The organism is Cupriavidus pauculus, assembly GCF_003854935.1.
In the GTDB taxonomy this organism is placed as follows: domain Bacteria; phylum Pseudomonadota; class Gammaproteobacteria; order Burkholderiales; family Burkholderiaceae; genus Cupriavidus; species Cupriavidus pauculus_C.
The window spans coordinates 340,642-792,646 of record NZ_CP033969.1 but is presented as its reverse complement, the minus strand read 5'-3'; the positions used below and the strand labels follow the sequence as shown (position 1 = coordinate 792,646).

At 68.0% G+C, this 452,005-nt stretch carries 423 protein-coding genes, 2 tRNA genes, 1 other RNA gene and 2 riboswitches (2 of these 428 running past the window's edge); of the genes, 262 read left to right on the top strand and 164 right to left on the bottom strand.

All coding sequences use genetic code 11. From position 1 onward, the window contains the following. The 4 genes from yidC to rpmH all read right to left on the bottom strand — a co-directional run. Positions 1-956: the 5' portion of a membrane protein insertase YidC gene (gene yidC, locus EHF44_RS05360; RefSeq protein ID WP_124682795.1), read on the bottom strand. It extends 721 nt beyond the left edge of the window; 956 of the gene's 1,677 nt are visible here — the first part of the coding sequence; it begins with the start codon at positions 954-956; its stop codon lies beyond the left edge, outside the window. Positions 957-977: 21 nt separating this feature from the next. Next, positions 978-1,262 (bottom strand): membrane protein insertion efficiency factor YidD, encoded by a 285-nt coding sequence (gene yidD, locus EHF44_RS05355; protein WP_124682794.1) that lies wholly within the window; start codon positions 1,260-1,262, stop codon positions 978-980. A gap of 8 nt (positions 1,263-1,270) precedes the next feature. Further along, positions 1,271-1,690 carry a ribonuclease P protein component gene (gene rnpA, locus EHF44_RS05350; protein ID WP_124685004.1) on the bottom strand — a complete coding sequence of 140 codons (420 nt, stop codon included), beginning with the start codon at positions 1,688-1,690 and terminating at the stop codon, positions 1,271-1,273. Positions 1,691-1,829: 139 nt separating this feature from the next. Then, positions 1,830-1,964, bottom strand: coding sequence for a 50S ribosomal protein L34 (gene rpmH / locus EHF44_RS05345; protein WP_008650850.1), 135 nt, complete (start codon positions 1,962-1,964; stop codon positions 1,830-1,832). A gap of 871 nt (positions 1,965-2,835) precedes the next feature. Between rpmH and dnaA the strand changes: the two genes are divergently transcribed. The 11 genes from dnaA (at position 2,836) to EHF44_RS05290 (ending at position 16,641) form a co-directional block, all read left to right on the top strand. Next, positions 2,836-4,584 carry a chromosomal replication initiator protein DnaA gene (dnaA, locus tag EHF44_RS05340; protein WP_124682793.1) on the top strand — a complete coding sequence of 583 codons (1,749 nt, stop codon included), beginning with the start codon at positions 2,836-2,838 and terminating at the stop codon, positions 4,582-4,584. Between the two features lie 329 nt (positions 4,585-4,913). Continuing rightward, positions 4,914-6,029 carry a DNA polymerase III subunit beta gene (gene dnaN, locus EHF44_RS05335; RefSeq protein WP_124682792.1) on the top strand — a complete coding sequence of 372 codons (1,116 nt, stop codon included), beginning with the start codon at positions 4,914-4,916 and terminating at the stop codon, positions 6,027-6,029. Positions 6,030-6,213: 184 nt separating this feature from the next. Then, positions 6,214-8,739 (top strand): DNA topoisomerase (ATP-hydrolyzing) subunit B, encoded by a 2,526-nt coding sequence (gyrB, locus tag EHF44_RS05330; RefSeq protein WP_124682791.1) that lies wholly within the window; start codon positions 6,214-6,216, stop codon positions 8,737-8,739. Positions 8,740-8,873: 134 nt separating this feature from the next. Continuing rightward, a complete protein-coding gene (locus EHF44_RS05325; protein ID WP_124682790.1) occupies positions 8,874-9,206 on the top strand; it encodes a nucleotide pyrophosphohydrolase in 333 nt (110 codons plus the stop codon). A gap of 114 nt (positions 9,207-9,320) precedes the next feature. After that, positions 9,321-10,292, top strand: a complete 972-nt coding sequence (locus EHF44_RS05320) for a DUF72 domain-containing protein (RefSeq protein ID WP_124682789.1) — start codon at positions 9,321-9,323, stop codon at positions 10,290-10,292. Positions 10,293-10,320: 28 nt separating this feature from the next. Next, positions 10,321-11,010, top strand: coding sequence for a DEAD/DEAH box helicase (locus EHF44_RS05315; RefSeq protein ID WP_124682788.1), 690 nt, complete (start codon positions 10,321-10,323; stop codon positions 11,008-11,010). A gap of 211 nt (positions 11,011-11,221) precedes the next feature. Then, entirely contained in the window at positions 11,222-11,662 is a 441-nt protein-coding gene (locus EHF44_RS05310; RefSeq protein ID WP_124682787.1) for a CBS domain-containing protein, read from the top strand. A gap of 332 nt (positions 11,663-11,994) precedes the next feature. Beyond that, a complete protein-coding gene (locus EHF44_RS05305; protein WP_124685003.1) occupies positions 11,995-13,485 on the top strand; it encodes an MDR family MFS transporter in 1,491 nt (496 codons plus the stop codon). A gap of 134 nt (positions 13,486-13,619) precedes the next feature. Beyond that, the gene (locus EHF44_RS05300) at positions 13,620-14,231 is read left to right on the top strand and encodes a glutathione peroxidase (protein ID WP_253700048.1); all 612 of its coding nucleotides are present in this window, start codon (positions 13,620-13,622) and stop codon (positions 14,229-14,231) included. A 103-nt stretch (positions 14,232-14,334) separates the two neighbouring features. Next, complete coding sequence (locus EHF44_RS05295; protein ID WP_124682786.1) at positions 14,335-15,183, top strand: fumarylacetoacetate hydrolase family protein; 849 nt, start codon at positions 14,335-14,337, stop codon at positions 15,181-15,183. A 210-nt stretch (positions 15,184-15,393) separates the two neighbouring features. Continuing rightward, positions 15,394-16,641: a M20 aminoacylase family protein gene (locus tag EHF44_RS05290; RefSeq protein WP_124682785.1), complete on the top strand. Its 1,248-nt coding sequence runs from the start codon at positions 15,394-15,396 to the stop codon at positions 16,639-16,641. Positions 16,642-16,667: 26 nt separating this feature from the next. On the opposite strand, the gene EHF44_RS05285 is transcribed toward EHF44_RS05290, so the two are convergent. Continuing rightward, positions 16,668-17,486 (bottom strand): AraC family transcriptional regulator, encoded by an 819-nt coding sequence (locus EHF44_RS05285; protein ID WP_124685001.1) that lies wholly within the window; start codon positions 17,484-17,486, stop codon positions 16,668-16,670. A gap of 230 nt (positions 17,487-17,716) precedes the next feature. Here EHF44_RS05285 and EHF44_RS05280 point away from each other — a divergent pair, with 230 nt between their 5' ends. The 3 genes from EHF44_RS05280 to EHF44_RS05270 all read left to right on the top strand — a co-directional run bounded on the left by EHF44_RS05280 (position 17,717) and on the right by EHF44_RS05270 (position 20,419). Then, positions 17,717-18,931, top strand: coding sequence for an MFS transporter (locus EHF44_RS05280; protein ID WP_124682784.1), 1,215 nt, complete (start codon positions 17,717-17,719; stop codon positions 18,929-18,931). 138 nt (positions 18,932-19,069) lie between these two features. Then, complete coding sequence (locus tag EHF44_RS05275) at positions 19,070-19,351, top strand: hypothetical protein (protein ID WP_172966013.1); 282 nt, start codon at positions 19,070-19,072, stop codon at positions 19,349-19,351. Positions 19,352-19,435: 84 nt separating this feature from the next. Next, entirely contained in the window at positions 19,436-20,419 is a 984-nt protein-coding gene (locus EHF44_RS05270) for a Bug family tripartite tricarboxylate transporter substrate binding protein (protein WP_124682782.1), read from the top strand. A 58-nt stretch (positions 20,420-20,477) separates the two neighbouring features. Here EHF44_RS05270 and EHF44_RS05265 read toward each other — a convergent pair whose 3' ends face one another. Continuing rightward, positions 20,478-21,203: a response regulator transcription factor gene (locus tag EHF44_RS05265; RefSeq protein ID WP_124682781.1), complete on the bottom strand. Its 726-nt coding sequence runs from the start codon at positions 21,201-21,203 to the stop codon at positions 20,478-20,480. 186 nt (positions 21,204-21,389) lie between these two features. Here EHF44_RS05265 and EHF44_RS05260 point away from each other — a divergent pair, with 186 nt between their 5' ends. Beyond that, entirely contained in the window at positions 21,390-22,187 is a 798-nt protein-coding gene (locus tag EHF44_RS05260) for a response regulator transcription factor (RefSeq protein ID WP_124682780.1), read from the top strand. 8 nt (positions 22,188-22,195) lie between these two features. Here EHF44_RS05260 and EHF44_RS05255 read toward each other — a convergent pair whose 3' ends face one another. From EHF44_RS05255 to minC, 4 genes are all read right to left on the bottom strand, one after another. Further along, on the bottom strand, positions 22,196-23,284 hold the full coding sequence (locus EHF44_RS05255) for a porin (RefSeq protein ID WP_124682779.1): 1,089 nt from the start codon (positions 23,282-23,284) through the stop codon (positions 22,196-22,198). A 415-nt stretch (positions 23,285-23,699) separates the two neighbouring features. Continuing rightward, the gene (gene minE, locus EHF44_RS05250) at positions 23,700-23,954 is read right to left on the bottom strand and encodes a cell division topological specificity factor MinE (RefSeq protein ID WP_124682778.1); all 255 of its coding nucleotides are present in this window, start codon (positions 23,952-23,954) and stop codon (positions 23,700-23,702) included. A 16-nt stretch (positions 23,955-23,970) separates the two neighbouring features. Continuing rightward, positions 23,971-24,783 carry a septum site-determining protein MinD gene (gene minD / locus EHF44_RS05245; RefSeq protein WP_124682777.1) on the bottom strand — a complete coding sequence of 271 codons (813 nt, stop codon included), beginning with the start codon at positions 24,781-24,783 and terminating at the stop codon, positions 23,971-23,973. A gap of 52 nt (positions 24,784-24,835) precedes the next feature. Continuing rightward, complete coding sequence (gene minC, locus EHF44_RS05240; RefSeq protein WP_124682776.1) at positions 24,836-25,654, bottom strand: septum site-determining protein MinC; 819 nt, start codon at positions 25,652-25,654, stop codon at positions 24,836-24,838. Between the two features lie 239 nt (positions 25,655-25,893). Here minC and EHF44_RS05235 point away from each other — a divergent pair, with 239 nt between their 5' ends. The 11 genes from EHF44_RS05235 to EHF44_RS05190 all read left to right on the top strand — a co-directional run bounded on the left by EHF44_RS05235 (position 25,894) and on the right by EHF44_RS05190 (position 39,473). After that, a complete protein-coding gene (locus EHF44_RS05235; RefSeq protein ID WP_124682775.1) occupies positions 25,894-26,865 on the top strand; it encodes a magnesium and cobalt transport protein CorA in 972 nt (323 codons plus the stop codon). A gap of 416 nt (positions 26,866-27,281) precedes the next feature. Then, positions 27,282-27,437: a hypothetical protein gene (locus EHF44_RS28290; protein WP_172966012.1), complete on the top strand. Its 156-nt coding sequence runs from the start codon at positions 27,282-27,284 to the stop codon at positions 27,435-27,437. Continuing rightward, positions 27,437-27,526: a K(+)-transporting ATPase subunit F gene (kdpF, locus tag EHF44_RS05230; RefSeq protein ID WP_124682774.1), complete on the top strand. Its 90-nt coding sequence runs from the start codon at positions 27,437-27,439 to the stop codon at positions 27,524-27,526. Before EHF44_RS28290 ends, kdpF begins: the two co-directional genes overlap by 1 nt. Next, entirely contained in the window at positions 27,526-29,358 is a 1,833-nt protein-coding gene (gene kdpA / locus EHF44_RS05225; RefSeq protein WP_124682773.1) for a potassium-transporting ATPase subunit KdpA, read from the top strand. Before kdpF ends, kdpA begins: the two co-directional genes overlap by 1 nt. Before the next feature lie 16 nt (positions 29,359-29,374). Further along, the gene (gene kdpB, locus EHF44_RS05220) at positions 29,375-31,588 is read left to right on the top strand and encodes a potassium-transporting ATPase subunit KdpB (protein WP_124682772.1); all 2,214 of its coding nucleotides are present in this window, start codon (positions 29,375-29,377) and stop codon (positions 31,586-31,588) included. Positions 31,589-31,603: 15 nt separating this feature from the next. Next, on the top strand, positions 31,604-32,224 hold the full coding sequence (gene kdpC, locus EHF44_RS05215; RefSeq protein WP_124682771.1) for a potassium-transporting ATPase subunit KdpC: 621 nt from the start codon (positions 31,604-31,606) through the stop codon (positions 32,222-32,224). Between the two features lie 363 nt (positions 32,225-32,587). After that, positions 32,588-35,503, top strand: a complete 2,916-nt coding sequence (locus EHF44_RS05210) for a sensor histidine kinase (RefSeq protein WP_253699987.1) — start codon at positions 32,588-32,590, stop codon at positions 35,501-35,503. Position 35,504: 1 nt separating this feature from the next. Beyond that, positions 35,505-36,200: a two-component system response regulator KdpE gene (kdpE, locus tag EHF44_RS05205; protein WP_124682769.1), complete on the top strand. Its 696-nt coding sequence runs from the start codon at positions 35,505-35,507 to the stop codon at positions 36,198-36,200. A gap of 173 nt (positions 36,201-36,373) precedes the next feature. Continuing rightward, positions 36,374-37,357, top strand: a complete 984-nt coding sequence (locus EHF44_RS05200; RefSeq protein WP_172966011.1) for a YadA family autotransporter adhesin — start codon at positions 36,374-36,376, stop codon at positions 37,355-37,357. A 131-nt stretch (positions 37,358-37,488) separates the two neighbouring features. Then, a complete protein-coding gene (locus tag EHF44_RS05195; protein ID WP_124682767.1) occupies positions 37,489-38,190 on the top strand; it encodes a tetratricopeptide repeat protein in 702 nt (233 codons plus the stop codon). Between the two features lie 200 nt (positions 38,191-38,390). Beyond that, positions 38,391-39,473, top strand: coding sequence for a hypothetical protein (locus EHF44_RS05190; protein WP_124682766.1), 1,083 nt, complete (start codon positions 38,391-38,393; stop codon positions 39,471-39,473). Positions 39,474-39,556: 83 nt separating this feature from the next. Here EHF44_RS05190 and gatB read toward each other — a convergent pair whose 3' ends face one another. From gatB to gatC, 5 genes are all read right to left on the bottom strand, one after another. Next, positions 39,557-41,011, bottom strand: coding sequence for an Asp-tRNA(Asn)/Glu-tRNA(Gln) amidotransferase subunit GatB (gene gatB, locus EHF44_RS05185; RefSeq protein ID WP_124682765.1), 1,455 nt, complete (start codon positions 41,009-41,011; stop codon positions 39,557-39,559). A gap of 76 nt (positions 41,012-41,087) precedes the next feature. Further along, complete coding sequence (locus EHF44_RS05180) at positions 41,088-42,164, bottom strand: dienelactone hydrolase family protein (RefSeq protein WP_124682764.1); 1,077 nt, start codon at positions 42,162-42,164, stop codon at positions 41,088-41,090. A 25-nt stretch (positions 42,165-42,189) separates the two neighbouring features. After that, positions 42,190-42,669 carry a hypothetical protein gene (locus EHF44_RS05175; RefSeq protein ID WP_124682763.1) on the bottom strand — a complete coding sequence of 160 codons (480 nt, stop codon included), beginning with the start codon at positions 42,667-42,669 and terminating at the stop codon, positions 42,190-42,192. A 16-nt stretch (positions 42,670-42,685) separates the two neighbouring features. Further along, the gene (gene gatA / locus EHF44_RS05170) at positions 42,686-44,185 is read right to left on the bottom strand and encodes an Asp-tRNA(Asn)/Glu-tRNA(Gln) amidotransferase subunit GatA (protein WP_124682762.1); all 1,500 of its coding nucleotides are present in this window, start codon (positions 44,183-44,185) and stop codon (positions 42,686-42,688) included. A 49-nt stretch (positions 44,186-44,234) separates the two neighbouring features. Continuing rightward, complete coding sequence (gene gatC, locus EHF44_RS05165; RefSeq protein ID WP_124682761.1) at positions 44,235-44,534, bottom strand: Asp-tRNA(Asn)/Glu-tRNA(Gln) amidotransferase subunit GatC; 300 nt, start codon at positions 44,532-44,534, stop codon at positions 44,235-44,237. A gap of 846 nt (positions 44,535-45,380) precedes the next feature. On the opposite strand from gatC, the gene EHF44_RS05160 reads away from it, so the two are divergent. The 7 genes from EHF44_RS05160 to EHF44_RS05130 all read left to right on the top strand — a co-directional run bounded on the left by EHF44_RS05160 (position 45,381) and on the right by EHF44_RS05130 (position 53,473). Then, positions 45,381-46,424 (top strand): rod shape-determining protein, encoded by a 1,044-nt coding sequence (locus EHF44_RS05160; protein ID WP_019450345.1) that lies wholly within the window; start codon positions 45,381-45,383, stop codon positions 46,422-46,424. Between the two features lie 138 nt (positions 46,425-46,562). After that, the gene (mreC, locus tag EHF44_RS05155; RefSeq protein WP_124682760.1) at positions 46,563-47,549 is read left to right on the top strand and encodes a rod shape-determining protein MreC; all 987 of its coding nucleotides are present in this window, start codon (positions 46,563-46,565) and stop codon (positions 47,547-47,549) included. Next, positions 47,546-48,058: a rod shape-determining protein MreD gene (gene mreD / locus EHF44_RS05150; protein ID WP_124682759.1), complete on the top strand. Its 513-nt coding sequence runs from the start codon at positions 47,546-47,548 to the stop codon at positions 48,056-48,058. Before mreC ends, mreD begins: the two co-directional genes overlap by 4 nt. Before the next feature lie 34 nt (positions 48,059-48,092). Continuing rightward, a complete protein-coding gene (mrdA, locus tag EHF44_RS05145; RefSeq protein WP_124682758.1) occupies positions 48,093-50,486 on the top strand; it encodes a penicillin-binding protein 2 in 2,394 nt (797 codons plus the stop codon). Between the two features lie 12 nt (positions 50,487-50,498). Beyond that, positions 50,499-51,641, top strand: a complete 1,143-nt coding sequence (rodA, locus tag EHF44_RS05140) for a rod shape-determining protein RodA (RefSeq protein ID WP_124682757.1) — start codon at positions 50,499-50,501, stop codon at positions 51,639-51,641. A gap of 68 nt (positions 51,642-51,709) precedes the next feature. Then, positions 51,710-52,381, top strand: coding sequence for a DUF484 family protein (locus EHF44_RS05135; protein ID WP_124682756.1), 672 nt, complete (start codon positions 51,710-51,712; stop codon positions 52,379-52,381). 30 nt (positions 52,382-52,411) lie between these two features. Further along, the gene (locus tag EHF44_RS05130; RefSeq protein ID WP_124682755.1) at positions 52,412-53,473 is read left to right on the top strand and encodes a tyrosine recombinase XerC; all 1,062 of its coding nucleotides are present in this window, start codon (positions 52,412-52,414) and stop codon (positions 53,471-53,473) included. A gap of 9 nt (positions 53,474-53,482) precedes the next feature. Here EHF44_RS05130 and EHF44_RS05125 read toward each other — a convergent pair whose 3' ends face one another. Beyond that, positions 53,483-54,439: a transcriptional regulator GcvA gene (locus tag EHF44_RS05125; protein ID WP_124682754.1), complete on the bottom strand. Its 957-nt coding sequence runs from the start codon at positions 54,437-54,439 to the stop codon at positions 53,483-53,485. 192 nt (positions 54,440-54,631) lie between these two features. Between EHF44_RS05125 and EHF44_RS05120 the strand changes: the two genes are divergently transcribed. The 12 genes from EHF44_RS05120 to EHF44_RS05065 all read left to right on the top strand — a co-directional run bounded on the left by EHF44_RS05120 (position 54,632) and on the right by EHF44_RS05065 (position 66,071). Next, positions 54,632-55,000: a DUF2917 domain-containing protein gene (locus EHF44_RS05120; RefSeq protein WP_124682753.1), complete on the top strand. Its 369-nt coding sequence runs from the start codon at positions 54,632-54,634 to the stop codon at positions 54,998-55,000. A 163-nt stretch (positions 55,001-55,163) separates the two neighbouring features. Next, complete coding sequence (gene lipB / locus EHF44_RS05115; protein ID WP_124682752.1) at positions 55,164-55,886, top strand: lipoyl(octanoyl) transferase LipB; 723 nt, start codon at positions 55,164-55,166, stop codon at positions 55,884-55,886. A gap of 64 nt (positions 55,887-55,950) precedes the next feature. Continuing rightward, positions 55,951-56,958: a lipoyl synthase gene (lipA, locus tag EHF44_RS05110; protein ID WP_124682751.1), complete on the top strand. Its 1,008-nt coding sequence runs from the start codon at positions 55,951-55,953 to the stop codon at positions 56,956-56,958. Positions 56,959-57,311: 353 nt separating this feature from the next. After that, on the top strand, positions 57,312-57,962 hold the full coding sequence (gene pxpB, locus EHF44_RS05105) for a 5-oxoprolinase subunit PxpB (RefSeq protein WP_124682750.1): 651 nt from the start codon (positions 57,312-57,314) through the stop codon (positions 57,960-57,962). After that, positions 57,959-58,978 carry a biotin-dependent carboxyltransferase family protein gene (locus tag EHF44_RS05100; protein WP_124682749.1) on the top strand — a complete coding sequence of 340 codons (1,020 nt, stop codon included), beginning with the start codon at positions 57,959-57,961 and terminating at the stop codon, positions 58,976-58,978. The genes pxpB and EHF44_RS05100 overlap by 4 nt, the downstream gene beginning before the upstream one ends. Positions 58,979-59,013: 35 nt before the next feature. Then, the gene (gene pxpA, locus EHF44_RS05095; RefSeq protein ID WP_124682748.1) at positions 59,014-59,751 is read left to right on the top strand and encodes a 5-oxoprolinase subunit PxpA; all 738 of its coding nucleotides are present in this window, start codon (positions 59,014-59,016) and stop codon (positions 59,749-59,751) included. Between the two features lie 54 nt (positions 59,752-59,805). Beyond that, positions 59,806-60,540 carry a DUF969 domain-containing protein gene (locus EHF44_RS05090; RefSeq protein WP_124682747.1) on the top strand — a complete coding sequence of 245 codons (735 nt, stop codon included), beginning with the start codon at positions 59,806-59,808 and terminating at the stop codon, positions 60,538-60,540. A 3-nt stretch (positions 60,541-60,543) separates the two neighbouring features. Next, positions 60,544-61,494: a DUF979 domain-containing protein gene (locus tag EHF44_RS05085; protein WP_124682746.1), complete on the top strand. Its 951-nt coding sequence runs from the start codon at positions 60,544-60,546 to the stop codon at positions 61,492-61,494. Between the two features lie 10 nt (positions 61,495-61,504). Continuing rightward, positions 61,505-62,158 (top strand): pyroglutamyl-peptidase I, encoded by a 654-nt coding sequence (gene pcp, locus EHF44_RS05080; protein ID WP_124682745.1) that lies wholly within the window; start codon positions 61,505-61,507, stop codon positions 62,156-62,158. Between the two features lie 198 nt (positions 62,159-62,356). Continuing rightward, a complete protein-coding gene (locus EHF44_RS05075; RefSeq protein ID WP_253699986.1) occupies positions 62,357-64,264 on the top strand; it encodes an esterase/lipase family protein in 1,908 nt (635 codons plus the stop codon). After that, positions 64,261-65,172 (top strand): T6SS immunity protein Tli4 family protein, encoded by a 912-nt coding sequence (locus EHF44_RS05070; RefSeq protein ID WP_124682744.1) that lies wholly within the window; start codon positions 64,261-64,263, stop codon positions 65,170-65,172. Before EHF44_RS05075 ends, EHF44_RS05070 begins: the two co-directional genes overlap by 4 nt. Then, complete coding sequence (locus tag EHF44_RS05065; protein WP_124682743.1) at positions 65,172-66,071, top strand: T6SS immunity protein Tli4 family protein; 900 nt, start codon at positions 65,172-65,174, stop codon at positions 66,069-66,071. Before EHF44_RS05070 ends, EHF44_RS05065 begins: the two co-directional genes overlap by 1 nt. Positions 66,072-66,083: 12 nt before the next feature. Here the strand turns inward: EHF44_RS05065 and EHF44_RS05060 are convergent, their stop codons facing one another. The 5 genes from EHF44_RS05060 to EHF44_RS05040 are packed head-to-tail and all read right to left on the bottom strand — an operon-like array spanning position 66,084 to position 71,091. After that, the gene (locus EHF44_RS05060; RefSeq protein WP_124682742.1) at positions 66,084-67,370 is read right to left on the bottom strand and encodes a VanZ family protein; all 1,287 of its coding nucleotides are present in this window, start codon (positions 67,368-67,370) and stop codon (positions 66,084-66,086) included. Positions 67,371-67,419: 49 nt separating this feature from the next. After that, positions 67,420-68,118, bottom strand: a complete 699-nt coding sequence (locus EHF44_RS05055; RefSeq protein WP_124682741.1) for an ABC-type transport auxiliary lipoprotein family protein — start codon at positions 68,116-68,118, stop codon at positions 67,420-67,422. A 56-nt stretch (positions 68,119-68,174) separates the two neighbouring features. Further along, positions 68,175-69,116, bottom strand: a complete 942-nt coding sequence (locus EHF44_RS05050; protein WP_172966010.1) for an MlaD family protein — start codon at positions 69,114-69,116, stop codon at positions 68,175-68,177. After that, positions 69,116-69,964 (bottom strand): ABC transporter ATP-binding protein, encoded by an 849-nt coding sequence (locus EHF44_RS05045; protein ID WP_253699985.1) that lies wholly within the window; start codon positions 69,962-69,964, stop codon positions 69,116-69,118. Before EHF44_RS05045 ends, EHF44_RS05050 begins: the two co-directional genes overlap by 1 nt. Beyond that, on the bottom strand, positions 69,961-71,091 hold the full coding sequence (locus EHF44_RS05040; protein ID WP_124682740.1) for an MlaE family ABC transporter permease: 1,131 nt from the start codon (positions 71,089-71,091) through the stop codon (positions 69,961-69,963). The genes EHF44_RS05045 and EHF44_RS05040 overlap by 4 nt, the downstream gene beginning before the upstream one ends. Before the next feature lie 141 nt (positions 71,092-71,232). Between EHF44_RS05040 and EHF44_RS05035 the strand changes: the two genes are divergently transcribed. The 3 genes from EHF44_RS05035 to EHF44_RS05025 all read left to right on the top strand — a co-directional run bounded on the left by EHF44_RS05035 (position 71,233) and on the right by EHF44_RS05025 (position 73,808). Next, entirely contained in the window at positions 71,233-72,135 is a 903-nt protein-coding gene (locus EHF44_RS05035; RefSeq protein WP_124682739.1) for a biotin--[acetyl-CoA-carboxylase] ligase, read from the top strand. Further along, positions 72,132-72,962, top strand: coding sequence for a type III pantothenate kinase (locus EHF44_RS05030; RefSeq protein ID WP_124682738.1), 831 nt, complete (start codon positions 72,132-72,134; stop codon positions 72,960-72,962). The genes EHF44_RS05035 and EHF44_RS05030 overlap by 4 nt, the downstream gene beginning before the upstream one ends. Positions 72,963-73,049: 87 nt before the next feature. Further along, a complete protein-coding gene (locus EHF44_RS05025) occupies positions 73,050-73,808 on the top strand; it encodes an SPOR domain-containing protein (protein WP_124682737.1) in 759 nt (252 codons plus the stop codon). A gap of 183 nt (positions 73,809-73,991) precedes the next feature. On the opposite strand, the gene rfaE2 is transcribed toward EHF44_RS05025, so the two are convergent. The 5 genes from rfaE2 to EHF44_RS05000 form a co-directional block, all read right to left on the bottom strand. Further along, on the bottom strand, positions 73,992-74,486 hold the full coding sequence (gene rfaE2, locus EHF44_RS05020) for a D-glycero-beta-D-manno-heptose 1-phosphate adenylyltransferase (protein WP_124682736.1): 495 nt from the start codon (positions 74,484-74,486) through the stop codon (positions 73,992-73,994). 118 nt (positions 74,487-74,604) lie between these two features. Further along, entirely contained in the window at positions 74,605-75,450 is an 846-nt protein-coding gene (locus EHF44_RS05015) for a ferritin-like domain-containing protein (RefSeq protein WP_124682735.1), read from the bottom strand. 180 nt (positions 75,451-75,630) lie between these two features. Beyond that, positions 75,631-76,518, bottom strand: a complete 888-nt coding sequence (locus EHF44_RS05010; protein ID WP_124682734.1) for a PhaM family polyhydroxyalkanoate granule multifunctional regulatory protein — start codon at positions 76,516-76,518, stop codon at positions 75,631-75,633. Positions 76,519-76,568: 50 nt separating this feature from the next. Then, positions 76,569-77,393 (bottom strand): enoyl-CoA hydratase/isomerase family protein, encoded by an 825-nt coding sequence (locus EHF44_RS05005; protein WP_124682733.1) that lies wholly within the window; start codon positions 77,391-77,393, stop codon positions 76,569-76,571. Positions 77,394-77,549: 156 nt separating this feature from the next. Beyond that, positions 77,550-78,530 carry a fumarylacetoacetate hydrolase family protein gene (locus EHF44_RS05000; protein WP_124682732.1) on the bottom strand — a complete coding sequence of 327 codons (981 nt, stop codon included), beginning with the start codon at positions 78,528-78,530 and terminating at the stop codon, positions 77,550-77,552. A gap of 133 nt (positions 78,531-78,663) precedes the next feature. Between EHF44_RS05000 and EHF44_RS04995 the strand changes: the two genes are divergently transcribed. The 4 genes from EHF44_RS04995 (at position 78,664) to EHF44_RS04980 (ending at position 81,891) form a co-directional block, all read left to right on the top strand. Further along, a complete protein-coding gene (locus EHF44_RS04995) occupies positions 78,664-79,524 on the top strand; it encodes an IclR family transcriptional regulator (protein WP_124682731.1) in 861 nt (286 codons plus the stop codon). A 13-nt stretch (positions 79,525-79,537) separates the two neighbouring features. Beyond that, a complete protein-coding gene (locus EHF44_RS04990; protein WP_367613703.1) occupies positions 79,538-80,542 on the top strand; it encodes a DUF3108 domain-containing protein in 1,005 nt (334 codons plus the stop codon). 47 nt (positions 80,543-80,589) lie between these two features. Further along, positions 80,590-81,420 (top strand): alpha/beta fold hydrolase, encoded by an 831-nt coding sequence (locus EHF44_RS04985; RefSeq protein ID WP_124682730.1) that lies wholly within the window; start codon positions 80,590-80,592, stop codon positions 81,418-81,420. 213 nt (positions 81,421-81,633) lie between these two features. Continuing rightward, a complete protein-coding gene (locus tag EHF44_RS04980; RefSeq protein WP_061956410.1) occupies positions 81,634-81,891 on the top strand; it encodes a BTH_I0359 family protein in 258 nt (85 codons plus the stop codon). Positions 81,892-81,998: 107 nt separating this feature from the next. Here EHF44_RS04980 and EHF44_RS04975 read toward each other — a convergent pair whose 3' ends face one another. Next, positions 81,999-82,391: a rhodanese-like domain-containing protein gene (locus tag EHF44_RS04975; protein ID WP_124682729.1), complete on the bottom strand. Its 393-nt coding sequence runs from the start codon at positions 82,389-82,391 to the stop codon at positions 81,999-82,001. Positions 82,392-82,598: 207 nt separating this feature from the next. Between EHF44_RS04975 and EHF44_RS04970 the strand changes: the two genes are divergently transcribed. From EHF44_RS04970 to EHF44_RS04950, 5 genes are all read left to right on the top strand, one after another. Then, positions 82,599-83,660, top strand: coding sequence for a homocysteine S-methyltransferase family protein (locus EHF44_RS04970; RefSeq protein ID WP_124682728.1), 1,062 nt, complete (start codon positions 82,599-82,601; stop codon positions 83,658-83,660). 34 nt (positions 83,661-83,694) lie between these two features. Continuing rightward, positions 83,695-86,442 carry a methionine synthase gene (gene metH / locus EHF44_RS04965; RefSeq protein ID WP_124682727.1) on the top strand — a complete coding sequence of 916 codons (2,748 nt, stop codon included), beginning with the start codon at positions 83,695-83,697 and terminating at the stop codon, positions 86,440-86,442. 308 nt (positions 86,443-86,750) lie between these two features. Continuing rightward, positions 86,751-87,140 (top strand): hypothetical protein, encoded by a 390-nt coding sequence (locus tag EHF44_RS04960; RefSeq protein ID WP_124682726.1) that lies wholly within the window; start codon positions 86,751-86,753, stop codon positions 87,138-87,140. Between the two features lie 326 nt (positions 87,141-87,466). Further along, positions 87,467-88,099, top strand: a complete 633-nt coding sequence (locus EHF44_RS04955; RefSeq protein WP_061956399.1) for a response regulator — start codon at positions 87,467-87,469, stop codon at positions 88,097-88,099. 69 nt (positions 88,100-88,168) lie between these two features. Then, a complete protein-coding gene (locus EHF44_RS04950; protein WP_124682725.1) occupies positions 88,169-88,573 on the top strand; it encodes a response regulator in 405 nt (134 codons plus the stop codon). A gap of 87 nt (positions 88,574-88,660) precedes the next feature. Here EHF44_RS04950 and EHF44_RS04945 read toward each other — a convergent pair whose 3' ends face one another. After that, entirely contained in the window at positions 88,661-90,052 is a 1,392-nt protein-coding gene (locus EHF44_RS04945) for a CHASE3 domain-containing protein (RefSeq protein ID WP_124682724.1), read from the bottom strand. A gap of 270 nt (positions 90,053-90,322) precedes the next feature. Here EHF44_RS04945 and EHF44_RS04940 point away from each other — a divergent pair, with 270 nt between their 5' ends. Next, entirely contained in the window at positions 90,323-90,487 is a 165-nt protein-coding gene (locus EHF44_RS04940) for a DUF1328 domain-containing protein (RefSeq protein WP_124682723.1), read from the top strand. 72 nt (positions 90,488-90,559) lie between these two features. Next, complete coding sequence (locus EHF44_RS04935) at positions 90,560-90,982, top strand: DUF883 family protein (protein ID WP_124682722.1); 423 nt, start codon at positions 90,560-90,562, stop codon at positions 90,980-90,982. A 266-nt stretch (positions 90,983-91,248) separates the two neighbouring features. Here EHF44_RS04935 and EHF44_RS04930 read toward each other — a convergent pair whose 3' ends face one another. Then, positions 91,249-91,569: a DUF1840 domain-containing protein gene (locus EHF44_RS04930; RefSeq protein ID WP_124682721.1), complete on the bottom strand. Its 321-nt coding sequence runs from the start codon at positions 91,567-91,569 to the stop codon at positions 91,249-91,251. A gap of 184 nt (positions 91,570-91,753) precedes the next feature. Between EHF44_RS04930 and argS the strand changes: the two genes are divergently transcribed. The 4 genes from argS (at position 91,754) to EHF44_RS04910 (ending at position 96,107) form a co-directional block, all read left to right on the top strand. Further along, positions 91,754-93,574, top strand: a complete 1,821-nt coding sequence (gene argS, locus EHF44_RS04925) for an arginine--tRNA ligase (protein WP_124682720.1) — start codon at positions 91,754-91,756, stop codon at positions 93,572-93,574. Between the two features lie 54 nt (positions 93,575-93,628). Continuing rightward, the gene (locus tag EHF44_RS04920; protein ID WP_124682719.1) at positions 93,629-94,357 is read left to right on the top strand and encodes an SPOR domain-containing protein; all 729 of its coding nucleotides are present in this window, start codon (positions 93,629-93,631) and stop codon (positions 94,355-94,357) included. Positions 94,358-94,470: 113 nt separating this feature from the next. Then, on the top strand, positions 94,471-95,109 hold the full coding sequence (locus EHF44_RS04915) for a thiol:disulfide interchange protein DsbA/DsbL (protein WP_124682718.1): 639 nt from the start codon (positions 94,471-94,473) through the stop codon (positions 95,107-95,109). A 167-nt stretch (positions 95,110-95,276) separates the two neighbouring features. Continuing rightward, entirely contained in the window at positions 95,277-96,107 is an 831-nt protein-coding gene (locus tag EHF44_RS04910; protein ID WP_124682717.1) for a helical backbone metal receptor, read from the top strand. Positions 96,108-96,113: 6 nt separating this feature from the next. Here EHF44_RS04910 and EHF44_RS04905 read toward each other — a convergent pair whose 3' ends face one another. Next, positions 96,114-97,190 carry an MBL fold metallo-hydrolase gene (locus EHF44_RS04905; RefSeq protein WP_124682716.1) on the bottom strand — a complete coding sequence of 359 codons (1,077 nt, stop codon included), beginning with the start codon at positions 97,188-97,190 and terminating at the stop codon, positions 96,114-96,116. 175 nt (positions 97,191-97,365) lie between these two features. Here EHF44_RS04905 and EHF44_RS04900 point away from each other — a divergent pair, with 175 nt between their 5' ends. The 24 genes from EHF44_RS04900 (at position 97,366) to EHF44_RS04785 (ending at position 121,384) form a co-directional block, all read left to right on the top strand. Beyond that, complete coding sequence (locus tag EHF44_RS04900) at positions 97,366-97,791, top strand: MerR family transcriptional regulator (RefSeq protein ID WP_124682715.1); 426 nt, start codon at positions 97,366-97,368, stop codon at positions 97,789-97,791. A gap of 90 nt (positions 97,792-97,881) precedes the next feature. After that, complete coding sequence (locus tag EHF44_RS04895; RefSeq protein WP_124682714.1) at positions 97,882-99,063, top strand: isovaleryl-CoA dehydrogenase; 1,182 nt, start codon at positions 97,882-97,884, stop codon at positions 99,061-99,063. A 109-nt stretch (positions 99,064-99,172) separates the two neighbouring features. Beyond that, positions 99,173-100,984 carry a bifunctional isocitrate dehydrogenase kinase/phosphatase gene (gene aceK, locus EHF44_RS04890; RefSeq protein WP_124682713.1) on the top strand — a complete coding sequence of 604 codons (1,812 nt, stop codon included), beginning with the start codon at positions 99,173-99,175 and terminating at the stop codon, positions 100,982-100,984. Continuing rightward, the gene (gene can / locus EHF44_RS04885; protein ID WP_124682712.1) at positions 100,981-101,652 is read left to right on the top strand and encodes a carbonate dehydratase; all 672 of its coding nucleotides are present in this window, start codon (positions 100,981-100,983) and stop codon (positions 101,650-101,652) included. Before aceK ends, can begins: the two co-directional genes overlap by 4 nt. 44 nt (positions 101,653-101,696) lie before the next feature. Next, positions 101,697-102,905 (top strand): acetyl-CoA C-acetyltransferase, encoded by a 1,209-nt coding sequence (locus EHF44_RS04880; RefSeq protein ID WP_124682711.1) that lies wholly within the window; start codon positions 101,697-101,699, stop codon positions 102,903-102,905. A 34-nt stretch (positions 102,906-102,939) separates the two neighbouring features. After that, positions 102,940-103,620, top strand: a complete 681-nt coding sequence (locus EHF44_RS04875; protein WP_124682710.1) for an SDR family oxidoreductase — start codon at positions 102,940-102,942, stop codon at positions 103,618-103,620. 12 nt (positions 103,621-103,632) lie between these two features. After that, on the top strand, positions 103,633-104,763 hold the full coding sequence (locus tag EHF44_RS04870; RefSeq protein WP_124682709.1) for an acyl-CoA dehydrogenase family protein: 1,131 nt from the start codon (positions 103,633-103,635) through the stop codon (positions 104,761-104,763). Positions 104,764-104,829: 66 nt separating this feature from the next. Beyond that, on the top strand, positions 104,830-105,489 hold the full coding sequence (locus EHF44_RS04865) for a 2-hydroxychromene-2-carboxylate isomerase (protein WP_124682708.1): 660 nt from the start codon (positions 104,830-104,832) through the stop codon (positions 105,487-105,489). Then, the gene (locus EHF44_RS04860; RefSeq protein ID WP_124682707.1) at positions 105,486-106,166 is read left to right on the top strand and encodes an HAD family hydrolase; all 681 of its coding nucleotides are present in this window, start codon (positions 105,486-105,488) and stop codon (positions 106,164-106,166) included. The genes EHF44_RS04865 and EHF44_RS04860 overlap by 4 nt, the downstream gene beginning before the upstream one ends. Further along, positions 106,163-106,588: a YchJ family metal-binding protein gene (locus EHF44_RS04855; RefSeq protein ID WP_124682706.1), complete on the top strand. Its 426-nt coding sequence runs from the start codon at positions 106,163-106,165 to the stop codon at positions 106,586-106,588. Before EHF44_RS04860 ends, EHF44_RS04855 begins: the two co-directional genes overlap by 4 nt. 63 nt (positions 106,589-106,651) lie before the next feature. Beyond that, positions 106,652-108,259 (top strand): carboxyl transferase domain-containing protein, encoded by a 1,608-nt coding sequence (locus EHF44_RS04850; RefSeq protein WP_124682705.1) that lies wholly within the window; start codon positions 106,652-106,654, stop codon positions 108,257-108,259. A 58-nt stretch (positions 108,260-108,317) separates the two neighbouring features. Then, the gene (locus EHF44_RS04845; protein ID WP_124682704.1) at positions 108,318-109,253 is read left to right on the top strand and encodes a dienelactone hydrolase family protein; all 936 of its coding nucleotides are present in this window, start codon (positions 108,318-108,320) and stop codon (positions 109,251-109,253) included. Positions 109,254-109,281: 28 nt separating this feature from the next. Then, positions 109,282-110,067: an enoyl-CoA hydratase/isomerase family protein gene (locus EHF44_RS04840; RefSeq protein WP_124682703.1), complete on the top strand. Its 786-nt coding sequence runs from the start codon at positions 109,282-109,284 to the stop codon at positions 110,065-110,067. Positions 110,068-110,393: 326 nt separating this feature from the next. Continuing rightward, complete coding sequence (gene bioA, locus EHF44_RS04835; RefSeq protein WP_124682702.1) at positions 110,394-111,800, top strand: adenosylmethionine--8-amino-7-oxononanoate transaminase; 1,407 nt, start codon at positions 110,394-110,396, stop codon at positions 111,798-111,800. Continuing rightward, positions 111,790-113,010, top strand: coding sequence for an 8-amino-7-oxononanoate synthase (gene bioF / locus EHF44_RS04830; RefSeq protein WP_124682701.1), 1,221 nt, complete (start codon positions 111,790-111,792; stop codon positions 113,008-113,010). The genes bioA and bioF overlap by 11 nt, the downstream gene beginning before the upstream one ends. Beyond that, complete coding sequence (gene bioD / locus EHF44_RS04825) at positions 113,007-113,765, top strand: dethiobiotin synthase (RefSeq protein ID WP_124682700.1); 759 nt, start codon at positions 113,007-113,009, stop codon at positions 113,763-113,765. The genes bioF and bioD overlap by 4 nt, the downstream gene beginning before the upstream one ends. 33 nt (positions 113,766-113,798) lie before the next feature. Further along, on the top strand, positions 113,799-114,875 hold the full coding sequence (gene bioB, locus EHF44_RS04820; RefSeq protein ID WP_172966009.1) for a biotin synthase BioB: 1,077 nt from the start codon (positions 113,799-113,801) through the stop codon (positions 114,873-114,875). A gap of 73 nt (positions 114,876-114,948) precedes the next feature. Beyond that, positions 114,949-116,988 (top strand): acetyl/propionyl/methylcrotonyl-CoA carboxylase subunit alpha, encoded by a 2,040-nt coding sequence (locus EHF44_RS04815; RefSeq protein ID WP_124682699.1) that lies wholly within the window; start codon positions 114,949-114,951, stop codon positions 116,986-116,988. 244 nt (positions 116,989-117,232) lie between these two features. Further along, positions 117,233-118,174, top strand: a complete 942-nt coding sequence (locus EHF44_RS04810; RefSeq protein ID WP_124682698.1) for a 2-hydroxyacid dehydrogenase — start codon at positions 117,233-117,235, stop codon at positions 118,172-118,174. Positions 118,175-118,206: 32 nt separating this feature from the next. Beyond that, on the top strand, positions 118,207-119,136 hold the full coding sequence (locus EHF44_RS04805; protein ID WP_124682697.1) for a hydroxymethylglutaryl-CoA lyase: 930 nt from the start codon (positions 118,207-118,209) through the stop codon (positions 119,134-119,136). Positions 119,137-119,155: 19 nt separating this feature from the next. Further along, positions 119,156-119,653 (top strand): YbaK/EbsC family protein, encoded by a 498-nt coding sequence (locus EHF44_RS04800; protein WP_124682696.1) that lies wholly within the window; start codon positions 119,156-119,158, stop codon positions 119,651-119,653. Then, positions 119,650-119,901: a DUF1289 domain-containing protein gene (locus EHF44_RS04795; protein ID WP_124682695.1), complete on the top strand. Its 252-nt coding sequence runs from the start codon at positions 119,650-119,652 to the stop codon at positions 119,899-119,901. Before EHF44_RS04800 ends, EHF44_RS04795 begins: the two co-directional genes overlap by 4 nt. Further along, the gene (locus EHF44_RS04790) at positions 119,898-120,824 is read left to right on the top strand and encodes an MBL fold metallo-hydrolase (protein ID WP_124682694.1); all 927 of its coding nucleotides are present in this window, start codon (positions 119,898-119,900) and stop codon (positions 120,822-120,824) included. The genes EHF44_RS04795 and EHF44_RS04790 overlap by 4 nt, the downstream gene beginning before the upstream one ends. Positions 120,825-120,826: 2 nt before the next feature. Further along, a complete protein-coding gene (locus EHF44_RS04785; protein ID WP_124682693.1) occupies positions 120,827-121,384 on the top strand; it encodes a GNAT family N-acetyltransferase in 558 nt (185 codons plus the stop codon). Positions 121,385-121,581: 197 nt separating this feature from the next. Here the strand turns inward: EHF44_RS04785 and EHF44_RS04780 are convergent, their stop codons facing one another. The 6 genes from EHF44_RS04780 to EHF44_RS04755 all read right to left on the bottom strand — a co-directional run bounded on the left by EHF44_RS04780 (position 121,582) and on the right by EHF44_RS04755 (position 128,349). Next, the gene (locus tag EHF44_RS04780; protein WP_124682692.1) at positions 121,582-123,735 is read right to left on the bottom strand and encodes a TonB-dependent receptor; all 2,154 of its coding nucleotides are present in this window, start codon (positions 123,733-123,735) and stop codon (positions 121,582-121,584) included. 108 nt (positions 123,736-123,843) lie between these two features. Then, positions 123,844-124,257: a hypothetical protein gene (locus EHF44_RS04775; protein ID WP_124682691.1), complete on the bottom strand. Its 414-nt coding sequence runs from the start codon at positions 124,255-124,257 to the stop codon at positions 123,844-123,846. Further along, positions 124,247-125,434, bottom strand: a complete 1,188-nt coding sequence (locus EHF44_RS04770) for a GTP-binding protein (protein ID WP_124682690.1) — start codon at positions 125,432-125,434, stop codon at positions 124,247-124,249. Before EHF44_RS04770 ends, EHF44_RS04775 begins: the two co-directional genes overlap by 11 nt. 193 nt (positions 125,435-125,627) lie before the next feature. Next, positions 125,628-126,314, bottom strand: coding sequence for an RNA polymerase-binding protein DksA (gene dksA / locus EHF44_RS28640; protein WP_253699984.1), 687 nt, complete (start codon positions 126,312-126,314; stop codon positions 125,628-125,630). A 342-nt stretch (positions 126,315-126,656) separates the two neighbouring features. Further along, positions 126,657-127,748 (bottom strand): CobW family GTP-binding protein, encoded by a 1,092-nt coding sequence (locus tag EHF44_RS04760; protein WP_124682689.1) that lies wholly within the window; start codon positions 127,746-127,748, stop codon positions 126,657-126,659. 70 nt (positions 127,749-127,818) lie between these two features. Next, positions 127,819-128,349 carry a Fur family transcriptional regulator gene (locus tag EHF44_RS04755; RefSeq protein WP_124682688.1) on the bottom strand — a complete coding sequence of 177 codons (531 nt, stop codon included), beginning with the start codon at positions 128,347-128,349 and terminating at the stop codon, positions 127,819-127,821. A gap of 421 nt (positions 128,350-128,770) precedes the next feature. On the opposite strand from EHF44_RS04755, the gene EHF44_RS04750 reads away from it, so the two are divergent. The 3 genes from EHF44_RS04750 (at position 128,771) to hslU (ending at position 131,893) form a co-directional block, all read left to right on the top strand. Then, entirely contained in the window at positions 128,771-129,757 is a 987-nt protein-coding gene (locus EHF44_RS04750) for a tripartite tricarboxylate transporter substrate-binding protein (RefSeq protein WP_124682687.1), read from the top strand. Between the two features lie 250 nt (positions 129,758-130,007). Beyond that, positions 130,008-130,544, top strand: coding sequence for an ATP-dependent protease subunit HslV (hslV, locus tag EHF44_RS04745; protein ID WP_124682686.1), 537 nt, complete (start codon positions 130,008-130,010; stop codon positions 130,542-130,544). Positions 130,545-130,561: 17 nt separating this feature from the next. Next, complete coding sequence (hslU, locus tag EHF44_RS04740; protein WP_124682685.1) at positions 130,562-131,893, top strand: ATP-dependent protease ATPase subunit HslU; 1,332 nt, start codon at positions 130,562-130,564, stop codon at positions 131,891-131,893. Between the two features lie 81 nt (positions 131,894-131,974). On the opposite strand, the gene EHF44_RS04735 is transcribed toward hslU, so the two are convergent. Beyond that, positions 131,975-132,502 (bottom strand): YcnI family copper-binding membrane protein, encoded by a 528-nt coding sequence (locus tag EHF44_RS04735; RefSeq protein ID WP_124682684.1) that lies wholly within the window; start codon positions 132,500-132,502, stop codon positions 131,975-131,977. 322 nt (positions 132,503-132,824) lie between these two features. Between EHF44_RS04735 and EHF44_RS04730 the strand changes: the two genes are divergently transcribed. Continuing rightward, positions 132,825-133,127, top strand: a complete 303-nt coding sequence (locus tag EHF44_RS04730) for a hypothetical protein (protein ID WP_172966090.1) — start codon at positions 132,825-132,827, stop codon at positions 133,125-133,127. A gap of 49 nt (positions 133,128-133,176) precedes the next feature. On the opposite strand, the gene EHF44_RS04725 is transcribed toward EHF44_RS04730, so the two are convergent. Together EHF44_RS04725 and EHF44_RS04720 are read right to left on the bottom strand one after the other, a co-directional pair. Next, complete coding sequence (locus EHF44_RS04725; RefSeq protein ID WP_124682682.1) at positions 133,177-133,782, bottom strand: response regulator transcription factor; 606 nt, start codon at positions 133,780-133,782, stop codon at positions 133,177-133,179. Continuing rightward, entirely contained in the window at positions 133,782-135,152 is a 1,371-nt protein-coding gene (locus EHF44_RS04720; protein ID WP_124682681.1) for an ATP-binding protein, read from the bottom strand. Before EHF44_RS04720 ends, EHF44_RS04725 begins: the two co-directional genes overlap by 1 nt. A gap of 183 nt (positions 135,153-135,335) precedes the next feature. Between EHF44_RS04720 and EHF44_RS04715 the strand changes: the two genes are divergently transcribed. Beyond that, positions 135,336-135,827, top strand: a complete 492-nt coding sequence (locus tag EHF44_RS04715) for a copper chaperone PCu(A)C (RefSeq protein WP_124682680.1) — start codon at positions 135,336-135,338, stop codon at positions 135,825-135,827. A gap of 31 nt (positions 135,828-135,858) precedes the next feature. On the opposite strand, the gene EHF44_RS04710 is transcribed toward EHF44_RS04715, so the two are convergent. Together EHF44_RS04710 and EHF44_RS04705 are read right to left on the bottom strand one after the other, a co-directional pair. Then, positions 135,859-136,797, bottom strand: coding sequence for a LysR family transcriptional regulator (locus EHF44_RS04710; protein WP_124682679.1), 939 nt, complete (start codon positions 136,795-136,797; stop codon positions 135,859-135,861). A 64-nt stretch (positions 136,798-136,861) separates the two neighbouring features. Then, positions 136,862-137,083 (bottom strand): cysteine-rich CWC family protein, encoded by a 222-nt coding sequence (locus EHF44_RS04705; protein ID WP_124682678.1) that lies wholly within the window; start codon positions 137,081-137,083, stop codon positions 136,862-136,864. 157 nt (positions 137,084-137,240) lie between these two features. On the opposite strand from EHF44_RS04705, the gene argB reads away from it, so the two are divergent. From argB to EHF44_RS04675, 6 genes are all read left to right on the top strand, one after another. Beyond that, positions 137,241-138,158, top strand: coding sequence for an acetylglutamate kinase (argB, locus tag EHF44_RS04700; RefSeq protein WP_124682677.1), 918 nt, complete (start codon positions 137,241-137,243; stop codon positions 138,156-138,158). Between the two features lie 69 nt (positions 138,159-138,227). Further along, positions 138,228-139,250 (top strand): HAD-IA family hydrolase, encoded by a 1,023-nt coding sequence (locus EHF44_RS04695; protein ID WP_124682676.1) that lies wholly within the window; start codon positions 138,228-138,230, stop codon positions 139,248-139,250. Beyond that, positions 139,247-139,912 (top strand): nucleoid occlusion factor SlmA, encoded by a 666-nt coding sequence (gene slmA, locus EHF44_RS04690; RefSeq protein WP_124682675.1) that lies wholly within the window; start codon positions 139,247-139,249, stop codon positions 139,910-139,912. Before EHF44_RS04695 ends, slmA begins: the two co-directional genes overlap by 4 nt. Before the next feature lie 297 nt (positions 139,913-140,209). Then, positions 140,210-141,382, top strand: a complete 1,173-nt coding sequence (gene metX / locus EHF44_RS04685) for a homoserine O-succinyltransferase MetX (protein ID WP_124682674.1) — start codon at positions 140,210-140,212, stop codon at positions 141,380-141,382. Further along, a complete protein-coding gene (gene metW, locus EHF44_RS04680) occupies positions 141,379-141,990 on the top strand; it encodes a methionine biosynthesis protein MetW (RefSeq protein ID WP_124682673.1) in 612 nt (203 codons plus the stop codon). Before metX ends, metW begins: the two co-directional genes overlap by 4 nt. A 108-nt stretch (positions 141,991-142,098) precedes the next feature. Then, positions 142,099-142,917 carry an acyl-CoA thioesterase gene (locus EHF44_RS04675; RefSeq protein ID WP_124682672.1) on the top strand — a complete coding sequence of 273 codons (819 nt, stop codon included), beginning with the start codon at positions 142,099-142,101 and terminating at the stop codon, positions 142,915-142,917. A 3-nt stretch (positions 142,918-142,920) separates the two neighbouring features. Here EHF44_RS04675 and EHF44_RS04670 read toward each other — a convergent pair whose 3' ends face one another. Then, positions 142,921-144,201 (bottom strand): muropeptide transporter, encoded by a 1,281-nt coding sequence (locus tag EHF44_RS04670; RefSeq protein WP_124682671.1) that lies wholly within the window; start codon positions 144,199-144,201, stop codon positions 142,921-142,923. A gap of 137 nt (positions 144,202-144,338) precedes the next feature. On the opposite strand from EHF44_RS04670, the gene EHF44_RS04665 reads away from it, so the two are divergent. After that, a complete protein-coding gene (locus EHF44_RS04665; RefSeq protein WP_124684995.1) occupies positions 144,339-145,274 on the top strand; it encodes a M48 family metallopeptidase in 936 nt (311 codons plus the stop codon). Positions 145,275-145,347: 73 nt separating this feature from the next. Here the strand turns inward: EHF44_RS04665 and argC are convergent, their stop codons facing one another. Together argC and EHF44_RS04655 are read right to left on the bottom strand one after the other, a co-directional pair. Continuing rightward, on the bottom strand, positions 145,348-146,295 hold the full coding sequence (gene argC, locus EHF44_RS04660) for an N-acetyl-gamma-glutamyl-phosphate reductase (protein WP_253699980.1): 948 nt from the start codon (positions 146,293-146,295) through the stop codon (positions 145,348-145,350). Positions 146,296-146,544: 249 nt separating this feature from the next. Continuing rightward, positions 146,545-147,321: an exodeoxyribonuclease III gene (locus EHF44_RS04655; protein WP_124682669.1), complete on the bottom strand. Its 777-nt coding sequence runs from the start codon at positions 147,319-147,321 to the stop codon at positions 146,545-146,547. A 30-nt stretch (positions 147,322-147,351) separates the two neighbouring features. Between EHF44_RS04655 and pyrE the strand changes: the two genes are divergently transcribed. Then, the gene (pyrE, locus tag EHF44_RS04650; RefSeq protein ID WP_124682668.1) at positions 147,352-148,029 is read left to right on the top strand and encodes an orotate phosphoribosyltransferase; all 678 of its coding nucleotides are present in this window, start codon (positions 147,352-147,354) and stop codon (positions 148,027-148,029) included. A 138-nt stretch (positions 148,030-148,167) separates the two neighbouring features. After that, a complete protein-coding gene (locus tag EHF44_RS04645) occupies positions 148,168-149,499 on the top strand; it encodes a patatin-like phospholipase family protein (RefSeq protein ID WP_313838919.1) in 1,332 nt (443 codons plus the stop codon). Positions 149,500-149,508: 9 nt separating this feature from the next. On the opposite strand, the gene EHF44_RS04640 is transcribed toward EHF44_RS04645, so the two are convergent. The 4 genes from EHF44_RS04640 to EHF44_RS04625 are packed head-to-tail and all read right to left on the bottom strand — an operon-like array spanning position 149,509 to position 153,041. Beyond that, positions 149,509-150,318 (bottom strand): polyphosphate kinase 2 family protein, encoded by an 810-nt coding sequence (locus EHF44_RS04640; protein ID WP_124682667.1) that lies wholly within the window; start codon positions 150,316-150,318, stop codon positions 149,509-149,511. 58 nt (positions 150,319-150,376) lie between these two features. After that, the gene (dapF, locus tag EHF44_RS04635; protein WP_124682666.1) at positions 150,377-151,243 is read right to left on the bottom strand and encodes a diaminopimelate epimerase; all 867 of its coding nucleotides are present in this window, start codon (positions 151,241-151,243) and stop codon (positions 150,377-150,379) included. A gap of 14 nt (positions 151,244-151,257) precedes the next feature. Then, a complete protein-coding gene (locus EHF44_RS04630; RefSeq protein ID WP_124682665.1) occupies positions 151,258-152,151 on the bottom strand; it encodes a lipid A biosynthesis lauroyl acyltransferase in 894 nt (297 codons plus the stop codon). Beyond that, positions 152,148-153,041 carry a lysophospholipid acyltransferase family protein gene (locus EHF44_RS04625; protein WP_124682664.1) on the bottom strand — a complete coding sequence of 298 codons (894 nt, stop codon included), beginning with the start codon at positions 153,039-153,041 and terminating at the stop codon, positions 152,148-152,150. The genes EHF44_RS04630 and EHF44_RS04625 overlap by 4 nt, the downstream gene beginning before the upstream one ends. 275 nt (positions 153,042-153,316) lie before the next feature. Between EHF44_RS04625 and metK the strand changes: the two genes are divergently transcribed. Both metK and EHF44_RS04615 read left to right on the top strand, forming a co-directional pair. Then, entirely contained in the window at positions 153,317-154,480 is a 1,164-nt protein-coding gene (gene metK / locus EHF44_RS04620) for a methionine adenosyltransferase (RefSeq protein WP_124682663.1), read from the top strand. Positions 154,481-154,654: 174 nt separating this feature from the next. Continuing rightward, on the top strand, positions 154,655-155,542 hold the full coding sequence (locus tag EHF44_RS04615; RefSeq protein ID WP_124682662.1) for a Kdo hydroxylase family protein: 888 nt from the start codon (positions 154,655-154,657) through the stop codon (positions 155,540-155,542). Positions 155,543-155,561: 19 nt separating this feature from the next. Here the strand turns inward: EHF44_RS04615 and EHF44_RS04610 are convergent, their stop codons facing one another. After that, positions 155,562-156,965 (bottom strand): coniferyl aldehyde dehydrogenase, encoded by a 1,404-nt coding sequence (locus EHF44_RS04610; protein WP_124682661.1) that lies wholly within the window; start codon positions 156,963-156,965, stop codon positions 155,562-155,564. Between the two features lie 238 nt (positions 156,966-157,203). Between EHF44_RS04610 and EHF44_RS04605 the strand changes: the two genes are divergently transcribed. Then, positions 157,204-158,886, top strand: a complete 1,683-nt coding sequence (locus EHF44_RS04605) for a GMC family oxidoreductase (RefSeq protein WP_124682660.1) — start codon at positions 157,204-157,206, stop codon at positions 158,884-158,886. Positions 158,887-159,306: 420 nt separating this feature from the next. Here the strand turns inward: EHF44_RS04605 and EHF44_RS28835 are convergent, their stop codons facing one another. Both EHF44_RS28835 and EHF44_RS04595 read right to left on the bottom strand, forming a co-directional pair. After that, positions 159,307-160,848, bottom strand: a complete 1,542-nt coding sequence (locus EHF44_RS28835; protein WP_124682659.1) for a methyl-accepting chemotaxis protein — start codon at positions 160,846-160,848, stop codon at positions 159,307-159,309. A gap of 181 nt (positions 160,849-161,029) precedes the next feature. After that, a complete protein-coding gene (locus tag EHF44_RS04595; RefSeq protein WP_124682658.1) occupies positions 161,030-162,715 on the bottom strand; it encodes an acyl-CoA dehydrogenase family protein in 1,686 nt (561 codons plus the stop codon). A 253-nt stretch (positions 162,716-162,968) separates the two neighbouring features. Beyond that, positions 162,969-163,071, top strand: a riboswitch (TPP riboswitch). A gap of 126 nt (positions 163,072-163,197) precedes the next feature. Here EHF44_RS04595 and thiC point away from each other — a divergent pair. The 6 genes from thiC to EHF44_RS04565 all read left to right on the top strand — a co-directional run bounded on the left by thiC (position 163,198) and on the right by EHF44_RS04565 (position 169,366). Continuing rightward, positions 163,198-165,075: a phosphomethylpyrimidine synthase ThiC gene (gene thiC, locus EHF44_RS04590; RefSeq protein WP_124682657.1), complete on the top strand. Its 1,878-nt coding sequence runs from the start codon at positions 163,198-163,200 to the stop codon at positions 165,073-165,075. A 172-nt stretch (positions 165,076-165,247) separates the two neighbouring features. Beyond that, positions 165,248-166,459, top strand: a complete 1,212-nt coding sequence (locus EHF44_RS04585) for an FAD-dependent oxidoreductase (protein ID WP_124682656.1) — start codon at positions 165,248-165,250, stop codon at positions 166,457-166,459. Positions 166,460-166,475: 16 nt separating this feature from the next. Then, a complete protein-coding gene (gene thiS / locus EHF44_RS04580) occupies positions 166,476-166,673 on the top strand; it encodes a sulfur carrier protein ThiS (RefSeq protein WP_124682655.1) in 198 nt (65 codons plus the stop codon). 7 nt (positions 166,674-166,680) lie between these two features. Further along, positions 166,681-167,529 (top strand): thiazole synthase, encoded by an 849-nt coding sequence (locus EHF44_RS04575; protein ID WP_124682654.1) that lies wholly within the window; start codon positions 166,681-166,683, stop codon positions 167,527-167,529. Then, positions 167,526-168,656, top strand: coding sequence for a thiamine phosphate synthase (locus tag EHF44_RS04570; RefSeq protein ID WP_124682653.1), 1,131 nt, complete (start codon positions 167,526-167,528; stop codon positions 168,654-168,656). The genes EHF44_RS04575 and EHF44_RS04570 overlap by 4 nt, the downstream gene beginning before the upstream one ends. A gap of 275 nt (positions 168,657-168,931) precedes the next feature. Beyond that, a complete protein-coding gene (locus EHF44_RS04565; protein WP_124682652.1) occupies positions 168,932-169,366 on the top strand; it encodes a PaaI family thioesterase in 435 nt (144 codons plus the stop codon). On the opposite strand, the gene EHF44_RS04560 is transcribed toward EHF44_RS04565, so the two are convergent. Further along, on the bottom strand, positions 169,363-169,812 hold the full coding sequence (locus tag EHF44_RS04560) for a PGDYG domain-containing protein (RefSeq protein WP_124682651.1): 450 nt from the start codon (positions 169,810-169,812) through the stop codon (positions 169,363-169,365). The genes EHF44_RS04565 and EHF44_RS04560 overlap by 4 nt on opposite strands. 6 nt (positions 169,813-169,818) lie before the next feature. Next, on the bottom strand, positions 169,819-170,649 hold the full coding sequence (thiD, locus tag EHF44_RS04555; RefSeq protein WP_124682650.1) for a bifunctional hydroxymethylpyrimidine kinase/phosphomethylpyrimidine kinase: 831 nt from the start codon (positions 170,647-170,649) through the stop codon (positions 169,819-169,821). A gap of 89 nt (positions 170,650-170,738) precedes the next feature. Continuing rightward, positions 170,739-170,811, top strand: a riboswitch (S-adenosyl-L-homocysteine riboswitch). 133 nt (positions 170,812-170,944) lie between these two features. Between thiD and ahcY the strand changes: the two genes are divergently transcribed. The 3 genes from ahcY to metF all read left to right on the top strand — a co-directional run bounded on the left by ahcY (position 170,945) and on the right by metF (position 173,706). After that, positions 170,945-172,363: an adenosylhomocysteinase gene (gene ahcY / locus EHF44_RS04550; protein ID WP_124682649.1), complete on the top strand. Its 1,419-nt coding sequence runs from the start codon at positions 170,945-170,947 to the stop codon at positions 172,361-172,363. Between the two features lie 117 nt (positions 172,364-172,480). Continuing rightward, positions 172,481-172,828 carry a phage holin family protein gene (locus EHF44_RS04545; RefSeq protein WP_124682648.1) on the top strand — a complete coding sequence of 116 codons (348 nt, stop codon included), beginning with the start codon at positions 172,481-172,483 and terminating at the stop codon, positions 172,826-172,828. Between the two features lie 47 nt (positions 172,829-172,875). Next, positions 172,876-173,706 (top strand): methylenetetrahydrofolate reductase [NAD(P)H], encoded by an 831-nt coding sequence (metF, locus tag EHF44_RS04540; protein ID WP_124682647.1) that lies wholly within the window; start codon positions 172,876-172,878, stop codon positions 173,704-173,706. Positions 173,707-173,889: 183 nt separating this feature from the next. On the opposite strand, the gene EHF44_RS04535 is transcribed toward metF, so the two are convergent. Then, complete coding sequence (locus EHF44_RS04535; protein WP_124682646.1) at positions 173,890-174,498, bottom strand: 5-formyltetrahydrofolate cyclo-ligase; 609 nt, start codon at positions 174,496-174,498, stop codon at positions 173,890-173,892. A gap of 101 nt (positions 174,499-174,599) precedes the next feature. Here EHF44_RS04535 and EHF44_RS04530 point away from each other — a divergent pair, with 101 nt between their 5' ends. The 4 genes from EHF44_RS04530 to EHF44_RS04515 all read left to right on the top strand — a co-directional run bounded on the left by EHF44_RS04530 (position 174,600) and on the right by EHF44_RS04515 (position 179,775). Next, a complete protein-coding gene (locus tag EHF44_RS04530) occupies positions 174,600-176,567 on the top strand; it encodes a lytic transglycosylase domain-containing protein (protein WP_124682645.1) in 1,968 nt (655 codons plus the stop codon). Between the two features lie 94 nt (positions 176,568-176,661). Continuing rightward, positions 176,662-177,684, top strand: a complete 1,023-nt coding sequence (locus tag EHF44_RS04525; protein WP_124682644.1) for a complex I NDUFA9 subunit family protein — start codon at positions 176,662-176,664, stop codon at positions 177,682-177,684. Positions 177,685-177,841: 157 nt separating this feature from the next. Next, positions 177,842-178,531: a glutathione S-transferase family protein gene (locus tag EHF44_RS04520; protein WP_124682643.1), complete on the top strand. Its 690-nt coding sequence runs from the start codon at positions 177,842-177,844 to the stop codon at positions 178,529-178,531. 2 nt (positions 178,532-178,533) lie between these two features. Beyond that, complete coding sequence (locus tag EHF44_RS04515; RefSeq protein WP_124682642.1) at positions 178,534-179,775, top strand: multifunctional CCA addition/repair protein; 1,242 nt, start codon at positions 178,534-178,536, stop codon at positions 179,773-179,775. A gap of 234 nt (positions 179,776-180,009) precedes the next feature. On the opposite strand, the gene EHF44_RS04510 is transcribed toward EHF44_RS04515, so the two are convergent. Beyond that, complete coding sequence (locus tag EHF44_RS04510; protein ID WP_124682641.1) at positions 180,010-180,204, bottom strand: DUF2905 domain-containing protein; 195 nt, start codon at positions 180,202-180,204, stop codon at positions 180,010-180,012. 14 nt (positions 180,205-180,218) lie between these two features. After that, complete coding sequence (locus EHF44_RS04505; protein WP_124682640.1) at positions 180,219-181,397, bottom strand: class I SAM-dependent methyltransferase; 1,179 nt, start codon at positions 181,395-181,397, stop codon at positions 180,219-180,221. A gap of 16 nt (positions 181,398-181,413) precedes the next feature. Here EHF44_RS04505 and EHF44_RS04500 point away from each other — a divergent pair, with 16 nt between their 5' ends. The 3 genes from EHF44_RS04500 (at position 181,414) to ttcA (ending at position 183,722) form a co-directional block, all read left to right on the top strand. Further along, positions 181,414-182,223, top strand: coding sequence for an SDR family oxidoreductase (locus EHF44_RS04500; RefSeq protein ID WP_172966008.1), 810 nt, complete (start codon positions 181,414-181,416; stop codon positions 182,221-182,223). Between the two features lie 23 nt (positions 182,224-182,246). Next, the gene (locus tag EHF44_RS04495) at positions 182,247-182,645 is read left to right on the top strand and encodes a dihydroneopterin aldolase (RefSeq protein ID WP_124682639.1); all 399 of its coding nucleotides are present in this window, start codon (positions 182,247-182,249) and stop codon (positions 182,643-182,645) included. Between the two features lie 141 nt (positions 182,646-182,786). Then, on the top strand, positions 182,787-183,722 hold the full coding sequence (gene ttcA, locus EHF44_RS04490; RefSeq protein WP_124682638.1) for a tRNA 2-thiocytidine(32) synthetase TtcA: 936 nt from the start codon (positions 182,787-182,789) through the stop codon (positions 183,720-183,722). A 78-nt stretch (positions 183,723-183,800) separates the two neighbouring features. On the opposite strand, the gene EHF44_RS04485 is transcribed toward ttcA, so the two are convergent. Continuing rightward, the gene (locus tag EHF44_RS04485; protein ID WP_253699977.1) at positions 183,801-184,637 is read right to left on the bottom strand and encodes a DUF6279 family lipoprotein; all 837 of its coding nucleotides are present in this window, start codon (positions 184,635-184,637) and stop codon (positions 183,801-183,803) included. A 236-nt stretch (positions 184,638-184,873) separates the two neighbouring features. Here EHF44_RS04485 and glmU point away from each other — a divergent pair, with 236 nt between their 5' ends. The 10 genes from glmU (at position 184,874) to EHF44_RS04435 (ending at position 194,410) form a co-directional block, all read left to right on the top strand. Next, positions 184,874-186,238 (top strand): bifunctional UDP-N-acetylglucosamine diphosphorylase/glucosamine-1-phosphate N-acetyltransferase GlmU, encoded by a 1,365-nt coding sequence (gene glmU / locus EHF44_RS04480; RefSeq protein ID WP_124682637.1) that lies wholly within the window; start codon positions 184,874-184,876, stop codon positions 186,236-186,238. Positions 186,239-186,250: 12 nt separating this feature from the next. Further along, on the top strand, positions 186,251-188,089 hold the full coding sequence (gene glmS, locus EHF44_RS04475) for a glutamine--fructose-6-phosphate transaminase (isomerizing) (protein WP_124682636.1): 1,839 nt from the start codon (positions 186,251-186,253) through the stop codon (positions 188,087-188,089). Positions 188,090-188,342: 253 nt separating this feature from the next. Next, a complete protein-coding gene (ribA, locus tag EHF44_RS04470; protein WP_124682635.1) occupies positions 188,343-188,939 on the top strand; it encodes a GTP cyclohydrolase II in 597 nt (198 codons plus the stop codon). Between the two features lie 180 nt (positions 188,940-189,119). Then, positions 189,120-189,575 carry a PA2169 family four-helix-bundle protein gene (locus EHF44_RS04465; RefSeq protein ID WP_124682634.1) on the top strand — a complete coding sequence of 152 codons (456 nt, stop codon included), beginning with the start codon at positions 189,120-189,122 and terminating at the stop codon, positions 189,573-189,575. Positions 189,576-189,788: 213 nt separating this feature from the next. Next, positions 189,789-190,268, top strand: a complete 480-nt coding sequence (bfr, locus tag EHF44_RS04460) for a bacterioferritin (RefSeq protein ID WP_124682633.1) — start codon at positions 189,789-189,791, stop codon at positions 190,266-190,268. A gap of 99 nt (positions 190,269-190,367) precedes the next feature. Further along, positions 190,368-190,442 (top strand) — tRNA-Cys (locus tag EHF44_RS04455). A gap of 340 nt (positions 190,443-190,782) precedes the next feature. Continuing rightward, the gene (locus EHF44_RS04450) at positions 190,783-191,226 is read left to right on the top strand and encodes a GNAT family N-acetyltransferase (protein WP_124682632.1); all 444 of its coding nucleotides are present in this window, start codon (positions 190,783-190,785) and stop codon (positions 191,224-191,226) included. 71 nt (positions 191,227-191,297) lie between these two features. Beyond that, positions 191,298-192,281, top strand: a complete 984-nt coding sequence (locus EHF44_RS04445; RefSeq protein ID WP_124682631.1) for a quinone oxidoreductase family protein — start codon at positions 191,298-191,300, stop codon at positions 192,279-192,281. Between the two features lie 137 nt (positions 192,282-192,418). Continuing rightward, on the top strand, positions 192,419-193,297 hold the full coding sequence (locus EHF44_RS04440; protein ID WP_124682630.1) for an alpha/beta fold hydrolase: 879 nt from the start codon (positions 192,419-192,421) through the stop codon (positions 193,295-193,297). A 525-nt stretch (positions 193,298-193,822) separates the two neighbouring features. Continuing rightward, complete coding sequence (locus EHF44_RS04435; RefSeq protein WP_253699975.1) at positions 193,823-194,410, top strand: acyloxyacyl hydrolase; 588 nt, start codon at positions 193,823-193,825, stop codon at positions 194,408-194,410. A gap of 14 nt (positions 194,411-194,424) precedes the next feature. On the opposite strand, the gene EHF44_RS04430 is transcribed toward EHF44_RS04435, so the two are convergent. Beyond that, a complete protein-coding gene (locus EHF44_RS04430; protein ID WP_124682628.1) occupies positions 194,425-195,873 on the bottom strand; it encodes a PLP-dependent aminotransferase family protein in 1,449 nt (482 codons plus the stop codon). 303 nt (positions 195,874-196,176) lie between these two features. On the opposite strand from EHF44_RS04430, the gene EHF44_RS04425 reads away from it, so the two are divergent. From EHF44_RS04425 to EHF44_RS04415, 3 genes are all read left to right on the top strand, one after another. After that, complete coding sequence (locus EHF44_RS04425; protein WP_124682627.1) at positions 196,177-197,508, top strand: aspartate aminotransferase family protein; 1,332 nt, start codon at positions 196,177-196,179, stop codon at positions 197,506-197,508. 31 nt (positions 197,509-197,539) lie between these two features. Next, a complete protein-coding gene (locus EHF44_RS04420; RefSeq protein ID WP_124682626.1) occupies positions 197,540-199,057 on the top strand; it encodes a CoA-acylating methylmalonate-semialdehyde dehydrogenase in 1,518 nt (505 codons plus the stop codon). A gap of 195 nt (positions 199,058-199,252) precedes the next feature. Next, positions 199,253-200,662: an amino acid permease gene (locus tag EHF44_RS04415; RefSeq protein WP_124682625.1), complete on the top strand. Its 1,410-nt coding sequence runs from the start codon at positions 199,253-199,255 to the stop codon at positions 200,660-200,662. Here EHF44_RS04415 and EHF44_RS04410 read toward each other — a convergent pair whose 3' ends face one another. Beyond that, positions 200,663-202,063, bottom strand: a complete 1,401-nt coding sequence (locus EHF44_RS04410) for a PLP-dependent aminotransferase family protein (protein ID WP_124682624.1) — start codon at positions 202,061-202,063, stop codon at positions 200,663-200,665. A 179-nt stretch (positions 202,064-202,242) separates the two neighbouring features. Here EHF44_RS04410 and EHF44_RS04405 point away from each other — a divergent pair, with 179 nt between their 5' ends. The 4 genes from EHF44_RS04405 to EHF44_RS04390 all read left to right on the top strand — a co-directional run bounded on the left by EHF44_RS04405 (position 202,243) and on the right by EHF44_RS04390 (position 207,586). Beyond that, on the top strand, positions 202,243-202,581 hold the full coding sequence (locus EHF44_RS04405; protein WP_124682623.1) for a DUF2917 domain-containing protein: 339 nt from the start codon (positions 202,243-202,245) through the stop codon (positions 202,579-202,581). Positions 202,582-202,865: 284 nt separating this feature from the next. Further along, positions 202,866-206,153, top strand: coding sequence for a fused isobutyryl-CoA mutase/GTPase IcmF (icmF, locus tag EHF44_RS04400; protein WP_124682622.1), 3,288 nt, complete (start codon positions 202,866-202,868; stop codon positions 206,151-206,153). Between the two features lie 99 nt (positions 206,154-206,252). After that, positions 206,253-206,684, top strand: coding sequence for an HIT family protein (locus EHF44_RS04395; RefSeq protein ID WP_124682621.1), 432 nt, complete (start codon positions 206,253-206,255; stop codon positions 206,682-206,684). A 47-nt stretch (positions 206,685-206,731) separates the two neighbouring features. Then, on the top strand, positions 206,732-207,586 hold the full coding sequence (locus EHF44_RS04390) for a 3-hydroxybutyryl-CoA dehydrogenase (RefSeq protein WP_124682620.1): 855 nt from the start codon (positions 206,732-206,734) through the stop codon (positions 207,584-207,586). A 166-nt stretch (positions 207,587-207,752) separates the two neighbouring features. Here the strand turns inward: EHF44_RS04390 and EHF44_RS04385 are convergent, their stop codons facing one another. Then, entirely contained in the window at positions 207,753-208,433 is a 681-nt protein-coding gene (locus EHF44_RS04385; RefSeq protein WP_124682619.1) for a Crp/Fnr family transcriptional regulator, read from the bottom strand. Between the two features lie 232 nt (positions 208,434-208,665). Between EHF44_RS04385 and EHF44_RS04380 the strand changes: the two genes are divergently transcribed. From EHF44_RS04380 to EHF44_RS04350, 7 genes are all read left to right on the top strand, one after another. Beyond that, the gene (locus EHF44_RS04380; protein ID WP_124682618.1) at positions 208,666-210,630 is read left to right on the top strand and encodes an AMP-binding protein; all 1,965 of its coding nucleotides are present in this window, start codon (positions 208,666-208,668) and stop codon (positions 210,628-210,630) included. Positions 210,631-210,654: 24 nt separating this feature from the next. Next, positions 210,655-211,596 (top strand): ABC transporter ATP-binding protein, encoded by a 942-nt coding sequence (locus EHF44_RS04375; protein ID WP_124682617.1) that lies wholly within the window; start codon positions 210,655-210,657, stop codon positions 211,594-211,596. Positions 211,597-211,609: 13 nt separating this feature from the next. Further along, a complete protein-coding gene (locus tag EHF44_RS04370; RefSeq protein ID WP_124682616.1) occupies positions 211,610-212,524 on the top strand; it encodes a branched-chain amino acid ABC transporter permease in 915 nt (304 codons plus the stop codon). Between the two features lie 12 nt (positions 212,525-212,536). After that, positions 212,537-213,613 carry a branched-chain amino acid ABC transporter permease gene (locus EHF44_RS04365; protein WP_124682615.1) on the top strand — a complete coding sequence of 359 codons (1,077 nt, stop codon included), beginning with the start codon at positions 212,537-212,539 and terminating at the stop codon, positions 213,611-213,613. A 48-nt stretch (positions 213,614-213,661) separates the two neighbouring features. Continuing rightward, positions 213,662-214,999 carry an ABC transporter substrate-binding protein gene (locus tag EHF44_RS04360; RefSeq protein ID WP_124682614.1) on the top strand — a complete coding sequence of 446 codons (1,338 nt, stop codon included), beginning with the start codon at positions 213,662-213,664 and terminating at the stop codon, positions 214,997-214,999. 80 nt (positions 215,000-215,079) lie between these two features. Then, complete coding sequence (locus EHF44_RS04355) at positions 215,080-215,895, top strand: ABC transporter ATP-binding protein (RefSeq protein WP_124682613.1); 816 nt, start codon at positions 215,080-215,082, stop codon at positions 215,893-215,895. Between the two features lie 18 nt (positions 215,896-215,913). Then, positions 215,914-217,164, top strand: a complete 1,251-nt coding sequence (locus EHF44_RS04350; protein WP_124682612.1) for a phenylacetate--CoA ligase family protein — start codon at positions 215,914-215,916, stop codon at positions 217,162-217,164. A 1-nt stretch (position 217,165) separates the two neighbouring features. Here EHF44_RS04350 and EHF44_RS04345 read toward each other — a convergent pair whose 3' ends face one another. The 7 genes from EHF44_RS04345 to EHF44_RS04315 form a co-directional block, all read right to left on the bottom strand. Then, on the bottom strand, positions 217,166-217,636 hold the full coding sequence (locus EHF44_RS04345) for a YbaN family protein (protein WP_253699973.1): 471 nt from the start codon (positions 217,634-217,636) through the stop codon (positions 217,166-217,168). A gap of 27 nt (positions 217,637-217,663) precedes the next feature. After that, the gene (locus EHF44_RS04340; RefSeq protein ID WP_124682611.1) at positions 217,664-218,641 is read right to left on the bottom strand and encodes an NAD(P)H-dependent flavin oxidoreductase; all 978 of its coding nucleotides are present in this window, start codon (positions 218,639-218,641) and stop codon (positions 217,664-217,666) included. A 436-nt stretch (positions 218,642-219,077) separates the two neighbouring features. After that, positions 219,078-220,271 carry a class I SAM-dependent rRNA methyltransferase gene (locus EHF44_RS04335; RefSeq protein ID WP_124682610.1) on the bottom strand — a complete coding sequence of 398 codons (1,194 nt, stop codon included), beginning with the start codon at positions 220,269-220,271 and terminating at the stop codon, positions 219,078-219,080. Between the two features lie 4 nt (positions 220,272-220,275). Continuing rightward, the gene (locus tag EHF44_RS04330) at positions 220,276-220,584 is read right to left on the bottom strand and encodes a DUF493 family protein (RefSeq protein WP_124682609.1); all 309 of its coding nucleotides are present in this window, start codon (positions 220,582-220,584) and stop codon (positions 220,276-220,278) included. A gap of 16 nt (positions 220,585-220,600) precedes the next feature. Next, entirely contained in the window at positions 220,601-221,806 is a 1,206-nt protein-coding gene (locus tag EHF44_RS04325) for a D-alanyl-D-alanine carboxypeptidase family protein (protein WP_124682608.1), read from the bottom strand. A 44-nt stretch (positions 221,807-221,850) separates the two neighbouring features. Continuing rightward, complete coding sequence (locus EHF44_RS04320) at positions 221,851-222,495, bottom strand: alpha/beta hydrolase (RefSeq protein WP_124682607.1); 645 nt, start codon at positions 222,493-222,495, stop codon at positions 221,851-221,853. Positions 222,496-222,572: 77 nt separating this feature from the next. Then, positions 222,573-222,893, bottom strand: a complete 321-nt coding sequence (locus EHF44_RS04315; RefSeq protein WP_124682606.1) for a (2Fe-2S) ferredoxin domain-containing protein — start codon at positions 222,891-222,893, stop codon at positions 222,573-222,575. A gap of 472 nt (positions 222,894-223,365) precedes the next feature. Here EHF44_RS04315 and EHF44_RS04310 point away from each other — a divergent pair, with 472 nt between their 5' ends. The 3 genes from EHF44_RS04310 to EHF44_RS04300 all read left to right on the top strand — a co-directional run bounded on the left by EHF44_RS04310 (position 223,366) and on the right by EHF44_RS04300 (position 228,181). Beyond that, complete coding sequence (locus EHF44_RS04310; RefSeq protein ID WP_124682605.1) at positions 223,366-224,655, top strand: dicarboxylate/amino acid:cation symporter; 1,290 nt, start codon at positions 223,366-223,368, stop codon at positions 224,653-224,655. Positions 224,656-224,797: 142 nt separating this feature from the next. Then, positions 224,798-226,825, top strand: coding sequence for a sensor histidine kinase (locus tag EHF44_RS04305; RefSeq protein WP_124682604.1), 2,028 nt, complete (start codon positions 224,798-224,800; stop codon positions 226,823-226,825). Positions 226,826-226,858: 33 nt separating this feature from the next. Continuing rightward, the gene (locus tag EHF44_RS04300; RefSeq protein ID WP_124684990.1) at positions 226,859-228,181 is read left to right on the top strand and encodes a sigma-54-dependent transcriptional regulator; all 1,323 of its coding nucleotides are present in this window, start codon (positions 226,859-226,861) and stop codon (positions 228,179-228,181) included. Positions 228,182-228,493: 312 nt separating this feature from the next. Here the strand turns inward: EHF44_RS04300 and EHF44_RS04295 are convergent. The 4 genes from EHF44_RS04295 to EHF44_RS04275 form a co-directional block, all read right to left on the bottom strand. Further along, positions 228,494-229,671, bottom strand: a protein-coding gene (locus EHF44_RS04295) for an IS3 family transposase (protein ID WP_216643971.1) whose coding sequence is annotated in 2 segments (ribosomal slippage) — positions 228,494-229,404 and positions 229,404-229,671 — 1,179 coding nt in all. Because the reading frame shifts where the segments join, the coding sequence is not laid out codon by codon here. A gap of 607 nt (positions 229,672-230,278) precedes the next feature. Further along, positions 230,279-232,480, bottom strand: a complete 2,202-nt coding sequence (locus EHF44_RS04285; RefSeq protein WP_437340311.1) for an ATP-dependent helicase — start codon at positions 232,478-232,480, stop codon at positions 230,279-230,281. A 95-nt stretch (positions 232,481-232,575) separates the two neighbouring features. Continuing rightward, the gene (locus EHF44_RS04280) at positions 232,576-233,112 is read right to left on the bottom strand and encodes a TlpA disulfide reductase family protein (RefSeq protein ID WP_124682602.1); all 537 of its coding nucleotides are present in this window, start codon (positions 233,110-233,112) and stop codon (positions 232,576-232,578) included. A 132-nt stretch (positions 233,113-233,244) separates the two neighbouring features. Then, positions 233,245-233,739, bottom strand: coding sequence for a thioredoxin (locus EHF44_RS04275; RefSeq protein WP_124682601.1), 495 nt, complete (start codon positions 233,737-233,739; stop codon positions 233,245-233,247). Positions 233,740-233,856: 117 nt separating this feature from the next. On the opposite strand from EHF44_RS04275, the gene EHF44_RS04270 reads away from it, so the two are divergent. Both EHF44_RS04270 and EHF44_RS04265 read left to right on the top strand, forming a co-directional pair. Continuing rightward, positions 233,857-234,456: a hypothetical protein gene (locus EHF44_RS04270; protein WP_124682600.1), complete on the top strand. Its 600-nt coding sequence runs from the start codon at positions 233,857-233,859 to the stop codon at positions 234,454-234,456. Positions 234,457-234,484: 28 nt separating this feature from the next. Further along, complete coding sequence (locus EHF44_RS04265; RefSeq protein ID WP_124682599.1) at positions 234,485-235,138, top strand: LysE family transporter; 654 nt, start codon at positions 234,485-234,487, stop codon at positions 235,136-235,138. Between the two features lie 242 nt (positions 235,139-235,380). Here the strand turns inward: EHF44_RS04265 and EHF44_RS04260 are convergent, their stop codons facing one another. Both EHF44_RS04260 and EHF44_RS04255 read right to left on the bottom strand, forming a co-directional pair. Then, positions 235,381-236,919, bottom strand: a complete 1,539-nt coding sequence (locus EHF44_RS04260; RefSeq protein ID WP_124682598.1) for a YifB family Mg chelatase-like AAA ATPase — start codon at positions 236,917-236,919, stop codon at positions 235,381-235,383. A gap of 82 nt (positions 236,920-237,001) precedes the next feature. After that, complete coding sequence (locus EHF44_RS04255; RefSeq protein ID WP_124682597.1) at positions 237,002-237,265, bottom strand: accessory factor UbiK family protein; 264 nt, start codon at positions 237,263-237,265, stop codon at positions 237,002-237,004. Positions 237,266-237,792: 527 nt separating this feature from the next. On the opposite strand from EHF44_RS04255, the gene EHF44_RS04250 reads away from it, so the two are divergent. The 3 genes from EHF44_RS04250 (at position 237,793) to EHF44_RS04240 (ending at position 240,569) form a co-directional block, all read left to right on the top strand. Continuing rightward, the gene (locus EHF44_RS04250) at positions 237,793-238,596 is read left to right on the top strand and encodes a TorF family putative porin (RefSeq protein WP_124682596.1); all 804 of its coding nucleotides are present in this window, start codon (positions 237,793-237,795) and stop codon (positions 238,594-238,596) included. Between the two features lie 66 nt (positions 238,597-238,662). Then, positions 238,663-239,001 carry a P-II family nitrogen regulator gene (locus EHF44_RS04245; RefSeq protein WP_124682595.1) on the top strand — a complete coding sequence of 113 codons (339 nt, stop codon included), beginning with the start codon at positions 238,663-238,665 and terminating at the stop codon, positions 238,999-239,001. 32 nt (positions 239,002-239,033) lie between these two features. Beyond that, complete coding sequence (locus tag EHF44_RS04240) at positions 239,034-240,569, top strand: ammonium transporter (protein ID WP_124682594.1); 1,536 nt, start codon at positions 239,034-239,036, stop codon at positions 240,567-240,569. A gap of 215 nt (positions 240,570-240,784) precedes the next feature. On the opposite strand, the gene EHF44_RS04235 is transcribed toward EHF44_RS04240, so the two are convergent. The 12 genes from EHF44_RS04235 to EHF44_RS04180 all read right to left on the bottom strand — a co-directional run bounded on the left by EHF44_RS04235 (position 240,785) and on the right by EHF44_RS04180 (position 258,160). Continuing rightward, complete coding sequence (locus EHF44_RS04235; protein ID WP_124682593.1) at positions 240,785-241,180, bottom strand: hypothetical protein; 396 nt, start codon at positions 241,178-241,180, stop codon at positions 240,785-240,787. Between the two features lie 269 nt (positions 241,181-241,449). Beyond that, positions 241,450-241,905 (bottom strand): hypothetical protein, encoded by a 456-nt coding sequence (locus EHF44_RS04230; protein WP_124682592.1) that lies wholly within the window; start codon positions 241,903-241,905, stop codon positions 241,450-241,452. Positions 241,906-242,268: 363 nt separating this feature from the next. Then, the gene (locus tag EHF44_RS04225) at positions 242,269-242,667 is read right to left on the bottom strand and encodes a hypothetical protein (protein ID WP_124682591.1); all 399 of its coding nucleotides are present in this window, start codon (positions 242,665-242,667) and stop codon (positions 242,269-242,271) included. Next, positions 242,664-242,942, bottom strand: a complete 279-nt coding sequence (locus tag EHF44_RS04220; protein WP_216643970.1) for a hypothetical protein — start codon at positions 242,940-242,942, stop codon at positions 242,664-242,666. Before EHF44_RS04220 ends, EHF44_RS04225 begins: the two co-directional genes overlap by 4 nt. Then, complete coding sequence (locus tag EHF44_RS04215) at positions 242,939-243,424, bottom strand: hypothetical protein (RefSeq protein ID WP_124682590.1); 486 nt, start codon at positions 243,422-243,424, stop codon at positions 242,939-242,941. The genes EHF44_RS04220 and EHF44_RS04215 overlap by 4 nt, the downstream gene beginning before the upstream one ends. Positions 243,425-243,651: 227 nt before the next feature. Then, complete coding sequence (locus EHF44_RS04210) at positions 243,652-244,110, bottom strand: DUF6853 family protein (protein ID WP_124682589.1); 459 nt, start codon at positions 244,108-244,110, stop codon at positions 243,652-243,654. Between the two features lie 293 nt (positions 244,111-244,403). Beyond that, on the bottom strand, positions 244,404-244,679 hold the full coding sequence (locus EHF44_RS28955; protein WP_172966007.1) for a colicin immunity domain-containing protein: 276 nt from the start codon (positions 244,677-244,679) through the stop codon (positions 244,404-244,406). A gap of 63 nt (positions 244,680-244,742) precedes the next feature. Beyond that, positions 244,743-245,609, bottom strand: a complete 867-nt coding sequence (locus tag EHF44_RS04200) for a VENN motif pre-toxin domain-containing protein (protein ID WP_124682587.1) — start codon at positions 245,607-245,609, stop codon at positions 244,743-244,745. A gap of 585 nt (positions 245,610-246,194) precedes the next feature. Beyond that, on the bottom strand, positions 246,195-246,731 hold the full coding sequence (locus EHF44_RS04195; RefSeq protein ID WP_124682586.1) for a toxin C-terminal domain-containing protein: 537 nt from the start codon (positions 246,729-246,731) through the stop codon (positions 246,195-246,197). Between the two features lie 328 nt (positions 246,732-247,059). Further along, entirely contained in the window at positions 247,060-247,425 is a 366-nt protein-coding gene (locus EHF44_RS04190; RefSeq protein ID WP_124682585.1) for a hypothetical protein, read from the bottom strand. Then, a complete protein-coding gene (locus EHF44_RS04185) occupies positions 247,422-256,346 on the bottom strand; it encodes a hemagglutinin repeat-containing protein (RefSeq protein ID WP_124682584.1) in 8,925 nt (2,974 codons plus the stop codon). The genes EHF44_RS04190 and EHF44_RS04185 overlap by 4 nt, the downstream gene beginning before the upstream one ends. Positions 256,347-256,378: 32 nt before the next feature. After that, complete coding sequence (locus EHF44_RS04180; RefSeq protein ID WP_253699971.1) at positions 256,379-258,160, bottom strand: ShlB/FhaC/HecB family hemolysin secretion/activation protein; 1,782 nt, start codon at positions 258,158-258,160, stop codon at positions 256,379-256,381. Positions 258,161-258,541: 381 nt separating this feature from the next. Here EHF44_RS04180 and EHF44_RS04175 point away from each other — a divergent pair, with 381 nt between their 5' ends. The 8 genes from EHF44_RS04175 (at position 258,542) to bfr (EHF44_RS04140) (ending at position 265,464) form a co-directional block, all read left to right on the top strand. Then, a complete protein-coding gene (locus EHF44_RS04175; RefSeq protein ID WP_124682582.1) occupies positions 258,542-258,904 on the top strand; it encodes a NirD/YgiW/YdeI family stress tolerance protein in 363 nt (120 codons plus the stop codon). Between the two features lie 418 nt (positions 258,905-259,322). Continuing rightward, the gene (gene gshA, locus EHF44_RS04170) at positions 259,323-260,618 is read left to right on the top strand and encodes a glutamate--cysteine ligase (RefSeq protein ID WP_124682581.1); all 1,296 of its coding nucleotides are present in this window, start codon (positions 259,323-259,325) and stop codon (positions 260,616-260,618) included. A 92-nt stretch (positions 260,619-260,710) separates the two neighbouring features. Next, entirely contained in the window at positions 260,711-261,664 is a 954-nt protein-coding gene (gene gshB, locus EHF44_RS04165) for a glutathione synthase (protein WP_124682580.1), read from the top strand. A 121-nt stretch (positions 261,665-261,785) separates the two neighbouring features. Beyond that, positions 261,786-262,241, top strand: a complete 456-nt coding sequence (locus EHF44_RS04160) for a PTS sugar transporter subunit IIA (RefSeq protein WP_124684986.1) — start codon at positions 261,786-261,788, stop codon at positions 262,239-262,241. Beyond that, a complete protein-coding gene (locus EHF44_RS04155; RefSeq protein WP_124682579.1) occupies positions 262,210-262,479 on the top strand; it encodes an HPr family phosphocarrier protein in 270 nt (89 codons plus the stop codon). Before EHF44_RS04160 ends, EHF44_RS04155 begins: the two co-directional genes overlap by 32 nt. Positions 262,480-262,528: 49 nt before the next feature. Beyond that, complete coding sequence (ptsP, locus tag EHF44_RS04150; protein WP_124682578.1) at positions 262,529-264,286, top strand: phosphoenolpyruvate--protein phosphotransferase; 1,758 nt, start codon at positions 262,529-262,531, stop codon at positions 264,284-264,286. A gap of 239 nt (positions 264,287-264,525) precedes the next feature. Beyond that, complete coding sequence (locus tag EHF44_RS04145; RefSeq protein ID WP_124682577.1) at positions 264,526-264,831, top strand: (2Fe-2S)-binding protein; 306 nt, start codon at positions 264,526-264,528, stop codon at positions 264,829-264,831. A 153-nt stretch (positions 264,832-264,984) separates the two neighbouring features. After that, positions 264,985-265,464, top strand: coding sequence for a bacterioferritin (gene bfr, locus EHF44_RS04140; RefSeq protein WP_011296489.1), 480 nt, complete (start codon positions 264,985-264,987; stop codon positions 265,462-265,464). 228 nt (positions 265,465-265,692) lie between these two features. Here the strand turns inward: bfr (EHF44_RS04140) and EHF44_RS04135 are convergent, their stop codons facing one another. The 3 genes from EHF44_RS04135 to gpmA all read right to left on the bottom strand — a co-directional run bounded on the left by EHF44_RS04135 (position 265,693) and on the right by gpmA (position 269,098). Continuing rightward, the gene (locus EHF44_RS04135) at positions 265,693-266,445 is read right to left on the bottom strand and encodes a HesA/MoeB/ThiF family protein (RefSeq protein ID WP_124682576.1); all 753 of its coding nucleotides are present in this window, start codon (positions 266,443-266,445) and stop codon (positions 265,693-265,695) included. A 93-nt stretch (positions 266,446-266,538) separates the two neighbouring features. Continuing rightward, complete coding sequence (locus EHF44_RS04130) at positions 266,539-268,149, bottom strand: S41 family peptidase (protein WP_124682575.1); 1,611 nt, start codon at positions 268,147-268,149, stop codon at positions 266,539-266,541. A 202-nt stretch (positions 268,150-268,351) separates the two neighbouring features. Then, positions 268,352-269,098 (bottom strand): 2,3-diphosphoglycerate-dependent phosphoglycerate mutase, encoded by a 747-nt coding sequence (gene gpmA / locus EHF44_RS04125; RefSeq protein WP_124682574.1) that lies wholly within the window; start codon positions 269,096-269,098, stop codon positions 268,352-268,354. A gap of 145 nt (positions 269,099-269,243) precedes the next feature. Between gpmA and EHF44_RS04120 the strand changes: the two genes are divergently transcribed. The 5 genes from EHF44_RS04120 to EHF44_RS04100 all read left to right on the top strand — a co-directional run bounded on the left by EHF44_RS04120 (position 269,244) and on the right by EHF44_RS04100 (position 272,965). Then, on the top strand, positions 269,244-269,657 hold the full coding sequence (locus tag EHF44_RS04120; protein WP_124682573.1) for a rhodanese-like domain-containing protein: 414 nt from the start codon (positions 269,244-269,246) through the stop codon (positions 269,655-269,657). An 85-nt stretch (positions 269,658-269,742) separates the two neighbouring features. After that, positions 269,743-270,000, top strand: a complete 258-nt coding sequence (gene grxC / locus EHF44_RS04115) for a glutaredoxin 3 (RefSeq protein ID WP_124682572.1) — start codon at positions 269,743-269,745, stop codon at positions 269,998-270,000. A 191-nt stretch (positions 270,001-270,191) separates the two neighbouring features. Beyond that, positions 270,192-270,710, top strand: coding sequence for a protein-export chaperone SecB (gene secB, locus EHF44_RS04110; protein WP_124682571.1), 519 nt, complete (start codon positions 270,192-270,194; stop codon positions 270,708-270,710). Positions 270,711-270,882: 172 nt separating this feature from the next. After that, on the top strand, positions 270,883-271,908 hold the full coding sequence (locus EHF44_RS04105; RefSeq protein WP_124682570.1) for an NAD(P)H-dependent glycerol-3-phosphate dehydrogenase: 1,026 nt from the start codon (positions 270,883-270,885) through the stop codon (positions 271,906-271,908). A 76-nt stretch (positions 271,909-271,984) separates the two neighbouring features. Then, positions 271,985-272,965, top strand: coding sequence for a Bug family tripartite tricarboxylate transporter substrate binding protein (locus tag EHF44_RS04100; protein ID WP_124682569.1), 981 nt, complete (start codon positions 271,985-271,987; stop codon positions 272,963-272,965). A gap of 21 nt (positions 272,966-272,986) precedes the next feature. Here EHF44_RS04100 and trmL read toward each other — a convergent pair whose 3' ends face one another. Together trmL and EHF44_RS04090 are read right to left on the bottom strand one after the other, a co-directional pair. Next, a complete protein-coding gene (trmL, locus tag EHF44_RS04095) occupies positions 272,987-273,457 on the bottom strand; it encodes a tRNA (uridine(34)/cytosine(34)/5-carboxymethylaminomethyluridine(34)-2'-O)-methyltransferase TrmL (RefSeq protein ID WP_124682568.1) in 471 nt (156 codons plus the stop codon). 52 nt (positions 273,458-273,509) lie between these two features. Continuing rightward, positions 273,510-274,322: a ComF family protein gene (locus EHF44_RS04090; RefSeq protein WP_253699968.1), complete on the bottom strand. Its 813-nt coding sequence runs from the start codon at positions 274,320-274,322 to the stop codon at positions 273,510-273,512. On the opposite strand from EHF44_RS04090, the gene EHF44_RS04085 reads away from it, so the two are divergent. The 8 genes from EHF44_RS04085 to EHF44_RS04055 all read left to right on the top strand — a co-directional run bounded on the left by EHF44_RS04085 (position 274,311) and on the right by EHF44_RS04055 (position 281,039). Beyond that, positions 274,311-275,249 (top strand): methyltransferase domain-containing protein, encoded by a 939-nt coding sequence (locus EHF44_RS04085; protein WP_253699966.1) that lies wholly within the window; start codon positions 274,311-274,313, stop codon positions 275,247-275,249. The genes EHF44_RS04090 and EHF44_RS04085 overlap by 12 nt on opposite strands. Before the next feature lie 262 nt (positions 275,250-275,511). Beyond that, positions 275,512-276,093, top strand: coding sequence for a DUF2244 domain-containing protein (locus EHF44_RS04080; RefSeq protein WP_124684984.1), 582 nt, complete (start codon positions 275,512-275,514; stop codon positions 276,091-276,093). Continuing rightward, the gene (gene coxB / locus EHF44_RS04075) at positions 276,090-277,358 is read left to right on the top strand and encodes a cytochrome c oxidase subunit II (RefSeq protein ID WP_124682566.1); all 1,269 of its coding nucleotides are present in this window, start codon (positions 276,090-276,092) and stop codon (positions 277,356-277,358) included. The genes EHF44_RS04080 and coxB overlap by 4 nt, the downstream gene beginning before the upstream one ends. Positions 277,359-277,400: 42 nt before the next feature. Continuing rightward, the gene (gene ctaD, locus EHF44_RS04070; protein ID WP_124682565.1) at positions 277,401-279,011 is read left to right on the top strand and encodes a cytochrome c oxidase subunit I; all 1,611 of its coding nucleotides are present in this window, start codon (positions 277,401-277,403) and stop codon (positions 279,009-279,011) included. A gap of 58 nt (positions 279,012-279,069) precedes the next feature. Next, complete coding sequence (locus tag EHF44_RS28285; protein ID WP_172966006.1) at positions 279,070-279,216, top strand: cytochrome oxidase small assembly protein; 147 nt, start codon at positions 279,070-279,072, stop codon at positions 279,214-279,216. A gap of 37 nt (positions 279,217-279,253) precedes the next feature. Then, positions 279,254-279,853 carry a cytochrome c oxidase assembly protein gene (locus tag EHF44_RS04065; protein ID WP_124682564.1) on the top strand — a complete coding sequence of 200 codons (600 nt, stop codon included), beginning with the start codon at positions 279,254-279,256 and terminating at the stop codon, positions 279,851-279,853. Positions 279,854-279,866: 13 nt separating this feature from the next. Next, positions 279,867-280,082, top strand: a complete 216-nt coding sequence (locus EHF44_RS04060; protein ID WP_124682563.1) for a DUF2970 domain-containing protein — start codon at positions 279,867-279,869, stop codon at positions 280,080-280,082. A gap of 96 nt (positions 280,083-280,178) precedes the next feature. Then, the gene (locus EHF44_RS04055; RefSeq protein ID WP_124682562.1) at positions 280,179-281,039 is read left to right on the top strand and encodes a cytochrome c oxidase subunit 3; all 861 of its coding nucleotides are present in this window, start codon (positions 280,179-280,181) and stop codon (positions 281,037-281,039) included. Between the two features lie 91 nt (positions 281,040-281,130). Here EHF44_RS04055 and EHF44_RS04050 read toward each other — a convergent pair whose 3' ends face one another. Beyond that, positions 281,131-281,340 (bottom strand): twin transmembrane helix small protein, encoded by a 210-nt coding sequence (locus EHF44_RS04050; RefSeq protein WP_124682561.1) that lies wholly within the window; start codon positions 281,338-281,340, stop codon positions 281,131-281,133. A 99-nt stretch (positions 281,341-281,439) separates the two neighbouring features. Between EHF44_RS04050 and EHF44_RS04045 the strand changes: the two genes are divergently transcribed. The 5 genes from EHF44_RS04045 (at position 281,440) to EHF44_RS04025 (ending at position 285,650) form a co-directional block, all read left to right on the top strand. Beyond that, positions 281,440-282,204 (top strand): SURF1 family protein, encoded by a 765-nt coding sequence (locus tag EHF44_RS04045; protein ID WP_124684983.1) that lies wholly within the window; start codon positions 281,440-281,442, stop codon positions 282,202-282,204. Continuing rightward, positions 282,201-282,857 carry an SCO family protein gene (locus tag EHF44_RS04040; protein ID WP_124682560.1) on the top strand — a complete coding sequence of 219 codons (657 nt, stop codon included), beginning with the start codon at positions 282,201-282,203 and terminating at the stop codon, positions 282,855-282,857. The genes EHF44_RS04045 and EHF44_RS04040 overlap by 4 nt, the downstream gene beginning before the upstream one ends. A 44-nt stretch (positions 282,858-282,901) precedes the next feature. Further along, positions 282,902-284,005 (top strand): COX15/CtaA family protein, encoded by a 1,104-nt coding sequence (locus EHF44_RS04035; protein ID WP_124682559.1) that lies wholly within the window; start codon positions 282,902-282,904, stop codon positions 284,003-284,005. An 8-nt stretch (positions 284,006-284,013) separates the two neighbouring features. Next, positions 284,014-284,940 (top strand): heme o synthase, encoded by a 927-nt coding sequence (cyoE, locus tag EHF44_RS04030; RefSeq protein WP_172966087.1) that lies wholly within the window; start codon positions 284,014-284,016, stop codon positions 284,938-284,940. 95 nt (positions 284,941-285,035) lie between these two features. Beyond that, positions 285,036-285,650 carry an SCO family protein gene (locus EHF44_RS04025; protein WP_124682557.1) on the top strand — a complete coding sequence of 205 codons (615 nt, stop codon included), beginning with the start codon at positions 285,036-285,038 and terminating at the stop codon, positions 285,648-285,650. 92 nt (positions 285,651-285,742) lie between these two features. Here the strand turns inward: EHF44_RS04025 and rpoH are convergent, their stop codons facing one another. Then, a complete protein-coding gene (gene rpoH / locus EHF44_RS04020; protein ID WP_124682556.1) occupies positions 285,743-286,678 on the bottom strand; it encodes an RNA polymerase sigma factor RpoH in 936 nt (311 codons plus the stop codon). Positions 286,679-287,047: 369 nt separating this feature from the next. Between rpoH and EHF44_RS04015 the strand changes: the two genes are divergently transcribed. Then, on the top strand, positions 287,048-287,920 hold the full coding sequence (locus EHF44_RS04015) for a pirin family protein (RefSeq protein WP_124682555.1): 873 nt from the start codon (positions 287,048-287,050) through the stop codon (positions 287,918-287,920). 42 nt (positions 287,921-287,962) lie between these two features. Here the strand turns inward: EHF44_RS04015 and ybiB are convergent, their stop codons facing one another. From ybiB to EHF44_RS03990, 5 genes are all read right to left on the bottom strand, one after another. Then, positions 287,963-288,964, bottom strand: a complete 1,002-nt coding sequence (gene ybiB / locus EHF44_RS04010) for a DNA-binding protein YbiB (protein WP_124682554.1) — start codon at positions 288,962-288,964, stop codon at positions 287,963-287,965. An 88-nt stretch (positions 288,965-289,052) separates the two neighbouring features. Next, on the bottom strand, positions 289,053-289,856 hold the full coding sequence (locus tag EHF44_RS04005; protein WP_124682553.1) for an ABC transporter ATP-binding protein: 804 nt from the start codon (positions 289,854-289,856) through the stop codon (positions 289,053-289,055). Positions 289,857-289,871: 15 nt separating this feature from the next. After that, positions 289,872-290,780 carry a nitrate ABC transporter permease gene (ntrB, locus tag EHF44_RS04000; protein WP_253699962.1) on the bottom strand — a complete coding sequence of 303 codons (909 nt, stop codon included), beginning with the start codon at positions 290,778-290,780 and terminating at the stop codon, positions 289,872-289,874. A gap of 37 nt (positions 290,781-290,817) precedes the next feature. Then, positions 290,818-292,128: a CmpA/NrtA family ABC transporter substrate-binding protein gene (locus tag EHF44_RS03995; protein WP_124682552.1), complete on the bottom strand. Its 1,311-nt coding sequence runs from the start codon at positions 292,126-292,128 to the stop codon at positions 290,818-290,820. 414 nt (positions 292,129-292,542) lie between these two features. Further along, entirely contained in the window at positions 292,543-293,178 is a 636-nt protein-coding gene (locus EHF44_RS03990; RefSeq protein ID WP_124682551.1) for an ANTAR domain-containing response regulator, read from the bottom strand. Between the two features lie 177 nt (positions 293,179-293,355). Here EHF44_RS03990 and EHF44_RS03985 point away from each other — a divergent pair, with 177 nt between their 5' ends. The 3 genes from EHF44_RS03985 (at position 293,356) to EHF44_RS03975 (ending at position 295,242) form a co-directional block, all read left to right on the top strand. Next, positions 293,356-294,057 (top strand): fumarylacetoacetate hydrolase family protein, encoded by a 702-nt coding sequence (locus EHF44_RS03985; protein ID WP_124682550.1) that lies wholly within the window; start codon positions 293,356-293,358, stop codon positions 294,055-294,057. Positions 294,058-294,064: 7 nt separating this feature from the next. Beyond that, positions 294,065-294,709, top strand: a complete 645-nt coding sequence (gene maiA / locus EHF44_RS03980) for a maleylacetoacetate isomerase (protein ID WP_216643974.1) — start codon at positions 294,065-294,067, stop codon at positions 294,707-294,709. A 122-nt stretch (positions 294,710-294,831) separates the two neighbouring features. Then, complete coding sequence (locus tag EHF44_RS03975; RefSeq protein ID WP_124682548.1) at positions 294,832-295,242, top strand: hypothetical protein; 411 nt, start codon at positions 294,832-294,834, stop codon at positions 295,240-295,242. 116 nt (positions 295,243-295,358) lie between these two features. Here EHF44_RS03975 and ftsY read toward each other — a convergent pair whose 3' ends face one another. Next, positions 295,359-296,630: a signal recognition particle-docking protein FtsY gene (gene ftsY, locus EHF44_RS03970; protein ID WP_124682547.1), complete on the bottom strand. Its 1,272-nt coding sequence runs from the start codon at positions 296,628-296,630 to the stop codon at positions 295,359-295,361. A 60-nt stretch (positions 296,631-296,690) separates the two neighbouring features. Here ftsY and EHF44_RS03965 point away from each other — a divergent pair, with 60 nt between their 5' ends. The 5 genes from EHF44_RS03965 to EHF44_RS03945 all read left to right on the top strand — a co-directional run bounded on the left by EHF44_RS03965 (position 296,691) and on the right by EHF44_RS03945 (position 301,371). Beyond that, entirely contained in the window at positions 296,691-298,226 is a 1,536-nt protein-coding gene (locus EHF44_RS03965) for a M16 family metallopeptidase (RefSeq protein ID WP_124682546.1), read from the top strand. A gap of 14 nt (positions 298,227-298,240) precedes the next feature. Beyond that, entirely contained in the window at positions 298,241-299,605 is a 1,365-nt protein-coding gene (locus tag EHF44_RS03960) for a M16 family metallopeptidase (RefSeq protein ID WP_124682545.1), read from the top strand. A gap of 73 nt (positions 299,606-299,678) precedes the next feature. Beyond that, a complete protein-coding gene (rsmD, locus tag EHF44_RS03955) occupies positions 299,679-300,320 on the top strand; it encodes a 16S rRNA (guanine(966)-N(2))-methyltransferase RsmD (protein WP_172966005.1) in 642 nt (213 codons plus the stop codon). 237 nt (positions 300,321-300,557) lie between these two features. Continuing rightward, positions 300,558-301,043, top strand: a complete 486-nt coding sequence (coaD, locus tag EHF44_RS03950) for a pantetheine-phosphate adenylyltransferase (RefSeq protein ID WP_124682544.1) — start codon at positions 300,558-300,560, stop codon at positions 301,041-301,043. A gap of 67 nt (positions 301,044-301,110) precedes the next feature. Then, positions 301,111-301,371: a YfhL family 4Fe-4S dicluster ferredoxin gene (locus tag EHF44_RS03945; RefSeq protein WP_124682543.1), complete on the top strand. Its 261-nt coding sequence runs from the start codon at positions 301,111-301,113 to the stop codon at positions 301,369-301,371. A 134-nt stretch (positions 301,372-301,505) separates the two neighbouring features. On the opposite strand, the gene pth is transcribed toward EHF44_RS03945, so the two are convergent. The 7 genes from pth to EHF44_RS03910 all read right to left on the bottom strand — a co-directional run bounded on the left by pth (position 301,506) and on the right by EHF44_RS03910 (position 307,603). After that, positions 301,506-302,102: an aminoacyl-tRNA hydrolase gene (gene pth / locus EHF44_RS03940; RefSeq protein ID WP_124682542.1), complete on the bottom strand. Its 597-nt coding sequence runs from the start codon at positions 302,100-302,102 to the stop codon at positions 301,506-301,508. Positions 302,103-302,203: 101 nt separating this feature from the next. Beyond that, positions 302,204-302,815 carry a 50S ribosomal protein L25/general stress protein Ctc gene (locus tag EHF44_RS03935; RefSeq protein WP_124682541.1) on the bottom strand — a complete coding sequence of 204 codons (612 nt, stop codon included), beginning with the start codon at positions 302,813-302,815 and terminating at the stop codon, positions 302,204-302,206. 167 nt (positions 302,816-302,982) lie between these two features. Continuing rightward, positions 302,983-303,936, bottom strand: a complete 954-nt coding sequence (locus EHF44_RS03930; protein ID WP_124682540.1) for a ribose-phosphate pyrophosphokinase — start codon at positions 303,934-303,936, stop codon at positions 302,983-302,985. Between the two features lie 94 nt (positions 303,937-304,030). Then, positions 304,031-304,107 (bottom strand) — tRNA-Gln (locus EHF44_RS03925). A gap of 60 nt (positions 304,108-304,167) precedes the next feature. Beyond that, a complete protein-coding gene (gene ispE / locus EHF44_RS03920; protein WP_172966004.1) occupies positions 304,168-305,055 on the bottom strand; it encodes a 4-(cytidine 5'-diphospho)-2-C-methyl-D-erythritol kinase in 888 nt (295 codons plus the stop codon). After that, positions 305,055-305,669: a lipoprotein insertase outer membrane protein LolB gene (gene lolB, locus EHF44_RS03915; protein WP_124682538.1), complete on the bottom strand. Its 615-nt coding sequence runs from the start codon at positions 305,667-305,669 to the stop codon at positions 305,055-305,057. Before lolB ends, ispE begins: the two co-directional genes overlap by 1 nt. A gap of 113 nt (positions 305,670-305,782) precedes the next feature. Beyond that, positions 305,783-307,603 (bottom strand): tetratricopeptide repeat protein, encoded by a 1,821-nt coding sequence (locus EHF44_RS03910; RefSeq protein ID WP_437340308.1) that lies wholly within the window; start codon positions 307,601-307,603, stop codon positions 305,783-305,785. Positions 307,604-307,872: 269 nt separating this feature from the next. Here EHF44_RS03910 and mutM point away from each other — a divergent pair, with 269 nt between their 5' ends. From mutM to mutY, 3 genes are all read left to right on the top strand, one after another. Then, positions 307,873-308,772 (top strand): bifunctional DNA-formamidopyrimidine glycosylase/DNA-(apurinic or apyrimidinic site) lyase, encoded by a 900-nt coding sequence (gene mutM / locus EHF44_RS03905; protein ID WP_124682536.1) that lies wholly within the window; start codon positions 307,873-307,875, stop codon positions 308,770-308,772. A gap of 360 nt (positions 308,773-309,132) precedes the next feature. Then, positions 309,133-311,076: a dynamin family protein gene (locus tag EHF44_RS03900; protein WP_124682535.1), complete on the top strand. Its 1,944-nt coding sequence runs from the start codon at positions 309,133-309,135 to the stop codon at positions 311,074-311,076. A 137-nt stretch (positions 311,077-311,213) separates the two neighbouring features. Beyond that, complete coding sequence (gene mutY / locus EHF44_RS03895) at positions 311,214-312,365, top strand: A/G-specific adenine glycosylase (RefSeq protein WP_124682534.1); 1,152 nt, start codon at positions 311,214-311,216, stop codon at positions 312,363-312,365. Between the two features lie 24 nt (positions 312,366-312,389). Here mutY and EHF44_RS03890 read toward each other — a convergent pair whose 3' ends face one another. The 11 genes from EHF44_RS03890 to EHF44_RS03840 all read right to left on the bottom strand — a co-directional run bounded on the left by EHF44_RS03890 (position 312,390) and on the right by EHF44_RS03840 (position 321,791). Further along, complete coding sequence (locus EHF44_RS03890; protein WP_124682533.1) at positions 312,390-313,043, bottom strand: LON peptidase substrate-binding domain-containing protein; 654 nt, start codon at positions 313,041-313,043, stop codon at positions 312,390-312,392. A gap of 56 nt (positions 313,044-313,099) precedes the next feature. After that, positions 313,100-313,990 carry an RNase adapter RapZ gene (rapZ, locus tag EHF44_RS03885; protein ID WP_124682532.1) on the bottom strand — a complete coding sequence of 297 codons (891 nt, stop codon included), beginning with the start codon at positions 313,988-313,990 and terminating at the stop codon, positions 313,100-313,102. A gap of 126 nt (positions 313,991-314,116) precedes the next feature. Further along, the gene (locus EHF44_RS03880) at positions 314,117-314,452 is read right to left on the bottom strand and encodes a PsiF family protein (protein WP_124682531.1); all 336 of its coding nucleotides are present in this window, start codon (positions 314,450-314,452) and stop codon (positions 314,117-314,119) included. Positions 314,453-314,640: 188 nt separating this feature from the next. Continuing rightward, complete coding sequence (gene hprK, locus EHF44_RS03875; RefSeq protein ID WP_124682530.1) at positions 314,641-315,612, bottom strand: HPr(Ser) kinase/phosphatase; 972 nt, start codon at positions 315,610-315,612, stop codon at positions 314,641-314,643. A 67-nt stretch (positions 315,613-315,679) separates the two neighbouring features. Then, positions 315,680-316,135 (bottom strand): PTS IIA-like nitrogen regulatory protein PtsN, encoded by a 456-nt coding sequence (gene ptsN, locus EHF44_RS03870; protein ID WP_066739687.1) that lies wholly within the window; start codon positions 316,133-316,135, stop codon positions 315,680-315,682. A 475-nt stretch (positions 316,136-316,610) separates the two neighbouring features. Continuing rightward, positions 316,611-316,964, bottom strand: a complete 354-nt coding sequence (gene hpf / locus EHF44_RS03865) for a ribosome hibernation-promoting factor, HPF/YfiA family (protein ID WP_019449655.1) — start codon at positions 316,962-316,964, stop codon at positions 316,611-316,613. Between the two features lie 50 nt (positions 316,965-317,014). Then, positions 317,015-318,496 (bottom strand): RNA polymerase factor sigma-54, encoded by a 1,482-nt coding sequence (locus EHF44_RS03860; protein WP_124682529.1) that lies wholly within the window; start codon positions 318,494-318,496, stop codon positions 317,015-317,017. A 144-nt stretch (positions 318,497-318,640) separates the two neighbouring features. Beyond that, the gene (lptB, locus tag EHF44_RS03855; protein ID WP_124682528.1) at positions 318,641-319,441 is read right to left on the bottom strand and encodes an LPS export ABC transporter ATP-binding protein; all 801 of its coding nucleotides are present in this window, start codon (positions 319,439-319,441) and stop codon (positions 318,641-318,643) included. Positions 319,442-319,462: 21 nt separating this feature from the next. Further along, positions 319,463-320,110 carry a lipopolysaccharide transport periplasmic protein LptA gene (gene lptA / locus EHF44_RS03850; RefSeq protein WP_124682527.1) on the bottom strand — a complete coding sequence of 216 codons (648 nt, stop codon included), beginning with the start codon at positions 320,108-320,110 and terminating at the stop codon, positions 319,463-319,465. Between the two features lie 64 nt (positions 320,111-320,174). Continuing rightward, positions 320,175-320,804, bottom strand: a complete 630-nt coding sequence (lptC, locus tag EHF44_RS03845) for an LPS export ABC transporter periplasmic protein LptC (RefSeq protein ID WP_124682526.1) — start codon at positions 320,802-320,804, stop codon at positions 320,175-320,177. Between the two features lie 3 nt (positions 320,805-320,807). Further along, positions 320,808-321,791 (bottom strand): KpsF/GutQ family sugar-phosphate isomerase, encoded by a 984-nt coding sequence (locus EHF44_RS03840; protein ID WP_124682525.1) that lies wholly within the window; start codon positions 321,789-321,791, stop codon positions 320,808-320,810. Between the two features lie 149 nt (positions 321,792-321,940). Between EHF44_RS03840 and EHF44_RS03835 the strand changes: the two genes are divergently transcribed. Beyond that, the gene (locus tag EHF44_RS03835; RefSeq protein ID WP_124682524.1) at positions 321,941-323,920 is read left to right on the top strand and encodes a monovalent cation:proton antiporter family protein; all 1,980 of its coding nucleotides are present in this window, start codon (positions 321,941-321,943) and stop codon (positions 323,918-323,920) included. Positions 323,921-323,932: 12 nt separating this feature from the next. On the opposite strand, the gene EHF44_RS03830 is transcribed toward EHF44_RS03835, so the two are convergent. Both EHF44_RS03830 and EHF44_RS03825 read right to left on the bottom strand, forming a co-directional pair. Further along, complete coding sequence (locus EHF44_RS03830; RefSeq protein WP_253699959.1) at positions 323,933-324,355, bottom strand: ribbon-helix-helix domain-containing protein; 423 nt, start codon at positions 324,353-324,355, stop codon at positions 323,933-323,935. 48 nt (positions 324,356-324,403) lie between these two features. Beyond that, positions 324,404-324,982, bottom strand: coding sequence for a DJ-1/PfpI family protein (locus tag EHF44_RS03825; protein WP_124682523.1), 579 nt, complete (start codon positions 324,980-324,982; stop codon positions 324,404-324,406). A gap of 118 nt (positions 324,983-325,100) precedes the next feature. Between EHF44_RS03825 and EHF44_RS03820 the strand changes: the two genes are divergently transcribed. Both EHF44_RS03820 and EHF44_RS03815 read left to right on the top strand, forming a co-directional pair. Then, on the top strand, positions 325,101-325,673 hold the full coding sequence (locus EHF44_RS03820) for an adenine phosphoribosyltransferase (protein ID WP_124682522.1): 573 nt from the start codon (positions 325,101-325,103) through the stop codon (positions 325,671-325,673). 160 nt (positions 325,674-325,833) lie between these two features. Beyond that, the gene (locus EHF44_RS03815; RefSeq protein ID WP_124682521.1) at positions 325,834-327,510 is read left to right on the top strand and encodes a Na/Pi cotransporter family protein; all 1,677 of its coding nucleotides are present in this window, start codon (positions 325,834-325,836) and stop codon (positions 327,508-327,510) included. 174 nt (positions 327,511-327,684) lie between these two features. Here the strand turns inward: EHF44_RS03815 and uvrA are convergent, their stop codons facing one another. After that, complete coding sequence (uvrA, locus tag EHF44_RS03810; RefSeq protein WP_124682520.1) at positions 327,685-330,549, bottom strand: excinuclease ABC subunit UvrA; 2,865 nt, start codon at positions 330,547-330,549, stop codon at positions 327,685-327,687. A gap of 37 nt (positions 330,550-330,586) precedes the next feature. Between uvrA and EHF44_RS03805 the strand changes: the two genes are divergently transcribed. From EHF44_RS03805 to EHF44_RS03795, 3 genes are all read left to right on the top strand, one after another. Beyond that, positions 330,587-330,976: a hypothetical protein gene (locus EHF44_RS03805; protein WP_124682519.1), complete on the top strand. Its 390-nt coding sequence runs from the start codon at positions 330,587-330,589 to the stop codon at positions 330,974-330,976. Continuing rightward, on the top strand, positions 330,948-332,198 hold the full coding sequence (locus tag EHF44_RS03800) for an MFS transporter (protein ID WP_124682518.1): 1,251 nt from the start codon (positions 330,948-330,950) through the stop codon (positions 332,196-332,198). Before EHF44_RS03805 ends, EHF44_RS03800 begins: the two co-directional genes overlap by 29 nt. 220 nt (positions 332,199-332,418) lie before the next feature. Continuing rightward, positions 332,419-332,979 (top strand): single-stranded DNA-binding protein, encoded by a 561-nt coding sequence (locus EHF44_RS03795; RefSeq protein WP_124682517.1) that lies wholly within the window; start codon positions 332,419-332,421, stop codon positions 332,977-332,979. Positions 332,980-333,316: 337 nt separating this feature from the next. On the opposite strand, the gene EHF44_RS28280 is transcribed toward EHF44_RS03795, so the two are convergent. Then, on the bottom strand, positions 333,317-333,460 hold the full coding sequence (locus EHF44_RS28280; RefSeq protein ID WP_172965990.1) for a hypothetical protein: 144 nt from the start codon (positions 333,458-333,460) through the stop codon (positions 333,317-333,319). A gap of 182 nt (positions 333,461-333,642) precedes the next feature. On the opposite strand from EHF44_RS28280, the gene EHF44_RS03790 reads away from it, so the two are divergent. The 5 genes from EHF44_RS03790 to EHF44_RS03770 all read left to right on the top strand — a co-directional run bounded on the left by EHF44_RS03790 (position 333,643) and on the right by EHF44_RS03770 (position 339,467). Further along, complete coding sequence (locus EHF44_RS03790; RefSeq protein ID WP_253699957.1) at positions 333,643-334,110, top strand: toll/interleukin-1 receptor domain-containing protein; 468 nt, start codon at positions 333,643-333,645, stop codon at positions 334,108-334,110. A 136-nt stretch (positions 334,111-334,246) separates the two neighbouring features. Continuing rightward, complete coding sequence (locus EHF44_RS03785; protein ID WP_124682515.1) at positions 334,247-335,443, top strand: site-specific integrase; 1,197 nt, start codon at positions 334,247-334,249, stop codon at positions 335,441-335,443. Further along, the gene (locus EHF44_RS03780) at positions 335,440-337,074 is read left to right on the top strand and encodes a tyrosine-type recombinase/integrase (protein ID WP_124682514.1); all 1,635 of its coding nucleotides are present in this window, start codon (positions 335,440-335,442) and stop codon (positions 337,072-337,074) included. Before EHF44_RS03785 ends, EHF44_RS03780 begins: the two co-directional genes overlap by 4 nt. Continuing rightward, positions 337,052-339,082 (top strand): integrase, encoded by a 2,031-nt coding sequence (locus EHF44_RS03775; protein ID WP_253699955.1) that lies wholly within the window; start codon positions 337,052-337,054, stop codon positions 339,080-339,082. The genes EHF44_RS03780 and EHF44_RS03775 overlap by 23 nt, the downstream gene beginning before the upstream one ends. Next, positions 339,045-339,467: a hypothetical protein gene (locus EHF44_RS03770; RefSeq protein WP_253699953.1), complete on the top strand. Its 423-nt coding sequence runs from the start codon at positions 339,045-339,047 to the stop codon at positions 339,465-339,467. The genes EHF44_RS03775 and EHF44_RS03770 overlap by 38 nt, the downstream gene beginning before the upstream one ends. A 95-nt stretch (positions 339,468-339,562) precedes the next feature. Here the strand turns inward: EHF44_RS03770 and EHF44_RS03765 are convergent, their stop codons facing one another. The 7 genes from EHF44_RS03765 to EHF44_RS03735 form a co-directional block, all read right to left on the bottom strand. After that, positions 339,563-340,234, bottom strand: a complete 672-nt coding sequence (locus tag EHF44_RS03765) for a hypothetical protein (RefSeq protein WP_124682513.1) — start codon at positions 340,232-340,234, stop codon at positions 339,563-339,565. Between the two features lie 348 nt (positions 340,235-340,582). Then, positions 340,583-341,098, bottom strand: a complete 516-nt coding sequence (locus EHF44_RS03760) for an arsenate reductase ArsC (protein WP_124682512.1) — start codon at positions 341,096-341,098, stop codon at positions 340,583-340,585. Between the two features lie 38 nt (positions 341,099-341,136). Further along, complete coding sequence (locus EHF44_RS03755; RefSeq protein ID WP_124682511.1) at positions 341,137-341,634, bottom strand: ArsI/CadI family heavy metal resistance metalloenzyme; 498 nt, start codon at positions 341,632-341,634, stop codon at positions 341,137-341,139. 3 nt (positions 341,635-341,637) lie between these two features. Next, positions 341,638-341,967, bottom strand: coding sequence for an ArsR/SmtB family transcription factor (locus tag EHF44_RS03750; RefSeq protein WP_124682510.1), 330 nt, complete (start codon positions 341,965-341,967; stop codon positions 341,638-341,640). Between the two features lie 75 nt (positions 341,968-342,042). Further along, positions 342,043-343,107, bottom strand: coding sequence for a calcium/proton exchanger (gene cax / locus EHF44_RS03745; RefSeq protein ID WP_124682509.1), 1,065 nt, complete (start codon positions 343,105-343,107; stop codon positions 342,043-342,045). A gap of 9 nt (positions 343,108-343,116) precedes the next feature. Continuing rightward, positions 343,117-344,808, bottom strand: a complete 1,692-nt coding sequence (aspT, locus tag EHF44_RS03740) for an aspartate-alanine antiporter (RefSeq protein WP_124682508.1) — start codon at positions 344,806-344,808, stop codon at positions 343,117-343,119. Between the two features lie 73 nt (positions 344,809-344,881). Then, entirely contained in the window at positions 344,882-346,534 is a 1,653-nt protein-coding gene (locus tag EHF44_RS03735) for a bifunctional aspartate transaminase/aspartate 4-decarboxylase (RefSeq protein WP_124682507.1), read from the bottom strand. 256 nt (positions 346,535-346,790) lie between these two features. On the opposite strand from EHF44_RS03735, the gene EHF44_RS03730 reads away from it, so the two are divergent. The 6 genes from EHF44_RS03730 to EHF44_RS03705 all read left to right on the top strand — a co-directional run bounded on the left by EHF44_RS03730 (position 346,791) and on the right by EHF44_RS03705 (position 353,779). Next, positions 346,791-349,556 (top strand): decarboxylase, encoded by a 2,766-nt coding sequence (locus EHF44_RS03730; protein WP_124682506.1) that lies wholly within the window; start codon positions 346,791-346,793, stop codon positions 349,554-349,556. A 116-nt stretch (positions 349,557-349,672) separates the two neighbouring features. Continuing rightward, positions 349,673-350,266, top strand: a complete 594-nt coding sequence (locus EHF44_RS03725) for a hypothetical protein (RefSeq protein WP_172966003.1) — start codon at positions 349,673-349,675, stop codon at positions 350,264-350,266. A 365-nt stretch (positions 350,267-350,631) separates the two neighbouring features. Then, the gene (locus EHF44_RS03720) at positions 350,632-351,420 is read left to right on the top strand and encodes an amino acid ABC transporter substrate-binding protein (protein WP_124682505.1); all 789 of its coding nucleotides are present in this window, start codon (positions 350,632-350,634) and stop codon (positions 351,418-351,420) included. Between the two features lie 52 nt (positions 351,421-351,472). After that, positions 351,473-352,126 carry an amino acid ABC transporter permease gene (locus EHF44_RS03715; protein WP_124682504.1) on the top strand — a complete coding sequence of 218 codons (654 nt, stop codon included), beginning with the start codon at positions 351,473-351,475 and terminating at the stop codon, positions 352,124-352,126. A 28-nt stretch (positions 352,127-352,154) separates the two neighbouring features. Then, the gene (locus EHF44_RS03710; protein ID WP_124684977.1) at positions 352,155-352,904 is read left to right on the top strand and encodes an amino acid ABC transporter ATP-binding protein; all 750 of its coding nucleotides are present in this window, start codon (positions 352,155-352,157) and stop codon (positions 352,902-352,904) included. A gap of 101 nt (positions 352,905-353,005) precedes the next feature. Further along, on the top strand, positions 353,006-353,779 hold the full coding sequence (locus EHF44_RS03705) for a DeoR/GlpR family DNA-binding transcription regulator (protein WP_124682503.1): 774 nt from the start codon (positions 353,006-353,008) through the stop codon (positions 353,777-353,779). 10 nt (positions 353,780-353,789) lie between these two features. On the opposite strand, the gene EHF44_RS03700 is transcribed toward EHF44_RS03705, so the two are convergent. Next, a complete protein-coding gene (locus EHF44_RS03700; RefSeq protein ID WP_124682502.1) occupies positions 353,790-354,341 on the bottom strand; it encodes a cytochrome P460 family protein in 552 nt (183 codons plus the stop codon). A gap of 292 nt (positions 354,342-354,633) precedes the next feature. Here EHF44_RS03700 and EHF44_RS03695 point away from each other — a divergent pair, with 292 nt between their 5' ends. Continuing rightward, positions 354,634-356,298, top strand: a complete 1,665-nt coding sequence (locus EHF44_RS03695) for a SulP family inorganic anion transporter (protein ID WP_253700038.1) — start codon at positions 354,634-354,636, stop codon at positions 356,296-356,298. Between the two features lie 13 nt (positions 356,299-356,311). Here EHF44_RS03695 and EHF44_RS03690 read toward each other — a convergent pair whose 3' ends face one another. Together EHF44_RS03690 and EHF44_RS03685 are read right to left on the bottom strand one after the other, a co-directional pair. Then, on the bottom strand, positions 356,312-357,103 hold the full coding sequence (locus EHF44_RS03690) for an IclR family transcriptional regulator (RefSeq protein ID WP_124682500.1): 792 nt from the start codon (positions 357,101-357,103) through the stop codon (positions 356,312-356,314). After that, a complete protein-coding gene (locus tag EHF44_RS03685) occupies positions 357,100-357,879 on the bottom strand; it encodes an IclR family transcriptional regulator (protein WP_124682499.1) in 780 nt (259 codons plus the stop codon). Before EHF44_RS03685 ends, EHF44_RS03690 begins: the two co-directional genes overlap by 4 nt. Before the next feature lie 253 nt (positions 357,880-358,132). Here EHF44_RS03685 and EHF44_RS03680 point away from each other — a divergent pair, with 253 nt between their 5' ends. The 4 genes from EHF44_RS03680 (at position 358,133) to EHF44_RS03665 (ending at position 362,454) form a co-directional block, all read left to right on the top strand. Further along, on the top strand, positions 358,133-359,092 hold the full coding sequence (locus EHF44_RS03680) for an MBL fold metallo-hydrolase (protein ID WP_124682498.1): 960 nt from the start codon (positions 358,133-358,135) through the stop codon (positions 359,090-359,092). Between the two features lie 88 nt (positions 359,093-359,180). Then, positions 359,181-360,941 carry an FAD-dependent oxidoreductase gene (locus EHF44_RS03675; protein ID WP_124682497.1) on the top strand — a complete coding sequence of 587 codons (1,761 nt, stop codon included), beginning with the start codon at positions 359,181-359,183 and terminating at the stop codon, positions 360,939-360,941. A 25-nt stretch (positions 360,942-360,966) separates the two neighbouring features. Continuing rightward, on the top strand, positions 360,967-361,179 hold the full coding sequence (locus EHF44_RS03670) for a DUF2783 domain-containing protein (protein ID WP_124682496.1): 213 nt from the start codon (positions 360,967-360,969) through the stop codon (positions 361,177-361,179). A 75-nt stretch (positions 361,180-361,254) separates the two neighbouring features. After that, complete coding sequence (locus tag EHF44_RS03665) at positions 361,255-362,454, top strand: pyridoxal phosphate-dependent aminotransferase (protein WP_124682495.1); 1,200 nt, start codon at positions 361,255-361,257, stop codon at positions 362,452-362,454. Between the two features lie 253 nt (positions 362,455-362,707). Here EHF44_RS03665 and EHF44_RS03655 read toward each other — a convergent pair whose 3' ends face one another. From EHF44_RS03655 to EHF44_RS03635, 5 genes are read right to left on the bottom strand one after another with little or no spacing between them, the layout of a single operon-like run. Then, positions 362,708-364,171, bottom strand: coding sequence for an efflux transporter outer membrane subunit (locus tag EHF44_RS03655; protein WP_124682494.1), 1,464 nt, complete (start codon positions 364,169-364,171; stop codon positions 362,708-362,710). A gap of 15 nt (positions 364,172-364,186) precedes the next feature. After that, positions 364,187-365,350, bottom strand: a complete 1,164-nt coding sequence (locus EHF44_RS03650; protein ID WP_124682493.1) for an ABC transporter permease — start codon at positions 365,348-365,350, stop codon at positions 364,187-364,189. Further along, positions 365,347-366,336, bottom strand: a complete 990-nt coding sequence (locus EHF44_RS03645) for an ABC transporter ATP-binding protein (protein WP_124682492.1) — start codon at positions 366,334-366,336, stop codon at positions 365,347-365,349. Before EHF44_RS03645 ends, EHF44_RS03650 begins: the two co-directional genes overlap by 4 nt. Then, on the bottom strand, positions 366,333-367,289 hold the full coding sequence (locus EHF44_RS03640; protein WP_124682491.1) for an HlyD family secretion protein: 957 nt from the start codon (positions 367,287-367,289) through the stop codon (positions 366,333-366,335). Before EHF44_RS03640 ends, EHF44_RS03645 begins: the two co-directional genes overlap by 4 nt. 27 nt (positions 367,290-367,316) lie before the next feature. Then, complete coding sequence (locus EHF44_RS03635) at positions 367,317-367,988, bottom strand: TetR/AcrR family transcriptional regulator (protein ID WP_124682490.1); 672 nt, start codon at positions 367,986-367,988, stop codon at positions 367,317-367,319. 195 nt (positions 367,989-368,183) lie between these two features. Here EHF44_RS03635 and EHF44_RS03630 point away from each other — a divergent pair, with 195 nt between their 5' ends. After that, positions 368,184-369,554 carry a carbohydrate porin gene (locus EHF44_RS03630; RefSeq protein WP_124682489.1) on the top strand — a complete coding sequence of 457 codons (1,371 nt, stop codon included), beginning with the start codon at positions 368,184-368,186 and terminating at the stop codon, positions 369,552-369,554. Positions 369,555-369,767: 213 nt separating this feature from the next. Here the strand turns inward: EHF44_RS03630 and queF are convergent, their stop codons facing one another. Continuing rightward, positions 369,768-370,601 (bottom strand): NADPH-dependent 7-cyano-7-deazaguanine reductase QueF, encoded by an 834-nt coding sequence (gene queF / locus EHF44_RS03625; protein WP_124682488.1) that lies wholly within the window; start codon positions 370,599-370,601, stop codon positions 369,768-369,770. 8 nt (positions 370,602-370,609) lie between these two features. Then, positions 370,610-372,145: a threonine ammonia-lyase, biosynthetic gene (gene ilvA / locus EHF44_RS03620; protein ID WP_124682487.1), complete on the bottom strand. Its 1,536-nt coding sequence runs from the start codon at positions 372,143-372,145 to the stop codon at positions 370,610-370,612. A 201-nt stretch (positions 372,146-372,346) separates the two neighbouring features. Here ilvA and otsB point away from each other — a divergent pair, with 201 nt between their 5' ends. The 3 genes from otsB to EHF44_RS03605 all read left to right on the top strand — a co-directional run bounded on the left by otsB (position 372,347) and on the right by EHF44_RS03605 (position 376,435). Then, a complete protein-coding gene (otsB, locus tag EHF44_RS03615; protein ID WP_124682486.1) occupies positions 372,347-373,147 on the top strand; it encodes a trehalose-phosphatase in 801 nt (266 codons plus the stop codon). A 104-nt stretch (positions 373,148-373,251) separates the two neighbouring features. Continuing rightward, complete coding sequence (locus EHF44_RS03610) at positions 373,252-375,009, top strand: glycoside hydrolase family 15 protein (RefSeq protein ID WP_172966086.1); 1,758 nt, start codon at positions 373,252-373,254, stop codon at positions 375,007-375,009. Positions 375,010-375,040: 31 nt separating this feature from the next. Beyond that, the gene (locus tag EHF44_RS03605) at positions 375,041-376,435 is read left to right on the top strand and encodes an alpha,alpha-trehalose-phosphate synthase (UDP-forming) (RefSeq protein ID WP_124682484.1); all 1,395 of its coding nucleotides are present in this window, start codon (positions 375,041-375,043) and stop codon (positions 376,433-376,435) included. 775 nt (positions 376,436-377,210) lie between these two features. On the opposite strand, the gene EHF44_RS03600 is transcribed toward EHF44_RS03605, so the two are convergent. From EHF44_RS03600 to EHF44_RS03565, 8 genes are all read right to left on the bottom strand, one after another. Continuing rightward, entirely contained in the window at positions 377,211-377,816 is a 606-nt protein-coding gene (locus EHF44_RS03600) for a nucleotidyltransferase family protein (RefSeq protein WP_124682483.1), read from the bottom strand. Beyond that, positions 377,813-378,868: an XdhC family protein gene (locus EHF44_RS03595; RefSeq protein ID WP_124682482.1), complete on the bottom strand. Its 1,056-nt coding sequence runs from the start codon at positions 378,866-378,868 to the stop codon at positions 377,813-377,815. Before EHF44_RS03595 ends, EHF44_RS03600 begins: the two co-directional genes overlap by 4 nt. Further along, entirely contained in the window at positions 378,841-379,446 is a 606-nt protein-coding gene (locus tag EHF44_RS03590; protein ID WP_124682481.1) for a CoxG family protein, read from the bottom strand. Before EHF44_RS03590 ends, EHF44_RS03595 begins: the two co-directional genes overlap by 28 nt. Then, entirely contained in the window at positions 379,437-380,675 is a 1,239-nt protein-coding gene (locus tag EHF44_RS03585; protein ID WP_124682480.1) for a vWA domain-containing protein, read from the bottom strand. Before EHF44_RS03585 ends, EHF44_RS03590 begins: the two co-directional genes overlap by 10 nt. Position 380,676: 1 nt before the next feature. Then, positions 380,677-381,573, bottom strand: a complete 897-nt coding sequence (locus EHF44_RS03580) for an AAA family ATPase (RefSeq protein WP_124682479.1) — start codon at positions 381,571-381,573, stop codon at positions 380,677-380,679. A 125-nt stretch (positions 381,574-381,698) separates the two neighbouring features. After that, entirely contained in the window at positions 381,699-382,499 is an 801-nt protein-coding gene (locus EHF44_RS03575; RefSeq protein ID WP_124682478.1) for an FAD binding domain-containing protein, read from the bottom strand. Between the two features lie 14 nt (positions 382,500-382,513). Beyond that, a complete protein-coding gene (locus tag EHF44_RS03570; protein ID WP_124682477.1) occupies positions 382,514-384,898 on the bottom strand; it encodes a xanthine dehydrogenase family protein molybdopterin-binding subunit in 2,385 nt (794 codons plus the stop codon). 11 nt (positions 384,899-384,909) lie between these two features. Then, the gene (locus EHF44_RS03565) at positions 384,910-385,425 is read right to left on the bottom strand and encodes a (2Fe-2S)-binding protein (RefSeq protein ID WP_124682476.1); all 516 of its coding nucleotides are present in this window, start codon (positions 385,423-385,425) and stop codon (positions 384,910-384,912) included. A 267-nt stretch (positions 385,426-385,692) separates the two neighbouring features. On the opposite strand from EHF44_RS03565, the gene EHF44_RS03560 reads away from it, so the two are divergent. The 16 genes from EHF44_RS03560 to EHF44_RS03485 all read left to right on the top strand — a co-directional run bounded on the left by EHF44_RS03560 (position 385,693) and on the right by EHF44_RS03485 (position 404,992). Then, positions 385,693-386,271 carry a YqaA family protein gene (locus tag EHF44_RS03560; protein WP_124682475.1) on the top strand — a complete coding sequence of 193 codons (579 nt, stop codon included), beginning with the start codon at positions 385,693-385,695 and terminating at the stop codon, positions 386,269-386,271. Positions 386,272-386,445: 174 nt separating this feature from the next. Next, positions 386,446-390,420: a DUF3683 domain-containing protein gene (locus tag EHF44_RS03555; RefSeq protein WP_124682474.1), complete on the top strand. Its 3,975-nt coding sequence runs from the start codon at positions 386,446-386,448 to the stop codon at positions 390,418-390,420. A gap of 89 nt (positions 390,421-390,509) precedes the next feature. Then, positions 390,510-390,944 (top strand): HIT family protein, encoded by a 435-nt coding sequence (locus tag EHF44_RS03550; RefSeq protein WP_124682473.1) that lies wholly within the window; start codon positions 390,510-390,512, stop codon positions 390,942-390,944. A 123-nt stretch (positions 390,945-391,067) separates the two neighbouring features. Further along, positions 391,068-393,005, top strand: a complete 1,938-nt coding sequence (locus EHF44_RS03545) for an ABC transporter ATP-binding protein/permease (protein WP_124682472.1) — start codon at positions 391,068-391,070, stop codon at positions 393,003-393,005. Positions 393,006-393,056: 51 nt separating this feature from the next. Further along, the gene (locus tag EHF44_RS03540; RefSeq protein WP_124682471.1) at positions 393,057-393,473 is read left to right on the top strand and encodes a gamma-butyrobetaine hydroxylase-like domain-containing protein; all 417 of its coding nucleotides are present in this window, start codon (positions 393,057-393,059) and stop codon (positions 393,471-393,473) included. A 22-nt stretch (positions 393,474-393,495) separates the two neighbouring features. Next, positions 393,496-394,227 (top strand): bifunctional demethylmenaquinone methyltransferase/2-methoxy-6-polyprenyl-1,4-benzoquinol methylase UbiE, encoded by a 732-nt coding sequence (ubiE, locus tag EHF44_RS03535; RefSeq protein ID WP_124682470.1) that lies wholly within the window; start codon positions 393,496-393,498, stop codon positions 394,225-394,227. A gap of 49 nt (positions 394,228-394,276) precedes the next feature. Then, complete coding sequence (locus EHF44_RS03530) at positions 394,277-395,278, top strand: Tim44 domain-containing protein (RefSeq protein WP_124682469.1); 1,002 nt, start codon at positions 394,277-394,279, stop codon at positions 395,276-395,278. Between the two features lie 119 nt (positions 395,279-395,397). Beyond that, positions 395,398-396,075: a ubiquinone biosynthesis accessory factor UbiJ gene (locus EHF44_RS03525; RefSeq protein ID WP_124682468.1), complete on the top strand. Its 678-nt coding sequence runs from the start codon at positions 395,398-395,400 to the stop codon at positions 396,073-396,075. A gap of 56 nt (positions 396,076-396,131) precedes the next feature. Further along, on the top strand, positions 396,132-397,709 hold the full coding sequence (gene ubiB / locus EHF44_RS03520) for a ubiquinone biosynthesis regulatory protein kinase UbiB (protein ID WP_124682467.1): 1,578 nt from the start codon (positions 396,132-396,134) through the stop codon (positions 397,707-397,709). Positions 397,710-397,973: 264 nt separating this feature from the next. Beyond that, positions 397,974-399,410 carry a sodium:solute symporter family protein gene (locus tag EHF44_RS03515; RefSeq protein ID WP_124682466.1) on the top strand — a complete coding sequence of 479 codons (1,437 nt, stop codon included), beginning with the start codon at positions 397,974-397,976 and terminating at the stop codon, positions 399,408-399,410. A gap of 196 nt (positions 399,411-399,606) precedes the next feature. Then, positions 399,607-399,945 (top strand): FmdB family zinc ribbon protein, encoded by a 339-nt coding sequence (locus EHF44_RS03510; RefSeq protein ID WP_124682465.1) that lies wholly within the window; start codon positions 399,607-399,609, stop codon positions 399,943-399,945. Positions 399,946-399,959: 14 nt separating this feature from the next. Beyond that, a complete protein-coding gene (locus EHF44_RS03505; protein WP_124682464.1) occupies positions 399,960-400,652 on the top strand; it encodes a DUF502 domain-containing protein in 693 nt (230 codons plus the stop codon). A 49-nt stretch (positions 400,653-400,701) separates the two neighbouring features. Then, entirely contained in the window at positions 400,702-402,510 is a 1,809-nt protein-coding gene (aspS, locus tag EHF44_RS03500; RefSeq protein ID WP_124682463.1) for an aspartate--tRNA ligase, read from the top strand. Between the two features lie 199 nt (positions 402,511-402,709). Next, positions 402,710-403,681 carry a hypothetical protein gene (locus EHF44_RS03495; RefSeq protein ID WP_409559020.1) on the top strand — a complete coding sequence of 324 codons (972 nt, stop codon included), beginning with the start codon at positions 402,710-402,712 and terminating at the stop codon, positions 403,679-403,681. 85 nt (positions 403,682-403,766) lie between these two features. After that, positions 403,767-404,240, top strand: a complete 474-nt coding sequence (gene nudB / locus EHF44_RS03490) for a dihydroneopterin triphosphate diphosphatase (protein ID WP_124682462.1) — start codon at positions 403,767-403,769, stop codon at positions 404,238-404,240. Next, positions 404,237-404,992: an endonuclease/exonuclease/phosphatase family protein gene (locus tag EHF44_RS03485; protein WP_124682461.1), complete on the top strand. Its 756-nt coding sequence runs from the start codon at positions 404,237-404,239 to the stop codon at positions 404,990-404,992. Before nudB ends, EHF44_RS03485 begins: the two co-directional genes overlap by 4 nt. Positions 404,993-405,005: 13 nt before the next feature. Here EHF44_RS03485 and mobB read toward each other — a convergent pair whose 3' ends face one another. Continuing rightward, entirely contained in the window at positions 405,006-405,518 is a 513-nt protein-coding gene (gene mobB / locus EHF44_RS03480) for a molybdopterin-guanine dinucleotide biosynthesis protein B (protein WP_124682460.1), read from the bottom strand. A gap of 162 nt (positions 405,519-405,680) precedes the next feature. Between mobB and clsB the strand changes: the two genes are divergently transcribed. From clsB to EHF44_RS03445, 7 genes are all read left to right on the top strand, one after another. Then, positions 405,681-406,952, top strand: a complete 1,272-nt coding sequence (gene clsB / locus EHF44_RS03475) for a cardiolipin synthase ClsB (RefSeq protein WP_253700033.1) — start codon at positions 405,681-405,683, stop codon at positions 406,950-406,952. 353 nt (positions 406,953-407,305) lie between these two features. Next, a complete protein-coding gene (locus tag EHF44_RS03470) occupies positions 407,306-407,896 on the top strand; it encodes a TetR/AcrR family transcriptional regulator (RefSeq protein ID WP_026035162.1) in 591 nt (196 codons plus the stop codon). A gap of 88 nt (positions 407,897-407,984) precedes the next feature. Beyond that, positions 407,985-409,772, top strand: coding sequence for an acyl-CoA dehydrogenase C-terminal domain-containing protein (locus EHF44_RS03465; protein ID WP_124682458.1), 1,788 nt, complete (start codon positions 407,985-407,987; stop codon positions 409,770-409,772). A 205-nt stretch (positions 409,773-409,977) separates the two neighbouring features. Then, a complete protein-coding gene (locus tag EHF44_RS03460; protein WP_124682457.1) occupies positions 409,978-412,404 on the top strand; it encodes a 3-hydroxyacyl-CoA dehydrogenase/enoyl-CoA hydratase family protein in 2,427 nt (808 codons plus the stop codon). Positions 412,405-412,424: 20 nt separating this feature from the next. Continuing rightward, a complete protein-coding gene (locus tag EHF44_RS03455; protein ID WP_124684976.1) occupies positions 412,425-413,624 on the top strand; it encodes an acetyl-CoA C-acyltransferase in 1,200 nt (399 codons plus the stop codon). A 127-nt stretch (positions 413,625-413,751) separates the two neighbouring features. Beyond that, on the top strand, positions 413,752-414,708 hold the full coding sequence (locus tag EHF44_RS03450; protein ID WP_124682456.1) for a DegV family protein: 957 nt from the start codon (positions 413,752-413,754) through the stop codon (positions 414,706-414,708). Positions 414,709-414,740: 32 nt separating this feature from the next. After that, the gene (locus EHF44_RS03445) at positions 414,741-415,517 is read left to right on the top strand and encodes an enoyl-CoA hydratase (RefSeq protein ID WP_124682455.1); all 777 of its coding nucleotides are present in this window, start codon (positions 414,741-414,743) and stop codon (positions 415,515-415,517) included. A 113-nt stretch (positions 415,518-415,630) separates the two neighbouring features. Here the strand turns inward: EHF44_RS03445 and EHF44_RS03440 are convergent, their stop codons facing one another. Next, positions 415,631-416,035 (bottom strand): acyl-CoA thioesterase, encoded by a 405-nt coding sequence (locus tag EHF44_RS03440; RefSeq protein ID WP_124682454.1) that lies wholly within the window; start codon positions 416,033-416,035, stop codon positions 415,631-415,633. Between the two features lie 112 nt (positions 416,036-416,147). Here EHF44_RS03440 and EHF44_RS03435 point away from each other — a divergent pair, with 112 nt between their 5' ends. The 4 genes from EHF44_RS03435 to EHF44_RS03420 all read left to right on the top strand — a co-directional run bounded on the left by EHF44_RS03435 (position 416,148) and on the right by EHF44_RS03420 (position 420,898). Beyond that, entirely contained in the window at positions 416,148-418,043 is a 1,896-nt protein-coding gene (locus EHF44_RS03435; RefSeq protein ID WP_124682453.1) for an ABCB family ABC transporter ATP-binding protein/permease, read from the top strand. A 172-nt stretch (positions 418,044-418,215) separates the two neighbouring features. Beyond that, positions 418,216-419,274: an ABC transporter substrate-binding protein gene (locus EHF44_RS03430; RefSeq protein WP_124682452.1), complete on the top strand. Its 1,059-nt coding sequence runs from the start codon at positions 418,216-418,218 to the stop codon at positions 419,272-419,274. After that, a complete protein-coding gene (locus EHF44_RS03425) occupies positions 419,271-420,122 on the top strand; it encodes an ABC transporter ATP-binding protein (RefSeq protein WP_124682451.1) in 852 nt (283 codons plus the stop codon). The genes EHF44_RS03430 and EHF44_RS03425 overlap by 4 nt, the downstream gene beginning before the upstream one ends. After that, positions 420,119-420,898, top strand: coding sequence for an ABC transporter permease (locus EHF44_RS03420; RefSeq protein ID WP_124682450.1), 780 nt, complete (start codon positions 420,119-420,121; stop codon positions 420,896-420,898). The genes EHF44_RS03425 and EHF44_RS03420 overlap by 4 nt, the downstream gene beginning before the upstream one ends. Positions 420,899-420,914: 16 nt before the next feature. On the opposite strand, the gene EHF44_RS03415 is transcribed toward EHF44_RS03420, so the two are convergent. After that, positions 420,915-421,373: an Lrp/AsnC family transcriptional regulator gene (locus tag EHF44_RS03415; RefSeq protein WP_124682449.1), complete on the bottom strand. Its 459-nt coding sequence runs from the start codon at positions 421,371-421,373 to the stop codon at positions 420,915-420,917. Positions 421,374-421,427: 54 nt separating this feature from the next. After that, positions 421,428-421,997, bottom strand: coding sequence for a cysteine dioxygenase family protein (locus EHF44_RS03410; RefSeq protein ID WP_124682448.1), 570 nt, complete (start codon positions 421,995-421,997; stop codon positions 421,428-421,430). A 180-nt stretch (positions 421,998-422,177) separates the two neighbouring features. Here EHF44_RS03410 and EHF44_RS03405 point away from each other — a divergent pair, with 180 nt between their 5' ends. From EHF44_RS03405 to EHF44_RS03380, 6 genes are all read left to right on the top strand, one after another. Beyond that, complete coding sequence (locus EHF44_RS03405) at positions 422,178-423,146, top strand: LysR family transcriptional regulator (protein WP_124682447.1); 969 nt, start codon at positions 422,178-422,180, stop codon at positions 423,144-423,146. A gap of 132 nt (positions 423,147-423,278) precedes the next feature. Beyond that, complete coding sequence (locus EHF44_RS03400) at positions 423,279-424,586, top strand: Glu/Leu/Phe/Val family dehydrogenase (RefSeq protein WP_124682446.1); 1,308 nt, start codon at positions 423,279-423,281, stop codon at positions 424,584-424,586. Positions 424,587-424,896: 310 nt separating this feature from the next. Then, on the top strand, positions 424,897-425,796 hold the full coding sequence (locus EHF44_RS03395) for a glutamate/aspartate ABC transporter substrate-binding protein (protein ID WP_124682445.1): 900 nt from the start codon (positions 424,897-424,899) through the stop codon (positions 425,794-425,796). A gap of 65 nt (positions 425,797-425,861) precedes the next feature. Then, the gene (locus tag EHF44_RS03390) at positions 425,862-426,590 is read left to right on the top strand and encodes an amino acid ABC transporter permease (protein WP_124682444.1); all 729 of its coding nucleotides are present in this window, start codon (positions 425,862-425,864) and stop codon (positions 426,588-426,590) included. Between the two features lie 11 nt (positions 426,591-426,601). Continuing rightward, positions 426,602-427,285 carry a glutamate/aspartate ABC transporter permease GltK gene (gene gltK, locus EHF44_RS03385; protein WP_124682443.1) on the top strand — a complete coding sequence of 228 codons (684 nt, stop codon included), beginning with the start codon at positions 426,602-426,604 and terminating at the stop codon, positions 427,283-427,285. Further along, positions 427,282-428,016 carry an amino acid ABC transporter ATP-binding protein gene (locus EHF44_RS03380; protein WP_124682442.1) on the top strand — a complete coding sequence of 245 codons (735 nt, stop codon included), beginning with the start codon at positions 427,282-427,284 and terminating at the stop codon, positions 428,014-428,016. The genes gltK and EHF44_RS03380 overlap by 4 nt, the downstream gene beginning before the upstream one ends. 54 nt (positions 428,017-428,070) lie before the next feature. On the opposite strand, the gene EHF44_RS03375 is transcribed toward EHF44_RS03380, so the two are convergent. Continuing rightward, positions 428,071-428,901: a class II glutamine amidotransferase gene (locus EHF44_RS03375; RefSeq protein WP_124682441.1), complete on the bottom strand. Its 831-nt coding sequence runs from the start codon at positions 428,899-428,901 to the stop codon at positions 428,071-428,073. 119 nt (positions 428,902-429,020) lie between these two features. Here EHF44_RS03375 and EHF44_RS03370 point away from each other — a divergent pair, with 119 nt between their 5' ends. The 5 genes from EHF44_RS03370 (at position 429,021) to rnpB (ending at position 433,598) form a co-directional block, all read left to right on the top strand. Further along, on the top strand, positions 429,021-430,094 hold the full coding sequence (locus EHF44_RS03370; RefSeq protein WP_124682440.1) for a tartrate dehydrogenase: 1,074 nt from the start codon (positions 429,021-429,023) through the stop codon (positions 430,092-430,094). Next, positions 430,091-431,389: a glycerate kinase type-2 family protein gene (locus tag EHF44_RS03365; protein WP_124682439.1), complete on the top strand. Its 1,299-nt coding sequence runs from the start codon at positions 430,091-430,093 to the stop codon at positions 431,387-431,389. The genes EHF44_RS03370 and EHF44_RS03365 overlap by 4 nt, the downstream gene beginning before the upstream one ends. A 15-nt stretch (positions 431,390-431,404) precedes the next feature. Further along, on the top strand, positions 431,405-432,439 hold the full coding sequence (pyrC, locus tag EHF44_RS03360) for a dihydroorotase (RefSeq protein WP_124682438.1): 1,035 nt from the start codon (positions 431,405-431,407) through the stop codon (positions 432,437-432,439). A 4-nt stretch (positions 432,440-432,443) separates the two neighbouring features. Beyond that, positions 432,444-433,220 carry a DUF3025 domain-containing protein gene (locus EHF44_RS03355; RefSeq protein WP_124682437.1) on the top strand — a complete coding sequence of 259 codons (777 nt, stop codon included), beginning with the start codon at positions 432,444-432,446 and terminating at the stop codon, positions 433,218-433,220. Between the two features lie 34 nt (positions 433,221-433,254). Then, positions 433,255-433,598: RNase P RNA component class A (gene rnpB, locus EHF44_RS03350), an RNA gene on the top strand. A 63-nt stretch (positions 433,599-433,661) separates the two neighbouring features. On the opposite strand, the gene EHF44_RS03345 is transcribed toward rnpB, so the two are convergent. Further along, positions 433,662-434,084, bottom strand: coding sequence for an OsmC family protein (locus EHF44_RS03345; RefSeq protein WP_124682436.1), 423 nt, complete (start codon positions 434,082-434,084; stop codon positions 433,662-433,664). A 745-nt stretch (positions 434,085-434,829) separates the two neighbouring features. Here EHF44_RS03345 and rplM point away from each other — a divergent pair. From rplM to erpA, 4 genes are all read left to right on the top strand, one after another. Next, the gene (gene rplM, locus EHF44_RS03340; RefSeq protein ID WP_124682435.1) at positions 434,830-435,258 is read left to right on the top strand and encodes a 50S ribosomal protein L13; all 429 of its coding nucleotides are present in this window, start codon (positions 434,830-434,832) and stop codon (positions 435,256-435,258) included. 12 nt (positions 435,259-435,270) lie between these two features. Beyond that, entirely contained in the window at positions 435,271-435,663 is a 393-nt protein-coding gene (gene rpsI / locus EHF44_RS03335) for a 30S ribosomal protein S9 (protein WP_124682434.1), read from the top strand. Positions 435,664-435,944: 281 nt separating this feature from the next. After that, the gene (locus EHF44_RS03330) at positions 435,945-436,421 is read left to right on the top strand and encodes a bactofilin family protein (protein WP_124682433.1); all 477 of its coding nucleotides are present in this window, start codon (positions 435,945-435,947) and stop codon (positions 436,419-436,421) included. A gap of 97 nt (positions 436,422-436,518) precedes the next feature. Then, positions 436,519-436,887 carry an iron-sulfur cluster insertion protein ErpA gene (erpA, locus tag EHF44_RS03325; RefSeq protein WP_092135946.1) on the top strand — a complete coding sequence of 123 codons (369 nt, stop codon included), beginning with the start codon at positions 436,519-436,521 and terminating at the stop codon, positions 436,885-436,887. Between the two features lie 75 nt (positions 436,888-436,962). Here erpA and EHF44_RS03320 read toward each other — a convergent pair whose 3' ends face one another. Then, complete coding sequence (locus EHF44_RS03320; RefSeq protein WP_124682432.1) at positions 436,963-438,096, bottom strand: anhydro-N-acetylmuramic acid kinase; 1,134 nt, start codon at positions 438,094-438,096, stop codon at positions 436,963-436,965. Between the two features lie 3 nt (positions 438,097-438,099). Continuing rightward, complete coding sequence (locus tag EHF44_RS03315) at positions 438,100-439,494, bottom strand: M23 family metallopeptidase (RefSeq protein ID WP_124682431.1); 1,395 nt, start codon at positions 439,492-439,494, stop codon at positions 438,100-438,102. A gap of 216 nt (positions 439,495-439,710) precedes the next feature. Between EHF44_RS03315 and tyrS the strand changes: the two genes are divergently transcribed. From tyrS to EHF44_RS03295, 4 genes are read left to right on the top strand one after another with little or no spacing between them, the layout of a single operon-like run. Further along, positions 439,711-440,952: a tyrosine--tRNA ligase gene (gene tyrS / locus EHF44_RS03310; protein WP_124682430.1), complete on the top strand. Its 1,242-nt coding sequence runs from the start codon at positions 439,711-439,713 to the stop codon at positions 440,950-440,952. Between the two features lie 7 nt (positions 440,953-440,959). After that, positions 440,960-441,430: a D-aminoacyl-tRNA deacylase gene (gene dtd / locus EHF44_RS03305; protein WP_124682429.1), complete on the top strand. Its 471-nt coding sequence runs from the start codon at positions 440,960-440,962 to the stop codon at positions 441,428-441,430. A 33-nt stretch (positions 441,431-441,463) separates the two neighbouring features. Next, complete coding sequence (locus tag EHF44_RS03300) at positions 441,464-442,123, top strand: YbhB/YbcL family Raf kinase inhibitor-like protein (RefSeq protein ID WP_124682428.1); 660 nt, start codon at positions 441,464-441,466, stop codon at positions 442,121-442,123. 45 nt (positions 442,124-442,168) lie between these two features. Next, positions 442,169-442,843 carry a histidine phosphatase family protein gene (locus EHF44_RS03295; protein WP_124682427.1) on the top strand — a complete coding sequence of 225 codons (675 nt, stop codon included), beginning with the start codon at positions 442,169-442,171 and terminating at the stop codon, positions 442,841-442,843. 15 nt (positions 442,844-442,858) lie between these two features. Here the strand turns inward: EHF44_RS03295 and EHF44_RS03290 are convergent, their stop codons facing one another. The 11 genes from EHF44_RS03290 to EHF44_RS03240 form a co-directional block, all read right to left on the bottom strand. Then, the gene (locus EHF44_RS03290) at positions 442,859-443,593 is read right to left on the bottom strand and encodes a queuosine precursor transporter (protein ID WP_124682426.1); all 735 of its coding nucleotides are present in this window, start codon (positions 443,591-443,593) and stop codon (positions 442,859-442,861) included. 141 nt (positions 443,594-443,734) lie between these two features. Next, on the bottom strand, positions 443,735-444,322 hold the full coding sequence (locus tag EHF44_RS03285) for a BPSL1445 family SYLF domain-containing lipoprotein (RefSeq protein WP_124682425.1): 588 nt from the start codon (positions 444,320-444,322) through the stop codon (positions 443,735-443,737). Positions 444,323-444,372: 50 nt separating this feature from the next. Further along, positions 444,373-444,963, bottom strand: coding sequence for a hypothetical protein (locus tag EHF44_RS03280; protein ID WP_124682424.1), 591 nt, complete (start codon positions 444,961-444,963; stop codon positions 444,373-444,375). 138 nt (positions 444,964-445,101) lie between these two features. After that, on the bottom strand, positions 445,102-446,169 hold the full coding sequence (ruvB, locus tag EHF44_RS03275) for a Holliday junction branch migration DNA helicase RuvB (protein WP_124682423.1): 1,068 nt from the start codon (positions 446,167-446,169) through the stop codon (positions 445,102-445,104). A 49-nt stretch (positions 446,170-446,218) separates the two neighbouring features. Continuing rightward, a complete protein-coding gene (gene ruvA, locus EHF44_RS03270; protein ID WP_124682422.1) occupies positions 446,219-446,797 on the bottom strand; it encodes a Holliday junction branch migration protein RuvA in 579 nt (192 codons plus the stop codon). 73 nt (positions 446,798-446,870) lie between these two features. Beyond that, positions 446,871-448,037 (bottom strand): glycerophosphodiester phosphodiesterase, encoded by a 1,167-nt coding sequence (locus tag EHF44_RS03265; protein WP_124682421.1) that lies wholly within the window; start codon positions 448,035-448,037, stop codon positions 446,871-446,873. Positions 448,038-448,145: 108 nt separating this feature from the next. Continuing rightward, positions 448,146-448,691, bottom strand: coding sequence for a crossover junction endodeoxyribonuclease RuvC (gene ruvC, locus EHF44_RS03260; RefSeq protein WP_124682420.1), 546 nt, complete (start codon positions 448,689-448,691; stop codon positions 448,146-448,148). An 18-nt stretch (positions 448,692-448,709) separates the two neighbouring features. Next, positions 448,710-450,284, bottom strand: coding sequence for a bifunctional phosphoribosylaminoimidazolecarboxamide formyltransferase/IMP cyclohydrolase (purH, locus tag EHF44_RS03255; protein ID WP_124682419.1), 1,575 nt, complete (start codon positions 450,282-450,284; stop codon positions 448,710-448,712). A 16-nt stretch (positions 450,285-450,300) separates the two neighbouring features. Continuing rightward, positions 450,301-450,534, bottom strand: coding sequence for a Fis family transcriptional regulator (locus EHF44_RS03250; protein WP_061954782.1), 234 nt, complete (start codon positions 450,532-450,534; stop codon positions 450,301-450,303). Further along, positions 450,531-451,598 carry a tRNA dihydrouridine synthase DusB gene (dusB, locus tag EHF44_RS03245; protein WP_124682418.1) on the bottom strand — a complete coding sequence of 356 codons (1,068 nt, stop codon included), beginning with the start codon at positions 451,596-451,598 and terminating at the stop codon, positions 450,531-450,533. Before dusB ends, EHF44_RS03250 begins: the two co-directional genes overlap by 4 nt. Before the next feature lie 186 nt (positions 451,599-451,784). Then, positions 451,785-452,005, bottom strand: partial view of a UbiH/UbiF/VisC/COQ6 family ubiquinone biosynthesis hydroxylase gene (locus EHF44_RS03240; RefSeq protein ID WP_124682417.1) — the 3' end only. The gene runs 1,069 nt beyond the window's last position; only the last 221 of its 1,290 coding nucleotides appear in the window; its start codon lies off the right edge, out of view; it ends in the stop codon at positions 451,785-451,787.

Sequence of the window (452,005 nt, the reverse complement as noted above, 5' to 3'; positions counted from 1 at the left end):
CGCGCGTCGGTGCTGACCGTGGCGCCCGGCGCGATCTGGCCCAGCGGCTGCTGGACACCCACGCGGTACAGGTTCGGGTCGATCTGCTCGGCGTAGAAGCTGTGCTGCTTGCCGTTCTGCGGAATCCAGGCCGACGCGAAGTAGTGCTGCACCATCGCCACCCAGCCGTTGTCGGTGGCGGCCGGCACGGTGGCCTTGCCCTTCGAGATGTCCTCGAAGCTGAGCTTGTGGTACTTGTCGGCGTTCGTGTAGATGGCCGGGCCCGTGAACGTGCTGTAGAACTGCGACTGCTCGACCTTGCTGCCGTCGCGCGCCAGTTCCAGGTACAGCGTGGGCGAGACCGGAGCGGTGCCCGCGTTGGTCACGTCGAAGCGGGCGTCCACCACGTAGCTGCCCTTGCGGAACGTGTAGGTCTTTACCAGCTTCACGCCGTTCTTCTCGGCGGTCAGCACCACGTCGATCTTGTCCTGGCCGGCGGCCAGCGCGCGCGGGCCCGGAGCAGCCGTGAAGACCGTAGTGTGGTTGGGCAGGTCGCCGCCGATCAGGCCCGAGCGGGCCAGGTAGGTGCGCTGCGCATCGCGCTCGAACAGCACCACGGGCTTGCCGTCCTTCTCGTGCTCGTTGAGCAGTTCCAGGCGCGACAGGATGCCGCCGGCGGTGTCGATCTCGGCACGCACTTCGTCAGTGGTGACCACGACCTTCTCGCCCGCGGGCTGGGCCGCCGTGGCCGGGGCCGCCGGCACGGCGCCAGGCGCCGGGGCGCTCGTCCCGCTGGCCTTGGGCACGTCACCCTGGGCGGCCGCGCCGCTGGCACCACCGGCCGGAGCGGCCTGCTGTTGCGTGTTGGCGCTCGGGAAGAACATCGACGCGTGGCCGTTGGCGCGCTGCCAGTTGTCGTAGAGCAGCACGAGGGACATCGAGAAGATGACCCACAGGATGGTGCGTTTGATATCCATGTCTCGCTATGGTCTGGGGAATCAGGGTCTGGGAAGCCGGACCGTGACGGACGGGCGGCCGGGCACGGGTGCGGCGGCCGTTCCGCTTGCTGCGGGCTCGGGCACGGGATCATACCCGCCCTTTGCGAAAGGATGGCAACGGCAGAGTCTGCATGCGGCCATCCACGTGCCGCGCGCCGGGCCATGACTGACGATGGCGTCGCGGGCGTAGTCGGAACAGGTCGGCAGGAAGCGGCACTGCGAGCCCAGGTAGGGACTCAGGGCGATCTTGTAGATACGCAGCAGGGCTAGCAGGATTCGCTTCATGGTGATGGTCAGGCTGGCGCGGCCGGGCTGCCGGGGGGCGGCACGGCCGGGGCGGGCGGCAGGGGCCTGGCGGCAACGTCGAGCAGGCCGACGAGTTCGGCCTGGCAGGCACGCCGGATGGCCGCCCGGCTGGCGAATTCCGCACGCGGAAACTTCGCCTGCAGCCGCAGCAGGATGTCCCGGCCCGCGAATTGGGCCTGCCGGCTCCGGAACAGTTCCCGCACCATGCGCTTCACGAGGTTGCGCTCGGCGGCGCGCGGTGCGAACTTCTTGCCGACCACGATGCCCAGCCGGGCCTGCGGCTGGCCGTTGGCCCGCACGTACAGCACGAAATGCGTGCTGCGGCGGCGGGGCCGCAAAGCAAAAACGGATGAAAACTCATCCGTCTTTGTGAGCCTCGCGGCTTTGGGGAAGGCATGGTCCGACACGCTGGTCAAAGCTGGCGGGAAAGCCGGGCTTCGGCTGCAACGCTGCTGGCCATCCTGGGTGCGAGGCGCTGGGCCGGACGGCGGCAGGCGAGACGGCGGGCCGTCACGCTGCGCTCCATCCGGGCCGGCCGCCCGGCACTCAGATCGCCAGGCGCTTGCGGCCCTTGGCGCGACGTGCGTTGATCACGGCACGGCCGCCGCGGGTCTTCATGCGCACGCGGAAACCATGGGTACGCTTGCGGCGGGTAACGGAAGGTTGGTAGGTACGTTTCATGTTGCACTCTCTGGTTGATCCGGGCTTTCCGGGCGCCGGCCGATGCCGGGGTGCCTTGGCCGCCGCGTATGGTTCGCATGGGGCTGCCGCAATGCAGACGCTTGGTATTCAGGCGAGGTTGCTGCGGCCATGCCGACGATTCTGGTTCTGTCTTGCTGCCGGCCGCCGCTGGCCCTGTCCGTCGGGGACGAAGGCACTGGCGGGGATCAGGCCGCTTGCCCGATGCCGCAGACGCCTTGTGCGCGTATACGGTCCTGGCCAGACCCGGCGATGCGCATACGTGATCCCCTGCCGCATCGCAGAACCCGGCATTTAACCTAGTTTCCGCGCCGCTGTCAAGGCGCCGGACGGGCGATATCGGCGTCGCGCTGCAAAGTGCGCCGCGCGCCGCTGTAAACAGTGGTGCGCCATTGTCCACAAAGGGCGGTGGGTAACTTTGTGGGTATTCCCGGTCACCTATAGAGGGTACCCGGGCGGGGCAAGTGCTTGTTTCCGATGGATTATCGGTCGGAAATGCCCCTCCCGCCGCCCGTGGCCCGCACCGGTTGTGCACACAAATCCACTGTTTTTTCACAACTTGTCCACAGGGTTATCCTTTGTGGATAACTTGGGGCGGGGGGTACAATCCCGGTCCAAACACTACACGGGCCGCGTGGCGCACACACAACCCGGGACTGCCTGCCCTGGTATACCGAGATGTATACCGCGATGAACTCGCATCGACCGCCGTTCGTAGCCCGGCTTCGGGACGGCGTTTTGCCTTTTGCTTCCGCTTGGGGCGGATGGCAAGGCAGCAGCAGACCCGTGGCGCGCGCGTTGCGTCACCCGTGACGGGCCATCGAAGCGATGGTCCGGTCACTTAGAAGAACACATGCAAGATTTCTGGCAGGCAGCAGCCGCGCAACTCGAGCGCGAACTGACGCCCCAACAATTCAAAACCTGGATCAAGCCGTTGGCGCCCGTCGCCTTCGACGAGGAAGCGCATGCGCTGCGGATTGCCGCGCCCAACCGCTTCAAGCTCGACTGGGTCAAGAGCCAGTTCTCGGGCCGCATCACCGCGCTCGCTTGCGAATACTGGGAAACGCAGGTTAGCGTTCACTTCGTCCTGGATCCCGCCGCGTCGGGCCGTGCGGCCACCTATACGCAGCAGGCGATGCAGCAGGGGCAGGACAACGGCATGGCCCACGCTGCAATGGGTGCGGGCGCGACGGGCTATCCGGGCGCCCCGGGCGCGGCATCGGCCGGCATGCCAGGCCAGGGCTTCGGACCGGGCGCGTCGCAGCCGGCGCCGTCCCAGGCGGGCGGCTATCCCGGCTATGACAGCCATGCCAGTGGCGGCCAGTCTGGCTACGGCGTGCCCGGCGGGCAGGCGCCCTACCCCTCGCATCCATCGCACCACGGCGCACCGGGCGGCATGCCGCATCGCGGCGCCGCGCCCACCGGCCACCCGCTCCAGGGCGGCGCCGGCGCGCCGATGCAGGACATGGGCGACATCGACGTGGCCCAGATGGACGCCGCCGAGGCCAGCGCGCGCTCGTACCGCGTGCCGCAGCAGCAGCCCGCCGCGGCCGGCGCCCAGCCGAACGACACGGTGCACGAGCGCTCGCGCCTGAACCCGATCCTGACGTTCGACAACTTCGTGACCGGCAAGGCCAACCAGCTTGCCCGCGCCGCGGCCATCCAGGTGGCCAACAATCCCGGCAAGTCCTACAACCCGCTCTACCTCTACGGCGGCGTGGGCCTGGGCAAGACCCACCTGATCCACGCCATCGGCAATTTCATGCTGATGGAGAACCCGCGCGCGCGCATCCGCTACATCCACGCGGAGCAGTACGTGTCCGACGTGGTCAAGGCGTACCAGCGCAAGGCGTTCGACGAATTCAAGCGCTACTACCACTCGCTGGACCTGCTGCTGATCGACGACATCCAGTTCTTCTCCGGCAAGAACCGCACGCAGGAGGAGTTCTTCTACGCGTTCGAGGCGCTGATCGCCAACCGGGCGCAGGTGATCATCACCAGCGATACGTACCCGAAGGAAATCACCGGCATCGACGACCGGCTGATCTCGCGCTTCGATTCGGGCCTGACCGTGGCGATCGAGCCGCCCGAGCTGGAAATGCGCGTGGCTATCCTGATGAAGAAGGCCGCGGCCGAGAACGTGAGCGTGCCCGAGGAAGTTGCCTTCTTCGTGGCCAAGCACCTGCGCTCGAACGTCCGCGAGCTGGAAGGGGCGCTGCGCAAGATCCTGGCGTTCTCGAACTTCCACGGCAAGGACATCACGATCGAGGTCACGCGCGAGGCGCTGAAGGACCTGCTGACCGTGCAGAACCGACAGATCTCCGTGGAAAACATCCAGAAGACCTGCGCCGATTTCTACAACATCAAGGTGGCGGACATGTACTCGAAGAAGCGGCCCGCCAATATCGCGCGGCCGCGCCAGATCGCGATGTACCTGGCCAAGGAACTGACGCAGAAGAGCCTGCCCGAGATCGGCGAGCTGTTTGGCGGCCGGGACCACACCACGGTGCTGCACGCGGTGCGCAAGATTGCCGACGAACGCGGCAAGGACGCGCAGTTGAACCACGAACTGCACGTGCTGGAACAGACGCTCAAGGGCTGACCGGCTTTTTTGGCGGCCGGCCTTGCCGGGCTGGCATACTACTGGGTGCGCGCCCGGCGGCAAACGGGCGTCTGAACAACTGTTGTATCGCGGGATTCCGGCCTCAGATAAGGCTTTGCGGTGAGTCGGGACGAGTTGGCGCCGATTGTCGGCCGGGCGTGGCATTTTGTGCACAACCCGGCGCAGCGCCGGATTCGCCCCGCTTCACCGCAGCGGCTTATCCTTGGTACAATCCGGCATTAACTCGTTGATTCCAAAGTGATTTTGGATATCGCGCGTTTTCACCCGATTCCGCGGTCGCCGACGACAAACGACGAAGGATAAATTCAATGCAATTGGTCAAAACCTCGCGAGACAATCTGCTGCGTCCGCTGCAAATCGTGAGCGGCATCGTGGAGCGCCGCCACACCCTCCCGATCCTGGCCAACCTGCTGATTCGCAAGTCCGGCTCGAACGTGTCCTTCCTCTCGACCGACATCGAGATCCAGATCACCACCCATGCTGAATGCGGCGTCGGCAGCGACGACGTGGCCACCACCGTGGCCGCGCGCAAGCTGCTGGACATCCTGCGCGCGATGCCCGACGGCGACGTGGCGCTGTCGCTGAACGACAAGCGCATGACCGTGCAATCGGGCAAGAGCCGCTTCGCACTGCAGACGCTGGCCGCCGAGGAATTCCCGACCGTTGCCGAGGCCGCCGAGTTCAACGCGAGCGTGAGCCTGCCGCAGAAGACGTTCAAGCACCTGCTGGCGATGGTCCACTTTGCGATGGCGCAGCAGGACATCCGCTACTATCTGAACGGCATGCTGCTGGTGGTGGACGGCAAGAAGGTCATGGCCGTGGCAACCGACGGCCACCGCCTGGCCTACTGCGGCGTGGAACTGGAAAACGAGGCGGCCGGCGTCGGCTCGCGCCAGGAAGTGATCATCCCGCGCAAGACCATCCTGGAACTGCAGCGCCTGCTGGAGGACAACGATGATCCCGTGCAGGTGCAGCTTGCCGCGAACCAGATCAAGTTCACGTTCGCCAACGTGGAACTGATCAGCAAGCTCGTGGAAGGCAAGTTCCCGGACTTCCAGCGCGTGATCCCCAAGGGCTACAAGAATGCGTTCGCGATCGACCGCGTGCAGTTGCAGCAGGCGCTACAGCGGACGGCGATCCTGACCACGGACAAGTTCAAGGGGGTGCGCTGCATCCTCGACACCCATGTGCTGAAGATCAGCTCGACCAACGCCGACCAGGAAGAGGCGCAGGAAGAGCTGGAACTCGATTATTCGGGCGATGCGCTCGATATCGGCTTTAACGTGACCTACCTGCTCGACGTGCTTGCCAACCTGAAGAGCGAGCAGGTGCAGGTCAGCCTCGGCGACTCCAATTCGAGTGCGCTGATTACCGTGCCGGAAGACGACAACTTCAAGTACGTCGTGATGCCGATGCGCATTTGATGGCCCGCACCGAGTCGCCATCCATACACAATCGGGCACACTCCGCAGCAGGGGCCGGATCCACGGGATCCGCCCCTTTTGCCGTTTTTAAGTAACCCGCAAGACGCGGACCGGCCGCACCCGCCGCCCCTGGCGCAGGTCCGGCCATGGCCGCTTTTGCAGTGAGTATCGTGAGTAGGAAAACATGACCGATCAGCAGAAACCGCAGCAGGAAAACACTTACGGCGCCTCTTCGATCCAGATCCTGGAAGGCCTGGAAGCGGTGCGCAAGCGTCCCGGCATGTACATCGGCGATACGTCGGACGGCACCGGCCTGCACCACCTGGTGTTCGAGGTGCTGGACAACTCGATCGACGAGGCGCTGGCCGGCTATTGCACCGAGATCCTGGTCACGATCCATAGCGACAACTCGATCTCGATCGTGGACAACGGCCGCGGCATCCCGCCGGCCGTGAAGTTCGACGACAAGCACGAGCCCAAGCGCAGCGCGGCGGAAATCGCCATGACCGAGCTGCACGCCGGCGGCAAGTTCAACCAGAACAGCTACAAGGTGTCCGGCGGCCTGCACGGCGTGGGCGTGTCGTGCGTGAACGCGCTGTCCAAATGGCTGCGCCTGACCGTGCGCCGCGACGGCCAGGTCAACCTGATCGAATTCGCCAAGGGCGAGGTCCAGAACCGCATCGTCGAGACCGTGACCGGCCCGGACGGCCAGCCCGTGGAAGTGTCGCCGATGAAGATCGTCGGCGCCACCGACAAGCGCGGCACCGAGGTCCACTTCCTGGCCGACGAGGAAATCTTCACGAACGTGGAGTTCCACTACGAGGTGCTGTCCAAGCGCATCCGCGAGCTGTCGTTCCTGAACAATGGCGTGCACATCAAGCTGGTGGACCAGCGCACGGGCAAGGAAGAGGATTTCGCGTTCTCGGGCGGCGTGAAGGGCTTTGTCGAATACATCAACCGCGCCAAGACCGTGCTGCACCCGACCATCTTCTACGCGAACGCCGAGAAGGACGGCATCGCCGTGGAAGTGGCCATGCAGTGGAACGACGGCTACAACGAGCAGGTGCTCTGCTTCACGAACAACATCCCGCAGCGCGACGGCGGCACCCACCTGACCGGCCTGCGCGCGGCGATGACGCGCGTGATCAACAAGTACATCGAAGAAAACGAGATCGCCAAGAAGGCCAAGGTGGAAACCAGCGGCGACGACATGCGCGAGGGCCTGGCCTGCGTGCTGTCGGTCAAGGTGCCCGAGCCGAAGTTCAGCTCCCAGACCAAGGACAAGCTGGTGTCGTCCGAGGTGCGGCTGCCCGTGGAGGAACTGGTCAGCAAGGCGCTGACGGACTTCCTGCTGGAAACGCCGAACGACGCCAAGATCATCTGCGGCAAGATCGTCGACGCCGCGCGCGCCCGCGAGGCCGCCCGCAAGGCCCGCGAGATGACGCGCCGCAAGGGCGTGATGGACGGCATGGGCCTGCCCGGCAAGCTGGCCGACTGCCAGGAAAAGGATCCGGCGCAGTCCGAGCTGTTCCTGGTGGAGGGCGACTCCGCAGGCGGCTCGGCCAAGCAGGGCCGCGACCGCAAGTTCCAGGCAATCCTGCCGCTCAAGGGCAAGATCCTGAACGTGGAGCGCGCCCGCTTCGACAAGATGCTGTCGAGCCAGGAAGTGCTGACGCTGATCACGGCGCTGGGCACCGGCATCGGCAAGGAAGACTACAACCTCGACAAGCTGCGCTACCACCGTATCATCATCATGACCGATGCGGACGTGGACGGCTCGCACATCCGCACGCTGCTGCTGACGTTCTTCTACCGCCAGATGCCCGACATCATCGAGCGCGGCTACGTCTACATCGCGCAGCCGCCGCTGTACAAGATCAAGCACGGCAAGGAAGAGCGCTACATCAAGGACGACAACGAACTGAACGCCTACATGCTGAAGCTGGCGATGGAAAAGGCCGGCCTGGTGCGCCCGGACGGCAGCGAGATCGCCGGTGACGCGCTGGGCGAGCTGGCCCGCCAGTACCAGCTGACCGAAGGCGTGATCGGCCGGCTGTCGCGCATCGTCGACGTCGAGGCGCTGCGCGCCATCGCCGACGGCGTGGTGCTGGACCTGGACAGCGCGGCCGCCGCCGAGGCATCGGCCGTGGCGCTCAAGGCCAAGCTGGCCGAGATGCACGCCAAGACGCTGATCGGCGCCGCCGTGAACGACGACGGCACGGCCGACGTCTACGCGCAGTTCGACGAGAAAACCGACAAGCACCGCCTGATGATCGCGCGCCGCCATCACGGCAACGTGCGGCTGTCGCACCTGGACGCCGATTTCGTCCACGGCGCCGACTACGCCGCGCTGGCCCGCGCCGCCACCACGTTCCAGGGCCTGATCCCGGACGGCACCAAGGTACGCCGCGGCGAAGGCGAAAAGATGCGCGAACAGACCGTGGCGGATTTCCACCAAGCCATGCAGTGGCTGCTGACCGAGGCCGAACGCGGCGTCTCGCGCCAGCGCTACAAGGGCCTGGGCGAAATGAACCCCGAGCAGCTCTTCGAAACCACGCTGGACGTGACGCAGCGCCGCCTGCTGCGGGTCCAGATCGAAGACGCCATCGCCGCCGACCAGATCTTCACGACGCTGATGGGCGACGAAGTGGAACCGCGCCGCAACTTCATCGAGTCAAACGCGCTGGTGGCGCGGAATATTGATGTTTGAGGTTGTCCCTCCCGCCTGACCCCCAAATCCCGGCCCCGGCCGGGATTTTTCTTTCCAGCGCCGATTGCATCACTCTGCGGCGCCTGTGATCCATGCAAAAATCCCCACTTTCCCGCCCACCCGCCGCTGTCCCCATGCCCCTCATCGACCTGAAAAATCTCCAGCAAGCCGCGTTCGACTTTGGCGAGGCGCGTGGCTGGGGCAAGTATCACAGTCCGAAAAACCTGGCGATGGCGCTCAGTGTCGAGGTGGCGGAGCTGGTGGAGATCTTCCAGTGGCAGACTGAGGAGGAATCGCGGGGTGTCATGTCGACCGACGAGCGCGCGCATGTGGAACAGGAGCTGGCCGATATCACGATCTACCTGACGCAGCTTGTCACGGCGCTCGGGGTCGACCTCGATGCCGCCGTCCGGGCCAAGATGGCGATGAATGCGCGCAAGTACCCGGCGCCGGGCGCGGAAGGCTGACGGCGGGCTGCGCCGGCGTCACGCCCCCTCGGTTGGCCGTCCTGCTGACAGCTTCGTGCCCCAAATACAGCTAGACTTTCCCCATTGTCTGTTCCCACACGGGGAGATCCGGCCATGGCAGCGCGCAAGCCAGCGAAGGTAGCGACAAATATCCACATCGGTATTGGTGGCTGGAATTTTGCGCCGTGGCGCGACAACTTCTATCCGGCCGGCCTGCCGCAGGCGCGCGAGCTGGAATATGCGAGCCGGCACCTGACGGCCATAGAGATCAACAGCACCTATCACGGCACGCAGAAGCGGACGTCGTTCGCGAACTGGCGCGATGCCACGCCCGACGACTTTGTGTTCTCGGTGAAGGCGTCGCGTTTTGCCACGAACCGGCGCGTGCTGGCCGAGGGTGCCGATTCGATTCACCGGTTTATCGACAGCGGCATCGCCGAGTTGCGGCACAAGCTGGGCCCCGTGGTCTGGCAGTTCGCGCCGACCAAGCAGTTCGTGCCCGAAGACTTCGAGGCATTCCTGACCCTGCTGCCAGATTCGGTCGAAGGCGTGACGTTGCGCCATGTGCTGGAAGTGCGTCACGACAGTTTCATGTGTGATGAATTTCTGAAGCTTGCGCGCAAGTACAAGGCCGCAACGGTCTTCACCGATTCGCCGAAGTTTCCGTCGTTTGCCGACCTGACGACCGATTTTGTCTACGCGCGGCTGCTGAACGCCGAGGCGTCCGTCGCCACCGGGTACAAGGATGCCGATCTCGACCAGTGGGCCCAGCGCGTCGGGCAGTGGGCGAAGGGTTCGGCCCCGACCGATCTTCCGCGCGTGGAAGACGCGCCCGGCGCCAGGCTCAAGCCGAAGGCGGTGTACCTCTTCTTCATCAACGGCGCCAAGGAACGGGCGCCGGCCGCCGCCGGTGCGCTGTTGGCCAGGCTGGGCTGGACGCCGACGGAAACCGTGCCCGTAAAGGTGCCGGTGTCGAAGACCGCCAAGGCGGCGGCGAAGACGGCGCCGGCCAAGCAGGCGGCCACCAAGAAGCCCGCCACCAAGAAAGCCCCGGCCAAAAAGCCCGCCTCCCGGGCCGCCGCCTGACGCGCCCGCTCCTGCCGACCCGCCAGCCATGAGCGTCCGCGAGCCCCCTGCCCTCCGTGCCCGGCCCGGGCGCGAACGGTTCTCGGCGCTGCCGCTGGAGCCGATGTGGCTCGACGCGCTCGCGCAGCTTGGCCACATTGCGATGTCGCCGCTGCAGGCGGTGGCCCTGCCCCTGGCGCTGACCGGCCACGACCTCGTCGTCCAGGTCCGGCCAGGCGCGGGCAGCGTGACGATGCTGGCGGTCGCCCTGCTCCACCGGCTCGATCCGCAGCGCTTCGACGTCCAGACCGTGGTGCTCTGCCCCACGCGCGACCGTGCCGAGGCCGTCGCGCAGCGGATCCGCGACCTCGTGCGCGTGGCCGGACAGGTCAAGGTGGCCGTGTTGTCGGCCGGCACGTCGATGCGGCCACAGATCGACAGCCTGATCCATGGCGCGCATATCGTTGTCGGCACACCGGGCCGGATGCTCGACCACCTCGATGCCGCCAGCCTGGACCTGCGGGCCGTCCACACGCTGATCTTCGACGCGGCCGACACGATGCTCGACATGGGACTGGCCGACGATATCGCGTTCGTCGCCACCCGCTGTCCCAAGGGCCGTCAGACGCTGCTGTTCCACGCCAGCGCCGATGCCGACCTGCCGCCGGACCTCGCGCGGCTGGCGCGCCAGTGGCTCCGGCGGCCCCGGCTGGTGGCGCTGCCGGGCGCGCGCGCCTGAGTTGCAGGGCAGCGCGTGGTGGCGCCACGGGCGGGCGCCAGCGAACGCCGGGCGCCAAGATTCGTGAAAGTCACCCTGTGAGCCGCGCCGATCCTTTGCTAATCTGGTTAGACGCTGGCCGGCCCCGGGGGGCGCGCGGCGCGCGCAGCACCGCTGATCGAACCACGCCAGCCAGCAACTGTTTCCAAAACGGCAACAAGGAGTCGGTGACATGAAGACCGCACGGCAGGTTCTGGAAAACAAGGCAAGCCACGCCATCTACAGCATCCCGCCCTCGGCGACGGTGTACGCGGCGCTGCAGTTGATGGCCGAAAAGGGCATCGGGGCGCTGCTGGTGATGGAGCACGACAAGATCGTCGGTATCCTGAGCGAGCGCGATTACGCGCGAAAAGTGATTCTGATGCAACGTACGTCGCGCGAAACGCTGGTCAAGGAGATCATGACCACGGCCGTGATCTACGTGCGCGCCGACCAGACGACCGACGACTGCATGGCGCTGATGACCCGCCACCGCCTGCGCCACCTGCCGGTGATGGACAGCGATTCGCTGCTCGGCATGCTGTCCATCGGTGACCTCGTGAACGACATCATCAGCGAGCAGCGCTTCACCATCGAGCAACTCGAACACTACATCACCGGCGGCGCGCGCTGACGGCGCCCGCCTGTTTCCCGTCGTCGTCCCACCCCAGTCCTACCCAAGATCGGAAGCCGTGCCCGCCGCGCATCGTGCGTGACGGGCACGGCACCCGTGCGCGGTGTGCCGCCCCAGGCGGCAGATACATCCTCAGCGCCAAATGCTGAGCATGCATATAATTATGCGGTTGCTGAATAAGGCTGCGTCGATGTCACGCGGCCGGATCGTCCGAGCCGGCGCCAGCCGGCGGGTCCGCCAGCCCCCTCCCTCGCCACCGCATGTCTCCGCCCTCTTCTTCCCAGTCAGCCGCCCTGGACGCCGCCGCGCCCGTCCACGACCACGCCGCGATCATGCGCGTGATCGGCGGCATCGTGCTCTGCATCCTGCTGGCCGCGCTCGACCAGACCGTCGTGATCCCGGCCGTGCCGGCCATCGCCAACGACCTGAACGGCTTCAGCCACCTGTCGTGGATCGTCACGGCCTACCTGATCGTGTCGACGGTGACCACGCCGCTGTACGGCAAGCTGTCCGACAGTTTCGGGCGCCGCCGCCTGCTGATGCTGGCGATCACGCTGTTCATCGCCGCGTCCGTGGCCTGCGCGCTGGCGCAGAGCCTCACGCAACTGATTCTGTTCCGCGCGCTGCAGGGCGTGGGCGGCGGCGGGCTGATGTCGCTGGCGCAGGCGGCCATCGCCGATGTGGTGGCACCCCGCCAGCGCGGCCGCTACCAGGGCTACCTGGCCACGGTATGGGCCGTTTCGTCGATTGCCGGGCCGCTGGTCGGCGGCTGGGTGTCAGACCACATGTCGTGGCGCTGGCTGTTCTGGATCAACGTGCCGCTGGGCCTGCTGGCGATGGCGATGTGCTACCGCGGGCTGGCCAATCTGCGCCCGCGCGGCGGCCGGCCGCAGGTGGACTGGCTGGGCGCCAGCCTGCTGGCGGTGGCCATCGTCGCCTTCCTGCTGGCGATGAGCTGGGCCGGCGAAGCCTTCGACTGGATCTCGCTGGAAATGGCCGGCCTGCTGCTGGTGACCGTGGTGGCCGTGGCGCTGCTGGCCTGGCAGGAACGTCGCGCGCCCGATCCGATGCTGCCGCCGCGCCTGTTTGCCAACCGGGCGTACGTGATGGGCGTGGGCGCGTCGGCGCTGGCCGCGCTGAACATCTTCCTGTGCATCTTCGCCCTGCCCCTGCATTTCCAGCTCGTGCGCGATGCCGATGCGTCGATGTCGGGCCTGCTCGTGGTGCCGTTCCTGCTGTCCACGGTGGCCGGCAACTTCGTGGTCGCCTGGCTGGCCCCGCGCCTGGGCCGCATGCGCGAGATCCTGACGGGTGGCTACGTGGCGGCGTCGGTCGGGCTGGTGTCGCTGGCGACGGTGACCGCCGCGGTGCCCACCGCGCTGGTGCTGCTGGCGATGACGATTGCCGGCATCGGGCTGGGCATGGCGATGGTCGGCACGCTGATCACGGTCCAGAATGCGCTGGAGCGCCGCGACATGGGTGCCGGCACAGGCGCCCTGCTGGTGATCCGGTCGCTGGGCAGCGCGCTTGGCGGCGCGCTGGCCGGTACGCTGCTGGCCATGGAATTCCGCGATGCGCTGGCGCGCTCGGGCGTGTCCCAGCCGCTCGACCTTGGCTCGCTGCGCCATGGCAGCGAGGCGATGGCCCACCTGTCGCCGGCCGTGCACCAGGTGCTGGCCGGCGGCGTCGAGTCCGGCTTCCACCTGATCTTTGCGGTCGGCGCCGTGGCCGCCATCGTGGCGCTCGTGATCGTCCGCCGCATGCCGGACCTGGAACTGCGCAGCAGCGTGACCGAGCACGCGGCCAAGATCCATATGGATTGAAGCACCGCGCTGCGGCCCCGCGTCATGACGCGGCAGGGCCGGAGGCGTAGACTTGCCTGCCACCCAACGGAAAATCGGAGCCTGAATCCATGTCTCGCCAATCCACCCCGGCCGCCGCAGTGAACAGGGATCGGATGCAGCCCGCGCGCCAGCGTGCCGCGCTGCTGGGCGCCCTGGGGCTGGCCGCCGTGGCCGCGCTGCTGCCGCCGCCGGCCCGTGCCGCCGACAAGTCCGCGTCGCCGGTGGCGACGCAGGCGGCCGGTAGCTGCCCCGCCGCGTTGAACTTCCGCTTTCCGCGCCTGCAGGACGAGGCGCCGCAGAACCTGTGCCAGTACGCCGGCAAGGTCGTGCTGGTCGTCAACACGGCCAGCTACTGCGGTTTCACGCCGCAGTACGAGGGGCTGGAGCAGCTTTACGCCAAGTACCGCGACCGCGGGCTGGTGGTGCTGGGCTTCCCGTCGAACGATTTCTCGCAGGAGCCCGGCTCGGCCAAGGAAATCTCCGACTTCTGCTACAACACCTACGGCGTCAAGTTCCCGATGCTGGGCAAGTCCCACGTGCGCGGCGACGAGGCCAATCCGATGTACATCATGCTGGCCAAGGAAACCGGTACCGCGCCGAAATGGAACTTCTACAAGTACCTGATCGACCGCAAGGGCCAGGTCGTCGGCAGCTACAACAGCATGGTCAAGCCCGACGACAAGCAGCTCGTGGCGAAGATCGAGGCGCTGCTGGGTACGCGCTGAACCGCCCCCTGATTACCCGCTGGGCCCGCGCCGAAACCGCGCCGGGCAACGCCGCGCGCTGGCAGACAAGCTCGCGGCGCTGACGTTTATCCGAGGAGACACCATGAAACTTGTCCGCGTAGGAAAGCCCGGCGCCGAGCGCCCGGGCCTGGTAGACCGTGACGGCCGCGTGCGCGACCTGTCCGGCGTGATCGGCAATATCGGCCCCGGCGAACTGGCGCCAGCGGCGCTGGCCAGGCTGGCCGCCATCGACCCGGCCACGCTGCCGGTGTTGGACGGCGAGCGCCACGGCGTGCCCTGGACCGGCATCGGCAAGATCATCGCCATCGGCCTGAACTACGCCGACCATGCGGCCGAGGCGGGCATGCCGCTGCCGGCCGAGCCCATCGTGTTCCTGAAGGCCAATACGTCGCTGAACGGGCCCAACGACGCGGTGATGCTGCCGTTCGAATCGCAGAAGTCGGACTGGGAGGTGGAACTGGGCGTGGTGATCGGCACGACGGCGCGCAATGTGTCGAAGGCCCAGGCGCTGGAACACGTGGCCGGCTACTGCGTGGTCAACGACGTGTCGGAGCGCGAATTCCAGCTTGAGCGCGGCGGCACGTGGGACAAGGGCAAGGGCTGCGACACGTTCTGCCCGGTCGGCCCGTGGCTGGTGACGCGCGACGAGGTGCCCGACGCGCAGAAGCTGGGCATGTGGCTCGACGTCAATGGCGAGCGCATGCAGAAGGGCAGCACGGCCACGATGGTGTTCGACGTGGCCACCATCGTCAGCTACGTCAGCCGCTTCATGACGCTGGAACCCGGCGACCTGATCGCCACCGGCACGCCGCCCGGCGTGGGCATGGGCTTCAAGCCGCCGCGCTACCTGAAGGCCGGCGATGTCATGCGCCTGGGCATCGAGGGCCTGGGCGAGCAGTCGCAGGCCGTGGTGGCCTACGGCGAACGCTAGATTCTGCGATGTGAAAAATGCGGGGCCCCACGGGGTTCCCCGCTGAAACATCGTCTTGCAAAGCGTCGCGTTTGCAAACAAAGCGTACGATTAGGGCAACGGTTTTGGGCCCATATGGGGCGCTTTCGCACGAAATACGCATTCGGGGTTTTCCCTCTGGACCCTGCGTGAAATACTGTTCATACATGTCTGCCAGATAAGAGCAATGCCATGTCTGAACACGCCCCCGAAATCGAATCGATACTGAAGACCGTATCGGTCAGCCTCGCCAAGGACGCCCCCACGCGCTCCTACTGCACCGTTCACGACACGCTCGACTCGCGTGACGAACTGCAGGACATCCGCCGCAGCATCCACCAGCATCCCGAACTTGCGTTCAACGAAGTCCGTACCGCCGAGCTTGTCGCCAGCAAGCTGGAAGGGTGGGGCTTCACGGTGACGCGCGGGGTGGGCGGCACCGGCGTGGTGGCGACCCTGCGGTCCGGCAGCGGCAAACGCAGTGTCGGCATCCGCGCCGACATGGACGCGCTGCCGATCCACGAACGCTCCGGCCTGCCGTACGCCAGCGTCAACGAAGGCAAGATGCACGCCTGCGGCCACGACGGCCACACCGCGGTGCTGCTGGGCGCGGCGCGCCAGCTGGCCCGCACGCGGCATTTCAACGGCACCGTCCACCTGATCTTCCAGCCCGCCGAGGAAATCGGCGCCGGCGGCGGCGCCGAGCGGATGCTGGCCGACGGCCTGTTCGAACGCTTTCCGTGCGACGCCATCTTCGGCCTGCATAACCATCCGGGTGTCGAAGCCGGTACCTTCATGTTCCGCAGCGGCCCGTTCATGGCCGCCTGCGACACCGTCGCCATCACGATCAAGGGCAAGGGCGGCCATGCCGCGCGGCCGCACCAGTCGATCGACCCGATCCTCGTGGCCGGCAGCCTGGTGATGGCGCTGCAGTCCATCGTGGCGCGCAACGTGGACCCCAACGAGACGGCCGTGGTCACCATCGGCACGCTGCACGCGGGCCATGCCCCGAACGTGATTCCGGACAGCGCGCGCATGGAAGTGAGCGTGCGGTCGTTCAGCGCCGAGGTGCGGGCGTCGATGGAGGCGCGCATCCGCCAACTGGTGACGTCGCACGCCGAAGGGTACGGCGCCACGGCCGAGATCGACTACGTGCGCGGCTATCCGGTGCTGGTCAACAGCGAGGCCGAGACCGAGTTCGCCCGGCAGGTGGCCGAGGAACTGGTGGGCCCCGAGCGCGCCATCGGCAATTTCCACCGCATCGCCGGCAGCGAGGACTTTGCGTACTTCCTGCAGCAGCGGCCCGGCTGCTTCGTGCGGATGGGCAACGGCGCCAACCAGCCGTTGCTGCACAACGCGGGCTACGACTTCAACGACGACAACCTGACCGTCGGCGCCGCGTACTGGACGCGCCTGGTCGAGCGGTACCTGGCCGACTGAGCGCCGACCGAGCCGACCCGGCCGGCCTAGCGGAAGAACGCGCTCGGCGGCACGCCAAACTGCCGCCGGAACATCGTCGCAAACGCGCTGGGGCTGTCGTAGCCCATCTCCAGCGCCACATCCAGCACCTTGTCGCCGGCCGCCAGCCGTTCCAGCGCGGCCAGCAGCCGCGCCTGCTGGCGCCACTGGCCGAAGGTCATCCCCGTTTCCCTGGCAAAGCGCCGCTGGATCGTCTTCGGGTCCACGCCCAGCCGCGCGCCCCAGTCGGCCAGCGTCAGCGCGCTGTCCGGGGTGTCGACGATCTGGTCGCAGATGCTGCGCAGGGCGGCGTCGGCCGGGCGGGGCAGGTGCAGCGGCAGCGTGGGCACCAGCTTCACCTCATCCAGCAGCAGCCGCATCAGCCGGCCGTCGCGCGAGTCGGCGTCGTAGTGCGGCGGGATGTCGATGGCGGCCAGGATCAGCTCGCGCAGCAACGGCGAGATGCCAAGCACGGTGCAGCCGGTGGGCAGGTCCGGCGCCGCATCGGGCCGGATATAGGCCGTGCGCATCTGCACGCGGCCGACCATGCGGATCCAGTGCACGGTGCCGCCGGGCATCCACATGCCGCGCGTGGGCGGCACGGTCCACTGGCCTTCGGCCGTGGAAACGACCATCACGCCATGCATCGCATGGATCAGCTGGGCGTGGGGATGCTGGTGCGGCTTGGTGACGTGGCCGGGCACGTAGTCGGCCGCCATGGCCGTGACCGGCATCGGGCTGCGGTCGTAGCGCAGGTAGGCGGGATGGTCGGCATAGGTGTCGGCGCGGCCCGCCATGGCCGGGTCGGTCGGGGCGTCGGCGGGCAGGGGTTTGCTGCCGGGCGTGTCGTGATCCACCCACGGTACCGTCGGGCGGCCGGCCGCGCGGCCGGGAGGAGGGCGCTGGGCACCGGGCATGTCCTTTTCTCCAAGGTTGCGGCCTCATTCTCGCAGGACAGGCGCCGATTTGCCAATTAGCATCACCGAACGTCCAGAAGGCCGTACGAGCCCGCCGGGACGGAATTCCGAAGAGCCCTCGGCCAATGCGCCCCCCGACCATGAGCACAACCGTCCAATCCGCCACCCCGGCGCAACGCGAGGAAGGCACGCGCTTCCGCGTGCTGTACGCGATCAGCTTCGCGCACTTCCTCAATGACATGATCCAGTCGCTGATCCTGGCCATCTATCCGATGCTCAAGGGCGGCTTCAACCTCAGCTTCACCCAGATCGGCCTGCTGACGCTGACGTACCAGATCACCGCCTCGCTGCTGCAGCCCATCGTCGGCCTGTACACGGACAAGCATCCGAAACCCCATTCGCTGGCCATCGGCATGGGCTTCACGTTGGCCGGGCTGCTGCTGCTGTCGGTGGCGCCCACCTATGGCGTGCTGCTGGTGGCCGCCGCGCTGGTCGGGACGGGATCGTCCATCTTTCATCCGGAATCGTCGCGCGTGGCGCGGCTGGCGTCCGGCGGCCAGCACGGGCTGGCGCAGTCGATCTTCCAGGTGGGCGGCAACGGCGGCAGCGCCATGGGGCCGCTGCTGGCAGCGTGGATCGTCCATACGCAGGGCAGCGTGGCGTGGTTCTCGCTGGCCGCGCTGCTGGCCATCGCCGTGCTGTGGCAGATTGGCGGCTGGTACGGCCGGCACCTGGCCGAGCGCGCCGCCAGGAAGAAGACGGCCGGCGTGGCGGCGAGCCGCCTGCCCACGTCCACGGTGGTGCGCGCCATCACGGTGCTGCTGCTGCTGATCTTCTCCAAGTACTTCTACATGGCCAGCCTGAACACGTACTACACGTTCTACCTGATGGAGAAATTCGGGCTCCAGCGTCAGACCTCGCAGGTCTACCTGTTCCTGTTCCTGTTCGCGGTGGCGGCCGGCACCATCCTGGGCGGCCCGATTGGCGACCGCATCGGCCGCAAGCGCGTGATCTGGGCGTCGATCCTGGGCGTGGCGCCGTTCACGCTGATGCTGCCGCACGCCAACCTGTTCTGGACGGCCGTGCTGACCGTGATCATCGGCTTCATCCTGGCGTCGGCGTTCTCGGCCATCCTGGTCTTCGCGCAGGAGCTGATCCCGGGCAAGGTGGGCATGGTCTCCGGCCTATTCTTCGGCTTTGCGTTCGGCATGGGCGGCATCGGTGCCGCGGTGCTGGGCAAGCTGGCCGACGTGCACGGTATCGAGGCCGTCTACCAGTTCTGCGCCTTCCTGCCGCTGCTTGGCCTGCTGGCGGTATTCCTGCCAGACCTGCGGGAGCGGGCCAAGGCGGCCTGACGGGGCAGGGCCGATGGCTGGCTTCCCTCCGTCCGCATCGCGGGGGGAGGGGAGAAACCAGCGCGGAAACCAGCGCGGAAACCACAGCGGCGGCCACGGCGCGTACCCTGGCATCGGTTTTGCGGCATCATCTCGGTCATGAAGTCCGCCGTGCCCCCGCCCTCCGCCGCCACACCCGCCGTGCCCGCCCGTCGCGCCTGCGCCCACTGCCTGACCCTGGCCGACGATCCGCGCCGGCGCGAGCCGCATGCGTGCCTGGCGCTGCGCAACACCGCGCCGCTGGTCAGCCAGAGCGCGGCCGGCGTGCCGTTCAGCATGATGGCGTTCACCTGCCGCGAGTGCGGCACCGCGTGGCGGCTCTACGACCGCGCCAACGAGCTGTTCGTCTCCTGGGTGCCCGAGCATCCGCTGGTGCGATAGCCGCGCGCGGCGGCCGGCCGCAGAGGCCGATCGGCTAAGATAGCGCGCGTCTCTCCCCCGTTCATCCCCATCCGAAGCCCGACCATGGCCGATTTCCGCCTCCTGCCGCTGCGCGCCGCCTGCGTGGCCGTCGCACTGATTTCCACCGCCCCCGCGTTCGCCGCCGACAACTACCCGAGCCGGCCGATCCGCATGATCGTGGCCTATCCCACGGGCGGCATCAGCGATGCCGTGGCGCGTGCGCTGGGCGAGAAGCTGTCGGCCCAGATGGGCACCTCGGTCGTGGTGGAGAACAAGGCCGGCGCCGGCGGCAGCATCGGCATCGACGCCGTGGCCAAGGCCGCGCCGGACGGCTACACGCTCGGCTTCGCGTCGACCAGCCCGCTCACGCTCAACCCCCACGTCGGCCACGTCAACTACGACCCCCAGCGCGATGTGGCGCCCGTGATGAGCGTCATGTATTCGCCGGTGCTGGTGGTGGCCACGCCCAGCTTCACGGGCAAGACGTTCCAGGACCTGATCGCCCAGTCGAAGGCCAAGCCGGGCTCGGTGCGCTGGGCCACGTCGGGCCTGGGCACGGTCGGCCACGTGATGCTGGAGCAGATTCGCGCCAAGTCGCAGGCCGACATCACGCTGATTCCGTACAAGGGCGCCGGCCAGCAGCTCAACGACGCGCTGGGCGGCCAGTTCGAGGCCATGAGCACCAACGCCAGCCCGATGCTGACCCAGCACATGCAGGCCGGCCGGCTGCGCGCCATCGCCGTGGGCGCGCCCAAGCGGCTGGACAGCCTGCCCAACGTGCCGACGTTCGACGAACTCGGCTACCCGAAGGCCAACCTGACGTCGACGTTCGGCGTCTTCGCGCCCGGCAAGACGCCGGCCGCCATCGTCGACCGGCTCAACGCCGAGCTGAACAAGGCGCTGGCCGAGCCCGAGGTGCGCGACCGCCTGATGCGCGGCGGCGAAGTGCCCACCGGCGGCTCGGCCAGGCAGTTCGCCGCGGCCATCCGCGCCGAATCGCAGGAAAACGCCCGTATCGTCAAGGAAGCCGGCATCAAGGCCGACTGACCCCCTGACCGACTGACCGCCCGCCCGCACGGCCGCCCGCCCGCACGGCCGGCGTGGCTCAGGCCACGTCCAGCCGGCTGCCAAGCCGGTAGACCGTGCGCAGCATCACCCCGTTGAACGGCCAGAGCGACAGCTTGGTGCGCACGCGCGACAGGTGGCTGTCGATGGTGCGCGCCTGCTCGCGCATCGGCGCGCCGTGCCAGACCTTGTCGATCATCGTGCGGCGCGAGATCAGCGTGCCGATGTTGCGGAATAGTAAAAGCGCCAATGCATACTCCTTGGGCGACAGCGTCACCGGCGCGCCCTTGACCCACACCTGCCGCTCGGGCACCGAGAAGCGGTATTCGCCGCAGATGATCTGGTCCGGCACGTTGTCCAGCGCGGCGGCGGCCGGCGCCGGCACGGGCCGCATCGGCGCGGCGGCCGCGCGACGGGCCAGCGCCTCGATGCGGGCCAGCAGCTCGCCGTCGCGCACCGGCTGCGGCACGTAGGCGTCGGCGCCGGCCATCAGGCAGCGCGCGATGTCGGCCTCGGCGTCGCTGGCGCCCAGCATCATCACCGGCAGGCCATGTCCGAGCGTGCGTCGGACCCAGTCCAGCAACGCCTCGGCATCGACGTCGGCCACGTCGCGGTCCAGCAGCAGCATGTCGAACGGTTGGCGGCGGATGGCGGACACCAGCGGCGGCGCGCCGCGAAAGCGCGTCAGGTAGTGCCCGCCCCGCTCCAGGGCGCGCTGCAGCACCAGGATGCGGGCCGGATTGTCTTCAAGCGCGGCGATCTTCACGGTCGTTCCTTCCGTTCCTTGCTCAGTCTTCGGGTGCGGCCCATGGTAGGCCGCGCCCCGTTGCGGACGAAGTAAACATTTGTGGCGGATCTAATTTTGAGCATCGTCTTATAGGGTTTGTGCGCGTCTCGGCATCTAATGAGCGCTGGACACATTACCTGCGCGCCCGGCACGGCGCGACGATGCATGACAAGAACAGGACTCAGGGTCGCCTCGCTGGAGAGCGACGCCGCGCAGGCGGCCATGATCCGCGCCGTTGTCACCGGCGCCGGGCACGAATGCGTGACCTTTGCCGATGGCCGGCGGATGCTGCTGACCTTGCGCAAGGTGGCCTTCGACCTGCTGCTGCTGGAATGGGACGCGCCGCACGTGAGCGGGCTGGAGGTCCACAACTGGGCGCGCGCCCACCTTGACCCGCGCCTGCCCGTGATGTTCGTGGCCCGGCGCAACGGCGAGGCCGAGATCGCGGCGGCGCTGGCGGCCGGCGCGGACGACTACATGGCCAAGCCGATCCGCGCCGTGGAGCTGTCCGCGCGCATCCACGCGCTGCTGCGGCGGGTCTACCCGGACACGCGCCAGCGCGACGACGACCGGCTGGGCTGGGGCCGCTACACGTTCGACCTCGTCACGCGCCAGACCGCCCGCAACGGCGTGACGGTGCCGCTGACGCCCAAGGAATTCGACCTCGCGCTGCTGATGTTCCGCAACGCCAACCGGGTGGTGCCGCGCGAGCACATGGTGACGGCGGTCTGGGGCCGCGAGTTCTCGCCGATGTCGCGCACCATCGACACCCACATCTCGCGCGTGCGCAACAAGCTTGGCCTGTGGGACGAGAACGGCGTGCGCGTGGTGCCGGTCTACACCCACGGCTACCGGCTGGAACTGCTGGAGGACCAGCGGCCCGCCGCCGGCATTCCGGCCGCGCCGGCGCCCGCGCCAAGAAAAAAAGGCACCCGAAGGTGCCTTTCCCCAAACAGCCGATGAAGCGGCGATCAGAAGATGTGGCGGATACCTGCGGCCACGCCCATCTGGGTGCCGTTGCCCGGCAGTTCGGTCGCCACGCCCTTGGTCAGCTTGTTGTAGTCGACCGTGCCGTAGACCTGGGTGCGCTTGGACAGCGAGTACTCGGCCAGCAGCACGCCGGTGTAGCGGTTGCCGTCGTTGCCGCTGACGCCGTTCTTGTTCTCGACGCGATCGGCATAGAACACGCCGGTCACGGCCAGGGCCGGGGTGACGTTGTACGTCACGCCCACGTAGCCCAGCGTGTCCTTGCGCGGGTTGCTGGCAGCGCCGGCGGCGATGGCCGTGCGGGCAGCCGGGGTCGACACGATGGCAGCCTGGTTCAGGAAGCTGTTGTCGATCACGCCGGTGCTGTCGCGGCCACCAACATAGCCCAGGAACAGCTTGGCCGGGCCGATGCCGTACTTGCCGGCCACGCCCCACATCTGCTGCTTGTTGCTGTTGATGTCCTTGATTTCCTGGTACACGGCGCCGATGCCGAACGGTCCGATGTCGTACGCGGCACGGGTGCCCCAGTACTGGTTCTTCGTCTGGCTGCCCGGCTGCTCGCCGAAGCCGTAGCTGGCGCCGACGTTCAGGCCCGCGAACGAACCCGAGTAGCTGACGACGTTGTTCTGACGGAACTGCGTCAGGAAGAACGGCCAGGCGTTGGCGGTGTAGTTGCCGATGGTCAGCGGGTCGAAGTCGCCGAACAGGTTGAAGCCCTCGGTGTACTGGCGGCCCAGCTTGATGGCGCCGAAGTCACCGGCCAGGCCGACGTATGCCTGACGGTTGAAGATCTGGCCCGACGAATTCATCGTGCCGTTGTCCAGGCTGTAGCCGCCTTCCAGCTGGAAGATGGCCTTCAGGTTGTTGCCCAGGGCCTCCGAACCCTTCAGGCCCCAACGGCTTTGCGTCACGGCGCCGTCCGTCATCTGAACCTGGCTGTTGCCGGCGGCGTTGGCGTGGTTGGTCCAGCGGACGCTGACGTCGGCAATCCCGTACAGCGTGACCGACGTCTGGGCGAAGGCGCTGCCGCAGCACAGCGAGCCAATGGCGAGGGTCAGTAGCGATTTCTTCATGGTGCTCCTTTTCTGTCTTGTGGTTGGATCGCCCCGGATCACGGCGCGTCCAGCTTTGTGGATAACGTTTGCACTAAACGCCGCGAAAATTTAACAAAACGCGGATAGTTCCGACATAAATCCGAAGCCGAGGCAGGCTTCGAGAAGACATTTGGTGCAAATTCGTTGGTTTGCCGCTACACAATGCCTGAGGGCTGACGAAATGGTGCAAGGCAGCACGCGCCACGGCGGTGCATCGGCGGGAACAGGCCAGAAAAGGGCGGGGATGGCGGCGTACGCCGGCACGCGTGGCAACCGCCACGCGGGGCGGTTGCTGCGGTGCAAAAACCCCAACGAACGTGGGGCAGGGTTATCCCTCGAACGGGATCAGGGGGCGGTCATCGGCGCGCGATGACCGGGGCACGGCAGCGCAGGCTCAGGCCTGGGGAATCTCGATCTTTACCTCGAGCACTTCCAGGTTGTCCTGGCGCTCCAGGTTCACGCGCAGATCCTGGTCGCTGATCTTCACGTATTTCGAAATGACGGCCACCAGCTCGCGCTGCAGGGCCGGCAGGTAGTCGGCCGGCGCCGAATGGCCGGACCGCTCGTGGGCGAGAATGATCTGCAGCCGCTCCTTGGCGACCGACGCGGACTTCTTCTTCTCCCCCAGCAGGAAGGACAGGATCGACATGTGGATGAGCCCTCCGTTACTTGTTGCCGAAGATGCGCGAGAACAGTCCCGGCTTCTGGTAGTCCGTGAAGCGCAGCGGCTTGTCCTTGCCCAGGAAGCGGTCCACCACGTCGCCGTAGGCGTCGGCCACGTCGGTGCCGTCGAGGTGGATGGCCGGCGTGCCCTGGTTCGACGCATGCAGCACGGCTTCCGATTCCGGCACCACGCCAATCAGCTTGATGCGCAGGATTTCCTGGATGTCGGTCAGCGACAGCATCTCGCCGCCGTGCACCCGCTTGGGGTTATAGCGCGTGATGAGCAGATGTTCCTTGATCGGATCGCCCTCGCTGGCGCGCTTGGTCTTCGACGCCAGGATGCCCAGGATGCGGTCGGAGTCGCGCACCGACGACACTTCGGGGTTGGTCACGATCAGCGCCTCGTCGGCAAAGTACATGGCCATCAGCGCGCCGGTCTCGATGCCGGCCGGCGAATCGCAGACGATGTACTCGAAATCCATGGCCTTCAGGTCGTTGATGACCTTTTCCACGCCGTCGCGGGTCAGCGCTTCCTTGTCGCGCGTCTGCGAGGCCGGCAGGATGAACAGGTTCTCGCACTTCTTGTCCTTGATCAGCGCCTGGTTCAGGTTGGCTTCGCCCTGCACCACGTTGATCAGGTCGTACACCACGCGGCGCTCGCAGCCCATGATCAGGTCGAGGTTGCGCAGGCCGACGTCGAAGTCGATCACGGCCGTCTTGTGGCCGCGCAGGGCCAGGCCGGCCGCGAAGCTCGCGCTGGTGGTGGTCTTGCCAACGCCCCCCTTGCCGGAGGTCACTACGATGATTTTTGCCATGGCTCTTGGGTCCGGTATGTGTGGATCTGGTTCGTTCTGACAGGCGCGGCGGTCATTTCATCCGCAGCGGTTCGAGAATCAGCTTCTCGTCGGCCAGGCGCACCTGGGCCGACTTGCCGAGCACGTCGGGCGGGAGCGTCTGCTCCGCGGTCCGGTAGATGCCGGCGATGGAAATCAGCTCGGGCTCCAGGCACGTGCAGAAGATGCGCGCGTCCGGGTTGCCCTTGACCCCGGCCAGCGCGCGGCCGCGCAGCGGGGCATAGATATGGATGTTGCCCTCGGCGATGACCTCGGCGCCGTAGCTCACCAGGTCCAGGATCACCACGTCGCCCTGCGCGTAGACCTGCTGGCCCGAGCGCAGCGGCTTGTCGATCAGCAGGGTGGGAATGGCGCGCGGCGTGGCGGCCGCGGCGTTGGCGGCGGCCATGATCTCGGCGATCTCGGACGCCGCGCCATTGACCGGCGTGCTGCCGCTGGCCGGGGCGCCATCGGCCGGGGCCTCGCTGGCAGCGGCGGCGTCTGGCTGGGCCGCTGGTTCCTCGCGGCCGCCGCGCCGGCTCTGGCTGTCCAGCAGCGGCAGGCCGAAGCCGCCGGCCCAGGCGCGCTGGTCGGCGCGGGCCACCACGCCGATGGCGCGGGCGTTCAGCGTGGCCAGCGTGTCGATCACGCGGTCCAGCGCCAGCGCGCCGTCGCCGTCCAGCCGGCGCAGGTCCAGCGCCACCACATCGTCGGAGAAGAAGTCGGGGGTCGATTCGAAGCGGGAGAGAAGATCGTCCCGCAGCGCGTCCATGTCCGCGGTCTGCAGTGCGAGAAGGAGGGCGTCGACATTGCCACTGCGCAGCTCGAAACGTGGCGATTTCTTCAGGGACATAGCCGGGTGACCGTGGAAATGGGACATTCTAACGTCGGATTTCGGGGGAACTGTAACAAATGTTGGTTCGCCGGCCGGGGGTGGACGATGCGGACCATATGCCCGCGCCAGGTGCGCCGCGCGGGCCGCGCACCGGTCCGCCGGCGGCCGCGCCGGGCGCATCGGGCTGTCAGCGCAACGCCTATCGCGCACCCGGCGCGCGCTTGCTAGCATGGCGCATCTTTTGAAGCGGAGCACCCATGGGCGCCATCGTCAACTGCGCGGCCTATCGCCAGGGCAAGAAGCTGGGCAAGGTCGATTTCGCGGACATCGGCCCGGTGCTGGCCGAGCCCGGCACCTTTGTCTGGCTGGGCCTGCACGAGCCGGACCTGGCGCTGCTGCGCCGCGTGCAGCAGTCGTTCGGGCTGCACGACCTGGCCGTCGAGGACGCGCTGGACGCCCACCAGCGGCCCAAGCTCGAAACCTACGGCGATTCGGTCTTCGTGGTGCTGAACACCGCCCAGCTCGTGGGCGAGGAAGTGGTGGTCGGCGAGACCCACCTGTTCGTCGGCCCGAACTACGTGGTGTCGGTGCGGCACGGGGCCAGCTCCACCTACGCGCCGGTGCGCGAGCGCTGCGAGCAGGACCCGCAGGGCCTGGCCAACGGCCCCGGCTACGTGCTCTACGCGCTGATGGACTTCGTGGTGGACCACTACCTGCCCATCGTCACCCGGCTGGAAGACGCCTTCGAGCAGCTGGAGCAGGGCATCTTCCGCGACGAATTCGACCGCGAGGCCATCCAGCGGCTCTACCACGTCAAGCACCAGGTCCTGCGCCTGCGCAACGCCGTCTATCCGGTGGAGGACATGTGCGGCCAGCTGATCCGCCTGCACGAGGACCTTGTACCCAAGGAACTGCGCGCCTACTTCCGCGACATCGAGGACCACTGCAGCCGCATCGTCCGCTCGCTGGACGTGGTGCGCGAGATGCTGACCACGGCCGTGCAGGTCAACCTGGCGCTGGTGACCGTGGGGCAGAACGAGGTGGTCAAGCGCCTGGCCGGCTGGGGCGCCATCCTGGCCATTCCCACCGTCGTGTTTTCGTTGTACGGGATGAACTTCGACTTCATGCCCGAGCTAAAGTGGCACTACGCCTACCCGGTGGTCATCGGCGTCACCGCCACGGCCTGCGGGCTGCTGTGGAGCAAGCTGAGGCGGGCGGGGTGGTTGTAGGGCGGGCTTGATTCGGTGCTGACGGTTTGCTCCCCTCTCCCGCGCGCGGGAGAGGGGCCGGGGGTGAGGGCCAGCGGTCCAAACTGCCACTGTCGCATCTTGAGCCGCCGGCCCTCACCCCCAACCCCTCTCCCGCAGGCGGGAGAGGGGAGCAAACCGGCGGCAGGCGGATGCTCACCAGCCCCCAACCACCAGCCCCCAGCTACCAGCTACCAGCTACCAGCTACCAGCCCCCAGCCCCCCAGCCCCCCAGCCCACCAGCCCACCAGCCCACCAGCCCACCAGCCCACCAGCCCACCCCGCATTTTTATATCTCCTTTATACCCCCTCCCTCCCTCTCTACCCCGTTTTTACCCCCCGGTCCCTAACCTCCAATCCGTGAATCACTCTGCAGGCGCCCGGCCTGCAAACACATCATGGACGGGATCTATTTCCTCGTATTGCTGGCCTTTGGCGCGCTGACGGGTGCGCTGCTGGCCCTGTGCGCCGCGCTGGGCGCCAACCTGCCGGCGGGGCGCGGTGGCGCCGACGGTGCGTCTTCCAAGCAGTCGGCCGCCGACAGGGGGCTCTGATGGACTGGACCGACCTGCTCAGCGGCGGCCTGGCCGTCGCGCTTTTTGTCTACCTGCTCGTAGCCCTGTTCCGGCCGGAGAAATTCTGATGTCGACGCCTGCCATTCCCTGGGCCCAGTTTCTGGGTCTGCTGGCCCTGTTCCTGGCGATCCTGTTCGTCGCCGGCCCCTTCCTGGGGCGCTACATGCGCCGCGCGATCGAGGAGGGCACCTACCGGCTCACGGCCTGGGGCCGTCCGCTGGAGCGCGGGCTGTACCGCCTGGCCGGCGTGCGCGCCGACGCCGAAATGGGCTGGAAGCAGTACGCCATCGCCGTGATCGTCTTCAACGTGCTCGGCGTGGTGGCCGTGTACGCGCTGCAGCGGCTGCAGGGCGTGCTGCCGCTGAACCCGCAGGGGTTTGGCGCGGTCTCGCCGGACTCGTCGTTCAACACGGCCGTCAGCTTCGTCGCCAACACCAACTGGCAGGGTTATGCCGGTGAGTCGACGATGAGCTACCTGACGCAGATGCTGGCGCTGACCGTGCAGAACTTCGTCTCGGCCGCCACCGGCATCGCCGTGGTGTTCGCGCTGATCCGCGGCTTCGCGCGGCACAGTGCGCAGACCATCGGCAACTTCTGGGTCGACCTGACGCGTACCACGCTCTACGTGCTGCTGCCGCTGTCGGTGGTCGTGGCCGTGGCGCTGGTCGGCCAGGGCGTGATCCAGAACTTCGATGCCTACCGCGACGTGCAGCTCGTCACGCCGGTCGAATACACGCAGCCCAAGGTTGACGCGGCCGGCCAGCCGGTGCTGGACGCAGCCGGCCAGCCCGTGACCGAGGCCGCGAGCAGCGCCACGCAGACGCTGGCGATGGGCCCGGTGGCGTCGCAGGAGGCCATCAAGATGCTCGGCACCAACGGGGGCGGCTTCTTCAACGCCAACTCGGCGCATCCGTTCGAGAACCCCACGCCGCTGGCGAACCTGATCGAGATGCTGGCGATCTTCCTGATCCCCGCCGCGCTGTGCTTCACGTTCGGCGAGATGGTCAAGGACCGCCGGCAGGGCGTGGCAGTGATTGCGTCGATGACCGTGATCTTCGTGGTGATGGCGCTGGCGGCCATGGCGTCCGAATCGCAGGTCAACGCCGCGCTGGCCGGGCTGCCGATCGACCACGCGGCGTCGGCGCTGCAGGCCGGCGGCAACATGGAAGGCAAGGAACTGCGCTTCGGCATCTCGGCCAGCGCGCTGTTCGCCACCATCACCACGGCCGCGTCGTGCGGCGCCGTCAACGCCATGCACGACTCGTTCACGGCCATCGGCGGGCTGGTGCCGATGCTGCTGATGCAGCTCGGCGAGGTGGTGTTCGGCGGCGTGGGATCGGGGCTCTACGGCATGCTGGTCTACGCCGTGCTGGCCGTGTTCATCGCCGGCCTGATGATCGGCCGCACGCCGGAGTACCTGGGCAAGAAGATCGAGGCGTACGAGATGAAGATGACCGCCGTGGCCATCCTCGTCACGCCGCTGCTGGTGCTGGTGGGCACGGCCATCGCGGTGATGGCCGGGGCCGGGCGCGCGGGCGTGTTCAACCCGGGCACCCACGGCTTCTCTGAAATCCTGTACGCGCTGTCGTCGGCCGCAAACAACAACGGCAGCGCCTTTGCCGGGCTGTCCGCCAACACGCCGTTCTACAACGTGCTGCTGGCCGCGGCCATGTGGTTCGGCCGCTTCTGGATCATCGTGCCCGTGCTGGCGATGGCCGGATCGCTGGCCGCCAAGCGCCGCACGCCGGCCACGTCCGGCACGATGCCCACCCACGGCCCGCTGTTCGTGGTGCTGCTCACGGGGTCCGTGCTGCTGGTTGGCGCGCTGACCTACGTGCCCGCGCTGGCCCTGGGGCCGGTGGCAGAGCAACTGCAGTCCGCCTCGGCGGCTGCCCGGTAATCCGCGGAGAATTCGCATGTCACAACACACTCCGGCCAGCCGCACCCCCGCCGCCGCGCCGTCCCGCCAACCCGCCACCACCGTTGCCGGCGTGCCGCACCATCCGCGCCCGGCGCGCGGCATGTTCGCGCCAGAGCTGGTCAAGCCGGCCATGCTCGACGCGCTGCGCAAGCTCACCCCGCGCGCGCAGTTGCGCAACCCGGTGATGTTCGTGGTCTACGCGGGCAGCATCCTGACCACGATCCTGTTCCTGCGCGCCTGGCTGCAGCCGTCGCCGGGCGGCGAATCGGCCGGCTTCATCCTGGCCGTGACGGTCTGGCTCTGGTTCACGGTGCTGTTCGCCAACTTTGCCGAGGCACTGGCCGAGGGCCGCAGCAAGCAGCAGGCCGCCGCGCTGCGCGGGCTGAAGACCACGACGATGGCCCGCGTGGTGCGCCAGGGCCGCGCCGACGCCCGCGCCACCGGCGCCACCGAGCCGCGCCCGGCCACCGACCTGCGGCGCGGCGACGTGGTGCTGGTCGAGGCCGGCGAGATGATTCCCGGCGACGGCGAGGTCATCGAAGGCGTCGCCTCGGTCGACGAAAGCGCCATCACCGGCGAATCGGCGCCCGTGATCCGCGAATCGGGCGGCGATTTCTCGTCGGTCACGGGCGGCACCCGCGTGCTGTCCGACTGGATCGTCGTGCGCATCACCACCAACCCCGGCGAAAGCTTCATCGACCGCATGATCGGCATGGTCGAGGGCGCGCGCCGCCAGAAGACGCCCAACGAGCTGGCGCTGACGATCCTGCTGGTGGGCCTGACGCTGGTGCTGCTGCTGGCCACCGCCACGCTGCAGCCGTACTCGCTCTACGCGGTGCTGGTGACCAAGGCGGGCGTGCCGGTGTCGGTGACGGTGCTGGTGGCGCTGCTGGTGTGCCTGATCCCGACCACGATCGGCGGGCTGCTGTCGGCCATCGGCGTGGCCGGCATGAGCCGGATGATGGCGGCCAACGTGATCGCCACGTCGGGCCGCGCCGTGGAAGCGGCCGGCGACGTCGACGTGCTGCTGCTCGACAAGACCGGCACGATCACGCACGGCAACCGCCAGGCGTCGCGCTTCATCGCCGCGCCGGGCGTGACCGAGCGCCAGCTGGCCGAGGCCGCGTGGCTGGCGTCGCTGGCCGACGAGACGCCCGAGGGCCGCAGCATCGTCGCGCTGGCCCGCCAGCGTCCCGGCACCGCGTCGCCCGAGATGGGCGGCCGGGGCGTGGCCGCGCCCGTGTTCGTGCCGTTCACGGCGCAGACGCGCATGAGCGGCGTGGACGTGGCGCAGGGCCACGTGGTGCGCAGCGTGCGCAAGGGATCGGCCGATGCACTGCGCCGCTACGTGACCGAGCGCGCCGGCAAGTTCCCGGACGCCGTGATGCAGGCTGTTGACGACGTGGCCCGCGCCGGCAGCACGCCGCTGGTGGTGGCCGAGTCGGTGGCCGAGGGCACCGAGGACACGGTGCGCGTGCTGGGCGTGGTGGAGCTCAAGGACATCGTCAAGACCGGCATCCGCGAGCGCTTTGGCGAACTGCGCAAGATGGGCATCCGCACCGTGATGATCACGGGCGACAACCGGCTGACGGCGGCGTCCATCGCGGCGGAAGCCGGCGTGGACGACTTCCTGGCCGAAGCCACCCCCGAGGCCAAGCTGGCGTTGATCCGTGAATACCAGGGCCAGGGCCGGCTGGTGGCCATGACCGGCGACGGCACCAACGACGCCCCGGCGCTGGCCCAGGCCGACGTGGCCGTGGCGATGAACAGCGGCACCCAGGCCGCGCGCGAGGCCGGCAACATGGTCGACCTGGACAGCAACCCCACCAAGCTGATCGAGATCGTCGAGATCGGCAAGCAGATGCTGATGACGCGCGGGTCGCTGACCACGTTCAGCGTGGCCAACGACGTGGCCAAGTATTTCGCGATCATCCCGGCCGCGTTCGCCACCACGTATCCGCAGTTGAACCTGCTGAACGTGATGCACCTGTCCACGCCGGCGTCGGCCATCATGTCCGCGGTGATCTTCAATGCGCTGATCATCGTGGTGCTGATTCCGCTGGCGCTGCGCGGCGTGGTGTACCGCCCGCTGGGCGCCGCCGTGCTGCTGCGCCGCAACCTGCTGGTCTACGGGCTGGGGGGCATCATGGTGCCGTTCGTCGGCATCAAGCTGATCGACCTGCTGCTGACGATGTTCGGCTGGATCTGATTAAGGAGAATTGCTATGTCTACGCAAGCCCATCCCATGACCGAACCGGCGCGCCAGGCCGGCATGCTGCGCCCGGCGCTGACGATTTTCGTGGGGCTGTCGGTGCTCACCGGATTGCTCTATCCGGGCGTGGTGACCGGCATCGCCCGCACGGTGTTTCCCCAGCAGGCCGCCGGCTCGCTGATCGTGCAGGACGGCAAGACCGTCGGCTCGGCGCTGATCGGCCAGCCGTTCTCGGACCCGAAATACTTCTGGGGCCGACTCTCGGCCACGGCGCCGATGCCGTACAACGCGGCGGCCTCGGTCGGCTCGAACCTGGGCCCGACCAACCCCGCCCTGACCGACGCCGCCCGCGCCCGCCTGGACGCCCTGCGCGCCGCCGATCCCGGCAACACGGCGCCGGTGCCGGTGGACCTGGTCACCGCCTCGGCGAGCGGCCTGGACCCCCACATCAGCCCGGCCGCCGCCCGCTACCAGGCCAGCCGCGTGGCCCGCCTGCGCGGGCTGCCCCTGGCAAAGGTGCAAGCGCTGATCGCCGCCAACACCGAAACCCCGACGCTGGGCATCCTCGGCGAGCCAGGGGTCAACGTGCTGAAGCTGAACCTGGCGCTCGATGGCGCGAAGGTTGGGGGGTAGGCAGCCAACACGCGGGAACGCATGGCACATCGCTCGGTTTTCGCTCCGCTCTCCCGCAAGGCGGGAGAGGGGAGCAAACAAGCGGGAGCGCATGACACATCGCCCGGTTTTCGCTCCCCTCTCCCGCGACGCGGGAGAGGGGCTGGGGGTGAGGGCGTCGAGGTTCTGCTTGCCGACCACGCCGCACGTTGAGCCGCTGGCCCTCTCCCCCGACCCCTCTCCCGCAAGGCGGGAGAGGGGAGCAAACAAGCGGGAGCGCATGACGGATCGCACGGTTTTCGCTCCGCTCTCCCGCAACGCGGGAGAGCGGAGCCAAACCATACCCGCGATGTCGTCCCGCGCCCCATGGCAAAATCCGCAACCATGACTGACCCCCATCGTCCGGACCCCGACGCCCTCCTGCAACGCATGCAGGCGGAAGACGTGCGTGCGGCGCGGGGGCGGTTGCGGGTCTACTTTGGTGCATCGGCGGGCGTCGGCAAGACGTATGCGATGCTGACCGCGGCGCGGGCGCAGCGCGAGCAGGGCGTGGACGTGGTGGTCGGGGTGGTCGAGACGCATGGCCGAGCCGAGACCCAGGCGCTGCTCGACGGCCTGGCGCAACTGCCGCTGCGCGACGTGCCGTACCGTGACCGCGTGCTGCGCGAGTTCGATCTCGATGGTGCGCTGGGCCGGCGGCCGGCGCTGATCCTGGTCGACGAACTGGCGCATTCCAACGCGGCGGGCAGCCGCCATCCCAAGCGCTGGCAGGACGTGCACGAGCTGCTGGCCGCCGGCATCGACGTCTGGACCACCGTCAACGTGCAGCACCTGGACAGCCTGAACCAGGCCGTGGGCGGCATCACCGGCGTGCGCGTCTGGGAAACCGTGCCCGACACCGTGTTCGATGGCGCCGACGAAGTGGTGCTGGTGGACCTGCCGGCCGACGAACTGCTGCGGCGCCTGCGCGAAGGCAAGGTCTACCTGCCCGAGCAGGCCCGCCACGCCGCGCGCAACTTTTTCCGCAAGGGCAACCTGATCGCGCTGCGCGAGCTGGCGCTGCGCCGCACGGCCGACCGCGTGGACGACGATGTGCGCGCGTACCGCGACGCCGAGCGCATCACGCCGGTCTGGCGCACGCGCGAGGCCGTGCTGGCCTGCATCGGCCCCGGCGACGATGCCGCGCAGGTCGTGCGCAGCGCGCACCGGCTGGCCGGGCAGCTCGACTGCGACTGGCATGTGGTGACCGTGGCGGCGTCGCACCTGCTGCCGCCGGCCGAGCCGCCGCGCGTGCGGCTGCACGCCGCGCTGGAACTGGCCGAATCGCTCGGCGCCCGCACCGAGACGCTGGCCGGGCACGACATGGTGGCGGCCGTGGCCGGCTATATCCGCCGACACAACCTCACCAAGGTGCTGGTGGGCCGCGCGCCCACGGAATGGCGTGCCGACGGCGGTCCGGTCGAACGCGCGCGCATGTGGCTGGCGCGGACCATGGCACCGCTGCTGGGCGCGGGCGGGCGGCTGATCGGCCGGCCGTCGTTTGCCGATGCGCTGGCCGCGAACTGTCCCGAGATCGACGTGATCCGCGTGGCCGCCGATACCACGCGCGCCGACGCCACCCGGCCCGATGCGCCCGGTATCACCCCCGGCATGGCGCCCGGCATCGCGCCGCCGCCTGGCGTGGCGCTGTCCGATGCCGACGCCGCCCCCCGCCCCGGCCTGCGGCGCCGTGACTACGCCTGGGCCGTGGTGTGGTGCGCCGGTGCCACGGGGGTTTCCACGCTGGCGCGGCCGTGGTTCGACATCGTCAATATCGCGATGCTGTTCCTGGTGGCCGTGGTCGGCGTGGCGCTGCGCCACGGGCGCGGGCCGGCGGCGCTGGCGTCGGTGCTGGCCGTGGCGTCGTTCGATTTCTTCTTCGTGCCGCCGCGGCTGTCGTTCGCGGTCAGCGACGTGCAGTACCTGCTGACCTTCCTGGTACTGCTGGCCGTGGGGCTGGTCATCGGCCAGCTCACGGCCGGGCTGCGCGAGCAGGCGCGCGTGGCGGTGCAGCGCGAGACCGACGCGCGCACGCTGTACGAACTGGCGCGCGAGCTGTCGGCGGCGCTGACGCCGGACCAGATCGTCGAGATCGGCAGCCGGTTCCTGCGCGCCGCGCTGGACGCGCACGCCACGTTCTTCCTGCCCGATGCGGGCGGTCGGCTGGCGCCGGTGGCGGGGCCGTCGTCGCCCGATGCCGGCTCGCGCACGGCCCGGCGCGAGGCCGTGGACACGGTGCTGGCGCAGTGGGTCTACGACCACGGCGAGCCGGCCGGCACCGGCACGCACACGCTGCCCGGCAGCACCGTGCTGTACCTGCCGCTGAAGGCGCCGATGCAGACGCGCGGCGTGCTGGCCGTGGAGCCAAGCGCGTGGCACGCGCTGGCGCGGCCCGAACTGCGCCGGCAGGCCGACGTGTTCGCGACGCTGGTGGCCATCGCCATCGAGCGGCTGCACTACGTCGACGTGGCGCAGCGCGCGCTGCTGTCGATCGAATCGGAACGGCTGCGCAGCTCGCTGCTGGCCGCGGTGTCGCACGACCTGCGCACGCCGCTGACCGGCCTGCTGGGCATGGCCGAGACGCTGCAGCGCGCCAGCCCGCCGCTGCCGCCGGCGGCAGCGGAGACGGTGGCGGCGCTGCACGCGCAGGCGCGGCGCATGCGCACGATGGTGGTCAACCTGCTCGACATGGCGCGGCTGCAGCAGCACGACGTGGCGCTGCAGCGCGGCTGGCAGTCGCTGGAGGAACTGGTGGGCGCGGCGCTGGCGTCGATGCGCGACACGCTGCGCGGCCATCGCGTGCAGGTGGACGACCTGTCGGCGCTGCCGCTGGTGGAGTGCGACGCCGTGCTGGTCGAGCGCGTGCTGTGCAACCTGTTCGAGAACGCCGCCAAGTACACGCCACCGGGCAGCACGATCCGCGTGTCGGGCGAGGCCACCGGCGCGCCCGGCGACGGCGAGGTGCGGCTGGTGGTGGCCGATGACGGCCCCGGCGTGCCGGCCGGCCAGGAGCGCCGGATCTTCGAGAAATTCACGCGCGGCGAGCGCGAGTCGGCCACGGCTGGCGTCGGGCTGGGGCTGGCCGTCTGCGAGGCCATCGTGCAGGCCCACGGCGGCCGCATCTGGGTCGAGCCCGGCCGCCCCGGCGCGCGCTTCGTCATGGCGCTGCCGCGCGGCAATCCGCCCGACATCGCGCCCGAATTGCCAGAATCGTCCGACCAGCCCGGGCTGGTCGCGCCGCCCCAACCCACGCCGCACTGAGATGCCTTTCGACTATTCGCCGACCGTCCTGCTGGTGGAGGACGAACCCCATATCCGCCGCTTCGTGCGCGAGTCGCTGCAGGCCGAGGGCTGCGCCGTGCACGATGCCGACACGCTGCGGCGCGGCTTGATCGATGCCGGCACGCGCCAGCCGGACATCGTCATCCTGGACCTGGGCCTGCCCGACGGCGACGGCATGACGCTGATCCGCGAGATGCGCACGTGGACCGAGGTGCCCGTGCTGGTGCTGTCCGCCCGCACCGACGAGGCCGACAAGATCGCCGCGCTGGACGCCGGCGCCGACGACTACCTGACCAAGCCGTTCGGCGTGGGCGAACTGGTGGCGCGCGTGCGCGTGCTGCTGCGCCGCCACGCCAGGGCCAACCCCCAGGGCACGCCGCAGATCGCGTTTGGCGACGTGCGCGTGGACCTTGCCAACCGGCTGGTCACACGCGGCGAGGCGGCCGTGCACCTGACGCCGATCGAATACCGGCTGCTGGCCGTGCTGATCGCCCATCGCGGCAAGGTCATGACCCACCGCGAACTGCTGCGCGAGGTCTGGGGGCCGTCGCATTCGGAAAGCAGCCACTACCTGCGCGTGTACATGGGCCACCTGCGCCACAAGCTCGAAGCCGACCCGGCGCAGCCGGTGCATCTGCTGACCGAGGTGGGGGTGGGGTACCGGTTTGCGGGGTAGGGCGGGGAACGCGGGAATCCATCGCCGGAGAATTCGCGCCACGTTTGCGGCGTGGCGATGGAAGCGGTCTGTTCCATCCCTTTCCATGGCAACTGCCAACGCCCTTTGGAACGATGGGGGTCCGTCATCGGCAGGGCCGATGGCTTCCAGATATCGAACCTTTGGAGCAGACAATGGCAGACCAATTCCAATCAACGGCTACTTCGGCCGCGCTCGCGAGCGGCATTCCCTACTTCCGCGCCAACGCGACCGGGCCGGACGCCACGGCGACGGGCAGCACGGCGATCGCGATCGGGCAGTCGGCCAATGCCCCCGGCGCCGACGGCATTGCCATCGGGACCGAATCGGTGGCCGAGGGAAGCAACAATGCCGTGGCAGTCGGCACGATAGCGCGCGCCTCCGGCATCTACAGCGTAGCGGTGGGACGCGCCGCGCAGGCCACGGTGGGGCGCGCATCGGCCTTGGGCGCCGAGGCCAACGCATCGGGCGACCGCAGCACGGCCGTGGGGTCTACGACGTCGGCCACGGCGCTGTTCGCCACGGCCGTGGGCACGTTGGCGGTGGCCGCTGCCGAGGGTGCCTCGGCTTTCGGGCGACAAGCCAATGCATCGGCACCGTACAGCGTGGCTTCCGGCGCAGGCGCGGTGGCCAGCAGCAACGACGCCGTCGCTGTCGGCAGCAAGGCCAGCGCATCGGGCGCCAATGCCATTGCGCTCGGCGTCGCCGTTGCCTCGGCGGTGCGGGCCGTGGCAATCGGCGACCAATCGTCGGTGACGGCATCGCAGAGTGTGGCGCTGGGCGCGAATTCGGGCGCCAGCCAGATGTTCGCGTGCGCGATCGGCGCCAACACCCAGGCGAGCCAGGTTGGCACTGTGGCGCTGGGCGCCAGTTCGGCGGCTCCCGCGCTCTATGGATCGGCGCTCGGCAGCCAGTCGCGGGTCAATGTGGACTACGGTGTGGCGATTGGCTACGGTTCGGTATGCGATCGCGCGGGCGCGGTCTCGGTCGGCGCCGAAGGCGCGCGTACGCGCCAGATCGTCAATGTGGCACCCGGTGAGCAGGGGACGGACGCCGTGAACGTCGATCAGCTTCAGGCACTGCAGGCGCAGTTGACCGCGTTGAGCGACCGCGTTGCCAGCCTGACCGGGGCGAGTTGAGGTCGATATTCGCGCGAAGAATATAAAAAGGATAGCGAGATCTAAGTAATTTGTCCGTGGCATAAGAGGGCGCCCAGAAGCCGCCTACACTAAATCAGGACCTCGATTCGACAGAGGTTCCGGAGCCTTCCATGCCACGGACCCCCGCCTACGCCCGTCTCTGCCTGATCGCCATCCTTTATGCCGCCTTGTTGACCGGCAGCGTGAATGCGGCGGGTGAGCCACCCGCTGTCGCCCAGTCCCAGACCCGCGATGCCGTGGCCGCCTACGAGGCTGGCCATTTCGATGCCGCGCTGCAGGGCTTTGCCGCCGCCGCGCAGAAGGGCAATCGGCTCGCCCAGTTCAATTACGCGATGATGCTGCTGCGCGGCGAAGGCACGACCGCCAAGCCGCAGGAGGCGCTGGTCTGGCTGCGCAAGGCCGCCGACAACCAGATGACCCACGCCCAGTACACGCTAGGCGACCTGCACGAGCGGGGCGAGCTGGTGCCGAAATCGCTGGAGGATGCCAACCGCTGGTACGCCCGTGCCGCGCAGGGCGGCCACACGCAGGCCCAGATGGCGCTGGCGACCAACTACTTCACCGGGCGCGGCGTGCCACGCGACTACGGGCAGGCGTTCACGTGGTACAGCAAGGCCGCCACGGCCGGCGACGGGGGCGCGCAGTACATCGTCGGCAGCTATTACGAGCGCGGCTATCCTGGCATCGTCGACAAGGACATCGAGCAGGCCAAGATCTGGTACGCCCGCGCCGCCGCGCATGGCGACCCGGGCGCGCTGGCCAAGCTGCGGTCGCTGCTGGAAGAGGGCTTGCGCGCCAAGAGCCCGATGTAACCGGCCGCGACGGCCGTCCCATCGCCCTGGTTGCCGCCTCCGCGCTGCCATGCCGGCGGCAGGCGGCATGGGTCAGTGTTGCTCCATCCGCTTCCATGTCGTCCGAAAAGGTTGTCTGACACGATGGCCTTGCTACGTCGCCGGCCATCGCAGGCCGATGGCGGGCATCCCTACAAATACGGACGATCAGGAGCAACGCGATGGCGCAGGAAGGCATCAAATACTTTCGAGTGAACCCGGGCTGGAGCGAGGATGCCAATGCATCTGGCGCCGATTCGGTGGCCGTGGGGCCGGTGGCGGTGGCCAGCGGCGTCGAGAACATGGCATTCGGCGTCATGGCCCGGGCCACCGGCGAACACAATTCGATTGCGATCGGCGGCGTGGTGCAGGCCAGCGGCACGCGGGCGCTGGCCATCGGCGGGCATTCGGTGGCGGCCGCCCACGCGGCCCAGGCGTTCGGCGTCGATGCGTCGGCCAACGCCGAAAGCGCGCTGGCGCTGGGCTATCACGCCTCGGCGGCCGGCGCGCGCAGCGTGGCGCTGGGCGCCCACAGCACGGCCGACGCCGACGACGTGGTATCGGTGGGCAACGCCAATACGCGCCGGATAATCGTCAACGTGGCGCCGGGCGCGGTCTCGGAAACCAGTACCGATGCCGTGAACGGCAGCCAGCTCGATGCCACCGCCAAGCGGGTGACCGCGCTGGAGGATGGCACGCGGGGTCCCAAGTACCTGCACGTCAACAGCGCCGGGCGCGATTCGGTGGCCGCGGGCACCGAATCGATCGCTTTCGGCCCCGGTGCCGGCGCGGGCGGCCCCAACAGCATCGCCATCGGCCGGGGCGCGCTGGCGCCGGGCGGGGAAAGCGCGATGGCGATCGGGTCCGGCGCCGCTGCCACCGCCGACAGCGCGCAGGCCATCGGCGGCCGCGCGCACGCGTCCAGTACCGGCGACGTTGCGGTGGGCGTCAGTGCCCGCGCCAGCGGCGAGGGCAACGCGGCGCTCGCCGTGGGCTCCAACGCCAGCGCTACCAGCGGCAACACCGTGGCACTCGGCAGCGCGGCATCGGCGACCGCAACCGGCAGCGTGGCACTTGGCGCTGGCTCCACGTGCGACCGCGCGCAGGCCGTCTCCGTCGGCGCGCCGGACCTGCCGCGGCAGATCGTCAACGTGGCGGCGGGCACCGAGGCCAACGACGCCGTGAACCTGGGGCAGCTCAACGCCCTGCTGGAACAACTGGCCGGCTTGCAGACACGGCTGGCCGCGCTGGAAGGGCGGGGCTGACCGGCAGCCATCCGCACCCATGAAAAAAGCCGGCCACCCCCTCTCGGGCGTGGCCGGCTTTCATTCCAGGATGCCGATCCCGCTCAGCCCAGCTTCTTCTTCAGCAGTTCGTTGACCTGGGCCGGGTTGGCCTTGCCCTTGGTGGCCTTCATGGCCTGGCCGACCAGTGCGTTGAACGCCTTTTCCTTGCCGGCGCGGAATTCCTCGACCGACTTGGCGTTGGCGGCCAGTACGTCGTCGATGATCTTTTCCAGCTCGCCCGTGTCGGACATCTGCTTCAGGCCCTTGGCGGCGATGATCGCGTCGGCGTCGCCGTCGCTCTCGCCGGCCCACATCGCCGGGAAGACGTCTTTCTTGGCGGTGTTGTTCGACACCGTGCCGTCGGCAATGCGCGATAGCAGTTTCGCCAGTTGGGCCGGCTGGACCGGCGCCTCGTCGATGGTGATGCCGTCGCGGTTGAGCTGCGACGCCACGTCGCCCATCAGCCAGTTGGCGGCCGGCTTGGCGCTGGCGGCACCCACGGCCTGCACCACGGCCTCGTAGTAGGCGGCCATCGACTTGGTGGCCGTGATGGTGCTGGCGTCGTAGGCCGACAGGCCGTACTGCGACACGAAGCGCGCCTGCATGGCCGCCGGCAGCTCGGGCAGGTCGCGCTGCACGCGCTCGATCCAGGCCGCGTCGATCTCCAGCGGCATCAGGTCCGGGTCGGGGAAGTAGCGGTAGTCGTGCGCGTCTTCCTTGGTGCGCATCGCGCGCGTCTCGCCGGTGTCCGGATCGAACAGCACGGTGGCCTGGACGATCTCGCGGCCGTCCTCGATCTCGGCGATTTGCCATTGCACTTCATAGTCGATGGCCTGCTGCAGGAACCGGAACGAGTTCAGGTTCTTGATCTCGCGCCGGGTGCCGAACTTCTCCTGGCCCACCGGGCGCACCGACACGTTGGCGTCGCAGCGGAAGCTGCCTTCCTGCATGTTGCCGTCGCAGATGCCGAGCCACACCACCAGCGAATGCAGCGCGCGGGCGTAGGCCACGGCCTCGGCCGAGCTGCGCATGTCGGGCTCGGTCACGATTTCCAGCAGCGGCGTGCCGGCGCGGTTCAGGTCGATGCCGGTCATGCCCGCGAAGTCCTCGTGCAGCGACTTGCCGGCGTCTTCCTCCAGGTGCGCGCGCGTCAGGTTGACGGTCTTCTCGTAGACGCCCTGCTTGCCTTCCACCTGGATCGTGATCTGGCCGCCCTGTACCACCGGGATCTCGTACTGGCTGATCTGGTAGCCCTTCGGCAGGTCGGGGTAGAAGTAGTTCTTGCGTGCGAAGATGCTGCGCGGCGCGATCCTGGCGCCAATCGCCAGCCCGAACTGGATGGCGCGCTCCACGGCGCCCTTGTTCAGCACCGGCAGCACGCCCGGCAGCGCCAGGTCAACCGGCGACGCCTGCGTGTTCGGGGCGGCCCCGAACGCGGTGGAGCTGCCGGAGAAAATCTTGGAGGCCGTGGAGAGCTGCGTATGCGTCTCCAGGCCGATCACCACTTCCCATTGCATGGCGGTATTCCTGTATGAAGTCTTGCTGTATCGGTGTGCGTTTGGTGTCGAATCCGGGTCCCGCGTCTGGGTGTCGTCAGGGGTCCGGGCTCGCCAGCCATGAATCGAGTTGCGCCAGCGCGGCCACGCGCGCCACGGCGTCGCCGCCGACCGTGACACCGGACCCCTGGCGCGCGGCAACGTCGCGCCGCACGTGGAGTTCGCTGGTGCCGTCGAAGCCGTGGTACGCGCCGGGATAGATCTCCAGGCGGAAACGGGCCTTGGGCTGCCGGCTCTGCACTGCATTCTGCAGCATCGCGCAGCGCGTGGCGGGCGTCCAGTCGTCGGCGCCGCCAATCATCAGCAGCAGCGGCGTGCGCAGCCGGAAGTCGTGCTGCTGCACGGCGCGCTTGCAGCCGGGGTAGAACGCCACGGCGCGGTCCACGGTGGGCGTGCCTTCGGGCCACGGGCGGCTGGCGTCGATCGTCGCCAGCACGGCCTGCGCGCCGTTGGACCAGCCCAGCAGCACGATGCGCCGCGTGTCGATGCCGGGCTGCCTGGCCACCCAGCGCAGCGCGGCCAGCGTGTCGGCGCGGCGGGTCTTCTCGTCGATGGCGCGGTTGTCCAGCGCCTCGGTGCAGATGCCCTGCGCCTTGCCGCGCGGGCTGAAGCTGTCGGGCATCAGCACCGCGTAGCCGCGCTCGGTCAGCCAGTGCGCATAGTCGCGGTAGCGGGTCTGCAGCCCCCCGGCCGGGTCGATGACTTCCTCGATGGTGCCGGCGCGCCGGGCCGCCACCTTCATGTCGACCAGCCCGCCGCAGCCGTGCAGCGCCACCACCACGGGCAGCGGCTGGCTGCGGGCGACCGAGCCCTCGCGCGGCATGAACCAGTACGCGGTCAGCGCCGGCATGCCGGGCTCGGCGGGCAGGCGCACGCGCGCGGTGGCGGGTTCGGTGGCCGTGGCAGGCATCGCGAGCGGCGTGCTGGCCGGTGCCGACAGGGCCGGCAGCGGCGCGGCGGGCGCCATCGGCGCCAGCGCCACGGTTGGCTGGGCCGGCGCCGATGGCATCAGCGCGATGGCGATGGCGCCGGCCGCCAGCGTGCCGCGCAGCCAGCGGCCCACCACGGTGGGAACCGTCGGTGGCCGGGCAGAGGCGGGCTGGGGCAGCGCCATGGTCTGGGTCTGGTTGGGCGGGCCGCTAGCGCGTGCTGGCGCAGGCGCCGGTGCCCGGCTCGAACATCACGGGCCAGGCTTCCTCGTAGATGCCCGGCGTGCAGCGCGCCTGGCAGCCCGCGTGCGCCAGCGTGACGCGGCGCGGGTCCTGCCAGACCATCAGCTTGCAGGCGCTGCCGTCGTTGGCGCGCAGCTCGATGTGTGGCGTCTTGCGCACCTGGCGGAACTCGGCCAGGTTGAAGCTGCACGAGCCGCGCTTGCCGACCCACAGCTTCCAGTTCAGCTGCTGCACGGTGTTGTCGGCCACGCGCAACTGCGCGTCCTCGCGGAAGCCGTCTTCCTCGGTACGCTGGCAGTTGCCGACCAGGTCGATGTCACGCGCCGCGATGGGCGTGGAGCGGCCGACGAACGGGATCTGGCAGCCGGCCAGCAGCGTGGCCATCACGGCCAGCGTCAGGGCGGCGGCCAGCCGCAGCGGCAGGCGGGGCAGGGCGTGCAGGCGCATGGTCCGGGCGCCCCGTTCAGGCCGGACGGCGCAGGTGCCAGTCGGTGGCCTGCTGGAAGGCATGGGCCACCTGCAGCAGGCGCGCTTCGTCAAAGTAGTTGCCGATGATCTGCAGGCCGACGGGCATGTTGCCGTCGCCAAAGCCGGCCGGCACGCTCATGCCGGGCAGGCCGGCCAGGCTGGTGGACAGCGTGAAGATGTCGGCCAGGTACATCTGCACCGGGTCGGCGGTCTTCTCGCCCAGCTTCCAGGCCACGCTGGGCGCCACCGGGCCCATGATCACGTCGCACTCGGCAAACGCGCGCTGGAAGTCGTCGGCGATGATGCGGCGGATCTTCTGCGCCTGCAGGTAGTAGGCGTCGTAGTAGCCGTGCGACAGCACGTAGGTGCCCACCATGATGCGGCGCTTGACCTCGGGGCCGAAGCCCTCGGCGCGGCTCTTCTTGTACATGTCCAGCAGGTCGCGGTACTCGGCGGCGCGGTGGCCGTAGCGCACCCCGTCGAAGCGCGACAGGTTCGACGACGCCTCGGCCGGCGCGATGATGTAGTACACCGGGATCGACAGCTCGGTCTTGGGCAGCGAGACGTCGACCAGCGTGGCACCCAGCTTCTCGTACTGGGCCAGCGCGGCGCGCACGGCCTGTTCGACGTCGGCCGACAGCCCCTTGCCGAAGTACTCGCGCGGCAGGCCGATGCGCAGGCCGGCCAGCGGCTGCGACGCGCTGGCGCCGGCGCGCGGCTGGCCCAGCAGGCGGGTGAAGTCCTCGTCCACGCCGCCCTGCTCGGGCGACAGGCTCGTGGAATCCTTCGGGTCGAAACCGGCCATCGCGTTGAGCAGCAGCGCGCAGTCCTCGGCCGTGTGGGCCATCGGGCCGCCCTGGTCCAGCGACGACGCGAACGCGATCATGCCGTAGCGCGACACGCGGCCGTACGTCGGCTTGATGCCGGTGATGCCCGAGAACGACGCCGGCTGGCGGATCGAGCCGCCAGTGTCGGTGCCCGTGGCGGCCGGGGCCAGGCCCGCGGCCACGGCGGCGGCGGACCCGCCCGACGACCCGCCCGGCACGCGGCTGGTGTCCCACGGGTTGCGCACCGGCCCCTGCCAGGCGTTCTCGTTGGACGACCCCATCGCGAATTCGTCCATGTTGGTCTTGCCCAGCGTGACCATGCCGGCGGCGGCCAGGCGCTCGACCACGGTGGCGTCGAACGGGCTCTCGTAGCCGGCCAGCATCTTCGAGCCGGCGGTGGACTTCCAGCCGCGCGTCACGAAGACGTCCTTGTGGGCGATCGGCACGCCGGTCAGCGGGCCGGCCTGGCCGTTGGCGCGCCGCTCGTCGGCGGCACGGGCCTGGGCCAGCGTGCGCCCGGCGTCGACGTCGACAAAGGCGTTCAGGTCACGGGCCGCGTCGATGCGGGCCAGGTAGTCGCGCGCGAGTTCCTCGGCGGAAATGGTGCGGGCGGCCAGCGCGTCGGCGATCTGGCGCAGGGAGGTCTGTTGGTCGGCGGAAAAGGTCATGTCGGATCGGCAGGCGGCTGGAGGGTGGGCGACGGCTGGGCGGGCGTCGTCACTCGATGACCTTCGGCACCAGGTACAGGCCGCCTTCGGTGGCGGGCGCGGGGCGCTGGTAGTCGTCGCGGCGGTCGGACTCGGTCACGGCGTCGTCGCGCAGGCGCTGGGCGATGTCGCGCACGGCCGACAGCGGGTGGGCCAGCGGTTCGATGCCGGTGGTGTCCACCGCCTGCATCTGTTCCACCAGGGAGAAGAAGTTGTTGAGCTGGGCAAGCGTCTGCTCGGCCTCGGCATCGCTGGTTTCGATGCGGGCCAGATGCGCGATGCGCTTGACGTCGGAGAGTTCGAGAGCCATGGCGTGGTACGGCGCGCGCGCCGGGTTCGGTCCTGCGGACCGGGGGGTGTTGCGGCCGTGACGCGCGGGTGGGCGCCGGTTCGCGGACCGGCGTCCACCCAACCGTCGTCGGGTGGCCGTCGGGGGGCCCGCAAGGACGCCGCGCGTCCGGCAACTGGCGCCATGGCCAGGGGGTGCCGGACGGGTGCGCCCGGGGGGCACCCCAGGATCGTCGAAGTTACAAGTTTTTCAGGGCCCGAACGCCCCGAAACAGCCGGAATTATAAGGTATCATTACGCGCTGCTGTCTTGCCGCAGCGCGCGCTCCACTTGGGTTTCGGCGCGGCGGCCGGGCGGTGATGCGGTCGGCACAGTTCGCGCATCGGCAGACCGCGGCGGGCAGCGTCGCCAGCGGTGCCGATGGCCCCAGACGGACGGCATGCACCGCCGGGCGTCGCGAGCATGCAACAGTAATGCGCCATGATCGTGGCCTGGCCGTCAATTAGCGGCCCGTTTTCATCGTTTTTTCGGTCGTAAGAAACTGGTTCCTCCGATTAGGCTACTGCAATCGTCAGGCGTACTTCACGTATTCGTCCTGTCCGGCGCATCTGGCGGCGAACTTTCACGCAGAGTCTAATCAAAGGTTCCCGTAGGTCCGGCGTGCAACACCGCGCCGGCCCGAGCGGATCGCCGCTGGCGCACCGGGGGTTTTGCCGTGCCAGGGGTACCGGGCGCGCCGGCCAGGCCGGCGCGGCCGCGCACGCCGGGGAACCGTGAACCATCACCCTTGCAAACGTATTCGTGGCCGGGCCGCCGCAGGCACCGGCCGCTTCGCATACCCGCGAACCAACAGAAGACAGGATTCCTGATGTTCGGATTTCTCCGCAGCTATTTCTCCAACGACCTGGCCATCGACCTGGGCACCGCCAACACCCTGATCTACATGCGCGACAAGGGCATCGTCCTGGACGAGCCGTCGGTCGTGGCCATCCGTCAGGAAGGCGGCCCCAACGCCAAGAAGACCATCACCGCCGTCGGCAAGGAAGCCAAGCAGATGCTGGGCAAGGTGCCGGGCAACATCGAGGCCATCCGGCCGATGAAGGACGGCGTGATCGCCGACTTCACGGTGACCGAGCAGATGCTCAAGCAGTTCATCAAGATGGTGCACGACACCAAGCTGCTGCGCCCGAGCCCGCGCATCATCATCTGCGTGCCGTGCGGGTCGACCCAGGTGGAGCGCCGTGCCATCCGCGAATCGGCGCTGGGCGCCGGCGCCAGCCAGGTGTACCTGATCGAGGAGCCGATGTCGGCCGCGATCGGCGCCGGGCTGCCGGTCTCGGAGCCGTCGGGCTCGATGGTGGTGGACATCGGCGGCGGCACCACCGAGGTGGGCATCATCTCGCTTGGCGGCATGGTCTACAAGGGTTCGGTGCGCGTGGGCGGCGACAAGTTCGACGAGGCCATCGTCAACTACATCCGCCGCAACTACGGCATGCTGATCGGCGAGCAGACCGCCGAGGCGATCAAGAAGGAAATCGGCTCCGCGTTCCCGGGTTCGGAAGTGCGCGAAATGGAAGTGAAGGGCCGCAACCTGTCCGAAGGCATTCCGCGCGCCTTCACCGTGTCGTCCAACGAAATCCTTGAGGCGCTGACCGATCCGCTGAACCAGATCGTGTCGGCCGTGAAGATCGCGCTGGAACAGACCCCGCCCGAACTGGGCGCCGACATTGCCGAGCGCGGCATGATGCTGACCGGCGGCGGCGCGCTGCTGCGCGACCTGGACCGCCTGCTGGCCGAGGAAACCGGCCTGCCGGTGCTGGTGGCCGAAGACCCGCTGACCTGCGTGGTGCGCGGCTCGGGCATGGCCCTGGAGCGCATGGACAAGCTCGGCAGCATCTTCTCCTACGAGTAATACGTGGCTGGGACCGTGGTGACCCGCGTCGCCCCGTCCCCGCGCCCTTCGATGTCTACGCCCGCCAGCCCGTTCCGCCCCGCCCCGCCCGGGGGCCGCGGGCGCGCTGGCGGATGGGTTTCGCCTGCCCACCGGTAAATGGATTACTCTCCACCGCCGCTCTTCAAGCAAGGCACGTCCGCTGTCGCCCGGCTGGTCGTCTTCGTGGCGATCGCGCTGGCGCTGCTGATCGTCGACGCGCGCTTCGACGCCATGCGCATCGCCCGCCAGGTGGCCGCTACCGTGCTGATGCCGGTGGAGCGGCTGGTACTGGTGCCGCGCGACGCCCTGCGCGGCGTCTTCGACTACGCCCAGTCATCGGTCACGCTGGCCAATGAAAACCGCGAACTGCGCCGCCACGCGGTGGAGCAGGCCAACGCCTACGTGCGCCAGTCCCAGCTGGAGGCCGAGAACGGCCAGCTTCGCAAGCTGCTGAACCTGCAGCAGCAGTCGGCCACGCCGGTCACGGCGGCCGAGATCCTCTACGACGCCCGCGACCCGTACAGCCAGCGCATCGTGATCGACCGCGGCAGCGCCCAGGGCCTGCGCACCGGCTATCCCGTGATCGACGAGCGCGGCGTGATCGGCCAGGTCACGCGGGTGTCGCCGTTCCAGTCCGAAGTGACGCTGCTGACCGACAAGGACCAGGCCATCCCCGTCCAGGTGGTGCGCAACGGGCTGCGCAGCGTGGCGTTTGGCGGGTCGCGCGCCGGGCTGCTGGACCTGCGCTTCATGGCGGCATCGGCCGACCTGCAGCAGGGCGACCTGCTGGTGACGTCGGGCCTGGACGGCACCTATCCGCCGGGCCTGCCGGTGGCGAAGGTCGTGCAGATCGAGCGCAAGGCCGATACCGCGTTCTCGCGCGTCTATTGCGAGCCGGTGGCGGGCGTGCGCTCGCACCGGCAACTGCTGGTGGTGCGCTACGAGTCGGGCCTGGGCCCGCGCCCGCAGGAGGAAACCGCCCCGGCCAAGGCCGAGAAGGGCGCCCGTTCCGCCGCCGCCCGCGCCGGCGCAGAGCAGAAGGCGGCCGACAAGCCCGGCGACAAGTCCACCGATCGCCAGAAATCCCTGGAGCGAGCCCAGTGACGACGTCCCAATACCTGTTGCGGCCGGTCAACCCGGTCTTCATCGCGCTGACGTTCGTGCTGGCCTTCCTGTGGAACCTGATGCCGTGGGGCACCACGCTCTGGATCCCGGACATGGTGGCGCTGGTGCTGGTGTTCTGGAACATCCACCAGCCGCGCAAGGTGGGCATGGGCGTGGCGTTCCTGCTGGGCCTGCTGATGGACGTGCATGACGCCCGGCTGCTGGGCGAGCACGCGCTGGCGTACACGCTGCTGGCCTACTTTGCGATCACCATCCACCGCCGCGTGCTGTGGTTCTCGGTCTATACCCAGGCGCTGCACGTGATGCCGCTGCTGTTCATCACCCATGCCGTGCCGGTGGTGATCCGGCTGGCGATGGGTGCGCCGCTGCCGGGCTGGCCGCTGCTGGTGGCCCCGGTGATCGAGGCGGTGCTCTGGCCGATGGCCACCGCGCTGCTGCTGGCGCCCCAGCGCCGTTCGGCCGACGTCGACGAGACGCGGCCGATCTAGTCCAACCCTACCGCCCAGCCGCCGCAGTACCGCCATGACCGAAATCCGCAACGTCGAACTGGAAATCGGCCGCTTCCGCATCCGCGTGGCGGCGGCCGCCCTGTTCACGGTCATCTGCTTTGGCCTGCTGTTCACCCGCTTCCTGTGGCTGCAGTGGTACAAGCACGACCAGTACTCGGCCAAGGCCGAGGACAACCGCATCTCCGTGGCGCCGATCGAGCCCAACCGCGGCATCATCATGGACCGCAACGGGGTGATCCTGGCGCGCAACTATTCGGCGTACACGCTGGAAATCACGCCGTCCAAGCTGACCGACACGCTGGACAACACCATCGAGGAACTGGCGCGGCTCGTCGACATCCAGCCGCGCGACCGCCGCCGCTTCAAGCGGCTGCTGGAGGAATCGCGCAGCTTCGAGAGCCTGCCGATCCGCAGCCAGCTCACCGACGAGGAAGTGGCGAAGTTTTCGGCCCAGCGCTTCCGCTTTCCGGGCGTGGACGTGCGCGCGCGGCTGTTCCGCCAGTATCCGCTGGGCGAGTCGGCCAGCCACGTGGTGGGCTACCTGGGCCGCATCTCGCAGCGCGACCAGGAGCGGATCGACGCGATGGACGAGGCCAACGACGCCGATCCCGCCAGGTACGACCCGCGCAAGGACGCCGACAACTACAAGGGCACCAACTACATCGGCAAGATCGGCCTGGAGCAGAGCTACGAGACCGAACTGCACGGGCTGACCGGCTTCGAGGAAGTGGAAGTGAGCGCGGGCGGGCGGCCCATCCGCACGCTGTCCACGTCGCCGGCCACGCCGGGCAACAACCTGATCCTGTCGCTCGATATCCGGCTGCAGCAACTGGCCGAACAGCTATTTGGCGACCGCCGCGGCGCGCTGGTGGCCATCGAACCGGATACCGGCGACATCCTGGCGTTCGTCTCCAAGCCGACCTACGACCCGAACCTGTTCGTCGAGGGGATCGACTCGAAGACCTGGGACGAACTGAACAATTCGCCCGACAAGCCGCTGCTGAACCGCCCGCTGCGCGGCACCTACCCGCCGGGGTCCACCTACAAGCCGTTCATGGCGCTGGCCGCGCTGACCACGGGCAAGCGCACGGCCGCGTGGGGCATGCACGACCCGGGCTTCTTCACGCTGGGCAACCATACGTTCCGCGACGACAAGCCGGGCGGCCACGGCTGGGTGGACATGCAGACGTCCATCGTGCAGTCGTGCGACACCTATTACTACGCGCTGGCGCGCGACATGGGCGTCAACGGCATCCACGATTTCATGAAGCCGCTGGGCTTTGGCCAGCTGACGGGCATCGACATCGAGGGCGAAAGCCGCGGCATCCTGCCGTCCACGGAATGGAAGCGCAAGGCGTACCGCAAGCCCGAGCAGCAGAAGTGGTACGAAGGCGAGACGATCTCGCTGGGCATTGGCCAGGGCTATAACAGTTTCACGATCCTGCAGCTGGCCAACGCGGTGTCGATCATCGTCAACAACGGGGTGGCGATGAAGCCACACCTGGTGAAGGCGGTGGAGAACTCGGTCACGCGCCAGCGGGCGCTGACGGTGCCCAAGGAAAGCTACCGGCTGCCGTTCAAGCAGGCCGACATCGACGTGATCAAGAAGGCGATGGTGGCGGTGACCCATTCGGGCACGGCGGCGCGCGTGTTCGCGGGCGCGGCGTACGAATCGGCCGGCAAGACCGGCACGGCGCAGACCTACACGCTGGCCAAGGGCGAGAAGTACAACCACCACGCGCTGGACGAACGCAAGCGCGACCACTCGCTCTACACGGCCTTCGCGCCGGCTGACAAGCCGAAGATCGCGCTGGCGCTGATCGTCGAGAACGCCGGCTTTGGCGCGGCCGTGGCGGCGCCGATCGCGCGCAAGGTGATGGACTACTACCTGCTGCGCAAGTGGCCCGAGGAACTGCAGGCCACCGCGCCGCCGCCCGAGGAGGCGCTGCGGGCCGGCAACCGCCCGCCGGTGGACACGCCCAGCGTGTTCACGACCGGCGACACGGCCAACGCGGCCACGGCCACGGTCATGCAGACCGCGCCGGGCACCGTTGCCGCGGCGTCGGCCGCCGGGGCCAGCGCGCCCGCCGTGGCCGGTGCGGCCGGTGCGGCCAGCGCCGTGGCCGCCGCGTCCGGCGCGGTGCCGGCGGCGCGCACGGCGTCGGAGTCGATCGCCGCGCAGCTCGATCCCGCCGCGATCGCCCCGGCATCGGCCGTGGTGACGCTCGACGCCCGCATGCTGCAGGCGCTGGGCCACAGCAAGCCGCCCGCGTCGGCACCGCAGGCCCCGGCCCCCAAGGCCACGCCCGCGTCGGCGCCGGCACCCAAGCCCCGCACCCAGCCGGCCCGGCCCGCCAAGGTGGCGCAGACCGCCCCGGCCGGCGCCGGCCAATCCGCTTCAGAGTAAAGGAGACGCGCCATGGACAAACGCCGCGTCGCATCGATGATCAAGACGGCCCTGACCGGCTTCGACAAGCCGCTGGCCCTGATCGTCTTCCTGCTGTTCGCCACGGGCATCGTGGCGCTGTATTCGGCCGCCATCGACATGCCCGGCCGCGTGGAGGACCAGCTTCGCAACATCCTGCTGTCGTACGTGGTGATGATCGTCATCGCGTATATGCCCACCCAGTTGCTGATGCGGGTTGCCGTGCCGCTCTACACGGTGGGGGTGGCGCTGCTGGTGGCCGTGGCGATGTTCGGCCTGATCCGCAAGGGCGCGCGGCGCTGGCTGAACGTGGGCATGGTGATCCAGCCGTCCGAGATCATGAAGATCTCGATGCCGCTGATGCTGGCGTGGTACTTCCAGAAGCGCGAGGGCGTGATCAAGTGGTTCGACTTCATCGTGGCGCTGGCCATCCTGGGCATCCCGGTGGGCCTGATCGCCAAGCAGCCAGACCTGGGCACCGGCCTGCTGGTGCTGGCCGCCGGCCTGTACGTGATCTACTTCGCCGGGCTGTCGTGGAAGATCATCCTGCCGCTGCTGGCGGTGGGCGTGGTGGCCATCACGCTGCTGGTGGCCTACGAGAGCCAGATCTGCGCGCCGGGCGTGAACTGGCCCGTGCTGCACGACTACCAGCAGCACCGCGTCTGCACGCTGCTGGACCCGACCACCGACCCGCTGGGCAAGGGCTTCCACACGATCCAGTCGATCATCGCCATCGGCTCGGGCGGGGTGACGGGCAAGGGCTGGCTCAAGGGCACCCAGACCCACCTCGAATTCATCCCGGAAAAGCACACCGACTTCATCTTCGCGGTGTTTTCCGAGGAGTTCGGGCTGATTGGCAACGCGGTGCTGCTGGTGCTGTACCTGCTGCTGATCTTCCGCGGGCTGTATATCGCGGCCAACGCGCCCACGCTGTTCTCGCGGCTGCTGGCCGGGGCCATCACGCTGATCTTCTTCACCTATGCGTTCGTGAACATGGGCATGGTGAGCGGGATCCTGCCCGTGGTGGGCGTGCCGCTGCCGCTGCTGAGCTATGGCGGGACGGCGCTGGTGACGCTGGGCATGGGCATCGGCATCCTGATGAGTATTTCGCGGCAGAAGCGGCTGATCCAGACCTGAAGCCGCCCGCTAAGGCACTTTGCTACACTGCCAGCCGAAAAAACCTGAATTCGTACCGGTAGAAGCTTATGAACGCGCAAGACGTTGCCGCTTTCCTGCAGAACAACCCCCAGTTCTTCGAGGACCACGCCGAGCTGCTGGCCACCGTGCAGCTCACCAGCCCGCACAGCCACCGCGCGGTGTCGCTGCAGGAGCGCCAGATGGAAATCCTGCGCGAGAAGAACAAGGGCCTGGAGCTGAAGCTGGCCGACCTGGTACGCCACGGCCACGAGAACGACCGCACGCAGCAGCGCATGCACGCGTGGCAACTGCGCTTGCTGGCCGAGGCCGATTCCCACGCGCTGCCGTACGCGGTGCAGGACGGCCTGCAGCAGGTGTTCGACGTGCCGGCCGTGGCCCTGCGCCTGTGGAACGTGGCCGAGCCGTTCGCGCACATGGAAGTGGCCCAGGGCGCCAGCGACGACCTGCGCCTGTTTGCCGAAGGGCTGCGCGCGCCGTACTGCGGCGCCAACAGCGGCTTCGAGGCGGCCGGGCTGCTGGAGCGCGACGACATCGCGTCGCTGGCCATGGTGACGCTGCGCGCGCCGGCCCGCTCGGCCGAGGAGGACGCCGGCCCGGCGTTCGGCCTGCTGGTGCTGGGATCGCCCGAGCCGCGCCGCTTCCACGAAGGCATGGGCACGGCCTACCTGTCGCAGATTGGCGAGGTGGCCGGCGCGGCCCTGAACCGCCTGCGCGACTGAGCGGCCTGCCGGCCCGCCACCTCGCCCGCCATGACCCGCCGTCCGGCCAAGCCAGATCCCGCCGCGGCCGATACGGCCCCGAAGCCGCCGCCCGATCCGCTCGTGGCGCGCTACCTGGACTGGCTGGCAACCAACCGCAAACTTTCGGAATACACGCTCGTCGGCTACGGCCACGACCTGGCCGTGCTGCAGGAATCGGCCATGCGGCTGGCGCCCGGCGTGCCGCTGCTGGCGCTGGAAACCCGCCATATCCGGTCGTTCGCCGCCCGGCTGCACGGCGGCGGGCTGTCGGCCCGGACCATCGCGCGGGCGCTGTCGGCGTGGCGCGGCTTCTATCTGTGGGCGGCGCGGCATGGGCATGGCGTGGCCGCCAATCCCGTCGATGGAGTGCGCGCGCCCAAGCGCGGGCAGCCGTTGCCCAAGGCGCTGTCGGTGGAGCACGCGGTGGCGCTGGTGGCGCACCGGCGCGGCGACACGGCCGACGCCGCGCGCGACCAGGCCGTCTTCGAACTGTTCTATTCCAGCGGGCTGCGGCTGTCCGAACTGACCCAGCTAGACGTGCGCTACACCGAGGACGGCGACTACCGCTCGGCCGGCTGGCTGGACCTGGCCGGCGCCGAGGTGACGGTGATCGGCAAGGGGTCGCGGCGCCGCACCGTGCCGGTGGGCAGCAAGGCGATCGAGGCGCTGCGGGCATGGCTGGCGGTGCGCGATACGCTGCTGCGCCCCGGCGCGCTGCCCGAGGACGCCCACGCGCTGTTCCTGGGCGCGCGCGGCCGGCGGCTGTCGGGCAGCACGATCCAGACGCGGATCAAGCAACAGGCGCTGGCGGCCGGCGTGCCGACCAACGTCCATCCCCACATGCTGCGGCACTCGTTTGCCACGCACCTGCTGCAATCGTCGGGCGACCTGCGCGCGGTGCAAGAAATGCTCGGCCACGCCAGCATCGCCACGACGCAGGTCTACACCTCGCTCGATTTCCAGCACCTGGCCAAGGTCTACGACCAGGCCCATCCGCGCGCCGGGCGGTCCGCCAAGGGCGCCGCCAGCGCGCCGCCGCCGGCACCCGAGGCGCCGGATGCCGACGAGTAGGTCAGTCGGCTAGGTCCACTGCGACAGGATGTTCCGAAAGCGCTCCATCTCGGGCAGCAGCCACTGGCGGAACGCCTGCACCTTCGGGGTTTCCAGGCTGGCGTGCGTGCAGACAAAGTGCAGCAGCCACGGGCACGGGATGCTCACGTCGAACAGCCGCACCACGCGCCCGGACAGCAGGTCGTTATAGGCCAGCGACGAGCGGATCAGCGCGATGCCCTGGCCCTCGGCGGCGGCCTGCAGCAGCAGCGACGAATCCTGCATCATCAGGCCCTTGGTCGGCTCGGCCCAGGTCAGCCCGGCGGCCTCGAACCACGGTTTCCACGGATCGCCCTCGCCGCGCAGCAGCGGCATGCCGGCCATGTGCGCGGGCTGCTCGGGCAGGCGGCCGCCGTTGAAGTTCGGGCTGCAGACCGGAAAGAACACGTCGTCGAGCAGCCGCTCCACATACAGGCCCGGATACTGGCCGCTCCCCATCCGCAGCGCCACGTCCACCTCCTCCGAGGCAAAGTCGACCAGAGAGTTCGACGACAGCAACTCCACGTCGAACTCGGGGTGCTGCTCGATGAAGCTGCCGATGCGCGGCGTGAGCCAGCGCGCGGCAAACGACGGCATGGTGCTGATGGTCAGGCGCTTCTCGCGGTTGCCGGCCTGCAGCGCGCGCGTGGCGTCGGCAATCTGCAGCAGGGCGTCGCGCACGCGCTCGGCGTAGAGCCGGCCGTTGGCGGTCAGCATCACGCGCTTGCCCCGGCGCTCGAACAGCGGCTGGCCCAGTTCCTCCTCCAGCGCGCGGATCTGGTGGCTGACCGCGCCATGGGTGACGAACAGCTCGGCCGCCGCGCGCGAGAAGCTTTCGTGGCGTGCGGCGGCCTCGAACGTGCGCAGCGCGGCCAGCGCGGGCAGGCGCGGAAATTCGCGTTTCCAGCTACGGGGTTCGTCGGGATGCCAGGCGCCGCTCCAGACCATGATGACCTCGGCTATGTGAGATGAGCTAACAAGACCCAAGAATATATATCGTTTTGATAGTGGCGTGGACCTCCCTAGAATCCAATGCACCGGACCCCGCCACACGCGCCCCCAACTGTGCTGGTCCAATGACCAAGCCAGTTCCGGACCTGCCGGCCGCGCGCCGGGCCCCGGACTCACGGAGAACCGATCATGAAAGCCCTACTCACAACGACCGTCTTCACGCTGAACCCCGGCGAAGTGGCACCGCTGTCGGTGCACGCCGCCCAGCGCCTGTTCGTGGAAGATGCCAAAGGCGTGGACGTATGGGTGACCCGCGAGAACGATTCCGAGGACTACTGGCTGCGCTGCGGCGGCAGCCTGCTGCTGCGGCGCGGGGATGAGATCGTGCTGAGCGTCGACCCGCGCGCCAGCGGACCGGTGCGGCTGGCCCTGATCGCCGAAGCCCGCCGCCCGGTGCTGACGCTGGCCGACGTGCCGCACATGGTGTACCGCGCCGTGAAGCGTCTGGTTCGAGGCACCGAATGGACGCCGGGGAAAGACAAGGTACACGCCTCCTGAGCGCGCTGCCGACAGCCGGCCGCACCTGAAGCTGGTGTGGCCGCCGCGCGATGACGGGCAGCCGCGCAGGTGATTTTCGCGGCACCTTGGCGCCACCCTAGCACCACCCGCCACAGGGCCGGACTGCCAGCGCAGCCCGGCCCTTTTCGTTACACTCTCGGGCATGCATCCGATCCAAGTCATCGACCAGGGCCGCCAGCCGTACGCGCCCTGTTTCGACGCCATGCGGGCCTTCACCGCGGCCCGCACGCCCGAGACGCCCGACCAGATCTGGCTGGTCGAGCATCCTCCCGTCTACACGCTCGGGCAGGCCGGCGACCCGGCCCACCTGCTGGCCCCGGACGACGCCATTCCGGTCGTGCAGATCGACCGTGGCGGACAGATCACCTATCACGGCCCCGGCCAGGTCGTGGCCTACCTGCTGCTGGACCTGCGCCGCCGCCACCTGATGGTGCGCGAGCTGGTGCACGATATCGAGCAGGCCGTGCTGGACACGCTCGCGGCGTATAATCTCGCAGCCGAACGCAAGGCCGGCGCGCCCGGGATCTATCTGACCGACGGACCCCACCGGGGCGCCAAGATTGCCGCGCTCGGGCTCAAGATCCGCAACGGCTGCAGCTACCACGGCGTCAGCCTGAACGTGCAGATGGACCTGGGCCCGTTCCTGCGCATCAACCCGTGCGGCTATGCCGGGCTGGAAACAGTCGACATGGCCACGGCGGGCGCCACCTTCGCGGCGGCGGACGATGCCGGCCCGCTGCCCGTTACCGCGGCACAACAACCCGCAATCGCACGACGCCTGGCGGCGGCCCTGTGCGAGGTCCTGTCGGCGCGCGAGTCGCGCGCGCGGCAGGCCCACGGAAATGCCGCCGCCGAGGCTGCCTGACCGTGGCACGCCCCGCCCCGATTCAACGCCCAACATGCACGCGGCTGCGCGTGCGGAGAACAGTATGAGCGACGCCCTGATCGCCACGTCCAGCGAAGCCCCGCAAAGCCCTGCCGCGCAAAGCTCTGCCGAATACGACGCCACGAAGAAGCAGAAGTCCGCCGAGAAGACCGCGCGCATCCCCATCAAGATCGTGCCGGCCGAAAAGCTCAAGAAGCCGGACTGGATCCGCGTCAAGGCCGCCACCGGCAATTCGCGGTTCTACGAGATCAAGGACATCCTGCGCGCCAACAACCTCGTCACCGTCTGCGAGGAAGCCAGCTGCCCGAACATCGGCGAATGCTTTGGCAAGGGCACGGCCACGTTCATGATCATGGGCGACAAGTGCACGCGCCGCTGCCCGTTCTGCGACGTCGGCCATGGCCGGCCGGACCCGCTGGACGTGAACGAGCCCGGCAACCTGGCCCGCACCATCGCCCAGCTCAAGCTCAACTACGTGGTGATCACCAGCGTGGACCGCGACGACCTGCGCGACGGCGGCGCCCAGCATTACGTCGACTGCATCTCGCAGACGCGCGAGCTGTCGCCGAACACGCGCATCGAGGTGCTGGTGCCGGACTTCCGCGGCCGCCTGGACAAGGCGCTGGACATCCTGCAGGTGTCGCCGCCCGACGTGATGAACCACAACATGGAAACGGTGCCGCGCCTGTACAAGCAGGCCCGCCCGGGCGCCGACTACGCGCACTCGCTGAAACTGCTACAGGAGTTCAAGCGCCGCAACCCGGACGTGCCGACCAAGTCCGGCCTGATGGTGGGCCTGGGCGAGACCGACGAGGAAATCCTGGAAGTCATGCGCGACATGCGCGCCCACGACATCGACATGCTGACGATCGGCCAGTACCTGGCGCCGTCGAACCACCACCTGCCGGTGATGCGCTACGTCCATCCGGACACCTTCAAGATGTTCGAGGAAGAGGCGTACAAGATGGGCTTCACCCATGCGGCCGTGGGTGCCATGGTCCGCAGTTCGTACCACGCCGACCAGCAGGCCCATCAGGCCGGGTTTGCCTGACCGGCCCCTCCGGCCCGTCCTGCCCCGCACAGAAGCCGCGTCCCTCCGGGGGCGCGGCTTTTTGCTTGATGGGGGCTGGATGTCTGCATCGCGCCTTTCAGCCACCTTTCAGCGGGGGCGCCCGCCGCGCCGCTTTCTCCCCGTTTCGGCGCCGTTTGCCGCATTTCCGTGCAAAACGACCTAGGGTTCCCCCGAGGTGCCGGGCATGACCATGTTTCGATACCATGAATTTATCGATAAATCGTCGATGAAATTTTCTTGAGTCACGCGGGGATTCCCGACGACGCCGTAACGCGGTGCCTGTGACGCCTACACTGCATGCACCGAACCCGATCCAACCTGTGAGCCCGTCCATGCCCCACTGCACCGTTCACCGTCTGGCCGAACAGGCGCTGCTGTACAGCGTGGCGCCGCCCGCGTCGCTGGACGTCCAGCGACGCATCTGGGCGATGGCCGAGCGCGCCGCCGACTGGCGCGGCGTGGTGGACGTGGTGCCGGGCATGAACAACCTGACACTGACCTTCGACGCCAGCGCCGACGTCGACGCGCTGGAGCGCAACCTGAAGCTGGCCTGGGCGTCCGGCGAGACGCGCAACGCCACGGGCAAGCTGGTGGAGATCCCCGTGCGCTACGGCGGCGAGTTCGGCCCCGACATTGCCGACGTTGCCGCGCACACGGGCCTGTCGCCGCAGGAAGTGGTGCGCCGCCATGCGGCGGGCGAGTACGTGGTCTATTTCCTGGGCTTCCAGCCCGGCTTTGCCTACATGGGCGGGCTGACGCCCGAGCTGGCCACGCCGCGCCGCCGCGAGCCGCGCCTGGCCGTGCCGGCCGGGGCCGTGGGCATCGGCGGCGAGCAGACCGGCATCTATCCGGCCGTGCTGCCCGGTGGCTGGCAGCTGATCGGCCGCACCGACGCCCAGTTGTTCGTCGCCGACCGCGACCCGCCGTCGCTGTTCGCGCCGGGCGATACCGTCCGCTTCGTTGCCGAGGAGGTGCTGCTGTGATCGAGATCATCCGACCCGGCGCGCAGGCGTCGGTGCAGGACCTGGGCCGCGTGGGCTTCCGGCGCTTTGGCGTGGGCCGCTCCGGCGCCGCCGACGACCTGGCGCTGCGCGTGGGCAACCGGCTGCTGGGCAACGACCCCAACGCGGCGGCCATCGAATTCACGCTCGGCCGCGCGGCGTTGCGGTTCGACGCCGACATGCGCGTGGCGCTGACCGGCGCCGAATGCAGCGCCAATCTGGACGGCGTGCCGGTCTGGTCCTGGCATGCGTTCGACGTGCGCCGTGGCGAGACCCTGACGCTGCCCGCACCGCGCGGCGGCACCCGCACCTACCTCTGCGTGGCCGGCGGCATCGACGTGCCGCTGGTCATGCAATCGCGCAGCACCGACCTGAAGTCCGGCTACGGCGGCTTTGAAGGCCGCGTGCTCAAGGAGGGCGACCGCCTGCCCGCCGGCCGGCCGGGGCTGGCCGCGCCGCAAGACTGGGTCGGCGTGGCCGCGCCGGGCTGGGCGCTGCCGGCCAACCGCCAGGGCAACGCGCTGACCATCCGGCTGCTGCCCGGCCCCGAGTATCCCGATTTCGAGCCCGCGTCGCAGCAGGCGCTGTGGTCGGCTGACTGGACCATCACGCCGCAGAGCAACCGCATGGGCCTGCGGCTGGAAGGCCCCGCGCTGGCGCGCCGCGCCGAGCGGTCTGCGGACCTGCTGTCGCACGGCGTGGTGCCGGGCGTGATGCAGGTGCCGCCGAACGGCCAGCCCATCGCGCTGATGAGCGACGCGCAGACCACGGGCGGCTACCCGAAGATCGGCACCGTGATTGGCGCCGACCTGTGGCGCCTGGCGCAGGTGCCGCTGGGCGCCACCGTGCGGTTCGCGCAGGTGACGCTGGACCAGGCCGCCGCGGCGCAGGCCGAGGTGGACCGCTACCTGCGCCAGATCGACCAGGCGCTGCGCTGGCAGGACGGCGGCATGCAGATTGCCGCGCGCCGCCGCACCACCACGCGGTTCGTCGCATGAATTCCCCCGCCCCCATCCATCCGGAGAACGTTCCCATGCAAATCGACCTGAACGCCGACCTTGGCGAAGGCTGCGGCAACGACGAAGCCCTGCTCAAGCTGATCAGTTCCGCCAACGTCGCGTGCGGCTGGCACGCCGGCGACGCGGCCACGATGCTGCAGACCGTGAAATGGGCGCTGGACAACAACGTGGCCATCGGCGCGCACCCGAGCTTTCCGGACCGCGACAACTTCGGCCGCACCGAGATGCAACGCGACCCCGAGGCCGTCTACGCCGACGTGCTGTACCAGATCGGCGCGCTCGACGCCATGGTGCGCGCGCAGGGCGGCCGGCTGGCCCACGTGAAGCCGCACGGGGCGCTCTACAACATGGCCGTGCGCGATGCCCGGCTGTGCGACGCCATCATCCGCGCCGTGCGCGACTACGACGCCAGCCTGGTCTTCTTCGGCCTGGCCAACAGCCAGATGATCACGATGGCCCGCGACGCAGGGCTGCGCGTGAAGGAAGAGGTCTTTGCCGACCGCGGCTACAACCCCGACGGCACGCTGGTCAGGCGTGGCACGCCCGGCGCGCTGCACGACGACGAGGACGTCGCCCTGAACCAGACGCTGTCGATGATCCGCGACCGGCAGGTGCGCGCCATCGACGGCACCTGGGTACCGATTCGCGCCGAAACCGTGTGTCTGCACGGCGACGGCGCCCACGCGCTTGCCTTTGCACGCCGCATCCGGGAACGGCTCGGCGCGGAAGGCATCGCCATCCGGGCCAACTGACGGGCCAACCCCGCCAGCGCTGGCTTTGCTCCACTCCGCACTCAGGTAAGTCCTATGCAACCGGCTGTCAACCTTTGGCCCCTGCTGGGGGTCGGTGTCATCATCCTTGGCTTTGTCCTGCGGTTCAATCCCATGATGGTGGTGGCGGCAGCCGCCATCGTCACGGGACTGGCCGCGTCGATGCCGCTCGAACAGATCTTCACGGCGATCGGCACCGCGTTCGTCAAGGCGCGCAACCTGCCGCTGATCATCCTGCTGCCGCTGGCCGTGATCGGCCTGCTGGAGCGCCACGGGCTGCGCGAGCACGCGCAGGCGTGGATCTCGCGCATCGCGTCGGCCACGGTGGGCCGGCTGCTGATCGTCTACCTGGCCGTGCGCGAGCTGACCGCCGCGGTGGGCCTGACCAGCCTGGGCGGCCATCCGCAGATGGTGCGGCCGCTACTGGCCCCGATGGCCGAAGGCGCGGCCGAGAACCGCTTCGGCCATCTGCCCGAGCCGGTGCGCCAGCGCGTGCTGGCGTTCTGCGCCGCCACCGACAACGTGGGCCTGTTCTTCGGCGAGGACATCTTCGTGGCGTTCGGCGCCATCGCGCTGATGCACACCTTCCTGCTGTCGTCGAACATCGACGTGGAACCGCTGCACATTGCCGTGTGGGGCATCCCCACCGCGATCTGCGCGTTCCTGATCCACGCGGTGCGCCTGAAGCGGCTGGACGGCTGGCTGGAGCGCGAACTCGGTGGCCCGCAGGCCGCCGGCACTCCGGCCACCGCCGGCGCGAAGGGGGAGTGAGCGATGATCGTCTCGATCGAATACCTGTACTGGCTGGCCGGCCTTGTCCTGCTGATCACGGCGCTGATGACGTTCACGGACAAGGCGCATCCGCGCCGGCTGTCCACGGGCCTGTTCTGGCTGCTCTACGCGGTCATCTTTCTCGTCGGCGACAAGATCCCGCCGGCCATCGTGGGCGTGGCCGCGGTGGTGATGGCGCTGATCGCCGGGTTTGGCGGCGTGGGCATCGGCAAGCACGGCACGCTGCCCGAAGCCGAGCGGCGTGCCAGCGCGCGGCGCCTGGGCAACCGGCTGTTCATCCCGGCGCTGCTGATTCCGCTGATCACGGTGCTTGGCACGGTGCTGTTCAAGGACGTGAAGATCGCCGGGCTGCCGCTGCTCGATCCCAAGAACGTGACGTTCGTGTCGCTGGGCATCGGCTGCCTGGTGTCGCTGTTCGTGGTTTGCTGGCTGACGCGCGACACCGTCACGCAGGGCATGCGCGAGTCGCGCCGGCTGATCGAGTCGCTGGGCTGGGCGCTGGTGTTGCCGCAGATGCTGGCCATGCTGGGCCTGGTGTTTGCCGACGCGGGCGTGGGCAAGGCCGTGGCGCACCTGACCACGTCGTACATCAACATGGACTTCAAGCTCGTGGCCGTGGCGGTGTACTGCGTGGGCATGGCACTGTTCACGATCATCATGGGCAACGGCTTCGCGGCCTTCCCGGTCATGACCGGCGGCGTGGGCGTGCCGATCCTGGTGGGCGTGTTCGGCGCCAACCCGGCGGTGATGGCGGCCATCGGCATGTTCTCGGGCTACTGCGGCACGCTGATGACGCCGATGGCGGCCAACTTCAACATCGTGCCCGCCGCGCTGCTGGAACTGGACGACAAAAACGCCGTGATCCGCGCGCAGGTGCCGTCGGCGGTGGCCATCCTCGTGGCCAACATTTTCCTGCTCTACTTCCTGATGTAAGGAAACCACCATGCCCCGTACCGTTCTACTGACCGGCTTCGAGCCGTTCGAGCAGGAGCCGATCAATCCGTCATGGGAAGCGGTGCGGGCGCTGGACGGCGCGCGCATCGGCGACGCCGTGGCGGTGGCGCGGCAGTTGCCGTGCGTGTTCGGCAAGGCCATCGACGCGATGGCCGGGCTGGTGGCGTCGCTGCAACCGGACGTGGTGATCGCCGTGGGCCAGGCGGGGGGGCGCACGGAACTGTCGATCGAGCGGGTCGGCATCAACGTGGACGACGCGCGCATCGCCGACAACGCGGGCGCGCAACCCGTGGACCTCGCCATCGCCCCCGACGGCCCCGCCGCCTACTTCTCCACGCTGCCCATCAAGGCCATCGTCCGCGACCTGCGCGCGGCCGGCGTGCCGGCCATGGTGTCGCAGACGGCCGGCACGTTCGTCTGCAACCACGTGTTCTACGGCCTGATGCACACGCTGGCCCAGCGCGGCCTGAGCGGCGTGCGCGGCGGCTTCATCCATATCCCCTACCTGCCTGAGCAGGCCGCCCGCCATCCCGGCGCACCGAGCCTGGCCCTGGACACGCTGATCGCCGGCCTGCGCGTGGCGGTGGCGACGACGCTGTCGACCGAGACCGATATCCGCGAGCAGGGCGGGCAGCTGCATTAGGCGCTGACTCTCCCTAGGCCTTTTCCGAAGCCCTTCCGCCTGCACGGCCGAAGGGCTGTTCGCCTTGTGGTTACGCGGCCCGCGCGAGGGCTCCGCGTCGGCAAGTCGTCCTTGACCTAAGCCAAAGCTGGCCCGTATCGGCTCACGTAGTGTGAGGCGCCATGTGCATGCGTCGGGCATGCCACGTCGAATGGAGCCGTGCAACATGTGGAAAGTCGGGAGACGCCGCAGGTCAATGCGCTTTCAGTCAGCCAGCCGCCATGCTGGTCGTCCGGTGCGGGGCGCGATATGAGCCCGCCGAGGATCGTCATCCCGCCCACGCTCATCGACGACGACGGCCAGCCGTACACCGTCTCGACGATGAGCCCCGTCGAGGAGAACATCGAGAAGATCGTCCTCCTCAAGCCATGCATCATCCCCTTGCTGTTCCTGCCCGGCATCATGGGCACCAACCTGCGCAACAAGACCGACGGCAGCAAGGCCTGGCGCCCGCCCAACACCGACCTCGTGGGACTGCCGAACGCCTTCCTGCAGTTGATCGTCTACGCCTTCACGTCAGCCGAGGAACGGGCTGACACCCTGGCCATGGACCGGGTGGAGGTGGACCCCAGCGGCCCCATCGACGCCGGCAGGAGCGGCCTGCCAAAGAACGTACTCAAGGCGCGCGGCTGGGGCGCGCTGATGCGGTCCAGCTACCACCCGTTCATGGCCAAACTGGAGTTCTACCTGAACAACCTGGCCTTGTATGACTTCGAGCGCAACGAGGTGGACTTCAAGGAATGGGCCCACGAGACCGGCGCGGAATCGCCCACCGACTGGGGCAGCGAGACCGGCGAGCCGCTGACGCGCGAGGAAATCCTGCACGCGGCGCGGTACAAGTTCGACGTCTGGGCCGGTGGCTACAACTGGATCCAGAGCAATCGCGATTCGGGCCAGCAGATCAAGGACTTCATCGAAAACCAGATGCTCCCGTTCTACAACCAGGGCCGCACGATCCGGGTCACCGGCACCCCCGACGGCAAGGGCAAGGACGAAGCGACGATGGTCCGCAGGCGGCCATCACGCGTGGTGGCGGAGAAGGTGATCATCGTCACGCACTCGATGGGCGGCCTGGTGAGCCGCGCCCTGACCGAAATCCACGGCTGCGACAAGGTACTGGGCGTCTCGCACGGCGTACAGCCGGCAACCGGCGCACCGGCCGCGTACAAGCGAATGCGGGCCGGCTTCGAAGGCAAGGAACAGATCATCCTGGGCAGCAACGCGGCAGAGGTGACGGCCGTATCCGCGCAATCACCCGGCGCGCTGGAACTGCTGCCGACAGCCGACTACAACGACGGAAAGCCATGGCTCTTCGTGCGAGAGCGAAAGGTAGGGCAGGGAGCCCAACATCCGCCGGTGCTGGCGCTGCCCCAGCACGGTGACCCGTACTCGGAGATCTATCAGACGTCGGCCTGGTATGGGCTGGTGCCCGAGCATAACGAGGGGATGTTGTTGTTGGGAAGGCGGGCGAGATCTGAGCCGGGTCATGTCCCAAAGAAGGTCGAAGACGAATGGGGAGAGGAAAGAAGAAATCTTCACCAACGGCTTAACGAAGTGCAAGCATTCCACACCGATGTGAAGGATCGTTACAAAGACCCGACGTATGTCCACTTTGGTGCGCAGGGCAAGCGAAACGAGGAACTCGATCAGGGAGGCTTGTTTGGGACGGGCCTGATGGCCGCCACTGACAGGTGTGCATGGGGCCATGTCTGCTGGGAAGCCCGTGACGTAGGCGCAATAAACCCAGACACTGTACGCATTGTCGCCGACGACGGAAACGGACGAGTTCGGACCAGCAACGGTTTGTGGATGCAAATTGCGGCGCCACAGTCGCCAGGCGATGGAACGGTACCGGTGGAATCCGGCGCGGCGCCCGCCGGGAAGCCAGGGGTCGTCATGTCGTTCGCGCACGGTCACGAGAATCCCGGTCACCACAACGCTAAGTTTTGCTATGACCATCAGGATAGCTACAACGACGAGCGCGCTCTTTTCGCCACGCTGTACGCCATCATCAAGATCGCCCAACGGGCAGACTGGTATCCGTCAGACAAGGAGCAATCTGCATGACTCAAAGTTGGAAGACCATCGCGATCGGTCGTCATCTGGTCGACGTGCCCGACACCGCTACTGTTATCCCACAGTGGAAGTACAACGCAGTACCCATCACTCTTGTCGATGACGTCCGGACCGACGTGAAGTACGACGACATGGTGAACGAGCGCGAACGCGTATTGCGGGCCGCCAAGCACAACAAGTTCGGCACGTTGTTCGTGGAACGCGTTCAGCATGAGAACCGGGCGGTGACGCTAATTTCATGGCCCAAGCCGTCCTATACCTATGTGTATCTCTTTGAAACCTACTTTCGCGTCGGCGAACAGACCGTCTTTTACTCCGGTGAAGTCACCGACACTCGCCGCGATTCGGCATTGCGTACGAATAATGCGCTAAGCCAATGTTGGCAGCCCTCTGTCGACACTGCAATACCGGAGGGCATCGGATTCGTCGCACGCAATGTGGTGCTAGTGCGAGATTTCTATAACCGGGAAAGCTGGACCCTAGCCATCCGCCTTGCCGGCAAGCCCGACGTTGCTCTGCGCATCGCCACCTACGCGCGAAGCGTGGACCGCCCCGGGTTGCGAGAGCGGGCAGGCGGGATATTGCCAAGCTTGCTGCGATCCTTCGCCGGCATGCATCAGTTGCGCAACCAAGCGCGTGATGTAGGGCCGATTGTGGGTCACGAAATCCTGGTGGCGGGGACCGAAGCTGGCAAGCGACATTACGCCTTCAAGTGGGAGTCGCCGGGTAAGGCGTACGAGCTGGGCGACCCCCATATCAACGTCTCCATGAACGTGACGGAGAGCGACTACACCACCAACGAAGCCTCCTTTGCCGACGACGCGGAAGCGTTGGAGATCTGGGATCGGCTTGTCGACTCGATTCGGCTGCGGCCGGGTGCCGTGGGGCCGGGGGAGTGATGATGCAGGTCTGGAAGACCATCGCAATCGGTCGCCATCTGGTCGACGTGCCTGACACTGCAACCGTCATCCCGCAGTGGAGGTACAACGATGCGCCCATCAAGCTGGCAGATGAAATCAGGACTGATGCGGAATACGCCATGATGATCGACGAACGCGAACGGGTGTTGCGAACGTCCAGGCACGACACGCACCACACGCTGTTTGTCCAGCGTGTGCAGCATGCAAACGGCGGGGTAACACTGGTTTCTTGGCGCAAGCCAACCAGCATGTACGTTTTTCTTTTTGAGACGTTTTATCGGGTTGGAACTCAGACGGTCATTTACTCCGGCGAGGTGACCGACGACCTGCGCGAGGCTGTGCTACGTGCTGAGGAAGAGCGAGGCCGTTTCTGGCAACTGATCGAAGACGAAGCAATTCCTGACGAGGCGGGATACATTGCGCGAAACGTGATGTTGGCGAGGACGCTTTACAACCCCGAAAGCTGGACCCTAGCCATCCGCCTTGCCGGAAAGCCCGACGTCGCCCTCCGCATCGCCACCTACGCGCGAAGCGTGGATCGCCCCGGACTGCGAGAGCGAGCTGGCGGGATATTGCCAAGCTTGCTGCGATCCGTCGCCGGCATGCACCAGCTGCGCAATCAGGCGCACGATGTGGGACCGATTGCGGCCCACGAAATCCTGGTGGCGGGGACCGAAGCTGGCAAACGACATTACGCCTTCAAGTGGGAGTCGCCGGGTAAGGCGTACGAGTTGGGCGCCCCCCACATCAACGTCTCCATGAACGTCACGGAGAGCGACTACACCACCAACGAAACTTCCTTTGCCGACGACGCGGAAGCGCTGGAGCTTTGGGACCGGCTCGTCGATTCGATTCGGCTGCGGCCGGGTGCGGTGTGACCGTGCGACTGCTCAGGATTGCGGTCGATTGCTCTCGCGCCGTCCCTCGGTCGCCGCCGCCACGGCTCTTGCCGTTGCGCGGCGCTGGGCGCGTTTCTGCAGGCGGCGGCGCAGCGTGATTTGCTCGAAGCGCCAGACCACGTAGAAGAACGCCAGGAACGGCCATAGCCAGCCCAGCCATTGGGCGAGGCTGTTGAAGTGCACGAAGCGGCCCATGCGCCAGCCCTGTTCGGAGATCCACGCGTACGGGTTGGGCGGCAGGATGTTGGTCAGCACGACCAGGCCGACCAGCGCCACCACGGCCAGTACGGCGCGCAGCCAGCGGGGCAGGCGCAGCAGCAGGACCAGCACCAGCGAGCTGGTCAGCAGCGCAAAGCGTCCGCCTTCGGAGAGCCAGTTGAATGCGTTGTCGTCGGGGAACTGGAGCTCGGCCACGCATGCCTTGATGATCAGCGCGGCGGCCAGCAGGCCGGCCAGGATGCGCAGCATCGGCGCGGAGCGGCGCATTGCCACGGACGCGAACAGGCCCGTGCCGATCCAGCTCGACGCCGTCACCAGCGTTTCCAGCAGCAACTGGTTCTGCAGGTCGTCGGGCCGCAGGTTGATGCTGTCCTGCCACGCCACCAGCGCCGGAAAGTACGCCTGCACCCAGGCCATCGGCCAGGAATCGGGATCGGTCAGCCATTCGCGCACGATGCCGCCCATGCCGAACAGGTGCTCCTGCGGAAAGATCTGCGCGAACGGCCACAGCACGATCAGCACGATGGCAAAGCTGGCGTGGGGCTCGAACCACGCCAGCCGCAGCCGCGTCAGCGTGCCCCGGTCGATCAGTGCGCCGGTGAACGGTGCCACCACGGCGGCGCCCAGCATGGCGCCCAGCGCGTTGGTGATCAGGTCGATGTTCGACGGGATGCGCGTGGGCAGCCACGTCTGCAGCGCCTCCATGACCGACGACAGCAGCGCGCCGGCGATCAGCGCGATCAGCGTCGCGCGCGCGCCGGATACGCGCGGATGCAGCGACAGCACCACCAGCGCACCGAACGGGCAATAGCCGATGACGTTGGTCAGCAGGTCGAAATCGGTGATGTAGCGCGGCTTGGGCGCGGTCAGGAACGCGAACGGCGAGATGCCGTTGTTGACCCATCCGGAGAACGGATAGAGGCTGGCGTACGCCACCAGCAGCGTGAAGCAGACCAGCCCCACGCGCGCCAGCGGCGAATGGCGGGGCAGCCAGCCGTCCAGTTCGGGCTGTACCGGGGTCTGCGGCGGGGCAGGCGGGGGTGGATTGACCGTGGTCATGACTACGGGAAACCTTGTGACCTCAGTCGCACTATAGGCGCTCCGCGCCTCACTGGCGCGGCGGGTTGGGCTTGGGCGTGGCGTCCGGCGACAGCGGTACCGTGTCCCGGCCGGGCGGATTCTCGCGCGGAAGCTGGGCCGGGCCGCTCGCGGCGGCGGCCTCCAGCGGCAGCGTGGCGGCCCAGTCCAGGATTGCCGCGATCACCGCGTCGCTGCCGGCCGACAGCGCCTTGACGCCGCCCGCGCCGTCCGCGCTGGGCGCCGGCTGCTCGGCCACGAACGTCTTCTGGCCGATCAGCCCCCGATGGAACACGGTGGCCCGGGCGCGCACCACGCCGCGGCTGCTGGTGGCGGAATCGAAGACCTGTTCGAAGCCAAGCAGGTCCACCTTGATCGCCGGCACGCTGGTGTCGCCGTACCAGGTCAGTTCGCCGCGCGACGACACCGCGTCGCGCAGGCGGTCGTCGAACAGCCGCGTCGGCGCGTCGACCCAGCGCTGCGTCGAATACGACTGCAGCCGCTGCGCCTGCGTGTACTGGAGCCGGTAGTAGATGCCGCGCCCGTCCATCCACGTCGGGCCGTCGGTCTGCGCCACGCGCAGCTTGGGCAGCCGTGCGGGCGGCTGGGACGGCGCAGCGGCCAGCGGGCCAAGATCGAAAGTGGTGCTCGGCTTGGACGGCGACAGCACGCTGCAGCCGGACAGGACAAGAAGCAGGGCCAGCGTGGCAAGGGCGGAAGCGGTTCTCATGGAGGATTCCCGTCGAGGGTTCTGGCGCATGGAGAGAGGGGGCAGGGCGGCGTGGATCATGGCGACTGGAAGCCGGGCTCGCCCGGTCCCGGCGTCGGCGACGGCCCGCCGAACAGCACGCTGGTGGGCTGGTCGTTGAACGTGCCGGCCGCGCGGTCGATGCTGCGCGCGGTCTGGCGGGCGTCGCGGGCCAGGCCGTTGATCTGTGGCAGGGTCTCCTGCGTGAAGATGCCGGCCGCCTGCTGCACCGAATCGGCGGCGGCCTGCATGTTCACGCCCACGCGGTTCACGGTGCTCATGACCGTGCCGTTCGGATTGGCCAGGTCGTCGGCCAGCCGCCGCGTGGAAGCCAGCGTGGCGTTAAGGTTCTCCACGGCCTGCGGCAGGCGGGCGGCGGCCGGCTGCAGCGTCTTGGCCAGTTGCGAATAGTCCTCGGCGGTCTGGTGCACCGACTTGATCGCCGCCATCAGCTCGTCGCGGTTGGTGGTCTGGAACATCTCGTTGAGCGATGCCATCAGCGTCTCGGTCTGCGTCAGCAGCGAATCGCCACGTTTTTCCAGTTCCTCGAAGAAGCCCGGCCGCATGACGATGCGCGCCGGCTCGCGCGCCGACGTCCGCAGCGGCGGAGAACTGGTGTTGGCGCCTTCCTCGCGCGCGGTGTCGTCCAGTTGCACGTAGGCGATGCCGGTCACGCCCTGGAAGCCCAGCGTGGCGTAGGTGGTGCGGGTGATCGGGGTGTCCTGGTTCACGTTGATGCGGACGATGATCTGGCCCGGCACCTGCGGGTCGAACTTGATCGACACCACCTTGCCGACGTCCAGGCCCCGGTATTTCACATCGGCCTGCGGCCCCAGCCCGTTCACCGTGGAGCGCGTGATCAGGTCGTACGGCACGCGCACGGCATGGTCACTGCTGAACCAGAACAGCGAGAACAGCACCAGGACCGCCAGTCCGATGGTGAACACGCCGGCCAGGAAGGCGTTTGACTTGTTTTCCATCAGGCTTCTCCGGTTTGCGCGCCGCCGTCCGGGCCGCGAAGGGCCGGCAGCGCCTGCAGCGCGCGCTGGGCGCGTTCGCCCAGGAAGTATTCGCGAATGAATGGGTGGTCCACCTGCACCACCTCGGCAATCGGCGCGGCGGCCAGTACCTTGCGGTCGGCCAGCACGGCCACGCGGTCTGACAGCGCCACGAGCGTGTCCAGGTCGTGCGTGATCATGACCACGGTCAGGCCCAGCTCGCGGCGCAGTTCTTGGATCAGCGCGACGTAGTCGTCCGACGCCATCGGGTCCAGCCCCGCCGTGGGTTCGTCCAGGAAGACCAGCTCCGGTTCCAGCGCCAGCGCGCGCGCCAGCGCCACGCGCTTGATCATGCCGCCGGACAGGTCGGCGGGCATCTTGTCGGCGTCCTTCGCGGACAGCCCCACCAGCTGCAGCTTCAGCAGCGACGCCTGGCAAATCAGGTTGTCCGGCAGCGCCCGCAGCTCGCGCAGCGGCAGCGCGATGTTGTCGATCACCGACAGCGCCGAAAACAGCGCGCCGCGCTGGAACTGCAGCCCCCAGCGGTTGCGCAGCGTCTGCAACTGCGCGGCGCTGAGGCTCGCCGGGTTCTCGCCGAAGACCTTGATCGTGCCCGACGTCGGCCGCTCCAGCCCCACGATCTGGCGCAGCAGCACGGTCTTGCCCGTGCCGGAGCCGCCGACGATGGACAGCACCTCGCCCCGGTACACGTCCAGGTCCAGCCCGTCGTGCACCACGTTGTCGCCGTAGCGCTTCACCAGGTTGCGTACCTCGATGATGGCCTCGCGCGGCGTGTCGCGTCCGACGGCCGGATGGTCGATCATGGTCATAGGCCGACGTTCTTGAAGAGGATGGCGAAGATGGCATCGGCCAGGATCACCACGGTGATCGACGTCACCACCGACGCCGTGGTGCCCTGGCCCAGGCTCTGGGTATTGGGCTTGATGCGCAGCCCGAAGTGGCAGGCCGTCAGCGCGATCAGCATGCCGAACGCCACGCCCTTGCCCAGCCCGAGCCAGAGGTTGGCCACCGGCACCGCGTCCGGCAACTGGCGCAGGAAGAACGCGTAGCTGATGTCGAGCTGGTAGCGCGCGGCCACCATGCCGCCGGCCAGCGCCATCACGTCGGTCCAAGCCACCAGCAGCGGCATCGAGATCGCCAGCGCGATCACGCGCGGCATGATCAGCCGGTAGCCGTGCGAGATGCCCATCACGCTCATCGCGTCCAGTTCCTCGGTCACGCGCATCACGCCAATCTGCGCCGTGATGGCGGAGCCCGAGCGCCCGGCGATCAGGATCGCGGCCAGCACGGGCCCCAGCTCGCGGATCACGGCCATGCCGAGGATGTTGACGATGAAGGTGCTGGCGCCGAACGTGCGGAGCTGGTTGGCCGACAGGTACGACAGCACGATGCCGATCAGGAACCCGACCAGCGCCGTGATGCCAAGCGCCTTGTAGCCGACGTTGTAGATGTTCGCGGAGATCTCGCGCCACGGCCCGCGCTGCGGCGCGCGCAGGAAGCGCAGCAGGTCGAAGGCAAGCTGGCCCAGCATCGTGATGCCGTTGGCAAGCTGGGCGAAGAACGACAGCAGGCTCGCGCCCAGGATGACCACCGGATTGAAACGGTCGACCATCGTCTTGCGCCAGCCCTCGGCGCGCAGCCCGGCGATGCGGTCGAACACGCGGCGCTGGCCGTCGTTGATTTCCACGTGCTCGGGCATCTTGCCGTTCCAGGCCTGCCAGATCAGTTGCGCGCCGATGTGGTCCAGCCGCGTGACGCCGGCCAGCGACCAGCGCGCGCCTTCGGGCGCCTCGGCCAGCTTGTGAAGCTGGGCGCGCAGGCCGCGGGCCTCGCGGCAGCCGGCGAGCGCGAGGGCAGTCCAGTCGCCTTGCAGCTCGACGCTGCAGGCGCCGTCCTGGCGCGAGATATCGATGGCGGGCGTCGGCAGGCGGTCCAAATGGCGGGCGATGTGATGGCTGAGTCTCGATTCTATGCTACCCGCCGCGCGGGCGCGATCAGACGTCCGCCGACACGGCGGCGGCTACAATTCCGGCAGACCCGGCGCCGTCGGCCGGCCCCATCCCCTTCCTGCTGCCCCATGTCCGATTTTTCCCATCCCGCTTCCGACGCGCGCGCCATCGACGCCGGCGCCCTGCCAGCCTGGCGCATCCACGCCGGCCCGCTGCGCCAGGCGCTGGACGGCGGCCCGGCCCGGGCGTGGCAGGTCGAGGTGGTGGAGGAAACCGGCTCGACCAATGCCGACCTGACGCGCGCCTGCCGCGCCGCCCCATGGCACGACGACGCCGTGCAGGTGCGCGTGGCCTACCGCCAGACGGCGGGACGCGGCCGCCAGGGCCGGCCCTGGCAGGGGCAGGCGGGGCTGACGTTCTCGGTGGCCATGCCGCTGGCGCTGCCGCCGGCGCGCCTGAGCGGGCTGAGCCTGGGCGTCGGACTGGCCGTGGCCCAGGCGCTGGAAGACTGCGACGCCGCGTGCGGCGCCCGGGTGGGCCTGAAATGGCCCAACGACCTGCAGATCGACGGGCGCAAGCTGGCCGGCATCCTGATCGAATCGGTGCCGGCGGGCCCGCAGCGCATCTGGGCGGTCATCGGCATCGGCCTCAACCTGGTGCGCGACACGCATATGGAAACGGTGCTCGGCCGCGAGCTGGCCGGCGTGGCAGAGGCCATGACGGCGTTCGACGCCCAGCGCGACCCCACGCGCATCCTGGCCGCCGTGCTGGCGCGGCTGGCGGCGCTGCGCACCACGTTCCTGGCCCAGGGCTTCGCGCCGCTGGCCGCCGCATGGTCGGCGCGCGATGCGTTCCGCGACGAACCGGTACGGCTGCTGCACGACGGGCAGGTGCTGGCCGAAGGGCTGGCGCGCGGCGTGGACGGCGACGGCCACCTGCTGCTGGAAACGCCGGAGGGTTTGGAGCGCATTGCCAGCGGCGAGCTGTCGCTGCGCGGGGCGTTGCCGGCGGCCGACGGGGAGCGCGCATGAGCCTCCTGCTGATCGACATCGGCAACACGCGGCTCAAGTGGGCATGGTGCGACGGGGCGCCGGCTCCCGCCCAGCCCGCGGCCCCCGGCGCCCTGCCAACGCCGTGGCAGCACGCCGGCGCGGCGTCGCACGGGGTGCCCGCCGAGCGCGCCGCCTTGCGCGCGACGTGGCAGGGGCTGGCCAGCCGGGGCGCGCCCGCGGTGTGGATCGCCAATGTCGCCGGGCCAACGCTGGCCGGACAGGTCGATGCGCTGCTGGCCGACACGTTCGGCAGCCACGTCGCGCCGCAATGGGTGCGCACCGCCGCGCGGCATGGCGACCTGGTGAACGGCTATCGGGAGCCGACGCAGCTTGGCGTCGACCGCTGGGTCGGCAGCATCGGCGCGCATCGCTGGCTGCCCGGCCAGACGCTGCTGGTCGTCACCGCCGGTACTGCCACGACGCTCGACATCGTGACCGCCACGGCGGACGGCGGCCGGTTCGAGGGCGGGCTGATCCTGCCCGGCCTGCAACTGATGCTCGGCACGCTGGCGCGCAACACGGCGCAACTGCCCGAACTGGACGTGCTGGAAACCGGCAGCGGCGCCGCCCGCGCGGTGCGGGCGTTGGGCGCGGACAACACCCACGACGCCATCGCGGCGGGCTGCCTGGCCGCCCAGGCCGGCGCCATCGAGCGAACCTGGCGTACGCTGGCCGAGCGCGGGCCGGTGCGCTGCCTGCTGTCGGGCGGGGCGCGCCACGCCGTGGCCGGCGCACTCGCGATGCCGTGCGAGATGCACGATAATCTCGTGCTGCTTGGGTTGCACGCGATGGCGGCACCGGGCTGAGCGCACGCCGCGCCGGCCCGCCATCGCGCGAGATTGCAAAGATTCCGCGACCGAAGCGCCGATCATCCACCAGACACTTCCGACTCCATGTCCCGGCGCGGCCCGACCCTCCTGTTGCTGATCCTGCTGCTCGCCAATGTGCTGCTGCTGGCCGCGTTGCTGGGCGTCTTCGGCCCGCAGCCGCTGGGCGGCCTGCTGGAAAGCCCGCGCGAACCGCAGCGCGTGGAGCAGCAGGTGCGCGGCGAGCGCATGCAGCTACTGCCGCCGGGCGATGCCTCGGCACCGGGCGCCCCGCGCAGCGCGGCGCCGGGCAACCTCACGCTGGCCGCCGCACCGGCCGATAGCTGCATGGAAATGGGCGGCTTCACGGCGCAGAACGTGGAACGCGCCAGGCAGGACCTTGCCGCCATCGCCGCCGGGACGCCGCTGCCGCTGGACCAGTTCGAACGCAGCGAGCAGGTGCGCTGGTGGGTCCATCTGCCCGCGCAGCCGACGCGCGAAAACGCCGAGCGCAAGCTGGCCGAACTGCGCCGCCGCAAGGTGACCGACGTCTCGGTGGTCAGCGCCACGGAGCCGGAGTCGTACACGGTATCGCTGGGCCTGTTCCGCGAGCGCGAACGCGCCGACCGCTTCCTGGACACCCTGCGCGCCCAGGGCGTGCGCACCGCCCAGGTCAGCGACGCCCCGCGCGCCATCTCGCGCCAATGGCTGCGCGTGACCCATGCCGACGACGCTGTACGCGCCCGCATGGACGAAGTCCGCCAGCGCTACGGCGCCGAGGTACTGCAGTCGTGCAAGGGATTGACGCAGGCGAGCGAAGGACGGGGGACGGGGGTGGCGGGGTAGGACGAGGGACTGGCGCTTCAACCTGCGCTGGTTTTGCTCCCCTCTCCCTTTGGGAGAGGGGCTGGGGGAGAGGGCGTTGAGATTCAAATCGCGACCCTTCGGCAATGGACCCGCTGGCCCTCTCCCCCAACCCCTCTCCCGCAAGCGGGAGAGGGGAGCCTGTGCTGGTCAGCCAACCTCCCCTCACCCCTGCCCGCGTACCTTCGTCAGCAGCTTGGTCGTCGAGCGGTCGTGCAGGAACGGGATGGCGTATGCCTGGCCGCCCCAGCTGCGCACCAGCCGCGTTTCGTCCAGCGTGTCGATATCGTAGTCGCCGCCCTTCACGTAGATGTCCGGCCGCACCAGGCGGATCAGTTCCACCGGGGTTTGCTCGCGGAACATCGCCACGAGGTCTACCGACGCCAGCGCGGCCAGCAGGGCCATGCGGTCGGCCTCCTGGTTCAGCGGGCGGTCGTCGCCCTTGCCCAGCATCCGCACCGACGCGTCGCTGTTGACGCCCACCACCAGCGCGGCGCCCATATCCCGGGCCTGGGCCAGGTAGGTGGCGTGGCCTCGATGGAGGATGTCGAACACGCCGTTGGTAAAGACCAGCGGGCGCGGCAGGGCGGCCACGGCGGCGTGCAGCGCGGCGGTGTCGTCGGCGGGAACCAGCTTGGATTCGTAGGCGGGTGCATTCATGGATCGGTCCGGGCGGAGGGTACGCGGGGCGGCCGGCACGGCGCGCCCCAATGAAAAACCCCATCGTAGCGATCCGATGGGGTCTTGTCCTTGCGGCGGCGCGCGCCGCGGGGCCGGGTCAGGCCTGGGCGGCCTGCAGGTTGGCGTTCAGTTCCTTGCGGTAACGGTTCAGGTCCTGCACCGATTCGAACGTGCGCTCGAACAGCAGCGACATATTGTGCAGGATCCGCTCGATCACCTTCTTCTCCCACACCTCGTCGAAGCGGATCTGCTCGTCGAGCCAGTGCTCCAGCCAATCCGGGTCCGGCAGGCGCGACTGCACCGTGTCGTTGGGGAACAGGGCCTTGTTCACGTGCAGGTTGGTCGGGTGCAGCGGCTTTTCCGTGCGGCGGGCCGACGCCATCAGCACGCCAATCTTGGCAAATGCCGAGCGCGCGCTGTCGCCGAACTGGGCCAGGTACTTCTTCATGTAGCGCAGGTAGGCGCCACCGTGGCGGGCCTCGTCCTGCGACAACGTGCGGTAGATGTGCTTGATGACCGGTTCCGAATGCCATTCGGCGGCGCGGCGGTACCAGTGGTTCAGGCGGATCTCGCCGCAGAAGTGCAGCATCAGCGTTTCCAGCGGCGGGGCCGGGTCGAACTCGAAGCGCACGGCATGCAGTTCTTCCTCGGTCGGCACCAGGTCCGGGCGGAAGCGGCGCAGGTACTCCATCAGCACCAGCGAATGCTTCTGTTCCTCGAAGAACCAGATGCTCATGAACGCCGAAAAGTCGGAATCGTGGCGGTTGTCGCGCAGGAACATCTCCGTGGCGGGCAGGGCCGACCATTCGGTGATCGCATTCATGCGGATGGTCTTCGCCTGGTCGTCGGTAAGCAGGCTGGCGTCGAACGTATCCCAGGGGATGTCCTTGTCCATGTGCCAGCGGACCGCTTCCAGTGATTTGAACAGTTCGGGGTAGAGCATGCTAAGCCTTTGAAATTACGGGCGGATTCTACCAGACAGGAATCATTCTCGAATGTTTTCTCTACTCCGTTTTAGCCCTTAGACGATGGATGCGGGGCCGCCGGTGCGCCCGGCGGTGCCAAAAGTGGCGGAACTACGACACTCCGGAAACGGCCTGTGCCGTGGGCTTGGTTTCCGGCGTCACTCGAAGTTGTCGTCGGGCGAACCGGGCACGGGCGGGGCGTCCGGGGTGGCCGCCCTGGCGCGGCGAGTCCCCGTCGATGCGCGCTTGGCGCCGGCCTTGGGGCCCTTGGCGGTGCGCTTGGGGGCCGTTCCCTTGGTGGCCTTGGCCTTCGCGGCCGGTGCGGACTTGGGCGCGGCCTTGCCGTCGGCGGGCTTGCGCCGGGCTGGCGGATCGCCCTTGACGCCGGGCTCCACGCCTTCCGCGCCCGCGGCGCCGGGGACGCCGAAGCCAGCCATGCCGCCGAACGGCGCGGTGCTGGCCGCTGCCGCACTGGCCGCCGCCGCGCTGCTGGCGATCTGCGTGAACTGGCGCTGGAGCAGGTCCCACCAGAGCGACGCATTGGGCGGCATCGGCGCGGCGCCGCCGGCCTGGGCCGTGTCTCCGGCCATGTCGGCCGGTGCGGGGCCGTCGTCGGCCGGTTCGTCGTCCTCGGGCTCATCGTTCTCGGCGTCGGCCTGCTCCTGGGAGACGGTCTGGCCGGTGCCGAACGGGTGCGGATGCTGGGGCGGATGCGCGCTCGGCGCGTTGGCGGCGCGGGCGACGTTCTCCATCGCGCTCTGCATGGCCTCGGGCGACAGCGCGTTGCCAAACGTCTGCAGCGCCACCAGCGTGGCGCGCTGCACCTCCAGGCCCTGGATCGTCGTGCGCAGCAGGTTGGTGTTGAGCTGCAGCCAGCTTTCCACGGCCTTGAGGTCGTGGATGCGCTTGTCTACCTCGTCGAGGTCCATCGGCGGCGTCATGGCGCTGAGCCCCGGCATCAGGCCGCTGGGCATGCCGCTGCCCGTGGCCCAGAGCTTGCGCAGGAATTCGAAGCCGTTGCCGAAATCGGGAATCTGTCCAAACATGGTGCGGCACTCCCTGTCGTGGGGGCCGCCCATGCGGTGCGGGCGGCCGGTTACTGGAATTCGGGCGGCCGCTTCTGGCGCAGGCTCGCCATGCCTTCGTGCACGTCGGGGCCCGAAAAGCCCATGAATTCAAGCGCCAGCGAGGTATCGAACGCGGGGCCGGCCATGCGCAGCCAGTTGTTCAGCGCGTACTTGGTCCAGCGGATGGCGGTCTGAGACCCCGCCGCGAGCCGGTTGGCCACCTCGAATGCCTTGGCCACCAGTTCGTCCTCTTCCACCGCCAGCGATACCAGGCCGATCCGCTCGGCTTCCTCGCCGCTGACCGACTCGCACAGCATCAGATAGTACTTGGCCTTGGCCATTCCGCACAGCAGCGGCCACACGATGGCGGCATGGTCGCCGGCCGCCACGCCCAGCCGCGTATGGCCGTCGACGATGCGCGCGGTGCGGGCCGCGATCGAGATGTCGGCCAGCAGCCCCGCCACCAGCCCGGCGCCCACGGCCGGGCCGTGCATGGCCGACACGATCGGCTTGTCGCAGTTGATGACGTTGTAGACGAGGTCGCGCGCCTCGTGCCAGACGCGGGTGCGGGTCTCGAAGTCGTTGGCCATGTCCTCGACCAGCGCCAGGTCGCCGCCGGCCGAGAAACCCTTGCCCTCGCCGCGGATCAGCGCCACGCGGATGTCGGGATCGGCGGACACGTCGCGCCAGATCTCGGCCAGCTCGCGGTGCATATTGGCGTCGGCCGTGGCCAGCTTCCGGTTGGCCGACTGCGCCGCGCCCATGATCACTTCGAGCACCGGGCCGTGGCGGCGCAGCGTGAGGGCCTGGTAGCGGGCCAGGCGGGGGGACAGCGTGTTGGCATCGGTCGTCATGGGCGGCTTCCATTGGGGGGCGAAGAGGCGCGGACGGCGGGCAAAAAAAATTCCCCGACCGCGTGGTCGGGGAATTATAGGCCCAAGGCCATGGCGCGCCGCAAGCCGGGTTTCGCCCAGTGTGTCCGGCGCCGGTGAGGGGCCGGGACGGGGCGGTCAGCGCGGCGCCACCACCTGGTCGATCGCGCCGAAGATCGACTTGCCGTCGGCGTCGAACATCTCGATGCGCACCGCGTCGCCAAACTTCATGAACTCGGTCTCGGGCTTGCCGCCGTCGATGGTCTCCAGCATGCGCTTCTCGGCGATGCAGCAGTACCCCTTGCTGCGGTCGACGTTCGAGATCGTGCCCGATCCCACCACGCTGCCCGCGCGCACGTTGCGCGTCTTGCAGATGTGGGCGATCAGCTGGCCGAAGTCGAACACCATGTCGGTGCCGCAGTCGGGCTGGCCCACCTTGCGGCTGTTCCAGTGCACGACCATCGGCCGGTGCACCTTGCGCTCGCGCCAGGCGTCGCCCAGTTCGTCGGGCGTGACCGCCACCGGCGAGAACGCCGTGGCCGGCTTGCTCTGGAAGAAGCCAAAGCCCTTGCCCAGCTCGGCCGGAATCAGGTTGCGCAGCGACACGTCGTTGGCCAGCAGCACGAGCCGGATGGCCTCGCCGGCCTGCTCGGGCGTGGCGCCCATGCGCACGTCGCCCGTTATCACGGCCACCTCGGCCTCGAAGTCGATGCCGAACGCCTCGCTGGGGCAGACGATGTCGTCCTGCGGGCCGATGAAGTCGTCCGAGCCGCCCTGGTACATCAGCGGATCGGTCCAGAACTCGGGCGGCATTTCGGCGCCGCGCGCGCGGCGCACCAGTTCCACGTGGTTCACGTAGGCCGAGCCATCGGCCCACTGGTACGCGCGCGGCAGGGGCGCCATGCAGTCCCTGGGCTGGAACGGGAACGGATGCCGCGCGCGCCCGGCGTTGAGCGCGTCGGACAAGTCCTGGAGCTGCGGCGAATAGAAATGCCAGTCATCCAGCACCGTCTGGAGCTTGCCGGCGATGTCGGTGGCAAAGTGCGCGGTCTTCAGGTCGCGCGAGACGACGACGAGCTGGCCGTCGCGCGAACCGTCCTTCAGGGTGGCGAGTTTCATGCGAAATCGAACGTAGGCAGGATGGAATGGGCGGTAGTCTACCGGAGCCGCCCTGGCCGGCCCACGGGCGCGCCGGGGCCGCAGCGGCCTTGTATAGAATGGCCGCATCACATTCCAGATACCCGACTCACGCATGACCGCTGTGGACGACGACGATTCCCGCGACGACGATGCGCGCGACGACAGCAAGCGCGCCGGCATCCAGTCCATCGAGGTGGGATTCCGGCTGCTGCAGGCGCTGGCCGCCTCGCCGCGCGCCATGATGCTGCGCGACCTGGCCGCCGCCGCCGACATGAGCCCGGCCAAGGCCCATCGCTACCTGGTCAGCTTCCAGCGGCTTGGCGCGGTGGCGCAGGACGCCGTGAGCCAGCGCTACGACCTCGGGCCGTTCGCGCTGCAACTGGGGCTGGCCGGGCTGAACCGGCTGGATCCGGTGCGCAAGGCGCGGCCCATCCTGTCCCGGCTGCGCGACGAGATCGACCAGACCGCCGGCATCGCGGTGTGGGGCAACCACGGGCCGACCATCGTTCATTGGGAAGAATCGAGCCATCCGGTCAGCGTCAGCCTGCGGCTGGGCGACGTGATGCCGATGCTCAATTCGGCCACGGGGCGGCTCTATGGTGCGTATCTGTCGCGGCGTCAGACGCTGCCGCTGATCGAGCGCGAACTGGCCACGCGCGGCGACGCGGCGCTGCCGGACATGCCCGCGTCGCTGGCCGACTACGACGCGATCTGCGCCAGCGTGCGCCAGCAGGGCGCGGCCCGCACGCGCGGCGGCGTGCTGCCGGGCATCAACGCCATCTCGACCCCGGTGTTCGACGCCAACGGCCATCTGGCGATGGGCCTGATCGTGCTCGGCGCGCAGAGCGTATTCGATGCAGAATGGGGCGGCGCGGTGGACCGCCGCGTGCGCGAGATCGCGCGGCAGATTTCCTCGGAACTTGGTTATCTTGGCGACGGCCAGCCGTCCGGAAGGGACGAAACCCCCTCGTAAGCGCCAGCGGCGCGTGCGCCGCTGGATGGCCGTGATCGCGCTGGTGGCGGTCGCGCACGGGCTGTTGCTGCTTGGGCTGCTGCGTGTTCCGATCCCGTCGCTGCCTGACCCGGACACCGCGCCGACGATGGACGCGATCCTGCTGCCCCCGCCCCGGCCGCCTGCCCCGCCCCCGCCGGCCACACCCCCGCGCCGGCCCGCCCAGTCCCAGGCCCCCGCGCCCGTACCCGAACCTGCGCCAGACCCGGCGGCGCCTGCGCTGGCGACCGCGGAAAGCGGCGACACCACTGCCACGGCTGGTTCGGGCGGCATGGGCAGCGCCGCCTCGGGTTCGGCCGCGCCGGCGGCCCCGCCGGCCCCCGCCGAGGCACCCGGGCCGCGCTACGCGGCGCCGCCTTCGGTCACGCTGCGCTATGCCAGCTTCGTCAACGGCGTGCAGAACCCCGACGGCATCATCCGCTGGGAACAGGACGGCCAGCACTACCGCCTGGCCGTGGAAACGCGCGTGCTGTGGTTCCGCTTCGCGTTCCAGAGCACCGGCGACATGACCGAGCGCGGCCTGTCGCCCACGCGCTACGAAGAAGCCCGCCGCAGCAAGGTGGAGGTGGCGCGCTTCGACCATCCGTCAAGCATGGTCGTGTTTGAAACGCGTGGCGGACAGGCGCCGATGCCCACGGCCTTCCAGGACCGCTTCAGCATCTTCCTGCAACTGGTGGGCTGGGCGCGCGGCGACCCGCAGCGCTATGTCACGCCGGGCGCCACCGAGTCGTTCAACGTGGCCGACACCCGCGAAATCGAGGGCATGCAGATCCAGTACGTGGGCGACGAGGATATCGACGTCGGCACCGAGATGGTGCGTACCAAGCACTTTGTGCGGCTGCCGCGCCACGCCAACGACAAGCGGCGCGTGGAAATCTGGCTCGCGCCGTCGCTGAACTGGATGCCAGCGCGCCTTCGTCAGACGGAGCCCGATGGCACTCAGATCGATCTCGTCTATCGTAGTAGGGAAGGGCGGTGATGCCGACGCAGGTCGCGAAACGCAGTGACGACGCGGGAGACTGAAACATGCCTGACACAATGGCGCAGCGAATCCGGGCCGGCGATGCCGAGCTCCGGGTCCGCATCGATGGCAGCGAAGGGCCGTGGGTGATCCTGATCCACGCGCTTGGTGCGAATCTGACGCTGTGGGACGATACCGCGCGCCATCTGTCCGACCGCTACCGCGTGCTGCGCTTCGACCTGCGCGGCCACGGCGGCAGCGATGCGCCCGTGGGCGCGTACACCATGACGCGGCTGGCCGACGACGTGGTGGCGCTGATGGACGCGCTGGACATCGGCCAGGCCCATGTCTGCGGCGTGTCGGTGGGTGGCATGGTGGCCCAGACCATGGGCGTGCGCCATGCGGACCGGCTGCTGTCGCTGGCGCTGGTGGACACCATCGACCACACGCCCATGACGGCGCATCCGATGTGGGCCAACCGGATCGGCCAGGCCGAGGCCCATGGCATGGCCGGCATGGTGTCGTCGACGATGGAGCGCTGGCTCACGCAGCCGTTCCGCGACGCCCATCCCGAGACGGTGGAAGCGATTGGCCGGATGCTGGCGGCCACGCCGGTGCAGGGCTACGTGGGGGTGGCGCAGGCCATCCTGGCGTTCGACTTGGCCGATGCGATCGGCCGCATCCACTGTCCGACCCTGGTGGTGACAGGGTCAAAGGACGAGAGCGCGACGGTGGAGATGGCCCAATCCATTGCGCGAAAAATTCATGGTGCGAAGCTGGAAGTGCTGCCGGACGCCGCGCATCTGTCGTTTATCGAACAACGGGAACGCTTTCTTGCGATCTTCGAAGCGTTCCTGGGGCATGCAGCGTGTGGCGGGCAGTGTGATATTCCGTAACGCCATTGGGAAGATCGCAACACACTGGTGCACGGCGCTCAAGAAACTTGCCCGTCGCGCCGATGCCCAAGAGTACGAGGGCAGCAAAGGCACGCAAGGCCCGTCCGGGCCACACAACTTGAATTACGGACGGGGACCCTCAGCTTGGAGAGGAAATCGCGCCCCCGGCAAGGCAGTAGGAAGGGCGCCAACCATACGCCAGGAGGAAGTGCGATGCAAATGATCTACAACAGCGACAACTACTGCATTGTCGAGTTTGGCGCAGATGTCGAGCATGCGACCCTTGCCTCGGGCGGCTACGAAATCGTGGACAAGAACCTGAAACGCGAAATTTTCCTCGGCGGCCATATGGCCGAGACCTTCCGCGCCGACGTGACCCGTCTGATCGAGAGCGAGCCATCCGTGGAGGAAGTGGACGAGTTCCTCGGCAAGTTCGATACCGTCATGAACAACCCGCTGGTGATGCACTGAAGCTGCCCGCAAATGCCGCCGCCGGGTGATCGTACCGGTGGCTCCCCACGCCAGGCGCCCGCTCCGAGCGGGCGTTTTTCATGGGCGCCGTGCGGTGGGCGGCCCCGTCAGTACTGTTCCCAGGGCAGCCCGTCGTGCCGCCAGCCGTTGACGGTGTTGCGATGGCGCTGGGCGTCGAGGTCGCCCTCGAAGCCGTGCAGCACGTTGTAGACGGTGGTAAAGCCGGCGCCTTCCAGCGCACGCGCGGCGGCCGACGAGCGGTTGCCGCTGCGGCAGATCAGCAGCACCGGCCGGGCCGATACCTGACCCGCCAGCTTCTTCACCGCCTGCACGAAGTGCGGATTGACCTCCCAGTCGGGGCCGTCGTTCCAGGGCACGTTGTGCGCGCCCTGCGGATGGCCGACGAACAGGTATTCCATCTCGCTGCGGCAGTCGATGAACAGCGCGTCGGGTTCGGCGTCCAGCAGGGCGCGGGCGTCGTGAGGGCTCAGGTGTTGCATGGATGGTACGGACGTCGGTGGCGAATACGTCTCCCAGTGTAGGCGCGGCATCCCCGGCTGACAACCGCGCCCGGCCGCCGCCGGGCGACGCCGGCGGCCCGCCCGCAATCCCTTGATCTACCTGATAAAATCGCGGTCTTGCCGAATCCTGGCCGTACCCCGCGCATGCCCGCCCCCGCCGCGCGCGCGACACCTGACTGTCCCACCATGAGCGCCGACCAACCGATCTCCCGCCCCTACACCCGGGCCGCCAGCCTGCCCCGGCTGCTCCGCGAACGCATCCTGATCCTCGACGGGGCGATGGGGACGATGATCCAGCGCTACAAGCTGGGCGAGGCCGAGTACCGCGGCACGCGCTTCGCGGACCATCCGGTCGACGTCAAGGGCAACAACGAACTGCTGCTGCTGACGCGCCCGCAGGTCATCAGCGAGATCCACGAGCAGTACCTGGCCGCCGGCGCGGACCTGATCGAGACCAACACGTTCGGGGCCACGCGCGTGGCGCAGGAAGACTACAAGATGGCCGACCTGGCCTACGAGATGAACGTCGAGGCGGCCCGCCTGGCGCGCGCGGCCTGCGACAAGTACAGCACGCCGGACAAGCCGCGCTTCGTAGCCGGCGCATTCGGCCCCACGCCCAAGACCGCCAGCATCAGCCCCGACGTGAACGACCCCGGCGCGCGCAACGTCAGCTTCGAGGAACTGCGCCAGTCGTACTACGAACAGGGCAAGGCGCTGCTCGAAGGCGGCGCCGACGTGTTCCTGGTGGAAACGATCTTCGACACGCTCAACGCCAAGGCGGCGCTGTTCGCCATCGACCAGTTGTTCGAGGACACCGGCGAGCGCGTGCCCGTGATGATCTCGGGCACCGTGACCGACGCCTCGGGCCGCATCCTGTCCGGCCAGACCGTCGAGGCGTTCTGGAACAGCCTGCGCCATGCCCGCCCGGTGACCTTCGGCCTGAACTGCGCGCTGGGCGCGACGCTGATGCGGCCGTACATCGCCGAGCTGGCCAAGATCTGCGACGCGGCCGTGTCGTGCTACCCGAACGCCGGCCTGCCCAATCCGATGAGCGACACCGGCTTCGACGAGACGCCGGAGGTCACGTCGTCGCTGGTGGACGAATTCGCGGCCTCGGGCCTGGTCAACCTGGTGGGCGGCTGCTGCGGCACCACGCCCGACCACATCGCCGCCATCGCCCAGCGCGTGGCCGGCCGCGCGCCGCGCGCGTGGGCCAACTACACCGAGACCGCCGCGCAGCCCGCCTGACGCATCGCACGCACGAAGCATAGAGACCCCACACATGAGCCAGCAAAACCTGCCCCCGCGTCCGATGCGCCTGTCCGGCCTGGAGCCATTCACGATCGACGACGACACGCTGTTCGTCAACGTCGGCGAGCGCACCAACGTCACGGGCTCCAAGGCGTTCGCGCGGATGATCCTGAACGGCCAGTTCGACGAGGCGCTGGCCGTGGCCCGCCAGCAGGTGGAAAACGGCGCGCAGATCATCGACATCAACATGGACGAGGCGATGCTCGATTCGCGCGCGGCCATGGTGCGGTTCCTGAACCTGATTGCGTCAGAGCCGGACATCGCGCGCGTGCCGATCATGATCGACTCGTCCAAGTGGGACGTGATCGAGGCCGGCCTGCAGTGCGTGCAGGGCAAGCCCGTGGTGAACTCCATCTCGCTCAAGGAGGGCGAGGAACAGTTTCGCCACCACGCCACGCTGATCCGCCGCTACGGGGCGGCGACGGTGGTGATGGCGTTCGACGAGCAGGGCCAGGCCGACACGTTCGCGCGCAAGACCGAAATCTGCAAGCGCAGCTACGACGTGCTGGTCAACGAGGTGGGCTTCCCGCCCGAGGACATCATCTTCGACCCGAACATCTTCGCGGTGGCCACCGGCATCGAGGAGCACAACAACTACGCCGTGGACTTCATCGAGGCCACGCGCTGGATCAAGCAGAACCTGCCGTACGCCAAGGTCAGCGGCGGCGTGTCGAACGTGTCGTTCTCGTTCCGCGGCAACGACGTGGTGCGCGAGGCCATCCACACCGTGTTCCTGTACCACGCCATCGCGGCGGGCATGGACATGGGCATCGTCAACGCCGGGCAGCTTGGCGTGTACGACCAGCTTGACCCGGAACTGCGCGAGCGCGTGGAGGACGTGGTGCTGAACCGCCGCGACGACGCCACCGACCGCCTGCTGGAGATTGCCGACCGCTTCAAGGGCGGCGGCCAGAAGAAGGAAGAGAACCTGGCCTGGCGCGGCACGCCCGAGGCGCCCGTGTCCGTGGGCGACCGCCTGGCGCACGCGCTGGTGCACGGCATCACGACGTACATCGTCGAGGACACCGAGGAAGCGCGCCAGCAGATTGCGGCGCGCGGCGGCCGGCCCATCGAGGTGATCGAGGGCCCGCTGATGGACGGCATGAACATCGTCGGCGACCTGTTCGGCGCCGGCAAGATGTTCCTGCCGCAGGTGGTCAAGAGCGCCCGCGTGATGAAGCAGGCCGTGGCCCACCTGCTGCCGTTCATCGAGGAAGAAAAGCGGCTGCTGGCCGAGGCCGGCGGCGACGTGCGCGCGCGCGGCAAGATCGTGATCGCCACGGTCAAGGGCGACGTGCACGACATCGGCAAGAACATCGTGTCGGTGGTGCTCCAGTGCAACAACTTCGAGGTCGTGAACATGGGCGTGATGGTGCCGTGCAACGAGATCCTGGCGCGTGCCAAGGTCGAGGGCGCGGACATCGTCGGGCTGTCGGGCCTGATCACGCCGTCGCTGGAGGAAATGGCCTACGTTGCCGCCGAGATGCAGCGCGACGACTACTTCCGCGTGAAGAAGATTCCGCTGCTGATTGGCGGCGCCACCACGTCGCGCGTGCACACGGCCGTGAAGATCGCGCCGAACTACGAGGGCCCGGTGGTCTACGTGCCGGACGCGTCGCGGTCGGTCAGCGTGGCGTCGAGCCTGCTGTCGGACGAGGGCGCCGCGCGCTACCTGGACGAGCTGAAGACCGACTACGACCGCATCCGCCACCAGCACGCCAACAAGAAGGCCACGCCGATGGTGTCGCTGGCCGACGCGCGCGCCAACAAGACGCCGGTGGACTGGAGCACCTACGTGCCGCCGAAGCCCAAGTTCATCGGCCGGCGCGTGTTCCGCAACTACGACCTGTCCGAGCTGGCCAACTACATCGACTGGGGCCCGTTCTTCCAGACCTGGGACCTGGCCGGCAAATTCCCGGACATCCTGAACGACGAGATCGTCGGCGAGTCCGCGCGGCGCGTCTATTCGGACGGCAAGAGCATGCTGTCGCGGCTGATCCAGGGCCGCTGGCTGACGGCCAACGGCGTGATGGCGCTGCTGCCGGCCAACACGGTCAACGACGACGACATCGAGATCTATACCGACGAGTCGCGCAGCAAGGTGGCGCTGACCTGGCACAACCTGCGCCAGCAGAGCGAGCGCCCGGTGGTGGACGGCGTCAAGCGGCCGAACCGCTGCCTGGCCGATTTCGTCGCGCCCAAGTCCAGCGGCGTGGCCGACTACATCGGCCTGTTCGCGGTCACGGCCGGCATCGGCGTGGACAAGAAGGAAGCCCAGTTCGAGGCCGACCACGACGACTACAGCGCGATCATGCTCAAGGCGCTGGCCGACCGGCTGGCCGAGGCGTTTGCCGAATGCCTGCACGCCCGCGTGCGGACCGACCTGTGGGGCTACGACGCCGCCGAGACGCTGACCAACGACCAGTTGATCGCCGAAGCGTACCGGGGCATCCGCCCGGCGCCGGGGTATCCGGCCTGCCCGGAGCACACGGTCAAGGCGCCGATGTTCGAGCTGCTGGACGCGGCCGAGATCGGCATGGGCATCACCGAGGCACTGGCGATGACGCCGGCGGCGTCGGTCAGCGGCTTCTACCTGGCGCATCCCGAATCCACCTACTTCAGCGTGGGCAAGATCGGCCAGGACCAGCTTGACGACATGGTGGCGCGCCGCGGCGAGGATCGCCTGACGCTGGAGCGCGCGCTGGCGCCCAACCTGTAATCGCTTCGGCGTAGCTGTAAGCAGTTGCAATGACCGGGAGGCCGCGTATCGCGGGGCCTCCCGGTTTTTTCATGGGCGCGGCAGCCGTTGATGCACAAGGGCAGGCGGCGATTGGCGCCGCCCGGGCGCGGGCAAACGGGGCGCGGCGCCCATGTTCGCAATGTCTTCACGACTGCTTACACACACTGACAAGTGCTCACAGACCGGCACGGCGGGCGTCCCTAGACTGGGAACCAGTTCACGTGACACCGCGTGGATGCCGCGGGCGAATGGTTCGCCGTGGCGCATTCAGTAAAGGAGTCTCTCCCATGAAGAAGCTGCTGATCTCCCTGTCCGCCCTGTCGATTGCCGCTGCCTCGTCGATGGCGATGGCGCAAGGCACCGGTGCCACCGCTGGCACCCAAGCGGGCGTCGGCGCCTCCGTGAACGCACCTTCCACGAATGCAGGTGCCAACGCCGGCCTCAACGCCGGTGGCGCGGCGGGCGGCGCGGTGACCCCGGCCAGCCCGAGCTCGGCGGATCCGGGCAGCAAGGCCAGCCTGGGCGCCAAGGCGCAGAACGACACCACCACGTCGACCACGACCGACAAGACGAACCAGGGCAAGCATTCCGGCCACGCCAAGTCGAAGTCGAAGAAGGGCGATACGCTGGGCGCCACGGGCGGCGCGGACGCCGGTGCCGGCACGATGACGAAGTAAGCGGCCTGTCCGCGAAAGGCCCGGGGCGGGCCCCTCCAGACCGCCCCGGTCGCCGCGGCCGCGAATGGATGAACGGGCGCCAGCCATGGCGCCCGTTTTTTTTCGTCCCTGCCAGCCGCACCCGGCCGCCCGCTGCCGCGGCGCAGCAATCGCGTCAATTTCCAACCGCCCGGATGGGCGTCAACACGCCGCCGGGCGCCCGTCGCCGTGGCGCGTCATGTCAGCCGGACGCCGACAGCTTCCGCGTCGCGTCGGCACTACAATGCAGGAAACCGGCCCGGGCCGCCTTTCGGCCGCGGGTCGCCCCCCTCACCGTGGAGACACCGATGATTCGCGTCTTGATCGCCGACGATCATGAGATCGTGCGCGCCGGTCTGCGCCAGTTCATTTCAGAGGAACCCGACATCAAGGTGACGGGCGAAGCCGCCAGCGGCGACGAAGTGATGGCGCAGTTGCGCGACAGCGAGTTCGACGTACTCGTACTCGACATCTCGATGCCGGACCGCAACGGCATCGATGTCCTGAAGCTGATTCGTCAGCGCCTGCCCAACCTGCCGGTGCTGATCCTGTCGACCTACCCGGAAGACCAGTACGCGATCAACCTGATCCGTGCCGGCGCCTCGGGCTACCTGACCAAGGAATCGGCGCCGGACGACCTCGTCAAGGCAATCCGTACGGTGGCCCAGGGCCGCCGCTACGTGAGCCCCACCGTGGCGGACCTGCTGATCGGCGGGCTCGACAAGCCGACCGAGCAACCCGTGCACCAGACGCTGTCCGAGCGCGAGTTCCAGATCTTCTGCAAGCTGTCGCGCGGCCAGTCGGTGTCCGTGATCGCCGACGAGTTGTTCCTCAGCGTCAAGACAGTGAGTACCTACCGCTCCCGCATCCTGGAGAAAATGGGCATGAAGACCAATGCCGACCTGACCTACTACGCCATCAAGAACGGGCTCGTGGAATAGGCCGACATCACGTTGCACATGCCAGCGCCCTCGCTCGTCCACCCTTTCGCCTGACAGTTGCCTAGCGCCATGCCGGAGCACGCCTCGGCCTCTCCCAACCGCTCGCTGCGAGTCCTCCTGATCGAGGACTCCGAAGTCTTGCGGGGCATGCTGCTGGAATACCTGACCGCCTTCCCGTTCGTGGAGTCGGTGGACTGGGCCGATACCGAGAGCGGCGCGGTCAAGCTGGCCACCCAGGGCCACTACGACGTGTCCATCGTCGACCTGCAACTGCGCCAGGGCAACGGCATCAACGTCCTGCGCGAAATGCAGAAGGCCCAGCTATCGGGCATCCGCATCGTCTACACCAACCACGCGCAGGTATCGATGTACCGCCGCCAGTGCACCGAGGCGGGCGCGGACTACTTCTTCGACAAGTCCCTGGAGCTGGAGCAGGTGTTCCGGGTGATCGAGGACTACGCAACGTCGGCGTAAGCCGGCCCTGACTCAAATCTCCCGATGGGTTTGCTGCCCTCTCCCGCGCGGCGGGAGAGGCGAGCGGGACATCGCGGACGACACCCTTCAAACTTCCGTGGTTTCCTCCGGCGGTGCCAGCACGCTGGTGGTCAGCGGCACCTCGATGCGGATGGCCACGCCCTGGCCGGGCGACGAGTCGACGTGGATCGTCCCGCCCAGCGCCAGTACCCGCTGTTCCATGCCAAGCAGGCCGTGATGGCCGGCGATGCTGCCGGCGTCGAAGTCGGGCGGCAGGCCGCGGCCGTCGTCGCGCACGGTCAGCGTCAGTTGCTGGCTGGTGCAGGCCAGCGCCACCGAGATGTGCTTGGCCTCGGCGTACTTGCTGGCGTTCGTCAGCGACTCCTGCACGATCCGGTACAGCGCGATGGCCGCGTTGTCGCGCAACTGCGGCAGCGACTCGGGCAGGTCCACCTCGGTTTCCCACTGGTTGCGCGCGCCCACGTCTTCCACGTGCTGGATGATGGCCTCGCGCAGCCCCAGGTTCAGCAGCACCGTGGGACGCAGGTCCTCGATCAGGCGGCGCTTGATCTGGATGGCCTGGTCGGCATGCTGCATGACGCGCGTGATCTTGTCCCGCGCGTCGGGGTGCGACGCCTGCACGCGCATCTTCACCCAGTGCAGGTCCAGCTTGATCGCGGTCAGGATGGCGCCCAGCTCGTCGTGCAGCTCGCGCGCCAGACGGGTCTTCTCGTCCTCGGTCACGCGCTGCAGGTGGGCCGCCAGGGCCGACAGCTGCCGCGTGCGCGCCCGCACCTTGCGGTCCAGCCGGGCGCTTTCCTCTTCGAGCTGGGCGCGGGCGGCCTCGGCCATCTTCATGCGGCGCTGGTGGCCCAGGCCCACGGCCACGAGCAGCAGGATGTTGATCGCCGTCAGCAGGCCGATGCCGTAGCGCGACAACTGCAGGTCATGCTCGGCGGCCTCCAGGTTGTGCGTGACCGTGCCCGATTCGCGCACCTGCAGCTGCTCCAGGCCGCGCCGCGCGCTTTCCATCGTCTGCTTGCCGAAGTCGGTGCGGATCAGGTCCAGCGCCACGTCGACGTCGCGCTTGCCGTAGACCAGCGTCAGGGCCATCTCGTTGAGCTTGCGCGTGACGAACTGCGACGCCTCGCCGAACTGGCGCAGCCCCTCGGGGTCGTTCGCGTAGTGCTGGCGCACGCGGGCCATCAGCTCGTTGATCTGCGGCAGCGCCTTGTAGTAAGGGTCGAGGTAGCTTTCCTTGCCGGTCAGCAGGAAGCCGCGCTGGCCGGCCTCGGCGTTGACCAGTTCGGCGATCAGCGCGCCCAGGTCGCTCTGCAGCTGCTGGGAGCGGATGGCCTCGGTGTAGCCCTGGCGCAGGCGCAGGTTGCCCGTTTCCGATGCGATCAGCACGGCCAGCGTCAGCACGATGCCTCCCGCCAGCAGCAGGGTATTTCTCAGGAGTAGGGAATGCTTGGCCATCGGAACTCAGCGGGTTGGGCACGCGCCCGCGCGGGCGTGCGGACATGGAATCACATCATTTTGGCAGGGTCAATCGTACCGGGGCCGCCACGGCCGCGCATCCAGCGCCCGACGGGGTGAGGTGTAGGACTCGGCTGACATCTGAATCGGTCTGTTTTCGGTGTGCGGTCCACATGCCGAACCCTAGAGTGAGGCTATGAGCTTGCGCACCGTGGCGCAAGCAGAACGCAAAGCCAGGACGGCGCGTTCGCTAACCTCGGGAGACTGGTCATGCTGTACTACGCACTCGTCTTTTTCATCGTCGCCATCGTGGCGGCAATCTTCGGCTTCGGCGGCATTGCAGCCGGCGCCGTGGAAATCGCGAAGATCCTGTTCTTCATCTTCCTGGTCGTGGCCCTCGTGGCCGCCGTGATGGGCCTGGTGCGCCGACGTTAAGCGCCAGGTTCGCGGGGCCCGCGGTGGCATACCGCGGGACTCCACGCCAGGACTGGACTTAAAGGAGTATCCATGCTCACGCAGAATCCAAAGATCCGGAAGGAAATCAACCATCTGCACGACAGCGCAGATGCCGCCGTGCGCCAGATCCGGCATTCGGCCCGCGACACCCGCGACGCCGTCGGCCCGGTATCCGACGAAGTGAAGGCGCTGATCACCCAGCTCCAGCAGACCATCGACGTGCTGGCGCATGAAGGTTCCGCCGAAGGCATGGCCGCCGGCCGCCGCCTGCGGGCCCGCGCCCACGAACTGACCGACCGCATGCGCGAACGCAGCCGCGAAGGCATGGACTGGGCGCGCGGGCAGGTGGACGTCGCGGTCGACCACGGACGCCAGCGCGTCGTGGAATCCCCGCTCAAGGCGGTGGGCGTGGCAGCCCTGGTGGGTGCCTTTGTCGGCCTGCTGCTGGCGTCGTCGCGCCGCCACGGCGAATAGCCGGGCGCGCCCGGACAGCCGGGGCCCGCAAGAATACCGAGGGTCTCTCCCCCTCTGCCCTGCAGCAACCCCCTTTCCGGATATATCCCTGATCCGGGACACCCGGACACCCAGCGGTGTCCGGGTTCTTTTTTTTGGTGCCGAAGAAGGGGAGCGGCGTCGCGCCCGGGGCGGGGGGCAGGCGCCGCCGGGGTGGCGGCGCCCTTCAGGGTGGGGTGGAACCGGGCCGGGGGGGCCGAAGGCGGCCCGGAATCAGCGGAGGCGCCTCAGACGCCCCACATCACGTCCGTGCCTTCCTTCTGCGACGCGCGCAGCATGTCCAGGAACGGGTAGGCGCGCTGGCCCAGGTGCAGCGGTTCTTCCTCGCGCTCGTCATCCACGTCGGGGTGGACCGTGGTGTCGGCGGGGTGGACCTTCTTCGCGTCCAGGACGGCGGCTTCCAGCTTGCGGATGGCGCCCGGCAGCTCCTCGGACGTGATCACCCCGCGTTCGCCCAGGTGCTTGCCGATGATGCCAAGCAGGGTCATGGCAAGATCCTTCATCATGATCAGGTCCTGCGCCGCGTGGGATTTGAAGGTGATCAGCATGATGTTTCCTTTCACGTAACGCGACAGTGGAGGCGCGGGGCGCACAGGTCGTCGCATGATGTCAGCATAGCACCTGATAAAATTCCGCGTTTCCCGATTTCGACTGCCGGCGCGCGCGGCGGGGCCTCCACTTCGAGCCTGCCCCCAGCCGGAAGCATTCCAGCCTTTCAGGGCCAAGATATCCATGCTGCCTGTTCAGACCTCCCAACTCGCCGCCGCGTTCACTGACGCCGTGCGCGCGCTCGCCCCGGCCGACGCCACCCTGCCCGCGGTCACGTTCGAGCGCCCCAAGGCCGCCGCCCACGGCGACCTGGCCTGCAACATCGCCATGCAGGTGGCCAAGGCGCTGAAGACCAACCCGCGCGAACTGGCGCAGAAGGTGGTGGCCGCCGTGCAGGCCGACCCGCGCGCCTCCGCGCTGGTGGCGGCGCTGGAAATTGCCGGTCCCGGCTTCATCAACCTGCGCCTGAGCCCGGCCGCCCGCGCCGAGGTGCTGCGCGCCGTGCTGGCCGATGGCGACCAGTTCGGCGCCCGCCCGGCCGGCGAGCACGGCCAGGTGCTGGTCGAATTCGTTTCGGCCAATCCCACCGGGCCGCTGCACGTGGGCCACGGCCGCCAGGCGGCGCTGGGCGACGCGCTGGCCAACCTGCTGGCCTGGCAGGGCTGGAAGGTCCACCGCGAGTTCTACTACAACGACGCCGGCGTGCAGATCCACACGCTGGCCATCTCGGTCCAGGCGCGCGCCCGGGGCCTGAAGCCGGGCGACGCCGGCTGGCCGGAGTCGGCCTACAACGGCGACTACATCGCCGATATCGCCGCCGACTTCAAGGCCGGCAAGACCGTGGCGGCCTCTGACGGCGAGCCGGTCACGGCGTCGGGCGACATCGAGGACCTGGAATCGATCCGCCGCTTCGCGGTCACGTACCTGCGCAACGAGCAGGACATCGACCTGCAGGCGTTTGGCGTGAAGTTCGACCGCTACTACCTGGAATCGTCGCTGTACAGCGACGGCCGCGTGGATGCCGCCGTGCAATCGCTGGTCGGCAAGGGCAAGACCTACGAGAACGAAGGCGCGCTGTGGCTGCGCACCACCGACGACGGCGACGACAAGGACCGCGTCATGAAGAAGTCGGACGGCACGTACACGTACTTCGTGCCGGACGTGGCGTACCACACCACCAAGTGGGAACGCGGCTTCGCCAAGGTCATCAACGTGCAGGGCAGCGACCACCACGGCACCATCGCCCGCGTGCGTGCCGGCCTGCAGGGGCTGGACATCGGCATTCCCAAGGGCTACCCCGACTACGTGCTGCACAAGATGGTCACGGTCATGAAGAACGGCGAGGAGGTCAAGATCTCCAAGCGCGCTGGCTCGTACGTGACCGTGCGCGACCTGATCGAGTGGAGCAACGGCGGCGACGAGACGATCCGCGGCTGCCTGGACGGCGGCGTGGCCGACTGGCCCGCCCACTTCACGCGCGGCCGCGACGCGGTGCGCTTCTTCCTGCTGTCGCGCAAGGCCGATACCGAGTTCGTGTTCGACGTGGACCTGGCGCTGAAGCAGAACGACGAGAACCCGGTGTACTACGTGCAGTACGCCCACGCCCGCATCTGCTCGATCTTCGAGGCCTGGGGCGGCGCGGACTGGCAGGCCCGCCTGCCGGCGCTGGCCAGCGTGGACCTGGCCGCCGTGACGGCCGCGGACGTGAGCCCGCAGGCCATCGCGCTGGGCCGCCGGCTGGCCGAATTCCCGGACATGCTGGCTGCCGCCGCCGGCGAACTGGCCCCCCACGCGGTGGCGTTCTACCTGCGCGACCTGGCGGGCGACTTCCACGCGTTCTACAACGCCGACCGCGTGCTGGTGGACGACGACACCGTCAAGCAGGCCCGCCTGGCGCTGCTGGCGGCCACGCGCCAGGTGCTGCGCAACGGCCTGGCCGTGATCGGCGTGTCGGCGCCGCAACGGATGGATCGCGCCCCGGAAGCCGATTCCCCGGCGGCCTGAACTTCGCGTCACGGCAGTGGCTCTATAATCCCCGGCATCACCGAAGAGGACTACATGCAACACAATGCCAAGCGCGCCCTGCGCGCCGTCCGCCATCGCCAGACGCAGCGTGGCGGCACGTTCCTGGGCCTGGTGCTCGGGCTGATCGTCGGCCTGGCCATTGCCGTGGTCATCGCGCTGTACATCACCAAGTCCCCGGCGCCGTTCAAGGGCGGCAACGCGCCCGCGCCGCGGCCGACCGAGCCGGGCAATGTGTCCAGCACGCTGCCCAACCCGGCCCAGCAGGCCCAGCCCGGCGGCGAACCCAGCGATCCGAACAAGCCGCTCTGGAGCAAGACGCCGGCCAAGCCGGTGGCCCCGGCCGAGCAGCCGGCGGCCCCGCAGCCGCCCGTGGCCACCAGCCGCCCGGCCGAGGTGCCCGGCGCCAGCAACGGCGCGGTGGCCAGCAAGCCGGCCGAAAAGCCCGCCGAGAAGCCGCCCGCCCGCCCGGCCGAGAAGCCGGTGGCGGACCCGATCGCCGAGATCGCCCAGGCCGATGCCAACAAGGTGGGCTACCTGCTGCAGGTGGGCGCCTTCCGCTCGCAGGACGACGCGGACCGCCAGAAGGCCAACCTGGCCATGCAGGGGTTCGAGGCCAAGGTGACCGACCGCGATGTCAACGGCGTCAAGATGTACCGCGTTCGACTGGGACCGTTCAACCGGATCGAGGACATGAACCGTGCGCGCGACCGCCTGCAGTCGGCCGGCTTCGACGCCTCGGTGATCCGGTTCACCAAGCAGTAATCCGTTGAAATAAATCTGACCGGGCCGGCCATGCGAACCAAGTGCCGCCGGCCCGGTCTTAGACGCAATCCATCCGCTCGCCGAGCGCGTACAACCCGTAAGGCCCTTCTGACATGAAGAAAATCGCCGCACTGATCGCCACCGCTGCCGCCGTGAGCGGCCTGCTGATGTCCGCGCCAGCCGCCATGGCCGCGCCGACCGAAGGCAAGGACTACACGGTTCTGAAAGCCCCGCAGCCGGTGCCCGCTGGCAAGATCGAAGTGACCGAGTTCTTCTGGTACGGCTGCCCGCACTGCTACGACTTCGAGCCGGAACTGGAAGCGTGGGTGAAGAAGCAGGGCAAGGACGTGGTGTTCAAGCGCGTGCCGGTGGCCTTCCGCGACGACCTGCTGCCGCACACCAAGATCTTCTACGCCCTGGAAGCGCTGGGCAAGGTCGACGCGATGCACACCAAGGTGTTCGACGCGATCCACAAGCAGCGCAAGCGCATGGTGGACACGAACGAGATTGCCGACTTCATGGCCGCCAACGGCATCGACCGCAAGCAGTGGCTGGACACGTACAACTCGTTCTCGGTGACGACGAACGCCCAGCGCGCCAACAAGGTGGCCGACGCCTACAAGATCGACGGCGTGCCGACCGTGGTGGTGCAGGGCAAGTACGAGACGTCGCCGTCGATCGCCGGCACCAAGGGCGCCGCGATCCAGGCGATGGACTTCCTGGTCACGGGCGTGCGCGACAAGAAGCTCTGATCGTCTCCCCCGCCGCCTTTCGAAACAGCCCGGTGCAGCGCCTGCCCGGGCTGTTTTGTTTCCGGCCGCCGCCGCGCCCGCGCTGGCCGGAAGCGCTATATTGACGCCCATGACCTCCCAGACCCCTTTCCCGCCTGGCGCCTCGGGCGGCCTTGGCCAGCCGCACGATGTGGACTGACGCACTCGGGCAGCCGCACGCGCCGGCCAGCGGGCCGGTGCGCATCGCGTCGCTGGTGCCGTCGATCACCGAGCTGCTGTTCGACCTGGGGCTCGGCGGGCAGGTCGTGGCGCGCACGGGGTTCTGCATCCATCCGGCGCCGGCGGTGCGTGCCGTGGAAAAGGTGGGCGGGACCAAGGACGTGCGGCTCGACAAGCTGCGGGCGCTGGCGCCGACCCACGTCATCGTCAACATCGACGAGAACCGCCGCGAGACCGTGGACGAGATTCGCGGCTTCGTGCCGCATGTGGTGGTCACCCATCCGTGCCGGCCGGCCGACAACTTCGCGCTCTATGACCTGATCGGCGGCATCTTCGGCCGCCAGGCGCAGGCCGCCCGGCTGGGCGACGACCTGCGCGCCGCGCTGAACGCCTTGCAGGACCGCACCTGGCCGGCGCGCCGCGTGCTCTACGCGATCTGGCAGGACCCGTGGATGACCGTGTCGCGCGACACCTATATCAGCCAGATGCTGGCGCTGGTGAACTGGGCCACGTGGCCCGACGCCACGCCGCTGGCCTGCGTCGACGGCGATTGCAGCCGGCCGAACGCGGGCGGCGAGCGCTATCCGACGTTCCGCTGGAGCGACGCGCTGGTGCGTGACCTGGACGCCGTGCTGCTGTCGACCGAGCCGTACCGCTTCACCGAGGACCACGCCGACACGCTGGAGCGCCAGATCGGCAAGCCGGTGCTGCTGGTGGATGGCGAGATGCTGTCCTGGTACGGCAGCCGGGCGGTGGCCGGCGTGCGGTACCTGCGCGATCTGGCGGCGGCGGGGGTTTGACCCCGCTCAAGCCTTGCGGAAACGCACCACGCCGTCGTCGTCCACCTGCCGCACCAGTTCGCCGCGATGCCAGAGCGCGTGCAGGTGCGCCAGCGCCTCGCCCATCGCAAAGGTCAACTGGTGGATGTCGAACTGGCGGCGGAAGATCACGCCGACGATGTCGTGCGCGTTGCACGGCTTCTCGGCGCACGCCTGCAGCGTCTCGGCCAGGCGGTCGGCATGGTGTTCGTGCAGTTGCCGCAGCCGCGTGTGCAGGTTGCGGAACGGCCGGCCGTGGGACGGCAGGATCAGCACGTCGGCCGGCAGGTCCTCGTACTTGCCCAGCGAGTCCAGGTAGAGCTGCAGCGGGTTGGCTTCCGGCTCCATGTCGAAGACGCTGACGTTGGTGGAGATGCGCGGCAGCACCATGTCGCCGGAGATCAGCACGTTGGTGGCGGCGTTGTAGAGCGCCACGTGCTCCGGGGCGTGGCCGTAGCCGGTGATGACGCGCCACGCGGCCGTGGCCGGATCGGCGCCGATGCGGACGGTATCGCCGTCCATCAGCCGGCGGTACTGCGTGGGCAGGTCCGGCACCAGCGACGGGTAGTAGCTCTTGCGCGCGCGCAGTTTTTCCAGGTTTTCCGGGTCGGTCAGGCCGTGGCGGGCGAAATGGCTGGCCGCGAAGTCGCCGCCGGCGTTGGAGCCCACGCCGGAGCCGCCGGCCATCACGCGGGCGGACATGTAGTCGCCCAGGCTCATCCACAGTCGCACGTCCCAGCGCTTGCAGATCCAGTGCGCCAGGCCCACGTGGTCCGGGTGGCAGTGCGTGACCAGCACGCGCAGCACGGGCAAGCCTTCCAGCTCGTTGGCGAAGATCGTTTCCCAGTGGGCCTGGATCGTGTCGTTGGTGATGCCGCAATCGATGATGGTCCAGCCGTCACGGCCGTCGATGCGGTCGCGCAGCAGCCACAGGTTGATATGGTCCAGCGCGAACGGCAGCGGCATGCGCAGCCAGTACACGCCCGGCGCCACTTCCTGGCGCGTGCCGGGGTCGGGCATGGCATCGCCAAACGGGTATTGAAGCTGATGTTCGAGTGCGTTCATGGGGCTTGTCTCGTGGAAAAGGCGGCGGGCTGCGGGGCTCGCTCTTCTGGATTGTCAGGCGCGGCGGTTGACGCTAACGTTAACGTCAATTCGCCGGCCCTGCACGTCATCTTAGTTCAAAAAGTTGATCGTGCAACGATTCCGCGAACGACCGTTCATTTTTGCAGGACGCCATATGTCGGCTCAGCCATCCACCGCCACGTACTCGATCACCGATCTGGCACGTGAATTCGAGATCACGCCGCGCGCGATACGGTTCTACGAGGACCAGGGCCTGCTGTCGCCCGACCGCGAAGGCCCCAGCGGACGCAAGCGCGTGTACAACGGGCGGGAACGCACCCGCCTCAAGCTCACGCTGCGCGGCAAAAGGTTAGGGCTTACTCTCAACGAGATCCGCGAAATCCTGGATCTCTACGAATCGCCGCGCGACACCGCGCCGCAGCTCGAACGCTTTCTGCACCTGCTGGCCCAGCACCGCGGCGCGCTGGAGCGCCAGCTGGAGGACCTGCAGGCCCAGCTGGCCGAGATCGACCAGCATGAACGCCAGTGCAAGACGCTGCTGGCGAGCCACCATGGCGCCCCCAAGACGCAGTCGGCCTGATCGCGCCGCCGCACGCTGCCCCGCGTGTCGGCCCCAATTGACGTTTACGTAAACGTCAATAAAATATCCGGACAAATAGGAGACCCAACCATGACCGAACTCCCCGGCCTGAAATTCCACCTCGGCGAGGACATCGAGATGCTGCGCGAATCGGTGCGCAACTGGGCGCAGGCCGAGCTGGCGCCGCGCGCGGGCGAGATCGACCGCACCGACCAGTTCCCGATGGACGCCTGGAAGAAAATGGGCGACCTCGGCGTGCTGGGCATCACCGTGGCCGAGGAATACGGCGGCGCCAACATGGGCTACCTGGCGCACATGATCGCGATGGAGGAGATCAGCCGCGCGTCGGCGTCGGTCGGGCTGTCGTACGGCGCGCACTCCAACCTCTGCGTGAACCAGATCCACCGCAACGGCACGGCCGCGCAGAAGGCCAAGTACCTGCCGAAGCTGGTGTCGGGCGACTGGATCGGCGCGCTGGCGATGAGCGAGCCGAACGCCGGGTCCGACGTGGTCAGCATGAAGCTGCGCGCCGATCTCAAGGGCGACCGCTACGTGCTGAACGGCACCAAGATGTGGATCACCAACGGCCCGGACTGCGACGTGCTGGTGGTCTACGCCAAGACCGAGCCAGACCTGGGCGCGCGCGGCATGACCGCTTTCATCGTCGAAAAGGGCATGAAGGGGTTCTCGGTGGCGCAGAAGCTGGACAAGCTCGGCATGCGCGGCTCGCACACGGGCGAACTGGTGTTCCAGGACGTCGAGGTGCCGGTCGAGAACATCCTGGGGGCCGAAAACGGCGGCGCCAAGGTGCTGATGAGCGGGCTGGACTACGAGCGCGCCGTGCTGTCGGGCGGCCCGGTCGGCATCATGCAGGCGTGCATGGACGTGGTGACGCCGTACATCCACGACCGCAAGCAGTTCGGCCAGAGCATCGGCGAATTCCAGCTCATCCAGGGCAAGGTGGCCGATATGTACACCACGCTGCAGGCGGCCCGCAGCTACCTGTACACCGTGGGCAAGAACCTCGACGCGCTGGGCACCGACCACGTGCGCCAGGTGCGCAAGGACTGCGCCGCGGTGATCCTCTACACGGCCGAGAAGGCGACGTGGATGGCCGGCGAATCGGTGCAGATCCTGGGCGGCAACGGCTACATCAACGAGTACCCGGTGGGCCGGCTCTGGCGCGATGCCAAGCTGTACGAGATTGGCGCCGGTACGTCCGAAATCCGCCGCATGCTGATTGGCCGCGAGTTGTTCGCGGAAACAATGTAAGGACAGAAGTTACGCAAACGGCGCTTGGGGCGACCCGAAGGGAAGTCCCGAACGCCATTACAATTTCGTCTGCAGACCCTCCCGCCGCGCCCCGGAACCTTCGAGAGCCATGTCCCACTTTCCCAAGCTGCTGTCGTCGCAGATTGCCTACGATGTGGCGCGGACCATGCTGGACGGCTTCGACAAGCACTACAGGCTGTTCCGCGACGCCGGCATCGAGGCCAAGGCGCGCTTCGAGGCCGCGGACTGGCACGGCCTGCGCAAGCTGCAGCGGGACCGCATCGCGTTCTACAACGACCGCGTGCAGGAAGCCGTGGCGATCCTGCAGGCGCAATACGACGCCGGGCACATCGCCGACGATATCTGGCAGCAGATCAAGCTCCACTACATCGGCCTGCTGACCAACCACCACCAGCCCGAGCTGGCCGAGACGTTCTTCAATTCGGTCTGCACGCGGATCCTGCACCGGTCGTACTTCAACAACGACTTCATCTTCGTGCGGCCGGCGCTGTCCACCGAGTACATCGAGAACGAGGAATCGCCCACGCGGCCCACCTACCGCGCCTACTACCCGGGCAGCCGGGCCGGCATGGCGGCCTGCTTCGAGCGGATCGTCCACAACTTCCAGCTCGACGTGCCGTTCGAGGACCTGAAGCGCGACATTGGCTACGTGCTGCGCGCCATCGACGAGCACGCCGGCGACTTCGCCGTTGCGCCAAATTTCCAGGTCCATACGCTGTCGTCGCTGTTCTACCGCAACAAGTCGGCGTTCATCATCGGCCGGGTGCTGAACGGCGACCAGACCTATCCGATGGCGATCCCGGTCGTCCATGGCGCGTCGGGCAAGCTGGTGCTGGACACGGTACTGCTGCAGCACGAGCAGTTGCTGGTGCTGTTCTCGTTCACGCACGCCTACTTTCTGGTCGACATGGAGATTCCGTCGGCCTACGTCACGTTCCTGCGCGACCTGCTGCCGCGCAAGTCGCGCGCCGAGATCTACACCAGCCTGGGGCTGCAGAAGCAGGGCAAGAACTTGTTCTACCGCGACTTCCTGCACCATCTGCAGCATTCGTCGGACAAGTTCATCATGGCGCCCGGCATCCGGGGGCTGGTGATGCTGGTGTTCACGCTGCCGTCGTTTCCGTACGTGTTCAAGGTGATTCGCGACGCCTTCGCGCCGCCCAAGGAGACCACGCGCGCCCAGGTGGAAGCCAAGTACCAGCTGGTCAAGCGGCACGACCGCGTGGGCCGCATGGCCGATACGCTGGAGTATTCGGACGTGGCCTTCCCGCTGTCCCGCTTCGACGAGGCGCTGGTGCGCGAGCTGGAGCAGCACGTGCCGTCGATGCTGGAGCGCCAGCGCGCGCCCGACGGCAGCGAGGAAATCGTCGTGCGGCACCTGTACATCGAGCGCCGCATGACGCCGCTGAACATCTGGCTGCAGGAAGGCACCGACGCCCAGGTGGACCACGGCGTGCGCGAGTACGGCGACGCCATCAAGGAGCTGATGGCCGCCAACATCTTCCCTGGCGACATGCTCTACAAGAACTTCGGCGTCACGCGGCACGGCCGCGTGGTGTTCTACGACTACGACGAGATCGAGTACCTGACCGACTGCAACATCCGCCGCGTGCCCGAGCCGCGCAACGAGGAAGAGGAAATGTCCGGCGAGGTGTGGTACACCGTACGTCCGCACGACATCTTCCCGGAGACCTTCCGCACGTTCCTGCTCGGGGATGACCGCGTGCGCGCCGCGTTCCTGCGGCACCATCCCGATTTCTTTGACGCCGCCATGTGGCAGCAACACAAGGACCGGCTGCTGGCCGGCCATTTTCACGATGTCTTTGCCTATCCACAACACATCCGCTTCATCCACCGCTACGGTGCCGCAACAACCGACCACGCAAGGAGGGCAGCATGAGTGACGCCATCGCCCAGCTGTTCCGCAACAACCGCGAATGGGTGGACCGCGTCAACGCGGAAGACCCGGCCTTCTTCACCCGCCTGGCCAACCAGCAGGCGCCCGAGTACCTGTGGATCGGCTGCTCCGATTCGCGCGTGCCGGCCAACCAGATCCTGGGCCTGGCCCCGGGCGAGGTGTTCGTCCATCGCAATATCGCCAATGTGATCTCGCACAGCGACCTGAACGCGCTGTCGGTGATCCAGTTCGCGGTCGAGGTGCTCAAGGTGCGCCACATCACCGTGGTGGGCCACTACGGCTGCGGCGGCGTCAAGGTGGCGCTCAAGCGCGAGCGCGTGGGCCTGTGCGACAACTGGCTGCGCCACGTGCGCGACGTGGCCGACAAGCACGCGGCCTACCTGGGCACCGTGCTGCGCGAGGACGACGCCCACACGCGCCTGTGCGAGCTGAACGTGATCGAGCAGGTCAACAACGTCTGCCAGAGTACCGTGCTGCAGGACGCCTGGGCACGTGGCCAGCAGGTGACCGTGCACGGCTGGATCTACGGCGTGTCCGACGGCCTGCTGCGCGACCTGGGCATGGCCGCCAGCAACAACGACGAACTGCAGGCCCAGACCGCCGCGGCGCTGCAGCAGTACGGCGAGCCCCCCCAGGCATCGATCCGCTGATCCACCAGTCGAGGCCCGGACCGGGCCTCCGAGGAGACACCGACATGCAACATCCTTCCAGCGATCCCATCGTCATCGTTTCCGCGGCGCGCACCCCGATGGGCGCGTTCCAGAGCGAGCTGGCCAGCCTGACGGCGCCCCAGCTTGGCGCGGCGGCAATCCGCGCGGCCGTGGAGCGGGCCGGTATCCGGCCGGAGCAGGTGCAGGAGGTGGTCTTCGGATGCGTGCTGCCCGCCGGGCAGGGCCAGGCACCGGCGCGGCAGGCCGCGCTGGGCGCCGGGCTGCCGCTCGACGTGGCATGCACGACGGTCAACAAGATGTGCGGGTCGGGCATGCGCGCGGCCATGTCGGTCTACGACGGCCTGCTGGCCGGATCGTTCGATGTCGCCGTGGCCGGCGGCATGGAAAGCATGACCAACGCGCCGTACCTGATCCCCAAGGGCCGGGGCGGCTACCGCATCGGCCACGGCATGATCTACGACCACATGATGCTGGACGGGCTGGAAGACGCCTACATTCGTGACGAGAAAGGCGGGGGCCGCGCCATGGGCACGTTCGGCGAGGACTGCGCCGCCAAGTACCAGTTCACGCGCGAACAGCAGGACGCCTTTGCGATGGAATCGGTGCGCCGCGCGCAGCGGGCCACCGAGTCCGGCGACTTCCGCTGGGAAATCGCCCCGGTGACGGTCTCGGGCAAGGGCGGCGACACGGTGATCGACACCGACGAGGGCCCGCGCCGCATCAAGGTGGACAAGATCCCGTCGCTGAAGCCGGCCTTTGCCAAGGACGGCACCATCACGGCCGCGTCTTCGTCGTCGATCAACGACGGCGCCGCCGCGCTGGTGATGATGCGCGAATCCACCGCAAAGCAACTGGGCCTGCAGCCGCTGGCCCGCATGCTGGGCCACACCTCGCACGCCCAGGCGCCGGGCTGGTTCACCACGGCGCCGGTGGAGGCCATTGCCAGGCTCTACCGCAAGCTGGACTGGACCACCGACAGCGTGGACCTGTTCGAGATCAACGAAGCGTTCGCCGTCGTACCGATGGCGGCGATGCACGACCTCAAGATTCCGCACGACAAGGTGAACATCCACGGCGGCGCGTGCGCGCTGGGGCACCCCATCGGGGCGTCCGGGGCGCGCATCATGACCACGCTGATCGGCGCGCTGCGCAAGACCGGCGGCAAGCGCGGCGTGGCCAGCCTGTGCATCGGCGGCGGCGAAGCCACGGCCGTCGGCATCGAAATCGTCTGACCGCATCTTTCCCGCAACCTGCTGGAGTCTCGCCATGCCTACCGCGCTCGTCCTTGGGGCTTCCCGGGGTCTCGGTCTCGAATTCGTCCGGCAGTACCGCGCCGACGGCTGGCGCGTGGTGGCCGCCGCGCGCAGCGCCGAAGGCGTCGCCGCGCTGGCGGCGCTGGGCGCCGAGGCCCACCAGGTGGACCTGACCGACGCCGGCCAGGTGGCCGGCCTGGGCTGGAAGCTCGACGGCGAGAGCTTTGACGTGGCGATCTACAACGCCGGCGTGATCGGCCCGCGCACGGAAGGCGCGCAGCCCGTGCCGCGGCAGGACTTCGACGCCGTGATGCACACCAACGTGCTGGGCCCGATGATGGCGCTGCCGCTGGTGCTGCCGTTCGTCGAGACCGGCAATCACGGCCGGGGCGGGGTGCTGGCCGTGCTGTCGTCGAAGATGGGCAGCATCGGCGGCATGGAAAGCAACGCCGCCTGGATGTACCGCGTCAGCAAGGCCGCCGCCAACGCGGTGGTCAAGGCCGTGTCGCTGGACGCGCGGCACGCCATCTGCGTGGCGCTGCATCCGGGCTGGGTCCAGACCGACATGGGCGGCCCCAACGCCGACCTGAAGCCACAGCAGAGCGTGGCCGGCATGCGCCGCACGCTGGCCGGCCTGACGCATCACGACAATGGCAGCTTTCACAACTACGATGGCTCGCCCATCCCCTGGTAAGGCCCGACGCCCATGCTGCTGACCCCCGAACAGGAAATGATCCGCGACGCCGTGCGCCAGTTCGCGCAGGACGTCATCGCCCCGCAGGCCGCCCAGTGGGACCGCGACAAGACCTTTCCCAAGGACGTGCACCGCGAACTGGCGCGCCTGGGCGCCTACGGCGTGGCCGTGCCCGAGGAACTGGGCGGCGCCGGGCTCGACTACCTGTCGCTGGCGCTGATCCTGGAGGAAATCGCGGCCGGCGACGGCGGCACGTCCACCGTCATCAGCGTCAACAACTGCCCGGTGTGCAGCATGCTGATGGCCTTCGCCAGCGACGCGCAGAAGCAGCAGTGGCTGGTGCCGCTGGCCCGGGGCGAGATGCTCGGCGCGTTCTGCCTGACCGAGCCGCACGTGGGCTCCGACGCCGCCGCGCTGCGCACCACGGCCACGCGCGACGGCGACCACTACGTGCTGAACGGCGTGAAGCAGTTCATCACCAGCGGCAAGCATGCCGACGTGGCGATCGTGATGGCCGTCACCGACAAGGCGGCCGGCAAGCGCGGCATCAGCGCGTTCCTGGTGCCCACGTCCACGCCCGGCTACATCGTCGCGCGGCTGGAGGACAAGCTGGGCCAGCACTCGTCGGACACCGCGCAGATCGTGTTCGAGGACTGCCGCATCCCGGCCGGCTGCCTGCTGGGCGAGGAGGGCGCCGGCTACAAGATGGCGCTGTCCGGGCTCGAAGGCGGGCGCATCGGCATCGCGTCGCAAAGCATCGGCATGGCGCGCGCGGCGTTCGAGGCGGCGCTGGCCTATGCCAGGGAGCGCGAAAGCTTCGGCCAGCCGCTGTTCCAGCACCAGGCCGTGCAGTTCCGGCTGGCCGACATGGCCACGCAGATCGAGGTGGCCCGCCAGATGGTCTGGCACGCCGCGTCGCTCAAGGACGCCGGCCGCCCCTGCCTCAAGGAGGCCGCCATGGCCAAGCTGTTCGCCAGCGAGATGGCCGAGCGCGTGTGCTCGGACGCCATCCAGGTGTTCGGCGGCTACGGTTATGTGAACGATTTCCCGGTCGAGCGGATCTACCGGGATGTGCGCGTGTGCCAGATCTACGAGGGCACCAGCGACATCCAGAAGATCCTGATCGCCCGCGCGCTAGGATGATGTACCCGCCGTCCCGTTGAAACCGTCCCCGTCCACGCCGTCGTACCCGAACCGGAGCCCCCTGCGATGACCGCCCCCATCGACTTCTACTTCGATTTCTCCTCGCCCTACGGCTACTTTGCCAGCACCCGCATCGACGAACTCGCGCAGAAGTACGGGCGCGGCGTGCTGTGGCACCCGGTGCTGCTGGGCGTGGTGTTCAAGACCACGGGCTCGTCGCCGCTGCCGTCCATCCCGCTCAAGGGCGAGTACTGCTGGCGCGATTTCGAGCGCACCGCGCAGTTCCACGGCATCGAGTACAAGCGCCCCACGCACTTTCCGCTGCCCACGCAGCACGCCGCCCGCGCCATGCTCTGGCTGCAGAACCACCACGGCGCCGACCTGGCCGCCAGCTTTGCCAAGGCCGTGTACCGCGCGCTGTTCGTCGACGACCTGAACATCGCCGAGCCGGCCGAGCTGGGCAGGCTGGCCGAGGCGCTGGGCATCGACCCGGTGGCGATGAACGAAGGCGCCACGAGCTACCAGATCAAGGACCAGCTCAAGGCCGAGATCGACGTGGCGATGGCCAAGGGCGTGTTCGGGTCGCCGTTCGTGATCATCGACGGCGAGCCGTTCTGGGGCTTCGACCGCTTCGAGCAGGTCGAGGCCCACCTGAAGAGCCGGCGGCAGACCGAACTGCGCGCCGTCGGCGGCAACGAACTTTCCAAGGAAAAGAAACCCGCATGACCGCAGCAAACCAGGCCGCCCGTTTCGATTGCGTGATCTTCGACTGCGACGGCGTGCTCGTCGACAGCGAGCCGATCGTCCATCGCGTGCTGAACCGCGTGCTCAACGAACTCGGCATCGAGATCACGCTGGAGGAATCGATGCAATGGTTCCTCGGGCGCGCCGTGCGCGACGAACTCGGCAACATCGAGGCCCGCCTCGGCAAGCCGCTGCCGCGCAACTTCCTGTCCGAATGGTTCGTGCGCCGCGACGCCGCGCTGATCGAGGAGCTGGAGGCCGTGCCGCACATCCGCCAGACGATCGAGGCGATCAAGGCGCGCGGCCTGCCCGTGTGCGTGGCGTCCGGCGCGGACCGCATCAAGGTCAAGCTCCAGCTTACGCACACGGCGCTGCTGGACCTGTTCACCGACGACACGCGCGAGCACATCTTCACGGCCAGCGAGGTGGAGCACAGCAAGCCGGCGCCCGACGTCTACCTGCTGGCCGCCCGCACCATGAATGTGGACCCGGCGCGCTGCGCGGTGATCGAGGACAGCCCCACCGGCGCCACGGCCGGCGTGGCGGCCGGCATGACCGTGTTCGGCTACGCCGCCCGTACGGATGCCGACGCGCTGCGCGCCACCGGCGTGCGGACCGTGTTCACCGACATGCGCGACCTGCCGGAGCTGCTCGGATGACCAGGAAGCGCGCGGCCGGCGCCGCCAGCGAGCCGTGCCCGTGCGGCAACGGCGCCTACGCCACGTGCTGCGGCCGCTTTCATCGCGGCGAGGCCATGCCGCAGACGGCCGAGGCGCTGATGCGCTCGCGCTACAGCGCCTACGTGCTGGGCGACGCAGGCTGGCTGCGCCAGACCTGGCATGTGTCCACCTGCCCCGACGACCTGTCGCCCGATCCGGGCACGCGCTGGCTGGGGCTGACGGTGCGCTCGCACGCGCAGCAGGACGACACCCACGCCACGGTGGCCTTCGTGGCGCGCTACAAGGTGGGCGGGCGCGCCCATCGGCTGGAGGAACTGAGCCGCTTCGTCTTCGAGCCGCGCGAGCCGGGCACGCCGGCGCGCTGGCTCTACGTCGACGGCACGGTCCGGGAGCCGGACTGACCGCACCGCCCGCCCCGGACCCGGCAGGAACAGGCTAGACAACAAGCATCCACAGGAAGAGACATGCCCACGCTGGAAACCAAACTGAACGCGCGCTCGGAATCGTTCAAGGCCAACGCCGAGACCATGCAGGCGCTGGTGGCGGACCTGCGTCAGAAAATCGCCAGGCTGGCCGAAGGGGGCGGCGAGGATGCCCGCAACAAGCACCTGGGCCGTGGCAAGCTGCTGCCACGCGACCGCGTGCAGCAACTGCTGGACCCCGGCACGCCGTTCCTGGAACTGTCGCAACTTGCCGCCTACGGCATGTACGACGACGCCGCGCCGGGCGCCGGCATCATCACCGGCATCGGCCGCGTGGCGGGCCAGGAATGCGTGATCGTCTGCAACGACGCGACGGTCAAGGGCGGCACGTACTACCCGATGACGGTCAAGAAGCACATCCGCGCGCAGGAGATTGCCGAGCAGAACCACCTGCCGTGCATCTACCTGGTCGATTCGGGCGGCGCCAACCTGCCCAACCAGGACGACGTGTTCCCGGACCGCGACCACTTCGGCCGCATCTTCTACAACCAGGCCAACCTGTCGGCGCAAGGCATTCCGCAGATTGCCGTGGTGATGGGGTCGTGCACGGCCGGCGGCGCCTACGTGCCGGCCATGAGCGACGAGTCGATCATCGTCAAGAACCAGGGCACGATCTTCCTGGGCGGCCCGCCGCTGGTGAAAGCGGCCACCGGCGAGGAAGTGAGCGCTGAGGACCTGGGCGGCGCCGACGTGCACACGCGGCTGTCCGGCGTGGCCGACTACTTTGCCCAGAACGACCACCACGCGCTCTCGCTGGCGCGCAACATCGTCCAGCACCTGAACCGCCGCAAGCCGGACCAGATCCGCCTGCACGAACCGGTGGAGCCGCTGTACCCGGTGGAGGAACTGTACGGCGTGATCCCCACCGACACGCGCAAGCCGTACGACGTGCGCGAGGTCATCGCCCGCATCGTCGACGGCTCCGAGTTCGACGAGTTCAAGGCCCGCTACGGCACCACGCTGGTCTGCGGCTTCGCGCGGATCTGGGGCTACCCGGTGGGCATCGTGGCCAACAACGGCATCCTGTTCTCGGAATCGGCGTTGAAGGGCGCGCACTTCATCGAACTGTGCTGCCAGCGCAAGATTCCGCTGGTGTTCCTGCAGAACATCACGGGCTTCATGGTGGGCCGCAAGTACGAGAACGAAGGCATCGCGCGCAACGGCGCCAAGATGGTGACCGCGGTGGCCACGGCGCAGGTGCCCAAGTTCACGGTGATCATCGGCGGCTCGTTCGGGGCCGGCAACTACGGCATGTGCGGGCGGGCCTATTCGCCGCGCTTCCTGTGGATGTGGCCGAACGCGCGGATCTCGGTGATGGGTGGCGAGCAGGCCGCGAGCGTGCTGGCGACGGTGCGCCGCGACGGCATCGAGGCCAAGGGCGGCCAGTGGAGCCCCGGCGACGAAGAGGCGTTCAAGGCGCCGATCCGCGACCAGTACGAGCGCCAGGGCCATCCGTACTACGCCAGCGCGCGGCTCTGGGACGATGGCGTGATCGACCCGGCCCAGACCCGCACGGTGCTGGGGCTGGGCCTGTCGGCCAGCCTGAACGCGCCGATCGGCGAGATGAAGTTCGGCGTCTTCCGCATGTGATGCCGGGCGTGGCCCTTAACGTTTGTTATCGAGTTTGACTGGAAGGTTGGTCGTCGTCATGTCCCGAGCTGTTCCCTCCCTGCACCGCGCGCTGGCCGTGCTTGCCGCGCTTGCCGCGCTGGCCGGCCTTGCCGGGTGCGGCCCCGCCGCCGCCCAGGCCGCGCTGCCGCCGCAGGCCGTGGAACAGGTGGTGATGGTGCCGAAGGTGAACGCGCAGGCCACCATGGACCTGGAGACGACGATCATCCGCCCGGCCGGCGACGGCCCGTTCCCGCTCGTGGTGATCAACCACGGCAAGTCGCCGGGCAAGCCCGCGTTCCAGGGCCGGGCGCGCTTTGCGGCGCAATCGGCCGAGTTCGTGCGGCGCGGCTACGTGGTGGCGCTCCCCATGCGCCAGGGCTTCTCGAAATCGGGCGGCCAGTACGTGGGCGGCAGCTGCGACGTGCGCGGCAACGGCATGATGCAGGCCGAGGACGTGGTGGCGGCGCTGGACTACCTGGCGCAGCAGCCCTACGTCGATCCGGCGCGCATCGTGGTGCTGGGCCAGTCGCACGGCGGGCTGTCGACCATGGCGCTGTCGGCCATTGGCTACCCCGGCGTGCTGGGCGTGGTCAATTTCGCGGGCGGCCTGCGCAACGACAACTGCGTGGGCTGGGAGAACAACCTGATCGACGCGTTCGGCGACTACGGGCGCGGCGCGCGCTACCCGTCGCTGTGGATCTACGGCGCCAACGACAGCTACTGGCCGTGGCCGCTGCCGGAGCGCATGTTCAACAGCTACAAGGCCAACGCGCGCGGCCCGGCCGCCGATGCGCGCTTTGTCGACGTGGGCGAGTTCGAGGGCGACTCGCACCGGCTGTTCAGCAACCGCGCCGGCGTGGCGCTGTGGCTGCCCGAGGTAGAAGCGTTCTTCCGCCACCTGGGGCTGCCGTTCGACGAACTGCCCGAGCGGGCGCTGCCGGTCCGGGGCCGGCCCGCCGGCCAGGCATCCTGATCACGACCGATCTACCGGAGACAGAACCATGCAATTCACCACCCTGACCGTGACGGCCGAGCGCCACGTTGCCACGGTCACGCTGAACCGGCCCGACGTGCGCAACGCGTTCAACGAGACCGTGATTGCCGAACTGACCGGCGCCTTCCGCGCGCTGGGCGACACGCCCGAGGTGCGCGCCATCGTGCTGGCCGGCAACGGCCCGGCGTTCTGCGCCGGCGCGGACCTGAACTGGATGAAGAAGATGGCCGGCTACTCGGACGACGAGAATCGCGCCGACGCCCTGACGCTGGCCCAGATGCTGCACACGGTCTGGATCTGCCCCAAGCCCGTGATCGCGCGCGTGCAGGGCGATACCTACGCCGGCGGCATGGGCCTGGTGGCCGCGTGCGACATCGCCGTGGCGTCGGCAACGGCCAACTTCTGCCTGTCCGAGGCCCGGCTGGGCCTGCTGCCGGCCACCATCAGCCCGTACGTGATCCGCGCGATGGGCGAGCAGGCCGCGCGCCGCTACTTCATCACGGCCGAACGGTTCGACGCCGCCGAGGCGCTGCGCCTGGGCTTTGTCCACGCCGTGGTGCCGCCGCAGGACCTGGACGAGAAAGTGGCCGAGATCGCCGCCACGCTGGCCGCCAACAGCCCCAACGCCGTGCGCGAGAGCAAGCGCCTGGTGCAGGAAGTGTCTGGCCGCCCCATCGACAGCGACCTGCTGGCCGACACCGCCAACCGCATCGCCGCCATCCGCGCCTCGGATGAAGGCCGCGACGGCGTGCGGTCGTTCCTGGAAAAGCGCGCACCGGCGTGGAAGGTGTAGGCCGGTGATGGCGATGCCAGCCCGCTCCCAGGTCAGCCCGCGGCGGCAGTCATGCCGATGTGGCTGGGGGAGAGGGCCAGCGCCCCGGTCATCACGAAATCTTGGCCGACGTTACACGCAAAAGCCGTCCACCCAGGTGCCACACTCGCCACCAGCGCCCCGAACATCGCCCAACCTCGCCTAACGCGACGCCAAACGGCCAGCGCCACGCGATTTGCCAACCGTCCAAGGACCTTCCTACCATGAGCCTCCCCCGATCCCGCACCGCCCCGGCAGCCGCTGCCGTGCCCGGCGTGGCGGGTCATGGCTTATCCAAGGAGGGTCCCATGACACATCCTGTCCCCCAATCCGCGACGGGCGATGCCACGCTCGCGGCGCGCAGCCAGCGCGCCGTCTGGCATCCCTGCACGCGGCTGCGTCCCGACGCATCGGCCAACGAGCCGCCGCTGGCCATTGCCAGCGGTGACGGCCCGTGGCTGGTCGATACCGACGGCCGCCGCTATTTCGACGCCATCAGCTCGTGGTGGGTCAACCTGTTCGGCCACGCCAACCCGGCCATCAACGCGGCGCTGACCCGGCAGTTGCAGACGCTGGAACACGTGATGCTGGCCGGCTGCACGCACGCGCCGGCCGTGGAACTGGCCGAGCGCCTGTCGGCGCTGACCGGCGGCGCGCTGGGCCATGCGTTCTACGCGTCCGACGGCGCCTCGGCCGTCGAGATCGCGCTGAAGATGAGCTTTCACTACTGGCGCAACACGGGCCTGTCGGCCAAGCGCGAGTTCGTCTGCCTGCGCCACGGCTACCACGGCGAGACGGTGGGCGCGCTGGCCGTGACCGACGTGGAGATCTTCCGCGACGCCTACGACCCGCTCACGCGCCGCGCCCACGTGGTGATGTCGCCCGATGCGCGCCAGGCCGTGGGTGCCGAGACGCCGGCCGACGTGGCCGCCCGCGCGCTGGCCGCGCTCGAAGCGCTGCTGCGCGAGCGCGCCGGCCAGATCGCCGCGCTGATCGTCGAGCCGCTGGTGCAGGGCGCGGCCGGCATGGCGATGTACGACCCGTCGTACCTGGACGGCGCCCGCGCGCTGTGCGACCGCTACCGCGTGCACCTGATCGCCGACGAGATCGCGGTGGGCTGCGGCCGCACCGGCACGTTCTTCGCCTGGGAACAGGCGCGCGGCGGCGACCCGGTGCCGGCGCATGGCTGGCCCGATTTCCTGTGCCTGTCCAAGGGCATCACGGGCGGCTACCTGCCGCTGTCGCTGGTGCTGTCGCGGCCCGAGGTGCAGCGCGCGTTCGTGGCCGACGATATCGCGCGCAGCTTCCTCCATTCGCACTCGTACACCGGCAACCCGCTGGCGTGCCGCGCGGCGCTGGCCACGCTGGACCTGTTCGCGCAGGACGACGTGCTGGCCCGCAACCGCGAGCGCGCGCAGTGGCTGGCCGCCGCCATGGCCGGCATCGCCGCCGACCCGCGCGTGACGAACGTGCGCCAGCGCGGCCTGATCTGGGCGGCCGACATCGACCCGGCCGCCGCCGGCCCCGACTTTGCCGCGCGCTTCCACCTGGCCGCGCGCGCGCACGGCGTGCTGGTCCGGCCGATTGGCCACACGCTGTACGTGATGCCGCCGTACGTGTTCGATGCCGCGCTGGCGGCGTGGCTGGGCGACCAGTTGCGTGCCACGCTGCACGCGGTGATCGGCGCCGCGCAGGAGGTTCGCCATGCTGCTTGACCACCTGAAGCGCGCCGCCGCCGAGCGCGAGGCGCAGTCGCTGACGCGCCGCCGCCGCATCGCCCACACGGCTTGCGCGCCGCACCAGTCGGTGGGCGCCGTCGACGCCACGCCCACGCCGCTGCTGACGTTCTGCAGCAACGACTACCTGGGGCTGGCCGACCATGCGTCGATCGCCCACGCGCTGGCCGAGGGCGCGCACCGCTACGGCGCCGGCAGCGGCGCGTCGCACCTGGTCAGCGGCCATTCGCTGGCGCACGCGCAGCTGGAACAAGAACTGGCGCGCTGGCTGGCGCCGCACATCCCGCAGGCGCAGGCGCTGTACTTCTGCACCGGCTACATGGCCAACCTGGCGGTGCTGACCGCGCTGGGCACGGCCGGGGCGACGCTGTTCTGCGAGGCGCTGAACCATGCGTCGCTGATCGACGGCGCGCGGCTGGCCCGGGCCGACGTGCAACGCTATCCGCACGGCGACGTGCAGGCGCTGGACGCGCTGCTGCAGGCCAGCCAGGGCACGCTGAAGCTGATTGTCACCGACAGCGTGTTCAGCATGGACGGCGACATCGCGCCGCTGGCCGCGCTGCTGGCGCTGGCCGAGCGCCACGACGCGTGGATCGTGGTCGACGACGCGCACGGCTTTGGCGCGCTCGGCGCGCACGGCCGGGGCGTGCTGGAACACCTGGGGCTGCGCGCCGAGCGGCTGATCTACATCGGCACGCTGGGCAAGGCGGCCGGCGTGGCCGGCGCGTTCGTGGCCGCGCACGAGAGCATCGTCGAGCACCTGGTCAACACGGCGCGCCCGTATATCTACACGACTGCCGCGCCGCCGGCCGTGGCGCACGCGCTGCTGACGAGCCTGGAGATCATCGGCGGCGAGGAAGGCCGCAGCCGCCGCGCCCATCTGGCCGACCTGATCGCGCAGTTGCGCACCGGGCTGGCGGGGCTGGCCGCGCAGGCAGGGTGGACGCTGGGCGCGAGCGACACGGCGATCCAGCCGCTGATCGTGGGCGACAACGCCGCGTCGCTGGCGCTGTCCGCCGCGCTGGAGGCCGAAGGCATCCGCGTGGGCGCGATCCGGCCGCCCACGGTGCCGGCCGGCACGGCGCGGCTGCGCATCACGCTGTCGGCGTCGCATACGGCGGCCGACGTGGCGCGCCTGCTCGACGCCATCGCCCGCGCCACGCCGCAGGTGCTACGGGAGGCCGCATGACCGCCATCCGAACCCACCGTCCCGCGCGCTTTGCCTGCTTTGTCACGGGCACCGACACCGGCGTGGGCAAGACGCACGCCACGGCCACGCTGCTGCACGCGCTGCACGGCGCCGGCTACAGCACCGTGGGCATGAAGCCCGTGGCGGCCGGCGGCGAATGGCTGGACGACCGCTGGCAGAACGACGATGTCGACCAGTTGCGCGCGGCGGGCTCCGTGATCGTGCCGCAGGAAGAGATGTGCCCGTTCTTCTTCCGCACGCCGGCGTCGCCGCACCTGGCCGCCGCGCTGGAGGGCGAACGCATCACGCGCGGCCCGATCCGCGACGCCTTAGAGGTGCTGCGCCGCAAGGCCGACGCCGTGGTGGTGGAGGGCGTGGGCGGCTTTGTGGTGCCGCTGGACGTGGGCGCCGTGCGGTGGACCACCGCCGACCTGGCCGTGATGCTGGACCTGCCCGTGATCATGGTGGTGGGCGTGCGGCTGGGCTGCCTGAGCCACGCGATGCTGACCGCCGAGGCGGTACGCGCGCGCGGGCTGAAGCTGGCCGGCTGGATTGCCAACCGCATTGACCCGGACATGCTGCTGCCCACCGAGAACATCGTCACGCTGCAGGACGCGCTGGACGCGCCGCTGCTGGGCGAGCTGCCCTGGCAGGTGGCCCCGGCCGCCGCCGCCCAGCACCTGGACCTCGCGCCGCTGTTTGCCAGCCCGCTGCCCGGTCCCTCCGCCGAAACCGGCGCGCCGCGTCACGCCTGACCCGCGCCCGACAAACCGAATTCGCCAGACAAAATGACCCAGACCGCACAGAACATCCAGAACACCCAGAACACCCGGACCAACGACAGCCAGGCCGTTGCCACCATCTCCGCCGACGCCCTGCGCCAGTCGGCCCGCAACCTCGCCGCCGCCGCCCCGAAGGCGGACGACGCCTGGCGCGTGGACGACGTGGCCGCGCTGTTTGCCCTGCCGTTCAACGACTTGCTGTTCCGCGCGCAGCAGGTGCACCGCGAGCACTTCGACCCGAACACGGTGCAGCTTTCCACGCTGCTGTCGATCAAGACCGGCGGCTGCGAGGAAGACTGCGGCTACTGCCCGCAGAGCGCGCACCACGAGGCCGGCGTGAAGGCCGAGAAGCTGATGGAGCTGGACGCCGTGCTCGACGCAGCCCGCGCCGCCAAGGCCAACGGCGCCACGCGCTTCTGCATGGGCGCCGCCTGGCGCAGCCCGAAGGACCGCCACCTGGAGCCCGTGATCGACATGGTGCGCGAGGTGAAGGCGATGGGGTTGGAGACCTGCGTCACGCTGGGCATGCTCAAGGCCGAACAGGCGCAGCGGCTCAAGGACGCCGGGCTGGACTACTACAACCACAACCTCGATACGTCGCCCGAGTTCTACGGCAAGATCATCACCACGCGCACGTACCAGGACCGGCTGGACACCATCGGCCACGTGCGCGAGGCGGGCATCAACGTGTGCTGCGGCGGCATCGTCGGCATGGGCGAGTCGCGCGCGGCGCGCGCCGGGCTGATTGCCCAGCTTGCCAACATGGACCCGTACCCGGAGTCGGTGCCCATCAACAACCTGGTGCAGGTGGAAGGCACGCCGCTGGCCGGCACCGAGGCGCTGGACCCGTTCGAATTCGTCCGCACCATTGCCGTGGCACGCATCACGATGCCGCGCGCGATGGTGCGCCTGTCCGCCGGCCGCGAGGCCATGGACGAAGCGTTGCAGGCGCTGTGCTTCATGGCCGGCGCCAATACCATTTTCTATGGCGAGAAGCTGCTGACGACCGGCAATCCCCAGGCAGAGCGCGACCGCGTACTGCTGGCCCGTCTGGATATCCGCGCGGAAGGCTACGCGGGGTAACCGACGCCAGGGGGACGCAGTACCGCTGGTCCGACGGAGCAGGGCTCGCCTTACCGGAGACAAGGGAGGAGCCATGTTCAACAAGATCCTGATCGCCAACCGTGGCGAGATTGCCTGCCGCGTGGCGGCTACGTGCCGCCGGCTGGGCATCCGCACCGTGGCGGTGTACTCGGACGCCGATGCCGACGCCCGGCACGTGGCGTTCTGCGACGAGGCCGTGCATATCGGCGGCCCGGCCGCGCGCGACAGCTACCTGCGCGCGGACCACATCATCGAGATGGCGAAGGAGACCGGCGCCCAGGCCATCCATCCGGGCTACGGCTTCCTGTCCGAGAACGAGGACTTCGCGCGCGCCTGCGCCGAGGCCGGGCTCGTGTTCATCGGCCCGCCGGCCGACGCCATCCACGCGATGGGCAGCAAGAGCGCCGCCAAGCAGCTGATGGAAAAGGCGGCCGTGCCGCTGGTGCCCGGCTACCACGGCGAGGACCAGGACGCCGCGCTGCTGCGGCGCGAAGCCGACCGCATCGGCTACCCGGTGCTGCTCAAGGCCAGCGCCGGTGGCGGCGGCAAGGGCATGCGCGTGGTGGAGGCTGGCGACGGGTTCGAGGCCGCGCTGGCGTCGGTCAAGCGCGAGGCATCGGCCAGCTTCGGCGACGACAAGGTGCTGGTGGAAAAGTACCTGACGCGGCCGCGCCACATCGAGATCCAGGTGTTTGCCGACACCCACGGCAACTGCGTCTACCTGTTCGAGCGCGACTGCTCGGTGCAGCGGCGCCACCAGAAGGTGCTGGAAGAAGCACCGGCCCCGGGCATGACCGAGGACCGCCGCCGCGCCATGGGCGAGGCCGCCGTGGCCGCCGCGCGCGCGGTGGGCTACGTGGGCGCCGGCACCGTCGAGTTCATCGCCAACCAGGACGGCTCGTTCTACTTCATGGAGATGAACACGCGGCTGCAGGTCGAGCATCCGGTGACCGAGATGATCACCGGGCAGGACCTCGTCGAATGGCAGTTGCGCGTGGCGGCCGGCGAGCTGTTGCCGCTGACGCAGGACCAGTTGCGTATCGACGGCCACGCGCTGGAGGCGCGCATCTATGCCGAAAACCCCGACAAGGGCTTTCTGCCGTCCACCGGCACGCTGCGCTTCCTGCGCACGCCGCCGGCGGTGCAGTTCATGCGTGGCGGCGACGCCCATGGCCCGGCCGGCGTGCGGATCGACGCCGGCGTGCGCGAGGGCGACGCAATCAGCCCGTTCTACGACCCGATGATCGCCAAGCTGATCGTCTGGGGCCGCGACCGCGACGAGGCGCTGTCGCGCATGGCGCAGGCGTTGGCCGGCTACCACGTGGTGGGGCTGTCGACCAACGTCGCCTTCCTGCAGCGGCTGGTGAAGTCCGAGGCGTTCCGCACGGCCGACCTGGACACGGGGCTGATCGAGCGCAACCAAGCCACGTTGTTTCCGCCGCAGAAGTCGGTCGGCATCGAGGCCATCGCACTGGCCGTGGCGGCGCTGCTGGAGCGCGAGGCGCGCGAGCGCCGCGTGGACGAAGCTGATCGCCACTCGCCGTGGACGCAGGCCGGCGGCTGGCGCCTGAACGGGCGCGACACACGCACGCTGCATTTCGAAGGCGCGGGGCACAAGCTCGAAGTCGTGCTCAAGGGCGACGCCCGCGACACGCGCAAGAGCACGCTGATCTACGCCGACCAGGCGGCACCGTTCGCCTACACGTTCAATGCCGACGACATCCGCGTCGACCTGGGCACGCGCCGCACGCACGGGCAGGTACACCGCGAGGGCGACACCTTCCACGTGTTCCACGCCGGCCGCCACACCGTGGTGGCCTGGCTGGACCCGCTGGCCCACGCCGGCGAATCGGAAGGCGAGGGCGGCAAGCTGACCGCGCCGATGCCGGGCAAGGTCATCGCCGTGATGGTGGAGCCGGGCAGCAAGGTCACGCGCGGCACGCCGCTGCTGGTCATGGAGGCCATGAAGATGGAACACACCATCCACGCCCCCACCGACGGGCTGGTCAGCGAGGTGCTCTACGGCGTCGGCGAACAGGTGGCCGAAGGCGCGCAGTTGCTGGCCTTCGCCGCGGCGGAAGCGGTGGCCTGAGCGGGGCCGGGGCCTCACCAAGGCAGGCGCAATCGCACTAGCCCGGAGGCTTCTTGCTCCCCTCTCCCGCAAGGCGGGAGAGGGGCCGGGGGAGAGGCCCAGGCGGTTCCAGCCGCGGCAGCGCCCGCAAGCGCGTGCGACGGCCGCGGCATCGCACCATCCCGCCCTGCAGTACCCCCCGCCGCGGCCCGCAAATGCGCGCATAATTCCCGCTCATAGCCCCGCAAGACACAATGGAGTCGAGATGAAGTTGCAGTTGTATGTGCCCGATGGCCGCTACGCGCCGTGGATCGAGGGATTTGCCGAGGCGTTGCCCGAGGCGCAGTGCCTGACCTGGGAAGACAGTCAGGGCCAGGCGGCCGACTACGCCGTGGTGTGGCGGCCGCCGCTGGAGATGCTGCGCGGACGCACGGACCTGAAGGCGGTCTTCAATCTCGGCGCCGGCGTGGACGGCATCCTGCGGCTGCGCGACACGGCCCCAGACGCGCTGCCGGCCGGCGTGCCAATCGTGCGGCTCGATGACGCCGGTATGGCGGCCCAGATGGGGGAGTACGTCACGGCGGCCGTGCTGCGCTACTTCCGCAAGCTCGATGCCTACGACGCGCAGGAGCGGGCCGGCACGTGGAAATTCCTGAAGCCCCACCGCCGCGCCGATTTCACGGTCGGCGTGATGGGCATCGGCGCGCTGGGCGCCCATATCGCGCGCACGCTGGCCGGTTTCGGCTTTCCGGTGCGCGGCTGGAGCCGGTCGCCGAAGGCGGTGGACGGCGTGCAGTCGTTCCACGGCACCGACGGCCAAGGCGCGTTCCTGGACGGGATCAAGGTGCTGGTGAACGTGCTGCCGCTGACGCCCGAGACCGAGGACATCATCGATACCGCGCTGCTCTACCGCCTGGCCAAGGGCGCCTACGTGGTCAACGTGGCGCGCGGCCAGCACCTGGTGGAAGCAGACCTGCTGGCGGCCGTGCAGGACGGGCAGATCGCCGGCGCCACGCTGGACGTGTTCCGCACCGAGCCGCTGCCCGCCGAGCATCCGTTCTGGCAGGAGCCGCGCATCACCATCACCCCGCATATCTCGGCGCTGACGCTGCGCGAGGACAGCATCGCCCAGATCGCCGGCAAGATCCGCCTGCTCGCCGCGGGCAAGCCCATCGCTGGCGTGGTGGACCTGGGGCGCGGCTACTGAGCGGCGCCGAACCGGCAAACGAGGAGACAACCATGACTATCCCCCAGTACGTGAAGATCGTCGAAGTGGGCCCGCGCGACGGCCTGCAGAACGAAAAGGCGATGGTGCCGGCCGACGTGAAGGTCGCGCTGATCAACCAGTTGACCGACGCCGGCTTTGTCAACATCGAGGCGGCGTCGTTCGTGTCGCCGAAATGGGTGCCGCAGATGGCCGACGGCGCCGAGGTCATGGCCCGCATCGCCCGCCGGCCGGGCACGCTGTACTCGGTGCTGACGCCGAACATGAAGGGCTTCGAGGGCGCCGTGGCTGCCGGCGCCGACGAGGTGGTGATCTTCGGCGCGGCCAGCGAGGCGTTCTCGCAGAAGAACATCAACTGCTCGATTGCCGAATCGATCGCGCGCTTCGAGCCGGTGGCGGCCGCCGCCAAGGAAGCCGGCATCCGCCTGCGCGGCAGCATCTCGTGCTCGCTGGGCTGCCCGTACCAGGGCGAGGTGCCCGTGAGCGCCGTGGTGGACGTGGTGCGCCGGATGCGCGAGCTGGGCTGCGACGAGATCGACATTGCCGATACCATCGGCGTCGGCACGCCGGTCAGGGTGCAGGAGGTGATGCGCGCCGCATCGGCCGAATTCGCGATGGACCGGCTGTCGGGCCATTTCCACGATACCTATGGCCAGGCGCTGTCGAACATCCTGGCCAGCCTGGAAGTGGGCATCGGCATCTTCCACGCATCGGTGGCCGGGCTGGGCGGCTGCCCGTATGCCAAGGGCGCCACCGGCAACGTGGCCACCGAGGACGTGCTGTACATGCTGCACGGCATGGGCCTGCACACGGGCATCGACCTGGAGGCGGTGGTCCGGGCCGGCGATTTCATCTCGCAGGCCATCGGCCGCGCCAACAGTTCGCGCGTGGGCAAGGCACTGCTGACCAAGTGGGCGGCGGCGGACGCCACCGTCTGCGTCTGAACCAGGGAGGACTGCAAGCATGGGCGACAACTCGCTCCCCGAATCCGCGCAGCGCGTGGCGGACCTGCTGGCCGGCATCGGCCATGACCGGCCGGTGGTGATGCTGCCGGCCACCGGCAGGACGTCCGCCGAGGCCGCGGCCGGGCTGGGCTGCACCGTGGCCGAGATCGCCAAGTCGATCATCTTCCGGCGCGTGGAGGACGACGCGCCGGTGCTGGTCATCGCCAGCGGCAGCAACCGCGTGGACGAGGCCAAGGTGGCCGCGCGCGTGGGCGCGCTGGGCAAGGCCGACGCCCGGTTCGTGCGCGAGAAGACCGGCTACGCGATTGGCGGCGTCTGCCCGATCGGCCACGCGGTCAAGCCGGTGATGCTGCTGGACGCCGACCTGTTCCGCTACGAAAGCGTCTGGGCCGCCGCCGGGCATCCGCACGCCGTCTTCAACCTGACACCCCAGCAGTTGCAGGCCATGACCGGCGCCGACGTGGCCGACGTGGCGCAGCAGCAGGCCCCGGCATGACGCCCGCCCGCCGCCGGCTGCTGGCTGACATGGTGCGCGGCGCGGCGGCGGCGCAGATCGTCTCGCCGGTGCCGTCGCCGTGCCGCAGCGTCTGCAAGATGGACCGCGACAGCGGCTTCTGCGAAGGCTGCCTGCGCACCATCGACGAGATCGCCGGCTGGTCCGGCGCCGACGACGCGCAGCGGCGGCGCATCTGGGCGCTGCTGCCTGCCCGCGTGGCGCGGCTGTGCCAGGACAGCGCGGCATGACCGCCCCGGCGCTGCCCGCCACGATGCGCGTGTTCGAACGTGGCTGGCTGTCGGCCAACAACGTGCTGTTCATCGACGATGCCAGCGGCGACACGTCGCTGGTCGATACCGGCTACGTCACGCACGCCGCGCAGACCGTGGCGCTGGTGGAAGCGGCGCTGCATGGCCGGCCGCTGCGGCGCGTGGTCAATACCCATCTCCATTCCGATCATTGCGGCGGCAACGCGGCGCTGCAGCGGCGCTGGCAGCCGCGCACGGCCATCCCGGCCGCCGAGGCCGCCGCGGTAGCCGCCTGGGACGCCGACGCGCTGACCTTCGACGCCACCGGCCAGCAGTGCGACCGCTTCACGTTCGATGCGGTGCTGCACGACGGCGACACGCTGATGCTGGGCGGCATCGACTGGCAGGTGATCGCCGCGCCGGGCCACGACCCGCACGCGGTCATGCTGTTCGCGCCGGCGCACGGCATCCTGATCTCGGGCGATGCGCTCTGGGAGAACGGCTTCGGCGTGATCTTTCCGGAACTGGACGGCGACAGCGGCTTTGTCGAGCAGGCCGCCATCCTTGCGCGCATCGACACGCTCGGCGCCCGCATCGTGATCCCCGGCCACGGTGCCGTCTTTGGCGACGTGACCGGCGCGGTGGCGCGGGCGCGCAGCCGGCTCGACTACCTGCGCGGCGACCCGCTGCGCAATGCCACCCACGCGATGCGCGTGCTCGTGAAGTTCCGGCTGCTGGAGGCGCAGGCGCTGTCCCGCGACGCGCTGTACGCGTGGTTCCGGGCCACGCCGCTGATGCACCGCATCCACGCCCGCTTTCTGGCCGGAGAGCCGCTCGACGCGCTGTTCGACCAGACGCTGCAGGCGCTGGAGCGCGCCGGCGCGCTGCGGCGCGAGGGCGAGCGGGTCGTCGACGCGGGCTGACCATGCAGCCGCTGCGCAGCCAGGACTTTCTGCTCCGCCCGTTCCGCGCCAGCGACGAGGCGCAGTTCGTGATGGCCGTGCGGGAATCGATGCCGACGGTGGGCCTCTGGATGCCCTGGGCGCGCCCGGACTACGGCATCTACGACGCCCGTGAGTGGTTCGACCGCTGCGCGGCGATGATGGACGAGGGCGCCGCGTACGACATCGGCGTGTTCTCGCCGGACGGGCGCGAGCTGTACGGCGGCGTGGCCATCAACCAGATCCGCCGCGAGGACAACCTGGGCAACCTGGGCTACTGGATCCGGCAAAGCCGCCAGCATCGCGGCCTGGCGTCGGGCGCCGCCGCGATGATGGCCTGCCACGGCTTCCACGCGCTGGCGCTCACGCGCCTGGAGATCGTGGCCGTCGAGACCAACCTCGCAAGCCGCGCCGTCGCCGAAAAGATCGGTGCGCGGTTCGAATGCATCGCCCGCAACCGCCTGATCCTGCGCGGCCGGCCCGTGGCGGCCGCCGTGTATTCGCTGGTGCCTGAGTCATTTGAGGGGGGCGGTAGGGGGTGATGGTGGGGGGGTAGGGCATTGGCGGATTGCCGCCTCGCAGCATCGTCACCTCTGGTTTGCTCCCCTCTCCCACACCGTGGGAGAGGGGTCGGGGGTGAGGGCATGGCTGTGCAAGTTGCCATGTCGCGTCTTGAACCGCTGGCCCTCACCCCCAGCCCCTCTCCCGCAGGCGGGAGAGGGGAGTCAAATCCCCCCAATCAAAACTGCGTCCGCATCCCGATTCGCACGCTGCGGCCTGGCAGCGGGGCGATGTCGCGCAGGATCGACGTGGCGCTGCGGGCTTCGGTGTTGGTCAGGTTGTCGCCGCGCACGTAGAACAGCGTCTGGGTGCCGGACAGCTTGACCTTGTAGGTCAGCGCCACGCCGAGCATGGTGTACGCGTCGGTGGCCGTGTCGCCGGACGGCACGCGGCTCTGGCGGGCGTTCCAGTCGACGTTGACGCGGGCGCCCCAGGCGCCGGCGGCGTAGACCAGCGATCCGCCCAGGCGCAGCGGCGACAGGCGCGGCAGCGGTTCGCCGTTGCTGCGGTTTTCGCCGTGGACGTAGTCGGCGCGGGCTTCGAAGTCGAGCGTGTCGCTGGTGGTCAGCAGCTTGTTCAGCAGGCGGGTCTTGCCCTCGGCCTCGAAGCCGTACAGCGTGGCCGGCACGCCCAGGTAGGTCAGCTCGGGCAGCGCGCCGTCGCTGCCGGCGGCCACCACGTTGCCTTCGCTGTCGCGGTAGGCGCCCGTGTTCAGCAGCGCCAGGTAATTCTGGAACCGGCTGTAGTAGCCGGACACGCTGCCGCTGTGGTCGCCCTGCTTGAACCGCACGCCCAGGTCGATCGACGTCGCGCGTTCCTTGGCTGCATTCGGGTCGCCCACTTCGAACGATCCGGTGGCCAGGTGGGGGCCGTTGGCGTAGAGCTCGTAGAACGTGGGCGCCCGCTCGGTGTACGACAGGTTCGACGTCACCGTCCAGACCGGGTTGAGCTTGTAGAGCAGGCCGGCCGACGCGCTGCCGGCGTTGAAGCTGCGCTCGGCGTCGCTGAAGCGGTCGTTGCCGTTGGCGGTGGCCTTGACGCGGCTGTGGTCCAGCCGGCCGCCGAAGTTCAGCTTCAGGTCGCCGGACGGGATCAGCGGCAGTTCCTCGAACACGAAGAACGCGGCGTTGTCGGTGGCGGTGGACGGCACGAAGGCTTCCTCGCCCAGCGCCGAGAAGTTGGTGTGGCCGAACTGGGTGCCGATCACGCCGGTCATGTTGCCGATCTTGCCGTGCGTGGCTTCGATGCGGGCGTCCCAGCCGTGGTTCTTGAACGTGGTGCCGGTCTCGCCGTCCTCGATCTCGCGGTGCTCGTAGTCGGTGTAGCTGAACTTGCCCTTGACCGACTGGAAGATGCCGTTGGTGCTGCCGGCCAGGTTGCGCGATTCGCCTTCCACGGCAAAGCGGTCCTGCCGCATCTTGATGCGCGCGGCTTCCTCGGCCGGGGTGCCGTAGTCGTTGCGGTAGGTCGACCAGTTGGCGCCGACGAACCCGTCCGCCCACGTGTAGGCGCCGCCCATCGAGCCGCCTTCCTGGTGCGCGTTGGTGTTCGGGATCTTGCCGTACGGCTCGGTCTCGCCCTCGGGCAGGGGCTGGGTGGCGCGCAGGTTGCCGCTGCGGGCGTAGCCGGGGATGCGCAGGTCGCTGGTCTGGCGCACGAAGGCGTCGGCGTGCACGGCGAACCTGCCGTTGCCGGCTTCGAGCAGGCCGCTGGCGTTGCGGCCCTTGTCGCCGCCGATGGTGCCGCTCACGTCGGCCGCGCCGGTCACGCCGGTGATGGGGTCGCGCGGGATGCGGTTGTCGATCACGTTGACCACGCCACCCACGGCGTTGCCGCCGTACATCAGCGCCGCCGGGCCGCGCACCACCTCGATCTTCTCGGCGACGAGCGGGTCGATGGGCACCGCATGGTCATAGGACAGCGTGGACGCGTCCAGCGTGGCGCCGCCGTTCTGCAGCACCTTGATGCGGTCGCCGTCCAGGCCGCGGATGATGGGGCGGCTGGCGTTGGGGCCGAAGTAGCTCGACGTCACGCCAGGCAGGCTGTTCAGCGTCTCGCCCAGCGTGCTGGCCTGGCGCACGGTCAGCGCGTCGCCGCCCAGCGTGGAAACGGGCGCGACCATGTCGTTCAGGTCGCTGCCGAGCGGGTTGGCGGTGACCACCACTTCCTTGAGGGTCTGCGGGGAGGCGGGCTGGGCCACGGGCGCCACCGGGGCGGCCGGGGTGGCATCCTGCGCCACGGCGTGCGAGGAGAGGCCAGCGGCGATCAGGGCGGCGAGCGCCGCCAGCGGGGTGCGGCGCACCGCCGGAAAAAGGTTCTTGTTCGAGGACATGGCTCGCGATGCTTCGGATTCGGTGGGCGGGCGCGGCGCCACGCATGGCGTGGGCGCGCCCGTTCAGGCATGCGCGGACGCGCGGCATGGCGCCGCGTGCCCGGCTGTTCAGGCGAATGCGAAGGCGGCCGGTGGGGCGCGGGAGTGGAACGGGCGGGCGGCCGGCAGGTCCGGCCAGCGGTAGGCCAGGCTGGCCGGCTTGACCGGCTTGCCGAAGACCAGCGGCGGCGGGGTGAAGCCGCCGGCATGGGCGTCGGCCATCGTCGCGCCGTCAAAGAGCACGCACGAGTGGAGGCCGAGCTTCAGGGAAAACGGTTCGCCGTGGGTGTCGCCCGCGGCATGCTGGGCGACGGGCACGATGGCGGCCGCCGGCGCGGCGGCATTGGGCAGCCCGCCGTGGACCACGCGGTGCACCAGCCCGGCGTGCTGCGCCAGCAGCAGGCAGGCCACGAGCCACAGCGCCGGCCAGAATCCGACGCCGCGCGCGCGCCAGCGTGAGAGGAGCGGGAGATCAGTGCGCATGCCCGCAGTCGCACGATCCGTCGCCATGGTCGTGCCGATGGCCGTCGTGGCCGTGATCATGGTCGTGATCGTCGTCGAACGCATCGCCCCAGTCCGGAAACGGGTCCGGATAGGCCGCCCAGGCATCGGGGCCGGCCGCCATTTCCTCGTCGGTCAGCAGGCAGGCGTCGAGCCGGGCTTCCAGCGCGGGCACGTCCAGGTCGGCGCCGATCAGCACCAGTTCCTGGCGGCGGTCGCCGTGTTCGGCGGGCAGGCCGTCCTCCAGCAGGTCGGCGTCGATGGCGGCGCGGGCCAGGCCCTCGGCCGGCCATTCGTCGGGATCGATCGCGGCCCACCACGCGCCGGCCGCGCCGGGACGGCAGACGCCGCCGGCCTGGCTCCAGTCGCCGGCGATATCCATGCGGCTGGCCAGCCAGAACAGGCCCTTGGACCGCAGCACGTCGCCATGCTCGCGCATCCATTCGGTGTGGATCAGGTCGGCAAACCGCTGCGGGTGGAACGGCCGGCGCCGGCGATAGACCAGCGTGGCGATGCCGGCGGCGTCGGGCACCGCGTCGCCCTGCAGCGCGGCCTGCCATCCGGCCGCGTTGGGCGTGGCTTCCATGTCGAAGCGGCCGGTGCCCAGCAGTTGCGCGGCCGGCACGTTGCCCTGGCTCGCGTCGACGATGGCGGCGCGCGGGTTCAGCGCGCGCAGCACCACGTGCAGGCGGCCAAGCTGGCCGGCATCGACGAGGTCGATCTTGTTGATGACGATGACGTCGCAGACCTCGACCTGCTCGATCAGCACGTCCACCACGGTGCGGTCGTCGTCATCGTGGGCGGCCAGGCCGCGCGCGGACAGGAAATCGGCGTCGTGGAAGTCGGTCAGGAAGCGGCTGGCATCGACCACGGTCACCAGCGTGTCCAGGTGGGCCACGCCGGGCGCCTGTTCGCCGTGGGCGTCCTCGAACGCAAAGCCTTCGGCGATGCCCAGCGGCTCGTCGGTCGGATCGGCCTCGATGACCGCGAAGTCGTACTGGCCGGTCTGGGCCAGCCGATCCACTTCCGCCAGCAGGTCGGCACGGCTGTCCACCACGGCCACGCGCACGCCAGGTTGCGACATCAGCCGATGCAGCACGGTGGTCTTGCCGGCGCCGGTGAATCCGGACAGCACGGTGACGGGCAGGCGAGCGGGCATGGGTGGGAAAGCCGGTTGTTGCAACAAAGTTGCGACTGTAACAGAAAGGCCGGAGCGGGCATAGCAACGGCCTTTCGCAATGGTAGTGCCGTCGCCGTGACGCCACAAAGGCAAAACGCGCCGCCAGAAAGGCAAAGCGGCCCGGATGACCGGGCCGCGCGGGCGATGACGGCGCGTCGGGCCGCCAGGGCGATCAGTCGCCGAACAGCTTCTGGCGCAGTTCGCGGCGCTGCTGGGCTTCCAGCGACAGCGTGGCCGTGGGGCGGGCCAGCAGGCGCGGCACGCCGATCGGCTCGCCGGTTTCCTCGCACCAGCCGTAGTCGCCGGACTCGATGCGCTGCAGCGACTGTTCCACCTTCTTCAGCAGCTTGCGCTCGCGGTCGCGCGTGCGCAGTTCCAGGGCGTGTTCTTCCTCGATGGTGGCGCGGTCCGCCGGATCCGGCACGATGACCGTTTCGCGCAGGTGCTCCGTGGTCTGGTCCGCATTCTTGAGGATTTCATCGCGAAGCTGCTCAAGGCGATTCTTGAAGAAGGCAAGCTGCGCCTCGTTCATGTAATCCTTGTCGCTCATCTTCAGGATTTCAGCTTCAGTCAGAAGTTTGTTGCTGCTCATGGTTCCTGCTGATTCTCTTGTTGATGCGACCGGCGGCGTCTTCGTCCGCTCGGGTGCAGTGGCCGCCCGCTTGCGCGGGGCGGCTGTTTCACTCTGGCTGGCTGCAGTCTTGCTGCTTCGCGTGCCTCCCTTGGCCTCGCCCGCATCGGCGTGCGCCGTACTGCCGCGGGGAGCTGGCGTCGCCTTTTCGGGCGAAGCCTTGAGCGTCTCCGCCGCAGCGGTACCTGTCTTGCTGCGGCTTTCCTTGGTCTTTGTTGCGGCTGTCATGGGGACACCTCTCTCAACGCGTCGAAGAGTGACGGCGCTCCGATCGTGGGGCCCCAGGCGGAGGGCGGTCTCCGCACGAAGCCAACGACCGCGCCTGCCGGCGGCCCCGCCTCATGCTGACGACGACCGCCGCCCTGCAAATACCGCTGGCACCCGGAGGTGCGCCGTCGGTATCAAATCCGGCCTATTGTACTTGAACAAATTTTTCGGAGATATGGGAGAAAGACCGACAAGAGACAGGAGTTTTCCCGGTATTCCCCACCCGACGGGAGGGTGGCGGGCGGCGGCGGGGCGGCAGTGCGTCCGGCCGCCGGGCGGCGGCGGACGCACCCGGGCGGGAAATCAGGCCAGGCAGGCGGCCAGGCCCTTCAGGATGGCGTCGCGGGGCAGATCCACGCCGATGAAGACCATCTTGGTGCCGGGCGTCTCGTCTTCCCACTTGGCGCCGATGTCGCTGCCCATCAGCTGGTGCACGCCCTGGAACACCACCTTGCGGTCCACGCCTTCCATATAGAGCACGCCCTTGTAGCGCAGCAGCTTCTCGCCGTAGACCGACAGGATGCCCGACAGGAATTCCTCCAGCTTGCCGTAGTGGAACGGCTTGTCGCTGCGGAAGACGAACGACGCGATGCGGTCCGTGTGGTGGTGATGGTGGTGGTGGTCGTGCGCATGGCCGTGGCCATGGTCGTGTCCGTGGCCATGGTCGTGCGCGTGGTCGTGGCCGCAGTCGGTGGCGCAGTGCTCGCCGTGCTCGTGCGAATGGTCGTGCTCGTCGGCGCGCAGGAAGTCGGGGTCGATCTCCAGCTTCTCGTTCAGGTTGAAGCCGCGCAGGTCGAAGATCGTGTCGATCGGCGTTTCGCCAAAATTCACCGCGCGGATCGGCGCGCGGGCGTTCATGTGCTGCAGGCGGTGGCGCAGGTCGTCCACCTCGGCCGGGGTCACCAGGTCAGACTTGGTGATGAAGATGGCGTCGGCAAAGCCTACCTGGCGCTGGGCTTCTTCCTGCTTGTCGAGCTGGACGTTGCCGTGCTTGGCGTCGACCAGCGTGATGACGGCGTCCAGCAGGTAGCGCGACGCGATTTCCTCGTCCATGAAGAACGTCTGCGCCACCGGGCCGGGGTTGGCCACGCCGGTGGTCTCGATCACCACGCGGTCGAAGTCGAGCTTGCCTTCGTCGCGCTGGGTGATCAGGTCTGACAGCGCGTGGACCAGGTCGCCGCGGATGGTGCAGCAGATGCAGCCGTTGCTCATCTGCACGATCTGCTCGCGGCCGTCCTGCACCAGGATCTCGTTGTCGATGTTTTCCTCGCCGAACTCGTTCTCGATGACGGCGATCTTCATGCCGTGCTGCTCGTTGAGGATGCGCTTGAGCAGCGTGGTCTTGCCGCTGCCGAGGAAGCCGGTAAGGATCGTGACCGGGACGAGTTTGGACATGTTGTTGTGCTCCGAGGAGGAAGCCGGTAAGCCGGTAAGACAGGGCGGCAACCGCGCCGCCCCGGTTCAATCAGTGATCGCTGCCGCCACCATGGCCGCCTGGCGCCTTGCCGCAGGCCGCGCAGACGCCGTTGACGGTCAGTTCGACGTGTTCCACCGCAAAGCCGCTCGGCACCTTGGGCGCCACGGACTTGCCGGCCGCCTCCAGGCAGTACGTGCGGTCGCAGCGCGTGCAATGGAAGTGGCTGTGCTGGCGATGGACTTCGGCGCGCGCGGCCTCGTGTTCCACCAGCGTGAAGCGGAACACGCGGTCGTTGCCGGCGCGCTTCTGCGCCAGCCCCTGGTCCACCAGCCAGTCCAGCACGCGGTAGACGGTCACGCGGTCCACGTCGCCATCGGCGGGCAGGCGGTCGATCACGGCCTGGTGCGTGAGCGGCGCCTCGGCGTCGATCAGGCACGCCAGGATGGCCACGCGCGGCTGCGTCACGCGCGCGCCCAACTGGCGCAGGCGCGACTGCGCCGCATCGACGCTGCCAGCGCTGTCGGCGGGGGCGGCACCGTGCCCGGTGTCGGCGTCCGGATGGGGGGTGGGGCGGTTCATGCGGGCGATTTAACCATAGGCCCTCACGAGTTGCAATTCAGTTGCACAAGCAGGGTCTTTTTTCGGATGGCGGCGACGTGCCTATATATATAGAGCGACGCACGCAAGGCGACTTGCGGATGCCCTTCGCACGCCGCCGACACGCTGCGGGAAGAAAATCCCAGTTTCATTACATTCGCGTTAGAAACGCCACATTCTCGCGGGTTAGCCCCTATACCTGCCGCTTGTTCCGCGTTGCTAACATCCACCTCCGGCTCCGCCTGTCGGCGGGGTTTGACGCTGCATGCCACCCATACATCCTGCCGATGGTCAGCGCGTTTTTCCGATATGGATCGACGCGTTCCGGCGCTGCGCATCGCGCGGTGCCGGCGGCAGGCGCGGCGTTGGAACGGGGAATCCCAGAAGGAACAGGAGAGACGTAATGAAACGAGTTGCAATGCATATCGCAGCCGCGCTGGCCGTTGCCGGCGTGGGTGCCTTCACGGGGGCCCAGGCTCAGGAATATCCGGGAAGCAAGCCGGTGCAGGCAGTGGTGCCGTTCGCCGCGGGCGGCCCGACCGACAAGGTGGCGCGCGAACTGACCGCCATCATGTCCAAGCACCTGGGCACGACGATCGTGATCGAGAACCTGGGCGGTGCCGGCGGCACCATCGGCGCCAAGAAAGTGGCGCAGGCCAAGGGCGACGGCTACACGATCCTGATCCACCATATCGGCATGTCCACCGCCCCGGCGCTGTACCGGAACCTGGGCTTCGACCCGCTGAAGGACTTCGAGATGGTCGGCGAACTGGCCGACGTGCCGATGGTGCTGGTGGGCAACAAGCAACTGCCGCCGGCCACGTTCAAGGAACTGCTGCCGTACATCAAGGCCAACGCCAGCAAGCTGTCGCTGGCCAACGCCGGCATCGGCTCGGCGTCGCACTTGTGCGGCCTGCTGTTCCAGAGCGCCATCCAGACCGAGCTGACCACGGTGCCGTACAAGGGCACGGCCCCGGCGCTGACCGACATCCTGGGCGGCCAGGTCAACCTGATGTGCGACCAGACCACCAACATCGCCGGCCAGCTCAAGGCCGGGTCGCTGAAGCCGTACGCCGCGATGCAGTCGCGCCGCGTGGAAGCGTTCAAGGACATCCCGACGGCCGCCGAGCAGGGCCTGCCGGGCGTGGAAGTGAAGATCTGGCACGCGATGTACGCGCCGAAGGGCACGCCGAAGCCGGTGATCGACAAGCTGTCGGCCGCGCTGCAGAAGTCGGTGCAGGACCCGACCTTCCGCGCCAAGATGGCCGAACTGGGCGCCGAGGCCGTGCCGGCCCAGCGCGCCACGCCGGAATCGCTGCGCACGTTCCTGGCGTCCGAGATCAACAAGTGGACGCCGGTCATCAAGAAGGCAGGGGTGTACGCCGACTGAGTTGCCGCGGATGCGCCGGCCGCCCGGCCGGTGCCCCCGAAGCCACGCCAGGGCCACGCGAACGACGCGTGGCCTTTTTCATTGGGCCGCCGCATCCGCCGGTGCGCCAGCGCGCCCGTGCGGAACCGCCGGGCGCCGCGCCGTGTCCGACCGTTTCCTATATTGGAAGACCGTGCCCGCCACCGGCCGCTCTTGAAAGCCCGTCATGTGGCGCCACCTACCCGGCTGACACCTCTCACGCAAAGGCACCATGGAACAGTATCACGGCACCACCATCGTCAGCGTCCGGCGCGGCAACCAGGTTGCGCTCGGCGGTGACGGACAGGTCACGCTCGGCAATATCGTGATGAAGGGGACGGCCCGCAAGGTCCGGCGCATCTACAACGGCAAGGTGCTGGTCGGCTTTGCCGGCAGCACGGCCGACGCATTCTCGCTGCTCGACCGCTTCGAGGCGAAGCTGGAAAAGTACCAGGGCAACCTGACCCGCGCGGCGGTGGACCTGGCCAAGGACTGGCGCTCGGACCGCGCGCTGCGCCGCCTGGAGGCCATGCTGATCACGGCTGACAAGGACACCACGCTGGTCATCACCGGCAACGGCGACGTGCTGGACCCCGAGGGCGGCATCGCGGCCATCGGCTCGGGCGGCGCGTACGCGCAGTCGGCTGCCAAGGCGCTGGTCGAGAACACCGAGCTGGCCCCGCGCGACGTGGTCGAGAAAGCGCTGACCATCGCCGGCGAACTCTGCATCTACACGAACACCAACTTCGTCATCGAGAGCCTCGACTGACGCGCCAACGGATTCCCATGTCGCAAACCATGACCCCGTCGGAAATCGTTTCCGAACTCGACAAGCACATCATCGGCCAGAACAAGGCCAAGAAGGCCGTGGCCGTGGCGCTGCGCAACCGCTGGCGCCGCCAGCAGGTGGAAGAGCCGCTGCGCCAGGAAATCACGCCGAAGAACATCCTCATGATCGGACCCACGGGCGTGGGCAAGACCGAGATCGCGCGCCGGCTGGCCAAGCTGGCCGACGCCCCGTTCATCAAGATCGAGGCCACCAAGTTCACCGAGGTGGGCTACGTGGGCCGCGATGTGGACACCATCGTGCGCGACCTGGCCGAGATGGCCGTCAAGCAGACGCGCGAGTCCGAGATGAAGAAGGTGCGCACCAAAGCCGAGGACGCGGCCGAGGACCGCCTGCTGGACGTGCTGCTGCCGCCGCCGCGCGACATCGGCTTCCAGCAGCAGGAGGACAAGGATTCGAACACGCGCCAGGTGTTCCGCAAGAAGCTGCGCGAAGGCCAGCTGGACGACAAGGACATCGAGCTGGAAGTGGCCGCCGCGCTGCCGAGCATGGACATCATGGGCCCGCCGGGCATGGAGGACATGACCGAGCAGATCCGCACGATGTTCGCGGGCCTGGGCCAGGGCAAGAAGGCGCGCCGCAAGATGAAGGTGAAGGAAGCGTTCAAGCTGCTGATCGACGAGGAAGCCGCCAAGCTGCTCAACGAGGAAGAGCTCAAGCACAAGGCCATCGCCAACGTGGAGCAGAACGGCATCGTGTTCCTGGACGAGATCGACAAGATCGCCAGCCGCAGCGACGTGGGCGGCGGCGAGGTGTCGCGCCAGGGCGTGCAGCGCGACCTGCTGCCGCTGGTGGAAGGCACCACGGTCAACACGAAGTACGGGATGATCAAGACCGACCACATCCTGTTCATCGCGTCGGGCGCGTTCCACCTGTCCAAGCCGAGCGACCTGATCCCGGAACTGCAGGGCCGCTTCCCGATCCGCGTGGAGCTGGAATCGCTGTCCGTCCAGGACTTCGAGGCCATCCTGACGCAGACCGACGCCAGCCTGACCAAGCAGTACCAGGCGCTGCTGAAGACCGAGGAAGTTGACCTGCAGTTCGCGCCGGACGGCATCCGCCGGCTGGCCGAGATTGCGTTCTCGGTCAACGAGAAGGTCGAGAACATCGGCGCGCGCCGGCTGTACACGGTGATGGAGCGCCTGCTCGAAGACCTGTCGTTCCACGCGACGAAGTCGTCGGGCGCCACGGTGACCATCGACGCCGCCTACGTGGACGAGCGCCTGGGCGACCTGGCGGGCAACGAGGACCTGTCGCGCTACGTGCTGTAACGCGGCGTCATCGCCAAAGCAAAAGAGCCGGACGAGGGTCCGGCTCTTTTTTTGCCTGGGCCAATCTGCCGCGCGCGTCGGTCAGTGGTTGTGCCCCGCGTGGCCGGCCGGGGCGACGAGTTCCAGCGCCGGGGCGGGCGACTTCAGCTCGCGCGGGTTCTGGCCCTCGGCCGGGATCTGGGTCCACTCGGACCTGCCGTTCTCGCATTCCTGCACCACGGGGAAGTAGAGCTTGCCGGCCTGCTCGGGCAGCTTCATCAGCAGCTGAAATTCGTCGAAATGCTGGTCGGACAGCGTGTTGCCGGACCAGCGGATGGTGCGCACGTCGTCCTCGATGGTCCGGCCGTGCGAGGTGTAGGGCTTGGCCAGTCTGGCGCGCTGCACGTCGAGCTGCCAGCCGGGCTTGGGCTGCGGACGCGCGCCCTGCACGCCGTCCGGGACGGTGACAGTGATGGCCTTGGTCGCGCTGCCCTGGCAGCCATGGCCCACCAGCAGCACGCCCTTGAAGTAGCTGCCCGCGCTGGCCTGCTTCTGTTCGAAGACGATGTGGGCCGAGGCCAGCGACGCGGCGGCGGCCAGCAGCAGGGCGATGAACGTGCGGAAGATCATGGCGGAACGGAGATGGACGGAAAGTGCGTCAGTCTAGCGGCGGGCCGCGATGGCCACCCTGCGGCGTGGTGCCGCAGTGGCGCGGCACCGGCAAACAAGTCGGCCGTGTTTCAGCGCCGTGCCGCGCGATCTCGGCCCCGTAACCCGCGTAAGCATTGGTAAGCATGCTGGCGTCCGGCCCCGCGCCGATGAGACCCTTGCGCACCTTGTTGGTCGATGGACCGATGCGGGAGCCACCGCATTCTGCACAAATACCTACCGGGAGTCTGCCTTGCGCACCACCTTCTTCAAGAGCAACCGCGTGCGAAAACGCCGCGTTGCCATGGCCACCGCCGCCGTGGTCGGCGCCATCACGGCCGCCACCGTCTTTCTCTGCATCCGTCCCGCCATGCTGCCGACGGCCACCGCCGCGGCCATGCCGGCGGAGTCCGTCACGCCTGCCAAGTCGGCCAAGTCGGCCAGGTCCGTGGATTCGACCGGCCGCGGCGCAGCCGTGGCGGCCGAAGCGATGGCGTCCGGCGCGCTCGTCACGCTGGCCGACCGCCACGCCCGCGACGCGGCGCGCATGGCCGAGGCGTCGAACGATGACGACCTGGGCTGGGACTACGTCCAGCTTCGCCTCTGAACCGTTTGTCGATGCCCCGCCGGCGCGCGCCCGGCGGCCGGTAGCACGATCAGCGCGATACCGGCCGTTTGCCGAGCTTGCGCTGCAACGTGCGCCGATGCATGTTCAGCGCCCGCGCCGTGGCCGAGATATTGCCGCCGTGCTCGGTGAGCACGCGCTGGATGTGTTCCCATTCCAGCCGCGCCACGGACAGCGGCACCGGCTCTTCCAGCGCGGCCTCGGCCGCATCCTCCGAAATCCCCGCCATCAGCGCCGTCAGGATCGAGTCGACATTGGCCGGCTTGGCCAGGTATTCGTCGGCGCCCTGCTTCACGGCCGCCACGGCCGTGGCGATGCTCGCGTAGCCGGTCAGCACCAAGATCCGCGCGTCGGGCAGCGCCTGCCGCAGCGGCGCCACGAAATGCAGCCCCGACTCGGCGGCCGTGCCGCTGGCCTCGGGCGGCGGCCCCAGGTGCAGGTCCAGCGTGACGTAGGCAAAGGCCGTGCGCGCCGCCATGGCCAGCGCGCTGCTGCCGGTGTGCGCCACCTGCACCGCATAGCCGCGCCGCGTCAGCGCCCGGGCCAGCGTGCCCGAGAACACCTCGTCGTCATCGATCACAAGGAAGGGCGTGCCCGCGGGGGCGTCGGTGGGCACGTTGGCGGGAGCGTCGGTCATCACGATTCGTAGGCGGAGGTAGGGAGGGGCGCCTGCCCGGCCGTGGCCAGGGGCAGGAGCAGTTCGGTCACGGTGCCGCCGGCGGGGTTGTCGCGCCACGCCAGCCGGCCGCCGAGCTGGCGCGCGGCGCTCTGCGCCAGGTACAAACCGATGCCCTGGCCGCCGTGGCGGCTGGTCACCGGCGCCTCGCCCAGCTTGGCGCGCAGGTCCGGCGCGATGCCGCTGCCGTGGTCGGTCACGCGCCAGACCAGCGCCCCGGCCGTGCGCGTCACGTCCAGCGCCAGCGGCGGGGCCTGGCCCGGCGCGCCGCCGGCGGCCTGCTGGCTGCGCGCGGCATTGTCCAGCACGATGGTCAGGATCTGGCTCACGCGCGCGGTGTCCACGGCCTGCGCGCCGGCGTCGGGCGAGACATCGGCCTGCAGGCTGGCCTGCGGATGCCGGAGCTGCCAGCGTTCGACGAACGCGGCAATCCAGCCGTCGATGCGCTGCGGCGCCAGCGTCTCGTTGTCCTCGCGCAGCCGGGCCAGGATCGTGCGGCACAGGTCTAGCTGCTGCTCCATGGTGCGCAGGTCGGGCAGGTAGGCGGCCACCGGGGTTTCGCCGCGCGCGGTGTCCGCGGCATCGGCACGCAGTTCGCCGGCGATCACGGCCAGCGTGGCCAGCGGCGTGCCGATCTCGTGGGCCACGGCGGCGGCCTGGTCGTTGAGCGCTTCCACGCGTGCCTCGCGCAGCAGCAGCTCGCGGGCCTGGTTGAGCTGGGCGTCGCGCTGGCGCAGCACGTTTGACAGGCGCGCCACGAAGAACGCGATCATCACCGCGCTGGCGACGAAGTTGAGCCACATCCCGGCCAGGTGGTAGTTCACCGCGTTGTCGGGGTTGTGCAGGTGCAGCGGCAGGTATTCCAGCAGCAGCAGCGAATAGCAGGACAGCGCGTACAGCGCCAGCACCACCACCAGCCGCCACGGCAGGATGGCCGCCGCGATGGCCAGCCCGGGCAGGTAGAACGACACGAACGGGTTGGTGGCGCCGCCGGTGTAGAACAGGATGGCCGACAGCGCGCTGAGATCGACCAGCATCTGCACCATCAGCTCGCCGTCGCCGGGCATGGTGCCCCGCGTGGCATGCCAGCGCAGCCGCGCCACCGTGTACAGGTTGAAGGCGGCCTGCACCGCGAACAGGAACAGCAGCGGCTGGTACGGCAGGATGATGCCGGCGGCCGATTCGCACGACACCAGCAGCATCGCCTGCCCGGCCAGCAGCGCCCAGCGCAGCCAGCACAGGCGGCGCAGGCTGACAAGGCTGTGACGTTGCGCCGGCACGCCGAAGATGGCGGGCGGCGGGGCGGGGGACAGGTCGATCTGGGCAGGCATGGCGCGAGTGTAGCAATGCTGCGCGCGGCTGCCCGCGATGCGACACCGTGCCGCATTCAGGCGCGGCGGCGGTGCTGCCAGACTACGCGGTTGCGTGGCGCGGCAGGACGACGTCCGGCGCGCCGTGGTCTAATGATCGCCCCTGAAATGCCCCCTTCGAGCCCCATCGTGGAAAGGTTACCCATGCAAGCCAAAGTCCGCGCGGCGCGTGCCGCCGCTATCGTCACCCTTGGCCTGGCCGGCCTGCTGGCCAGCGCCCAGGCCATGGCCCAGGTCGACGTCACCGACGCCTGGGTGCGCGGCACGGTGCCGGCGCAGACCGCGTCCGGCGCGTTCATGACGATCCATGCGCACGATGCGGCCAAGCTGGTCGGCGTGTCGTCGCCGGTGGCATCGGCCGAGCTGCACGAGATGAAGATGGACAACAACGTGATGCGGATGCGGCAAGTGCCGTCGCTGGACCTGCCGAAGATGCAGGACGTGCAGCTCAAGCCGGGCGGCTACCACGTGATGCTGATGGGCCTGAAGCAGCAGCTCAAGGCCGGCGACACGGTGCCCATCACGCTGAAGTTCGAGCAGAACGGCAAGCTGACCGAGCAGACCGTCAAGGCCGAGGTGCGCGACGTGACCGCGCCGGCCGCCCAGCCGGCCGGCCACATGCAGCACAAGCACTGAGCACCGGGATTGCCCGGCGGCGGCGCGCCGCTCAGCCGCGCAGGCTGATGGCCGCCGCGTCCTCGTCCTCGGGCGCGGCCACGGCCTGGCGCACGCGCTCGCGCAGCCAGGTGTGGCCCGGATCGGCGTCGGCCTTCTCGGGCCAGATCATGCTGTAGGTGAAGCCGGGGATCGTGAACGGCGCCTCGAAGATCGCCAGGCGGCTGTCGGCCAGCGCTTCCAGGCTGCGCCGCGCCGTGGTCAGGACCATGTTGGTGCCGACGATCAGCGCCGGCGCCACGCTCCAGTGCGGCACCGAGCAGGCGATCTTGCGCCGCCCGCCCAGCCGCGTCACCGCCGCGTCGATGGCCTCGCCGCGCTCGGTGGCGGCGGTCACCAGCACGTGGGAGCGCGCCAGGTAGGCCACGTGGTCGAGCCGGCCCGTGTCGCGCACCGTGGCGGCATCGACCGCGCAGGCGAAGTCATCGTCGAACAGCACCGCCGTGCGCACGCCCTCGGGCTCGAACGCAAAGGCGCCCAGCGCGATGTCCAGCTCGCCGTCCGCAATCTGGGCCGTCATCGTCTCGCGGCTGGCCTGCGTGACCACCAGGTCGATATTGGGGGCCGCCCGGCGCAGCGCGCGCAGCAGGCGCGGCAGCACCACCAGTTCGCCATAGTCGGACATCGCCATGCGGAACGAGCGCCGCGCCGTGGCCGGCTGAAACCCGCCCGGCCCCAGCAGGATGCGCACCTGCGCCAGCGCCTCGGCCAGCGGGGCGGTCAGTTCGTGGGCCCGGGGCGTGAGCACCAGCCCGCCCTGGCCGCGCACCAGTAGCGGATCGTCCAGCAACTGCCGCAGCCGCGCCAGCGAATGGCTGACGGCCGGCTGGCTGAGCTGAAGCCGCAGCGCCGCGCGCGAGATATGGCGTTCGGCCAGCAGTGCTTCCAGCACCACCAGCAGGTTGAGGTCGATTCCACGAAGGCTATTCATGACGCGAATGTTAAACCGGAGTGGGCCCGTTTTGTCATTCGCGTAACCGCAGGCGCGAAAAAATTCACGACGGATTGGGAGGTGTCTCAGACTGGCGACGTTTCAGGCAGTCCGGACAGAGGCAATGCTGGCCCGGCACGATCTGGCGCGCCGGCAGCAGCGGCAGGCTGGCGCACCAGCATTCGGGCAGCCCCGCCGCGTACCCGCAGACGAAGGCCGCACCGCAGGCGCTGCAACGCTCCACGGGCCGCAGGCGCCCGGCCTGGATCGTCGACGGGTCGGTCATGGCGTGTATCCTTGTTGCATTGCCGCAGTTGCAATGCCGCCGCCGGTTTCTTGTAGAATCGGCGCCTGCCCGCATTGCCGGGTCGCCCCGTATCGCCGTCCTGCGGCGGACGGTTCGTCATGATACCTGCTCCAGATCACACGGAATGTCCGAAGCCATGAACGCTGACAATCCTGGGCCTGCCACCACGTCGGTAGCGGCCATCGCCCCCGCCCTCAAGGCCGAAATCCTTGCCGAGGCCCTGCCCTACATCCGCAAGTTCCACGGCAAGACCATTGTGGTCAAGTACGGCGGCAACGCGATGACCGAGGAAAAGCTCAAGCACGGCTTTGCGCGCGACGTGATCCTGCTGAAGCTGGTGGGCATGAACCCGGTGGTGGTGCACGGCGGCGGCCCGCAGATCGACGAGGCGCTGAAGAAGGTGGGCAAGGTCGGCACGTTCATCCAGGGCATGCGGGTGACCGACGAGGAAACGATGGAAGTCGTGGAATGGGTGCTTGGCGGCGAGGTCCAGCAGGACATCGTCATGCTGATCAACCAGTACGGCGGCCAGGCGGTGGGCCTGACGGGCAAGGACGGCGGGCTGATCCGCGCCAAGCGCCTGCAGATGCCCGACCGCGAGAACCCGGGCACGTTCATCGACATCGGCTACGTGGGCGACATCGAGGCGATCAACCCGGCCGTGGTCAAGGCGCTGCAGGACGACGCGTTCATCCCGGTGATCTCGCCGATCGGCTTCTCCGACGATGGCCAGGCGTACAACATCAACGCCGACGTGGTGGCCGGCAAGATGGCCGAGATCCTGAAGGCCGAGAAGCTCGTCATGATGACGAACATCCCCGGCGTGATGGACAAGAAGGGCAACCTGCTGACCGACCTGTCGGCGCGCGAGATCGAGGAACTGTTCGCCGACGGCACCATTTCGGGCGGCATGCTGCCGAAGATCTCGTCGGCGCTCGATGCCGCCAAGAGCGGCGTGCATTCGGTCCACATCATCGACGGCCGCATCGAGCACTCGCTGCTGCTGGAAATCCTGACCGAACAGGCGTTCGGCACGATGATCCGCTCGCACTGAGCGCATTTCCCCCGGGGGCCCGCGCTGCGCGGGTTCCCGTCCCTTCCCATTCAGGTTCACAATCCCGGCGTGTTCATCCGACAGCCCACCCAGCGTCGCGGCAGGGACCGCGCTCGCCGCCAATCGTCCGCCGAGGGCCCGCGCCATCGCCCGCGCCGGCACCTGCTGCGCGGAGCGGCCGGCGACAACGGCGGCCGCACGGTCTGGCTGTTCGACCTCGACAACACGCTGCACGACGCCTCGCACGCCATTTTCCCGGCCATCAACCGGCTGATGACGGCCTACGTGGCGCGCGTGCTGGGCAGCGACGAGGCCACGGCCAGCCGCGTGCGGGTGGAATACTGGCAGCGCTACGGCGCCACGCTGCTCGGCATGATCCGCCACCATCAGGTGGACCCGGCCGACTTCCTGCGCGCGGCGCACCATTTCCCCGAACTGGCCGACATGGTGCGCGTGCGTCGTGGCCTGGCGGCGGCGCTGGGGCGGCTGCCGGGGCGCAAGATCCTGGTCACCAACGCGCCGCGCGACTACGCGCTGGCCGTGATGGCGGTGGCCGGCATCGACCGGTATTTCGAGCGGGTGGTGGCCATCGAGGACATGTGGGTGCACGGCCATTTGCGTCCGAAGCCTGACCGGCGCATGCTGCGCCGGTTGCTGGCCCAGACCGGCGTGGCGCCGCGCCGCGTGGTGCTGGTGGAAGACACGGTCTCGCACCTGAAGGCGTACGCCGGGCTGGGCATCCGGACGGCCTGGGTGACCGGCTTCCTGCGCACGCTGGCGCCGTCGCGGCCCCACGTGGTGCCGGCGCAGGCCGGCGCGGCGCGCGATGCGGCCACGAAGTCAGCGCTGGCTGCCGAGGATCGGCAGCATGTGGGCCATGCCGCCCAGGAGCGCTCGGTGACGCTGGTGGCGGCCGAGAGCCAGGACCCGTCGGCCGGGCAGCCGGGCCCGACTGCGGCAACGGCACCACAGATGGCGGCCGATGCCACCCCCAGGGTGCGCGCGCGCGTGGTGAATCGCCCGGGATATGTGGACATAAAAGTACAATTGATGCATCAACTCCTACGACAAAAGCGGAGAATCGGGTCATGACGCAAACCATCGCTCGCGAGGCAGGGGCAGCCATGCCAGTTGCCCAACCGGCCCAGGCGGCCATCGATCCGGAGGCGCCGGCCCGCAAGCGCCCGCGCCCGGGCGAACGCCGCATCCAGATCCTGCAGACGCTGGCCGGCATGCTCGAACATCCGCGCGGGGAAAAGATCACGACGGCCGCGCTGGCCGCCCGGCTGTCGGTGTCCGAGGCCGCGCTGTACCGGCACTTCGCCAGCAAGGCGCAGATGTTCGAAGGGCTGATCGGCTTCATCGAGCAGACGGTGTTCGGCCTGATCAACCAGATCACCACGCAGGAGGAACACGGCCTGCGGCAGGTGCAGGCCATCGTGCGGATGCTGCTGAACTTTGCCGAGAAGAACCCGGGCATGACGCGCGTGCTGACCGGCGAGGCGCTGGTGGGCGAGCACGAGCGGCTGCAGGAACGGATCAACCAGATGATCGACCGCATCGAGGCGTCGCTGCGGCAGTGCCTGAAGGTGGCGGTCACGCAGGCCGCGTTCCCGGCCGACGCCGACATCCCCGTGCGCGTGGCGCTGATCACGGCCACGGTGCAGGGCCACTGGCACCGCTACGCGCGCAGCGGCTTTCGCAAGCTGCCGGGCGACAACATCGACGCCCAGCTGCGCGTGCTGCTGGGCTGAACGCGGGCCGCGCCGCGGCGGCTGGCAGGCCGGCATGAGCACGGCGCGCGCTTTGCACTATAATGTGCGGGTCGCGCCGATTTGATGACTGGCTTGCGGGCGCGCGGCAGCGGGAGGACGTCTCTCCGGTTGCCAATATAAATGCGGCTAAAGAGGTTGGGTTGGTGCCTCGCGGATGCTGTTTCCGCCCGAAGCGCTGACACGCGGAACCCCGCGAGAAGCCCGACTTGGCTGCGAATCCCACGCATTGGCCGGTCGGGTTTTTTTATGCCCGCTGATTTCACGCGGGCCTGTTCCATGACCGATGTCGCTCCTCCCGCTGGCGTGCTAGACGTGCCGACCGATTCCGTCGGCGTCGTCACGCCCCAGCGCCTGCATTTCGCCGAACCCTTGAAGTTGCGCAACGGCACCCAGCTTGCCGGCTACGACCTGATGGTCGAGACCTACGGCACGCTCAACGCCGCGCGCAGCAACGCCGTGCTGGTGTGCCACGCGCTGAACGCGTCGCACCACGTGGCCGGCATCGCCGCCGACAATCCGCGCGATATCGGCTGGTGGGACAACATGGTGGGGCCGGGCAAGCCGCTCGATACCGACCGCTTCTTCGTCATCGGCGTGAACAACCTGGGGTCGTGCTTCGGGTCCACGGGGCCGATGAGCACCAACCCGGCCACGGGCGCCCCGTATGGCGCGCTGTTCCCGGTGGTGACGGTGGAGGACTGGGTCAACGCGCAGGCGCGCGTGGCCGACCACTTCGGCATCGAGCAGTTCGCGGCCGTGATGGGCGGCAGCCTGGGCGGCATGCAGGCGCTGGCCTGGAGCCTGATGTACCCGGACCGGCTGCGGCACTGCATCGTGGTGGCGTCCACGCCGAAGCTGTCGGCGCAGAACATCGCGTTCAACGAGGTGGCGCGCAGCGCCATCCTGTCCGACCCTGACTTCCACGGCGGCAACTACTACGCGCACAACGTCAAGCCCAAGCGCGGCCTGCGCGTGGCGCGGATGATCGGCCATATCACGTACCTGTCCGACGAGGACATGGCCGAGAAATTCGGCCGGACGCTGAAGGCCGAGGACATCCGCTTCTCGTTCGACGTCGAGTTCCAGGTGGAAAGCTACCTGCGCTACCAGGGCGACAAGTTCGCCGAATACTTCGACGCCAACACCTACCTGCTGATCACGCGCGCGCTGGACTACTTCGACCCGGCGCTGGCCTTCCAGGGCGACCTGACCAGGACCATGGCGCAGACGCACGCGAAGTTCCTGGTGGTCAGCTTCAGCACCGACTGGCGCTTTGCGCCGAACCGCAGCCGCGAGATCGTCAAGGCGCTGCTCGACAACAAGCGGCAGGTGTCGTACGCCGAGATCGACGCGCCGCACGGCCACGACGCCTTCCTGCTGGAAGACCCGCGCTACCACAACCTGATGCGCGCCTACTACGCGCGCATTGCCGAGGAGATCGGTGCATGAACGCCGCCGCCAATCCCAACATCCTCGCGCTGCGTCCGGACTTTCGCGCGATTGCCCGCTGGGTGGAGCCGAACTCGACCGTGCTGGACGCCGGCTGCGGCGACGGCAGCCTGCTGCGCGTGCTGCAGGACGAGCTGGACGTGAAGGCGTACGGCATCGAGATCCGCGACGAGGAAGTGCTGGCCTGCGCGCAGAAGGGCGTCAACGTGATCCAGCAGAACCTGGAGGGCGGGCTGGCGCTGTTCGAGGACAAGAGCTTCGACACGGTGATCCTGTCCCAGACGCTGCAGACCATCCACAACACGGCCCAGGTGCTGCGCGACACGCTGCGGGTGGGCCGCGAGTGCATCGTCTCGTTTCCGAACTTCGGCTACTGGCCGCACCGGCTGTCGGTGTTCCAGGGCCGCATGCCGGTGTCCGAATCGCTGCCGTACCAGTGGTACAACACGCCCAACGTACGGGTGCTGACGATCCGCGACTTCGAGGAACTGGCGCCCAAGGTGGGCTTGCGCGTGCTGGACCGCGTGGTGATGCACGAGGGCGTGACCGTGAACTGGGGCGTCAACTGGCGCGGCAGCCTGGCGGTGTACCGGGTGGCGGCGGCCTGACCCAGGCGGCGGCCCCGGCACGTCCCTAGCTTGACGCAAGCCTCTGGCGGGCATACCGTACGCAAGTTAGCGAACGATCGTACGTTTTTCCTGCCCGAGGTTGCCCCCATGACATCAGCGCCCCTGCATCCGCTCGACCAAGCCCTGCAACTGGAACCGGCCGGCGAACATCGCTCTCGCGGCCATACCAGCCAGGCCTACTGGAACATGATCGGGCCGTTTGGCGGCGCCACGGCGGCGGTCATGCTGAGCGCCGCGCTGCGCCACCCCGAGCGGCTGGGCGACCCCAGCGCGCTGACCGTCAACTTTGCCGGGCCGATTGCCGAGGGCGCGTTCGAGGTGGTGGCGCGGCCGTCCCGGACCAACCGGTCCACCCAGCACTGGCACCTGGAACTGCTGCAGAACGGCGAGATCACGACCACCGGCAGCGCCGTGTTTGCCGTGCGCCGCGATACCTGGCGCTGTGGCGAGGCGACGATGCCGGCTGTGCCGGCGGCCGATGCGCTGCCCCAGATGGGCGGCTTTGCCCCGGTGAAATGGCTGGGCAGCTACGACATGCGCGCCGTGCGCGGCGCCAAGCCGACGACCGAGCCCGGCACCGAGCATCCGGACAGCCTGACGCAGTTCTGGCTCCGCGACCAGCCGCCGCGCACGCCGGACTACGCCGCCATGGCGGCCTGGTGCGACGCGTTCTACCCGCGCATCTTCCTCAAGCGCGCGGGCTTCGTGCCGGCCGGCACCGTGTCGCTGACCACCTATTTCCACGCCGATGCGGCCACGCTGGCCGCGCTGGGCCACCGCCACGTGCTGGGCAGCGCGCAGGCGCGCGTGTTCCGGCAGGGCTTCTTCGACCAGACCGCCGAGATCTGGAGCCCCGACGGCGACCTGCTGGCCAGCTCGCACCAGATCGTCTACTACAAGGAATGACCCTCAGGCCGGGCGCGCCACGGCGGCTTCGGCCGGCTCGCGCGCCTGGGCCTCGTAGCGGTGCACGGTCCCGCGCATCGCCCAGAGCAGCGCCACGCCGGGCAGCGCCGCGACGACCGTGCCCAGGTAGAACGGCGCCCAGCCCCAGGCTTCGACCATGTAGCCCGACGTCGGGCCCACGTAGACGCGCCCGATCGACGCCAGCGCCGACAGCAGCGCGTACTGCGTGGCCGAGAACGCCCGGTTGCAGAGCGTCATCAGCAGCGCCACGAACGCGGCCGTGCCCATGCCGCCGCAGATGTTTTCCACCGCGATGGTGGCGGCCATCGTCCACAGGTGCGGCGGCGTCACGGCCAGCATCCAGTAGCCCAGGTTCGACCCGGCCTGGAGCAGCCCGAACAGCATTAGCGACCGGTACAGCCCCAGCCGCACCATCAGCGATCCGCCAAACAGCGCGCCCAGGATGGTGGCCGCCAGGCCCAGCGTCTTGTTGACGATGCCGACCTGGCCGGGATCGAAGCCCAGGCCGCGGATCAGGAACGTGGTGGACAGGCTGCCCGCGAAGGCGTCACCAAGCTTGTAGAGCACGATCAGCAGCAGCAGCCACCACGCGCCCTGCCGGCCGAAGAAGTCGCGCAGCGGGCCCAGCACGGCCTCTTCGAGCGAACGCGGCGCGCGCGCCGGCGCATCGGGTTCGGGCGCCCAGAACAGCGTGAGCAGCCCAACCCCCATCAGCCCGGCCATCAGCAGGTACATGTTCGACCAGCCGAGCACGCGGTCCGCCAGATACAGCGCCAGCCCGCCCGACACCAGCATCGCCAGCCGGTAGCCCAGCACCTTGACCGCCGCCCCGGCGCCGCGCTCGGCGGGGCGCAGCACGTCGGTGCTGTAGGCATCGAACACGATGTCCTGCGACGCCGACAGGAAGGCCACCAGCGTGGCCAGCGCGGCCAGCGTCCAGAGGGCCTGCTGCGGCGGGCAGAACGCCATGGCCGCGATGCTGGCCACCAGCCCGAGCTGCGTCACCAGCAGCCAGCCGCGCCGGCGCCCCAGCAGTGGCGGCGTGTAGCGGTCCATCAGCGGGGCCCACAGGAACTTGAAGATATACGCCTGCCCCACCAGCGAGAAGAAGCCGATGGTCTTGATGTCGAGCCCTTCCACGGTCATCCAGGCCTGCAGGGTGCCCGATGTCAGCGCCAGCGGCAGGCCCGAGGCAAAGCCGAGCGTGAGCATGGCGCCGATGCGGCGGTTGCGGAAGATGTCGAGGTAGGTATGGAAATTCATGATGGGGTGGCGCCGGGGCTGGCGTGTATTATTGCATCACCGTCCGCGCCGCCCCGCGGACTTTTCACGTACGCTTGGTGCCGTATCCGCGCCTGCCCGCGCGCCGGCCGCCCGTTCATCCCATCCTGCCCCAGATCATGCGCCAGTCCTGCCTGCGTCCCATGCTCGCCGCCGTGGCCTGTGCCATGGCGCTGCCCGCCCTGGCCCAGGAGGTGGCGCTGGTGGCCGCGCCCGACGACGGCGTGCGCGTGGAGCGCCGCTATTCGAAAGTACGCGAGATCGTGCCGATGGAGGTCATCGACCAGCAGGCCGCCCGCGAGTACGAGCAGGTCAAGCAGGAAGCCATCGCGCGCCGCACGCTGCTGGACGACGACCACCCGCAGGTGCGGCGGCTGCGCGAGATCGGCATCCGGCTGCTGCCGCAGACCGTGCTCTGGAATCCGCGCGCCGGCCGCTGGCCGTGGGAAATCAACGTGATCCGCGCCAAGCAGGTCAATGCGTTCTGCATGCCGGGCGGCAAGATGGCCGTCTACACCGGGCTGCTGGACGACCTGAAGCTGACCGACGACGAAGTGGCCGTGGTGATGGGGCACGAGATTGCCCATGCGCTGGAAGAGCATGCGCGCCAGCGCGCGGCGCAGGCCGAGATCTCGAACCTGGGCGCCAACGTGGTGTCGCAGCTCACCGGGTTTGGCAACCTGGGCAACATGGATATTGGCTCGAACGCCAGGATGCTGTCGCTGCGGTTCTCGCGCGCCGAGGAGACGGAAGCGGACCTGATCGGCATGGATATCGCCGCCCGCGCCGGCTACGACCCCCGCGCGGCCATCACGCTCTGGCAGAAGATGGGCAAGTTCCTGCAGGCCGGCGACGAGTTCACGTCGACCCATCCGTCCGGCCGCACCCGCATCGCCGTGCTGGAGGCGCACATGAAGGAAGTGCTGCCGCTGTACGCCAGCAGCATGAACATGCCGATGGAAAAACTCGCGCCCTACCAGCCGAACATGGCCAACCTGGGCGGCGCGCCGGTCGACGCCGGCGACGAGGACCGCATGCGGCCGCTCAAGCCATGAAAAAACCGGCTCCAAGGAGCCGGTTTTGTTTTGCGGGCCGGGAAGGGGGCGCCTTCCCGCGTCGCCGCCGCGCTCAGGCCGCCAGGCCCGTGGCCTCGTCGGCGCCGATGCGCACGTTCATGCACTGCACGGCCGCGCCGGCGGCACCCTTGCCCAGGTTGTCCAGGCGCGCCACCAGGTTGAGCTGGTCGGCGTTGCCGAACACGAACAGGTCCACGCGGTTGGTGTCGTTGCTGCCCTGGACGTCGAAGAAGCCCTTGTCCAGGTTCTCGTCGCTGTTGTACGGGTGCACGCGCACGAACTGCTCGCCTTCGTAGTGCTTGCGGTAGATGTCCAGGATGGCCTCGGCATCGGCCTTGCGCGACAGCAGCGACGGGTACACCGGCACCGTCACCGACAGGCCCTTCAGGAAGTTGCCGACGATCGGGTTGAAGATCGGCGCCCGCGCCAGCTCGCCCTGCACGCGCATTTCCGGCAGGTGCTTGTGCGCCAGGCCCAGCGCGTACGGACGCGGGCTCATCAGCTTCGGGTTACCGCCGGCCTCGAACTCGGCAATCATCGACTTGCCGCCGCCGCTGTAGCCGGTCAGCGAGAACGCCGAGACCGGGTAGTCGGCCGGCATCAGCCCGGCTTCCACCAGCGGACGCACGGCCAGCACGAAGGCGCTGGCGTGGCAGCCCGGCACCGCGATGCGGTTGCTGGCGCGGATCTTGTCGCGCTGGCCGCGCGTCAGCTCGGGCAGGCCATACGCCCAGTCGTCGGCGGTGCGGAACGCCGTGCTGGCGTCGATCACGCAGGTATCGGGATTCGTGACCAGCGAGACGGCCTCGCGCGAGGCAACGTCCGGCAGGCACAGGAAAGAGACATCCGAGGCGTTCAGGAAGCGTGCGCGCTCCTGCGGGTCCTTGCGCTTGTCATCGGCAATGCGCAGCAGCTCAACATCGGAGCGACCCGAGAGATAGTCAAGCAGCCGGAGACCCGTGGTGCCTTCCTGACCATCGACGAACACTTTGAAAACCATGGCGGACTCACTGTGAAAAATGCGAAGAGTCTCCTGTCCTGGGGGGCGGAGAACCTGCATTGTAGCGAGGTTGGGGGCCGGACGTGGGGTTTACGCCAAAACCGCCGTTGCGATCTGGCGCAGTTCCGTCGTGGCGAAAAATCGCCAAGTCGGTTCCGCACCCGGACCTGCTGGAGGAACTGCGCTCCATCCGACGCATGACGCAGTTACGGCCACCCGCCGGCCGCCGCGCCAGGGGTCACGCCGGCATCACAACGGAAAATCGTAGTCGATCGACAGCGGCGCGTGGTCGCTGAACTTCTCGTCCTTGTAGATGGCGCAGGCCTTGGCCGTGGCGGCGATCCTGGCGGTTGCCAGGTGGTAATCGATACGCCACCCGACGTTCTTGGCGTAGGCCTGGCCGCGGTTGCTCCACCACGTGTACTGCTCGGGGCGCGGGTCGAGCTGGCGGAAGACGTCGACGTACCCGTGGCTGTCGAACAGCGCGCCGATCCACGCACGCTCCTCGGGCAGGAAGCCGGAGTTCTTCAGGTTGCCCTTCCAGTTCTTGATGTCGATTTCCTTGTGCGCGATGTTGACGTCACCGCACAGCACGATCTCGCGGCCAGTGGCCTTGAGCTGGAGCAGGTGGGGCAGGAACGCTTCCATGAATCGGAATTTCGCCAGTTGGCGTTCCTCGCCGCTGGACCCGGACGGCACATAGACCGAGATCACCGCAAGGTGCGGATACTGCACCTCGACGTAGCGGCCTTCGGCGTCGAACTCGGCGCAGCCGAACCCGGTCACCACGCGCTCCGGTTGGTGGCGCGTGTACAGGCCCACGCCGCTGTAGCCCTTCTTCTCGGCGTAGTGGAAGTAGCCGTGATAGCCATGTGGCGCCAGGAAGGCGTCGGTCATGTCGGCCTGCTGGGCCTTCAGTTCCTGCACGCAGACCATGTCCGCGTCCTGCTTGCCCATCCAGTCGAAGAAGCCCTTCTTGTGGGCCGAGCGGATGCCGTTGAGGTTGGCGCTGATAATCCGTAACATCTCGGGAAATTTTGAATTCAGAGAGAAAAGATGACGCAGCAGACGACGCCGGATGCCCTGAGCCAGACCTTCATCCGCTTTGCGCTGGACGCGGGCGTGCTGTCCTTTGGCGAATTCGTGACCAAGGCCGGCCGCAAGTCGCCGTATTTCTTCAACGCCGGGCTGTTCAACCAGGGCGCGATGCTGGGCCAGGTGGCGCAATTCTACGCGAAGACCCTGATCAACTCGGGCGTGCAGTTCGACGTGCTGTTCGGGCCGGCCTACAAGGGCATCACGCTGGCATCGGCCACGGCGGTGGCGCTGGCCGGCATGGGCCGCGACGTCGGGTTTGCCTACAACCGCAAGGAAGCCAAGGACCATGGCGAAGGCGGCACGCTGGTTGGCGCGAAGCTGCAGGGCAAGGTGGTGATCGTCGACGACGTGATCTCGGCCGGCACCTCGGTGCGCGAGTCGATGCAGATGATCCGCGCGGCCGGCGCGGAGCCGGCGGCGGTGCTGATCGCGCTGGACCGCATGGAAAAGAGCGGCACCGCCGACGACATCGGCACCCATTCGGCCGTCCAGGACGTGCAGCGCGAGTACGGCGTGCCGGTCATCGCCATCGCCACGCTCAAGGACCTGCTGGCGTACCTGGATGCCTCGCAGGACCCCGCGTTGGGGAACTCTCGTGACGCTGTCGCGGCCTATCGTCAGAAGTACGGCGTCTGACCTGGAACCAGGCCCCGCACGGGGCCTTTTTCTTTGGTGGACGAAACATTCCCGGCGGTCATTCAGCGGAGCAACGGCGTGGCGACAAAACGCGTGGCGCGGCAAGGCGCGGCGAAGGCAAGGACGGAAACAACGGACGTGAGCGGGCAGGCGCGGCCCCCCAGGCAGGCGATCCAGCGCGAAGTGGGCGCCCAGGTGCCGCCACCGCAGGATTCCGCGCCCGCCGCGGCCACGCCGGCCGAGGCGAAACGCCCCGCGCGCCGCAAGGCCGCGCTACCGCTGGAACACTGCGCGCCGGACGCGCCGCCGCACGAGGGTCCCGCCCACGAGGCCTATGCCATCCGCGCGCTCGTGCTGCAGGGCGGCGGGGCGCTGGGGTCGTACCAGGCCGGCGTCTACCAGGGGCTGGCCGAGGGCGGCATCCATCCGAACTGGGTGGCGGGCATCTCGATCGGCGCGCTGAACGCGGCGGTGATCGCCGGCAATCCGCCCGAGACGCGCGTGGCGCAGCTTCGCGCGTTCTGGGAATACATCTGCGCCCAGCCGTGGCTCCCGGGGCTGCCGCTGGACCTGCTGACGGAAGCCGCGCCGCTGTGGCCGGAGCCGATGCGCGTCTGGTTCGACAGCCTCAACGCCACGCGCGCGCTGCTGGAAGGCCAGCGCGGCTTCTTCTCGCCGCGCGCCATCACGGACCTCTGGGCGCGCTTCGACGATCCGGGCAGCGCCAGCTACTACGACACCGCGCCGCTCAAGGCCACGCTCGAACGGTTTGTCGATTTCGACCGGGTCAACCGGCCCAGGGAGATGCGGGTGTCGGTGGGCGCGGTGAACGTGCGCACCGGCAACTTCGCGTACTTCGACAACACGCGCATGACGCTGCGGGCCGAGCATTTCATGGCGTCGGGCGCGCTGCCGCCCGGTTTTCCGGCCGTGGAGATCGATGGCGAGTACTACTGGGACGGCGGGCTGGTCTCGAACACGCCGCTGCAGGAGGTGCTGGCCGCCCAGCCGCGGCGCGACGCACTGATCTTCCAGGTCGATCTCTGGAGCGCGCGCGGCAAGCTGCCGCACAACCTGCTGGACGTGGCCGAGCGCCAGAAGGACATCCAGTATTCCAGCCGCACCCGCGCAATCACCGACTACATGCGCGAGCAGCAGAACTACCGCCGGATGCTCAGCGAGCTGATGGCGCTGGTGCCGCCCTCAAAGCGCGACGACCCGTGGTTCCGCCGCGCCGCCGACCACGCCTGCGACGCGCGCCGCAACGTGATCCAGCTCATCTACCGCGACAAGACCTTCGAAGGCAGCGCCAAGGACTACCAGTTTGGCGTGTTGACGATGCACGAGCACTGGTCCAGCGGGCTCGACGATATCCGCGACACGTTGAAGCACCCCCACTGGCTGGCGATGCCCAGCGCCGAGCGCCCGTTCGTCACCCACGACGTGCATCGCGGCAACGGCGACACCTGACGCGCGCCGCTACTCGACGACCACCTTGGCCAGTTCCGGCTTGGGTGGCGGGTAGTCGGGCCGCAGTTGGTCAAAGGTGGTCTTGAGGATGTCCGCGACCACCAGGTTGCGGTGGCTCTTCGAATCGGCCGGGACGATGTACCACGGGCTCTGCGGCGTGGCCGTGGCCGCGATGGCGTCCTCGTAGGCGCGCTGGTACTCCTTCCAGAACTTGCGCTCGGCCAGGTCCTGCATGTCGAACTTCCAGTGCTTTTGCGGATCGGCAATGCGCTGCTCCAGCCGCTGCTTCTGCTCGTCCTTCGAAATGTGCAGGAAGCACTTGACGATCGTGGTGCCCGTTTCCACCAGCATTTGCTCGAACTCGCGGATCTGCCGGTAGCGGCGCTTGCATTCTTCGTCGTCGATCCAGCCATGCACGCGCGTGATCAGCACGTCTTCGTAGTGGCTGCGGTTGAAGATCACGATCTCGCCCTTGCGCGGCACCTGCGCGTGCACGCGCCACAGGTAGTCGCGCGCCAGTTCCTCGGGTGTCGGCGACTTGAAGCTGGCGATGCGGATGCCCAGCGGATCGAAGCTGCGGAACACCGATCGCACGGTGCCGTCCTTGCCGCTGGTATCCATCCCCTGCAGCACGATCAGCAGCTTGTGCCGGTGCTCGGCGTAGAAGACGTCCTGCACGGCATCGAGCTGCTGGGCCAGCTCTCCCAGCCGCGCCTCGTCGGAAGCCTTGCTGCCCGTGGACAGCGGCTTGCCGCCCGCGTCGAAGTTCGCCAGCTTGAACCCCTTGCCGGCGGTGATACGAAAATCGTCCAGCGTCATGCGCGCTCCCGGTGACCGTGCGTTCGATCCGCCATGGTCGGGCAAGCCGCTGGTGGCGTCAATCGCCGAGCGCGTCGAGGTCGATGGTGCCGTCGAACACCGTGGTGGCGGGGCCGGTCATCTGCACGGGCTGGCCGGGGCCTTGCCAGGCGATGGTCAGGTCGCCGCCGTGGGTGTGGACCTTGACCGGCGAATCGAGCAGGCCGCGCTGGATGCCGGCCACCACGGCCGCGCAGGCGCCCGTGCCGCAGGCCAGCGTCTCGCCGGCGCCGCGCTCGAAGACGCGCAGGTTGATCGTGTGGCGGTCGGCGATGGCCATGAAGCCCGCGTTGACGCGGTTCGGGAACGCCTTGTGGTGCTCGATGACCGGGCCGTCCTGCAGCACGGGAAACTGCTCGACGTCGTCCACCACCTGCACCGCGTGCGGGTTGCCCATCGACACGGCCGAGATCCATTCGGTACGGCCGTTGATCTCCAGGCCGTAGAGCGTGTCGGCGCCTTCGGTGCGCGTGGGCAGGCCGTCGGGCAGGAACGGTACGCGCGCCGGCGTCAGTTCCGGCGCGCCCATGTCCACGGTGACCTGCCCGTCGTCCTGCAGCGTCAGCGTGATCACGCCGTTCATCACCTCCACGCGCACCGAGCGCTTGTCGGTCATGCCCTTGTCGGTGACAAAGCGTACGAAGCAGCGGGCGCCGTTGCCGCAGTGCTCCACCTCGCCGCCATCGGCATTGAAGATCCGGTAGCGGAAGTCGACGTCGTCGCGTGACGATTGCTCCACAATCAGGATCTGGTCGGCACCGATGCCGAAGTGGCGGCTGGCCAGCGCGCGCCATTGGGCTTCGGTCAGGTCGAGCTTCTGGTGGATGCCGTCCAGCACGATGAAATCGTTGCCGGCGCCGTGCATCTTGGTGAACTGGAGTTTCATGGTGCCGATTGTAGTCAGTAGATGTCCGGTTCGCCGGGCGGCCGGTGCTTGAAGCGCTTGTGCACCCAGTAGTAGTCGGCCACGCGCGGGCGGATGGCTTCCTCGAAGAAGGCGTTCATGCGGCGCGTGTCGTCGGTCACGCTCTCGCCGGGGTAGTTGTCCCACGGCGGCAGCAGGTGCAGCACGTAGCCCTGGTAGTCGGGCAGCTGCTCGGTATAGATCGGCACCACCTTGGCGCCGGCCAGCCGCGCCAGCCGCGACACCGCAGTCAGCGTCAGCGCCTGCACGCCGAAGAACGGCACGAACTCGGAGTCGCGCTCGCCAAAATCCATGTCCGAGATCAACTGCAGGGCCTCGCCCTTCTTGAGCACGCGCAGGATGTTCCGCACGCTGTCATTGCGCGAGATCATGTTGGCGCCAAAGCGGCCGCGCGCCACTTTCAGGAAGTCGTCGAACAGCTTGTTCTTCTGCACGGTGTACAGCGACGCGCCCGAGCGGCCCACGTGGTCGCGCAGGTGCATGGTCAGCCGGATGGCGCCCGCTTCCAGCCCGGACAGGTGCAGCGTCACGAGGATGTGGGGCTGGCCGTCCAGCGCCAGCAGGTTGCCGTGATCCTTGATCTGGACCAACTCGCGCATCTTGGCCTCGCCGCAGGTCCAGAAGATGCCGCCTTCGGCAAAGCTGCGGAACACCTTGCGGTAGCTCTCGCGCGCCAGCGCGTCGATCTCGGCGTCGCTGTGGTCCGGGAAGCACAGGCGCAGGTTGGCGCGGACCACCTCGCGGCGCGGGTTCGGCACCAGGTAGAGGACGCTGCCGAGCGCCTCGCCAAAGCGGGCCACAAAGGCGTAGGGAAGTTTGCCCAGCACCGTCAACAGGCCGATGCCGAGCCAGGTAAGAAAGCGGCTCATTGATTCTCGTCGTTGGTGACCGCCGCGCCGGCGTCGGCCATGGCGGGCGGCAGTCCGGCGCCGGCCGGATGCTTGTAGCGGTTATAGCCCCACAGGTACTGGGTCGGATCGATCGCGATCAACTGCTCGATCGCGGCGTTGATCGCGGCCGATGCCTGCGCGGGGTCGTCGGGCAGCATGCCGCCGTCGCACAGCACCCGCAGGTGGCCCCGGTAGCCCACGCCGCGCGGCAGGCGCTCGGCAAAGACGGCGACGATCGGCGCGCGTGTCAGTTGCTGCAGCCGGTGCACCAGCGTCATCGAATAGGCCGGCTTGCCATAGAACGGCGCCCAGGTGCCCTCGCCGGCACTTGGCACCTGATCGGGCAGGATGCCGACCGCTTCGCCGCGCTTGAGCGCCTTGACCAGCATCCGCACGCCGCGCGGCGTGGCGGGCGCCATGGCGATGTCCTGCCGCGTGCGCATCCGCTCGATGAACTCGCGCAGCCACGGCTGGTGGGGCGGCTTGAACAGGCACGTGACGCGGCGCGTCAGCGCGTGGTGCTGGGGCAGCACCTCGAAGCAGCCCAAGTGCGGGGTCAGGATGATCACGCCGTTGCCGGCCGCGCCGAGCCGGCCGGTCTCGGCCCACATCGCGTCGAAGCCGTCGGTGCGCACCGTCAGCTTGCGGCGGCTCCAGAAGTACGGCATCTCCATGATGAGCCGGCCGGTGTGGCGCGCGGACTCGGCGATCATCGCGTCGGTCGCCTGCGGGTAGGCGTGCCGGAAATTCTCCACGAGCCGGCGCCCGTAGCGGCCGGGCAGGCGGGCCACCAGCAGTCCCAGGGCGCCGCCAATTGCGTGCAGCAGCCGCAGGGGCAGGCGGGAAATGAGCCAGAACAGGAAGGTCATGTCGATCGCAAAATCGGCCGATAAAGCAGAGGCATCAGAAAAACCTGAATCGCCGCAAGGGCATTCGAAAACCGCCAGCCGGTGCGGCCGTTAATCCGTTCAGCACGGCAGGCTGCAACAGATGCGGCAGGCCGGTATAATACCCGCCATCGCCGAGTTAACTGACAACTTGCGGGGCGATGCCGCTCTACCCGGGTGGCCTGAAAATACCGCTAAAGCGTCGCCGCACCGTTTCAAAGGGTGGCACGCAATAGCCAACCTGGAGAAACCAGATCGTGTCGAACGATTTCCTCTTTACTTCGGAATCTGTCTCCGAAGGCCATCCCGACAAAGTCGCTGACCAGATTTCGGACGCTGTCCTGGACGCCATCCTGTCCCAGGACAAGTACGCCCGTGTGGCGGCCGAGACCCTTTGCAATACCGGCCTCGTGGTGCTGGCAGGCGAAATCACCACGACCGCGAATGTCGACTACATCCAGGTCGCCCGCGACACCATCAAGCGCATCGGCTACGACAACACCGACTACGGCATCGACTACAAGGGCTGTGCCGTGCTGGTGGCGTACGACAAGCAGTCGCCCGACATCGCCCAGGGCGTGGACCGCGCCTCGGACGACTACCTGAACCAGGGCGCTGGCGACCAGGGCCTGATGTTCGGCTACGCCTGCGACGAGACGCCGGAACTGATGCCGTTCCCGATCTACTACTCGCACCGCCTGGTGGAGCGCCAGTCGCAGTTGCGCCGCGACGGCCGCCTGCCCTGGCTGCGCCCGGATGCCAAGTCGCAGGTGACCGTGCGCTACGTGGACGGCCGCCCGCACAGCGTGGACACCGTGGTGCTGTCGACCCAGCACTCGCCGGACATCTCGCAGGCGCAGATCCGCGAAGCCGTGATCGAGGAAATCATCAAGCCGGTGCTGCCGGCCGACATGCTCAAGGACACCAAGTACCTGGTGAACCCGACCGGCCGGTTCGTGATTGGCGGCCCGCAGGGCGACTGCGGCCTGACCGGCCGCAAGATCATCGTCGACACGTACGGCGGTGCCTCGCCGCACGGCGGCGGCGCGTTCTCGGGCAAGGACCCGTCGAAGGTGGACCGCTCGGCCGCCTACGCCGCCCGCTACGTGGCCAAGAACGTGGTGGCCGCCGGCCTGGCGCGCCAGTGCCAGGTGCAGGTCAGCTACGCGATCGGCGTGGCCCGGCCGATCAACGTCACCGTGTACACGGAAGGCACCGGCAAGATCTCCGACGAGAAGATTGCCGAACTGGTGCTGGAGCACTTCGACCTGCGTCCGAAGGGCATCGTGCAGATGCTGGACCTGCTGCGCCCGATCTACGAGAAGACCGCCGCCTACGGCCACTTTGGCCGCGAGGAGCCGGAGTTCTCGTGGGAAGCCACCGACAAGGCCGCCGCGCTGCGCGCCGCCGCCGGCCTGTAAGCGCCTGGGCGCCTGAGCGCCAGGCCACCCGCCGGTCCGCCGGCTGCGGTGGCCGACGACCCCGCCGGTCCCCTGGGACCCGCGGGGTTTTTTGTTGCCCCGGCGCCACGCGGGCGGCGACGCCCGTGCGGAGTAGAATCCGGTCAACCTGAATTCGAGATTCAAGACACTGCCATGGCCCTGGACCTGATCCGCACCCAGCCCTATACCGACTGGTCACCCGAGGTAGCGCCCGAGACGCGTGCCGCGCTGCGCCGGGATCTGGAGCAGGGTGCCGTGCTGTACTTCCCGCACCTGCGGTTCCAGTTCCAGCCGGGCGAGGAACGCTTTCTCGACCCGCGCTACTCGGACGGCAAGTCGAAGAACATCAACCTGCGCGCCGACGAGCGGGCCGTGCGCGGCGCGGCCGGCACCGAGCAGGACCTGGCCGACCTGTACAGCCTGATCCACCGCTACGCCACGTCGAGCGAGTCGCTGATCCATGCGCTGTTTCCCGAGTACGCGGGGCATATGACGCGCGCGGGCACGTCGCTGCGGCCCAGCGAGATTGCCGGCCGCCCGGTGAGCTGGCGCAAGGACGACACGCGGCTGCACGTGGACGCCTTCCCGTCCAATCCGATGCTCGGCAAGCGGCTGTTGCGCGTGTTCCACAACATCGATCCCGAGGCGCCGCGCGTGTGGCGCGTGGGCGAGCCGTTCGGAGATTTCGCGCAGAAGTTCGTGCCCAGGACCCACGGCATGTGGCCCGGGCAGGCATGGCTGATGAAGACGCTGCACATCACCAAGCGCGCGCGCAGCGAGTACGACCACCGGATGCTGCAGCTTCACGACCTTGCCAAGGCCGACCTGGACTACCAGAAGACCGTGCCGCAGCAGGAATTCCACTTCCCGCCGGGCGCCACCTGGATCGTGTTCAGCGACCAGTTGCTGCACGCGGCCATGCGCGGCAAGGCGATGATGGAGCAGACGATCTACCTGGACCCGGCCGCCATCGGCGACCGGACCCATTCGCCGGAAGCGGTGCTGTCCCGCATGCTGGGCCGGCCGATGCTGGCGGCCTGAGCGCCGGCCCCGCGCGGGGCTAGCGCATCAGCAGCTTGAGCATCGACGCGAACCTTGCGCCATAGGGCGGCTTGAGCAGCCCGGCGCCGTTGAGCCCGGACTGGTAGAACACGGGCTTGAGCTTCGAGAACGTCTCGAAGCCGGCCTGGCCGTGATAGCAGCCCATCCCGCTCGGCCCCACGCCGCCAAACGGCAGGCCGTCCTGCGCGATGTGGAACAGCGTGTCGTTGACGGTCACGCCGCCGGCCACGGTCTGCCGCATCACGCGGTCCACCACGTCGCCCCCCTTGTCGAACACATACAGCGCCAGCGGGCGCGGCCGCGCGTTGACGTACGCGAGGGCGTCGTCCAGGCTGGCGTATCCCACCACCGGCAGCACCGGCCCGAAGATTTCCTCCTGCATCACGCGCAGGTCGTCCGGCACATCGGCCAGCAGCACGGGCGGCAGGCGCCGCGCGGCGGCGTCGGGCGCGGCATCGGTCAGCGGCACCACGCGGGCGCCGGCGGCCTGCGCGGCGTCCACCAGCGACACCAGGCGGTCGAAATGCCGCGGGCTGATGATGCTCGTGTAGTCGGGGTTGCGGGCGATGTCGGGGTAGAGCCGCGTCACCACGCGGCGCGCGGCGTCGATCAGGCGGTCGCGCTGGGCGTCGGGCACCAGCACGTAATCGGGCGCGATGCAGGTCTGGCCGGCGTTGAGCAGCTTGCCCACCAGGATGCGCTCCACGGCGCGCTCGAAATCGGCACCCGGGCCGATGATCGCGGGCGACTTGCCGCCCAGTTCCAGCGTCACCGGCGTCAGGTTGGCGGCGGCGGCCTTCATCACGTGATGGCCGACACTCGTCGAGCCCGTGAACAGCAGGTGGTCGAACGGCAGCGCGGTGAACGCGGCGGCCATGTCGGCATCGCCATTGACCACGGCCACCTCGTCGGGCGCGAACGACGCCTGCACCAGCCGCGCGAACAGCTCGGAAAACGCCGGCGTGTACTCGGACAGCTTGATCATGGCCCGGTTGCCCGCCGCCAGCGCGCCGGTCAGCGGCCCGATGGTCAGGTAGAGCGGGTAGTTCCATGGCACGACGATGCCGACCACGCCCAGCGGCTGGGGCATCAGGCGCGACTTGCCGGGCTGGAACCAGAGACCGGTCTTCGCCCGGCGCACGCGCATCCAGCGCTTGCCGTGCCGCAGTGCGTCATCGATGCCGGACAGGCTCGGAAACACTTCCAGCAGCGCCGTTTCCTGGCGCGGCCGATTGGTGAAATCGGCATGGATGGCCGCGGCGATGGCGTCGTGGTGATCGCGCACCAGCGCCTTGAGCCGGCGCAGCCGGTCGGCGCGCAGCGTCCAGGCCGGCGCCTGGTCGTGGCGCGATGCCGCGTGCATGGCGTTGAACACCGTGGACATGGCGGGCACTTCTCTCATCGGCGGTCTCCTCGTTGGCGCGACCCGTATTCCATGGGCCATCGCGCACCATATGCCAGCCCGCCCGTTATATCAATGGAGGATGGCTCCCAAACGCCGGCGTGCGGCAGCGCGCGCGGGCGGCGCGGGTGTCGGGGTTGCCCCGCTTCACCCGGCTGGCGGCAGCGCCTAAACTGGATTTTTCCCGGCATGGTCCGCCGGGGCAGGGCACCGGCACCGGGCACACGCGGGGAGACAGATGGAAACGACTTTCGACTATCTCGTGGTGGGGGCCGGATCGGCCGGCTGCGCGCTGGCGGGCCGGCTGGCCGACAGCGGCGCCGACAGCATCGCGCTGCTGGAAGCCGGCGCGCACGACCACCATGTGCTGGTACGCACACCTGCCGGTTGCGCGGCCATGCTGCCGCGCGCCGGCGCACGCAACTACGGCTTCCAGACGGTGCCGCAGGCCGGCCTGGCGGGGCGGCGGGGCTTCCAGCCGCGCGGACGCGGGCTGGGCGGGTCGTCGGCCATCAACGCGATGATCTACATGCGCGGGCGCCCGGCCGACTACGACGACTGGGCAGCCGCCGGCTGCGACGGCTGGTCGTGGGACGACGTGCTGCCGTACTTCCGCCGCGCCGAATGCAACGAGCGCGTGGCCGGCCATGACGACGATCCGCTGCACGGCGGCACCGGCCCGCTGCACGTGAGCGACCTGCGCTCGCCGAATCCGTTCGGTCAGCATTTCATCGATGCCGCGCAGATGGCGGGCATCGTGCGCAACGACGACTTCAACGGCGAGGAACAGGAGGGCGCGGGCTGGTTCCAGGTGACCCAGCACAACGGCGAACGCTGGAACGCTGCCCGGGCCTACCTGCACGGCGGCAACGCGCGCGACCGGCACTGCAACGGCGGGCGCAGCCATCTGCATGTGATGACGGGCATGCAGGTGCTGCGCATCCTGTTCGAGCACCGGCGCGCGGTGGGCGTGCTGGCCTGGCGCGACGGCCAGGAGGTGGTGCTGCGCGCGCGCCGCGAGGTCATCGTGTCGGCCGGCGCGTTCGGATCGCCGCAACTGCTGATGGCGTCGGGCGTGGGGCCGGCCGCGCACCTGCGCGAGCACGGCGTGGCGGTGGTGCACGACCTGCCCGGCGTGGGCGGCAATCTGCAGGACCACCTGGACGTGATCGTCCACAAGCGCGTGGCGGCGCCGGAACTGTTCGGCGTGTCGCTGGGCGGCGCGCGGCGGCTGATCGGCGAATGGCTGCGCTACCGGCGCGACCGCAGCGGCATGATGACGTCGAACTTCGCCGAGGCCGGCGCGTTCGTACGCAGCCGGCCGGGGCTGCCCGAGCCGGACCTGCAGCTGCACTTCGTGATCGGCATGGCCGACGACCATATGCGGCGCGTCAACCTGGGCCATGGCTATTCGTGCCACGTCTGCGTGCTGCGCCCGCGCAGCCGGGGCGAGGTGCGGCTGGCATCCGCCGACATGCGCGACGCGCCGCGCATCGATCCGCGCTACCTGTCCGATCCGCAGGACATGGATGACCTGCTGGAGGGGCTGCGCATCGTGCGCCGCATCGTCACGCAGCCACCGCTGGCCCGCTTCGGCGGCCGGGAGCTGTATTCCGACGCATTGCGGCTGGATGGCACCGACGACGACACCGCGCGCGCCTGGATCCGCGAGCACGCCGACACGATCTACCACCCGGTGGGCACCTGCCGCATGGGCATGGACGCGCTGGCGGTGGTGGACCCTCAGTTGCGCGTACGCGGCGTCGAGGCGCTGCGCGTGGTCGACGCTTCGATCATGCCGACACTGATCGGCGGCAACACCAACGCCCCCGCCATCATGATCGGCGAACGCGCCCACGATCTGATCCGCTACGCACCACACGTGACGCTACGGATCAGGGAGGCGGCGGTGGCGGATTGAGGGTTGGGGGTTTTTTCCCGCACGCGGGGGAAGGGGCTAGCGGTGCAAACCGCGACTAGTCGGCAAGCAGACGCTCAACGCCCTCACCCCCAGCCCCTCTCCCGCTGGCGCGGGAGAGGGGAGCAAACCAGCGGTCGACGCCCAGTCTGAAGCCCCATTTTTTCTCCCCTCTCCCGCACGCGGGAGAGGGGCCGGGGGAGAGGGCTAGCGGTGCAAACCGCGACCAGTCGGCAAGCAGAGGCTCAACGCCCTCACCCCCAGCCCCTCTCCCGCTGGCGGGAGAGGGGAGCAAACCAGCGGTCGATGCCCAGTCTGAAGTCGGACGCCCAGTCTGAAGCCTGTGTGTTGTCTCCCCTCTCCCGCACGCGGGAGAGGGGCCGGGGGAGAGGGCCAGCGGTGCAAATCGCGACCCGTCACCCGTCACCCCCGCATCTGGAACTGTCCCACCATGTCGCGCAGGCGGCCGGCCTGTTCGTCCAGCGATTGCGCGGCGGCGGCGGCTTCTTCGACCAGGGCGGCGTTTTGCTGCGTGACCTGGTCCATCTGGCCGACGGCGTGGCCGACCTGGTCGATGCCGGCGCTCTGTTCCTGCGAGGCGGCCGAGATCTCGGCGATGATGTCGGACACGCGCTTTACGGCCTGGCGGATGTCGGTCATGGTCTTGCCGACTTCCTCGGCCTGCGTGGAGCCGGTGCGTACCGTGTCCACCGACGCCTCGATCAGTTCCTTGATCTCCTTGGCCGCGCTGGACGACCGCTGCGCCAGGCTGCGCACCTCGCCGGCCACCACCGCGAAGCCGCGGCCCTGTTCGCCGGCGCGTGCTGCTTCCACGGCGGCGTTGAGCGCCAGGATGTTGGTCTGGAAGGCGATGCCCTCGATCAGGTTCGTGATCTCGGCGATGCGCTCCGAGCTGGTGCTGATGGCGCCCATCGTGCCCACCATCTGCTGCACCGAATGGTTGCCTTCGTCGGCCACCAGCGCGGCGTTCGATGCCAGCGACGACGCCTGGCGCGCGTTCTCGGCGTTCTGCCGCACGGTGGCGGTCAGTTGCTCCATGCTCGACGCGGTTTCTTCCAGCGACGCGGCCTGCTGCTCGGTGCGCGACGACAGGTCGACGTTGCCCGCCGCGATCTGCGCCGCCGCCACGCTGACCGAATCGGTCGAGCGCCGCACTTCGCGCAGCGTGCCGGCCACGCGGTCGATCAGCGCGTTGAAGGACTGCGCGGTCAGGCCGATCTCGTCGAGCCGGTCCACCGGCGCGCGGTGGTCCAGGTCCAGCGTCTGGCTGACGTGGGCCAGCGTGCCCTGGATTTCCGCCAGGCTGCCGCGGATGCGACGGTACAGGCCCAGCGCCAGGAACGCGGTCAACGCCACGGCGATGACGATCACGGCCGAGAACACGCGCACCGACGTCTGGTGCCGTGCCTTGTTGTGGGCCACGGCCTCGTCGCCGAGCCTGGTGTTGTATTCCAGGTGTTCGTCGAGCGCCTTGCGGACGGCCGACGACGCTACGTGCACCGGGCCGCTGGTAATCATCTGCTGGGTCGCCTCGAAATCGTTGTTGCGCGATTTCTCCAGGAACGGGCCGAACTGGTCGCGGTACGCCTTCATGGCCGCGCGGTCGGCTTCCAGCAGCTTGCGGTCGGTGTCGTCGGAGATGTCGTCGCGCTCGTACTTGGCCAGCAGCGCGTCAAAGCGCTGGTTGGCCTTGTCGAGCATGGCCTCGGCGTCGGCCTTGGCCTTGATGTCGGCCGTCATCGCATGGCGGTAGAGCGATACGCGGACGCTGGCCAGCGCGCCGCTGAGGTTGTTCAGGTCGCGCACGCTGGCGAGCGTGTTGTCGTTGAAGTATTCGAAGCGTTCTTCGGACTCGTTCATCTGCCAGATACCGCCAAGGCCGACGAACAACAGGGCGAGTAATGCCAGGGACAACGTGAGAAGCAGGCGTTTGCTGATATTCATGAGGGGGTGGCGGCCCGCGTTGCTTGGCGGGGCCGTCCGTTGTGGGCGACTTGGTTTTCGCAGGCGGGCGGGGAGCCCGTCGCCACAACGTTTACGGCAGGGGCCGTCACTGCTGAAGCGGCCCATGGTGCCTTGCAGCAACCGCTGTGCGATTTCCGCACAGCGGTGCCGCCGGCGCCCTTCAGGCCGGCCAGGCGCGCGTTGCGATGCGCTGTAGGGTGGCGTTATCGGCATCCAGCGTGCCGAACACGCGGCCGTGCTGGCGGCCCAGGCGGCTGGCGACGAACTGCGCCGCCGACTCCGGATGCGCGTGCGCGATCATCAGCGCGGCCTGCGCGGTCAGCACCAGCCCCTGCGCCAGGCGGCGGGCGCTGCCTTCGAGCGATTCCGCCGGGCCGTGCAGCATGGCCTGCAGCGACGCCAGTTCGGCCCGCACCGCCGCGTCGCCGTTGGACAGCCGCGCAAGGTCCTGCAAGACCCGCGCGCCGTCGTCGGGATTGCGCTGTAGCGCGCGCAGCACATCCAGGCACATGATGTTGCCCGAGCCTTCCCAGATCGAATTGACCGGCGCCTCGCGGTACAGCCGCGCCATCGGGCCTTCCTCCACGTAGCCGTTGCCGCCCCAGACCTCCATGGCCTCGCCGGTGGCTTCCAGCGCGCGCTTGCAGATCCAGAACTTGGCGGCCGGCGTCATCACGCGCTTCCAGGCGGCGGCCAGCGGGTCGGCGTCGGTGTGCTCGAACGCGTGGGCCAGCGCCATCATCATCTGCGTGGCGGCCTCGGATTCCAGCGCCAGGTCCGCCAGCACGTTGCGCATCAGCGGCTGGTCGGCCAGCAGGCGGCCGAATGCCATGCGATGGCGCGCGTGGTGCAGCGCCTGCACCAGCCCGGCCCGCAGCAGCGCGGCGCTGCCGATCACGCAGTCGAGCCGGGTGTTGGTGGCCATCTCGATGATGGTCGGGATGCCGCGGCCCTCCTCGCCGATCAGGATGCCCGTGGCGCCGCGGAATTCCACCTCGCTGCTGGAATTGGAGCGGTTGCCGAGCTTGTCCTTGAGCCGCTGGATCAGGATGAGGTTCTTGCTGCCGTCGTCGCGGAAGCGCGGCACGAAGAAGCACGACAGCGGGCCGTCGGCCGCGCCCATCCGCGCGACGACCAGGTGCGCGTCGCACATCGGCGCCGAGAAGAACCATTTGTGGCCGGTCAGCGCATATTCGGCCCCGCGCCCGTCGCCGCGTACCGGCAGCGCCACCGTGGTGTTGGCGCGCACGTCGGAGCCGCCCTGTTTCTCGGTCATGCCCATGCCGATCATCACGGCCGTCTTGTCGCGCCAGGGCAGGTCGCGGGCGTCGTGCCCGGTATCGAACAGCCGCGGCGCCAGGTCGCCAAACAGCGCCGGCTCCTTGGACAGCACCGGGATGCTCGCAAACGTCATCGTCGTGGGGCACAGCGAGCCCGATTCCACCTGGGCCTGCAGGAAGTAGCCGGCGGTGCGCGCTGCCCAGGCGCCGGGGCGCGGCTGCGCGAACGGCAGCGCCTGCAACTGCTGGCTGCGCAGCAGCGCCAGCAACTGGTGCCAGGCGGGATGAAACTGCACGGTGTCGATGCGCTCGCCGGTGCGGCTGTGGGTGTGCAGCTCGGGCGCGTAGCGGTTGGCGTCGGCGGCCCAGGCCTGCACCTCGGGCTCGCCCAGCCGCGCGCCGTAGCCGTCCAGCGCGTCGGCGTGCCAGCCGCCGCCCAGCCGGTCCAGCGCCGCGCGCAGCCCGGGGTCCGACGCGAACAGGTTGTAGTCGGCCAGGTCGGGCACCTGGTTGAACACGCTGTGGGTCTGCGCGCTGCCGGCGTCGGCAACGGATGTGGCGGTCATGGCATCTCCTGGGTCGGCAATGCGTCTCGGCACGGGGGCGGGCTGCGGCCATGGTACGGCAACTCGGCGGTTCGCAATACCGAGGCAACCCTCGGGCACGCGGGCGCCAATCGGTTGCGAATAGGCCCCCCGCGCGCCCCCGATCCGCGCCGGTCTTGCTGCATGGCAGCATGATTCCGATACCACCGCGCACGGCTGACGCAACAGATTTCGGCTGGCGCCCCGGTGGGGCTTGTGCTTAAATTCACCCCGTTGGATGAAACAGGGGTGCCGTCCGGATGGGCCGGGCGCGCTGAGAGAGTCCCTTCGAACCCGATCCGGCTAGTACCGGCGTGGGAAGTTTCACAAAACCGAATTGCTCCTGTCCCGCGGGAATTCCGCGAATTGCCGCACCGGGACGCCGCCGCCGGCTGCCAGCCGCGCGGGCCGGTCTCACAGGGCTCCTGGTTTCGTCCATCCCCGCAAGAGAGAGGACGACACCCATGGCCCGTACTGCCCCCGCCGCATCGTTCGAATCGCTGGAAAGCGATCTGGACCAGAAATTCGCCTACCCGGCTTCCAGCAAGACCTACCTCGTGGGCAGCCGCCCCGACATCCGCGTGCCGCTGCGCACGATCCTGCAGACGGCCACCCGCACCGAGAAGGGCGAGATGGCCAACCCGCCGATTCCCGTCTACGACACCTCGGGCCCGTACAGCGACCCGGACGTCCATATCGACCTGAAGGCCGGCCTGCCGCCGGTGCGCGCCCAGTGGATTGCCGAGCGCGGCGACACCGAGGTGCTGCAGGGCCTGTCGTCGGAATACGGCCAGGCGCGCGCCAATGACCCGGCCACCGCCCACCTGCGCTTCTCGCAGCTGACGAACCCGCGCCGCGCCAAGGCCGGCGCCAACGTGTCGCAGATGCACTACGCGCGCCGCGGCATCATCACGCCCGAGATGGAATACGTGGCGCTGCGCGAATCGCTGAATCTCCAGGCGCTGTACGACAAGCCCGAGTACAAGGCCCTGCTGCGCCAGCACCCGGGCAACGCGCTGGGTGCGGCGCTGCCGCTGCGTCCGGAGGACATGACGCCGGAATTCGTGCGCCGCGAAGTGGCCGCCGGCCGCGCCATCATCCCCGCCAACATCAACCACACCGAGCTGGAGCCGATGGCGATCGGCCGCAACTTCCGCGTCAAGATCAACGGCAACCTCGGCAACTCGGCCGTGACGTCGTCGCTGGCCGAGGAAGTGGAAAAGATGGTGTGGTCGATCCGCTGGGGCGCCGACACGATCATGGACCTGTCCACCGGCAAGCACATCCACGAGACCCGCGAGTGGATCCTGCGCAACTCGCCGGTGCCCATCGGCACGGTGCCGATCTACCAGGCGCTGGACAAGACCGGCGGCATCGCCGAGGACCTGACCTGGGAAATGTTCCGCGACACGCTGATCGAGCAGGCCGAGCAGGGCGTGGACTACTTCACCATCCACGCCGGCGTGCTGCTGCGCTACGTGCCGATGACGGCCGACCGCGTGACGGGCATCGTGTCGCGCGGCGGCTCGATCATGGCCAAGTGGTGCCTGGCGCACCACAAGGAAAACTTCCTGTACACGCACTTCGACGAGATCTGCGAAATCATGAAGGCGTACGACGTGTCGTTCAGCCTCGGCGACGGCCTGCGCCCCGGTTGCATCGCCGATTCGAACGATGACGCCCAGTTCGGCGAACTGCGCACGCTGGGCGAGCTGACCGCCAAGGCGTGGGAACACGACGTGCAGGTGATGATCGAGGGCCCGGGCCATGTGCCGCTGCAGCGCATCCAGGCCAACATGGACGAGGAACTGAAGCACTGCTACGAAGCCCCGTTCTACACGCTGGGGCCGCTGGTCACGGACATCGCGCCGGGCTACGACCACATCACCAGCGGCATCGGCGCCGCCAACATCGGCTGGATGGGCACCGCCATGCTGTGCTACGTCACGCCGAAGGAACACCTGGGCCTGCCGGACAAGGAAGACGTGCGCGAGGGCATCATCACGTACAAGATCGCCGCCCATGCCGCCGACCTGGCCAAGGGCTGGCCCGGCGCGCAGTTGCGCGACAATGCGCTGTCCAAGGCACGTTTCGAGTTCCGCTGGGAAGACCAGTTCAACCTGGGCCTGGACCCGGAGCGCGCGCGGTCGTTCCATGACGCGACGCTGCCGGCCGAAGGCGCCAAGATCGCCCACTTCTGCTCGATGTGCGGGCCGAAGTTCTGCTCGATGAAGATCACGCAGGAAGTGCGCGACTACGCGGCGTCGCTGCCGGACGCCCAGCGCGGCATGGAGGAAAAGTCGATCGAGTTCGTCAAGTCGGGCGCCAAGATCTACTCGTAAGCGCCATCCACGCCGTACCTTGCAGGACGGGCGGGCGCCCACGCGGCGTCCCGCCCCGCAGTACCGCAGTACAGAGTCCCGCGCGCGGCGCCCCCACGCGGCGCGGCGGTATTCACCCAACAGGAGGCCGGCGGCGCCACGCAGGATGCCAACGCCGCCGGCAAGCAAGCTTATGACAGCAGTACAGTCCTTCGATGTCGCCATCCTCGGCGCCGGCCTGGCCGGACGTTTGTCCGCCTGGCAACTGGTGCGCGCCGGTGCCCGCGTGGCGCTGGTGGAGCGGGGCGGCCCCGACGGCAGCGGATCGGCCGCGCACGTGGCCGCGGCCATGCTGGCGCCGCTGGCGGAATCAGCCATCGCCGAACGGCGCATCGTCGACCTGGGCATCGCCAGCGTCGACCTGTGGCGCACCTGGCTGCAGGAATTGCCCGAGCCGGTGTTCTTCCAGGAAGACGGCACGCTAGTGGTCTGGCACGCGCGTGACCGCAGCGAGGTGTCCCTGTTCACGGGCCGCATGCGCGCCGTGGCGCCGCCGGAACTGGTGCAGGCGCGGCTGCGCGCGCTGGACGGCAATGGCGTCGGCCAGGTGGAACCCGCGCTGGCGGGCCGCTTTCCGCAGGGCCTGCTGCTGCAGGGCGAAGGCCAGCTCGACAACCGTGGCGCCATGCGCGCGCTGCTGGCGTGCGCGATCGAGGAAGGGCTGCACTGCGTGTGGGAAGCGGGCGAGATCGACGCCGATGCGCTGCCCGCGCTGGGCATCCACGCCGGCGTGGTGCTGGACTGCCGGGGCCTGGGCGCCCGCGCGGCATGGGCCGAAGCCGGCGCGGCCGGCGGCCAGGCGCTGCCGGGGCTGCGCGGGCTGCGTGGCGAGGTTGTCCGCGTCCACGCGCCGGACGTGAAGCTGCACCGCCCGGTGCGCCTGCTGCATCCGCGCTACCCGATCTACATCGCGCCGAAGCCGAACGACCTGTATGTGATTGGCGCCACCGAGCTGGAAAGCGAGGACGAATCGCCGATGAGCGTGCGCTCGGCGCTGGAGCTGCTGTCGGCGGCCCATTCGCTGCATCCCGCCTTTGGCGAGGCGCGCGTGCTGGAACTCAACGTCCAGCGCCGCCCGACCCGGCCCGACCACCTGCCCGCGATCCGCGTGGACCAGCGGGCCCGCGTGGTGCGCGTCAACGGCCTGTACCGCCACGGCTGGCTGATCGCGCCGGCCGTGACCGAGGCCGCCTGCCACGTGGTGCGCGCGATGCTGGACGCCGATCCGGCCGCCCACGCCGTGCCGGCCGCGCTGCGCTGGCCCGGCATGATCGAGGCCGTGTCCGACCCGGCATCATCCGGCCGGCGCGCGCGGTCCGACGCGTCCGGCGGCACGCTGCATTAACCCGAACCCCCCGACCATGAAAATCCTGCTCAATGGCCAACCGCTGGACCTGCCAGACGCCGCCACGCTGGCGGACGCCGTGACGGCCGCGGCCATCGCGCCGCCGTTCGCGGCCGCCGTGAACGGCCAGTTCGTGCCGCGCGCCGCCCATGCGGCCACCGCGCTCAACGCGGGCGACCAGATCGACCTCGTGCAACCCGTGACGGGAGGCTGACCACACCATGACATTCGAACCGACTGAAACCTTGCGCGATCCGTTCGTGCTGTACGGGGAATCGTTCAACTCCCGGCTGCTGCTGGGCACCGCGCGCTACCCGTCGCCGGCCACGCTGCAGGCGGCCGTGGAGGCGTCGCGCCCGGCCATGATCACCGTGGCGCTGCGCCGCCAGACGGCGGTGGGCAGCGGCGACGGCCAGACGCTGGGCGGCGACACGTTCTGGCAGATGCTGCGCACGCTGGGCGTGCCGGTGCTGCCCAACACCGCCGGCTGCTTCACCGCGCAGGAGGTCATCACCACGGCCATGATGGCGCGCGAGGTGTTCGAGACCGACTGGATCAAGCTGGAGCTGATTGGCGACGACTACACGCTGCAGCCCGACACGCTGAACATGCCGGCCGTGGCCGAGACGCTGGTCAAGGAAGGTTTCAAGGTGCTGCCGTACTGCACCGAGGACCTGGTGCTGTGCCGGCGCCTGCTGGACGTGGGCTGCCAGGCGCTGATGCCGTGGGCCGCGCCGATCGGCACGGGCCGGGGCGCGGTGAATCCGCACGCCATGCGCACGCTGCGCGACCGCCTGCCCGATACGCCGCTGATCGTCGATGCCGGGCTGGGCCTGCCGTCGCACGCGGCGCAGGTGCTGGAATGGGGCTACGACGGCGTGCTGCTGAACACGGCCGTGGCGCAGGCCGCGTATCCGGTGAACATGGCGCGCGCGTTTGCGCTGGCCGTGGAGGCCGGGCGCACCGCCTACCTGGCCGGGCCGATGCCCGAGCGCGAGGTGGCGCAGGCCAGCACGCCGGTGGTGGGCATGCCGTTCTGGCACGCCGAGGGCGCGGAGGACCGCGCATGACGCGCCAGGGCGTAGCCGCGGCCATCGACGCCGCATTGTTCGAGGATCTGGCGCGGCGCTACGCGCCGGTGTTCGGGCACGACGCCACGCCGTGGCAGGCGTGGACGCTGGCCGACGCGCCCGCCACGCTGGGCCGCCACGACGTGCTGCTGGCCGAGGGCGAGGCGCCGGCAGCGGCGGTCGATCGCGTGGCCGGCGCCAATGCGGTGCTGATCGCCACCGTGCGCGAGGGCGGCCGCTGGATCGACACCGTGCGGTCGTGGATGGGCACCTGGGTGCTGGCATCGGACGCCGATGACGGCGCGCCGCACTCGCCGGCGTTCGTGGCCGTGCTGACCGCGGCGCTGTCGCTGCATTTCCCGGCCCACGACGCGCTGTGCATCGCACGCGCCTGGCAGCCGGGCAGCACCGCGTGGCCCGCCGATTTCGGCCGCTTCCCGCGTGTGCGGCAGCCCGCGCTGGCGTCGCCGGACCAGCCGCCCGCCGCCTTCGCCCAGTGCCCGCCGGACCTGGGCCTCTACGCCGTGATGCCCACCGCCGCGTGGATCGAGCGGCTGGTACCGCTGCAGGTGCCGACCGTGCAGTTGCGCTTCAAGTCTGACGATGCCGCCGCCGTGCGCGCCGAAGTGGTCCGGGCCGCCAACGCGGCCAAGGGCTCGGCGTCACGCCTGTTCATCAACGACCACTGGCGCGTGGCGATCGACCACCACGCGGCCTGCGGCGGCGACAGCGGCATCTACGGCATCCACCTGGGCCAGGAAGACCTGGACGACGCCGACCTCGACGCCATCCGCGCTTCGGGCCTGCGCCTGGGCGTGTCGACGCACGGCTACGCCGAAATGCTGCGCGTGGCGGCCATCCAGCCCAGCTACCTCGCCCTTGGCGCGATCTTCCCGACCACCACCAAGGTCATGCCCACCCAGCCGCAGGGCATGGGCCGCTTCCGGGCCTACGTGAAAGTGATGCAGCCGGTGATTCCGTCGCTGGTCGGCATCGGCGGCGTCAACGCCGACAACCTGCGCGAAGTGCTGGCCGTGGGCGTCGGCAGCGCAGCCGTGGTGCGCGCGATCACCGAGGCCGACGATGTGCCGGCGGCGGTGGCCGGGTTGATCGGGGTGTTTGGCTGAGGGTTTGTTGGGTTTTGCTTGTGGGGGTGGTGGCAGTTTGTACCGCTGGCCCTCACCCCCGGCCCCTCTCCCGCCTGCGTGAGAGGGGAGCGAACGCGTCCGTCTCCCCCAATTCCTGTCCTGCAAGGCCGATCCGGCCCGGTCACCGCCCCCATCCTTTGTCCGCTAACCGGCCAGCCTGGCTTCCGGCTGCCGGCGAATCCGCATATGCTCTCCGTCCAGTCACCAAAGGATCGAGGTTCCGCCATACGGAACCCGCACGAGAGGAAACAGCAGTGAACGAGATCATCCCCGCGGCACCGGGTACGCCGGACAAGCCTTATTTCGGTATCGAGATTCCGCTGATGCGGCTGCTGGGCCTGCAGCCGGTGCACATGGAAGACGGGCTGTGCCGCACGCGGCTGCCGGCCAATCCGCATGTGGTGAACAGCCGGGGCGACGTGCACGGCGGCACGCTGATGGCGGTGCTCGATTTCACGCTGAGCGGCGCGGCGCGGTCGCATGCGCCGCTGGACGTGGGGGTCATCACGATCGACATGTCGACCCATTTCCTGGCCGCCGCGCGCGGGGAACTGACGTTCGAGGCGCGCACGATGCGCCGGGGCAACAAGATCGCGTTCTGCGAGGGCGAGGCTCGCGACGCGTCGGGCACGGTCTGCTGCGTGGCCCGGGCGTCGTTCAAGCTCGTGCAGCTGGCCGGCGGGAACTAGGCCGCCGGATCGCCGCCCGGGGCCGGGCGGTACACCGCTTCGAACCGTGCGCGCTCGGTGATCCCATGGTCGCCGGGCGCGTACTGCATCAGCCAGTCGCCGGGCTTGCCGGTCAGCACGTCGCCGCCGGCCGAGCGGGCGATGGCGAACGGCTGCGGCATGGCCTTGGCCAGCACCGGCACGGGCTGGCTGCGATACGGGCCGGGCTCGCCGTGCGCTTGCGGCCCCGCCGCGACGTAGCGGGCGTCGAAGCGGTCGCGCGACACCACCCAGCGGTCGCCCGTGGCGCCGGTCACGATGGCGTCGGCCACCCGGTAGCGGTTGGGGCCCTCGCGGCTGGCCAGCTCGCCCGGTTCGGCGGCGAACGTCACCTGCACCGTTTCATCCTTGACGTACCAGCGCGCGGCGGGATCGTGGCGCAGGTCGATGTCCTGTAGCGTCTGCATCGCGGTTCAGCCCAGCACGCGCGGCGCGAAGCCGTGGTTCAGCGGGCCGTTGCCGGCGCCCAGGCGCAGATGCGCGCCCGCCGCGATGGCCTGGGCCACGAAGTCGAGCGCGGTGCCCACGGCGTCGGGCAGGGCGTCGCCGCGCGCGAGCTGCGACGCAATGGCCGCCGCCAGCGTGCAGCCGGTGCCATGCAGGTTCGGGGTGTCGATGCGCGGATGCGTGAATACACGGACGGTGCCGTCGGCCAGCATCAGCAGGTCGTCAAGACCGGCGGCGGCCGGGCCGTCGTCCTCCAGATGGCCGCCCTTGAGCAGCACGGCCCGGCAGCCCATCGCCAGCAGTTCGGCCGCGGCGGCTTCCATGTCGGCGCGGCGGGCGATGCGGCGCCCGAGCAGGTACGACGCCTCGGGCAGGTTCGGCGTGACCAGCATCGCGCGCGGGAACAGCAGGCGCACCATGGCCTGGCTGGTGGCATCGTCGGACAGCGTCGCGCCCGACGTCGAGATCATCACCGGGTCCACCACGAGCCGGGCGACGCCATGCCGGTCCACCGCGCCGGCCACGGCCTCGACGATGGACGCCGTGCCGAGCATGCCGGTCTTGGCGGCGTCCACCCCGATGTCGTCGGCCACGGCGTCGATCTGGGCCGCCACCATTTCGGCCGGAATGGCGTGCACGCCCGTCACGCCCAGCGTGTTCTGGGCCGTGATGGCCGTGATCGCGCTCATGCCAAAGCAGCCGAGCGCGGCAAACGTCTTCAGGTCCGCCTGGATGCCGGCGCCGCCGCCGGAGTCGGAACCGGCGATGGTCAGGGTGCGGGGTGGCGTGGGGAGCATGTGCAGGGCGGGAGCAGTCGGAAACAAAAAAGCGGAAAAAATCTGGCGATTCGGCCAGCTTGCCGCGAACAGGCACGCTACAATACCGCCACTCCGAGGAGCGTTGCAACGGATGCCTTGTCGTCCGCCAGGCTCGGAATGTCTCAACGGCGCTCGCTGTTCCGTGGTTTCGCACGGGGCGCGAGTCGACCTGTCTGCCCGTCATGCCCGATCCGGCTGTGTTTGCCAGCCGCCGCATGGCGCGTCCGCCATCCTCCCGTTCCGTTCGCGTGCCACTCTTACACCGGAGTGACTCATGAACGCTGTGACTGACCTGAAGCAAGACTATCTGATCGCCGACATCGGCCTGGCCGCCTGGGGCCGCAAGGAAATCGCCATCGCCGAGACCGAGATGCCCGGCCTGATGGCGATCCGCGACGAGTTTGCCGCCGCCCAGCCGCTCAAGGGCGCCCGCATCGCCGGTTCGCTGCACATGACCATCCAGACCGCCGTGCTGATCGAGACGCTCCAGGCGCTGGGCGCCGACGTGCGCTGGGCGTCGTGCAACATCTTCTCGACCCAGGACCACGCCGCCGCCGCCATTGCCGCGTCGGGCACGCCGGTGTTCGCGTTCAAGGGCGAGTCGCTCAAGGAATACTGGGACTTCACGCACCGCATCTTCGACTGGGCCGACGGCGGCACGCCGAACATGATCCTGGACGACGGCGGCGACGCCACGCTGCTGCTGCACCTGGGCGCCCGCGCCGAGAAGGACGCCTCGGTCATCGCCAAGCCGACCAGCGAGGAAGAAACCTACCTGTTCGCCGCGATCAAGGAAAAGCTGGCCAAGGACGGCGCGTGGTACAGCCGCAACCTGGCCGCCATCCGCGGCGTGACCGAGGAAACCACCACGGGCGTGCACCGCCTGTACCAGATGGCCCAGCGCGGCGAACTGAAGTTCCCGGCCATCAACGTCAACGACTCGGTGACCAAGAGCAAGTTCGACAACCTGTACGGCTGCCGCGAATCGCTGGTGGACGGCATCAAGCGCGCCACCGACGTGATGATCGCCGGCAAGATCGCCGTCGTGGCCGGCTACGGCGACGTGGGCAAGGGCAGCGCCCAGGCCCTGCGCGCGCTGTCGGCCCAGGTCTGGGTGACCGAGATCGACCCGATCTGCGCGCTGCAGGCCGCCATGGAAGGCTACCGCGTGGTGACGATGGACTACGCCGCCGAGCACGGCGACATCTTCGTGACCTGCACCGGCAACTACCACGTGATCACGCACGACCACATGGCCAGGATGAAGGACCAGGCCATCGTCTGCAACATCGGCCACTTCGACAACGAGATCGACATCGCCTCCATCGAGAAGTACGAGTGGGACGAGATCAAGCCGCAGGTGGACCACGTGAAGTTCCCGGACGGCAAGAAGATCATCATCCTGGCCAAGGGCCGCCTGGTGAACCTGGGCTGCGCCACGGGCCACCCGTCGTACGTGATGAGCAGCTCGTTCGCCAACCAGACCATCGCCCAGATCGAACTGTGGGCCGAGCGCGACAGCAACAAGTACCCGGTGGGCGTCTACACGCTGCCCAAGCACCTGGACGAGAAGGTGGCGCGCCTGCAGCTGAAGAAGCTGAACGCGCAACTGACCGAGCTGACCGAGCAGCAGGCCGCCTACATCGGCGTGAAGAAGGAAGGCCCGTACAAGGCCGACCACTACCGCTACTGATCGCCGGGGCTGGCCCCGCGGTTTGCACCCGTCTCCCGCGCGTCGGGAGCGGGGGCGGGGAGGGGCGCCTGGCCGCTCCCCGCCGGTGTCCTCCATCCCAAGAACAAAGGAGTCGCAATGAGACTGTTGGCTGTCTGGATCATCAACGCCGCCTCGCTGTTCCTCGTGAGCTACCTGCTCAGCGGCATCGAACTCGGCGGCTTTGGCTCGGCGATGGTTGCCGCGCTGGTGCTGGGCCTCGTCAACACGCTGATCCGGCCGATCCTGGTCATCCTGACGCTGCCGGTCACGCTGCTGACGCTGGGGCTGTTCATCTTCATCATCAACGCGCTGCTGTTCCTGTTCGTCGGCAACCTGCTGCAGGGGTTTGTCGTCCAGGGGTTCGGCTCCGCGCTGCTGGGCTCGATTCTCTATAGCGTGATTTCCACCATCCTCGCGAGCGTGCTGCTCGGGGACCGGGACTGAAGCGCGACCGTATCCAAAAGGGGCGCCGCCCGCGCGGCGTGCCAACCATGACTGACCGCTACTACAGCTTCGAATTCTTCCCGCCCAAGACGGCGGAGGGCGCGGAGAAACTGCGCAATACGCGCGCCCAGCTGGCGCCGCTGCAGCCCAAGTACATCTCGGTGACGTTCGGCGCCGGCGGCACCACGCAGCAGGGCACGCTGGACGCCGTGCTGGAGATCCAGCGCGAGGGCATCGAGGCCGCGCCGCACCTGTCGTGCGTGGGCTCCACGCGCGAGAACATCCGCGCCATCCTGGACGCCTACCGCCAGGGCGGCATCCGCCACATCGTGGCGCTGCGCGGCGACATGCCGTCGGGCATGGGCGAGATCGGCGAGTTCCGCTACGCCAACGAGCTGGTGGAATTCATCCGCGCCGAGACCGGCGACTGGTTCCATATCGAGGTGGCGGCGTACCCCGAATACCACCCGCAGGCCCGCTCGCCGCGCCACGACCTGGACAACTTCGCCCGCAAGGTCAAGGCCGGCGCCAACTCGGCGATCACGCAGTACTTCTTCAACGCCGACGCCTACTTCCGGTTTGTCGACGACGCCCGCGCCGTGGGCGTGGACGTGCCGATCGTGCCCGGCATCATGCCGATCACGAACTATTCGCAACTGATGCGGTTCTCGGAAATGTGCGGCGCCGAAGTGCCCCGCTGGGTGGCCAAGAAGCTCGAATCGTTCGGCGACGATAAGGAATCGATCCGCGCCTTCGGCCTGGACGTGGTCACCGCGCTGTGCGAACGCCTGCTGGCCGCCGGCGTGCCGGGGCTGCACTTCTACACGCTGAACACGGCCGCCGCCACCAAGGCAATCTGGCAGCGGCTGAAGTTGTAAGGGCTGGGCCCAGGCCCCCGGTTTTCTCCCCTCTCCCGCGCGCGCGAGAGGGGTCGGGGGTGAGGGCATGGCGCTTCAAACTGCCACCTGTCGGCAGGCAGATCCTCGACGCCCTCACCCCCAGCCCCTATCCCACGTCGCGGGAGAGGGGCGCCAGCCAGCGGCGTCAGTCGGCTGGCCCCCCTACCAAACCCCCCGTTCCGTCACCACCCAGTCCATCGGCAGGTCGTGCGCCTGCGCAGCCAGCGGGATGCGGCACGCTTCGTAGCCGATGCCGATGGCCACCGGCGTGGCGCCCTGGGCGGCCAGCGCGGCCAGCGTGCGGTCGTAGAAGCCGCCGCCGTAGCCCAGGCGGAACTTGTCGGCGCTGAAACCGACACAGGGAATGAGCAGCGCGTCGGGCGTCACGGCGTCGGTGCCGTCGGGTACCGGAATGCCGTAGTGGCCGGCGCGCATCGGCGTGTCCGGCGTCCAGGCGTGGAAGTCGAGCGGGGTGCCGGGGGCCGAGACCACGGGCAGTGCGGCAGTGCGGCCGGGCAGGCCGGCGAGCCAGCGGGTCACCGTGGCGCGGGCGTCGAATTCCTGCTGGATCGGCCAGTAGAACCCGATCCGGCGCACGCCCAGACGTTCCAGCAGGGGGCCAAGGGCCTGGTCGATGCCGGCGTCGCAGGCGGCGCGGTCGGGCAGCGCGGCGCGCAGCGCCAGCAGGTCGCGCCGCAGGGTGCGGCGGTCGGTGTCGGCGGGGAATTGGCGGGCGTCCGGGCCGTTGTCCGGGGCTTGGGTCGGGGGCATGGCGTGCAATAATGGCCGGCGATCAGACATCTGAGACAAACGAACGCGGCGTGCCCGGCTTGAGGATGGGCACGCGCGACCACATGAGGGATAAGCAAAGCATGCCGAAGGGAGTATATCTGCGCCGCGCGGGCCGCATTGCCTGGCTCGCGTTCGCGGGCGCGTTGCTGGCGACGCCGGCGTTTGCCCAGAAGAAGCCGGCGCCGGTGCGTCCGGCTCCGCAGCAGCCTGCTGCCTCGACCGTGATTCCGTCGAATCCCGACGACGCCTTCGTGGCGCTGCGCGAGGCCGCCCGCAAGAACGATCCCGACCGCGCCGCCGCCATCTCGGCCACGCTGGTCGACTACCCGATTCCGTCGTACGTCGAATACTTCCGCATCAAGCCGCAGATGTTCGACACGGGCGGCCAGGCGCGTATCGACGCCCCGGACGCCGAGGTGGCCGCGTTCCTGCAGCGCTACCAGGGCGAGGCCATTGCCGACCGCATGCGCAATGACTGGCTGCTGGTGCTGGGCAAGAAGCGCGACTGGGCCAACTTCGACATCCAGTATCCGCAGTTCGTGCTCAAGGACGACACGCAGGTGGAGTGCTACGCGCTGCTGTCCAAGGCGCTCAAGGGCCAGAACGTGGCCGCCGAGGCGCGCGCGGTGCTGGTCGATCCGCGCTACTACGGCGACGGCTGCGTGGACCTGGTGACCTACCTGCTGCAGAGCCAGCAGATCCAGCGCAGCGATGTGGCGTTCCAGGCACGCCAGGCGCTGGAGCAGAACTACACGACGCTGGCCGCCAAGATCGCCGCCGCCGTGCCCGACGCGCGCGTGGACAGCGACCCGCTGGCAACCGTCGTCAAGATGGCGCGCAACGATCCGGCGCAGGCGTCGGCCTACCTGGGCACCATCGTCGGCACGCTGTCGCGCGACGAGCAGGGCGCGGCGTGGGGCGTGGTGGGCCAGTTCGCCGCCAAGAAGCTGATGCCGGAAGCGGCGCAGTACTACCGCCGCCAAATGGACCTGGGCGGCAACCAGTGGTTGTCCGACGAAACGCAGGAGTGGCGCGTGCGCGCGGCGCTGCGCCAGGGCGACTGGAAGCAGGTGCGGCAGTCGGTGGAGCTGATGCGCCCCGAGCTGCGCGCCAAGGACGCGGCGTGGACGTACTGGTACGCCCGCGCGCTGAAGGCCGAGGGCCGCACGCAGGACGCGCAGACGCAGTTCCAGTCGATCGCCGGCCAGTTCAACTTCTACGGCCAGCTTGCCAGCGAGGAACTGGGCAACCGGATCTCGCTGCCGGCCCGCACCACGGTCAGCGACGCCGAGGCCATGGCCATGCGCACCCGGCCGGGCTTCCAGCGCGCGCAGAAGTTCTACGACATGAACCTGCGCTTCGAGGGCAACCGCGAGTGGAACTGGGAGTTGCGCGGCATGACCGACCGCGAGCTGCTGGCCGCGGCCGAGTACGCGCGCAAGATCGAGCTGCTGGACCGTACCGTCAACACGTCGGACCGCACCAAGGTGGAGCACGACTTCGCCCAGCGCTTTCCCATGCCGTACCGGGACATCATGCAGCGCGCCACCGACGACGTGGGGCTGGACATGGCCTGGGCGTACGGGCTGATCCGCCAGGAATCGCGCTTCATCATGAACGCGCGGTCGTCGGCCGGGGCGCACGGGCTGATGCAGGTCATGCCCGCCACGGCCAAGTACGTGGCCCGGAAGATCGGCATGACGGACTTCTCGCCGTCGATGATGAGCGACCCGACCGTCAACATCATGCTTGGTACAAATTACATGAGCATGGTGCTGACGGACCTAGACAGTTCATGGACGCTGGCATCCGCCGGGTACAACGCCGGCCCGGGACGCCCGAAGGCGTGGCGTTCGAGCCTGATGCGGCCCGTGGAAGGCGCGATCTTTGCAGAGACGATCCCGTTCACGGAAACGCGCAACTATGTCAAGAATGTGCTTTCCAACGCCACGTACTATGCTGCATTGATGAGTGGCCGGCCCCAGTCGCTGAAGGATCGCCTGGGGGTGGTCGCGCCGTCCACGGTCACCACGACCAGCCTGCCCTGACCGGCGCCGCCGGCAGGCGGCGGGCTCCGCGGTCCGGGACGCGCGCAACGGATGCAGCGTCCCGTGACCGACACGCGATTATCGGAGCCCATGTATGAAGACCAGCAACGTTCTAGTCATCGGGGGCGCCGGCTTCATCGGCAGCCACCTCGTATCCCGCCTGGCCGGCGCGGCGTCCGCGTCCGGCGCGCCGCTTGATCCGGCGGCCAATCCCGACAGTCCCATCGCGCCCGACCGCATCGTCGTCGGGTCGCGCAGCGTGGAGCACGCCCAGCACCTGCTGCTGCTGCCTCGCGTGGAGGTGGCCGAGCTGGGGCTGGCGGATGCGGCGTCGCTGGACGATGCGATCGGGCCGCTCGGGGTCGATGGAATCGTGGTCAACCTCGTCGGCATCCTGCACGGCGACCGTGGCGACCCCTACGGCCCGCAGTTCGCGGCCGCGCACGTCGACCTGCCGCGCCAGATCGTCGAATCGTGCAACCGCACCGGCGTCCGGCGGCTGATCCATATGAGCGCACTGGGCGCGGCCCCCGAAGGCCCGTCGATGTACCTGCGCAGCAAGGGCGAGGGCGAGCGCATCGTGCGCGAGAGCGGGCTGGACTGGACGATCTTCCGCCCGTCCGTCGTGTTCGGCCCCGACGACCATTTCCTGAACCTGTTCGCCCAGTTGCAGCACGTGGCGCCGGTGGTGCCGCTGGCCTGCGCCCACGCGCGCTTCCAGCCCGTGTTCGTGATGGACGTGGTGCAGGCGTTCGTCAACGCCATGGCCAACGGCGCGACGATCGGGCAGACCTACGAGCTGGGCGGCCCGCAGGTGTACACGCTGGAGGAACTGGTCAAGTTTGCCGGCCGCGCGTCGGGCCATCCGCGCCCGATCATCGCGCTGCCCGACGCGCTGGCGCGCATGCAGGCGGCGGTGCTGGAACACATGCCCGGCGGCACGGTGCTGTCGCGCGACAACCTGGACTCGATGCGGCTGGACAACGTGCTCGGCCAGCCGATGGCGGCGGAACTTGGCGTGCAGCCGGTGAGCCTGGAAGCGGTGATGACCGACGTGCTGGCGGGCCGCAACCGCGACACGTTCCTGCAGTCGATGCGCGGCAGCGTCCACCGCTGACGGCCGGCCGGACCGCCGCCGATGTGACTGCGGCTCACAGGCTTGCGAGCCTAATTCGTTTGGAGACCGTCCGGCGCGTCGATAGAATGTCTGGTCCAGGGTGCCAGGCCGCGCGCCGGTGCCCGCCCCCTCCCCGTCCGCCCCCAAGGAATCCGCGATGAAGCTCGTCATCGGCAACAAGAACTACTCGTCCTGGTCGCTCCGTCCCTGGCTGCTGCTGCGCCAGGCCGGCATCGACTTCGAGGAAATCCCGCTGCGCCTGTTCACGAAGGCGTTCAACGAGGAAATCGCGCGCTACTCGCCGGCCGGCAAAGTGCCGGCGCTGGTCGACGGCGACCTGACCGTCTGGGATTCGCTGTCGATCTCGGAATACGTGGCCGAGCGCTTTCCGCAGCTTCAGCTCTGGCCGGCCGACGCGGCCGACCGCGCCGTGGCCCGCTCGATCTGCGCCGAGATGCATTCGGGCTTCTTCAACCTGCGCAACCAGATGCCGATGAACGTGACCGCCGTGCTGCCGGGCCTGGGCTGGAACGTGGCCGTCCAGCAGGACATCGACCGCATCGCCACCATCTGGACCGACCTGCGCGCGCGCCACGGCGCCAAGGGGCCGTTCCTGTTCGGCACCTTCACGGTGGCCGACGCGTTCTACGCGCCCGTGGTGAGCCGCTTTGCCACGTACGGCGTGCACCTGCCCGAAGCGGCCAAGGCATACGCCGATTTCATCCTGGCGCTGCCCGCGCTGCAGGAATGGGTGGCCGCCGCGCGCGAGGAACGCGATTTCGTGCCGGCCGACGAACCGTACCGCCTGCGCCCCGAGCGGCCCGACGCGATCATCGTCACGGGATGACCATGCAGGTGTATGCCGTCGGCGGGGCCATCCGCGACCAGCTGCTGGGCAAGCCCAGCCAGGACCGCGACTACGTGGTGGTCGGCGCCACGCCGGCCGAGATGGAGGCGGCCGGCTACAAGCCGGTGGGCAAGGACTTCCCGGTGTTCCTGCATCCGCAGACGCGCGCCGAATACGCGCTGGCGCGGACCGAGCGCAAGACGGCGGTCGGCTACAAGGGGTTTGCGTTCCATACCGGCCCCGACGTGACGCTGGAGGACGATCTGGCGCGCCGCGACCTGACCATCAACGCGATGGCGCAGGCCGTGGACGCGCATGACAACCTAGTCGGCGAGATCATCGACCCGTTCAACGGCCGGCAGGACCTGCAGGCGCGGGTGTTCCGCCATGTGTCGGACGCCTTTGCCGAAGACCCGGTGCGCATTCTGCGCGCGGCGCGGTTTGCGGCGCGCTTCCACGACTTCACGGTGGCCCCGGAGACCGTCGCGCTGATGCGCCGGATGGTGGAACTGGGCGAGGTCGACGCGCTGGTGCCCGAGCGCGTCTGGCAGGAACTGGCGCGCGGGCTGATGGAGGATCGGCCGTCGCGCATGTTCGACGTGTTGCGCGACTGCGGCGCGCTGGCGCGGCTGATGCCCGAGCTGGACCGGCTGTGGGGCGTGCCGCAGCGGGCCGACTACCATCCCGAGGTCGATACCGGCGTGCACGTGATGATGGTGCTGGACTACGCCGCCCGGCGCGGCTTCTCGCTGCCGGTGCGGTTCGCCGCGCTGACCCATGACCTGGGCAAGGGCACCACGCCCCAGGATGTGCTGCCGCGCCATATCGGCCACGAGCAGCGCAGCGTCGCACTGCTGGAGGACGTCTGCCGGCGGCTGCGCGTACCGAACGACTGCCGGGAACTGGGGGTGCTGGTGGCGCGCGAGCACGGCAACATCCACCGCTCGGGCGAGTTCGGCGCCGCTGCGCTGACGCGGCTGGTGGAGCGCTGCGACGCGCTGCGCAAGCCAGACCGCTTCGCCGAGGCCCTGCGCGCCTGCGAGGCCGACGCCCGCGGCCGGCTGGGCTTCGAGGACCGCGACTATCCGCAGGCGGACCGCCTGATGACCGCCCGCGACGCCGCCGCATCGGTCGACGCCGGCGCCATCGCCAAGGCATGCGCCGACCGCGTGGACCAGATCAAGGAACAAGTCCACAAGGCCCGCATCGCGGCAGTGGCGGAAAGGCTGGGGGTGGCGGGGTAGGAATTGTTTTGTGTTTTCTCCCCTCTCCCGCCTGCGGGAGAGGGGCCGGGGGTGAGGGCCAGCGGTCCAACATGCGATGTGGTCGGCAAGCAGACCCTCAACGCCCTCTCCCCCAACCCCTCTCCCGCGATGCGGGAGAGGGGAGCAAAGCGGGGCGTGCGGCGATTTCACGGCCGGCCCTCACCCCCAACCCCTGTCCCGCGAGGCGGCAGAGCGAAGCGAAAACACCCCCCGCTACAGCAGCTTCCCAATCACCAGGGCCACCAGCGACAGCAGGATCGTCGACGCGAATGGCAGTACGTATTCCCGGCCGAATACGCGGAAGCGGACGTCGCCGGGCAGGCGGCCCAGGCCGAGTTTCTGGAGCCAGGGCAGCGCGGCCGACAGGATGATCACGCAGAGGAAGATGGTCAGGGTCCAGCGCATCATGATGGGGACCCCGGTCAGAGTGCGTAGCTGCGGTCGCCGCGCGAGAAGCCGGCCAGTGGCAGCGCGTCGTCGATGCCGCGCGTCAGCGCGATGACCTTGAACAGCTCGCCCATCTCGGCCTCGCTGAGCAGCTTCTGCACGGCGTTGGCCTGCGGCAGGAAGCTGGCGGCGTCCGATGGGTCGAGCGACATCATCAGGTCGGTGATGCCGGCGTTCATCAGGAATCGGGCCTGCGAGGCAAAGCCGGCGACGGTCAGGCCGGCGTCCGATGCCGCCTCGGCGATGCCGGTGAAATTCACGTGGGCCGTGATGTCCTGCAGCCCGGGGTACAGGAACGGGTCCGGGTGGGCGTGATGGCGGTAGTGGCACATCAGCGTGCCGCCCACGCGCTGCGGGTGGTAGTACTCCGACGCCGGAAAGCCATAGTCGATGAAGAACGCCGCGCCACGCGTTAGCAGGGCGCCGACCGCGCGCGCGAAGCCTTCGGCCTCGTCGTGGGTCTCGGTGACCACGTCGTGGTCGCCTTCGATGGCGGCCAGCCGGGCCGGTATCGCGGCGTCGGCCAGCAGGCGGTCCTGGAACGCGAAGGTGTCGCCCTGGCGCACCACGCCGCGTTCGTGCCAGCGGCCGCCGATGCGGGCGAACAGCCGCACCGGCATGGCGTCGAGCACCTCGTTGCCGACGATGACGCCCTCGAAGGCGTCCGGCAGCGCGTCGAGCCACTGCACGCGGGCGGCCAGGTGCGGCGCCCGGCGAGCCAGCGTGTCCTGCTGGCGCGCGCGCAGTTCGCCGGACAGCTCGACGATGCGGTAGGTATCGGGCAGCGCGCCTTCGGCTTCCAGCGCCAGCAGCAGGTCCGCCGCCAGCCGGCCCGTGCCGGCGCCAAATTCCATCACATGCGGCAGCGCCTGGCCGATCAGCGGCGCAAACTGCCGAGCCAGCGTGCGGGCGAAGAACGGCGTGAGTTCGGGGGCGGTGATGAAGTCGCTGCCGTCGTCGGCGCCCCGGCCGAACTTCGCGGCGCCGCCGCTGTAGTAGCCCAGGCGCGGAGCGTAGAGCGCCAGCGACATGTAGCGTTCGAAGCCGATCCAGCCGCCGGCCGCCGCGATGGCGTCGCCGATGACGGTGGAGAGGGCCTGCGAGGCACCGAGCGCGTCGGCGGAGGGAAGGGGTAGACTAGCGACTTTCTGCATACCGCGAATTGTAGCAATGCCAGATTCGAATACTCAGGGCGCCGCCGGCGTCCCCTCGCGCGGCGTGGCGCTGGTGACCGGCGCCGCGCGCCGGCTGGGCCGGGCCATCGCGCTGGAGCTCGCCATGCAGGGCTGGGACGTCGCCGTCCACTGCAACCGATCGCGCGACGAGGCCGAGGCGCTTGCCACGCAGATCCGCGGGCTGGGCCGACGGGCCGCCGTGCTGCAGGCCGACCTGGCCGACGAGACCGCCACGGCCCGGCTGATCGCGGCGTGCGCCGCAGAGATTGGCGTGCCGACGTGCCTGGTCAACAACGCGTCGCTGTTCCAGTACGACGTGGCGACCAGCTTCTCGTATGGCTCGCTCGACACCCACATGCGCACCAACGTGGCGGCGCCGCTGCTGCTGGCCCGCGAGATGCACAAGGCGCTCGGCGCCGACGGCAACCAGACCGAGCAGCGCGGCGTGGTGATCAACCTGCTGGACCAGAAGCTGAACAACCTGAATCCGGACTTCCTGTCGTACACGCTGTCGAAGTCCGCGCTGCAGACCGCCACGGTGCAGCTGGCCCAGGCGCTGGCGCCCCGGCTGCGCGTGGTGGGCGTGGCGCCGGGCATCACGCTGGTGTCGGGCGACCAGTCCGATCCGGGCTTCGTGCGCGCCCACGCGATGACGCCGCTGGGCAAGTCCAGCACGCCGGACGACATCGCCCACGCCGTGGCCTACCTGGCCGGCGCGCGCGCCGTGACCGGCACCACGCTGTACGTCGACGGTGGCCAGCACCTGATGCCGCTGGCCCGCGACGTGATGTTCCTGACCGAATGAGCCGTACCTCGATCGACCCTGCCATGACCTTTGCCGCCCTTTCCCACCCCAGCCTGCAAGACTGCCGCCGCATGTTCCTGCGCAACTTCGAAGTGCAGATCAACATCGGCGTGCATGAATTCGAGAAGAAGGGCGAGCAGCGCGTGCTGGTGAACATCGACCTGTTCGTGTCGCTGGCCGAGACCACTCCCCAGGCCGACCGGCTGGAGGAAGTGGTCGACTACGACTTCATGCGCAATACCGTGGCCGCCCGCATGGCGCAGGGCCACATTCACCTGCAGGAAACGCTGTGCGACGACGTGGCGCGCGCCATGCTGCAGCATCCGAAGGTGCGCGCGGTGCGCGTGTCGACGGAAAAGCCCGACGTCTACCCGGACTGCGAGTCGGTCGGCGTAGAGGTGTTCCACATCAAGCAGGGCTGAGGACGGCCAGCCGGGACCGGCGCCTGCGGACGCACAACCCGGCGGACGGGCCGGTTTAGTAGAATATCGCCCCGTCCATCCCGGCATTTCTTTCGGGCGCCCGGCCATTGTTCAGCGCCGGCCCCGTCACAGGTACGTCTTATGAGTCACTCGGCTAACTTCTACCGGCTTGAAACCCGTCTGCAGTCGCAGACCGGCAAGGCCATCGGCGACTTCGGCATGATCGAGGACGGCGACACCGTCATGGTCTGCATGAGCGGCGGCAAGGACTCGTACACGATGCTGTCGGTGCTGACGGCGCTGCAGAAGCGGGCGCCGATCCAGTTCAAGCTGATCGCGATGAACCTGGACCAGAAGCAGCCCGGGTTTCCCGAGCACATCCTGCCCGAATACCTGAAGTCGCTGGGCGTGGAATATGTGATCGTCGAGGCGGACACGTATTCGATCGTCAAGGAGAAGGTGCCCGAGGGCAAGACGACCTGCTCGCTCTGCTCGCGGCTGCGCCGGGGCGTGATCTACCGCACGGCCAAGGAACTGGGCGCCAACAAGATCGCGCTGGGCCACCACCGCGACGACATCGTCAACACGTTCTTCCTGAACATGTTCTTCGGCGGCAAGATGAAGGCCATGCCGCCCAAGCTGGCCACCGACGACGGCCAGCACATCGTGATCCGGCCGCTGGCGTACTGCTCGGAGAAGGACATCGCGTCGTACGCGCGCGCCATGGCGTTCCCGATCATCCCGTGCAACCTGTGCGGCTCGCAGGAAAACCTGCAGCGCAAGAAGGTCAACGAGATGATCCAGCAGTGGGAGCGCGAGCACCCGGGCCGCATCGACAATATCTTCTCGGCGCTGCGCAACGTGGTGCCGTCGCACCTGGCCGACACCGACCTGTTCCCGTTCACGGGGCTGGCCACCGGGCTGGCCAAGGTCGACGAGGCGTCGCTGTTCGGCGAGACCACCTACAGCCAGCAGGCGCTGCAGTTCACCGGCAACGTCGAACCGAACCGGATGGAGTTCGTCCGCTTCGACCGGATCGGGAAGGACAAGGCGGAGGAGCGGCCGACGGCCGCTTGATCTCTGCTGGGATGTTTCTGCCCTCTCATGCATGCGGGAGAGGGGAGCCAAACACCGCCAGCCGGCTCCCTGACCCGCCTACTTCGCCGCCTGCGACGATTCCCCGCCGCCACGCATCAGCGATCGCGTGTCCGCGATCCAGCCGTCGAAGCGTTTCACGGCGTGGGCCTTCTGCTCGGGCGTGGTCATGTTGGCGATCTTGACGGTCAGGTCCACGCCGGCTGACGTGCTGCGCTGCTCGCCGGCAGACGGCCGCTGCCAGTGGTCGGCGTACTTCCGCAGCATGTCTTCCACCTGGGCCTTGGGCGGATGGTTGGTGGACACCTCGCGGGCAATCTCCACCCATTCCTGCTGCCGCTTCACGCGCTCGGCGTAGCGGGCCTCGGCGCCCTGCATGTACGGCCCCATCGCCGCGCGGATTTCCTGCTCCTGCTCGGTCGAGAAGTTGCCGTAGACCAGCTTGGAATAGTCCATGATCTTGTCAAACCGCGCCTCGGTGCGCGCCGCAGGGTCCGGCTTCAGGAATTCCTTGCGGTACTTGGCGTTGCTCTCCGCGAACTTGGCCTCCATGCGCTTGATCTGGTCCGGCGTCAGCGTCAGCAGCAGGTCCGCCAGGTCCGGCACGGCGTTCTCGAACGCCTGGCGGCCCAGGCGGTTGGTGTCCTGCTGGACTTGCCGGATCATGCCGGCGTCCACCGGGCCGGACACCTCGCCGCGCACCCGGGTCAGCACCTTTTCGATCTCGGGCAACTGGGCGCGGCGGTGCCAGCCAAAGAAGCGGGCGATGGCCTCCTTGGTCGGCGGCTCCTGGGCGTCGGAGACGTCGACATAACGGTCCACCCACCAGTAGGCCAGGCGGTCGCCCTGCTGGTAGCCGAGCTTCATCGCGTTGCAGCCGGCCAACGCCGCGACCATGGTAAATGCTGCAAACCATGCAAAAACGCGGCGTGACCAAATGTGAACAACCGTAACGCCAGGTGATCGTCCTAATGCGGCGCAGGCACGCATGCTAGAATCGGCGCGCATCTTCCCAGGGCTCGCGAATCGCCCGCCAGCCCAATGCTGGCAACGGTTCAGCGCCATCTGCCATAGCGCTCCCAGGCTCGGATTCTTCAGATTTTTCTCGGACACACTCACTTAGGAACCTCCTTGTGAATATCGTCATTCTTGCCGCGGGCATGGGCAAGCGCATGAACTCCGCGCTGCCCAAGGTACTGCACCCGGTCGCCGGCCAGCCGATGCTGGCACATGTGCTCGATACTGCCCGTACGCTCGCGCCGTCCCGGCTCGTCGTCGTGGTCGGCCATGGCGCCGAGCACGTACGCCAGGCCGTGGCTGCCGACGATGTCGCCTTCGCCGAGCAGGCGCAGCAACTGGGCACCGGCCATGCCGTGATGCAGGCACTGCCCCTGCTCGATGACGCCCAGCCTACCCTCGTCCTGTACGGCGACGTGCCGCTGACGTCGGCCGCCACGCTGCAACACCTCGTGCAGGCCGCCGGCAGCGAGCGCATGGGCGTGCTGACCGTCGAGATGGCCGATCCCACCGGCTACGGCCGCATCGTGCGCGACGCCGCCGGCAACATCGTCCGGATCGTCGAGCAGAAGGACGCCAGCGACGAAGAACGCGCGATCCGCGAGATCAACACCGGCATCATCGTCTGCCCGACTGGCCACCTGCGCAACTGGCTTGCCACGCTGGGCAACGACAACGCGCAAGGTGAGTACTACCTGACCGATACCATCGCACGCGCCGCCGCGGACGGCGTGGAGATCGTGTCGTCCCAGCCCGCCGCGCTGTGGGAGACGCTGGGCGTCAACAGCAAGGTCCAGCTGGCCGAGATCGAGCGCATCCACCAGCGCAACATCGCCCAACGTCTGCTTGAAGCGGGCGTCACGCTGCTGGACCCCGCGCGCATCGACGTGCGCGGCCAGCTTACCTGCGGGCGCGACGTGACCATCGACGTGGGCTGCGTGTTCGAAGGCCGCGTGCACCTGGACGATGGCGTGCACATCGGTGCGCACTGCGTGATCCGCAACACCACCATCGGCGCCGGCGCGCGCGTGCAACCGTTCTGCCATTTCGAGGAAGCAAAGATCGGGCCGGACGGCCGCATCGGTCCGTACGCGCGGTTGCGCCCGGGTGCCGAGCTGGGCCAGGACGTGCACATCGGCAACTTCGTCGAGGTGAAGAACAGCCAGATTGCCGACCACAGCAAGGCCAACCACCTGGCCTACGTGGGCGACAGCACGGTGGGCCAGCGCGTGAACATTGGCGCGGGTACCATCACCTGCAACTACGACGGGGTGAACAAGCACCGCACGATCATCGAGGACGATGTCTTCATCGGCTCCGATACGCAGCTGGTGGCGCCCGTGGTGGTGCGCCGCGGCGCCACGATCGGCGCGGGCACCACGCTGACGAAGGAGGCGCCGGCCGACAAGCTCACGCTGTCGCGCGCCAAGCAGATGACGATCGACGCCTGGCAGCGTCCGGTCAAGCAACCGAAAAAATAAAGGGGTTCAGCTATGTGTGGCATCGTCGGCGCGGTTTCGCACCGCAATATCGTTCCCGTCCTGATCGAAGGGCTGCGTCGCCTGGAATATCGCGGCTATGACTCGTGCGGCGTGGCCGTTGTGCGCGACGCGATCCTGGAGCGCGCCCGCACCGTGTCGCGCGTGGCGGACCTGGACACGCAGACGCAGGCGTCCGGCCTGGGCGGCCACCTGGGCATCGCGCACACGCGCTGGGCCACGCACGGCAAGCCCGATACGGTCAACGCCCACCCCCATTTCTCGGACGAGACCATCGCGCTGGTGCACAACGGCATCATCGAGAACTACGAGCCGCTGCGCGACGAGCTGCGCGCCGTGGGCTACGGGTTCGAGTCGCAGACCGACACCGAAGTGGTGGCGCACCTGATCCACCAGGCGTACACGTACCCGAGCAGCGCCACGCGCGGCGACCTGTTCGGCTCGGTCCGCGTGGTGACCAAGCGCCTGCACGGCGCCTACGCGATCGCCGTGGTGGCCAAGGACAATCCCGACGTGGTGGTCGGCGCCCGCGCCGGGTCGCCGATGGTGGTGGCGCTGGGCAACGACGAGTCGTTCCTGGCATCCGACGCGCTGGCCGTGGCCGGCACCGCCAACCGGATCATCTACCTGGAAGAGGGCGACGTCGTGGAGCTGACGCGCGCCGGCGCCACGATCCGTGACATCAACGACATCGAGGTGGTGCGCGAGGAGCGCGTGGTGGAGGCGCACGCCGCCGCCGTGGAGCTTGGCCCGTTCCGCCACTTCATGCAGAAGGAAATCTTCGAGCAGCCGCGCGCGCTGGGCGACACGCTGGAAGGCATCGCCGCGATCACGCCGGAACTGTTCGGCCCGACCGCCGCCGAGGTGTTCGCCGGCATCGACAGCATCCTGATCCTGGCCTGCGGCACGAGCTACTACTCGGGCTGCACGGCCAAGTACTGGCTGGAGTCGGTGGCCCGGATCCCGACCCAGGTGGAAGTGGCCAGCGAATACCGCTACCGCGACACCGTGCCGAACCCGCGCGCGCTGGTGGTGGTGATTTCGCAATCGGGCGAGACGGCCGACACGATGGCCGCGCTGCGCCACGCCCGCTCGCTGGGCCACCAGCACACGCTGGCCGTCTGCAACGTGGCCACCAGCGCCATGGTGCGCGAGACCGAACTGCGCTTCCTGACGCGCGCCGGCACCGAGATCGGCGTGGCATCGACCAAGGCGTTCACCACGCAGCTTGCCGCGCTGTACATGCTGACGCTGGCGCTGGCCAAGGTGCGCGGCCACCTGACCGAGCAGGAAGAAGCCGACGCACTGACCAACCTGCGCCACCTGCCGGCCGCGCTGCACGGCGTGCTGGCGCTGGAGCCGCAGATCATCGCCTGGTCCGAAGACTTCGCCCGCCGCGAAAACGCGCTGTTCCTGGGCCGCGGGCTGCACTACCCGATCGCCCTGGAAGGCGCGCTGAAGCTCAAGGAAATCTCGTACATCCACGCCGAAGCCTACCCGGCCGGCGAACTGAAGCACGGCCCGCTGGCACTGGTGACCGAGGCCATGCCGGTGGTGACGGTGGCCCCGAACGACGCGCTGCTGGAAAAGTTGAAGTCCAACATCCAGGAAGTGCGCGCCCGCGGCGGTCGCCTGTACGTGTTCGCCGACTCGGACACGCACATCCAGTCGTCGGATGGCATCCAGGTGATCCGCATGCCCGAGCACTACGGCGCGCTGTCGCCGATCCTGCACGTGGTGCCGCTGCAACTGCTGGCCTACCACACGGCCTGCGCCCGCGGCACGGACGTGGACAAGCCGCGCAACCTGGCCAAGTCGGTGACGGTGGAGTAAGGGCCGGGGCCGCGCCAGGGTCTACCCGGCACAAGGGCCGCCTTCGGGCGGCCCTTTTTCATTGCCGCTACCGGCCGATGGTGCCGCGCGCAAGGGCTTGGCAGATAACCCCGCCAGGGATGGCGGAATGCATTTCGCGGTATCCTTGCCGGCATGCTGCGTTCGCGCCTCTCCCAATCGGCGCCGCGTGGCGCGCCTGCCCCGTGCCTGCATCATGCCGCGCGGGCCCCATGGCGCCTCCAGCGAAATCAATATGAAAGACCTAGAAAGTGAGCTGATCGGCTCCGCCCGGCTGCCGACCCGCTATGGCCAATTCACCGCCCATGCCTTCCAGGGCCTGGATACCGGTACCGAACACCTTGCGCTCTCGATGGGCGATATTTCGGGCGATGACGTGCTGCTGCGGCTGCATTCGGAGTGCCTGACCGGCGACGTGTTCGGCTCCTGCCGCTGCGATTGCGGCGAACAGCTCGACCTGGCCATGAAGAAGATTGCCGAGGAAGGCCGCGGCGTGCTGCTGTACCTGCGTGGCCACGAGGGCCGTGGCATCGGGCTGTCGAACAAGATCCGCGCATATGCGCTGCAGGATGGCGGACTCGACACCGTGGACGCCAACCTGGCGCTCGGCCAGGCCATCGATTCCCGCACCTATGCGTTTGCGGCCGACTTCCTGCGCCAGTGGGGCGTCAATTCCGTGCGGCTCATGAGCAACAATCCGGTCAAGATCAAGGCGCTGGAAGACGCGGGCATCAAGGTGACCGAGCAGATGCGCCATATCGTCCCGTCTAACGCCGAGAACGAAAAGTACCTGGCGACCAAGCGGTCGCGCATGGGACACCTGCTGGACTGAATCCCGCGTCATGCCGCGCCTGTAGGCGCAGACCGACATCGGCTTGCGAGGCGTCCCGACAGCCTGCGCGAGGCGGCTCTTCTATCTTGGAACCAAGGACCGCGCGGCCTTCAGCGCCGCTGCGGGATGTTCCATGCGCCGTGGCACCGGGGGTGCCGCGCACGATGAGAGGAGTTCGTTATGGCTGACAACAATGTGTCCGTACTCAATGATCTGATCGAAGTTTCGCGCGACGGCGAGGAAGGCTTCCGCAAGGCGGCCGAGGACGCGAAGAATCCCGAGCTGAAGACGCTGTTCTCCAGCCGCGCGACCGAATGCGGCGCCGCCGTGCGCGAGCTGCAGAGCCAGGTGGTGGCACTGGGCGGCAAGCCCGAGGATCACGGCAGCGTGGCCGGCGCGCTGCATCGCGGCTGGGTGAGCCTGCGCTCGGCGGTGTCGGACCGCACCGACCTGGCGATCCTGGAAGAAACCGAGAAGGGCGAGGACGTCGCCAAGAAGAAGTACGCCGACGCGCTGCAGGAAACCGACCTGAGCTTCGATATCCGCGCGCTGATCGAGCGCCAGTACCAGGGCGTGCTGCGCAACCACGACCTGATCCGCGACCTGCGCAACCGTTATCGCGCCAGCGGCGAATAATCGCTGCGGCAGCGGCACTGCCCGATGCCAGTGAAAGCGCCTCCGCCGGAGGCGCTTTTATTTTGCCGAAATCGAAATCAGTATCACTTGCATAATCGCGCGAAACATAATTTATTTGCGCGCCAAATGGCTGGAAAGCCGCGCCGGGCTTGAAGTTCCGGTCTCGCCCATTACCATGGAAAATCACCGCCAGGCATTTTAGGGGCAGCCGTCATGAAAGCCGACAAAAAGGTCATCCAGTTGCTGAATGGCCAGCTCAAGCACGAACTCACCGCGATCAACCAGTATTTCCTGCACGCCCGCATCTATCGCCACTGGGGGCTGACGGCGCTGGGCAAACACGAGTACGACGAGTCGATCGAGGAAATGAAGCACGCCGACCGCCTGATCGAACGCATCCTGATGCTCGACGGCCTGCCGAACCTGCAGGACCTGGACAAGCTCATGATCGGCGAGAACACCGAGGAAATGCTCGGTTGCGACCTGAAGCTGGAGCTGGTGTCGCAGGCCAACCTCAAGGACGCGATCAAGTACTGCGAATCGGTCAGCGACTACGTGTCGCGCGACATCCTGACCGACATCCTCGACGACACCGAGGACCACGTCGACTGGCTGCAGACCCAGCTCGAACTGGTGCGCAAGGTCGGCCTGCAGAACTACCTGCAGTCGGCGATGGGCAGCCCCGAGGGCTAGCCGGCCGGCCAGGCGCGCCGCGCCCTGCAGGCTTTTTCCACTTGGGCTACACTGCGCCCCGCACCACAGGACGGCCCGCTCGGTCCGTCTTCTCCCCGGGGCGGGGTGGCAGAGTGGTTATGCGACGGCCTGCAAAGCCGTTTACGACGGTTCGATTCCGGATCCCCGCCTCCATTTCCCTGCGGTTTTCCCTTTCGGTTTCCAGTTCGCCGACGCGCGTTTCGCCGTCATGAACGATAGCGATACTCACGCCCGCCCTGGCGCATTTCATGCTCCCGGTTTCACCAGGCGTGGCACGCGTCGCATCCGGTGATTTCCCTCTGGAATCCCGGCCGCGATTGCGATACTGTGGGGCGCACGCGCACCAATCGTCAGCATTTCACCGCTCTCGGACGCGCGCGTCGTCGTATGACTGGCGGGCCAAACATTATCGGCCCGCGGCGCACCCGGTTTCACCATGCAGGGCTTCCATGGCGTATCCGTCGCAACGTGATGAGAGAAACAGAGGCTCCAAATGATTAAAGACCTGCGAATCCGCATGGCTCAGCCGTCGGATGCGCCCGCCATCGGGGCCGTTCTTGAGCGGTGCGGCCTGCCGGTGGACGATCTGCCGCGGCTCGTGGGCGAGTTCCACGTGGCTGTCATGGATTCGCAACTGGTGGGCTGCGCCTGCGCCGAGCTGTTCGGCGACACGGCCATCGTCCGCTCGGTGGCCGTGCTGCGCGAATGGCGCGACCAGGGCGTGGCCAGCCACCTCGTCAACGCGGTGATGATGCGCGCGCGGGCCAACGGCAGCCGCCGCGCCGTGCTGCTGACCTCCACCTGTCCCAGCTATTTCGCGCGCTACGGCTTCTCGCTGATCCACGCCTCGAAGCTGCCGCCCGAGGTGCTGGAAAGCCAGGAATTCCTGCGCCTGCGCAATACCAGCGCGCTCTGCATGAGCGCCGAACTGGCGTAGGCGCGGCCGGCAGGGATTCGCAAAAGCGTCAATAATCGGGCCTTCACTTTCTGCCAGATCGAGGAGACCCCATGCCAGCCACCGTCCGCGCCATCCGCCTCCACGAATTCGGCCTGCCGCAGGTCATGCGGCTGGAGCCCGTCGAACTGCCCGAGCCGGCGCCCGGCGAGGCGCGCGTCCGGCATACCGCGATCGGCTTCAACTTCATCGACATCTACCAGCGCCGCGGCACGTACCCGCTGCCCGCCGGCACGGGCCTGGGGTTCGAGGCGGCCGGCGTGGTCGAGGCCGTGGGGCAAGGCGTGACCGACGTGGCCGTGGGCGATCGCGTGGCGTACATGAACGCGGGCCTGGGCGCCTATGCGGAGGGTCGCAACGTGGCCGTGGACCGGCTCGTGAAGCTGCCAGATGCCGTCAGCGACGAACAGGCCGCCGCCACGATCTTCAAGGGCATGACCGCGCAGTACCTGGTGCGCCATACCCACGCGGTCAAGCCCGGCGACACGGTGCTCGTGCATGCCGCCGCCGGCGGCGTGGGCCAGATCCTCAGCGGCTGGGCCAAGGCGCTGGGGGCGCGCGTGATCGGCACGGCGGGCTCGGCGGCCAAGTGCGAGCGTGCGAAGGCGGCTGGCTGCGACGTGGCCATCGACTACAGCCATGGCGACTGGGTCAAGCAGGTGCGCGATGCCACCGGCGGCCAGGGCGTGACCGTGGTCTACGACGCCGTGGGCAAGGACACCTTCCTGGGGTCGCTGGACTGCGCGCAGACCTTCGGCATGGTGGTGCTGTACGGCGCCGCGTCGGGCCCGGCGCCGGCCATCGAGCCCGAGCTGCTGAACAAGAAGGGCTGCCTGTTCCTGACGCGCCCGTCCGTGTTTCCGCACAACGCGGATACCGCGCGCTTCCGCGCTAATGCGAAGGACCTGTTCGACGCCATCGCGGCCGGCCACGTCAAGGTCGACATCGGCGCCCGCTTTCCGCTGGCCGACGTGGCGCGCGCCCACGAGGCGGCCGAGCGCCGCGAGACCACCGGCGCCATCCTGCTGCTGCCCTGAGCGGCGCGTCCGCCGTCGCCATTCGGTCATCCCCGGCACGAATGAAGTGACGGGGGCGAAATAATGTCGGCCGCCGCCCGGATTAGACTGCCGCCACAGGGCCGTCCGCCTGGCCGGCCCAGCCAAGGAGACGATCGATGTTCGAAGGTTTCAAGACGCACCGCATCGACCACGACGGCGTGGCCATCCATGCCGTGGTGGGCGGCGACGGCCCGCCGCTGTTGCTGCTGCACGGCCATCCGCAGACCCATGTGATCTGGCACAAGGTGGCCGGCGAGCTGGCGCGGCACTACACGGTGGTGGCCACCGACCTGCGCGGCTATGGCGACAGCGGCAAGCCCGCCGGGCTGCCCGACCACAGCAACTACAGCAAGCGCACCATGGCGGCCGACCAGCTGGCCGTGATGCGCGCGCTGGGCTTCGAGCGCTTCCGCGTGCTCGCGCACGACCGTGGCGCCCGCGTGGCCCACCGCCTGGCGGTCGATCATCCGCAGGCCGTGGAAAAGCTTGTCACGCTCGATATCGCGCCGACGCTGGCGATGTACTCGCAGACCACCGAGGCGTTCGCGCGGGCCTACTACCACTGGTTCTTCCTGATCCGCCCGGCGCCGTTCCCCGAGACGCTGATCGAAGCCGATCCGGCCCAGTACCTGCAGCAGACCATGGGCAGCCGCAGCGCGGGCCTGTCGCCGTTCACCGACGCCGCCATGGCCGAATACCTGCGCTGCCTGCGCCAGCCGGGTGCGGCGCACGGCCTTTGCGAGGACTACCGGGCCAGTGCCGGCATCGACCTGGAGCACGACCGGGCCGACATCGACGCCGGCCGCATGGTCGAATGCGAGATGCTGGCGTTGTGGGGCGCCAACGGTGTGATCGGAAAATGTTTCCAGCCGCTGGATGAATGGCGCAAGGTGGCGCGCCGCGTGCGGGGCCACGCGCTGCCCAGCGGCCACTACATCGCCGAGGAAATTCCCGAGCAGTTGCTGGCCGAAGTGCTGCCGTTCCTGCGCGGGTGATCGGCGCCAAGTATCTGATTCGTCAATGAATTGAGCCGGCCGGTCGCCCCATCCCAGGGTGACGGGGCCGGCTCCGGCCGTTCTCCACTGCCGGCCCGCTCAGTTGAGCGGCGCGCCGCATCGATCACATTCTTCCCGCCCCAGTCTTCGCTTTCTGTCAGCAGACCGCTCAAGCACCCGTCTGCACGGTTCGCCGGGTGCTGGCATCATCGCTAGCTGGACTTAATCCGATGGAAATCTGGCCGATACATGCATTCGTGAATGTATGTATAATCCGACGCCAAAATTCCCTCAGAAACTGTCCTGCCGCTGTTCCCAACCACAATGACGTACCGATTTATCGCAAGCTGCCTCGCCATCTGGCTCGGAATCTGTGTTGCCGCGAGCTGGGTGGTGGAGAGGCTCTGGGCCTGACCCGACCGCGGCACCCCGGTGCATCGGCCGGCCCGGCAGTCGTTTGCGTCTTGTAGCCGAGCCACTCTTCGAATGCCTTCATCCATGAAGTCAGAACAACAAGAACGTCGCATGCACCTCGCCAAGTCTCCCCGCACCCTGTTTGTCGCCCGCCTCGTCGCGGCTGCCGCGCTCGTCGCCGGGGCCAGTTCGGCCGCCAGCGCCGAGGAGCTGGTGGGCTGGAGCCACCCGGCCGTCCACGTGGCCTATGGCCGCGACACGAGCCATGACGTCAACAAGTACGAAATCGGCGTGAACTTCAACACGCCGCTCCAGTACGGCAACCCGCAGGGCTGGCTGCTGCGGCTGCAGGCGGAATTCAACGTCGCCGGCTGGGACGCCCGTGGCGGCACCAATCCGCAGAACCTGTTCGAATTCGGCATCTCGCCGATCCTGCGCGTGGAAAAGCGCGGCGGCTACTTCGTGCCGTTCGCGGAGGCGTCGGTGGGCCTGCGCGTGCTGACGCACGCTGGCACGTCCGACGAGCACCGCATGGGCAGCGCGTTCCAGTTCTCGGACATGCTCGGCGTGGGCGTGGGCTTTGGCAAGAACGCCAACACCGAGGTCGGCTTCCGCTTCCAGCACATCTCGAACGCCGGCATCAAGGAACCCAACCCGGGCAGCAACTTCTACACGGGCTACGTCCGCTACCGCTTCTGAGCGGCCTGGCCGGGTCAGGCGGCGCGGGCCGCCTGCGTCCGGCCGCTGCGCACGGCGTCGAAGAACGCCCAGAGCTGCGGGGCGTCGCTGGTGGCGACGTTGAAGCGGATCCAGGGCGAATCGGCTTCGTCGGGCTCGAAGTACGATCCCGGCGCCAGCCAGATGCCGTGCGCCAGGGCCAGCGTGGCCAGTTCGGTGCCGGTCGGCCCGCCGGGCTGGCCGTCCGCCGCCAGCCGCGCCCAGGCGAACATGCCGCCATCGGGCCGCAGTATCATCTCCAGCCCATGGGCTTCCATCTTTTCCGCCACGCGATCCTGTTGCGCACGTAGCCGTTCGGCCAGCGCCGCCACGTGGCGCGCGTAGTGGCCGCTGGTCAGCACCGAGTAGACCAGCCGCTCGGTCACCTCCGACGACGTCAGCCCCACCGCCATCTTGGTCCGCGCGAACGCCTTGGCCAGGTCCGGGCTCGCGGCCAGGTAGCCAACCCGCAGCGAAGGCGTGATCGTCTTCGAGAACCCGTTCACGTAGACCACCTGCGACAGGCCGTCCATGGCCGCCAGCATCGGCGAACCCGCCGGCGCCAGTTCGCGGTAGATATCGTCCTCCACCACCAGCAGCCGGTGCCGCTCGGCCAGTTGCAACACGCGAAACGCGTTCATGCTCGTCAGGCTGGCGCCGGTCGGGTTCTGCAGCACCGTGTTGACGAACAGCGCGCGCGGGGCGTGCTGGCGGATGGCATCTTCCAGCGCGTCGGTGTCCAGCCCGGCCGCTGTGCGCGGCACGCCAACCGCCCGCAAGCCGGCCAGCCGCAGGATCTGCAGCAGGTTGCAATAGCACGGCGACTCCACCAGCACCGTCTCGCCGGGCCGCAGCAGCGTGCGGACGACCAGGTCCAGCGCCTGCGTGGCGCCCTGCGTCAGCACCACCTGCTGGGCCTGCACCGGCATCCCGTACTGGCCCAGGTGCACGGCGATATGCTCGCGCAGCGCGCCAAAGCCGTACGGATGGCCGTAGCCGGACACCTGCGCGGCCGGCACGCGCGCCGCGCTGCGCATGGCCTGGTGCAGCCCTTCCTCGTTGAGCCAGTCGCCGGGCAGCCAGCCCGCGCCGGCCTTGATCGGCACCGAATGGTCGGCAAAGACATCGGACAGCAGCCAGGCGGCGTTGAGCACCGGCGCCTCCCATTGCGCCGCGCGCGCCTGGCCGGCCGGCGCGTGCCGATGGGCCACCGTGTAGCCGGAACCAGGCCGGGCCGTCAGGTAGCCCAGCGCCGTCAGTCGCCCATAGGCTTCGGCCACCGTGAACGTGCTGACGCCATGCTGCTGGGCAAAGCGGCGCACCGACGGCAGCAGGGCGCCTGCGCGCAGCGCGCGCTGGTCCACCAGCGCGGCGATACCGGCGACGATCTGCTCGGTCAGGGTCTCGCCGCCACGGCGGCTGCGTGCGAGGTTCAGGTTCAGCATGGCAAGGTGGGATAGGGCGGAAACCTGTACAGTGTACTGGCTCGGCCAGCCACGGCGTGCAATGTTGCGATGCAGCGTAATGGCCGGTGCTGCAAGGCATTGCGGGCAGGGGCCGGCGTCCGGCAAGCCGAGGCGGGGCCCGCAGACCTGTACGGTTGCCGGCATCGAAACTGTACGGTGAGGCGGCGATCTCGGGACCGTATATTCTTTACGCCAGACCCCGCCGGTAGAGTTGCCGGAAACCGTGGCGCCGCCGCCGGCGTGCGCCATCCCCGCTCACCGCACCCCGCACCAGGAGAACGTATGGACGCCGCCAAGACCGTGATTCCCGATCTCGAAGCCCTGTGGATGCCGTTCACGGCCAACCGCCAGTACAAGGCCGCCCCGCGCCTGCTGGCATCGGCCAGCGGCATGCACTACACCACCCACGACGGCCGCAAGATCCTGGACGGCTGCGCCGGCCTGTGGTGCGTGGCCGCGGGGCACGCGCGCAAGGAGATCGTCGACGCGATCGCGCAGCAGGCGGCCACGCTGGACTACGCGCCGCCGTTCCAGATGGGCCATCCGCTCGAATTCGAGGCCGCCACCAAGGTGGCCGCGCTGATGCCCAAGGGGCTGGACCGCATCTTCTTCACGAACTCGGGCTCGGAATCGGTCGACACGGCGCTGAAGATCGCGCTGGCGTACCACCGCGCGCGCGGCGAGGGCCAGCGCACGCGCATCATCGGCCGCGAGCGCGGCTACCACGGCGTGGGCTTTGGCGGGCTGGGCGTGGGCGGCATCGGGCCCAACCGCAAGATGTGGTCGGCCAACGTGATGCCGGGCACCGACCACCTGCCCGCCACGCTGAACATCGCCGAGGCAGCGTTCTCGAAGGGCCAGCCGCAGTGGGGCGCCCACCTGGCCGACGAACTGGAGCGGCTGGTGACGCTGCACGACGCGTCGAACATTGCCGCCGTGATCGTGGAGCCGATGGCCGGGTCGGCCGGCGTGCTGATCCCGCCCGTGGGCTACCTGGAAAAGCTGCGCGAGATCACCAGCAAGCACGGCATCCTGCTGATCTTCGACGAAGTCATCACCGCGTTCGGCCGCCTGGGCGCCGCCACGGCCGCCGAGCGCCTGAAGGTCACGCCGGACCTGATCACGATGGCCAAGGCCATCAACAACGCCGCCGTGCCGATGGGCGCCGTGGCGGTGCGCCGCGAGGTGCACGACGCCGTGATCAACGCCGCGCCGCAGGGCGGCATCGAACTGCCGCACGGCTACACCTACTCGGGCCATCCGCTGGCGATGGCCGCGTGCATCGCCACGCTGGACCTGTACAAGCGCGACAAGCTGTTCGAGCGCGCGGCCGAGCTGGCGCCCAAGTTTGAATCGGCCGTGCACGCCCTGCGCGACGCGCCGTTCGTCAAGGACATCCGCAACCTGGGGCTGGTGGCCGGCGTGGAGCTGGAATCGCGCCCCGGCGCGCCGGGCGCGCGCGCCTACGAGGCGTTCCTGAAATGCCTGGAGCTGGGCGTGCTGGTGCGCTACACCGGCGATATCCTGGCGTTCTCGCCGCCGCTGATCATTTCCGAGGCCGAGATCGACCAGCTTTTCGACACCGTCAGGCAGGCGCTGCAGAGCATCCAGTAAAGACCCGCCGGCACACCAGAGGAAGACCGCAGTGAACATCGCAGAAAACCGGCAGATCGCCGAAATCCATCACTACATCGGCGGCACCGTGCAGCGCGCGGGCGCCGACCGCTTTGCCGACGTGTTCAACCCGGCCACCGGCGCCGTGGCGGCCCGCGTGGCCATGGGCAGCACCGACGACGTGGCCGCTGCGGTGGCCGCCGCCAAGGCCGCCTGGCCGGCCTGGGCCGAGACGCCGCCGCTGCGCCGCGCGCGCATCCTGTTCAAGTTCAAGGAACTGCTGGACAAGCACCACGACGACCTGGCCGCGCTGATCACGCGCGAGCACGGCAAGGTGTTTTCCGACGCCCGCGGCGAGGTGACGCGCGGCATCGAGGTGGTGGAGTTTGCCTGCGGCATCCCGAACCTGCTCAAGACCGACTTCACCGACAACATCGGCGGCGGCATCGACAACTGGAACCTGCGCCAGCCGCTGGGCGTGGTGGCCGGCATCACGCCGTTCAACTTCCCGGTCATGGTGCCAATGTGGATGTTCCCGGTGGCGCTGGCCTGCGGCAACACGTTCGTGTTGAAGCCGTCGGAGCGCGACCCGTCGCCCAGCCTGCTGATTGCCGACCTGCTCAAGCAGGCCGGCCTGCCCGACGGCGTGTTCAACGTGGTGCAGGGCGACAAGGTGGCCGTCGACGCGCTGCTGGCCCACCCCGACGTGCAGGCGCTGTCGTTCGTCGGCTCCACGCCGATCGCCGAGTACATCTACACGGAAGGCACGAAGCACGGCAAGCGCGTGCAGGCGCTGGGCGGGGCCAAGAACCACCTGGTGGTGATGCCGGACGCGGACCTGGACCAGGCCGTGGACGCGCTGGTGGGCGCCGCCTACGGATCGGCCGGCGAGCGCTGCATGGCGATCTCGGTGGCGGTGGCCGTGGGCGACGTGGCCGACCGGCTGGTGCCGCGCCTGGCCGAGCGCGCCGCGTCGCTTAAGATCCGCAACGGCATGGAAGGCGACGCCGAGATGGGCCCGCTGGTCACGGCCGCGCACAAGGCCAAGGTCGAGGGCTATATCGCCCAGGGCGTGGCCGAGGGCGCCACGCTGGTGACCGACGGGCGCGGCCACAAGGTGGACGGCCACGAGAACGGCTTCTTCGTCGGCGGCACGCTGTTCGACAACGTCCGCCCGGACATGACGATCTACAGGGAAGAGATCTTCGGCCCGGTGCTGTCGGTGGTGCGCGTGCACGATTTTGCCGAGGCGGTGGACCTGATCAACGCCCACGAGTTCGGCAACGGCGTGTCGTGCTACACCAGCGACGGCGGCATCGCCCGCGCGTTCGCGCGCCAGATCCAGGTGGGCATGGTCGGCATCAACGTGCCGATCCCGGTGCCGATGGCGTGGCACTCATTTGGCGGCTGGAAGCGCTCGCTGTTCGGCGACCACCACGCCTACGGCGAGGAAGGCGTGCGCTTCTACACGCGCTACAAGAGCGTGATGCAGCGCTGGCCGGACAGCATCGCCAAGGGCGCCGAGTTCACGATGCCGGTGGCGAAGTAGGGCGGCACCCTCCGCTCCGACCCAGCAAGCGCTCCCTCGTGGAGCGCTTTTTATTGGCCGGCGGCCCCGTGTATCATCGCGCCCTCGCCGGCGGCCCCCGCCTTCCACGAGATGTGCGGTTCCGGCCGCCGGCGCGACTGGTACAACCTATAGTCAATGCACCCGATGCACCCGACTGACCGCCCGGAGCCCCTCATGAGCCTATTCCGCACCAAGAACATTGAATCGATGCTCGACGTAAGCGAGCACGACGGCTTGCGCAAGGTGCTGGGCCCCGTGGATCTGGTGCTGATGGGCATCGGCGCCATCATCGGCACGGGCATCTTCGTGCTGACCGGCACGGGCGCGCTGACGGCCGGGCCGGCGCTGACCGTGTCGTTCGTGATCGCGGCCATGGCCTGTGGCTTTGCAGCGTTGTGCTATGCAGAGTTTGCGTCGGCAATTCCTGTGTCCGGCTCGATCTACACCTACAGCTACGCCACGCTGGGCGAGATCGTCGCGTGGATGATTGGCTGGGACCTGCTGCTGGAATACGGGCTGGCCACGTCGGCGGTGTCGGTGGGCTGGTCGGGCTACTTCCAGTCGCTGATCGCCGGCTTCGGCATCCGGCTGCCGGCCGCGCTGACCGCCGCGCCGGGGGCGGTGCCGGGCGTGGAGACCGTGGTCAACCTGCCGGCCATCCTGATCATGCTGGCGATTACCTGGGTGGTGTCGTACGGCGTGCGCGAGTCGGCGCGGCTCAACAACGTGATGGTGGCGATCAAGGTGGGCGTGGTGCTGCTGTTCATCGCCGTGGGCGTCTGGCACGTGCAGCCGGCCAACTGGCAGCCGTTCGCGCCGTTCGGGCTGTCGGGCATCTTCAATGCGGCGGCGCTGGTGTTCTTCGCGTTCATCGGCTTCGATGCGGTGACGTCGGCCGCCGAGGAGGTGCGCAACCCCGGCCGCGACCTGCCGATCGGCATCGTCGGCTCGCTGGCGGTCTGCGCCATCCTGTACGTGGCCGTGTCGGCCATCATGACCGGCATCGTGCCGTTCGCCAAGTTCGCGGGCGTGGACCATCCGGTGTCGCTGGCGCTGCAGTACGCCGGGCAGAACTGGGTGGCCGGGTTTGTCGACCTGGGCGCCATCCTGGGCATGACCACGGTGATCCTGGTGATGACCTACGGCCAGACGCGCATCATCTTTGCGATGTCGCGCGACGGCCTGCTGCCCGAGAAGCTTTCCGAGGTGCATCCCGTCCACGCCACGCCGTTCAAGGCCACGTGGACCGTGGGCATCGTCTTTGCCACGATTGCCGGCTTCGTGCCGCTGAACGTGCTGGCCGAGCTGATCAACATCGGCACGCTGTCGGCGTTCACGCTGATCGCGGTGGCGACGCTGGTCCTGCGCCGCACCCATCCGCACCTGCCGCGCACGTTCCGCTGCCCCGGCGTGCCCGTGGTGCCCCTGCTGGCCGTGGCGTTCTGCGTGTTCCTGATGGCCCACCTGCAGGCGCTCACGTGGATCGCGTTCCTGTGCTGGCTGGCGCTGGGGCTGGTGGTCTACTTTGCCTACTCGCGCCGCAACGCCGTGCTGCACAACCACGGCGGCGACGCCCAGGGCTGATCAGCGGCGGCCCGCTTGCTCGAAGAACGCCCGCGAGCGCGGCTCGCCGGCATAGGCCGAATTGATGCGCACCCAGGCCGACGTCTCGCCGCCGGGCCGGAAGAAATGGCCCGGCGCCAGCGCGATGCCCTGGGTCTCGGCCATCGCCACCAGCTCGCGCGAATCGTCGATGCCGGGCGCGCGGGCCCACAGGAAGTTGCCGCCGGCCGGCTCGCAGAACACTTCCCAGCCGTACTGGCCCAGGATCTTGACCGCGCCGGCCGTCACCTCGCGCGTGCGCACGCGTAGCCGTTCCACGTACTTGCGGTAGGCGCCGCGCTCCAGCATCGCCGCCGTCACGGCTTCGGCAAAGTGCGATCCCGCCACGCTGGTCAGCACCTTCACGTCGATCAGGTCCTTGATCAGCGTCTTGTCCGCCACCAGGTACCCCACCCGCAGCGCCGCCGACACGGTCTTCGAGAAGCCGCCGATGTAGATCACGTGCTCAAGCTGGTCCAGCGTGGCCAGCCGGTCGGTGAAGTTGAGCTGGAAGTCCGAGAAGATGTCGTCCTCGACGAACCGGAAGTTGTGGCGCCGCGCTAGTTCCAGCAGCCGGAACGCCACCGGCGGCGACAGCGTGGAGCCGGTGGGGTTCTGCAGCACGCTGTTGGTGAAGAACAGCTTGGGCTTGTGGTCGCGCAGCAGCCGCTCACAGGCTTCGGGGTCGGGCCCGTTCGGCGTGTGCGGCACGCCCACCAGCTGCACGCCGTGCATGCGCAGCAGGCCGAACAGGTTGTAGTAGCCGGGGTCCTCGACGAACACCGTGTCGCCGGGCTTGAGCAGGTGGCGCACGATCAGGTCCAGCGCCTGGCTGGCGCCCGAGGTGATCAGCACCTGCGTCAGGTCGGCCTCGATGCCCACCTGGCGCACGCGCGTCAGCACGTGCTTGCGCAGCGCCGGGTGGCCCAGCGGCGTGGCGTAGTGGATCACGCTGTCGATGTCGTGCCGCGTGATGTGGCGGATGGCCTGCGTCAGGCCCTCCACGTCGCGCCATTCCTCGGGCACGAACCCGCCGGCCAGCTTCAGCATGCCGCTGGGGTGGTGGAACTGGTCGATGATGTGCTCGGACAGGTCCTCGGCCAGGCTCGGGTCCGACCAGCCCCGGCCCTGCCGCCCGGTCAGCGCGCTCTCCGCCACATAGAAGCCCGAGCCCTGGCGAGAATCGACCAGCCCCTGCGACACCAGCCGGTCATACGCCTCGATGACCGGAAAGCGGCTGATCCGGTGCTCGGCGGCCAGCGCGCGGATCGATGGCAGGCGCGCGCCGGGCGCGGCCTCGCGGGAGCTGATCCACGTCTTCACGCCCAGCACGATCTGCTCGGTCAGCGGGACGCCCGTGGATGGGTCGATTACGAGTTGCATAAGTGACGGGGGCGGCAAGTGTCAGTCGAAACTACTGAACAGTCCAACGAAAACTGTTCGGAACTGTGCATGGGATTGTAGTCGCCGCCGTGGATAAATGTGGCCATGGCGCAGCGCCCCCTAATCCGCCCGATCCCTTGATCCAGAGCGGCTGCGCCGGGCAAGGCAAGGAGACACCGATGCGTGAACTCAGGACATTCGAACTCGACGAAACCGGCCGGCCGGTGGGCTGGCGCGCCCGCCACGGCCAGAGCGTGACCGCGCTGGAAGGCAGCCTGTGGCTGACCGTGGAAGGCCATCCGCGCGATATCTGGCTGCGCGCCGGCGATACCCACGTGCTGACCGAAGGCGACCGCGTCTGGCTGTCGGCCGAAGGCGGCGCCGCGCGCTTCCAGCTTGCCGAGACGCCGGCGCCGTGGTCGCTGCGCCGGACGGTATTCGTCATCCGCCAACTGGCGCGCCGCTGGGGCGAACGCAAGACCGACGCCTTCGGCGACTGCCCGCGCGTGCACGCCTGACCTCGGCGGGCCGCCCGCCACCCCCGCTTTCTCCTGGGATCCGGAACCGCCATCCCGCCTGCGCCGACCTCCCGCGGCGCAGGGGCGGTCTCCGGGCCCTTCTGCTCCGTACCCCGCTGTGAGACGATGCCGGCAGAGACGATCGGTGCTTACCCGCGTCCCTGGACTTACGTTAACGTAAACGTCATATAATCGTCCGGCCCCTGTGAGCGCGGTCGCCAGAACCGCCGGCACGCCAGCCAGCCACACCGGGCAGCCAGCCACATAACAGAGCGGTGGAGACAATGACTGATCTTTCGGATGTGAGCAGGACGGCGGCCGCCCGGCCGCAGGCGGCGCAGGCCGGCGGCCCGGCCAACAAGGTGCGCTTTGTCACCGCGGCGTCGCTGTTCGACGGCCACGACGCGTCGATCAACATCATGCGGCGCATCCTGCAGTCGCACGGCTGCGAGGTCATCCACCTGGGCCATAACCGGTCCGTGCACGAGGTGGTCACCGCCGCGCTGCAGGAGGACGTGCAGGGCATCGCCATCTCCAGCTACCAGGGCGGCCACGTCGAATACTTCCAGTACATGATCGATCTGCTGCGCGAGCACGGCGGCGAGCACATCCAGGTGTTCGGCGGCGGCGGCGGCGTGATCGTGCCGGACGAGATCCGTGCGCTGCAGGCGTACGGCGTGGCGCGCATCTACAGCCCCGAGGACGGCCAGCGCATGGGCCTGGCCGGCATGATCGCCGACATGGTGCAGCGCTGCGACATCGACCTGACGCGCTACGCACCGGCCACGCTCGACGCCGTGTCGCAAGGCGACCGCCGCGCGCTGGCCCAGCTCATCACCGCGCTGGAAAACGGCAAGGCCGCCCCCGGCCTGGTTGGCGCGCTGCACGACGCCGCGCGGGCCGCAAGCACGCCGGTGCTGGGCATCACGGGCACGGGCGGCGCGGGCAAGTCGTCGCTGACCGACGAGCTGATCCGCCGCTTCCGGCTGGACCAGCACGACGCGCTGTCGATTGCCGTGATCTCGATCGACCCGTCGCGGCGCAAGTCGGGCGGGGCGCTGCTGGGCGACCGCATCCGCATGAACGCGATCAACCACCCGAACATCTTCATGCGGTCGCTGGCCACGCGCGAGGCCGGCTCGGAAATCTCGCAGGCGCTGCCGGACGTGATTGCCGCGTGCAAGGCGGCCCGCTTCGACCTGGTGATCGTGGAGACGTCGGGCATCGGGCAGGGCGACGCGGCCGTCGTGCCGCACGTGGACCTGTCGCTGTACGTGATGACGCCCGAGTTTGGCGCGGCCAGTCAACTCGAAAAGATCGACATGCTCGACTTTGCCGATTTCGTGGCGATCAACAAGTTCGACCGCAAGGGCGCCCAGGACGCCTGGCGCGACGTGGCCAAGCAGGTGCAGCGCAACCGCGAGCAATGGCACAGCAAGGCCGAGGACATGCCGGTCTACGGCACCCAGGCATCGCGCTTCAACGATGACGGCGTGACCATGCTGTACCAGGGGCTGGCGCAGGCGCTGGCCGGGCACGGGCTGGCGCTGCAGCCGGGCGGCCTGCCCAGGCTGGCCGGGCGCATTTCCACGGGTCAGAACGTGATCGTGCCGCCGGCGCGCAGCCGCTACCTGGCGGAGTTGGCCGATACGGTGCGCGCCTACCATCGCCGCGTGGCCGAGCAGAGCCGGCTGGCACGCGAGCGCCAGCAACTGCGCGCGGCGCGCGACATGCTCAAGGCGTCGGGCAGCAATGCCGACGGTGGCGCGCTGGAAGCGCTCGCCGGCGAGCGCGACGCCGCGCTGGGCGCCGTCGAGCGCAAGCTGCTGGCCATGTGGCCACAGATGCAGGCGGCCTACGGCGGCGACGAGTACATCGTAAAAATACGAGACAAGGAGCTGCGCACGGGGCTGGTCACCACCACGCTGTCGGGCACGAAGATCCGCAAGGTGGTGCTGCCGCGCTTCGAGGACGACGGCGAGATCCTGAAATGGCTGATGCGCGAGAACGTGCCGGGCAGCTTTCCGTACACCGCCGGCGTATTCGCGTTCAAGCGCGAGGGCGAGGACCCCACGCGCATGTTCGCGGGCGAGGGCGATGCGTTCCGCACCAACCGGCGCTTCAAGCTCGTCTCCGAGGGCATGGACGCCAAGCGGCTGTCCACCGCGTTCGATTCGGTCACGCTGTACGGCGAGGACCCGCACGAGCGGCCGGACATCTACGGCAAGGTGGGCAACTCGGGCGTGTCGATCGCCACGCTCGACGACATGAAGGTGCTCTACGACGGCTTTGACCTGACCAGCCCCGGCACGTCGGTGTCGATGACGATCAACGGCCCGGCGCCGACCATCCTGGCGATGTTCATGAACACCGCCATCGACCAGAATCTGGACAAATTCCGATCCGACAACGGCCGCGAGCCGACCGCCGACGAGGAATCGAAGATCCGCGCCTGGGTGCTGCAGAACGTGCGCGGCACGGTGCAGGCCGACATCCTCAAGGAGGACCAGGGCCAGAACACGTGCATCTTCAGCACCGAGTTCTCGCTGAAGGTGATGGGCGACATCCAGGCGTACTTCGTGCACCACCAGGTGCGCAACTTCTACTCGGTGTCGATCTCCGGGTACCACATCGCCGAGGCCGGCGCCAACCCGATCTCGCAGCTTGCGTTCACGCTGGCCAACGGCTTCACCTACGTGGAGACGTACCTGGCGCGCGGCATGCACGTGGACGACTTTGCGCCGAACCTGTCGTTCTTCTTCTCCAACGGCATGGACCCCGAGTACAGCGTGCTGGGCCGCGTGGCGCGCCGCATCTGGGCCGTGACGATGCGCGACAAGTACGGCGCCAACGAGCGCAGCCAGAAGCTCAAGTACCACATCCAGACGTCGGGCCGGTCGCTGCACGCGCAGGAGATCGACTTCAACGACATCCGCACGACGCTGCAGGCGCTGATCGCCATCTACGACAACTGCAACTCGCTGCACACCAACGCCTATGACGAGGCGATCACCACGCCCACGGCCGAATCGGTGCGCCGGGCGCTGGCGATCCAGCTCATCATCAACCGCGAGTGGGGCGTGGCCCGCTGCGAGAACCCGAACCAGGGCAGTTTCCTGATCGAGGAACTGACCGACCTCGTGGAAGAGGCCGTGCTGCAGGAGTTCGAGCGCATTGCCGAACGCGGCGGCGTGCTGGGCGCGATGGAGACCGGCTACCAGCGCGGCAAGATCCAGGAGGAATCGCTGTATTACGAGCAGCTCAAGCACGACGGCACGCTGCCGATCATCGGCGTGAACACATTCCGCAACCCGAATGGCGACCCGACGCCACAATCGCTGGAACTGGCGCGGTCCAGCGAGGACGAGAAGCAGAGCCAGCTTGCCCGCCTGGCGGAATTCCATGCGCGCCATGCCGGTGACGCGCCCGCCATGCTGGACCGCCTGCGCCAGGCCGTGATCGACAACGGCAATGTCTTCGCGGTGCTGATGGACGCGGTGCGCGTGTGCTCGCTGGGGCAGATCACGCACGCGCTGTTCCAGGTGGGCGGGCAGTACCGGCGCAACATGTAGGCGGAAATCGCGCGGCGGGTGGTTCACGCGGCGGGACGCTGGGGCTAAACTCGGCGTTTCCGCACGTCCCTCCCGAACCGCGAACTTCGTAAAACCGCCATGCAATCCGAGTACGACAGCCAGAATATCTTTGCCCGCATCCTGCGCGGCGAACTTCCCAGCTTCAAGGTGTACGAGGACGCCGACACAATCGCGTTCCTGGACATCATGCCGCAGTCCGACGGCCACACGCTGGTGGTGCCCAAGGAGGCCGCCGTGGACCTGTTCGGCCTGTCCGAGGCCGGCGCCGCCGCCGCCATCCGCACCACGCAGATCGTGGCGCGCGCGGTGCGCGAAACCTTCGCGCCCGACGGCATCGTCATCAGCCAGTTCAACGGCGCCGCCGCCGGCCAGACCGTGCCGCACGTGCACTTCCACATCGTGCCGCGCTACGCCAGCCAGGCCCTGCGCGGCCACGCGCGCGAGCAGGCCAGCATGGACGTGCTCAAGGCGCACGCCGAGCGGCTGGCCGCCGCGCTGGCGAAGCGGTAATCCGATCCGAATCCGTTACAACCCTCCGACAGAGCAAGGAAGCAGTCATGGCAATCAAGACAGTAGGCATCGTGGGTGCCGGCACGATGGGCAACGGCATTGCGCAGGCGTGCGCGGTGGTGGGGCTCGATGTGGTGATGGTCGACATCAGCGACGCCGCCGTGCAGAAGGGCATCGCCACGGTGGCGGGCAGCCTGGACCGCCTGATCAAGAAGGAAAAGGCCACCGAGGCCGACAAGGCGGCAGCGCTGGCCCGCATCCAGGGCAGCACGTCGTATGACGACCTGAAGCGCGCCGACATCGTCATCGAGGCCGCCACCGAGAACTACGATCTCAAGGTCAACATCCTGAAGCAGATCGACGCCATCGCCGGGCCGAACGTGATCATCGCGTCGAACACGTCGTCGATCTCGATCACCAAGCTGGCGGCGGTGACGTCGCGCGCGGACCGCTTCATCGGCATGCATTTCTTCAACCCGGTGCCGCTGATGGCGCTGGTGGAACTGATCCGCGGCCTGCAGACCAGCGACGCGGCCCACGCCGACGTGGAGGCGCTGGCGCGGCAGCTCGGCAAGTACCCGATCACGGTGAAGAACAGCCCCGGCTTCGTGGTCAACCGCATCCTCTGCCCGATGATCAACGAGGCGTTCTGCGTGCTGGGCGAGGGCCTGGCGTCGCCCGAGGAAATCGACGAAGGCATGAAGCTCGGCTGCAACCACCCCATCGGCCCGCTGGCCCTGGCCGACATGATCGGCCTGGACACGATGCTGGCCGTGATGGAAGTGCTCTATACCGAGTTCGCCGACCCGAAATACCGCCCCGCCATGCTGATGCGCGAAATGGTGGCGGCGGGGTACCTGGGGCGGAAGACGGGGCGCGGGGTGTACGTGTACTCGAAGTAAGCCGGGTTTCCTGGTTTTCTCCTCTCTCCCGCAAGGCGGGAGAGAGGCCGGGGGAGAGGGTGAGGCGGTGCAAGCTGCCACCGTGGCAGCTGGGGACGCCGGCCCTCACCCCCAACCCCTCTCCCGCGCGCGGGAGAGGGGAGCAGAACCCGGCAAGTACACACCGCTACTCCCCATACTGCCGCAGCCCCTCCAGGTCGAGCACGTCGATCACGCCGTAGTCCACGCGCACCAGCCCCTGTTGTTCCAGCACCTTGAGCGCCTGGTTGGCGCGCTGGCGCGAGATGCCGGCCAGCAGGCCGATTTCTTCCTGCGAGATTTCCAGCGTCGATCCGATGCCCGGGTACAGGTGTTCGTTGAACAGCGACGACACCGCGCGCGCCACGCGCGAATCGATGTCGAGCAGCCGCTCGTACTCCACTGCCGCGATGAACTGCCCCAGGCGCTCGTTGAACTGCATCAGCAGGAAGCGCGTGAACGGCAGGCTGGTATCCAGCAACCACTGAAAAGTCTCGCGCGGGACGAAAGCGATACGTGACCGGCGCAGCGCCATCACGTCGTACTTGCGGATTTCCTGCTTGAGCACGGCGCCTTCGCCGAACCAGCCGCCGGTGGGCACGCCGGTGAACGTGACGGACTTGCCCGACGGCGACACCGTGGTGATCTTGACGATGCCTTCGACCACGCCCAGCCAGTGCTCGGCCATTTCACCCTTGTGACAGACGTAGTCGCCCTGTGCGTACTCGCGCACGGTGGCCACGCGCTTGACGCGGTCGCGCTGGTCGGGGCTCAGGTCGACGGCCCAGGCGCAGCGGTCGATGAAGTCGTGGCACGAAGCGTTGGACATGGGGCTCCCGTAGGGATTAACCCGGAATTGTCGCCGGCGCGACAACCGGGGGAAAAGGCATCGGCTATCTTACGATCACACGGAACCGGCCCTGCCAGCAATCCTCACCCAACCAGGCAAGGCGGGCGTGACGCGGTGCGGCAACCCCGCGAAACGCCCAGTATAGACACCGGTCTGGCGGCTTGATACCCGGCATGGCCCCTACGCCATCCGCAGGGGAGAGGAGACAGCGATGCAGGACACGTCGGCAACGACCTTCCCGCGATGGCTGCAGGCGCATGCCCTGCAGCGGCCAGACCATCCGGCCTATCGCGAAAAGGACCTCGGCATCTGGCAGACCTATAGCTGGTCGCAGGCGGCGGCGGAAGTGCGCGCGCTGGCGTGCGGGCTGGCCGCGCTGGGTTTCCGCCGGGGCATGAACCTGGCCGTGGTTGGCGACAACCGCCCCCGCCTGTACTGGGCGATGACCGCCGCGCAGGCGCTGGGCGGCGTGCCGGTGCCGCTGTACCAGGACGCCATCGCGGGCGAGATGGTCTACGTGCTGGACGATGCCGAGATCGAGTTCGCCATCGTCGAGGACCAGGAACAGGTGGACAAGCTGCTGGAAGTTGAGGCGCAGCTCGCCACGCGCGGCCGCACCGTGCGCCACCTTATCTACGAAGACCCGCGCGGCCTGCGTGACTACGATCACCCGTCGCTGCTGTCGTACGAGCGCGTGCAGGAGCTTGGCCGCGAGTACGACCGCGCCAACCCCGGCTTCTACGACGCGCAGGTGCAGGCCGGCCAGCCCGACGACACCGCGATCATCCTCTATACGTCCGGCACCACCGGCAAGCCCAAGGGCGTGTGCCACGCGCACGCGGGCCTGATCGGCGCGGCGCGCAACGGCTGCCAGTTCGACGGGCTGGGACCGGACGACGACGTGCTGTCGTACCTGCCGATGGCCTGGGTGGGCGACAACCTGTTCTCGTACGCGCAGGCGATGGTGGCCGGCTTCACGGTCAACTGCCCGGAGTCGCGCGAGACCGTGATGACCGACCTGCGCGAGATCGGCCCGACCTACTACTTCGCGCCGCCGCGCATCTACGAGGGGCTGCTCACGCAGGTGATGATCCGCATGGAGGACGCGGGCTGGCTCAAGCGCAAGCTGTTTGACTGGGCGATGGGCGTGGCGCGCCGCTGCGGCGCCGACATCCTCGACGGCCGGCCGGTGTCCGCGCCAGACCGCCTGCGCTACGCGCTGGGCGAGGTGCTGATCTACGGCCCGCTGCGCAACGTGCTGGGCATGAGCCGCATCCGCGTGGGCTACACGGCCGGCGAGGCCATCGGCCCGGACCTGTTCCGCTTCTACCGCTCCATCGGCATCAACCTCAAGCAGTTCTACGGCCAGACCGAGACCTGCGCGTACGTGTGCCTGCAGCCGGACGGACAGGTCAAGTTCGATTCCGTGGGCCCGGCCGCGCCCGGCATGGAGATCCGCATTGCCGACAACGGAGAGGTGCTGGTGCGCGGCGTGGGCCTGCTCAAGGCGTACTACAAGCGCGACGACGCCACGCGCGAGGCGATCAACGACGAGGGCTACTTCATGACCGGCGACGCCGGCGTGATCGACGCCGACGGCCACCTGAAGATCATCGACCGCGCCAAGGACGTCGGCAAGCTGGCCGACGGATCGATGTTCGCGCCCAAGTACATCGAGAACAAGCTCAAGTTCTTCCCGTACATCAAGGAAGCCGTGGCGTTCGGCACGGACCGCGACCGCGTCTGCGCGTTCATCAACATCGATTTCGATGCCGTGGGCAACTGGGCCGAGCGCCGGCACCTGCCGTACGCGGGCTACGTGGACCTGGCGGCCCAGCCGGAGGTCATCGCCATGATCGCCGAGTGCGTGGAGCAGGTGAACGCCGACCTGGCGGCCGACGCGATGCTGGCCGGCTCGCAGGTGGCGCGCTTCCTGATCCTGCACAAGGAGCTGGACCCCGACGACGACGAACTCACGCGCACGCGCAAGGTGCGGCGCGGGTTCATCGCCGAGAAGTACGCCGTGCTGGTGGACGCCCTGTACGCGGGCAAGCCGGAACAGTTCATCGACACGCGCGTGAAGTTCGAGGACGGCCGCGAAGGCAGCGTGTCGGCCACGTTGAAGCTGGTTGACGTCAAGCGCTTCCCGCCCGTGGGCGGGGCGCGCGCGGCCTGAGCCATGGGACAGGGAGAAGCACAGATGACGGCAACCCGGACAGCATGGCAGGGCGGCATGGCGCGCGTGGACGCCGCGGGCACGATGGTCCCGCCCGGCGCGATCAGCCCGGCCGGACATGCGGAAGGCGCGCCCGGCGACGGCCCGCGCCCCGGCGACGCGCACCGCGCGGACACCACCTCGCAGGCCCGCATGCGCGGCGACGTGATTCTGGACCTGCAGAACATCTCGCTGTCGTTCGGCGGGGTGAAGGCGCTGACCGATATTTCGTTCGACGTCTGCGAGCACGAGATCCGCGCCATCATCGGCCCCAACGGCGCGGGCAAGAGTTCGATGCTGAACGTGATCAACGGCGTCTACCACCCGCAGCAGGGCCGCATCGTGTTCCGGGGCGAGGAGCGCCGGCAGATGCACCCCACCGCCGCGGCGCGCCAGGGCATTGCGCGCACGTTCCAGAACATCGCGCTGTTCAAGGGCATGACCGTGCTGGACAACATCATGACCGGCCGCAACACGCAGTTCCGCACCGGCCTGTTCGCCCACGCGCTCTGGTGGGGGCCGGCGCGGGCCGAGGAGGTGCGCCACCGCCGCAAGGTGGAGGAAGTGATCGACTTCCTGGAGATCCAGGCCATCCGCAAGACGCCGGTGGGCCGGCTGCCGTACGGGCTGCAGAAGCGCGTGGAGCTGGCGCGCGCGCTGGCGGCCGAGCCGTCGATGCTGCTGCTGGACGAGCCGATGGCCGGCATGAACGTCGAGGAAAAGCAGGACATGTGCCGCTTCATCCTGGACGTCAACCACCAGTTCGGCACGACCATCGTGCTGATCGAGCACGACATGGGCGTGGTGATGGACGTCTCCGACCGCGTCGTGGTGCTGGACTACGGCAAGAAGATCGGCGACGGCACGCCCGACGAGGTCAAGTCGAACCCCGACGTGATCAAGGCCTACCTGGGCACCTCGCACTGAAAGGCCACGGACCATGACCTTCTTCTTCGAAATCCTGATCGGCGGCCTGCTGTCGGGCCTGATGTACTCGCTGGTGGCGCTGGGCTTCGTGCTGATCTACAAGGCATCCGGGGTATTCAACTTTGCCCAGGGCGCGATGGTCTACTTTGCCGCGCTGGCCGTGGTGGGGCTGATGGACAAGGGCATGCCGATGTGGGCGGCCGTGATCGGCGCGTTCATCGTCATGATCGTGGTGGGCATGAGCACCGAGCGGTTCGTGCTGCGCAAGCTGGTCAACCAGCCGCCGATCACGCTGTTCATGGCCACTATCGGCCTGTCGTTCTTCCTGGAGGGGCTGGGGCCGCTGCTGTTCGGCAACGAGGTGCGGCCGATCCAGCTTGGCATCGTCGACGAGCCGATCGAGTCGATCCTGACGCGCTTCAACATCGTCATCTCCAAGTTCGACCTGGCCGCCGCGCTGATCGCGGCCGTGCTGGTGGCGGTGCTGGCGCTGTTCTTCCAGTACACCAAGGTGGGCCGCGCGCTGCGGGCCGTGGCCGACGACCACCAGGCGGCGCTGTCGCTGGGCATTCCGCTGCAGAACATCTGGGCCATCGTCTGGGGCGTGGCGGGCTTTGTCGCGCTGGTGGCGGGCATGCTGTGGGGGTCGCGCAACGGCGTGCAGTTTGCGCTGACGCTGACGGCGCTCAAGGCGCTGCCGGTGCTGATCCTGGGCGGCTTCACGTCGGTGCCGGGCGCCATTGTCGGCGGGCTGATCATCGGCGCGTCCGAGAAGCTGGCCGAGATCTACATCCCGCCCGTGTTCCAGTCGATGTTCGGCGGCAACTTCGGGGGGATCGAGGGCTGGTTCCCGTATGTGTTTGCGTTGCTGTTCCTGCTCGTGCGGCCCGAAGGGCTGTTCGGCGAGAAGCATATCGACCGCGTCTGACGGAGGCCCAAGATGCTCTACCGCGAATCCGGCCAGTTCAAGACGAGCTACGTTGCCGACAGCCAGGTCTTCCCGATCCGGCAAGATCGTATTTTCTTTGGTTTGCTGATGGCGGTGGCGTTCGTCGTCATCCCGTTCACGGGCAGCGAGTACTGGTTCAGCGCCATCCTGACGCCGTTCCTGATCTTCTCGCTGGCGGCGCTGGGGCTGAACATCCTGACCGGCTACGCGGGGCAGCTGTCGCTGGGCACGGCGGCGTTCATGGCCGTGGGCGCCTACGCCGCGTACAACTTCCAGTTGCGCATCGAGGGCATCCCGGTGCTGCTGACGTTCATCCTGGCGGGGCTGTCGGCGGCGCTGGTTGGCGTGGCCTTCGGGCTGCCGTCGCTGCGGATCAAGGGCTTCTACCTGGCCGTGGCCACGCTGGCGGCGCAGTTCTTCGTGGTCTGGGCGCTGACCAAGTTCCCGTGGCTGTCCAACAACAGCTCGTCGGGCGTGATCACGGCGCAGCGGCTGGACCTGTTCGGGCTGCCGATCGACACGCCGGTCCGCAAGTACCTGTTCGTGCTGGCCATCGTCACGGTGCTGGCAATGGTGGCCAAGAACCTCGTGCGCTCGGCCACGGGCCGCGCCTGGATGGCCGTGCGCGACATGGACGTGGCCGCCGAGGTCATCGGCATCCCGCTGATGCGCACCAAGCTGCTGGCCTTCGCGGTCAGTTCCTTCTACTGCGGCGTGGCCGGCGCGCTATACGCGTTCTGCTACCTGGGATCGGTGGAGCCGGACGGCTTCTCGCTGGACCTGTCGTTCCGCATCCTGTTCATGATCATCATCGGCGGCGTGGGCAGCATCCTGGGGTCGTTCCTGGGCGCGGCGTTCATCCTGCTGCTGCCGATCTTCCTGGACAACGTGCTGCCGGCGCTGGCCGCGCTGCTGCACCTGCCGTTCACGAACGCCACCGTCTCGCACATCCAGCTCATGGTGTTCGGCGGGCTGATCATCTTCTTCCTGATCGTCGAGCCACATGGCCTGGCCCGGCTCTGGCAGATCGCCAAGGAAAAGCTGCGCCTCTGGCCATTCCCGCACTAACCGTAGACGTACCCATCACAACGCCCGTCCGAGGCGAAGGAGACTGTCATGACAACCGTGTTCCGCAACATGCAGCGCGCCGCCCTGGTGGTCAGCGTCGCCGCTGCCCTGCTGGCGCCCGCGCTGCCGGCGCTGGCCCAGGCCAACGAGCAGTTCGTGGCGCTGCCCAGCTACCGCGTGGGGCCGTACGGGGCCAACGGGCAGTCGTTCTATGGCGGGTTCGTCGACTACCTGAACTACGTCAACCTGAAGGACGGCGGCGTGGGCGGCGTGAAGCTGGCCTGGGAAGAGTGCGAGACCGAGTACAACAATGCCAAGGGCGTGGAGTGCTACGAGCGGCTCAAGGCCAAGAACGCCCAGAGCAAGGGCACGGCCTACCACACGATGTCGACCGGCATCTCGTACGCGCTGGTCGACAAGACCGCCGCCGACAAGGTGCCGCTGGTGATGATGGGCTACGGCCGCACCGACGCCGTGGACGGCTCGGTCTTCCCGTATGCGTTCCCGCTGGTCACCACGTACCAGATGCAGGTGTCGGCCATCGTCAGGTACCTGGCGTCGAAGAATGCCGGGTCGCTGGCGGGCAAGAAGATCGTCTACCTGTACCACGACTCGGCCTACGGCAAGGAGCCCATCGTGGCGCTGCAGGCCGAGGCCAGGCTGGGCAAGTTCAACCTGGTCGAGATCCCGGTGGCGCACCCTGGCAACGAGCAGGGCGCCCAGTGGCTCAAGATCCGCCAGGAAAACCCCGACTACGTGATCTTCTGGGGCTGGGGCGTGATGAACCAGACCGCGCTGAAGGCCGCGCAGAAGGTGGGCTTCTCGCGCGAGAAGATGATCGGCTCGTGGTGGGCCGGGTCCGAGGAAGACACCGTGCCGGCCGGCGACGCCGCCAAGGGCTACATGAGCGCCACCTGGAACGTGGCCGGCAAGTCGGTGCCGGTGATTGCCGACATCGAGAAGGTGGTCTACGGCGCCAACAAGGGCAACATGCAGGACCGCAACAAGGTGGGCTCGGTGCTCTACAACCGCGGGGTGTCGGCGGCCGTGGTGACCGTCGAGGCCATCCGCGTGGCGCAGGCCAGGTTCGGCAAGGGCAAGGTCATGACCGGCGACGAGATGCGCTGGGCGTTCGAGAACCTGAACCTGACCAACGCGCGGCTGCAGCAGCTTGGCGCCACGGGCCTGCTGCCCGAGATCAAGACGAGCTGCGACAACCACGAGGGCTCGGGCAAGGTGAAGATCCAGCAGTGGGACGGCACCAAGTGGGTCACGGTGTCCGACTGGATCGAGGGCAACAAGAACCTGATCCACCCGCTGTTCAAGGCCACCGCCGCGCAGTACGCGAAGGAAAAGGGCATCACGCCGGCGTGCGCCAAGTCGTAGGCGTCGATGTGATCCTGGCTGCCGCCTCGCGCCCGCAGGTCGGGTCCGGGGCGGCAATCCAAAGATAGGGACGAAGAACCATGACCCTCCTCTCGGTCAACAACATCGAGGTCATCTACGACCACGTGATTCTGGTGCTCAAGGGCGTGTCGCTCGATGTGCCAGAGGGCCGCATCGTGGCGCTGCTGGGCGCCAACGGGGCGGGCAAGACCACCACGCTCAAGGCGATCTCCAACCTGCTGCACGCCGAGCGCGGCGACGTCACCAAGGGCTCCATCGAATACCGCGGCCAGCGCGTGGACCAGCTCACGCCGAACGACCTGGTCCGGCGCGGCGTGATCCAGGTGATGGAGGGCCGACACTGCTTTGCCCACCTGACCATCGAGGAAAACCTGCTGACCGGTGCCTACACGCGCGGGCTGTCGCGAGGCCAGACGCGCGACGAGCTGGAAAAGATCTACGCCTACTTTCCGCGCCTGAAGACGCGCCGCAAGTCGCAGGCCGGCTACACGTCGGGCGGCGAACAGCAGATGTGCGCCATCGGCCGCGCCATGATGGCCAAGCCGGCGATGATCCTGCTGGACGAGCCGTCGATGGGCCTGGCGCCGCAGATCGTCGAGGAAATCTTCGAGATCGTGCGCGACCTGAACACGCGCGAGCGGGTCAGCTTCCTGCTGGCCGAACAGAACACGATGGTGGCGCTGCGCTACGCGGACTACGGCTACATCCTGGAGAACGGCCGCGTGGTGATGGATGGCGACGCCGAGTCGCTGCGCACCAACGAGGACGTCAAGGAGTTTTACCTGGGCGTGGCCGCCAACGACGCCGAAGGCGCGCCGCGCAAGTCGTTCCGCGACGTCAAGAGCTATCGCCGCCGCAAGCGCTGGCTGGCCTGAACCTCCGGGGGCACCGACATGGCTGATTATTTCGATTCGCTGGAAACGCGCGCGCCCGCCGAGCGCGAGGCCGCGCTGCTGGCCGCCGTGGCCCGCCAGGTGGCCCACGCCCAGGCCCACGCGCCGTACTTTGCCGAAGTGCTGTGCGACATCGACGCCCGGGACATCGGCTCGCGCCAGGCGCTGGCGCAACTGCCCGTCACCCGCAAGTCCGATCTGACCGCGCGCCAGCGCCTGGCGCCGCCGCTGGGCGGGCTCAACGCCACGCCGCTGGGCGGCCTGCGCCATATCTTCCAGTCGCCGGGGCCGATCCACGAGCCCGACGGCCACGGCGCCGACTGGTGGCGCACCGCGCGCGCCATGTTCGCGGCCGGCTTCCGGTCGGGCGAACTGGTCTACAACACGTTCTCGTACCACTTCACGCCGGCAGGGATGATGATGGAAGCCGGCGCGCACCGGCTGGGCTGCTGCGTGTTCCCGGCCGGGGTGGGGCAGACCGAGTCGCAGGTGCAGGCGCTGGCCGCGCTGCAGCCCACCGCCTACGCGGGCACGCCGTCGTTCCTGAAGCTGCTGATCGAGCGGGGCGAGGAACTGGGCCAGCCATGCACGAGCCTGTCGAAGGCGCTGGTGTCGGGCGAAGCCTGCCCGCCCGCGCTGCGCGGCTGGCTGCGCGACCACGGCGTCACGGCGCGGCAGATGTACGGCACGGCCGACGTCGGCCTGATCGCGTTCGAGACCGACGGCGGCGACGGCTGGGTGGTCGACGAAGGCGTGCTGGTGGAGATCGTCGAACCTGGCGGCAGCCAGCCGATGCCCGAGGGCGAGGTGGGCGAGGTGGTGGTCACGGTGCTGGGCAACGGCGACTACCCGCTGATCCGCTTCGGCACCGGCGACCTGTCGGCCATCGTCGCCGATTCCGCGCAGCGCGCCAGCCCCTGCGGACGCACCAATATCCGGCTCAAGGGCTGGCTGGGGCGGGCCGACCAGACCACCAAGGTCAAGGGCATGTTCGTCCATCCGGGGCAGGTGGCCGACGTGGTGCGGCGCCATCCCGAGATCCGCGCGGCGCGGCTCGTGGTGACCGGCACCGTGGGTGCCGACGTGATGACGCTGCACTGCGACGCCACGCGCGACGACGAGGGCCTCGCGCGCGCCGTGGCCGAGTCGATGCGCGAGGTCATGCGGCTGCGCGGCGAGGTACGTTTCGTGGCGGCGGGGTCGCTGCCGCAGGACGGCCGGTCCATCGAGGACGCGCGCCGCTACGACTGAATCAGGACTGGGAAGACGAGCGGTCGGCGGCCTGCGGATAGCCGCCCGGCGGCCGCGTGGGCAGGCGCACCATCCAGACCGTCACGCCGATGCCGATGGCGATCAGCGTCAGCGACGACACGGGCCGGGCGCGCAGCAGCCACGCCGTGATGCCCATCGACGTCCACATCATCGACAGCGCCAGGCATTTTGCCCGGAACGGGATGCTGCGGTGGGCCTGCCAGTCGCGCACCAGCGGCCCGAAGCGCTCGTGCGTGATCAGCCAGTTGTGGAATTTTTCCGAGCCCCGCGCAAAGCAGGCGGCGGCCAGCAGCACGAACGGCGTGGTCGGCAGCAGCGGCAGGAAGATGCCGATGAAACCGAGCACGAGGCTGATGGCGCCGCACGTCACCCAGAACGCGCGGATCACGCGCTCGCGGTGCGTGATCGATTCTGGCGGGCGGGTCGATGGGTCGGGGTCGGGCAGCGGCAACGGTTCAGGGCAAGGGCGCGGACGGCCCTATGCTACCAGCCCCAGCCGCGCCCGCGCCGCATCGTACTCGGCCTTCATGCGCGCCACGATCTCGCCGGCGGTGGGAATGTCGTGGATCTGGCCCACGCCCTGGCCGGCGCCCCAGATGTCCTTCCATGCCTTGGCCTTGGAGCTGCCGCTGGAGAAATCCATCTTGCTCTTGTCGGCCACGGGCAGGTCGTCGGGGTTCAGGCCCGAATTGACGATGCTTTCGCGGATGTAGTTGCCGTGCACGCCCGTGAACAGGTTCGTGTAGATGATGTCCGACGCCGCCGAGCTGGTGATCGACTGCTTGTACGCGTCGCTTGCGTGCCCTTCCTGCGAGGCGATGAAGCGGGTGCCCACGTAGGCAAAGTCGGCGCCCATGGCCTGCGCGGCCAGCACGGCGTCGCCGGTGGCAATCGAGCCCGACAGCGCGATGGGGCCGTCGAAGATCTTGCGCACCTCGCCCACCAGCGCGAACGGCGACAGCGTGCCGGCATGGCCGCCGGCGCCGGCCGCCACCAGGATCAGGCCATCCACGCCGGCCTCGATGGCCTTCTCGGCGTGGCGGATGCTGATGACGTCGTGCAGCACGATGCCGCCGTAGCTGTGCACGGCGTCGATCATCTCCTTGACCGGCGCGCGCAGCGACGTGATGAAGATCGGCACCTTGTGCTCCACGCAGACCTTCACGTCGTGCTCCAGCCGCGCGTTGGACGCATGCACGATCTGGTTCACGGCCACCGGCCCCACCGGCTTGCCGGGATTGGCCGCGCGGAACGCCGCCAGTTCGTCGCCGATCTGCGTCAGCCACTCGTCCAGCAACTCGGCCGGCCGCGCGTTCAGCGCCGGAAACGACCCGACGATGCCGGCCTTGCACTGCGCCAGCACCAGTTCCGGATAGCTGACGATGAACATCGGCGACGCGATGACGGGCAGGGCCAGGTTCTGCAGGGCCGGCGGAATATGTTTGGCGGCAGGCATGGAGGTCTCCTCAACTCTCTTCGAAATGCACGGTCGTTCGATTATAGGGAGTTTCCGCCGGCGTGGACGGGGGTAGAGGCAAGGGTCTATGGGCCGGGGCATCGCCGGTCCCGCCAACCTGGCTCCCCTCTCCCGCCTGCGGGAGAGGGGTTGGGGGAGAGGGCGTCGAGGCTCTGCTTGCCGACCTGTGGCAATTGGCACCGCCGGCCCTCTCCCCCGGCCCCTCTCCCGCGCGCGGGAGAGGGGAGGCAACAAGGCGCGATCGGCTTGCCCCACGCCCAAAAAAAAACCCCGCTGCAAGAGCGGGGTGATTACCACGAAGACTGATAAGAAGAGACGGTCAGGCACCTGCCAATGCCTTACCGCGAGACGAATGTTAGAGGGCGTATGTGACCACCAGAAGACAGTTCCGAGGCAGTTCCGGTAAACCCAAGGCTCAGACCTTTTCCAGCAGCAGGCCCTTCAGGTATTCGCCTTCGGGGAAGGCTGCCGACATCGGGTGGTCGGTGCCCGCCGACAGCCGGCGCAGGATGCGGGCATCGGCGCGGGCGTCGGTGGCGGCGCCGGCCACGATCTTCTGGAACAGCTCCATGCTGATGGCGCCCGAGCACGAGTACGTGAACAGCAGGCCGCCCGGCCGCAGCAGCTGCATGCCCACAAGGTTGATTTCCTTGTAGGCCCGCGCGGCGCGGTCGATGTGCTGGGCCGATGGCGCGAACTTGGGCGGGTCCAGCACGATCAGGTCGAACTGGCGGCCCTCGGCGCGGAATTCGCGCAGCGTCTTGAAGACGTCGGCGTCCAGCCACGTGGCCCGGTCCGGGTCGAAGCCGTTCAGCGTCACGTTGCCGGCGGCAATCTTCAGCGCCTCGCCCGACGAATCGATCGACGTGACCGCCTTCGCGCCGCCGCGCAGCGCGGCCAGCGAGAAGCCGCCCGTGTAGCAGAAGCAGTTCAGCACCTCGCGGCCCTCGGCCAGGTCGCCCACCAGCTTGCGGTTGTCGCGCTGGTCGACGTAGAAGCCGGTCTTGTGGCCGTTGCGCACGTCCACGTAGTAGCGCACGCCGTGTTCGGTCACCGACAACTGCGGGTCCGGTTCGGCACCGGCCAGCACGCCGGTCACCAGCTCCAGGCCCTCGCGCTGGCGCACGGCGGCGTCGGAGCGCTCGTAGACGTTCGGGCAGCCCGTTTCCTTGACCAGCGCCTGCACCAGCGCGTCCTTCCACTGCTCCACGCCGGCGGCGTTGAACTGGCAGACGAGCTGGCCGGTCTCGCCCTGGCCGTAGTAGTCGACGATCAGCCCCGGCAGGCGGTCCGATTCGCCGAACACCAGGCGGACGGCGTCGGTGTCGCGCACCCAGCGCTTGCGGTGCGCCATGGCGGCCGCCACGCGGCGCTTGAACATGGCGTGGTCCACCGGCTCGTTCTCGTCGAAGGTCCACACGCGCGCGCGGATCTGCGACTCCGGGCTGTAGGCGCCGCGCGCCAGGAATCGGCCGTCCGCGCTGCGGATGACCACGGTGGCGCCCGGCTCGCAGCGGCCCTCGGTGGAGGCGATGCCCGTGGCGTAGACCCACGGATGGCGCCGCAGCAAGGACTTTTCCTTGCCCGGCTTCAGGGTGATGACGTTCATGTGGCTACAGCACCACCTTGACCATCGGGTGCGACGTCAGCGCGCGGTACACGCTGTCCAGGTGGTCGCGGCTGGTGACCCAGACAGTCACGGTCAGCCCCAGGTAGTTGCCGTTGCGGGACGGGCGCATCTCCATCTTGCCGGCGTGGAAGTTCGGGTCGAACTCCTGCAGCAGCGTCACGATGGCCTCGGCAAAGCCGTCCTGCATCGCGCCCATGACCTTGATGGGGAAATCGCTCGGATATTCGATCAGCGACTGCTCGGGCGGGATGTCGCCCGGGATCAGCGGACCGTCTTTGGAATCTGTCGTCATGTCAGCACCTGAGGCGTTACTTGCGCTTGAACCAGAGGCGGATCGTATCCCACAGCCGGCCGAAGAAGCCGGCCTCGGGCACTTCTTCCAGCGCCACCACGGGGAATTCGCCCACCTTGTTGTTGCCGTCCATCAGCTTGACCGTGCCCACCTGCTGGCCGGCCGCGATCGGGGCGATCAGCAGCTCCTGGCGCTCCAGCACCGGCTTCAGGCGCCCGCCCGTGCCCTTGGGCACCGTGACGAACGTCTCGTTGGCCACGCCGATCTTGACCGTGCTGGCGCGGCCCTTGTAGATGTCGGGCGTGGCCAGCACCTGGCCCTTGTCGTACAGGCGCAGCGTGTCGAAGAACTGGAAGCCGTAGTTCAGGATCTTCAGGCTTTCCTGCGTGCGGATCTGCTCGGACGCCGTGCCGATCACGATCGACACCAGGCGGCGCTGGCCGTTCGGCACGTTGGCCAGCGGGCGCTGGGCCGACGAGATCAGGCAGTAGCCGGCGGACTTGGTGTGGCCGGTCTTCACGCCGTCCACGGTCGGGTCGATGTACAGCAGGCGGTTGCGGTTGGGCTGCCTGATCTTGTTATAGGTGAACTCCTTCTGCGAGTACATCGCGTAGTACTCGGGGAAGTCCTTGATCAGGCGCGTGGTCAGCGTGGCCAGGTCCACCGCCGTGGTGTAGTGGTTCGGGTCGGGCACGCCGTCGGTGTTGGTGAAGTGCGTGCCCTTCATGCCCATGCGCTGGGCCTCGCGGTTCATCATCGCGACAAAGCCGTCCTCGGACCCGCCCACGGCCTCGGCCAGCGCCAGCGCGGCGTCGTTGCCCGACTGCACGATCAGGCCCAGCAGCAGGTCGTTGACGGTGACCGGCTTGCCGGCCTCGATGAACATGCGCGACTCATCGCTTTTGACCTTGCGCACGATCTCGGTGGGTGTCACGGTCTGGTCCAGCGTCAGGCGCTTTTCCTTGAGCGCCTCGAACGCCAGGTAGGCGGTCATCAGCTTGGTCAGCGACGCGGGCTCGATGCGCAGGTCGGCGTTCTGGGCGGCCAGGGCCTGGCCGCTGGTCACGTCGTACAGCATCCAGGACTTGGCGGCCACCTGCGGCATCGGCACGCCCTGCGCCAGCACGGCGGCGGGGGCGGCGGCAAGCGCGGCGGCGAGCGTCGCGGCAACGGCGACGGGAGCAAGGGCGGATGCGAAGTGCGGCGTGGCTCTGTTCAGCATATGCGGTTATCCAACGAGAAAAAGAGAAGCGCGGGCGGGACGGTTCACCGTTCCCACGCGCTGACGACAAGCTGCTTGATCAGGTGCAGCTTGCGATGAAAAAAGTGGTCGGCGCCGGGAATGACGATGACCGGCAGCTCCTGCGGGCGCGCCCAGTCCAGCACGCTGGCCAGCGGCACGGTGTCGTCCTGCTCGCCATGGATCACGATGGTGTCGGCCGGCACGGTGGCCACGTCCCAGCGGCTCGTGGCCGTGCCCACCAGCACCAGCCGCTGCGCGGGCGTGCCGGCCTCGGCCAGGCGGCGCGCCACGTGCGTCTGCACGAAGCTGCCGAACGAGAACCCGCCCAGCGCCAGCGGCAGCGCGGCCACGTCGGCCGACCACGCGGTCTGGGTGCGCATCCAGTCGATCACGGCCAGCAGGTCGTCCTGCTCGCCCATGCCCTGGTCATGCTCGCCGGCCGTGCCGCCCACGCCGCGGAAGTTCGGCCGCACCGTGGCGTAGCCCAGCGCCACGAACGTGCGTGCCAGCGTCTGGGCCACCTTGTTGTCCTTGGTGCCGGCGAACAGCGGATGCGGGTGCGCCACGAGCGCCAGCCCGCGCACGGGTTCGTTCTGGGGCAGATCGATCGAGATGTCGATGGCGCCGACGGGGCCGGCGATGGTGGTGACCTGGGTATGCGCGTTCATGGTGACGGGGCAGGAGGAACAACGGCACAACAAAAAACCGGGCATCGGACCCGGTACGGCCTGGTGGGTACGCGGCTTCAGCGATCCACCATCAGGCGCTCAACGGGCTTGCCGTTGACCAGATGGCTGTCGATGATCTCGTCGATGTCCTGCTCGTCGACGAACGTGTACCAGACGGCCTCGGGGTAGACCACCAGCACCGGGCCGAGTTCACAGCGGTTCAGGCAGCCGGCCTTGTTGATCCGCACGCGGCCCTCGGCGCCGGCGATGCCCAGCGCCTTGCAGCGCTTCTTGGCGTATTCCTGCATGGCCTGGGCGTTGTGGTCGGCGCAGCAGGCCTTGCCGTCGTCGCGCTGGTTCAGGCAGAAGAAAACGTGGTGTTTGTAGTAGCTGCTCATGGCGGCGAACGGAACTGCGCGGCGCCGGGGCCATGGAGCGGGCACCGGGACACGGCGTGAATCGGGGAAGGTCGGAATTATACGTGCTCGCGCCACGCGTTCCCCGCCGCGCCGGTGCCCGGAAATCCGGAATGGCCGCCATCGATCGATGCCGGATGCCACCCGCCGGGCCCTGGTCGGGCGTGGCGGATGCCTCCGGCGACACTTTTCGGCCGAAACCCTGCCGGCCGGGCGCCCGCGCCGCGTCCGGAATTCCGGAGCTGGCCACTCCGGAATTCCGGAATCCCGGAGCGCCGGGGCCGTACCGCCGCCCCGCTTTCCTTGCAAATCAACGACTTGGCCGCGCCGCGCCGCGTGGCACGGCCGTTGCAAATAGTTACGCCCAGACGCGCGCCCGGCTTTTCCGGGCCCAGGCGCGCAACGTGGACGCCGCCGAGCGTCCGGCACCGGTCAAAACACCGAGGAAGACATCATGAGGAAACCCTTCTACAAGATCCTGTACGTGCAGGTGCTGGCGGCCATCGCCATCGGCATCCTGCTCGGCCATTTCGCGCCGGCCACCGGCGTGGAGATGAAGCCGCTGGGCGACGCCTTCATCAAGCTGATCAAGATGATCATCGGCCCGATCATCTTCTGTACCGTGGTGTCCGGCATCGCCGGCATGCGCGACATGAAGAAGGTGGGCCGCGTGGGCGGCAAGGCGCTGCTGTATTTCGAGGTGGTTTCCACGTTCGCGCTGCTGATCGGCCTGGTTGCCTCGCACGTGCTCAAGCCCGGCGTGGGCTTCAACATCGACCCGGCCACGCTGGACACCAAGTCGATCTCGCAGTACGTGTCGAAGGCGCACGGCCAGAGCACGGTCGAGTTCTTCATGCACATCATCCCGGACACGATCTTCAGCGCGTTTGCCAACGGCGACATCCTGCAGATCCTGCTGGTCTCGCTGTTCTTTGGCTCGGCGCTGGCCGTGGTGGGCGACCGCGCGCGCGTCATCCACGAGATGGTCGACCAGGTGTCGAAGGTCTTCTTCCACATCGTCCACGTGATCACCAAGGTGGCCCCGATCGGCGCGTTCGGCGCCATGGCGTTCACCATCGGCAAGTACGGCCTGGGCTCGCTGGTGCCGCTGCTGAAGCTGATCGGCACGTTCTACTTCACCGCCATCGTGTTCGTGCTGGTGGTGCTGGGCACCGTGGCGCGCTTCACGGGCTTCTCGATCATCCGCTTTGTCGCGTACATCAAGGAAGAGCTGCTGATCGTGCTGGGCACCAGCTCGTCGGAGGCCGCGCTGCCGCACCTGATGGAGAAGATGGAAAAGCTGGGTTGCTCGAAGTCGGTGGTGGGGCTGGTGGTGCCCACGGGCTACTCGTTCAACCTGGACGGCACCAACATCTACATGACGATGGCCGTGATCTTCATCGCGCAGGCCACCGGCATCGAACTGACGCTGCTGCAGCAGCTGACCATCCTGGCCGTGGCCATGGTGACGTCCAAGGGCGCCAGCGGCGTCACCGGTTCCGGCTTCATCACGCTGGCGGCCACGCTGGCCGTGGTGCCGACCATCCCGGTGGCCGGCATGGTGCTGATCCTGGGCATCGACCGTTTCATGAGCGAATGCCGCGCGCTGACCAACATCATCGGCAACGGCGTGGCCACCGTGGTGGTGTCGGCCTGGGAACGCGAGCTGGACCGCGCCCGCCTGAACCGCGTGCTGCGTGGGGGCGGCGATGACAGCGTCGAACTGGCAGACGCCAACGCCTGACGTGACCTCCGGGCCCGCCGCCGGCACCCCCGCCGGGCGGCCCCAGCCGGGCGCGGCTGGCCCGGGCCCGCATCCCGCTGGCCGGCCCCACCCGGGCGCCGGCCAGCGAGTATCATCGGCGCGACAGCTCCCCCGCGCGCCGATGCCCCATTCCGACGACTTCCTTGCCGTGCACGATTCCGCTGCGCCAGGCTCCGTGCACGCGCCGGAGAACCCCGCGCGCTGGTGGCGCTTTGCCGTCCTGCTGGTGGCGGGCCTGCTGGCGCTGTGCGCGCTGACGTGGCTGGTGTCCGTCCAGCGCGGAATCGCCGCGCTGCAACAGTCCACCGCCATGCGGGCCGACCGCTACGCCGGCACGCTCGAATCCACGCTGGACCGCTACGAATTCCTGCCCGCGCTGGTGTCGCTGCACCCGTCGGTGCGGGCGCTGCTGGCCGCGCCGCAGGACGCCGCGCGCATTGCGGCGGTCAACGACTACCTGTCCGAGGTGAACGGCCGCGCCCGCGCGTCGGCCACCTACGTGATCGCCGCCAACGGGCTGGCGCTGGCCGCCAGCAACCACGGCGAGCCGGGCAGCTTCGTCGGCACCGACTACCGCTTCCGCCCGTACTTCCAGATGGCCTCGCGCGGCCAGGTGGGCCGCTTCTACGCCATTGGCGTCACCAGCGACGAGCCCGGCTACTACATCGCCCAGCCAATCGAGGCCGGCGGCAAGGTGATTGGCGTGACCGTCGTGAAGCTGAACCTGGAGTGGTTCCAGCGCGCCGGCTCGGGCCGTGGCGAGCCGCTGATGGTGTCCGACGACCACGGCGTGATCTTCCTGTCGTCGGTGCCGGGCTGGCAGTACCGCACGCTGCGCCCGCTGCCGCCCGCGCTGCAGGCCGAAATGCACCGCACGCGCCAGTACCACGATGTCGACGTCACGCCGCTGCCGCTGCAGCCGCTGACGTCGCCGGTCATGCGCTGGCTGGCGCGCAACACACTGGCGGACAACCAGCGGCTTGTGCGCGTGGGCCCGACGGACCGGGGCGGCGCCGATGCCGCCGCGTCGGAGGCCGCGCCGGACGGCATCGACGGCATCGGCTGGAGCCTGGCCGAACTGTCCGGCGGCGGCGCCGACCGCTACCTGGAGATCAGCCGCGCGGTGGGCCCGGCCGGCTGGAACATGCAGGTCATGGCCCCGCTGGACCCGGTGCTGGCCAACGCCCGCAGCGCGACGATCGGCGCGGCGCTGGCCTACGCGTGCGTCTGCCTGCTGCTGGTGAACCTGCGCCAGCGCCGCCAGCGCGCGCGCGACATGCTCTACAGCCGGCGCCTGCTGGAGGCCGCCTATGACGAGCTGGAGCGGCGCGTGGAAGCCCGCACCGCCGACCTGATGGCCATCAACGAACAACTCGAAGCCGAGGTGGCCGAGCGCACCCGCGCCGAAAGCGAGCTGCGCGCCACGCAGGACGAACTGGTGCAGGCCAGCAAGCTTGCCGCGCTGGGCCAGATGGCCGCCGGCATCACCCACGAACTGAACCAGCCGCTGGCCGCGCTGCGCACGTTCTCGGACAACACGCGCGTGCTGCTGGAGCGCGGGCAGCTTGACGCCGCCACGGGCAACCTGTCGGCCATCGCCGACCTGACCGAGCGGATGGGCAAGATCACGGGCCAGCTGAAGCTGTTCGCCGGCAAGGCGCGCCCGCGCCGCCACGCGGTGGCCGTGCGCGCGGCGGTGGACCATGTGCTGCAGCTCATCGCGCCACGCCTGGGGCCGGTGGCGCTGACGGTGCGCGGGCTGGAGGGCGACGCGGGCGACCTGGCCGTCTGGGCCGACGAACTGAAGCTGGAACAGGTGCTGCTGAACCTGGTGGGCAACGCGCTGGACGCCATCGCCGCCCAGGGCCGCCCCGACGGGCGCGTCGGCATCGACATCGACGCCGACGCCGAGCGCGTGCGCATTGCCGTGCACGACAACGGCACCGGCATCGCCCCGGACGCGCTGCCGCACCTGTTCGAACCGTTCTATACGACCAAGGAGATCGGTCAGGGGCTGGGCCTCGGGCTGGCGATCTCGTCGTCGATCGTGCGCGAATTCGGCGGCCAGCTCGTGGCAGGCAATGCCGCGGGCGGCGGCGCGGAATTCGTGGTGACGCTGCGCCGGGCGCGCCAGCCGGTGGCGGCGTAGCGCGCTGTGATGGGGATAAAGGACATGATTGCGATGCAAGACGGGCTGCGGGTGCTGTTTGTCGAGGACGAGCCGCTGGTGCGGCAGGCCACGGCACAGAGCCTGGAACTGGCCGGGTTCGCGGTGCTGGCGCTGCCGTCGGCCGAGGCGGCCATGCCGCACCTGGCGGCCGACTTCCCGGGCGTGCTGGTGACCGACGTGCGGCTGGGCGGCGCCAGCGGGCTGGACCTGCTGCACCACTGCCGCAACGTGGCGCCGGGCGTGCCCGTGATCCTGGTCACCGGCCATGGCGACATCACGATGGCCGTGCAGGCGATGCGCGAAGGCGCCTACGACTTCATCGAGAAGCCGTTCGGCGCCGACCGCCTGACCGACACCGTGCGCCGGGCGCTGGAGCGCCGCGCGCTGGAACTGGAAAACGTGGCGCTGCGCCGCGAACTGGCCGGGCCGGCCGCCGGCACGCGGATCATCGGCCGGTCGCCGGCCATGGCCCAGGTGCGCGACCTGATCGCCAACGTGGCCGAGACCGACGTGCCGGTGATGATCAACGGCGAGACCGGCACGGGCAAGGAACTGGTGGCGCGCAGCCTGCACGCGCTGTCCACGCGCCGCGATGCGCCGTTCATCGCGCTGAACTGCGGTGCCGTGCCCGAGGCCATCTTCGAGTCCGAGATGTTCGGCCACGAGGCCGGGGCGTTCACCGGCGCCGGCAAGCGCCGCATCGGCAAGCTGGAGCATGCGTCGGGCGGCACGCTGTTCCTGGACGAGATCGAAAGCATGCCGCTGGCGCTGCAGGTGAAGCTGCTGCGCGTGCTGCAGGAGGGCACGCTGGAGCGGCTGGGCTCGAACGCGTCGCTGCCGATCGACGTGCGGATCATCGCCGCCGCCAAGGGCGACATGGAGGGGCTGGTCGCGCAGGGCGCGTTCCGGCAGGACCTGCTGTACCGGCTGAACGTGGTCACGATCCCGCTGCCCCCGCTGCGCGACCGCCGCGAGGACATCGTGCCGCTGTTCGAGCATTTCATGCTGGTGGCCGCCGTGCGCTACCAGCGGCCCGCGCCGATCCTGTCGGAAATGCAACGCCAGCAGCTCATGCAGCGCCCGTGGCCCGGCAACGTGCGCGAACTGCGCAACGCGGCGGACCGGCTGGTGCTGGGCGTACCCGAAGGCGGCCAGGCCGCCCGCACCGAATCCGCCGACGAAACTACCCCGCTGCGCGAGCGCATGGAACGCTACGAACGCGCCGTCATCGCGGACACACTGGCCCGCACCGGCGGCGCGGTCAGCCAGGCAGCCGACCTGCTACAGGTCGGCAAGGCCACGCTGTACGACAAGATCAAGCGGTACGGGCTGTAGGGGCTGCCGGGTTTGATCCCCTCGCCGGCATCGCGGGAGAGGGGCCGGGGGTGAGGGCAAGGCGGTGCAAATAGCCGCCGTGGCATCCCGACACGCCGGCCCTCACCCCCAACCCCTCTCCCGCAGGCGGGAGAGGGGAGCAAAAACCCAGCGAAAACATTGGCCTGGCTCCCGGGTTTCTCCCCTCTCCCGCATCGCGGGAGAGGGGCCGGGGGTGAGGGCAAGGCGGTGCAAACAGCCGCCGTGGCATCCCGACACGCCGGCCCTCACCCCCAACCCCTCTTCCGCAGGCGGGAGAGGGGAGTGTACTGGTCAAGTTTTTTCAGACACCCCGATAGGTTGTCGATAAAGCTTGTCCTCGAATTCCTGCGGTGAGGCGTACCCGAGCGTCGAGTGCAAACGCACCGGGTTGTAAAACCCCACGATGTACTGCGTGATGTCGCGCCGGGCTTCGGCCCGGTCGACGTAACGTTTCTGCCAGATGCGCTCCATCTTCAGGTTCAGGAAGAAGCGCTCGGCCACCGCGTTGTCCCAGCAGTCTCCGAGCCGGCTCATACTGCAGACCAGTCCGTGGCGTCTGAGCAGCGACTGGTATTCCTCGCTCGCGTACTGGCTACCCCTGTCCGAATGCACGATCAGTCCCGGCTCCGGCCGGCGATGCTGAATCGCCATCTGCAGCGCCGAGACGATCAGCGTCGCGGGCATGCTTGGCGCCATCGACCAGCCCACCACCTTACGCGAATACAGATCCAGCACCACTTCCACGTACAGCCAGCCTTCGGCTGTACGCACATAGGTGATATCCGAGACCCACGCCTGATTTGGCCTGGCCGGCGCAAACTGCCGAGCCAGCACGTTCGGGGCGACCGGACGGTCATGCCGGCTGTTTGTCGTCGCCACAAACTTGCGTTTCCAGACCGTGCGCAGATCCTCCTGGCGCATCAGGGTACGGGCGCGGTGGCGTCCCATCTTCACGCCGCCGCGGCTCACTTCCCGGGCGAGCCGACGACTGCCATAGCTGCGTCCGCTGCGCTCGAATGCCGCTCTCACATGGGCCCGCTCCCGGGCCTGCCTTGGCGTCTGCGCAGGCCGACGCCGGTGCGCGTAAAAGCCCGCGCGGCTCACCGCCAGCGCCCTGCAAGCTCGACTCACCGACACCGCCTTCTTCGCCAGCGCGCTCACTGCTTCGTACATCACTTCAGTTCGCGGGCAAAGAAGGCCGATGCCTTTTTTAGGATCAGATTGTCCTCCTTCAGGCGGCGGTTCTCTTCCTCAAGCTGACGGATGCGCTGCTGCTCGGGCGTCAGCGGTTTGCCGATGCCCTTGCCGCCGGCCAGCTCCGCGTCGTACTGGGCCAGCCAGCGCCGTACAGCCGTCTCGCCAATGGCCATCGTGTGGCAGACCTCGGTCACCGAAACCCCCTGGTCCCGGATCATCTTGACGACCTCCAGCTTGAAGCTGGGGTCAAACTTGCGACGTTGCCTTGTCATGTCGTCCTTTCCTCGTCGATCGTGATTGTCCACCTATCGACGTGTCTGAGGAAATTAGACCAGCACAGAGCGAAGACCCAGCGAAAACGTTGGCCTGGCTCCGGGTTTCTCCCCTCGCCCGCATCGCGGGAGAGGGGCCGGGGGAGAGGGCCAGGCGGTGCAAACAGCCGCCGTGGCATCTCGACACGCCGGCCCTCACCCCCAACCCCTCTCCCGCAGGCGGGAGAGGGGAGCGAAAACCCAGCGAAAACGCTGGCCTGGCTCCCGGGTTTCTCCCCTCTCCCGCATCGCGGGAGAGGGGCCGGGGGAGAGGGCAAGGCGGTGCAAATAGCCACCGTGGCATCCCGACACGCCGGCCCTCTCCCCCAACCCCTCTCCCGCAGGCGGGAGAGGGGAGCGAAAACCCTGCGAAAACGCTGGCCTGGCTCCCGGGTTTCTCCCCTCTCCCGCATCGCGGGAGAGGGGCCGGGGGAGAGGGCAAGGCGGTGCAAACAGCCGCCGTGGCATCTCGACACGCCGGCCCTCTCCCCCAACCCCTCTCCCGCAGGCGGGAGAGGGGAGCGAAAACCCAGCGAAAACTCAGCGAAAACGCTGGCCTGGCTCCCCGCTACTTCCACATCCCCCGCATCCGGCTGGCCAGGTCGACCTGGGGCAGCGCGGGCTTGGGCTGGCCTTCGCCGGGCATGGGCGGGGGCGGCCAGGACCGGCTGTAGAAATTCGGCATCACGCGGTTCGGCAGGAAGCGCGTGCGCGACGCGTAGACGTGGCGGTCGCCGAAGCCCACCTGGTTGTGGACGTAGAAGCGCTGCGGCACCACCACGTCCAGATGGTCGCGCGCGCGGGTCATGGCCACGTACAGCAGGCGGCGTTCCTCCTCGATTTCCTCGGTGGTGCCGGTGGCCAGGTCCGACGGCATGCAGCCATCCACGGCGTTGAGCACGTAGACGGCTTTCCACTCCTGGCCCTTGGCCGAATGGATCGTGGACAGGATCAGGTAGTCCTCGTCGCGCGACGGTACGCCCGATTCGTCGCTCGATGCGCTGGGCGGGTCCAGCGTCAGCTCGGTCAGAAAGCGCTCGCGCGAGGCGTACGTGGCGGCGATGCGCTCGATCTGCTGCAGGTCGGCCTGGCGCGCGGCGACGTCGTCGTGCATGCGTTCCAGATGCGGCTGGTACCAGGCGATGACCTGCTCGAACTCCGACGGCCACGGCGACGCCGGCGCCATCAGCGTGCGCGCCAGCGCCAGCAGGTCGTGCCAGGCGGGCGCGGCCGCGGGCGGGGCTTCGAACGCCTCCAGCGCCACCAGCGGCTCGGTGGCCGCTTCCAGCCCTTCCAGCACGCGCGCGGCCGTCTTGGGGCCGATGCCGGGCAGCAGTTGCAGCGTGCGGAAGCCGGCCATGCGGTCGCGCGGATTTTCCAGCCAGCGCACCACGGCCATCACGTCCTTGACGTGGGTCGATTCCAGGAATTTCAGTCCGCCAAACTTCACGAACGGGATATTGCGGCGCGCCAGTTCGATCTCCACCTGCGCGCTGTGGTCGGCCGCGCGGAACAGCACGGCTTGCTGCATCAGCGCCAGCCCGGCCTCGCGGCGCGCCAGGATCTGCTCGACGACGTAGCGCGCCTGGTCGGCCTCGTCATTCACCACCACCACGCCGGGCTTTTCCGCCGACTCGCGCAGCGACCAGAGGTCCTTGGTGAACCGTTCGGCGGCCAGCCCGATCACGGCGTTGGCGGCCTGCAGGATCGGCTGCGTGGAGCGGTAGTTCTGCGACAGCGTCACCTGCTGCGCGGCCGGCGTGAACTGCGCGGGGAAATCAAGGATGTTGCGCACCGTGGCGCCGCGGAAGGCGTAGATCGACTGGGCGTCGTCGCCCACCACGGTCAGGCCGCGGCCGTCGGGTTTCAGCGCCAGCAGGATCGACGCCTGCAGCGCGTTGGTGTCCTGATACTCGTCGACCAGCACGTGGTCGAAGCGCGCGCCCATGTCGCGCGCCAGCGCGGGCTCGGTCATCGCCTGCGCCCAGTAGAGCAGCAGGTCGTCGTAGTCCAGCACCTGCTGCTTCTGCTTGGCCTCGACGTAGGCGGCGAACAGCGTCTTGAGCGCGTCGGCCCACATCGCATAGCGCGGGAACTGCGTCTTGAGCACCACTTCGATCGGCAGCTGGGTGTTGACCACGCGCGAATAGATCGCCAGGCAGGTTTCCTTGCGCGGGAAGCGCGACGCCTGCTCGGACAGCCCCAGGTCGTGACGCACCACGTGCATCAGGTCCGCCGAGTCGCCACGGTCGCTGATCGTGAAGGTCGGCGCCAGGCCCAGCGTCTCGGCGTACTCGCGCAGCAGCCGGGCGCCGATGGCGTGGAACGTGCCCGACCACTGCAGCGCCGCGCGGCCCGCGCCGGACTGGATGCCCAGCGCCTGGTCGACGATGCGCTCGACGCGGCGCCCCATCTCGGCGGCGGCGCGGCGCGAGAACGTCAGCAGCAGGATACGGCGCGGATCGGCACCGCCGACCACGAGGTGCGCCACCCGGTGCGCCAGCGTATTGGTCTTGCCCGACCCCGCGCCGGCGATGATCAGCAGCGGGGCGTCGCCCGCATACGTCACGGCGGCGCGCTGTTCCGGGTTCAGCTTGGACAGATAGGCGGGCGCCTCGGACGCCTCGGACGAGTCGGCCCCGGCCGGGACGTGGGCATCGGGGGCGGCTTCCGGGGCGTAATCCGGGGAAACTTCGGGGACGAGATCCGGCAACACGGCGCGATGGGATTGGGCGGGAGGAGAAAAATCTGGCGCCCACTGTATATCCATACAGCTTTGGCTGGCAAGCCGCAGACGCCCGCGGCGCGCCTGCGCAACAAAAAAGGTGCCGCATGGGCACCTTTTTGGCTCGGGGAGCGGCTACTTCAGGCCGCGCTGGCCAGCGCGCCGTCCAGCAGCTTGTGCAGCGCGTCCCACTCGGGCTCGCCGACGTAGCGCTTGAGAATCTTCCCGTTCTTGTCGACGACGAACGTGGTCGGCGTCAGTTGCACGTCGCCGAACGCCTTGGCCGCCGAGCCGTCCGAGTCCATCGCCACCTTGAACGGCAGCTCGCGCGTCCTGGCGTAGTTGGCCACGTACATCGGCGGGTCGTAGTTCATGGCCACGGCCACGAAGTCCAGGCCCTTGTCCTTGTATTGCTTGTAGGTGTCGATCATCTGCGGCATTTCCTTGACGCAGGTGACGCAGCTCGTGGCCCAGAAGTTGACCAGGTAGACCTTGCCCTTCAGGTCGCCGGTGCTGACCTTCTGGCCCGACAGCAGCGTGAAGGTGGCGTCTGGGACGCTGCTGGCCGGGGTCATCGCCCGGTAGCCAAAGACGCCGAGCACCGCGGCGATCACGATCGCGGCGACGATGGGCCAGCGCTTGCGCGCGGGGCGGGCGGGGGTTGCGGTATTGGACATGGGATGACGGGGTTGGGGGCCAGGGCCCGGAAGCCGGCGGCGGACAGCGGCCATTCTACCGCCGGGCGCCGCTGTCGGCAGCGCGGCCGGGGCGGCGGTGCGCGGCTGCGGCAATTCGCCGCGCGCGCCGGTTCAGGGGCGGGCGGCGGACTTGGCGGCCACCTTGGCGCGTGCCTCGTCGATGGCCTGCTCCAGGTAGGCGCCGTAGAAATCGGCCTGCATGCCGCGCAGCGGGGCGGCCAGGTTGCGGCCGTTGCGGTCGAGGAACAGCACGGTCGGCGCCACCGAGATATTGCGCGCGCTGGCCCACTGGCGGGCCGTGGTCATCGTGCCGTCGGCGTCGCGGATCGGCGTGTCGGCGGTCATGTCGATCTCGCGCGCGGCAATCTCGCCGGCCGCGAGCTGCGGACCCAGGTAGTTGCGCCGCACCGTATCGCAGTAGCTGCAGCCGGGCAGGCTGACCAGCACCACCAGCGGCTCTCCATGCCGCGCGGCCGCGGCAGACTGGGCGCCGATATCGGTCACGGGCGGCAGGTGGGCGGTGGCGGCAGCGGCGCCGGCGCAGGCCAGCAGCGCCACGGCGGCGAACGCGGAAGACAGGAAACGGGGCAGGGGGCGTACGGACATGGGCACCTCACGAACTTGCGGCGGCCCGCCAGCGGCATCGGGTGCAACGTGCGCGATGCGCGGCCGGGCGGCTTCCCGGATAATAGCGGCTTGCGCCCGATCGCGCCGACCTTGCCGATGCCCCCGACCCCGTTCCCGTCCCATTTCCGCCCCGGCCTGCGCCAACTGCTGCTGCTGGCCGCCGCCTGGCTGGCGCTCGCGGGCTGCACGCCGCGCTATGACTGGCGCACGATCGTGTCCAGCGACGGCAAGTACGCGGCGCTGTATCCGGCCAAGCCGACCAATGCGGCCCGCGACGTGTCGATCGCGGGGCGCAAGCTGCCCATGACGATGGAGGCGGCCAATATCGACGGCACGCTGTTCGCCGTGGGCGTGGTGACGCTGCCCAGCGACGACGCCGCGCTGCGGCGCGAGGCGCTGGACGCCATGCAGGCCGGGCTGCTGGCGAACCTGGGCGCCCAGCCGGGCCAGCCGGCCAGCGCGCGGCCGGTCACCGTGATGTCGGCCGCCCAGCCGCCTGTGTCGCTCGACGGGATGGAATTGACCGTCGCCGGTGTTTCGCCGCAGGACAAGGCGCCGCGCCGGCTGACGGCCCGGCTGGTGGCGTCGGGCGCACGGGTCTACCAGGCCGTGGTGCTGGAAGCCGGCGACGCCGCGCGCGATACGCGCCAGGCCGAGCAGGTCGAACAGTTCCTGACCGGCTTTCATCCGTTTTGACCATTTTTCTGGATCGAGGAGTGCAGTGATGCGTTGGGAAGTGTGGCTGGCCTATTTCGCCGCGTGCTGGGTGATCGCGGTATCGCCGGGGTCCGGAGCGGTGCTGTCGATGAGCCATGGGCTGTCGTATGGCCTGAAGAAGACGTCGACGACGATCCTGGGGCTGCAGACCGGGCTGGTCATCATCCTGCTGGTGGCCGGCGGCGGGCTGGGCGCGCTGTTGCTGGCGTCCGAGCAGGCGTTCCTGGTGGTCAAGACCATCGGCGCGATGTACCTGATCTACCTGGGCATCCAGCAATGGCGCGCCCGGGTGGAGGCGGCCCCGGCCGACGCCCCCGGCGGCCAGCCGGGCACGGTGCGCGTGGCCGGGATGAGCCGGCGCCGGCGCTTTGCCACGGGCCTGCTGACCAACGTGACCAACCCGAAGGGCATCATCTTCATGGTCGCCGTGCTGCCGCAGTTCATCGACCCGGGCCACCCGCTGGCCATCCAGCTCGCCATCCTGGCGGCCACGATGTGCTGCGTGGACCTGATCGTGATGCACGGCTACGCGCTGCTGGCATCGCGGATGCAGGGCCTGTTCCGCAACGCGCGCGCCGTACGCTGGCAGAACCGCTTCTTCGGCGGCGTGCTGGTGGCGGTGGGCACGGCGCTGTTCTTCGTGCGCCGGCACCACGCGTAAGCCGCAAGCCGCTGGCATAGTGCGCCGGCCTTTGCTTCAATGGGAGTGACCTGGAATTCATGGAGACCCAGATGCGCGATGCCGGCCTGAACGCCCACCGGGAACCGCCCCCCGGCGAACCCCCGCCCCCCGGCTTCCCGCCGGACCAGGCACCCATCGAGGACCCACCCCCGCCGCCGGTGGAACCGCCCGTGTAAGGCCATCAGCCCGCTTTCGCGGGCTTTTTTGTTTCCGAGCGTTTCTTAGCCCGTCCGCAGCACCCGCCGGTACTGGATGGCCTCGGCCACGTGGCCGGCGTCGAGTGTGTCGGCGTCGGCCAGGTCGGCGATGGTGCGGGCGACCTTCAGTACGCGGAAGTACGCGCGGGCGGACCAGCCCAGCTTTTCCATGGCGCCGCGCAGCAAGGCCTGGGCGTCGGTGGTCAGCGGGCAGTGGGTGTCGATCTGGCGGCCGGACAGTTCGCTGTTGGGCGTGCCCTGGCGGGCGATCTGGCGCGCGCGGGCGTCCATGGCGCGGGCGCGGACGGCGGCGCTGGGTTCGCCGGGCGGGCCGTCCAGCACGTCGCGGTGGTTCTGGGCGGGCACTTCGATCTGCAGGTCCACGCGGTCCAGCAGCGGGCCGGAGATGCGCGACTGGTAGCGCTGCACCTGGTCGGGCGTGCAGCGGCACATGCGCGTGGGATGGCCCAGGTAGCCGCATGGGCACGGGTTCATGGCGGCGATGAACTGGAAGCGGGCGGGAAAGTCGACCTGCGCGGCGGCGCGCGAGATGGTGATGTGGCCGGTTTCCAGCGGCTCACGCAGGACTTCGAGCACGCGTCGGTCGAACTCGGGCAGTTCGTCGAGGAACAGCACGCCGTGGTGGGCCAGCGAAATCTCGCCGGGGCGCGGATTGCCGCCGCCGCCCACCATGGCCGGGCCGCTGGCCGTGTGGTGGGGGCTGCGGAACGGGCGCCGGCCCCATTGCGACGGCTGGAAGCCGCCCGGGGTCAGGCTCAGCACGGCGGCGGCTTCCAGCGCCTCGCTCTCGGTCATCGGCGGCAGCAGGGCCGGAAAGCGCTGCGCCAGCATCGACTTGCCGGTACCGGGCGGGCCCACCAGCAGCACCGAGTGCTGGCCCGCGGCGGCTACTTCCATGGCCCGGCGGGCCTGTAGCTGGCCGCGCACGTCGCGCATGTCGGGGTTGGCGCCGGGGTCGGTGGCGGGCGGGGCCGGCCGGGCGCGGGGCAGCGGGTGCTCGGGCAGCATGCCGACGTGGTGGCAGATGTCGCGCAGCGTGGCGCCGGCGTGGACGGTCAGGTCATCGACCAGTGCGGCTTCCGGGCCGTTGTCGGTGGCGACGATGAACGCGCGCGCGGGCTCGCCGGCGGCCAGCCGGGCGCGGTTGTCGCGTGCCAGCCCCATCGCCATCGCCAGCGCGCCGCGCACGGGCCGCAGGTCGCCCGCCAGCGACAGCTCGCCGGCAAACTCGAAGCCGTCCAGCGCGGTGGCCGGCAACTGGCCGCTGGCCGCCAGGATGCCCAGCGCGATGGCAAGGTCGAAGCGGCCGGACTCCTTGGGCAGGTCGGCCGGCGCCAGGTTGACCGTGATCCGGCGGTTCGGGAATTCGAACTCGCAGTTCAGCAGCGCCGCCCGCACGCGCTCGCGGCTTTCGCGGACTTCGGTGTCGGCCAGCCCGACGATGTTGAAGGCCGGCAGGCCATTCGCCAGGTGGATTTCGACGGACACGGGCGGCGCGTCGATGCCGTTCAGCGCGCGGCTGCGCAGGACTGCGAGGCTCATACGTTTGCGGAAGTGTTAAAGAAAAAGGCCACCGGAATCCGGTGGCCTTTCTGGCGATGCGTGGGTGGCTGGGCGCCGGGGCTCATACCCCAGGGGTGGGCGGGATGCCGCCGCTGCCGCGGGCTTCCAGCGCGGCGATGCGCGCTTCCAGCTCCTCCAGCCGGGCCCGGGTGCGCGCCAGCACCTGCGATTGCACGTCGAATTCCTCGCGCGTGACGAGGTCCAGGCGCGCAAAGCCCTGGGTCATCATGCTGCGGACGTTCTTCTCGATGTCCTTGGCCGGCGAGTTGCGCAGCGCTTCACTGACCTTCTGCTGCAGGTCGTTGAAGAGATCGGTCGGTTTCATGGTGAAGCTCCTGTGTTGACCAATTTGGATCGTTCGGGTCAGCGGCCGGCGGCGGCTACGCCGCCTGGCACCCGCGATGCACCGCCATGGGGCGTCCGGGGCGGTCCTCCCGCACACCGGTATCCCCGGTCGATGCACCTGAGTGGGGCGCGGCGACCCGGTCGACCGTGCCCGGGCCCGGTCTGGCCGGCGGGACGCCAAGCGCGCAGCACTTGACCCTTCATGACGCGGATTATGGCGCGTGATCGGCCGCCATGAAAGCGCCAGCAAGGCCCGGACACATCTTTTAACGCCTTTTGCCCGCCGTGGCGCCGCCCGCGGGCCGCCCCGCCGGGTGGAGAAGCGGGCGCCCGGCCACCTCTCACGACTGTTCCCGTCCGTGCGCCGCCACGGGGCGCCTGCCCTGGCACGGCAGTTGCAGTACCAGAGCTAGGAGCGTCAAGACCTAAAAGCAACAAGCCATCAAGGCAAGCAGCAGTCCCTCAAGAACGAGCCCGCGAAGATTTCAAGGAAAAGGAGAGAACCAGATGAAGACGTCGAGCCTCGCAGTCAGCGCCGCTGCCCTTCTGCTCAGCCTGGCAGCCCCGGTGGCACTGGCCCAGACCGCCCCGGACGCCGCCGCGCCTGCAGCCGCACCGGCCGCCGAGCCGGCATCGCCGCACACCTTCACGGCCAACGTGTCGGTGGTTTCCGACTATCGCTATCGCGGCATCAGCCAGACCAACCTGCGTCCGGCCATCCAGGGCGGGTTCGACTACGCGCACGAGAGCGGCTTCTACATCGGCAACTGGAACTCAAGCATCAGCTGGCTGGAAGACGCCGATTCGTCGGTGTCGGCGCCGATCGAGATGGACTTCTACGGCGGCTACAAGAACAAGTTCGCGCTGGGCGGCCAGGAATTCAACTATGACGTGGGCGTGCTGGAGTACTTCTACCCGGGCGGCTACACGACCACGCGGCCGTACACGACCGAGCTCTACGCCGGCATCGGCTGGGGCCCGGTGTTCCTGAAGTACTCGCACGCGGTAACCAACCTGTTCGGCATCGACGACAGCAAGAACAGCTACTACGTCGACCTGACGGCCAACGTGCCGCTGAACTTCTGGGACCTGACGCTGAACGCCCACGTGGGCTACCAGGGCGTGACGCACCACAGCGACGCGTCGTACACCGACTGGAAGATCGGCCTGACCAAGGACCTGGGCAAGGGCTTTGCGCTGTCCGTGGCCTACGTCGACACCAACGCCAAGGAGTCGTTCTACACCAGCGCCAACCGGGGCCGCTATCTAGGCAAGGCCGCGGCGTGGGCATCCATTACCAAGACTTTCTGATTCCAAACAGCACACATCCGGAGCCGGGCGGCATGACCCGACAAGCCGCCCCCAAGGAGAATCCCAATGAAACTCATCATTGCAGTCATCAAGCCGTTCAAGCTCGACGAGGTGCGTGAAGCGCTCTCCGACGTGGGCGTGTCCGGCATCACCGTGACCGAGGTCAAGGGCTTCGGCCGCCAGAAGGGCCACACGGAGCTGTACCGGGGCGCCGAGTACATCGTCGACTTCCTGCCCAAGGTGAAGATCGAGGTGGCGGTACCCGACGACGTGGTCGAGCGCGCCATCGAGGCAATCGAGAAGTCGGCCCGCACGGGCAAGATCGGCGACGGCAAGATCTTCATCGCGCCCGTCGAACAGGTCATCCGCATCCGCACCGGTGAGACCGGCGGCGATGCGCTGTGACACCAGAACTACGAGAGACAGAGGTTAGACACATGAAAACCTGGTTCAAGCGATTCCTGACGGCTGGCGCGATGGCGCTGGCGCTCGGCACGGCCGGTCTCGGCCTGTCCACCCATGCCGTGGCGCAGGACAAGCCCGCCGCCGAGGCATCGGCCCCGGCAGCGGCCGCCGCCCCCGCGGCCGCCCCGGCAGCCCCTGCGGCAGCGCCCGCGGCCGCGGCCCCGGCAGAAGCCGCACCGGCCGCCGCGCCGGCCCCGGTGCCCAACAAGGGCGACACGGCCTGGCTGCTGGTGGCCACCGCATTCGTGATCCTGATGACGCTGCCGGGCCTGGCGCTGTTCTACGGCGGCCTGGTGCGGTCCAAGAACATGCTGTCGGTGCTGATGCAGTGCCTGGTGATCTTCTCGCTGGTGGCGATCCTGTGGGCCATCTACGGCTACAGCTTCGCGTTCACGGAAGGCAACGCGTTCTTCGGCGGCACGGACCGGCTGTTCATGAAGGGCCTGAACGTCGACGCCGTGGCGGCCACGTTCAGCAAGGGCGTGGTGATCCCGGAACTGGTGTTCTTCGCGTTCCAGTGCGCGTTTGCCTGCATCACCTGCGGCCTGATCATCGGCGCCTTTGCCGAGCGCGCCAAGTTCTCGGCGGTGCTGGTGTTCGTGGTGCTCTGGTTCACGTTCGCCTATATCCCGATGGCCCACATGGTCTGGTTCTGGCCGGGTCCTGACGCCTACACCGATGCCGCCGCCGCCACCGCGGCCACGGCCAAGTCGGGCTGGCTGTTCCAGAAGGGCGCGCTCGACTACGCGGGCGGCACCGTGGTGCACATCAACGCCGCCGTGGCCGGCCTGGTGGGCGCGTTCATGTTCGGCAAGCGCATCGGATTTGGCCGCGAAGCCATCCGCCCGCACAGCCTGACGTTCACGATGGTGGGCGCATCGCTGCTGTGGTTCGGCTGGTTCGGCTTCAACGCCGGCTCGGGCCTGGAAGCCAACGGCGGCGCCGCGCTGGCGTTCGTCAACACGCTGCTGGCCACCTGCGCCGCCGTGCTGTCGTGGACGTTCGGCGAGTGGATCGGCAAGGGCAAGCCGTCGATGCTGGGCGGTGCCTCGGGCGCCGTGGCCGGCCTGGTGGCAATCACCCCGGCCGCCGGCTTCGTCGGCCCGATGGGCTCGATCGTGATGGGCCTCGTGGCTGGCCTGCTGTGCCTGTGGGGCGTAAGCGGCCTGAAGCGCATGCTGGGCATGGATGACTCGCTGGACGTGTTCGGCGTGCACGGCGTGGGCGGCATCGTCGGCGCGCTGCTGACCGCGGTGTTCGCGGCCCCGAGCCTGGGCGGCGTGGGCATCTACGACTACGTGGCCAACAAGGTGGCGGACGACTATTCGATCGCCGGCCAGCTCTGGATCCAGTTCGAAGGCGTGCTGACCACGGTGGTGTGGTCGGGCGTGGTCGCGCTGGTTGCCTACAAGCTGGTGGACATGCTGATTGGCCTGCGCGTGCCGGAAGAAGAGGAGCGCGAGGGCCTGGATATCACTTCGCACGGCGAAACGGCCTATGAAGCCTGATATCCACAACAGGGTTGTGCTGGAGAGCTGATTGGGAATCTTCTCTCAGGAGTTTTGCCCCGGCCATGTGCCGGGGCTTTTTTATTGGATCAACGAGGCGTTCCGGGGATACATTCATCGACATGCGCCCATTTGTCTTCATCGAATGTATTAATGCCGATCTGGGCGGGTGGGATTATTGCCCACAATGGCTCATATCCAATCCACTCGTCTTATCAGTCGCGCGTTTCATATTCCTCAGGGATTTTATAATCGTCTGGAAACTCTGGCCACCCCATCGCAGGATCGCTTGATGCACGATGAAGATCGTCCATTAAAGCTTCGAAGAAAGACTTTAAGCTATGCGCGGCAACCGAACCGCTGACTAAAGCGGCGCGCTGAGCTAGCATATCTCCCTTTTTCGTCGATAAATCAAAGAGCTTCATGGCCTCCTGTAAAGTGGCTACATTCACCTTGAATATCTCATTAAGATTATCTGCCCAGTCAATATTCCAATCGAAACGGCCGGTCTCAGGATCAAAATGCTGTAACTGCGCATCGCCAATACCTCGCGACCTCGCCAAACTAAGTAATCTAACGCGAATCATGTCAAAATCAGCATCTTGACTCATTTCAACTTTCTCCCTTCCAACTTTGCCTTCTCGGTCTTAAGGGGGTTGATTGTGCCATCGAGATTTATTGCCATCTTAAAACTTCCAAATTTATCGAATGCTTCTAAGTGGTTCATGTGAAGGCTGTCGATATAGAATTGGCCGTGACGCTGGTGTTCCGATGGGTCACCGATTTGCCGTCCGCCTTCGCCTTGTTCTGGCTCGCGGCCAGTTCCAGCGTGAATCCGTTCTAGTCTCCGGAAGACACTCTCAAACAAATGCGGCCATCATCAATCCAAAAAATGAAGTCCAGATGAGTTCACCATCTGTTCGACATACTCCCAGCTCCAGGACTTCGGCATCCAAATTAGATGCGTCAAATCAAAAGAAGGCTCCCACACGACGCCAGCACCGTCGAAACACACCGAGCAACCCCCTGTGTCTCGCATCACATTCATACCGATCGCCATCGTCTCGGTCAAACTTGGAATCTCGTCGACACGCCCGTCTGCGAGCGTAAAGTTTCTCCCTGCCCGTGCAAGGCGCTCCCACAGATCTAACAAGCGTTCTTCCGCCACCATATACGAAGGAAGCGCGTCGCTTTCTAAAGCTAGCTGATAATACAAAAATTGACATTCGTCAAATTCATCATTGCTTAAGAAATGATCGAAATAAGAGACTCTTCTGTGTAAAAAATTATCCTCCAAACTTAAGAATGAGTCTTTGTCGAATTTAATTAGGTTCAATATCGATCCGGGGTTCAGGTTCCATCCTTTTTACTTGCTTACACGAATCATCTCTTTTCCATCCCATACGTACGTTCCCAGCCTTCTTTCATGCTTGTCATAGCCTTTCCATCCTTCGTCCGCTCGATGGCCTGCCTTGTCTGGCGAAGAACAAATGCCCGTATTTGGATCTAAAAAACCGGCGCCTTTCTAGTTGCATCTCGGACGCTGTGAAATTCTCACTATGTCCTGATATTCATCGTCATCTGACTATTGCACTTCGCACTCACGTAGCCATCGAAGCAATCTCGGAAAATCGGTTCCGCAATATTCCACTGGTTGTAAAGGAGTTAGGATCCAGTTACGGGGCGGGTATCGAATGCATTACCACTCTCCATAGCCATATTCCTCGGGAATACTATAACCGTCTGGAATCTCTGGCCATCTCATAGCTGGATTGGTCGCGGCGCGCCGCAAATCGCTCATCAAATCATCGAAAAATCCCTCCAACTTGTGCGCAAAAATCGAAGCCCGTAGCAAGGCGACACACTGAGTAAGTTCATCATTCTTGCGGCTAGCCAAATCAAACAACTTCATTGCTCGCATCAAATGTTCTGCATCTTTCTCAAAAGCTCTGTCGAGATCATCACTCAGAATCAACGTCCAATCAGATTTCCCCGTCATCTCATCAAATTGTCGTAGCTGGTCTTCAACTAAACCGCGAGATAATGCCAAATCCAGCAATGCAATCCGAATGGATTCAAAACCGTTACCACCATTCATTTTAATCTCCTGCCTTCCTTTATTGCCCTCACGGTTTTAACTTCATTGACTGAGCCGTCCAGATTAAGCGCGGCCCTAATTCTTCCCTTATTATCGAAGACTTCAAGGTGGTTCATATGCGCGCTGTCAATATAAAATTGATCGCCGGTGCAAATCTTTTCACCAACGTCCTTTGTCGCTACGAATATCCTGGATCCCTTGTAAATTCTGGGCGTTCCGCGTGACCCGTCGTTCAATTGAGAACCAAATCCATTACTGGAGAGGAACTGCCTCATATTGTCAACCCTACCGGCGTTCGGGGAATATTTATCGGTCGCCCCACCAGCCCCGATCCCCGCTGCCGCCCCAATCCCCACATCCGCCACCAGCCGGGCGACCTCTTGCGGTCCATAGGCTGATCGCCTGCCAGCTTATTTGCATTGGCGATAGCGACGGTTCGCAATTGATTTAGGCTGGCATCGCCAAACCGTAGATCAGCGTACTCGGCCTTCTCTGCGTCTGACCAATTGCCAGGGCCTTTTTCCTGGAGTTCGGCCATTCTCTCGCCCTGGGCCTGTTGTTCCAATCGCAGGTCCCGCGCGAGCGTCAGACATTCTGACTGCGTCGAACAGTCCGTCACTTCCCGCTTGTTCTTCTCCCATTCGGCGGCGTATTCGGCGCGGACTTTGTCCCGGCAGGCTTTGTCCGCGCAGGCGGCCATGGCTTCGGCGCGATCCCGTTTTTGCGTATGGTTAAGGTAGTTATTCTCCGTCGCCACCTTCCCGACATTCGCCCCGGCTGCCGCGTCTCAAATCGTCACGTCTGCACCGGACGTCCGGTCTTGGAAATATCCAGAGAGATCGACCGTCGCCCCGGATCGGGTTTCAAATTATTGATGTAATAATCTACTGGGGCCAGAGGTTAGAACGGAGACCGTGCGCTGTCCATGGAAATCACCGCGATCTTCCACCCTGCTGATCAGCAGTCTAAAAATAAATCCTCCACTTATTGGCACTCTCGCCACTCATGACATGTGGTATCCCTTTTATACATCTTCCCGTTAAATGAAATGAGCTTCTCTGCCTCTCGAAGCCGGTATGTCGGCGAGTATTCAAACCGATCCGGAAGTTCAGGCCAATCCAGATTCTTCATTCCTGTACGATTAAGTCCGTCCTCGGCTGCCCGCAGGAGGTCTTGTTTCAGCGCGTAGAACAATGAACTGATATTGTGCGCGAATCCTTGCGCCTCCACGAGAGCGCATCGAGCCGTCAGCAAATCACCTTTTGCTATGGCCTCTTGATGCACGCGCATTAATTCCATGAGCTCTATCATATCTGTCGTAAAATCGACATCCATATCTCTCGTATAGTCCAGCCCCCAATCTTCCTGCATCTTGCCGATGCTAGTACCACGCGAATTTGCTAGTTGTGCAATTGCTTCTTTAATGTTTTTTAAAAACTTCATTTACCTAACCTCCTTCCTCTTGCGCCCATCATTTTCTTCTCATTTATTGAGCCATCTATATTTAGAACCCACTTCCACATAGACCTATAGAATAATGACTCCTACGAAACTCGCTACCGGATATGCCGGTATTAAAGAGTTCGATAGTGTTTTACAAATTCGCCGCCCGCCATTCTGGATGAACGAGAACCGAATGACGAGGTCACCCCCGCCAGAGATAGGGGGGTTGATACGAACGATGGCAAGAACTGGAGCAGGTTCTACAGTCGAATAGCACTGCCGCTGACCTCCTGTCACGAGTCTGAATCAAGATTACGGAGAACGTTCGCAACCCTATTTAGTAACTCTGCGCTGTCGAGTTCATACTCCTCGCGATCGGCCTCGGGATTATACAGATCAACCAAACAGAAGATTGTTGATAGAGCACTATTAATGTTTGGAGGATCCACCTCAAGCAACCCTAGATCACGTTCATGCCGCCATTTCTCCGTAAATGTGTCGACGAATTTTCCAGTTTCTATTTTCCCACACACGAACTGACGTGAGCAGTCTATGAGTTCAACACTCATCGCAATACACCATTCCTTATAAAACTCTCGAACTGTGTGGTTCCTGGACTCAACTTCCATCCGCTAACAAAGGCACCCGATTGGTCGACCAATCAGGTCTTCCGATGCAAACGGAGGCTCCTCCAGCCTCTGCGCCTTCGACTGCGCCACCAGCCAAGCCGTACCGAGCTTATTGCAATCGACGCTGGATGAGTTCGTTCCACATCCGGCCGCCTGCATCTGATCGAGAATGAAACTCGAGACGCCGTTGCAATCTTCCCCCGGCTCGCAGCGGTTCACTGAGGCGGCTAGGTTTTCGTCGTTCTTGCGGTCCTGCTCGGCGTAGATTTCCGCCTGCTGGCATGCCTTGGGATTGGCGGATCCACAGGCGGCCGCGGCCTTCTCGAAGGCTTCGCGATCCACGTGGTTCAGATAATTATTCTCCGTCGCCACCTTCCCCACATTCGCCCCGGCTGCCGCGTCTCCAACCGAACCGCCCGCAATACCTCCCGCAGCCCCTCCGACGATCGCCCCGGCCAGTTGCACCAGCGCCTTGCGGTCTGACTCGCTGAGGTCTTTCTGGTTGAGCAGGGCCTGGCCAAACGCTTCCATGGCCAGTGAGGCGGCTGCGCCGCCGGCCGCGCCGGCGGCGAAGTTGCCGCCCATGGCTTCGGCCATCAAGCCGCCCACCAGCGCGTGGACGGCGGCCTTGGTCCCGGGGGAGCTGCCTACCAGCACATCGCCGACCTTGTTGTAAATCAAAGGCGCCGCCTGCTGCGCTACCTCGCTCTTGATCCGGTTTAGCTCCTGCTGGTCCTTGACCTTCTGCGCGTCGAAGATCTTGTCAATGCTGTCGTTCGCGTTTTCGGTGTCGCGGTTCAGATTGGCGAGGGTTTCGTCGGCGGTCTGGCCGGTCTTGGCCAGTTGGCCGGCCTCGTCCGTGATCTGCACCGTGCCCGCCGCGATGGCGCTCCCGATCTTGCCGGAGGCGTCGCCGCCAAGGTCTTTCTGGGCATTGCCGGCGCGAGGGGAGCAACCACAACGGGCCTAAGGCTCTAATCCAAGAGGTAGTGCCCTGAAGCACCCACCGATTTCTCGACAGTGGCCCACGAGGCGCCTTTAGGGAGCCAAAGTAGATGTGTCAAGTCATAAGCCGGCTCCCATATAACCCCAGCGCCGTCGAAGTAGACAGAATATCCGTCGATTTCTCGCATTACCTCTTTACCAAGTTTTATTGTGTCTTCAAGATCTCCAAGTTCGCAAATGCGTCCAGATCGAATCGAGAAGTTCTTGCCTTGGCCTGCAAAAAAGCCCCATAACGACATTAATCTATCCTCGGCCACATAATACGAAGCTAGAGCGTTACTTCTCTTTGCTAACTCATAATATATATAGTCACAATTTTCTTCGACACTTAGAAAATGATCAAAGTACGAGACTCGACGACATGTAAAATCCGCATCGAAACTCGGAGTCGAATCCTCGTCGAATTTTATCAGTGGAATCAACGAAATTTTATTCATTATAATCACCTTATCATTTCGAAACGCGCACCATCTGATTGCCATCCCAGATCGCCGTACCTAGTCTATTTCCCTTCTTATCCAATATTTTCCATGCATTATTCGCGCGATGACCCGTCCTATCCGGCGAATAGTACGAACCATCCTTCGGATTATAAAAAACTGGATAATCTCCTGCCGCTTTTTTTACATTATCCGGACTAGTTTTAGACCAACCATTGGCGACTGCAATTTCCTTTGCCTGGGGGTTCGTAAGTACATCGTACTTTCCAGGGTCGCTGAAAATCGCCCCCAACCCCTCCACCGGCTCAACCGGATTGGGCAAGACACCGCCAACAACTCCGGAAAGCAGATCACCCGCCTCCTTCAACCGATCGACAGCATCGGCTATGGGTTGATACATCGGAAGCTTGTTGTTCGCCGCAGACTCGTCCGGGGTGCCCGTGAGCACGCGCTCCCCGCCACCGTCAATCGGCTTTCCTGGTGGAGATTTCTGCCCCTGACTGTCAGCCGGGGTCGGCGGAATACCCGGGTCCTTGGGGACATGCATCAGCCAATTGAACTGAGTACCCAGCCCCCCAACCGCCCCCGCAGCAGCGGCATCCTGCGTGGAACCACCCGCCGCCGCCCCGGCACCGGAGGCGATGATCGTGCCGGCGACGGGGGAGAGGGTGGTGTTTTGATCGCTGCGGCTGTTACACCGGCGCCTTGAAGCCCGATTCGCTAAGTGCTTCTGATTATGATTTCTTTATCGAAAATACCAACCACCCCAACATTTCCCGACGGGGACTTTCAGTATGATCCACCCGAACATATTCCACATGACACCGGCTGCATGATGCATTGATCCAGATAAAACGATAACCAGCAGAAAAAGCTTATCCGTTATCTGCATCGATTCTACCGCCGAAGATTTTTAGGTCATCCAGGGCATCCGATGCTGCCCCAGAAATTTTTGGGTCATTTGCGAACTGCTCAAGAATGTGCCTCATAATGTCAGTGTTCGCTGTGGGATTTGTCCGCACGACGTGTCCAATACAGGTGACGGCGAGATTCCTCAATGAACTTAATTGGCTTACATCATTGGCGACCCCGCACAGTCTCTCCAGAACCCACTTCCAGTCTTTCTCGAAGTGAGCAATGCTAAGGCAAGCATTCGCAACTGTCTCCGGCAAATTAGATCCCAATGCGAGGTCTACCTGGGACTTCGGAATTTCCATAATATCTTGATACTTCATCGTCATTTTACTTTTCCCTTCCGATTCACATAGCCTGCTCTAACCAAAGCATTCTGCATATCGACGCCAAGATCGTCCCATGCGCGGACGTGGCCATGGTAAACATTCCCCAACGTGCGATCGAATACCACAAATTCTCCGGTTTTCGAATCAAATCCTACACGTCGTGGCGATGTCCCTTTTACCCGTACAGATTTCTCGAGCGCGTCTTGTCCATTGACAGGACCGCGGCTCTTAATCGGGTTGTCAGTGGACCCGTGATACGGAGCCGCTTGATAGGCAAGATTCTTGGGAGTGGTTGATCCACCAATCCCCGCTGCCGCCCCAATCCCCACATCCGCCACCAGCCTGGCGACCTCTTGCGGGTCCATGGGCTCATCGCCTGCCAGCTTATTTGCATTGGCGATAGCGACGGTTCGCAATTGATTTAGGGTGGCATCGCCGAACCGTAGATCTGCGTACTCGGCCTTCTCTGCGTCTGACCAATTGCCAGGCCCTTTTTCCTGGAGTTCGGCCATTCTCTCGCCCTGGGCCTGTTGTTCCAATCGCAGGTCCCGCGCGAGCGTCAGACATTCTGACTGCGTCGAACAGTCCGTCACTTCCCGCTTGTTCTTCTTCCATTCGGCGGCGTATTCCGCGCGGACTTTGTCCCGGCAGGCTTTGTCCGCGCAGGCGGCCATGGCTTCGGCGCGATCCCGTTTTTGCGTATGGTTCAGGTAGTTATTCTCCGTCGCCACCTTCCCCACATTCGCCCCGGCCGCCGCGTCTCCAACCGTCCCGCCCGCAATTCCTCCCGCAGCCCCTCCCACGATTGCCCCGGCCAGTTGCACCAGCGCCTTGCGGTCCGACTCGCTGAGGTCTTTCTGGTCGAGCAGGGCCTGGCCGAACGCCTCCATGGCCAGTGAGGCGGCTGCGCCGCCAGCCGCGCCGGCGGTGAAATTGCCACCGATGGCTTCGGCCATCAGGCCGCCCACCAGCGCGTGGACGGCGGCCTTGGTCCCGGGGGAGCTGCCTACCAGCACATCGCCGACCTTGTTGTAAATCAAAGGCGCCGCCTGCTGCGCCACCTCGCTCTTGAGGCGGTTCAGTTCCTGCTGGTCCTTGACCTTCTGCTCGTCAAAGATCTTCTCGATGCTCTGGTTTGCGTTTTCGGTGTCGCGGTTCAGGTTGGCGAGGGTTTCGTCGGCGGTCTGGCCGGTCTTGGCCTGTTGGGCGGCATCGTCCGTGATCTTGACCGTGCCGGCGGCAATGGCGCTCTTCGTCTTGCCCGACGCGTCGCCGCCGAGGTCCTTCTGGGCGTTGCCGGCGGCAGTGGCCGCGAGGCTGCCGGCCACGCCCTGCAGCAGGTTGCTGTCGCCGCCCCACTTCACCTGGGCCGGGGCGACCGGGCCGACGTCGGGGGTGTCGGCCGGCACGCTCTTGCCGCCGCTGTAGCTGCCGACGAACGTCGACGAGCCGCTCGTGTACGACGCGTGGTTGTCGATATCGCTTGTGGTCAGCGTGCCGGTGACCAGGCGGTTCTTCTCCGGGTCCGCCGTGCTGGCGAGGATGCCGCCCTTGAGGTCGGTGTTGCCCTTGACCTCGATGTCGAAGCCGCCTTGGCCCGCGTAGATGCCGCTTTGTTCCCTGACCGAGCTGTAGGTGCTGTCGGTCTTGCCTTGCGTGTGGGTGCCGCTGGCATTGACGGTGGTGCCGACGCAGAACGGTGGCACGCAGATACTGGCCTGCATGCCCGATGACGTTTCGCGCGAGGTGAAGTCGTCGGTATCCGGGCGGCTCTCGATGTTGAAATCGCGGCCCACCGAGCCGCCGATGGTGTCGGCGATCAGTTGTGCGCCCCGGAGATTGGCGTCGCGGCCGCTCGTGACGGTCAGCTTGTCGGCGGCCGTCACGCTGGCATTGCGGTTCGTCACCGAGTTGCCCCGCGCGTTCCCCTGCTGCTGGCTCGCGGCCAGTTCGAGGGTGAAGCCGTTCTGGTCGCCGCCGATGCCGAAGCCCACGCCCACGCTGGCGTTGTTGCCGCTGCTGCGGCTGTCCAGGCTAGTGCGGTCCCGGGCGCTTTCCAGATCGATATCCCGAGCGGCGCTGAGGTCCACCGTCCTGCCGCTGATCTGGACGCCACGGCCGCTGATGGTGCCGTCGCTGGCAAAGCCGTCCGCGTCCTTGCCGCCCGATCCGGTCGCCACGATGGCCACGGCGTTGCCGGCCTTCACCGTCGTGCCCTGGAACGTGTTCGACTGGCTGCGCGATTCACTCGACTGGCTGCCGCCGCCCACGCTCGCCGTCACCTTGATCGCGGCGGTGGGGCTGGTGCCGCCGCTGGTTACCGCCTGAATGCCCTGCACGCCATTGGCCACGGCCAGGCCGGCCTGCACGCCGTACAGCGTCGCCACGCGGCCGTCCTTCTTCTCCTCCACCGCCCGCGCGGCGTTCTCGACGGCCTGCGCCGCCGTGACCGTATAGCCGGACAGCGCGAGCGTGGTGCCGTACTGACTCACGCGGTGGCGCTCGTTCAGGCTCGCCGCATCCTCGGCGGGGTCGAGCACGACGTTGCGGCCGATCATCGTCAGGTCGTTGCCGGCGGCGATGTCGGCGCCGCGCGCGGTGATGTCGTCCTTCGCCACCATCGTCACGTTGCCGGTCTGGCTGACCACCTGGCTGCGGATCGTGTTCTGCGTGGCCTGCGTGCCGTCCGCATGGCGCGATTCGCTGCGCATGCCCACCGTGCCCGCGTAGCCGGTGCCGCCCAGGTCGCCGATCTTGCGGCTGGCGCTGTCGCTGCGTTGTGACAGCGTGTCCTGGCCGGACAGGATGTCGATCTTGCCCTGGGCAGCCGACAGGCCGATGTCGCCCTCGGCTGCAAGGCCGCTGCCTGTCAGCGTGATGTCGCCAGTGCGTGCCTTGATGCCGACGGTATTGCCCGTCACCATGCTGGCGTTCTGCCGGCTGCTGGCAACCTCGCCGCTACTGCTGGCGCGCTCGGTGCCGAAAGGCACCATGCCCACGCCGCTGTTGTTCGGTCCGCCGCCGATATGCCGGGCCACGTCGCCGAGCGAGGGCGAGGCGCCACTGATCTTCCAGCCGCTGTTGCGGGCGCTGCTGCGCTCGCTGTAGGTGTCGGTCGAGGCTTGTATCGTCACGCCGCGCTCGGCGTCCAGCAGCGCAGCGCCGCCAGCGCTGATGGTGCTGCCCGAGGCGAGGATATTGCCGTCGAGCGCCTTGCCGGCAGCATCGGTCTCTCCGCTGCCGGTTGCGCGGACGCGAACGTTGCCGGCGCCCGTCAGGCTGCTGCCGCTACTGACCGTGGCGACGCTGGAGAACTCGCTGCTGCTGCGCTGGCTTCCGGCCGACACGGCGATCTGGGGCGTGGTCAGCGCCGAGGCGCCCAGTTCCTTGACGGTGCCAAGCGCGCGCGACACGGCGCTGCCGTCCTTGTGCACCGCGTCGAGGTTCTTGGAGGTGTCGAACGGCGTGCCCACCAATGCCACCGACAGGCCGCTCGACCTGCGGCTGGCGCTGGCATCTTGCGCGATACGATCCACGCCCTCGGCGACCATCACGTTCTTCGCCTGGATATCGATGTTGCCCGCCGCTGGATCGGCTTCGGCGGCATGGCGCCCAGCCACGAGATCGCTGCCGATGATCGCCGCGTCCTTGCCGGCCACGATCACCACGTTGCCGTTGCTGGCGCCGACCATGCTGCGCGCGTCGCTCTGGGTGACGGCCAGCGTATGGCTCGCGCTGCTGGCGCGGCTGCTGCCTACGCCCACGCCGATGCCGCCCTGCCCGGCGAAGCCGGACACGCCCGAGGTCTTGCGCGATTGCGACTGGCTTTCCTCGCGGATGTTCTGTCCGGCCGTGACGAGTACGTTGCGCTCGGTGGCACGGAGGGTCACGCCGGTGGTGCCGGCAATCTGGCTCTGGCGCACCAGCAGGTCGTCGCCGGCCTGGATCTTGACGGAATCGCCGGACAGCGTGCTGCCCACGCCGAGGTCGGCGCGGCTGCTCGTGCTGGCATTCTTCGACATGCGGCGCACGAAGCTGCCGCTGCGCGAGCTGACATCGAGGCTGCTGTCGTGCAACTCGCGCGCTTCGGCCACGGTGACGTTGCGGTCACCCACTACCGTCAGGGCGCCATCGCCCTTGCCATCGGCGCCGGCCGTGACCGTCGCACCGATCAGTTCGACGTTGCCCTTGCCGTCCGTGCGCTTGACGCCGCCGCCGTTGTCGCCGGCCTTCACGGCCGCCAGCGTGGCGTTGCCGCCCGCCGAAATCGATACACCCACCGTGGTCTGGTCGCGGCTGTGTTCTTCGCGCTGGTGCTTGCGGCTGCGGCCGACGCTGTCGTGCGTGCGCTCGTCGGTCACGGCCTGGGCGACGAAGTCACCGCCGGCGATCATCGTCAGGTCCGCCCCAGCCTGCACCTGGGCGCCACGCAGCGTGGTGTCGCCGCCGCTGCTCGTGGCAAGGCTGCCGCCTGACCGGAGGCTCGACACGGCGTGCCGCACCTCGCTGTCGGCGCTGTTCTGCCTCGGGCTCTCATAGACCGACTGCGCCGTCCGGCCGGCCAGCGCGTCGAGCGTCAACTGTCCGCCGGCCACCACCGTGCCGTTTCCGCCGGCTGCCAGCGTGGCGCCCGCCAGCCTGACATCGCGCCCGGCGGAGACCAGCAGGTCCCCGGTCGAGGTGATGCCAGCCTGCCTGCCGAACAGGCTCGCCGACGCCTTCGCGTTGCCCACCGCGTGCGTCACGCCTTGCTGGTCGAACAGCGTCTCGTTGCGCATGTCGCGGCCGGCCACGAGCCCGAGCTGGTCGGCCCGGATCTGGCCTGACTCGTTGACGATGTCGCGACCCGCCGTGATCGCCGCCACGCCCGCGCTGCGCAGCGTGCCGCCGCGGTTGTGCAGGTCCTGCGCGGCGCCGATCGACAGCCGGCTGCCGGCGTCGATCACGCCACTGTTGCGCATCGATCCCGACTCGCGCAGTTCGATATCCTCGGCGGCGATCAATGCCCCGTTGGGCTTCAGGTCCGCGGCGTTGGCTTGCGCCAGGTAGACACGCGGGACCATGACGCTCTGCTTGCCGCCATCGGGCAGCGTGACCGTCTCGGAGACCAGCCAGACAATGTCGGTGGTCAGCGCCGACATCTGCGCGGCGGTCAGCGCCATGCCGGGCAGGATGTTGAACTGCTGTGCTGCCTGCACGCCCGACGCCATCAATGCCGTGTACTGGTCCTCGGCATTGTCATGGCCGGCCAGGTACACGCGGCCGCTCAGTTCGGTAATCTGGTCGCGGATCAGCTTCTGCTCGTAGAAGCCGTCGCCAAGGCGCTTCTGCGTCAGCGATGGATCGATGCCGAGCAGACCCAGCATGTAGTCCGACGACAGGAAGTTGCCGTAGTTGGCGAAACGCGGGTCCGACTCGATCAGGTACGTGGCGTCGGGGTCGCTGCGATAGTGGAACAGCCCGTTCGACGGCAGCGTCAACGGGGTATTGGCCAGCGACGCCGTGCCGCCCGAGGCCCCGCCATCGATGCCCGGCAGGCCGGTGCTGCCCGTGCCGGCCAGCGGGTCCAGCTTGCCGACGTCCTCGTTGCGGATGCCGCCGCCGTATATCGTCAGCCTGTTTCCGGCGGTGATCGTGCCGCCGATCGAGCCGACTTCCTTCGGCGTTTCGATGATGCTTGGCTGCACCACCGGCCCCACGTCCTTGTCGATCTCCTTGTTCCAGGCGTAGGTCGAGACAATGTCATGGCGCGTGCGTTCGAACAGCGTGCGGCCCGTGTTGACGACCTTGGTGGAGCTGAACTGGCCGGAGGCGACATCGCCCGACTGTTCCATGTCGCCGATCAGCATGTCGCCGCCCGAGGCGATCTGGCTGTAGGCGTTCGTCAGCGTGCCGACGTTGGCCAGTATCATGCCCCCGCCGCTGATCAGGTTGGCGCCGCGCTGGTCGGGATTGGCGTCGCGCTCCGTAGTGGTGGTGGTCGTGGTGTCCCGGGCGATCTCCACCCGCTGCCAGTTCTTGCGCGCGTCGTTGCGCGTGGCGTACTCGCTGGCCGGGTCGTAGTGGATGTCGCGGTCGTAGCCGTCCCAGTAGTTCACGGCCAGCACGCCATCGGTGTCTGTCAGCGTGTTGTAGTCGATCCGGGTCGCCACGCCGTTGATGTTGACGACCAGCCGCTTCTTGCCGGTATCGTGCGAGACAATCTGCGCCGCGTCGAACGTGCCGTCGACAGGCGTCTTGTAGGGCCCGGCCCAGACCGCCCAAGTACATCCCATCTGCGGGTAGGCGTTGGACGTGGCGCAATGCACGTACTTTTCGCGCTTCCGCTCGTGCTTCGTCTCGGTGGTGGTGTCGCTCTCCACCACGGGCGCGGGGCGCTGATTGACCAGTTCCTGCGCGGCGATTTCCACCACGCCGCTGCTGCTGCCGGCCTCGATGGTGCTGCTGTCGTTGACCACCCGCGCGGCGCGGTGCTTCAGCAGGCTCCGCTCGTCGCGCTCGCCATCGGCGGCGATGTTGATATCGCCGAGGCTGTAGACCGTGGCGCCGTTGGTGTTGCTGACCAGCGCGCTGCCGTACAGGTTCAGCACGCCGGTAGCCGCCATCACGGCATGGGGGCCATCGTTGCCGATGCGCTCCGCCTGGCTGGTCAGCACATCGGCGAGCATGGTGCCGCTGTTCGCGAGCGTGGCGCTGGAGGTGGTCAGCGTATCGCCCTCGATCCGGCCCGCGTTGCTCAGCGCCCCCAACGTGGTCAGCGTGGTGGTGCCGGCGTGGATGACGGCGCCGGCCTGATTGTCGATGCGAGCGGCGTCGAGCTGCAAGCCCCGTACCGCTTCCAGCCGCGCCTGGTTCGTGAACGCCCCGTGCGCCTTGATTGTCAGGTCCCGCTCTGCCCTCAGCACGTTGCCGGCGGCATTGACATAGGCGCCGCCAAGCGTCAGTGCGAGATCACGGCCGGCATGGATCGTGCCGGCGCCCGTGAGCCGGCCGGTTTCGAGCGCGATATCGGCGTCCGCGAGGACTTTGCCGCCCGCGTTGCTCAGGCTGCCTGCACGCAGCACCGCACTGGTGCCGGCCGCCAGGCTGCCGCCATCGTTACTGACGGCCGCGTCCTGCGCGTCAAGCGCCAGGCCGGTGCCGGCGTAGGTCTTGCCGCCGGCATTGTCGAAGGACTCGCCCGCCGCGATGGCGAGCGCACCGCCCGATACCAGTTGCCCCCCGGCGGTGTTGTCAATCCGATCCGCCCGGATGCTGGCATCGCCATTGCCGCCCAGCATGGCCTCGCCCGTGTTGTCGATCGTCGCGGCCGCCACCCGCGTGCTGCCCGTGCCGGTGTTGATGATCCGGCCGTTGGCATTGGCGAGTTTGCCGCCGGCTTCCACGTCCAGCGAGCCGGTTGCCTCCAGCGTGCCGCCCGAGTTGTTGATGTCGCCTGATGCCTTCGCGTCGATCGTGGCCGCCGCAACCTGGGCGCCGCGCGTGTCGATCGATCCGCGCGCTTCGGCCTCCAGCCTGCCCGCTGCGTACACGCGCGCGCCGGCCAACCCCACGCCGCCGCTGCGCGCCGTCAGGGCGATATCGGCCCCGGCCTGGGTCCGGCTGCCGCCGAGCTGGATGCGGGCCGCATCGATCTCCACGCGTTGGCCGGCGAGGTTGTCGCCAGTCGCCGTGGCGACGCTCCCCGCCTTCAGGCGCAGGCTGCCGGACTGGCTGGCCTTGCCGTTCGCGTCGATGCCTGCCGCAAGCGTGCCCGTCGAGTGCAGCGTCTGCCCAGTCAGGGCGAGATCGCCGCCGGCAATCAACGTGCCGGTGTTATCGACCGAGGCGTCACTGGCCAGCGTCATCGTGCCGCCAGCGGCCGTCGAGCCACGGTTATCGATACCCTGCGCGCCGCGCACCGCGAGCGCGCCGGTGGCCGAAGTGGTTCCGCCAAGCACCACGCGCCCGGCGCTGTCGATCGAGAAATCGCCGGCCTGCGCCGCCAGTGTGCCCGCGTTGCGCACGCCGACGCCACCCTCAGTGCCCACCAGTCGGATACGGTTGGCGTACATGCCCCCGAGGCTGGCCACGTCAATACCCACGGTGGGCCGCGCCCCCTCTCCTTCGATCACCTGCACGCCAAGGCCCGGGTAGTCCACGCGGTTCGCTCCGGAGACCACATTGGCGCTGTCGGCCCAGAGCTTGCCATTCAGCGTGACCGAGCGCGCCACGAGGTCCACCTGCTCCAGGCCCGAGCCGTTGAAGCCTGTCCCTTCCACCTGGATGCCGCCGCGGGTGACCCGGAAGGCGGCCAGGCTGCCATCGCCCCCGAATACCGGTGCGCCCGTGGTCAGCGTGGCCCGATTGGCGTTGATGAAGCCCCCGCCGTTCACTGAGATGCCATTGCCGTTCGAGATCACCACATCGGCACGCTGGCCCGCCACTTCCACGAAACCGTTGAGCCGGGACGGACTGCCGCCAGTTACCTCGTTCAGGATGATCCGGGCCGGGCCGCTCGTGCCAAGGTTGGCGTTGCCGGGCACATGGCCGCCGAGTTGGGTCTGGCTGATGGCGGCGCCGTTGTTGAGGATCGCGCCCCGGCCATCGACCGAGAACTGCTGGTACTGGTTGTGCGACACCCCGGCGCCCGAAGGCCGGTTGATGTTGACCAGGGGCACGCCGTTCGGTGCCGTGGTCACGCCCGGCCCCCGCCCGGCGGGGTCGGCCACGATCTGGGCCGCCGCCCCGTGCACCACGCCGAGCAGCAGCAGTGCGCTCCAGGCGATGGCACGCAGCGTCGCGAGCACGGGCGAGGCCGGCGCGGCACGCGCTCCAGACTGGCCCCCGGCGGACTTGCCGCGCGATGCCGCGCACTCGGCAACAGCCACGAGCATGCCGCGCGTCTTGTTGAAAACCAGGCGATAGCGATTGCTGTTCATGATCGACGATTCGGGCGCGCAACGGGCCGCGTTCAGTACTGATAGGAGACAGAGAAGCCACCGGTTGGCTTGCGGGTCGGGAAGGTGTCGGGCTGGTAGAGCGGCCAGCCGAGAAAGGCGTCGAAGTACAGGCCCCGGAACGGGCTGCCGCGCAGGCCCACGGCGGTGCCGGCCAGCGTGCGGCCAGCCAGCCATGCAGCGCTGGGACCGCCCACGGTGCCCGCGTCGAGCGCCAGGTAGGCGGTGTAGCCGCTGCCGCCGAGCGGCACTTCGAGGTCGTTGCGCCAGTAGGCACCGCGCTCGGCGGCCAGCGTCAGGTCACCGTCGAAGCCGCGCACGGTCCAGCGGTTGCCGATCGACAGGAACTCGCTGGAGAACGTGGCTTGCCCGGTGTACTGGCCATGAACCGTGGTGACGTAGCGCAGCGGCAGACGGCGCGAATCGCCCACGGGCAGGCTGAGCGGCACGGCCAGCGTGGCATCGAGCACCGCCACGCGATAGAGGAACCTGTTGCGCAGGCCTGGCGCGTCGGGTTCCAGCGTGCGGACCTGCGTCTGGCCGCCAAACCACGGCACGCCAAAGCGGTAGGCCAGTTGCAGATCGAGCTGGGCCGGGCCCAATTGCCGCCGATGCAGCCACGCCAGCTCGGCGAACGTGGTGTTGCGCTGCTGGTTCAGGATCTCGGTATCGGCGATGAACGCGTGGCTCCACCGCCTGCCCAGCCGGAACTGCAGCGTGTTCTTCTGGAACTGGTCGCGCTGCAGCAGGTACTGGGCCTTCAGCTCGGCGGATCTGGAATCGCCGCTCGACTCGAACGTCTCGTTGTGGCCGGCGATGCGCTGGAAGTACTGATAGGTGCTGGCGCTGGCGCCGATGGTCCAGTTGCCCCAGGGCACCGAGTAGCTGGCATTGGCGCCCCAGGTGCCGCGACCGCCCTGGCCAGTGTTGGCATCGTGGCTGCCGCCGAGGTTGAACAGGTCGTTCAGCCCCAGCAGGTTGTCGATGCCCACCGAGGCGTTGGCTTGCAGCTTGCCGGTGCCCGGGCTGCCGCTGTCGTCGAGTCCGGCCACCAGCTTCCACGGTTTCTGCCGTCTCACCGTGATCACGACATCGGATTCGCCGGGCAGCTCGGCGGGCACGATCTGCATTTCCACGTCCTGGCTCGGCACGCGTTTCATCTGTTCGAGACCTTGTTCGAGGTCGCGGATGTCGAGCAGGTCGCCCGGGCGCGCCGGGAAGGCCGTGCGCCACGTGCCACGCGTAGCCGCGTCGGCGAAGCGGATCTGCCGGATCACGCCGGGTATCAGCGTGAGGCGCAGCGTGCCGGAAGCCAGGTTCTGTGCCGGTACGGCCACGCGCGTCGTGGTGTAGCCACGCCCGAGAATTTGGGCGCCGAGCCGGCGGACGATGGTGTTGATGCCTTCGCGGCCGATGCACTGGCCCGCGAAGCGGTCGAGGTAGTCTTGTGCGAAGCGGAAAGGGTCCATCGGCAAAGCGCTGGCGCCTAGGCGTTGGGTCTCAGGCGACATCTGTGCCGGTACTTCGAGCAGCAACGTGGCGATGTCGAAACACGCTGACTCCGCGGGAAGGTCTGCCGAGAACGCGTCCGAAGGGCGGGCGCCGCTTTCCAGCGCCACGGTGGGCGCCTGAACCTGACGGGCACGCTCGCTGGCGTCCTCGACACTGCGCTCCCGCTGCAACTGCTGGCTCTGCTCGCGCTGCATCCGGCGCACCGCATCCGCGACGTCGGGCGGCACCTGCGCCAGCGCCAGTCCGCCCCACCACACGCCCGCCGCTGGAATGGCGCGGCTCAACCAATAAACCGAACTTCGACCCATGCTGCGATTTTTTATGCCAAGTAGGAAACTGGCCGACCCTCGCGCCGGCAGATGTCACACGCGCGGAGAAGCGTGGCGTGCAGGCTCCGGAAACTAGCAGCGGACTGTCCTGGCAAAAATCGCAGAAACACGAAAATTTGCGATGTTGGAACAAAAAAGAAAAGGTCCGCATGGAAGCGGACCTTTTCGGGTGATGCGGTGGCGGCGGGTGTCGCCGGGTAGGGCCTTACTGGCTTGAGTTGATACACCTCAAGCCCCGGCCATGTGCCGGGGCTTTTTTATTGGATCAAGACCGGGCGTGGCGGGCCGGCGTATGGTGGTCGGGCGTCCCCCATCCACCACATGGAGGTACCAGCCATGCCACGATTCTCCAGATGGATCCTTGTCGCCGGCGCCGTGCTGGCGTCCGCCGCCGCACAGGCGCAGTACGCGGGGCCGGGCGCTGTCTCTACCACCACCACGGTCAAGGACCTGCTGGCGCAGGGCCGTGACGACCAGCAGGTGTTGCTGCAGGGGCGGATCGTCCGGCACCTGGGCGGCGAGGACTACGAGTTTGCCGATGCCACCGGCAAGATGCGTGTCGAGATCGACCACCAGTTGCTGTCCGGACACCATCCGGCGATTGACGACAAGCGCGAGGTCAGGCTGACCGGCGAATTCGAGCGTAAGGTCATCGGGCAGCCGCACGTGGAGGTCGACCGGCTCGAAGTCGTGCGTTAGCCGGCGTTGATGTGGATTATGCGATACTTTCGCCGGCGTTGGGCCCGCTGGCGACCCGATGCAGATGTTGCCCCGGCGATATTCGCAGGGTGCTTAAATCGGATCTTAAAAAGTCTCAATTGTCTTTAAGGGGGCGCGGGCCTAGAGTGCCAATGAGGCAGTTTCCTCCACCTGCAGAACGCTCCCCGTATCTGTCAGGCCATTTGAAAGCGCGGCGTGATGCCGCGCTTTTTTTTTATGCCCATTACGGCCCACGGCGCCGCGCCGGGCCGCGCCGGCCTTTGAAATCGGGCCATCGTCCCCATCTCCCCATCCCCAAAGCCGGCCGCCGCATATGGTTATGCGGCCGGAGCCAGCAGGGTGATAGCCGTTCCCTTACAATCGGGGCGGACAATAAAGCTGATTCCTTAGGATGGATATGGTCCCGCACCTCATCACCGCGCTGAACGGTCCGCTGCTCGAGCTGGAAAAGAAGATCCTGGACGCCACCCCGTCCATCGAGCGCTGGTTCAGGCTGGAATGGCAGGAACATACCCCGCCGTTCTATTGTTCCGTCGACCTGCGCAATGCCGGCTTCAAGCTGGCGCCCGTCGACACGAACCTGTTCCCGGGCGGTTTCAACAATCTCGCCCCCGAAATGCTGCCGCTGGCCGTGCAGGCCGCCATGGCCGCGATCGAGAAGATCTGCCCGGACGCCAAGAACCTGCTGCTGATTCCCGAGCGCCACACCCGCAACATGTTCTACCTGCAGAACGTGGCGCGGCTGTCGCTGATCATGCGCCAGGCCGGGCTCAACGTGCGGCTGGGGTCGCTGTCCGAGGAAATCACCGAGCCTACCCCGATCGAACTGCCCGACGGCCAGACGCTGGTCGTGGAGCCGCTGGCGCGGCTGGGCTCCAAGGGCCGCCGCCTGGGGCTCAAGGATTTCGACCCGTGCTCGATCCTGCTGAACAACGACCTGTCGGCCGGCATCCCGCCGGTGCTGGAGAACATCCAGGAGCAGTACCTGCTGCCGCCGCTGCACGCGGGCTGGTCCACGCGCCGCAAGAGCAGCCACTTTGCGGCCTATGACGAGGTGGCCAAGAAGTTCGCCAAGCTGATCGACATCGACCCGTGGATGGTGAACCCGTACTTCGCGCGCCAGTCGGGCGTGAACTTCCACGAGCGGATTGGCGAGGAAGAACTGGCCGATGCCGTGGAAGGCGTGCTGAAGAAGATCGCCAAGAAGTACCGCGAGTACGGCATCAAGGAAACGCCGTACGTGGTGGTCAAGGCCGATGCGGGCACCTACGGCATGGGCATCATGACCGTGCGCGACCCGGCCGAGGTCAAGGGCCTGAACCGCAAGGAACGCAACAAGATGAGCGTCGTCAAGGAGGGCCTGGAGGTCTCCGACGTCATCATCCAGGAAGGCGTGCACACGTTTGAGAAGGTCAACGAGGCCGTGGCCGAGCCCGTGGTCTACATGATCGACCGCTACGTGGTGGGCGGCTTCTACCGCGTGCACACCGGCCGTGGCAACGACGAGAACCTGAACGCGCCGGGCATGCATTTTGTGCCGCTGGCCTTTGCGCCGAACGGTATTCCGGACAGCCATGCCAAGCCGGGCGCGGCCGTGCCGAACCGCTTCTACATGTATGGCGTGGTGGCGCGGCTGGCGCTGCTGGCGGCGTCGCTGGAACTCGAGAAGACCGACCCGAACCCGATCCTCTGATCCCCGGGCGCCGGCCCGCCGGTCATGCCCGCACACGGCCCGGCACGCCCGGGCCGGTCCTTTTCACCTGACGCCGAACGCGACGAGCCATCATGCGCATTCTCTTCATCACCGATCCGCTGGAAACCTTCAAGACCTACAAGGATTCCACCTACGCCATGATGACCGAGGCGGCGGCGCGCGGGCACGAGCTGTTCTTCTGCCTGCAGTCGCAGCTTTCGCTGGCCGCCGACGTGGTGGAAGCCGTGGTCCGGCCGCTGGAACTGCTCGACGACGCGCACGACTGGTTCCGCCTGGGCGAGGCCGCCGTGCTGCCGCTGGCCACGTTCGACGCGGTGCTGATGCGCAAGGACCCGCCGTTCGACATGGAATACGTGACCAGCACCTGGCTGCTGGAACTGGCCGAGCGCCAGGGCGCGCGCGTGTTCAACCGGCCGCAGGCCATCCGCGACCATTCCGAGAAGCTGGCGATCGGCCAGTATCCGCAGTTCGTCACGCCGACGCTGGTCACGCGCGACGCCGGCCGTATCCGGGCCTTCCACGCCGAGCACCAGGACATCATCGTCAAGCCGCTGGACGGCATGGGCGGGATGGGCATCTTCCGCGTGGGCGCCGACGGCATGAACCTGGGGGCCATCGTCGAGACGCTGGGCAACAACGGCGCCCGCACGCTGATGGTCCAGCGCTACATCCCGGCGATCAAGGAAGGCGACAAGCGCATCCTGCTGATTGGCGGCAAGCCCGTGCCGTACTCGCTGGCGCGCATCCCGCAGGGCAGCGAGATCCGCGGCAACCTGGCGGCGGGCGGCATTGGCCGCGCCCAGGAGCTGAGCGCGCGTGACCGCGAGATCGCCGAAGCGCTGGCGCCGGGCCTGTGGAAGCAGGGCCTGCTGCTGGTGGGGCTGGACGTGATCGGCGACTACCTGACCGAGGTAAATGTGACGAGTCCGACCTGTTTTCAGGAAATCACGCAGCAGACGGGCTTCAACGTCGGCGCGATGTTCATCGACGCGCTCGAAGAGGCGGTGGCCAGCGAGCGGCGCTGACATCGGCCGGACCGGTGCCGCCATGATGCGACGGCACCACAGTCCGGCGGGCGTACCAAATCGCGGGGAGGGCCGGGGGGCTGCCTGCTACAATCCGAGGCAATCCAACGGATTCACCATCATGGCAGGAATTCTGATCATCGCGCATGCGCCGCTGGCTTCGGCGCTGCGCGATTGCGCTGCCCACGTCTACTGTGGCCAGCCGCCCCGGGTCGAGGCAATCGACGTCGTGGCCGATGCCGATCCGGCTGCCGTGCTGGCCGACGCGCAGCGCAGCCTGGCAGCGGTCTGCGAGGAAAACGGTGCCCTGGTGCTGACCGATATCTTTGGCGCAACGCCCGCCAACATCGCCGCCCGCCTGGCCGAACCCGGCCGCGTGAAAGTGCTGGCTGGCGTGAACCTTCCCATGCTTGTGCGCGCCATCTGCTACCGGGCCGAAAAGCTCGACCAGCTTGCCACCAAGGCGCTGGCCGGCGGCGCGCAGGGCGTGCTGCAGATTGGCACCACCACCGTCCAGAACCAAACCGCAAACCATCCCGATAAATATGCTGCAGAGGGACACCACCATCATCAATAAGCTCGGGCTCCATGCCCGCGCGTCCGCCAAGCTCACGCAACTGGCGGGCAGTTTCGACAGCCAGGTCAAGATGTCCCGCAACGGGCGCCAGGTCGACGCCAAGAGCATCATGGGCGTGATGATGCTGGCCGCCGGCATTGGCTCGACGGTCACGATCGAGACCGACGGCCCCGACGAGCAGGAAGCGATGGACGCGCTGCTGGCGCTGATCGCCAACCGCTTTGGCGAAGGCGAGTGAGGCCCGGCGCCCTTAACAGAATTCCTCAACGTTCCTGACGGAGCGGGTCATGCCCTTTGCCTTGCACGGCATTCCGGTTTCTCGTGGGGTCGCCATCGGGCGGGCCCATATCCTCGCGCCGGCGGCGCTGGACGTATCGCACTACCTGGTCGACGAAGACCGGCTCGATGCCGAGGTAGAGCGATTGCGCGCGGCGCGCGCGGCCGTGCGGGCGGAACTGGCGGTCCTGAAGCGCGACCTGCCGCGCGACGCGCCCGAGGAAATGGGCGCGTTCCTGGACGTCCACACGATGATCCTGGACGACGAGGCGTTGTCGCGCGAGCCCGAGACGCTGATCCTGCAGCGCCGCTACAACGCGGAGTGGGCACTGACCACGCGGCTTGAGGAACTGATGCGCCAGTTCGACGAGATCGAGGACGAATACCTGCGCGAGCGCAAGGCCGATATCCAGCAGGTGGTGGAGCGCATCCTGAAGGTGCTGGCTGGCGCGCCGGTGCTGGCGCCGGCCCCGGTGCCCGCGCTGGCGCCCGACGGCGAGGCGGCGCCCGGCGTGATCGTGGTGGCCCACGACATCGGCCCGGCCGACATGCTCCAGTTCAAGCACACGATGTTCCACGGGTTCGTGACCGACCTGGGCGGGCGCACGTCGCACACGGCCATCGTCGCGCGCAGCCTGGACATCCCGGCGGCCGTGGGCGTCAAGAGCGCCAGCGAGCTGATCCGGCAGGACGACTGGATCATCATCGACGGCGACGCGGGGCTGGTGATCGTCGACCCGTCGGCCATCATCCTGGAGGAATACCGGCACCGCCAGAGCGAGCGGGCGCTGGAAAAGAAGCGGCTGCAACGGCTGCGGCACATGCCGGCGGTGACGCTGGACGGGCTGGAGATCGAACTGCTTGCCAATATCGAACTGGCCGAGGACGCCGGCGCGGCGCTGTCGGCCGGCGCGGTGGGCGTGGGTTTGTTCCGCTCGGAATTCCTGTTCATGAACCGGCGCAGCGAGATGCCGGACGAGGAGGAGCAGTTCCTGGCCTACCGCAACGCCGTGGAGGCCATGCACGGCCTGCCCGTGACGATCCGGACCATCGACGTGGGCGCCGACAAGCCGCTGGACGGCCTGGCCGACGAATTCGAGACCGCGCTGAACCCGGCGCTGGGGCTGCGGGCAATCCGCTGGTCGCTGTCCGAGCCGGCCATGTTCCTGACCCAGCTGCGCGCGCTGCTGCGGGCGTCGGCCTTCGGCCCGGTGCGGCTGCTGATCCCGATGCTGGCCCACGCCAGCGAGATCGACCAGACGCTGGACCTGATCGCCCAGGCCAAGCGCCAGCTGGACGCGCGCGGCCAGCCGTACGATCCGGGCATCAAGATCGGCGCGATGATCGAGATCCCGGCGGCCGTGCTGCTGCTGCCGCTGTTCCTGAAGCGGATGGATTTCCTGTCCATTGGCACCAATGACCTGATCCAGTACACGCTGGCCATCGACCGTGCCGACAACGCGGTGGCGCACCTGTACGACCCGCTGCACCCGGCCGTGCTGCAACTGATCGCCCGGACGATCCGCGACGCCAACCACGCGGGCGTGCCGGTGGCGGTGTGCGGGGAAATGGCGGGCGACCCGGCCATGACCCGGCTGCTGCTGGGCATGGGGCTGCGCGAGTTCTCGATGCACCCGGCCCAGCTGCTGCGCGTGAAGCAGGAGGTCATCCACGCCGATTGCGGGCGCCTGAGCAAGGTGGTCGACCAGATCCTGGCCTGCTACGAGCCCGACGAACTGGCGGTGGCCCTGAAGCAGTTGCAGGGCTGACGCGGCGCCGCAACAACCCTGCACCGGCGAGGGGTATTGGGCGGCTGAATCGGCGTCGAAAACGGCACTTTTCTCCCGAAAAGTGGCGCTGAAAATCCTTGCAGGATGCTTGGCCGTGGCACGCGTGCAGAGGCCGGCGCATCGCGTTTAATGGGAATTGTTATCATTTTCGATCTCTGTTATTCTGCCTTCCATCGCGTACGGCATGCCGGTGCCGACGCAGCCCCCAGGAGGTAGTTGTGTACGTCTGCATCTGCAATCAGGTTACCGACCATGAGATCCATGGTGCCGCTCATCTTGGCGTGACCACGCTGGACGAGCTGGCCGAGACGCTGGGCGTCGGGACCTGCTGCGGCCGCTGCCGCGACTGCGCGAGCCAGGTGCTATGCGAAGGCGTGGCCGCCGTGCAGACGATGAAGGCCTCCAAGCTGTCGACCATCCAGGTCGTCGAGATTCCGGCCTGTTCGCCGGCTGCGTCACATGCCATAATGGAGGCTCGTGACCCGGCAGTCGCGAACGATCAACGCACCGCGCTGGTGGCGTGATCCGTTAAGCAGAATCTCACCGAACAACGCGTGAATTGAGAAGCGCGCCCCCGGACTGGCTCCGCGGCGCGTTTTGTCATTTCGCGCGCTTGTCTATTTGCTGAGTCGCCTCTCGTACGCCGGGTCCATCGTTGTCTGCAACCGGAGCCCCCTATGAAAGGTGACAAGAAAGTCATCCAGCACCTGAACGCCCAGCTCAAGAACGAGCTGACCGCGATCAACCAGTATTTCCTCCACGCACGCATGTACCGCCACTGGGGCCTGAAGAAACTCGGTGACGTCGAGTACAAGGAATCGATCGGCGAGATGAAGCACGCCGACCGCCTGATCGACCGCATCCTGATGCTGGACGGCCTGCCGAACCTGCAGGACCTGCACAAGCTGCTGCTGGGCGAAGACACGCCCGAAATGCTCAAGTGCGACCTGAAGCTGGAGCAAACCGCCCATGCCACGGTCAAGGAAGGCATTGCGTACTGCGAATCGGTCGGCGACTACGTCAGCCGCGAAATCCTGGTCGATATCCTGACGGACACCGAAGAGCATATCGAGTACCTGGAAACGCAACTGGACCTGATCGACAAGGTCGGCCTGCAGAACTACCTGCAGTCGCAGATGGAGCCGGGCGAGCAGTAAGCCGCCGGCGGGGCCCGGCCGCTGCCGCCACAGGCAGGCGCGGCCCGGTCAGGTGCGTGGCGCGGCATGGCGCCACGCCCGGGTGCGGACCAGGTGAATAACCGTTCTCATTCGGATTCTTGTCTTCATCCAGACCGATCGCGGACTGGAAACAAAAAAAGGCGACCACGCGGGGAGGGGGCTCCACCGCCTGGTCGCCTTGTTTTTTTGGCGCGAAGGCGCCGCGGCTCAGTGCCGTCCGCCGCAGACCTCGCAGCCGGGCGTGCGCGCCAGGCGCATCGTCGTCCATTCCATCGTCATCGCATTGACCATCAGCAGCCGCCCGGCCAGCGTCTGGCCCACGCCGGTCAGCAGCTTGAGCGCCTCGGCGGCCTGCACCGTGCCGACCATGCCGACCAGCGGCGCAAATACGCCCATCGTCGCGCACGCGGCTTCGGGGGCTGGCTCGGACGGCGGGAACAGGCAGCCGTAGCACGGCGCCTCGGGGTCGCGCAGGTCGTAGACGCTGACCTGGCCGTCAAACCGCAGCGCCGCGCCCGATACCAGCGGCTTGCGGTGCTTCAGGCAGGCCCGGTTCACCGCCTGGCGCGTGGCGAAGTTGTCGCAGCAGTCCAGCACGACGGTGGCGTCCGCCACCAGGGCGTCCAGTTCAGCATCGCCCACGCGCCGGGCCACCGTCTGCACGGCGATGTCGGGATTGATCCGCAGCAGCCCTTCGCGGGCCGATTCCACCTTGGGGCGGCCGACGTTGGCCGTGGTGTGCAGGATCTGGCGCTGCAGGTTGGTCAGGTCCACCGCGTCGTCATCGACGATGGTGATGCGGCCCACGCCGGCCGACGCCAGGTAGGGCAGCGCGGCCGCGCCCAGCCCACCCGCGCCGATGACCAGCGCATGGCCGGCCAGCAGGCGCTCCTGGCCTTCGATCCCCAGTTCGTCCAGCAGGATATGGCGCGAGTAGCGCAGCAGCTGATCGTCGTTCATGGCTCGGCTTCCAGCAAAAACGGCCCGGCGGTGCAATACCGCGGGCCGCAGGATGGTGGCGTGCCGCGCGCCGGGGCGCGCGGCCTGACGCCGTTACTTCTGGCCGGTGGGCGTGCCCAGGGGCTGGCCGATCGGCGCGCTCGCGGGCGGCTGGCTGGCCGGCGCGGGCTTGGACGGCGCCGGAGCGGGCTTGGCGGCCGGCTTGGCCGCGGGCTTGCCGGCCTTTTCTTCCTTGGTGTCCGGCTTGCCGGCGGTGCCGGTGGCTTCCAGGCGCGACTTCGAACGCTGCACCGGCTTGCCGTCGAGCTGGGCGATGGCCTGCTGGAGCATGAAGTCGTCGGCCGAACCGAATTCCACCGGCTTCTTCTTGCGATCCTTCTCACGCTCTTCCGGCGTCTTCTTGGAGTTTTCTTCCTCCAGGCGGCGTAGTTCATCCACGCGGCGGCGCTCGCGCTCGTTCATTTCCGGCTCTTCCGATTCCTGCTTGTTATGCAGGTGGCGCTCGGTGTCGATCTCGCGCGTGATCAGTGCGTCATCCGGATCGCCTTCGGGATTCTGGTCGACCGGGATGTCCGGGCGGATGCCCTTGGCCTGGATCGACTTGCCCGACGGCGTGTAGTAGTACGCGATGGTCAGCTTGATGCCGGTGTCGTTGGTCAGTGGGCGCACGGTCTGTACCGAACCCTTGCCGAACGTGGTCTTGCCCATGATCAGCGCGCGCTTGTGGTCCTGCAGCGCGCCGGCCACGATCTCGGACGCCGACGCCGAGTAGGCGTTGGTCAGCACGATCATCGGCATCTTCTTGAACTGCGGCGGCAGGTCCTTGAGCGGATCGTCCTCCAGCGACGACAGGCGGTAGTTGTTGAACGTCGCCTTGTAGACGCGCTTGGCGTCGGGCACCTGGCCGTTGGTCGACACCACGGTGGCGTCGTCCGGCAGGAACGCCGCCGCCACGCCCACGGCGCCCTGCAGCACGCCGCCGCCGTTGTTGCGCAGGTCCAGGATGATGCCCTTCAGGTTCGGGTTCTTCTCCGCCATGTCCTTCAGGCGGCGGCCCAGGTCGGCAACGGTGCGCTCCTGGAAGCTCGTCAGGCGCACCCAGCCGATGGTGTTGTTGTCGAGCATCTTGGTCTTGACCGACTGCACGCGGATCTCGGCGCGCGTGATCGAGACCGGGAACGTGCGTTCCTCGCTCTTGCGGTAGATCGTCAGCGTGACCTTGGTGCCCGGTTCGCCGCGCATGCGCTTGACCGCCTGCTCCAGCGGCAGGCCGCGCACGGGTTTGTCGTCGATCCGGGTGATCAGGTCGCCGGGCTGGATGCCGGCGCGGAAGGCGGGGGTGTCCTCGATCGGGTTGATGACCTTGACCAGGCCCTCTTCCTGCGAGATCTCGATGCCCAGGCCGGCAAAGCGGCCGCGGGTGCCTTCCTGCAGTTCCTTGAAGTCCTTCTCGTCCAGGTAGGCCGAGTGCGGGTCCAGGCTGGCGACCATGCCCTTGATGGCCTCGGTCAGCAGCTTCTTGTCGTCCACCGGCTCCACGTACTCGCGCTTGATCTGCCCGAAGATATCGGACATCAGCCGCAACTGGTCCAGCGGCAGCGGCCCGGAGCTGTTCTGCGCGGTCGCGGAGATCTGCAGCGTGGCCAGCACGCCGGCTACGACACCGACTGAGACAAGGCTAATGTTCTTGAGCGTCTTACGCATGAGGGCTGCCTGAACTTTTGTGGGTGGTGCGAAAGGATAAACCCGGGCCGCACGGGCGGTGTCCGGCGCGGATTGACCGACAGTATAAGAGGGTGCGCGGAAAAAGACCTGCGGGCCACCCGGCCTGGGTGGGGGCGGCCACACATGGCCGGGCCGCGCCTACCCGGGGGCCGGGCGGGGCGGCACGGCCGCGCACGGTGCCTCAGCGGGCCTTGCCCTGGTTGGCCACGGCGGCCAGCGACGCGGCGATGGCGTCCTGGTCGCCCAGGTAGTAATGGCGCAGCGGGCGCAGGTCGGCGTCCAGCTCGTAGACGAGCGGGGTGCCATTGGGGATGTTGAGGCCGACGATATCGTCATCCGAGATCTGGTCCAGGTACTTCACCAGCGCGCGGATGCTGTTGCCATGGGCGGCAATCACCACGCGCTTCCCGGCTTTGATGTCGGGAGCGATCGATTCGTTCCACAGCGGCAGCACGCGGGCCACCGTGTCTTTCAGGCATTCGGTCAGCGGCAGCTGCTCGCGCGGCACATTGGCGTAGCGCGGATCGTTGTACGACGCGCGCTCGTCGGTGGGCTCCAGCGCCGGGGGCGGGGTGTCGTAGCTGCGGCGCCACACCAGCACTTGGTCGTCGCCGTACTTCTTCGCCGTCTCGGCCTTGTTCAGGCCGGCCAGCGCGCCGTAGTGGCGCTCGTTCAGGCGCCATTCGTTGCGCACCGGAATCCACATCAGGTCCATTTCGTCCTGCACATGCCAGAGCGTGCGGATGGCGCGCTTGAGCACCGACGTGTAGGCCACGTCGAAGGTGAAGCCGGCCTCCTTGAGCAGCTGGCCGCCCTGGCGGGCCTGGGCCACGCCGGTGTCGGTCAGGTCGACGTCGACCCAGCCCGTGAAGCGGTTTTCGAGGTTCCACGTCGATTCGCCGTGGCGGATGAGAACGAGCTTGTACATGCTGCTGCTTCCAGGGTAGTGAGTAAGCTGCGGCGCGCGGCGCCGGCGTCACGCCGGGCGTGGCAGGCGCCGCCCGAAATAATCGGCGCTGGCGCGAAACCGCGTATTTTATAATGCCGCCGACCCAACCCAACGGAATGCCAACGTGAATTTCTTCGCCGATTACAACAACCTGGCCCTGATCGCGATCGCCGTGGTCTCGGGCGGCCTGCTGGCCTGGCCGCAGATCAAGGCCGGTACGGGCGGCAAGCGCGTCAACACGGCTGCGGCCACGCAGCTCATCAACCGGCGCAACGCCGTGGTCGTCGACGTGCGCGACGCGGCCGAGTTCGCCAAGGGCCACCTGCCGCAGGCAAAGAGCGCGCCGCTGGCCGACATTGCCGGCCGCGCCCCCGGCCTTGCAAAGGACAAGGCGACCCCCATCATCGTCGTCTGCCAGACCGGCCAGCGCTCGGGCAAGGCCCAAGCAGCGCTCAAGGAAGCCGGTTACAGTGAGGTCTACGCGCTGGAAGGCGGCATGGCTGCCTGGCAGCAGGCCGGCCTGCCGGTCATCAAGTAACAGCCCCATTCAACATGCAGCGCGCGGCGCGGCACTGCCCTGGGCGGTGCCGCGCCGCGGCTTTTTGCAGTCAAGGAGATTCCGCATGGCCCGCGTCGTCATGTACAGCACGGTAGTGTGTCCCTATTGCCAGATGGCCGAGCGCCTGCTCAAGCAGCGCGGCGTCGAGACGATCGAGAAGATCCTGATCGACCGCGAGCCCGGCAAGCGCGAGGAAATGATGACCCGTACGGGTCGTCGCACCGTGCCGCAGATCTATATCGACGACACCCACGTGGGCGGCTTCGACGACCTCTCGGCGCTGGACCGCCAGGGCGGCCTGGTGCCGCTGCTGGCCGCCTGAGGCGCCACCGGGCGGCCCGCCACGCGCCGCCGGGCCGGGTCCCGCCATGGGACGATTCTGATTCCGCCGCCGAACGGTGAATTCGCCATCGGCGTCATGTACCATATGCGCTTTCCAGACCGCCACGGGGGCCCCGGCACCTGGCGGCGCATGGCGCAGCGCGCCCAAACCGATCCATCCGGAAGCCTTTCATGAGCGACCAGCAACAAGCCACCCAGCAGGACGACCAGCCCTTCTTCAACATCCAGCGCGTGTACCTGAAGGACATGTCGCTCGAACAGCCGAACTCCCCGGCCATCTTCCTGGAATCGGAAGCCCCTTCGGTGGAAGTGCAGGTCAACGTGGGTGCCGCCCAGCTGCAGGAGGGCATCTTCGAGGTGGTGGTGACGGGCACCGTGACGACCAAGGTGCAGGACAAGGTGGCGTTCCTGGTGGAAGCACACCAGGCCGGCATCTTCGACATCCGCAACGTGCCGGCCGAACAGCTGGACCCGCTGCTGGGCATCGCCTGCCCGACCATCCTGTACCCGTACCTGCGCGGCAACATCGCCGACGTGATCACGCGCGCCGGCTTCCAGGCGATCCACCTGTCGGAAATCAACTTCCAGGCGCTGTACGAGCAACGCCTGCAGGCCGCGATGGAAGAAGCGCAGGGCCAGGCCGGCGAGTCGGGCATCGTGCTGCCGGACGGCAGCCAGGCGCGCCACTGATCCGCGCCGCGGCCGGATCTGCTGAAAAACGGGGCTGCGGCCCCGTTTCCGTTTTCTGATTTCCGATGTGGCCGTCGGGCGTCCATACTTCCGGCACACGTGCGGGCACACCTTCGGGCACACCGCGCCTTCATCGGACCTTCCACCCATCCACCCATCCCTCGGACCTGCCATGAAACTGACCATCCTGGGCGCCGGCGCATGGGGCACCGCCCTGGCCAGCCACGCCGCTTCCGACAGCCGGCATGACGTGGTGCTGTGGGGCCGCGACGCGGACCAGCTTGCCGCCCTGGCCGCCACGGGCACCAATGCCGCTTACCTGCCGGGCGTGACGCTGTCGCCCCGGCTGGCGTGCCAGCCCGACTTCGACGCGGCCGTCGACCACGCGCTCGGCGATCCGCAGGGGTTGACCGTGGTGGCCACGCCGGTGTCCGGCCTGCGCGAGATGACGCGGCGGCTGGCCGGGCGCCGCAAGGGGCCGCTGGCGATGCTCTGGCTGTGCAAGGGCTTCGAGGCCGACACCCACGCGCTGCCGCACCAGATGGTGCGCGAGGAACTGGACGCGCTGGGCGGCGCTGCCGACGACGTCCGCTACGGCGTGCTGACCGGGCCCAGCTTCGCCCGGGAAGTCGCCCAGGGGCTGCCCTGCGCGCTGACGGTGGCGGGCACCACGCACGACCTGACCGACCTGGCGCAACTGGCCTTCCACCATCATGCGATGCGGATCTATGGCAGCGACGACCTGATCGGCGTGGAAGTGGGCGGCGCGGTGAAGAACGTGCTGGCCATCGCCACGGGCGCCAGCGACGGGCTGGGCCTGGGGCTGAACGCCCGCGCCGCGCTGGTCACGCGCGGGCTGGCCGAGATGACGCGGCTGGGCCTGGCGCTGGGCGGACGCACCGAGACGTTCATGGGCCTGGCCGGCATGGGCGACCTGATCCTGACCGCCACCGGCGACCTGTCGCGCAACCGGCGCGTCGGCCAGCAACTGGCCACGGGCCGCACGCTCGACCAGATCCTGCACGACCTGGGCCACGTGGCCGAGGGCGTGCGCTGCGCCCAGGCCGTGGCGGCGCTGGCGGCGCGGCATGGCGTGGAGATGCCGATCACCCGCGCGGTCTGCGCCGTGCTGTTCGACGGCCTGCCCGTTGCCGATGCGGTGGCGCGGCTGCTGCAGCGCGACGCGCGCGACGAATAGCCATACCGCCACGCCGGCGTGCCGCGCCGGCCGTCCTTTTCCTGCCCTTTTCCTGCCCTTGTCCAAGCCGACCATCATGGCCAGTCGCCGTCAGGCCCTTCGCATTCTCGCGGCCACCGCCGCCACCGCTTCGCTGCCCGCCTTTGCCGATGCCCCGTGGCCGGCCCGTCCGATCCGCATGGTCGTGCCGTTCCCGGCCGGATCGTCGCCGGACCTGATCGCGCGGATCGTCACGGAGAAGCTGGCGGCCGTGCTCGGCCAGCCGGTGGTCGTGGAAAACCGGCCCGGCGCGGGCGGCAACATCGGCACCGGGCTCGTCGCCAAGGCGGCGCCCGACGGCTACACGCTGCTGTTCACGATCAACGGCCCGCTGGTGACGGCGCCGTCGCTGTACCGGCACCTGAGCTACGACCCGATGAAGCAGTTGGCGCCGGTGACGCTGGTGGCCACGTCGCCCAACGTACTGGTGGTCGATGCCCGGCTGCCCGCCCACACGCTGCACGAGTTCGTGGCGCTGGCGAAGGCGCGGCCGGGCGTGCTGAACTATGGCTCGGTGGGCAACGGCAGCGCGGCCCATCTGGCGATGGAGCAGTTGAAGGCGGCGGCTGGCATCGACCTGCAGCACGTGCCGTATGCCGGTTTTCCGCAGATCACGACGGCGATGGTTGGCGGGCAGGTGCAGGCCGGGTTCATGGTGCCGGCCATTGCCATGCCGATGGTGACGGCCGGCAAGCTGCGTGTGCTGGCGGTGACGTCGGCGGGGCGCACGGGCGTGCTGCCGTCGGTGCCGACCGTCGCGGAATCGGGCTATCCGGGCTTCGAGGCCATCTCGTGGCAGGCAATCCTGGCGCCGGCCGGCACGCCTGCGCCGATCGTCGACCGGCTTTACCGCGAACTGGTGCGGATCATCGGCAGCGACGACGTGCGGGAGCGGATGCGCGCGCAGTATTTCGTGCCGGCCGGCACGGCGCCGGCGTCGCTGCGGCAGACCATGGTCCCCGAGAAGGCCCGGTGGGACAAGGTGATTCGCGCGGCCAACGTGCAGCCGGAGGACTGACGGCCGGCGGGGCGGGCCGGCTCAGGCGCCGCCCGCGAAGCCGTGCTGGCGCCAGGCCTCGAACACCACCACGGCGACCGTGTTGGACAGGTTGAGGCTGCGGTTGTTGGGGCGCATCGGCAGACGGATGCGCTGCGCGGCGGGAAACCACTCGCGGCGCTCGGGTGCCAGGCCGCGTGTTTCCGATCCGAACACGAACCAGTCGCCAGGCTGGAAGCTGACCTCGCCGAACGGCGTGGAGCCGTGCGTGGTCAGCGCGAACATGCGCGCGGGGTCGGGCTGCTCGGCGGCCATCAGCGCGTCCCAGCTATCGTGCACGCGCATGGTCGCGTACTCGTGATAGTCCAGGCCGGCGCGCCGCATCCGGGCGTCTTCCAGCGGAAACCCGAGCGGCTTGACCAGGTGAAGCTGCGCGCCGGTGTTGGCGCACAGGCGGATCACATTGCCGGTGTTCGGCGGGATTTCGGGTTCGACAAGGACGACGTGGAACATGGGATGGCCTGCAAAAAACCGGTCCGCAGCTTACCGCGGGCGCCGCGCCGTGTCACGGTGTGCGCAGCGCCGCCACGGCCGTGACGCGGGCGGCGCCGTGGGCCTTCAGGGCCCGCGCGGCCTCGCGCAGCGTGGCGCCGGTGGTCATCACGTCGTCGACCAGGGCGATGTGCAGCCCGTCCAGCCGGGCCGCGGGGCTGACCGAGAACGCCTGCCGCAGGTTGGCCAGGCGCGCGGGCAGGTCGAGCGTGCGCTGGCTGGCGGTATCGCGAAGGCGCCACAGCATCGACGGTGACGCCGGCACGCCCAGCCGCCGCGCCAGTGGCCGGCCGATTTCCCACGCCTGGTTGAAGCCGCGTTCTGCCAGGCGCGACGCCGACAGCGGAATCGGGACCAGCAGGTCGGGCAGGGCATCGTCGCGCATGGCGTGGGCCAGCCGCTCCGCCAGCCACGCGGCGGCGGGCAACTGGCCGCCGAACTTCAACTGCAGGATCAACCGGTCGAACGGCGCGGTGTAGTCGCCCAGCGTCAGCGTGGTGTCGATGGGATCGTCGTCGGCGCACTGGCCGCACGGGCCGTGGCTGTGCGGCGTGGCGCAGCGGGGGCAGCGCGGCACGGGCTGCAGCAGGCGGGCGGCGCAAGCGGCGCAGACCACGTCGCGCTGCACGGCCGTGCAGGCCAGGCAGGCCGATGGCAGCAGCGCGCGCCACAGGTGGGCCGCATGCCGGGCAAAGACCCTTCGGGCGCGCGGGAGCCCCGGCGCGTATACTTCCGGCGGTCCGCCCCGCGTGGCGCCCGATGGTGCGGCACTTTGCCGCACCTGCCGATCCGACCCTTGCTGCCCTGTTCGTCCGTGTCCCTGCATGCCACCGATTCTCCTGATGCCTGGTTGCCGCCCGCGCGGCTGACCCGGCTTGCGTTCGACCGCCGTAGCCCGCGCTTCGGCCAGCTCGATTTCCTGCTGGGCGAGATTGGCCAGCGCATGCAGGAGCGGATGGAAGTGGTCCGGCTGGCGCCGCGGCGTGCGCTCGATATCGGCTGCGGCCACGGCCAGGGCCTGGCGGGCTTGCGCGCGCGGTTTCCCGACGCGCAGATCGCCGGCCTGGACATCTCCGGCGCCATGCTGCAACAGGCCGGCCAGCGCGACCCGCAGCGCCGGCCAGGCTGGATCGGCCGCCTGCTGGGCAAGCGCCCGATGTTCGACCTGGTGCAGGGCGATCTTGCCACACTGCCGTTCGCGCCGGCCAGCTTCGACCTGCTCTGGTCGAACCTGGCGCTGCACTGGCATCCCGAGCCCCATCGCGTCTTTCCGGAATGGCACCGCGTGAGCGCCGACGACGGGCTGGTCATGTTCTCGCTGTTCGGCCCGGACACGCTCAAGGAGCTGCGCGCCGCGTTTGCCGAGGTGGACCTGGACGCCCATACGCTGCGCTTCGTCGACATGCACGACATTGGCGACATGCTCGTGCACAGCGGCTGGTCCACGCCGGTCATGGACATGGAAACGCTGACCATCACCTACGAGACGCCCGAGAAGCTGCTGCGCGAGGTGCAGGCGTTCGGCGGCATGCGCCGCCCGGGCGCCGCCGGCCTGCGCGGGCGCCGCTGGCACCGCGCCGTGCTGGCCGCGCTGGACCGGCTACGTAACCCGGATGGCGTGATCCCGTTGACGTTCGAGATTGTCTACGGCCATGCCTGGAAGATTCCGGCGCGCGGCAAGCAGGCAACCGACGATCAGGGCCGCGCCATCATCCCGGTCGACAGGATCGGCCGCACCCCGCCGCGCCGCTGACGCGCGCGGGCAGCCCGGTCGCCCGACAATCGGGCCGCATCGTTTGTGTTGCCTATCGGGGGCTTGAAGGTCATGCACAAATACTTGAACAGCGCAAGCACTTCGGTCAAATCCTATGTTGTTCAGGTATGCGAAGCGCCATATAATGGGCCGGTTTGTCGCAGTGGTCCCCTGGCACAAGAACGCCCCGGCATGCACTTCGCACGTGCTCCCCTGAGGCGGATTTCGTCCCGGGTGTGCATCCGATGCAGAGTGGTTGGCGATGCAAGACTTGGGTATCGCATTCCAGACGGCAGTAGGTGACTCCGGCGGAAATCTCGACGGACGCACCCCCTTGCCGGATATCGACTGGCTGATGAAGCGGAATTGTTCGCTTTCCCCACGCCAGGTTGGCTGGTTCTACTTCTCCATCGCATGTTTCTCGATTGCCATATCGGCGCTGATGGCCGTGTGGCTAGGGGCCTGGCTCGTGCTGCCGTTCGCCGGCCTGGAACTGGCCGGGCTGGGGATTGCCCTGCTGGCGTATGCGCGCCATGCGACGGATTATGAACGCGTGAGTGTGACCGACGGCATGCTGGTCGTGGAGACAGCCAGCGCCAGTCGGGTCACGCGGGAAGTCTTCAATCCACAGTGGGTGCGGATTGAACTGGGTGAATCGTTCCGGGCGCTCGTGGTTCTGCGGTCGGACAGGCGCACCGTGCGGGTGGGGTCGTATCTGGACCCGTACCGGCGGCGCAAGTTCGCGCAGGAACTCGCGGCGGCCCTGCATGGCGTCCATCCCGGACGCCGGGCAGGGCAGGGCGGGGACAGATTTGAATCTGTAAATTGGGTAGATAAACAATGAAAATGTGGAAGAAGGCATCCGCAGCATGTCTGGCAGGCGCGTCCCTGCTTGTCAGCCAGGCGGCCTCCGCGGTCAGTGACATGCCGGGCGGCCCCGCCGTCCGACAGCTCAACCTGACCGAACCCGTTACAAAAATCGCCGAACAGATTCATTGGCTGAACTGGATGATGCTGATCATCTGCACCGTGATCTTCATCGCGGTGTTCAGCGTGATGTTCTATTCCATCTTCAAGCACCGCAAGAGCAAGGGCGCGAAGTCGGCCTCGTTCCACGAAAGCATCACCGTGGAAGTGGTCTGGACCATCGTGCCGTTCCTGATCGTGATCGCGATGGCGCTGCCCGCCACCAAGACCGTGGTGGCGATGAAGGACACCACCAACTCGGACATCACGATCAAGGCCACCGGCTACCAGTGGAAGTGGGGCTACGACTACCTGAAGGGGCCGGGCGAGGGCATCTCGTTCGTCTCCACGCTGACCACGCCGCGCGAGCAGATCAACAACCAGCAGGAAAAGTCGAACACCTACCTGATGGAGGTGGACAACGAGCTGGTGGTGCCGGTCAACAAGAAGATCCGCATCGTCACCACGGCCAACGACGTGATCCACGCCTGGATGATCCCGGCCTTCGGCGTCAAGCAGGACGCCATCCCCGGCTTTGTGCGCGACACATGGTTCCGGGCCGAGAAGACCGGCATCTACCGCGGCCAGTGCGCCGAGCTGTGCGGCAAGGAACACGCATTCATGCCGATCGTGGTGCGCGTGGTCTCGGACGCCGAGTACACCAAGTGGGTGGACGACCGCAAGAAGCTGATGGCCGCGGCCGCCGACGATCCCAACAAGACCTGGACGATGGACGAGATCAAGGTGCGCGGCGAGAAGGTCTACGCGGCCAATTGCGCGGTCTGCCATCAGCCCAACGGCAAGGGCGCGGGCGCGTTCCCGGCGCTGGACGGCTCCAAGGTCGTCACCGGCCCGAAGGCCGGCCAGATGCACGTCCTGCTGGAAGGCAAGGGTGGCATGCCGTCGTGGAAGCAGCTCTCGGATACCGAGCTGGCGGCCGTGATGACCTACACCCGCAACAGCTGGAGCAACAAGACCGGTGAAGTGATCCAGCCGGCGGACTTCGTGAACGCTCGCGCGGGCAAGTTCCCCGAGGGCGGCGGCGCGCAAGCCGGCGCTGGCGACGCGGCCCCCAAGGCCGGCAAGCCGGCCACGTCCAACGACAAGCAGGCCAGCCTCGCGGGCAACCGCGTCGCGGGCTGACCCGCGGCAGCCCCGCATTCAGGAATTGATGGAGTCATTGCGATGAGTACCGCTACCCCGGAGACACTGGGCCATCCGCACGACCACGCGCACGATCATGACCATGCGCACGATCATCCGCATGGCTGGCGCCGCTGGCTGTTCGCGACCAACCACAAGGACATCGGCACGCTGTACCTGCTGTTCTCGTTCACGATGCTGCTGTCGGGCGGCGTGCTGGCGCTGCTGATCCGCCTGGAGCTGTTCGAGCCGGGCCTGCAGTTCTTCCGCCCCGAACTGTTCAACCAGTTCACCACGATGCACGGCCTGATCATGGTGTTCGGCGCGATCATGCCGGCATTCGTGGGCTTTGCGAACTGGATGATCCCGCTGCAGATCGGCGCCTCGGACATGGCCTTCGCACGGATGAACAACTTCAGCTTCTGGCTGATGCCGCCGGCCGCGCTGCTGCTGGTGGGCTCGTTCTTCGTGCCGGGCGGCGCCACCGCCGCGGGCTGGACGCTCTACGCGCCGCTGTCGGTGCAGATGGGCCCCGGCATGGACATGGCCATCTTCGCCATGCACATCATGGGCGCGTCGTCGATCATGGGCTCGATCAACATCATCGTGACCATCCTCAACATGCGCGCCCCGGGCATGACGCTGATGAAGATGCCGATGTTCTGCTGGACGTGGCTGATCACGGCGTACCTGCTGATCGCCGTGATGCCGGTGCTGGCCGGCGCCATCACGATGGTGCTGACCGACCGCCACTTCGGCACGAGCTTCTTCTCGGCGGCCGGCGGCGGCGACCCGGTGATGTACCAGCACATCTTCTGGTTCTTCGGGCACCCCGAGGTGTACATCATGATCCTGCCGGCGTTCGGCATCGTCTCGCACGTCGTGCCGGCGTTCGCGCGCAAGCGCCTGTTCGGCTACAGCTCGATGGTGTACGCCACGGCGTCGATCGCGATCCTGTCGTTCATCGTCTGGGCCCACCACATGTTCACCACGGGCATGCCGGTGACGGGCCAGCTCTTCTTCATGTACGCGACGATGCTGATCGCGGTGCCCACGGCCGTGAAGATCTTCAACTGGATCGCCACCATGTGGCGCGGCTCGATGACGTTCGAGACGCCGATGCTGTTCGCCATCGGCTTCATCTTCGTGTTCACGATTGGCGGCTTCACGGGCCTGATGCCGGCCGTGGCGCCGATCGACATCCAGCTGCAGGACACCTACTTCATCGTGGCGCACTTCCACTACGTGCTGGTGGCGGGCTCGCTGTTCGCGCTGTTCGCGGGCTTCTACTACTGGGGCCCGAAGTGGAGCGGGTTCATGTATGACGAAATGCGCGGCAAGATCCACTTCTGGGGCTCGCTGATCTTCTTCAACGTGACCTTCTTCCCGATGCACTTCCTGGGCCTGGCCGGCATGCCGCGCCGCTACGCGGACTACCCGACGCAGTTCACGGACTTCAACGCCGTGGCCTCGCTGGGCGCGCTGGGCTTTGGCCTGATGCAGGTGTACTTCTTCTTTGCCGTGGTGCTGCCGTCGTACCGCGGTGGCGCGGCCGCCGGCGACAAGCCGTGGGATGGCGCCGAAGGGCTGGAATGGACCGTGCCGTCGCCGGCCCCGTTCCACACCTTCGAGGAACCGCCGGTGGTGAAGTAATCCGCAGTGACGAGGCCGGATGCCCGCGGGGCGTCCGGCCGCATCGAGACAGAAAGACATGCAGCCCTCAGCAAAAAGCCCATCGCAGCAGGCACGCGAAGCCAGCCAGAAAGCCGGCAACCGGCGCCTGGGCTGGATCCTGCTGTCCATCGTGATGGTCTTCTTCCTGGGATTCGTGGCCAAGATGAAGTTCCTTGGCGGCTGACCCGAGCAGCAAGACGGACAAGACCGGAGACAACGCCGTGCAAGCGCAGGACAAGGCCCTGGAGAAGCGGTTCAACCGCGGCATGCTGATGCGGCTGCTGGTGGTGGTCACGCTGATGTTCGGCTTTGGCTACGCGCTGGTGCCGCTGTACCGGGCCATCTGCGACCTCACCGGCATCAACGTGGTGACCACGCGCGACCTGTACGGCGCCAGCAACGCCGTGCGCAACACGCAGGTGGACCGCAGCCGCACGATCACCGTGGAGTTCGATTCGAACACGCGCGGGCCGTTTGCGTTCCGGCCGGTCAGGCATTCGATGGAAGTGCATCCTGGCGAGCTGACGACGATTGTCTACGAGGTGGCGAACGGCCAGCCGCGCGACATCTCTGCGCAGGCGATCCCGAGCTACGCGCCCAAGCAGGCCACGGAGTACTTCCGGAAGGTGGAGTGCTTCTGCTTCAAGCAGCAGACGCTGAAGGCGAACGAGGCGCGCGAGATGCCGGTGGTCTTCGTGATCGATCCGAAGCTGCCGAAGGACGTGAAGAACATCACACTGTCGTACACGTTCTTCGAGATCGGCACGCCGGTGGCGCAGGCCCCGGAAGCCGGCGCCGCGCCGGCGGCCCAGGGCGGCTGAGGGAGGCCGGGCCATGGCGACGGACGATCCGGTGCACCGCAAGGCGTCGTTCGCACAGACGGTGCGGGCGGTGCTGTGGTCGTTCATCGGGCTGCGCAAGGGGTCGGAGCATGAGTCGGACATGGCGCGCCTGAACCCGGTGCACGTGATCATCGCCGGGCTGATGGCGGCGGCAGTGTTCGTGGCGGTGCTGATCGTCATCGTGCGCGCCGTGGTCAGCCAGGCATAGCAGGGCAGCAGATACAAAGCGAGCACGCCGCCGGCCAGATGTCGGGGCCGGACGGGCGGATAACATGAATCGAGACTTTGAGCTGGAGATAGAAGAATGAGTGCGAATCGCGCAAACGCCCCGTACTACTTCGTGCCGGGCCCGTCGCGCCATCCGATCACGGCGGCGTTCGGGCTGCTGCTGACCGGTGCGGGAGCCGCCGGCTGGGTCAACGGGCAGCCGTGGGCGCCGTATGTCTGCGGCTTCGGCCTGATCTGGTTCCTGTTCGTGCTCAAGAGCTGGTTCGGCGACGCCATCGGCGAGTCCGAGGGCGGGCTGTACGGCAAGAACATCGACGTGTCGTTCCGCTGGTCGATGGGCTGGTTCATCTTCTCCGAGGTGATGTTCTTCGCGGCGTTCTTCGGCGCGCTGTTCTACGCCCGCACCATCGCCATGCCGTGGCTGGGCGACCTGAACAACAAGATCATCTGGCCGGATTTCGCGGCCGTGTGGCCCCACACCGGCCCGGCCGGCACCGTGGAGTCGTTCCAGACCATGGGCCCGTGGCCGATCCCGACGATCAACACGGCGCTGCTGCTGACCTCCGGCGTGACGCTGACCTGGGCGCACCACGCGCTGCTGGCCGGCAAGCGCAACCAGGTGATCCAGGGGCTGGTGCTGACGATCCTGCTGGGCGCGCTGTTCATGTGCCTGCAGGTCTACGAATACATGCACGCCTACCAGGAGCTGAACCTGAAGCTCACGTCGGGGGTCTATGGTTCGACGTTCTTCCTGCTCACGGGCTTCCACGGCTTCCACGTGACGATGGGCGCCATCATGCTGGCCGTGGTGCTGGGCCGCGTGCTCAAGGGCCATTTCACGCCGGACCACCACTTCGCGTTCGAAGGCGCAGCCTGGTACTGGCACTTCGTGGACGTGGTCTGGCTTGGGCTGTACGTGGTCGTGTACTGGTTGTAATGCAGGGGCCGCCGCCCGACGGCGGCGTTGCAAGACAAGCGAGAAGCGCCGCGGGAGCCATCCTTCGCGGCGCTTTTTTCTTGGGCCCGGCTCAGGGCGACATCTGGATGCCGGTGCTCTGGATCCAGCCCATCCAGTGCGAGAACAGGATGAACAGGAACAGCGCCACCGAGAAGCCGACGCGCAGCATCAGCGAGCGCATCATGTTGGGGGTGCGGCCGCGGTCGCGCATCATGAAGAACAGCGCGGAGGCCAGGCTGCCGATGATCAGGATGAAGGCGACGATGATGACGAAGCGCATGGGGGGGCTCTTTTCGGCGAGCGCCCATTATCGCACCGTGCCCCACGGAGAACACCCGTGACGACCCGCAGGCGCTGGCGCGCGCCGGGCCCGGTGCCGATGGTGGCCGCGCTGGTGGTCATCGCCGTGACCTGCGCGCTGGGCAACTGGCAGCTGCGCCGCGGCCACGAGAAGACCGACCGCGCCGCGCGGCTGGCCACGCTGGCCGCGCAGGCCCCAATGGCGCTGCGGGCCGGGCAGGCCGATGCCGGCGCGCTGGTGGACCGCCGCGTGGTGGCGCGCGGCACGTTCGAGGCGGCGCACACCGTGCTGCTGGACAACCGCCCGCACGGCAACGGCACCGACAGCCGCGCGGGATTCCTGGTCCTCACGCCGCTGCGGCTGGCCGATGGCGGGCACGTGCTGGTGCTGCGCGGATGGCTGCCGCGCGACGCCCAGGACCGCACCCGCATCGCGCCGTTCGCCACGCCGGCGGGCGAGGTGTCGGTGGCCGGCATCGCGCTGGCCGCCGTGCCGCGCGTCTACAGCCTGGGCCAGGCCCCGTCGGCCGAGGCCGGCCGCAAGATACGTCAGAATATCGACCTTGCCGCGTTTGGCGGCGAGATCGGGGCGCCGCTGCTGCCCGTGGTGGTGCAGCAGGCCACCGACACCGGGGACGGCCTGGCGCGCGACTGGGCGCCGGCCGACCTGGGCGCGGACCGCCACTTCGGCTACGCCGCGCAGTGGTTCGGCCTGGCCGGGCTGACCGTGGTGCTGGTGGCGGTGCTGGGCTGGCGCAGGGCCCGGCGCGAAGACCGGCAGGATGAACCGCAGGCTGGCCGGCAGAACGACGCCGGACCCACCAATCGAATGATCGAACGATGAACGTACAGACGCCTCCCATGTCGCAGCCCGACCCCTCGGCCACGCCCGACCCCCGCATCGACGCGCGCACGCGCCGCGGCCGCCTGCAGATGCTGATGCTGCTGCTGGTCTGTGCGTCGCCGGTGCTGTTCTCGTATTTCACCTATTACGTGATCAAGCCGACCGGCGGATCGACCAACTACGGCGCGCTGGTCGATCCGCAGCGCCCGATGCCGCCCGTGCAACTGGTGGACGAACGCGGCGACGCGCTGCCGCTGGCGTCGCTGCGCGGCAAGTGGCTGATGCTGATGACCGACGGCGCCGCCTGCGACGAAGCCTGCGCGCGCAAGCTGTTCACGATGCGCCAGATCCGGGCCGGGCAGGGCGAGGGCCGCGAGCGGATCGTGCCGGTCTGGCTGATCCAGGGCGCCGGCAAGGTGGACGGCCGGCTCGTCGACGCCTACAACGAACCCTATGCCGGCGTGCGATTCCTGCGCATGGACCGCGCCGCCATCGCGCAATGGCTGCCGGCGGCGCCCGACGGCCGCGTGGAGGACACGATCTACCTGGTCGACCCGCTCGGCAACCTGATGATGCGCTGGCCGAAAGACCCCGACCCCAAGAAGATGAGCGGCGACCTGAAGAAGCTGCTCAAGTATTCCCGCATCGGCTGATGGGCCGACCGCTCCATTCCTTTGTCTGACCTGGCTGTACCGAAATGCTGCTCCAGCTCGCCATCATTGGCATCCTGATCGCCCTGCTGCCGCTGTCCTACGTGATGGTCCGCGGCAGCCGCGACAAATACCGCAGGCTCGTGTGGATCACGGCGTTCCTGACGCTCGACCTGATCATGTTCGGCAGCTTCACCCGGCTGACCGACTCCGGCCTGGGCTGCCCCGACTGGCCGGGCTGCTACGGCCATTCAAACCCGCACGCGGCGATGGAGCCGATCCGGGCGGCCGAGACCGCGCTGCCGAGCGGCCCGGTGACGCTGGCCAAGGCGTGGATCGAGATGATCCATCGCTATTTCGCCATGGCGGTGGGCGTGCTGATCATCTCGCTGATGGTGCTGGCGTGGGTCCGGCGGCGGGAACTGAAGCAGTCGCCGTGGTACGCCACCGGCGTGTTCGTGCTGGTCTGCGTGCAGGGCCTGTTCGGCGCGCTGACCGTGACGATGAAGCTGCAGCCGATCATCGTGGTCACGCACCTGATGCTGGCGATGCTGCTGCTGGCGTCGCTGATCTGGCTCGGCTCGCGCAACGAAGCGCCGCATCCGGTGGCGCCGCAGGCCGCGGCGCTGCGCTGGGCCGGCGTGCTGGGGCTGGTGCTGCTGGTGATCCAGATCTTCCTGGGTGGCTGGGTGAGCACCAACTACGCGGTGCTGGCCTGTACCGATTTTCCGCTCTGCAACGGCCAGCTGGTGCCCGAGATGGACTTCCGGCACGGCTTCACGCTGTGGCGCCAGCTGGGCATGACCGCCGACGGCGCCTACATTCCGCACGCGGCGCTGGTGGCCATCCACTGGGTGCACCGGGGCTTTGCGTTCGTGGTGCTGGGCTACCTGCTCTGGTTCGGCCTGCGCGCGCGGCGGCTGGAGGGGCTGTCGCGCCACGGCAAGTGGCTGCTGGCCGTGCTGGCGCTGCAACTGGCTACCGGGATGTCGAACATTGTGTTCGACTGGCCGCTGGTGGCCGCCGTGGCCCATAACGGCGGGGCGGCGCTGCTCCTGATGCTGTTGCTCCGTCTCAACTACAATATCGGCCTCGCGACCCGCTCCGCCGGCGCCGCCGCCCAACCCGCCGTGGCGGCGCGCGCCACATGAAAGACAAGATGCCCCCCGTGGTTACCGCTACCCATCCCCATTCCTCCGTGGGCCGATTACGACACCTGGCCCGCCAATATGCCGCGCTGACCAAGCCGCGCGTGACGCAGCTGGCCGTGTTCTGCTCGGTCATCGGCATGTTCCTGGCCACGCCCGGCATGGTGCCGTGGTCCGTGTTGATCGGCGGTGCCGCCGGCATCTGGCTGCTGGCCGGTGCCGCGTTTGCCATCAATTGCCTGGTCGAGCAGAAGATCGACGCGCTGATGCGCCGCACCGCGTGGCGGCCATCGGCCACGGGCGAGATCACGACGGCCCAGACGCTGGTGTTCTCGGCCATCCTGGGCGGCGCCGGCATGTGGCTGCTGCACGTCTTTGCCAATGACCTGACGATGTGGCTGACGTTTGCCACGTTCCTGGGCTACGCGGTGGTCTACACGATCCTGCTGAAGCCGGCCACGCCGCAGAACATCGTCATCGGGGGGCTGTCCGGCGCCATGCCGCCGGCGCTGGGCTGGGCCGCCGTGGCGGGCACCGTGCCGGCCGAGGCGTGGTTCCTGGTGCTGATCATCTTCACGTGGACGCCGCCGCACTTCTGGGCGCTGGCGCTCTATCGCCGCGCCGACTACGCCAAGTCGGGCCTGCCGATGCTGCCGATCACCCACGGCGAGCGCTACACGCTGCTGCACATCCTGCTGTACACGCTGGTCATGATCGCCGCCACGCTGCTGCCGTTCGTCTATGGCATGAGCGGCTACATCTACCTGGCGGCCGCGCTGGGGCTCGGGCTGGTGTTCCTGGGCTACGCCTGGAAGCTGTTCCGCAACTATTCGGATGAGTTGGCGCAGCGCACCTTCCGCTATTCGATCCTTTACCTGTCACTGCTGTTCGCGGCGCTGCTGGTGGATCACTACTTCAAGTTCGTGCCGCAGGTCTGACCCGCCTGTCCTGCGGCATCTTGCCGCGCCCGGAAGCCATGGCCGATGTGATCGGCGATACTTTCGGGCGTCTTCCCTCCTACCCGCCTCCACGCATGCCGACTCCCGCCCCCGGCCTTCTGGCCACGTTCCGCCGCCTCTGCCTGCTGGCGCTCTGCACCGCGCTGCTGGCGGCCTGCGGCCAGCCGAAACCGTCGTTCAAGAACGTCGACATCTCGGGCGCCAGCGACTTCGGCAAGGATTTCGCGCTGCTGGACCCCGCGGGCAAGACCCGCACGCTGGGCGACTTCAAGGGCAAGGTGGTGCTGATGTTCTTCGGCTACACCCATTGCCCGGACGTCTGTCCGACGACGATGGTCGAGCTGAAGCAGGTCATGGAGCAGATGGGCCCCGACGCCGACAAGGTGCAGGTGCTGTTCGTCACCGTGGACCCGGAGCGCGACACGCCGGCACTGATGGGCCAGTACGTGCCGGCCTTCGACGCCCGCTTCCTGGGCCTGCGCCCGGCCGACGAAGCCGCGCTGAAGAAGCTGGCCAAGGACTTCAAGGTCTACTACGCCAAGGTGCCGGGAACGTCGCCCAACAACTACACGATGGACCATTCGGCCGGCAGCTACGTGTTCGACCAGAACGGCCAGCTCCGGCTGTTCATCCGCCACGGCCAGGGCCCCGAGCCGATCGCGCACGACCTGAAGGCGCTGATGTCCTGACGGGGCGGGGTGCGGCGCGCTGCGGCGCTCAGGCAAACAAAAAGGCCGGTCAATCGACCGGCCTTTTGCATGGGGCGCGTGGCCCGGAAGGATCAGGCAAACGCGGCCAGCGCGCCCTTCATCTTCTTCATCGCGGCCACCTCGATCTGGCGGATGCGCTCGGCGGACACGCCGAATTCGTCGGCCAGCTCATGCAGCGTGGCGCCGCCCGAGCCGTCGTCGTTCACGTCCAGCCAGCGCGCCTCGATGATGCGGCGGCTGCGCGGGTCGAGCTTGCCCAGCGCCTCTTCCAGCCCTTCCACCTGCAGGCGGTCGCGCGTCTTGGCCTCGATGACCTTGGTCGGCTCGTTATGGTTGTCCGCCAGGTAGGCGATGGGCGCGAATTCCTCCTCGCCGTCGTCGACCTGGCCTTCCAGCGCCATGTCGCCACCCGCCATGCGGGTTTCCATCTCCATCACTTCCTCGGGCTTGACGTTCAGCTCGCGGGCGACGGCTTCCACCTGCTCGGGGGTGAAGGTGTGCAGCCCCTGCTTGTGGCTGCGCAGGTTGAAGAACAGCTTGCGCTGGGCCTTGGTGGTGGCCACTTTGACCATGCGCCAGTTCTTCAGCACGTATTCGTGGATCTCGGCCTTGATCCAGTGCATCGCGTACGACACCAGGCGCACGCCCTGTTCGGGGTCGAAGCGCTTCACGGCCTTCATCAGGCCGATGTTGCCTTCCTGGATCAGGTCGGCGTGCGGCAGGCCGTAGCCCAGGTACTGGCGGGCGATGGACACCACGAGGCGCAGGTGCGACATCACCAGGCGGCGCGCGGCATCGACCGATTCGTTGTCGCGCAGGTCGCGCGCCAGGCGAAGCTCTTCCTCGGGCGTCAGCATCGGGATGCGATGTACCGCCTGGATGTAGCTTTCCAGATTGCCCAGCGTGCCCGGAAACGTCAGCGCAAGGCTGTTCGCGGCAGCACTCTGGGGCGCCGTCGGCAGACGGCGGGAAACTTGGGTGGGATCGGCAGACAAGACTGCGTTCACTATGACTCCTTTCGCATCCGGCGGTGGGTTGCCGGTGTGTCCCGGAAGGACACCGCATTGCAACGCATATTAGCACTCGAACCGGACGAGTGCTAAGTTAGAAGGCCTATGGGGTTGATAGTTCCACCCGATTAAAACCGGATGACTGATAGCGGTAAGTTGCCATCACAATGTCGCTAAGCCCCAGTCCTGACAAGGCCTCCCGGGCCATGGGCCCGCTCGACAGAAAGATTAGAGGGGCGCGGCACCCATCGGTTTCCGATGATTTCCTCGCATTTGCGGGATGGTGAATTGCGGGATTCGCTACACTGAAGCCCATTGGCAGCCACATCGGCCAGTCGCATTGCACCATTCCCCGGAGACGTTCTCATGTCTGCTATCGAACACTTGCTGAAACCCCATGTGCGGGACATCGGCGAGTTCACCGTTCGCCGCCTGTTGCCCGCCGCCACGACCCAGACGGTCGGGCCTTTTATCTTCTTCGACCACATGGGCCCGGTGGTGATGGAGGCCGGCCACGGCATGGATGTGCGTCCGCATCCACATATCGGACTGGCCACGGTCACCTACCTGTTCGAGGGCGCGATCCTGCATCGGGACAGCCTGGGCAGCGAGCAGGTGATTCGCCCCGGCGACGTGAACTGGATGACGGCCGGCACCGGCATCGTCCATTCCGAGCGCACGCCCGACGACGAGCGCGAAGCCGGCCCGCGCGTGCACGGCATCCAGACCTGGGTGGCGCTGCCGAAGGCGCATGAGAATGATCCGCCGTCGTTCCACCACCATCCGGGCGCGACGCTGCCCAAGCTGGAACTGCCGGGTGTGCGGATGACGGTGATTGCCGGCGATGCATTCGGCGCGGAATCGCCGGTGCGGGTCTACAGCCGCACGCTGTACGTGGCCATCGAGATGGATGCCGGCGCCACCCTGGTCATCCCGCCCGAGCACGTGCAGCGGGGCATCTACCCGGTGGACGGCAACCTGGAAATGGACGGCGAGACGCTGCCCGCCGAGCACCTGGTGGTGCTGACGCCGGGCGAGCCGGTGACGATTACCGCGACGCTGCCGTCGCGCGTGATGCTGCTAGGGGGCGATCCGACCGACGGCCGCCGGTTCATCTTCTGGAACTTCGTGGCCAGCAGCAAGGAAGCCATCGAGGAAGCCAGCCAGCGCTGGCAGGACGACAAGTTCCCGCACGTGCCCGGCGAGACCGAGCGGATTCCGCTGCCGGTGCGGCGCTAGGGCCCCCGGGGCCCCAAAAGCCCCAGGCCCGCCGGCCGCCGCTCAGACCGGGCTGGCCCAGGCGACGCGCGTGGCCTGCGCCAGGCAGTCCTTGATCGTGGCGATCTGGGTGGCGATGGGGGCCGGCACGGGCTCGGCGCCATCGAGTACCTTGCGGATCCACGCCGCCGTGTCGGCCACGTCGGTCCCGGCCGGCAGCGCCGGCACCTCGCCGATGGAGCCGCCCACCGGGTCCACCATCGTCCGCTGATGCCCGTCGTGCAGCCAGTCGATCCGCGTGCTGCGGCGCGCGTCGGCCACCACCTCGCCCTCGGTGCCCCGGCCCAGCAGCACGTTGGCCGGCTCGTGCGAGAAATAGTCGGTCAGCGTCTCGCGGTACTCGGGGTGGGTGTAGCTGTACAGCCGCAGCGCCTCGGCCGGCGTGTGGGCGCCCACCGGCTGCAGCATCTTGACGATCGTGTGCGACGAATTGCGCAGGCCGATGATCGCGCGCTTTTCCAGCAGGGCCGCCAGCGGGGGCGACAGCACGTCGATCGGCAGCACGGCCAGCGGGTTGGTGCCAGCGCGCAGCTGGTCCTGCGCGGCGCCGGTGGTCGCGCACAGCGGCACACCCAGCGCCTCGAACAGCGCCAGGCTCGTCACGCGGCCGTGGAACGCCCGCACCCCATGCACCAGCGTGGGGACGCCGTCGCGCGCCAGCAGCATCGCCAGCAGCGGCACCAGGTTTGGCTGCTTGCGCGCGCCGTTGTAGCTGGGAATCACCACCACGGGCTTGTCCGGCGGCGCGGCCAGCGGCTGGCAGTGCCGGTGCGCGGCTTCGAGCATGCCCGCCAGCTCGTGCGGGGCTTCGCCCTTGATGCGGTACGCCATCAGCACGGCGCCCAGTTCGATGTCCGAGACACGGCCGGCCAGCATCGCGTCAAACAGCGCCTGGGCGTCCTCGCGCGGCAGCGCGCGGGCGCCATTGACGCCACGGCCGATTTCCTTGATGTACTTGGCCGCCGAGAACGGGGCGGACTCGGGCGCAGCGGATGCGGTAGTCATGGTGCGGCGGGGAATCGTGGGGTGGGTTTGGGGTTCATGATAGCCCACGATGCCCGCCGGATCGCGTCCGCGGCGGGCCGGGGCGTGCTCAGGCGGCCTCCTGCAGCGCGGGGTTGCGCTGCTTGCGATACAGGAAGTCCAGCACCGCCGTGCGGCACGCGTGGTAGGTGCGGTCGTCGGCCAGCGCCACGCGGTCGCGCGGGCGGGGCAGGTCCACGGCCAGGATCTCGCCGATGGTGGCCGCCGGGCCGTTGGTCATCATGACGATGCGGTCGGCCAGCAGCACGGCCTCGTCCACGTCGTGGGTCACCATGACCACCGTACTCCGGGTGCGGGCGACGATCTTGATCAGCTCGTCCTGCAGGTGGGCGCGGGTCAGCGCGTCGAGCGCGCCGAACGGCTCGTCCATCAGCAACACCTTCGGCTGCATCGCCAGCGCCCGCGCAATGCCCACCCGCTGCTTCATCCCGCCCGAGATCTCGTGCGGATACTTCGCTTCCGCGTGCGTCAGGCCGACCAGCGCCAGCGCGTCGTGCGTGCGGGCCTGGCGCTGGGCCTTGCTGTCGGTGGCGCCGAACACGCGCTCCACGCCCAGGTGGACGTTCTCGAAGCAGGTCAGCCACGGCAGCAGCGAATGGTTCTGGAACACCACGGCGCGCTCGGGGCCCGGCCCGGCAATCTCGCGGCCGGCGCAGATCAGCGCCCCGGCCGTGGGCAGCGTGAGCCCGGCGATCAGGTTCAGCAGCGTGGACTTGCCGCAGCCCGAGTGCCCGATCAGCGTGATGAACTCGCCTTCGGCGATGGACAGGTCGATGTCGCGCAGCGCCACGAACGGGCCCTTGCGCGTCTTGAACGTCTGGCCGACGCCTTCGATGCTGACAAATCGTTCCATGTGGTGGCTCCCCGGTCAGTTGTTGCCGTAGCTGAAGCGGCGCGCCAGGGCCAGCAGCAGGTGCTCCAGCACCAGGCCCACGACGCCGATGATGAAGATGGCGATGACGATATGCTCGACCTTGAGGTTGTTCCACTCGTCCCAGAGCCAGAAGCCGATGCCGGTGCCGCCCGTCAGCATCTCGGCGGCCACGATCACCAGCCATGCCGTGCCGATGGACAGCCGCACGCCGGTCAGCATGTACGGCAGCACGGCCGGGAACAGCACCTTGCGGAAGACCGTCCACTCGGACAGGTCCAGCACGCGCGCCACGTTCAGGTAGTCCTGTGGCACGCGCGTCACGCCCACGGCCGTGTTGATGATCATCGGCCAGATCGAGCAGATGAAGATGGCCCAGATGGCCGCCGGGTTGGCCGCCTTGAACAGCAGCAGGCCGATGGGCAGCCACGCCAGCGGCGACACCGGCCGCAGCAGGCTGATCACCGGCGCGGCCATCGCATTCAGGAACGCGAAGCGCCCGAGCAGGAAGCCGGCCGGGATGCCGATCACGGCCGCCATGCCAAAGCCTGCCGCCACGCGCGCCAGCGACGCCAGCACGTTCCAGCCGATGCCCTGGTCGTTGGGGCCGTTGCGATAGAACGGGTCCGAGAACAGCGGCACGGCCGCGTTCCACGTGGCGCCCGGCGTGGGCAGCGCCGGGATCAGCGTGGCGATGCCGTGCCAGACCAGCAGGAACAGCACGAAGCCGGCCAGCGGCGGCACGCAGCCCAGCACGCCGCGCGCGACAGCATCGCGCCGCGCGGCCAGCCGGGCCTGGGCGGCCAGTTCCTGCGCGCGGCGGCGCGTGTGCTCCTTGGCTTCCGGGTCGATGGCGTCTGCGTCCATGGCAGCACCCTTGGGAGACGTCGAGGCGATAGCGTTCACGGCAAGCTCCTTTCCGAAGAGCGGTGAGTAGTCGGGATCAGAGGGCGGCTGCCTTGATCCTGAAGCCGTCGGCGTACGCCTTCGGGTCCTTGGTGGCGTCCCAGGTAACGCCATCGATCAGCTTCGCGGTGCGGAAGTCGCCCTTGGGCAGCGGCACCTGCGCCGCGGCGGCGCCCTGCTTGTAGATGTCGATCCGGTTCACCTGCCGCGCCACGGCCAGGTAGTCCGGATGGTCCTTGAGCAGGCCCCAGCGCTTGTGCTGGGTCAGGAACCACATGCCATCGGACAGGAACGGGTAGTTGGCCTGGCCGTCCTGGTAGAACTTCATCGCGTCGGGGTCGTCCCAGGTCTTGCCCAGGCCGTTGCTGTAGCGGCCCAGCATGCGGTCCAGGATGATGTCCATGTCGGTGTTGACGTAGGACTTGGCGGCGATGGTCTCGGCGGTCTTGCGGCGGTTCGAGGCCGACGCGTCGATGAACTTCGACGCCTCCAGGATGGCCGCCACCATCGCGCGCGCCGTGTTCGGGTGCTTCTGCACGAAATCGGCCGTGGTGCCGAGCGTCTTCTCCGGGTGGTCCTTCCAGATCGACTGCGTGGTCTCGGCCGTGAAGCCGATCTTGTCGGCAATCGCCCGCGCGCCCCAGGGTTCGCCCACGCAGAAGCCGTCCATGTTGCCCACGCGCATGTTGGCCACCATCTGCGGCGGCGGCACGGTGATGGCCTTGGCGTCCTGCATCGGGTTGATGCCGTTGGCCGCCAGCCAGTAGTAGAGCCACATCGCGTGCGTGCCCGTGGGGAAGGTCTGGGCGAACACGTACTCGCGCTTTTCCTTCGCCATCTGCGCCTTCAGGCTGGCGCCGTCGCGCACGCCCTTGTCGGCCAGCTTCTGCGACAGCGTGATGGCCTGGCCGTTGTGGTTCAGGTTCATCAGCACGGCCATGTCCTTCTTGGGGCCGCCGATGCCGAGCTGCACGCCGTAGATCAGCCCGTAGAGCACGTGCGCGGCGTCCAGCTCGCCGTTGACGAGCTTGTCGCGCACGGCCGCCCATGACGCCTCCTTGCTCGGGGTGATCTTGATGCCGTATTTCTTGTCCAGGCCCAGCGTGGACGCCATCACCACCGAGGCGCAGTCGGTCAGCGGGATAAAGCCGATCTTGACCTCGGTCTTCTCCGGCGCGTCGGAGCCGGCCGCCCAGGCGCCGCTGCGCACCAGCGGGTCCACCAGCGTCATCACGCTGGCGCCGGCGATGGTGGCCAGCGCCCGGCGGCGGCCGTTGCTGGCGGGGGCGTGGTCGGCGGCGGCGTTGTCGGCGACGTCTGGCTTGGCGATCTTGAGGCGAGAGGGCATTGCAAGGGCTCCGAAAAGAAAAAAGGCGTCCCGACCGCCGCCGGCCATCGTCGATGAGAGGCCGGGGACGGTGCAGGACGCCGTTGTCCGATGCCGCGCGGGTCGTCGTTGACCCGCGTGCAGTCATGTTGTGGTGATGCCGGTGATGCCGGTGCTACGGGGTGAGGCTCGGGACTGCCGGCCGTCGTTGGCCTTGGATGCCAATCACGCAAGCGCCATGCCATGCTCGTTGCGGTGCACAAATTCCTGGCCGGGCGGCGGTTTTCCCCATCCGGAGGCGCAAAGCCTGCGGACGGTGCACGCGGCGGGCATGGCCCGGCACGCGCCAGGGTGGCGGCGGGATCGTGGCAGTGCGGCGGGGGAAAGTGGTGCGGCACCCGGCTTGTGCATGCACAAGTCCGGGCAGGGCGGGCGTCAGCCCATTACGTCGATCACGCGCTGGGCGGCGTCGGCCAGCTTGATGCCGCGTTCCATGGCCATCGAGCGCAGGCGCTTGAACGCTTCGTCCTCGCTGATGCCGCGCGCCTCCATCAGCAGGCCCTTGGCGCGCTCGACGGTCTTGCGCTCGGCAAGCTGCAGCCGGGTGGCGTCCAGCTCGGCGCGGAGCTGCTGGTCCAGTTCGAAGCGGGCGTAGGCCACGTCCAGCACGGTCTTGACGCGCTCGGCGCGCAGCCCGTCGACGATATAGGCCGTGATGCCGGCCGACAGCGCGGCCTTGATGCGCTGGGCGTCGTCGTTGTCGGTAAAGAGCACGATGGGCCGCGGCGCGTGCTGGGTCGACACGCAGACATGCTCGATCGTGTCGCGGGCGGCCGATTCGGACGCGATGATGACGAGGTCCGGCAGCGTGGCGGCGATCACGTCGGGCAGACGCAGGTCCGCCTCGACGGTCTGCACCGCCGTGAAGCCGGCCTGCGCCAGTCCGGCGCGGATGGTCTCCACGTTGAGCGGATCGGCGTCGTGCGGGTCCCGCACCAGCAGGATGCGCAGGATGCGGGGTCCCGCGGCCGGCGGCGGACTGGCAGGTGGGGGCGGATGGCGGCGGGTCATGGCGGTCGCTTGGTTGCAGTGCAATATGCAAGATTCGCGCCGGGTCTGCACCCCCTGTATGCCGCCGGACGCCGGGTGTATGCTTGGCCCCTGCCGCGCCGCCCGACCCCTGACACCGGGGAGAAGCCAAATGCACCGGCGTGGCGTCCCATCAAAAATAGAAAGCAGGAGAGTTGGATGACCGAGTTCGTCTTTGCCCCGCAGGCCCCCCTGGGCGTACCGGTGCGTGGCAGCAATGCAAGCTTCCCCGTGCGCCGGGTCTATTGCGTGGGTCGCAATTATGCCGCGCATGCGCGCGAAATGGGCTCGGACCCCGACCGTGAACCGCCGTTTTTCTTTTGCAAGCCGTCCGACGCCGTCAGCTACGTGGCCGACGGCGCCGAGGGCACCTTCCCGTACCCGCCGGGCACCGGCAACTGCCACTACGAGGTGGAGCTGGTCGTCGCCATCGGCAAGGGCGGTACCGACATCCCCGTGGACCAGGCCGCCAGCCACGTCTACGGCTACGCCATCGGCCTGGACATGACCCGCCGCGACCTGCAGAACGAGTCGAAGAAGACCGGCCGGCCCTGGGAAACCGGCAAGGCGTTCGACAAGTCGGCGCCGATCGGCCCGATCGTGCCGGTGTCCGCCATCGGCCATCCGCAGAAGGGCGCCGTGACGCTGGCCGTGAACGGCGTGGAAAAGCAGCGCGGCGATCTGTCGGACCTGATCTGGTCGGTGCCGGAGATGGTGTCGTACCTGTCGAAGCTGTTCGCACTGCAGCCGGGCGACCTGATCTACAGCGGCACCCCCGAAGGCGTGGGCCCGGTGGTCAAGGGCGACGTCATGCAGTGCCACATCGAGGGCGTGGGCGACCTGACCGTCAAGGTGGCGTAAGGCCATGCTGGCACTCCACAGCTACTTCCGCAGCTCGGCCTCGTTCCGCGTCCGCATCGCCCTGAACCTGAAGGGCCTGCCCTACGACTACAAGGGCGTGCACCTGCTCAAGGACGGTGGCATGCAGCTCAAGCCCGAGTACCGGGCCCTGAACGCCGACGGCGTGGTGCCGACGCTGGTGGTGGACGGCCGTCCGCTGATCCAGTCGATGGCCATCATCGAATACCTCGACGAGACCCACCCCGAGCCGGCACTGCTGCCCCGCGACCCGTTCGACCGCGCCATCGTGCGCGGCCTGGCCCAGGAAATCGCCTGCGAGATTCACCCGCTCAATAACCTGCGCGTGCTCAAGTACCTCAAGCACACGCTGAAGGTGGAGGACGACGCCAAGGATGCCTGGTACCGCCACTGGATCGAACAGGGCTTTGCATCGCTGGAAATCAACCTGTCGCAACTCGGCCACGTTGGCCGCTACGCGTTCGGCGACTATCCGACGCTGATCGACCTGTGCCTGGTGCCCCAGGTGTTCAATTCACAACGCTTCAACATCGACCTGACCCCGTTCCCGACCATCGCCCGCATCCACGCAAACTGCATGGAACTGGAAGCGTTCCAGAAGGCGGCACCGGGAGCGCAGCCGGATAGCGAGTGAGGCGATCTGGCGGTTTTCTGATGTGAGCGACAAAAAGCCCGGCTCGATGCCGGGCTTTTTCTTGCCACGTGGCGCAGGGTTGCGATAGCGCAGGGAAGGCTTCCGGCAGGCGGATTAGGGTGGTGGCCTTCGACTATCGGGAGACACCGTGCCGGAATCGGATCGGCTTATTGAAAGAAGGTTTTATCCCAAAGGTTATCAAGGTGGTGCGTCGGACAATTGGTAGATTTGCCAAACTAGCGGCGGCGACCGTGCTTGTCCTCGGCGCATGGTTTTACCTGGGCGGCTATGTCCTCGATGTCCCGGGGCGCGTGACGGCAAAGCCGGTTCCCCTGTACAGGCATTTTGAAGGCATGCTCGGTCGTGACGCGCCTGTCCATATCGTGCCGCCTGGCACGCGATGCCGGGCGTTCCAGGCCAATATGAAGGTGCTTTTCAATTTTCGCGTCTGGTGTGGCGGCGCCATATACGGCTGGACCGATGATACGGCCGCGTTCGAGCCACCACTTGATATGGACTTGGCTGTGCAATAACGAAGGATGACGGATTCCCAAACCATCGACAGGGGCCCGAAATCAGACTGCCAAGAAAAAACCCCGCCAAGGCGGGGTTTTTTCTTGCCGGTGGGCGTCGCCAGCGGGCGGCCGTCTCACCCCAGCAACGCTTCCGCGAACTCCTCGGCCCGGAAGGGCTGCAGGTCTTCCACCTTTTCGCCCACGCCGATGAAGTAGACGGGGATCGGGCGCTGGCGGGCGATGGCTGCCAGGATGCCGCCCTTGGCCGTGCCGTCCAGCTTGGTCACGATCAGGCCGGTCAGGCCCAGGGCGTCGTCGAATGCGCGGGTCTGGGCCAGCGCGTTCTGCCCCGTGTTGGCGTCGATCACCAGCAGGCATTCGTGCGGGGCGGTAGGCATCGCCTTGCCGACCACGCGCTTGACCTTCTTGAGTTCTTCCATCAGGTGCAACTGCGTAGGCAGGCGGCCGGCCGTGTCGGCCATCACGATGTCGATCTTGCGGGCGCGGGCGGCGTTCACGGCGTCGAAGATCACGGCAGCCGGGTCGCCGCTTTCCTGGGCGACGACGGTCACGTTGTTGCGTTCGCCCCAGATCGTCAGCTGCTCGCGCGCGGCGGCGCGGAAGGTGTCGCCGGCGGCCAGCAGCACGGACTGGTGGTACGACTGGAAGTGCTTGCAGAGCTTGCCGATGCTGGTGGTCTTGCCCGCGCCGTTGACGCCGGCGATCATCATCACCAGCGGCTGCTCGCGGCCCAGTTCCATGGTCTTTTCCAGCGGCTTGAGCAGCTCCACCAGCAGGTCCTTCAGCGCGGTCTTGACGCCTTCGGCCGTCTCGATGCGGTCGTTCTTGACGCGGCGGCGCAACTGGTCGAGCAGGTATTCCGTGGCCTCCACGCCGGCGTCGGACATCAGCAGCGCGGTTTCCAGTTCCTCGAACAGGGCCTCGTCGACCTTCACGCCGACGAACAGCACGCCGATGTTGCGGCTTGTCTTCGACAGGCCCGCCTTCAGGCGCGTCATCCAGCCGCGCTTGGCCTCGGGCGTGGGCGCGGGCGGGGGAACCAGTTCGAGTTCCTCGACCACTGGCGGCTCGTAGGCGACCGGGGCGGGCGGGGGCGGCGGGACCTGCGCGGGCACCGGGACCGGGACGGGAACCGGCACCGGGCTTGGCGCCGGCTGGGGTGCGGGGGCCGGCGCCGGCATCGGCATCGGCACAGGCACAGGCACAGGCACCGGAACGGGGACTGGCACCGGCACCGGAGCGGGCGCGGGAAGCGGGGCCGGCGCGGGGGCGGGCGTCGGGACCGGAGCCTGGGCGGGCGCGGACACGGGTTCCGGCGCGGCAACCGGCGGCTCGACGGGCGCGGGAGCCGGCTCGGCCTTGCGCTTCTTCCAGAAACTAAACATTGGGAAAGGGGTCAATACCCCGGTAGAATCAATCGCCAAAATTCTAGCAGACGGGGTCGCATGAACCATTGCGCTGACTTGTCCGGAGCGGGCGCCGCCCGCATCGTTTCGCCCTCCACCGGCGCCGCCCGATTCTCCCGGCGCCTGATCTCCACCCTCATCGTTGCCACCCTTGCCGGTCCGCTGGCGGGCACCGCCATGGCGCAGGCGCAGGGCGAAGCCGCCCGGGCCACCACGCCGCAGGGGCCGCCGTCCGGCATGGCGACGGCGGGCAAGGTGGGCCAGACGGAAGCCGGCACCACGGAATTCCGCCTGGCCAACGGCATGCGGGTCATCGTCAAGGAAGACCACCGGGCGCCCACCGTGGCGCACCAGATCTACTACCGCGCCGGCGGCAGCGACGAGGTCAGCGGCACCACGGGCGTGGCGCACATGCTCGAACACATGATGTTCAAGGGCACGCCGAAGGTGCCGATCGGCGAGTTCTCGCGCCAGATCGCGCTGCTGGGCGGCCGCGAGAACGCGCTGACCAACCGCGACTTCACGCTCTACTACCAGCAGATCGCCAAGCAGTACCTGCCCAAGATGATGGAACTGGAGGCCGACCGCATGGCCAACCTCATCATCAAGAAGGAGGAATTCGAGCGCGAGATGAAGGTGGTGATGGAAGAGCGCCGCCTGCGCACCGACGATTCCCCGCGCGGCAAGGTCTACGAACAGCTCCTGGCGACGGTCTACACGGCAATGCCGTACCGCCATCCGGTCATCGGCTGGATGGACGACCTGGTCAACATGCGCGTCGAGGACGTGCAGAACTGGTACAAGACCTGGTACGTGCCGAACAACGCGCTGCTGGTGGTGACCGGCGACGTGAAGGCCGACGAGGTGCGCGCGATGGCCGAGCGCTACTTCGGCAAGCTCAAGCCGCGGCCGCTGCCGCTGCGCAAGACGCAGCTTGAGGCGCCGCAGCAGGGCATCAAGCGCATCTGGGTCAAGGCGCCGGCCGAGAACCCGTACATCGTGCTGGCCTACAAGGTGCCGCGCCTGCACGACGTGGAGAAGGACGTCGACCCGTACGCGCTGGAAGTCCTGTCGGCCGTGCTCAACGGCTACGACAACGCCCGGCTGACGCGCGAACTGGTGCGCCAGCAGCGGCTGGCCGACGACGTCAACGTCGGCTACGACAGTATCAACCGCAACGAGTCGCTGTTCGTGCTCGACGGCACGCCGGCCAACGGCCACACCACCGAGGAAATCGAGAAGGCGCTGCGCGAGGAGATCCAGCGCATCGCGAAGAACGGGGTGTCCGAGGAAGAACTGAAGCGCGTCAAGGCGCAGGTGGTGGCCGGCCAGATCTACAAGCGCGACTCGGTCTTCGGCCAGGGCATGGAGATCGGCGTGGCCGAAATCTCCAATATCTCGTGGCGCCAGATCGACCGGATGCTCGACAAGATCAAGGCCGTCACGCCGGCGCAGGTGCAGGCCGTGGCCGGCAAGTACTTCAGCGACGACAACCTGACCGTGGCCACGCTGCTGCCGCAGCCGATCGACCCCAACAAGCCCAAGACCGCAGCGCCCGAAGGCCTGCGTCACTGAGGAGAGAAGCAGCGATGTCCCTGTCCGTCATGACGATTGCGTCCCCGCGCCTGCTGCGCCGCCTGGCTGGCGCGGCCTGCGGGGCGGCCGCGCTGCTGGCCGTCACCGTGGCTCACGCGGCCATTCCCATCGAAAGCTGGACGGCGTCCACCGGCGCCAAGGTCTTCTTCGTGCCGAGCCCGTCGATCCCGATGCTCGACGTCAACATCGACTTCGACGCCGGCAGCCGCTACGACCCGCCCGGCAAGGCCGGCCTGGCGACGCTGGCCGCCGCGCTGCTCGACAAGGGCAGCAGCGCCCAGAACGGCCAGCCCGCCCGCAACGAGGCCCAGATTGCCGATGCCTTTGCCGATACCGGCGCCGACTTTGGCGGCGCGGCCGGCGGCGACCGCGGCGGCATCGGGCTGCGGACGCTGACGACGTCGCCCGAGCGCGAGCAGTCGCTGCGGCTGGCGTCGCAGCTGATCAAGGCGCCGTCCTATCCGGACGACGTCGTCGCGCGCGAGAAGCAGCGCCTGATCACGGCCATCCGCGAGGGCGACACGCGCCCGGGCGTGATTGCGGACAAGACGCTGTCGAAGGCGATGTACCCGAACCATCCCTACGGCGTGTCGGCCACGCCGGAGTCGGTGGGGTCGATCACGCGCGAGGACCTGCTCAAGTTCTGGCGCGACAACTACACGGCCAAGCGCGCCGTGGTCACGCTGATCGGCGCCATCGACCGCAAGCAGGCCGAGCAGATCGCCGAGGACATGACGCGCGGGCTGCCCGAGGGCGCCGCGCCGCCCAAGCTGCCTGACGTGCAGATGTCGATCCCGGCCAGCGAGAAGCGCATTCCGCATCCGGCCCAGCAGGCCAGCGTGGCCATCGGCGCGCCGTCGATCGCGCGCGGCGATGCGGACTACTTCGCCCTGCTGGTCGGCAACTACGTGCTCGGCGGCGGCGGCTTCAGCTCGCGGCTGACCGACCAGGTGCGCGAGAAGCGGGGACTCACCTACGGCGTGGACAGCTATTTCGCGCCGTCCAAGCAGCCGGGGCCGTTCAGCGTCACGCTGCAGACCAAGAAGGAAAACACCAACGAGGCGCTGGGCCTGGTGCGCCAGATCCTGGCGAAGTACGTGGCCGATGGCCCGACCGATGCCGAGCTGAAGGCGGCCAAGGACAACCTCGTCAACGGCTTTCCGCTGCGGATCGACAGCAACCGCAAGCTGCTGACCAACGTGGCCAACATCGGCTGGTATGGCCTGCCGCTGGGCTACCTGGACACGTGGACCGCGCAGATCAACAAGGTCACGCGCGACCAGGTGCGCGCGGCCTTCCAGCGCCACGTGCATCCGGACGCGCTGGCGACCGTGATCGTCGCCGGGCCGGAAAAGTGATGCCGGGGGCGGATGGTGGGCGAGGGCACGCGGCGCCGCTGTGCCGGCGTCCGCCACGCTCTACAATCACGGCATGAATTCGCAATCCCGACCTTCGCCCGCTCCGCGCGGGCGAACTTCTCTGTCCCGCCAGCCCCGCCAGACACCGGCCCAGGTGCGCATCATCGGCGGCCGCTGGAAACGCTCCCTGCTGCCGGTACTGGAGGCCGAAGGGCTCCGGCCCACGCCGGACCGCGTACGTGAAACGCTGTTCAACTGGCTGGGACAGGACCTGACCGGGCTGGCCTGCCTGGACCTGTTCGCCGGCTCCGGCGCGCTGGGTTTCGAGGCCGCCTCGCGTGGCGCGGCCACCGTGACGCTGGTGGAAGCCAATCCGCGCGTGGCCAAGCAGTTGCGCGACAACCAGTACAAGCTCGATGCGTCCCAGATACGCGTGGTCCAGGCCGACGCGTTCGCCGCCGCCGCGCAGATGCCGGCCGACAGCTTCGACGTGGTGTTCCTGGACCCGCCGTTTGCCGAGGACTGGATCGGCCCGGCGCTGGAACACGCCGCGCGGCTGACGCGGCCGGGCGGCGTGGTGTACGTGGAATCGGACAAAGCGCTGGTCGGCGCCGATGCGCCGGTGCCGGCGTCGCTGGAGGTCGTCCGCCAGGCGCGCGCCGGGGCCGTCCATTTCCATCTGCTGCAGCGTCGCGAGGGCCACGGCGCCGACTGAGCGAAGGGCGTCGCGCCGGGGCCAGTCATATGACGACTGCCAGGCGGATTGCCGCGCCGGACAAGCGTTTGCGCCTCTGCTGCAATGCGGCAAAAATGCGGCCGGGCGGACTTCCAAAAGCGGCAATTGGGGTTACACTACGCCGCTGTTGATTGTCCAACGCCCGTCGCGCAGCCAGTATTCGAAAGCGGTCTCCCGCAGGGGAAGGCCGCCAGCGGGCAGCCCTAAGGAGGAAACATGGTCGTCGCCGTCTATCCCGGTACTTTTGATCCCATGACCCGGGGACACGAGGATCTCGTCCGTCGTGCGTCGAATATCTTCGACGAACTCGTGGTCGGCGTGGCGCACAGCCCCAACAAGCGCCCGTTCTTCTCGCTGGAGGAACGGATCGGCATCGCCCGCGAAGTGCTGGGGCACTACCCGAACGTCCGCGTGGAAGGCTTCTCGGGCCTGCTCAAGGATTTCGTGCGCAAGAACAATGCGCGGGTGATCGTCCGCGGCCTGCGCGCGGTGTCCGATTTCGAGTATGAGTTCCAGATGGCGGGCATGAACCGCTACCTGCTGCCCGACGTCGAGACGATGTTCCTGACGCCGTCTGACCAGTACCAGTTCATCTCCGGCACGTTCGTGCGCGAGATCGCCGTGCTCGGCGGCGACGTCAGCAAGTTCGTCTTCCCCTCCGTGGAGCGCTGGCTTAACGAGAAGATCGGCAAACCGGAATAAAATACGACCTTCGACCCCGTCGACGTGGCCAGTTCGGGCATGGGCGGGGTTGCTGGAAGGAACCATCATGGCGCTACTGATCACCGACGACTGCATCAATTGCGACGTTTGTGAACCCGAGTGCCCGAACGAAGCCATCTCGATGGGGCCCGAGATCTACGAGATCGACCCCAACAAGTGCACCGAGTGCGTCGGCCACTTCGACGAACCGCAATGCCAGCAGGTCTGCCCTGTGGCTTGCATCCCGAAGGATCCGAACCGCATCGAATCGCACGAGGTGCTGATGCAACGCTACCGGCTGCTGACCGCCGCCAAGCACGTGGCCTGAAGCCGGAGAGACATCCGGCCCCTTCGTTCCGGCCCCCATAAGCAGAAAAAGGAAAACCCCGCGCAGCCGCAAGGCTGGCGGGGTTTTTTCCGTTCCGCGCTCGTTCAGGGGACGAAAACGCCACGTCCCGGCCTCTAGCGCCCGGTATGCAGTTCCATCATCGCCCGCTCGCTCTCGCCGCGGGCCAGCACGCCGATCGGGCCGATGCTGCGGTCGATCGCCTCGTCGATGGCCTGCTGCTCTTCCTTGCGTGGCGGCTTGAGCACAAAATTGACGACGTCCTCGCGCCCGCCGGCCGCGCCGCCCGGCGCGTTGCGCGGATGGCCCACGCCGATGCGCAGGCGCCAGTATTCCTGGGTGGTCAGGTGGGCCGAGATGTCCTTGAGGCCGTTGTGGCCGCCCGAGCCGCCGCCGCGCTTGAGCTTGACCGCGCCGGCCGGCAGGTCCATCTCGTCGTGCGCCACGAGGACCTCGTCGGGCAGGATCTTGTAGAAGCGCGCCAGCGATACCACCGACAGGCCCGAGCGGTTCATGAAGGTCGACGGCTTGAGCAGCCAGACGTCCTGGTCCCACAGCCGCGCGCGGCCGGCCAGGCCGTGGAAGCGGCCTTCCACCCGGAGCGTGGTGCTGCCCATGCGGGCGAGCTGGTCGACGAACCAGAAGCCGGCGTTGTGCCGGGTGGCCTCGTATTCCGCCCCGGGGTTGCCGAGGCCGACGATGAGCTTGATCATGCGAGGAAGAAAGCGGAAAGCAGGCGTGAAGGATACGCGAAAACCGCGCACGAAAAAAAACCGCCGGCGAACCGGCGGTCTTTGCTGGCAACGCTGGCAGCTTAGGCAGCCGGCGTTTCGCCTTCGCCTTCGGCGGCTTCGGCCGACTGGGCGCCAGCCGGCAGCGAGATGTTCGCCACGGCCGGGTTGTCATCACCGTGGGTGATGGCGGTCACGCCCTTCGGCAGCTTCAGGTCCGACAGGTGGATGGTCTGGTTCAGCTCGACAGCACCCAGGTCCACTTCGATGAACTCGGGCAGGTCGGCCGGCAGGCACGACACTTCCAGGTCGTTCAGGATGTGGTTCACGATGCCGTGGCCCAGCTTCACGCCAGGAGCGGTTTCCTGGTTCATGAAGTGCAGGGGCACCTTCACGTGGATCTTTTCCGACGCCGACACGCGCTGGAAGTCGACGTGCAGCACCATCGGCTTGAACGGGTGCATCTGGAAGGCGCGCAGCAGTGCCTTCTCGCTCTTGCCAGCCACTTCCAGGTCCAGGATCGACGAGTGGAACGCTTCCTTCTTCAGGGCGTGCCACAGTGCGTTGTGATCCAGTTCGATCATCTTCGGCTCGGCGGCGCCGCCGTAGATGATGCCGGGCGTCTTGCCCGAATTGCGCAGGCGGCGGCTCGCACCCGTACCCTGTACGCTACGTTCGAAAGCTACTACTTTCATGTCCAACTCCAGATGTGAAGAAGGCTGTCCGCGACCAGACAGCCTCGACTAGGCGATACGGCAACCAAACCGTACCGCATGAATCACATTGGCCACCCTGAAGGTGGCCAATGCGGTAAAGCCCAAGATTCTAGCAGGCTTTCGCCTGCCTTGCGCCCGCTTGCCGCTCAGTGGTCGGCAAACAGCGACATGATCGAGTCGCCCTTGACGATCCGGGTGAAGGTCTCGGCCAGCAGCGGGGCGGTGGAGACCTGGCGGATCTTGCCCGACTGGCGCGCTTCGTCCGACAGCGGGATCGTGTCGCAGACCACCACTTCGTCCAGCGAGGATGCGGCGATGCGGGCAGCGGCGCCACCGGACAACACCGGGTGGGTACAGTAGGCGAACACCTTCAGCGCGCCACGCTCCTTGAGCACCTGGGCGGCCTTGCACAGCGTGCCGCCGGTGTCGATCATGTCGTCCATGATCACGCAGTTGCGGCCGGCCACTTCACCGATGATGTTCATCACCTCGGAAACGTTGGCCTTCGGGCGGCGCTTGTCGATGATGGCCAGGTCGCAGTCGAGCTGCTTGGCCAGCGCACGGGCGCGCACCACGCCGCCGACGTCAGGCGACACCACCAGCAGGTCGCCGTAGTTCTTCTCGCGCAGGTCGCCCAGCAGCACCGGGGACGCGTAGATGTTGTCGACGGGGATATCGAAGAAGCCCTGGATCTGGTCGGCGTGCAGGTCCATCGTCAGGACGCGCTCGACGCCGGCCACTTCCAGCATGTTGGCCACGATCTTGGCCGAGATGGCCACGCGCGCCGAACGCGGGCGGCGATCCTGGCGGGCATAGCCGAAGTAGGGCATGGCGGCGGTGATGCTGCGGGCCGAGGCGCGCTTCAGGGCATCGACCATCACCATCAGTTCCATCAGGTTGTCGTTGGTCGGCGCGCAGGTCGACTGCAGCACGATGACGTGCTTGCCGCGAACGTTTTCCTGGATTTCGACCTGGACTTCTCCGTCGGAGAATCGGCCCACAAGTGCCTTGCCCAGCGGGATGCCGAGGTGCTGTACGACAGCCTCCGCGAGTTTAGGGTTGGCGTTGCCGGTAAATACCATCAAGCCTTCGACGCTCATTCGGGGCACCTGTCTTGCTGCTGGGGGAGCTTTGTGCTACCGGCCGGTGCCGGTAGCGAGTTCTGCATGTCCGTTTGGACACTATAGGAAGTAATGGCAGGGGAAGAAGGATTCGAACCTTCGAATGCCGGAATCAAAATCCGGTGCCTTGACCAACTTGGCGACTCCCCTACACAACCTTTGTCGTCTCTCGCCGAACCTGACTGCGGTCCGTCGCCAGACGAAAACCTGCTATGCGAACGTTGCGAGCGGGTGTTGCGACAAACTTCTCACACACCTGCCGTCCCACTCGGGCGGCAACCTTTCCATCACCTTCCGCGCCTCTGCCTCGTCTTCGAAACGGGCAAAAACACAGGCTCCGGAACCGGTCATCCTTGCATGCGGACTGTATTCTGTCAGCCATTCAAGGGCTCGGGCAACCTCGCCGAATTTCGCTGTTGCTACCGCTTGCAAGTCGTTGCGACCGAAAGCGAATTTGTTTGTGCAAGCAGCGAAGTCCGCAACTATAGAGATCGGGGAATTTCTTGTCAAGCGTTCGTCCGAAAAAATTGCCGCAGTCGGTACATGCTGGCGCGGATGGATAACGACGAACCAGCTGGCGGGCAGCGCCACCGGCGTCAGTTCCTCGCCCACGCCTTCGGCAAAGGCATTCTGGCCGAACACGAACACGGGCACGTCGGCGCCCAGCGCTAGTCCGATGCGCATCAGATCGGCGCGCGGCAGCGCCGTGCCCCACAGGTGGTTCAGCGCCAGCAGCGTGGTGGCTGCATCGGACGATCCGCCGCCGATGCCGCCGCCCATCGGCAGGATCTTGTCGATGGCGATGTCGGCGCCGAAATGCGTGCCGCTGGCCTGCTGCAGCGCGCGGGCCGCGCGCACCACGAGGTCGGTGTCGGCCGGCACGCCGGGGATGTCGGTCGCGCGGGCGATCACGCCGTCGTCGCGGCGGCGGAAGTGCAGCGTATCCGACCAGTCGATCAACTGGAACACGGTCTGCAGCGTGTGGTAGCCGTCGGGGCGGCGGCCCGTCACGTGCAGGAACAGGTTGAGCTTGGCCGGCGCGGGGCAGTCGCGCAGGTCCGGGGGCGGCAGCGCGGCGCCGGCGGTCACGGTTTGCATCATTGTTCGGACTTGGGATCGATCACGAGCCGCACGGACAGCGGCGCTTCGTTGCCGTCGCGCGCCATGTCGATGCGGCGCGGCTGCGCGGCCGCCGGGGCGGCGCCTTCGGCGGGCTCCTGCCACGCCACGTAGCGCACGGTCCAGCCGTTCTGCTTCAGCGTGTCCGGGCGGCCGTTCGCGTCGCGCGTGACGCTGGCGGGCCGGCCAGCGGCGGGGCGGCCGTGCAGCCAGTCGCGCATGCCCGATACGGGCAGCGAGAAGCCCAGCGCCTGCTCCATCAGGCTGTCCACCTCGGGCGCGTTGCGCGGCGCCTCGTTGGGCAGGTCGAGCGTGGCGCCGGACGGCGTGCTGGTGACCACGGCCAGCGTCTGGCCAAGCGGCGATACCAGGTCCAGTCGCACGTTGCGGCCCTGTTCTTCCCAGCGGAAGCTGCCCTGCACGCCCTCGCTGCGGCCGTAGCGCGTGTAGTTGGCGGCAAAGCGGCCCGTGTACTGCTCGCTGCGGGCGGCTTCGCCGGCGTCGAAGTTGCGGGACGGGGTGATGGTGCTGCACGCGGCAAGCCAGAACGGGGCGGCCACGCAAAGCAGGGCCAGGCGTCGGGATCGGAGCATGTGCGACGTTCGCGGGTAGTGGTCGGGAAGGAATCGGAAAACGGCCGGGGCCGTCAGAACGAAGCGCCCGGGCGCGGGGCCCGGGCGGCAATCGGCATGATACGCAAGGCCGGCTACTTGGACAGCAGCAGGTTCTGGTTGTAGCGGCGCAGCGTGTCGATCAGCGTGGGATTCTCGGGCTCCACCTTGGCGGCCTCGTTCCACGTCTTGCGGGCTTCCTCGTGCTGGCCCAGCTGCCAGAGCACCTCGCCCAGGTGGGCGCCGATCTCGGCCTCGGGCGCCTTCGAGTAGGCCGATTTCAACAGGTCGGCCGCGGGCTGCAGCTCGCCCTGGCGGTACTTGACCCAGCCCAGGCTGTCCATGATGTACGGATCGTCCGGACCCAGCTCGGATGCCCGCTCCAGCAGCTTGCGGGCCTCGGGCAGGCGCTCGTTGCGGTCGGCCAACGAATAGCCCAGCGCGTTGTAGCCCTGCTTCTGCTCGGGCTGCAGCGCGATGACCTTGCGCAGGCCGCGCTCCATGCTGTCGTAGCGCTTCTCGCGCTCGTCGAGCATGGCCAGCTCATAGAGCCAGTCGGCGTTGTCGGGCTCCAGCTTCACGCGCTCGTCCAGCACCTTGCGGGCGCGGTCGTAGGCCTTGCCTTCGAGCAGCGCGCCAACTTCGGCCTGGCGGATCGCCGTCATGCGCTGCTTGCGCTGGCCCGGGTCGGGAATGTCCTCGGCATCGGCCAGCAGTTCGCCGAACACGGCCTGCGCGTCGTCGAGCTTGCCCATGCGCGCCAGCAGCTGGCCGCGCTTGGCCTGCGCGGCCGTGGCCAGCCGGCTGTCCTCGATGCGGTCCAGCCAGCCGATGGCGCCCGCGTAATCCTTCTTTTCCTCGGCGATCTGGGCCAGGTACTGGAACGCGACGTCGGGATTGGCGGCCGGCGACTTCTCGGCCATCTGCAGGTATTCCTTCAGGTAGCGCTCGGCGTCGTCGTAGCTGCGCGCCTGCAGGCTGGTCAGCCCAAGCGCCAGCGGCACGCGCGGGTCGTTCGGCGCCACCTTGCGCAGTACCTCGAACTCGGCGCGCGCGGCCGGCATGTCGTTCTTCTGCAGGTACAGGCGGGCCAGCGTGATGTGGCCATTCACCGACTGCGGGGACTTGGCCAGGAAGCGCTTGAGCACGTCGATCGACTTGTCCGTGGCCGATTCGGCCTGCAGCTCGGCGGCCATCAGCGCGGCGGGCTCCAGGTCGGGCTTGATGCGCAGCGCCTGGTCCAGCTCGGCCAGCGCGCCGGCGTTGTCGCCGGCGGCCTCGCGGGCGCGCGCCAGGGCCAGGTGCGTTTCAGCCAGCTTGCTGTCGTTGGCGGTGATGCGCTGGAGCACGCCCACCGCGCCGGCCGGGTCGCTGGTGCGCGACATCTGCTGTTGCAGCAGCAGGATGGCCTCGCCGCGATGCGCCGCCGGCGCCGCGGCCAGTTGCTGCACCAGCAGCGGCTCGGCATCTTCCCAGCGGCCGTTGAGCACCAGCAGCGTCGACAGGACCTGCCGCGCGGCCGGCGACTTGGGCGCCAGTTCGGACCACAGCCGGGCGCCGTCCAGCGCCTGCTGCGCAACGCGGGCGTTGAACGCGATCTCCGTGGCGCGCTGCGCCAGGCGGGGGTCGCGCGTCTCGCGCGCCAGGTCGATATAGGTGCGGTAGGCCGGGCCGACCAGCCCGCGCTGCAGCGAGATTTCCGCCGCCATCACGCGGTACAGGATGTCAGGCGTCAGCGCGACGTTGGGCAGCGGCGTGCGCGCCGCGCGGGCCGCCGACGACGGCGCCGGCACCTCGATGGCCTCGTCGTCGTTCTGCGCCACCGTGGCGGGCGCGGCATGAGCCAGCGGGGCGATGGCCAGGCACGCGGCCACGCCCAGGGCGCGCGCATGGCGACGGATGCGGAATGCAGTCATGGGGATGGCTTCCGGGCGCATGGCCTGAGAGGGCAAGATTTGGTCCGGCATGAATCAAAGCTCCGGCGCACGGGGGCGTAGGAATGGATGGAGGCATTGTAGCCTGCCGCTACAATGCGCTGCTTGCCTTGCGGGGCGCTTACGTATGGGAACCCGCACACGGGCGGCGCGGGGGCAGGCATCCCTGCGTGCTTGGAGCGTGAAAGCCCCCCATAGGTTCTGCGGGGCGGTGGTGCCGGGCGCAAATCCGGATGGAAAGACAGGGGCGTATGCCAGAACTACCGGAAGTCGAAGTCACGCGGCGCGGACTGCTGCCGCATGTGGTGGGCCGCCGCATCGCCGGGGTGACCGTGCGTCACCGCGGGCTGCGCTGGCCCGTGGAGCCCGAGCTGGAGGCGCGCCTGACCGGGCGCGTGATCGGCCGCATCGAACGGCGCGGCAAGTACCTGCTGCTGGAATGCCTGCCGGCGGACACCCGGCCGGATGCCGATGGCGATGACGCCGCGCCCGGGTGGTTGCTCGTGCATCTGGGCATGACGGGCACGCTGCGCGTCTATCCCGATGCGCCGGCCGCCGGCGCGCACGACCATCTCGACCTCGAACTGGTGCCGGCCGATCCGGCAGGTTCCGCCGACGCCGGCGCCCGCATGGTGCTGCGGTTCCGCGACCCGCGCCGCTTCGGCGCCATCATCTGGACGCCGCTGCCCGAGGCGTCGCTGCCCGAGCACCCGCTGCTGCGGCGGCTGGGCATCGAGCCGTTCGACCCGCGCTTCGACGGCGCATGGTTCCACCGGCTCACGCGCGGCCGCTCGGTGGCGATCAAGCAGGCGCTGCTGGCCGGCGATATCGTCGTGGGCGTGGGCAACATCTATTGTTCCGAAAGCCTGTTCCGCGCCGGCATCCGGCCGACCACGCCGGCGGGCCGCATCAGCCTGCCGCGCTACGAGAAACTGGCCGCCGCCGTGCGCGAGACGCTGACCGAGGCGATTGCCCGGGGCGGCAGCACGCTGCGCGATTTCGTGGGCAGCGACGGCAGCACCGGCTACTTCCAGCTCGACTGCCTGGTCTACGACCGCGCCGGCGAACCGTGCCGCGTCTGCGGCACCCCGATCCGCCAGATCGTGCAGGGCCAGCGGTCGACGTTCTACTGTCCGCACTGCCAGCATTGAGCGAACGCTGAGGCGCCGCCCAAGGCGCTGAGCGGCGGGTGAATCGCACGACACATCGGCCGATTCGCAAGGCGCCAGAACATGGCAATCCGATGGCGACACGGCGTTGCCATATTGCGCCGATGGCTCGGCGCAACACTCCCGACACAGTTGCCTGCCAAGGGACGCGAATTCCACAAAATCCGGCCAGAAACCTGTATCGTGTGCGCAGACATAAAAAGTTACAAAAACTGCCGGTTTTGCCACTTCGACAGGGCAGGCCGGCAGGGCGCCTGACACCGGGTCCGCGGGTCAACGGAACCACCCGGCACAGGCGCGGCATGCGCCCAAAACCATAAAGAGCCGAAACAGCGAACCGCCATGACGAGCCTCGCCCATCAATTCGAACAATATGGCGCCTGGAGAACCGGGGTCCTTCAGTCCCTTGCGGAATTCCAGTCCTGGCTGCAACAGTGCGACCTCCATGACGCCACCGCCGACGATCGCGCGCAACGCATCCAGAGCGTGCTCAAGAGCGACCGGCTCAAGGTGGCATTCATCGCCGAGTTCTCGCGCGGCAAGAGCGAGCTGATCAACGCGATCTTCTTTGCCGACTACGGCCGCCGCATCCTGCCGTCGTCCGCGGGCCGCACCACGATGTGCCCGACCGAGCTGCGCTACGACGAACACGAGCCGCCGTGCATCCGCCTGCTGCCGATCGAGACGCGGCTGCAGGACGCATCGACCGCCGATTTCATGGAGCCCGGCGCGTCCGGATCGCACTGGACCACGGTGCCGCTGGACCCGTCGTCGCCCGAGGGCATGCTGGCCGCGTTCCAGCACGTGGTGGAGACCACGCGCGTGACGCCGTCGATGGCCGAGTCGCTGGGCCTGTACAACGAGAACGACCCCGACGCCGCCTACTCGGTCGATGCCGACGGCATGGTCGAGATCTCGCGCTGGCGCCATGCGGTGATCAACTTCCCCCATCCGCTGCTGCGCCAGGGGCTGGTGATCCTGGACACGCCGGGCCTGAACGCGATTGGTACCGAACCGGAACTGACGCTGCGGCTGATCCCGGACGCGCACGTGGTGGTCTTCGTGCTGGCCGCCGACGCCGGCGTGACCAAGAGCGACCTCGCGCTCTGGCGCAGTCACGTGGGCGCCGGGCACCGCCGCGGCTGCCTGGCCGTGCTCAACAAGATCGACGGGCTGTGGGACCCGCTCAAGTCGTCGCCGGAGATTGCCGACGAGATTGCGCGCCAGGTGCGCTCGACCGCCCAGACGCTGGGTATCGAGGAGCGCCGCGTGTATCCGGTGTCGGCGCAGAAGGGCCTGGTGGCCAAGGTCACGCACGACCAGCCGATGCTGGTACGCAGCAACCTGATGCAGTTCGAGCACGTGCTGTCGGACCAGCTGATCCCGCAGCGGCGCGAGATCGTGTCGGACCAGGTGCAGCGGCTGGTGCAGGACATGTCGCGCGGCGCCCAGCAACTGCTGCAGAGCCGCCGGCGCGACATCGTGGAGCAGCTTTTCGAGCTGCGCGGCCTGCGCGGCAAGAACCACGCGATGGTCAAGCACATGCTGATGCGCGTGCAGAGCGAGAAGGAAGAGTTCGAGCAGAGCATCGCCAAGTTCCAGGCGCTGCGGCTGGTGTTCGGCCGGCATAGCGCCGACATCATCAAGAGCCTGCAGCTGCGCGACGTGCGGCGCACCATGCGCGACCGCCGCGAGCAGATGAAGGAGCGCTTCTTCTCGCGCGGCCTGCGCGAGGACATGGAAGGGCTGTTCGCCCAGTTGACCGGGCTGATCCAGGACGCCGACCGCAAGATCGCCGAGCTGCACCAGCTTGTGGAAAGCATGTACCGCCGCTTCAACGCCGAGCACGGCTTCACGCTGCCGTCGCCGATGCAGTTCGTGACGTCGCGCTACACGGCCGAGCTGCAGGAGACGCTGGCGCTGGTCAACGCCCATTTCGGCACGGTCAACATGCTGACGCGGTCGCGCCCGCAACTGGTCCAGAACGCGTTTGCGACGATGGCCAGCCGCGTGCTGGAGAACTTCCGCGACCTGAACCGCGACATCGAGATCTGGCTCAAGTCCGTGATGACGCCGCTGGAAGCCCAGGTGCGCGAGCACCAGAAGCAGCTGCGCCGCCGCGTGGATTCGATCGAACGGATCCACGAAGCCACCGACACGCTGGAAAGCCGCATCGCCGAACTGGAGGAAGTGCTCAACGGCCTGGACGAGCGCAGCACAAAGATCGAGCAGTTCACGCGCAAGCTGGTGGAAGCGCCGGTGGAAGAGGCGGTCAGGGCGGCCTGAGCGCGGGGTGGGTTATTTTCCCTCTTCCGCCTGCGGGAGAGGGGCGCCACCATCGCGCAGCCGGCGGCCGCCGCCATCGCACGCTGTATCATGTCACGCCGCCTCCCGCGCGGCGTTTTTCATTTCCCGACTCCGCAATGCCCCGCAAGCCAGCCGCCGTTCCCGTGACCCCGGAAGCCGTCGCCGTACCGCCCGATTTCGGCATGCGGGTGGTCCGGTGGCAGCGTACGCACGGGCGGCACGACCTGCCGTGGCAGAACACGCGCGATCCGTATCGCATCTGGCTGTCGGAGATCATGCTGCAGCAAACGCAGGTGGCGGCCGTGATCGAATACTTCCAGCGGTTCGTTGCCGCGCTGCCCACGGTGGCCGCGCTGGCGGCGGCGCCGGCCGATCAGGTCATGGCGCTGTGGGCCGGGCTGGGCTACTACTCGCGGGCGCGCAACCTGCATCGCTGCGCCAAGGCGGTCATGGACGACCACGGCGGCGTGTTTCCGACCGATCCGGAAGTACTCGTGACGCTGCCGGGCATCGGCCGGTCGACGGCGGCGGCCATCGCCGCGTTCAGCGCCGGCGTGCGGTCTCCCATCCTCGACGGCAACGTGAAGCGCGTGTTCGCGCGCGTGTTCGGCATCCACGGCTACCCGGGCGAGCGCGCCATCGAGACCCGCATGTGGACGCTGGCCGGCCAGGCGCTGCCGCCGGCCGGGCCGGATCAGGCCAAGGACATGGTCGCCTACACCCAGGGCCTGATGGACCTGGGCGCCACGATCTGCTCGCGCGGCAAGCCGGCGTGCCTGGCCGATGCGGCCAACTGCCCGCTGTCGGCGGATTGCGTGGCGCGCCGCGACAACCTGACCGCCGTGCTGCCGACGCCCAAGCCGCGCGCGGCAATTCCGGAACGCAGCACGGTGATGCTGATCGTCCGCCATGGGCGCGACGTGCTGGTCCGCCTGCGGCCCGGCAGCGGCATCTGGGGCGGGCTCTGGAGCTTGCCCGAGATCGCGCTGGACGCCGTGCCGTTCGACGCCGAGGCGGCCGAGGACGCCGCGCTGGAAGCGGTGCGGCCGTTTGGCGAGCCGGCCCGGGCGTACCTGGCCGGCGAGCTGACGCACGTGTTCACGCATTTCCGGCTGCTGATCCGCGCGATCCGGGTCGACCTGACGGCCGCAGCCCCGCGCCTCGATGCGGACAGCCGCTGGTTGTCGCTGGACGATCTGGATGCGCTGGGCACGCCCGCGCCGGTGCGGCGCCTGCTGGAAGACCAGGCGCGCATCGGGCTGTTCTAGCGGAAGGCGGCGGCGCCGCCCGGATCAGACGATGTGGTGCTGCCGCATGTAGCGGTGCACGATCTCGATGCGCATGCCGGCGTCGGGCAGCGCCATCAGCATCTGCTTGGCCTTGAGCGGCACGGGCAGCAGTTCGCACAGGCGATTGGCCACCCAGCTCGGGTCGTCCCAGAGATAGGGCTCGGCAAAGGGCAGCTTGGACTTGTCGGGCTGCTCGCTGTGCAGCGAGGCGACGATGCGGCGCAGCGCGTCCAGGCACTCGCTCAGCAGCTCCAGCTTGCAGTCGATGATGTCGTCGGGCAGGACTTCGGCCTGGGCGACGATCAGGCCGTCGTCGCGCGTGGCATGGGACAGCACGCGAAAGCGCTGCCGCCCGCGCGTTTCGATCAGCAGCACGCCAAGCTGCTCCATGTTGCAGTCGACGATCTGCGCCAGACAGCCGATTTCCTCGGGCACGGCATCCACGCCGGGCCGCGCCACCTCGTCGCCGCTGGCCAGCAGGCAGACGCCGAACGGCGCGTCCTCGCGCATGCACTGGCGCACCATGTCGACATAGCGTTGTTCGAAGATGCGCAGGGGCAGGCGGCCGTCGGGAAACAGGACCGTGTTCAGCGGGAACAGCGGCAGCGCGTCAAGGACGGTGCCGGTGGGTGCGGTGCCGGAGGGAAGAGTCGACATGCGTTGGCCGCTCCAGTGGCGGGCGGGCCGTGACGGCCGCCCTTCAAGCCCGCATGTCAGCCGGCCGGGGCCAACTCGCGGTGTCTGACCAGCACATTACCATGGGCCCGGAAATAGTTGGCGAGCCGTTCGGCGATGAAGACCGAGCGGTGCTGGCCGCCGGTGCAGCCGATGGCCACGGTCAGGTAGCTGCGGTTGTCGGCAATGAAACTCGGGAGCCACTTCTCCACGTAGGCGCGGATATCTTCCGCCATCGCCAGCACCATCGGCTGGCTCTGCAGGAAGTCGACCACCGGGGCGTCGCGGCCGGTGAGCGGGCGCAGCGCCAGGTCGTAGTAGGGGTTGGGCAGCGAGCGGACGTCGAACACCAGGTCGGCATCGCTGGGCACGCCGTGCTTGAAGCCGAACGATTCGAACAGCAGCGTCAGCGACTGGCCGCTGGTGCTGTCCACGCGGATCAGTTCCTTGACCCAGCTACGCAGCGTGTTGGTGCGCACGTTGCTGGTGTCGATGCGGTGTGCCGATTCGGCCAGCGGGCTCAGCAGCTCGCGCTCCATCTCGATGGCCTCGATCAGCGACGTGCTGGCCGCGGCCTCCGCCTCGGCGCCGCTGCCCGATTCCAGCCGCGTCGACAGCGGGTGGCGGCGGCGCGTTTCCGAATAGCGCTGCACCAGCGCGTCGGTATTCGCCGTCAGGAACAGCACCTGGACCTGGTGATGCGCCGACAGCTCGCGCACCGTGTCCGGCAACCGCGCCAGCGACTCGCGGCTGCGAATGTCGGTGGCCACGCCCAGGTGCGTGTAGCCCTGGTCGGCCAGGTAGGCGGTGAGATCGGGGATGAACTGGGCGGGCAGGTTGTCGACGCAGTAGTAGCCTGCATCTTCCAGGACGTTCAGGGCGACAGACTTGCCGGAGCCGGAAATTCCGGTAATGAGAATGATCCGCATAGCGACGCAAGGATAGCACCGCATGGTGGCTGCGTCATGACAGCCGGCTGACGCGAACATGGCGAATCACGGGAGATTCGCCATGCTCGCGGGAAAACCGCCGGATGCGGGGCGGCGGAACGGGGCTCAGGCCGCCGGCTTGGCCGACAGGCAGTCGCTCATCGCCTTCTTGTACTCGTCGCCCTTCTTGCCCTTGTTCTGCTTGCTGCAGGCCGACATCTTGTCCTGCTGCGTCTTGGGCTCGGCCGCGGCGGCCGGGCCGTTGCCGGACAGGCATTCGCTCTGGGCCTTCTTGTACTCGTCGCCTTTCTTGCCCTTGTTGGCCTTGGCGCAGGCGGCCATCTTTTCCTGCTGGGCCGTCTTGCCGGACTTCTCGGCCGCCGGCGCCGACGCGCTCTGGGCAAACGCGCCCGTGGCGAACAGCGGGGTCACCAGCACACACATCGCGATCAGCTTCTTCATGCTTCTCTCCTCTGTGGAAACACATCGTGGCCGCGCGCCGGGGGTCTGGCTGGCGGAAATGGGCTCGATGCCCATTACAGCACAAAACGATGACCGTCCACAGCGCGTTGACGCCGGCCGCGCGGGGCTTGTAAGCAAATGAAAACGCCCGCTGGGCAGCGGGCGTCCGGGCGGGCGAGTTGGGTCGGTCAGAGCAGCCGGCCCTGGCTGCGGGAAACCACGTCGGCCTGCATGGCGGCGCGCTGGCGGTCCATGAAGTCGCGCAGCGTGTCGATGCCGCGCAGGCGCAGGATCGTGTTGCGCACGGCCGCTTCGACCAGCACGGCCAGGTTGCGGCCGGCCGCCACCTGGATCTTGACCATGTGGATCGGCAGCCCCAGCACGTCAAGGTACTGGGAATCGAGCGGCAGGCGTTCGAACTCGCCGTCGTTGCGGCGCACCAGTTGCACCACGAGCTTGAGCTTCATCTTCCGGCGCACGGCCGTCTCGCCGAAGATCGTCTTGATGTCGAGCAGGCCCAGGCCGCGCACTTCCAGCAGGTTCTGCAGCAGCGGCGGGCAGCGGCCTTCGATGAAATCGGGGCCCAGGCGCACGAAGTCCACGGCGTCGTCGGCCACCAGGCCGTGGCCGCGCGAGATCAGCTCCAGGCCCAGTTCGCTCTTGCCCAGGCCCGATTCGCCCATGATCAGCACGCCCATGCCCAGGATGTCCAGGAACACGCCGTGCATGGTCACGCGCGGCGCGGAGATGCGGGACAGGTAGAGGCGCAGGTGGTCGATCACGGCCGCCGAGGACACCGGCGTGGTGAACAGCGGCGTGGACGAGCGCGTGCAGCGCAGTTCCAGGTCAGGCGGGGGCTCCATGCCGTCGGCCACGACCAGGAACGGCGGCTCCAGCAGGATCAGCTCGCCCATCTGGCGCTTGCGCGGCTCGTCGTCCAGGCGCTGGTAATACTGGATCTCCGGCTTGCCCAGCACCTGGATGCGGTTCGGGTGGATCAGGTTCAGGTGGCCGACCAGGTCGGCGGCCGAGGTGGCTTCGCGGGCGAATTCGACGTCGAAGGCACGGTCGGCCCCTTCGAGACCGGCGACCCACGACAGTTTGATGTCGGCTGCGTTGTCGTCGAAGATCGACTGCGAGGTGACGCCGGTGAGTTCCATGCGGGATGACTTTCTACTTGGGGGCGGGTGTGGCTTCAGGCGGCGCGCCGGGCCGGCCTGCGGGTCGTCACGGATGCCATTCGGTCAGCAACTGGTGCACCGCCTCGGGCGTGGGCAGCGTGGCCAGGCCCTCGCGCATTTCGCGGTCCGAGAGCAACTGCGCGATTTCCGAAAGGATTTCCAGATGCTGCTGGGTGGCCTGTTCGGGCACCAGCAGGAAGATCAGCAGCGACACGGGCTTGCCGTCGGGCGATTCGAACGGAATCGGCTCGGCCAGGCGCATGAAGCCGGCCAGCGGCTGCTTGAGCCCCTTGATGCGGCCGTGCGGAATGGCCACGCCGGCGCCCAGGCCGGTGGAGCCCAGCGACTCGCGCGCGAAAAGGTTGTCCGTCACGGTGGCCCGGGCAACGCCATGGTTGTTCTCGAACAGGAGCCCGGCTTGCTCGAAGACCCGCTTCTTGCTGGTGACGGTGACGTCGAGATGGATGTTGCCGGGTGGCAGCAATTTGGCCAAACGATTCATGGGCGATGCACGAGAAGTCAGGGTGGCGAAGCGGCGTGTCGTCGCCGTCCCGCCGGAATGGGGCAATTCAGGATTCGAGTGCTATGGACGCCCGCATTGGAGCGTCCGGCCATTATAGAGCAGGGCCACAGCGCGCTTGTGCACTGCAGCGCCGGCGTCGCGGTCGTTGCCGTCGACGAACCGGCCGGTTAGCCCACCCGGCTGCCCGCCGCGCCGCCGGCTGATCGCCATGCGGCATGCGGTGCGGTACACGGGGACCGTTCTGCCTGTCGTTCTTGTATGGCGCAGCATACACCGAGCGGCGCCGGATGCGAACACCCCGGCTGCCGGGGCGCGCCAGACGTGGCGCCAAGGTAACGCGGCGCGCGCGGCCGGGACATCAAAAAAGCCGCGCAGATGCGCGGCTTTGCTCTCTTCCTATCAGTCCTCTCGGGGACGCTCGCGTCCGCCTCAAGGGGCAGTCGGGTTTGCCAGCCTATTGTTGCTGCAGCTGGGCGGCGGCCATCTGGTACTTGACCGCCTCGCGGTCATGTCCCTGCACCCGGTCCTTGTAGCGGATCACCTGACGGTCGAGCTTGTCGACCAGACAGTCGATCGCGGCGTACAGGTCTTCATGGTGCGCTTCGACGAAGATGTCCTTGCCCTTGAGATGCAGATTGATTTCCGCGTACTGACGCCTGTCCTTTTCCTTGTGGTTGTCGACCGATAGCAGCACGCTCACGCCAATGACCTGATCGAAATGCCTGACAATTCGCTCCAGTTTCGTTTCCACATACTCACGCAGCGGCGGCGTGATGTCGAGGTGGTGTCCACTGATCTTGAAGTTCATAGCGCTTCTCCTTCTGAAAGAGCCGCACCAGGCAGGCGGTTGCGGCTCGGCTACAAAGACTTGCGGAGATTCACTGCGGGGATCTTCAGCGCTTCGCGGTATTTGGCCACCGTGCGGCGTGCGACCACAAAGCCCTGTTCGCCCAGCAATTCGGCGATGCGGCTGTCGGAAAGAGGATTCCTGGGGTCTTCGGCTCCTATCAGTTGCTTGATCAGCGCGCGGATCGCCGTGGATGAGGCCGCGCCGCCCGTCTCGGTGGAGACGTGGCTGCCAAAGAAGTACTTCAACTCGAAAGTACCCATCGGCGTGGCCATGTATTTGTTCGTCGTCACCCGGGAAATGGTCGACTCATGTAAACCGAGTGTATCGGCTATTTCCCGCAAAACCAAGGGTCGCATCGCTATTTCGCCGTGCGAAAAAAAGTTCTTCTGACGCTCCACAATTGCCTGCGCCACCCGCAGGATCGTGTCGAATCGCTGCTGGATGTTCTTGATGAGCCACCGCGCCTCCTGCAGCTTCTGCTGCAGCCCGGCCGCCCCGGCCTCGCCCTTCGCACCGCGCAGGATCTGCGCGTACATGTCGTTGATCCGCAGCCGCGGCATCACGTCGGGGTTCAACTGGGCGATCCAGCCGCTGCCGCTCTTGCGCACGAACACGTCCGGCACCACGAAATCCGCTTCGGGACGACTGTACGCATGTCCCGGGTACGGCGCCAGCGAACGGATCAGCTCGTGCGCGGCCTTCAATGCTATTTCGTCCACCTGGAGCGCTTTCTTGAGCCGCGTGTAGTCGCGCACGGCCAGCAGTTCCAGGTGCTGGTTGACGATGGTCAGGGCCAGCTCGCGCTGCGGATGCTGCAGCCGCTTCAGTTGCAGGCTCAGGCATTCCGCGGCATTGCGGGCGCCCACGCCAGGCGGGTCGAAGCTCTGCAGCAGTGTCAGCATCGCGTGCACTTCATCGTGTTCGAACTCGAGTTCTTCAGGAAGTTCGCTGCAGATTTCCTCGAGTGACGCACTCAGGTAGCCGTCGTCGTCCAGCGATTCGATCAGGAAGATGGCCAGGCCCTTGTCGCGCGCCGAGATCTTGAGGGGCGTCAATTGCTCCATCAGGTATTCGCGCAGCGTGGGATCGGCGTCGCGCAACTGCATCGGCGTCTTCTCGTCCTCGTCGCCCTGCGGGCGGCGCGCGAAGTCGTCCAGGCTCCAGTCGTTGCCGTAGTCCTCGCTGCCCGAATCGCCAAAACCCTCGTCCTCGCTGCCAGCGGCGCGATCGGTGCGGTCGTCGCCGTTGGCCTGGGGCTCGGCGGGGGCCGGCGCCGGGGCGCTCTGCAGGTTGACGGACCCGTCCGCGGCCACCCGCAGCGGGCTTTCGATCCAGTCGTTCTCGCGTTCGAGCAGCGGGTTTTCCGTGAGGGCCTGTTCCACCTCCTGCTGGAGTTCGAGCGTGGAAAGCTGCAGCAACCGAATCGATTGCTGCAGTTGCGGCGTCAGGGCCAGATGCTGGGAGAGTCGGAGCTGAAGCGAAGGTTTCATGCGACCTATTCTATGCGCATCTTTCCGTTGTTGGAACGGAATTTGCTAGAACCTATCGTTTCGGCTTCGCTGATCGGAAACGGCTTTGGAAAAGCCGTGTGCAGGTGCGGTAAAAATGACCTGCGGGCGGCGCGGGGCCGCGCTTTACATGCGGAAATTCTCGCCCAGGTAGACGCGCCGGACCGACTCGTTGGCGATGATTTCCTCGGGCTGGCCGGCCGCCAGCACGGTGCCTTCGCTGATGATGTACGCGTGGTCGCAGATGCCCAGCGTCTCGCGCACGTTGTGGTCGGTGATCAGCACGCCGATGTTGCGCGCCTTCAGGAAGCTGACGATGCGCTGGATCTCGCCCACGGCAATCGGGTCCACACCGGCGAACGGCTCGTCCAGCAGGATGAAGCGCGGCGACGACGCCAGCGCCCGGGCGATTTCCACGCGCCGCCGCTCGCCGCCGGACAGCGACAGCGCCGGGTTGTTGCGCAGGTGGGCAATCTGCAGGTCGTCGAGCAGCGAATCGAGCCGGCGCTCGATCTCGGCCTTGGACAGCGGCTTGCCGTTGTCGACCTGCAGCTCCAGCACCGCACGGATGTTTTCCTCGACGTTGAGCTTGCGGAACACCGACGCTTCCTGCGGCAGGTACGACAGCCCCATGCGGGCGCGTTCGTGGATCGCCAGGCCGCTGATGTGCACGTCGTCCAACACGATGTCGCCTTCGTCCAGCGCCACCAGCCCCACGATCATGTAGAACGACGTGGTCTTGCCCGCGCCGTTGGGGCCGAGCAGGCCCACCACCTCGCCGCTCTTCACGTCGAGCGACACGTCCTTGACCACGGTGCGCGTGCCGTAGCGCTTCTTCAGGTGGCGCACGACCAGCGTGCTGCTGTCGGTGCGGACGGCCGATGCGGAGGACGGGGCGGCGGCGGCGAGCGTGGCGGTATCGTTCATCAGGGACTGGCTGGTCAATCGTTAGGGCTTGGCGGGCGTGGCCGACGGCCGCAGGTCGAGCTGCGGGCCGGCCGCGGCGGGCGCGCTGGCATCGGTGCGCGGCGACAGCACCGCGCGCACGCGGCCCGACGGGTTGCCGGCGGTCGTGTTGTTGTCGCCGCCCGTGGCCGTGTAGTACTCGTTGCGGCTGTCGTAGGTGATGACCGCGCCGCGGATCTCGTCGATGATCTTCGCGCCCGCGCCGGACACGCGCGCCGCGCGGGCATGGCCGATCAGCTTGTTGACCTCCGACTTGCCGTCGTATTCGATGCGGTCGCCCCAGCCGTCGATGTACTCGTCCACGCCGTCGCGCTTCTGGCGGATGTACGCCTGGCGGCCCGGCTTGGCGGTGGCGATGGCGTACTGGTAGCCCTCGGGGTCGGTGCGCAGCTCGGCGGCGTCCGACTTCAGCACCATCGTGCCCTTGGTCAGCACCACGTTGCCGGTGAGCGTGTAGATCTGCTTGACGTCATCGTAGCTGGCGTTGTCGGCCTCCAGCACCAGCGGCTTGCCCTGGTCCGCGCGTTCGGCAAAGGCCGGCGCGGCCAGCGTCAGGCCGATGGCGGCAAGGGCGCCCAGCAGGGCGGGCGCGAGGCGGCGACAGGACGATGTCGTCAGGGATGCGGTCATGTTTGGCGAATGATGAGATGAAGACGGCGACCAGGGCGCGCCGCCGCGTGGGCGGCTGCCGGCGTCACTGGGTCCTGGTCTGCCCCTGCGGCGGGTTCATGATGATCGTGCCGCGTACGTTGCCCAGCAATTGTACTTCGCGGGTGACGTTGTTGAAGATCATGCCGTTGGCGGTCATGACCGACGGGCCGCGCGTCAGCTCCACGGCCTTGTCGGTCTTGACGATGTCGTCGTTGACCAGCAACTGGAAGTATTGCGAGGCGGCGGTCATGCGCGGGTCCTTCGACGGATCGGCGCCGGCCTGCCGGATGACGAAGGCGTTGCCGTACAGGTCGATCACCGACCCCTCGGCGTTCATCACGCCGCGGTCGGAATTGGCCGTCACGGGCGGCCGGTCGGCCTCGTACGAGCGCATGGCCGGCGTGGTCACCTCGTAGGTCTGGTCGTCCTCGAAATGGATCATCCTGACGCCGGTGAAGCGCAGCTTGGTGGATCCGTCCTCGGCCAGCTCGGTGGCCGAGAAGCGCTCCATCCAGTAGTCGGGCTCGTGGCGCTTGGCGCGCGACTGCTCGGCGTCCTCGCGCGGGGAGTTGAGCTGCACGAGCCAGAACGTGCTGCCGGCGACGATGGCCATCAGCAGCAGCGGCAGCAGCCGCATGACCATTCCGGTGAGTCTGGACAGGAAGTCCGGCATCGTTCAGATGACCTTGGCGCGCGTCAGGTCATGGATATGGAGCGCGCCCACCAGGCGGCCGTCGCCATCGACGACCAGTAGCTGGTTGATGCGGTTCGTTTCCATGATCTGCACGGCTTCCACGGCCAACTGGTCCTGGTTCACCGTGCGCGGGTTATGGTGCATGACGTCCCCGATCGGCACGGTCTTCCAGTCGCGCGGGGTTTCCAGCAGGCGGCGCAGGTCGCCGTCGGTGAACACGCCGATGGCGCGGCCATCGGGGTCCACCACGGCCGTCATGGCCATGCCCTTGCGCGTGATTTCCATTAGCGCCTGGGCCAGCGGCGTGCTTTCGCGCACCTCGGGCACCGCGTTGCCGGTGCGCATGACGTCGCGCACGTGGGTCAGCAGCTTGCGGCCCAGCGCGCCGCCGGGATGGGAGCGGGCGAAATCCTCCTCGCCAAAGCCGCGGGCGTCGAGCACGGCCACCGCCAGCGCGTCGCCCAGGGCCAGCGCGGCCGTGGTGCTGGCCGTGGGGGCCAGGTTCAGCGGGCAGGCTTCCTGCGCGACGGCACCGTCCAGGTGGGCGTCCGACAGCTTGGCCAGGTTCGACCCGGCATTGCCGGTGATCGAGATCAAGCCGGCGCCGATGCGCTTGACGATCGGCACGATCGACAGCAGTTCGGCAGTCTCGCCCGAGTTCGAGAACGCGATCAGCACGTCGTCGCGCGTGATCATGCCCAGGTCGCCGTGGCTGGCCTCGGCCGGGTGGACGAAGAACGACGGCGTGCCGGTGGAGGCCAGCGTGGCGGCCACCTTGCGGCCGATGTGGCCGGACTTGCCGATGCCGGAGACCACCACGCGCCCGGTGCAGCCGAGAATCATCTCGACCGCCTTGGTGAACGCGGGCGTCAGCCGGCCGGCCAGCGCCGAAACGGCGTCGGCCTCGATCTGGAGGGTGTGGCGAGCGAGCGCGAGTGCTCGATCCGCATCGAAATTGGCTATCATGGCGCTGGAGTATACCAACGAATGCGATGGCGTCTGGCCCGGCGATCCGCCCGGCCGCCATGACGACCGCCGCGCTTGCCGTCTCTTGCCGGCGGGGTGCCGATGCCGGCTCAGGCGCGTGCCCGGCCGGTGTTTCCAAAGCCTGCCGAATGCATTCTCCGCTGGAACTGACCCTCGTGCTGCTGGCCGCCGCCGTCTTCGGCGTGGTGGCGTTCCGCATGCTGCAACTGCCGCCCATGCTGGGCTACCTGGCGGTGGGCATCCTGATCGGCCCGCACGCGCTGGGCCTGGCCAGCGACACCGGCCAGACCAAGTACCTGGCCGAATTCGGCGTGGTCTTCCTGATGTTCTCGATCGGCCTGGAGTTCAGCCTGAGCAAGCTGCGGGCGATGAAGCGGCTGGTGTTCGGGCTGGGCGGGTCGCAGGTGGCGCTGTCGATGCTGGCGGTGGTGCCCGCGAGCTGGCTGTTCAGTTGGCTGTTCCCGCTGTCCTGGCAGGCGTCGGTGGCGCTGGGCGGGGCGCTGGCCATGTCGTCGACGGCCATCGTCGTCAAGATGCTGTCCGAGCGGATGGAGCTGGAAAGCGAGCACGGCCGCAACATCATCAGCGTGCTGCTGTTCCAGGATCTGGCCGTGGTGCCGCTGCTGATCATCATCCCGGCCCTGTCGCGCGATCCGGGCGACCTGGCCGCCGCGCTGGGCCTGGCCACGGTCAAGATCGTCGTGGCGCTGAGCCTGATCTTCTTCGTGGGGCAGCGCCTGATGAGCCGCTGGTTCCACATCGTGGCGGCGCGCCGGTCGCAGGAACTGTTCATGCTGAACCTGCTGCTGGTGACGCTGGGCATGGCGGCGCTGACCGAGCGGCTGGGCCTGTCGATGGCGCTGGGCGCGTTCATGGCCGGCATGCTGATCTCCGAGACGCCTTACCGCCATCAGGTGGAAGAAGACATCAAGCCGTTCCGCGACGTGCTGCTGGGCCTGTTCTTCGTCACCATCGGCATGCTGCTGAACGTGCGCGTGGTGTTCGACCACGTCTGGCTGGTGCTGGGCCTGCTGGTCATCCCCATCGTGTTCAAGCTGGTGCTGATCACCGGGCTGGCGCGGCTGTTCGGCTCGCGCCAGGGGGTGGCCATCCGCACGGGCCTGGGGCTGGCGCAGGCCGGCGAGTTCGGGTTCGTGCTGCTGAACCAGATCGACGGCATGGGGCTGGTGGACCCGGTGCTGATCCAGGTGATCCTGGCGTCGATGCTGCTGTCGATGCTGGCCGCGCCGTTCCTGATCCAGTACAGCGACGCCATCGTGCTGCGCTTTGCCGCCAACGAATGGCTGATGCAGTCGCTGAACATGACGCGCATTGCCGCCCAGAGCCTGCAGACCGAGAAGCACGCGATCATCTGCGGCTACGGCCGCAGCGGCCAGAACCTGGCGCACATGCTGGAGCGGGAGGGCATCAACTACGTGGCGCTGGACCTGGACCCGGACCGCGTACGCGAGGCCGCCGCCGCTGGCGATACCGTGGTCTATGGCGACGCCGGCCGGCGCGAATCGCTGATCGCGGCCGGTATCCACCGGGCGGCGCTGGTCGTGGTGACCTACGCCAACACGCCGTCGGCCGTGAAAGTGCTCCATCACGTGCAGGAACTGGAGCCCGCCATGCCGGTGATCGTCCGGACCGTGGACGATTCGGAGCTGGACACCCTGCAGAAGGCCGGCGCCACCGAGGTGGTGCCCGAGATCATCGAGGGCAGCCTGATGCTGGCGTCCCACGCGCTGGTGCTGCTGGGCGTGCCGATGCGCCGCGTGGTGCGCGGCGTCCAGCAGGCCCGCGACGCGCGCTACAGCCTGCTGCGCGGCTACTTCCACGGGCGCGACGACGAGGAAGACATGGTCGAGCGCGATACCGTGCGGCTGCATTCGGTGTCGCTGGGCCCCGAGCACACGGCGGTGGGCCGCAGGCTGGGCGCGCTGGGGCTGGAGCGGATTGGCGTGGAGGTGACGGCGGTGCGCCGGCGCGGTATCCGCGCGTTCGATCCGCAGCCCGAGACCGTGCTGGAACCGGGCGACATCATCGTGCTGCGCGGCACGCCCGAGGCGCTGGAGTCTGCCGAAGTCCGGCTGTCGCAGCAGTAGGCGTGGGCGGGCTCAGGCCGAGCCCGTGCGCCGGGCCTCGGCGGTTGCGGGGGTGGAGCGGCGGGTGCCGCCGTTGTCGACCCAGGATGCCGGCAGGCTGTCGAGCACCGCGCGGGCGTCGAGCGACCGGATCGGCACATGAGGATCGGCCGGAATGCGTCCCTCGTTCTGCAGTAGCAGGTAGCGCATGCAGCACACGCGCAGAAAGGACGCGAAGTTGGCAGACAGCGACGCCTCGCCGCGATATTCGGCCAGTTCGTCGTGCAGGCGCGCCAGCAACTGGTTGACGCTCATCGCGTCGCGCCGGGCCAGTTCCTCCAGCACCTCCCAGAACAGCGTTTCCAGCCGGATGCTGGTAGCCACGCCGTGCAGGCGCAGCGAGCGGGACTGGGTCTGGTACGAGTCCGGATTGGCCCGGACAAAGATTTCACACATGCGGCCACTCCCGTGCGCAGCGGCCGGACCGGCCGCGTTCGGAAGCCTCTACTCTACGATCCGCGTTCCCAGCACGGCAAGAAACTGCGCCAGCCACGCGGGATGCGCCGGCCAGGCGGGCGCCGTCACCAGGTTGCCGTCGGTGTGGGCCTGGTCGACCGGGATGTCGGCATAGGTGCCGCCGGCCAGCCGCACTTCCGGGGCGCAGGCCGGATAGGCCGAGCAGGTGCGGCCTTCGAGCACGTCGGCGGCGGCCAGCAACTGGGCGCCGTGGCAAACCGCCGCGATCGGCTTGTTGGCCTGGGCGAAATGGCGCACGATCTCGATCACGCGGTCGTTCAGGCGCAGATACTCGGGCGCCCGGCCGCCCGGGATCACCAGCGCGTCGTAGCTGGCCGGCTGGACATCGGCAAACGTGGCATTGAGCGTGAAGTTGTGGCCGCGTTTTTCGCTGTAGGTCTGGTCGCCCTCGAAGTCGTGGATGGCCGTGGCGCAGTGGTCGCCGGCCTTCTTGTCCGGGCAGACCGCGTGGACCGTGTGGCCCACCATCTGGAGTGCCTGGAACGGCACCATGGTCTCGTAGTCCTCGGCGAAGTCGCCCACCAGCATCAGAATCTTCTTTGCCATAGCTGTCTCCTGTATGGTTACGGGTTGCGGCCGCCCGGGCAGCCCGGCCATTGTGCGGCGGCCCGGCGCGGCGCGGGTGGTAGCCCGTTACCGCATGACCCTTTCCTACAGATTCCCCATGGCAGATTCCATCATCCAGTCCCCCGACCTCGGCGATGTCACCGGTTACCTGCGTGACCGCATCCGCACCGTGCCGGACTGGCCGCAGCCCGGCGTGCAGTTCCGCGACATCACGCCGCTGCTGCAGAACCCCAAGACCCTGCGCGTGCTGATCGACGTGTTCGTGCACCGCTACATGGACCAGCAGCTCGACCTCGTGGCCGGCATCGACGCGCGCGGCTTCATCCTGGGGTCGATCATCGCCTACGAGCTGAACCTGGGCTTCGTGCCGATCCGCAAGAAGGGCAAGCTGCCGTTCCAGACCGTGGCCGAGGAGTACGAGCTGGAGTACGGCAGCGCCACGGTGGAGATCCACGCCGATGCCTGCAAGGCCGGCGACCGCGTGCTGCTGATCGACGACCTGATTGCCACCGGCGGCACGATGATGGCCGGGCGCAAGCTGCTGGAGCGGCTGGGCGCCACGGTGGTGGAGGGCGCGGCCATCGTCGATTTGCCCGAACTGGGCGGCTCGAAGCTGCTGCACGCGGCCGGGCTGCCGCTGTTCACGGTCTGCAAGTTCGAGGGGCATTGACCGGCACGCAACGCCGCGGCGCCGTCAGACCTGGGTGTCATTGCCCCACATGTCCGCGCGGCGCATAATGCCCCATTGATAACATCGCGATGACCGGGCGGGCCGCCCTTTTTCGCTTGCCAAGCCTCGCCAGCCGGCACCGGTCACGAAGGGACGCGCAATGGGCGTACTGCTTCATCTTCTCTCCGGCGTGGCGCTCCTGGTCTGGGGCACCAACATCGTCAAGGTCGGCATCCTCCGGGTGTACGGCGCCAACCTGCGCCAGGTGCTGTCGGTCAGCGTTTCCAACCGGTTCAAGGCGTTCGCGGCCGGCCTGGGCGTGACCGGCCTGGTGCAGAGCAGCAACGCCACCGCCGTCATCGTCAGCTCGTTCGTGGGCCAGGGCCTGATCGCCGTGGCGCCGGCGCTGGCCATCATGCTGGGCGCCAACGTGGGCACGGCGCTGATGGTGCAGGTGTTCTCGCTGGACCTGTCCTGGCTGTCGCCGCTGCTGATCTTCGTCGGCGTGATCCTGCATCTGTCGTGGAAGGGCAGCAAGGCCGGCCACGTGGGGCGCGTGCTGATCGGCCTGGGGCTGATCACGCTGGCGCTGGAACTGATCTCGATCGCCACGCGGCCGGTGGTGCAGGCCGCCGGGGTCAAGGTGCTGTTCAGCACGCTGACCGGCGACGCCGCGCTGGACATGCTGATCGGCGCCTTCCTGACCATCCTCTGCTATTCGAGCCTGGCCGTGGTGCTGTTCTGCGGCGCGCTGGCCAAGGCGGGCGTGGTGTCGATTCCCGTGGCGCTGGCGCTGGTGCTGGGGGCCAACCTCGGCTCGGGCATCTCGGCGCTGCTGACCACTTCGGGCAACAACCAGCCCGGCAAGCGCGTGACGCTGGGCAACCTGCTGTCGCGGCTGGTGGGCTGCCTGGTGGCGCTGCCGCTGCTGATCCAGGCGCAGGACCTGCTGGCGCTGGTCGATACGGACCCGCAGCGGCTGGTCGTCAACTTTCACCTGCTGTTCAACGTGGCGCTGGCCGTGCTGCTGCTGGGCGCCACCGGGCCGCTGGCGCGGCTGTGCGAGGCGATCCTGCCGGGCCGCAATACCGGCGACAGCCAGGTGACGCCGCGCCACCTGGATGCCGCCGCGCTGTCCACGCCCACGCTGGCGCTCTCCAACGCCGCCCGCGAGGTGCTGCGCATCGGCGACCGCATCGAGCAGATGCTGGACAACCTGCTGCGCGTGCTGCGCACCAACGACCTGAAGCTGGCCAACGCCACCTGTCGCATCGACAACGAGGTGGACGACCTCTACACGGCCATCAAGCTGTACCTGACCCAGATCAGCACCGAGGCGCTGGACGAGCGCGACGGCCAGCGCTGGACCGAGATCATCTCGCTGACCATCAACCTGGAGCACGCGGGCGACCTGATCGAGCGGGTCATCATGGACGCCCGCGAGAAGAAGATCGCGCACAACCTGTCGTTCTCCGAGGCCGGCATGGAGGAAATTGCCGAGATGCATCGGCGGGTGGTCGGCAACCTGCGGCTGGGCCTGTCGGTCTTCCTGACCGGCGACATCCGCAGCGCCCAGCAGCTGATGGCCGAGAAGGCCAACTTCCGCGACCTGGAACGCCAGTACGCCCGCTCGCACCTGCAGCGCGTGGCCGTGCAGACCGCCGAAAGCATCGAGACCAGCTCGCTGCACCTGGACGTCATCAGCGAACTGAAGCGCCTGAACTCGCTGTTCTGCGCCACGGCGTACCCGGTGCTGGAACAGGCGGGCCTGATGAACCGCAGCCGGATGAAGGAAGACACGCCTGGCGGCGTGGGGGACGTGGCGGAAGTGCGGTAGTGGCTGGCCTGGCCGATGGTGGTGGCTCCCTCTCCCGCACGCGGGACAGGGGCTGGGGGTGAGGGCGTTGAGGTGCAAATTGCGACAAGTCGGCGCTTGCGCCGCCGGCCCTCACCCCCGACCCCTCTCCCGCAGGCGGGAGAGGGCAGAAAGAAGGTACCTGAGCGGGCCCTCTTATCCCCGCTTCAGCAACGGCTTCAGATACTTCCCGGTGAAGCTGGCCTTGCTGGCCGCTACCGTTTCCGGCGTGCCCTTGGCTATGACCTGGCCGCCGCCGGCGCCGCCTTCGGGGCCCATGTCGATCAGCCAGTCGGCGGTCTTGATGACGTCGAGGTTGTGCTCGATGATCACGACCGTGTTGCCGTGGTCGCGCAGCTTCTGGATGACCTTCAGCAGCAGCTCGATGTCGTGGAAATGCAGCCCGGTGGTCGGCTCGTCGAGGATGTAGAGCGTGCGGCCCGTGTCGCGCTTGGACAGTTCGAGCGACAGCTTCACGCGCTGCGCCTCACCGCCGGACAGCGTGGTGGCCGACTGGCCCAGCCGGATATAGCCCAGCCCCACGTCCAGCAGCGTCTGCAGCTTGCGGCGCACCACGGGCACGGCGCTGAAGAACTCGTGCGCCTGTTCCACGCTCAGGTCCAGCACCTCGGAGATATTGCGCCCCTTGTACTGCACTTCCAGCGTCTCGCGGTTGTAGCGCTGGCCGTGGCAGACGTCGCACGGTACGTAGACGTCGGGCAGGAAGTGCATCTCCACCTTGATCACGCCGTCGCCCTGGCACGACTCACAGCGCCCGCCCTTGACGTTGAACGAGAACCGGCCCGGGTCGTAGCCGCGCTCCTTGGCCGACGGCACGCCCGCGAACAGCTCGCGGATCGGCGTGAACAGGCCCGTGTAGGTGGCCGGGTTCGACCGCGGCGTGCGGCCGATCGGGCTCTGGTCGACGTTGATGACCTTGTCGAAATGCTCCAGCCCGTCGATATGGTCGTGCGGCGCCGGCTCCGCCGTGGAGCCGTACAGGTGGCGCGCCACGGCGTTGTACAGGGTGTCGTTGATCAGCGTCGACTTCCCCGATCCCGAGACACCGGTAATGCAGGTCAGCAGCCCGACCGGAATCTCGGCCGACACGTTGCGCAGGTTGTTGCCCGTGGCGTTGACGATGCGCAGCATGCGCTCCTGGTCGGGCGCGGCGCGCTGCTTCGGCACCTCGATCGTGCGCTGGCCGGACAGGTACTGGCCCGTCAGCGACGCCGGCGACTGCTCGATCTGCGCCGGCGTGCCCTCGGCCACGATCATCCCGCCATGCACGCCGGCACCCGGCCCGATGTCGACGACGTAGTCGCACGCGCGGATCATGTCCTCGTCGTGCTCCACCACCAGCACCGAGTTGCCGATGTCGCGCAGATGCTTGAGGGTGCCGATCAGGCGGTCGTTGTCGCGCTGGTGCAGGCCGATGGACGGCTCGTCCAGCACGTACATCACGCCGGTCAGCCCCGAGCCGATCTGCGACGCCAGCCGGATGCGCTGCGCCTCGCCGCCCGACAGCGTGTCGGCGCTGCGCTCCAGCGACAGGTAGTCCAGCCCCACGTTATTGAGGAAGTTCAGCCGCGCCGAGATCTCCTTGACGATCTTGTCGGCAATCTCGCGCTTGGCGCCGTGCAGGTTCAGCGTCAGGAACCACGTCAACGCGTCGCGCAGCGGCAGGCTGTTGATCTCGTAGATGGCCCGCGCCTGCGCGTCCTCGCCAATCTTGACGTGGCGCGCCTCGGTGCGCAGCCGCGTGCCGTGGCAGACCGGGCACGCCTGGTTGTTCTGGTACTTGGCCAGTTCCTCGCGCACGGCCGCCGAATCGGTCTCGCGGTAGCGGCGCTCCAGGTTCGGGATGATGCCCTCGAACGCATGCTCGCGCACCGTGGTGCGACCGCGTTCGTTGATGTACGTGAACGGGATTTCCTGCTCGCCCGACCCCTGCAGCACCACCTGCTGCACCTCGGCGGGCAGGTCCTCGAACGCGGTCTCGGTGTCGAAGTCGAAATAGGCCGCCAGGCTCTGCAGCATCTGGAAGTAGAACTGGTTGCGGCGGTCCCAGCCCTTGATGGCGCCCGAGGCCAGCGACAGGTTCGGAAAGGCCACCACGCGCTTCGGGTCGAAGAACGTGATCTGGCCCAGCCCGTCGCAGCTCGGGCAGGCGCCCATCGGGTTGTTGAACGAGAACAGCCGCGGCTCCAGCTCCTGCAACGAATACGAGCAGATCGGGCAGGCAAAGCGCGAGCTGAAGACATGCTCGTGGCCCGTGTCCATCTCCAGCGCGATGGCGCGGCCGTCGGCCAGCCGCAGCGCGGTTTCGAACGATTCGGCCAGCCGCTGCTTGATGTCGGCGCGCACCTTGACGCGGTCCACGACCACGTCGATCGAGTGCTTCTCGGTCTTCTTGAGCTTGGGCAGGCTGTCCACCTCGTAGACCTTGGCGGCCGCCTCGTGCGCGGTGCCGCCGCCCGAGCGGATGCGAAAACGCACGAAGCCCTGCGCCTGCATGGCATCGAACAGGTCCGTGTGCTCGCCCTTGCGGTCCGAGACCACCGGCGCCAGGATCATCAGCTTGGTGTCCTCGGGCAGCGCCAGCGCGGCGTCCACCATCTGCGAGACGCTCTGGGCCTGCAGCGCGATGTGGTGATCGGGGCAGTAGGGCGTGCCGGCGCGGGCGTAGAGCAGGCGCAGGTAGTCGTGGATCTCGGTGACGGTGCCGACGGTGGAGCGGGGGTTGTGGCTGGTGGCCTTCTGTTCGATCGAGATCGCCGGGGACAGCCCCTCGATCAGGTCGACGTCGGGCTTTTCCATCAGTTGCAGGAACTGGCGGGCGTAGGCGGACAGCGATTCGACGTAGCGGCGCTGGCCCTCGGCGTAGAGCGTGTCGAACGCCAGCGAGGACTTGCCCGAGCCCGACAGGCCCGTGATCACCACCAGCTTGTTGCGCGGCAGGTCCAGGTTGATGTTCTTCAAATTGTGGGTGCGCGCCCCACGGATCTTGATTTCTTCCATATCCCGTTCGTTCGCCCGGTGGGCCGCGGCCAGCAGCATGCCGGCCGTGCCCGCGGAAATTCGATGTGCCTTGCCCGACGCCTGGAATGGCCCGCCGCACGCGGCCGCCAGCCCGCTGCCGCGCACTTTTCCGGGTCCCGCCCGCACTGCACGTGACCGGGAAAGCGCGAGAAGCAAACCTGCTAATATACCGAACTTCGGTTTCCGGGGTTGCCCGGCGCCAGACGGCCCCGCCCGGGCGCCCGGCCGCCAGCGGCGCTGGCGTTACGGCGGCGGCGGGCCGATCAATGTCCGCCACGCCAGACATGGCGGTACCTGGCAACTCGCGGGCACCGGCCTGATCGAAGCTGCCAGGCTGCCGATGCGGCGACCGGACCAGAATTCCACCAACGACCGCGATGCCGTCGATCCCGCCTTCTTCTCCTAGCCTTGCCGCCGACCCGGCCCCCGCCGAGACCCTGCGCGACCGCATGACGCGCGGCGAACTGCGCGCGAGCCTGTCGCTAGCCAGCATCTTCGCCCTGCGCATGCTGGGCCTGTTCCTGATCCTGCCCGTCTTTGCCGAATTCGCGCGCACGCTGCCCGACGGGCACGACGCCCAGCGCGTGGGCCTGGCCATGGGCATCTACGGCCTGATGCAGGCGTTCCTGCACATCCCGCTGGGCTGGCTGTCGGACCGCGTGGGCCGCAAGCCGGTCATGGTGGCCGGCCTGCTGCTGTTCGTGGCCGGTGGGCTGGTGGCGGCCTTTGCCGATACGCTGACCGGCATCACCGTGGGCCGCGCGCTGCAGGGCATGGGCGCCATCTCGGCGGCCATTACGGCCTGCATTGCCGACCTGACGCGCGAGCGCCATCGCACCAAGGCCATGGCGATGGTGGGCGGCAGCATCGGGCTGACGTTCGCGCTGTCGCTGGTGATTGCATCGCCGCTGCTGCACGCCATCGGCATGCCCGGCATCTTCGGCCTGATGGCGGTGCTGGGCGTGCTGGCCATCGGCGTGACGATCTTCCTGGTGCCAGCCCCGCCGCCGCCGCATCCGGTGCAACTGCCGTTCCGGCAGGTGCTGCTCAACGCCGACCTGATCCGCCTGAACGTGGGCGTGCTGGCGCTGCACGCCAGCCAGGTGGCGATGTTCATGGTGGTGCCGGCCATGCTGGCCGACGCCGGGATGCCGCTGGACCAGCACTGGAAGGTGTACCTGCCCGTGGTGCTGGTGTCGTTCCTGCTGATGCTCGGGCCGATGATGGCCGCCGAGCGCTACGGCAAGGTGCGGCCGGTGCTGCTGGCGTCCGTGGCGCTGATGACGGCCGTGCAGTTGCTGTTCGCCACCGTGCACGGGCTCTGGCCGATCGCCGGCGTGCTGCTGCTGTTCTTCGTCGCGTTCAACGTGCTGGAGGCCATGCAGCCGTCGCTGGTGTCGCGCTACGCGGCCGCCAGCCGTGGTGCCGCGCTGGGCATCTACAACACCACGCAGGCGCTGGGGCTGTTCCTGGGCGGCGTGGCGGGCGGCTGGCTGCTCAAGCACGAAGGCCGCCCGGCAGTGTTCGTGGGCTGCGCGGCCGTGCTGCTGCTCTGGCTTATAATCGCCTGGAGCATGAAGGCGCCGCCGGCCCGCAAGCAGGAAGCCGGCCCGGCCGTGGCGGCTTAGACACACTTTTTAAAGTCTCCGCAACAGCCCGAAACGCTTTTTCCCGATACAGGCGGTAGCATTCGACACGCGCCCGACGGTCTCTCCGGACGGCGCGTGATGTCGTTAACGGGCGGCATCCCTGGGCGTTCCTGCGCCCGTCGCGCCGCCATTCATCCCGCGAACCTCGCACTACGTTTAACGCCGCGCTGAAAGGGCGCGGTCCTTGGAGATCTTCACCATGGCATCGGTCAACAAAGTCATCCTCGTCGGCAACCTGGGCGCCGACCCGGAAACCCGCTACATGCCCAGCGGCGACGCCGTCACCAACATCCGGCTCGCGACGACCGACCGCTACAAGGACAAGCAGAGCGGCGAGTTCAAGGAAGCGACCGAGTGGCACCGCATCGCGTTCTTCGGCAAGCTGGCCGAGATCGCCGGCCAGTACCTGCGCAAGGGTTCGTCGGTCTACATCGAAGGCCGCATCCGCACCCGCAAGTGGCAGGACCAGTCCGGCCAGGACAAGTACAGCACCGAAATCGTCGCCGACCAGATGCAGATGCTGGGCGCCCGCCAGGGCGGCGGTGGCGGCGGTGACGAGGGTGGCTACGGCGGCGGTGGCGGTGGTGGCGGCGGCTACAGCCGCGAATCGCAAGGCGGCAGCGGTGGCGCCGGCTACGGCGGCGGCCGCGGCCAGGGCGGCGGCGGGGCTGGTGGCAGCGGCGGCCAGCAGGGCGGCCAGCGTCGCCAGCAACAGTCGTCGAACGGCTTCGAGGATATGGACGACGATATTCCGTTCTAACCTTGAGTAACGGATATTGGTAAAGATCAACCCCGCCTCTGTGCGGGGTTTTTCTTTTTAATCAGTATCTTATTGGCAATGGTGCATTGGAAAGATCCAGCGTTGGTTTTGCGGAGAATCATGAGATTTCCGTCAGGAAGCGAAAGTGTCAAGTTCGGCTCCAGAAGTTAAACGCTTTGGCAGGATCTTCGGCGTCCAACTACGGGTGGACATCTGGAGTTGCATGGCGACACAGTGCTGCTTTTGAGTTACGGCTGGGCTGTTGCCGCTCCTCCATCTACGCTGTCCGAAGTTGCTGCCGCGCAGCACGACCTAATCGGTTATCGATAGCTGATACCTACAGCTTCATCGAGTGATGGCTTTCGTTACTGCGCGTATGATTAGCGCGATCACCACAAGGGAGATAGCAAAGCAATGTCACGATGCACAGCACCAGTTCGAGGACACCACTCGGCAGCAGCGGCAGCAGCTTGTCCGGCATGTAGCTCCCGCTATGGCGGGTACCGCGGCAGCTATGGCAGTGGATACGGCAGTGGCTACGGCTCGTCTTACTCTTCTGGTGGTAGCAGCTATAGCAGCGGTGGCCGGTCCAGCGGCGGCGGCAGTTCAAGGCCGCGTTGGTCGCGTGCCGGTTCGTCCGTTTCGTACACGCCCGCTCAGGTGGTGTCCCTGACTCCGATTCGCGAGGCTGTTGAAAAGGAAGCAGCGGCGAAGCCGGACCTTAGGGATTGCTTCCTCTGCCACGCTTGGGATGACAGGCAGGGCGCGGCCAAGGAGCTGCACGATTTGCTTGAGGCGGCTGGTGTCAAGGTCTGGTTTAGCGAGAAGGACCTTGGTCTTGGCGTACCGATGATGCGAGCTATCGATAAAGGCTTAGCGGCCTCGAAAATTGGGCTCGTCTTGGTGACCCCCGCATTGTTGGCACGCCTTCCGAAAGAGGGTGTCGCTGACAAAGAACTTTCGACTCTTCTGCAAGGTAACCGTCTCGTGCCCATTGTGCACGGCACTACCTACACTGCGCTCCGCGATGTCAGCCCCATGCTTGCTTCTCGAAGCGGACTTGACACGTCGGAAGATACGATGGCGGTAGTCGCAACCAAAATTGCCGAGCTGGTTTCTATCTGGAGCTGACAGGAGAGGCATCCGTACGGCAGAAAGGCCGGCGAGAGCCGGCTTTTTGCTTCTGGGGCGGATGAATGCTCCGTGACACAGAAAAGTCGTAAACATTGCCTACGGTGGATTGGACGCGTCGGCCGAAGGAGCGCCAATGCACGCCCGATTCCATGTGGTGACGGTCCGGCACTCCGACGGCGAGCGCCTGCCGATCTTGCTGGACGCAGACCGGCAACCTATTGGCTGGATCAACGAGTATGCAATTCAGCGGCTGCGTTCGCGGCTGTCGGCCAACAGCCTGACCAAGGCACTGCATGTCCTCGGTCTGCTGTGGCTGTGGGCGGTCCAGCATTCCATTCCGCTGCAGGCGAGATTGCTTGCCGGCGACGGCCTCTCACCGGACGAGATTGCCAGTCAACTCTATCCTTGGTTAAGGCGCGACTTCCAATCGCGAGTGGCGGTACGTCGGCTGGTCGTCGCCCCGACTACCGTAGCGCAGCGTCTGCAGGTTGTCATGCAGTTCATTCGTTGGCATCTGGAGAGGGCTATGGCCCGATTGCCGATTGGAAGCCCGGAGTTGAGCCACGTCAGGGAGCGATTGGCCACGATGCAGCACACCTTCGCCACGGCCGGGCCAAGGCGTGCCGAGCCGGTACATCATGCGTCGCCGCTGTCCGAGGAGCGGGTGAACCGCCTCCTGAGCATCTGCCGTCCCGGCAGTGATGAAAATCCGTGGAAGGCCGCGTATCAGGACCGCAATTACGTCATCGTTCTGGTGCTGTTGTTGTTGGGTATCCGGCGGGGCGAACTCCTCAAACTACGGGTTGCGGACTGTGTCTTATCGGGTGCGATTCCGGAGATCCGGGTCGAGCGCTCGCCTGACGACGCGAAGGACCCTCGCCGCCATGAACCCCAGGTGAAGACAGAGTCGCGCCAGTTGCCTTGCGATCGGGCGCTGGCTTCACTGCTGAATTCCTATATCTGTCGTACACGTCGAGCGATACCGGGGGCGGACAAAAGTCCGTTCCTATTCCTGAGCCGAGATGGCGCACCGATGAGCCTGGCTCGCGTCAACGGCTTGCTCACACAGGTGGGCGCTGCACATGCTGAATTCCGCGATCTGCACCCGCACTGCCTGCGCAGTACGTGCGCGACGAACTTCCGTGCGCGAGCACTGCGGACAGGCCTGGACGAGGAGCGCGTCGAGAAGCACATGATGTACTTCTTCGGCTGGCGCTCGTCGGATTCCATCCGACCTTATGTTTGGCAAGCGATCAGGCGCGAGTCCTGTGAGCTCAGCCTTGCGTACCAATCGACGGTCTTTAATGCATCGATGACCGATATCGAATGACGAACGCCGAGGTCAACCGCGCAATCATGTCGTTGCTGCGCAAAAACAAGCTTCCACCATTGCCGAGCTACGTCATCGACCGAGAAGGTCGTCGGATGGAGATGGGTGAAACGTACTGGAAATTCAATCTCGCGACCAACAACGCCGCGTTTCATTGGGAGAGGCAGTCGGACGGCAGCGTAGTCGTTGGCTACGCGCTGCGTCGATGGGCATCGATGTTAATGACGCAGCAAGCGGGTCGGAGCGTGCTCAATGCGCTGACTAAAGTGCTTGGGGCCATGCGAGGAAGACCCTCAGGCATTAGTACGCAGGGGCAGGCGCTATTGGAACAGTGGCGAGCCTTGGCATCGGTGGAACAGACAGAAGACCTGAAGGTGGCATTGTGTCGGCATGTCGAGACAACTGTTCGCGCGCTACGGGCCAGAAAGGCGATGGACGAGTTCTACCTTCTGCGAAGCTGGTATCGCTGGTCAGCAACAATGCTCGCGCGCCTGGGGTTCGATGAGCAGTTCGCGCTTGAATTGGATGAGGTCTCCATACCCGCACGCTCTTCCCAGCTCGCGGTGGAGTTGGAAGATGAGGAGCGCGGGCCGCTCTGGGACACGGAGGTGGCTGTCCTGCGAGCGGCATTGGCAGGTGACCGCTCCCAGGAGCGGGCGCACGTGATGCAGCGTGCAGCGATTGCGTTGAGCCTGGCATATGGTCGGAATCCATCGAACTATTGCCTCCTCAGGGAGGAGGATCTGTCAAACCAGTTGGCCGGGTTCGACGTGCCCCCACAGTGGATACTGTCCATTCCCCGCATCAAGAAGTGGGGAATCGGTGTGCGCCAGCAGTTTGTGCAAGAGCGGGTGAGCAACGATCTGCTGCCGTTGATACGTGAGCTGTTGGCCGCCAATGGGAGTATCGATTGCAAAGGCTACCCGCGTCCGCTATTTATGCGCGACAGCGCGGACGAATGGCGGGCGGGAACCGGTGTCGATGAGTATGCGTACCACATGACGGGAAAGGAATTCCTGATTCTCATACGGGGGTTCGCTGCCCGAATGGCAATCGAATCACCGCGTACCGGACGTCAGCTTCGATTGAGTTCACGCCGCTTGCGGTACACGTTTGCCACGACGATGGTGGAGCTTGGTGCTTCGAAGACTGTGCTTGCCACGATGTTGGACCATTCCGATACGCAACATGTGCGCGTCTACTATGCGCTGAAGGGGGCGCGCCTGACCCGCATTCTGGATCGCGCCGCTGCGCTGCGGCTCGGCCCCCTTATGAAGTTGTTCAAGGGGACGCCCATCGGAGTGGATTCGGAAGCGGCGAAGGTCGTTCGCCAGGAAAAGAGAGTCCGTTTCGTCGGCGATGTGGAAGCGGTGGATTCGGTGGAGATTGGCGCATGCGGCCAGTCACCGCGCTGCTTGCTGGATCCACCATACTCCTGCTACGTTTGCCCCAAGTTCCAGCCGTACTTGGAAGCCGACCATCAGGCCGTACTAGATGCGCTGCTCAAGGGCAGGGACGTGCGTCGTGGGCAGCTTGGCATGCGCCTGTCAGTCCAGATGGATGAAGTGATCTACGCCGTAGCGGAGGTTGTTCAACTGGTGGCGCACCATGGCAAACGGAACGGCGGTTAGGCGTAAGACGATGGCGGCTGTCGGTCGCCTGGAAGCACCTGCAGGAGATGACTGGGTCGAGAACGGCAAGCAACTGATCGGCAAGGCGAAAGCGTTGATGCCGTTCGGTGATGTCGAGTGGGATGCTCCGGTCTGGGATGTCTCGGCTGCATACGAGCACCGCACGCGCGGATACAAAGCCAATGCCCGGGGATTGCGGCTGCCGTTCACCCAGCACAGAAAAGCGGCCAAAGGTGTGGGCGATCCGTTGCCAGAGGGATTCGCAGATCTCGTCAAGGCACTTGTTTGCATGCGCCATCAAAGACGCGGTCAATCCATGGCAAGCCACAGCGTGTTCATCCGCGCTACGCGCTATATCTGCGACGCCATCCGAAGGACGGGTCATCACCTGGCCGAGTTGCGAAAGGATGATCTGGATCGGGCAGCAACCGTAGTTCTGCGCAGGGAACGAGAGACCTCGGCATACAAAGTCCTCGGCCACATGGAGGAGTTCGCCGACATGATGGACCGATACCGACTAAGTCGCGTGAGGCTGGACTGGCGCTGCAGGCGAAAGGCACGGCCTAGGTCATTGACGCCAGACCGGATCGGAGACCGTTCGCCTGAGGTGTCGGACAGGCTACCGAAGGAGGAAGCGATCCGGGCGCTTGGATGGCTCTACCAGACGATCCCACCGGCCGAACATCCTGACGATGGGAGCGCGGCCGACCGCATACTGATTCTGATCGTCACGATCATGGCGTGTACGGGCCTGAGAGTTGGCGAGATGCTGACGCTGCCGGTGAATCCCATCTCCGTTGCGAAGGACTGCAGCCGGAACCTGCGCTATGCGAGGCTGAAAGGCCGTGCTGACGACGTGATGGTCGAATGGCATTCGAAGCCGTTGCTGTCCGAGACCGTTGAACTGGTGGAGGCCGCAGTGGCGGAACTGCGCGGGGCAACAGACGGGCCGCGACAGGTTGCCATGAAGGCAAATCGTTGCGGCTCGCTAGTGCCTGGCAACGCGATTCCCAGATTCCTTTCCACGTCTGACTTGCGGACCGTTCTGGGTCTGAAAAGTTGGGGTCTTGCGCAGTTCCTCCGATCGCGCGAAATTCCCTACGAGGTCGTGAATCGAAGGCTCCGTGTAGAACGGGATGCACTGCGCAGTGGTATTGCGAAAGACCACTGGTTCGGACCGGTGATCCCGGGGCCTGCCGGTCAACGGCTCGAGCTCCATGAAGCGCTGTGCGCGGTCTACGCAAACCAGTTCCATCGCGGGACGCGGACAACGCTCACATACGCGGCCCGACCGGTATCTGAACAGAACGTAAGTGACTTCTTGACCGGACGGCCCGCCATTCCATCGGCGTTCGAACGGTATGGACTGGCGGGTAAAGACGGCCTTGTACTGCGCGTGCGATCACATGGACTCCGTCACTTCCTGAACCACCTGCTGGACGAAGGTGGGGCGCCGGATCTTGTGCAAACGAAGTGGTTCGGTCGCCAGCATGAGGCGGATACGAGAGCCTACCAACATCTGACGGCTGCCCAGCGAGCGGCGCAGGTGGTGAATGAGGTTCTAGAAGACAAGTTGGCGGGAAGCATTGTTGAGGTGGCCAAAGCGCTGCCGCTTGAAGTGGCAAAGACATTCCTGACCGCGCGCATCCAGGCAGTCCATGACGTGGGGCCGGGACTATGCGTCCACGACTTCCAGATGTCTCCCTGTGAGCGCCACCTGCAATGCACGGCGAAGTGCGAGGACTACTTGTGGATCAAGGGCGAAGAGGCCAGAGCGCACGAACTGATAAGGCAGGCCGCGGTGGCATACATCAGCCTGCATGCCGTGACGGCACGTGCGAGGTCGCGATCCTTGATGCACTCGGATTGGTATCGGCATCTTGAGACTCGATATGGTCAGTTGATGGAGCAGCTATCAACAATCGGCTTCCACAGAGCTGATCTGGTGCGATACGTAGAGGAGCGAGAGCATGCCGACAAGCATCCGAGCGAGCGCAAAGATAAGTGAGCATAGGAAGGCCGGTATCATCGCCGAGCTTGAGCGCTGGCAGGGCAGGGAAATGGGAACGCGGTTGACATGGGGGCGTGTCGAAGCCTTCTCCGGATATACCCGCCAGGCACTCAGCCGCCATCCAGAGATCGTGCATGCCTACCAGGAAGCCAAGCGTGCGCTGGCGGACGGAAGCCGAAAGTCCAGGTCTCGAGCGATTCGCGACGAGATCGCATACCTTGATCAAACGGTGGAGAGCCTGCGCGCCAAGATTCGATGGTACGAGAACATTGAAGCGCAATGGCTACGGCGCTGGCAACGCATTGCCAATCAATGTCTGCAACGCGGGCTCAGTATCGAGGAATTGGATCGCCCATTGGATCCCTTGAATCGGAAAGCCTAGGCAGATTTAGCGGGCTCGGGTGTCTCAGTGATCGGCGTTGCAATCTTGAGAAAGCCGCAGACATCGAGTGTCACCTGCGCGACCGCGTCGACGAACTACTCCGCCTTGGCCGATCGCCTGCGCACGCGCTCGGCCCACTCGCGTACGGCTTGGCGATAGTAGCGTTCGGATTCCATGGCCCAGGCATCGTGCTGCTCGGCGACTGCGTGCGATACGAAGATGCGATCAATTGCGAGATCCTCGAAGCGGCCGTGATGGTGCACCCCGTTGCGCTCGCGCAGCTCCTGATCGAACTCCTTCTCGAAGCGCTTTATAAATGGTCCGATCTCGATGCGATGCTTGGGCGCGAGCTTGGCGAGCGCATTGAGGTACCGCTTGATGCGTTCCTTGAGTTCATAGAACCGGTTGAAGAACATCTCGCACATGTAGGTCAGGTGCGTGTGCTTGTGGACCGGCAGGCCGCGAAAGGGGAAGCGGCGGAAGTAGTACTCGCAGTCGCGCAGGGCAAACACCGCCTGCTCGATGCCGAAGTACTGGGTGACCAGGTCGTGCTGCCGGTCGATCTCCGGGGAAAATACGAACTCGCTGGGGCGGTTCGGATCCCCAGTGCGGGGGATGTGCTCGTCATAGAGCGTGATGGCTAATCTGCCCTTGCGCCACGCCTTCCAGCCGGGGTAGGCATCGAGCTCGCGCATCCAGATGCCAAGGGCGAGATGAAGTTGTTCTCGCGCAGAGGGGAGAACGGTGGCTTCGGCGGGAGCGGGCATGGGCGAAACCTTTGTCGTATGGACCGGGTTATTCTGCCATCGACGCCGTCACCCCCGAAAGCTACCCCAAAATACCGAGCATTCGCCCGGCACATGCGCCCCCGCACGGCGCACAATAGCTGCACACCCGCGCACCCTGCGCATCGACCCCGGCCCGTCGACGGCCGAACTGTCTGAATCGCCCGAATCTTTACGGCTACCGGGCCGCCTCGCCCCGAACCCAGCGCCCCGTGCCGGCTTGCGGGCAATGTTTACGCTGTGACGTAACAGAACCGTTCTGAAGCGGCCCCGGCCCCCACGAAAAGACAAGAACCCCGCGATTCGCGGGGTTTTTTTATTGCGGCAGGCTCACGCGCCCGCCGCCGGCGGCTGTGCGCCGATGGCCCGCATCTCGCGGTGGATGGCGTTGCGGTCCAGCACGTGCAGGGGCAGGTTCACGAACAGCGTGACGCGGTTCAGGATCTGGCGGAAGACCTGGTCGAAGACCTTGCGCTTCTCGTCGTCGGAGCCCTGGATCGCGGCCGGGTCCATGAAGCCCCAGTGCGCGGTCATCGGCGTGCCGGGCCAGATCGGACAGGTCTCGCCGGCGGCCTGGTCGCAGACCGTGATGACGAAGTCCATCTGCGGCGCGCCGGGCTGGGCGAACTCGTCCCAGCCCTTGCTGCGCAGGTTCGCGGTGTCGTAGCCGATGGACCGGCACAGGTCGACCGCCATCGGATGGACCCGGCCGGTCGGCTGGCTGCCGCCGCTGTAGGCCCGGAAGCGGCCCTTGCCCAGCACGTTGAACAGCGCCTCGGCCATCACGCTGCGGGCGGAGTTGCCGGTGCAGAGCACCAGCACGTTGTACGTCTTGTTGTCGGACATGGCTGCCTCGGGATGCGGTTGAGGGGGCGGGCCGGGGATCAGCAGCAGCCGGAGGCCGGCGTGCAGCCACGGGCCGGGGTGGCCGGGGAGGCCGGCTGCGGCACGGCGTCGAACTGACGGGGCACGCAGCAGGCCGATGCCTCGGCGCCGCGGTCGCGCGATTCGCCGTAGGTGGGCGCGTCGCCGAGCGTCTGGAACGATTCCCACGCGATGCCGGTGGGGTCCACCGACCAGTGCTTGCTCGATCGGGCGTAGCAGCAGTTGGTCTCGGACTGCGTCTGCGTCGGCAGGTCGGCGCTGGCCAGCCGCGCCTGCATTGCCGCCAGTTCGTCGGCCGTTTCCACCTGGATGCCCAGGTGGTCCACGCCGGGCTGGTCGGTGCGATTCGAGATCGCGAAGTTCACGCGCGGGTCGTCGAGCGCCCACTTGGCATAGTCGTCGCGCACGACGGTGGGTTCGGCGTCGAACAGGGCCGAGTAGTAGCGGATGCTGGCCGACAGGTCGGCCACGCTGACGTGGACGTGAAAGCGCTTCATGGTTCAGGACTCCGTGGCGGCGGAGCAGGCGGACACCGGCGAACACGGCGCGCCGCCGCAGCAGTTCTCGGTGAGGTAGCCCAGCAGGGCATTCATGGTTTCGAAGCGGGCCATGTAGACGATGGAGCGGCCTTCCTGGCGGCTGGCCAGCAGGCCCGCGCGGTGCAATTCCTTGAGGTGGAACGATAGCGACGAGGCCGGCATCTCCATCAACTCGGCAATGCGGCCGGCCGGCAGCCCGTCGGGGCCGGCCTGGACCAGCAGACGGAAAACGGCCAGCCGGGCGGCATGGGCCAGCGCGGCGAGCGCTTCGATGGCTTGAGTAGTTTCCATTATTCGAATGTAGTCGAAATATGGAAACTAGGCAAGGCGGAAATGTGTCCCGTGCCGGGACGCAACTTCCGAAACTTACGCAGGCAGGAAGAAGAATGTCAGCGCCAGCGTGAAATAGACGACCAGCAGTTGCATGCCCTTGAACCAGTCGGCATACCCGTCGCTGGCCATCTGGGCCGTGACAACCACGGCCAGGATCACCACCAGCACCAGCGCCGGCCGGAACGCCAGGTCCATCGGCACGGGGCCGATGAACAGGCTGGCCAGTACCAGGACCGGGGCGACGAACAGCGCCACCTGCACGCTGGAGCCGACGGCGATGGAGAAGGACAGGTCCATGCGGTTGTTCATCGCCGCGGTAATGGCCGTGGCGTGCTCGGCGGCGTTGCCGAGGATGGCCACCACGAACGCGCCGACGAAGATCGTGCTGAGCCCGTACCGCGCCATCATCGGCGTGATCGATCCCACAAGGATCTCGCTCATCCAGGCCGTGCCGGCGGTGGCAACTACCAGTATCGCCACGGCGCGCGGGATGGAGGCGTGGGCCGGGGCCGCCGGCGCGTCTCCCGTGTCGGCCGGGCGGACGCCACGAAACAGGTCCGGGTGCGTGGCCAGCGAGAACACCAGGTACAGCGCGTAGACCAGAAGCAGCGCCACGGAGAGATAAACGCTGAGCCAGTTCAGCGTGGCCGATGTACCGCCGACGGTCTCGAACGCCGCGGGCAGGATCAGCGCGATGGCCGACAGGATCAGCATGGTCGCCTGCGAGCGCGCCCCGCGCGGGTTGAACTGCTGCTCGTGGTAGCGCGTGCCGCCGGCCAGCATCGCCGCGCCAAACACCAGCAGCAGGTTGCCGACGATGGACCCGACGATCGACGCCTCCACCACCTCGTGCAGCCCGGCGCGCAACGCCACCAGCGCGATGATCAGCTCGGCCGCGTTGCCGAACGTCGCGTTCAGCAGGCCGCCCACGGCTTCGCCCAGGTGCTCGGCCAGCGCCTCCGTGGCCCGGCCCATCTGCTGCGCCAGCGGCAGGATGGCCACGGCCGAGACGACGAAGATGGCCAGGTGCTGGTGCGGCGCGAGCAGCTCGGCCGCGATGGCGATCGGGACGAAGACCAGCAGGTAGTGCAGCCGCATGCCGCGCCGTCAAGACAGGATCATGATGACCACCATCCCCCAGATCGTCAGCAGCGTGTTGCCGACCGCGTAGGTCACCGTATAGCCCAGCCCCGGCACCTGGCTCCTGGCGGCCTCGCAGACCATGCCCAGGGCCGCCGTGGTGGTGCGGGAGCCGGCGCAGATGCCCAGGATCAGCGCCGGGTGGAAGCGGAACACGTACTTGGCCAGGAACATGCCCAGGATCAGCGGCACCGTGGTGGCGAAGATGCCCCACAGGAACAGGCTGATGCCCAGCTTCTGCAGCCCGGCGATGAACCCCGGCCCGGCCGAGATGCCCACGACGGCGATGAACACGTTCAGCCCCACCGAGTTCATGAACCAGAGCGTCGGCTCGGGAATGCGGCCGAACGTCGGGTGGATGGCGCGGAACCAGCCGAACACGATGCCGGCGATCAGCGAGCCGCCGGCCGTGGAGATCGTGATCGGGATGCCCGCCACGTTGATGACGATGGCGCCGATCAGCGCGCCCACCGTGATCGCCAGCGCCACGAACGCCACGTCGGTGACCGTGGTTGGCCGGTCCACGTAGCCGAGCTGCCGCGCGGCGGCGTTGATGTCCTGCGTGCGGCCCACCACCGTGATGACGTCGCCACGGTACAGCCGCGTCTTCGGCAGCACGGGGATGACCGTCTCGGTCGGGCCGCGCTTGATCTTCTTCAGGAACACGCCGCGCGCGCCGGGCCAGCGCGCCAGCGCCTCCAGCGGCTTGTCGTCCACCTCCTTGCTGGTGATGTAGATGTCCACGCCTTCGGTCGGCATGTTCAGCAGTTCGGCGTCTTCCACCTCGCGCCCGCTCGGGCCCAGCCGCAGGATCATCTGGTCGCGCTTGCCGCCGATGGCCACCACGTCGTTGGCCTCGATCACGGTGTTCTGGTCCACCTCGATGATCTTGCCGTCGCGGCGAATCCGCTCGATGAACGCCCGCACGCCTTCGCGCGTGCCGGCTTCAAGCTCGGCCACCGTCCGGCCGATGAACACGCTTTCCGGCGCCACGGCATAGGCGCGCACCTCGAAGTCGTGCCACTCGGTGGCGCCGCTGGCGCTCGACGTGCCGGCGCCAAGCATCGCCTCGTACTCGCGGCAGGCGCCCACCAGGTCGATGCCGAGCAGCTTGGGCCCGATCTGCGCCAGGATGATGGCCGACCCGACCGTGCCGAAGATGTACGTCACGGCGTAGGCAATGGGCATGCCGTCCAGCAGCACCTTGGTTTCCTCGGGCGAGCGGCCGAGACGGTTGATGGCGTCGGTGGCCAGCCCCATCGACGCCGAGATGGTCTGCGAGCCGGCAAACAGCCCGGCCGCCGACCCAAGGTCGTAGCCGGCGATCATCGCCGCCGCCACGGCCGCGCCCAGCGAGAACACCGCCATGATCGCCGCGAAGATGGCCTGCGGCACGCCGTCCTTGGCGATGCCGCGCACGAACTGCGGTCCCACCCCGTACCCCACGGCGAACAGGAACATCAGGAAGAAGACCGACTTCACGTTGGCCGAGATCTTGACGCCCAGGATGCCGATGACGATGGCCACCAGCAGCGTCGACGTCACCGCGCCCAGGCTGAACCCCTTGAAGCTCTTGCCGCCCACCCAGTATCCGATGCCGAGCGCCAGGAAGATGGCGATCTCCGGATAGGCCTTCAGCGTGTCGACGAACCAGGTCATGGTCTTCCCTCCGGGTGTTCGAGCCGTGTTGTGCGGGAGCGAAAGGGGCAGCAGGGCGCGGGCCGTCCGCGCGCTACGTCTTCTTCGGCTTGTCCGACTTGTTGCCGTTGCCGTTGCCGTTGCCGTTGCCCTTGCCCTTGCCCAGTGCGCGGTACCGTTCCAGGTACTCGTCGCGCAGCTTGCGCACCGAGCGGCCGATCTTCACGTAGTCCTCTTCGTTGAGATTGGCCAGCGAGACGCGGCCCGACGGGTGCCGCGTGCCAAAGCCGCCGCCGGGCAGCAGCACCACGCCGGCCTCCTCGGCCAGCCGGAACAGCAGCTCGTGTGGCTGCACCTGGTCCAGCAGCCAGGTCACGAACTCCGGTCCCACCTCGCGGCTCATCTGCTCGACGTCGAGCAGCGTGTAGTAATCCACCACGTTCTCGTCCACCTCGGCCATCCGGGCGCCCATGCCGCGGTACAGCGCCGCCTTGCGGCTGCGGATCAGGCGCTTCATCGTCTGCTTGTAGGTCTCGGCCGTGTCCATGAGCGAGAACAGCGAGAACAGCACCATCTGCACCTGCTGCGGCGTGGACAGGCCGGCCGTATGGTTCAGCGCCACGGTGCGGCTGTCGGCCACCACGCGGTCGATGAACGGCAGCTTCTCCGGCGCGGTGGTGATCGACGCATAGCGCTTGTTCAGGCCCTCGCGCTCGTCCTTGGGCAGCTCGGCGATCTTGCTGTCCAGCAGGTTGGTCTTGTGCGTGGCGATGACGCCCAGCCGCCAGCCCGTGGCGCCAAAGTACTTCGAGTACGAATAGACCAGGATGGTGTTCTGCGGGCACATGGCGAACAGCGACACGAAGTTGTCGGCAAAGGTGCCGTAGACGTCGTCGGTCAGGATGATCAGGTCGGGCCGCTCCTGCACGATCTCGGTGATGTACTGCAGGCTTTCGTCGCTGACGCGCACCGACGGCGGGTTGCTCGGGTTGACCAGGAAGAACGCCTTGACCTTGGGGTCGCGCAGCTTGTCCAGTTCCTCCCTGGCGTACTGCCAGCCGGCCGCCGGGTCGGCGTCGATCGACAGTTCGGTCAGGTGGTACTCGGCCAGCTCGGGAATCTCGATGTAGGGCGTGAAGATCGGCATGCCCAGCGCGATGGTGTCGCCCGGCTTGAGCAGGTGGTTCACCCGCATCGAATTGAACAGGTACGTCATGGCCGCCGTGCCGCCTTCCACGGCGTACAGGTCGAAGTCGCCCACGAACGGGTGCCGGCCAATCATCTCGCGGCGGATGTACTGCTTCACGATCTTCTCGGTCAGCCGGAGCATCCGGTCCGGCACGGGATAGTTGCAGGCCAAGATGCCTTCGCACATCTCGTACAGGAAGTCGCCGCCGTCCAGCCCGAGCTGGTCCCGCACGAACGACACCGCGCCGGCCAGGAACTGCACGCCGGGCACGTCGCGGTGCTCGCGGGCGAACAGGTCGAAGCGCTCCTCGATGCCGGCGCGGCGCGGAAAGCCACCCACGCCGGCCGTCAGGTACGAGAACGACCGCTCCGACTCGATCATCGCGAACAGGCCAAGCTGCCAGAAGCCATGGCGGGGCACCGTGGCCAGGAAGTTCGGATTGCCGCGCCCGGCGTTGAGCATCAGCCGGTTCGTGGCGCTGCCCGCGAGCTTGATCAGCTCGTCCTTCAGTTCGAATGGCGAAAGGTTCTCCAGGCCGGAGGTATCCCGCTTGTTCATTGCCCGTCTCCTCGAATCGTCAGAGGGCCGTCCGCGGCTGCCGGTGTGCCGGGCGCGGGCGTGGCCACTAAATCCCGATACTCAAGCTAGTCGGCGATTGGCACGCGCTCAATTGGCCCAAAGCCCTAACACGGGGCATTACGTGCCATTGCTGCGGTGCACGGGGACCAAGGTCCAATGGCAGCGGCGCGTGGATGTCCAACATTGATGGGATGGACGCCGGCCCAGGCCGGTCCCTTGCCTGTGGAGGCGAATCATGGAACGTTTCGAGCACCCGTCCCGGCCGCGCGGCCTGCACCAGTTCCTTTCGGCGTCGGAAGGCCGCATCGACCGGTGGCGCACGCTGCATCGGCTGGCGCGCCAGCTGGCCGCGGCGCCGCAGGACGATGCGTCTTGCGCCACCCAATGCCGCGAGGTGATCCAGGAGCTGGCGCCGCTGGAGCAGTACAACGGCTATCCGGGCGTGGAACTGTTCGGCCAGGTGGAGGCGCGGCTGGCGCAGCGCGACTGGGCCAGCCTGGAAAAGCTCGTGCGGCGCATCAGCACGGCGTTGCTGTCCAACAGCTACCGCGACGAGCGCGAGGCGTGGCTGGTGGAGGACGAGGGCGAGACGCGGCTGCCCGAGTTCCTGCCGCCGTCGATCGGCAAGGGCCAGAGCCGCAAGCCGTACTTCGAGCTGCTGATCGTGGCGGCCGGCGAGCCGTCCACGTGGGGCGATCTGCGCGCGTCGTTCCGCCGGCTGCGCCGCGACGAGGACGCGTTCGTCTACGAGACCGTGGTGGTGGGCAACTTCGAGGACGCGCTGCTGGCGGCGATCTTCAACTACAACCTGCAGTCGGTGCTGATCGTCGACGGCTTCACGTTCGCGTCGCCGAACACGACGCCCGCGCTGCGCGAGATCATCACGCGCAACACGCCGGTGGGCACGGGGCAGGGCACCGGCGATACCGGCGCCACGCTGGCGCGCGTGCTGCGCCGGCTGCGGCCGGAACTGGACGTCTTCCTGTCGACGGACCGCGACGTCGGCCACCTGGCCGGCTCCGACGAGGCCGCGCCGCTGCGCCGCATCTTCTACGGCGCCGAGGAACCGATGGAGATCCACCTGGCCATCCAGGAAGGCGTCAAGGACCGCTACGAGACGCCGTACTTCGACAACCTGAAGCACTACGCCCAGCGGCCCATCGGCACGTTCCACGCGCTGCCGGTGGCGCGCGGCAAGTCGATCTTCAAGTCGAACTGGATCCGCGACATGGGCGAGTTCTACGGCGCCAACCTGTTCCTGGCGGAGTCGTCGGCCACCACGGGCGGCCTGGACAGCCTGCTGGAGCCCACCGGCAACATCCGCCGCGCGCAGGAAAAGGCGGCCCGCGCGTTTGGTGGCGACCGCAGCTTCTTTGTCACCAACGGCACGTCCACCGCCAACAAGATCGTGCACCAGGCGATGCTGATGCCCGGCGACATCGTGCTGATCGACCGCGACTGCCACAAGTCGCACCACTACGGCGTGGTGCTGGCCGGCGCGCAGCCGCTCTACATCGACGCCTACCCGCTGACCCAGTACTCGATGTACGGCAGCCTGGCCATCCGGCCGATCAAGCAGGCGCTGCTGGCGCTGAAGGCCGAAGGCAAGCTCGACCGTGCCCGGATGCTGGTGCTGACCAACTGCACGTTCGACGGCCACATCGCCAACGTGCGGCGCACCATGCTGGAATGCCTGGCCATCAAGCCGGACCTGGTCTTCCTGTGGGACGAAGCCTGGTACGGCTACGCGCGGTTCTCGCCGCTGCTGCGCATGCGCACCGCCATGGGCGCCGCCTACAAGCTGCGCCGGATGATGGCCGATCCGGCCTACCAGAGCCGGTACGGGGCGTACCGCGAGACGGTCAAGGACATCCCCGACGACGACCCGCGCCTGCTGGACATGGAACTGCTGCCCGACCCGGCGCGCACGCGGGTGCGGGTCTACCAGACCGAGTCCGTCCACAAGTCGATGTCGGCGCTGCGGCAGGGGTCGATCATCGTCGTGGCCGACCAGGATTTCCACACGGTGGAGGCGCCGTTCAAGGAGGCGTTCTTCACGCACACGTCGACGTCGCCGAACCTGCAGATCATCGCGTCGATCGACCTCGCGCGGCGCCAGATGGAGCTGGAGGGCTACGAGCTGGTGCAGCGCGCGCTGCAGCTTGCCATCGAGCTGCGCCAGGAGATCAACGAGCACCCGCTGATCTCGAAGTATTTCCGCGCGGCCACGCCGGCCGAGATGATCCCCGAGCAGTACCGGCTGTCCGGCTTTGCCGACTACGCCGCGCCCGACAAGACGCTGGCGGACACCGCCCAGGCCGTGCGCGAGGACGAGTTCTTCCTGGATCCCACCCGCATCACGCTGCTGTGCGGCGCGGCCGGCTACGACGGCACCCAGTTCAAGGGGCTGCTGGCCGAGCAGTACGACATCCAGATCAACAAGACGTCGCGCAACAGCGTGCTGGTGCAGATCAACATCAACAACACCCGCAGCGACCTGGCGCACCTGATCAAGGCGCTGGCCGACATCTCGCGCAACCTGGACCGCAGGCTGGAGGAAGGCGGCGAGAGCGAGCGGGCCACGTTTGCCGCGCGCGTCAAGGCGCTGGTGGAGGACGTGCCGGACCTGCCCAACTTCAGCCGCTTCCACGACGCGCTGCGGCTGGACCCGCGCAGCCAGACGCCCGAGGGCGACATGCGTCGCGCGTACTACCTGGCATACCGGCCGGAATGCTGCGAATGCATCAGGCTGAACGACCCGCGCATCGACCAGCGGCTCGCCGACGGCCCGGAACTGGTATCGGCCAAGTTCGTCATCCCGTACCCGCCGGGCTTTCCGATCATGGTGCCGGGGCAGGTCATCACGCCCGAGACCATCATGTTCATGCGCAAGCTGGACGTGAAGGAGATCCACGGCTTCAACGCGGCGCGCGGGCTGGAGCTGATCCGCCCCGAAGCGCTGGGCACGGATGGCGACGGGGCGCGGGCGGACCGGGGCTGACGTTGGCCCAAAGGCCATTCGGGAATGCGGCGCGAACTCCTAGAATCGAGATCGAACGCAGGCCCGGCCCGGCCGGGGCCGCCGCAACGCCTCTTTGACCGCGAAGGAGTACCACGATGAGAAAGACGCTGCTCGCATCCCTGTTCATGGCTGCCGGGCTGCTGGCCGCCCTGCCGGGCCATGCACAACCCGACATGAAGACCGACCTGACGCGCACGCCGGGGCAGGCCACCGCGTCGGGCACGGTCACGGCGACCGCCGTCATCACCGCCATCGACGCGGCCAACCGCAAGCTGACGCTGAAGACGCAGCAGGGCAAGACCGTGGAGATGACGGTCGGCCCCGAGGCGCGCAACTTCGAGCAGCTCAAGGTGGGCGACAAGGTCACGGTGTCTTACCGCGAGGCGCTGACCGTGAGCCTGAAGAAGGGCAGTGGCGCCGCGTCGATGCAGGAAAAGGAGATTGCCGACCGCGCGCAGCCGGGCGCGCGTCCCGGCGGCACCGTGGGCCGCGAGGTCACGGTGGTGGCCCAGGTGGTGGCCGTGAACCGCGAGGCGCAGATCGTGACCGTCAAGGGCCCGCGCGGCCAGATCGTCGACCTGATGGTCAGCGATCCCGACCAGATGAAGGACGTCAAGAAGGGCGACCGCGTGCAGGCCGTCTACACCGAGGCCGTGGCGGTGTCCGTGGAACCGGGCGCTGCCAGGTAGCCCGCCGGCGCCGGCCGGGGAGGATCCGGCCCGGCGTGTGGTCTTGTCGAAGTGCCTCGCGCGCAACATATTGCGCCGCTTTCGCACGGATTTTTGCCGCCGCATCAGGGTTTTCGCGGGGAGGGGCGCTGTAGAATAGCGCCCTGCCGACTCCCCGGCCGGCCCGGCGCGCCCTGCGACGCCGCCCGCGCCGGGTAGCCGAGCGTCCAGGCATCCCCGCTTTCCTGCGCGAATCGCCCAGCGCGACTCCGCCGATCGCAATCCCGATCCCGCCTTTTCCTGCCCGCCGGCCGACACCGTCCTTGGGCCGGCGGCGTGACGCGGATGCCGGACGCGCCACCGCGACACCCTTATCTCCTCGAACCATGAAGAAAATTGCAGCCGTACTCCTGATCTCCGGTCTTTCGTTGCTGGCCGCCTGCGGCAAGGGCGACCCGAAGCCGGCGGCCAGCCAGCCCAGCGCCAGCACCGCCATCGTCGTCGGCCTGGACGACAACTTCCCGCCGATGGGCTTCCGCGACGCCAACAACCAGCTCGTCGGCTTCGACATCGACATGGCCAAGGAGGCCGCGCAGCGCCTGGGCATGACCGTCGAGTTCAAGCCGATCGACTGGAGCGCCAAGGAGGCCGAGCTGAACGGCAAGCGCGTGGACGTGCTCTGGAACGGGCTGACGATCACCGAGGAGCGCAAGAAGAACATCAGCTTCACGGACCCGTACATGACCAACCACCAGATCGTCATCGTCACGGCCAAGTCGCCCATCCAGGCCAAGGCCGACCTGGCCGGCCGCATCGTCGGCGCGCAGGACGGCAGCAGCGCCGTGGACGCCATCAAGAAGGAAGCCAGCCTGGCCGCCAGCATGAAGGAGCTGAAGACCTTTGGCGACAACGTCACCGCGCTGATGGACCTGTCCGCCGGCCGGCTGGACGCCGTGGTGGTGGACGAGGTGGTGGGCCGCTACCTGGCCGGCAAGCGCGCCGGCGAATACCGCGTGCTGACCGAGAACTTCGGCACCGAGGACTACGGCGTGGGCGTGCGCAAGGACGACGCGGAGCTGCTGGCCAAGCTGAACAAGACGCTGGCGGCGATGAAGCAGGACGGCACGGCCGGCCGCCTGGCCACGCAGTGGTTCGGCGCCGACATCACCAAGTAAGACTCACCCACGCCGCCGGCGCCCGGTCGGGCCAGCGGCGTGACGTTTCAGCATGGACTACGTTCTTTCTCTCCTGCCGCCGATGGTGGACGGGGCCAGGGTCACCCTGACCCTGTTCGCCATCACGCTCGCGCTGTCGGTCCCGCTGGGCCTGGTGCTGGCCCTGCTGCGCATTTCGGCCTGGAAGCCGGTCAGCACGCTCGTCAACGGCTATATCTGGCTGATGCGCGGCACGCCGCTGATGCTCCAGATGCTGTTCATCTACTTCGCGCTGCCGTTCGTGCCGTACGTCGGCATCCGGCTGCCGGACTTCCCGGCCGCCGTGGTGGCGTTCGCGCTGAACTACGCGGCGTACTTCGCCGAGATCTTCCGCGCGGGCATCCAGTCCGTGGAGCGCGGCCAGTACGAGGCCAGCAAGACGCTGGGCCTGAACTACTTCCAGACCATGCGGCGCATCGTGCTGCCGCAGATGATCGGCCGCGTGCTGCCGCCGGTCAGCAACGAGACCATCACGCTGGTCAAGGACACGTCCCTGATCTACGTGCTCGCGCTCAACGACATCCTGCGCACCGCCCGCAGCATCGTGCAGCGCGATTTCACGACCACCCCGTTCCTGGTGGCCGCGCTCTTCTACCTGGTGATGACGCTGGTCCTGACGTGGATGTTCCAACGGCTGGAGAAACGCTATGCAAGATACGATCAATGAGCCCGCCGGCGTGCGCGCGCGCCCGTTGATGGTGGCGGCGCGCGACATCCACAAGTCGTTCGGGCCGCTGGAAGTGCTGAAGGGCGTGTCGCTGTCGCTGCGCAAGGGCGACGTGACGGCCGTGATCGGGCCGTCCGGCTCGGGCAAGAGCACGCTGCTGCGCTGCCTGAACCACCTGGAGGTGATCGACGCCGGCACGCTGGAGATCGAGGGCGAGCGGCTGGCGTACACGGAGGGCGGCGTCGTGCACTACGCGCGGGGCGCCGACCTGCGCCGCATCTGCGGCCGGATGGGCATGGTGTTCCAGTCGTTCAACCTGTTCCCGCACCTGACCGTGCTGCAGAACCTGATCGAGGCGCCAATGACGGTCAAGGGCCTGTCCCGCGACAGCATCGTGCCGGTGGCCGACGACCTGCTGCGCAAGGTGGGCCTGTTCGACAAGCGCGACAGCTACCCGTCGCGGCTGTCGGGCGGCCAGAAGCAGCGCGTGGCGATTGCCCGCGCGCTGGCGATGGCGCCCGACATCATGCTGTTCGACGAGCCCACGTCGGCGCTGGACCCCGAGCTGACCGGCGAGGTGCTGCGCACGATGCGCCAGCTTGCCGACGAGCACATGACGATGCTGGTGGTCACGCACGAGATGGGCTTTGCCCGCGAGGTGGCCAACCACGTGGTGTTCATGGACGGCGGCAAGGTGGTCGAGGAAGGCGCGCCGGCGCAGTTGTTCGGCGCCCCGGCCCATGCCCGCACGCGGGAATTCCTGACCCGCGTGTTCTAGGCGGCGCACGCGGCGCCGGGTCAGTGGGAAGGCGTCACGGAAGTGTCACATTCCCGGCTTACATTTTCGTTCGACCATGCACCATGCGCGAATGAAACTCGATGAGCCCGACCCTGACCCCGCGGCAGCGTGAAATCTTCGGCTGGCTGAACGACGCCGGCTACCTGAGCACCGAGCAACTGGCCAGCCGCTACGGCGTGAGCAGCCAGACCATCCGGCGCGACATCAACGAACTGAGCCTGCAGGGGCTGGCACGGCGCATGCACGGCGGCCTGAGCCTGCCGGCCAGCCAGCACAATATCAGCTACCTCCAGCGCAGCACGGCCCACGTCGAGCGCAAGCGCCGCATCGCGCAGGCCGCGCTCGGCATGGTCGAGGCCGATGCCACGGTATTCCTGGGCTACGGCACCACGGTCACCGAGTTCGCGCGCGCACTGCCGGCCGACCTGCCGCTGCGCGTGGTGACCAACAACCTGGGCGTGGTGCACGCGCTGGCCGACAAGCCGCGCATCGAGACCTGGGTGGCCGGCGGCCGGCTGCGCACGGGCGACCTGGACGTGATGGGCAGCGCCACGCTGGACTTCATGCGCCGGTTCCGCGCGCACGTCACCATCTGCAGCGCCGCCGGGCTCGACGAGGACGGCACGTTCTACGAATTCCAGCCCGAGGAGGCCGAACTGAGCCAGGTGCTGCTGGCGCAGAGCCATCTGCGCGTGCTGCTGGCCGACAGCAGCAAGTGCCTGCGCAACGCGCCATGCCGCGTGGCCGGGCTGGAACAGATCGACCACCTGTTCACCGACGCCGGCGCCACCGACACGCTGCCCACGCTGCCGGCCCTCTGCGAGCACGCCAGCGTGGCGCTGCACGTGTGCTGACCGGGCCCGCCTACTGGCCGATGCCGCCGGTATCCACCGGGGCCAGCCGGTTGAACACGTAGTCGCGGTCCTTGACCACGGTGTGGCACGCAAAGCAGGCCTGCGGGTTGCCCGCCGCCTTGCCGCTGTCGAACTCGGCATAGCCCCAGCCGCCCGTGGACGCGTACTTGACCGAATCCTTGACCATGAACTGCACGCCGTTCTTCGGATGCCCGGCCACGTGCGACTGCGCCTTGCCGAACGCGGCGGCGCTCTCGGGCAGCGCGTCGTAGCTCCACGCCAGCCGCGCCAGCACGGTGCCGTCGGGCAGCGGGTACTTGCCGCGTTGCAGCGCGGCAATCGCCACGTCGTTGCCCAGGATGGCGCGGATGTCGTCGTTCTTGCCTTCCTCGCGTGCCACGGTCACCAGCTTCCAGTCGCGGAAGCCGGGCGGGATGCGGACGCCGTTCGGCGCCACGCCGTCCGGGGTGGCGGGTTCGGCGTGCAGGGCCGGCGCGGCGGCTGCGGCGGCTGCGGCGGCCAGGGCCAGCGCGGACAGCCAGGTCGGGATCGATCGCTTCATGGGAATCTCCTGCGCGTCGGGCGCATGTCGTCATGACCGCCAGCATGGCCGCGCGGCGGCGCCGGCCGTTTTGTGCAGCGCGCAGCCGTTTCGGGTTTGCCGGATCGGTCACGCCCGGCTTGCTTTGGCCGCCCCGGGGCCTATGCTGAATCCGACCGGTCGCCCGGCGTGATTCCACGACAAGAAGGGTTCCATGGCATCGACTACCCCCACGCCCAACCCCTCCGGCCCCTCGGGACTGGACGCCCCCGCGCCCCCGGCTGGCTGGCTGCGCTGGCTGCCCGGGCTGGCCATGCTGAAGACCTACCAGCCGGCGTGGCTGCCGCGCGACCTGGCCGCCGGGCTGGTGCTGACCACGATGCTGGTGCCGGTGGGCATCGCCTACGCCGAGGCGTCGGGCGTGCCGGGCGTCTACGGGCTCTACGCGACGATCATCCCGCTGCTGGCCTACGCGCTGTTCGGGCCCAGCCGCATCCTGGTGCTGGGCCCCGATTCCGCGCTGGCCGCGCCGATCCTGGCCGTGGTGCTGAGCGTGTCCGGCGGCGACCCGGCGCGCGCGGTGGCCACCGCCAGCCTGATGGCCATCGTCTCGGGCGTGTTCTGCATCGTGCTGGGCCTGCTGCGGCTGGGGTTCATCACCGAACTGCTGTCCAAGCCCATCCGCTACGGCTACATGAACGGCATCGCGCTGACCGTGCTGGTCAGCCAGCTACCCAAGCTGTTCGCCATCCCGATCGACGACGCCGGCCCGCTGCGCGAACTCTGGCAACTGGTGCAGCGCATCGCGCAGGGCCAGACCAACTGGTACAGCTTTGGCGTGGGCGCGGCCAGCCTGGCGGTGATCCTGGCGCTCAAGCGCTTCGACCGCGTGCCGGGCATCCTGATCGCCGTGATCCTGGCCACGCTGGCGGTCAGCGTGTTCCAGCTGGATGACCGCGGCGTCAAGGTGCTGGGCGAGATCCCGCAGGGCCTGCCGGTCTTTGCCATCCCGTGGCTGACCGGCGCCGACGTGGTCAAGATCGTGCTGGGCGGCTGCGCCGTGGCGATGATCGCGTTTGCCGATACCAGCGTGCTCTCGCGCACGTACGCCGCGCGCACCCATACCAAGGTCGATCCGAACCAGGAGATGGTGGGGCTGGGCGCGGCCAACCTGGCGGCCGGTTTCTTCCAGGGCTTTCCGATCAGCAGCAGCGCATCGCGCACGCCGGTGGCCGAGGCGGCCGGCGCGCGCTCGCAACTGACCGGCGTGGTCGGCGCCCTGGCCGTGGCGGCGCTGCTGCTGGTGGCGCCCAACCTGCTGCGCTACCTGCCGAACAGCGCGCTGGCCGCCGTGGTCATCGCCGCCGCCATCGGCCTGTTCGAGTTCAAGGACTTGCGGCGCATCTACCGCATCCAGCAGTGGGAGTTCTGGCTGTCGATGCTGTGCTTCGCGGCCGTGGCCGTGTTCGGCGCCATCCCGGGCATCTGCCTGGCGATCGTCGTGGCCGTGGTCGAGTTCCTGTGGGACGGCTGGCGGCCCCATTTCGCGGTGCTGGGCCGCGTGCCGAACCTGCGCGGCTACCACGACCTGAAGCGCTACCCGCACGCGGCGCGCGTGGACGGGCTGGTGCTGTTCCGCTGGGATGCGCCGCTGTTCTTCGCCAACGCCGAGCTGTTCCAGCAACGGTTGCTGGAGGCCGTGGAGGCATCGCCCACGCCCGTGCGCCGTGTGGTGGTGGCCGCCGAGCCCGTGACCAGCGTCGACGTGACGTCGGCCGACATGCTGCGCGAACTGGGCCAGCACCTGGCGCAGGACGGCATCGCGCTCCATTTCGCCGAGATGAAAGACCCGGTGCGCGACAAGCTCAAGCGCTTCGAGCTGACCGAGGTGTTCAGCGACCACCGCTTCCACCCGACCGTGGGCAGCGCGGTCGACGACTACATGGACAGCCGCGGCATGCGCAAGCCGCCCGAATAGCTGGCGCTGACGGTCAGCCGCCCAGCGCGGCGCCGAAGCGCCACGACAGCCGCCGCGCGGCCTGCCGCACCACCTGGGCCACGTCGCTGTCGGTCGCGCTGTCAAAGCTGCCGCTGCTGCCCATCACGGCGATGACCAGCGCCAGCGCGCCGGTGTGGTCGAACACCGGGGCGGCGAGCGTGTCGATGCCGGGCACCGGCCGGCTCACGGCGTGGTCGATGCCGGCCGCGCGGATTGCGCGCCAGCGCGGCGCCCATTCGGCCTGCAGCGCGGCGTCCACCGCCACGCCGGCCATGCGGATCGCGTCCTGCGCCAGCGCCTGCGCCAGCACGTCGTCGGGCAGGTGGGCCGCAAAGGTCCGGCCGATGGCCGTGTTGACCATCGACAGCACCGTGCCCACGCGCAGGCTCACATGCTGCGGGCGCGACGCTTCTTCCAGCCGGATCACCGTGGGACCCAACGGCCCGAATACCGCCATCGCCACCGACAGCCCCGTGGCATGCGCCAGCGCCACCACCTCGGGCTCGGCCTCGCGCGTGGGCGACAGCCGCTGCAGCGCCACCAGCCCCAGGTCCAGCGCCAGCGGGCCGGCTTCGAAATCGCCATCGGCATTGCGCGCCAGCAGGCCGATCTTCTGCAGGCTGACCAGGTGCGGGAACGCCTTGGCCGGCACCATGCCGGCCGCGCGCGCCAGTTCGCCAAGCGAAAGCGGGCGGCCCGCGTCGGCCAGCGCATCGAGCAACTGGCCGGTGTTGTCCAGCGACTGGATGCCGCGCTGGGGCTTGCTGTCTTCCGGCTGGCTCATGCGGGCTCCATCTCGCGGGCGATGCGGTCGAGCGTGTCGCGCATCGCGCGGGCCACGGGGCCCCGCCAGCCGACGTCGATCGCGCCCGTCGAGCCAATCGCGGTCAGCACCAGCCGCAGCGCGCCGTCGGCGCCGGCCAGCGGCATCGCCAGGCTGCTAACCGCCGGGCTGGGGGTGTCGATGCTGTGTTCCATGCCGCGCGCGCGGATGGCGTCCAGTTGCGCCTGGAAGGCGGGCAGCGCGGCGGCCGACGCGCCGGTCTGCTGGCGCGCCCAGATCGGCTGCCAGTGCGACGCGGGCTGGAACGCGCAATAGGTGCGGCCCGTGGCCGTGGTCGCCAGCGCCATCACGGTGCCCACGTGCAGGTTCACGTGGAGCGGCGTGCCGGCCGGGGCAAAGTGGACGATGGTCGGCCCCTGCGGCGTCGGCAGGCTGATCGCCACGTTGCAGCCGATGGCCGCCGCCAGCGCGCGCACGTGCGGCACGGCCGCGCGATAGGCGGGTGCATGGTCAAGGTGCAGCATGCCCAGCCGCAGCGCCAGCGGGCCGGGCTCGTAGCTGCCGTCCAGGTGGTCGCGCTTGATCAGCCCGAGCCGCGTCAGGCTGACCAGGTAGGTGTGGGCCTGCGCCGGCGCCAGTTGCGCGGCGGCCGCCAGTTCGGCAAGGCCCAGCGGCCGCCGCGCATCGGCCAGCGCCTGCAGCAGGCGGCCGCCCACCTCCACGCTCTGGATGCCGCGCTGCGTCTTGCCGGCAGGTTCGCCCGGGGGTCGTGCCATGTCCGCGTGTCGGGTTGGAAAGGTGCCCATGGTAAGCGATCCGCCCCGCGCGGGCGGCCCCGGCGCCGCATGGGGCCGCTGCGTGGCGCTGGGGGTTTTCCCGGGGGCGGGCACGGTGCGGCAAGGGTTTGCGGTCTGTTTATCCAATAGCAAGCGGATTTGCCATTGATTAAAAAAGGCGGCCTTCCTAAGATTCAGTCACGCCGATCCCCACAGATCGCTGGCCCATACCTATCGAGACAACGAGGCAGACATGGCAAAAGCATTCGCATCCCAGGCCGACCTGGAAGCCAAGCAGATCACCTTCACGCAGCTCTCCGAGAACGCCTGGGCCTACACGGCCGAGGGAGACCCCAACTCGGGCGTGATCATCGGCGACGACGGCGTGATGATCGTGGACACCACGGCCACGCCCGCCATGGCGCAGGACCTGATTGCCCGCATCCGCACCATCACCGACAAGCCGATCAAGTACGTGGTGCTGTCGCACTACCACGCGGTGCGCGTGCTGGGCGCGTCGGCCTACTTTGCCGAGGGCGCGCAGCAGGTGATTGCCAGCCGCGGCACCTACGAGATGATCGTGGAGCGCGGCGAGGCCGACATGAAGTCCGAGATCGAGCGCTTTCCGCGCCTGTTCGCCGGCGTGGAGACCGTGCCCGGCCTGACGTGGCCGACGCTGGTCTTCGACCAGGAAATTACGCTGTTCCTGGGCAAGCTGGAAGTGCGCATTGCCCACCTGGGCGCCGGCCACACCAAGGGCGACACCGTGGTCTGGCTGCCGCAGCAGAAGGTGCTGTTCTCGGGCGATCTGGTCGAGTACGACGCGGCCTGCTACTGCGGCGACGCCCAGCTCGAACAATGGCCCGCCACGCTCGACGCGCTGGCCGCGCTGCAACCCGAAAAGCTCGTGCCCGGCCGTGGCCCCGCGCTGACCAGCCCGGCCGAGGTGGCCAAGGGCCTGGCCTATACCAAGGACTTCGTCTCCACGCTGCTGCAGGCCGGCCGCGAGGCCGTGGCCGGCAAGATGGACCTGAAGGCCGCCATGGCGCACACCCGCAAGTCGATGGACCCGAAGTTCGGCCACGTCTTCATCTACGAGCACTGCCTGCCGTTCGACGTCTCGCGCGCCTACGACGAGGCCGCAGGCATCCAGCATCCGCGCATCTGGACGGCCCAGCGCGACCAGGAGATGTGGGCCGCGCTGCAGGCGTAGGGCAGGGCGGCGGTTTTCCCGCTCGCCCGGATGGCGGGGGCGGGCAGCAGCACAAGCGTGACGACACGCACACATGGACGGAGACACCATGCGCAGTACGCCGGTCGACATCGACTACCAGAAGCAAACGTACGCCTACGCGCCGTGCGCCGAGCAGCAGCCGGGCCACTGCGCCGGCGCCCCGCACCCGGTGGTGGTGGTCGGCGCCGGGCCCGTGGGCCTGGCCACGGCCGTCGACCTCGCGCGCCAGGGCGTGCCCGTGGTGCTGGTCGACGACGACTGCACGCTTTCCACCGGCTCGCGGGCCATCTGCTTCGCCAAGCGCACGCTGGACATCTTCGACCGGCTGGGCTGCGGCGGCCGCATGGTCGACAAGGGCGTGCGCTGGCACGTCGGCAAGGTGTTCCTGCAGGACCGGCAGATCTACGCGTTCGACCTGCTGCCCGAAGGCGGCCACCAGCGCCCGGCGTTCATCAACCTGCAGCAGTATTACGTCGAAGGCTACCTGCTGGAGCTGGCGCAGTCGCTGCCGAACCTGGAAATCCGCTGGAAGAGCCGGGCGGTGGGCGTGGCCCAGCACCCCGACCACGTGGCGCTGACCATCGAGACGCCCGACGGCTGCTACCCGCTGTGCGGGCGCTACGTGGTGGCGGCCGATGGCTCGCGCAGCCCGCTGCGCAAGCTGCTGGGGCAGGAAAGCCACGGCCACACGTTCCGCGACCGCTTCCTGATCGCCGACGTGAAGATGGAGGCGCCGTTCCCGGCCGAGCGCTGGTTCTGGTTCGACCCGCCATTCCATCCGAACCAGTCGGTGCTGCTGCACCGCCAGCCCGACAACGTCTGGCGCATCGACTTCCAGCTCGGCTGGGATGCCGATCCGGTGGCCGAGAAGGCGCCCGAGCGCGTGATCCCGCGCGTGCAGGCACTGCTCGGCCCCGACGCAAGGTTCGAACTCGAATGGGTCAGCGTCTACACGTTCTCGTGCGTGCGGATGGACAGCTTCCGCCACGGCCGCGTGCTGTTTGCCGGCGACGCCGCGCATGGCGTGTCGCCGTTCGGCGCGCGCGGCGCCAACAGCGGCGTGCAGGACGCCGAGAACCTGGCCTGGAAGCTGGCCTACGTGCTGCAGGGCAAGGCGCCCGACAGCCTGCTGGACAGCTACGCCAGCGAGCGCGAGTTCGCCGCCGACGAGAACATCCGCAACTCCACGCGTTCCACCGACTTCATCACGCCCAAGAGCCCGGTCAGCCGCGTGTTCCGCGATGCCGTGCTGACGCTGGCGCGCGAGCATGCATTCGCCCGGCAACTGGTGAACAGCGGCCGGCTGTCGGTGCCGGCGGTGCTGCACGGCTCGCCGCTCAACACGGCCGATGCCGACGGGTTTGCCGGCCCGATGGTGCCCGGCGCGGCCTGCGTCGATGCGCCCGTGGCCGAGGCCGCCGACGGGGCGGGGCGACCCTGGCTGCTCCAGCACCTTGGCGATGCGTTCGTCGTGCTGGTGTTCGGCGCGCCGTCCGGCCTCGACGCCGCGCAGGCCCAGGCGCTGCGCACGCTCCAGCAGGGCGGCATCCCGCTGCGCGTGGTGTTCGTGACCGATGCGTCGATCTCGGCCTCGGCGCAGGCATGGCCCGGCGCCACCGTGCTGCGCGACGCCGAGGGGCTGGCCGCCCGCCGCTACGACGCGCGCGCCGGCACGTGCTACCTGATCCGCCCGGACCAGCACGTCTGCGCCCGCTGGCGCGGCGTGGACAGCGCCCGCATCGGCGCCGCGCTGGCCCGCGCAACCGGCAACGCCCCGGCATCGCCGCTGCCGCAGCCGGCCCCGGCCACCGCCGCGGCCCTGGCCTGACGGCCCCGCAACCCAGGACAGGCCCATGCCACTGAACACCGCCCCCAACCTCGCCCGCCCCGACGACTTCTACGAGGCGCTGATCGACATGCACCGCGACCTCGACGACGCCGCCAGCCAGGCCGCCAACGCGCGGCTGATCCTGCTGCTGGCCAACCACATCGGCGACCACGACACCCTGGTCGAGGCGATGCGGCTGGCCCGCTCGGCAGCCCACGCCGACGCCCCGGCCGCTTGATTCCGATCGGCAGCGGGCGTGGGCGGAAATCCGGTACGCTAGGCGCTTCATCCATTTCCGCCGCAAGGAGTGCCGATGTCCACCAGCCTGCCCCGCCAGTCTTCCGCCCCAGACACCGCGCCGCTGGCGCGGGACGTCGTCCACGGCCTGCGCGCGTCGCGCATCCGCGAGGTAGCCAACGCCGGCATCGGCCTGCCCGACGTGCTGCCGTTCTGGTTCGGCGAATCGGACCAGGTGACCCCGGCGTTCATCCGCGACGCCGCGGCCCGCGCGCTGGCCGAAGGGGCCACGTTCTACACCCACAACCTCGGCATCGCGCCGCTGCGCGCGGCGCTGGCCGGCTACGTGACGCGGCTGCACGGCGACACGGCCGTCGACCACATCGTCGTGACCAGCGCCGGCGTCAACGCGCTGATGCTGGCCGCGCAGGTGGTGACCGGGCCGGGCGACCGCGTGGTCTGCGTCACGCCGCTCTGGCCGAACCTCGTTGAAATCCCGCGCATCCTGGGCGCCACCGTGGAAACGGTCACGCTGGACTTTGGCGCCGACGGCTGGACGCTCGACGTCGACAAGCTGCTGCGCGCGCTGACGCCCGGCACGCGCGCCGTGATGATCAACTCGCCGAACAACCCCACGGGCTGGGTCATGCCGCGCGTGCAGCAGCAGGCGGTGCTGGACCACTGCCGCCGGCACGGCATCTGGATCATCGCCGACGAGGTCTACGAGCGGCTCTACTACGGCGCCGAGGGCGGCAACGCGCCGTCGTTCCTCGACATCGCCAGCCGCGACGAGCGCGTGATCGCCGTGAACTCGTTCTCGAAGGCCTGGCTGATGACGGGCTGGCGGCTCGGCTGGATGGTGCTGCCGGCGTCGCTGATGGACGACCTGGGCAAGCTGATCGAGTACAACACGTCGTGCGCGCCATCGTTCGTCCAGCAGGCCGGCATCGTCGCCGTGAACGAGGGCGAGCCCTTCACGCAGGATCTGGTGCAGCGGCTGCACACGTCGCGCGACCATCTGGTGACCCGGCTGGCAGCGCTGCCCGGCGTGGAAGCCCACGCGCCCGACGGCGCGATGTACGTGTTCTTCCGGCTGGCGGGCACCACGGACAGCCTGGCGCTATGCAAGCGCCTGGTCCGCGAGGCCCGGCTGGGCCTGGCCCCCGGCAGCGCCTTCGGCGACGAGGGCGAGGGGTTCGTCCGGTGGTGCTATGCGTGCGACACGGCCAGGCTGGACGAAGGCGTGCAGCGGCTGGCGGGGTTTCTGGGGCGGTAGGGGGGCGGTTTTGGTTCTCCTCTCTCGCGCTTGAGACGGATCGGAGGAGACGGTCAGGCGGTTCAAATTGCCACAGGTCGGCAAGCAGAGGGTCAACGCCCTCACCCCCGGCCCCTCTCCCGCCAGGCGGGAGAGGGGAGCAAACCGACAGCGTCTGAAGCTCCGACTGTTTTCTCCCCTCTCCCGCCCGCGGGAGAGGGGCCGGGGGAGAGGGCCAGCGCATCCCACTGCCACCACCGCCCCCGTCAACACCTCACCGCCCGCCCACCACCGTCTCCCCTTGCCACCACCCGCCGCCCAGCGCCTGCATCAGCGCGGCGGAATCAGCCAGCCGCGCCGCGCGGGCCTGGGCCAGGTCCAGTGCGGCCTGGCGGGCCTGGCGTTCGGCGTCGATGACCGTGAACTGGCTGACGCCGCCGAGCCGGTATTGCTCGCTGACGATGGCCAGCGTGTCGCGCGTCTGGCGGGCGTTGTCGGCGCGGGCCTGTAGCGTGGCGGCGTCGGCTTCCAGCGCGCGCAGCGTGTCGGCCACGTTCTGCAGGCCCTGCAGCACGGCCTGCTGGTAGGCGCCCAGCGACTGCTCGTACGCCGCTTCCTTGGCCCGCTTCTGCGCGCGCAGCTCGCCGCCGTGGAACACCGGCTGCACCACGCCGGCGGCCAGGCTCCAGACGTTCAGGCTGCTGAACAGGTCGCGCGCGCGCATCTGCTGCGTGCCGCCGCTGGCGGTCAGCGTGATCTGCGGGTACAGGTTAGCCGTTGCCACGCCGATGTCGGCCGATGCCTGGTGCAGCAGCGCCTCGGCCGCGCGGATGTCGGGGCGGCGGCGCGCCAGTTCGGCGGGCAGGCTGACCGGCAGCGATTCGGGCAGGTGCAGGTCTTCGAGCCGGAATTCCGGCAGCTGGGCGCTGGCCGGGGTCTGGCCCGTATAGACGGCGAGCTGGTGGCGCGTGGCGTCGAGCTGCTGCGACAGCCCCGGGATCAGCGCCTGCGTCTGCGCCAGTTCCGCCTGCTGGCGCTGCACGTCCACGCGCGCCACGCCGCCCGCTTGCAGCCGCTGCCGCATGATGTCGAGCTGGCGCTGCTGCGCGGCGGCGATGGCTACCGTATCGGCCAGTTGCGCGCGCAGGCCGGCTTCGCGGATGGCGGCCGTCGCCACGTTGGCGGCCAGCGACAGGCGCGCCGCTTCCAGTTCGTAGCGCTGGTAGTCCACGGCGGCCCGCAGGCCCTCCAGCTCGCGCCGCTGTCCGCCGAACAGGTCCAGCGCGTACGACACCTGCACGCTCGCGTTGTACAGCGTGAATGGCCCGGGGCTCGGGAACTGCGTGATGCCGACCGACGTCAGGTCCACCTGCTGGCGCGTGGCGTTGAGCTTGGCGTCCACCTGCGGGAACTGGGTGGCGCCGGTGCGCGCGTTCAGGTTCTCCTGCGCCTCGCGCAGCCGGGCGCGGGCCTGCGTCAGCGTGGGGCTGCTGGCCAGCGCCAGGCGCACGGTCTCGTCCAGCGGCGCGCTGCCGAAGGCGGTCCACCAGTCGGCCGGGACATCGCCAGGCGCCACGGTCTGGGTGGGATAGCCCTGCGCGGCCATCTGCGACGGCTGCGGGCCGGCCGTGAAGCGCGGGTCGGCCGGCGCGTCGGGCGTGCGGAAGTCGGGGCCGACCACGCAGCCGGCCGTCAGCAGGACGGCGGCAGCGGTGGCAAGAAGGGGTGGGATACGCATGACGACGCTCCGCAGTCAGTCGAGCGTGCGCTTGTAGAAGCGCACCGCAATGGCCATGACGATGACCGTGAACAGCGCCACGGGCCAGACGTTGGGCCACAGTTCGGTCCAGCCGCTGCCCTTGAGCATGATGCCGCGGACCATCCGGTTGAAATAGGTCATTGGCAGCACGTTGCCGATCCACTGCGCCCAGGTGGGCATGCCCGCGAACGGGAACATGAAGCCCGACAGCAGGATGTTGGGCAGGAAGTAGAAGAACGTGAGCTGCACCGCCTGGAGCTGGTTGGCCGCCAGCGACGACAGCGTGATGCCGACCGTCAGGTTGGCCGCGATGAACAGCAGCGCCGCCAGGTAGACCGCCACCACCGACCCCAGGAACGGCACGCCGAACACGAAGTGCGCGGCCAGCACGATGATCGTGGCCTGGATCAGGCCGATGAAGATGTACGGGACGATCTTGCCCGAGATGACCTCGATGGGCTGCACCGGCGTGGCCAGCAGGTTCTCCATCGTGCCGCGCTCGCGTTCGCGCGTCATCGCCAGCCCGGTCATCATCACCATCGTCATGGTCAGGATCACGCCCATCAGCCCCGGCACGATGTTGTACTGCGTGATGCCCTCCGGGTTGTACAGCCGCTGGACGTTGACGTCGAACGCGGGCGCCCCGCCGGCCAGCGGCGCCAGCGCGCCCTTGAGGTCGATGCGGGCGACGGTGGCCGGCAACTGCGCCAGCGCGCCGATGGCCGGGCCCGTGGCCGACGGGTCGGTGGCGTCGGCCTCCACCAGGATCGCCGGGCGGTCGCCGTGCAGCAGCCGGCGCGAGAAGTCCGTGGGGATGGTGACCACGAACTGCACGTCGCCGCGCAGCAGCGCCTCGCGGCCGCTGCGCTCGTCGGGCATCGTGCGCACGACCTTGAAGTACGTGGTGTTTTCCAGCGCGGCGACGAACGACCGCGAGAAATCGCTGTGCTCGGCCACGATCACGGCCGTGGGCATGTGGCGCGGGTCGCTGTTGATCGCAAAGCCGAACAGCAGCAGCTGCACGATGGGCAGGCCGACGATCATCCCGAACGTGATGCGGTCGCGCCGCAGCTGCAGGAATTCCTTCAGGACGATGCTCCACCAGCGCTGCACCGAGAACCGGCGCTGGCGCGGGGCGGCCGGGCGGGCGGTGCTCATGGCGCCTCCTTCGGGCTGGCGGCCGGCTGGCGGGCCGGCGTGGCCATGTTGTCCTGCGCGCCGCCCATCATGTGGATGAACACGTCTTCCAGGCTGGTCTGCGCCTGGGCGATGCGATGGCCGGTGCCGGCGTACTGCCGCAGCGTGCGTTCCAGCTGGCCGGCGTCTTTGCCGGTCACGTGCAGCGCGGTGCCGAAGGCCACGGTCTGGTCGACGCCGGGCTTGCCCTGCAACTGCGCGGACAGCTCGGCCAGGTTGTCGCCTTCCACGCTCCAGGTGCTCAGGTGCTGGCTGGCCACCACCTCGTCGGACGTACCCTGCGCCAGCAGCGCGCCATAGGCGATGTAGGCCAGCTTGTGGCAGCGCTCGGCCTCGTCCATGTAGTGCGTGCTGACCAGCACCGAGATGCCGCGCGCGGCCAGTTGGTGGAGCTGTTCCCAGAAGTCGCGCCGGGCCTTCGGGTCCACCCCGGCGGTGGGCTCGTCCAGCAGCAGTAGCTGCGGCTCGTGCAGCAGGCAGGCGGCCAGCGCCAGCCGCTGCTTCCATCCGCCCGACAGCGATCCGGCCAGCTGCTCGGCGCGCGACTGCAGGCCCAGGTCTTCCAGCGCGCGGTCCACGGCCTCGCGGCGGTTGGGCATGTCGTAGACGCGGGCGACGAAGTCCAGGTTCTCGCGGATCGACAGGTCTTCCCAGTACGAGAAGCGCTGCGTCATGTAGCCGACGTTGCGCTTGATCTCGGCGGCCTGGGTCAGGATGTCGTAGCCCAGGCAGGTGCCCGAGCCGGAGTCTGGCGTCAGCAGGCCGCACATCATCCGGATCGACGTGGTCTTGCCGCTGCCGTTGGGGCCCAGGAAGCCGAAGATCTCGCCGCGCGCCACCTGCATGGTCAGGTTGTTGACCACGTGCTTGTCACCGAAATGCTTGTTCAGGTCGCGCACGTCGATGGCCAGCTCGCCGTTGCGGGCGGGGGAGGGGGACGTGCTCATGACCGAACCACCTCCACGGGCTGGCCGGGGCGCAGCCGGGGCGCGTCGGCGGCGGTGGGGCGGGCCTCGATCAGGAACACGAGCTTGCCGCGCGTTTCGTTGCTGTAGATGACCGGCGGCGTGAACTCGGCCTCGTTCGACACGTAGGTGATCTTCGCCGGCACCGGGGCCGCGCAGCCGTCGCAGCGGATGGTGATGGCCTGGCCCGGCTGCAGCGCGCCGACCACGGCTTCGGGCACGAAGAAACGCACCTTGACGTTGCCCGGCGGGAGCATCCGCACCACGGCGCTGCCGGCCGGCACCCATTCGCCGGGGCGGAACGGCACGTCGTAGACCAGGCCCGGCACGGTGGCGTTGACCGACTTGCGCGACAGCTTCCACTCGGCCTGCGCCAGCGCGGCCCGCGCGGCGTCGATCTGCGCGCGCTGGGCGGCCAGCTGGTCCTTGCGGCCGGGCAGGCGGGCCACGTCGATGTCGCGCTGCAGTTCGCGCACGCGCGCGGCGTCGGCATCGGCCGTGGCGCGGCTCTCGTCAAGCTGGGCGCGCGAGATGCCGCCGATCTCGAACTGGGCCTCGTCGCGCCTGCGTTGCGCGGCGCTGCGGGTGGCCTGCGCCTGGGCCTGCACGAGCTGGGCCTGGTTGACGGCCACTTCCACCGGCCGCTTGCCGGTCTGGATATCGGCAAGCTGCGCCTCGGCCACGCGCACCTGCTCGGCGGCCTGCTGGCGCGCGGCGCGTTCGTCGTCGGATTCGAGCACGAACAGCGGGGCGCCGGTGCCCACCTGCTGGCCGCGCTCGACCGACAGCGTTTCCAGGCGGCCGGCGAACGGCGAGGCCACGGCCACGAATTCGCCTTCGACGTAGCCTTGCCACGTGTCGGGCTTGTCGTTGCCGCAGGCGCCGAGCAGCGCGGCGGCCAGCAGCAGGGGCGGGGTGCGGAGGATCAGGGACATGGATGCGGGCTCCGGAGAGATGACGGTTCAGGCGGGATCCTTGGGCGGCACGGACAGGCCGTGGCCCAGCAGCGCGGTGACGTGGCGCACCAGCGTGTCGGTATCGATATCGGCCGCGCCGGGCAGCGCGCGCCAGATGTGGGTGGTGGCCAGCGGCAGCATCGTCAGGCCGATCAGCGAGACCATGACCAGCGCCGGCTCCAGCCCCGGATTGAGCTGGCCCTGCGCATGGGCGGCGGCCAGCGGGCCGGCGATCAATTGGGCGCGCTGCGGGGCCACGCGCTGCAGCAGCCGTTCGCGCAGATGGCCGTCGACGCTGACGATCTCGCGGATCCACAGGCCCGGAAACCATGGCGTGCCCGCCGCGGTGCGGATCAGCTGCGCGGCCAGGCCCTGGATGCGCGTGACCGGGTCGGCGTCGCCGGCCTGCAGCGCGCCGAACACGTGGTCGATCATCGGCTGCAGCCGTTCCTCGAAAATCGCGTCCAGCAGCGCCTCGCGGTCGCGGAAGTAGTAGTGGACCAGCGCCGGCGTGACGCCGGCCTCGGTGGCGATGGCCTTGGTCGACGTGGCGGCCACGCCGTGCCGCGCGAACATCGTCACGGCGGCGTCGATCAGCAGGTCGCGCTGGCCGGCGTCGGCCGTGCGGGTGGTCGGTCGGCCGGGGCGGCGTTTCGGGTCGGACGGGGCGGAGGGCATGGAATGGTCTGGATGCTGGCGGGCTTCGCTCGAATATTAATTTTCGAATTAATTAATACAAGGACTGTTACAAGTCGGGCGGCGTTGTTGCAATGCAGCATGGGCGGTGGACAGGTCATGTCGGCTTGGCTATGCTCGCGCAGCCAAGGGGCCGCCCAGCCGGGCGGCGTATCCAACCCTTCTTTCCGATCTTCCATGCCGCGTCACGTATTGCTGGCCGCCCGGCGGCCGCGCCCCCGCTTTGTCCGTCGACTCGCCGCGTTGCTGGCCAGCGCGGCCTTGCCGTGGGCGGCGCAGGCGCAAGAGGCCGCGACGCCGCCCGATACCGAGAGCCCGTTCGCCATCCACGGGCAGGCCACCTACATCTGGACCCGCAAGCCGGCGTTCGACGCGCCGTATTCGGGCGAGAACAGCCTGACGCCCGAGCGCGCCAAGAGCTATTCCTTCACGAGCACGCTGGACCTGGGGCTGCGCCTGTGGCGCGGCGCGGAGTTCCACTTCAATCCCGAGGTGTCGCAGGGCGTACCGTTCTCGGACCTGCACGGGCTGGGCGGGCTGTCCAACGGCGAGCTGGCCAAGACGGCCAGCACGTCGCCAAAGTTCTACCGGGCGCGCGCGTTCGTCCGCCAGTACTGGGGCATGGGCGGCGGCGACGAGACGCTGGAGGCGGATTTCAACCAGTTCGCGCGCACGGTGGACAAGCAGCGGCTGGTGCTGACGGCCGGCAACTTCGGCGTGATCGACGTGTTCGACCAGAACCCGTACGGGTCAGACCCGCGCACGCAGTTCATGAACTGGTCGTTCCTGACGCATGGCTCGTGGGACTACCCGGCCGATTCGCGCGGCTACAACTGGGGCGCGGCGCTGGAGTACATCGGCGACGGCTGGTCGGCGCGCGTCGGCCACTTCCTGCAGCCGCTGGAGTCCAACGGGCGCGAGCTGGACACGCGCGCGTTCAAGCACTACGGCCAGATGCTGGAGCTGGAAAAGCGCTACGAGATTGCCGGCCGCCCCGGGCAGGCGCGGCTGCTGCTGTGGCGCAACCGCGCCAACATGGGCGCCTTCAACGACGCCATCGCGTTCGGCCAGGCCAACGGCGTGACGCCCGACGTGGCCGACGTGCGGCGCGAACACACCAAGTGGGGCGTGGGGCTGGCGTTCCTGCAGGAAGTGACGCGCGACGCGGGCGTGTTCCTGCGCGCCAACTGGTCCGACGACAAGACCGAGACCTACGCCTTCACCGAGATCGGCCGGCAGGTGGCCGGCGGCGGCACGCTCAAGGGCGCGCTATGGGGCCGCCCGAAGGACGAGGTGGGACTGGCGATGGCCGTCAACATGCTGAGCCCCGCGCACCGCAACTACCTGGCGGCCGGCGGCCTGGGCGCCTTCCTGGGCGACGGCGCGCTGCGCTACGGCCCGGAACAGATCGTGGAGATCTACTACAGCTTCGCCGTGTGGAAGACGCTGACGCTGAGCCCCGACTTCCAGTACATCCGCAACCCCGGCTACAACCGCGACCGCGGCCCGGCGAAGTTCATCGGCGTACGGGCGCACGCGGAGTTTTGAGGGGGCCGATCGAGCTGTAGGGCTTTGCTCCCCTCTCCCGCGCTGCGGGAGAGGGGTCGGGGGAGAGGGCTGGCGGTTCTATTTGCGACATGTCGCGTTTTGAACCTCAACGCCCTCACCCCCAGCCCCTCTCCCGCCGCGCGGGAGAGGGGAGCAAGACCGGGGGGCGGGAGCAAAACCCGGTGTCGGCACGACTCGCCGTCGCCCCGCTCCTTACTGCCTCGCGTTCCGGCGGTTATCCGGCCACGGTGTGTTGAAGTTGGTGCGGAACGGGTTGATGTCCAGCCCGCCGCGGCGGGTGTAGCGGGCGTAGACGGCCAGCTTGACCGGCTTGCACATGCGCAGCACGTCCGTGAAGATCCGCTCCACGCACTGCTCGTGGAACTCGTTGTGGTTGCGGAACGAGATCAGGTACTTGAGCAGCCCTTCCTGGTCGATCGGGGCGCCCACGTAGCGGATCTGCACGCTGCCCCAGTCGGGCTGGCCCGTGACCAGGCAGTTCGACTTGAGCAGGTGCGACACCAGCGTTTCCTCCACCGGCGATGCCTCCTGGTCGGCCTTGAGCAGCGAGGCGTCGGGCTCGTAGATGTCGGTCTCGATGTCCAGGCGGTCCAGCAGCAGGCCGTCCAGTTCCCCCATCTTCTGCGTGCCCAGGTCCGCCTCGGTGACCAGCCGCACCTGCACGGTGCCGCCCGTGGCCTGCGACAGGTCGTGGTGCAGCAGTTGCTGCAGTGCCTCGGCAGAGGCGATCCGGCTCTGGTTGAACGAGTTCAGGTACAGCTTGAAGGACTTGGACTCGACGATGTTCGGCGTGTCGGACGGGATGATGAACGTGGCCAGCGCCACCTGCGGCTTGCCTTTCAGGTTCAGCCACGACACCTCGTACGCGTTCCAGATGTCCACGCCGAAGAACGGCAGCGCGCGGCCCTCGGCCAGCCCGATCTCGGTGCGCTTGGGCTGGCGCGGGATCGGGAACAGCAGCGTCGGGTCGTATTCGGTCTTGTACGCCGAGGGCTTGCCCAGCGGCGAGTGCTCAGGAAGCGTCATTGCGGGTCTCAGGCCAGGAACAGCTTGTAAACGGGGTTGTCGGTCTCGTCCCAGTGTACGTAACCGAGCGTGGAAAGGAAGGTGCGGAACGCGCGCTTCTCGTTCTTCGGCACCTGGATGCCCACCAGGATGTTCGACGTGTCCGCGCCCTGGTTCCGGTAATGGAACAGGCTGATGTTCCAGTTCGGGGCCATGCTGGACAGGAACTTCATCAGCGCGCCCGGCCGCTCCGGGAATTCGAAGCGGTACAGCAGTTCGTCCTGCGCCAGCGGCGAGTGGCCGCCCACCATGTAGCGGATGTGCTGCTTGGCCAGTTCGTCGTTGGACAGGTCCAGCGTGTCGAACCCGTGGCGGCGGAAGTTGGCGGCGATCTTGTCGTTCTCGCTGCGCGCGGCGATCTGCAGGCCCACGAAGATGTGCGCCACGCCCTTGTCGGCGATACGGTAGTTGAACTCGGTCACGCTGCGGGTGCCCACCTGCTCGCAGAAGCGCTTGAAGCTGCCGCGTTCCTCGGGGATCGTCACGGCGAACACGGCCTCGCGGGCCTCGCCCACCTCGGCGCGCTCGGCCACGAAGCGCAGGCGGTCGAAGTTCATGTTCGCGCCGCAGGCGATGGCCACGAGCTGCTGGCCCTTGAGCTTCTCGCGCTCGGCATAGGCCTTCAGGCCGGCCACGGCCAGCGCGCCGGCCGGTTCCAGGATGCTGCGGGTGTCCTGGAACACGTCCTTCAGGCCCGCGCAGATCGCGTCGGTATCGACCAGGATGATGTCGTCCACCAACTCGCGCGTGATGCGGAAGGTTTCCTTGCCCACCAGCTTCACGGCCGTGCCGTCCGAGAACAGGCCCACGTCCTTCAGTTCCACGCGCTTGCCGGCGTCGACCGAGCGCTTCATCGCGTCGGAATCGAACGTCTGCACGCCAATGACCTTGATCTCGGGGCGCACGGCCTTGACGTAGGCGGCAATGCCCGAGATCAGCCCGCCGCCGCCGATGGCCACGAAGATCGCGTGGATCGGGCCCGGGTGCTGGCGCAGGATCTCCATGGCGATGGTGCCCTGGCCGGCAATCACGTCCGGGTCGTCGAACGGGTGGATGAAGGTGAGCTTCTGCTTGGCCTCCAGCTCGGCCGCGTGCAGGTAGGCGTCGCTGTACGACTCGCCGTGCAGCACGATGCGGACCCATTCGCCGCCGCGCTCGCGCACCGCGTCGATCTTCACCTGCGGCGTGGTGGTGGGCATGCAGATGATGGCCTTGCACTGCAACCGGGCGGCGGCCAGCGCCACGCCCTGGGCGTGGTTGCCGGCCGACGCGGCGATCACGCCGCGCTTCAGTTCCTCGGGCTTCAGCGACGCCATCTTGTTGTACGCCCCGCGCAACTTGAACGAGAACACGGGCTGGGTGTCCTCGCGCTTGAACCAGACCGCGTTGCCGGTCCGCGCCGACAGGGCCGGGGCGTACGTCAGCTCGGTCTCCTGGGCCACGTCGTAGACCTTGGCGGTCAGGATCTTCTTCAAATAGTCGGGCTTGGGCGGGGTGCGGGTCATGGTCAGCGGGGGCGCCACGCGGGCGGCGTGCAAAAAAAGCCGGAAAAATCGGCGGAAACCGCCAATGATAATGGATGGCGCCGGCGCGGGCCCCACCACGGCCGCACCGCGCACCGGCCACGCCGGCGTGCCGCAAGGGCCACAGTTGTAGGACAGCGCCCGGTGGACGCTTGTCAAAACCCCGTGTTACGGTTTCACGCGATGCCCCCGTTACCTCTGATCGAACCCAACACCGCGCTATTCCTGGACTTCGACGGCACGCTTGCCGATCTTGCGCCGCTTCCGCACCTGGTGCGGGTGGAACCGGAACTGGTTGGCACGCTGCGCGCGTTGCATACCTGCCTGGGCGGCGCGGTGGCCATCGTGTCCGGCCGGCCCGTCGCCGAGCTGGACGATTTCCTGCAGCCCTTGCGCCTGCCGGCCGCCGGCATCCATGGCGCCGAGTTCCGCAACGGCGCCGAGCGCATCGCGCGGCCGCCGGCGCCGGGCATCGGCCCGCTGCTGCCCAAGCTTGAGGCGCTGGTCGCCCGGCATCCGGGGCTCAGGCTCGAACGCAAGTCCGTGGCCGTGGCCGTCCACTATCGCCAGGTGCCAGACCTGGAGCCGCTGGTGCGGGCCGCCGTGGCCGACGTGCTGCGCGACGCCATCGGGCTGGAGGCGCTGCCCGGCAAGATGGTCATCGAGATCAAGCCGGCCGGCGTGGACAAGGGCGGCGCGATTGCCGCGTTCATGCGCTCGCCGCCGTTCGCCGGCCGCCTGCCGCTGTTCGCCGGCGACGATGTCACCGACGAAGCCGGCTTCACCGTGGTGCGTGAACTGGGCGGCATCGGCCTGCTGGTGGGCCAGCGCGCCTCTGCCGCGTCGCACAGCCTGCCCCGCCCGGCGGACCTGCGCGAATGGCTGCACCAGTCCGCCCATGCGCTGACGCACCTGCTGGCGCAGCGCCAGGACCCCCCGTCCGACCCCCTCTCACCCCCATCTGCCCGGGAGGATACGTTGTGAGCGAACCTGTCAACCTGAACCCTGCCATCGCCACGGAGGCCCCCGCCGTCAATACCGATTCCGATACCTCGTCGCGCCATGCCGATCCGTCGCTGTCGCTCGGGATGATCGGCAATTGCGCGTTCTCGGCGCTGGTGGACGGCCGCGGCCGCATCGTCTGGTGCTGCATGCCCCGCTTTGACGGCGACCCGGTGTTCAACGCGCTGCTGGACCCCAGCGAGAACGCCGGACACTTCAACATCGAGATCGAGGACTTCCAGGAAGCCACGCAGTGGTACGAGCCGAACACGGCCGTGCTGCGCACCCAGCTCACCGACCGGCACGGGAGCTGCCTGGAAATCACCGACTTCTGCCCGCGCTTCTTCCGGCTCGGGCGCTATTTCCGGCCGTTGACGCTGGTACGGCGCATCCGCCCGATCCGGGGCGCGCCGCGCGTGCGCGTGACGCTGGCGCCGCGCTACAACTACGGCCGGCACGCGCCGCACGTCACGCGCGGCAGCAGCCATGCGCGGTTCGTCGGCGAGGACATGACGCTGCGCCTGACCACCGACGCGCCGCTGGCCTACGTGCTGTCGAACACGCCGTTCCTGGTCACGCGCGGCTACAACTTCATCCTGGGACCCGACGAGACGCTCACGCACAGCGTGGAGGACATCGCGCGCGATTTCGAGCAGGAGACCACGGCGTACTGGCGCCTGTGGAGCCGCCGGCTGGCCGTGCCGCGCGAGTGGCAGGACGCGGTGATCCGCGCGGCCATCACGCTGAAGCTGTCGCTCTACGAGGAAACCGGCGCCATCGTGGCCGCCATGACCACGAGCATCCCCGAGGCGCCGGGCAGCGGCCGCAACTGGGACTACCGGTTCTGCTGGCTGCGCGACGCCTTCTTCGTGGTGCGGGCGCTGAACAGCCTGTCCGAGGTCGGCACGATGGAGGACTACCTGCGCTGGCTGTCGAACGTCGTGATGCAATCCCAGGACGGCCATATCCAGCCGCTCTACGGCATCGGCCTGGAGCGCGAGCTGCCCGAAAGCATCCTGGACCACCTGGGCGGCTACCGCGGCATGGGGCCGGTGCGGGTGGGCAACCAGGCGCAGGAACATTTCCAGCACGATGTGTACGGCAACGTGGTGCTGGCCGCCGCGCAGGCGTTTCACGACCACCGGCTGCTCCATCGCGGCGGGCCGGCCGAATTCCAGAAGCTGGAGGACGTGGGCGAGCAGGCCGTGCGCGTGTTCGGCACGCCCGACGCCGGCATGTGGGAGCTGCGCACGCGCGCCCGCATCCATACGTCGTCGGCGCTGATGAGCTGGGTGGCGTGCGACCGCCTGGCCAAGATCGCCGTGAAGCTGGAGCAGCCCGCGCGGGCCGCGTACTGGCACGACCACGCGGACCGCATGAAGCGGCGCATCCTGGAGGAGTCCTGGAGCGAGAAGCGCCAGGCATTCGCGGAAAGCTTCGGCGGCAAGGAACTGGACGCCAGCGTGCTGCTGATGGCCGAGGTCAACTTCATCGACCCCCGCGACCCGCGCTTCGTGTCGACCGTGAAGGCGCTGGAAGAATCGCTGTGCGACGGCCCGTACATGCGGCGCTACGAGGCGCCCGACGACTTCGGCAAGCCCGAGACCGCGTTCAACATCTGCACGTTCTGGCGCATCGACGCGCTGGCGCGCATTGGCCGGCGCGAGCAGGCGCGCGAGATCTTCGAGGCCATGCTGGCCGCGCGCAACCCGCTGGGCCTGCTGTCAGAGGACACCCACCCGGTCACCGGAGAGATGTGGGGCAACTTCCCGCAGACCTATTCGATGGTCGGCCTGATCAACGGTGCCATGCGGCTGTCGGCACCCTGGGACACCGTGATCTGAGGAAAGGATTCGCAACAACAAGAAGCGATATATGGGCAGACTAGTAGCAGTATCGAACCGGGTCGCGGACCCGCGCAACCACGCGGCGGGCGGGCTCGCAGTGGCGCTTTCCGAAGCGCTCAACAAGACGGGCGGCCTCTGGTTCGGCTGGAGTGGCAAGGTGTTGGAAACCGCGCAGGGCGGCACGCCCGGCGAGGGCGAACTGCATCAGACGCAGGCCGGCAACGTGACGCTTGCCACCGTGGACCTGTGCCGCGAGGACCACGACGCGTATTACCTGGGCTACAGCAACGGCGTGCTCTGGCCCGTGCTGCACTACCGCGTGGACCTGGCCGACTTCGACGCCGGCGGCAACCTCAACGCCTACCGCCGCGTGAACCAGCTGTTCGCGCGCAAGCTGGCGCCGCTGCTGAAGCCCGACGACGTCATCTGGATCCACGACTACCACCTGATCCCGCTGGCGGCGGAACTGCGCGCCATCGGCTGCGGGCAGCGCATCGGCTTCTTCCTGCACGTGCCGCTGCCGCCGCCGCTGATCCTGGCGGCCATCCCGCAGCACGAATGGCTGATGCGCGCGCTGTTTGCGTACGACCTGCTGGGCTTCCAGAGCCAGGCGGACCTGGACCACTTCTCGCGCTACGTGCAGGGCGAGGCCGGCGCGGAGCCGATGGGCGAGTACCGCTTCCGGGCCTTCCACCGCACGGTGCGCGCGCAGGCGTTCCCGATCGGCATCGACGTCGACGAGTTCGCGGAACTGGGCCGTGGCGACGAAGCGATGGAAACCTACGAGATGATGCGCGGCCAGTACTCGACGCGCCGGCTGCTGCTGGGCATCGACCGGCTCGACTACTCGAAGGGCCTGCCGCAGCGGCTCAAGGCGTTCCAGACGCTGCTGTCCGAGTATCCGGAGAACCGCTCCAGCGCCACGCTGATCCAGATCGCGGCACCGTCGCGCGAATCGGTGGACGCCTACGCCGACCTGCGCCGCGAGATGGAAGGCATCACCGGCGCCATCAACAGCGAGTACGGCGAGCTGGACTGGATGCCGGTGCGCTACATCCACCGCTCGACATCGCGCCGCCGGCTGCCCGGGCTATGCCGCGCCAGCGCCGTGGCGCTGGTCACGCCGCTGCGCGACGGCATGAACCTTGTCGCCAAGGAATACATCGCCGCCCAGGACCCGGACGACCCCGGCGTGCTGGTGCTGTCGCGCTTCGCCGGCGCGGCGGAGCAGTTGAAAGAGGCGCTGCTGGTCAACCCGTACGACACCCGCGCCACGGCCCAGGCCATCCAGCAGGCGCTGCACATGCCGCTGTCGGAACGCCGCTCACGGCACCAGAAACTGCTGGAACGTATCCGCCAGCAAGACGTGCACTGGTGGAGCAGCGAATACCTGCGGGCGCTGATGGAGACAGAGGGCGGCTGAGGGCTGGTGCTTTGCGTCCCTCTCCCGCGTGGGAGAGGGGAGCCGGCATGCGGTCATGCGGGCGGCATCAGCCAGCACTGCGTTTGCGCGCGACGCTTGTTTGCTCCCCTCTCCCGCAACGCGGGAGAGGGGCTGGGGGAGAGGCCTGGCGGTCCAAATTGCGACTTGTCGGCAAGCAGATGCTCGACGCCCTCACCCCCAACCCCTCTCCCACCGCGTGGGAGAGGGGAGCCGGCATGCGGTCATGCAGGCCGCGTCAGCCAGCACTGCGTTTGCGCCCGACGCTTGTTTGCTCCCCTCTCCCGCAACGCGGGAGAGGGGCCGGGGGAGAGGGCCGGCGGTCCAAATTGCGACTTGTCGGCAAGCAGATGCTCGACGCCCTCACCCCCAGCCCCTCTCCCACTGTGTGGGAGAGGGGAGCCGGCATGCGGTCATGCGGGACGCGTCAGCCAGCACTACGTTTGCGCCCGACGCTTGTTTGCTCCCCTCTCCCGCAACGCGGGAGAGGGGCCGGGGGAGAGGGCTGGCGGTCCAAATTGCGACCTGTCGGCAAGCAGATGCTCGACGCCCTCTTCCAACCCCTCTCCCACTGCGTGGGAGAGGGGAGCCGGGATGCGGTCATGCAGGCCGCGTCAGCCAGCACTGCGTTTGCGCGCGACGCTTGTTTGCTCCGCTCTCCCGCAACGCGGGAGAGGGGAGCGAAACGGTGGTCGGTGCAGGCCGCGTTAGCCATCACGTGGCATCGGCGAGCCAGCCGCCGGCGCATCGCTGTCTCTCAGACCAGATCGCCCGGCACGTCGATATCGCGGAATGCGGCGTCGTCCTCGGTGAGGATGCGGGTGACCGGCTGGGATTTCAGCAGCGCGCGGGCGCCTTCGTCGCCGTCCAGTTTCAGCAGTTCGTCGCGCCATGCGGCACCGAAGCCGACCGGATGGCCGCGGCGGCCGTCGCGCCAGGGGGCGGCGATGGTGTCGCGCGAGGTGATGGTCAGCGCCACGGCGCGGACCAGTTCCATCGACAGCCACGGCATGTCGGCCAGCGCGACCACCCAGCCGCGGGCGTCGGCGCTGGCGGCCACGCCGGCGCGCAGCGCGGCGCCCATGCCGGCTTCGGCTTCGGCCGATTCGATGACCCTACAGCCGCCGCGTTTCAGTTCGGCCGCCAGTTCCGGGTGGCCGGGCCGCACCACCGCGATCGAGTTTGGCAGGCCGGCCGCCAGCGTGCGGGCGCTGCGCCATGCCACGGTGCGGCCGTCGGCCATCGTTTCCAGCAGCTTGTTGCGCAGGCCGGCCGGGTCGAAGCGGCGGCCGAAGCCGGCGGCCAGCAGGATGCCGGTGGGCAGGTCGGTCTGCGTGAGCGGGGCGCGGGCGGGCCTGGTCATGGCTGGCTGGCGGTCACGGGTGCGCCGCCCGGCAGGATCGGGCACTCGGCTTCGCCCGCGGCAATCTCGCGCGCGGCCTTGGCGCCTTCCACCTGGAGGATGTCGGGCAGCGACACGTGGTTCTTGGCGGCGACCACCTCGGCCAGGATCGAAATGGCGATCTCGGGCGGCGTGCGGCTGCCGATGTAGATGCCCACCGGCCCGTGCAGCCGGGCCAGTTGCTGCTCGCTCAGGTCGAACTCCTTGAGCCGCTCGCGGCGCGCGGTGTTGTTGCGGCGCGAGCCCAGCGCGCCGACGTAGAACGCCGGCGTGCGCAGCGCCTCCATCAGCGCCAGGTCGTCGAGCTTGGGGTCGTGCGTCAGCGCGATGACCGCGCAGCGCTCGTCCAGCCGCATGGCCTCGACGGTGTCGTCGGGCATCGTGCGGACCATGGTCACGCCGGGGATGTCCCACGTCTCCGTGTATTCCTCGCGCGGGTCGCAGACGGTGACCTGGAAGCCCAGCCCCACCGCGATCTGGCACAGGTACTTCGATAGCTGCCCCGCGCCGATCACCAGCATGCGGTAGCGCGGCCCGTGGATGGTCATCAGCGTGCGGCCGTCGAACGACAGCCCGTCGGCCGCCTGCGCGTGGCTCAGCGTGGCGCGGCCGGTGGCCATGTCCAGCGAGCGCGCCACCAGGCGGCCCTGCTCCACGGCGTCCAGCAGTTCGGCAATGCCGCTCTGCGGCCCCAGCGGCTCGGCCACCAGTTCGATCGTGCCGCCGCAGGGCAGCCCGAAGCGGTGCGCTTCCTCGGCGCTGATGCCGTACTTCATCGCCTCCGGGCCCGCCGCGCGGATGCCCTCCTTGTGCACGCGATAGATGATGTCGTCCTCGATGCAGCCGCCCGAGACCGACCCGACCACCAGGCCGTCGTCGCGCACCGCCAGCATCGCGCCTTCGGGGCGGGGCGACGAGCCCCACGTCCTGACCACCGTCACCAGCAGCACGCCGTGTCCGGCCTGCTGCCACTTCACACTGCTCTTCAGGACTTCGAGATCCACGCTGTCCATGATCGTTTCCGCTTGCCTGCCTGTTCCTCGCCACCGTCGGCGTCGCCGCCTTCGGTGGCCCCATTGCTCTGGGAGTTGTCGTTGTTGTCACTGCCCGGCGCCATGCCGTCGCCGTCATCGCCCGCCTCTGCGGGGCCGCCGGTCACCGCCTCGGTGAAGCGCGCGAAGAACGTGTCCGCCATCTTGCGCGCGGCGGCGTCCACCAGCCGCGAGCCGATCTGCGCGATCTTGCCGCCCACCTGCGCCTGCACCGTGTAGGCCAGCAGCGTGGCCGCGTCGCCGTCGGGGGTCAGCGTGACGCGGGCCGACCCCTTGCCGAAGCCGGCCGCGCCACCCTGTCCGTCGAACTGGATCGTGTAGCTGTCCGGCGCCTGGATGTCCTGCAGCGCCATGCGGCCCTTGAAGCGCGCCTTGACGGGGCCGACCGCCGCGGTGAGCGCAAGCTGGTAGGCGTTGTCGCCATCGGGCTCGATGCTCTCACATCCGGGAATACATTGCTTGAGCAGGGCCGTGTCGTTCAGCGCCTCCCATGCCACCTGCTGCGGCACGGGCAGCCGCTGGGTCTGGGTCATTTCCATCGCGGATTTCCTCCTGTAGGGCCGGTTTGTCTCACCGGTGGGACAGACGGGGGCGGGCGGTCGTCCGCCAGCAGCGTTTCCAGCGCCAGCAGGCTGTCCAGGTTGTGCGCGGGGCGCAGCGCGTCCACGTACGGCAGGATGGCCTGGATGCCGCGCGCCTGTGGCGCAAAGCCCGCATAGCGCAGCAGCGGGTTCAGCCAGACGATGCGGTGCGCAAAGCGCCGCAGCCGGGCCATTTCCTGCGCCAGCAGGTCAATGTGTTCGAGGTCGATGCCGTCGCTGACCAGCAGCACCGTGGCGCGCCCGGCCAGCGTGCGGCGCGCCCATTGGCGGTTGAACGCGGCCAGCGCAGCGCCGATGCGCGTGCCGCCGGCCCAGTCCCGCACCTGCCCGGCGATCAGCGTCACGGCGTCGTCCGGGTCGCGCTCGCGCAGCCGGCGCGTGACGTTGGTGAGACGCGTGCCGAACAGGAACACGTGCATGCGCTCGCGCGACTGCATCAGCGCGTGGCAGTAGTACAGCACCGCGCGCGAGTACTGGCTCATCGACCCCGAGATGTCGAGCAGCAGCACCACGGGCGGCTTGCGCGCGACCTGCCTGCGGTGCTTCCAGCGCAGCCATTCGCCATGCTGGCGCACGGCCAGCCGGGCGCTGGCGCGCAGGTCGGCGTGGGTGCCGGCCGTGGCGGCGCGCAGCCGGCGCGTGCGTTGCAGCGCCAGGTGGGCGCGGCGGGTGCGGACCAGGTGCTGCAGCGCGCGCCATTCGTCGGCCGAGAGCGTGTCGAAGTCGCGGCTCGACAGCCGTTCCTGGGCCGAGAACGTCAGCGGCGCGGTAAAGCGTTCCTCGCGCATCGGCGTGTCGGGGCGGGCGGCGGCCGGCTGGCGGGCGGCCAGCGCGTCGGCCAGCCGGTTGCTGCGCCGGGGCGGCGGCGCGCCGGCATCCACGCGCGGCAGCAGCATCGCGCGCAGCTTGCCTTCCCAGTCGGGGTCGCGCCAGAACAGGTCGAAGGCGGCGTCGAACAGCGGCCGCTGGTCTGGCCCGGACAGCATCAGCGCCGCCAGCGCCGCGCGTACTTCCTGCCGGGCGCCGATGTCGACGTGGCGCAGCGCCTCCAGCGCATCCACGGCGTGCGCCGGCGACAGCCCGAAGCCGGCATCGCGCAGCAGCCGCGTGAAATGCGTGACGTTGCGCGCCAGCATCGGCAGGGCGGGTGCGGCGGCGGGTGTCATCTCAGGCCGTCGGGGTGGCGCCGGCCAGCAGCTCGGCGATGGTCGGGCCGTCGGCGCGCGCCAGGTCGTCCTGGTACTTGAGCAGCACGCCAAGCGTGTCGCGCACCGACTGCGGGTCCAGTTCGGTCACGCCCAGCGCGGCCAGCGCGCGGCACCAGTCGATGGCCTCGGCAATGCCGGGCGCCTTGAACAGGTCGATGCCGCGCAGCCGGTGGATGAAGTCGACGGCCTGCCGCTGCAACGCGGCGGCGGCCTCGGGCGCGCGGGCGGCCACGATGCGCAGTTCGCGGTCGCGGCCCGGGTAGCCCATCCACTGGTAGAGGCAGCGGCGCTTGAGCGCGTCGTGCACCTCGCGCGTGCGGTTGGACGTGATCACGATCAGCGGCGGCCGTTCGGCCTGGATCACGCCGATCTCCGGAATCGACACCTGGTATTCGGACAGGATCTCCAGCAGGAACGCCTCGAACGGCTCGTCGGCGCGGTCGATCTCGTCGATCAGCAGCACGCGCGGCACGCCGGGCGCGGCGGGGTCGGGCAGCAGGGCTTCGAGCAGCGGGCGCTTGAGCAGGTAGTCGTCGTGGTAGAGCGACTGCTGCTCGGGCCGCTCGCCGCGTGCCTCGGCCAGCCGCAGCGCCATGATCTGGCGCGGGTAGTCCCACTCGTACAGCGCGCTGGCCGCGTCCAGGCCCTCGTAGCACTGCAGCCGCAGCAGGCGCGTGCCCAGGATGCCGGCCATGGCATGCGCCAGCGCGGTCTTGCCCACGCCGGGCTCGCCTTCCAGGAACAGCGGCCGCTGCATGCGCAGGGCCAGGTACAGCACCGTGGCCGCTTCGCGGTCGGCGTAATAGTGCTGGGTTTCCAGCGCGGCGAGGGTCTGGTCGATGGAGGTGGGGAGCATGGGCTACGCCGCTAGAGACATGGGACAACGCTGCCGGGTCGATCCGGGCCGGTGGCGGCCTGGCAGGCCGGGCTCTCGGCCCCCGGCCCCCCTCCCGCGCGGGAGAGGGGCGCACCCAGGCGCCATCACCCCTTCAGCGCCTGCTCCACCGCGCGGGCGGCCAGCACGGGGATCAGGTGGGCCCGGTACTCGGGAGAGGCGTGGAGGTCGCCGTTCAGGCCGGACGGGTCCATCCTGACCGCGCGGGCGGCGGCGGGGGTGAAGCTGGCCGACAGGGCCTGTTCCAGCGCCGGGGCGCGGAACACGCTGTCGGCCGCGCCGGTTACCGCCACGCGGACGGTGTTGCCGGTGCGGGCCACCATCACGCCGACCAGGGCGAAGCGCGATGCCGGGTTGCGCATCTTCTCGTAGCCGGCCTGGTCCGGTACGGGAAAGCGCACGGCCGTGATCAGCTCGTCGGGCGCCAGCGCGGTCTCGTAGAGGCCCTTGAAGAAGTCGTCGGCCGCAATGCTGCGGCGGTCCGTGACCACGGTGGCGTTCAGCCCCAGCACGGCGGCCGGATAGTCGGCGGCGGGGTCGTCGTTGGCCAGCGATCCGCCCAGCGTGCCCACCGCGCGCACCTGCCGGTCGCCGATCACGTGGGCCAGCGCGGCCAGGGCCGGGATGCGGCGCATCACGTCGGGGTGCGCCGCCACGTCGGCGTGCCGGGCGCAGGCGCCGATCACGAGTTCGTCGCCCTGCACGTGGATCTCGGCCATGCCGGGGATGCGGTTGATGTCGATCAGCGTCGATGGCGCCGCCAGCCGCAGCTTCATCGCGGCCAGCAGGCTCTGCCCCCCGGCCAGGATCTTGGCGTCGCCGTCGGCCTTGAGCTTGGCCACGGCGGACTGGGCGTCCGTGGCGCGTTCGTACTGGAATGCGTACATGGTCGTTTCCCCGGTTATGCCGCGCTACCCTGCGCGGACTGGATGGCCTGCCACACGCGGTGCGGCGTGGCGGGCATCTGCACGTCGCGCACGCCCAGCGGCGCCAGCGCGTCGACCAGCGCGTTGATGAAGGCCGGCGGCGAGCCGATGGCGCCGGCCTCGCCGCAGCCCTTCACGCCCAGTGGGTTGTGCGTGCAGGGCGTGCCGCTGGAGGTTTCCACCGTGAAGTCGGGCAGGTCGCCCGCGCGCGGCATCGCGTAGTCCATGTACGACCCGGTCAGCAACTGGCCGCTGTCGGGGTCGTAGATGCACTGCTCCAGCATCGCCTGCCCGAGCCCCTGGCCAATCCCGCCGTGCACCTGGCCCTCGACGATCATCGGGTTGATGACGTTGCCGAAGTCGTCCACGGCCGTGAACTTGATGACTTCCGATTCGCCGGTGTCGGGGTCCACCTCCACCTCGCAGATGTAGGCGCCGGACGGGTACGTGAAGTTGGTGGGGTCGTAGAACGCGTTCTCGTTCAGGCCCGGCTCCAGCTTGTCGAGCGGGTAGTTGTGCGGCACGTAGGCGGTCAGCGCCACCTCGCCGAAGGTCTTGGTGCGGTCGGTGCCGGCCAGCCGGAACACGCCGTCCTGGAACTCGATGTCGGCGTCGGACGCTTCCAGCAGGTGGGCCGCGATCTTCTTGGCCTTGGCCTCGATCTTGTCCAGCGCCTTCATGATCGCCGACCCGCCCACGGCCAGCGAGCGCGAGCCGTAGGTGCCCATGCCGAACGGCACGCGGCCGGTATCGCCGTGCACGATCTCCACGGCGTCCAGCCCGATGCCCAGCCGGTCCGCCACGATCTGCGCGAACGTGGTCTCGTGGCCCTGCCCGTGGCTGTGCGACCCCGTGAACACCGTGACGGTGCCGGTGGGATGCACGCGGATCTCGCCCACTTCGAACAGCCCGGCCCGGGCGCCGAGCGCGCCGGCGATGTTCGACGGGGCCAGGCCGCACGCCTCGATGTAGCACGAGTAGCCCAGCCCGCGCAGCTTGCCGCGCTGTCTGGCCGCCTCGCGCCGCTGGGGAAAGCCGGCCACGTCGGCCAGCTCCTCGGCCCGCGCCAGGCACGGCTCGTAGTCGCCGGTGTCGTAGGTCAGGCCCACGGGCGTGGCGTACGGGAAGGTGCGGATGAAGTTCTTGCGGCGCAGCGCGGCCGGGTCGGTGCCGGTCTCGCGCGCGGCGGCTTCCACCAGCCGTTCCACCACGTAGGTGGCCTCGGGGCGGCCCGCGCCGCGGTAGGCATCGACCGGCGCGGTGTTGGTGAAGACGGCCTGCACCTCGGCGTAGATGGCCGGCGTGGCGTACTGGCCGGCCAGCAGCGTGGCGTAGAGGATGGTCGGCACGCTGCTGGCGAACGTGGACAGGTACGCGCCCATGTTGGCCACCGTGTGCACGCGCATCGCCAGGAACTTGCCGTCGGCGTCCAGCGCCAGCTCGGCCCTGGTCACGTGGTCGCGGCCGTGGGCGTCGGTCAGGAACGACTCGGACCGCTCGGCCGTCCACTTGACCGGCCGGCCCACCTTCTTCGACGCCCACGTGAGCGCCACGTCCTCGGGGTACAGGAAGATCTTCGAGCCAAAGCCGCCGCCCACGTCGGGCGCGATGATGCGCAGGCGCGACTCGGGCAGCCCCAGCACGAAGGCGCCCATCAGCAGCCGTTCCACGTGCGGGTTCTGGTTGGCCACGTAGACCGTGTAGCTGTCGTCCTGGCGGGTGTAGCTGGCGTTGACCGCGCGCGGCTCGATCGCGTTCGGGATCAGCCGGTTGTTGACGATTTCCAGCGTGGTCACGTGGGCCGCGCGCGCAAAGGCGGCGTCGGTGGCGGCCTTGTCGCCGTGGCCCCAGGTGTAGCAGGTGTTGGCGGGCACGTCGTCGTGGACCAGCGTGGCGGCCGACGCGGCGTTGGCCGGGCTGACCACGGCGGGCAGCTCGTCGTAGTCCACGTCGATCAGCTCAGAGGCGTCGCGCGCCTGCTGCAGCGATTCGGCGATCACCAGCGCCACCTGGTCGCCCACGTGGCGGACCTTGCCGTGCGCCAGGGCGGGGTGGGGCGGCTCCTTCATCGGCGTGCCATCGATGCTGTGGATCAGCCAGCCGCAGGGCAGGCCGCCCACCTTGTCGGCGGCCATGTCGTCGCCGGTCAGCACGGCGATCACGCCCGGCGCGGACCGCGCCGCCTGCGTGTCGATCGACCGGATGCGCGCGTGCGCGTGCGGCGAGCGCAGGAAGTAGCCGTAGCTCTGGTGCGGCAGCGTGACGTCGTCGGTGTACTGGCCGTTGCCGGTCAGGAAGCGGTAGTCCTCCTTGCGCAGGACGGGCGTGCCGATGAACGGGTGCTTTTCGGGTGCGTTCATGTCGGTCTCCGTTATTCGGCGCTGGCCGCGGCCAGGTCGCTCTGCTGCGGCGTGCCCTGGCCCTGCATGATCGCCTGCCCCTTCTGCACGGCCCGCACGATGTTGTGGTAGCCGGTGCAGCGGCACAGGTTGCCGTCCAGCTGCTCGCGGATGGCCTGCGCGTCGGCGTTGGGCTGGTGCTGGAGCAGCGAGGTGGCGGCCATGACCATGCCCGGCGTGCAGAACCCGCACTGCAGGCCGTGGCATTCGCGGAATGCCTGCTGCACCGGGTGCATCTGGCCATCGGGCGCCAGCCCCTCGATGGTGGTCACGGTGGCGCCGTCGACCTGCACGGCAAGCAGGTTGCACGACTTCACGGCCTGGCCGTCCAGGTGGACGGTGCAGGCGCCGCACTGCGCGGTGTCGCAGCCCACGTGCGTGCCGGTCAGGCGCAACTGTTCGCGCAGGAACTGGACCAGGAGGGTGTTGGGTTCGACCTGGGCGTCAACGGGCTTGCCGTTGACCGTCAGGCGGATCGGAATGGCCATGCTTGTCTCCATGTGGGGTGTGCGCGCATGGCCAGCTCCGCCGATTCCCGAATGGATGACTGCGCGGGACTGGCCACGACGCGGTACTGCCGCTTGGTTGAGACGGCTATTTCGTGATATTGGTGCTGCCGGGTTTGCCCCGGCCGGCGCGGCGTAGTGAACGAATCGCCGCAACTGGCTCTAAAAGTAAATCACAAATCCTCAGGCCCTGCCATGCGGGTTGCCCTCCGGGGCCCGCGGCCAGGCGGCCTGGCCCACGCGCCGCCCATGGAAGCCTTTCTCGACTGGCTGTTCGACACCGTTGCCCTGCCCAAGGTGGGACTGCCCGCCATCTTCGTCGTCAGCCTGATCTCGGCCACGCTGCTGCCGCTGGGCTCGGAGCCGGCCGTGTTCGGCTACGTCAAGCTGAATCCGGACATGTTCTGGCCGGCCGTGCTGGTCGCCACGGCTGGCAACACGGTGGGCGGCGCCATCGACTGGTGGCTGGGCTACGCGGCCAAGCTGGCCGTGGTGCGCTTTCGCCAGCACCGCCAGCACCACGAGCACGAGGTGGAGCACGCCGAGCACCGGCCGCACCCGCGCAAGCCGCACAAGCCCAAGCTGGACAAGAAATATTCGCGCTGGATGCGCCGCCACGGCCCGCCGACGATGCTGCTGTCGTGGCTGCCCGCCATAGGTGATCCGCTCTGCACACTGGCCGGCTGGCTGCGCATGCCGTTCTGGCCGAGCCTGTTCTATATGGCGATCGGCAAGTTCCTGCGCTACCTGGTCATGACCGCCAGCCTGCTCTGGATCCCGGATTCGTTCTGGCAGGGCGCCGGCGAGGCGATCCGCCAGTGGTTCTGAATGCGCCGGAAGTCGGGAATTGCATGCAATCCGCGCGCGATTCCTGACAAATTCCGGGGTTATTGGCCCGAAACGCCGATGGTGCGGCGCAGCAAAACGAAGCGGTGCAGTACAATCGCGCTTTAATGAAAAACGCGCACTGTCCCCGTGCGCAGTTTCGAAGCGGTCCCGCCCATGAATGCCCCACTCGTGCTCGACGCCAAGCTCGCAGCGCAGGACGCCCCGCCGCGCCTGCGCGAGATCCCCTATAACTACACGTCGTTTTCGGATCGCGAGATTGTCATCCGTCTGCTCGGCGAGGAAGCCTGGCGCATCCTCCACGAACTGCGCGGCGAGCGCCGCACCGGCCGCTCGGCGCGGATGCTCTACGAGGTGCTGGGCGACATCTGGGTAGTCCGCCGCAATCCCTATCTGCAGGACGACCTGCTGGAAAATCCCAAGCGCCGCCAGATGCTGGTGAGCGCGCTGCACCACCGCCTGGCCGAGATCGAGAAACGCCGCGCCGCCGACCGTGCCGAGCACGCCGAGCCGGCCGCCGAGGACCGCTCGCACCGCGTGGAGCAGCTGGTGGCATTCGCCAAGCAGGCGATCGAGGCGTTCCAGCAGGAATTTGCCGATGCCTACGCGCTGCGCAAGCGCACCCAGCGCGTGCTGGGCAAGGTGACCCAGAAGGACAACATCAAGTTCGACGGCCTGTCGCGCGTGTCGCACGTGACCGACGCCACTGACTGGCGCGTGGAATACCCGTTCGTGGTGCTGACTCCCGACACCGAGGAAGAGATTGCCGGGCTGGTCAAGGGCTGCTTCGAACTGGGCCTGACGATCATTCCGCGCGGGGGCGGCACGGGCTACACCGGCGGCGCCGTGCCGCTGACGCCGTTCTCGGCCGTGATCAACACCGAGAAGCTGGAACAGCTGGGCGACGTGGAGATGACCGACCTGCCGGGCGTCGACCACAAGGTGGCCACGATCTACTCGGGCGCCGGCGTGGTGACGCGCCGCGTGGCCGACGCGGCCGACAAGGCCGGGCTGGTGTTCGCAGTGGACCCGACGTCGATCGATGCGTCGTGCATCGGCGGCAACGTGGCGATGAACGCCGGCGGCAAGAAGGCGGTGCTGTGGGGCACGGCGCTGGACAACCTGGCGTGGTGGCGCATGGTCGATCCCGAGGGCAACTGGCTCGAAATCACGCGGATGGACCACAACCTCGGCAAGATCCACGACGTGGCCGTGGCGACGTTCGAACTGACGTGGTCGGACGGCAACCGCCGGCCCGGCGAAAAGGTGCTGCGCACCGAGACGCTGGCCATCGAGGGCCGCAAGTTCCGCAAGGAAGGGCTGGGCAAGGACGTCACGGACAAGTTCCTGGCGGGCCTGCCCGGCGTGCAGAAGGAAGGCTGCGACGGCATCATCACGAGCGCGCGCTGGATCCTGCACCGCATGCCGAAGCACATCCGCACGGTCTGCCTGGAGTTCTTCGGCCAGCCGCGCGACGCCATTCCGAGCATCGTCGAGATCAAGGACTTCCTGGACAGCGAGTCCAAGCGCGAGGGCGGGGCGATCCTGGCCGGCCTGGAACACCTGGACGAGCGCTACCTGCGCGCCGTGGGCTACGCCACCAAGAGCAAGCGCAATGCGTTCCCGAAGATGGTGCTGATTGGCGACATCGTCGGTGACGACGAGGACGCCGTGGCGCGCGCCACGTCCGAGGTCATCCGCATGGCCAACGGCAAGAGCGGCGAGGGTTTCATTGCCGTGAGCCCCGAGGCGCGCAAGAAGTTCTGGCTGGACCGCTCGCGCACGGCGGCCATCGCCCGCCACACCAACGCGTTCAAGATCAACGAGGACGTGGTGATTCCGCTGCCGCGGATGGGCGAGTACACCGACGGCATCGAGCGCATCAACATCGAGCTGTCGGTCAAGAACAAGCTCAAGCTCGTGGACGAGCTGGAAGCGTTCTTTGCGCGCGGCAACCTGCCGCTGGGCCGCAGCGACGACGCCAACGAGATTCCCAGCGCCGAGCTGCTGGAAGACCGCGTGCAGCACGCGCTGACGCTGCTGCGCGAGATCCGCGCCCGCTGGCGCTACCTGCAGGACCACCTGGACACGCCGCTGCAGACGGCCCGCGCGTCGCTGATCGGCCACGGGCTGGGCCTGCTGGGGCCGGCCTTCGAGCAGCGGCTGCAGGTGCAGCCGGACGCGGCCGTGTTCCACCTGATGCAGGACCGCACGATCCGCGTGAGCTGGAAGAGCGAGATCCGCGCCGAGCTGCGCAAGATCTTCAACGGCGGCGAGTTCAAGCCCATCCTGGACGAGGCGCAGAAGATCCACAAGCAGGTGCTGCGCGGCCGGGTCTTCGTGGCGCTGCACATGCACGCCGGCGACGGCAACGTCCACACGAACATCCCGGTCAACTCCGACGACTACGACATGCTGCAGGACGCGCACCGCGCGGTGGCCCGCATCATGGACCTGGCGCGGTCGCTGGACGGCGTGATCTCCGGCGAGCACGGCATCGGCATCACCAAGCTCGAATTCCTGACCGAAGACGAGATTGGCGAATTCCGCGCGTACAAGCAGCGCGTGGACCCGCAGGGCCGCTTCAACAAGGGAAAGCTGCTGCCCGGCGCCGACCTGCGCAATGCCTACACGCCGTCGTTCGGGCTGATGGGGCACGAGTCGATCATCATGCAGCAGAGCGACATCGGCGCCATTGCCGACAGCGTCAAGGACTGCCTGCGCTGCGGCAAGTGCAAGCCGGTCTGCGCCACGCACGTGCCGCGCGCCAACCTGCTGTACAGCCCGCGCAACAAGATCCTGGCCACGTCGCTGCTGGTGGAGGCGTTCCTGTACGAGGAACAGACGCGCCGCGGGGTGTCGATCAAGCACTGGGACGAGTTCTCGGACGTGGCCGACCACTGCACGGTCTGCCACAAGTGCGTGACGCCGTGCCCGGTCAAGATCGACTTTGGCGACGTGTCGATGAACATGCGCAACCTGCTGCGCAAGATGGGCCAGAAGAAGTTCAACCCCGGTGCCGCGGCGTCGATGTTCTTCCTGAACGCGACCAACCCGCAGACCATCAACCTGGCCCGCACGGCCATGATGGGCGTGGGCTACAAGGCCCAGCGCCTGGGCAACGAGGTGCTGAAGAAGTTCGCGAAGAAGCAGACCCAGCATCCGCCTGCCACGGTGGGCAAGCCGCCGGTGCAGGAGCAGGTGATTCACTTCATCAACAAGAAGATGCCGGGCAACCTGCCCAAGAAGACGGCCCGGGCGCTGCTGGACATCGAAGACAACGAGATCGTCCCGATCATCCGCGACCCCAGGCTGACCACGCCCGAGACCGAGGCCGTGTTCTACTTTCCGGGCTGCGGCTCGGAGCGGCTGTTCTCGCAGGTGGGGCTGGCCACGCAGGCCATGCTGTGGCACGTGGGCGTGCAGACCGTGCTGCCGCCGGGCTACCTGTGCTGCGGCTACCCGCAGCGCGGCGCCGGCCAGTACGACAAGGCCGAGAAGATGGTCAGCGACAACCGCGTGCTGTTCCACCGCGTGGCCAATACGCTGAACTACCTCGACATCAAGACCGTGGTGGTGAGCTGCGGCACGTGCTACGACCAGCTTGCCGGCTACGAGTTCGACAAGATCTTCCCGGGCTGCCGGATCATCGACATCCACGAGTACCTGCTGGAAAAGGGCGTGAAGCTGGAAGGCGTGACCGGCACGCGGTACATGTACCACGACCCCTGCCACACGCCGATCAAGACGATGGACCCGACCAGGCTGGTCAACGACCTGATGGGCGGCAACCAGGGCGGCGGCAAGATCGAGAAGAACGACCGCTGCTGCGGCGAATCGGGCACGCTGGCCGTGACGCGGCCGGACGTGTCGACGCAGATCCGCTTCCGCAAGGAAGAGGAAATGCGCAAGGGCGCCGGCAAGCTGCGCGCCGACGACTTCAACGGCGACGTCAAGATCCTGACGAGCTGCCCGTCGTGCCTGCAGGGCCTGTCGCGCTACAACGAGGACGCCGCGGTCACCGCCGACTACATCGTGGTGGAAATGGCCAGGCACCTGCTGGGCGAGAACTGGATGCCCGAGTACGTGGCCAAGGCCAACGCGGGCGGGATCGAGCGGGTGCTGGTGTAACGCGGCAACGTCCGTCCGCGCCGTCTCAACGCCCCTCGCCCGCTCGGCGGAGAGGGGCGCCAACCATCCACATCCCCAGGCCGACCACCATGCACCGACTGCCCTCCTGTCCCCTCTGCGAAACCGACGGCGGCGAGCTGGTCTGGATGGGCGACCGCGCCCGCGTGATCCTGGTGGAGGCGGAACGGTTTCCAGGGTTCTGCCGGGTGGTCTGGAACGACCACGCGGCCGAGCTGACCGACCTCGACGAGGCCGACCAGGCCTGGCTGATGCGGCTGGTGGCGCGCGTGGAGCGGGTGGTGCGCGAGGTGATGGGGCCGGACAAGGTCAACCTGGCGGCGTTCGGCAACATGGTGCCGCACCTGCACTGGCACATCATCCCGCGCTACCGCTGGGACACTCACTTTCCCGAAGCGGTCTGGGCCGCGCCGCAGCGCAACGCCGACGCGGCGCGCATTGCCGAGCTGCAGACGCGGCTGCCCACGCTGCGGGCGGCCCTGTCCGCGCTGGGCGCTGCCGACTGACGCCGTCCTTGGTAAAGTGCCGTAGCCGTCAGGCGAGGAACCCGCCCCGGTGGCGGTACGTCTGACACCGGTCGAACAACAACATGCCCGCCGGCCGTCGGCGGCGGGCCAACCGCTGGCGCCATGTCTTCCACCCCTTCGTCCGTTACCGTGCCGGGCCCGGCCGTCCCCGCCGAGGCCCTGAAGAACCAGAGCCGGCTGCGCCTGGCGGCCACCTGGGCGCTGATCAAGCCGTACTGGCGCTCCGAGGACCGCAAGGCCGGGCTGGGCCTGCTGGCGCTGGTCGTGGCGCTGAACCTGGGCATCGTCTACATCAACGTGCTGCTCAACGAGTGGAACCGCGTGTTCTACAACGCCATCGAGCAGCGCGACTTCGTGTCGTTCAAGGCGCTGCTGCTGCGGTTCTCGTGGATCGCGGCCTGCTTCATCGTGCTGGCCATCTCGCGCCAGTACTACCAGATGATGCTGCAGATGCGCTGGCGGACGTGGATGACCGGCACGTTCCTGCGGCGCTGGCTGGGCCACCAGGCGTACTACCGCATCGAACAGACCCATTCGACCGACAACCCCGACCAGCGGCTGGCCGACGACCTGCGCCAGTTCACCGACGGCGCGCTGACGCTGTCGATGGGGCTGCTGAACTCGGTGGTCACGCTGGTGTCGTTCATCGGCATCCTGTGGGTGGTGTCGGGGCCCATCAGCTTCGTGCTCGGCGGCGTCGACGTGACCATCCCCGGCTACATGGTCTGGTTTGCGATCGGGTACGCCGTGGTGGGCTCGCTGATCGCCCACTTCGTCGGCCGGCCGCTGATCGGCCTGTCGTTCCAGCAGGAACAGTACGAGGCGAATTTCCGTTTCATGCTCGTGCGGCTGCGCGAGAACAGCGAGCCCGTGGCGCTCTACCGCGGCGAGCCGACCGAGGAAGGCGGCCTGCGCGCCCGCTTCGAGCGGATCCGGGCCAACTGGAACCAGCTCATGCGCTACACGCGGCGGCTGACGTTCGTGAACTCGGGCTACGGCCAGTTCGCGATCATCTTCCCGCTGCTGGTGGCCGCGCCGCGCTACTTCTCGGGCAAGCTGACGCTGGGCGGCCTGATGCAGATTAATTCGGCATTCGGCCAGGTGCAGGGCGCGCTGTCCTGGTTCGTCGACAGCTACGCGACGCTGGTGGGCTGGAAGGCGGCCGCCAACCGGCTGATCGACTTCCAGGAAGCCATGCGCGTGGCCGAGCGGCAGGACCTGACGCACGAGGGCCCGGGCGACATCGAGGTGGTGACGGCCACCGACGGCGCGGATGCCGGCATCGCCATCAGCGGGCTGGCGCTGGCGCTGCCGGTGCGCGGCGGGTTTGGCGTGGACGACGAAGGCGTGGCCGGCGAGGGCGTGGAAGGCGCCGGCCAGCCCGGCATGCGCCCGCTGGTGGCGCCGTTCTCGCTGTCGATCGCGCCGGGCGAGCGCTGGCTGGTAAGCGGCCCGTCGGGCTGCGGCAAGAGCGTGCTGTTCCGCGCGCTGGCCGGCATCTGGCCCTACGGGTGCGGCCGCATCACGATGCCGGCGCGCCGCACGCTGTTCCTGCCGCAGCGCAGCTACCTGCCGATCGGCACGCTGGCCGATGCGCTGTCCTACCCGGACGCCGGCAACGCCCATTCGCGCGAGACGCTGGCCGACGTGCTGCGGCGCGCGCAGCTAGGCTTCCTGGCGCGGCATCTGGACGTCTTCGACAACTGGTCGCTGCGGCTGTCGCCCGGCGAGCAGCAGCGGCTGGCCTTCGCCCGGGCGCTGCTGCAGAAGCCCGACTTCCTGTTCCTGGACGAGGCCACCAGCGCGCTGGACGAGGACACCGAGCGCGCCATGTACCAGTTGATGGTCGATGCGCTGCCCGGCGCGGCCATCGTCAGCATTGCGCACCGCAGCACGGTGGCCGCCTTCCACAACCGGCGCCTGCGCTACGTGCCGGCGGCCGGCCCGGCCAACGGCGCCCGCGACGAAAGTGGCGGCGGGCCGCGGGATGGGCAAGGCGAGGGGGGTGGAGTAAGCTATCGGGTCGTACAAGACGCGTGACGACGCCGGCACCGCCCCTGGAGCCGGGCCGGCGGCGCGGCACTCCTGATCATGGCTGGCCTGGACAAAGACACTCCTCATCCCACCGCGCTGACCGTCCACACGCAATCGCGCGTGCTGGAAATCGGCTTCGACAATGGCCGCACCTGGCGGCTGCCGTTCGAGCTGCTGCGCGTATACTCGCCCTCCGCCGAAGTCCAGGGCCATGGGCCCGGACAGGAAACGCTGCAGACCGGCAAGCGCCACGTCGGCATCGCCGCCGTGGAGCCGGTGGGCAACTACGCGATCCAGATCCGTTTCGACGACGGCCACGACACCGGCATCTACACGTGGGAACTGCTGTACCGCCTGGGCGACCAGCAGGAATCGCTGTGGACTGGCTACCTGCAGCGGCTGCAAGCCGCCGGGCTGGACCGCGACGCGCCGATGCCGGCGGCTGGCGGCCACGCCTGCGGCCATCATCACTGAATCAAGCACCTGGAGTCCAAGAATGAGCGAAACCCACTTCGGGTTCGAGAAGGTCGACGAAACGGAAAAGGCTGGCAAGGTCGCCGGCGTGTTCCATTCGGTGGCCGGCAAGTACGACGTGATGAACGACCTGATGTCCGGCGGCATGCACCGGGTCTGGAAGATGTTCACGATCGCCCAGGCCAACGTGCGGCCCGGGCACAAGGTGCTGGACATCGCCGGCGGCACGGGCGACCTGGCCAAGGCGTTCGCCCGGCAGGCCGGCCCCAGGGGCGAGGTCTGGCTCACGGACATCAACGAGTCGATGCTGCGCGTGGGCCGCGACCGCCTGCTGGACAAGGGCGTGGTGACGCCCGTGGCGCTGTGCGACGCCGAGAAGATTCCGTTTCCGGACAACTACTTCGACCTGGTGACCGTGGCGTTCGGCCTGCGCAACATGACGCACAAGGACCGGGCGCTGGCCGAGATGCGCCGCGTGGTCAAGCCGGGCGGCAAGGTGATGGTGCTGGAGTTCTCCAAGGTCTGGAAACCGCTGGAGAAGTTCTACGACATCTATTCCTTCAAGGTGCTCCCCTGGCTGGGCCAGCGCGTGGCTGGGGATGCCCCGAGCTATCGCTATCTGGCGGAATCGATCAGAATGCATCCGGACCAGGGTTCACTTGTACGCTTGATGGAACAAGTCGGGCTTGAACAAGTCGAATACTTCAATCTGACGGCCGGAGTCGTGGCGCTCCACGTCGGGAGAAAGTACTAATTCGCCATGTTCGGCCGCATAGGCCGGAAATGACAGGGGAAAGCTAAAAATGTCTTCTTTTCGTGGAAAATTCCTGGCCGTGTCGCTGATGGCGACGCTGGCCCTGGGGGCAGCGCTGGACGCCAACGCGAAACGCCTGGGCGGGTCGCGCAGCGTCGGCAAGCAATCGTCGACGGTGACGCAGCAGCGCCAGGCCACGCCGCCGCAACAGACCGCGCCGGCCCAGCAGCCCGCGCAGCAGGCCGCACCGGCCACGGCCGGCGCCGCCGGCACGGCAGCCGCGGCCGCCCCGAAGCGTAACTGGGGCGGCATGCTCGGCGGCCTGGCAGCCGGCCTGGGTCTTGGCTACCTGCTGTCGCACTTCGGCCTGGGTGGCGCGGCGGCCAGCTTCCTGGCCAACGCCATCCTGATCGCCATCATCGCCATGATCGCGTTCTGGCTGATCCGCAAGTTCCGCGGCGGCGCGGCCCGGTCGCGGACCCCGGCCTATGCCGGCATGGGCAACAGCCAGGGCAATAACTCGCCGTTTGGCGGCATGGAGCGCAACACCGAACCGACGCTGCGCCAGGCCGAACCGGTGCAGCCGGCCGGTGGCTACGGTGGCGCGGCGGCCAACCCCGTGATGGGTGGCGCGGCCGCGGGTGCCGCGGCGGCAACGGTGCAGCAGCCGTGGGGCGTGCCGGCCGACTTCGATACCGAAGCGTTCCTGCGCAATGCCAAGGTTCACTACGTCCGCCTGCAGGCCGCCTGGGATGCCGGCAACCTCGACGACATCCGCGAATTCACCACGCCGGAAATGTTTGCCGAGATCAAGATGGACCTGTCCGACCGCGGAGTGGCCGTCAACAAGACCGACGTCGTCACGCTGGAAGCCCAGCTGCTCGGCATCGAGTCGACGCCGTCGCAGCACGTTGCCAGCGTGCGCTTCTCGGGCATGATCCGCGAGACCGCCGGCGAGCCGGCGCAGCCGTTCGGCGAGGTGTGGAACCTGGCCAAGTCGGCGTCCGGCGACGGCGGCTGGCTGCTGGCCGGCATCCAGCAGGAATCCTGAGTGGCGTCTGGGCCGTCGGCGCATGGATGACATGAAGCGGCGGCCGAGTAGCTTAGAATGGAGGCCCACGTAAGCGTGGGCCTTTTTTATTGGGCAGCACTGCCCGGATACCCGACGCCATGAACGCCTTGCCCTCACCGCTGGCCGCGCCGATCGTCGCCGCGTTGAATCACCTGATCGAACAGGAGCCATGGGCCTGCAGCCTGCTGGCCCCGTTTGCCGGCCGCGTGATCCGGTTCGATGCCGCCGCGTTTGCGCTGTCGCTGCGGATCACCGATCAGGGCTGCATCGAGCGGGCGGCCGAGTCCGAGGTGGCGGCCGTGACGCTGATCGTGCCGCTGCAGCAATGGCCGCTGGTGGTGGCCGACGTGGCCGAGGGCGGCCAGGCCGCCGCGATGCGCCATGTGCGGATAGACGGCGACGCCGAGTTGGCCAATGCGGTGTCGACGCTGGCGCGCAACCTGCGCTGGGATGCGGCCGAAGACCTGTCGCGCGCGCTGCGTGGCGTGATGGGCGGCCCGATCAGCGATAGCGTGGCGCAGCGCGTGGTGGACGGCGCGCGCCAGGCGCATGAAAGCGCCACCCGCGTTGGCCGGGCCCTGCTCGACAATGTGACCGAATACCTGCTGGACGAACAGCCGACCCTGGTGCGGCATTCCGCGCTCGACGGGTTCGGCGCCGATGTGGCACGGCTGCGCGACGACCTGGCGCGGCTCGAAAAACGGCTGGAACGCCTGGAACGCGGGGGCGGACAGGGGGATCACGCGCCGGGCTCGCTCCCGTCGGCCCACCGCTAACCGCCATGCCGTCCCCCGTTGCCGCCCCGCGCGGCGCTGCCACCTGAACATCCCGAATGACCCGCCTGCTGCGTCTCTGCAAGATCATCTTCGTCGTCCTGTACTACGGGCTCGACGAACTCGTGCTGTCCGGTTTCAAGAGCCGGCGCATCAAGTTTCTGGTTCGCGTCATCACCATCGGCCGCAAGCTGGAGCAGCCGCGCGGCGAGCGGTTGCGGCTGGCGCTGACCGCGCTGGGCCCGATCTTCGTCAAGTTCGGGCAGGTGCTGTCCACCCGGCGCGACCTGATGCCGCCCGACATCGCCGACGAACTGGCCAAGCTGCAGGACCAGGTGCCGCCGTTCGATTCGGCGCTGGCGGTGAAGATCATCGAGAAGTCGCTGGGTCGGCCGCTGGGCGACCTGTACGAGAATTTCGAGCTGCAACCGGTGGCCAGCGCGTCCATCGCCCAGGTGCACTTTGCCACGCTGCGCGGCGGGCCGAACCATGGCCGCGAGGTGGCCGTGAAGGTGCTGCGGCCGGGCATGCTGCCGGTCATCGACAGCGACCTGGCGCTGATGGGCGACATGGCCACGTGGCTGGAGCGGGTCTGGGTCGACGGCCGGCGCCTGAAGCCGCGCGAGGTGGTGGCCGAGTTCGACAAGTACCTGCATGACGAACTGGACCTGATGATCGAGGCGGCCAACGCCAGCCAGCTACGCCGCAACTTTGCCGACAGCGAGCTGCTGTGCGTGCCCGAGGTGTACTGGGACTGGTGTACCAGCACCGTGTTCACGATGGAGCGGATGCATGGCATCCCGATCTCGCGGACGGAGTCGCTGAAGGCCGCTGGCGTCGACATGCACAAGCTGGCCGAGGAAGGCGTCGAGATTTTCTTCACGCAGGTGTTCCGCGACGGCTTCTTCCACGCCGACATGCATCCGGGCAACATCCTGGTGTCGGTGCAGCCGGAGACGTTCGGGCGCTACATCGCGCTGGACTTCGGGATCGTCGGCGCGCTGTCCGAATTCGACAAGAACTACCTGGCGCAGAACTTCATCGCTTTCTTCCGGCGTGACTACCACCGCGTGGCGCTGCTGCACGTGGAGTCGGGCTGGGTGCCGGCCGAGACACGCGTCGAGGAACTGGAGTCGGCCGTGCGCGCTTGCTGCGAGCCGTACTTCGACAAGCCGCTGCGCGAAATCTCGCTGGGCATGGTGCTGATGCGGCTGTTCCAGACCTCGCGCCGCTTCAATGTGGAGATTCAGCCACAACTGGTGCTGCTGCAAAAGACGCTGCTCAATATCGAAGGGCTGGGCCGCCAGCTCGATCCCGACCTGGATCTCTGGAAGACCGCCAAGCCGTTCCTGGAACGGTGGATGTACGAGCAGGTGGGCTGGAAGGGCGCCTGGGAGCGGGTCAAGGTGGAGGCGCCGCAGTGGGCCAAGATGCTGCCGGACTTCCCGCGCCTGGCCCACCAGTTCCTGGAACGCCGGGCGCTGCAGGGCAACGGCGAGCAGGAACGGCTGCTGGCCCAGCTTGTGATCGAGCAACGGCGGACCAACCGGCGGCTGTCCACGGCGTTGCTGCTGATGGGTGGCTTCCTGGCCGGCATCGTGATCGTCCAGGCGATGGCCTGGGCCGGGTACTGGTAGCGAAAATCCCGCAAACAACACATTTGTGCACGAATTCGTGCATTTGGCGGCTGTCTGGGAATTTTTTTCGACCGGAAAAGTCTCCGTCGCTATAATCCGCGTTTTGATTCGGCTACGACCGCCTCTGCCCGTTCCAGGGCGCCCGCGGCCCCGACCGATGAATTGGACTCCGGGCGGAGTCGGCCCGGGACATCCCAGGCCACCGGCCGGCATTCGGTTTTTCGCCTCCAGGGCATCTCTGGCACATTGGGATAGGGCAGCGGCATGCTGATCTGGTTCGTCATCACCTATTGGGTTATCTCGGTCGGCATCGGCCTGTGGGCGGCGCTGCGCGTCAAGGGCACCGCCGACTTTGCCGTGGCCGGCCGCAGCCTGCCGTTCTACATCGTCACCGCCACGGTGTTTGCCACATGGTTCGGCTCTGAGACCGTGCTGGGCATCCCGGCCGTGTTCCTCAAGGAAGGGCTGTCCGGCGTGGTCTCGGACCCGTTTGGCTCCTCGCTCTGCCTGATCCTCGTGGGCCTGTTCTTCGCCCGGCCGCTGTACCGGATGAACCTGCTGACGATCGGCGACTACTATCACAACCGCTACGGGCGCCTGGCCGAAGTGCTGACCACGCTGTGCATCGTGGTGTCGTACCTGGGCTGGGTGGCCGCCCAGATCAAGGCGCTGGGGCTGGTGTTCTACACGGTGTCCGACGGCGCGCTGTCGCAGGACGCCGGCATGATGATCGGCGCGGCCAGCGTGCTGGTCTATACGCTGTTCGGCGGCATGTGGTCGGTGGCGGTGACCGATTTCATCCAGATGATCATCATCGTGATCGGCCTGCTCTATATCGGCTACGAGGTGAGCGGCCAGGCCGGCGGCGTGTCGGCCGTGGTGTCCCACGCGGCTGCGGCGGGCAAGTTCGAGTTCCTGCCGTCGCTGGACCTGGTGCAGATCATCGGGTTTGCGGCGGCGCTGTTCACGATGATGCTGGGGTCGATCCCGCAGCAGGACGTGTTCCAGCGCGTCACGTCGTCGAAGACCGAGCAGATCGCCGGGCGCGCGTCGGTGCTGGGCGGCGTGCTGTACTTCTTCTTCGCGTTCATCCCGATGTTCCTGGCCTATTCGGCCACGATGATCGACCCGCAGATGGTCGAGAAATACATCAATTCCGATTCCCAACTGATCCTGCCGCAGTTGATCCTGACCCACGCGCCGATGTTCGCGCAGGTCATGTTCTTCGGCGCGCTGCTGTCGGCCATCAAGAGCTGCGCGTCGGCCACGCTGCTGGCGCCGTCGGTGACGTTCGCGGAGAACATCCTGCGGCCGTATTTCCGCCACTTGAGCGACAAGCAGTTCCTGCGCGTGATGCAGGCGGTGGTGCTGGTGTTCACGACGCTGGTCACGCTGTTCGCGCTGAATTCGCACCTGTCGATCTTCCACATGGTCGAGAACGCCTACAAGGTGACGCTGGTGTCGGCGTTCGTGCCGCTGGCGTTCGGGCTGTTCTGGAAGCCGGCCACGCGGCAGGGCGGCCTGCTGGCCATCATCCTGGGGCTGACGTCGTGGCTGACCTGCGAGGTCGCCTTTGCCGACGCGACGGTGCCGCCGCAGATGGTTGGCCTGCTGTTCTCGATCGGCGGCATGGTGTTCGGGTCGCTGCTACCGCAGTGGATCAGCGACCGGCCGCAGGTCCGAGAAGTGCATATTGCTTAACTTTTAAGTGGCGGGACGGCATCGCGACGATTACGCCCCCGAAAGCCCCCATTTCCTCCCGGTAGACGCCCCGCCGACGGTTTATAATCCGAGGCTTTGCATCGCCGCGCATGCCGTTTTTTTGGGTCCGCACCCTTGTCGATCCGGGGCGGCGCTGCCATCTACCCGTTTTACGTTCAGATTCCACGAAAGAACCATGCCGATCTATGCCTACCGTTGCGACGCCTGCGGCCACGGGCGCGATGTGCTGCAGAAGATGAGCGATGCCCCGCTCACGGACTGCCCATCCTGCGGCGCCGCCGGGACCTTCAAGAAGCAACTGACCGCGGCCGGCTTCCAGCTCAAGGGCTCGGGCTGGTACGTGACGGATTTCCGCGGCGGCAGCGGCGGCACCAGCGCCACGGCTTCGGGCAACGCCCCGGCCGCTGACGGCGCGTCGGCCGCCCCGGCCGCGTCGGCGGGCACCGCCCCGGCTTCCTCCACGGCATCGGCCGCCCCGTCCGGCGGCGGCGCCGGCTCGAGCGCCAGCCACTGAGTGCCGGGCACACCGTGGCTACCAAGAAAACGTCCGCCATCAAGACCTGGTTCCTGACCGGGCTGCTCGTCCTGGTGCCGCTGGGCATCACGCTGTGGGTGCTGAACCTGATCATCGGCACGATGGACCAGAGCATGGCCCTGCTGCCGCTGGCGTGGCAGCCCGAAAACCTGTTCGGGCGCCGCATCCCCGGGCTGGGCGCCATCCTGACGCTGCTGTTCATCCTGCTGGTGGGGGTGCTGACGCACAACTTCATCGGGCAGCGGCTGGTGCGCTGGTGGGAGGCGCTGCTGGGCCATATCCCCGTGGTCGGGCCGATCTACACCAGTGTCAAGCAGGTGTCGGACACGCTGCTGTCGTCGTCCGGCAACGCATTCCGCAAGGCGCTGCTGGTGCAGTATCCGCGCGAGGGATCGTGGACCATTGCATTTCTGACCGGGCGACCGGGCGGAGACGTGCAGAATCACCTGCAAGGCGAATACGTCAGCGTGTACGTGCCGACCACGCCGAACCCGACTTCCGGCTTCTTCCTGATGATGCCGAAGGCCGACACCATCGAGCTGGACATGAGCGTCGACGCGGCGCTCAAGTACATCGTGTCGATGGGCGTCGTGGCGCCCACGGAGCTGCCGCGCAGGAACGGCGAGGGCCGCCCGGCCGACGCCGTGACCGCCGCCGACGAAGTTGCCGACACCCATACCAACTGATTCTCGCGCGGCGCGCCCGGCGTGCCGCGTCTTACAGGGACTCTCTCCTATGTCTTCCATGCGTACACACTACTGCGGTCTGGTGACCGAACAACTGACCGGCCAGGAAGTGGCCCTGACGGGCTGGGTGCAGCGCCGCCGCGACCATGGTGGCGTGATCTTCGTCGACCTGCGCGACCGCGAGGGCCTGGTGCAGGTGGTGTGCGATCCGGACCGCCCGGAGATGTTCAAGGCGGCCGAGGAAATCCGCAACGAGTTCTGCATCCGCGTGGTGGGCAAGGTGCGTCCGCGCCCGGCCGGCACCGAGAACGCCAACCTGACGTCGGGCAAGATCGAGGTGCTGTGCCACGAGCTGACCGTGCTGAACCCGTCGGTCACGCCGCCGTTCCAGCTCGACGACGACAACCTGTCGGAAACCACGCGCCTCACGCACCGCGTGCTGGACCTGCGCCGCCCGCAGATGCAGTACAACCTGCGCCTGCGCTACAAGGTGGCGATGGAAGTGCGCAAGTACCTGGACGCCCAGGGCTTCATCGACATCGAGACGCCGATGCTGGGCAAGAGCACGCCCGAGGGCGCGCGCGACTACCTGGTGCCGTCCCGCGTGAACCCGGGCCACTTCTTCGCGCTGCCGCAGTCGCCGCAGATCTTCAAGCAGATGCTGATGGTCTCGGGCTTCGACCGCTACTACCAGATCACCAAGTGCTTCCGCGACGAGGACCTGCGCGCCGACCGCCAGCCCGAATTCACGCAGATCGACTGCGAGACGTCGTTCCTGACCGAGCAGGAGATCCGCGACCTGTTCGAGGACATGATGCGCACCGTGTTCAAGAACGCGATCGACGTGGACCTGGACGCCAAGTTCCCGGTCATGGAGTTCCGCGAGGCCATGGCGCGCTTTGGCTCGGACAAGCCCGACCTGCGCGTCAAGCTGGAATTCACCGAGCTGACCGACGTGATGAAGGACGTCGACTTCAAGGTGTTCTCGGGCCCGGCCAACAGCGAGAACGGCCGCGTGGTCGGCCTGCGCGTGCCGGGCGGCCATGCCATCTCGCGCGGCGAGATCGACGCCTACACGCAGTTCGTGGCCATCTACGGCGCCAAGGGCCTGGCCTGGATCAAGGTCAACGAGGTGGCGAAGGGCCGTGACGGCCTGCAGTCGCCGATCGTCAAGAACCTGCACGACGCGGCGATTGCCGAGATCCTGAAGCGCACCGAAGCCCAGGACGGCGACATCATCTTCTTCGGCGCCGACAAGGCCAAGGTCGTGAACGACGCCATCGGCGCGCTGCGCCTGAAGATTGGCCATTCGGAGTTCGGCAAGAGCACCGGCCTGTTCGAGGACACCTGGAAGCCGCTGTGGGTGATCGACTTCCCGATGTTCGAGTACGACGAGGAAGACGCCCGCTGGGTGGCGATGCACCACCCGTTCACGAGCCCCAAGGACGAGCACCTGCAGTACCTGGAAACCGACCCCGGCAAGTGCATCGCCAAGGCGTACGACATGGTGCTGAACGGCTGGGAAATGGGCGGCGGCTCGGTGCGGATCTACCGCGAGGACGTGCAGAGCAAGGTCTTCCGCGCGCTGAAGATCGGCGACGAGGAGGCACGGGCCAAGTTCGGCTACCTGCTGGACGCGCTGCAGTATGGCGCGCCGCCGCACGGCGGCCTGGCGTTCGGCCTGGACCGCATCGTGACGATGATGGCCGGCGCCGACTCGATCCGCGACGTGATCGCCTTCCCGAAGACGCAGCGCGCCCAGGACCTGCTGACCCAGGCCCCGAGCGCCGTCGACGAGAAGCAACTGCGCGAACTGCATATCCGCCTGCGCGCGCAGGAGCCCAAGACGACCGCCTGACCGGCGTCGCCAAACCGGATCATTCCGGTTCCGGCATCGAAAGCCGCGCGAAAGCGCGGCTTTCTTGTTTTCGGCGCAAGGATGCGTTTCCATTTGTTACCACCCGGAACGAAGCGGCGCCGCATGATGTCTTTCTGCCTGATGCGCGCGATGCTTGCCCACCCGAAAGGCCGGCCGTGACGCGGGAGGACAAACCACCATGCTGCAACTCGATGCGGAAACGATCCGGGCCTTCCTGCTGGCCCATGCCGAAACCATACTGACCTGGCTCGTGGCCGGCCTGCTGATGATGCTGCTGGCGCGCTTCGAGCTGCGCCGCGCGGTGCGCAAGTCGGCGCAGGCCATGTCCGAATCGGTGGCCACCACGGTGGCTGCCTGCGTGCCTGACATCGCCCACGCGGCGCAGGGCGCCCAGCCGGTGGTGGACTACGGCGCCGCCGCCCAGGGGCCGGAGCCCGTGGCGGCGCAGCGCGCCGAGGCGCTGCGCAAGCTGGCGCTGGACACGGTGGCGACGGTGATGGCCCGGGGCCGCTGGCTTGAAGATGTCGGCAACCTGCGCCTGCCCGAGGATGCGCTGCTGTCGGGCCGCCGCTCCGGTGGCGCCGATCCGCTGCTCGTGGTGGCGCCGCAGCCGGTGGTGCAGGCGTACCTGACCGCCCAGCGCACGTTCGACGACGAGGCGTCGCGGCTGCAGACCCACCGGCGCGAGGCGCTGCGGCTGCAGGAGGCGCTGCAGCAGCTCAGCGCGGAGGCGGCGCACGTCGAGCAGGAAACCGCCAGCATCGTCATGCGCTTCGAGCAGGTCAACGCCCAGGCCGCCCAGGGCGTGGAAGCCGGCGACTACCAGCGCTTCCTGATCCAGAAGTACAACCAGCTCGGCACGCGCGAGAAGGATATCGCCCAGGAACGGGCCGAACTGGCCACCCAGGTGCAGGAAAGTACCGACGCGCTGGCCGAGCATGCCCATGTGGCGTCGCAGCGCTACACGCAGGCGCTGGCGCCGCTGATGCAGCAACTGCGCGCGGCCTGGGGCCATGGCGATTCGCCGGAGGTGTTCGATACCTGGCTGCGCAGCATGCCCGGCGCTACCCCGGACGGCATGGCCGCGCCGGGCCCCGACGGCGGCCATTTCCTGACGCCGCGCCATCCTGGCGAGCGGACGATCGCCTGATTCCACATCGCGGTAATCGGACAGCGGAGGACGCCCAAGCCCGCGCGGCTGCGCTATGCTTGGGTTCTGTCGCCTTCACCGCCCCATGCGCTACAAGATTCCCGAATCGGTACTGGTCGTGATTCACACGCCAGACCTGCAAGTCCTGTTGATCGAGCGAGCCGACCGGCCGGGCTTCTGGCAATCGGTCACCGGCAGCCTCGATGCCGAAGACGAGCCGCTGGCGGCCACCGCCGCCCGCGAGGTGGCCGAGGAAACCGGCATCGTCGCCAGCCAGCACCAGTTAACCGACTGGCAGCACACGATCGACTACGAGATCTACCCGCAGTGGCGCCACCGCTATGCGCCCGGCATCACGCGCAATACGGAACACTGGTTCGGCCTGTGCGTGCCCGAGCCGCTGCCCGTGACGCTGGCGCCGCGCGAGCACCTGCAGTACGCGTGGCTGCCCTGGCAGGACGCCGCGGCGCGCTGCTTTTCGCGCAGCAATGCCGAGGCGGTACGCCAGCTGGCGTGGCGCGCGGCGGCGCGGGAGGATGCCGGGGAGGTGGCACGATGAAGCTGCGCGTCGTTACCTACAACATCCACAAGGGGGTGAAGGGGTTCAGCGGCAAGCCGCGCATCCAGAGCGTGCGCACCGGGCTGCAGGCCATGGACGCCGACATCGTGTTCCTGCAGGAAGTGCAGGACCGCAACGACCGTCTGGTCGCCGCCGAGCTGTTCGACCCGGACCATACCCAGCTTAACTACCTGGCCACGGACGCCTATCCGCACTCGGTCTACGGCCGCAACGCGGTGTACGAGCATGGCCATCACGGCAACGCGATCCTCTCGCGCCATCCGATCCTGATGTCCGAGAACCTGGATATTTCCGATCACCGTTTCGAGCAGCGCGGGCTGCTGCACGCGGTGGCGGACATCCACGGCGTGGAGGCGCACCTGATCTGCGTGCACTTCGGGCTGTTCGCGCGCAGCCGCGTGCGGCAGGCCACGGCGCTGGTGGAGCGCGTGCGCTCGGTGGTGCCCGACGGCGCGCCGCTGGTCATCGCCGGGGATTTCAACGACTGGAACCACAAGCTCGACAGCAAGATCTGCAACACGCTCAATGCGGTGGAATCGGCCCATGCCAAGAACGGCCGGATTCATACCTTTCCGAGCCACATGCCGTGGTGGCAGCTCGACCGCATCTACGTGCGCGGCTTCGACATCGAGCGGACGCAGGCGCTGACGGGCCGCGAATGGGCGGAGCGCTCGGACCACGTGCCGCTGATGGCCGAACTGGCCCACCGCTTGGCGATTCCCGAGGCTTGACCGGGCCTGGGCGTCAGGCCGACGCCAGGTAGTCGCGGATCCAGCCGTAGATGGCGTCGACGTCGGCCAGGTCGATGACCGGCAGCGCGGTGTTGGCGGCCACTTCGTCCACGGCGTCCGTGGCGACGGCGACGATGCACGGCACCTCGGTCCAGAGCGGTGGCTTGCCGTGGGCGGGCCGGTAGATTTCCAGCTTCGGGAAATCGCTCCACTTGTAGCCTTCGACCATGACGAGGTCGGTGTCGCGCGGCAGCACGGCCAGCGCCTCGCCAATCTCGGGCGACGGCTTGTCCTCGGGGTAGTGGCGCATCAGCGTCAGGTGCCGCGCGCCGACCAGCACCACGTTTTCGCACCCGCCCTGGCGCATCCGCCAGGAATCCTTGCCCGGCGTGTCGGGGTCGAAGCCGTGGTGCGTGTGCTTGATGCCGGCCACGCGCAGGCCGTCGGCCACGAAGCGGGGGATCAACTGGTCCAGCAGCGTCGTCTTGCCGCTGCCAGAGGAACCGGCAATGCCGAATACCTTCACAATGCTTTCCCTCTTGGGCGTCAGAATGCCCTGACAATAGCAGAGTTGGTCCGGGCGATGTGCAGGAGCCGCCCGTTGGCCGATAATCGAGCCATGTCAGGGATCTACGACCGCAACACACCGCCAGACCCCCAGCCGCCGGCCACCGCGCCCAAGGCGGGGATGCCCGCATCGGTGCCGGACCTGGGCACCGCCAGCGCCCGTGCCCGGGCCCGCGTGCTGCACTGGATGCGCCGCCGCGGCAGCCCGGTGCCGGGCAACCATGTCGACCTGCTCTGCAACGGCCAGGCGTTCTTTCCGGCGCTGATCGAGGCCATCGACGCGGCGCGCGTGCACGTCGTGGTGGAGACCTATATCTATGCCGACGACGCCGTCGGCGCCCGCGTCGGCGATGCGCTGATCGCGGCGGCGCAGCGCGGCGTGGACGTCCGGCTGGTGGTGGACGGCTTTGGCGCAGGCGACCTGCCGGCCGCCCTGCAGGCGCGGCTGCGCGACGGCGGCGTGGTGCTGGAGATCTACCGCCCGCTGCGCGGCTTCAAGTTCGCGCGCCGCCATCTGCGGCGGCTGCACCGCAAGATCGCCGTGATCGACGGCAAGGTCGCCTTTGTCGGCGGCATCAACATCATCGACGACCACAACCACGGCCCGGTGGATCTGCCCGAGATCGGCCCGCGCTTCGACTTCGCGGTGCGCGTGCGGGGTCCGCTGGTGGCGCAGATCGCGCTGGCGTCAGCGCGGCTCTGGTTCCGCATCGCACAACGCCGGGGCCTGCGCGAGACCGCCAGCGCCTTTGCCGAAGTGGAAACGCTGACGCGCGGCGCGCGCCAGGCGCGGTCCGACGTGCAGCCGGGCGGGGTGCCGGCCAGCCTGCTGCTGCGCGACAACCTGCGCAACCGTCGCACCATCGAACGCGAATACCTGTACGCGCTGGGCGCCGCGCGGCACGACGTGATCCTGGCCAACGCCTACTTCCTGCCCGGCCACAAGATGCGCCGTGCGCTGCTGGCCTGCCGCGAGCGCGGCGTGCGCGTGCGGCTGCTGCTGCAGGGCATGGTCGAATACCGGCTGCAGCATTACGCCACCCACGCGCTTTATGCGCGGCTGCTGGAGGCCGGCGTCGAGATCTACGAGTACGAGGAAAGCTTCCTGCACGCCAAGGTGGCGGTGGTGGACGACATCTGGGCAACCGTGGGATCGAGCAACATGGACCCGTTCAGCCTGCTGCTGGCCCGCGAGGCCAACGTGGCCGTCTACGACCCCGCCTTTGCCGGCACGCTGCGCACGCGGCTGGAGGCGGCAATGGCCCAGCGCAGCGCGCGGGTCATGCCCGAAGCCCACGCCGGACTGCCGCGTTTGCGGCGATTTGCCAATTGGGCGGCCTACTACGTGTTGCGTCTCGGCGTCGTCATCGCGGGTGTGACGGGGCGCTACTGAGGCGCCTCACGGTAACATGTTGCCCTGCCGCAGCACGGCCATGGCGCCCCCGCGTCACCCGCCGGATCGGCGCGCTTTTCAGCCTTTGCTGCATTGCGCTGCGGCGCGCCGGGTGTTTAGAAACACCGGTCTAATTAAAAACTTGATGCCAGTCGGCCTCGCCAGAATAATCTGAACGACCGTTCTTTTTTGGCTTAGACTTCGTGCATTTACGACGGCAATCTCGCTGTCGACAGTGCCTGCCGAACGCAGTGTCAGGCCAGGAACAGCAGCCTTCGGGATGCTGCAGAGAACGGAGAGAAACCATGCGACACCAGTCAGTTCGTCTTGAATCCGCCGCCGCGCCCGCGCCCTTGCGCAAGGGCGAGATGACGCGCGTGGCGATTCTCGATGCCGCACTGGAACTGTCGTCCCGCGACGGGCTGGAAGGGCTGACCATCGGCCTGCTCGCGGAACGCATGCAGATGAGCAAGAGCGGCGTGTTCGCGCATTTCGGTTCGCGCGAGGACCTGCAGGTGGAAGTGGTGCGCGAGTATCACCGGCGGTTCGAGCAGGAGGTGTTCTACCCCTCGCTGCAGGAACCGCGCGGGCTGCCTCGCCTGTGGTCGATGGTGCGGCGCTGGATGGAAAAGCGCATCCAGGAAGTGACCACGGGTTGCATCTACATCAGCGGGGCCGTCGAGTACGACGATCGCGCGGAAAGCCCGGTACGTGACGAACTGGTCAAGAGCGTCACGATCTGGCGGGCCGCGCTGATGCGTGCGATCGACCAGGCCCGGGAAGAGGGGCACTTGCGCGCGGACTGCGATCCGCGCCTGATGCTGTTCGAGATGTACAGCCTTGAACTAGGCTTGCATCACGACGCCCGCTTTCTGCGCCTGCCGGACAGTGCCGAGCTTGCCATGGTCGCCCTCAACAAGCTGATTCAGTCTTACCGTACCTGAGCCGCCCCCGGCAACGGTCGCACGCGCCCCCCGCGGGGGCGTGCGGCATGCGCGTGTGGCGGCATTGAAAACCTCCAAGGAGTCTTTGATGGGCCAGTACACCGCACCGTTGCGCGACATGCAGTTCGTGCTCCATGAACTGCTCGGCGCAGAAGCCGAACTCAAGGCGATGCCCAAGCACGCGGACATCGACGCGGACACCATCAACCAGGTTATCGAGGAAGCCGGCAAGTTCTGCGCGGACGTGGTGTTCCCGCTGAACCAGCCCGGCGACCGCGAAGGCTGCACCTACGTGGGCGACGGCGTGGTGCGCGCGCCCAAGGGCTTCAAGGAAGCCTACCAGCAGTACGTCGAGGCCGGCTGGCCCGCCCTGGCGTGCGACCCCGAATTCGGCGGCCAGGGCCTGCCGATCGTCGTCAACAACGCGCTGTACGAGATGCTGAACTCGGCCGGCCAGGCGTGGACGATGTACCCGGGCCTGTCCCACGGCGCGTACGAGGCGCTGCACGCACACGGCACGCCGGAACTGAAGCAGGCCTACCTGCCGAAGCTGGTGTCGGGCGTGTGGACCGGCACGATGTGCCTGACCGAGCCGCACTGCGGCACCGACCTGGGCATCCTGCGCACGAAGGCCGAGCCGCAGGCCGATGGCTCGTACGCCATCACGGGCACCAAGATCTTCATCTCGGCCGGCGAGCACGACCTGGCCGAGAACATCATCCACCTGGTGCTGGCGCGCCTGCCTGACGCACCGCAGGGCACCAAGGGCATCTCGCTGTTCGTGGTGCCGAAGTTCATCCCCGACGCCAGCGGCAACCCGGGCGAGCGCAACGGCATCAAGTGCGGCTCGATCGAGCACAAGATGGGCATCCACGGCAACGCCACCTGCGTGATGAACCTGGACGGCGCGCGCGGCTGGCTGGTGGGCGAGGCCAACAAGGGCCTGAACGCCATGTTCGTGATGATGAACGCCGCCCGCCTGGGCGTGGGCGCGCAGGGCCTGGGCCTAACCGAAGTGGCCTACCAGAACTCGCTGGCCTACGCCAAGGACCGCCTGCAGATGCGCGCGCTGACCGGCCCGAAGGCGCCGGACAAGGCCGCCGACCCGATCATCGTCCACCCGGACGTGCGCCGCATGCTGCTGACGCAGAAGGCGTACGCCGAGGGCGGCCGCGCGTTCAGCTACTGGACGGCGCTGCAGATCGACCGCGAGCTGTCGCACCCGGACGAAGCCGTGCGCAAGGAAGCCGCCGACCTGGTGGCGCTGCTGACGCCGGTGATCAAGGCGTTCCTGACCGACAACGCGTTCACCTCGACCAACGAGGGCATGCAGGTGTTCGGCGGCCACGGCTACATCTCCGAGTGGGGCATGGAGCAGTACGTGCGCGACGCCCGCATCAACATGATCTACGAAGGCACCAACACCATCCAGTCGCTGGACCTGCTGGGCCGCAAGATCCTGGGCGACATGGGCGCCAAGCTCAAGGCGTTCGGCAAGATCGTGCAGCAGTTCGTGGAGGAAGAGGGCACGAACGAGGCGATGCAGGAGTTCGTGAACCCGCTGGCCGACATTGGCGACAAGGTCCAGAAGCTGACGATGGAAATCGGCATGAAGGCGATGGGCAACCCCGACGAAGTGGGCGCGGCCGCCGTGCCGTACCTGCGCGTGGTGGGCCACCTGGTCTTCTCGTACTTCTGGGCCCGCATGGCCAAGATCGCGCTGGAAAAGCAGGACAGCGGCGACAAGTTCTACGTGAGCAAGCTGGCCACGGCTCGCTTCTACTTCGCCAAGCTGCTGCCCGAGACCGCCGCCGAAATCCGCAAGGCCCGCGCCGGCTCGGCCACGCTGATGGCGCTGGACGCGGATTTGTTCTGATTGTCCTGACCCGCTGAGGGTTTGCTCCCCTCTCCCGTCTCACGGGAGAGGGGCCGGGGGTGAGGGCATGGCGGATCCAGTTGCGACCGTCGCATCTTGAGAGGCTGGCCCTCTCCCCCAACCCCTCTCCCGCCGTGCGGGAGAGGGGAGTCAGGCTTCGGCAGACCTATCTTCTCCACAAACGCTCACGACTCTAGGAGCGCGCATGTCCAATTTCATCGTCAAGCAGGTCGCCGTGCTGGGTGCCGGCGTCATGGGGGCGCAGATTGCCGCCCATCTGGTCAATGCCCGCGTGCCCGTGGTGCTGTTCGACCTGCCCGCCAAGGAAGGCCCGAAGAGCGGCATTGCCGCCCGCGCCATCGAGAATCTCAAGAAGCTGTCGCCCGCGCCGCTGGGCATCAAGGAAGAGGCCGGGCTGATCCGCGCCGCCAACTACGAGGACGATATCGCGCTGCTCAAGGACTGCGACGTGGTGATCGAGGCGATCGCCGAGCGCATGGACTGGAAGCACGACCTCTACAAGAAGGTGGCGCCGCACCTGGCGCCGCATGCGATCTTTGCCACGAACACCTCGGGCCTGTCGATCACGTCGCTGGCCGACGGCTTCGACGCCGAGCTCAAGGCGCGTTTCTGCGGCGTGCACTTCTTTAACCCGCCGCGCTACATGCACCTGGTGGAGCTGATCCCGACGGCCGCCACGCAGCCCGAGATCCTGGACCGGCTCGAAGCCTTCCTGACCACCACGCTCGGCAAGGGCGTGGTGCGTGCCAAGGACACGCCCAACTTCATCGCCAACCGCGTCGGCATCTTCTCGATCCTGGCCGTGTTTGCCGAGGCCGAGAAGTTCGGCATCCCGTTCGACGTCGTAGATGACCTGACCGGCACCAAGCTGGGCCGCGCCAAGTCCGCCACGTTCCGCACCGCCGACGTGGTGGGCCTGGACACGATGGCCCACGTGATCAAGACGATGCAGGACGGCCTGGGCGGCGAACCGTTCGCGCCGGTCTACCAGACGCCGGCCGTGCTCAAGGGGCTGGTCGATGCCGGCGCGCTGGGCCAGAAGACCGGCGCCGGCTTCTACAAGAAGGAAGGCAAGGCCATCAAGGTGCTGGACGCCAAGACGGGCCAGTACGTCGACGCGGGCAAGAAGGCCGACGAGATCGTCGTGCGCATGCTGAAGAAGGACCCGGCAGAGCGCATTAGGCTGCTGCGCGAATCGACCAACCCGCAGGCGCAGTTCCTGTGGAGCGTGTTCCGCGACGTGTTCCAGTACATCGCGGTCTACCTGGAGCAGATCGCTGGTTCGGCGGCCGACGTGGACCTGGCGATCCGCTGGGGCTTTGGCTGGAACTCGGGTCCGTTCGAGGACTGGCAGGCCGCCGGCTGGACGCAGGTGGCGCAGTGGGTCAAGGAAGACATCGACGCCGGCAAGGCGCTGGCCAACGTGCCGCTGCCGGCCTGGGTGTTCGACGGCGCGGTGCCCGGCAACGGTGGCGTGCACGGCGCGCAGGGCTCGTGGTCGCCGTCGACGAACAGCTTCGTCAAGCGCGCCGCGCTGCCCGTGTATGAGCGCCAGGTGTTCCGCGCCGCGCTCAAGGGCACCGACGCCGCCGACCCGCGCAAGGCCGGCAAGACAATCGAGGAGAACGACGGCGCCCGCATCTGGACCAGCGATGGCGCCGATGACGTGCTGATCATCTCGTTCAAGAGCAAGATGAACACGCTCGGGCCGGACGTGCTCGACACGGTGGTGCGCGCCGTGGAACTGGCCGAGGCCGGCTACAAGGGCCTGGTCGTCTGGCAGCCGACGTCGCTGCAACTGGGCGCGCCGGGCGGCCCGTTCTCGGCCGGGGCCAACCTGGAGGCGGCGATGCCGGCCTTCATGATGGGCGGCGCCAAGGGCATCGAGCCGTTCGTCAAGAAGTTCCAGGACACGATGATGCGCGTGAAGTACGCGGCGGTGCCGGTGGTGCCCGCCGTGTCCGGCATCGCGCTGGGCGGCGGCTGCGAGCTGATGCTGCAGTCGGCCAGGCGCGTGGTGGCGCTGGAAAGCTACGTCGGCCTGGTCGAAGTGGGCGTGGGCCTGGTGCCGGCCGGCGGCGGCCTCAAGGAGGCGGCCATTGCGGCGGCCCGCGCGGCCCAGGCCGCGGGCAGCACCAACTACCTGAATTTCCTGACCAACCGCTTCCAGGCGGCGGCGATGGCCAAGGTGTCGACGTCGGCGCTGGACGCGCAGACGATCGGCTACGTGCAGCCGACCGACACCATCGTCTACAACGTCCACGAGCTGCTGTACGTGGCGCAGAGCGAAGTGCGCGCGCTGGCCAACGCCGGCTACCGCGCGCCGCTACCGGGCCAGTTGATCCCGGTGGCCGGCCGCTCGGGCATCGCCACGATCCAGGCGTCGCTCGTGAACATGCGCGACGGCAACTTCATCTCGGCGCACGACTTCCTGATCGCGTCGCGCATCGCGGAAGTGGTCTGCGGCGGCGACGTCGAGGCCGGCTCGCTGGTCAGCGAGGAATGGCTGCTGGCGCTGGAACGCAAGGCGTTCATCGACCTGCTCGGCACGGGCAAGACGCAGGAGCGCATCATGGGCATGCTGCAGACGGGCAAGCCGGTGCGCAACTAATCCGCCAACGAGGAACCGACATCATGAAACAACTGCAAGACGCCTACATCGTTGCGGCTACCCGTTCGCCGATCGGCAAGGCGCCCAAGGGCGCGTTCCGGAACACCCGTCCCGACGACCTGCTGGCCACGATCCTGAAGGCCGCCGTGGCCCAGGTGCCGGGCCTGGACCCGGCGCTGATCGAGGACGCCATCGTCGGCTGCGCCATCCCCGAGGCCCAGCAGGGCCTGAACGTGGCGCGCATCGGCGCGCTGCTGGCCGGCCTGCCGAACACGGTGGGCGGCATTACCGTGAACCGCTTCTGCGCGTCGGGCCTGTCGGCGGTGGCGATGGCGGCGGACCGCATCCGCGTGGGTGAGTCGGACGTGATGATCGCGGCCGGCGTGGAATCGATGAGCATGGTGCCGATGATGGGCAACTCGCCGTCGATGTCGCCGTCGATCTTCGAGCGCGACGAGAACGTCGGCATTGCCTACGGCATGGGCCTGACCGCCGAGAAGGTGGCCACGCAGTGGCAGGTCAGCCGCGAGGACCAGGACGCGTTCTCGCTGGCGTCGCACCAGAAGGCCATCGCCGCGCAGCAGGCCGGCGAGTTCCAGGACGAGATCACCCCGATCGAGGTGGTCGAGAAATTCCCGGACCTGGCCACGGGGCAGGTGGGCGTCAAGACGCGCACCGTGGCGCTGGACGAAGGCCCGCGCCCGGACACGTCGGTCGAAGGGCTGGCCAAGCTGCGCGCGGTGTTTGCCAACAAGGGCAGCGTGACGGCCGGCAACAGCTCGCAGACGTCGGACGGCGCCGGCGCGCTGATCCTGGTCTCGGAGAAGATCCTCAAGCAGTTCAACCTCGTGCCGCTGGCCCGCTTCGTGTCGTTCGCGGTACGCGGCGTGCCGCCCGAGATCATGGGGATTGGCCCGAAGGCGGCCATTCCGGCCGCGTTGAAGGCGGCCGGCCTGACGCAGGACCAGATGGACTGGATCGAGCTGAACGAGGCATTCGCCGCGCAGTCGCTGGCGGTGATGCGCGACCTGGAACTGGACCCGGGCAAGGTGAACCGCATGGGCGGCGCGATTGCGCTGGGCCATCCGCTGGGCGCCACGGGCGCGATCCGCTCGGCCACCGTGGTGCACGCGCTGCGTCGCCACAATCTCAAGTACGGCATGGTGACCATGTGCGTGGGCACGGGCATGGGCGCCGCCGGCATCTTCGAGCGCGTATAAGCATCGACCAAACGCGCCGCACAGGGACAGCCCGGCGAGGGCTGTCCCGACCTTCGATCAGATGAGGAAATGTATGGACACGGAGATGCCAACACGTTGACGCACTGATACGGAGGAGAACAACAACATGCAGGAGACAGCCATTCTGGCCGACGCGGCGTGCGACATGCCGCGCACGATGATGGACGCACTGGGCGTGCGCACCATCCCGTTCCGCATTCGCGCCGGCGACCGCTTCGTGGTCGACACCCGCGACGAAGCGGCGCTGCCCGACCTCTACCAGCAGTACCTGGTGGGCAAGCAGGACCACTACGCCGAATCGATCCCGCTGCTTGAACGCGAGCTGGAAGACCATCTGCTCAGGCACGTGGTGGCCGGCTGCGACCGCGCCATCCTGCTGACGATTGCCAGCAGCCGCAGCAAGCTCTACGCCAATGCCACGGGCGCCGTGGTGGGCACGGTGGCGCGCAGTTTCAAGCTGCGCAAGGACGCCGGGCGCAGCGGGCTGTTCGACCTGACCGTGATCGACACGGGCGCCATCGGGCCGGGCCAGGCGCTGATCGTGCGCGAGGCCGCGCGCATGCTGGCCGACGGCGCCAGCGCGGCGCAGGTGGTGGACGCCGTGGAGCATCGCCTGCGCGATGCCGCGCACATGTTCCTGATTCCGGACGAACTGCTGTACATGTACACGCGCGCGAAGCACAAGGGCGAGAACAGCATCACGTGGGGCCGCTACATGCTGGGCAGCGCGTTCAACATCCGGCCGGTCATCCGCATGCACCAGGGCGAGACCGAGGCCATCGCCAAGGTGCGCGGCACCGACGAGGGCATCCGCCGCCTGCTGGGCCATGCGGAAGCGTGCATCCGGGCCCGCTGCCTGCTGACCCCGGCCGTGGCCGCGGCCTACGCGGGCGACCCGGACGACGTGGCGGCCTGGCCCGCGTGGCAGTCGCTGGCCGATACGGCGCGCCGCTACGACGTGCAGCTCATGCTGGCGCCGATGAGCCTGACCGTCGCGCTGAACGTGGGCGCGGGCGCGTTCGGCCTGAGTTATCTTTCCGAAGTGCCGCCACCGTTCGTGTGAGCGGCGACCATTACGACCGAGACGAGGAAGACATGAGCATTGCTACCCGCATCGACCAGGGCGTCCTGACCATTGGTTTCGATCGCATCGACAAGAAGAACGCCATCACCGCCGCCATGTACCAGACCATGGCCGATGCGCTGCGCGCCGCCGAGACCGACAACGCCGTGCGCGTGATCGTGATCGAGGGCAAGCCCGAGATCTTCACGGCCGGCAACGACCTGGAAGACTTCATGAAGCGCCCGCCCACGCAGGGCAGCGACGGCGCCGAGCCGCCGGTGTTCCAGTTCCTGCACGCGATCAGCCACGCCAGCAAGCCCGTGGTGGCATCGGTCAGCGGGGCGGCCGTGGGCATCGGCACCACGCTGCTGCTGCACTGCGACCTGGTCTACGCGTCGGACACCGCCAGGCTGTCGCTGCCGTTCGCGCAGCTGGGCCTGTGCCCGGAAGCGGCGTCCAGCCTGCTGCTGCCGCGCCTGGTGGGCTACCAGCGTGCGGCGGAAAAGCTGCTGCTCGGCGAGGCGTTCAGCGCGCAGGAGGCATTCTCGATCGGGCTGGTGACGAAGGTGCTGCCCCTGGCCGAGCTGCCCGATTTCGTGCGCCAGCAGGCCGCCAAGCTGGCGGCGCTGCCCGCGTCGTCGCTGCGCGAGACCAAGCGGCTGATGAAGGGGGGCGATGTGGCGGCCGTGGAGAAGAAAATGGCCGAGGAGGGCGAGGTCTTCCGCCGCATGCTGGTGGCGCCCGAAGCCAAGGAGGCTTTCACGGCGTTCTTCGAAAAGCGCAAGCCGGATTTTTCGAAGTTCGATTGAGCAGGGCGCCGGCGGCCAATCGACGACCTGTCGTGTCAGAACCGCCCGGCCCTCGCCCCTGACCCCTCTTCAGCCATGCGGAAGAGGGAACCCAGAGCAAGGAAGGACGCCGGTCAAGCCGTCGGCAACACCCTCGGCATCCGGCTTTCGTCCGTCGCCACGTACGTCAGCGTGGCTTCCGTGACCTTGACGATCTCGTGGCTGTGGCGCATGCGTTGCGCGTAGACCTCCACGGAGACCGTGATCGAGGTGCGGCCCGTCTTGACGATATCCGCGTAGAAGCTGACCAGGTCGCCCACGAACACGGGGTGCTTGAACAGGAATGAATTCACCGCCACCGTGGCCACGCGGCCCTGGGCGCGTTCCACGGCCGGGATGGAGCCGGCGATGTCGACCTGCGCCATGATCCAGCCGCCGAACACGTCGCCGTGGACGTTGGCGTCGGCGGGCATCGGCACCACTCGCAGGGCGGGGTTCTTGCCGGGCGGCAGTTCGGAGAGGGGGGCGGATGTGGACATGTCGGGGACCGAGGAGAGCGGGAAATACGGGGCGTTCATGGGCGGTGGGGCAGTGGCCTGCCGGACGTGGCGATCTCTGCGACAATCGCGGCATTGGCACGAATTCTAACGTATGCGCCGCTATTCCACGACCGCCGAGCCCGCCCCTGCCGAGCCGGCCAATTCCCTGTTCCAGGGCGCTGGCGCCCCGCGCAGCGACTGGCAGACCGTCCGCAACCTGCTGCCCTACGTCTGGCACTACAAGTGGCGCGTGATGCTGGCGCTGGCCTGCCTGGTGGCCGCCAAGGTGGCCAACCTGGGCGTGCCGGTGCTGATGAAGAAGCTGGTCGACAGCATGGACATCAAGGCCGGCGACGCCACCGCGCTGCTGGTGGTGCCCGTGGGCCTGATCGTCGCCTACGGGCTGCTGCGGCTCTCCGGGTCGCTCTTCACCGAGTTGCGCGAGATCCTCTTTTCGAAGGTGACGCAGAGCGCCGTGCGCGAGATCGCGCTGCAGGTGTTCCGCCATCTGCACGCGCTGTCGCTGCGCTTTCACCTGGAGCGGCAGACCGGCGGCATGAGCCGCGACATCGAGCGCGGCACGCGCGGCATCCAGTCGCTGATCTCGTACTCGCTGTACAGCATCCTGCCCACGCTGGTGGAAATGTCGCTGGTCATCGGCTTCTTTTTCCTGCACTACGACATCTGGTTCGCGGCCATCACGCTGTGCGCGCTGGTGGGCTACATCGTCTTCACGATCGTCGTGACCGAGTGGCGCACGCACTTCCGGCGCCGGATGAACGAGCTGGATTCGCGCGCCAACCAGAAGGCCATCGACTCGCTGCTGAACTTCGAGACCGTCAAGTACTTCGGCAACGAGGAATACGAGGCGCGGCGCTATGACGAGAACCTGCGCACCTACCGCGCGGCGGCAATCCGCTCGCAGAACTCGCTGTCGTTCCTGAACTTCGGCCAGCAGGCCATCATCGCCACGGGGCTGATCCTGATTCTCTGGCGCGCCACGGTGGGCGTGGCGGCCGGCAAGCTCACGCTGGGCGACCTGGTGCTGGTCAACACGCTGATGATCCAGCTCTACATCCCGCTGAACTTCCTGGGCGTGATCTACCGCGAGATCAAGCAGTCCACGACCGACATGGACCGGATGTTCGTGCTGCTGGGCACCAACCAGGAGGTGGCCGATGCCCCCGACGCGCCGCCGCTGCGCGTCAACGGCGCGGCGGTCCGCTTCCGGCATGTCGGATTCGGGTACGAGCCCAACCGCGTGATCCTGCACGACGTGGACTTCACGATCGCCGCAGGCACCACCACGGCCGTGGTCGGCCACAGCGGCTCGGGCAAGTCGACACTCGCCCGGCTGCTGTTCCGCTTCTACGACGTGTCGCAGGGCGCGATCGAGGTGGACGGGCAGGACATCCGCGCGGTGCGCCAGTCCACCCTGCGCGCGTCGATCGGCATCGTGCCGCAGGACACCGTGCTGTTCAACGACAGCATCTACTACAACATCGCCTACGGGCGGCCCGAGGCCACGCGCGAGGAAGTGATCGCCGCCGCGCGGGCCGCGCAGATCGACCACTTCATCAGCGAACTGCCGCAGGGGTACGACACGCCGGTGGGCGAGCGCGGGCTGAAGCTGTCGGGCGGCGAGAAGCAGCGCGTGGCCATCGCCCGGACGCTGCTCAAGAACCCGCCGATCCTGGTGTTCGACGAAGCCACCTCGGCGCTGGATTCGCGCACCGAGCAGGCCATCCAGGCCGAGCTGATGCGGCTGGCGCAGAACCGCACCACGCTGCTGATCGCGCACCGGCTGTCCACGGTGGTCCATGCCGACCAGATCCTGGTGATGGACCACGGCCGCATCGTCGAGCGCGGCACGCACGCCGAGCTGATGCGCGCCAACGGCCGCTACGCCGAGATGTGGCAGATCCAGGCGCGCAACGCGGCCAAGGGCGTGCCCGACGGCGACGATGCGCGCGACATCGAGGTGGGCGACGCGACGCAGGACGCCTGACGATTGTCGACAATGGCGGACGGCAACACCCGCCGACACCGGCCCGCGCACAATCGTGGGTCGTCAATGCACCGCGGCCACGCCTCGCGCCGGTGCATGACAACCCCGTGAAAGGCTGGCACGCCCCTTGCGGCAAGCCTGCTCCAGAGAGATCAACAACTGGAGAAGGTCCATGCCGCAATCCCCCGTGCGCCGTCATCTGCTGAAGCTGTGCACCGCCCTGGGCACCACGATGGTGCTGTCGACACTCTGCGCGGGCACCGCCCAGGCGCAGGCCGCGACCAAGGTGCGTTTTCAGCTCGACTGGCGCTTCGAAGGGCCGTCCGCCCTGTTCCTGCTGGGCGAGCAGAAGGGCTACTTCAAGGCCGAGAAGCTCGACGTGTCGATCGACGCCGGCAACGGGTCGGGCAACGTGGTCAACCGCGTGGCATCGGGCACGTACGACATGGGCTTTGCCGACCTGGCGTCGGTGATGGAGTTCTACGGCAACAACCCCGACGCGCGCAACAAGCCGGTGGCCGTGATGATGGTCTACAACAACACGCCGGCCGCCATCCTGGCGCTGAAGAAGTCCGGCATCAAGGCGCCCAGGGACCTGACCGGCAAGAAGCTGGGCGCGCCGGTGTTCGACGCCGGCCGCCGCGCGTTCCCGATCTTCGCCAAGGCCAACGGCCTGCAGGCCGCGTCGTTCAACTGGCAGGCGATGGACCCGACGCTGCGCGAGACGATGCTGGCGCGCGGCGACCTTGACGCCATCACCGGCTTCTCGTTCACGTCGATCCTGAACCTGAACGCGCGCGGCGTGAAGGACGAGGACATCGTCGTGCTGCCGTACCCGCAGTACGGCGTGAAGCTCTACGGCAACGCCATCATCGCGTCCGAGCAGTTCCTCAAGGCCCATCCCGAGGCCGTCAAGGCGTTCCTGCGCGCGTTTGCCAAGTCAGCGCGCGACGTCATCGCGCGGCCGGAAGAGGGCATCAAGGCCGTGAAGGCGCGCGACGGCATCATCGACGAGAAGCTGGAGGTGCGCCGGCTGAAGATCGCGCTGGACAGCGTGGTCAAGTCGCCCGATGCAAAGGCCGAAGGGTTTGGCCGCGTCAGCAAGCCGCGCCTGTCGCTGATGGCGTCGCAGGTGGCCGACGCGTTCGGCACCAAGGGCCGCATCGACGCCGATGCCGTGTGGACCGACGCCTACCTGCCGTCGGCCGCAGAACTGGACGTGCTGCGATGATGGCAAGGCAGGCACAGATGCCCGCGGCAGGCGGCGCGGGCACCGACGCCGGCGGCAAGCCGTTCGTCGACTTCAACCGCGTCTGGCTGGCCTACGACGACGACCTGGCGCGCCGGGGCGAATTCGCGGTCGAGGATATCTCGCTGCAGGCGGCGCCGGGCGAGTTCATCGCCATCGTCGGCCCGTCCGGCTGCGGCAAGTCTACGTTCATGAAGCTGGCCACCGGCCTGCGCCCGGCCACGCGCGGCGTGGTGACCATCGACGGCGAGCGCGTGACCGGGCCGCTCAAGCAGGTAGGCATGGCGTTCCAGGCGCCCACGCTGCTGCCGTGGCGCACGACGCTGGCCAACGTGATGCTGCCGCTGGAGATCGTCGAGCCGTACCGGTCGACGATGCGCCGGCGGCGGGCCGAGTACGAGGAACGGGCGCGCGCGCTGCTGAAGACCGTGGGGCTGGCCGGCTACGAGGACAAGTACCCGTGGCAGCTCTCTGGCGGCATGCAGCAGCGGGCGTCGATCTGCCGGGCGCTGATCCACCAGCCGCGCATGCTGCTGCTGGACGAGCCGTTCGGCGCGCTGGACGCCTTCACGCGCGAGGAGCTCTGGTGCGTGCTGCGCGACCTCTGGCAGGCGCAGCGCTTCAACGTGATCCTGGTCACGCACGACCTGCGCGAGGCGGTCTTCCTGGCGGACACCGTCTACGTGATGAGCGCCCGGCCGGGCCGCATCCTGTTGCGCAAGGAGATCGACCTGCCGCGCCCGCGCCCGCTGGACATCACCTATACCGAACCCTTTGCCGAACGCGTGCACCTGCTGCGCGAGAAAATCGGCCACGTCAGGCAATCATGATCATGGCAACCATGTCCGCTGCCCAGTCGAAGCGCGTCCAGCGCGTCGCCCCCTGGATTCTTCTTGGCGCCTGCCTGCTGCTGTGGCAGGGCGCCTGCCTGGTGTTCGACGTGTCGGACTTCATCCTGCCGAGCCCGTCGGCCATCGTCGCCTCGCTGGCGGAATACGGCGGCGTGATCGCCGGCCACGCCTGGCGCACGTTCTGGACCACGATGGTCGGCTTCGGCCTGGCCATCGTGGTGGGCGTGGTGCTGGGCATGCTGATGGGATCGTCGCGGCTGGCCTATGCCGCCACCTATCCGCTGATGACCGCGTTCAACGCGCTGCCCAAGGCGGCGTTCGTGCCGATCCTGGTGGTCTGGTGCGGCCTGGGCGCCGGCCCGGCCATCCTCACCGCGTTCCTGATCTCGTTCTTCCCGATCATGGTGAACATCGCCACCGGGCTGGCCACGCTGGAGCCGGAACTGGAAGACGTGCTGCGGGTGCTGGGTGCGCGGCGGCGCGACGTGCTGCTCAAGGTGGGCCTGCCGCGCGCGATGCCGTTCTTCTTCGCGTCGCTGAAGGTGGCCATCACGCTGGCCTTCGTCGGCACGACGGTGTCGGAGATGAACGCGGCCAACGAGGGCATCGGCTACCTGCTGGTGTCGGCCGGCTCGGCGATGAAGATGCCGCTGGCGTTTGCCGGGCTGGTCGTCATCGCTGTCATGGCGATGGGCATGTACGAGCTGTTCGCCGTGGTGGAAAAGCGCATGACCGGCTGGGCGCACCGCGGCTGACCGGGCGGCGCCGGGCTCAGGCGTAGTCGAGCGGCAGCGCGGTGGTGTACTTGATCTGCTCCATCGCAAAGCTGGAACTCACGTCGGCCAGCTCGGCGCCCTGGATCAGCTTCTTGTAGACCGCGTCGTAGGCGGCGATGTCGGGCACCACCACGCGCAGCAGGTAGTCGGTATCGCCGGCCATGCGGTAGAACTCGGTGACTTCGGGAATCGAGGCCACGAGGTCGTGGAACGCCTTCAGCCACTTCACGTTGTGCTGGCTGGTGCGGATCGACACGAAGACCGTGACACCCACGTTCAGCCGGGCGGCGTCCAGCAGCGCCACGCGCTTGCGGATGATGCCGGACGCCTCCAGCTTCTGCACGCGGCGCCAGCACGGCGTGGAAGTCAGCCCCACGCGCTCGCCGATCTCGGCGACGGGCACGGCGGCATCCTCCTGCAGGATGTTCAGGATCTGGCGGTCATAGCGGTCCATGGGCGTCTCGAAGGGGTAGGTCGGCCGGCGCCGGCCGTCCCCGCGCGGCCGGTGCTAGCTGACGATGGTATCCACTAGCAGGTTCACGCCGGTGGCGATGCGATCCTGCTCCACGCCGTAGATGTGCAGCGACACGGCCACCGTGTCGCCGTCGTTGCCGAGCGCGTGGATATGGCGCAGGCCGGCCGGCACGCTGAACGTGTCGCCCACGGCGCGCGGCACGGCGCCGGTCTGCTCGGCCGTGCGGCTGGCCGGATTCCACCGGTAGTGGCGCTCGGACAGCGTGCCGCGCAGCACGCGGTACGCACACCATGTGCGATGGCCATGCACGGGGCTGTGCTGGCCGGGGCGCCAGACCAGCACCATGATGGAGAACCGCTCGAAGGGGTCGGCGTGCACCAGGTGGCGCGTGTAGTGGTCGGGGCTGCCGTCCAGCGCGCCGGGCGGCAGGGCGGCCAGCAGCGTGTCGATATCGTCCATGCCGGCCGCCACGTGGGCAGCCACCATGCGCGCGCTCTGGGCCAGCGTCGCCTCCATGCCGGCGGCCAGCCGGGCGAACGGGGAGGGCGGGACGGGCGGGAACGGCAGGTCGGACAGGTTGGCCGGGACGGACGTGGCTGGCATGGCGCGCTGATTGTGGGGGGATCGCAATGGCATCCATGTTAAAAGTCCGCTAAGAGCAGAAACCTGCAAGATATGGTGGGAAAGACGGTGGAATGGTAATCCCATTCTCCATTCTGGGCGAGAACCGGAAAATTATTGCCCGACACGCCTTCCGGCGCCGGGCGGGCGATAATCCGCGCCATGGAAATCAAATGGCTTGAAGACTTTGTCAGCCTGGCCGAGACGCACAGCTTCTCGCGCTCGGCCGAGCTGCGGCACGTCACGCAGCCGGCGTTCTCGCGCCGCATCCAGTCGCTGGAGGCGTGGGTGGGCACCGAGCTGATCGACCGGTCCAGCTATCCCACCAGCCTGACGGCCGCCGGGAAGGTGTTCTACGAGCAGGCGCTGGCGATGCTGGCGCAGGTCAGCGAGACCCGTGCGCTGATGCGCGGGCAGCGGTCGGCCAACGCCCAGGTGCTGGAATTTGCCGTGCCGCACACGCTGTCGCTGACGTTCTTCCCCGAATGGCTCAAGGGCGTGGAAAGCCAGCTCGGCACGCTGCCGTGCCGGCTGCGGGCGCTCAACGTGCACGACGCCGTGCTGATGCTGGTGGAAGGCGGCTGCGACCTCGTCATGGTCTATCACCATCCGCGCCAGGCCATCCAGCTCGATCCGGCCCATTACGACATGCTGGTGCTGGGCACCGAGCGGCTGTCGCCGTACAGCGTGCCCGACGCCGGCGGCCGGCCGCTGTTCCGGCTGCCCGGCACCGACAAGAAGCCGGTGCCGTTCCTGAGCTATACGCCCAATGCGTTCCTGGGCCGCATGGTGGACATGCTGCTGGCCGAGTCGGCCGATACGCTCAAGCTGGACAAATGCTACGAGACCGATATGGCCGAGGCGCTCAAGGTCATGGCGCTGGCCGGGCACGGCATGGCGTTCCTGCCCGAGAGCACCGTGCGCGAGGACGTGGCGGCCGGGCGGCTGGTGCGCGCCGAGGCCGCGCGCGGGCTGCCCCAGTCGATCGACATGGAGATCCGGCTCTACCGCGAGCGGCCGGCCGAGAACGGCGGCGACCGGCGCGCCGGGCCGCTGCGCCGCAAGCGCCAGCTGGTGGACAAGATCTGGGCGACGCTGGTTGCGCCGTCAACGGGGTCGGCGGGCGGCTGAGCCGGGCTGGAGGGGCCGGTGCAACGTTATGCGTGCCTTGCATAATGGCGCCGGGGCGGATGACCAATCGGCATTGGATTTCGGCAGGGGGGCGCCGATATGCTGCGTGTCACCTTCACTCGGAACCCAACGATGTCTTCCGCAGCACCGACGCAAAACGTCTCCAATGCTCACGCCCTGCCTTCGTACCTGAACGCCGACCACCTCGGCCCGTGGGGCATCTACCTGCAGCAAGTCGACCGTGTCACGCCCTACCTGGGCTCGCTGGCACGCTGGGTGGAAACGCTGAAGCGCCCCAAGCGCGCGCTGATCGTCGACGTACCGATCGAGATGGACAACGGCACCATCGCCCACTTCGAGGGCTACCGGGTGCAGCACAACCTGTCGCGCGGCCCGGGCAAGGGCGGCGTGCGCTTTCACCAGGACGTGACGCTGTCCGAGGTGATGGCGCTGTCGGCGTGGATGTCGGTCAAGAACGCGGCCGTGAACGTGCCGTACGGCGGCGCCAAGGGCGGCATCCGCGTGGATCCGCGCACGCTGTCGCAGGGCGAACTGGAACGGCTGACGCGCCGCTACACCAGTGAAATCAACATCATCATCGGGCCCAGCAAGGACATCCCGGCGCCCGACGTCAACACCAATGCGCAGGTCATGGCCTGGATGATGGACACCTACTCGATGAACTCGGGCAGCACGGCCACCGGCGTGGTGACCGGCAAGCCGATCTCGCTGGGCGGCTCGCTGGGCCGCCACGAGGCCACCGGCCGCGGCGTGTTCGTCGTGGGCTCGGAAGCGGCCCGCAACCTGGGGCTGGACATCAAGGGCGCGCGCGTGGCCGTGCAGGGCTTCGGCAACGTCGGCGCCGTGGCCGCCAAGCTGTTCCACGAGGCCGGCGCCCGCGTGGTGGCCGTGCAGGACCACCGCACCACGCTGTACAACCCGGCCGGCCTGGACGTGCCGGCCATGATGGAATACGCGTCCCACAGTGGCACCATCGACGGCTTCCAGGCCGAGGTGCTGCGCGGCGATCAGTTCTGGGAAGTGGACTGCGACATCCTGATCCCGGCCGCGCTGGAAGGCCAGATCACGGCCGAGAACGCGCCGAAGATCACGGCCCGGCTGGTGATCGAGGGCGCCAACGGCCCGACCACCCCGCAGGCCGACGACATACTGCGCGAGCGCAACATCCTGGTCTGCCCGGACGTGATCGCCAACGCCGGCGGCGTGACCGTGTCCTACTTCGAATGGGTGCAGGATTTCTCCAGCTTCTTCTGGACCGAGGAGGAGATCAACGAGCGCCTGGTACGGATTATGCAAGAAGCCTTCCGGGCGATCTGGCAGGTTGCCCAGGACAACAAGGTCACGCTGCGGACGGCCGCGTTCATCGTGGCGTGCTCGCGGATCCTGCAGGCGCGCGAGATGCGCGGTCTGTACCCCTGATGCAGGCGGGTCTGATGCCGGAGGGTTGGCGCCGCTGCAATGCAGCAAATCCTCCGGTTCTCAGCATCCACTGAAAAGCGGCGGCCGATTTTCCGGCTGCCGCTTTTTTATTGGGCGGGGGTTTGGCGCAACTGGCAAGCGGGCGTTTGCAGATGTGTCTCATTTTGGCGCATCGCCGCGAAACCATGCCCGCAATGGCACCACTTAGGGGAAAAACCCGTTGTCTTGGGTCAATTGCTAAGCAATACTGTTTCGCCGGCAGGACTGTCTGATACAGTCCCGCCTTTCTCTTCATGGTCAAGGAGATGTTATGAATGTTGCCAAGTTGGCTGGCCTGATGATTGCGGCAGGCATGCTGTGCGCGAGCGCGCAGGCAGCCGAGCCGCTGACGGGTACGCTGCAGAAGATCAAGGATACGGGTGTCATCACGCTGGGTGTGCGGGACTCTTCGATTCCGTTCAACTACAACCTGGGCGGCGTGCGCCAGGTGGGCTATTCCTACGATATCAACATGAAGATCGTGGAAGCCATCAAGGACCAGCTCAAGCTGCCGAACCTGCAGGTCAAGGAAATCCCGATCACCTCGCAGAACCGCATCACGCTGCTGCAGAACGGCACGATCGATATCGAGTGCGGCTCGACGACGAACAACCTCGAACGCCAGAAGCAGGCATCGTTCACCACCAGCATCTTCATCATCGGCACGCGCATCATGGTGAAGAAGGACGGCGGCATCAAGGACTGGGCCGACCTGAAGGGCAAGAACGTGGTCACCACGGCCGGTACGACGTCCGAGCGCCTGCTGCGCAAGATGAACGACGACCAGAAGCTGGGCATGAACATCATCAGCACCAAGGACCATGGCCAGTCGTTCCTGACGCTGGAATCGGGCCGTGCCGTGGCGTTCATGATGGACGACGCGCTGCTCTACGGCGAGCGTGCCAAGGCCAAGAACCCGAACGACTGGATCGTCGTGGGCAAGCCGCAGTCGCGTGAGTCGTATGGCTGCATGATCCGCAAGGACGACGCGCCGTTCAAGAAGCTGTCCGACCAGGTCATCACCGGCCTGATGAAGGATGGCTCGATCAACGCCATGTACACGAAGTGGTTCCAGCAGCCGGTCCCGCCGAAGGGCCTGAACCTGGACTTCCCGCTGTCCGAAGACATGAAGGCGCTCTTCAAGAACCCGAACGACAAGGCACTCGACTGATCTGCACGATCGGAGCAGTGCGAAACGGAAGGAGCAGTCCTTCCGTTTCTTTTTGAGGACGCACTATGGATTACATCTTTCACTGGGGAGTGTTCCTCGAGCAGGCCGCCTCCAACGAGACGTACCTGGACTGGATGATCTCCGGTCTCAAGGTCACGATCGCGCTGGGCCTGTCGTCGTGGGTCATCGCCCTGATCATCGGCTCCGTGCTGGGCGTGCTGCGCACCGTGCCGAACAAGTGGCTGTCGGGTTTCGCGGCCACCTACGTCGAGATCTTCCGGAACATTCCGCTGCTGGTGCAGCTTTTCATCTGGTACTTCGTGGGCCCCGAGCTGCTGCCGGGCGGCGAGGCGATCAAGCAGATGAACCCGTTCACCCAGCAGTTCCTGGCCGCCATGCTGTGCCTGGGCACGTTTACCGCCGCCCGGGTCTGCGAACAGGTGCGCTCGGGTATCAATTCGCTGCCGCGCGGCCAGAAGAACGCCGGGCTGGCCATGGGTTTCACGCTGGCCCAGACGTACCGCCACGTGCTGCTGCCGATGGCGTTCCGCGTCATCGTGCCGCCGCTCACGTCCGAATTCCTGAACATCTTCAAGAACTCGGCCGTGGCGTCGACGATCGGCCTGCTGGAACTGGCCGCGCAGGGCCGCCAGCTCGTGGACTACACGGCGCGGCCGTATGAGTCGTTCATCGCGGTGACGCTGCTGTACGCCGCCATCAACGTGACGGTGATGCTGCTGATGCGCTGGGTGGAACGCCGCACCCGCGTGCCGGGCTTCATCGGCAGCAAGTAAGGAGCTGGAACATGGCATACGAATTCGATTTCAGCTCGATCAATGCGTCGACCATCCACGTGCTCGGCGAGGGCATGGCGGTGTCGCTCAAGATCACGGTCACGGCCGTGATCGTGGGTATCGTGTGGGGCACGATCCTGGCGATGATGCGCCTGTCGTCGTTCCGGCCGCTGAACTGGTTCGCCCAGGCGTACGTGACGGTCTTCCGGTCCATCCCGCTGGTGATGGTGCTGCTGTGGTTCTTCCTGATCATCCCGCAGCTGCTGCAGAAGGTGTTCAACCTGTCGGCCGCGTCCGACCTGCGCATGACGTCCGCGCTGATCGCGTTCTCGCTGTTCGAGGCCGCGTACTACTCGGAAATCATCCGCGCCGGTATCCAGAGCGTGTCGCGCGGGCAGATGTTCGCCGCGCAGGCGCTGGGCATGACCTATGGCCAGACCATGCGGCTGGTGATCCTGCCGCAGGCGTTCCGCAACATGGTGCCGCTGCTGCTGACGCAGGGGATCATCCTGTTCCAGGACACGTCGCTGGTGTACGTGAGCGCGCTGGCGGACTTCTTCGGCCAGGCCTACGGCATTGGCGAGCGTGACGGCCGCATCGTGGAGATGCTGCTGTTCGCGGGCCTGGTGTACTTCCTCATTTGTTTCTCCGCTTCACTGCTGGTCAAGCGTTATCAGAAAAAGGTGGCCGTATGATCGAGATTAATAACGTTTCCAAGTGGTACGGCACGTTCCAGGTGCTGACCGATTGCACGACCCGCGTGGCCAAGGGTGAAGTGGTGGTGGTGTGCGGCCCGTCGGGCTCGGGCAAGTCGACGCTGATCAAGACGGTCAACGCGCTGGAGCCGTTCCAGAAGGGCGACATCCTGGTGGACGGCACCTCGGTCGGCGATTCGAAGACCAACCTGCCCCGGCTGCGCTCGCGCGTGGGCATGGTGTTCCAGAACTTCGAGCTGTTCCCGCACCTGTCGATCACCGAGAACCTGACCATCGCGCAGATGAAGGTGCTGGGCCGCTCGAAGGAGGAAGCCATGGCCAAGGGCCTGAAGTACCTGGACCGCGTGGGCCTGAAGAACCAGGCGGCCAAGTACCCCGGTCAGCTCTCGGGCGGCCAGCAGCAGCGCGTGGCCATCGCCCGTGCGCTGTCGATGGACCCGATCTGCATGCTGTTCGACGAGCCCACCTCGGCGCTGGACCCCGAGATGGTCAACGAGGTGCTGGACGTGATGGTGCAGCTCGCGCAGGAAGGCATGACCATGATGTGCGTGACCCACGAGATGGGCTTCGCCCGCAAGGTGGCCAACCGCGTGATCTTCATGGACGCCGGCAAGATCGTCGAGGACTGCGCCAAGGAAGAGTTCTTCGGCAACATCGACGCCCGCTCGGAGCGCGCCCGCCAGTTCCTGTCCAAGATCCTGCACCACTAAGCCGGTGCCTGGCTTCCCTCTCCCGCCGTGCGGGAGAGGGAGCTTCCCCAACCCTCAGGTACAGGCCGTATTCGCCGCATTCTTCGCCTGGACTTCGGGCGGAATGGGCACGGTCCACGTCATGGTCGGCCGCCCGGCCTCGAACATGATCAGCTCGCCGGGCGCGAACTGCGTCCAGGTCTCGTTGTCGGTCAGCGGGGCGGTGGCGATGACGGCCACGCGGTCGTCGGGCGTGGTGACCTGCGCGAAATCGATCGACAGGTCCGCGTCGATCAGGTGCGCCTTCGAAAACGGCCACTGCCGCACGATGTAGTACAGCCGTGTCGAGCAGTGCGCAAACAGCGCCTGTCCATTACATAGCAAAAAGTTGAAAACGCCGTGCAGCGTGATGTCCCGCGTGATGTCCGCCAGCGCGTGGCCCAGCTCGTTCAGCGGCGGCTGCGAGCCCGGAAAGCGCTTGCGCAGGCCCTGCATCAGCGTGCAGAACGCCAGTTCGCTGTCGGTATCGCCCACCGGCTGGTAGACGCCGGACAGGAACGGCGTGAACCCGTGCAGGTCGCCGTTGTGGGCGAAGATCCAGTGCCGGCCCCACAGCTCGCGCATGAACGGGTGGCAGTTCTCCAGCAGCACCGTGCCCTGGGTGGCCTTTCTGATGTGCGAGATGACGTTTTTCGACTTGATCGGGTAGCGCTTGATCAGGTCGGCCACGGGCGAGGTGCCGGCCGACTGGTTGTCGATGAACAGCCGGCAGGCCTTGTCCTCGAAGAACGCCACGCCGAAACCGTCGGCGTGATGGTCCGTGACGCCGCCGCGGGCGGCAAAGCCGGTAAAGGAAAACGTCACGTCGGTGGGCGTGGCGCAGTTCATGCCTAGAAGCTGGCACATGGCAAGGGCACCGTGCGGCAGGGGGCTGCCGCTTTGCAATAGAATGCAGACATTATCCTGCGCGTGCCCGGTGCTGCCAAGCCGGGTGCCGCGCCCCGCCACCTCGCCCCTTCCCAGCCATGAGTCAATACAAGATCGCTGTCATTCCCGGAGACGGAATTGGAACGGAAGTGATGCCGGAAGGCATCCGCGTCATGGACGCCGCCGCGCGCCGCTTTGGCGTCGACTTCCAGTGGGACCATTTCGACTTTTCCAGCTACGCCTACTTCGAGCGCCACGGCAAGATGCTGCCGGACGACTGGTTCGACACGCTGGTCAAGTACGACGCGATCTACTTTGGCGCGGTGGGCTGGCCGCAGAAGATGCCCGACCACGTGTCGCTGTGGGGCTCGCTGCTGCAGTTCCGGCGGTCGTTCGACCAGTACGTGAACCTGCGGCCCGTGCGGCTGATGCCCGGCATCAAGAGCCCGCTGGCCGACCGCAAGCCCGGCGACATCGACTTCTACGTGGTGCGCGAGAACACCGAGGGCGAGTATTCCAGCATCGGCGGGCGGATGTTTCCGAACACCGAGCGCGAAATTGTGGTGCAGGAGACCGTGATGAGCCGGCACGGCGTGGACCGCATCCTCAAGTTCGCGTTCGAACTGGCCCGGAAACGGCCGAAGCAGCATCTCACGTCGGCCACCAAGTCCAACGGCATCTCGATCACGATGCCGTACTGGGACGAGCGCGTGGAGGCCATGGCGGCCAACTATCCCGGCCTGAAGGTGGACAAGTACCACATCGACATCCTGACCGCCCACTTCGTGCAGCATCCGGACTGGTTCGACGTGGTGGTGGCCAGCAACCTGTTCGGCGACATCCTGTCAGACCTGGGCCCGGCCTGCACGGGCACGATCGGCGTGGCGCCGTCGGGCAACATCAACCCGGACCGCGTGTACCCGAGCCTGTTCGAGCCGGTGCACGGCTCGGCGCCCGACATCGCGGGCAAGGGCATTGCCAACCCGATCGGCCAGATCTGGTGCGGCGCGATGATGCTGGAGCACCTGGGCCATGCCGATGCCGGCGCGGCCGTGCTGCAGGCCATCGAGCAGGTGCTGGCCGCCGGCCCGGGCCACGCGCCGCTGACGCGCGACATTGGCGGCACGGCGTCCACGGCCGACCTGGGCCAGGCCATCGCGGAGGCGCTATGACATTCCAGGGCTGCCCCCGCACCTTGCTGCTCGAAAGCTTTCGCGCCGCCGTGGCCGCCGCGGACCCGCTGGAAATCGTCGCCGGCCACCTGCCGCCGCCCCACGCGGGCGGGCGCACGCTGGTGGTGGGCGCCGGCAAGGCGGCCGCGTCGATGGCGCTGGCCGTCGAGCGCGCCTACGAAGGCAAGGCCACGCTCGAAGGCGTGGTCGTCACGCGCTACGCGCACGGCCTGCCGACGCAGCACATCCGCGTGATCGAGGCCGGCCACCCGGTGCCCGACGAGGCCGGCGAACAGGCCGCCGCCGATATCCTGGCCCAGGTGCAGTCGCTGGGCCCCGACGACCGGCTCATCGTGCTGGTATCGGGCGGCGGGTCGAGCCTGCTGTCGCTGCCGGCCGAAGGCATTCCGATGGCCGACCTGAAGGCCACCACGCGCGAACTGCTGCGCTGCGGCGCGCCGATCACCGACATGAACATCGTGCGCAAGCATGTCTCGCGCATCCAGGGCGGGCGGCTCGCGCAGGCCAGCCGGGCGCCGGTGACCACGCTGATCGTCTCCGACGTGGCCGGCGACGACCCCAGCGCCATCGCCTCGGGCCCCACCGTGCCGGACCCCAGCACCTATGCCGATGCGCTGGCGATCCTCAAGCGCTATGGCGCGACGGTGCCGGCCAGCGTCCAGTCGCACCTTGAACGCGGCGCGCGCGGCGAGATCGCCGAAACGCCAAAACCGGGCGATCCCCTGTTCGCCCGCGTCGACAACCGCATGATCGCCACGGCCCACGGCAGCCTGGAGGCGGCCGCCGCGCTGTTCCGCCGCCAGGGCATCCAGCCCGTGGTGCTGGGCGACACCGTGACCGGCGAGGCGCAGGAAGTGGCGCGCGTGTACGCGGCGCTGGTGCGCGAGATTCGCCAGTACAATGCGCCGTTCTCCGCGCCGGTGGTGCTGATCTCCGGGGGTGAATGCACCGTCACATTGCCCAGCGGCGGCGCGCAGCAGGCGCGCGGCGGGCGCTGTTCGGAATTCCTGCTGTCGCTGGGGATCGAGCTGGGCGGCGCGGCCGACATCCACGCCATCGCGGCCGATACGGACGGCATCGACGGCTCGGAAGACAACGCCGGCGCGCTGCTGGCGCCCGATTCGCTGGCGCGGGCCGAAGCGGCCAGCGTGTCCGCCCGGCACCTGCTCGACGCCCACGACGCCTGGGGCTTCTTCGATGCCATCGGCGACCTCGTGGTGACCGGCCCCACGCGCACCAACGTCAACGATTACCGCGCCATCCTGATTCTCTAAGTAGTGTGTGTCCCCATGACCCAGAAGCTAACGATTACCCGTCCCGACGACTGGCACCTGCACGTGCGCGACGGCGCCGCGCTGTCGGCGGTGCTGCCCGATACCGCGCGCCAGTTCGCGCGGGCGATCATCATGCCGAACCTGAAGCCGCCCGTGACCACGGTGGCCCTGGCCAGCGCCTACCGCGACCGCATCCTGGCCGCGCTGCCCGCCGGCATGGCGTTCGAGCCGCTGATGACGCTGTACCTGACCGACAACCTGCCGCCCGAGGAAATCGTCGCGGCCAAGGCCAGCGGCTTCATCCACGCGGTGAAGCTGTACCCGGCCGGCGCCACGACGAACAGCGACGCGGGCGTGACCGACATCCGCCGCTGCGCCGCCACGCTGGAGGCGATGCAGCGCGAGGGCCTACCGCTGCTGGTGCACGGCGAGGTGACGGACGGCGACATCGACATCTTCGACCGCGAAGCCGTGTTCATCGAGCGCGTGATGCAGCCGCTGCGCCGTGATTTTCCGGAGCTCAAGGTGGTGTTCGAACACATCACCACGCGCGACGCGGCCCAGTACGTGGCCGAGGCCGAAGGCCCGATCGGCGCCACGATCACCGCGCACCACCTGCTGTACAACCGCAACGCGATCTTCACGGGCGGCATCCGGCCCCATTACTACTGCCTGCCAGTGCTCAAGCGCGAAGTGCACCGCGATGCGCTGGTCAAGGCGGCCACGTCGGGCAGCGCGAGGTTCTTCCTGGGCACCGACAGCGCGCCGCATGCCCGCGGCCTGAAGGAGCACGCCTGCGGATGTGCCGGCTGCTACACGGCGCTGCACGCGATGGAGCTGTACGCCGAGGCCTTCGATACCGCCGGCGCACTGGACAAGCTCGAAGCGTTTGCCAGCTTCAACGGCCCGGCTTTCTACGGCCTGCCGCGCAACACCGGCACGCTGACGCTGACGCGCGAGGACTGGCAACTGCCGGCCGAGCTGCCGTACGGCGATACCACGCTGGTGCCGCTGCGCGCCGGCGAAACGCTGCGCTGGAAGGCCAGCTAAGGCGTTGCTGGCCGACATCGACTGGACGCGGCCGTGGTTCCGGCCGTTCGCGGCGTCGGCCCCGGTCTTCACCGGCGGCGACCTGCGCCAGGCGCTCAATGCCCGCGCCGGGTCGCTGCGCAACGCCAGCGGCCTGCCGCTGCGGTTCGTGCCGCAGGCCGACCTGCCGGCGGGCGTCGCCTATGAATCGCACATTGCCGCCACCGGCCAGGTGCCCACGCGCGACAACCTGCACGATGCCTTCAACGGGTTGATCTGGTTGCACTTTCCGCAGACCAAGCGGCTGCTGAACCGGCTGCAGGCCGAGGCCATCGCCCGCGACGGGGTAGGGCAGGTGCGCGGCGGCGTGCGCGATGCCGCAACGCTGTTCGACGAAAACGCCGTGATCTTCATCTCCGAGGTGCCGCCGCTGGCCGACGCCCTGCGCGGGTTTGCGTGGCGCGAGTTGTTCGTCGCCCGCCGCGACGCGTGGCACGACCAGTGCACGGCCATCCCGTTCGGTCATGCGCTGCTCGAAAAGCTCGTGCAGCCGTACAAGTCCGTGACGGGCCATGCGTGGTGGGTGCGCGCGGCGCCAGGCATCGCGCCCGAAGCCCTGGACGGCCGTCTGGCCGACACGCTGGCCGCCGCGGCAGGCGCGGGCGGGCTGGCCGGCGGCCGCAGCTTCTGGCCGCTGCCGGTCATGGGCATCCCCGGCTGGTGCGACGAAAACGCCGCGCCTGGCTTCTACGACGACACCGCCGTGTTCCGCCCCGGACGCCGCGGCGCCGCTGCGGGCTGACCGGACCGGCCATCGGTGTTAGACTGCGGCCCGCAAAGCAGGCCAGACAATCGCTGCTTGTCTCGCAAGGGGCAAGGGGAGGAAAGTCCGGACTCCACAGGGCAGGGTGTTGGCTAACAGCCATCCACGGCAACGTGCGGAATAGGGCCACAGAGACGAGTCTTGCCGCCGGCTTCGGTCGGCGGGAAGGGTGAAACGCGGTAACCTCCACCTGGAGCAATCCCAAATAGGCAGACGATGAAGCGGCCCGCCGAGTCTGCGGGTAGGGAGCTGGAGCCGTCCGGTAACGGGCGGCCTAGAGGAATGGTTGTCACGCGCCGCCAGCCCGCAAGGGTGCGCGGTGTGCACAGAATCCGGCTTATCGGCCTGTCTTTGCTTCTTCGGATATGGAAACGCCCGGCACTGGCCGGGCGTTTTTCTTTTGGCGGCGTGCGTCGGGGTTCAGCCCTCGACGATCTCCGTCGTGTGCGTGATCTCGGCCGTCTTGGCCAGCATGATCGACGCCGAGCAGTATTTCTCGTGCGACAGCTCGATGGCGCGTTCCACCTTGGCCGGATCGAGATTCTTGCCCGTCACCGTGAAGTGGAAGTTGATCCTGGTGAACACCTTCGGATCGGTGTCGGCGCGCTCGGCCTCCAGCTTGACCGAGCAGCCCCGGATGTCCTGCCGCCCGCGCTTGAGGATCAGCACCACGTCATAGGCCGTGCAGCCGCCGGTGCCAAGCAGCACCATTTCCATCGGGCGCGGCGCCAGGTTGTTGCCGCCGCCGTCCGGAGCGCCATCCATCGCCACAAGGTGCCCGCTGCCGGTCTGGGCGATGAAGCTCATGCCCTCCGGACCCGACCATGTCACTTTGCATTCCATTTTTTTCGTTCCTCGGTTCCTGTTTGGTTCTTTTCGCTCACGCCAGCGCGCTGGCGCAGCTTGCTTTCCGCGAGTATAGGCCAATCGCGATGGCCGTCCCGGCTACGGGATTACCCCTAAGATTCTGAAGGTTTCCTCTAGTGTGGCATCCGCGCAGCACGTCAAGTTTGCACTTAAGTTTTTGATTTATATGGATTTATGGTATTCGTCTGCGCTGGATTCGTCATTTCGCATAATGATATGCCATTTCACACTGCAAATTTTCTTGCATCCACCGGACCCGTATGTATAATCCATTCCATCGAACGACGGCGCACGAGAGCGCGCCAGAGTGCGAAAGCGAAGCCGGTTTCAGACCCCATCGCCCCTCGCACCGCCCGCCATGACCGGCCCCGTCGATCGCCCGGTGTCTCCTCCACCCTCCTCCTTTGGTGGATTCAAACCCAAGTCCAAACCGACTTGGGTTTTTTTTCGCCGATTGCAAGGCCCGCCACAGCGCCCGCTGTGGCGCTGGCGGCGCTTCCCGGGCGTCCGGCCGCCATCTTGACGAAAAGCCACATCTTTGCTTGTGCGATCGGCGCCGCGGACAGTATAATCGTCGGCTTTCCGGTCATTGCCCCCGGAAGAGATTCAGGGAGAGCCTGCAGATACAAGCAGGAAGGTCAGGTCCAAAGGGCCGGCCGTTCGACAGGACGCTAAAACGGCGACCGTCATCTCGGGCAGTTTTCAAAATTCAGGAAAAATCATGAAGACCTTTTCCGCCAAGCCTGCAGAGGTAAAGCGCGACTGGTACGTGATTGACGCGACGGACAAGGTCCTCGGCCGTGTTGCCAGCGAAGTGGCACGCCGACTGCGCGGCAAGCACAAGCCGGAATTCACTCCTCACGTCGACACCGGTGATTTCATCATCATCGTCAATGCAGCCAAGCTGCGCGTGACGGGTACCAAGGAACAGGACAAGAAGTACTACCGCCATTCGGGCTACCCGGGCGGTATCTACGAAACCACTTTTGGCAAGATGCAGCAGCGCTTCCCGGGCCGTGCCCTGGAAAAGGCTGTTAAGGGCATGCTGCCGAAGGGTCCGCTGGGCTACGCGATGATCAAGAAGCTGAAGGTTTATGCCGAAGGCGAGCATCCGCATGGCGCACAGCAGCCCAAGGTGCTGGAAATCTAAGGGGGCCAATCCATGATCGGTAACTGGAATTACGGTACTGGCCGCCGCAAGAGCGCTGTGGCTCGTGTCTTCATCAAGTCGGGCAAGGGCGAGATCGTCGTCAACGGCAAGCCCATCAACGAGTACTTCGCTCGCGAAACCTCGCTGATGATCGTGCGCCAGCCGCTGGAGCTGACCGCTCACGCCGAAACGTTCGACATCAAGGTCAACGTGACCGGCGGTGGCGAAACCGGCCAGGCCGGTGCCGTGCGCCACGGCATCACGCGCGCCCTGATCGACTACGATGCCACGCTGAAGTCGGCCCTGTCGAAGGCTGGCTACGTCACCCGTGACGCCCGTGAAGTCGAGCGTAAGAAGGTTGGTCTGCACAAGGCACGCCGCCGCAAGCAATTCTCGAAGCGTTAATCCGCTTCCTGCAGGGTCCGGCCTTCGGGCGGATCCGGCACCCAGAAAACCGCACGCTTCGTCGTGCGGTTTTTTTCGTCCGTTGCGCGGGCGCCATCACGGTTTGGCACATGCTTGCCATTTCTTACACTTTTCATCAGCGTGGGGATCGCGTGGCGATACAATCACGGGCCTGCAGAACACAGGAATAGACGATCGCTGGCGACCATTTGGCGCGGTTGCCGCCAGGGGACGACATACCGGACGCTGCGGCCGGGTCTGCGACACGAGGGGGGTTGAACATGCTGTTTTCGAAGAAGAAGGGTTTGTCCATCGATACGCTGGTAGGCCAGGACGCCGCGATCGAGGGCGATGTGACCTTTTCCGGGGGCTTGCGGCTCGACGGCCGTGTTCGCGGCAACGTACTGGCGGCGGACGGCAAGCCCAGCATGCTCGTGATCAGCGAGAAGGGCGTGGTCGAGGGGGAAGTCCGCGTCGACCATCTGATCCTGAACGGCACCGTGACCGGGCCGGTGCATGCCGCCGAGCTGCTGGAGCTGCAGGCCAACGCGCGCGTCTATGGCGAGGTGCGCTATGCGGCACTGGAGATGCATCAAGGCGCCATCGTCGAAGGCCGCCTGGTGCCATTGGTCCAGGGCGAGATCAAGGCCTTGCCGAACCATATGCCGCCTGCCGAGGTCAACGAAGAACCCGCTGCCACGGCCGAGCCGGCCGACGATGGCGACAAGGCCCCGGCCGATGCCAAGGTGCCGGCCTGAGTGGCGAAAACGTCCAGAGCCCCTTGAAAACAAAGGGTTTCGGCACGATTTGTGAGTAGCGCTTAGAATACGGGCGTATCTAACCAGGAGAATCCCCATGAACGCAGTCGCAGAGGCACCCGTTACCGAGGACGTGCCGGCACCGTTCGTCTTTACCGACAGCGCGGCCGACAAGGTCAAGCAACTGATCGAGGAAGAGGGCAATGCCGAACTGAAGCTGCGCGTGTTCGTGCAGGGCGGCGGTTGCTCCGGCTTCCAGTATGGCTTCACGTTCGATGAAGACGTCAACGAAGACGACACCACGATGGTCAAGAACGGCGTCACCCTGCTGATCGACTCGATGAGCTACCAGTACCTGGTTGGCGCCGAGATCGACTACAAGGAAGACATCAACGGCGCCCAGTTCGTGATCAAGAACCCGAATGCCTCGACCACCTGCGGTTGCGGCTCGTCGTTCTCGGTCTGACGCCTGGCCCTACGGCCTTGCCAGAAAAAAGCGCACCACCCGGTGCGCTTTTTTTATTGCCGCGGGCCGATGGTTTCAGCGCGGGTAGACCGCCCCCAGCACACGCGGCCCGGCCGCGCCCGTGACGGTCGGCACGTTGCCCGGCGCGCGGCGCACGCATTGCCGCGCCAGCCAGGCAAAGGCCAGCGCCTCCACCTGAGAGACCGGCACGCCGAAGTCGTCGGTGGTCTGGACGGTCACGCCGGGCAGCAACTGCCCCAGCATCGCCATCACGTGCGCGTTGCGCGCGCCGCCGCCGCAGACGATCAGCCGGTGCGCGTTCGGGGCGTGCGACTGGACGTCGCGCGCGATGGCCGTAGCCGTCAGCGTGGCCAGCGTCGCCTGGACGTCGGCCGGATCGGGCGGCGTGGGCAGGCCATCGAGCACGTCCTGTAGCCAGCCCGGATGAAACAGGTCCCGCCCGGTGCTCTTGGGCGGCGGCGCGCGGAAGTAGGGCTCGGCCAGCAGCCGGGCCAACAACTCGGCATGCACCTGGCCGCTCGCGCCCCAGGCACCGCCATCGTCGAAGGCCACGCCGCGATGTCGATGGATCCACGCATCGAGCAGCGCATTGCCCGGGCCGCAGTCAAAGCCCGTCACCGGCCGGCCTGTGCTGGCCGCCGGCAGGATGCTGATATTGGAGATACCGCCGATATTGCAGATCACGCGCGTTTCGTCGCGGGCGCCGAACAGCGCGGCGTGCACGGCCGGCACCAGCGGCGCGCCCTGGCCGCCCGCGGCGATGTCGCGGCTGCGGAAATCCGCCACCACGTCGATATCGGTCAGCTCGGCCAGCAGCGCCGGATGCTGCGACTGCCGCGTGTAGCCGATGCCGTCGTACAGGCCGGGCCGGTGCCGGATCGTCTGCCCGTGCGCGCCGATGGCGGCCACCTCGGCCGGATCGCGGCCCGCCACCTTCAGCAGTTCGGCCACGCAGTCGGCATAGACGCGCGCCAGCGCGTTGGCGGCCACGGCCTCGCGGTGGATCTCATCCTCGCCAGGCTGCTGGAGCGCGCCGAACGCGGCGCGCAGGTTATCGGGAAAGGGGGTGTGGGCCGCCGCCAGCACCACCGGCTGCGGCCCCGAGAAGTCGACGAGCACGCCATCCGCCCCGTCCATGCTGGTGCCCGACATCAGGCCGACATAACACTCGCTGGACGAGACGGACATGGATCAGTTGCTGGCGGTCAGGACGTTGTAGGTGCGCAGCATGTTGATGCGGCTCAGCATGGCGCTCGTGTAGGAAAGGAATTCCGCGCGCGACTTGCCGGTCAGCGTCGGCGCTTCCATCAGCGTCGTGGTCAGCGGGTTCTGCGGCACGTCGTTGTAGCGGAATTCGTAGTGCAGGTGCGGCCCGGTCGCCCAGCCCGTCGAACCCACATAGCCAATCACCTGGCCCTGGTTCACGTGCTGGCCCTCGCGGATGCCTGCAAAGCCGGACAGGTGGGCGTAGTACGTGGAATAGCCGCCCGCGTGCTGCAGCACGATGATGTTGCCGTAGCCGTTCTGCTGGCCGACGAACTCCACGGTGGCATCGCCGGTGGCAAAGACCTTGGTGCCCTGCGGCGCGGCAAAGTCCACGCCCTTGTGCTGGGCCCACTGGTGGTGCAGCGGATGGTCGCGGCCGCCAAAGCCCGATGACATCCGCGAATACTCGACCGGCGACCGCAGGAACGGCCGTTTCATGCTGCGGCCATCGAACGTGTAGTACGCGCCGGGCTCGCCGTCCTCGGGCGAATACCAGAGCGCCTGGTACAGCGTGTTGCGGTTGATCAGCTCGATGGCCACCACGCGCCCGTTGCGCACGAATGCGCCGTCGCGGAAGCCGGCCTCGTAGACGATGCGGAAGCGGTCGCCGCGGGCGATGTCATGGTGGAAGTCGATCACGCCCGAGAAGATCGAGATCATCTGGCTGACCACCTCGTCGGGCACGTTAGCGGCGTCCATTGACTTGAAGAAGCCGGCGGCGTCGATCGCGCCCGACGCCATCTCGTAGTGCACGTCGTTGTCGACCGACGCGATGCGCGCCTTGTACGTGTAGTCGCCGCCGTCCTTCTTTGGCGCCACGCGCTCGATCACCAGTTCGCGCGACGCCGTGGCGTCGCCGCCCAGGTTGGCCTGCAGCGACACCAGCAGGTTGCTGTCGTCGATCTCGGCCTGCACGGTCTGGCCCGGGTTCAGGCTGAACAGCCCGCGGGCGGTGGGATTCTTGAGGATGAACGCCTGGGCGTCCGGGTCCTCGACGCCAAGCCGGCGCAGCAGCGTGGCGATGGTGTCGCCGCGCTGCATGCGCTCCTGGCGCACGTAGACGCTGCCGCCATCGGCTTCGGTCAACTGGGCAAGCTGCTCGCTGACGTCGGGCATGCGCAGGGGCTGCTGCACGCGCGGGGCGAGCGGATCGTCGAAGGCGTTGCGGGGGGCAACGCCCATCGCGGCCGCCATGCCGAGCGTGAAGACCGTGCCGACGGCAACGGTCAACTGCTTGCGGCGGCGCGCATGCTGGGGATTCGTAGGGTCGACAAGGACCACCAGCTCACGCGCGAAAACTTCGCGGAGACTAGACCACATCACGTAGAATTCAAGCTTTCGGTATTGCCAGGCCGCTGCCGCGACGATATGTCTCGTCTGCCTTCCTCCCCCGAGGTGCGGTGCGGGCGTTGTCTGTGTGCCGCCTGCTTGGCGGCCGGCCGACGGATCGGGTCCGTCAGGCACGAAGCGCGGATTATACCAGAACAATGCTGGCCGTCCGTCGCAATTTCTTTATAGATTTCAAAGACTTACGTCATGAGTGAAGTGTCCTCGGCCGCCGCGCCCCAATATCCACTTACGCCGTCGGTGATGCGCGCACTGGAGATCACCAAGCGCGGCTGCGACGAGCTTCTGGTCGAATCCGAGTGGCTCCAGAAGCTCGCGCGCAGCGAGGCCACCGGCGTGCCGCTGCGCATCAAGCTGGGCCTGGACCCGACCGCGCCCGACATCCACCTCGGCCACACGGTCGTGCTCAACAAGCTGCGCCAGTTGCAGGACCTGGGTCACCAGGTGATCTTCCTGATCGGCGATTTCACGTCGACGATCGGCGATCCGTCGGGCCGCAACAGCACGCGCCCGCCGCTGACCCGCGAGCAGATCGAGGCCAACGCCCAGACCTACTACCGGCAGGCCAGCCTGGTGCTGGACCCGGCCCGCACCGAGATCCGCTACAACAGCGAGTGGTGCGATCCGCTCGGCGCGCGCGGCATGATCCAGCTTGCCGCAAAGTACACCGTGGCCCGCATGATGGAGCGCGACGACTTCACCAAGCGGTTCCGGTCTGGGATTCCCATTTCGGTCCATGAGTTCCTTTATCCGCTCATGCAGGGCTACGATTCGGTCGCGCTGGAGTCCGACCTGGAGCTGGGCGGCACCGACCAGAAGTTCAACCTGCTGGTGGGGCGCGAGCTGCAGAAGGAATACGGCCAGGAGTCGCAGTGCATCCTGACCATGCCGCTGCTGGTGGGCCTGGACGGCGTCGAGAAGATGTCGAAGTCCAAGCACAACTACATCGGCGTGACCGAGGCCCCGAACGACATGTTCGGCAAGCTGATGAGCATCTCGGACGACCTGATGTGGCAGTACTTCACGCTGCTGTCGTTCCGGCCGATGAGCGAGATCGACCTGATGAAACAGGAGATCGCGATGGGCCGCAACCCGCGCGACTGCAAGGTGGCGCTGGCGCAGGAGATTGTGGCGCGCTTCCACAGCCAGGCCGATGCCGAGGCGGCGCTGGAGGCGTTCAACCACCGCGCCCGCGGCGGCATTCCCGACGACATCCCGGCGGTCAGCCTGGCCGGCGCGCCGCTGGGCATCGCGCAACTGCTCAAGCAGGCCAATCTGGTGCCGTCGACGTCGGAAGCCAACCGCAACATCGAGCAGGGCGGCGTGAAGATCGATGGCGAGACCGTCAGCGACAAGGCGGTGAAGATCGCCGCCGGCACCTACGTGGTCCAGGTGGGCAAGCGCCGCTTTGCGCGCGTGACGCTGGCCTGAGCCCGCGATGATCGCCCTGATCCAGCGCGTATCGCAGGCCCGCGTGACCGTCGGCGGCCGGACCACCGGCGAGATCGGCGCCGGCCTGCTGGCGCTGGTCTGCGCCGAGCGCGGCGACACCGAGGCCCAGGCCGAGCGGTTGCTGGCCAAGCTGCTGTCGTACCGCGTGTTTGCCGATGCCGAGGGCCGGATGAACCTGCCGGTGCAGAACATCGACGGCAACGGCACGGCGGGCGGGCTGCTCGTGGTGTCCCAGTTCACGCTCGCGGCCGATACCAACAGCGGCACGCGCCCCAGCTTTACCCCGGCGGCGTCGCCCGAGGACGGCCGCCGGCTCTATGATCACTTCGTGGCCCGCGCCCGCGCCGCGCATCCGACGGTCCAGACCGGAGAATTCGGCGCCATGATGCAGGTCAGCCTCACCAACGATGGTCCCGTCACGTTCTGGCTGCGCGTGCCGCCGGCCGGCACGGCCTGACGGGCGCCGCCTGACATATCGAAGGAGATTGCCATGAAACTGTGGAGCAACGCCTTTGCGGACAACGCGCCGATCCCCGGCGAGTTCGCGTTCTGCGTGCCGGATGCCGCGGCCCATGTCACGCTGTCGGCCAACCGCAACCCGGACCTGCACTGGGACGACGTGCCGGCCGGCACGCGGTCGTTCGTGCTGCTGGCGCACGATCCCGACGTCCCGAGCCGGGGCGACGACGTGAACCAGGAAGGCCGCGAGGTGCCGGCGTCGCTGCCGCGCGTGGACTTCTTCCATTGGGTGCTGATCGACATTCCGCCCGGCCTGAACACGATCTCGGCCGCGACGCACAGTGACGGCGTGATCGCGCGCGGCAAGCCCGGCCCCGAGGCGCTGGTGGGCACGGCCACCGCGGGCGGCCTGCGCCATGGCGTGAACGACTACACGGGCTGGTTTGCCGGCGACGAGGACATGAAGGGCCACTACTTCGGCTATGACGGCCCGTGCCCGCCGTGGAACGATGCCATCCCGCACCGCTACATCTTCACGGTGTACGCGCTGGATATCGACCGCGTACCCGTGGAAGGCCATTTCACCGGGGCCGATGTGCGCCGCGCGATCGAAGGCCACGTGCTGGCCGAAGCCAGCTACACCGGCACCTACACGCTCAACCCCCGGCTCCTGCAGCAGGCGGGCCAGTAGGCAAGCTGGCGCCCGAACCGAATCCGTCGCCCCCAAGGAACCGGCATGTTGCAAAGCTCCGGCCCGCAGTCGCTGGCCTACACCCACCTGATCGTGATCCGCCATGGCGAGACGGCCTGGAACCGCGAACGGCGGCTCCAGGGCCAGATCGACATCCCGCTCAACGACACGGGCCGGGCGCAGGCCCGCGCGCTGGCCGAGGCGCTGACTGGCGAGCCGATCGACGCGGTGTACACCAGCGACCTGGGCCGTGCCCGCGAAACGGCGACGCCGCTGGCCCAGGCGCTGGGTCTGACGGTGCGCGCCGAGCCGCGGCTGCGCGAGCGCTGCTATGGCGACCTGGAAGGCATGACCTATGCCGAGGTGGCGGAAAAGCGTCCCGAGGATTTCGCGCGCTGGCAGGCCCGCGTGCCCGACTACGCGCCGCCCGGCGGCGAGTCGCTGCGCGAATTCCACGAGCGGGCGGTGGAGGTGGCGCTGTCGCTGTCGCGCCGCCATCCGGGCGAGCGGATCGCGCTGGTGGCCCACGGCGGCGTGCTCGACTGCCTGTATCGCGAAGCCACCGGCATGACGCTGGAGGCGCCGCGCACGCATGAACTGCTCAACGCCAGCGTCAACCGGCTGCGCTGCGACAGCGCCAACCTGACGCTGCTGCAATGGGGCGATGTCAGCCACCTGGAAGCGCTGACGCTCGACGAGGTCGACCGCCGGGTTCCTTGAACTCCGGCCCGGCCCTCAGACGCGCAGCCGGAACGGCGTGAAGTTCGTGTCGCGGTCGTACCAGTCCTCGTTCTCGGCACGCTTCAGGAACGCCACCACCTTGTAGGTGACCGGGGTCATCACGACCTCCCAGCCGGTCTTCAGCACGTACTGTGCGATGGCTACCTGGATGACCTTTTCCAGCGGCCAGATCCCGTAGAACGCAATCACGTAGAACAGCGACGAATCGACCAGCTCCCCGGCCAGCGTCGAGCCGATCGTGCGCGTCCACAGCCAGCGCCCGCCAGTCCACAGCTTCATCTTGGCCAGCGTGTAGCTGTTGGCGAAACTGCCACAGCAGAACGCGATCAGCGATCCCAGCGCGATTCGCCAGGTGTTGCCGAACACGTCTTCCAGGCTCTTCTGGTAGTCGTGCATGAAAGGCGCCACCGGCATGCGCAGCACCACGAAGGCCATGAACGTGGCAAACGCCAGCGCCGCAAAGCCGGCCCACACCACGCGGCGGTCGCGGCCGTAGCCGTAGACCTCGGTCAGCACGTCGCCAAAGATGTACGAGACCGGGAAGAACAGCACCCCGGCGCCGAAGGTGACCGGGCCGATGACCGGCAGCGTCACCTGCGCCGCCTTGGCCGCGCCGATCAGGTTCGAGCACAGCAGCACCGTGACGAACGCCACCATCACGAGGTCGTAGTAGCGATAGACGCGCCCGGTGTGGCCGGAGGGGGCGGGGGCGGCAAGCGGGTCGGGCATGGGGAGATCCGGGGGCGGGGACAGGTTTCGGGCGATTATGCCAGCGGCGCGGCGGATGCGTCGCACGGACGAAAAAAAGCCCGGCCGGAGCCGGGCATCGTCCATCTGCCACCCCGGCGGCGGGGCGGCACCATCGAACCGCTACAGGTCCAGCTTGCTGATCTTGGCGCCGTTCAGCGACACATCGACCATCAGGCCGGCGTTGGTTTGCACGAAGGCGATCACCGGCTGCTGGGCCGTGACCGTGTCGACCATGCCGTTGGCGCCCACCTTGGCCAGCGCCACGCTGGCGTCGGCGCCCACGGTCCAGCCCTTGGACTGCACGAACTTGTTGTACGCGTCGGGCGTCATGAACATGATGATGACCGAGCGCGACTGGCCGCCGGCGGTCAGGCCGATCGACCCGGCAATGGTCCGGTAGTAGCCCTGCGTGGCGCCCTTGCTGCGCAGCGCGCCGTCGCCGTACTCGCCGCCCACCACCAGCCCGCCGGACAGCACGCGCGGGAAGATCAGGATGCCCTGCGCGCGGTTGCCCAGCTCCTGGGCGTTCTTCACCGACGCATAGAGCCGGTTCAGCGCGCCGTCCGCGCCGGCGTCGATTTCCTTGCGCTTGGCCGCCGCATCGGTGCCGGCGCCGGTGCCGGTGGTCGTGCAGCCGGCCGCAAAGGCGGCCGTGGCCACCAGCAGGCCCGACCCGGCCACGCGGGTCACGAACTGACGTCGATCCATTTGTCGTCTCCTGGAATAGGTGCTGCGTCAGAGGGAGGGGGGGAGGCGGCTCAGCCGGCGGCCGGCGCCTTGACCGTGATCGCCACCACTTCCTTGATTACGAACTTGGCCATCTGGCCCTTCTTGATCGATGCCAGGTCGATGTTCGGGTCCTGGACCTTGACGGTGCGCAGCGTCTCGCGCGGGCCGCGGAACGTGACCGTGCGGCGGGCCGTGTCGACGTTGGTGATCTGCGCGGTGATGGTCGTGGTGATCTCGCGCATCACGCCGGGCTTGCCGCCCTCGGGCGCGCGCGACACGCGCTCCACCTGTTCCATCAGCGCCGTGTCCTTGCTGCCGATCGGCTCCAGCGCGGCCACGATGGCGGCGCCGCGCGTCAGCGTGACGATGTCGCCCTTCCGGACGTTGCCGATGTTCTTGGCCTCGTCGCCGGCCACGATCTCCACCAGGTTGCCGCGCGGGCCCTGCACCAGCACCGCGTTGGTCGAGGCGTCGATGTCGACCACCTTGCCGCTGACCACGGCCTCCTCGGCCACGCCGATCGGCGCGGGCGTCGACGGCTTTTGCGCATGGGCGGCGCCGGCCCAGGCGAACATCAGGCAGGCGGCGGCGGAAAGGGCGGTTCTGGCTCGCAGTTTCATGGCAGTCCTTAAGGCGCGTAGGCGCGTTTTGTAAAAAGGATGCAGCCATTGTGGACAACCCGCCATAGGCGGGCAATCCACTTCGAAAAAATTTGCAGGCCCTGAGAAAACGTTTAATTGACGGCCCGCGATGGCGGGCTAGGGGGCGTCGAACATGTCGCCGCCGGCGTCCGACCGGGGCGTGGCCAGGCCGAAATGGCGATACGCGGCGGCCGTGGCCACGCGCCCGCGCGGGGTGCGCTGCAGGTAACCCTGCTGGATCAAATACGGCTCCAGCACGTCCTCGATCGTGTCGCGCGCCTCGCCAATGGCGGCCGCCAGGTTGTCCACGCCCACCGGGCCGCCGTCGAACTTGTGCAGCACGGCCTCCAGCAGCTTGCGGTCCATCAAGTCGAAGCCGACCGTGTCGACGTCCAGCATCGCCAGCGCCTTGTCGGCCAGATCGCGCGTGATGGTGCCGTCGCCCTTGACCTCGGCGTAGTCGCGCACGCGGCGCAGCAGCCGGTTGACAATCCGGGGCGTGCCGCGCGCCCGGCGGGCAATCTCCAGCGCGCCGGCCGGGTCGATGGCCGCGTTGAGCAGGTGCGCAGACCGCGCCACGATGCGCGCCAGTTCGTCGGGCGTGTAGAACTCCAGCCGCGCCACGATGCCGAACCGGTCGCGCAGCGGGTTGGTCAGCATGCCGGCGCGCGTGGTGGCCCCCACCAGCGTGAACGGCTGCAGGTCCAGCTTGACCGAGCGGGCCGCCGGGCCTTCGCCGATCATGATGTCGATCTGGTAGTCCTCCAGCGCCGGGTACAGGATTTCCTCGACCACGGGCGACAGCCGGTGGATCTCGTCGATGAACAGGACGTCGTTGGCTTCGAGGTTGGTCAGCAGCGCGGCCAGGTCGCCGGGCCGTTCCAGCACCGGGCCGGACGTCTGGCGCAGGTTCACGCCCATCTCGCGCGCGATGATGTGCGCCAGCGTGGTCTTGCCCAGGCCAGGCGGGCCGAACAGCAGCACGTGGTCCAGTGCCTCGCGGCGCTTGCGGGCCGCGTGCATGAAGATGTCGAGCTGGCCGCGCACCTTTTCCTGGCCCACGTACTCGTCCAGCAGCTTGGGCCGCAGCGCGCGTTCGAAGGCTTCCTCCTGGGTGGAGGCGGGCGTGGCGGCGATGACGCGCTCGGGCGGGCGGTCACCAGTCAGCTTGTCGGTTTCTATCATGGCGGGTCACAGGCGGGATGGCTCCATTCTACCCGCCATGGGCCGCGTCCTAGCCCTTCGACAGCGCCTTGAGCGCCAGCTTGATGCCCTCGGACACGCCGGTGCCGGCCGGCACCTGCTTGATGGCCAGCGTGGCTTCCTTCTCGGAGTAGCCCAGCGCCAGCAGCGCGTTCAGGATGTCGGCGCTGTCCGGCGCCGGTGTGGTGCCCGGCGCGTGGCCCAGCTCGGCGCCCAGCTTGCCCTTCAGCTCCAGCAGTAGCCGCTCGGCCGTTTTCTTGCCGATGCCGGGGATCTTGGTCAGCCGGCCCGCTTCCTGCATCGTCACGGCCTGCGCCAGTTCCGCCACGGACAGCCCGGACAGCACCGCCAGCGCCATCCGCGCGCCGATGCCGGTGATCTTGATCAGCTCGCGGAACGTGTTGCGCTCGGTGGCGGTGCCGAAGCCGAACAGCAGGTGGGCGTCCTCGCGGACGATCTGCTGCGTGAGCAGCGTCACGGGATGGCCCACGGCCGGCAGGTTGTAGAACGTGCTCATCGGCACAGCGATCTCGTAGCCCACGCCGTGGCAGTCCACGAGCAGGTGCGGAGGGTTCTTTTCGAGCAGGGTGCCGGCGATGCGTCCGATCATGATGGGTGCGAAGGATGAATTGCGCGCCAGTGTAGCGCGGCCGCGTGCAACGCAGGGCGCCGCAATGGCCCGGTCAGCGCCCGTCCACCGCGCGGCGGCCCAGCGCCGGGTCGTCGGTGAAGAAGCCATCCACGCCGGCCGCGATGAACGCCTGCACCTCGCGCACCATGCCGTCCGGGCTGCGCGTGGCGTCGCCGCCCGGCGCGCGCAGCGGCCGGGGCAGGAAGCTGTTTTCGGGGCGGAACGTGTACGGATGGACGGTCAGCCCGGCCGCGTGGGCGTTGGCCACCAGCGCCGTGGGCGCGCCCAGGCCGCCGGCATGGTCGCGCGGGATCACCAGGCTTTTCTCGGGGCCGATGCCGTTGGCGTAGGTGGCCACCTCGCGCAGGCCCAGCGGGGTCAGCATCGACGCATAGGTGCGGCTGTCGCCGGCCAGGCGCCAGTCGGCGGGGCGGCCCTGGGCGCTGCCCAGCAACTGCACGATCCGCACGTTGGGCATCGACGCGCCCAGCAGCCGCTTCATCGTGCGCAGCGGGCCTACCTCGAACGACTGCACGTAGACGGGCGCGGTGCGGGCGTAGCTGCTGTGCTGCAGCGCGGCGGCCAGCTTTTCCTCCAGCGGCAGGCCGATGCCGCGGAAGTAGCTCGGGTGCTTCAGTTCGGGATAGATGCCGACGCGGCTGCCGCGCCGGGCCGACGCCTGTTCGGCCAGCTTCAGGATCTCGTCGAGCGTGGGAATCTCGAACTGGTCGTTCAGCTTGGCGTTGTAGGGCCGCAGGTTCGGAATGCGCTCGCGGGCGCGCAGCGTCTTCAGCTCGGCCAGCGTGAAGTCCTCGGTGAACCAGCCGTCGATACGTTCGCCGTCGATGACCTTGATGCGGCGCCGGCCCGCAAACTCGGGCACCTCGGCTACGTTGGTGGTGCCGGTGATGTTGTTCTCGTGCCGCGCCACGAGTACGCCGTCGCGCGTGGCCACCAGGTCGGGCTCGATGATGTCGGCGCCGTCGTCGATGGCCTTCTGGTACGACGCCAGCGTGTGCTCGGGCCGCAGCGCGCTGGCGCCCCGGTGGCCGATGACCAGCGCGGGCGGGGCCGGCGGGCGGGCCGTCGCGGCCGGCGCCGGGGCCTGCGCGGCCGGCGGCGCCGGAGCCACCGGCGCGCGCGGCGGCGTGGCGCAGCCCGCGATCAGCGTGGCAGTGGCGGCGGCAAGGGAAAGACGGCGAGCAAGGGCGTGCGGCATCGGGGGCGTTCCTGGCGGGATCTCGAACGCAAATTCTAAGCGAGCCGGGCGGGGGAGGAGAGGGCGGCGGACGGGCGGTCCGCCGAAGCGCATTGGCCGATCAGCCGATCAGCCGATCAGGCGGCCACGCCGGACGCGCAGCCCCTTGCGGGCCAGGTCCGGCGCCATGCCGGCGAGCGTGCCGAGCGTGTCGCCGCCGTTGGCGTGGCAGATCGCCACGCCCAGCGCGTCGGCCGCGTCGGAACTGGGGCGGCCGGACAGCGACAGCAGCCGCATCACCATCTCCTGCACCTGTTCCTTGTTGGCCCGGCCGTAGCCGACCACGGCCACCTTGAGCTGCAGCGCGGTGTACTCGTGCACCGTCAGCCCCTGGCCCACCAGGCCGCAGATGGCGGCGCCGCGCGCCTGCCCCAGCATCAGCGTGGACTGCGGGTTGACGTTGACGAACACCTTCTCGATGGCCGCGCAGTCGGGCGCGTAGGTGCGCGCCACCTCGGCAATGCCGTCGTAGAGCGTCTTCAGCCGCTGCGGCAGGCTTTCGTCGCCATTGCTGCGGATGGTGCCCGACGCCACGTACGCCAGCTTGCTGCCGTGCTTTTCCAGCACGCCAAAGCCGGTGGTCCGCAGGCCGGGGTCGATGCCGAGGATGCGCATGAAGCGGCGGGCGCCGGCTTAATGCCGGAAGTGCCGCGTTCCCGTCAGCACCATGGCGATGCCGCGCTCGTCGGCCGCGGCAATCACCTCGTCGTCGCGCATCGAGCCGCCCGGCTGGATCACGACCGTGGCGCCGGCGTCCACCACCACGTCCAGGCCGTCACGGAACGGGAAGAACGCGTCCGACGCCACGGCCGAGCCGGCCAGCGACAGCCCGGCGTTCTGGGCCTTGATGCTGGCGATGCGGGCCGAATCCACGCGGCTCATCTGGCCGGCGCCCACGCCCAGCGTCATGCCGTTGCCGCAGAACACGATGGCGTTCGACTTGACGAACTTGGCCACGCGCCACGCGAACATCAGGTCGTCCATTTCCTTGGGCGTTGGGTGGCGGCGCGTCACCACGCGCAGCTCGGACGGCTGCACGTTGCGCGCGTCCGGGCCCTGCACCAGCAGGCCGCCGCCCACGCGCTTCAGGTCGAACTGGTTCACGCCGCCGCCCAGCGGAATCTCCAGCAGGCGCACGTTCTGCTTGGCCGCGAACACGTTGCGCGCGGCGGTGCTGAACGACGGGGCAATCAGCACTTCGACAAACTGCTTCGCCACGGCCTGGGCGGCCGCCTCGTCCAGCTCGACGTTGAACGCGATGATGCCGCCGAAGGCCGAGGTCGAGTCGGTCTTGAACGCCTTTTCGTACGCTTCCAGCGCGTTGGCGCCCACCGCCACGCCGCACGGGTTGGCGTGCTTGATGATCACGCAGGCCGCGCCGGCTGCCGCCTCGAACGACTTCACGCACTCCCAGGCCGCATCGGCGTCGGCGATGTTGTTGTACGACAGTTCCTTGCCCTGCAGCTGCACGTAGTTGGCCAGCGCGCCGTCCACGGCCTTCAGGTCGCGGTAGAACGCGGCCGACTGGTGCGGGTTCTCGCCGTAGCGCATTTCCTGCACCTTCTCGAAGGCCAGGTTCAGCGTCTGCGGGTAGCTGCTGCGGCCCTGGTGCGACTTGTCGCTGCCCAGGCTGGTCAGGTAGTTGGTGATTGCGCCGTCGTACTGGGCCGTGTGCGCGAAGACCTTGGTCGCCAGGCGGAAGTTCGTGTCGTAGCCCACGGCGTTGCCGTTGGCGCGCATTTCGTCCAGCACCACGGCGTAGTCGGCCGGATCGACGATCACGGTCACGTCGCGGTGGTTCTTGGCGGCCGAGCGCAGCATGGTGGGGCCGCCGATGTCGATGTTCTCGATGGCGTCGGGCAGCGTGCAGTCGTCCTTGGCCACGGTCTGCTGGAACGGGTACAGGTTGACCACCAGCAGGTCGATCGTCGGGATCTTGTGCTCGGCCAGCGCGGCCATGTGCTCGGGCAGGTCGCGGCGGGCCAGGATGCCGCCGTGCACCTTCGGGTGCAGCGTCTTGACGCGGCCGTCCAGCATTTCGGGAAAGCCGGTGTAGTCGGCCACTTCCGTGACCGGCAGCCCGGCGTCGGCCAGCAGTTTGGCGGTGCCGCCGGTGGAAAGCAGCGTCACGCCGAGCGCGTTCAGTTCGCGCGCGAAGTCGACGATGCCGGTCTTGTCGGAGACGGAAAGGAGTGCTTGCTTGATCATGGCTTGGGGGAACGCGTCAAAGTAATCCGTGTTGCTGCAGCTTCTTGCGAAGGGTGTTGCGGTTGATGCCCAGGTACGCGGCCGCCAGCGACTGGTTGCGCTCGGCGCGCACCATCACGGCTTCCAGCAGCGGCCGCTCCACGGCCTCCAGCACCATGTTGTACATGTTGGACGGCACTTCGCCGTCCAGGTCGCGAAAGTAGGTATCCAGGCTGTCCCGGATACATTGGTCGATGGCGTTGCGGCTCATGCGGCAAGCAGTTCCCGTTTCTTGTTGTTGTCGATGTTGTCTTGTGCGTCCGGCGCGGCGGCGTCGTCGACGTAGACCAGGCGGTCCGAGATGGCCGCCTGCTCGTCGAAGAACGCATTCACGGCCTCAAGCTGCGCGTCCGTGGTTTCCAGCGTGTTCATCCGGTGGCGGAACAGGTTCGCGCCCTTGAGCCCACGCGTGTACCAGGCGATGTGCTTGCGCGCGGTGCGCACGCCGGTGAACTCGCCGTAGAACGCGTAGTGGTCGGCCAGGTGGTGGTTCATGATCGCGCGGATCTCGGCCACCTCGGGCGACGGCAGCAGCTCGCCCGTCTTCAGGAAGTGCTCGATCTCGCGGAACAGCCACGGGCGCCCCTGGGCGGCGCGGCCGATCATGATGGCGTCGGCGCCGGTCACCTGCAGCACGTGGCGCGCCTTCTGCGGCGACGTGATGTCGCCGTTGGCCACCACGGGGATGCGCAGCGCCGCCTTGACCGCGGCAATGGTCTCGTACTCGGCCTCGCCGTGGTACAGGTCGGCGCGGGTGCGGCCGTGGATCGTCAGCATGCTGATGCCGGCGTCCTGGGCCATGCGCGCCACGCGCAGCGCGTTCTTGTGCTCGCGGTCCCAGCCGGTGCGGATCTTCAGCGTCACGGGCACGCGGTCGCCCACGGCGCCCACCACGGCCTCGACGATCCGCACCACGAGCGGTTCGTTCTGCAGCAGCGCCGACCCGGCCGCCACGTTGCAGACCTTCTTGGCCGGGCAGCCCATGTTGATGTCGATGATCTGCGCGCCACGGTCGACGTTGTAGCGCGCCGCCTCGGCCATCATCGACGGCTCGGCGCCGGCAATCTGCACCGAGATCGGCTCGACCTCGCCCGTGTGATTGGCACGCCGCATGGTCTTTTCGCTTTTCCACAGCTGGGCGTTCGACGCGACCATCTCGGACACTGCGTAGCCGGCGCCGAGCTGCTTGCAGAGCTGCCGGAACGGGCGGTCCGTCACCCCGGCCATCGGGGCGACAAAGAGGTTGTTGCGGAGCGTGTGGGGACCGATCTGCACGGTGGCGGCGCGTTGCGAAAGAAGCGAAAAAGGAAAGCCCGGCTGGTGCCGGCAATCCGGCAAACGGCGCCGGGGGGTCGTATGCGAGGCCGGGATTTTACCGCCAAACCGGTACGGTTGCCCAATAAATGAGCAAATATCATGGAGCGGGGGCGGCGGCACGCCCCGGCACCTTGATCCGGCCGGCTAGCGCCGGGCGCCGAACATCATCTGCCGCGCCAGCGCGTGCTTGAGCGGCGCCACGCAGGCCAGCGCGGCCAGCGACGCGCCGCGCGCATGGGCCGCCAGCGGCCCGCCCACGCCAAACACGCGTGGCAGCAGGTCGGTGATGCCGATCGTCATCGCGCGGTCCAGGCGGTGGCGGCCCGCAAAGGCGTGCAACGCCTGCGGCGTGCAGCCGGCGCGCA

Coding starts and splice junctions, on each gene's coding strand:
- EHF44_RS03930 (WP_124682540.1), bottom strand. CDS start 303,936: ATGAGCGTCGAAGGCTTGATGGTATTTACCGGCAACGCCAACCCTAAA.
- EHF44_RS04910 (WP_124682717.1), top strand. CDS start 95,277: ATGTGGACTGACGCACTCGGGCAGCCGCACGCGCCGGCCAGCGGGCCG.
- EHF44_RS04260 (WP_124682598.1), bottom strand. CDS start 236,919: ATGAGCCTCGCAGTCCTGCGCAGCCGCGCGCTGAACGGCATCGACGCG.
- EHF44_RS03530 (WP_124682469.1), top strand. CDS start 394,277: ATGTCTTCTTTTCGTGGAAAATTCCTGGCCGTGTCGCTGATGGCGACG.
- EHF44_RS04465 (WP_124682634.1), top strand. CDS start 189,120: ATGGCTGACAACAATGTGTCCGTACTCAATGATCTGATCGAAGTTTCG.
- EHF44_RS05065 (WP_124682743.1), top strand. CDS start 65,172: ATGATGCAGGTCTGGAAGACCATCGCAATCGGTCGCCATCTGGTCGAC.
- EHF44_RS04675 (WP_124682672.1), top strand. CDS start 142,099: ATGACATCAGCGCCCCTGCATCCGCTCGACCAAGCCCTGCAACTGGAA.
- trmL (WP_124682568.1), bottom strand. CDS start 273,457: ATGTTCCACGTCGTCCTTGTCGAACCCGAAATCCCGCCGAACACCGGC.
- EHF44_RS04940 (WP_124682723.1), top strand. CDS start 90,323: ATGCTGTACTACGCACTCGTCTTTTTCATCGTCGCCATCGTGGCGGCA.
- EHF44_RS03320 (WP_124682432.1), bottom strand. CDS start 438,096: ATGTCCGTCTCGTCCAGCGAGTGTTATGTCGGCCTGATGTCGGGCACC.
- EHF44_RS03750 (WP_124682510.1), bottom strand. CDS start 341,967: ATGGAAACTACTCAAGCCATCGAAGCGCTCGCCGCGCTGGCCCATGCC.
- EHF44_RS04320 (WP_124682607.1), bottom strand. CDS start 222,495: ATGAACGCGCATACCCAGGTCACCACCATCGCCGGCCCCGTCGGCGCC.
- EHF44_RS03720 (WP_124682505.1), top strand. CDS start 350,632: ATGAAGAAAATTGCAGCCGTACTCCTGATCTCCGGTCTTTCGTTGCTG.
- EHF44_RS04280 (WP_124682602.1), bottom strand. CDS start 233,112: ATGTCCAATACCGCAACCCCCGCCCGCCCCGCGCGCAAGCGCTGGCCC.
- dapF (WP_124682666.1), bottom strand. CDS start 151,243: ATGAAACTCCAGTTCACCAAGATGCACGGCGCCGGCAACGATTTCATC.
- EHF44_RS04715 (WP_124682680.1), top strand. CDS start 135,336: ATGCAAGCCAAAGTCCGCGCGGCGCGTGCCGCCGCTATCGTCACCCTT.
- lptC (WP_124682526.1), bottom strand. CDS start 320,804: ATGCCGGACTTCCTGTCCAGACTCACCGGAATGGTCATGCGGCTGCTG.
- EHF44_RS03585 (WP_124682480.1), bottom strand. CDS start 380,675: ATGACACCCGCCGCCGCACCCGCCCTGCCGATGCTGGCGCGCAACGTC.
- EHF44_RS04610 (WP_124682661.1), bottom strand. CDS start 156,965: ATGAGAGAAGTGCCCGCCATGTCCACGGTGTTCAACGCCATGCACGCG.
- metF (WP_124682647.1), top strand. CDS start 172,876: ATGACTGACCGCTACTACAGCTTCGAATTCTTCCCGCCCAAGACGGCG.
- EHF44_RS03965 (WP_124682546.1), top strand. CDS start 296,691: ATGAACCATTGCGCTGACTTGTCCGGAGCGGGCGCCGCCCGCATCGTT.
- EHF44_RS03525 (WP_124682468.1), top strand. CDS start 395,398: ATGAACGCCTTGCCCTCACCGCTGGCCGCGCCGATCGTCGCCGCGTTG.
- EHF44_RS04275 (WP_124682601.1), bottom strand. CDS start 233,739: ATGTCCGTACGCCCCCTGCCCCGTTTCCTGTCTTCCGCGTTCGCCGCC.
- bioD (WP_124682700.1), top strand. CDS start 113,007: ATGACCGCCATCCGAACCCACCGTCCCGCGCGCTTTGCCTGCTTTGTC.
- EHF44_RS04535 (WP_124682646.1), bottom strand. CDS start 174,498: ATGCCCCCGACCCAAGCCCCGGACAACGGCCCGGACGCCCGCCAATTC.
- minE (WP_124682778.1), bottom strand. CDS start 23,954: ATGTCGATCCTGTCCTTCCTGCTGGGGGAGAAGAAGAAGTCCGCGTCG.
- EHF44_RS04385 (WP_124682619.1), bottom strand. CDS start 208,433: ATGTCCAACGCTTCGTGCCACGACTTCATCGACCGCTGCGCCTGGGCC.
- EHF44_RS03665 (WP_124682495.1), top strand. CDS start 361,255: ATGTCCACCAGCCTGCCCCGCCAGTCTTCCGCCCCAGACACCGCGCCG.
- EHF44_RS04430 (WP_124682628.1), bottom strand. CDS start 195,873: ATGCTGAACCTGAACCTCGCACGCAGCCGCCGTGGCGGCGAGACCCTG.
- dtd (WP_124682429.1), top strand. CDS start 440,960: ATGATCGCCCTGATCCAGCGCGTATCGCAGGCCCGCGTGACCGTCGGC.
- EHF44_RS03710 (WP_124684977.1), top strand. CDS start 352,155: ATGGTGGCGGCGCGCGACATCCACAAGTCGTTCGGGCCGCTGGAAGTG.
- EHF44_RS04245 (WP_124682595.1), top strand. CDS start 238,663: ATGAAACTCATCATTGCAGTCATCAAGCCGTTCAAGCTCGACGAGGTG.
- EHF44_RS03465 (WP_124682458.1), top strand. CDS start 407,985: ATGGGCCAGTACACCGCACCGTTGCGCGACATGCAGTTCGTGCTCCAT.
- EHF44_RS04995 (WP_124682731.1), top strand. CDS start 78,664: ATGACCGCTGTGGACGACGACGATTCCCGCGACGACGATGCGCGCGAC.
- EHF44_RS03815 (WP_124682521.1), top strand. CDS start 325,834: ATGGGCGTACTGCTTCATCTTCTCTCCGGCGTGGCGCTCCTGGTCTGG.
- EHF44_RS03545 (WP_124682472.1), top strand. CDS start 391,068: ATGTCTTCCACCCCTTCGTCCGTTACCGTGCCGGGCCCGGCCGTCCCC.
- nudB (WP_124682462.1), top strand. CDS start 403,767: ATGCGCTACAAGATTCCCGAATCGGTACTGGTCGTGATTCACACGCCA.
- metH (WP_124682727.1), top strand. CDS start 83,695: ATGAGCCAGCAAAACCTGCCCCCGCGTCCGATGCGCCTGTCCGGCCTG.
- EHF44_RS04920 (WP_124682719.1), top strand. CDS start 93,629: ATGCAACACAATGCCAAGCGCGCCCTGCGCGCCGTCCGCCATCGCCAG.
- EHF44_RS03690 (WP_124682500.1), bottom strand. CDS start 357,103: ATGAGCCAGCCGGAAGACAGCAAGCCCCAGCGCGGCATCCAGTCGCTG.
- EHF44_RS04035 (WP_124682559.1), top strand. CDS start 282,902: ATGCTGCTCCAGCTCGCCATCATTGGCATCCTGATCGCCCTGCTGCCG.
- EHF44_RS04525 (WP_124682644.1), top strand. CDS start 176,662: ATGAAGACCAGCAACGTTCTAGTCATCGGGGGCGCCGGCTTCATCGGC.
- EHF44_RS04705 (WP_124682678.1), bottom strand. CDS start 137,083: ATGACCGACCCGTCGACGATCCAGGCCGGGCGCCTGCGGCCCGTGGAG.
- EHF44_RS05275 (WP_172966013.1), top strand. CDS start 19,070: ATGAAGTCCGCCGTGCCCCCGCCCTCCGCCGCCACACCCGCCGTGCCC.
- ispE (WP_172966004.1), bottom strand. CDS start 305,055: ATGCAAACCGTGACCGCCGGCGCCGCGCTGCCGCCCCCGGACCTGCGC.
- EHF44_RS05050 (WP_172966010.1), bottom strand. CDS start 69,116: ATGGAAAACAAGTCAAACGCCTTCCTGGCCGGCGTGTTCACCATCGGA.
- grxC (WP_124682572.1), top strand. CDS start 269,743: ATGGCCCGCGTCGTCATGTACAGCACGGTAGTGTGTCCCTATTGCCAG.
- EHF44_RS05235 (WP_124682775.1), top strand. CDS start 25,894: ATGGGCGCCATCGTCAACTGCGCGGCCTATCGCCAGGGCAAGAAGCTG.
- EHF44_RS04735 (WP_124682684.1), bottom strand. CDS start 132,502: ATGATCTTCCGCACGTTCATCGCCCTGCTGCTGGCCGCCGCCGCGTCG.
- EHF44_RS03675 (WP_124682497.1), top strand. CDS start 359,181: ATGCGCAGTACGCCGGTCGACATCGACTACCAGAAGCAAACGTACGCC.
- ubiE (WP_124682470.1), top strand. CDS start 393,496: ATGAGCGAAACCCACTTCGGGTTCGAGAAGGTCGACGAAACGGAAAAG.
- hpf (WP_019449655.1), bottom strand. CDS start 316,964: ATGAACTTCAAGATCAGTGGACACCACCTCGACATCACGCCGCCGCTG.
- EHF44_RS04045 (WP_124684983.1), top strand. CDS start 281,440: ATGGTGGCCGCGCTGGTGGTCATCGCCGTGACCTGCGCGCTGGGCAAC.
- thiS (WP_124682655.1), top strand. CDS start 166,476: ATGAAAATCCTGCTCAATGGCCAACCGCTGGACCTGCCAGACGCCGCC.
- gyrB (WP_124682791.1), top strand. CDS start 6,214: ATGACCGATCAGCAGAAACCGCAGCAGGAAAACACTTACGGCGCCTCT.
- EHF44_RS03280 (WP_124682424.1), bottom strand. CDS start 444,963: ATGAAACTGCGAGCCAGAACCGCCCTTTCCGCCGCCGCCTGCCTGATG.
- minD (WP_124682777.1), bottom strand. CDS start 24,783: ATGGCAAAAATCATCGTAGTGACCTCCGGCAAGGGGGGCGTTGGCAAG.
- EHF44_RS04250 (WP_124682596.1), top strand. CDS start 237,793: ATGAAGACGTCGAGCCTCGCAGTCAGCGCCGCTGCCCTTCTGCTCAGC.
- bioA (WP_124682702.1), top strand. CDS start 110,394: ATGACACATCCTGTCCCCCAATCCGCGACGGGCGATGCCACGCTCGCG.
- EHF44_RS03445 (WP_124682455.1), top strand. CDS start 414,741: ATGAGCATTGCTACCCGCATCGACCAGGGCGTCCTGACCATTGGTTTC.
- EHF44_RS03450 (WP_124682456.1), top strand. CDS start 413,752: ATGCAGGAGACAGCCATTCTGGCCGACGCGGCGTGCGACATGCCGCGC.
- EHF44_RS04980 (WP_061956410.1), top strand. CDS start 81,634: ATGCAAATGATCTACAACAGCGACAACTACTGCATTGTCGAGTTTGGC.
- secB (WP_124682571.1), top strand. CDS start 270,192: ATGAGCGACCAGCAACAAGCCACCCAGCAGGACGACCAGCCCTTCTTC.
- EHF44_RS04255 (WP_124682597.1), bottom strand. CDS start 237,265: ATGAAACCGACCGATCTCTTCAACGACCTGCAGCAGAAGGTCAGTGAA.
- ribA (WP_124682635.1), top strand. CDS start 188,343: ATGAAAGACCTAGAAAGTGAGCTGATCGGCTCCGCCCGGCTGCCGACC.
- yidD (WP_124682794.1), bottom strand. CDS start 1,262: ATGAAGCGAATCCTGCTAGCCCTGCTGCGTATCTACAAGATCGCCCTG.
- pxpA (WP_124682748.1), top strand. CDS start 59,014: ATGCAAATCGACCTGAACGCCGACCTTGGCGAAGGCTGCGGCAACGAC.
- EHF44_RS04945 (WP_124682724.1), bottom strand. CDS start 90,052: ATGGCCAAGCATTCCCTACTCCTGAGAAATACCCTGCTGCTGGCGGGA.
- EHF44_RS04265 (WP_124682599.1), top strand. CDS start 234,485: ATGCGTTGGGAAGTGTGGCTGGCCTATTTCGCCGCGTGCTGGGTGATC.
- EHF44_RS04090 (WP_253699968.1), bottom strand. CDS start 274,322: ATGCAGGGACACGGACGAACAGGGCAGCAAGGGTCGGATCGGCAGGTG.
- EHF44_RS04915 (WP_124682718.1), top strand. CDS start 94,471: ATGAAGAAAATCGCCGCACTGATCGCCACCGCTGCCGCCGTGAGCGGC.
- gatC (WP_124682761.1), bottom strand. CDS start 44,534: ATGGCTCTCGAACTCTCCGACGTCAAGCGCATCGCGCATCTGGCCCGC.
- EHF44_RS04395 (WP_124682621.1), top strand. CDS start 206,253: ATGCAATCCGAGTACGACAGCCAGAATATCTTTGCCCGCATCCTGCGC.
- EHF44_RS04025 (WP_124682557.1), top strand. CDS start 285,036: ATGCCGACTCCCGCCCCCGGCCTTCTGGCCACGTTCCGCCGCCTCTGC.
- EHF44_RS04545 (WP_124682648.1), top strand. CDS start 172,481: ATGAGACTGTTGGCTGTCTGGATCATCAACGCCGCCTCGCTGTTCCTC.
- EHF44_RS04315 (WP_124682606.1), bottom strand. CDS start 222,893: ATGAGCAGCTACTACAAACACCACGTTTTCTTCTGCCTGAACCAGCGC.
- pyrE (WP_124682668.1), top strand. CDS start 147,352: ATGACGCAGCAGACGACGCCGGATGCCCTGAGCCAGACCTTCATCCGC.
- EHF44_RS05195 (WP_124682767.1), top strand. CDS start 37,489: ATGCCACGGACCCCCGCCTACGCCCGTCTCTGCCTGATCGCCATCCTT.
- pyrC (WP_124682438.1), top strand. CDS start 431,405: ATGACCCAGAAGCTAACGATTACCCGTCCCGACGACTGGCACCTGCAC.
- EHF44_RS04900 (WP_124682715.1), top strand. CDS start 97,366: ATGTCGGCTCAGCCATCCACCGCCACGTACTCGATCACCGATCTGGCA.
- metX (WP_124682674.1), top strand. CDS start 140,210: ATGACCGATGTCGCTCCTCCCGCTGGCGTGCTAGACGTGCCGACCGAT.
- EHF44_RS04935 (WP_124682722.1), top strand. CDS start 90,560: ATGCTCACGCAGAATCCAAAGATCCGGAAGGAAATCAACCATCTGCAC.
- pxpB (WP_124682750.1), top strand. CDS start 57,312: ATGCCCCACTGCACCGTTCACCGTCTGGCCGAACAGGCGCTGCTGTAC.
- queF (WP_124682488.1), bottom strand. CDS start 370,601: ATGACGCTTCCTGAGCACTCGCCGCTGGGCAAGCCCTCGGCGTACAAG.
- EHF44_RS05045 (WP_253699985.1), bottom strand. CDS start 69,964: ATGACCATGATCGACCATCCGGCCGTCGGACGCGACACGCCGCGCGAG.
- bioB (WP_172966009.1), top strand. CDS start 113,799: ATGACCCAGACCGCACAGAACATCCAGAACACCCAGAACACCCGGACC.
- EHF44_RS05010 (WP_124682734.1), bottom strand. CDS start 76,518: ATGTTTGGACAGATTCCCGATTTCGGCAACGGCTTCGAATTCCTGCGC.
- EHF44_RS04755 (WP_124682688.1), bottom strand. CDS start 128,349: ATGAACCGCCCCACCCCCCATCCGGACGCCGACACCGGGCACGGTGCC.
- EHF44_RS03725 (WP_172966003.1), top strand. CDS start 349,673: ATGAGAAAGACGCTGCTCGCATCCCTGTTCATGGCTGCCGGGCTGCTG.
- gltK (WP_124682443.1), top strand. CDS start 426,602: ATGGCATACGAATTCGATTTCAGCTCGATCAATGCGTCGACCATCCAC.
- EHF44_RS04225 (WP_124682591.1), bottom strand. CDS start 242,667: ATGAATGGTGGTAACGGTTTTGAATCCATTCGGATTGCATTGCTGGAT.
- EHF44_RS05025 (WP_124682737.1), top strand. CDS start 73,050: ATGTCCCGGCGCGGCCCGACCCTCCTGTTGCTGATCCTGCTGCTCGCC.
- EHF44_RS04240 (WP_124682594.1), top strand. CDS start 239,034: ATGAAAACCTGGTTCAAGCGATTCCTGACGGCTGGCGCGATGGCGCTG.
- EHF44_RS04595 (WP_124682658.1), bottom strand. CDS start 162,715: ATGACCGCCACATCCGTTGCCGACGCCGGCAGCGCGCAGACCCACAGC.
- EHF44_RS03365 (WP_124682439.1), top strand. CDS start 430,091: ATGACATTCCAGGGCTGCCCCCGCACCTTGCTGCTCGAAAGCTTTCGC.
- EHF44_RS04630 (WP_124682665.1), bottom strand. CDS start 152,151: ATGAGCCGCTTTCTTACCTGGCTCGGCATCGGCCTGTTGACGGTGCTG.
- EHF44_RS03770 (WP_253699953.1), top strand. CDS start 339,045: ATGCCGACAAGCATCCGAGCGAGCGCAAAGATAAGTGAGCATAGGAAG.
- EHF44_RS03680 (WP_124682498.1), top strand. CDS start 358,133: ATGGCAAAAGCATTCGCATCCCAGGCCGACCTGGAAGCCAAGCAGATC.
- pcp (WP_124682745.1), top strand. CDS start 61,505: ATGCCCCGTACCGTTCTACTGACCGGCTTCGAGCCGTTCGAGCAGGAG.
- EHF44_RS03840 (WP_124682525.1), bottom strand. CDS start 321,791: ATGATAGCCAATTTCGATGCGGATCGAGCACTCGCGCTCGCTCGCCAC.
- ptsP (WP_124682578.1), top strand. CDS start 262,529: ATGCCCTTTGCCTTGCACGGCATTCCGGTTTCTCGTGGGGTCGCCATC.
- EHF44_RS03380 (WP_124682442.1), top strand. CDS start 427,282: ATGATCGAGATTAATAACGTTTCCAAGTGGTACGGCACGTTCCAGGTG.
- EHF44_RS03640 (WP_124682491.1), bottom strand. CDS start 367,289: ATGTCCCTGATCCTCCGCACCCCGCCCCTGCTGCTGGCCGCCGCGCTG.
- thiC (WP_124682657.1), top strand. CDS start 163,198: ATGGCCCGTACTGCCCCCGCCGCATCGTTCGAATCGCTGGAAAGCGAT.
- EHF44_RS04335 (WP_124682610.1), bottom strand. CDS start 220,271: ATGAACGTCATCACCCTGAAGCCGGGCAAGGAAAAGTCCTTGCTGCGG.
- EHF44_RS03440 (WP_124682454.1), bottom strand. CDS start 416,035: ATGTCCACATCCGCCCCCCTCTCCGAACTGCCGCCCGGCAAGAACCCC.
- EHF44_RS05005 (WP_124682733.1), bottom strand. CDS start 77,393: ATGACGACCGATGCCAACACGCTGTCCCCCCGCCTGGCCCGCTACCAG.
- EHF44_RS03775 (WP_253699955.1), top strand. CDS start 337,052: ATGGCAAACGGAACGGCGGTTAGGCGTAAGACGATGGCGGCTGTCGGT.
- EHF44_RS03560 (WP_124682475.1), top strand. CDS start 385,693: ATGGAAGCCTTTCTCGACTGGCTGTTCGACACCGTTGCCCTGCCCAAG.
- aspT (WP_124682508.1), bottom strand. CDS start 344,808: ATGACCTGGTTCGTCGACACGCTGAAGGCCTATCCGGAGATCGCCATC.
- metW (WP_124682673.1), top strand. CDS start 141,379: ATGAACGCCGCCGCCAATCCCAACATCCTCGCGCTGCGTCCGGACTTT.
- EHF44_RS04710 (WP_124682679.1), bottom strand. CDS start 136,797: ATGAATAGCCTTCGTGGAATCGACCTCAACCTGCTGGTGGTGCTGGAA.
- EHF44_RS05085 (WP_124682746.1), top strand. CDS start 60,544: ATGATCGTCTCGATCGAATACCTGTACTGGCTGGCCGGCCTTGTCCTG.
- EHF44_RS04665 (WP_124684995.1), top strand. CDS start 144,339: ATGCGCCAGTCCTGCCTGCGTCCCATGCTCGCCGCCGTGGCCTGTGCC.
- EHF44_RS04655 (WP_124682669.1), bottom strand. CDS start 147,321: ATGTTACGGATTATCAGCGCCAACCTCAACGGCATCCGCTCGGCCCAC.
- EHF44_RS05260 (WP_124682780.1), top strand. CDS start 21,390: ATGACAAGAACAGGACTCAGGGTCGCCTCGCTGGAGAGCGACGCCGCG.
- EHF44_RS04865 (WP_124682708.1), top strand. CDS start 104,830: ATGACCGCCCCCATCGACTTCTACTTCGATTTCTCCTCGCCCTACGGC.
- EHF44_RS05180 (WP_124682764.1), bottom strand. CDS start 42,164: ATGGCGCTGCCCCAGCCCGCCTCTGCCCGGCCACCGACGGTTCCCACC.
- mutM (WP_124682536.1), top strand. CDS start 307,873: ATGCCAGAACTACCGGAAGTCGAAGTCACGCGGCGCGGACTGCTGCCG.
- gpmA (WP_124682574.1), bottom strand. CDS start 269,098: ATGTACAAGCTCGTTCTCATCCGCCACGGCGAATCGACGTGGAACCTC.
- EHF44_RS04785 (WP_124682693.1), top strand. CDS start 120,827: ATGCAGCCGCTGCGCAGCCAGGACTTTCTGCTCCGCCCGTTCCGCGCC.
- EHF44_RS04340 (WP_124682611.1), bottom strand. CDS start 218,641: ATGCCTGCCGCCAAACATATTCCGCCGGCCCTGCAGAACCTGGCCCTG.
- EHF44_RS03425 (WP_124682451.1), top strand. CDS start 419,271: ATGATGGCAAGGCAGGCACAGATGCCCGCGGCAGGCGGCGCGGGCACC.
- EHF44_RS04725 (WP_124682682.1), bottom strand. CDS start 133,782: ATGACCGACGCTCCCGCCAACGTGCCCACCGACGCCCCCGCGGGCACG.
- EHF44_RS03735 (WP_124682507.1), bottom strand. CDS start 346,534: ATGAACAAGCGGGATACCTCCGGCCTGGAGAACCTTTCGCCATTCGAA.
- EHF44_RS04720 (WP_124682681.1), bottom strand. CDS start 135,152: ATGCCTGCCCAGATCGACCTGTCCCCCGCCCCGCCGCCCGCCATCTTC.
- rpsI (WP_124682434.1), top strand. CDS start 435,271: ATGATCGGTAACTGGAATTACGGTACTGGCCGCCGCAAGAGCGCTGTG.
- EHF44_RS05315 (WP_124682788.1), top strand. CDS start 10,321: ATGAGCGTCCGCGAGCCCCCTGCCCTCCGTGCCCGGCCCGGGCGCGAA.
- ruvB (WP_124682423.1), bottom strand. CDS start 446,169: ATGATAGAAACCGACAAGCTGACTGGTGACCGCCCGCCCGAGCGCGTC.
- rodA (WP_124682757.1), top strand. CDS start 50,499: ATGGACAAACGCCGCGTCGCATCGATGATCAAGACGGCCCTGACCGGC.
- dnaN (WP_124682792.1), top strand. CDS start 4,914: ATGCAATTGGTCAAAACCTCGCGAGACAATCTGCTGCGTCCGCTGCAA.
- ubiB (WP_124682467.1), top strand. CDS start 396,132: ATGACCCGCCTGCTGCGTCTCTGCAAGATCATCTTCGTCGTCCTGTAC.
- EHF44_RS05135 (WP_124682756.1), top strand. CDS start 51,710: ATGAACGCGCAAGACGTTGCCGCTTTCCTGCAGAACAACCCCCAGTTC.
- EHF44_RS03995 (WP_124682552.1), bottom strand. CDS start 292,128: ATGCCCTCTCGCCTCAAGATCGCCAAGCCAGACGTCGCCGACAACGCC.
- EHF44_RS28285 (WP_172966006.1), top strand. CDS start 279,070: ATGCAGCCCTCAGCAAAAAGCCCATCGCAGCAGGCACGCGAAGCCAGC.
- EHF44_RS04360 (WP_124682614.1), top strand. CDS start 213,662: ATGACAACCGTGTTCCGCAACATGCAGCGCGCCGCCCTGGTGGTCAGC.
- EHF44_RS04330 (WP_124682609.1), bottom strand. CDS start 220,584: ATGACGACAGATTCCAAAGACGGTCCGCTGATCCCGGGCGACATCCCG.
- slmA (WP_124682675.1), top strand. CDS start 139,247: ATGACGCAAACCATCGCTCGCGAGGCAGGGGCAGCCATGCCAGTTGCC.
- EHF44_RS03435 (WP_124682453.1), top strand. CDS start 416,148: ATGCGCCGCTATTCCACGACCGCCGAGCCCGCCCCTGCCGAGCCGGCC.
- EHF44_RS03785 (WP_124682515.1), top strand. CDS start 334,247: ATGCACGCCCGATTCCATGTGGTGACGGTCCGGCACTCCGACGGCGAG.
- otsB (WP_124682486.1), top strand. CDS start 372,347: ATGCCCCCGTTACCTCTGATCGAACCCAACACCGCGCTATTCCTGGAC.
- EHF44_RS03700 (WP_124682502.1), bottom strand. CDS start 354,341: ATGAAGCGATCGATCCCGACCTGGCTGTCCGCGCTGGCCCTGGCCGCC.
- EHF44_RS04435 (WP_253699975.1), top strand. CDS start 193,823: ATGCACCTCGCCAAGTCTCCCCGCACCCTGTTTGTCGCCCGCCTCGTC.
- dnaA (WP_124682793.1), top strand. CDS start 2,836: ATGCAAGATTTCTGGCAGGCAGCAGCCGCGCAACTCGAGCGCGAACTG.
- EHF44_RS04080 (WP_124684984.1), top strand. CDS start 275,512: ATGCAAGACTTGGGTATCGCATTCCAGACGGCAGTAGGTGACTCCGGC.
- EHF44_RS05070 (WP_124682744.1), top strand. CDS start 64,261: ATGACTCAAAGTTGGAAGACCATCGCGATCGGTCGTCATCTGGTCGAC.
- EHF44_RS03605 (WP_124682484.1), top strand. CDS start 375,041: ATGGGCAGACTAGTAGCAGTATCGAACCGGGTCGCGGACCCGCGCAAC.
- EHF44_RS05030 (WP_124682738.1), top strand. CDS start 72,132: ATGAGCCTCCTGCTGATCGACATCGGCAACACGCGGCTCAAGTGGGCA.
- EHF44_RS03285 (WP_124682425.1), bottom strand. CDS start 444,322: ATGGATCGACGTCAGTTCGTGACCCGCGTGGCCGGGTCGGGCCTGCTG.
- EHF44_RS04100 (WP_124682569.1), top strand. CDS start 271,985: ATGGCCAGTCGCCGTCAGGCCCTTCGCATTCTCGCGGCCACCGCCGCC.
- ftsY (WP_124682547.1), bottom strand. CDS start 296,630: ATGTTTAGTTTCTGGAAGAAGCGCAAGGCCGAGCCGGCTCCCGCGCCC.
- gshB (WP_124682580.1), top strand. CDS start 260,711: ATGCGCATTCTCTTCATCACCGATCCGCTGGAAACCTTCAAGACCTAC.
- EHF44_RS04840 (WP_124682703.1), top strand. CDS start 109,282: ATGCAATTCACCACCCTGACCGTGACGGCCGAGCGCCACGTTGCCACG.
- EHF44_RS04515 (WP_124682642.1), top strand. CDS start 178,534: ATGCAGGTGTATGCCGTCGGCGGGGCCATCCGCGACCAGCTGCTGGGC.
- EHF44_RS04880 (WP_124682711.1), top strand. CDS start 101,697: ATGCAACATCCTTCCAGCGATCCCATCGTCATCGTTTCCGCGGCGCGC.
- EHF44_RS03760 (WP_124682512.1), bottom strand. CDS start 341,098: ATGTCCGACAACAAGACGTACAACGTGCTGGTGCTCTGCACCGGCAAC.
- EHF44_RS03795 (WP_124682517.1), top strand. CDS start 332,419: ATGGCATCGGTCAACAAAGTCATCCTCGTCGGCAACCTGGGCGCCGAC.
- lptB (WP_124682528.1), bottom strand. CDS start 319,441: ATGAACGATACCGCCACGCTCGCCGCCGCCGCCCCGTCCTCCGCATCG.
- EHF44_RS03410 (WP_124682448.1), bottom strand. CDS start 421,997: ATGCCAGCCACGTCCGTCCCGGCCAACCTGTCCGACCTGCCGTTCCCG.
- EHF44_RS03405 (WP_124682447.1), top strand. CDS start 422,178: ATGGAAATCAAATGGCTTGAAGACTTTGTCAGCCTGGCCGAGACGCAC.
- EHF44_RS04310 (WP_124682605.1), top strand. CDS start 223,366: ATGAGGAAACCCTTCTACAAGATCCTGTACGTGCAGGTGCTGGCGGCC.
- EHF44_RS05060 (WP_124682742.1), bottom strand. CDS start 67,370: ATGACCACGGTCAATCCACCCCCGCCTGCCCCGCCGCAGACCCCGGTA.
- EHF44_RS05290 (WP_124682785.1), top strand. CDS start 15,394: ATGTCTGAACACGCCCCCGAAATCGAATCGATACTGAAGACCGTATCG.
- EHF44_RS04380 (WP_124682618.1), top strand. CDS start 208,666: ATGCAGGACACGTCGGCAACGACCTTCCCGCGATGGCTGCAGGCGCAT.
- EHF44_RS04860 (WP_124682707.1), top strand. CDS start 105,486: ATGACCGCAGCAAACCAGGCCGCCCGTTTCGATTGCGTGATCTTCGAC.
- ahcY (WP_124682649.1), top strand. CDS start 170,945: ATGAACGCTGTGACTGACCTGAAGCAAGACTATCTGATCGCCGACATC.
- EHF44_RS04445 (WP_124682631.1), top strand. CDS start 191,298: ATGCCAGCCACCGTCCGCGCCATCCGCCTCCACGAATTCGGCCTGCCG.
- EHF44_RS04175 (WP_124682582.1), top strand. CDS start 258,542: ATGCCACGATTCTCCAGATGGATCCTTGTCGCCGGCGCCGTGCTGGCG.
- EHF44_RS05325 (WP_124682790.1), top strand. CDS start 8,874: ATGCCCCTCATCGACCTGAAAAATCTCCAGCAAGCCGCGTTCGACTTT.
- erpA (WP_092135946.1), top strand. CDS start 436,519: ATGAACGCAGTCGCAGAGGCACCCGTTACCGAGGACGTGCCGGCACCG.
- EHF44_RS03555 (WP_124682474.1), top strand. CDS start 386,446: ATGAATGCCCCACTCGTGCTCGACGCCAAGCTCGCAGCGCAGGACGCC.
- EHF44_RS04730 (WP_172966090.1), top strand. CDS start 132,825: ATGGCCACCGCCGCCGTGGTCGGCGCCATCACGGCCGCCACCGTCTTT.
- EHF44_RS05305 (WP_124685003.1), top strand. CDS start 11,995: ATGCGCGTGATCGGCGGCATCGTGCTCTGCATCCTGCTGGCCGCGCTC.
- EHF44_RS04510 (WP_124682641.1), bottom strand. CDS start 180,204: ATGATGCGCTGGACCCTGACCATCTTCCTCTGCGTGATCATCCTGTCG.
- purH (WP_124682419.1), bottom strand. CDS start 450,284: ATGATCAAGCAAGCACTCCTTTCCGTCTCCGACAAGACCGGCATCGTC.
- EHF44_RS05090 (WP_124682747.1), top strand. CDS start 59,806: ATGCAACCGGCTGTCAACCTTTGGCCCCTGCTGGGGGTCGGTGTCATC.
- EHF44_RS04500 (WP_172966008.1), top strand. CDS start 181,414: ATGCCAGATTCGAATACTCAGGGCGCCGCCGGCGTCCCCTCGCGCGGC.
- EHF44_RS04570 (WP_124682653.1), top strand. CDS start 167,526: ATGACGCGCCAGGGCGTAGCCGCGGCCATCGACGCCGCATTGTTCGAG.
- EHF44_RS04105 (WP_124682570.1), top strand. CDS start 270,883: ATGAAACTGACCATCCTGGGCGCCGGCGCATGGGGCACCGCCCTGGCC.
- EHF44_RS04955 (WP_061956399.1), top strand. CDS start 87,467: ATGATTCGCGTCTTGATCGCCGACGATCATGAGATCGTGCGCGCCGGT.
- EHF44_RS05000 (WP_124682732.1), bottom strand. CDS start 78,530: ATGAAACTCGCCACCCTGAAGGACGGTTCGCGCGACGGCCAGCTCGTC.
- EHF44_RS04505 (WP_124682640.1), bottom strand. CDS start 181,397: ATGCAGAAAGTCGCTAGTCTACCCCTTCCCTCCGCCGACGCGCTCGGT.
- EHF44_RS04160 (WP_124684986.1), top strand. CDS start 261,786: ATGGCAGGAATTCTGATCATCGCGCATGCGCCGCTGGCTTCGGCGCTG.
- bfr (WP_124682633.1), top strand. CDS start 189,789: ATGAAAGCCGACAAAAAGGTCATCCAGTTGCTGAATGGCCAGCTCAAG.
- EHF44_RS05295 (WP_124682786.1), top strand. CDS start 14,335: ATGAAACTTGTCCGCGTAGGAAAGCCCGGCGCCGAGCGCCCGGGCCTG.
- EHF44_RS05255 (WP_124682779.1), bottom strand. CDS start 23,284: ATGAAGAAATCGCTACTGACCCTCGCCATTGGCTCGCTGTGCTGCGGC.
- EHF44_RS03400 (WP_124682446.1), top strand. CDS start 423,279: ATGTCTTCCGCAGCACCGACGCAAAACGTCTCCAATGCTCACGCCCTG.
- EHF44_RS05310 (WP_124682787.1), top strand. CDS start 11,222: ATGAAGACCGCACGGCAGGTTCTGGAAAACAAGGCAAGCCACGCCATC.
- EHF44_RS03580 (WP_124682479.1), bottom strand. CDS start 381,573: ATGCTCCCCACCTCCATCGACCAGACCCTCGCCGCGCTGGAAACCCAG.
- EHF44_RS04015 (WP_124682555.1), top strand. CDS start 287,048: ATGTCTGCTATCGAACACTTGCTGAAACCCCATGTGCGGGACATCGGC.
- EHF44_RS04450 (WP_124682632.1), top strand. CDS start 190,783: ATGATTAAAGACCTGCGAATCCGCATGGCTCAGCCGTCGGATGCGCCC.
- EHF44_RS03430 (WP_124682452.1), top strand. CDS start 418,216: ATGCCGCAATCCCCCGTGCGCCGTCATCTGCTGAAGCTGTGCACCGCC.
- EHF44_RS05035 (WP_124682739.1), top strand. CDS start 71,233: ATGTCCGATTTTTCCCATCCCGCTTCCGACGCGCGCGCCATCGACGCC.
- kdpC (WP_124682771.1), top strand. CDS start 31,604: ATGTCTACGCAAGCCCATCCCATGACCGAACCGGCGCGCCAGGCCGGC.
- lipA (WP_124682751.1), top strand. CDS start 55,951: ATGAGCGACGCCCTGATCGCCACGTCCAGCGAAGCCCCGCAAAGCCCT.
- hprK (WP_124682530.1), bottom strand. CDS start 315,612: ATGGAACTCACCGGCGTCACCTCGCAGTCGATCTTCGACGACAACGCA.
- EHF44_RS03565 (WP_124682476.1), bottom strand. CDS start 385,425: ATGGCCATTCCGATCCGCCTGACGGTCAACGGCAAGCCCGTTGACGCC.
- EHF44_RS04790 (WP_124682694.1), top strand. CDS start 119,898: ATGACCGCCCCGGCGCTGCCCGCCACGATGCGCGTGTTCGAACGTGGC.
- EHF44_RS03415 (WP_124682449.1), bottom strand. CDS start 421,373: ATGGACCGCTATGACCGCCAGATCCTGAACATCCTGCAGGAGGATGCC.
- EHF44_RS03510 (WP_124682465.1), top strand. CDS start 399,607: ATGCCGATCTATGCCTACCGTTGCGACGCCTGCGGCCACGGGCGCGAT.
- EHF44_RS03990 (WP_124682551.1), bottom strand. CDS start 293,178: ATGACCCGCCGCCATCCGCCCCCACCTGCCAGTCCGCCGCCGGCCGCG.
- EHF44_RS05160 (WP_019450345.1), top strand. CDS start 45,381: ATGTTCGGATTTCTCCGCAGCTATTTCTCCAACGACCTGGCCATCGAC.
- EHF44_RS28280 (WP_172965990.1), bottom strand. CDS start 333,460: ATGCCGGACAAGCTGCTGCCGCTGCTGCCGAGTGGTGTCCTCGAACTG.
- EHF44_RS05120 (WP_124682753.1), top strand. CDS start 54,632: ATGAAAGCCCTACTCACAACGACCGTCTTCACGCTGAACCCCGGCGAA.
- EHF44_RS04040 (WP_124682560.1), top strand. CDS start 282,201: ATGAACGTACAGACGCCTCCCATGTCGCAGCCCGACCCCTCGGCCACG.
- cax (WP_124682509.1), bottom strand. CDS start 343,107: ATGCGGCTGCACTACCTGCTGGTCTTCGTCCCGATCGCCATCGCGGCC.
- EHF44_RS03730 (WP_124682506.1), top strand. CDS start 346,791: ATGGAACGTTTCGAGCACCCGTCCCGGCCGCGCGGCCTGCACCAGTTC.
- hslV (WP_124682686.1), top strand. CDS start 130,008: ATGGAACAGTATCACGGCACCACCATCGTCAGCGTCCGGCGCGGCAAC.
- EHF44_RS05280 (WP_124682784.1), top strand. CDS start 17,717: ATGAGCACAACCGTCCAATCCGCCACCCCGGCGCAACGCGAGGAAGGC.
- EHF44_RS04855 (WP_124682706.1), top strand. CDS start 106,163: ATGACCAGGAAGCGCGCGGCCGGCGCCGCCAGCGAGCCGTGCCCGTGC.
- EHF44_RS04875 (WP_124682710.1), top strand. CDS start 102,940: ATGCCTACCGCGCTCGTCCTTGGGGCTTCCCGGGGTCTCGGTCTCGAA.
- EHF44_RS03485 (WP_124682461.1), top strand. CDS start 404,237: ATGAAGCTGCGCGTCGTTACCTACAACATCCACAAGGGGGTGAAGGGG.
- EHF44_RS04760 (WP_124682689.1), bottom strand. CDS start 127,748: ATGTCCAAACTCGTCCCGGTCACGATCCTTACCGGCTTCCTCGGCAGC.
- EHF44_RS03650 (WP_124682493.1), bottom strand. CDS start 365,350: ATGAGCACCGCCCGCCCGGCCGCCCCGCGCCAGCGCCGGTTCTCGGTG.
- EHF44_RS03250 (WP_061954782.1), bottom strand. CDS start 450,534: ATGAGCCGCAACGCCATCGACCAATGTATCCGGGACAGCCTGGATACC.
- kdpF (WP_124682774.1), top strand. CDS start 27,437: ATGGACTGGACCGACCTGCTCAGCGGCGGCCTGGCCGTCGCGCTTTTT.
- EHF44_RS03685 (WP_124682499.1), bottom strand. CDS start 357,879: ATGGCACGACCCCCGGGCGAACCTGCCGGCAAGACGCAGCGCGGCATC.
- EHF44_RS05175 (WP_124682763.1), bottom strand. CDS start 42,669: ATGCGCCTGCACGCCCTGCCCCGCCTGCCGCTGCGGCTGGCCGCCGCC.
- thiD (WP_124682650.1), bottom strand. CDS start 170,649: ATGCTCCCCACGCCACCCCGCACCCTGACCATCGCCGGTTCCGACTCC.
- EHF44_RS03780 (WP_124682514.1), top strand. CDS start 335,440: ATGACGAACGCCGAGGTCAACCGCGCAATCATGTCGTTGCTGCGCAAA.
- EHF44_RS03420 (WP_124682450.1), top strand. CDS start 420,119: ATGATCATGGCAACCATGTCCGCTGCCCAGTCGAAGCGCGTCCAGCGC.
- EHF44_RS03635 (WP_124682490.1), bottom strand. CDS start 367,988: ATGCCCTCCGCCCCGTCCGACCCGAAACGCCGCCCCGGCCGACCGACC.
- EHF44_RS03595 (WP_124682482.1), bottom strand. CDS start 378,868: ATGGACAGCGTGGATCTCGAAGTCCTGAAGAGCAGTGTGAAGTGGCAG.
- EHF44_RS03540 (WP_124682471.1), top strand. CDS start 393,057: ATGGCTGGCCTGGACAAAGACACTCCTCATCCCACCGCGCTGACCGTC.
- EHF44_RS04615 (WP_124682662.1), top strand. CDS start 154,655: ATGGCCCTGGACCTGATCCGCACCCAGCCCTATACCGACTGGTCACCC.
- kdpA (WP_124682773.1), top strand. CDS start 27,526: ATGTCGACGCCTGCCATTCCCTGGGCCCAGTTTCTGGGTCTGCTGGCC.
- EHF44_RS04055 (WP_124682562.1), top strand. CDS start 280,179: ATGAGTGCGAATCGCGCAAACGCCCCGTACTACTTCGTGCCGGGCCCG.
- EHF44_RS03830 (WP_253699959.1), bottom strand. CDS start 324,355: ATGTGTGAAATCTTTGTCCGGGCCAATCCGGACTCGTACCAGACCCAG.
- glmS (WP_124682636.1), top strand. CDS start 186,251: ATGTGTGGCATCGTCGGCGCGGTTTCGCACCGCAATATCGTTCCCGTC.
- EHF44_RS03705 (WP_124682503.1), top strand. CDS start 353,006: ATGAGCCCGACCCTGACCCCGCGGCAGCGTGAAATCTTCGGCTGGCTG.
- EHF44_RS03295 (WP_124682427.1), top strand. CDS start 442,169: ATGTTGCAAAGCTCCGGCCCGCAGTCGCTGGCCTACACCCACCTGATC.
- EHF44_RS03820 (WP_124682522.1), top strand. CDS start 325,101: ATGGCAGATTCCATCATCCAGTCCCCCGACCTCGGCGATGTCACCGGT.
- EHF44_RS03985 (WP_124682550.1), top strand. CDS start 293,356: ATGACCGAGTTCGTCTTTGCCCCGCAGGCCCCCCTGGGCGTACCGGTG.
- EHF44_RS05015 (WP_124682735.1), bottom strand. CDS start 75,450: ATGCTCTACCCCGAACTGTTCAAATCACTGGAAGCGGTCCGCTGGCAC.
- EHF44_RS04410 (WP_124682624.1), bottom strand. CDS start 202,063: ATGCAACTCGTAATCGACCCATCCACGGGCGTCCCGCTGACCGAGCAG.
- EHF44_RS03900 (WP_124682535.1), top strand. CDS start 309,133: ATGACGAGCCTCGCCCATCAATTCGAACAATATGGCGCCTGGAGAACC.
- EHF44_RS03645 (WP_124682492.1), bottom strand. CDS start 366,336: ATGAGCACGTCCCCCTCCCCCGCCCGCAACGGCGAGCTGGCCATCGAC.
- EHF44_RS04135 (WP_124682576.1), bottom strand. CDS start 266,445: ATGAACGACGATCAGCTGCTGCGCTACTCGCGCCATATCCTGCTGGAC.
- EHF44_RS04220 (WP_216643970.1), bottom strand. CDS start 242,942: ATGAGGCAGTTCCTCTCCAGTAATGGATTTGGTTCTCAATTGAACGAC.
- EHF44_RS05055 (WP_124682741.1), bottom strand. CDS start 68,118: ATGAGAACCGCTTCCGCCCTTGCCACGCTGGCCCTGCTTCTTGTCCTG.
- clsB (WP_253700033.1), top strand. CDS start 405,681: ATGCCCGCATCGGTGCCGGACCTGGGCACCGCCAGCGCCCGTGCCCGG.
- EHF44_RS03265 (WP_124682421.1), bottom strand. CDS start 448,037: ATGCCGCACGCCCTTGCTCGCCGTCTTTCCCTTGCCGCCGCCACTGCC.
- EHF44_RS04800 (WP_124682696.1), top strand. CDS start 119,156: ATGGGCGACAACTCGCTCCCCGAATCCGCGCAGCGCGTGGCGGACCTG.
- ruvC (WP_124682420.1), bottom strand. CDS start 448,691: ATGCGCATCCTCGGCATCGACCCCGGCCTGCGGACCACCGGCTTTGGC.
- kdpE (WP_124682769.1), top strand. CDS start 35,505: ATGCCTTTCGACTATTCGCCGACCGTCCTGCTGGTGGAGGACGAACCC.
- EHF44_RS04365 (WP_124682615.1), top strand. CDS start 212,537: ATGCTCTACCGCGAATCCGGCCAGTTCAAGACGAGCTACGTTGCCGAC.
- EHF44_RS04985 (WP_124682730.1), top strand. CDS start 80,590: ATGCCTGACACAATGGCGCAGCGAATCCGGGCCGGCGATGCCGAGCTC.
- ybiB (WP_124682554.1), bottom strand. CDS start 288,964: ATGACTACCGCATCCGCTGCGCCCGAGTCCGCCCCGTTCTCGGCGGCC.
- EHF44_RS04850 (WP_124682705.1), top strand. CDS start 106,652: ATGCCCACGCTGGAAACCAAACTGAACGCGCGCTCGGAATCGTTCAAG.
- EHF44_RS28955 (WP_172966007.1), bottom strand. CDS start 244,679: ATGAGTGTTGAACTCATAGACTGCTCACGTCAGTTCGTGTGTGGGAAA.
- aceK (WP_124682713.1), top strand. CDS start 99,173: ATGTCCCACTTTCCCAAGCTGCTGTCGTCGCAGATTGCCTACGATGTG.
- EHF44_RS04520 (WP_124682643.1), top strand. CDS start 177,842: ATGAAGCTCGTCATCGGCAACAAGAACTACTCGTCCTGGTCGCTCCGT.
- EHF44_RS04285 (WP_437340311.1), bottom strand. CDS start 232,480: ATGGATATACAGTGGGCGCCAGATTTTTCTCCTCCCGCCCAATCCCAT.
- EHF44_RS03715 (WP_124682504.1), top strand. CDS start 351,473: ATGGACTACGTTCTTTCTCTCCTGCCGCCGATGGTGGACGGGGCCAGG.
- EHF44_RS04870 (WP_124682709.1), top strand. CDS start 103,633: ATGCTGCTGACCCCCGAACAGGAAATGATCCGCGACGCCGTGCGCCAG.
- rplM (WP_124682435.1), top strand. CDS start 434,830: ATGAAGACCTTTTCCGCCAAGCCTGCAGAGGTAAAGCGCGACTGGTAC.
- EHF44_RS28835 (WP_124682659.1), bottom strand. CDS start 160,848: ATGAATATCAGCAAACGCCTGCTTCTCACGTTGTCCCTGGCATTACTC.
- EHF44_RS03345 (WP_124682436.1), bottom strand. CDS start 434,084: ATGGAATGCAAAGTGACATGGTCGGGTCCGGAGGGCATGAGCTTCATC.
- EHF44_RS03825 (WP_124682523.1), bottom strand. CDS start 324,982: ATGGCAAAGAAGATTCTGATGCTGGTGGGCGACTTCGCCGAGGACTAC.
- EHF44_RS04585 (WP_124682656.1), top strand. CDS start 165,248: ATGACAGCAGTACAGTCCTTCGATGTCGCCATCCTCGGCGCCGGCCTG.
- EHF44_RS04050 (WP_124682561.1), bottom strand. CDS start 281,340: ATGCGCTTCGTCATCATCGTCGCCTTCATCCTGATCATCGGCAGCCTG.
- EHF44_RS04325 (WP_124682608.1), bottom strand. CDS start 221,806: ATGCTGAACAGAGCCACGCCGCACTTCGCATCCGCCCTTGCTCCCGTC.
- EHF44_RS04155 (WP_124682579.1), top strand. CDS start 262,210: ATGCTGCAGAGGGACACCACCATCATCAATAAGCTCGGGCTCCATGCC.
- EHF44_RS05300 (WP_253700048.1), top strand. CDS start 13,620: ATGCAGCCCGCGCGCCAGCGTGCCGCGCTGCTGGGCGCCCTGGGGCTG.
- EHF44_RS03630 (WP_124682489.1), top strand. CDS start 368,184: ATGCCGCGTCACGTATTGCTGGCCGCCCGGCGGCCGCGCCCCCGCTTT.
- EHF44_RS04305 (WP_124682604.1), top strand. CDS start 224,798: ATGCCCCATTCCGACGACTTCCTTGCCGTGCACGATTCCGCTGCGCCA.
- lptA (WP_124682527.1), bottom strand. CDS start 320,110: ATGACCGCATCCCTGACGACATCGTCCTGTCGCCGCCTCGCGCCCGCC.
- EHF44_RS04355 (WP_124682613.1), top strand. CDS start 215,080: ATGACCCTCCTCTCGGTCAACAACATCGAGGTCATCTACGACCACGTG.
- pth (WP_124682542.1), bottom strand. CDS start 302,102: ATGATCAAGCTCATCGTCGGCCTCGGCAACCCCGGGGCGGAATACGAG.
- EHF44_RS03755 (WP_124682511.1), bottom strand. CDS start 341,634: ATGAAGCGCTTTCACGTCCACGTCAGCGTGGCCGACCTGTCGGCCAGC.
- mutY (WP_124682534.1), top strand. CDS start 311,214: ATGCCCCGCAAGCCAGCCGCCGTTCCCGTGACCCCGGAAGCCGTCGCC.
- EHF44_RS04950 (WP_124682725.1), top strand. CDS start 88,169: ATGCCGGAGCACGCCTCGGCCTCTCCCAACCGCTCGCTGCGAGTCCTC.
- EHF44_RS03370 (WP_124682440.1), top strand. CDS start 429,021: ATGAGTCAATACAAGATCGCTGTCATTCCCGGAGACGGAATTGGAACG.
- EHF44_RS03315 (WP_124682431.1), bottom strand. CDS start 439,494: ATGTGGTCTAGTCTCCGCGAAGTTTTCGCGCGTGAGCTGGTGGTCCTT.
- EHF44_RS04625 (WP_124682664.1), bottom strand. CDS start 153,041: ATGACCTTCCTGTTCTGGCTCATTTCCCGCCTGCCCCTGCGGCTGCTG.
- gshA (WP_124682581.1), top strand. CDS start 259,323: ATGGTCCCGCACCTCATCACCGCGCTGAACGGTCCGCTGCTCGAGCTG.
- cyoE (WP_172966087.1), top strand. CDS start 284,014: ATGCCCCCCGTGGTTACCGCTACCCATCCCCATTCCTCCGTGGGCCGA.
- EHF44_RS04560 (WP_124682651.1), bottom strand. CDS start 169,812: ATGCAGACGCTACAGGACATCGACCTGCGCCACGATCCCGCCGCGCGC.
- EHF44_RS03395 (WP_124682445.1), top strand. CDS start 424,897: ATGAATGTTGCCAAGTTGGCTGGCCTGATGATTGCGGCAGGCATGCTG.
- rapZ (WP_124682532.1), bottom strand. CDS start 313,990: ATGCGGATCATTCTCATTACCGGAATTTCCGGCTCCGGCAAGTCTGTC.
- EHF44_RS04390 (WP_124682620.1), top strand. CDS start 206,732: ATGGCAATCAAGACAGTAGGCATCGTGGGTGCCGGCACGATGGGCAAC.
- EHF44_RS03765 (WP_124682513.1), bottom strand. CDS start 340,234: ATGCCCGCTCCCGCCGAAGCCACCGTTCTCCCCTCTGCGCGAGAACAA.
- EHF44_RS03670 (WP_124682496.1), top strand. CDS start 360,967: ATGCCACTGAACACCGCCCCCAACCTCGCCCGCCCCGACGACTTCTAC.
- ilvA (WP_124682487.1), bottom strand. CDS start 372,145: ATGACCCGCACCCCGCCCAAGCCCGACTATTTGAAGAAGATCCTGACC.
- EHF44_RS03860 (WP_124682529.1), bottom strand. CDS start 318,496: ATGAAACCTTCGCTTCAGCTCCGACTCTCCCAGCATCTGGCCCTGACG.
- EHF44_RS04495 (WP_124682639.1), top strand. CDS start 182,247: ATGACCTTTGCCGCCCTTTCCCACCCCAGCCTGCAAGACTGCCGCCGC.
- bfr (WP_011296489.1), top strand. CDS start 264,985: ATGAAAGGTGACAAGAAAGTCATCCAGCACCTGAACGCCCAGCTCAAG.
- EHF44_RS04575 (WP_124682654.1), top strand. CDS start 166,681: ATGACATTCGAACCGACTGAAACCTTGCGCGATCCGTTCGTGCTGTAC.
- rfaE2 (WP_124682736.1), bottom strand. CDS start 74,486: ATGAATGCACCCGCCTACGAATCCAAGCTGGTTCCCGCCGACGACACC.
- lolB (WP_124682538.1), bottom strand. CDS start 305,669: ATGCTCCGATCCCGACGCCTGGCCCTGCTTTGCGTGGCCGCCCCGTTC.
- tyrS (WP_124682430.1), top strand. CDS start 439,711: ATGAGTGAAGTGTCCTCGGCCGCCGCGCCCCAATATCCACTTACGCCG.
- EHF44_RS04975 (WP_124682729.1), bottom strand. CDS start 82,391: ATGCAACACCTGAGCCCTCACGACGCCCGCGCCCTGCTGGACGCCGAA.
- EHF44_RS03910 (WP_437340308.1), bottom strand. CDS start 307,603: ATGACTGCATTCCGCATCCGTCGCCATGCGCGCGCCCTGGGCGTGGCC.
- EHF44_RS03695 (WP_253700038.1), top strand. CDS start 354,634: ATGCTGAAGACCTACCAGCCGGCGTGGCTGCCGCGCGACCTGGCCGCC.
- ctaD (WP_124682565.1), top strand. CDS start 277,401: ATGAGTACCGCTACCCCGGAGACACTGGGCCATCCGCACGACCACGCG.
- kdpB (WP_124682772.1), top strand. CDS start 29,375: ATGTCACAACACACTCCGGCCAGCCGCACCCCCGCCGCCGCGCCGTCC.
- argS (WP_124682720.1), top strand. CDS start 91,754: ATGCTGCCTGTTCAGACCTCCCAACTCGCCGCCGCGTTCACTGACGCC.
- EHF44_RS04300 (WP_124684990.1), top strand. CDS start 226,859: ATGCAAGACGGGCTGCGGGTGCTGTTTGTCGAGGACGAGCCGCTGGTG.
- EHF44_RS04895 (WP_124682714.1), top strand. CDS start 97,882: ATGACCGAACTCCCCGGCCTGAAATTCCACCTCGGCGAGGACATCGAG.
- EHF44_RS04530 (WP_124682645.1), top strand. CDS start 174,600: ATGCCGAAGGGAGTATATCTGCGCCGCGCGGGCCGCATTGCCTGGCTC.
- EHF44_RS04775 (WP_124682691.1), bottom strand. CDS start 124,257: ATGCGCACTGATCTCCCGCTCCTCTCACGCTGGCGCGCGCGCGGCGTC.
- gatA (WP_124682762.1), bottom strand. CDS start 44,185: ATGACCTTTTCCGCCGACCAACAGACCTCCCTGCGCCAGATCGCCGAC.
- EHF44_RS04845 (WP_124682704.1), top strand. CDS start 108,318: ATGTCCCGAGCTGTTCCCTCCCTGCACCGCGCGCTGGCCGTGCTTGCC.
- EHF44_RS04750 (WP_124682687.1), top strand. CDS start 128,771: ATGAAACGAGTTGCAATGCATATCGCAGCCGCGCTGGCCGTTGCCGGC.
- EHF44_RS04195 (WP_124682586.1), bottom strand. CDS start 246,731: ATGCATGTCCCCAAGGACCCGGGTATTCCGCCGACCCCGGCTGACAGT.
- EHF44_RS03935 (WP_124682541.1), bottom strand. CDS start 302,815: ATGAAAGTAGTAGCTTTCGAACGTAGCGTACAGGGTACGGGTGCGAGC.
- coaD (WP_124682544.1), top strand. CDS start 300,558: ATGGTCGTCGCCGTCTATCCCGGTACTTTTGATCCCATGACCCGGGGA.
- EHF44_RS04060 (WP_124682563.1), top strand. CDS start 279,867: ATGGCGACGGACGATCCGGTGCACCGCAAGGCGTCGTTCGCACAGACG.
- EHF44_RS04605 (WP_124682660.1), top strand. CDS start 157,204: ATGGAAACGACTTTCGACTATCTCGTGGTGGGGGCCGGATCGGCCGGC.
- EHF44_RS03375 (WP_124682441.1), bottom strand. CDS start 428,901: ATGTGCCAGCTTCTAGGCATGAACTGCGCCACGCCCACCGACGTGACG.
- EHF44_RS05130 (WP_124682755.1), top strand. CDS start 52,412: ATGACCCGCCGTCCGGCCAAGCCAGATCCCGCCGCGGCCGATACGGCC.
- ttcA (WP_124682638.1), top strand. CDS start 182,787: ATGAGTCACTCGGCTAACTTCTACCGGCTTGAAACCCGTCTGCAGTCG.
- EHF44_RS05210 (WP_253699987.1), top strand. CDS start 32,588: ATGACTGACCCCCATCGTCCGGACCCCGACGCCCTCCTGCAACGCATG.
- ptsN (WP_066739687.1), bottom strand. CDS start 316,135: ATGAATCGTTTGGCCAAATTGCTGCCACCCGGCAACATCCATCTCGAC.
- EHF44_RS03945 (WP_124682543.1), top strand. CDS start 301,111: ATGGCGCTACTGATCACCGACGACTGCATCAATTGCGACGTTTGTGAA.
- aspS (WP_124682463.1), top strand. CDS start 400,702: ATGTCTTCCATGCGTACACACTACTGCGGTCTGGTGACCGAACAACTG.
- EHF44_RS04005 (WP_124682553.1), bottom strand. CDS start 289,856: ATGGAACGATTTGTCAGCATCGAAGGCGTCGGCCAGACGTTCAAGACG.
- EHF44_RS03610 (WP_172966086.1), top strand. CDS start 373,252: ATGATCGGCAATTGCGCGTTCTCGGCGCTGGTGGACGGCCGCGGCCGC.
- EHF44_RS03880 (WP_124682531.1), bottom strand. CDS start 314,452: ATGAAGAAGCTGATCGCGATGTGTGTGCTGGTGACCCCGCTGTTCGCC.
- EHF44_RS03575 (WP_124682478.1), bottom strand. CDS start 382,499: ATGTACGCATTCCAGTACGAACGCGCCACGGACGCCCAGTCCGCCGTG.
- EHF44_RS03390 (WP_124682444.1), top strand. CDS start 425,862: ATGGATTACATCTTTCACTGGGGAGTGTTCCTCGAGCAGGCCGCCTCC.
- EHF44_RS03300 (WP_124682428.1), top strand. CDS start 441,464: ATGAAACTGTGGAGCAACGCCTTTGCGGACAACGCGCCGATCCCCGGC.
- minC (WP_124682776.1), bottom strand. CDS start 25,654: ATGTCCCTGAAGAAATCGCCACGTTTCGAGCTGCGCAGTGGCAATGTC.
- EHF44_RS04810 (WP_124682698.1), top strand. CDS start 117,233: ATGAAGTTGCAGTTGTATGTGCCCGATGGCCGCTACGCGCCGTGGATC.
- mreC (WP_124682760.1), top strand. CDS start 46,563: ATGGATTACTCTCCACCGCCGCTCTTCAAGCAAGGCACGTCCGCTGTC.
- EHF44_RS04210 (WP_124682589.1), bottom strand. CDS start 244,110: ATGAAGTTTTTAAAAAACATTAAAGAAGCAATTGCACAACTAGCAAAT.
- EHF44_RS04780 (WP_124682692.1), bottom strand. CDS start 123,735: ATGTCCTCGAACAAGAACCTTTTTCCGGCGGTGCGCCGCACCCCGCTG.
- EHF44_RS04930 (WP_124682721.1), bottom strand. CDS start 91,569: ATGCTGATCACCTTCAAATCCCACGCGGCGCAGGACCTGATCATGATG.
- uvrA (WP_124682520.1), bottom strand. CDS start 330,549: ATGGAAGAAATCAAGATCCGTGGGGCGCGCACCCACAATTTGAAGAAC.
- coxB (WP_124682566.1), top strand. CDS start 276,090: ATGAAAATGTGGAAGAAGGCATCCGCAGCATGTCTGGCAGGCGCGTCC.
- EHF44_RS04185 (WP_124682584.1), bottom strand. CDS start 256,346: ATGAACAGCAATCGCTATCGCCTGGTTTTCAACAAGACGCGCGGCATG.
- EHF44_RS04640 (WP_124682667.1), bottom strand. CDS start 150,318: ATGACGCTGGACGATTTTCGTATCACCGCCGGCAAGGGGTTCAAGCTG.
- EHF44_RS05200 (WP_172966011.1), top strand. CDS start 36,374: ATGGCAGACCAATTCCAATCAACGGCTACTTCGGCCGCGCTCGCGAGC.
- hslU (WP_124682685.1), top strand. CDS start 130,562: ATGTCGCAAACCATGACCCCGTCGGAAATCGTTTCCGAACTCGACAAG.
- EHF44_RS04190 (WP_124682585.1), bottom strand. CDS start 247,425: ATGACGATGAAGTATCAAGATATTATGGAAATTCCGAAGTCCCAGGTA.
- EHF44_RS04405 (WP_124682623.1), top strand. CDS start 202,243: ATGCGTGAACTCAGGACATTCGAACTCGACGAAACCGGCCGGCCGGTG.
- EHF44_RS04415 (WP_124682625.1), top strand. CDS start 199,253: ATGAGCCTATTCCGCACCAAGAACATTGAATCGATGCTCGACGTAAGC.
- can (WP_124682712.1), top strand. CDS start 100,981: ATGAGTGACGCCATCGCCCAGCTGTTCCGCAACAACCGCGAATGGGTG.
- EHF44_RS04375 (WP_124682617.1), top strand. CDS start 210,655: ATGACGGCAACCCGGACAGCATGGCAGGGCGGCATGGCGCGCGTGGAC.
- EHF44_RS04960 (WP_124682726.1), top strand. CDS start 86,751: ATGAAGAAGCTGCTGATCTCCCTGTCCGCCCTGTCGATTGCCGCTGCC.
- EHF44_RS03330 (WP_124682433.1), top strand. CDS start 435,945: ATGCTGTTTTCGAAGAAGAAGGGTTTGTCCATCGATACGCTGGTAGGC.
- EHF44_RS05320 (WP_124682789.1), top strand. CDS start 9,321: ATGGCAGCGCGCAAGCCAGCGAAGGTAGCGACAAATATCCACATCGGT.
- EHF44_RS03290 (WP_124682426.1), bottom strand. CDS start 443,593: ATGCCCGACCCGCTTGCCGCCCCCGCCCCCTCCGGCCACACCGGGCGC.
- icmF (WP_124682622.1), top strand. CDS start 202,866: ATGACTGATCTTTCGGATGTGAGCAGGACGGCGGCCGCCCGGCCGCAG.
- EHF44_RS03570 (WP_124682477.1), bottom strand. CDS start 384,898: ATGAACGCACCCGAAAAGCACCCGTTCATCGGCACGCCCGTCCTGCGC.
- EHF44_RS03515 (WP_124682466.1), top strand. CDS start 397,974: ATGCTGATCTGGTTCGTCATCACCTATTGGGTTATCTCGGTCGGCATC.
- EHF44_RS04235 (WP_124682593.1), bottom strand. CDS start 241,180: ATGAGTCAAGATGCTGATTTTGACATGATTCGCGTTAGATTACTTAGT.
- EHF44_RS05125 (WP_124682754.1), bottom strand. CDS start 54,439: ATGGTCTGGAGCGGCGCCTGGCATCCCGACGAACCCCGTAGCTGGAAA.
- gatB (WP_124682765.1), bottom strand. CDS start 41,011: ATGCAATGGGAAGTGGTGATCGGCCTGGAGACGCATACGCAGCTCTCC.
- rsmD (WP_172966005.1), top strand. CDS start 299,679: ATGAATTCGCAATCCCGACCTTCGCCCGCTCCGCGCGGGCGAACTTCT.
- EHF44_RS04440 (WP_124682630.1), top strand. CDS start 192,419: ATGTTCGAAGGTTTCAAGACGCACCGCATCGACCACGACGGCGTGGCC.
- EHF44_RS03655 (WP_124682494.1), bottom strand. CDS start 364,171: ATGCGTATCCCACCCCTTCTTGCCACCGCTGCCGCCGTCCTGCTGACG.
- EHF44_RS03805 (WP_124682519.1), top strand. CDS start 330,587: ATGCCGGCCGTGCCCGCGGAAATTCGATGTGCCTTGCCCGACGCCTGG.
- EHF44_RS03460 (WP_124682457.1), top strand. CDS start 409,978: ATGTCCAATTTCATCGTCAAGCAGGTCGCCGTGCTGGGTGCCGGCGTC.
- EHF44_RS04670 (WP_124682671.1), bottom strand. CDS start 144,201: ATGAATTTCCATACCTACCTCGACATCTTCCGCAACCGCCGCATCGGC.
- EHF44_RS03800 (WP_124682518.1), top strand. CDS start 330,948: ATGCCGTCGATCCCGCCTTCTTCTCCTAGCCTTGCCGCCGACCCGGCC.
- rpmH (WP_008650850.1), bottom strand. CDS start 1,964: ATGAAACGTACCTACCAACCTTCCGTTACCCGCCGCAAGCGTACCCAT.
- dksA (WP_253699984.1), bottom strand. CDS start 126,314: ATGACAGCCGCAACAAAGACCAAGGAAAGCCGCAGCAAGACAGGTACC.
- EHF44_RS04350 (WP_124682612.1), top strand. CDS start 215,914: ATGGCTGATTATTTCGATTCGCTGGAAACGCGCGCGCCCGCCGAGCGC.
- EHF44_RS03495 (WP_409559020.1), top strand. CDS start 402,710: ATGCTGCAACTCGATGCGGAAACGATCCGGGCCTTCCTGCTGGCCCAT.
- EHF44_RS03550 (WP_124682473.1), top strand. CDS start 390,510: ATGCACCGACTGCCCTCCTGTCCCCTCTGCGAAACCGACGGCGGCGAG.
- ruvA (WP_124682422.1), bottom strand. CDS start 446,797: ATGATCGGACGCATCGCCGGCACCCTGCTCGAAAAGAACCCTCCGCAC.
- EHF44_RS04970 (WP_124682728.1), top strand. CDS start 82,599: ATGAGCGCCGACCAACCGATCTCCCGCCCCTACACCCGGGCCGCCAGC.
- EHF44_RS03590 (WP_124682481.1), bottom strand. CDS start 379,446: ATGGAAATGACCCAGACCCAGCGGCTGCCCGTGCCGCAGCAGGTGGCA.
- lipB (WP_124682752.1), top strand. CDS start 55,164: ATGCATCCGATCCAAGTCATCGACCAGGGCCGCCAGCCGTACGCGCCC.
- EHF44_RS28290 (WP_172966012.1), top strand. CDS start 27,282: ATGGACGGGATCTATTTCCTCGTATTGCTGGCCTTTGGCGCGCTGACG.
- EHF44_RS04130 (WP_124682575.1), bottom strand. CDS start 268,149: ATGCGTAAGACGCTCAAGAACATTAGCCTTGTCTCAGTCGGTGTCGTA.
- EHF44_RS04425 (WP_124682627.1), top strand. CDS start 196,177: ATGGACGCCGCCAAGACCGTGATTCCCGATCTCGAAGCCCTGTGGATG.
- bioF (WP_124682701.1), top strand. CDS start 111,790: ATGCTGCTTGACCACCTGAAGCGCGCCGCCGCCGAGCGCGAGGCGCAG.
- EHF44_RS05270 (WP_124682782.1), top strand. CDS start 19,436: ATGGCCGATTTCCGCCTCCTGCCGCTGCGCGCCGCCTGCGTGGCCGTC.
- EHF44_RS04815 (WP_124682699.1), top strand. CDS start 114,949: ATGTTCAACAAGATCCTGATCGCCAACCGTGGCGAGATTGCCTGCCGC.
- EHF44_RS04270 (WP_124682600.1), top strand. CDS start 233,857: ATGCCCCCGACCCCGTTCCCGTCCCATTTCCGCCCCGGCCTGCGCCAA.
- EHF44_RS04795 (WP_124682695.1), top strand. CDS start 119,650: ATGACGCCCGCCCGCCGCCGGCTGCTGGCTGACATGGTGCGCGGCGCG.
- EHF44_RS04770 (WP_124682690.1), bottom strand. CDS start 125,434: ATGCCCGCTCGCCTGCCCGTCACCGTGCTGTCCGGATTCACCGGCGCC.
- EHF44_RS03600 (WP_124682483.1), bottom strand. CDS start 377,816: ATGACCAGGCCCGCCCGCGCCCCGCTCACGCAGACCGACCTGCCCACC.
- EHF44_RS03890 (WP_124682533.1), bottom strand. CDS start 313,043: ATGTCGACTCTTCCCTCCGGCACCGCACCCACCGGCACCGTCCTTGAC.
- EHF44_RS03960 (WP_124682545.1), top strand. CDS start 298,241: ATGTCCCTGTCCGTCATGACGATTGCGTCCCCGCGCCTGCTGCGCCGC.
- EHF44_RS04905 (WP_124682716.1), bottom strand. CDS start 97,190: ATGAACGCACTCGAACATCAGCTTCAATACCCGTTTGGCGATGCCATG.
- mrdA (WP_124682758.1), top strand. CDS start 48,093: ATGACCGAAATCCGCAACGTCGAACTGGAAATCGGCCGCTTCCGCATC.
- EHF44_RS04370 (WP_124682616.1), top strand. CDS start 211,610: ATGACCTTCTTCTTCGAAATCCTGATCGGCGGCCTGCTGTCGGGCCTG.
- argB (WP_124682677.1), top strand. CDS start 137,241: ATGAACGCTGACAATCCTGGGCCTGCCACCACGTCGGTAGCGGCCATC.
- EHF44_RS04485 (WP_253699977.1), bottom strand. CDS start 184,637: ATGGTCGCGGCGTTGGCCGGCTGCAACGCGATGAAGCTCGGCTACCAG.
- EHF44_RS04805 (WP_124682697.1), top strand. CDS start 118,207: ATGACTATCCCCCAGTACGTGAAGATCGTCGAAGTGGGCCCGCGCGAC.
- EHF44_RS05190 (WP_124682766.1), top strand. CDS start 38,391: ATGGCGCAGGAAGGCATCAAATACTTTCGAGTGAACCCGGGCTGGAGC.
- EHF44_RS03835 (WP_124682524.1), top strand. CDS start 321,941: ATGCATTCTCCGCTGGAACTGACCCTCGTGCTGCTGGCCGCCGCCGTC.
- argC (WP_253699980.1), bottom strand. CDS start 146,295: ATGGTTTTCAAAGTGTTCGTCGATGGTCAGGAAGGCACCACGGGTCTC.